This is a genomic window from Streptomyces sp. NPDC052773, assembly GCF_044547145.1.
Taxonomy (GTDB): domain Bacteria; phylum Actinomycetota; class Actinomycetes; order Streptomycetales; family Streptomycetaceae; genus Streptomyces.
Genome location: NZ_JBITZX010000001.1, coordinates 1 through 449,365 on the forward strand (window position 1 = coordinate 1; position 449,365 = coordinate 449,365).

Below are 449,365 nucleotides of genomic sequence, written 5' to 3' on the forward strand. Positions count from 1 at the left end.
GTTGATAGGCCGGATATGGAAGCACGGTAACGTGTGGAGTTGACCGGTACTAATAGGCCGAGGGCTTGTCCTCAGTTGCTCGCGTCCACTGTGTTGGTTCTGAAACCACGAACAACCGTCGTAGCTGTTGCTGCGGCTCCGGTTGACAGTTTCATAGTGTTTCGGTGGTCATAGCGTGAGGGAAACGCCCGGTTACATTCCGAACCCGGAAGCTAAGCCTTACAGCGCCGATGGTACTGCAGGGGGGACCCTGTGGGAGAGTAGGACGCCGCCGAACAATTATTGAGAAAACCCCCGCACCGTATGGTGCGGGGGTTTTCTGCGTTCCCGGCCCTTTTCCTTTCCAGGGCCCGGTCTTCGCCTCACAGGCGGCCCGCCGTTTTCAGGGCCAAATAGGCGTCCGCCAGTGCCGGCGCCAAGTCGTCCGGGGTCGCGTCGACGACGGTGACGCCATGGCGGCGGAGTTGTTCGGCGGTGCGGTCACGTTCGGTTTGGGATTGGGCGGCGGCTGCGGCCTCGTAGACGGCGTCGATGGTTCCGCGGGCTTTTGCCATGCCCGCGATATGAGGGTCGGCCACGGATGCCACGAGGACGGTGTGGCGCTGGGTCATCTGGGCCAGGACCGGAAGAAGGCCCTCTTCCATCGGGGCCGCGTCGAGGGTGGTCAGCAGGACGATCAGGGAGCGGCGTGGGGCCGTACGGAGTGCTGTGGCGGTGAGGCCTCGGGCGTCCGTTTCCACGAGTTCCGGTTCCAGGGTCGCCATCGCGTTGACCAGTGCGGGGAGGACGTCATTGGCCGTCCGGCCTTGGACCAGGGCGCGTACGCGGCGGTCGTAGGCGAGGAGGTCGACGCGGTCGCCGGCGCGGGAGGCCAGGGCGGCCAGGAGGAGGGCAGCGTCCATGGACGCGTCGAGGCGTGGGGCGTCGCCCACGCGGCCCGCGGAGGTGCGGCCGGTGTCCAGGACCAGGAGGATGTGCCGGTCGCGTTCGGGGCGCCAGATGCGGACGGCGACCGTGGAGTGGCGGGCTGTGGCGCGCCAGTCGATCGAGCGGGTGTCGTCTCCGGGGACGTATTCGCGGAGGCTGTCGAATTCTGTGCCCTGGCCGCGGATGAGGACGCTGGTGCGGCCGTCGAGTTCGCGGAGCCGGGCGAGCTTGGACGGGAGGTGCTTGCGGCTGGTGAACGGGGGCAGGGCGCGGACCGTCCAGGGAACCTTGTGAGTGCCCTGGCGGGTGAAGAGGCCCAGGGGGCCGTAGGAGCGGATGGTCACGCGGTCTGCCTGGCGGTCGCCGCGACGGGTGGGGCGTAGGCGGGTGGTGATGCGTCGGCGTTCGCCGGCGGGGACCGTCAGGCGGTGGCGGGACGCGGCGGTTTCAGTGCCGGGCTGCCAGCTGCTCGGTGGCCATGCGTCGCGTACGTGGGCGCGGAGCGGGCGGCGGGTGGGGTTGGTGAGCGTGAGAGTGACGTCGGCGGTGTCGCCGAGGCGTACGGAGGTGTCGCCCGAGCGGGACAGCCGTAGCCTTCGTACCGGCGCGGCGAGGGCGAAGTCGCAGGCGCAGGCGAGGGCAAGCGGGGCGTTCACGGCGAGGATGCCGGTCCAGCCGGGTTCCAGGATGCCGACCGGGAGGGAGCCGAGGGCCGCCAGGAGGGCGGCGCGTCCGGTGATTGCCATCAGCGGGGGACGGGGACGTGGGCGAGGATCGCGTTGATGACCGAGTCGGCCGTCACGCCTTCCATTTCGGCCTCCGGGCGGAGCTGTACACGGTGGCGGAGGGTGGGGAGGGCGAGGGCTTTGACGTCGTCGGGGATGACGTAGTCGCGGCCGGTCAGCCAGGCCCAGGCGCGGGAGGTCGCGAGGAGGGCGGTGGCGCCGCGCGGGGAGACGCCGAGGGTGAGGGACGGCGATTCGCGGGTGGCCCGGCAGATGTCGACGACGTAGGCGGTGATTTCGGGGGAGACCGTGGTCTTGGCGACCGCGGCGCGGGCGGCTTCGAGGTCGGCGGCGCCTGCCACGGGGCGTACGCCGGCGGCGCGCAGGTCGCGCGGGTTGAAGCCCTGGGCGTGGCGGGTGAGGACGTCGATCTCGTCCTGGCGGGAGGGGAGCGGGACCATCAGCTTTAGGAGGAAACGGTCCAGCTGGGCTTCGGGGAGGGGGTAGGTGCCCTCGTACTCGACGGGGTTCTGGGTCGCGGCGACCAGGAAGGGATCCGGGAGGGGGCGGGGGGTGCCGTCGACGGTGACCTGGCGTTCCTCCATGGCCTCCAGGAGGGACGACTGGGTCTTCGGGGGCGTGCGGTTGATCTCGTCGGCCAGGAGGAGGTTCGTGAAGACCGGGCCGGGCTGGAAGGAGAACTCGGCGGTGCGGGCGTCGTAGACGAGGGAGCCGGTGATGTCGCTGGGCATCAGGTCGGGTGTGAACTGGACGCGCTTGGTGTCGAGTTCGAGCGCGGATGCGAGGGCGCGGACGAGCAACGTTTTGGCGACCCCGGGGACTCCTTCCAGTAGGACGTGTCCGCGGCAGAGGAGGGCGACGACCAGGCCGGTCACGGCGGGGTCCTGGCCGACCACGGCCTTGGCGATCTCGGCGCGCAGGGCTTCGAGGGCGGCTCGGGCGTCGCCCGGGTCTCCGGTCCGCCCGGCGTTGTCAGTGGTCGGGTCCATCATGGACGGCGTACCTCTCTTTCGAGGGCGTCGAGTTGGTCGGCGAGTGCGATGAGCGCCGCGTCGTCGCTGGGCGGCGGGCCGAAGAGCAGGGAGTGCAGGGCCTGTCCGTCGGCGTGGAGGCGTGCGGACAGGGCGGGGAGCAGGGCTTCGGGCGTGTGGGCCTGGGCCACGGGGATGCCTGCGAGGGGGGCGAGGCGCGTGCGGGTGGTGGAGCGGAGAGCGGCGGCCGCGCGGTCGCGGGCGTTCGCTTTGCGGTAGAGGCGGGCGCGGCCTTCGACGGTTTCGGAGGCGCGGATCGCGACGGGGAGTTTTTCGGTCACGAGGGGGCCGAGTCGGCGTGCCCGCCACAGGGCGGCGAGGGCCGCCGCGATGAAGAGCTGCAGGGTGCCCCAGAGCCAGCCGGAGGGGAGCAGCTCGAAGAGGGTCTTCTCGTCGTCTGGCTGGGTGGCGGAGGCGTCGGAGAGCGAGGGGAGGTACCAGACCAGATGCGGGCGGGAGCCGAGGAGTTGGAGGGCGAGCGAGGCGTTGCCCTGCTCGTCGAGGTGTTCGTTGTGGAGGATGTCGGGCGCGCCGAGGACGACGGTGTCACCGCCGCCGGAGGGGTGCGGGACGCGGATGAGGGTGGCCAGGCGCTCGCTGGGGTAGCACTGGTCGGCCTCGAGGTGGGTGGTGGTGTAGCGGATGCCGCCCGTGTCGGCGTTGCCGGCGCGGCGGGCGGCGGGCAGGTCGCAGTCGGGGGAGAGGGTGGATTCGAGGCTGGTGGCCGGGTCCGCGGTGACGCCGGGGGCGAGGCGTTCGACGGAGGCGCTGCCGGCGGCGACGAGGACGGTGCGTCCGCCGGATTCGGCGATGGCGGTGTGCAGCCGGTCCTGGCGGTTGGGGGCCAGGAGGTCGGGGACGGCGACCAGGAGTGTGGTGTCGGGGGCGGCCGCGGCGCGGGCTTCGTCGAGGGTGGTGACGACGCGGGTGGAGACGCCGCGGTCGGCGAGCAGTTCTGCGACGGCGCGGCTGCCCTGGGGGTCGGGGGAGCGCGGGTCGAGGTTGCCGTGCCGGGTGTCGGAGCGGATCAGGGCGATCGTCACGCCGGCCGCGAGGAGGAGGACGAGGGCGAGGACGAGACCTCGCGCGCGGGTCCACACCTGGCGGGTGGTGGGCGAGACCGAGGTGGTCGGGGGCGTGGCCTCCGTGGTCATCCGGCGGTCCCCTGGCTGGTGTGGTGGGGGGTGCTGTGGTCGGTGCTGTTCACCAAGTGGGGTTTGGTGCGTTCCAGGACGCGGTCGAGGTCGGCGATGCGCTGGTACGACTCCCGGGTGGCCGTTTGGCCGCCGTATGTGACGTCGTCGAAGTCGCGGGCGGCTGCGTGCAGTCGTTCCGTGTGGGAGGGGAGGGCGCGGCCCGCTTCGGCTGCGGCCTCGTCGGCGGTGCGGCCGGGGCGGGGGTCGAGGAGGGCGCGTTCCTCGAGGGAGCGGACGATGGCCCGCATGCGTTCCTGGACGGCCTGGTTCCAGTGGCCCCGGGCGGCGTGTGCGTCGGCGGTGGCGCGGTGTTCGGCGGCGCTGCGGGGGCGGTCGTCGAACAGGGCGGCGGAGGAGGCGGGTTGGCGGTGCGGGGTGCCCAGGCGCCACCAGAGGGCGCCGAGGGCGGCGAGCGCGGCGAGGATGACGACGGTCAGGCCCACCGCGCCGCCGGGGGTGGCGGAGGCTGCCGCGTCGAACACTTTGTCGAGCCAGTCCCAGAAGGCGTTGAGGGCGCGTTCGAAGAAGCCGGGGTCGTCCTCGTGGTACACGCGCTTGGACAGTTCGCGTCGGGCGGCCTCGCGGGCGGGGTCGCGCGGGGTCGTCAACGGTGGTGCGTCGTCGGAGCCCGCGGTCGCCAGGACGGACAGGTCACGGTGGGGCAGCCGTACGGCCGGGTCGGGGGTGCGTGACCAGGTCCGTACGGCCGCTTCGGCGGCGCGGGGCAGTGCCGTCGCCGCTGTGAGGGCTGCCCCCGTCAGGCTCACCGCATCAGCTCCCGGGGGTGGTGGGGCCGTAGCCCTGGACACCGGCGGCGCGGGCCAGTTCGAGATCGAGGGCCTCGCGGCGGATGCGCTGGTCGATGTAGAGGAGCACGGTGACGCCGGCCGTGATCGGGAAGGTGATCATGGAGCCGATCACCGAGCCGATGCCGCTGACGACGAGGAACGTCCAGCCGAAGCCGCCGGTGCCGTTGACGAAGCCGCTGATGCCGTCGCCGCTGACCGCGGCGGCGAGGAACGTGAACGGGATGACGACGATCGCGGCGATGACGTTCACGATGATCGCCGCGAGCAGCTGGATGCCGAAGACCCGCCACCAGGAGCCGCGCACCAGCTTCGCGGACCGGCTCATCGCCTTGAAGATGGTCTGCTTCTCCAGCATCAGGGCCGGGGAGGCGAGGGAGAAGCGGATCATCAGCCATACGGTGACGACGGCACCGGCGAGCCCGCCGAAGACGGCGAGCGCGGCGCCGCCCTCGCCGCCGCCCGCGGCGACCACGAGGATGCCGGGGAGGGCGCCCAGGAGCAGGACACCGGCGGCGATGAGCGGCAGCAGCAGGATCAGGCCGAACAGCTTCCCTATCTGCGGGCGGGCGTCGCGCCAGGCCTCGCCGGCGGTGACGGGCTTGCCGAGCACCGCGCGGCTCGTGACGGTCGTCAGCAGGGCCGTCGCGGCGACCGCGCCGATCAGGGAGATCAGGAGCAGGACGCCGGAGCTGAGCGTGGTGTCGGCCAGGGCATCGGTCAGTTCGTCGAGGCTGGCGCTGGGGTCGCCGAGGGCGCCGGTGTCGGTGTACTCGTTCAGGACCAGGCCCTGCACGAGGACGACGACGATCTCGATGACGACCGCGACGGTGAGGGAGATTCCGAGGACGGTGCGCCAGTAGGTGCGCATGGTCGACACGGCGCCGTCGAGGATCTCGCCGACGCCGAGCGGGCGCAGCGGGATGACGCCGGGCTTGGCGGCGGGCGGGGGGCCGCCCCAGGGGGTGCCCCAGCCGCCGTAGCCGCCGGGGCCCTGCCAGTTGCCGCCGCCGTAGCCGCCGGGGCCGCCGGGGCCGCCGGGGGGCGGGGTGCCCCAGCCCGGGCCGGGCGGCGGGGGCGGCGGGGTCTGGCCCGGGGCCGGCGGGCCGGTGGGCGCGGACCACTGGGCGGGTGGCGGCTGCTGCTTGGACCATTGCGCGCCGGGGCTGTGCGGGTCGGTGCCCGGGTGCTGCGAGGGCTGTTCGGGGCCGGGCCGGTCGGCCGGCTCGGTGGGGCCGGAGGTGCCGGAGGTGCCGGGCTCGTGCCCGTCGGACGGGGCGGATCCGGGCGAGGCCCAGCCCGGAGTGTCGTTCATCGTCGCTCCTTCACGGTGCCCGTCCGCGGTCGCGGCGGCAGCTTGGCAGCCATCGTGCCATGGGGTGGCCGGCGAAGGACCGGCCGCGGTGCGGGCTGCACACCTTCAATTGTCCGCCGGATAGTGGGCAGACTGACCGCATGGCTGATCAGCAGGCGCGAACCGGCGAGGACAAGCGGGCGACCGAGGTACCGGTGGTCCGGTGGGAGGAGCCACCCGAGGGGCCGGTGCTGGTGCTTCTGGACCAGACCCGGCTGCCGAGTGAGGAGGTCGAACTGGTCTGCACGGACGCACCCGCGCTGGTGGAGGCGATTCGGTCGCTCGCCGTGCGCGGGGCGCCGCTGCTCGGGATCGCGGGGGCGTACGGGGTCGCGCTCGCCGCCGCCCGGGGGTTCGACGTGGACGAAGCGGCGCTGGCGCTGGCGGGTGCCCGGCCGACCGCGGTGAACCTGTCGGTCGGGGTGCGCCGGGCGCAGGAGGCGTACCACGCTGCTCTGGCCCGCGGTGGTGACGCCGGGGCGGGCGCGGCGGCGGCGTTGGCGGCCGCGCGGCAGCTGCACCGGGAGGACGCCGAGGCCAGTGCCCGGATGGCGGAGCACGGGCTGGCGCTGCTGGACGAGCTGCTGCCCGGCGGCGGCCAGCGGATCCTCACCCACTGCAACACCGGGTCGCTGGTGTCGGGCGGGGACGGGACGGCGTTCGCGGTGGCGCTCGCGGCGCACCGGCAGGGGCGGCTGCGGCGCCTGTGGGTGGACGAGACGCGCCCGCTGCTGCAGGGCGCCCGGCTGACGGCGTACGAGGCGGCGCGCAGCGGGATGGCGTACACGCTGCTCACGGACAACGCGGCGGGGTCCCTGTTCGCGGCCGGGGAGGTGGACGCGGTGCTGATCGGCGCCGACCGGATCGCGGCCGACGGGTCGGTGGCGAACAAGGTCGGGAGCTATCCGCTGGCGGTGCTGGCCCGCTATCACCATGTGCCGTTCATCGTGGTGGCGCCGGTGACGACGGTGGACCTGGGTACCCCGGACGGGGCGTCGATCGAGGTGGAGCAGCGTCCCGGGTACGAGGTGACGGAGGTGACGGCGCCGCAGGTGCAGGTGTCGGGAGCGGGTGGCGGGGTTCCGGTGGCGCCGCTGGGGACCCAGGCGTACAACCCGGCGTTCGATGTGACGCCGCCCGAGCTGGTGACGGCGATCGTCACCGAGGAGGGGGTCGCGTCGCCGGTGACGGCTGAGGCGCTGGCCGAGCTGTGCGGGAAGGCGCGCGGCGGCCAGGGGTGACGGCCGGTGCGCCGGCCTCGGGGCGCGTGCGGAGTCGCCGCCCCGGTGACGCCGACGCACGGCATGGCAGCCTTGCGGGAGGGCGCGTGGGCCGGACCGCGGGGCGCCGGCGGTCGGCGAGGGCAGACAGTGACGGTCCCGTGCGGCTATCGTCACAGGCCAGTGAGCTACCTCACCTGCGCCTTCGCCACCGTTATGAGAATGGGATGATGTCGTTTATGAAGGGACGAGTCCTTGTCGTCGACGACGACAGCGCACTGGCCGAGATGCTCGGCATCGTGCTGCGTGGTGAAGGTTTTGAGCCGTCTTTCGTAGCCGACGGCGACAAGGCGCTGGCCGCTTTCCGGGAGACCAAGCCCGATCTGGTGCTGCTGGACCTGATGCTGCCCGGGCGGGACGGTATCGAGGTGTGCCGGCTGATCCGGGCGGAATCCGGGGTGCCGATCGTGATGCTGACGGCGAAGAGCGACACCGTGGATGTCGTCGTCGGCCTCGAGTCGGGTGCGGACGACTACATCGTGAAGCCGTTCAAGCCGAAGGAGCTGGTGGCGCGTATCCGGGCGCGGCTTCGCAGGTCGGAGGAGCCGGCGCCGGAGCAGCTCGCCATCGGTGACCTGGTCATCGACGTGGCCGGTCACTCCGTGAAGCGGGACGGGCAGTCGATCGCGCTGACGCCGCTGGAGTTCGATCTGCTCGTCGCGCTGGCGCGCAAACCGTGGCAGGTGTTCACCCGCGAGGTCCTGCTGGAGCAGGTGTGGGGCTACCGGCACGCGGCGGACACGCGGCTGGTCAACGTCCATGTGCAGCGGCTGCGCTCCAAGGTCGAGAAGGACCCGGAACGCCCGGAGATCGTGGTGACCGTCCGTGGTGTCGGTTACAAGGCCGGGCCGAGCTGACATGTCCGGGGACAGTGCCGCTTCGGCGCCCGGCCGGTCCGGGGCCCGCGCGGGGCGGCCTGTCGGCCGGAAGGCGGCGGGCTCCCGCTGGGGAAGGTTCACGGAGAGCGGGCTGCTGCAGGGCGGAGTCCACGGCAGCCCGGTCCTCCGCCTGTTCATGCGCTGGGTGCGCCGGCCGCTGCTGCCGGTGATGCGGCTGTGGCGGCGCAACATCCAGCTGAAGGTCGTCGTCACGACCCTGCTGATGTCGCTGGGTGTCGTGCTGCTGCTGGGCTTCGTCGTCATCGGGCAGGTGCGCAACGGGCTGCTGGACGCCAAGGTGAACGCGTCGCAGAGCCAGGCCACGGGCGGGTTCGCCGCGGCCAAGCAGCGCGCGGAGGAGGCGGCGAGCGGCGCGGCCGTGGACAACGCCGCCGACGAGGACGGACGGTCCTCGCAGAATGTCATCCAGTGGATGAGTGATCTCGTCACGTCGCTGTCCAGTGGCGGCCAGGGCGCCTTCGACGTCGTCACGCTGCCCGCCGGGGACGACACCGGGGGCGGGCGCGGTCCGCGTGCCTCCGGCGGGGTCAACCCCAACAAGAGCGTGCCCGAGGAGCTGCGGGAGCGGGTCACCAGCGGCCCGGGGGCGTATCAGAGCTACACCCGCATCGTGTACGGGCCCGGCAAGGAGTCCCAGCCCGCGCTGATCATCGGCAAGCAGGTCAACGACCCGAACAACGATCCGTACCAGCTGTACTACCTCTTCCCGCTGACGCAGGAGGAGAAGTCGCTGAGCCTGGTCAAGGGGACGCTGGCGACGGCCGGGCTGTTCGTCGTCGTCCTGCTCGGGGCGATCGCCTGGCTGGTGGTGCGCCAGGTCGTCACGCCGGTGCGGATGGCGGCCGGGATCGCCGAGCGGCTGTCGGCGGGGCGGCTGCAGGAGCGGATGAAGGTCACCGGCGAGGACGACATCGCGCGGCTCGGTGAGGCCTTCAACAAGATGGCGCAGAACCTGCAGCTGAAGATCTCGCAGCTGGAGGACCTGTCGCGGATGCAGCGGCGGTTCGTGTCCGACGTATCGCATGAGCTGCGTACGCCGCTGACGACCGTGCGGATGGCCGCCGACGTCATCCACGAGGCGCGGGAGGACTTCGACCCGGTGACCGCGCGGTCGGCGGAACTGCTCGCCGACCAGCTGGACCGGTTCGAGTCGCTGCTGTCGGACCTGCTGGAGATCAGCCGTTTCGACGCCGGCGCGGCGGCGCTGGAGGCCGAGCCGATAGACCTCAGGGAGGTCGTCCGGCGGGTCGTCGGCGGGGCGGAGCCGCTGGCCGAGCGCAAGGGTTCGCGGATCCGGATCGTGGGCGACCAGCAGCCCGTCGTCGCCGAGGCGGACGCCCGGCGGGTGGAGCGCATACTGCGCAACCTCGTCGTCAACGCCGTCGAGCACGGTGAGGGCCGGGACGTCGTCGTCAAGCTCGCCGCGGCGGGCGGGGCGGTCGCGGTCGCCGTACGCGACTACGGCGTCGGGCTCAAGCCCGGTGAGGCGACCCGGGTCTTCAACCGGTTCTGGCGGGCCGACCCGGCCCGCGCGCGGACGACGGGCGGTACGGGTCTGGGGCTGTCCATCGCCCTGGAGGACGCCCGGCTGCACGGCGGCTGGCTGCAGGCGTGGGGTGAGCCGGGCGCTGGTTCGCAGTTCCGGCTGACGCTGCCGCGGACCGCGGACGAGCCGCTGCGGGGCTCGCCGATACCGCTGGAGCCCAAGGACTCGCGGCGCAACCGCGGACTGGACGACGCCGGTCAGCCGCGCGGGGGCGAGAAGAGTGCCACCGTGCCCGCGCAGACCACGGCCGGCGGGCCGGTGCGGCCGCTCGACGCGATAGGCCCGCGGATGGCCGCCGTGGCCCCGACGGCCGATCCGACGGCGCTGCCCGGCAACGGCGCGCGCGTGGTGCCCCGGCCGGTGAGCGGGACGCGCCGCGCGGAGGAGCCGGCGCCCGGCGCCGCGGCAGGCCGCCCGGCGGACGCGGAGTCCGATGAGTCGTATGAGTAAGGGGAGGCAATTCGTGGGCGCTGACCGCGAGGGGGGCGCCCGGCGTACGCCGGCGCGCGCGGTGGCGTATATCGCCTGTGGTGTCGTCCTGCTGTCGGGGTGCGCCTCGATGCCCGACCACGGGGATCTGCGCGGTGTCGAGTCCACGCCGCGGCAGGACGCGCAGGTGCGGGTGTTCGCCGTGCCGCCGTCCGAGGACGCCTCGCCGCCGCAGATCGTGCAGGGGTTCCTGGAGGCGTTGACCAGTGACGACCCCAACTACGAGACGGCGAAGCAGTATCTGACCGACGCGGCCAGGAAGTCCTGGAAGCCGCAGCGGACCACGACCGTACTCGCCAACGCGCCCGGCCTGGAGGTCGATTGGGCGGCCAACAAGGAGGACAGCGACACGTTCGCGTTCCTGCTGACGGGCAGCAGGGTCGCCATCGTGGACGCGGAGCTGTCGTACGCGCCGGCGAGCGGGAACTACAGCCAGCAGGTCCGCCTCAAGAGGGACCGTGAGAGCGGGCAGTGGCGCATCGACCGGCTGCCCCAGGGCGTCGTCCTCGGCCAGTCGGACTTCCAGCGCAACTACATGTCCGTCAACAAGTACTACCTGGCGTCGAACCTCGCGTCCGGCACGTCCGCGCAGCTCGCGGCGGTCGCCGACCCGGTCTATGTGCGCCAGCGCGTGGATCCCACGACGCAGGTGGTGCGGTCGCTGCTCGACGGGCCCACGCGGTGGCTCGATCCGGTGGTCCGGTCGAGCTTTCCCACGGGGACGCGGCTGAAGGAGGACGCGGTCCCGCTGACGCCCGACGACCAGAACAAGCTGACCGTGCCGCTGAACGACAAGGCGGCCCGGGTGGGGCTGGCCAAGTGCAACGAGATGGCGGCCCAGCTGCTGTTCACCTTGCAGGACCTCGCCCCCGCGGTGGACGAGGTCGAGTTGCAGGCGGGCGGCGCGGAGCTGTGCGCGCTCGACGCGGACGCGGCCACGGCGGTCGCCACGCGGGGTCCCGCGCGCAGTCCCGAGTACCTGTACTTCCTCGACGGCGAGCACCGCATGGTGCGGATCCGCAGTGGCAGCAAGACGGCCGGTGCGGAGCCGGTGCCGGGTCCGTTGGGCGAGGGTACGCACACGCTGCGCTCCGTCGCGGTGTCGCGCGACGAGCGCAGCGCGGCCGGAGTCTCCCGGGACGGCGGGGAGTTGTACGTCGCGAGAGTGGAGCCGGGTGCCGCGCTCGGCGAGCCGGTGCTGACCAGCGCGGGCAAGACCGAGGACGACCGGCTGACCACGCCCAGCTGGGACCAGCAGGGCAATCTGTGGGTCGCCGACCGCGATCCCGCGCACGCGCGGCTGCTGTTGCTCCAGGCGGGCAAGGGCGAGCCGCTGGAAGTGGCGGTTCCGGCTCTGGACGGGCGCATCAAGTCGGTGCGGGTCGCCGCCGACGGGGTGCGGATCGCGCTGATCGTGGAGAAGGACGGCGAGCAGTCGCTGCTCGTCGGGCGGATCGATCTCGACGAGAAGGTGGGCGAGCGGTCGACGGTCACGGTGCGCGAACTGCACAACGCCGCGCCCGAGTTGGAGGACGTCACCACGGTGTCGTGGTGCGGCGACGACCAGCTCGTGGTGGTCGGGCGCGCCAAGGGCGGCGTGCTGCAACTGCGGTACGCCCAGGTCGACGGCTCCACACCGAAGGGGCCCGCGCCGGACGCCCTGACCGGGGTGAAGGAGATCGCCGCGTCCGAGGACGAGCGGCTGCCGCTGGTGGCGTACTCGGACGACGGGATCGTGCGGCTGCCGTCGGGGGCGCAGTGGCAGACGGTGGTGAAGGAAGGGTCGGCGCCGGTTTATCCGGGGTGAGGAAACCGGGGCGGGGCGCGGGGTGTGCGCGTCCTGTGTCGGGTGTGTGCGTCCTGTGTCGTGGGTGGCTGTGTGGCCGTACGGCCGTTCTCGTGCGGAGTGATCCGGCGGGGGCGGCCGTTTTCGTGGCCCACGCGTCGGCGTTCACCCGGGTGGATGAGGGCTGTGGCGCGGGGCGTGGAGTTTTCCACAGGTGCTTTTCCACAGGGGTGGTCGGGCGGCGCGGCGGTTGGCAGAGTGAAGCGCATGCGGGGGTGGTGGCGGGACCTCAGCGACCTGGTGCTGCCGGCCGAGTGCGGGGGCTGCGGCAGGCCTCGTACGGTGCTCTGCCCGGAGTGCCGTACCGCCCTGGGCGGGGCGGCGCCGTGCCGGGTGCGGCCGGTGCCCGAGCCGCCGGGTCTGCCGTTCGTGTACGCGGCGGCCCGGTACGGGGACGAGGTGCGGGCCGCGCTGCTGGCCCACAAGGAGCGCGGTGCCCTGGTGCTCTCCGGGCCGCTGGGCGAGGTGCTGGCGGGAGCGGTGCGGGCGGGGCTGGGGCAGGCGTCGTGGAGTGGTGGCGGTGGTCTGGGAACTGGGGGTGGTGCAGTCGGTGGTGCCGGTGGGGGTGATGTGACTGGTGAGGGGAGGCATTGGGGTCCTGGTGCGCCGGTGCTGCTCGTTCCCGTTCCGTCGGGGCGGGGTGCGGTGCGGGCGCGGGGGCACGATCCGGTGCGGCGGATCGCGCTCGCCGCGGCCGGGGAGCTGCGGCGGACGGGGACGCCGGCCCGGGTGGCCGCCGTGCTGCGGCAGCGGCGGGCGGTCGCCGACCAGTCGGGGCTGACCTCCCGGCAGCGGTTGGACAACGTCGCGGGCGCGCTGGCCGTGGCGTCCGGCGGGGCGCGGCTGCTGGAGGGAGGGCCGGTCGTGCTGGTGGACGACCTGATGACCACGGGCGCGTCCCTGACGGAGGCGGCGCGGGCGGTGCGGGAAGCGCGGGCGGACGCGGTGCGTGGGGCGGCCGGCGGAGGGGCCGGTCGTGGGCGCCGGGGAGACGGGGCACGAGACGAACGCGTGTCGGTTGTGTACGGGAGTGGAACCCGGGAAAGGACTGGGGCACGGATTGCTGTACCGAAGGAAGGGGGCGTCGACGTCATCTGCGCGGCGGTGATCGCGGCAACACCGGATTCTTTCGAAATGAACCGGAACTGACTGCGAAGTTGCATCGTTGCAGGTAGTGAGAGCGCCAATTCACCGGAACGGAGGTACGCCGCGGTAGAGGGTGACGACATCCGTCCGGGCGAGATATGTTCGGTTGTGAGGGAAAGCCGCAGGCCACACCTCTCATATCCGAATGCCGTGCCGCGGGATTTCCGCAATCACCGGGCCGGCCGGGTGCAGATCTCGCCCGTGGGGGAGGAGGAGGTGGACGTCACCGAGTCCGAGGTTCCGGGCCACACCGGGACCTGGTGCACAAGGGAGATGCTCCGCATCCGAGGCGGAGCGATCCGGGAACGGAGTTCTGCGTGGACATCGTCGTCAAGGGCCGCAAGACCGAGGTGCCCGAGCGGTTCCGCAAGCACGTGGCCGAGAAGCTGAAGCTGGAGAAGATCCAGAAGCTCGATGGCAAGGTGATCAGCCTCGACGTCGAGGTGTCCAAGGAGCCCAACCCCCGACAGGCCGACCGCAGCGACCGGGTGGAGATCACGCTCCATTCCCGCGGTCCGGTGATCAGGGCGGAGGCAGCGGCCAGCGATCCCTACGCGGCACTCGACCTGGCCGCGGAGAAGCTGGACGCCCGGCTGCGCCGGCAGCACGACAAGCGGCACACGCGCCGCGGTGTCCGTCGGCTCACCGCAGCCGAAGTCCCCCACCACGTTCCGGGCGCGGCCACGCTCAACGGCAACGGCCACACCGCCGGGGCGGACGAGTCGGAAGACGTGCCGACCAAGAAGATCGGCTCCCTCGAGATCAAGGGCGAGGGCCCGCTCGTCGTCCGCGAGAAGACGCACGTCGCCGCCCCGATGACCCTCGACCAGGCCCTCTACGAGATGGAGCTGGTCGGGCACGACTTCTACCTGTTCGTCGACTCCGAGACGAAGGAACCGAGTGTCGTCTACCGGCGGCACGCGTACGACTATGGCGTGATCCATCTGAGGACGGACACGATGATCACGGCGCCGCCCTCGCCGGAGGCCGGCGGTTCGCTGGGCGGCTGACTTTCCCGGACGACGGCTGACCCGGTGCCCCTGGAGTGCTGTGCGCCCCCAGGGGCACCGGTGTGCCACCGGTGTGCTGCTGTGCCACCCGTATGCCACCGGTGTGCGACGGGTGTGCGACCGGTGTGCGACCACTTCGCCCATGGCTTCGTCACCGCGGTGTCGTCCGGGCATGAAATCATGGCCACAACGGCTCAACCGGTGGGTCGTTGCCTTGGGTTGGCGATGGCACGGGACCACAGGCCTAAGCCTTCAGGGGGAGGAACGATGGCGGACAGCTTCGGACCGATGCAGGCCGAGGGGGCCGGCGACGGCCCGGACGGCCGGGGCCCGGACACGGGCTCCTCACGCGACGAGCCGATCCGCGTCCTGGTCGTGGACGACCACGCCCTCTTCCGCCGTGGCCTGGAGATCGTGCTCGCGGCCGAGGAGGACATCCAGGTCGTCGGTGAGGCGGGGGACGGCGCCGAGGCGGTGGAGAAGGCCGCGGACCTGCTGCCCGACATCGTCCTGATGGACGTACGGATGCCCAAGCGGGGCGGGATCGAGGCGTGCACCTCCATCAAGGAGGTGGCGCCCAGCGCCAAGATCATCATGCTGACGATCAGCGACGAGGAAGCCGATCTCTACGACGCGATCAAGGCGGGCGCGACGGGATATCTGCTCAAGGAGATCTCGACGGACGAGGTGGCCACCGCGATTCGCGCCGTGGCCGACGGGCAGTCGCAGATCAGCCCCTCGATGGCGTCGAAACTGCTGACCGAGTTCAAGTCGATGATCCAGCGGACGGACGAGCGCCGGCTGGTGCCCGCGCCGCGGCTCACCGACCGGGAACTGGAAGTGCTCAAGCTCGTGGCGACCGGGATGAACAACCGGGATATCGCCAAGGAGTTGTTCATCTCCGAGAACACCGTGAAGAACCATGTGCGCAACATCCTGGAGAAGCTGCAGCTGCACTCCAGGATGGAGGCGGTGGTGTACGCGATGCGGGAGAAGATTCTCGAGATCCGGTGAGGCCGTGAGGCCCCTGAGGTTGCGTCAGGCCAGGGACCGGGCCAGTTCCGCGATGAGCGGGGCGCGCAGGTCCGGGGAGTTCACCTGTTCCACGCGTACGTTGGTGCAGTTCACCCAGCTTGCCGCTTCCAGCAGGGCCTCGGCGACGGCCGGGACCGTCTTCGGGCCGTCCAGGGAGATCTGCTTGGCGACCAGGGTGCGGCCCTCGCGGGCCGGGTCGACACGGCCGACCAGCCGGCCGCCGGCCAGGACCGGCATCGCGAAGTAGCCGTGGATCCGCTTCTGCTTCGGGACGTAGGCCTCCAGGCGGTGGGTGAAGCCGAAGATCCGCTCCGTTCGGGCGCGCTCCCAGATCAGGGAGTCGAAGGGGGACAGGAGCGTGGTGCGGTGGCGGCCGCGCGGAGGTGTCGCGAGGGCCGCGGGGTCCGCCCAGGCCGGCTTCGACCAGCCCTCCACCGTGACCGGGACCAGGCCGGAGTCGGCGATCACCGCGTCGACCTGCTCGCCCTTCAGGCGGTGGTAGTCGGCGATGTCCGCGCGGGTGCCCACGCCGAGGGCCTCGCCGGCGAGGCGGACCAAGCGGCGGAGGCATTCGGTGTCGTCCAGGTCGTCGTGCAGGAGGGTGGAGGGGATGGCACGTTCGGCGAGGTCGTAGACGCGCTTCCAGCCGCGGCGCTCCACGCAGACGACCTCGCCGTACATCAGGGCGCGCTCCGCGGCGACCTTCGCGCCGGACCAGTCCCACCAGTCATTGGTCTTCTTCGCGCCGCCCAACTCCGTCGCGGTCAGGGGGCCTTCGGCGCGGAGTTGTTTGATCACCTGGTCGTAGGCGCCGTCCGGGAGTTCGTGGTTCCAGTGGGGGCGGTTGCGGTAGGCGCGGCGGCGGAAGGCGAAGTGGGGCCACTCCTCGATGGGGAGGATGCAGGCGGCGTGGGACCAGTACTCGAAGGCGTGGGTGTCCTTCCAGTAGGCGTTCTCCACTGTGGTGCGGCCTACTGCGCCCAGGCGGGCGTAGGGGACGAGTTCGTGGGAGCGGGCCAGGACCGAGATGGTGTCGAGTTGCACCGCGCCGAGGTGACGGAGGATGCCGCGGACGCCGGCGCGGCGGTTGGGGGTGCCGAGGAAGCCCTGGGCTCGTAGGGCGATGCGGCGGGCTTCGTCTGCGGAGAGGGTGGTGGTGGGGCGCGGGGTCGTCATGGCTTCGAACGATAAGGGGTGGGTCTGACAGTGGGGGGTGGGTTGGGGAATTGGCTGGTGGGGGGTGGGGTGGGGGCTGGGCGTGCGTGGTGGGAGTGGGGGATGGGGACGTGGACGGGGGCTGATGTGGGTGGTCGGGTGCGGCGGCGTCCGGCGCGGGCGTGGAGGTTCTTCGCCCCCGCCGCCCCTACCCATTCCCATCCCCAGGGGCTCCGCCCCTTCGACCCCACCAGGGGCTCCGCCCCTGGACCCCGGCGGCGGATTCGCGCCGTGGGTGCCCCGTGCGGCTGGGTTCCCGCCCCGGCGGGGGCTGCGCCCCCTGCACCCTGGAGGGGTTGCGGCCTCTGGGCCTCGGCAGGGTGTGGGCCGTGGGCGCCGGGTGCGGCTGGGTTCCCGCCCCGGCGGGGGCTGCGCCACCTGCACCCTCGAAGGGGCTGCGGCCCTGGGCCTCGGCAGAGTGTGGGCCGTGGGTGCCCGGTGCGGCTGGGTTCCCGCCGCGGCGGGGGCTGCGCCCCCTGCACCCCGGGGGCTGCGCCCCCTGCACCCCGGGGGCTGTGACCCTGCCCCCGCCGGGCTCCGCCCCTGGACGCCGGCGGGGGCTGTGCCCTCGGCCCCTGAGCCCCAGGTCGCCGCAGCCCCGCGCCCCCTCACATCGTCGGCCGTGGTGGCAGGTACGGGGCTGTGGAAGGGAGGGACAGATCTGAGGGGAGGAGGGAGGCCAGCCAGCAGTCGCGGCGGGTGCCGTTGTTGTTGAGGGCCGCGCGGAGGGTGCCTTCGAGGGTGAAGCCGGCTCGTTGCGCGACCGCGAGGGAGGCGGTGTTGCCCACCTCCGCGCGCCATTCGAGGCGGTCGACGGGGATGCGGGTGAAGGCCCAGTGGGAGACGGCCCGGGTGGCTTCGGTGATGTAGCCGTTGCCGCGGTGGCGCTTGGTGGCCCAGAAGCCCAGTTCGGCGGTGCCCAGGGAGCGCATGGTGATGCCGAGCATGCCGGCGAGGTCCCCGTCGGGCAGGAAGGCGCCGAAGGTGAACATCGAGGAGGCGGCCCAGCCGTCGGGGGCCTGTTGCCGGACGAAGGTCTCGGCGTGTTCCGGGAGGTACGGGGAGGGGATCGTCGTCCAGCGCTGGATGTCGGGGTCCTGACAGGCTGCGTATACGGCGTCGATGTCGTCCGGGCCGACCGGGCGCAGCAGCAGGCGGGCCGTGGGGATCGTGACGGGGTCCATCGGCCGATTCTGCTGGGGGGCGGGACGGAGGTCATCCGTTTTTCGCGAGTGAATGTGAGGGGGGCGTCGTTCGTGGAAATCGGTGGGAGGCCGCGGCACCATCCGTGTCTCCCGGCCGTTGTCCTCTGAGGAAGCGGCGACGCCGTCGTCACGGCAGGCCTCCCGGCGTGGCCGGGTCCTCGCATACGATGGCCGTTGCTCAGTACGTCAGAAGGAAACCGACCGTCCCAGGCCCGACCGGCAAGGAGACCAACCCCCGTGTCCGTCCTCTCGAAGATCATGCGTGCAGGCGAAGGCAAGATCCTGCGCAAGCTGCACCGCATCGCGGACCAGGTCAACTCCATCGAAGAGGACTTCGTCGACCTCTCCGACGCCGAGCTGCGGGCCCTCACCGATGAGTACAAGCAGCGGTACGCCGATGGGGAGAGCCTTGACGATCTGCTCCCCGAGGCTTTCGCCACCGTCCGCGAGGCCGCCAAGCGCGTCCTCGGGCAGCGCCACTACGACGTGCAGCTGATGGGTGGTGCCGCGCTCCACCTCGGTTACGTCGCCGAGATGAAGACCGGTGAGGGCAAGACCCTGGTCGGTACGCTGCCCGCGTATCTGAACGCGCTGTCCGGTGACGGTGTTCATCTGATCACGGTCAACGATTACCTGGCCGAGCGTGACTCCGAGATGATGGGGCGCGTCCACAAGTTCCTCGGCCTGTCGGTCGGCTGCATCCTCGCCAACATGACGCCGGCCCAGCGCCGCGAGCAGTACGCGTGCGACATCACCTACGGCACGAACAACGAGTTCGGCTTCGACTACCTGCGCGACAACATGGCCTGGTCGAAGGACGAACTCGTCCAGCGCGGGCACAACTTCGCCATCGTCGACGAGGTCGACTCCATCCTCATCGACGAGGCCCGTACGCCGCTGATCATCTCCGGCCCGGCCGACCAGGCCACCAAGTGGTACGGCGACTTCGCCAAGCTGGTCCAGCGCCTCAAGCGCGGCGAGGCCGGCCAGCCGCTGAAGGGCATCGAGGAGACCGGCGACTACGACGTCGACGAGAAGAAGCGCACCGTCGCCATCCACGAGTCCGGCGTCGCCAAGGTCGAGGACTGGCTGGGCATCGACAACCTGTACGAGTCGGTGAACACCCCGCTCGTCGGCTACCTGAACAACGCCATCAAGGCCAAGGAACTCTTCAAGAAGGACAAGGACTACGTCGTCATCGACGGCGAAGTCATGATCGTCGACGAGCACACCGGCCGTATCCTCGCCGGCCGCCGCTACAACGAGGGCATGCACCAGGCGATCGAGGCGAAGGAAGGGGTGCCGATCAAGGACGAGAACCAGACGCTCGCCACGATCACCCTCCAGAACTTCTTCCGCCTCTACAACAAGCTCTCCGGCATGACCGGTACGGCGATGACCGAGGCCGCCGAGTTCCACCAGATCTACAAGCTCGGCGTGGTCCCCATCCCGACCAACCGGCCGATGGTCCGCAAGGACCAGTCGGACCTGATCTACCGCACCGAGGTCGCGAAGTTCGCCGCCGTCGTCGACGACATCGAGGAGAAGCACCGCAAGGGCCAGCCGATCCTCGTCGGCACGACGTCCGTCGAGAAGTCCGAGTACCTGTCGCAGCAGCTGAGCAAGCGCGGCATCCAGCACGAGGTGCTGAACGCCAAGCAGCACGACCGTGAGGCGCAGATCGTCGCCCAGGCCGGCCGCAAGGGCGCCGTGACCGTCGCCACCAACATGGCCGGCCGTGGTACGGACATCAAGCTCGGCGGCAACCCCGAGGACCTCGCCGAGGCGGAGCTGCGCCAGCGCGGCCTCGACCCCGAGGAGCACATCGAGGAGTGGGCCGCGGCCCTGCCCGAGGCGCTCAAGCGGGCCGAGGAGGCCGTCAAGGCCGAGAAGGAGGAGGTCGAGCGGCTCGGCGGCCTGTACGTGCTGGGCACAGAGCGGCACGAGTCCCGCCGTATCGACAACCAGCTGCGCGGTCGTTCCGGCCGCCAGGGCGACCCCGGCGAGTCCCGCTTCTACCTGTCGCTCGGCGACGACCTGATGCGGCTGTTCAAGGCCCAGATGGTCGAGCGCGTGATGTCCATGGCGAACGTGCCGGACGACGTGCCGATCGAGAACAAGATGGTCACCCGCGCGATCGCGTCCGCCCAGTCGCAGGTCGAGCAGCAGAACTTCGAGACCCGTAAGAACGTCCTGAAGTACGACGAGGTCCTCAACCGGCAGCGCGAGGTCATCTACGGCGAGCGCCGCCGCGTCCTGGAGGGCGAGGACCTGCACGAGCAGATCCGGCACTTCATGGACGACACGATCGACGCGTACGTCCAGGCCGAGACCTCCGAGGGCTTCCCCGAGGACTGGGACCTCGACCGGCTGTGGGGCGCCTTCAAGCAGCTCTACCCGTGCAAGGTAACCATCGAGGAGCTGGAGGAGGCGGCCGGCGACCGCGCCGGTCTGACGGCCGAGTTCATCGCCGAGTCCGTCAAGGACGACATCCACGAGCAGTACGAGGCGCGTGAGGCGCAGCTCGGCTCCGAGATCATGCGTGAGCTGGAGCGCCGGGTCGTGCTGTCGGTCCTGGACCGCAAGTGGCGCGAGCACCTCTACGAGATGGACTACCTCCAGGAGGGCATCGGCCTGCGCGCGATGGCCCAGAAGGACCCGCTGGTCGAGTACCAGCGCGAGGGCTTCGACATGTTCCAGGCCATGATGGACGGCATCAAGGAGGAGTCCGTCGGCTACCTGTTCAACCTGGAGGTCCAGGTCGAGCAGCAGGTCGAGGAGGTCCCCGTCGAGGACGCCAAGCCGGACCTGACCAAGCAGGACGCGGTCCCGGCGCAGGCGACCGCCTCGCGCCCGGAGATCCGCGCCAAGGGCCTGGAGGCCCCGCAGCGGCGGAACCTGCACTTCACCGCGCCGACCGTGGACGGCGAGGGCGGCACCATCGAGGGCGACCTCCCCGAGGACGAGCCGGTGCGCTCCCCCGCCGACGGCCTCACCCGCGCGGAGCGGCGCAAGCAGGCCAAGGGCGGGCGGCGCCGCAAGAAGTGAGGCCGGCGGCGGCGTGACGCCGCCGCGGTTCGTGCCGTGGCCGAGGGCCGGGACACCCCCAGGGGTGCCCGGCCCTTTCGCATGCCCGTCAGTCGTCGTCCTCCGCGCGGGGCCCGCGCGGGCCGTCCAGTTCCACCGCCGTGCAGCGCCAGCGGTGGTCGGCGCCCCGTTCCAGGCGGAAGGCCATGGCGCGCAGCCGGTCGCCGGTGCGGATCCGGGCGAAGGCCTCGAAGGCGCCGGGGTAGGGCTCGTACCAGCCGACGTCGCGCACCACCGGGCGCGGGCCGGGGGAGCGCAGGGGCCCGGTCTCGGCGAGGCGGGCCAGGTCGTCGTAGGCGCGTCCCACGGTGTGGCGGAGCATGAAGTGGACGGGGCGCTGGCCGCTGAGGACCAGCAGCAGACGGTCGGCGAAGACATCGGTGGGACGGGGCTGCGGGAGCCCGACCGGACGGCGCGGGGTCTGCGGCGGCACCCTCAGGGGGGTGTGCCGGGTGCCGCCGGGGGCCGCCTCCGGGTGGGCCGGCGCGCCACCGGGGGCCGTCGCCGGGAGGGCCGATGCGCCGCCGGCGACCGTCGGGTGGGCCGGCGCGCTGCCGGGAGCCGCCGGGACGGCCGGTCGGCGGGTGTCCGCCGGGGTCGTGGGCGTGGTGTCCGTGCGGCGGGCGCGGGGTGGGGTCGCGCCCGGTCGGCGTGGGTCGCGGCGGGTGTCACGGCGCGTCGGAGGACGGGTGCCGGGGCGGGCGCCGGGACGGGTGGCCGGGTGGTGCTGGGCCCTGGTCATGACCTTGTTCATGGGATCCCCGTTCGCTGCGGCCCGGGAGATACCGGGCGGTAACTTGCTGGTGGTGATCTTGTACGGGGCGGGAGAGGCGGCAGCAAGCCGAGCGCAAGTCGGGGTCGGAGGCCCACAGAGTTCACCTATCCGAGTGGTTCGGAGGGGTGGAAGCCCTGGTGAGGAGGGTGCGGTGGGTGAATTCCCGGGCGTCGGATGGACGCTTTCCGGAGCGCGGGCAGGGGCCCGAAAGGGGACGCCCGCACGTATCCTGAAGGCTCTCCGAAGCCTTGCGGGGCCCTCCGACCACGAAAGAAGCGGCCAGCCATGCGCGTCTACGTCCCCCTGACCCTCCCCGGTCTCGCCGAGGCGTACAAGGCGGGAGAGCTCGGGGGCGGGCCGCTCGTCGCGTACGCCGTCACGCCCGCGCTGCGCGAGTGGTACCTCTCCGACGACATCGAGGAGCTGGAGTACGCGGCGCTGAGCCGGGCCGCGCTGGCCTCGCTGCGGCTGCTCGCGGCGGACGCGGGGGCCCCGCGCCGGCGGGTCGTCGTCGCCGTCGACGTGCCCGACGGGGCGGCGACGGCCGATCCGGACCGGGGCCTCGACCCGGCCGCGCTGGGCGAGGTGCGGGTGGCCGGGCCGATCCGGCTGGCCAAGGCGGCGTCCGTGCACGTCGACGCCGGGGACGCGGAGGCGGACGTCGCCGCGGCGGCGGACGCGCTGGAGGCGGCGGACGGCGGGGACGACGACGCCCAGTTCGTGGTGGACGGGGCCGAGGACCACGAGCTGCTGTGGTACGCCACGCAGGAGATCCCGAACCTGGTGGGGCTGGGGGACTGAGCCGCACCGGGCCGCCGGGGCCGTCGAGCCGTCGGACCGCCGGCCCGTCGCGCGGAACCGCAGGCCCGTCACCCGGGCGTCTCTTGATTGTCAGTGGCGGCGGGTACGGTCTTCGGCATGGGGAAGCTGGGAGCCGCGCACATTGTGTGGGACTGGAACGGCACGCTGTTCCACGACAATGACGCGATCATCGGGGCGACGAACGCGGCGTTCGCCGAGCTGGGACTGGAGCCGATCACACTGGAGCAGTACCGGTCGATGTACTGCGTGCCGGTGCCGAAGTTCTACGAGCGGTTGATGGGACGACTGCCCACGAACGAGGAGTGGGAGGTCATGGACGGGACCTTCCACCGGTACTACGCCGAGCACCGCGTGCGGTGCGGGCTCACCGAGGGCGTGGTGGAGCTGCTGGCGCAGTGGCGGTCCGCGGGGCGCAGCCAGTCGATCCTGAGCATGTACGGGCACGAGGACCTCGTGCCGCTGGTGCGCGGATTCGGGATCGAGAGCCACTTCATACGGGTCGACGGGCGCACCGGGCCCTCCGGGGGCAGCAAGGCCGAGCACATGGTGCGGCATTTCGCGGCGCTGGCCGGGGTGGACCCCTCGCGCACGGTGGTGATCGGGGACGCCGCGGACGACGCGGTGGCCGCGCTCCACGTGGGCGCGCGGGCCGTGCTCTACACCGGGGGCTCGCACAGCCGCAGCAGCCTGGAGACGGCCGGGGTGCCCGTGGTGGACACCCTGCACGAGGCGGTCGCGGAGGCGGAACGGCTGGCGATGGCCGCGTGAGGCACGGCCGGGGCGCGGGCCGCGCCCCGGACCAGGTGACTCCCGGGCGCGACCAGCACCCCGGGCCCGACGGTCCTGGCTACGGCCGCACGCCGGGCCCGACGGTCCTGGCTACGGGCCGCACCCCGGACGCGGCGCCCCCGATCACGCCCGCGCCCCCGATCAGGTGACCGGCGCCTTGGCGCGCAGCACCCCCAGGAACTCCCGCATCCACACCGGATGGTCCGGCCAGGCCCGGGAGGAGACCAGCGTGCCGTCGACGACCGCCTCGGCGTCCTGGAAGGTCGCGCCGGCGGCCTGCATGTCCAGCTCCAGGGCGGGGTACGCGGTGACGCGGCGGCCGCGGAGGGCGTCCACCGCGGCGGTCAGCAGGGGGCCGTGGCAGATCTGCGCCACGGGCTTGTCGGCGTCGAAGAAGGATTTGAGGATCTTGCGGAGTTCGGGGTCGTTGCGGAGGTATTCGGGGGCCCGGCCGCCGGGAATGACGACGGCGGCGTACTGGCCGGGGTCGACCTCCGAGAAGGCGAGATCGGCCGGCCAGGTGTAGCCGGGTTTCTCGGTGTAGGTGTCGAAGCCGGGTTCGAAGTCGTGGACGACGAACCGGAGCTGCTTGCGGGTGGGGGCCGCGATGTGGACCTCGTAGCCCTCTTCGCGCAGGCGCTGGTAGGGGTACAGCACTTCGAGGGACTCTGCGGCGTCGCCGGTGACGATCAGGATCTTGGCTGTCATACGAGCGGCTCCCCTCCGGGGTGGGCGTCACTGGGCAACCTGCCCTGGGTCGGGCCGCTTGCCAAGGGGACGCGCCGGTCCCGGGACACCGACGGCCACGGCCGGACTGTGCAGACTGTCAAAGTTCCGGCCCCGGTTTTGTACACATACGGCTCATGACGGGCCCCCGGTGAGGAGCGATAGCCTTGGTGGCGTGATCAGCGCGATAGTTCGCGGGGGCGGCGTTGCCCCTGCCCTGCGCCCGGGACGCACGGACGACATCCGTGACCGGGCGGCGGTCGCTGGTCTTCGCGGGCGGGCCGGGGAATCCGAGGCCCCCTTCAGGGCGCCGGGCGGACGCAGGACGGAGCGGCCGCGGCGCGCGCCGGATCCGTCGTACGCGTCGGAAATGGCTGATAACCCCCCGCTCGTCTCCCCTTGCGGCATAGCGTCGAAGCGGACCGGACACCCCGTGTTCCGGCGTCACGCCGGAAGGGCAGAGACCGTACTTCCTTCTACGTCACGCAACGGCGCGCGACAGGAGCCAGAGGACAATGCAGACCAAGCTGGACGAAGCCAAGGCCGAGCTGCTCGACAGGGCCGCCCGGGTAGCTGAGAACAGCCCGGTCGGGGGGCACCTACCGACTGGGACGACGGAACACGGAACCCCCGACCGGGAGGCCGTGCTCACGTTCCTCCAGCGCTACTACCTGCACACCGCCCCGGAAGACCTCACCGACCGGGACCCGGTCGACGTCTTCGGAGCCGCCTACTCCCACTACCGACTGGCCGAGAACCGCCCCCAGGGCACGGCCAGCGTGCGCGTCCACACCCCGACCGTGGAGGAGAACGGCTGGACGTGCAGCCACTCCGTGGTCGAGGTCGTCACCGACGACATGCCCTTCCTCGTCGACTCGGTCACCAACGAGCTGACCCGGCAGGGACGCGGCATCCACGTCGTCATCCACCCCCAGGTCACGGTGCGCCGCGACGTCACCGGCAAGCTGATCGAGGTGCTGACCACCTCGCCCGCCGGCGACCTGCCGCACGACGCGCACATCGAGTCCTGGATCCACGTCGAGATCGACCGCGAGACCGACCGCGCGGACCTGAAGCAGATCACCGCCGACCTGCTGCGCGTGCTGTCCGACGTCCGCGAGGCCGTCGAGGACTGGGGCAAGATGCGCGAGGCGGCCGTACGCCTCGCGGACGGCCTGGCCGCCGAGCCGGCCCCCGCCGACCTGCCCGGGCAGGACGTCGAGGAGGCCCGCGAGCTGCTGCGCTGGCTGGCCGACGACCACTTCACCTTCCTCGGCTACCGCGAGTATCAGCTCCGCGACGACGACTCCCTCGCCGCCGTCCCCGGCACCGGCCTCGGCATCCTGCGCGCCGACCCGCACCACGCGGGCGACGACCAGCACCCGGTCAGCCCGTCCTTCGAGCGGCTGCCCGCGGACGCCCGCGCCAAGGCGCGCGAGCACAAGCTGCTGGTGCTGACCAAGGCCAACAGCCGGGCCACCGTGCACCGGCCGTCGTACCTGGACTACATCGGCGTCAAGAAGTTCGACGCGGACGGCAACGTCATCGGCGAGCGGCGTTTCCTCGGTCTGTTCTCCTCCGCCGCCTACACCGAGTCGGTGCGCCGGGTACCGGTGATCCGGCGCAAGGTCGAGGCGGTGCTCAAGGGCGCCGGCTTCTCGCCCAACAGCCACGACGGGCGCGACCTGCTCCAGATCCTGGAGACCTACCCGCGCGACGAGCTGTTCCAGACGCCCGTCGACGAGCTGCGCTCCATCGTCACCTCCGTCCTGTACCTCCAGGAACGCCGCCGGCTGCGGCTCTACCTGCGCCAGGACGAGTACGGCCGCTACTACTCGGCGCTCGTCTACCTCCCGCGCGACCGCTACACCACCGGCGTGCGCCTGCGGATCATCGACATCCTCAAGGAGGAACTGGGCGGCATCAGCGTCGACTTCACCGCCTGGAACACCGAGTCGATCCTGTCCCGGCTGCACTTCGTCGTCCGCGTCCCGCAGGGCACCGAGCTGCCGCAGCTGTCCGACGCCGACAAGGAGCGCATCGAGGCCCGCCTGGTCGAGGCCGCCCGCTCCTGGGCCGACGGCTTCGCGGAGGCGCTGAACGCCGAGTTCGGCGAGGAACGCGCGGCGGAGCTGCTGCGCCGCTACGGCGATGCCTTCCCCGAGGGCTACAAGGCCGACCACACCCCGCGCAACGCGGTCGCCGACCTCGGTCACCTCGAACGCCTCGACGAGGAGCGGAACTTCGCGCTCAGCCTCTACGAGCCGGTGGGCGCCGGCCCCGACGAGCGCCGCTTCAAGATCTACCGCAAGGGCGAGGCGGTCTCCCTGTCCGCGGTGCTGCCGGTGCTCAACCGGCTCGGCGTCGAGGTGATGGACGAGCGGCCGTACGAGCTGCGCTGCGCCGACCGCCGGGTCGCCTGGATCTACGACTTCGGGCTGCGCATGCCCAAGGCCCAGAACGGCTCCGCCGACGGCGCCTACGCGAGCGACGACGCCCGTGAGCGCTTCCAGGAGGCCTTCGCCGCCACCTGGACCGGCCAGGCCGAGAACGACGGCTTCAACGCGCTGGTGCTGACCGCCGGGCTGACCTGGCGGCAGGCGATGGTGCTGCGGGCGTATGCGAAGTACCTGCGCCAGGCGGGCTCCACGTTCAGCCAGGACTACATGGAGGACACCCTCCGCGACAACGTCCACACCACGCGGCTGCTGGTCTCGCTGTTCGAGGCGCGGATGTCGCCGGAGCGGCAGCGTGCCGGGCACGAGCTGGTCGACGCCCTGCTGGAGGAGCTGGAGGCGGCGCTCGACCAGGTGGCCAGCCTGGACGAGGACCGCATCCTGCGCTCCTTCCTGACCGTCATCAAGGCCACCCTGCGGACCAACTTCTTCCAGAAGACCGGGGACGGCCGCCCGCACGACTACGTGTCGATGAAGTTCGACCCGCAGGCCATCCCGGACCTGCCGGCGCCCCGCCCGGCGTTCGAGATCTGGGTGTACTCGCCGCGCGTCGAGGGTGTCCACCTGCGGTTCGGCAAGGTCGCGCGCGGCGGTCTGCGCTGGTCCGACCGGCGCGAGGACTTCCGCACCGAGATCCTCGGCCTGGTCAAGGCGCAGATGGTGAAGAACACCGTCATCGTGCCGGTCGGCGCCAAGGGCGGTTTCGTCGCCAAGCAGCTGCCCGACCCGAGCGTCGACCGCGACGCGTGGATGGCCGAGGGCATCGCCAGCTACAAGACGTTCATCTCGGCGCTGCTCGACATCACCGACAACATGGTCGCGGGCGAGGTCGTGCCCCCGGCGGACGTCGTCCGCCACGACGAGGACGACACCTACCTGGTCGTCGCCGCCGACAAGGGCACCGCGACCTTCTCCGACATCGCCAACGAGGTCGCGGAGAAGTACAACTTCTGGCTCGGCGACGCCTTCGCCTCCGGCGGCTCGGCCGGCTACGACCACAAGGGCATGGGCATCACCGCGCGCGGCGCCTGGGAGTCCGTCAAGCGGCATTTCCGCGAGCTGGGCGTGGACACGCAGTCCGAGGACTTCACGGTCGTAGGCATCGGCGACATGTCCGGTGACGTGTTCGGCAACGGCATGCTGCTCAGCGAGCACATCCGCCTGGTCGCCGCCTTCGACCACCGCCACATCTTCATCGACCCCAACCCGGACGCGGCCGTCTCCTACGCCGAGCGCCGCCGCATGTTCGAGCTGCCCCGCTCCAGCTGGGCCGACTACAACACCGAGCTGATCTCGGCGGGCGGCGGCGTCTTCCCGCGCACCGCCAAGGCGATCCAGATCAACGCGCACATCCGCGAGGCACTGGGCATCGAGGGCAAGGTCACCAAGATGACCCCCGCCGAGCTGATGAAGGCGATCCTCCAGGCGCCGGTGGACCTGCTGTGGAACGGCGGCATCGGCACCTACGTCAAGGCCTCCACCGAGTCCCACGGCGACGTCGGCGACAAGGCCAACGACGCCATCCGCGTCGACGGCAGGGACCTGCGCGTCAAGGTCGTCGGCGAGGGCGGCAACCTCGGTCTGACCCAGCTCGGCCGGATCGAGTTCGCGCTGCACGGCGGCCGGATCAACACCGATGCCATCGACAACAGCGCGGGCGTGGACACCTCCGACCACGAGGTGAACATCAAGATCCTGCTCAACGGCCTGGTCGCGGACGGCGACATGACCGTCAAGCAGCGCAACCGGCTGCTCGCCGACATGACCGACGAGGTCGGCAAGCTGGTGCTGCGCAACAACTACGCGCAGAACACGGCGATCGCGAACGCCCTCGCCCAGTCCAAGGACATGCTCCACGCCCAGCAGCGCTACCTGAAGCACCTGGTGCGCGAGGGCCACCTGGACCGGGCCCTGGAGTTTCTGCCGACCGACCGCCAGATCCGCGAGCGGCTCGCCCAGGGCCAGGGCCTGACCGGCCCGGAGACGGCCGTCCTGCTGGCGTACACGAAGATCACGGTCGCCGAGGAGCTGCTGCGCACCTCGCTGCCGGACGACCCGTACCTGCGCGGCCTGCTGCACTGCTACTTCCCGACCGCGCTGCGCGAGCAGTTCGGCGACCGCATCGACACCCACCCGCTGCGCCGTGAGATCACCACGACGGTGCTGGTCAACGACACGGTCAACACCGGCGGTACGACGTATCTGCACCGGCTGCGCGAGGAGACCGGGGCGTCGCTGGAGGAGATCGTCCGGGCGCAGACCGCGGCCCGCGCGATCTTCCGCTCCGCCGAGGTGTGGGACGGCGTGGAGGCGCTGGACAACAAGGTCGAGGCCGAGGTCCAGACCCGCATCCGGCTGCACTCGCGCCGCCTGGTGGAGCGCGGCACGCGCTGGCTGCTCAACAACCGGCCGCAGCCGATCCAGCTCGCCGAGACGGTCGGCTTCTTCGCCGAGCGCGTCGAGCAGGTCTGGTCGCAGCTGCCGAAGCTGCTGCGCGGCGCGGACCTGGAGTGGTGGCAGAAGATCTACGACGAGCTGACCGACGCCGGGGTGCCGGACGAGCTGGCCACGCGCGTGGCCGGGTTCTCGTCCGCCTTCCCGACGCTGGACATCGTCTCGGTGGCCGACCGCATGGGCAAGGAGCCGCTGGACGTCGCCGAGGTCTACTACGACCTCGCCGACCGCCTCGGCATCACCCAGCTGATGGACCGGATCATCGAGCTGCCCCGCGCAGACCGCTGGCAGTCCATGGCCCGCGCCGCGATCCGCGAGGACCTGTTCGCCGCGCACGCCGCCCTCACGGCCGACGTGCTGGCGGTCGGCAACGGCACCTCCACGCCGGAGCAGCGGTTCGAGGGCTGGCGGGAGAAGAACGCGGCGATCCTCGGCCGCGCCCGCACCACCCTGGAGGAGATCCAGTCCTCGGAGACGTTCGACCTCGCCAACCTGTCGGTGGCGATGCGGACGATGCGCACGCTGCTGCGGACGCACTCGTAGCCGTACGGCATGAAGGAGGCGCCCCGGGCCGGTCGGTCCGGGGCGCCTCCCGTCGGGCCGGGGCTCAGCGCAGCGCGCTCGCCAGCAGGCGTACCGCCCGGCGCATCCGGGGCCGGGCCGCGCGCCGTACCAGCGGGCGCACCACCCGCGCGGTGACGCCCGCCGGACGCCACCGGACCTGGAGCCGGCCCGTGCCGCGCTGCTCCGGTTCGACGGTGACGAGGTGCGGGGCGGCACCCGAGTGGTACTCCACGCGCGCGGTCAGCGGCCGGAAGGGGGTCTCCGGGGCCAGCAGGACGCCCCGGTGGAACAGCCCCCGGTGCTCCAGGCGCAGCACGGGGTGACGGGCGCCGTCGAAGCCGTGCAGCGGGACCGGGGCGGCGGCCAGGTCGAGGTGGACATGGCCCTCGTAGACACCAGGGCGCACCGGGGACAGCCGGAACGGCACGCTCATGCGCCGGCGGCCGGGGGAGAGCAGCAGGGTCGCGGCCTGCGGTCCGACCGGGAGGCGCAGGGCCGGGTCGTAGGTGCGGATCGCGAGGTCGACGGAGGCGCCGGGGCCGGGCGAGATCGCGGTGACCTCGTGCCGGAGCAGGGCGTAGGGGAAGGGGCAGGTGTCCGGGGCCAGGTCGGACAGGTCCAGCTCCCGGCGTGCCCAGTCGGTGTCGGGGAGCCGGTCGCCCCAGTACGTCCGCCCCTCGTCGTCGGTGACGACCGCGCGCGGGCCGACGGCGTGGCCGAGGCCGCGCGCCGCGAGCCGGGCGTCCGCCAGGCGCAGATCGCGCACGAGCTGGACGACGACGCGTTCGGGGCGCGGGAGACGGGCGTACGCGCCGGGCGTGAGCGTCGCGAGATACGGGTTGACGATCTCCGCGAACCCCGCCAGCCACTCCTCGTCCCGGTGCGGGAGGTCACCGGCGTACATCCGGAAGTCGTGCTTGAGGAACTTGTAGTCCTTCTCCTCGTGCAGCGTGCCGTGCCCGCTTTCGTCGAGGAAGTCGTCGACGAGCCGCTGGACGTGCACCCGGTCGCGGACGTTCTCCAGCTTGTGCCGCTGGTTGGAGATGGAGGCGGCGTCGCCGGACGCGTGCGGGGCGATGTACCAGCGGTAGACCGGCTCGGGGATGACCGTGAAGGCGCGGGCCTGGCAGTACGCCTGCGCGGTGAAGAGCTGGTCCTCGTAGTGGATGCCCTCCGGGAAGCGCAGCCCGTGCCGGTCGAGGAAGGCGCGGGCGTACATCTTGCTGGTCGCCAGGTGCTCGAAGAACAGCCGCGGTTCGGCGTCGATGCCGGGGACGGTACGGCGCTCGGCCACCAGCCGCGGCATCCACCGGGCGCGGTTGCCGGTGTCCGCGCGGACCCGTTCCACGGCGCCCATCACGAAGTCGACGTCCTGCTCCCGGTGCGCGGCCAGCAGCAGCTCGACCGCCTCCGGCAGCAGCTCGTCGTCGCTGTCCAGGAACATCACATACGGCGCGCGGGCGATCTCCAGGGCCCGGTTGCGGGGCACGCTGCACCCGCCGCTGTTGCGGTCCAGGCGCAGATGCAGGATGCGCGGGTCCTCCGCGGCCAGCCGGCGGGCCACCTCGGGAGTCGCGTCGGTGGAGTGGTCGTCGCTGATGACGATCTCGATGTTCGCGTGGGTCTGGCGGCGCACGGAGGCCACCGCGCGGGGGAGGCGTTCGGCGTCGTTGTAGACGATCACCACGACCGTGGCGTCGGGTGCTTCGGGGGCCTGCGCGGCCTGCGCGGCCTTCGGGGCCTCCGCGACTTCGGGGGCTTCGGACGCTTCCGGGACATCCGGGACTTCCGGGCTCATGACGCGGTCGCCTCCTGCGGGGTGGGCGCGGGGGTGCGCTCGTCGACGGGGATGATCGCGGGCAGGGCCTCCTCCGGCTCGCCCAGGAAGACACGGCGTACGACCCGCTCGGCGGCGCGGCCGTCGTCGAACTCGCAGAACCGGCGCCGGAACATCGCCCGCGCCTTGCCCGCCTCGTGGTCGTTCCAGGCGTCCGAGGTGAGGATGTCGACCAGTTCGCCCTGGGTGCGGGCCACCGGGCCGGGGGCCTCGGCCATCAGGTCGAAGTAGACGCCGCGGGTCGCCACGTACGTCTCCCAGTCGTCGGCGTGGATGACGATCGGGCGGTCCAGGTTGGCGTAGTCGAACATGATCGACGAGTAGTCCGTGATCAGCGCGTCGGCGGCCAGGCACAGCTCCTCGACGGGCTCGTAGGCGGAGACGTCGAGGACGCGGCCCGCGCGGCGCAGGCCGGTGAGCGCCGTCGCCGTGCCGGCGTGGAAGTAATGGGACCGCACCAGCAGGACCGTTTCCTCGCCGAGCCGGTCGGCGAGGGCGGCGAGGTCGAGACGCGGGGTCCACTCGGCCTCGTAGTCGCGGTGGGTGGGGGCGTAGAGGATCGCGCGGCGGCCGGGGGCGATGCCCAGGCGGGCGCGGATCGCGGCGATGTCGGCGGCGGTCGCGGTGTAGTAGACGTCGTTGCGCGGATAGCCGTGGTCCAGGGAGACGTACCGGGACGGGTAGGCGCTCTCCCACATGCGGGTGGTGTGGCTGTTGGCGGAGACGCTGTAGTCCCACTTGTCGATCCGGGCCAGCAGCGCCTCGAAGTCCAGGCCCTGGGCGGTGGCCGGGTAGCGCATCTGGTCGATGCCCATGCGCTTGAGGGGGGTGCCGTGGTGGGTCTGGACGTGCACGGCGTCGGGGCGTTTCACCACCGCGTTGGCGAAGTTGACGTTGTTGACGAGGAACTTGGCGCGGCCCAGCACCTCCCAGTAGCGGCGGCTGTCGGGCACCACGTGGTCCGTGCCGGGCGGCAGCAGTCCCACGCGGTTCGGCGCGACGACCCACACCGGGTGGACCTGCGGGGCGAGTTCGGCGAGCTTGGCGGCGATGGCGGCCGGGTTGCAGGCGACGCCGCGGTTCCAGTACGCCGAGAAGACCGCCAGGTTGGGGTCGACCGGACGGGACAGCGCCCTGCGGTACTGGAGGGAGCGGATCTGGGTGCCGAGCTGTCGTTTGCCCGTGCGGAGGGCCTTCTTGGCGGCGCGGCGGGCGTGGTTGGCGGTCTGCAGGGCGCGGTAGCGGGCGTAGGCATCCTCTTCGAGGAGGGTGCGGCGCAGGCCTTCCGGTCCGGCCGGGTGGCGCAGTCCCTCGGGGCGCAGGCGGCGGGCGGCCTGCGAGGCGCGGTGGAAGAAGACGCGCGCGTCGCGCTCCGGCATGCCCGCGCGGACGAAGGTGCGCAGTCCGTCACGGACCATCAGGTGGTAGAGGACCGCGTGGGGGGCCGTTCGGGTGCGGGTGGCCTCCAGGAGCGCCTCGTAGCGGTCGAGGACGGCGAGGTGGTCGTCGAGGGTGCGCGGCGGGAGGCTCCCGGGGCGCAGTTCGCGGTGTTCGAAGCCGGGGTGGGTGTAGCAGGCGATCCGCGCGGCGGTGAGCAGGGCGCTCTGCGCGGCGTACGCCTCGTCGTCGGTGGACAGGGTGTCGGCGTGGGCGCGCCAGTGGTCCGCGCGTATCAGGCGGTTGCCGAGGATCGGGGTGAGCCGGAGCAGGGCGGGCAGGTCGTCGAGGGTGAGCTCGGCGCGGCCCGCGCGGGCCAGCAGCCGGCTGTCGTAGGACGGCGCGCCGGAGGTCTGCCAGGTGGTGCGGACGTGGTCGAAGAGCAGGACGTCGACCGTGTCCGGGAGTTCGGCGGCGCGGGCCGCCAGCAGGGCGGGGGCGCCCGGCGGGAGGCCGTCCTTGGCGTGCACGAAGTGCAGCCACCGCCCGGACGCGCGGGCCGCTCCCGCCGCCCGGGCCTCGGCGTCCCCGGTGCCGTCCGGCAGGGCGACCAGCACGGCGCCCGGGGCGTGCTCGCGGGCCGTCTCCCGGGCCCAGTCGCCGACCGCGACCACGATCACCTCGGTGTCCGGGGCCGGGTCGGCGGCCACGGAGTCGAGAAGGCCGGTCAGATGGCCCTGGGTGTTCGGGCCGTGGACGACGATGCTGAGCTCGGTTGGCACGGCGGACTCCCTTCACACGTTCGGGTGCCTCACACGGCATGGCCTATTCGGTCATCGTGGCACCAAACCGGTGAAAGGGATAACCGGGGTTGAGCCGGTCGGGACGCGGAAGGGGCGGGCAGCGGGGCGGATACCGGGGCGGGCTCAGGAGGCGACCTTGACCTTGACGCCCTCGGCGGCAGCCTGCGCCTTGGGCTTCGCCTTGGGCTTGGCCGTCTTCTCCCCGGTGAACGCCTCGTACTCCTTCAGGACCTCCTCCGTCGGCCCGTCCATCCGCAGCTCGCCGCGCTCCAGCCACAGCACCCGGTCACAGGTGTCGCGGATCGACTTGTTGTTGTGGCTGACGAGGAAGACCGTGCCGGCGTGCTTGCGCAGCTCGCGGATGCGGGCCTCGGAGCGCTTCTGGAAGGAGCGGTCGCCGGTGGCCAGCGCCTCGTCGATGAGCAGTACGTCGTGGTCCTTGGCGGCGGCGATGGAGAACCGCAGCCGGGCGGCCATGCCGGAGGAGTAGGTGCGCATCGGCAGGGTGATGAAGTCGCCCTTCTCGTTGATGCCGGAGAAGTCGACGATCTCCTGGTAGCGCTCCTTGATCTGCTCGCGGGACATGCCCATCGCCAGACCGCCGAGGTGCACGTTGCGCTCGCCGGTCAGGTCGTTCATCAGGGCCGCGTTGACCCCGAGCAGGGAGGGCTGGCCGTTGGTGAAGATCCGGCCGTTCTCCACCGGAAGCAGCCCGGCGACCGCCTTCAGCAGGGTCGACTTGCCGGAGCCGTTGGTGCCGATCAGGCCGATCGCCTCGCCCTTGTACGCCACGAAGGACACGTCACGGACCGCGTGCACCCGGCGGACCCCGGACGCCTTCTCGGTCTGCTTGCGGCGCAGGATGCGGTTGAGCGCGGCGGTCGCGGAGCCGCGGCCCGCGCCGGTGCCGTTGACCCGGTAGACGATGTCGACGTGGTCGGCGATGACGGTGGGGATCTTTTCGGATGCGGAAGTGTGCTCAGCCACGGCCGTACGTCTCCTCAGCCTTCCAGAAGTAGATGAAGCCGCCGACTCCGGCGAGCAGGGCCCAGCCCGTCGCGAGCGCCCACACGTGCGGGGGCAGCTGGCTCGCGTGGAAGCTGTCGATGAGCGCGAAGCGCATGAGGTCGATGTAGACGGCGGCCGGGTTGGCCTGGAGCAGCGTGCCCACCCAGCCCGGCAGGTCGGTGTGGGTGCGCAGGATGTGGTCGATGCTGAACATCACGCCGGAGGCGTACATCCAGGTCCGCAGCACGAACGGCATCAGCTGCGCGAGGTCCGGCGTCTTGGCTCCCAGCCGGGCCATGACGAGCGAGACGCCCGCGTTGAACGTGAACTGGAGGATCAGCGCCGGGACCGCCAGCACCCAGGACACCGCGGGCGGCACGCCGAAGGCGAGCAGGATCACGATCAGCGCCGCCATCGAGAACAGCAGCTGCTGGAGCTGCTGGAGGCAGAACGAGATCGGCAGCGAGGCCCGCGGGAAGTGCAGGGCCCGCACCAGGCCGAGGTTGCCGGAGATGGCGCGGGTGCCCGCCAGGATGGAGCTCTGCGTGAAGGTCCAGATGAACACGCCCGTGACCAGGAACGGGACGTAGTCCGGCACGCCGTTCCTGGTCTGGAGCAGCACGCCGAAGATCAGGTAGTAGACCGCCGCGTTCAGCAGCGGCGTCATGACCTGCCAGACCTGGCCCAGCTTCGCCCGGCTGTACTGGGCGGTGAGCTTCGCCGTGGCGAACGCGGCGATGAAGTGACGGCGCGCCCACAGCTGCCGGACGTACTGCGTCAGGGAGGGGCGGGCGCCGCTGACCGTGAGGCCGTGGCGGGCGGCGAGGGCCGCGAGGTCGGCGAGATCGGCGTCACCCGGGGCCGGGGTGGTGGCCCGGGCCGACGCCGGGGGCGGTGTGTCGAGGACCTGGCTCACATCCGCTGCTTTCGGTCGGGGGAGGGGGGTGGTCTCGTGCGGCGGTGGACTCCCGTACGGCTGGAGTCTCGTACCGCGGTGGAGTCTCGCGCGGCGGTGGATCCGTACGTCGGGACGGCACCGTATCGTCGCAACGCGAGCGTAAGCCGTTCGAGCGTCGGAACGCAACCGTTTCGTCGTAACGCCCTATGCTGTCCGCATGACGACGAACGCCGACGGCCCCCAGCCGCGTCCGCGCCGCCGGACCCCCGCAGGCGCGGCGGTACTGCGCGAGGACGTGACGGAAGCCATCCGCGCGGCCGTCTTCGAGGAACTGGCCGCCGTCGGCTACGCGCGGATGTCGATCGAGGGCATCGCCCGCCGCGCGGGGGTCGGCAAGACCGCCGTCTACCGCCGCTGGCGCTCCAAGCTCCACCTGGTGCTCGACGTGGTCTCCGCGATCGCGGTGCAGGGCCTGCCGGCGCCGGACACCGGCTCGCTGGAGTCCGATCTGCGGCTGCTGTACGAGGTGACGTCCCGCGCCCTGCGCCACCCGGTGGCCTCGCAGATCATCCCCGACCTCCAGGCGGAGGCGGCCCGCAGCCCGGAGATCGCCGAGGCGATGCGGAAGGCGCTGCGGGACGGGCAGGAAGGCGTCGCGCTGAAGATCGTGGCGGCGGCGGAGCGGCGGGGCGAGGTCCGCGCGGGCGTCGACCAGGAACTGGTCCTCGACCTCATCTCGGGCCCCCTGTACTGGCGTTCGGTGGTGATCCGCGGCCCGAAGCTCCCGAAGGGCTACCTGTCCGCACTCTCCCACGCGACCGCGGAGGCCTTGAAGGCACTCTGACGTCAGCCGGCCGGCACGGTGGAAACGGCGGGACCGGCAGACCCGGCCGGTGCGGCCAGCCGTCGCGCCAGCTCGCTCAACTCGCCCGCCCGCAGCACCCGTTCCCCGAAGCCGGGCAGCGGCACGTGCAGCGGCCCGGTCCACCGCTCGGGTATCGCGCCGACCCCGTACACCGCCCCCGCCAGCCCGCCGGTGACGGCCGCGACGGTGTCCGTGTCGCCGCCGAGGTCGACGGCGGCGCGCACCGCGTCCTCGTAGGAGGAGGTGGTGCGGACGGCCCAGACGGCGCAGCCGAGGCAGGGCCAGACCGCGCCGTTGAATTCGGTGGCCTGGTCGGGGTGCCAGTCGGGAGCGAGGACGACGGCGTACCGCGCGCGGTGATCGGGGTGGACGGCCGCCAGCGTCGCGGGCAGGGCGGCCAGCGGGTCGCCCCCGGCGAGCGCGACCCGCACCAGCTCGTGGAAGACGGCCGTGCCCTCCCAGGCGGCCCGGTCGCCGTGGGTGAGGGCGGCCAGGCGGCGGGCGGCGTCCATGGTGGCGTCCCGGCCCCGGTGCGCGAAGTGCACGGCGGAGGTCGCCGCCCGCATCAGGGCACCGTTGCCCGCCGCGCGCTGATTGGCCTGGAAGTGCAGCGCAGCGGCCGTGTCCCAGGGGTCGCCGCCACTCAGCACGGCCTCCGTCTGGAGTCCGATGTCCTTCGGTTCGGCCGCCGCCCAGCGCCGGAACCGCCGGAAGACGTCCGGCAGATCGAGCCCGCTGCGCTCCAGCAGCGACTCGCCGACGAGGACGGCCATCTGCGTGTCGTCGGTGGCCTCGCCCGGGTCCCAGCCGCCGCCCCCGCACATCTCGCCGCCCTGCCCCGGGCGCGGGAACCGGGCGGTGAAGGCGCCCTCGGGGCCGAACTCGAACGGCGCGCCGAGGGCGTCACCGACGGCGGAGCCGAGGACGGCGCCGACGGCGCGCTCAAGCCGGGTGTCGGTCATCCGCGCAGGCTAGTCCCGCGCCGCCCCCGGATGCAGCCGTACCCAGCCCTCCCACGCGGAGGTGATCATGTCCTGGACGTCGTACTTGGCCTTCCAGCCCAGCTCCGCGGCGATGCGTTCGGCGGAGGCGACGACGCGGGCCGGGTCGCCGGGGTGGCGGGGGGTGACCGTGGGCGGGCGGTCGTGGCCGGTGAGCGCGTTGATCCGGTCGATCATCTCGCGCACGGAGACGCCCTCGCCCCGCCCGATGTTGAGGGTGAGGTCGCGGCCCGGGGCGGCCTCCAGCGCGCGGGCCGCCGCGACATGGGCCTCGGCCAGGTCGACGACGTGGATGTAGTCCCGTACGCAGGTGCCGTCCGGGGTCGGGTAGTCGTCGCCGAAGATCCGCGGGGGTGCCCCTTCGGTCAGCTTTTCGAAGACCATCGGGATGAGGTTGAAGACGCCGACGTCGGCCAGCTCGGGGGCCGCCGCGCCCGCCACGTTGAAGTAGCGCAGACACGCCGTGGACAGACCCGTCGCGCGGCCGGTCGCCCGGACCAGCCACTCACCGGCCAGCTTGGTCTCGCCGTACGGCGACATGGGCACGCACGGGGTCTCCTCGGTGACCAGGTCCACGTCCGGCATGCCGTACACGGCCGCCGAGGAGGAGAACACGAACGACGGCACCCCGGCCGCGGTGACCGCCTCCAGCAGGACGCGCAGACCTTCGACGTTCTCGCGGTAGTAGTGCAGCGGCAGGTCCATCGACTCGCCGACCTGCTTCTTCGCCGCGAGGTGCACGACCCCGGTGATCCCGTGCCCGGCCAGCACCCGGCTCAGCCGCTCCCGGTCCAGCGTCGAGCCCACCTCCAGCGGCACGCCGTCCGGCACCCGCTCCGCGATCCCCGTCGACAGGTCGTCGTAGACCACGGCCCGCTCGCCCGCCTCGGTCATCGCTCGTACGACGTGTGCCCCGATGTATCCGGCGCCGCCGGTGATCAGCCAGGTCATGTGCGGCCGTCCCCTCGTCAGTCGGCCCCGTGGGGCCGGTGGCTGTACTGGACACAGTGAAGCAGGCGCGGGGCCATTGCGTGATCAGGACGTGACGCCGCGTAACCGAATGCCGGATGCCGGATGCCGGATGCCGGATGGTGGACGGTGAGACTCGGGGCTCCTAGCGCACCGCCGTCTCCGCCGCCACCGCCGCGTCCAGCGCACTCGTGAGCTGGTCGAGGCGGTCCCGCAGGGCGCGGATCTCGTCGACGTCGCAGCCGGTCGCGGCGACGATGCGGCGTGGCACCTCCACCGCGCGCTCGCGCAGGGCGGCGCCCTCCTCGGTGAGCCGGACCTCGACCGAGCGCTCGTCGCGGGCGCTGCGCTCGCGGCGCACCAGTCCGGCCGCCTCCAGGCGCTTGAGCAGCGGGGAGAGCGTGCCGGAGTCGAGCCGCAGCCGTTCGCCGAGCCTCTTCACCGGCTGGTCGCCGGCCTCCCAGAGCACCAGCATCACCAGGTACTGGGGGTAGGTGAGTCCGAGGTCCTTGAGGATCACGCGGTAGACGCCGTTGAAGGCGCGCGAGGCGGCGTTCAGCGAGAAGCAGATCTGGCGGTCGAGGCGGAGCCAGTCGTCCGCGGGCGTGCTGGTCATGGCTCCAGGGTAGCTCTTGTCCGCCATTTAGTTGTGCGCAACTGAATTGTGTGCTCTACTTCTGGTCGTACGGCGGTGGCCCGACCGGCCACCGCCCACCCGATTCCCGATCCGAGAGGGATGGTTCTCCCATGGACGCGCTCTACACCGCTGTCGCCACCGCCACCCACGGCCGCGAGGGCCGCGCCGTCTCCTCCGACGGCACGCTGGACCTGCCGCTGGCCATGCCGGTGCAGCTGGGCGGCAACGGCCAGGGCACGAACCCCGAGCAGCTCTTCGCCGCCGGCTATGCCGCCTGCTTCGGCAGCGCCCTCGGCCTCGTCGGCCGCCAGGCCAAGGTCGACGTCAGCGACGCCGCCGTCACCGCCGAGGTCGGCATAGGCAAGCAGGGCGAGGGCTTCGCGCTCGCCGTCACGCTGCGCGTCGAGCTGCCCGACACGCTGGACGAGGCGACCGGCCGCAAGCTGGTCGAGCAGGCCCACCAGGTCTGCCCGTACTCCAACGCCACCCGCGGCAACATCCCGGTCGACATCGTCGTCGAGTAACCCACCCGGGCACCCCCGGCACCCCCGGCACACCCCGGCGCACACCCCCCGGCGCGGCGCCCGTCACTCGGGCAGCCGCGCCAGCACCTCCCCCGTGCGACTGCTCCACGCCACGACGACCGCCTCCTCGGGCACCTGGCGCCAGCGGGTCAGCAGCAGCCAGCGCACGGCGTAGCGGCGGGCGATCGCCGCGCGCTCGGCGGGGGTCGACGCCGGGTCGAGATAGGCCTGTACGGCGGCGACCCGCCGCAGCCGCTCCCGCTCGTCCACCGCCGCGTCCGGCCAGGTCGGCGCCGCGAGGTTCGGACCGTGCCCGGCGATGGCGTGCACCGCGTAGTAGCCGTCGGTGATCACCACCTCGCCGGGTTCGATGTACTCGGCGGCCCAGCCGTACGACGGCCAGCGCGGCGGCTGCGCGAAGCCGACCGGGTCCAGCGAGCGCGGCACCACCGCCCCCGCGTGCACGGCGAGGAACGCCACGCAGGCCGCCCCCGCCGCCACCACCGCCAGCGCCCGCCGCCACACCGGCCACGGCCGGGGCGCCGCCAGCTCGACGGCCAGCGCGAACTGGAGCGGCACCAGGGTCAGCCCGAGGATCCGCCCGTAGGTGTAGTGGCCGCTGAACCAGCCGTACGCCACCACCGCCACCTCCAGCGCGAACATCAGCACCAGCGGATCGCGCCAGGACTCCCGCCGCGCCCGCAGCCACAGCGCGGGCAGCCCGAGCAGCGCCAGCCCGAACCGCCCGCCGAGATCCAGGTACAGCCGCCGGTGCATGGCGTCGACGCTGGTGTCCCCGGTGAGCGCGAAGACGTCGAAGTACGGCCAGACCGCGCCGACCAGCAGCGCCGCGCCCCCCGCCAGCGCCCACCGGCCGGCCACCGCGGGCCGCCATCCGCGCTGCCACCCCGCCACCAGCGCCACCGCGCCCAGCACCGCCGCCACCGACGTGATCGGGTGCACCAGCAGGATCAGCCCGTACACCGCGCCCAGCCCCGCGTAACCGGTCCAGCTCGGCAGCCCGCCCGGCCCCACGAACCGCACCGGCCGCCCGTCCCGCGCCCGCGTCCCGGTCCAGGTCCACGCCCAGAAGGTGAGCCCGATGGCGAGCGCCGACGGATAGGGCAGCGTTCCGGTCATCGACATCAGCGACAGCCAGCCGCTCCACCAGGCCCGCTCCACCCCCCACAGCAGCGTCATCGCGGCCAGCGCCAGCACCGGCGCCCACGGCCGGGGCGTCAGCACCCGCACGAAACGGTTCAGGCCGGTCAGCAGCACCAGCAGGTTCACCGGACCGGCCAGCCGCACCACCTCCCAGCCGCTCAGCCCGGCCAGCCGGGCGAACGCGCCCTGGAGGACGGCGTAGGGCGAGTAGTAGGGACTGCCCGCGCCCGGCAGGTCCGCCGTGGGGTGGCGCGGGTGCAGCAGGTCGGCCCGCAGGCGTTCGACGACGGCGGCGTGCTGCCCGGCGTCACAGCACAGCGGCACCCGCCAGTACGCCAGGCACATCACCAGCCAGAACAGAAAGCCGAAGACCTGGAAGGGGGTGGGCCGCCAGACCCGGCCGCGCAGCGCCGTCGCACCGCGCGGGGGCCGCCGTACGAGGACCTGGGCGCTCATCGATCCGCGGGGAGGGTAAGCATTCGAGGCATTTGCCGTATGTTCCCGGCGAGGTCAACGCCATGACCTCACCTCACCGCATCGAGTGAGCCCGTTCGGAGTGACCCTGCGCCGGCAGGGCGACCGGCCGCCGCACCACCGCGTCCAGCAGCAGCGGCACCCCCACCACCGGCAGCAGCCACGCCAGCACGATCAGCCGCTCGCCCCAGATGTTGATGTCCGGATGCCCGGCCTGGGTGAGGATCCCGGTGAACGCCGCCGCCGCCAGGAACACCCCGAACGCGGGCCGCCGCGCCGCCCCCCACGCCCCCGCGGCCAGCGCCGCCAGGAACAGCGGCTGCCACATCTGCCGGCGCAGCCACTCCATCCAGAAGTTCCCCTGCAACTGGAGGAACTCCGGCCAGGGATCGGCCCGGTCGGGCCGCGCGAAATGATGGGTGAGCAGATCCTGCACGCTGTCCTCGGTCGACGGATACCCGAGCAGCTTCGCCAGCACCACCGTCAGCACCGCCGCCGCGATCCCGGTGCCCGCCACCGCGAGCACCCCGCGCCCCGGCGGCCGGCCCCGCCGCCACCGCCGTACGGCGATCAGCGTGCCCGCCGCCGCCAGACACACCCCGAGGAACAGCGCCTGCGAGTGCTTGACGGTGAACAGCGCCGCGAGCGACCCGCCGATCAGCGCGAGCCCGGCCCGGGACCGCCGCCCGTCCAGGACCAGCGCGCACCCCCACACCGCCGCCAGCGTCAGCGCCAGCATCAGGCCCTCCGTCATGGGCCGCATCGCGGTCGTGCCGACCGGCAGGACGTAGTACAGGCCCTGCCCGGTCAGACACAGCGGCACCGGCACGCGCAGCGTCCGCAGCACCAGGAAGACCAGCACCCCGCCCGCGACCGCGATCACCACACTCGCCGCCCACACGCCCCACACCACGCCGAACACGGTCACGAACGGCAGCAGCACCACCGGATACCCGGGCCGCGCCTCGAAGATCCGCATGAACCGCTCCGGCATGTACGGCACGGTGTGCCCGCCGGTCTGCCCCGCCCGCAGCCGCCGGTCCACCACCCGCCACTCGTCCGCGCCGCACTCCCGCTTCACCCGCGGCGCCGGATCGGGGCGGTGGAAGCGGACCACGTGCACGTTCTGGTTGCGGTGGGCGAGCGCGGCCCGACCCGTGCACACGTAGTCGATCGTCGCCGCGGCGGCCTCCCGCTTGGAGTCACCGCGCAGACTCAGCGCGTACGACAGGTAGTTCTTGGTGTCCGGAGTGTCCCGGCCGGTGACGTTCGCCAGCTGGAGCACGGCGAACACCGCGGCCAGGACCAGCACCCAGGTGCGCGGACGCCAGGTGCGCGGGCGCGGGCGGGGCATCACGACGCGGTCAGCACGTCGTGATCGGCGGCGGCCGGGGCCGGCAGCGCGACCGGCTCCGGCGTCCACGCCTCCTCGCCCAGCATCAGCGTCCGCACCACCCGCTCGGCGGCGTGACCGTCGTCGAACTCGCAGAACCGCTCCCGGAACCCGGCCCGCAGCCGCTGCGCGTCCTGGTCCCGCCACGTCCCCGACGCGAACAGCCACGCCAGCTCACGGTAGGAGCGCGACACATGGCCCGGCGGGTCGGCGGTGATGTCGAAGTAGACGCCGCGGCTCGCCGCGTACGCCGTCCAGTCGTCGGCGTGGATCACGATCGGCCGGTCCAGGTTGGCGTAGTCGAACATCAGGGCGGAGTAGTCGGTGACCAGCACGTCGGATGCGAGCATCAGCTCCTCCACGTGCGGCTCGTCGGTGGCGTCGATCAGCACGCCCCGCCGGTGCAGATCCGTCAGGCCCATCCCGCGCGCGTGACCGGTGGCGAGCGACGGGTGCAGCCGCACCACCAGGGTGTGGTCCTCGCCCAGATCCTCCGCGAACCGGGCCAGGTCGATCCGGTCGACGTGTCCGCCGCGCCGGTACTCGCGGCGGGTCGGCGCGTACAGCACGACCGTGTTCCCGTCCGGGACGCCCAGGCGCGCCCGGGTCGCCGCCCCCGCCTCCGGGCCCGCGTTCACCAGCACGTCGTTGCGGGGGCTGCCGGAGCGCAGCGAGGTGAAGTGGCAGGGGAACGCCCGCTCCCACGCCAGCTCCGAGTGGCGGTTGGCGACCAGACTGTAGTCCCAGCGGTCGGCGCGCCACAGCATCTTCGGCACGTCGAACCCGAGCCGCGCACCCGGCTTGCCCAGCAGATCGGCGCCCATGTACTTCAGCGGCGTGCCCTGATGGGTGTGGATGTGGACGGTGCCGGGCCGTTTGGTGAGCCCGCCGGGCCAGTTGACGTTGTTGACGAAGTACGTGGCCCGCGCGGTGACCCGCTCATAGGCGGCCGAGCCGAGCACCACGTGCTCCACGTCAGGCGGCAGCAGCGCGGCCGTCTCCTCGTCCTTCACCACCCACACCCCGCGCAGCTGCGGCGCGACCTCCCGGGCCGCCCGGTGGATCGCCGCCGGGTCGCCGAGCACGCCCCGGTGCGAGAACGCCGAGTACACAACGAGGTTCGGGTCCAGCGGGCGCCTCAGCAGCACCGCGCCGCGCGCCCGGCGCACCCCGCCGGCCGCCGCCGCGCGCACCCGCTGGGCCCGCCGCTCCAGCAGCCGCCCGGCCCGTTCCGCCTGCCGCCGCGCCACATAGCCGGCGTAGCCGCGCTCCAGCACCCGGTGCTCCTCGGCGACCGTGGCGCCCTCCGGCTTGTGCGCGCGGAACATCTCGGCCGTACGGCGGAAGAACTCGCCCTTGTCCGACGGCGGCAGCCGGTCCGGCTTGGACAGGATGTCCAGGCAGTGCTCGGCCATCTTCGCGTGCAGGAAGCCCCGCCAGGAGTGCAGCTCCGGATGGGCCTCGACGAAGGCGAACACCCGCTCGTACTGCTCGTGGATGTCGAAGTGCTTGCGGCTGGTGGTGGACAGGATGTTGCCCTGGCGGCGCTGCCGGTACTCGACGCACACCCGGTCCAGCGCCGCCATCCGCTCCGCGCTGAGCATCACCGGGAACGTCCACGGCGTGTCCTCGTAGTAGCCGGGCGGGAACGCGAAGCCGTGCCGCTCCACGAAGTCCCGGCGGTAGATCTTGTTCCACACCACCATCAGCAGGTCCAGCACCTCGGGCCGCTCGGCGGCGCTGAAGACGCCCGCGCCGGCTGCCTCGCCCAGCACGGGCGCCAGCACGTTGCGGCGGGTGCCGCCCCACCAGTAGGTGCGGACGTAGTCGAAGATCAGCACGTCCGGGTCGCCGGCCTCGGCCAGCCGGTCGGCCATCGCGCGCAGCGCGCCCGGGGTGAGGCTGTCGTCGCTGTCGAGGAAGAACAGGTAGTCGCCGGTGGCGTGCGGCATCCCCGCGTTGCGGGCCCGGCCGAGACCGACGTTCTCCGGCAGGTGGACGGCTTTCACGCGCGGGTCGCGGGCCGCGTACTCGTCGAGGATCGCGCCGCAGCCGTCCGGCGAGCAGTCGTCCACGGCGATCACCTCCAGGTCGCCGAACGACTGCTCCAGGACCGAGTCGAGGCATTCGCGCAGGAAACCCTGCACCTTGAAGCAGGGAAGGATGATGCTGAAGCGGGGCACGTCAGCTCCTCACGAGGGTCGTCGCGGCGGGGGCGGGGATGCGCTCGGCGAGCGGGATCACCGGTGGGATCGCCTCCGGCGGCTCACCGAGGAACACCCGGCGCACCACCCGCTCGGCGGCCCGTCCGTCGTCGAACTCGCAGAACCGCTCCCGGAAGGCGGCCCGCAGCGCCCGCGACTCCTCGCCCGCGTACGAGCCGTCGCGGAAGATCCGCGCCAGCTCCTCGGGGGTGTGCGCGACCGGCCCCGGCGGGGAGTGCATCAGGTCGAAGTACACGCCCCGCGTCTCGCGGTAGACGTCCCAGTCGTCGGCGTACACGACGATCGGCCGGTCCAGGTTGGCGTAGTCGAACATGATCGACGAGTAGTCGGTGACCAGCGCGTCGGCGGCCAGGCAGACGTCCTCGGAGGAGCGGTGCGAGGTGACGTCGATGATCCGGCCGGACGCCTCCGAGCGGCCCCGGTCGTAGAAGTAGTGGGCGCGCAGCAGGACGACGACGTCGTCGCCGGCCTCCTCGCAGAACGCCTCCAGATCGAGGCCGGTCTCGAAACCGGTGTGCCAGTCGCGGTGCGTGGGCGCGTACAGCACCGCCGTCTTGCCCTCGGGCACGCCCAGTTCGGCGCGCACCCGGGCCACGTCGGCGGCGGTCGCCGTGTAGTACACGTCGTTGCGCGGATAGCCGTACTCGAGCTGCTCGTACGCCCCGGGGAAGGCGCGCTCCCACATCTGGGTGGAGTGGCTGTTGGAGGAGAGGTTGTAGTCCCAGCGGTCGACCCGGCCCAGCAGCTTGGCGAAGCTGCCGGTCTGCGCGGCCACCACCGGATACGTCGACTGGTCGATGCCCATCTTCTTCAGCGGGGTGCCGTGCTGGGTCTGCACGTGCACGCTGCCCGGCCGTTTGACGACGCCCTCGGCGAAGTTGGCGTTGTTCACGAGGTACTTGGCGCGGGCCAGCACCTCCCAGTAGCGGCGGCTGCCGATCACCGCGTGGTCGACGTCCTTGGGCACGGTGTGCGCCTGGCCGGGCTCCACCAGGAACACGGACCGGATGTGCGGGGCGAGTTCGCGGGCCTTGGCGTGGATCGCGGCCGGGTTGCAGGCGTAACCGCGGCCCCAGTACGCGCAGTACACCGCGAGATGGGGGTCCAGCGGGCGGCGCAGCCGGCGCCGGTAGAACAGCCGGGTGCGCAGTCCGCGCGGCTGCGGCAGCCGCTCCCCGGCCCGCACCGCCGACTCCTTCGCGTCGCGCAGCACGCGGAACGCCGTGTACGCGCCGGTCGCCAGCAGCCGGTGCTGGACGCCCAGGCTGCCGCCGGGGGTGCGATGCCCGGCCGGGCGGTGGCGCCGGTACAGCCTGCTCGCCCGGCGGAAGAAGGCGCGGCGGCTGCGGGGCGGCAGCCGGCGGGGGTGCCCGGCCGTCCGCAGCACCGCGGCGAAGAGCTGGTCGAACAGGGCGTGCGCCCTCTCGGCGGGCAGCTCGGGGACCAGTGCCAGGGCGCGCTCGGCCTGGTCGAGGAGTTCCACATGGTGCTCACCGGGCAGATGCAGCCGGTTTCCCTGCCGCCGCATGTGATGCCGTACGACCGGCTCGCGCAGCACAGCGACCCGCTCCGCCCGCGCGATCACCGCCGCGCCGAAACCGATGTCCGTGTAGTGCCCCTCGGGGAAGGCGATCTTCCACTCGCTGAGGAAGGCCCGTCGGTAGGCCGCGGACCACGCGGGGAGCTGGACGCCGGTGAGCTGCGGCGCCCGGTCGGGGTGGAAGACGCCGCCGGACGGGGCCTGGGCGAGCAGCGGCGCCGCCGGCTGGGTGGGCTCGCCCTCCCACCAGGGGGTCCGCTCGTAGCCGAAGAGCAGCACGTCCAGGTCGCCGGTCTTCGCCAGCCGCGCGTCCAGCGTGGCCAGGGCGCCCGGCAGCAGAATGTCGTCGCCGTCGAGGAACAGCAGATACGCGCCGGTCGCCGCCCGCATCCCGGCTCCGCGCGCCCCGGCCAGCCCGGCCGACGGCGGGGAGTGGACCGGGGCCACCCGGGAGTCCCGCTCGGCGTGTGCGGCGGCGACGTCCGCCGCGGGGGAGCCGGGCCCGTCGCACACCGGGATCAGCTCGAAGTCGCCGAAGGACTGTGCGAGGACCGAGTCCAGCGCCTGGGCCAGCCGGCCCGCGACCCCGTGGGACGGGACGATGATGCTGAAGCGGGGCATTCTGCTCTTTCCGTGGTTGTGCCGGTCCGGGTCAGACGGGAGGCCCGCGCCTCGGACCGTGTGAGGAACGGCCGGGCCGCCCCGCCGGCCGCCACGTGGACGGCCGAGTGGGGGTCGGCCGCGACGAACTGCGGGGCATGTGAACTCCCGGAAGGTGAACGGTCAGTGGCGGCCGTCGGTGACGGTGAGCGGACCAGAAGGTTGCGGAACGGTGGCCAGCGGGGTGCGCGGCTGCGCGGCGGCGGCAGACGGCACCGGGTGGCGCTCGGCGAGTGGGATCACCGGCGGAATCGCCTCCGGACCCTCCCCGAGCAGCACATGCCGCACGACCCGCTCGGCGGCCCGCCCGTCGTCGTACGGGCAGAAACGCTCCCGGAACGCGGTGCGCAGCTGGGTGGAGCGGGAGCCGCGCCAGTGCCCGGTGGCGAAGATGTCGATCAGCTCGTCCTCGCTGCGCGCGAGGGCGCCCGGTGGGAACGCGCGCAGGTCGAAGTAGGTGCCGCGGGCCGCCTGGTACGCCGCCCAGTCGTCGTCCGGGCTGTGGATCACGATCGGGCGGTCCAGGTTGGCGTAGTCGAACATGATCGACGAGTAGTCCGTGACCAGGGCGTCCGAGGCCAGGCACAGCTCCTCCACGCTCGGGTGGCCGGTCACGTCGACGACCCGGCCGTTCGTCGCGGCCAGCGGACCGCCGTGCCGGGCGTGCGCGCGGGCCAGCACCATGAAGCGCGGGCCCAGGCGGCGCACCACGCGGTCCAGGTCCAGGGCGGTGCGCTGAGTGCGGCGGTGGTCGCGGTGGGTCGGCGCGTACAGGATCACCACCGTGCCCTCCGGGATGCCCAGCGCCTCCCGCAGCCGGGCCACGTCCGCCGAGGTCGCCTGCTGGAAGACGTCGTTGCGGGGGTAGCCGTACTCCAGCGTCGTGTACCGGCCGGGGTAGACGCGCTCCCAGGTCAGCGTGGTGTGGCGGTTCGCGGACAGCACGTAGTCCCACTGGTCGACGCCGCGCAGCAGCCGGGCGAAGTCCAGGTCGCGGGCCGCCGCCGGGCGTTCCTGGAGGTCGAGGCCCATGTGCTTCAGCGGGGTGCCGTGCTGGGTCTGCACGAAGACCTGACCGGGGCGCTTGACCAGCCGGTCGTCGAAGTTGACGTTGTTGACCAGGTACTTGGAACGGGCCAGCGCCGTCCAGTACGCGGCGGTGCCCGGGGTGAGGGCGCGGGTGCCGGCCGGGACGGTGTGCCGGTGCTCCGGGCGGGCGATCCACGCGGTGCGGATGTGCGGGGCGTGCGCGCGGACCGCGGCCTCCAGCGCGCCCGGGTTGCAGCCGTGGCCGCCGCCCCAGGAGGCGGCGAAGACGGCCCGGTGGCACTTCAGGGGCAGCCGGAGCTGGATCCGGTAGTGCAGCCGCAGCGCGCCGGCGCGGACGGCGCGGGCCAGGCCCCGGGCGACGAGGCGGGCCCGGCGGCGGGCGGCGAGCACGAGGTGCAGGGCGCGGAAGGACCGGTGCGCGCCGAACCGAACGAACACGTGCCGCAGACGGACGCGCCGCGACACCGAGGCGCCGATGGGGGTGCCTTCCTGCGCGAGCGCAGCCGAGCGCTTGGGGGGCCGGTAGCGGCGGTAGTGGGCGCGGGCCCGGCGCAGGAACGCGGCGCGGCTGCCGCGCGGCAGCCGGTCCGGCTTGCGGTACACCAGCGTCAGATGGTCGACCATGCGGCGGAACAGCAGCGGGCGCCACCGGGCCAGTTCGGGCCGCTCCTCGACGAAGGCGAACACCCGGTCGTACTGCTCGAAGATGTCGAAGTGCTTGTCGCTGGTCGTGGACAAAATGTTGCCGCGCCGCCGCTGCCGGTAGTGCACACAGACCCGGTCGAGGGTGGCGATCGTCTCCGCCACCAGCATCACCGGATACGTCCAGGGCGTGTCCTCGTAGTAGCCGGGCGGGAAGGCGAAGCCCTCGCGTTCGACGAACTCCCGCCGGTACGCCTTGTTCCAGGCCACCATCAGCAGCCGCAGCAGACCCGGCCGGTCCTCGAGCCGGAACGGGGCCGGGCCCTGCTCGGTGAGCTGGGCGGCGGCCTTGTTGCGGATCGCCTCGCCGGTCCAGTACGTGCGCGCGTAGTCGTAGACCAGCACGTCCGGTTCGCCGGTCTCCTTCAGCCGGTCGGCGATGGCGCGCAGGGCGTCCGGGGTGAGGGTGTCGTCCGAGTCCAGGAAGATCAGGTAGTCGCCGCTCGCCTCGGCCATCCCGGCGTTGCGGGCGGGGCCGAGACCGCCGTTCTCCGGCAGGTGGACGGCCTTCACCCGCGGATCGCGGGCCGCGAACTCGTCGATGATCTCGCCGCAGGCGTCCGGCGAGCAGTCGTCCACCGCGATCAGTTCGAGATCGGGGTACGACTGCGTGAGCACCGATTCCAGGCACTCGTGGAGGTACGCCTGAACCTGGTACGCGGGGACGATGACACTGAACCTGGGCAAGGGGACATCCAAGGGTCGGCGGGTCTGCTCGGGCGCTCTGCCCGGGAACGGCCGCCGACGCCCCGGAGTTACGGTCCGTACGGCATGTGGGGGAATCGCGGTGAACGCGAAGGGGCGGGCCGGTGACCCCGGCCCGCCCCGGTGAAACGCCCTGCGCACAGGGCTACTTGACGGCCCCCGCCATCACGCCCGACACGAACTGCCGCTGGAACGCGAAGAACACGGCCAGCGGCACCACCATCGAGATGAACGCGCCGGGCGCCAGCACGTCGATGTTGTTGCCGAACTGCCGTACCTGTGTCTGGAGCGCGACCGTGATCGGCTGGCTGCCGGCGTCCGTGAACACCAGCGCCACCAGCATGTCGTTCCACACCCACAGGAACTGGAAGATGCCGAGGCTGGCGATCGCGGGCCCGCCCAGCGGCATCACCACCCGCGCGAACAGCCGCAGTTCGCCCGCACCGTCGAGACGGGCCGCCTCCAGCAGCTCGCGGGGGATCTCCGCGAAGAAGTTCCGCAGCAGGAACACCGCGAACGGCAGACCGAACCCGACGTGGAAGAGGATCACGCCCAGGATGGAACCGAACAGCCCGATGTTGCCGAACAGTTCGGCGATCGGGATCAGCGCCACCTGCACCGGCACCACGAGTAGCCCCACCACGGTCAGGAACCACCAGTCGCGGCCCGGGAACTCCATCCACGCGAACGCGTAGCCCGCCAGCGCGCCGATCACCACGACCAGCACCGTCGCCGGCACTGTGATCAGCACCGTGTTGACGAGGGAGTCGGTGATGTCGCCGTTCTCCAGCAGCCTCTCGTAGCTGTCGACGGTCAGCTGGGCGGGCTCGGTGAACACCGTCCACCAGCCGCTCTCGTTCATGTCCCGCGGGCTGCGCAGCGAGGACAGCAGCAGACCGATGGTCGGCACCAGCCAGAACAGGCCCACCACGATCAGGAAGACGCGTACGGCGCCGCCGCTCAGCTTCTCCACCAGCCGCGCGCCGAGCGACTGCCGTGGCGGCGCGGGCAGCTTGGTCGTCGGCCGCCCGGACAGCTTGGTCGTCGCCGTCATCGCCGTACCTCCCGCCTGAGCCGCCGGACGTTGAACCACATCACCGGGATCACCAGCAGCAGCAGGAACACCGCGATCGCGCTGGCGATGCCCGGCTGGTCCTCGGCGAAGCCCTTGCGGTACAGCTCCAGGGCGAGCACGTTCGCGTCGTCCTGCGAGGAGCCCGGGGCGATGATGAAGACCAGGTCGAACACCTTCAGCACGTTGATCATCAGCGTCACGGTGACGACCGCGAGGACGGGCGCGAGCAGCGGCACGGTGACCCTCCGGAACACCTGCCACTCGGTGGCGCCGTCCACCCGCGCCGCCTCCAGCAGCTCCCGCGGCACCCCGGCCAGACCGGCCGCGATCAGCACCATCGCGAACCCGGCCCACATCCAGATGTACGACCCGATGATGGCGGGCGTCACGAGGGACGGGCCGAGCCAGTCCAGCCCGTTGTACGGCTCCTTGAAGTTGTCCGCGGGCAGCCGCAGCAGCGCCCCCTCGGCGGAGGCGGGCAGCGTGAACGTGCCGTCACCGGCGGCCGTGGTGGAGGCGACCACCCTGCCGTCCTTGACCGCCTCGATCCGCATCCCGGCGTAGCCGACCTCGGACGCGTCGGGCGCGTTCAGGGTGCCCACGCCCTTGCCGCGGGTGAAGTCCTGCCACGTGGTGCCGGTGATCTTCCCGGGGTCGGCCGGAGGCTTCGCGGCGGGCTTCGCGTCGTCCGGCATCAGATCCGGCGCCACACCCACCAGCGGCAGCGCCACCGGCTCACCCGGGCGGACCGGCTCCTTCGTGACGAACGCGCCCCCGCCGGCCGCCTCCAACGGCGACTGGCGCCCCGGATGCGCCTTCGGGAACGCCGACGACTGGGCGAACGTGTCGTGCACGCCCACCCAGACCGCGTTCGCGATGCCCTTGTCCGGGTCCTGGTCGTAGACCAGCCGGAAGATGATGCCCGCGGCCAGCATCGAGATCGCCATCGGCATGAAGACGACCAGCTTGAACGCGGTGCCCCAGCGCACCCGTTCGGTCAGCACCGCGAAGATCAGACCGAGCGCGGTCGCCACGGTCGGCGCGAACACCACCCAGATGACGTTGTTCTTCAACGCGGTGCGGATGCCGTCGTCGGTGAACAGGGCCTGGTAGTTGTCGAATCCGGCGAAACCGTCGCCGGACTGGTCGTAGAAGCTGCGGACGACCGAGTACCCGATCGGGTAGACCACGAGCGCGCCGAGCAGCACCAGCGCGGGCAGCAGGAACAGCGCCGCGATGGTGGTGCGGGTGCCGGTCACGCTCTTGCGCTTGGACGGTGCGGCGGGGGCCCCGGGGACCCCCGCCGACGGTGCCGGCGACGTCATCGCCGGCTCAGTTCCCGTACGCCGCGGCAGCGTCGGCCTCCAGCCTGCGCTGGGTGCCCGCGACGTCCTTCGGGTTCTTCAGGAAGTCCTGCAACGCCTTCCACTCGCCCTTGCCGGGCGTGCCGCCGAAGGCCTGCGGAGCCTGGTCGGACATGTCGAAGCGGAAGTCGTCACCGGCCGCGATCAGCGCCTTCGCCATCTCCTGCTGCACCGCGTTCGGGTAGGCCTTCGGGTCGACGTTCTTGTTCGGCGACAGGTAGCCGCCGAGCTTCGCCTGGATCGTCGCCGCGTCCGGGGAGGCCAGGAAGGTCGCCAGGGCCTGCGCGGCCTTCGAGTCCTCAAGGATCACCGCCGCGTCACCGCCGGAGACCACGGGCGCGGTGTCACCGACCGCCGGGAACGGGAACACCTTCGCGTCCGTGCCGACCTTCGCGTCGGTCTCCGCGATGTTCACCTGCACGAAGTCGCCCTCGTAGACCATGCCCGCCTTCGGCTGGTCGCCGCCGGTGAAGGTCTGCGTGACGGACGCCGGGAACTCGGTCTGCAGCGCGCCGCTCGCGCCGCCCGCGAGGTAGTCCTGCTTGCCCCAGATCTGCGCGAGCGTGGTCAGCGCCTCCTTCACGGAGGGGTCCGTCCACTTGATCTCGTGCTTGGCCAGCTGGTCGTACTTCTCCGGGCCCGCCTGCGAGAGGTAGACGTTCTCGAACCAGTCGGTCAGCGTCCAGCCGTCGGCGCCGCCGACGGAGAACGGTGTGACACCGGAGTCGTAGATGGTCTGCGCGGTGGTCAGCAACTCGTCCCAGGTCTTGGGCTCCTTGGCGCCCGCGTTCTCGAAGACCTGCGTGTTGTACCAGATCAGGGACTTGTTGGCGGCCTTGTAGTAGACGCCGTACTGCTTGCCGTCGACCTGGCCGATCTCCTGCCAGCCCGGCGAGAAGTTCTTCTCCAGCTCCGCCTGCGCCTCGGCGCCCAGCGGCTTCGCCCAGCCCTTCTCCACGGCCTGCTTGATCGCGCCGGGCTGCGGCAGCATCGCGATGTCCGGCGGCTGACCGCCGGCGATCTTCGAGCCGAGGAAGTTGATGATCGGGTCCTGCGCCGGGACGAAGGTGACCTTCGCGCCCGTGCGCTTCTCGAACTCCGCCAGCACCTTCTTGAAGTTGGCCTGCTCCGGGCCGGTCCAGACGGCGGCCACCTCCAGGGACTCGCCGTCGAGCTTGGGGAGTTGGACGGTGGCGGTGGTCTCGGTGGAGTCGCCTCCGCCCTCGGTCGGGCTGTCCTTCTCGTCGTCGCCGCCACACGCGGTGAGTGTGAGCGCTCCCGCGAGGAGGGCTGCGGCGACCCGCGCCGCCCTGCGTGTCGTCGTCCGGCTGGTGCTGCTCTCGCTGTGCATCACGGCCCCGTTCTTCGTTCCTCGTCGAACGTCCAGCGTTGATCCGTATGCTCCGGTGAGCACTGGTCTACGCCTGGTGACCGGGGTCGGCAAGGGCGCGAACACGCTCAGGGGGGTGATCGTGACCGCGCTGTGACTCGGGTGGGGGTGTGCCGGTGCCGGGAGAGGCCCGGGTGCGGGGGCGGGGCTGGGCGTGCGGGGGCCGTGCCGCCGCCTGGGCGTACGGGCCGCCTGGGCGTACGGGGCCGCCTGGGCGTACAGGGCCCGCATGGGCGTACGGGGCCCGTCTGGGCGTACGAGACCCCTGGGCGTACTGGACCGCTTGGACACACAGGGGTCTGGGCGTACAGGCGCCTGGGCGGACAGGGCGCGGTGGGCGGGCAAGGGCGCGGTGGGCGGACAGGGCGCGGCGGGCGGGCAAGGGCGCCGGCGGGCCGTCAGAGCAGGGACGGCACCTCCGTCGCCGACACCTCCCGGGCCGCCCGCTCCAGCGCGCTCGCCAGCAGCGCGAGATCCGTCGGCCCGTTGCCCAGCTCACGCACCGGGCGACGGGCCGGCGGGTCGCCCATGCGGTGCCAGTCCAGCGGGACGACCGTCGGCCGCAGGGTCGCCGTGCGCGGGATGCGCCCCGTGACCCGGCCGCCCTGGAACGGCGTCACCTTCCCGTCCGCGCCGGTCAGCCGGCCACGCCCCGGCGCCGGCTCGTCCGGGCCCGCCGCCGGCGCGTCCAGCACGATCCGCAGCCGTGCCCGCCGCGCCGCCTCCGACTCGGCCGTACGACCGCCCGGACCCGCCGCCGCGACCAGGTGCACGCCCAGCCGCTCGCCGTCCCGGGCCACCGCCTCCAGGGCCCGTACGACCGACCCGGCCGCGGGGCGGCCCGGGGAGCCGAGCGCGGGCGAGACCAGCGCGTCGAGATCGTCGACGACCACGACGAGCCGCGGCAGCGGCGGCGCGACCTCCGCGTTGCGGCGGGCGCGGCCCGGGCGCAGACGCAGGGTGGAACTGGGCGGGGCGTCGAGATCGGCGGCGCCGGTGTGGGCGGGTGCCGTGGCCTGTCCCGGGACCTGGCCCGTGGCCTGTCCCGGGACCTGGCCCGGCTTCGGCGCGGGCTGAGCGGGGGCCGGTCCCGCCGTCGCCGGTCCAGTCGTCGGCCCCGTGGTCGGTCGCGTCGCCGGTCCCATCGTGGGTCCCGACGTGGGGCGCGTCGTCTGGCCCGCCGTGTGTCCCGACGCGGAACGCTGGGCGACCATCCGGCCCGCCAGCTCCCGGCCGGTGTGCCACTCGGTGAAGTCCGAACGGCCCAGCAGCTCCGACCGCCGCTTCAGCTCGGCGCTCAGCGACTGCGCGAACTCCCGCATGCGGACGGGGTCGTTGGCGGTGAGGTGGGTGGTGACGTGCGGTACGTCCGTGCACACGCGCAGACCGTCGCCGTGCGCCGCGCCCGTGCCCACGCTGTCCCGGCCGTCCATCAGCACGATGCCCAGCCGGTCGGGGCGCTCGGCGGCGGCCAGCGAGGCGACGATCGCGCGCAGCAGCTCGGTGCGTCCGCTGCCCGCCGGGCCCTCGATCAGCAGATGCGGGCCGTCCGCCGCGAGGTCCACGCAGACCGGCCCGCGCGGACCGGCGCCCAGCACCGCCCACGCCCGTCCGCCGAGCGCGCGTGCGTCGTCGGCCGCGTCCGCCCAGCGGGCCATCAGCGACGCCGGGGTGGCCCGGGCCAGCCCCAGCTCGTCCAGCAGCCGGGCCGACTGCGGCAGCGGGGCGGACACGCGCGCCTGCCGCTCGGCGCCGCTGCCGTCCGGCCGCAGCGGGGCCAGCGCCCGCGCGAACCGTTCCGCCCAGGCCGGGGAGACCGCGTCGACGGTCGCCATCGTGCCGTGCCCGACCGGCCCCGCCGGGGCCACCCGCAGCAGCCGCAGCGCCGTCGCCACGTCCCCGCTGAGCAGCGCCACCGCGCCGCACTCGCGGAACACCGGCACCGCCGCGCAGGCCGCCTCGTACGTCTCCGTCACCGGCGAGGCGGGCGACGCGGGGTCCGTCTCCGCGAGGCACACCACATGGATCCCGGCCGCCGGCCCCTCCGCCGCCAGCCGCGCGATCGCGTCCCGCAGCCCGGCACTGCCCGGGTCACCGTCCACGACGACGACCGTGTACGACCCCGGAGAGTCCCCCTCGGAACCTCCCTGCCGCGCCCAGGAGGGCCGCCGCTGTCCACCGCTGCGCGGGGCGCCGGCGGTGGGGGGCTGGGCCTGCGCCGCCGCGCGGGGAGCGCCCGTGGGGTTGTGGGCCGCCGCCGGCCCCGACGCGCCGGGAGCGGTGGGGGTCGGGAGGGTGTGCGGCGCCGCGGGGCCCTGTACGGCGGGGGCCGCCGCGAGGGGACGACCGCTGCCCGCGCGGGGGTCGCCCGGCAGGTGTCGCGCTGCCGCGCGGGGGTCGCCTGCCGGGGCGGGCGCCGCCGCTTGGCTGCCGCCCGTCTGGGTGTGCGCTGCTGCACCGGCACCGGCACCGGAACCCGCCCCGCCAGCGGCACCGGCACCGGTTCCGCCCGGCAGGCCGTGCGTCACCGCGGCGCCGTTCGCGTCGGCTTGTGCCTCGGCACGCCCCCGGTCGGCCGGGACGGCCCCGTCGGCGGCTGCGGGGCGGTGCGCTGCCGCGCCACTGCCGGCTGCCGGGTGGGGCGAGCCGCTGCCCGCGCGGGGACCCGTCGGCAGGCCCTGCACCGCTATGCGGGGATCACCCGTCGCGTAGTGCGTGGCCGCGCGGGGGGCGCCCGGGGCGCCACCGCCGCCCTGACCCGAGTCGGCGGGTACCGGGGGCGGTTGCGGGGCGGGCGTGTGGTCGGCGAGGTGGTCGTTCAGACGGCGGAGGAGTTCGTCGGTGCGGGTCGCCGCCTGCTCACGGTCGTACGCGAGGAGGAGGCGGCAGTCCTGGTTGTGGCCGGGGCGGACGTGCGGCAGCCAGCCCAGCCAAGACCACTCGGCGGTCCGGTCGGCCACCGACCGCGAGTGGTCGGTGCTGATCAGGACGATCTCCAGCGTCGCGGGGGAGTGCAGCGCGGCCAGCTGCGCCAGCACCGCGCGGGCCACCCCGGCGAGCCGCGGGCGCGGTCCGGCCAGGCCGAGCGCGCCCGCCTCGCGCAGGTTCGCGGTCACGGGTACGGCGGGCAGCAGTCCGGAGCCGTCGGGTGCCGCGCGGTCGGCCGTGCCGAGCCGTACGGTCAGCGCCTCCGGGTGTCCCGGCCCGCGCTCCCACAGCCGGGGCCCGGGGCCGAGAGCGGTCAGCAGCAGGGCGGCCGGGTCGGGCCACGTCTCGGGCAGGCGGGGGCCGGCAGCCGGGGCCGGCAGCGGCGTACCGGCCGCTTCGTCGTCGTACGCCGTCGGGCCCGCCGTCGCCGCCGACTCGCCGCGTCCGCCGGTCAGCCGGCGCGCCCAGGCGCCGATGCCTCCGCGCCTGCGCCCGGCCTGCGGCGACCGCTGCGCGCCGGAGTCGTGGGACGGCCCGCCGCCGTGCGCGGTCGGTGTGCCGTCGAGGCCGAGCACGCCCTGCCGGCCGCCGTGGGTCCCGCCGCCGACGGGCGGCTGGGCCGCGGGCGGCACGAGCCGGGAACCGGGCGCCGTCGTACGACCGGCGTGCCCGCCCGGACCGGCCCAGTCACCCCGCTGCGCCCGTCCGCCGCCCTCCGGCTCGGCTCGTCCGCCCGGGGGCGTCCCTCCGCCCTGCGGCACCTGTCCGCCCCGACCCATGCCTCGGCCCCGGACGGCCTCCCCGCCCCCCGGAGTCCACCCACCTCGCTCGACACCCGGCGCCCCGGCCTGCCCCGGTACGACCGGTGGCCGTACGGGCGGCTCGGCGGGGGCGTGGTCCTGGGCGGCCGACGGGCCACCGCCCGGGCGCTGTTCGGCGGCCGGGTCGGGGGCGTCCGCGCGGGTGTGGGTTTCCGGGGCCTCCGGCAGGCCGGCGGACGCGGGCGTCGCGGGCGCGGACGCCGGGGCCACCCGGACGTATCCCTCCCCGTCCGGAGTGGTGCCGCGCGGGGCTCCCGGTCCCCCGGCGGGGGCGAGGCGCAGGGCGGACTCGCCGAGGCGCAGCAGTGCGCCCGGCGTGAACCGCACCGGGCGGGCGCCCACGCGGGTGCCGTCGAGGGTGGTGCCGTTGGTGGAGCCGAGGTCGGCGACGGTGACGCGGCCGTCGGGCGACAGGGTCACCGCGCAGTGCAGGCGGGAGACGTCCGGGTCGTCGAGCGGGACGTCGGCGTCGGCGGAGCGGCCGATCTCGATCCGGCCGCCGTGCAGCAGGTGGACCCCGCCCGCGTCGGGCCCCGCGACCACGTCGAGGCGGGCCGGGGCGTCCTCGACCTCGGGATGCGGCTCGGGGTCGGCGGGCGCGCCCAGGGAGAGCACGGCGCCGTCCAGCAGCGGGGGCTCGCCGAGCGTGCAGCGGCGGTCGTCGAGGCGCTCCGCACCGGCGTACAGCACCACCGGTCCCGGCTGGGCGGCGTCGCCGGTGACCGCCGAGGCCAGCGCCGAGGCGACCGCCGAGAGGGCGGTGCCCGCGGGCGCGGTGACCAGCACGTCGCGGCTCGCGGCGCGGCCTCGCGCCTCAGCCGAGGGCGGGCCCAGCGGGTCTACGACGGTCAGCCGGATCTGCATCGCCGTCAGCGGTCCCTTCTGCGCGGGCGCGGAGGGTCCCCCACCCCACACGAGCACGTCGGCCAGTAACTGCACGCATCCTCGCACCTGTCACCGACAACGCGCCCGCCGCTCCGGAACAAGTGATCTTGATTGGTCGGCTCTGCCCGCAGAAGTGCCTGCCAGGGGCGGTACCGGCGACCGCTTGAGATCGGTCACGTCCGCTTTCGGCAACCTGGAGACCGAGGCGAGCGTCTTTCCTGCGAAACGTATGCCGAACGTGTACGGGACCGGCGACGTAAGAGCCACAGGAAGAGTCACAGGCAGAGCCACAGAAGGACGACAGCCCGGCTGTCACACCTCGGCACTACAGTGGTTCGGAACGACACACGGACAGACACACAGGCAAGGCAAGCAGCTAGGGAGCGCGTGACGTGCGGCCAGTCGGCAGCAAGTACCTGCTCGAGGAGCCGCTCGGACGCGGCGCCACGGGCACCGTCTGGCGAGCCCGCCAGCGGGAGACCGCGGGCGCCGAGGCGGCCGTGCCCGGACAGCCCGGCGAGACCGTCGCCATCAAGGTCCTCAAGGAGGAGCTGGCGAACGACGCCGATGTCGTGATGCGGTTCCTGCGGGAGCGCTCCGTGCTGCTCCGGCTGACCCATCCCAACATCGTCCGGGTGCGCGACCTGGTCGTCGAGGGCGATCTGCTCGCCCTCGTCATGGACCTCGTCGACGGCCCCGACCTGCACCGTTATCTGCGCGAGAACGGCCCCTTCACACCGGTCGCCGCGGCCCTGCTCACCGCCCAGATCGCCGACGCCCTCGCCGCCAGCCACGCGGACGGCGTCGTCCACCGCGACCTGAAGCCGGCGAACGTCCTGCTGCGGCAGAACGGCGGCCAGATGCACCCGATGCTGACCGACTTCGGCATCGCCCGCCTCGCCGACTCACCCGGCCTCACCCGCACCCACGAGTTCGTCGGCACGCCCGCGTACGTGGCGCCCGAATCCGCCGAAGGCCGCCCGCAGACCTCCGCGGTGGACATCTACGGCGCCGGCATCCTCCTCTACGAGCTGGTCACCGGCCGTCCCCCGTTCTCCGGCAGCTCCGCCCTCGAGGTGCTGCACCAGCATCTGAGCGCCGAGCCGCGCCGCCCCTCCACCGTCCCCGAACCGCTGTGGACGGTCATCGAACGCTGCCTGCGCAAGAACCCCGACGAGCGCCCCAGTGCCGAGAACCTCGCGCGCGCCCTTCGGGTCGTCGCCGAGGGCGTCGGCGTGCACGCGAACTCCGCGCAGATCGCCGCCGCCGAGAACGTCGGCGCGCTGCTCGCCCCCGACCCGGCGCCCACGGCGGTGCCCGGCACCCCGGGCGCCGCGGACCCGACCCAGGTGCTCCCGCACGGCTCCCCGCAGGGCGCCTACGACCCGAACGCCGCGACCAGCGTGCTCCCGCACACCGGCGGCCCGGCCGGCGCCGCCGACCCCACCGCCGTCCTCCCCAACACCGGGGCCGCCGACCCGACGGCCGTCATGCCTCCGGTGCCCCCGCACCAGGCCGGACAGCAGGGACAGGACCCCGGTCAGCAGGGCGAGCACCCCTGGCAGACCCAGCTCCGCGCCGCGCGGGACCGCAACGAGCAGACGCAGATCCAGTACCTCGACCCCAGCGAGGACCCGCTGCGCCGCCGCCCCCAGCGGCAGGTCGCCCGCCCGCAGCAGCCGCCCCAGCCCCAGCAGCGCCCGCAGCCCCGGCACCAGCAGGGCCCGCCGCCCGGCTACGGCTACCCCCAGCAGCAACAGCAGCAGCACCAACCGCAGCCGTACGCGCCGCGCCGCACACCGCAGCCCCAGCAGCCGCAACAGCCCCAGCGGTACGCCCCGCCCGCCCCGCCGGAGCCGCAGCGCCCCGCGCGGGAGCCGCGCCCGCCGCGTCAGCGCAGCGCCAACCCGATGCGCATCCCGGGCCTCGGCTGCCTGAAGGGCTGCCTGTTCACGATCGTCATCCTGTTCGTGGCCGGCTGGCTGATCTGGGAGCTGAGCCCGCTCCAGGACTGGATCGGCACCGGCAAGGGCTACTGGGACCAGCTCACCGACTGGGTGGGCTCGGCGGCCGACTGGATCGGCGACCTCGTCGGCTCGGGCTCCGGATCCGGCACCGGCACCGGCACCGGGACCGGTCAGTAACCGGCCCGGCGAAGCCGGTGACGAGCCCGGCGCGGGAAGCGACGAGCCTGTCGCTTTGTCGATACTCGGGGGTGATTTCCGCCTCCCCGGTGAAGGCCGGCTCCCCGGACGCGTAGTTTTAGCGACAACACGCGTCTGTAGGAGCAGTCTTGGCACGGAAGATCGGCAGCCGGTACACCGCGAACCAGATCCTGGGACGGGGCAGCGCCGGCACGGTGTGGCTGGGCGAGGGACCCGAGGGCCCCGTCGCCATCAAGCTGCTGCGCGAGGATCTGGCATCCGACCAGGAACTCGTCGGACGCTTCGTCCAGGAGCGGACCGCCCTGCTCGGGCTCGACCACCCGAACGTGGTCTCCGTCCGTGACCTGGTGGTCGACGGCAACGACCTCGCGCTCGTCATGGACCTGGTCCGCGGCACCGACCTGCGCACCCGGCTGGAGCGCGACCGGCGGCTCGCCCCCGAGGCGGCCGTCGCGATCGTCGCCGACGTGGCCGACGGCCTCGCGGCGGCGCACGCGGCCGGGGTCGTGCACCGCGACGTCAAGCCGGAGAACATCCTGCTCGACATGCAGAGCCCGCTCGGACCAGGCGGCGCGCACCGCGCCCTGCTCACCGACTTCGGCATCGCCAAGCTGATCGACACCCCGCAGCGCACCCGCGCCACCAAGGTCATCGGCACCCCCGACTACCTGGCCCCCGAGATCGTCGAAGGCCTGCCGCCGCGCGCGTCCGTCGACATCTACGCCCTCGCCACCGTCCTCTACGAGCTGCTGGCCGGCTTCACCCCGTTCGGCGGCGGCCATCCGGGCGCGGTGCTGCGCCGCCACGTCACCGAGACGGTGGTCCCGCTCCCCGGCATCCCCGAGGAGCTGTGGCAGCTCATCGTGCAGTGCCTCGCCAAGGCCCCCGCCTCCCGCCTGCGCGCCTCCGAGCTGGCCGCCCGCCTGCGCGAGCAGCTGCCCACGCTCGCCGGGATGCCGCCGCTGGACGTGGACGAGCCGGACGTCGACGCCGCCGAGCCCGCCGACGAGGCCCCCGGCCCCGCGCCGGGCGCTCCCAGGCCCCCGGCACGGCAGCGCCGGGGCGCGGTCTCCCTGGTCCCCGGCGCCACCCCCGACTCCAACCGGGACACCCACACCTCCATGCGGGTCCCCGCCCCCGACGAGCTGGCCGGCGGCGCCCACGGCACCGCCCGCGCCCCCCGCGCCGCCGGAGCCCCCCGCCCCGGCTCGGCCCGCAACCGCGCCGCCACCCGCCGGCGCCGCCTCACCCTCGGCGCCGCCGCGGTGGCCCTGGCCGCGGCCATCGGCATGGGCGCCTGGCTCGCCACCTCGGACGACGAGCCGGGCGGCACACCCCAGGACTCGGGGAACTCGGCGCCTGAGATGCCCTGAGGAGGACGCGGCGGTACGGCAATCCAGCCCGTCCGGCGCTTGAGGACGAGGCCGTCCAGGCCGAAGCGGGGGTCCGGGGGCGGCGGCCCCCGGCGCGGCCCGCACCGAGCCCGGGTACGTCACAACCGACCTCACGCACGGCACTGGCAAACCGGCGGAGCCGTTACGCTGGGAGCGTGGCAGTCGTCGATGTATCCGAAGAGCTCAAGTCCCTCTCCTCGACCATGGAGTCGATCGAGGCCGTTCTGGACCTTGACAAGATGAGGGCAGACATCGCCGTGCTCGAGGAGCAGGCGGCCGCGCCGTCCCTGTGGGACAACCCGGATGAGGCGCAGAAGATCACCAGCAAGCTCTCCCACCTCCAGGCGGAGGTGAGGAAGGCCGAGGCCCTGCGCTCGCGGATCGACGATCTCGCCGTGCTCTTCGAGATGGCCGAGGAGGAGGACGACCCGGACACCCGTGCCGAGGCCGAGTCCGAGCTCGCCGCCGTCAAGAAGGCGCTGGACGAGATGGAGGTGCGGACGCTGCTCTCCGGCGAGTACGACTCCCGTGAGGCGCTCGTCAACATCCGCGCCGAGGCGGGCGGCGTCGACGCCGCCGACTTCGCCGAGAAGCTCCAGCGGATGTACCTGCGCTGGGCCGAGCAGCGGGGCTACAAGACCGAGCTGATCGAGACGTCGTACGCCGAGGAGGCCGGCATCAAGTCGACCACCTTCGCCGTGCAGGCGCCGTACGCCTACGGCACCCTCTCCGTCGAGCAGGGCACCCACCGCCTGGTGCGCATCTCGCCCTTCGACAACCAGGGCCGGCGCCAGACGTCCTTCGCCGGTGTCGAGGTGCTGCCGGTCGTCGAGCAGTCCGACCACGTCGACATCGACGAGTCGGACCTGCGCATCGACGTCTACCGGTCCTCCGGCCCCGGCGGCCAGGGCGTGAACACCACCGACTCCGCGGTGCGCATCACGCACATCCCGACCGGCATCGTCGTCTCCTGCCAGAACGAGCGGTCGCAGATCCAGAACAAGGCCACCGCCATGAACGTCCTCCAGGCCAAGCTGCTGGAGCGGCGCCGCCAGGAGGAGCAGGCCAAGATGGACGCCCTCAAGGGCGACGGCGGCAACTCCTGGGGCAACCAGATGCGTTCGTACGTCCTGCACCCGTACCAGATGGTCAAGGACCTGCGCACGGAATACGAAGTCGGCAACCCCGAGGCCGTGTTCAACGGTGAGATCGACGGCTTCCTGGAGGCCGGGATTCGCTGGCGCAAGCAGCAGGAAAAGTAAGTTTGTCGATAAAGTCAACCGCCCCCGATTCGGGGGCGGTTGTCGTTTGTCCGGGTTTTACATCACACTCACAGCTGCCATCCCCCGCAAAGCGCAGTACAAGCGGACATTGCGCAACGCAACGGCCTTGACGTTGCTTTGAAAAATCGGAAGGGTAAAGCGCGGCATGCGTATCTCTGGGGCGCATGTGAACCGGGGGGCTTCATCACAGCTATCTCCGTTGATCACGGCCCCGAGCGCCGCCTCACTGACGATCAGCTACTGGGGGTAGCAACCACATGACCAACAAGACGCGGATCCGTGTCGCGCGCATCGTGGCAGGCGCCGTGATCGCCGCCGGTGCCTCGCTGACCGCCGCGGGTGCCGCTTCCGCCGCCGAGTCGGAGGACTGCGGGTTCCTCGGGATCGGGTGCGAGACGCCGAGCCCCGACCCGGAGCCGAGCGAGCCGATCCCGAGCGAGGTTCCCACCGAGCTCCCGCCGACGGAGCTGCCTCCGACGGAGGAGCCGCCCACCGAGGAGCCCCCGACCGAGGAGCCTCCGACGGAGGAGCCGCCGGTTGACCCGACCGAGGACCCGACCGAGCCGGAGGACCCGGTCGAGCCGAGCAACCCCGGCAACGGCAACGGTGGCGGCAACGGGAACGGCGGCGGCAACGGCGGCGGCAACAACGCCAACCCCGACGGCGGCTCCAACGACTCCGCCCAGGGCGCCGGCTCCTCGGCCCTGACCGACACCGGCTCCGACACCCCGGCCGACACCACGGCCCAGGGCGGCGGCGAGGAGCTCGCCGAGACCGGTGCCGCGCAGACCACGTTCCTGCTGGTCGGCGCCGCGACGATGATCGCCGGTGGTATCGGCTTCCGCGTGCTGCCGCGCCTCATGGGCGGCCGTGGCGGTGCGGCTGCCTGATCGGCCGGCCGACGGTAGCCGAAAGGGCCCGGAGCGTGTGCTCCGGGCCCTTTCGCGTCACGCCGTCTGGTGCGCCAGCAGTGCCACCGCGGCGATCAGCACCGCCAGCAGGGCGATCAGGGTCATGGGGGTCAGGGCCGCCAGCGGGTTCTCCTGCTGGAGCCGCTCACGGCTGGCCCGGCACACGGGGCAGCGGCCCTCGCTGACGGGCGCGGCACAGTTCGCGCACACCAGCCGGTCGTACGTCATGTGCTCGCCCTCCTTGTGCCGGTTCTTTCCTGGAGAACGCTCGCGAGGGTGCGAACGTTCCCCCTCCACTGTGCCAGGTTCCTCCGAAGGGTGCGCGGTTCCTCCGGAGGGTGAGCGGGCGCCTACAGGGGGTGGATTCCGTCGTCGCGGGGCTGCGGGCCGTCGTGGGCTGGTCGCGCGGTTCCTCGCGCCCCCATGAAACGGAATCCACTCACCCTCGGTATAAATGCGCACAACCCGCGCGCAACCGTGACCGGTGACTGCGGTCACCTACCCGGTTCGCGTATGGTCACGCTCATCTACCCCCGGCGACCCGTGGTGCATCCGTGATCCGATTCGACAATGTCTCCAAGGTCTACCCCAAGCAGACCCGCCCGGCCCTCAGGGACGTCTCCCTGGAGGTCGAGAAGGGCGAGTTCGTGTTCCTCGTGGGGTCCTCCGGCTCCGGAAAGTCCACCTTCCTGCGGCTGATCCTCCGCGAGGAGCGGGCCAGCCACGGGCAGGTGTACGTCCTGGGCAAGGACCTCGCGCGCCTCTCCAACTGGAAGGTGCCGCACATGCGCCGCCAGCTGGGGACGGTGTTCCAGGACTTCCGGCTGCTGCCGAACAAGACCGTCGCCGAGAACGTGGCCTTCGCCCAGGAGGTCATCGGCAAGTCCCGCGGAGAGATCCGCAAGTCCGTGCCGCAGGTGCTCGAGCTGGTCGGCCTCGGCGGCAAGGAGGACCGGATGCCCGGCGAGCTGTCCGGCGGTGAGCAGCAGCGCGTGGCCATCGCGCGGGCCTTCGTCAACCGGCCCAAGCTGCTGATCGCCGACGAGCCCACCGGCAACCTCGACCCGCAGACCTCCGTCGGCATCATGAAGCTGCTCGACCGGATCAACCGCACCGGTACGACCGTCGTGATGGCCACACACGACCAGAACATCGTGGACCAGATGCGCAAGCGCGTCATCGAGCTGGAGAAGGGCCGCCTCGTCCGCGACCAGGCCCGCGGCGTCTACGGCTACCAGCACTGAGATCCACGACGGAAAGGCTCAACCAGACGCCATGCGCGCCCAGTTCGTTCTGTCGGAGATCGGTGTCGGTCTCCGCCGCAATCTGACGATGACCTTCGCGGTCGTCGTCTCCGTCGCCCTGTCCCTGGCGCTGTTCGGCGGTTCGCTGCTGATGAGCGACCAGGTCAACACCATGAAGGGCTACTGGTACGACAAGGTCAACGTCTCGATCTTCCTCTGCAACAAGAGCGACGCCGAGTCCGACCCCGCCTGCGCGACGGGCGCGGTGACGGAGGAGCAGAAGCGGCAGATCAAGACCGACCTCGAGAAGATGCCGGTCGTCGACACCGTGACGTACGAGTCGCAGGACGAGGCGTACAAGCACTACAAGGAGCAGTTCGGCGACTCCCCGCTGGCCAGCTCGCTGACGCCGGACCAGATGCAGGAGTCGTACCGCATCAAGCTGAAGGACCCGGAGAAGTACCAGGTCATCGCGACCGCCTTCAACGGGCGGGACGGCGTGCAGTCCGTGCAGGACCAGAAGGAGACCCTGGACAACCTCTTCAAGCTGCTCGAGGGCATGAACTGGGCCGCCCGCGCGGTGATGGCGCTGATGCTGGTCGTGGCGCTGATGCTGATCGTCAACACCGTCCGCGTCTCGGCGTTCAGCCGCCGCCGCGAGACCGGGATCATGCGGCTGGTCGGCGCCTCCGGCTTCTACATCCAGGCGCCGTTCATCATGGAGGCCGCGGTCGCCGGACTGATCGGCGGCGTGGTCGCGTGCGCGTTCCTGGTGACCGCGCGGTACTTCCTCATCGACCACGGACTGGCCCTGGCCGACCAGCTGGAGCTGATCAACTTCATCGGCTGGGACGCCGTCCTGACGAAGCTGCCGCTCATCCTCGCCGCCAGCCTGCTGATGCCCGCGCTGGCCGCGTTCTTCGCGCTGCGCAAGTACTTGAAGGTGTGACGCATGCCAACGAGGGCCGTACGGTCAACGGACCGTACGGCCCTTCGCGTTGTCCTAGACTCACCGCCATGTCAGGTCGTGACCTGTTCTGTCAGCCCCGCCGCATGCGCCGCGGGGCCGCCCTGACACTGGTGTTCACGAGCGTGCTCGTCGCCGGTGCCGCGACGGGCTCCCTGCCCGGCACCGAGCGCGAGCCGGCGCCCGGCCCGTCCCGCGCGTCCGTCCCCGCGGCCCGCCCCGACGAGGTGCGCGACGCCGCCGCGCGTGCGCTGGCCGACGGCAAGTCGCCCCTGGAGGCCGCCGAGCGCGCCGTCAGCCGCAGCGGGGACCGCTGGGACGCCGTGTACTCGGAGGGCGAGTACGAGGAGTTCGAGGACGCCCTGGACGGCGCGTACACGGGCGTCGGACTGCGGGCCCGGCGCGAACGCGACGGGTCGATCGAGGTGACCAGGGTCGCCCCCGGCTCGCCCGCGGCCGGCGCCGGGATCCGCGCGGGCGACCGGCTGCGCAGCGTCGACGGCCACCCGGTCGACGGCCGTCCGGTCACCGAGGTGGTCTCCTTACTGCGCGGCGACGCCACCGACGCGCCCGCCGGTACGCCGGTGCGGCTCGGCCTGGAGCGCGGCACGCGCGTGTGGAGCGTCACACTGCGGCGGGCCCGGCTCGCCACCGACACGGTGACCGTCCGCACCCTCCCCGACGGCAACACCCTGATCAAGATCGGCGCCTTCACCAAGGGCACCGGGGACACCGTCCGCGCCGCGGTCCGGCGGGCCCCGCGCGGCGGGGGGATCATCCTGGACCTGCGCGGCAACTCCGGCGGCCTGGTCACCGAGGCCGTCACCACCGCCTCCGCCTTCCTCGACGGCGGTCTGGTCGCCACGTACGACGTCGAGGGCGAGCAGCAGGCCCTGCACGCCGAGCCCGGCGGCGACACCGAAAGACCCCTGGTCGCGCTCGTCGACGGGGGCACGATGAGCGCGGCCGAGCTGCTGACCGGGGCCCTGCAGGACCGGGGCCGCGCGGTCGTCGTCGGCTCCCGCACCTTCGGCAAGGGCTCGGTGCAGATGCCGAGCCGGCTGCCCGACGGCTCCGTCGCCGAACTGACCGTCGGGCACTACCGCACCCCCTCGGGCCGCGGGGTGGACGGGCGGGGCATCACCCCCGACCTGGAGGCCGACCAGGACGCCCTGCGACGGGCCGGCACCGTCCTGACGGGCCTCGGGAGCTAGGGGGTGTCTCGCCGATCATGCCGGGCTCCCGACGCCTGGCACCGCGCCTCGCCGCGTTGTCGTCGGTCGCCGATTCCCCCACGCTCGGCTGCGCTCGCGCGGGGGCACCCCCATCGCATCGACTCCCTCCTCCGCCTTGCGATGCACGGCACCAGACGCCGCTCGCTGATCCGGCCTGATCGACGAGACACCCCCTAGCGGCACCCACCGCTTAATGACTTCCCCCGCACCCCCCGCGTAGTGCGAAAATGGTCGGCACTATGGCTAAGGAAAAAGGGCGCAAACTGATCGCGCAGAACAAGAAGGCGCGGCACGACTACCTCATCATCGACACCTACGAGGCCGGTCTCGTCCTCACGGGTACCGAGGTGAAGTCACTGCGCCAGGGGCGCGCCTCGCTGGTCGACGGGTTCGTCCAGCTGGACGGGCACGAGGCGTGGCTGTACAACGTGCACGTGCCGGAGTACAGCCAGGGCACCTGGACCAACCACAGCGCCCGCCGCAAGCGCAAGCTGCTGCTGCACCGCGCGGAGATCGACAAGCTGGAGTCCAAGTCCCAGGAGACGGGTCACACGATCGTGCCGCTGTCCCTGTACTTCAAGGACGGCCGGGCGAAGATCGAGATCGCGCTGGCGAAGGGCAAGAAGGAGTACGACAAGCGTCAGACGCTCCGGGAGAAGCAGGACCGCCGCGAGGCCGAGCGCGCGATCTCGGCGGTACGGCGCAAGCAGCGGGCGTAGCTCCGCCCGGGGCCGGGAATACGGTGGCATCGGGGACCGTTGACCCCGTATGATGGCATCTGCACTCACACGCTGGGTGCGGTGATTGATAAATCAACATGGGGATGATCGGTTTCGACAGCGGCTGTCGAAGCAGGGGAAGCGTGTCGAGGAAGCGGCCATGATCTCGTAAACCACAGGCCGAAAAAATAATCGCCAACACCAAGCGCGATTCCTCCCAGCAGGCCTTCGCCCTCGCTGCCTGATCTCAGGTAGCAGAGCGAGCCTCCTACTAAAGGGAGTGTCAGCCCGGGGCTGTTCCCGACCCGGATCCTGGCATCAGCTAGGGAACTAAACCTCGATCCCGGTCACGGGGTGAAGAGGGAAACCAAACAGTGACTGAGCCCGTTCCGGACTTGTCTGGGTGATCCGGAGGGCTGAGAAAAGCGCACCAGACTGCACACGGAGAAGCCCTGGTTCCACACCGTTGGACGCGGGTTCGATTCCCGCCATCTCCACGAGTGGGAGGGGGAGTGCGCTCACAGAACGCGCGAGCGCACTCCCCCTCGTCGACTTTCCGGGGGCATGACCCCCGGACCCCCTCACCCCATGTGGGCACGGGCCCTGTCGCTTGCGAGCGACAGGGCCTTTGTCATGTGCGCTCGCCCCGTGCCTCGCTCGCCCCGTGCCTCCCTGGGTCTCATGTCGACGACCGCCGCCGCGCCGTGCTCGCCCGCACCGTCAGCTCCGGGGGCAGCAGGGTCGTGGCCGGGACCGGCTCTCCGGCCAGCTTCCGCATCAGGAGGGCCACCGCGCGGGTGCTGATCTCGGTGGTCGGGAGGGCGACCGAGGTGAGCGGGACGCGGGCGGACTCGGCGAGGGCGGTGGGGCACAGGGCGGTGACGGAGAGGTCGTCGGGGACGCGCAGGCCGAGCTGTTCGAAGGCGATGAGCAGGGGGTTCAGGACCGCCTCGTTGTGGACTACCACGCCCGTCAGCGCCGGCTGCTCGCGCAGGAGCCGTTCCGCGGTCGCGCGGGCCGCCACGGGGGTCGCCTCGCAGGGGTGGACGGCGGAGGCCAGGCCGTGGCGGTCGGCGGCGGCGGTGAAGCCCTGGACGACGCGCTGGGCGTAGGCGGTCCGGCGGACGTAGACCTCCGGGGGCGAGCCGACCAGGGCCACCACGCGGTGACCCAGGGCCGCCAGATGATCCACGCACGCCTCGCCCGCCGCCCTGAAGTCCAGGTCCACACAGGTCAGTTCCGCGTCGTCCGCCGGGAAGCCGATCAGCACCGCCGGCAGGTCCAGCGTCCGCAGCAGCGGCAGCCGCGGGTCGTTCGGCCGTACGTCCGTCACGAGCAGCGCGTCCACCAGGGCGGAGTCCGCCACCCGGCGCAGGCCCGCCTCGCCGTCCTCCCGCGTGAGCAGCAGCACGTCGTGGTCGTACGTCTCCGCCGCGGTCACCACCGCCGCCGCGAACTCCATGGCCACCGGCACGTGGACGCCCGCCCGCAGCGGCAGGACCAGCGCGAGGACGTTCGGCCTGCCGTCGGCCGGCGCGCGGACACCGGCGTGCGGGCGGTAGCCGAGAGCCCGGATGGACGCGTGGACGCGGCGCCGGGTCTCCTCGGAGATCGGGCGCTTGCCGCTCAGCGTGTACGACACGGTGCTGGGGGAGACCCCGGCGTGCCGGGCCACATCCGTGATCTTGACCATGGGTCCCCCGGATCGATGCGTGACGCGGGTCATCGAAGCGCTTCGACGAGCGAAGGTATGGGGGGCCCGAGGGGCCGTCAATGGGTCGGACGGCAATCCGGAGACATCAGCGGAACGATGCGACGAGCGGCACGGGCCGCCGGATGCCGAGGGACAGGGCGAGGGCCGTCACGGCCGCCGCGACCGGCACCCCGTACCCGGCCGTCGCCGACACATGCTCCGCCGTCCAGCCGCCCAGCGCGCTGCCGCAGGCGATCCCGCCGAGCAGGCCGGTCACCGCCAGCGTCATCCCCTCGTTGAGCCGCCCCTCGGGGGTGCGCCGCTGCACCAGCGCCATGCCGGTCACCATCGTCGGCGCGGTCGCCATCCCGGCGATCAGCAGCGCGCCCGCGAGGACGAGCAGCGAGCCGGTGAGCGCCGCCGCGAGCAGCGGCAGGGTGAGCAGCGCGGCCATGGCGGCGATGCAGCGGACGTACCGGACCTCGGCCGGCCCGCTCGGCCGGAACCTCCCGTACACCAGCCCGGCCGCGCACGACCCGGCCGCCTGCAGACCGAGGACGACACCGCCCGCCGCCTGCTGACCGCGCGCGTCCGCGAACGCCAGCGTGACGACCTCCATCGCCCCGAACACCGTGCCCACGGCGACGCAGACCGCGAGCAGCGGCGGGATGCCGGGCGCGCGGATCGGCGACGTACCGCGCGCGCTCGCTCCCCCGGGCGGCGGCTCGGTGCTGCGCGCGGCGGCGGACAGCAGCACACCGGCCAGGAGCAGTACGACGGCGACGAGCGTGCCCGCCTCGGGGAAGAGCGTCCCGCACAGGAAGGCCGCGACGACCGGGCCGAGCATGAAGCACAGCTCGTCGGCCGCCTGCTCGAAGGCGTTCGCCGTGTGCAGCGCGGCCGGGTCGCCGTCCAGCAGATGGGCCCAGCGGGCGCGGGACATGCCGCCGATGTTCGGGGTGGTGGCGGTGGCGGCGTAGGCGGCGAACAGGGTCCAGTCGGGGGCGTCGTGGCGGACGCACAGCACCAGGGCGACGCTGCCGAGGGCGGCGAGGAGGGTGGCGGGTACGGCGATCCGGGCCTGGCCGTACCGGTCCACCAGCCGGGCCGTCCAGGGCGCGACCAGCGCGGTCGCGGCGAGCCCGGTCGCGGTCACGGCACCGGCGAGGGCGTACGAGCCGCGCGCCCCGGCGATCATCACGACCGCGCTCACGCTGAACATGCCCATCGGGAGGCGGGCTATCAGGTTCCCGGCGGTGAAGGCCTTGGCGCCCGGGCGGGCGAAGAGATCTCGGTACGGCATGGGGAAACCGTCCCCCGGAAGCGATCAAGGGGTCCAACACCTGTTCGACACCGATTGACGCGCCCGTGTTGTAAATTCGGCCGGTGCCCGCCCCTCACATAGACCCCCGGCTGCTGCGCGCCTTCGTCACCGTCGCCGAGGAACTGCACTTCACCCGCGCCGCGACCCGGCTGTACGTCGCCCAGCAGGCGCTCAGCCGCGACGTACGGCGGCTGGAACGGGAGCTGGGCGCCGAGCTGTTCGTCCGCACCACCCGCCAGGTGACCCTCACCGGCGACGGGGAACGGCTCCTGCCGTACGCGCGCCGCGTCCTCGCCGCCCAGGACGACCTCCTCGCCGCCTTCGGCCAGGCCCGCCCCCTGCTCGTCGACCTCAACTCCGCCGGTCTCGGCACCCCGCGCCGCGTCCTGCACCGCGCCCGCGAACTCGCCCCCGAGCTGGAGCTGATGGCCCGCTACGAGAGCGGCCTCACGGGAGCGGCGGAGGACCTGGTCGCCGGGCGCCTGGACGCGTCCTTCGGCCGCTACGCGGGCCTCGACCCGGCGCTGCGCCGCCGGCTGTCGCACCAGCCGGTCCGCTTCGAACCCATGGCCATCGTCCTGCCCGAACACCACCGCCTCGCCTCCCGGGAGACCGTCCCCCTGTCCGAACTGGCGGGCGAAACGGTCTACGCCGGCGCCGGCAACCCCCGCACCCCCGAGTGGACCGACCTCGCCCACCGCCTCTTCGAAGGCCGCGGCATCAAGGTGGCCCCACCCGTCCCCCTCGCCGTCGGCGACGAGGAGTTCGAGCGGATCATGTCCAAGGGCGGCTATCCGGTGCTCGCCGTGGTGGACTTCCCGGCCCTGCGCGGCTGCGTCCTGCGCCCGCTCGTCGATCCGGTTCCTCTGTCGCCCGTCTCGCTGGTGTGGCGGAAGGGGCTGAACCATCCGGGGCTGGAGGCGTTGCGGAGGGCGGCGGCCGAGGTGGGGGCGGGGGAGGGGTGGTTGCGGAGGCCGGTGGGGAGTTGGGTTCCGGGGGTGGATCTGGCGCTTGGGGCGGCGCCGGAGTGACCCGGGAGAATGCAGCCCGACACTCGCGGATCGGCATCGGATCGAACGGAGAGCAGCGGGGCTGTATGGCCGGGGAACTGAACAAAGAACTGATCATCAGCCCTCGAAGCGAACGCGTGCGGGAGGAACTGGCAGGCGCTGCTGCCTGGGGTTCGTATGCGGTGGAACTGCGCCGGGTGCTCGGGGCGGTGATCGAGAAGAGTGGCGCCGGCTTTCTGGAGGTCGGTGAGCTGCTGGTGGGTGAACCCCTTCCCGCCGGGTGCCTAGGCCTCTTCAACGGTGCGCGGGTCCAGACGCCGCAGGCGATCGATCTCGCCGAGGGAATGGCAGCCGGGCGCGGGCCGTACTGTCAGCTGGCCGCCCCGGGGCGGGTTCAGATCGAGTCGGGATGGGAGGGCGCCGTACACGTCTATACGACGCGAGCGGCAGCCGCCGGCCTGGCAGGTCTCGGTGGTCAGGACGTGATTCTCCAGTGGCGCGATGCGGCTCCCGAGCCCACGGAGATCCCGGAGCCCGTCGACGCCGTCGCGGACGACAGCTTCTGGGCGGCGGTGGCGGAAGCTTCCGAGCGCCTCACGTTGCTGTGCGAGCGCTGGGCGCACGGCGCGTACGGCTGCAGATGGTTCCGGGTGACTCGGGAGAACGCCGCCGGACTGGCCCGGCTCATGCGGCCACGCTCACTGGTCTACGTGGTGACCGAGCCGGAGCTGCACCCCAGGCCCGAGCTGCTGGAGGACGACTTCACCGCCTTCGCGGCCCCGCTGCTGCCGGGCGAGTTGACCCACCGGGCCTACCTCGGTGGCGCCGAGACGCTCTCCGAGGTCACAGCTGAGGGATTCTCGCTCATGCTCGCGGACACGGTGATGGGCGATTGGTGCGCCGTGGTGCCGGACTCGGACACAGGTGCCGCACGGCGCTCGGGGCGTGGGTTCTAGAGTTCTTCCGTCCCTACAGCACAGCCACCTGTGGCCCCGGCCCGCAGGCTCGATCGAGGAGCGAACGTGACCGACCCGACGCCCATAACCGTCCAGCAGCAGATCGCCCGCGAACTCCAGGTCAGCGAGTCCTTCGACGCGCGGGAGGAGATCGAGCGGCGGGTGGCCTTCCTGGCCGAGCGGCTGACGTCCACGGGGCTGCGGGCGCTGGTGCTGGGGATCAGTGGTGGCGTGGATTCGTCGACGGCGGGCCGGCTGTGCCAGCTGGCGGTGGAGCGGGTGCGGGCCGCCGGGCACGAGGCGACGTTCTTCGCGATGCGGCTGCCGTACGGGGTGCAGGCCGATGAGGCGGACGCACAGCGGGCGCTGGAGTTCATCCGGGCGGATCGGGTGCTGACCGTCGACGTGAAGCCCGCGAGCGATGCGGCGCTGGAGGCTGTCGTGGCCGGCGGGACCGTCTTCCGGGACGCGCACCACCAGGACTTCGTGCACGGGAACATCAAGGCGCGGCAGCGGATGATCGCGCAGTACGCGGTGGCGGGGGCCGAGAACGGGCTCGTCGTCGGCACCGATCACGCCGCCGAGGCCGTCTCCGGGTTCTTCACCAAGTTCGGGGACGGCGCCGCCGACGTCGTACCGCTGACCGGGCTCACCAAGCGGCGCGTGCGGGCCATCGCCGCCGAGCTGGGTGCGCCGGACTCGCTGGTCTGGAAGACCCCGACCGCCGACCTGGAGACCCTCGACCCCGGTAAGCCCGACGAGGACGCGCTCGGCGTCACCTACGACGACATCGACGACTTCCTGGAGGGCAAGCCGGTCGCCGAGCCCGCCTTCGAGGCGATCGTCCGCCGGTACCGGCTCACCGAGCACAAGCGGCAGCTGCCGATCGCTCCCTGAGCGGCCGGCTCGTGAACATACGCACCGCGCTGATCCCCCTGGCCGCCGCCGGAGCCCTCGTCCTGACGGCCGGCTGGGGGGCGCTGGGCGGAGTCGAGGAGTACGGCCCCGAGGAGCCCGCCATCACCGTGAACGCGGGGGACGAGTTCACCCTGGAGGTGCCGGCGAGTCCGGCGCTCGGGCAGAACTGGTATCTGGCCGAGCCCCGGCCGGACGCCGACGTCTTGGAGTACCGGGGCAAGCGGGAGGACATCGAGGACGGCGGCGATCTCGTCGGCGGTGGCGACGGCACCCAGTTCTTCGACTTCACGGCGCGCAAGCCCGGCAAGGCGACCGTGACGCTGCTGCACTGCCCCATGGGCAGCTGCCACAGCGGCACCGAGTCGGCGACGCCGTACCCGAGCGCGTCGGCCTCCGGTACGCCCTCGATGAGTCCCTATCCGACGGCAACGAGCACACCGGACGACCGGCCGGCGTTCTTCGTCTACACGGTCACCGTGCGCTGACCCTCGGTAGGACGGTGATGGCTTGATCTCACACACCGCGCGGCTCTTCATCGACGGTCCGGTGAGGAGGGTCCTGGAACTCGCCGCCGCGGCGCGGGGTTCCGGGGGAGCGCCGTCCCTCGATGCCGAGCTGCGGCGTTTCGTCCGGACCACGCGTGCGACCGTTGCGACGGACTGGTTGTGCCCGCTCACCACCGTGACCGCGCTGCTCGATCATGTCGCCGGTCTCTGCGCCGACGGGGTGGAAGATCTACCCCTCGAATTCCGGCAGCTCCTGGATCGAGCCGGTGCCGGGACGGACGCCGCCGGATGTCTGCGCTCTCTGGCGGAGAAGCTGCGGACCCTGGGAAAGGAACCGCAGGACGACTACGACGAGCTGCCCTTGTCTCGCTGGGAGATCGAGGTCGGATTTCCCTTGCTTTCCGGATTCGGGGTCAATTGGGTGTACGGCGGGGAGTTCGCGACCCTCGAGGAGTCCGTTGAGGCAGCCATCGGCTCCGAACATCCTTACTGTGTCGAGCACTTGGCGCCGCTCGCCGCCGAGGCGCAGGCCGCCCTCGTGCTCCTCTCCGGGCTGCCCGCGACGGCGAACGCCCTGCCCGCCGTCATCGGCTGGGTGACCCCGGAGGCGCTGCGCCTCCTGCTCCAGGCCGTCGACGATCATCTGCGGCAGGAACACGTCGTACTGCCCCGTATGGAAAACTGCCCGCGTTGCTGAAGTGAACAGAGTGACCAGAGTGAGACGGGGAGTGGGTACGGGTGAGCAAGCGGCAGATACGGAAGATGCTGCGGTTGATGGCGACCGGTGAGCCCGTGCAGGTCACCAGTGCCATGGCGTCCGTAAAGAAACTCGCCCGGCTCGCCTTCATCGCCCAGCAGTTCGGGTACGAGTACGCCGATGTGCGGCAGGGCGGGGCCAACAACAGCTCGCTCATGATGCTGATCGTGCCGGACCCCAGCCCGCACGCCCGGGCCCGGGCCGCGCAGAACTGGGCTCAGTACCCGAACGCGGGGGACGGGGTGTCGCTGCCCCCGTTCGTGCCGGACGCGCTGGAGCTGCTCAAGGCGCGGATCAACTTCGATCTCACGGGGAAGGGCACCGAGAAGCGGATGCTCGTCGGGGCGGTCGGCGTCACCGTGGGCTCCGCGGTCGTCGCCGTGCAGGGCGGCTCCGGCGCGCTGCTCTGGGGCGCGATGATCTGGGTCTTCTTCATGGGCGTCTTCGCCTTCGTCTTCTTCTTCAACCGGCGGCGCAACGCGAAGTTCGCGGCCCGGCTCCAGGCCGCCGGGTTCACTCCGGTCGCCGATGAGAGCGGGCGGGTGCGGTATCTGCCGCCGGGCGCGCAGCCGCCGGGGCACGGGAATCCCTTCGCCCAGCCGCATCCGCCCCAGTCTTACGCTGCCCAGCCGTACGCCGCCTCCCCCCAGATGTACGCCCCTGCCCCCCAGCCGCACGCCCCGGCGTATCCCCAGCCCTACGCCCCGCAGCAGCCGCCGTACCCCCCGAACCCCTACGGGCAGCCCCCCACCCAGCCCCCCACCCACTGAACCTCTCATCCCGCCCCCGCCCAGGGTGAGAGCAAAGTTCCTTTCCGGTCACCAATAGCCACAGGCAGGAAACGCGCCCTCCCTACCTTCGGGATGTACCCGAGCCCGGAGCACCGTGGAGGCGTCCATGACATCCCCTAGTTCAGCCCCCGCACCCCCGTCCCCCGACAGGGGCTCGTCCCCCGGCCGAGGCGGCCGCTGGATCCGGCACTGGGATCCGGAGGACGAGACCTTCTGGAGGGAGAAGGGGGAGAAGATCGCCCGCCGGAATCTGTTCTTCTCCGTCCTCTCCGAGCACATCGGGTTCTCGGTCTGGACCATGTGGTCGGTGCTGGTGCTGTTCATGGGACCGGAGTACGGGCTGACCCCGGCCGACAAGTTCCTGCTGACCTCGGTGGTCACCCTCGTCGGAGCCGTCGTCCGCGTCCCCTACACCTTCGCCGTCGCGATCTTCGGCGGACGGAACTGGACGGTGATCTCGGCGACCATGCTGCTGATCCCGACCATCGCCGCGTTCACCGTGATGGAGCCGGGCACCTCCTACTCCACCTTCCTCCTGGTCGGCCTGCTGGCCGGCGTCGGCGGCGGCAACTTCGCCTCCTCCATGACCAACATCAACGCCTTCTTCCCGCTGAAGAAGAAGGGGTGGGCGCTCGGCCTCAACGCCGGCGGCGGCAACATCGGTGTGCCCGTGATCCAGCTGGTCGCGCTCGCGATCATCGGGGCCAGCGGCGGCCCGCGCGTCCTGCTCGGGATCTACATCCCGCTCATCCTCGTCGCCGCCGTCCTCGCCGCGCTCTTCATGGACAACCTGGAGAACGTGAAGAACGACACCGGCGCCGCCAAGGACGCCGCCCGTGACGGCCACACCTGGATCATGTCGTTCCTCTACATCGGGACGTTCGGGTCCTTCATCGGGTACTCCTTCGCCTTCGGGCAGGTCCTCACCAACCAGTTCGGGCGTACGCCGCTCCAGGCGGCCTACCTGACCTTCATCGGCCCGCTGCTCGGCTCACTGATCCGCCCCCTCGGCGGCTGGCTCGCCGACCGCTACGGCGGCGCCCGCATCAGCCTCTACAACTACGTCGGCATGGGCGCCGCGACCGCCGTCCTCGTCTACGCCAGCATGCAGAAGTCGCTCGCGCTGTTCGTGCCCGTGTTCGTCGTACTGTTCGTGCTCAGCGGTCTCGGGAACGGGTCCACCTTCAAGATGATCCCCGGCATCTTCCACGCCAAGGCCCTCGCCAAGGGGCTGCGCGGGGAGGACGCCGCGGCCTACGGGCGGCGGCTGTCCGGTGCGTCGATGGGACTGATCGGCGCGGTCGGCGCACTCGGCGGCGTCGGCATCAACATGGCCTTCCGCCAGTCCTTCCTCTCCTACGGCTCCGGCACCGGCGCCTTCATCGCCTTCCTGGTCTGGTACGCCGCCTGCTTCGTGGTCACCTGGTCCGTATACCTTCGCCGCCCGGCCCGGCCCGACGCCGCGACCGAGCCGGCCACCGAACGGAAGCCGCAGCTCAGCTACGCCGAGGTGTGACGTAACACCGGCGACATCGAGCCGATCCGAGCCTGTCACGCGGCGTTGACAGGCTCGGCGGCATGTAGGTGGAACGACTCGAGTGCGGGACGAGTGTGATGGACGAGCAACAGCAGCGACCGGGCGACGGGATCCAGGAGCGGGCCGAACACGGGCCCCTCGCCGGGTTCACCGTGGGGGTGACGGCCGCGCGCCGGGCCGACGAACTCGGAGCGTTGCTCCAGCGGCGCGGAGCATCGGTGCTGCACGCCCCGGCCCTGCGGATCGTGCCGCTCGCCGACGACAGTGAGCTGCTGTCCGCCACCAAGGAACTCCTCGACCGGGTGCCGGACGTGGTGGTCGCGACCACCGCCATCGGGTTCCGGGGCTGGGTCGAGGCTGCCGACGGGTGGGGCCTGGGCGAGGCCCTGCTGGAGCGGCTGCGCGGCGTGGAGCTGCTCGCCCGCGGGCCGAAGGTCAAGGGCGCGATCCGGGCCGCCGGGCTGACCGAGGAGTGGTCGCCGTCGTCGGAGTCGATGGCCGAGGTGCTGGACCGGCTGCTGGACGAGGGCGTCGACGGGCGCCGGATCGCCGTACAGCTGCACGGTGAGCCGCTGCCCGGGTTCGTCGAGTCGCTGCGGGCCGGCGGCGCCGAGGTCATCGGGGTGCCGGTGTACCGCTGGCTGCCGCCGGAGGACCTGACGCCCGTGGACCGGCTGCTGGACGCCGCCGTATCCCGGGGAATCGACGCGCTCACTTTCACCAGCGCGCCCGCCGCCCAGTCCCTGCTCAACCGCGCCGAGGAGCGCGGGCTGCTGCCCGAACTGCTCGCCGCCCTCCACCACGACGTCCTCCCGGCCTGCGTCGGACCGGTCACCGCGCTGCCCCTCCAGGCCCACGGCGTGGACACCGTCTCGCCCGAACGCTTCCGGCTGGGCCCGCTCGTCCAGCTGCTGTGCCAGGAACTGCCCGCGCGGGCCCGGGCGTTGCCGATCGCCGGGCACCGGGTGGAGATCCGCGGTCACGCGGTGCTGGTGGACGGGGCGCTGCGGCCCGTACCGCCCGCCGGGATGTCCCTGCTGCGGGCGCTGGCCCGGCGGCCGGGCTGGGTGGTCGCCCGCGCGGAACTCCTGCGCGCCCTCCCGGGCGCCGGCCGCGACGAGCACGCCGTCGAGACGGCCATGGCCCGCCTCCGTACGGCCCTCGGCGCGCCCAAACTCATCCAGACCGTCGTCAAGCGCGGTTACCGCCTCGCCCTGGACCCGGCGGCCGACGCCAAGTACGCCGACGTCTGAGCCGGCGTCCGATCGTGGCCGTCCCAGGGGGTTACGGAGGCGAATCCGGGCAGGCACTGTAGGAGGGGACACCCTCCCACCACCCTTCCCGGATCCCCGGACTCCATCTGACCCAGGTGACCCCTAGGCGGTGACAGGCGCATGGCACTGGGTACGGCCACGGACGCTTCCGAGTTGCGGTTCGACGCCGGACGGCACTGCCTCGACCTGCTGGCGACGACGCACCCCGGGGAACGGCTCGACTCCGTCCAGGTGTTGCGGGCCTGGATCAGCGGGGCCGGACTGGTGCCGCCGGGCACACCGCTCGGCCACGCGGACACCACCTGGCTGCTGGGATTCCGCGAACTGCGCGCCCGTATCGACCCGTTGGTGCGCGGCGCGCTGCGGCCCGCCGGGACCGGCACGGCGTACGACCGCGCCCTCGCCCGGCTCAACGAGATCGCCCGCGCCGCGCCCCCCGCCCCGCGCGCGGTGCGCGCCGAGGACGGCACGCTCGTCCGGCGCCTCGACCGCCCGCCCGAGTGCGCCGCGCTGCTCGCGGCCGTGGCCCGGGACGCCGTGGACCTGCTCACCGACCCCTCCGCGCGGGCCTGTCTGCGCCAGTGCGCGGGCGACAACTGCCCGATCGTCTACCTCGACACCTCGCGCGGGCGGCGCAGGCGCTGGTGCTCCAGCGAGGTGTGCGGCAACCGGGAGAGGGTGGCGCGGCACCGCCGCCGCGCGGCCCTCACCGGTGCGGCACCCGCGAAGTGACGTAGCCCACACGGCCGTCAACCATCGTGCCTCATGCGGGAAATGTGAAGGTGAAGCGGCGGACTTATGGCGTCATGTCCGCCTCGTCGCGCCGTCTCCCAGAAATCTGTCGCCTCGCTTTGAACACCCAACGCCCCGCGTGCGTACCCGTCGTTGAGCGACCGGCTGGGGGAACCCCCGGACATCGGAGGTGGGCGTGCGCAAGGATTCCGTCGTGGCCAAGGAACGTGGAACGAGGGCCCGACATCGCATGTCTTCTCAGCCCTCGGAGCCCGACGAGGAGCTGATGCGCGCGCTGTACGCCGAGCACGCCGGACCCCTGCTCGCCTATGTGCTGCGCCTGGTCGCCGGAGACCGGCAGCGCGCCGAGGACGTGGTGCAGGAAACGCTCATCCGTGCCTGGAAGAACGCCGGTCAGCTCAACCGAGCGACCGGTTCGGTACGCCCCTGGCTGGTGACGGTCGCCCGGCGCATCGTCATCGACGGCCACCGCAGCCGGCAGGCCCGGCCGCAGGAGGTCGACCCGTCGCCGCTGGAGGTCATCCCCGCGGAGGACGAGATCGACAAGGCGCTGTGGCTGATGACGCTGTCGGACGCGCTCGACGACCTGACCCCGGCCCACCGGGAGGTGCTGGTCGAGACGTACTTCAAAGGGCGTACCGTCAATGAGGCGGCTCAGACCCTGGGGATACCGAGCGGCACGGTGCGCTCCCGGGTGTTCTACGCGCTGCGTTCGATGAAGCTGGCACTGGAGGAGCGGGGGGTGACGGCGTGATGAGTGGATACGGGGGATACGGCGCGGGGGGTCCGGGTATGTCTGGCCCCATGCAGGGATCTCAGGGGCCCGAGGGGTCCGCGGGCCCGAACGAACACGAGACCGTCGGCGCGTACGCCCTCGGGATTCTCGACGACGCCGAAGCAACCGCTTTCGAGGCGCATCTCGCGACCTGTGAGTGGTGTGCCCAGCAGCTCGACGAGCTGGCCGGGATGGAGCCGATGCTGGCGGCGCTCGCCGACCTGCCCGCCGGCACCGGCACGCCCGCGGTCGCGGAGTCCCTGTCCGCGAAGCCGAGCCCGAGACTGGTGGAGAGGCTGGTCGACGAGGTCGCCGAGCGCCGCGCGCAGAAGCGCCGGCGCGGTTTCTACATGGTCGCGGCGGCAGCCGCGCTGATCGTCGGCGGGCCGTTCGTCGCCGTGGCGACCAGCGGGGGCGACGACGACGGCGGCCGGCCGGTCACCGCCCACGCCACCAGCCCCGCGAAGGCGTCCTTCGACGAGATCGACGACAAGGTCACCGCCACCGACCCGGGCACCCAGGTCAGCGCGACCGTCGCCCTGGAGAAGAAGGCCTGGGGCACCCACGCCGTCCTCGAGCTGAAGAACGTCAAGGGACCCCAGAAGTGCTCCCTGATCGCCGTCGGCAAGAACGGCGAACGCGAGACGGTCACCTCCTGGTCCGTCCCGAACTGGGGCTACGGCATCCCCGGCGCCACCACCGACCAGGCCAAGCAGCCGCTGTACGTCCACGGCGGCGCCGCCTTCACCCCCGAGGAGATCGACCACTTCGAGGTCATGACCTTCGACGGCAAGCGGCTGGTGGAGGTCGACGCGTAAGCTCCCCGCGCCCCCGAAGGGGCGCGGGGAACTGCGCGACCAGCCACAACGGACCCGCACCCGCCTACGGACGGAACCCGCCCTTCCGTAGGCGCCCCCGTAGCAGCGGAGCCCCCTTTCGCGTACGGTGGACGGCTGCCCAGCACGTCAGAAGGGGGCCCGGTGGCCGCACAGGCTCAGCAGACTTCCGCGGTCGACTCGGTTCAGGACACCGCTCACGACTCCGGACACGACTCCGTGCGCGAGCGCGAGATCGGCGTCGAGCAGCAACACCTCGACAGGGTCTACCGCCGCCTGGAGGAGAAGATCCACGAGGCGGAGTTCCTGATGGAGGACGCGGCCCGCCGCGGCCAGGTCGGCACGCCCGGCGCGCTCGCGGAGCGCGACGCGCAGGTCTTCCGCGCGGGCGTCCACCTCAACCGGCTGAACAGCGAGTTCGAGGACTTCCTGTTCGGCCGGATCGACCTGCTGCCCGGCAAGGACGGCAAGAAGGGCCCGGACGGCGCGTACACGGCGGTCGAGCCCGCCGAGGGCGCCGTACGCGCCGACAACACCGCCGACATCGCCGAGACCCTGCACATCGGCCGCATCGGCGTCCTCGACCAGGACTACGCCCCGCTGGTCATCGACTGGCGCGCGCCCGCCGCCGCGCCGTTCTACCGCTCCACGCCGGTCGACCCGGGCCGGGTGGTGCGGCGCCGGGTCATCCGCTCCAAGGGCCGCCGCGTCCTCGGCGTCGAGGACGACCTGATGCGCCCCGAGCTGAAGGCGTTCCTGGACGGCCGTGAGCTGCCCGTCATCGGCGACGGCGCCCTGATGGCCGCCCTCGGGCGGGCTCGCAGTCACACCATGCGGGACATCGTCGCCTCCATCCAGGCCGAGCAGGACCTGGTGATCCGCGCCCCCGCCGCCTCCGTGACGTACGTCGAGGGCGGTCCGGGCACCGGCAAGACCGCCGTCGCCCTGCACCGCGCGGCCTACCTGCTCTACCAGGACCGCCGCCGGTACGCGGGCGGCATCCTCATCGTCTCCCCGACGCCGCTGCTGGTGGCGTACACCGAGGGTGTGCTGCCCTCGCTGGGCGAGGAGGGCCAGGTAGCGATCCGCGCGATCGGCTCGCTCGTCGACGGCGCCGAGGCCACGCTGTACGACTCCCCGGCGGTGGCCCGCGCCAAGGGCTCCTCCCGGATGCTGAAGGTGCTGCGGAAGGCCGCGCGCGGCGCGCTCGAGCTGAACGATTCTCCGGACCGGCTCAGAGTCGTCGCCTTCGGCCGCCGGATCGAACTGGAGGCCGAGGAGCTGGACCGGATCCGGCGCACCGCCCTCGGCGGCACCGCCCCGGTCAACCTGCTGCGCCCGCGCGCCCGCAGACTGCTCCTGGACGCCCTGTGGGAGAAGTCGGGCGCCGCAGGCCGTCACACCGACCCGGAGCTGGCCGCCGAGCTGCGCTCCTCCTTCGACGAGGACGTCACGAGTGAGGATTCCTTCACCGGTTTCCTCGACGCCTGGTGGCCGGAGCTGACCCCGGCGGCCGTGCTGGCCGCGATGGCCGACGAGAAGCGGCTCGGCCGCTGGTCCCGGCGGATCCTCAACCCCGGCGAGGTGCGCAAGGTCGCCCGCTCGCTGAAGCGGGACGGCCGCTCCGTGCACGACATCGCGATGCTCGACGAGCTGAACGCCGTCCTCGGTGCCCCGGCCCGGCCCCGGAAGAAGCGTGAGCTGGACCCGCTCGACCAGCTCACCGGCCTGGAGGAGCTGATGCCGGTGCGCGAGGAGTCGCAGCGCGAGCGCGCCGAGCGCCTGGCGCAGGAGCGGGTGGAGTACGCGCACGTCATCGTCGACGAGGCCCAGGACCTCACGCCGATGCAGTGGCGCATGGTCGGCCGCCGCGGCCGGCACGCCACCTGGACGATCGTCGGCGACCCGGCCCAGTCCTCCTGGTCCGACCCGGACGAGGCGGCCGAGGCCCGCGACGAGGCCCTGGGCTCCCGTCCGCGCCGCCGCTTCCGCCTCACCGTGAACTACCGCAACCCGGCCGAGATCGCCGAGCTGGCCGCGAAGGTGCTGGCGCTGGCGATGCCGGGCTCCGAGTCGCCGTCGGCGGTGCGCTCGACGGGCGTGGAGCCGCGCTTCGCGGTCGTGGGGGAGTCGCTGGGGGAGACCGTCCGCGCGGAGGCCGCCCGGCTGCTGGAGCGGGTCGACGGCACGATCGGCGTCGTCGTCGCCATGAACCGGCGCGAGGAGGCCCGGCGCTGGCTGGCCGGGCTCGGCGACCGCGTGGTGGCCCTCGGCAGCCTGGAGGCCAAGGGCCTGGAGTACGACGCGACGGTCGTCGTCTCGCCGGCGGAGATCGCCGACGAGTCCCCGGCGGGCCTGCGCGTGCTCTACGTCGCCCTGACCCGGGCCACCCAGCAGCTCACGGTGGTCTCCGGGGAGCGGGACGAGCCGGACGCGGCCGGGGTGCCGGACCTGCTCAGGGACTGAGGCGACGACGACGGGGAACACCGGGCGCGCGCACGTTCTCCCGGACGGGAATGGCCGTAGGGGATCGTTTGTTAGCCTGGGTGTGGCACCGGCTCGATCCAAGCCCCCGGGCCCAACCTTCGTCCCTTCGAGGGACCACTTGCCGCGAGGCGAGCATGGCGGGTCGGTGTCATGAACGTACGAAGAGGCCCACGTCCGATGTGACGTGGGCCTCTTTGTTGCTCTTCGACTGGCTGATCGATTCTCGTATCGTGGAAGATGTTTTCCGAAGTCGTCCACGCCCCTGTGAACAAAACGTCCGCAATCCGGGGCGACTACTACCTACTCGGTGGTAGGTGCGACGATCGGACGGCACAACTTCGCGACACGGTGAAAGCAGAGGAAGTCGGCCATGGCAACGGCGCCCAGCGTCTCCTACTCGATGACCATCCGGTTGGAGGTGCCCGCGAGCGGAACCGCCGTCTCGCAGCTCACCACCGCGGTGGAGTCCTCCGGAGGCTCGGTGACCGGCCTCGACGTCACCGCGTCCGGCCACGAGAAGCTCCGTATCGACGTGACGATCGCGGCCAGCTCGACCGCGCACGCCGACGAGATCGTGGGCAAGCTCCGCACCATCGAGGGCGTCACCCTCGGCAAGGTCTCCGACCGTACGTTCCTGATGCACCTCGGCGGCAAGATCGAGATGGCGTCGAAGCACCCCATCCGCAACCGTGACGACCTGTCCATGGTCTACACGCCGGGTGTGGCCCGCGTCTGCATGGCCATCGCCGAGAACCCCGAGGACGCGCGGCGTCTGACGATCAAGCGCAACTCCGTTGCGGTCGTGACGGACGGCTCCGCCGTGCTGGGCCTCGGCAACATCGGCCCCAAGGCCGCGCTGCCCGTCATGGAGGGCAAGGCCGCCCTCTTCAAGCGCTTCGCCGGCATCGACGCCTGGCCGATCTGCCTCGACACCCAGGACACCGACGCCATCGTCGAGATCGTCAAGGCGATCGCCCCCGGCTTCGCCGGCATCAATCTCGAGGACATCTCCGCGCCCCGCTGCTTCGAGATCGAGGCCCGGCTGCGCGAGGCCCTCGACATCCCCGTCTTCCACGACGACCAGCACGGCACCGCCATCGTCGTGCTCGCCGCCCTCACCAACGCCCTGCGCGTGGTGGGCAAGGGAGTCGGCGACGTCCGCGTGGTCATGTCCGGCGCCGGCGCGGCCGGTACGGCCATCCTCAAGCTGCTGCTCGCCGCCGGCGTCAAGCACGCCGTCGTCGCCGACATCCACGGTGTGGTGCACGCCGGCCGCGAGGACCTGGTCGACGCCGCCCCCGACTCGGCGCTGCGCTGGATCGCCGACAACACCAACCCCGAGGGCATCACCGGCACCCTCAAGGAGGCCGTGCGCGGCGCCGACGTCTTCATCGGCGTCTCCGCCCCCAACGTCCTCGACGGCGACGACGTGGCCGCCATGGCCGACGACGCCATCGTGTTCGCGCTCGCGAACCCCGACCCCGAGGTCGACCCGGCAATCGCCCGTCAGACGGCCGCAGTTGTGGCCACCGGCCGCTCCGACTTCCCGAACCAGATCAACAACGTGCTGGTCTTCCCGGGCGTCTTCCGCGGCCTGCTGGACGCCCAGTCCCGCACCGTCAACACCGAGATGATGCTCGCCGCCGCGAAGGCCCTCGCGGACGTCGTCACCGAGGACGAGCTGAACCCGAACTACATCGTCCCGTCCGTCTTCAACGACAAGGTCGCGGGCGCCGTGGCCGGTGCCGTGCGGGACGCGGCGAAGGCGGCCGGAGCCACCGCCTGAGACCTCGCCGGGCCCCTTCGCGGGCTGTGAGGATCGCCACGGCGGGCCGGGATTCCGGCGCGTCGTGGAACCAAGCGGGCCCGCCCGCCCTCTAGGGTGGGCGGGCCGTCGGCCGCCGCCATCCGGGTGGACGGCCGGTCACGGGCGCTCTTCGTGTGACTCCCAAGGGTGTTCTCACGACTCCAACGGGTGCCGGATTGGCTTTCCCGCCGCAGGTAGGGGCAGGATGCGGTCCTGGGCGCGAGCGTCTGACGACGGACCCCGGGTCCGGGACCCGTCCGAGGGCCCTGGCAGCATCGGCTTCGCTGTGCCCGCGATGCGGCTCCGCCGCGTGGCACGCCCCAACAGCAAGAAGAACACGGGAGTAACAACATGAACCGCAGTGAGCTGGTGGCCGCGCTGGCCGACCGCGCCGAGGTGACCCGCAAGGACGCCGACGCCGTGCTGGCCGCGTTCGCCGACGTCGTCGGCGACATCGTCTCCAAGGGGGACGAGAAGGTCACCATCCCCGGCTTCCTGACCTTCGAGCGCACCCACCGTGCCGCTCGCACCGCGCGCAACCCGCAGACCGGTGAGCCGATCCAGATCCCGGCCGGGTACAGCGTGAAGGTCTCCGCGGGCTCCAAGCTCAAGGAAGCGGCCAAGGGCAAGTAAGCGCTCCGCTGTGAGCGCCGGGTGACTGCGGGCCGTCCCGCGGCTTACGGGCCGCCGGTGGCCGGCCGCGCAGTTCCCCGCGCCCCTCGCAGGGGCGTTCCACCACACGCCGATGGGGCGGTCACCCGAGTCCGGGTGACCGCCCCATCGGCGATTGCGCGGTGCGTGTCAGCCGAGGGCCTTGCCCGGCAGCTCCACCTTCGCGCCCAGCTCCACGAGCTTCTCCATGAAGTTCTCGTAGCCGCGGTTGATCAGGTCGATGCCGTGGACCCGGGACGTGCCCTGGGCCGCCAGGGCCGCGATGAGGTACGAGAAGCCGCCGCGCAGGTCGGGGATGACCAGGTCGGCGCCCTGGAGCCGGGTGGGGCCGGAGACGACCGCGGAGTGCAGGAAGTTGCGCTGGCCGAAGCGGCAGTCGGAGCCGCCGAGGCACTCGCGGTAGAGCTGGATGTGGGCGCCCATCTGGTTCAGCGCCGAGGTGAAGCCGAGGCGGGACTCGTAGACCGTCTCGTGGATGATGGACAGGCCCGTGGCCTGCGTCAGGGCCACGACCAGGGGCTGCTGCCAGTCGGTCTGGAAGCCGGGGTGCACGTCCGTCTCCAGGGCGATGGACTTCAGCTGCCCGCCCGGGTGCCAGAAACGGATGCCCTCGTCGTCGATCTCGAAGGCGCCGCCCACCTTCCGGTAGGTGTTCAGGAACGTCATCATCGAGCGCTGCTGGGCGCCGCGGACGTAGATGTCGCCCTCGGTCGCCAGCGCCGCGGACGCCCAGGAGGCGGCCTCCAGCCGGTCCGGGAGGGCGCGGTGGGTGTAGCCGCCCAGCTTGTCCACACCGGTGATGCGGATCGTGCGGTCGGTGTCCATCGCGATGATGGCGCCCATCTTCTGCAGGACGCAGATCAGGTCCTCGATCTCCGGCTCCACGGCCGCGTTCGAGAGTTCCGTCACGCCCTCGGCGAGCACCGCGGTCAGCAGTACCTGCTCGGTCGCGCCGACCGACGGGTACGGCAGCCGGATCTTGGTGCCGCGCAGCCGCTGCGGGGCCTCCAGGTACTGGCCGTCCGCGCGCTTCTCGATGGTCGCGCCGAACTGCCGCAGCACGTCGAAGTGGAAGTCGATGGGCCGGCCGCCGATGTCGCAGCCGCCGAGGCCCGGGATGAAGGCGTGACCGAGGCGGTGCAGCAGCGGCCCGCAGAACAGGATCGGGATACGGCTCGAGCCCGCGTGCGCGTCGATGTCGGCCACGTTGGCGCTCTCGACGTGGGTCGGGTCGAGCACCAGCTCGCCCGGCTCCTCGCCCGGACGGACCGTCACCCCGTGCAGCTGGAGCAGTCCGCGCACCACGCGCACGTCACGGATGTCCGGAACGTTGCGCAGCCGGCTCGGCGCGCTGCCCAGCAGCGCTGCGACCATGGCCTTCGGCACGAGGTTCTTCGCGCCGCGGACACGGATCTCGCCCTCCAGCGGGGTTCCGCCGTGGACAAGCAGGACATCGTCGTTGACGGTCATGAATCTCGCGTTCCGTGGGAGTGTTCGGGGCAGGGCAGGAGAGACAGAGTAATCGCCGTGGACCCCCCTCCTGTAAGCCCGATGACCGCTTGGTCACGTCATAGGTGTGTCACAACACGAACCGTTCCCTATCGGGCACATGGGGTCACGGACGCCCGGGGCGGGAGGCCGCCGTGCGCGCGGGGCGCACCGGTGCGCCCGGTGTGCCTTCACCCGGGCATCCGGATTGCCTCCCCACACCGGGGGAAGATGCGGGATCATGTCTGGCATGACCGAGGTGTCCTCGCTCACAGGGCGGCTGCTCGTGGCCACGCCCGCCCTGGCGGACCCGAACTTCGACCGCGCGGTGGTGCTCCTTCTCGACCACGACGAGGAGGGTTCCCTCGGTGTCGTCCTCAACCGTCCGACGCCGGTGGGAGTGGGCGACATCCTGGAGGGCTGGGCGGACCTGGCCGGCGAGCCCGGCGTGGTCTTCCAGGGCGGCCCGGTGTCACTGGACTCGGCCCTCGGGGTCGCCGTCGTCCCGGGCGGCGGATCCGGGGAGGCCGACCCGCTGGGCTGGCGCCGGGTGTACGGCGCGATCGGTCTCGTCGACCTGGAGGCCCCGCCGGAACTCCTCGCCTCCGCCCTCGGCTCGCTGCGGATCTTCGCCGGGTACGCCGGCTGGGGACCGGGCCAGCTGGAGGACGAGCTGGTCGACGGCGCGTGGTACGTGGTGGAGTCCGAGCCCGGCGACGTCTCCTCGCCTGCCCCCGAGAGGCTCTGGCGGGAGGTGCTGCGCCGGCAGCGCAACGAGCTGGCGATGGTGGCCACGTATCCCGACGACCCTTCGCTCAACTGAAGCATGTGAGCTTCAGTACCCTTGGGTCCTATGAGCACTCTCGAGCCCGAGCGCGGGACTGGTACGGGGACCCTCGTAGAGCCGACGCCGCAGGTGTCCCATGGCGACGGTGATCACGAGCGCTTCGCCCACTACGTCCAGAAGGACAAGATCATGGCGAGCGCCCTCGACGGCACTCCCGTCGTGGCGCTGTGCGGCAAGGTCTGGGTGCCGGGCCGCGACCCGAAGAAGTACCCCGTGTGTCCCCTGTGCAAGGAGATCTACGAGTCCATGGGCGCCGGCGGTGACGACAAGGGCAAGGGCGACAAGTAACCCTTCCGCCGTGTCCCGCTGATGCTCGGCGAGGCCCCCTGGGCGCGTTTCAGGCGCGCTCGGGGGGCCTTTCGTGTGTCACGAACTGGTGGAGACCTCTTGTCGTCATGTTCATGTAGTCCTTAGCCTCCCTGTGTTGTGCAGAGCGAAATCCCCATTGCGTATGCTGCAACGCTCGGAGGCTTTCCATGAAGCACCCCGCCCGGCTGGCCGTGCTCCTGGCCGTCCTGGCCGCCACCGCCTGCGCCCCCCAGACCTCGGACACCTCCGCCTCGGGCAAGGACGCCAAGACCGGCACCCTGCGGGTCTGGCTCTTCCGGGAGGTCGACAACGGGCCCAAGGAACGGGTCGTCGAGGCGGTCGTGGACCGCTTCGAGAAGGACCACGACGGCACCGAGGTGTCCGTCGAGTACATCCCCGTCGAGACCCGCGCCCAGCGCGTCAGGGCCGCCTTCAACGACCCCGCGTCCGCGCCCGACGTCATCGAGTACGGCAACACCGACACCGCCGGCCATGTGAAGGACGGCGGCCTCGCGGACGTCAGCGAGGAGTTCGCCGCCTGGCGCGAGGCCGCCGACACCGACCCGACCGCCCGGCAGTCGGTGACCGTCGACGGCAGGGTCTACGGCGCCCCGTTCTTCGTCGGCGTACGCGCTCTCTACTACCGCACCGACGTCTTCGCCGACCTCGGCCTCGAAGTGCCGCGAACCCTGGACGAGTTGGCCGACACGGCGCGACGGATCCGGGCCGCCCGGCCCGACCTGTACGGCCTCGTCGTCGGCGGCGCCTACACCTACGGCGCGCTGCCGTTCGTCTGGGCCCACGGCGGCGAACTCGCCACCCGCCGCGGCGACTCGTACACCGCCGCCCTCGACAGCCCCGCCGCGCGGCGCGGCATCGCGGCGTACACCGCCCTCTTCGGCGACGACAACTGCCCCGCCGCCAAGTGCGCCGGCATGGGCGGCAACGACACGGTCACCGCCTTCGCCTCCGGCAAGGCGGGCATGGCGATCGGCGGCGACTTCAGCCACGCGGCCGTCGAGGCGGGCGCGGTCAAGGGCAAGTACGCCGTGGTGCCCCTCCCAGGGGTGAAGTCCGGGGAGATCGCGCCCGCGTTCGCCGGGGGCAACAACATCGGCGTGCTGAAGAGCACCGGGCACCGGACCCTCGCCGTCGAGCTGATGAAGCGCCTCGCGTCCAAGGACACCCAGGGCCGGCTCTTCGACGCGATGGGCTTTCTGCCGACGTTCACGGACGTACGGCGGGACGTGGCCGCGAAGGAGCCGTTCGTGAAGCCCTTCGTGCGGACACTGGCCGCCGGGACGAAGTTCGTGCCCGTCTCGCCCGCGTGGGCGCGGATCGACTCCTCGCTGGTGCTGCCGACGATGTTCCAGGAGATCGTCAGCGGCCGGAAGGACGTGGCCGCGGCCTCGCGGGAGGCGGCGCGGAAGATGGACGACGCGTTCGGCTCCGCCGGGTGAGGGGGGTGCCTGCGGAGGTGGGGGGTGCCGTGCGCCGGCGGGTGCGGGTGAGTGGGGGCTTGTCGCGCAGTTCCCCGCGCCCCTGGGGGCGTTCCACCGTCCCTTGGGTCTATCTCGCCCCCGCTCTGGTCGTCCTCGGCGGGCTGCTCGTCTATCCCGTCTACCAGCTCGGGCTCATCTCGCTGTTCGAGTACACGCAGGCGCAGGTCAGCGGTGGGGAGCCGACCTCCTTCCGGGGGGTCGGCAACTACGCGGTCCTCTTCCGGGACCCGCAGTTCTGGCAGGTGCTGCTGGCGACCGTGGTGTTCGCGGGCGCCTGTGTGGTGGGCACCCTGGTGGTGGGGTGCGCGCTCGCCGTGCTGCTGACGCGGGTGCGGGCGCTGCCCCGGCTGGCGCTGATGCTGGCCGCGCTGGGGGCGTGGGCGACCCCGGCGGTCACCGGGTCGACGGTGTGGCTGCTGCTCTTCGACCCGGACTTCGGGCCGGTGAACCGGGTGCTGGGACTCGGCGACCACTCCTGGACGTACGGCCGGTACAGCGCGTTCCTGCTGGTGCTGCTCGAAGTGGTGTGGTGCTCCTTCCCGTTCGTGATGGTGACGGTGTACGCGGGCATCCGCGCGGTGCCGACCGAGGTGCTGGAGGCCGCCGCGCTGGACGGGGCCTCGCAGTGGCGGATCTGGCGGTCGGTACTGGTGCCCCTGCTCCGCCCGATCCTGGCGATCGTGACGATCCAGTCGGTGATCTGGGACTTCAAGGTCTTCACCCAGATCTACGTCATGACGGGCGGCGGCGGCATAGCCGGACAGAACCTGGTGCTGAACGTCTACGCCTACCAACGGGCGTTCGCGTCCTCCGAGTACAGCCTCGGCGCGGCGATCGGCGTCGTGATGCTGCTGATCCTGCTCGTCGTGACGCTCGGGTATCTGCGGCTGCTGCGCCGGCAGGGGGAGGAACTGTGAAATCCGTGAGAGTTCTCGTGCGGCGGCCCTGGCGGCCGGCCGCCGAGACGGCCGCGCTGCTGGTGGCGGCCGTCGTGGCCTTCCCGCTGTACTGGATGGTGCTGAGCGCCGTCCGGCCGGCCGGGGAGATCGAGTCGAGCGAGCCGCGGCCCTGGACGCTCGCCCCCTCGCTGGAATCCTTCCGACGGGTCTTCGGACAGCAGGAATTCGGCCGTTACTTCCTCAACAGCCTGCTCGTCGCGGGCACCGTGGTGATCGTTTCCGGGCTGATCGCGTTTCTCGCGGCGACCGCCGTGACGCGATTCCGGTTCCGCTTCCGGACCACCCTGCTGATCATGTTTCTGGTGGCCCAGATGGTGCCGGTGGAAGCGCTCACCATCCCGCTGTTCTTCCTCATGCGGGACTTCGGCCAGTTGAACACGCTCGGGTCGCTGATCCTGCCGCACATCGCCTTCTCGCTGCCGTTCGCGATCTGGATGCTGCGGGGGTTCCTGAAGGCGGTTCCGCAGGCGCTGGAGGAGGCCGCGTACATCGACGGGGCGAGCCGGGCGCGATTCCTGTGGCAGATCCTTTTCCCGCTCGTCTTCCCGGGCCTCGTGGCCACCAGTGTGTTCTCCTTCATCTCCGCCTGGAACGACTTCCTGTTCGCCAAGTCGTTCATCATCAGCGACACCTCCCAGTCGACCCTGCCGATGGCCCTGCTGGTCTTCTACAAACCCGAGGATCCGGACTGGGGCGGCGTGATGGCGGCGTCCACGGTGATGACGATTCCGGTGCTGGTGTTCTTCGTACTCGTACAGCGACGGCTGGTCTCCGGGCTGGGCGGAGCGGTAAAGGACTGACGACATGGGATTCGAGGATCTGATTCCGGCTCCGCGCGACGGGTGGTGGGTGCCGCCCACGCGGGGGGTGTTCCCGCTGGACGAGGAGACCGCGCTCCACGCGGAACCCGGCACCGAGCGGGTCGCGCACTGGCTGCGCGCCACCCTGGGCGCCGCCACCGGGCTGCCGCTCACCGAGGGCCGCGACGACAACGGCATCGTGCTGCGCGTCGACCCCGGGCTGGCGCCGGAGGCGTACCGCCTGACGGTCGACGGATACGCGATCCGGATCGACGGCGGGAGCGCGGCCGGCGTCTTCTGGGGCGCGCAGACCTTCCGTCAGCTGCTCGGCCCCGACGCCTTCCGGCGGGCGCCGGTCGATCCGGCCCGGCGGCGGTGGGACGTGCCGATGGTGGTGATCGAGGACGGTCCCCGCTTCCGCTGGCGCGGCCTCCTGCTCGACGTCGCCCGGCACTTCATGCCGAAGGACGGGGTCCTGCGCTACCTCGACCTGATGGCCGTGCACAAACTCAACGTCTTCCACTTCCACTTGACCGACGACCAGGGGTGGCGGATCGAGATCAGGAAGTACCCCCGGCTGACCGAGACCGGCTCCTGGCGGGAGCGGACGAAATTCGGTCACCGCGCCTCACCGCTGTGGGAGGAGAAGCCGCACGGTGGCTTCTACACCCAGGACGACATCCGGGAGATCGTCGCCTACGCCGCCGAGCGGCATATCACCGTCGTCCCGGAAATCGACGTACCGGGCCACTCGCAGGCCGCCATCGCGGCGTATCCGGAACTCGGGAACACCGACGTCATCGACACCACCGCCCTGACCGTCTGGGACAACTGGGGGATCTCTCCCAACGTACTCGCCCCCACCGACAACACCCTGCGCTTCTACGAGGACGTCTTCGAGGAAGTGCTGGAGCTGTTCCCGTCGCGGTTCATTCACGTCGGCGGCGACGAATGCCCGAAGGACCAGTGGCGGCGGTCGGCCGTGGCACAGGCGCGCATCAAGGAACTCGGGCTGGCCGGCGAGGACGGGCTCCAGGCGTGGTTCATCGGCCACTTCGACCGCTGGCTCGCCGCGCGCGGGCGCCGGCTCATCGGCTGGGACGAGATCCTGGAGGGCGGTCTCGCGGCGGGCGCGGCGGTGTCCTCGTGGCGGGGCTACGCGGGCGGGGTGACGGCCGCGCGCGCGGGGCACGGCGTCGTCATGTGCCCCGAGCAGCAGGTCTATCTCGACCACCGGCAGGACGCGGGAGCGGACGAGCCGGTCCCCATCGGCTACGTCCGCACCCTGGAGGACGTCTACCGGTTCGAGCCGGTTCCCCCGGAGTTGACGCCCGAGGAGGCCCGGCACGTGCTCGGCACCCAGGCCAATGTGTGGACCGAGGTGATGGAGGACTCCGCGCGGGTGGACTACCAGGTCTTCCCTCGGCTCGCCGCCTTCGCGGAGGTCGCCTGGAGCGCGCTGCCCGCCCCGCGCGAGCGGGACTTCGCGGACTTCGAGCGGCGGATGGCCGCCCACTACCGGCGGCTCGACGCCCTCGGCGTGGCCTACCGGCCGCCCGCCGGGCCGCGCCCGTGGCAGCGCCGGCCGGGCGTCCTCGGACGCCCGATCGACGGGCCGCCCCCGAACAGGTGAGGGGACCGGCAAAGGAACGAGGGAACGAGGAAGGAACAGGCAAGGGAACAAGTAAAGGGAGAAAATCCGGCAACTTCACCGAAGAGGTGCAATCCGCGCGCACCGGAGCAGCCGTGTGGAAACGGACCAACCCCCCGGTGAGGTGGGCGAATGCCTCCTAGCGGACCCCCGCGTTCGGGCCCTGCGAAGATGTGCCAGAGTTGCCACGTCCGCCCTGTCAGCACGTACCGTACGGCAGCACAGGCGGGACCAGGTGGGGCAGCGGGAAGGGGCAGCCGGTTTGACCACGCACGCACCGCAGGCGGCGCAGGCCGTCACCCTGCCCGCCACGCTCGACGAGGCCGTGGCGGCGCTCACCGCGATGCCCGCCGCGGTCCCGGTGGCGGGCGGCACCGACCTCATGACCGCCGTCAACTCCGGGCAGCTCAGGCCCGCCGGACTGGTCGGTCTCGGCCGGATCAGCGAGATCCGCGGCTGGCAGTACCAGGACGGCCACGCCCTGCTCGGCGCGGGCCTCACCCACGCGCGGATGGGCCGCCCCGACTTCGCCGCCCTCATCCCCGCGCTCGCCGCCGCCGCGCGCGCCGCCGGTCCGCCGCACATCCGCAACGCGGGCACCCTGGGCGGCAACATCGCCTCCGCCGCGCCCACCGGCGACGCGCTGCCGGTGCTGGCCGCGCTGGAGGCGACCCTGATCATCGCGGGTCCGGGCGGCGCCCGCCGGGAGATCCCCGTGTCGCACCTGCTGGCCGGGATGGACATGCTGCGCGGCGGCGAACTCATCGGCTACGTGCGCGTGCCGCTGCTGCACGCCCCGCAGGTGTTCCTGAAGGCGACCGGCCGTACCGGCCCCGGGCGGGCCGTCGCCTCCGTCGCCCTGGTCCTCGACCCCGCGCGGCGCGGTGTGCGCTGCGCGGTGGGCGCCATAGCGCCGATGCCGCTGCGGCCCCTGGAGGCCGAGCAGTGGGTCGCCCAGCTCATCGACTGGGACAACGACCGCGCGATCGTGCCCGAGGCGCTGCACGCCTTCGGCGAGTACGTCGCCGCGGCCTGCATCCCCGACCCGGCCCCCGCCGAGGACGGCTCCGTGACACCGCTGCCGCCCGCCGTACTGCACCTGCGGCGCACCGTCGCCGCGCTGGCCCGACGAGCACTGGGGAGGGCGCTGTCGTGACCGACGACCAGCACGCAGACCGGTACGGAGAGGGCACGCCCCAGGGGGGCGGACGCTGGGACCCGCTGCCCCAGGGCGACTACGACGACGGCGCCACCGCGTTCGTGAAGCTGCCCGAGGGCGGCATCGACGCGCTCCTCGCCTCCTCCGACAGCCCGCTGGCCGCGCCCGGCCACGGCTATGTGCCCCCGCCCATAACGGTCACGCCGGCCACCACCGCGGGCACCGACCCGGCGGCCACCGGCACCTGGTCCATGCCCGCGGGCGGCGTCCAGTGGCCCGACCCGAACGCGGTGCCCCAGCAGGACGCCGCGCACGACCAGTTCACCTACGAGCCCGGCGCGACCGGGCAGTGGGCCTACGAGACGTACGACGAGACGGCCGGGACGGCAGGCACGACCGGGGCGGCCGGGACCGGCGAGACGGCCCCGGTGCCGCCCGCGCCCGGCCACGACGTGACCGGCCAGTGGTCGATCCCCGTCGCCGGGGGCGACCTCCCGGACGAGTCCGGCGAGTTCACCACGTCCGCCCTGGTCGAGCAGTGGGGCGGCACCCCGCCCGCCACCCTGCCCGGCGGCGCGCCCGCGCCCTGGGCGACGCACGGCGCGGGACAGCCGTGGGCGCAGCAGGCGACGGCCGGGGACGGCGGTACGCCCGCGCACGGCACGTACGCCGGACACCTTCCGCAGACCGGGGCTCCGGCCGCCCACGAGCCGACCGACCCGGCCGGCCCCCCGCAGAGCGCCGCAGAGGCCGTCTCCGGGCCCGCTGAGGCTCCCGGGGCCACCGAGGGTGCCGGTACGGCCACGGAGGGCTCCACGGGCGCGGAGAACGCCGCGGAGGGGCCCGCGGAGGCGTCCCCGGAGGACGGGTACGCGCCGCAGGGACAGCCGGGCCCCGAGCCTGGGCACGAGCAGCACGCGGAGGAGCAGCCGGGCTACGCCGCGCAGGGCGAGCAGCCCGACTACGCCGCGCAGGGCGAGGATCAGGCGGGCACCGAGACCGGATACGCCCCGCAGGGCGAGGATCAGCCGCGCGCGGAGTCTGGGCACGCCCCGCACGCCGACGGCCGGCCGGAGCCCCAGAACGCCGGACAGGCCCCGGACGCGGAGGCCGCCTCGGCCACCCGGCCCGAGGCCCAGCCGCAGCCCCAGCCCACCGCCGGAGACGGCGTGCCCGCCGGGGACGCCCCGTCCTCCCCCTCGGAAGGCGCGGCCCCGGACGCCGAGGCCGGAGCCCCCGCCGAGCAGGACCAGGCAGCGGCGACCTCGGAACCGGACCCCGCGCGGGACACCGCTTCCGCGCCCGCCGAGGAACCCCCCGCGCCCCCGGCCGACGAGCACCCCCTCGCGTCCTACGTGCTGCGCGTCAACGGCAGCGACCGCCCCGTCACCGACGCGTGGATCGGCGAGTCGCTGCTGTACGTGCTGCGTGAGCGGCTGGGGCTCGCGGGCGCCAAGGACGGCTGCTCGCAGGGCGAGTGCGGGGCGTGCAACGTGCAGGTCGACGGGCGGCTCGTGGCCTCCTGTCTGGTGCCCGCGGTGACCGCCGCCGGCAGCGAGGTCCGTACCGTCGAGGGCCTGGCCGTCGACGGGCAGCCCTCGGACGTGCAGCGGGCGCTCGCCCGGTGCGGCGCCGTGCAGTGCGGGTTCTGCGTGCCCGGCATGGCGATGACCGTGCACGACCTGCTGGAGGGCAACCCCGCGCCGACCGAGCTGGAGACCCGCCAGGCGCTGTGCGGCAACCTCTGCCGCTGCTCCGGCTACCGCGGGGTCGTCGAGGCCGTCAAGGAGGTCGTCGCCGAACGCGACGCGCACGCCGCCGCCGAGGCCGCCGAGCCGGCCGAGGCCGCCGAACACGGCGCCGGGGACGCCCGTATCCCGCACCAGGCGGGCCCGGGCGCCGGAAGCGTCAACCCGTCGGCGTTCGAGCCGTTCGGATCGCACGGCCAGCCGCACCAGCAAGCGCATCAGCCGCACCATCCGCCGTACGGACAGGGACAGGGACAGGACGGAGGCCAGGCGTGAGCAACGAAGCCGCCACCGCGACCACCGCGACCGCGGCCGGCGCCGCGGAGGCCGGCCCCGCCCCGGAGCCGATCCCGCACGGCCTCGGCTCCTCCCTGCCCGCCGCCGACGCGCGCGCCAAGACCGAGGGCACCTTCCCGTACGCGGCCGACCTGTGGGCCGAGGGCCTGCTGTGGGCGGCCGTGCTGCGCGCCCCGCACGCGCACGCGCGCATCAAGTCGATCGACACCACGCACGCGCGCGCGATGCCCGGTGTCCGCGCGGTCGTCACCCACGAGGACGTGCCCGGCAGACCGCTGTACGGCCGGGGCAAGGCCGACCGTCCGGTCTTCGCCTCCGACGTGGTCCGCCACCACGGCGAGCCCATCGCCGCCGTCGCCGCCGACCACCCGGACACCGCGCGGATGGCCGCCGCGGCCGTCATCGTCGAGTACGACGTCCTCGACCCGGTGACCGACCCGGAGCAGGCCTTCGAGGCGGAGCCGCTGCACCCCGACGGCAACCTGATCCGGCACATCCCGCTGCGCCACGGCGACCCGCAGGCGCACGGCGAGGTCGTCGTCGAGGGCCTGTACCGCATCGGCCGCCAGGACCCGGCCCCCATCGGCGCCGAGGCGGGCCTCGCCGTGCCGCGCCCGGACGGCGGCGTGGAGCTGTACGTGGCCTCCACCGACCCGCACACCGACCGCGACACCGCCGCCGCCTGCTACGGCCTGGAGCCCGAGCGCGTCAAGGTCGTCGTCACCGGCGTCCCCGGCGCCACCGCCGACCGGGAGGACCAGGGCTTCCAGCTGCCGCTCGGCCTGCTCGCCCTGAAGACCGGCTGCCCGGTGAAACTCACCGCCACGCGGGAGGAGTCCTTCCTCGGGCACGTCCACCGCCACCCGACCCTGCTGCGCTACCGCCACCACGCGGACGCCGAGGGCAGGCTGGTGAAGGTCGAGGCGCAGATCCTGCTCGACGCGGGCGCGTACGCGGACACCTCGTCGGACGCGCTTGCCGCGGCGGTGTCCTTCGCCTGCGGGCCGTACGTCGTCCCCAACGCCTTCATCGAGGGCTGGGCCGTGCGCACCAACAACCCGCCCTCCGGCCATGTGCGCGGCGAGGGCGCGATGCAGGTCTGCGCCGCGTACGAGGCGCAGATGGACAAGCTGGCGAAGAAGCTCGGCATCGACCCGGCGGAGCTGCGGCTGCGCAACGTCATGGCGACGGGCGACGTCCTGCCCACCGGCCAGACGGTGACCTGCCCGGCGCCGGTCGCCGAACTGCTCCAGGCGGTACGCGACTTCCCCCTCCCGCCGCTGCCGAAGGACACCCCCGAGGAGCAGTGGCTGCTGCCCGGCGGCCCCGAGGGCGCGGGCGAGCCGGGCGCGGTGCGCCGGGGCGTGGGCTACGGCCTGGGCATGGTGCACATGCTCGGCGCGGAGGGCGCCGACGAGGTCTCCACGGCCACGGTGAAGGTCCAGGACGGGGTGGCGACGGTGCTGTGCGCGGCCGTCGAGACCGGCCAGGGCTTCTCCACGCTGGCCCGGCAGATCGTCCAGGAGATCCTGGGCGTCGACGAGGTCCACGTGGCGCCCGTCGACACCGACCAGCCCCCCGCCGGGGCGGGCTGCCGCGGCCGGCACACGTGGGTCTCGGGCGGCGCGGTGGAGCGCGCGGCGAAGATGGTCCGTACGCAGCTCCTCCAGCCGCTGGCGCAGAAGTTCGGCATGTCCACCGAGCTGCTGCAGGTCGCCGACGGGAAAATCACGTCCTACGACGGTGTCCTGTCGACCACGGTCGCCGAGGCGCTGGAGGGCAAGGAGCTGTGGGCGACCGCGCAGTGCCGCCCGCACCCGACGGAGCCGCTGGACGAAGCCGGGCAGGGCGACGCGTTCGTGGGTCTCGCCTTCTGCGCGATCCGCGCGGTGGTCGACGTCGACATCGAACTGGGCTCGGTACGCGTGGTGGAGCTGGCGGTCGCCCAGGACGTCGGCCGGGTGCTGAACCCCGCCCAGCTCGCCGCCCGGATCGAGGCCGGTGTCACCCAGGGCGTCGGCATCGCGCTCACCGAGAACCTGCGCACCCCGCGCGGCGTGATACGGCACCCCGACCTCACCGGCTACGCCCTGCCGACGGCCCTCGACGCGCCGGACATCCGGATCGTCAAGCTGGTCGAGGAGCGGGACGTGGTCGCGCCGTTCGGCGCGAAGGCGGTCAGCGCGGTGCCGGTGGTGGCGTCGCCGGCGGCGATCGCGTCGGCGGTGCGGGCGGCGACGGGCCGCCCGGTGAACCGGCTGCCGATCCGCCCGCAGGCGGCGGTGGTGACGACGCCGGCGCAGTAAGCCCCGGAATCGCGCTGTTCGCCCTGGTCAGGGCGATTGTCAGTGGCGCCGCGTAGTGTTTCTTCCCATGAGCACGACCGGCGCCGTCGTCACGGCGATCAGCACCCCGGCCACCGCATCGGGCCTCGCCCTCGACCTGCCCGCGCGCCTGCTGGACCAGGAGTTCGGCCGGGGCCGCGTGGCCCGCTTCGAGGACGTCGACTTCCCCGCGACGCTCACCCACGAACCCACCCGCCGCTTCCTCCGCGAGACGGGCCTGCCCGAGGACGAGATCCTCTTCTCCCTCGACACGGACCTCCCCCTGCCGACCCTCACGGAGTACTACACCGACGAGGAATACACAGGCGACTTCCCCCTCGACCAACTCCCGGCCGAAGCCGACCACTTGATACGCCTGGGCCGCCTCATCGGAGACGCGGGCCTGGTGGTCGAGGGCACAACCGGCGAAATCCTCCGCTGGACCGAGATGGAGGCCCGCCTGGACCCCCTGAACCGAGACGTCTCGGAACTGGTCCTGGCCCTGTGCCTGTTGCGCACGGGCGGCGCGGAGGCAATGGGAGGCATAGAGGCCGTGGCGGGAATCGAACCCGCGTAACTCGCTTGGCGATCACCAGTGGGGAACCCCGAGGTCCGGTGGCCGGGGCATGGTTTCGGGGCTCCCGTCCGTGGTGGCTACCCCACAGTGCGGCCGCCGGCGGCTCGTCGCGTGTCCCTGTACGTCCGTCCCAGCCGGTCGGCGATCTCGCAGGGAAGATGCGCGTTCCGGCCGTCTTCGTTAACCGTCACGCAGGTGGAGCAGCAGGCGCAGTGCTCCCCGAGCGCAGCGAAGGCCGCCTGTGCGGGAGTCACGTCGCCGCACCGGATCACTCGTACTCACTCCCCTCGTCGGTGTCGGGCTCGTCGTACGGCGGGATGCGATCGCCCCGGCTCTCCGCGATCCTGAGCAAGTCAGTGATCGACTCGCATAGACGGCGGACAAGGAACCGAACCTCATCGGGCGTGGGGTTCTCCAAGTCCACGATCATCGAGAGGGCCAGCTCGCGGATCACTGTGGCCGTCTCGATCTGCTGGGCCTCCACTTCGTCGGCGAGCCGGGACAGGGGAGAGGCCGTGCCGTCCGTCACGAGATGAGCCGGCCTCCCCTCGGGCCCGGTCCACGGCAGCAGACGCAGATGTCGGATGACGACGGCCGGGGTACTGCCGGACTGTGGGCTCATGCCATCCCTCCTGCCGGGCGGGCCTGCCCGAGCGTCATCGGCACGGCAGCGCGTCGCCCGCCCCTCTGGCGTCGTCGCTCCAGCTCCCGCTCGTGGGCGATGACGTACGGCCGTACGACGGGCAAGCCGTCAGCCTCGATGACGAGGGCGAGACGCCCCACCCCCACCGCCTCACGCGTAACGATCAGTCGCCGTGCCGGGGAGATCGCGGCGGATGGGGCTGCCGTATGCCCGGTCCCGGTGGGCGGGGTTGCTCGCCGCCTGCCTTGGCCGGGCAGGAGCCACGAGAGGATGAGCATCAGTAGAGTTCGCACGTCTGCACTCCTTGTCAGTGCGGGCCGCGCCCCCGGACAGTTCGCCGCTGTCGCGGGGGTCTCTGTCGTTGTGCGTGGCGAGCATACGCGTATACGCGTATACGCGGTCGCGTGTTTACGAAGATACGCGGATGCTCGGCTGTATGGATCTTGACCGTTCGGTGCCCGTCTGGCCCCAGGTGGCGGAGGAGCTGCGCCGCCGTCTCGATGCCGGGCAGTACCCCGCCGGCGAGCGCTTCCCCGCCGTGAACGAGCTGGCGGCCGAGCTGGACGTGGCACCCTCCACGGTGCAGAAAGCCGTGGCCGCTCTGCGAGAAGAGGGGCGGCTTTACACCGTGCTGGGTCAAGGATCGTTCGTGAAGGGCGACGAGTAACTCGCCATGCACTCTCGCGGCTCCTTGTGGCCGGGAGCCAAGTCCGCCGCTGTTGGTTCAAGCGACGGCCCCAGCTCCCTGTCCCACAGGAGAGACGGAGCCGAAAGCCACGCTGTCCGCGGCATCCGCGCACGTCAGGACGCTAGAGGTCGCGGAACGTCAGGGTCGGGTGGTCACGAGTCAGAGCGGTTCATGTCGACGGTCAGGTACTTCCCCCTGCTCGATGGCTTGAGCGTCACGTAATTTCCCAGGCGGAGGCTGTCGACGAGGGCGCCCGCTCAGAGCGCGTGTGGGGCAAACCCTCACGAGTTTGAATCTCATACCCCCCCCCGCAGTTACCGGCGCTCGGATCTCGGTTCGTGCGCTGGAGGCGCCGTGCGGCGCAGTGCTGCTGGGGCGGGGCTGTCGGCCGACGTCCGCTGTGGTGCATCGCCGGCTGCGGGGCTGATCCCGGGCTCCGGGCCCTCGCCCTCGGCTGTCTCGCCGGACTGCACCGCCGTCGCTGTCGCTGTCCAGGCGGCGCAGTACAGCAGCAGCCTGGCCATGAAGTTGATCCACAGCACAACGGCGACCGGCACGGCGAAAGCGCCGTACATGCTCTTCCCTGCGACACCCTGCAGATAGCCGGTCAGCAGCCACTTGAGCAGTTCGAAGCCGACCGCACCGATCAGGCCGGCCACCAAGACCGCGCGCCGGCCGGGATGCACCCGCGCCAGCCGGGTAAGCAGGTAGACCAGCAGCAGGAAATCGACGAGCAGGGCGATGGCCAGACCCGCGAAGAACAGCAGCGCCCGTCCCGCCCCGCCCTCGATCCCGACCTTGTCGGCGGCCCAGCCAACCGCAATGTTCGCGAACACCGAACTGCCGATCGCGACCAGCCCGACCACGCCGAGACCGACCAGCACCACGGCGTCCTTGACCTTCAGCAGGATGGGATTCCCCGGGTCCTGCTCCTTCTCCCACACCGCGCGCAGACACCCGCGCAGGGCGCCGACCCAGTTGATCCCGATCACGAGCAGCAGCACGCCCGCGATGAGCCCGACGGCCCCGGCGTGGGCGACGAGACTGTCCAGGTCCAGCAGGTCCGAAAGGCCCGGCGCTTGGTCGGCGATCTTGTCCTGGAGTTGCCCGAGCTGCTCCTCGCTCAGTAGCTTGGCGCCGATCGCCGCGCCCACGGTGATCAGCGGAAAGAGTGCGACGAAACTCGTGAAGGTGATCGCGGCGGCAAGCCGCGCCCAGTGGACCGTGGCCAGCCGCTCGAACGCCCGCCACACGTGCGTACGCCTCAGCCATGCGATGCCAGGCAGCCTCGTCAGCCATTCCATGAAGTACACCCACTCCCAGCATACTCACGGCGAGAGCAGAGGGCATCCAGCAGCGAAGCCCCAATAACATTCTGTAGCGGGGCGGTTGTGCTGCGCGTGCGGGCGGTGGTCAGCGGGCGCATCGCCCTTTCGCACGAGGATCCTGTGAGTATGCGATCCCGAGGCTCTTGCCCTCCACACGCACGCGCCGGCCACCGTCCTCGTCGGGCGAGTACACCACGACGCGGGTTGTAGCTGCCCTCAGCGCCGCGCATGGCCGGAGGCACCGCACGCTGGGCTACTCCCTCCGGCTCCACGTGAAACTGCTCACCGAACCACGCGTTAGAACTACAACTGAGACGGACAACGGGAAGGGCGGCCCCCTCGGAGGGTGCCGCCCTTCCCTATTGCCTGGTCAATGCACTTGAGGCCGTGGCGGGAATCGAACCCGCGTAACTCGCTTTGCAGGCGAGTCCCTCAACCACTCGGGCACACGGCCAAGACGAACTTCACTTCGGTAGCCGTGGCGGGGATCGGACCCGCGTAACTCCCACACGGCCAACGTGTTGTGTCGACCGTATGGCGGGGCGGAAGCCGGGCTCAAGGGATCTGGGTGGGCTGCAACGGGACTGCCACACGCCGTTCATGAAGCGGGGGAGGGGCGTACGACCAAGGGCTGAGGGGGATCACGTCTCCCGACAGGGGCCAAACGTTGCCGAGCCCCTTACTCTGGCGGGCATGGCCGCCCTCGATCCGCGCGACGCCGATGTCGCCGACGCAGCAGTGGATTCCGTAGACGTACCGGGTGTTCCGGAGCCGCCGGGTGGCGGTGTGCTCAGTCGGTCGTACCGGGCGCTCAGTATCGGGATCGTCTCCGTCGTCGTACTGATCGCCTTCGAGGCGACCGCCGTGGGGACCGCGATGCCGGTGGCGGCGCGGGAGCTGGACGGGGTGTCGCTGTACGCGTTCGCGTTCTCGGCGTACTTCACGACCAGCCTGTTCGGCATGGTGCTGGCCGGGCAGTGGTCGGACCGGCGCGGCCCGCTGTCCCCCCTCACCTGCGGTATCGCCGCGTTCGCGGCCGGCTTGCTGCTGTCGGGGACCGCGGGGGCGATGTGGCTGTTCATCCTCGGGCGGGCCGTGCAGGGGTTCGGTGGGGGACTCGTCATCGTCGCGCTGTACGTCGTCGTCGGCCGGGCCTACCCCGAGCGGCTGCGGCCCGCGATCATGGCCGCGTTCGCCGCGGGCTGGGTCGTGCCGTCGATCGTCGGACCGCTCGCCGCCGGCGCGGTCACCGAGCAGCTGGGCTGGCGCTGGGTGTTCGTCGGGATTCCGGTGCTCGTCGTGTTTCCGCTGGCGCTGGCACTGCCGCAGATCCGGCGGCGGGCGGGAGGCCCGGTCGACGGGTCGAAGGGGGCCGCCTCGTTCGACGCGCGGCGGATCCGGCTCGCGCTCGGTATCTCGCTGGGCGCCGGACTGCTCCAGTACGCCGCCCAGGACCTGCGCTGGCTCTCCCTGCTGCCCGGCGCGGCCGGGGCCGCGCTGCTCGTCCCCGCCGTACTCGGGCTCCTCCCGCGCGGCACCTACCGGGCGGCGCGCGGGCTGCCGTCGGTGGTGCTGCTGCGCGGTGTCGCGGCGGGCTCGTTCATCGCGGCGGAGTCGTTCGTGCCGCTGATGCTGGTCACCCAGCGGGGCCTCACGCCGACGCTCGCCGGGTTCTCGCTCGCCGCGGGCGGCGCGACCTGGGCGCTCGGCTCGTGGGTGCAGTCGCGGTCCCGCGTGGAGCCGTACCGGGAGCGGCTGATGACGCTGGGCATGGTGATGGTGGCGGCGGCCATCGCGACCGCGCCGAGCGTGCTGATCGAGGCCGTGCCGGTGTGGACGGTGGCCGTCGCCTGGGGGTTCGGCTGCTTCGGCATGGGCCTGGTGATCTCCTCCACCAGCGTGCTGCTGCTCCACCTGTCCGCCCCCGAGGAGGCGGGCAGCAACTCCGCCGCGCTCCAGATCTCCGACGGCCTGTCGAATGTGATCCTGCTCGCGGCCGGCGGCGCAGCCTTCGCCGCGCTCGGCGGCGGCACGGTCGCCCACGCCACCACCGAGGCCGCCGGCACCGCCTCCCACCCGGCTGCCTTCGCCGCCGTCTTCCTGCCCATGGCGGCGGTCGCGCTGGTGGGTGCCTGGGTGACCACGCGGCTGCGGGAACGGTGAGTCACGAGCGGTGTCACCGAGGGTGTTGTGACGTGGGTCCCACCCTCGGGCGACCGGGTGTCGTTCGCGCGTTGACGGCGGCGGACCGCCGGTAGGGTGGCCCGGTTGTCATACGTAGCCGAGCCGCTCGACCCCCACGACGGAGACCGTGACTACCACCGCCGCTTCCTCCTCCCACCACCTCTCGCCCGCCTTCCCCGGCCGTGCTCCCTGGGGCACCGCCAGCAAGCTGCGTGCCTGGCAGCAGGGGGCGATGGAGAAGTACATCCAGGAGCAGCCGCGAGACTTCCTGGCGGTCGCCACCCCCGGCGCCGGTAAGACGACCTTCGCGCTGACGCTGGCGTCCTGGCTGCTGCACCACCACGTCGTGCAGCAGGTGACCGTGGTCGCGCCCACCGAGCACCTGAAGAAGCAGTGGGCGGAGGCCGCCGCGCGGATAGGCATCAAGCTGGACCCCGAGTACAGCGCCGGGCCGCTCGGCAAGGAGTACGACGGCGTCGCCGTGACGTACGCCGGTGTCGGCGTGCGGCCCATGCTGCACCGCAACCGGGTCGAGCAGCGCAAGACCCTCGTCATCCTCGACGAGATCCACCACGCCGGTGACACCAAGACCTGGGGCGAGGCCTGCCTGGAGGCGTTCGAGCCGGCGACCCGGCGCCTCGCCCTGACCGGTACGCCGTTCCGCTCGGACACCAACCCGATCCCCTTCGTGACGTACGAGGAGGGCCCGGACGGCATCCGGCGCTCGGCCGCCGACTACACCTACGGCTACGGCTCCGCGCTCGCCGACGGCGTCGTCCGCCCCGTGATCTTCCTGAGCTACAGCGGCAACATGCGCTGGCGGACCAAGGCCGGCGACGAGATCCAGGCCCGGCTCGGCGAGCCGATGACCAAGGACGCGATCAGCCAGGCCTGGCGTACGGCGCTCGACCCGCGCGGTGAGTGGATGCCGGCCGTGCTGCGCGCCGCCGACCAGCGCCTCACCGAGGTCAGGAAGGCGATCCCGGACGCGGGCGCGCTGGTGATCGCCTCCGACCAGGAGTCCGCCCGCGCCTACGCCAAGCTGATCCGGGACATCACCGGCCACAAGGCGACCCTCGTCCTCTCCGACGACGCGGGCGCGTCGAACCGGATCGACGAGTTCAGCAACAACACCGACCGGTGGATGGTCGCCGTCCGCATGGTGTCCGAGGGCGTCGACGTGCCGCGCCTCGCGGTCGGGGTGTACGCGACGACGATCTCCACCCCGCTGTTCTTCGCGCAGGCCGTCGGACGCTTCGTGCGGTCGCGGCGCCGGGGCGAGACCGCGTCCGTGTTCCTGCCGACCGTGCCGGACCTGCTCGGCTTCGCCAACGAGATGGAGCGCGAGCGCGACCACGTCCTCGACAAGCCGAAGAAGGACGGCGAGGAGGACCCGTACGCCGAGGAGGAGAAGCTCCTCAAGGAGGCGGAGAAGCAGCAGGACGAGGACACCGGCGAGCAGGACATGCTGCCCTTCGAGGCGCTGGAGTCCGACGCCGTCTTCGACCGGGTCATGTACAACGGCGCCGAGTTCGGCATGCAGGCGCACCCGGGCAGCGAGGAGGAGCAGGACTACCTCGGCATCCCCGGACTCCTCGAACCCGAGCAGGTCCAACTGCTGCTCCAGAAGCGGCAGGCGCGGCAGATCGCGCACAGCAAGAAGAAGCCGGACAGCGAGGCGGACCTGCTGGAGCTGCCCGCCGAGCGGCGGCCCGTCGTCTCGCACAAGGAGATGATGGAGCTGCGGCGCAAGCTGAACACGATGGTCGGCGCGTACGTCCACCAGAGCGGCAAGCCGCACGGGGTCATCCACACCGAACTGCGCCGGGTGTGCGGCGGGCCGCCGGCCGCGGAGGCCACCGCCGGGCAGCTGCGGCAGCGGATCGCCAAGGTGCAGGAGTGGGCCACGCGGATGCGGTAGCCCTCCGGGCCCGTGAGGTCTCCTCCGGGTCTCTCGAGGTCTGTGGGGCGGGGCGTGTGGCGGGGAGCTGCGCGCCGTACGTATCGGGACATATCGCGGCACGTCATGTCGGCCAATGACCGGATTCTGGACGGAGCCTTCCGCTCAGCGAACCGGCTCGCTACTGTCCCGCTACGCACACGCCCCGTGGCAGCGCCGCCGCGGAGCGCAGCCGTGTAGCGACGCGGCCCGGAACAAGGCCGGGCCGCCAGCCGATCGGCAGCCTCTACAAGCGCGTCGCTGACGGGACTCGGCGACGCATCCGCCGCGAGGGGGGCTGCCGACCTCACCACTTAAGGAGTGGGCGTCGTGACCGCGGAGACCTCTCAGACGCTCGACCGAGGACTGCGGGTCCTCAAGCTGCTGGCCGACACGGACCACGGGCTGACCGTCACCGAGCTATCCACCAAACTGGGCGTGAACCGGACCGTGGTGTACCGGTTGCTGGCCACGTTGGAGCAGCACGCACTCGTACGCCGTGACCTGGGCGGACGTGCCCGGGTGGGGCTGGGTGTGCTGGGGCTGGGCCGGCAGGTGCACCCGCTGGTACGAGAAGCGGCGCTGCCCGCGCTGCGATCGCTGGCGGAGGACATCGGGGCGACGGCGCATCTGACGCTGGTGGACGGGGCGGAGGCGCTGGCCGTCGCCGTCGTCGAGCCGACGTGGACCGACTATCACGTGGCGTACCGGGCCGGCTTCCGGCATCCGCTGGACCGGGGGGCCGCGGGCAAGGCGATCCTCGCCGCGCGCGCCAAGCCGACGGGTGACCCCGGGTACACCCTGACCCACGGTGAGCTGGAGGCGGGCGCGAGCGGGGCCGCGGCACCGCTGCTCGGGGTGACCGGGGTCGAGGGCAGCGTGGGTGTCGTGATGCTCGCCGACGCGGTGCCGGAGCGGGTGGGGGCGCGGGTCGTGGAGGCGGCGAGGGAAGTCGCCGAGGCCCTGCGTTAACCGGTTGCCCGGCGTTGGGCGGGGGCGGGGGCGGGGGCGGTCGCGGGGCTCGGCGCGGCGAGGCGCCTCCCCCTGGCTCTTCGAGCAGGGGGTACCTCCAGCGCCCAACCGTGCCGCCCCAAGCGGCACGACTGCCCGCAGGCTGCGTAGGTGGGTCCGCGGCTGCCCGCAAGTCGTTGTCACCAGCCGTCGCGTTAGATTGGGCCCGTGCTCTCTCGTCTCACGCGTTCCCAGGCCCTCGCCGTCTGTTCGGTGCCCGTTGTGGCGTTGGTCGCGACGGCTGTGTTCGCGCCGTTGCCGTTCGCGGTGGCGCAGCCGGGGTCGACGGCGGACGTGCTCGGGAAGAACAAGGGAACCCCGGTGATCACGATCTCGGGGGCGCCGACCCGGGACACGCGGGGCGAGCTGCGGATGACGACGATCGTCGCGACCGGCCCGAAGGTGCGGGCGTCGCTCCCGGACCTGCTCGACGGGTGGTTCCGGTCCGACCGGGCCGTGATGCCGCTGGACGCCGTCTACCCGAGCGGTGACGACGTGAAGGAGGTCGAGGAGTTCAACGCGCGGCAGATGCGGCAGTCGCAGGACGCGGCGACCGCCGCCGCGCTGAACTACCTCGGCCGCTCCGGCGACGACATCGACGTCGACCTGGAGCTGGCGGACGTCGGCGGCCCCAGCGCCGGGCTGCTGTTCTCGCTGGGCATCATCGACAAGCTGGACGGCAACGGCCGCGGCGGCGACCTCACCGGTGGCCGTACGATCGCCGGCACCGGCACGATCAACGCCGGCGGGAAAGTCGGTGCCGTGGGTGGCGTGGCCCTGAAGACGCAGGCCGCCCGGCGTGACGGCGCGACCGTCTTCCTGGTGCCGAGGGACGAGTGCGCGGACGCGGAGGCGGAGCTGCCGAAGGGGCTGCGGCTGATCCCGGTGACCACGCTGAAGGGTGCAGTGCAGTCGCTGGTCGCGCTCGACTCCGGCAAGTCCGTGCCCTCCTGCTGAGCCGGGTCAGCCCTCCTTCACGAACCCTTCCGCCACCAGCCAGTCCAGCGCCACCTGGTGCGGGTCCTCGCCGTCCACGTCCACCTTGGCGTTCAGTTCCCGCGCCACGTCGTTGTTCAGCTTCGCGGTGATCGGCGCGAGGATGTCCGTGATCGCCGGCCACTCCTTCAGCGTCTTGGTGTTGATCACCGGCGCGGCATTGTAGTTCGGGAAGAACTTCTTGTCGTCCGCCATCACCACCAGGTTCATGGACTTCACCCGCCCGTCGGTGGTGAAGACCTCGCCGTAGACGCAACTCCCCTTCGCGGCCTGGGTGTAGATGATGCCGGTGTCCATCTGGGTGATCCGGGCCGCCGGGATGTTCATCCCGTACTCCTTCTGCATCCCCGGCAGCCCGTCCTCCCGGTTGGCGAACTCGCCCTCCACGCACAGCGTCACCGCGCCGGGGTCCTTCTTCGCCAGCGCGGCGACGTCCGACAGCGTCTTCGTGCCGTACTCGCGGAAGTTGGCCTGGTTCATGGCCAGGGCGTAGGTGTTGTTCAGGGTGGAAGGCTCCAGCCAGGTCAGGCCGTTCTTCCGGTCCGCGTCGCGCACGGCCTGCCACTGCCGCCGCGGGTCGGGGATGGGCTCCTTGTTGCCGAGGTACGTGATCCAGGCGGTGCCGGTGTACTCGTACACGGCGTCCGCGTCGCCGCTGCGCACGGCCTCGCGGGAGCCGATGGAACCCTGGATGCCGGTCCGGTCGAGGACCTCCGCGCCGGCCGCCTCGAAGGCGATCCCCATGATCGCGCCGAGGATGAGCTGTTCGGTGAACGACTTGGACGTCACGGTGAGATCGGCGCCCTCGAGGGGCTCTCCTCTCCCGATCGATCCCGGCCGCACGTCGTCGACCATCGGGGAGCCGCTGGTCAGCCCGCAGCCGGAGGCCGCCGTCAGCAGCCCGCCCGCCAGCAGCAGACACATCCGCCGTCTCATGTCCCCACCTCCAGTCCCCGCGGCCGCAGCAGCAGTTCCGCCAGCGAGGCCAGCCAGTCCACCAGCAGGGCGAGGGCGATCGTGAGGATCGAGCCGAGCATCAGCACCGGCATCCGCTGGTTGGTGATGCCCGTGGTGATCAGCACACCGAGGCCGCCGCCTCCGCCGAAGGTCGCCAGCGTGGCCGTGCCCACGTTCAGCACCAGCGCGGTCCGCACGCCCGCGAGGATCAGGGGGACCGCCAGCGGGAGTTCGACCTTGGTGAGCACGCCGAGCGGGGACATCCCGATGCCGCGGGCCGCCTCCAGCAGGGTCGGGTCGTTGGCCTTGAGGCCGGCGACGGTGTTCGACAGCACCGGCAGGACGGCGTAGACGATGATGCCGATCAGGGCCGCCCGGCGGCCGATGCCGAGCCAGATCACCAGCAGCGCGAGCAGACCGATCGCGGGGGTCGCCTGCCCGGTGTTGGCCAGCGCCATCGCCACCGGGGTCCCCTTGCGGAACGCCTTGCGGGTCAGCAGGACGCCCAGCGGGATCGCGATGATCAGCACGAAGAAGGTGGAGATCACCGTCAGTTCGACGTGCTGCCACAGCGCCTTGGAGACCTGCCCGCCGGACAGCGCGTTCTCGGAGATCGTGTCCAGGTCGGCCTGCCGGAACCACAGCCAGGTCGCCAGCAGCAGCGCCACCAGGAACGCGGGCAGGAAGGTCAGCTTCCGCCAGCCGATCCGGCGCGGCTGCGGGCGCCGCAGATGCGGCACGGGCTCCAGCTCGGCCTCGCCGTCGTCCCGGAACGGCAGCCCTCTGACCTCGTGCTCGCCCTCGGGGCGGCGCCCGCGGTCCGGTGCGCTCGTCACGCCTTCGCCTCCCCTCCGCGGCCCTCCTGCTCGGCGTGCGTCAGCTCCTCGCGCGCCTCCTCCAGCTCGTGCTGGTGCTCCATCGCGTCCAGCCGGTCGGCCTCCATCAGCTCGTGCACGGAGTTCATCAGCGTCTCCACGTCGACGACCCCGGTGTACTCCCCGCGCCGGCCGGTCACCGCGACCCGCCCGGCGTTGTCGGTGAGCACGGCCTCCAGGGCGTCGCGCAGGGTGGCGTCCCGGGTCACCGTGTCGTGCACCAGGGTGCCCGCGCGGGCCAGCGACCCCTTGGCGCGCATCAGGTCGCCGCGCCGCAGCCACTTGTAGGGGCGGCCCCGCTTGTCCAGCAGCAGGATCTCGTTGGTGCCGCTGCGGCGGAGCTTGTCGAAGATGTCCTGGAGCGCGTCGTCGACGGTCACCGTCGGATAGTCGGTGATCTCCACCTCGCCCACCCGGGTCAGGTTCAGCCGCTTCAGTGCGGCGCCCGCGCCGACGAAACCGGAGACGAAGTCGTCCGCCGGGTTGGTGAGGATCGCCTCTGGGGTGTCGAACTGGGCGATGTGCGAGCGCTCGCGCAGCACCGCGATCCGGTCGCCGAGCTTGATCGCCTCGTCGAAGTCGTGGGTGACGAACACGATCGTCTTGTGCAGCTCGTGCTGGAGCCGGATCAGCTCGTCCTGGAGGTGGTCGCGGGTGATCGGGTCGACCGCGCCGAACGGCTCGTCCATCAGCAGCACCGGCGGGTCCGCGGCCAGCGCCCGGGCCACGCCGACGCGCTGCTGCTGGCCACCGGAGAGCTGGCGCGGATAGCGGCCCCGGAACTCGCCGGGGTCCAGTCCGACCAGGTCGAGCAGCTCCTCGACCCGGTCGCGGATCCGGGACTTCGACCAGCCGATCATCTTCGGTACGAGCCCGATGTTCTGCGCGACGGTCATGTGCGGGAAGAGGCCCGCGGACTGGATGGCGTAGCCGACCTTGCGGCGCAGCTTCACCGGGTCGATGTCGGTGACGTCCTCGCCGTTGATGCGGATCCGGCCGCTGGTCGGCTCGATCAGCCGGTTGATCATCTTCAGCGTGGTCGACTTGCCGCAGCCGGACGGCCCCACGAAGATCACCGTCTCGCCCGCGCCGATCTCCATGCTGACGTTGTCCACCGAGGGCGCCGGGTTGCCGGGGTAGCGCTTGGTGAGGTTCTCCAGCTCGATGGTCGCGCCGCCGGTCGCGGTGTTCTCAGGCACGGATCCCCCTGGGGATGGTCAGCCGTCCGATCAGGACGTACGCGGCGTCGAAGAGCAGGGCGAGGACGATGATTCCGAGGGTGCCCGCGAGGACCTGGTTGAGTGCGTTCTGGCTGCCCAGCGAGGCGATGCCCCGGAAGATCAGATTCCCGAGGCCGGGCCCGGATGCGTAGGCGGCGATGGCGGCGATGCCCATGAGCATCTGCGTGGAGACCCGGATGCCGGTGAGGATCGGCGGCCAGGCCAGCGGCAGCTCCACCCGCAGCAGCCGGGACAGCCGGGACATGCCGATGCCGGTGGCGGCGTCCACCAGCGCCGGGTCGACGCCGCGCAGGCCGACGATCGAGTTCCGCACGACCGGCAGCAGCCCGTACAGGGTCAGCGCGATCACCGTCGGCGGCACGCCGAGGCCGACGACCGGGATGAGCAGGCCGATCATGGCGAGCGACGGGATGGTGAGGATGGTGGAGGTCGCGGTGGTGGCCAGGTTGCCGGCCCAGTCGCTGCGGTAGGTGACCACCCCGATCAGCACCCCGAGGACGGTGGCCACGACCATGCACTGGAAGACGGCGCTGGCGTGCTGCCCGGCGTCGGCGAGCAGCTGCTGGTGGCGACTGCCCAGGTACTCCCAGAAGTTCACATCGCTCACCCCACGGCTAGGACGTCCCTTCCCGGGCCCTGCCCGGCGAGTCGGTCGGCAGCGCCGCCTGTTCCACCAGCGGGATGATCCGCAGCGGAACGGGGTTCTCCATCACGATCGCGGTAGAGGCCCGGACAATGCCATCAAAACCGACAACCCGGTCGATCACCCGCTGAAGATCGGCGTTGGAGCGGGCCACCAGCCGGCACAACATGTCGCCGGTGCCGGTCGTGGTGTGCAGCTCCAGCACCTCCGGCACGGTCGCCAAGTGGGCCCGTACGTCGGCTCCTTGCCCCTGCCGGATCTGGAGCGTGGCGAACGCCGTCACCGGGTAGCCGAGGGCCGCCGGGTCCACCTGCGGGCCGAACCCGCGGATGACTCCGTTCGACTGAAGCCGGTCCAGCCGCGCCTGCACGGTGCCGCGCGCCACCCCCAGCCGCCGGGACATCTCCAGCACCCCGATCCGCGGCTCGCGCGCCAGCAGCACGATGATCCGCCCGTCCAGATGATCGATCGCCATGCCGATCCCTCCCGGCCCGTTCCGCGGTGGCCGTGCAGTGGGCATCCTGTACAGAAAGCCTGCCGATACGGCCGTACGACTGAGCAGGCTGCCCAGTGAATACGCAAACTATTGCGCACCTTGCAGAGCGAGGCCAGGCTTCGGCTATGACGCAGACCACACACCACACTCCCGACACCGCCCGGCAGGCCGACCCCTTCCCGGTCAAGGGAATGGACGCGGTCGTCTTCGCCGTGGGCAACGCCAAGCAGGCGGCGCACTACTACTCCACCGCCTTCGGCATGAAGCTGGTCGCCTACTCCGGACCGGAGAACGGCAGCCGCGAGACCGCCAGTTACGTGCTGGAGAACGGCTCGGCGCGGTTCGTCTTCACCTCCGTCATCAAGCCCGCCACCACCTGGGGCCACTTCCTCGCCGAGCACGTGGCCGAGCACGGTGACGGCGTCATCGACCTCGCCATCGAGGTCCCGGACGCCCGCGCCGCGTACGCGCACGCCATCGAGCAGGGCGCCCGCAGCGTCGCCGAGCCGTACGAGCTGAAGGACGAGCACGGCACCGTCGTCCTCGCCGCCGTCGCCACCTACGGCGAGACCCGCCACACCCTGGTCGAGCGCACCGGCTACGACGGCCCCTACCTGCCCGGTTACACCGCCGCCGCCCCGATCGTCGCCCCGCCGGAGCGCCGCACCTTCCAGGCCATCGACCACTGCGTCGGCAACGTCGAACTCGGCAGGATGAACGAGTGGGTGGCCTTCTACAACAAGGTCATGGGCTTCACCAACATGAAGGAGTTCGTCGGCGACGACATCGCCACCGAGTACTCGGCGCTGATGTCGAAGGTCGTCGCGGACGGCACCCGCAAGGTGAAGTTCCCGATCAACGAGCCGGCGATCGCGAAGAAGAAGTCGCAGATCGACGAGTACCTGGAGTTCTACAACGGCCCCGGTGTCCAGCACATCGCGCTCGCCACCAACGACATCGTCGCCACCGTCCGCCACATGCGCGAGCACGGCGTGCAGTTCCTGGACACCCCGGACTCCTACTACGACACCCTCGGCGAGTGGGTCGGCGAGACCCGCGTGCCCATCGACACCCTGCGCGAGCTGAAGATCCTCGCCGACCGCGACGAGGACGGCTACCTGCTGCAGATCTTCACCAAGCCGGTCCAGGACCGCCCGACCGTCTTCTTCGAACTCATCGAACGCCACGGCTCGATGGGCTTCGGCAAGGGCAACTTCAAGGCTCTGTTCGAGGCGATCGAACGCGAGCAGGCCAAGCGCGGCAACCTGTAGCCGGCCCGGCTCCGGAGCCCACCGGCCCGGCTCCGGAGCCCACCGGTCCGGCTCCGGAGCCCTCCGGGCCCTGCTCCGGGCCCTCCGGGGCTATTCCGGCGCCCGCACTCCCCGTGGCAGCGGCTCCACGGGCGGCTCGCCCAGCGCCCTCAGAGCCGCCCGCGCGCGCGGCGCGTGCAGCGGGGAGAACCACGGGTTCAGGCGCAGCGCCTCCTGAAGATGGCGCCGAGCGGGGCCCTCGTGCCCGAGGGCCCGCTCGATCATCCCCCGGTGGTACGAGTACAGGGCGCTGCGCACCCCGATGCCCTTCTCCCGTTCCGTGACCCGCACCGCGAACTTCCGCGCCTCCTCGTGCTCGCCCGCCCGGTGCAGCGCCCACCCCAGGGCGTCGGCCACCGCGGCCGACGGGTGCCGCCGCCACTCCGCGCGCAGCCGCCGCACGGCGGACTCCGCGTCCCCGTGGTCCGCCTCGAAGCGGCCCAGCAGCAGCTCCTCGTCCGCGCCTCCCGCAGCCGCCGCCCGCACCCGCTCCCGCAGCAGGTCGTACTGCACCCGCGCCGCCTGGCCCAGCCCCAGCGACTCGTACAGCTCGCCCAGCTCCAGCGCGTACTCCGGCGCCGGCCGCTTGTCCAGCGCCGCCCGGTACGCGGTCAGCGCCTCCGACGTCCGCCCCAGCGCCGCCAGCGCCCTGCCCTGCCCGGCCTGCGCGGCCCGCTGGTCGGGGTCGGTGCGCAGCGCCTCCTGGAAGTGGCGCAGAGCCGCCTCCCGGTCCCCGCGCTCCCACGCGAGATGCCCGGCCCGCTCCAGCCACGCCGCCCGCTCGGCGGCCGAGCCGGCCCCCGCCACCGCGTCCGCCAGCTTGGCCGCGGCGTCCTCACGCCAGCCCAGGTCCCAGTACACGGCCGCCGCGCGGGCCTGCACGGCGGGCCCGGACCGCAGCTTCTTCAACCGGTCCAGGTTCCGCTGGGCCGCCTTGAGGTCACCGAGACCGGTGTACGCCTCGATCAGCAGCGGATACGTCGTCCACCGCTCGCCGTCGGCCTTCAGCGCCGCCTCGGCCCACTTGCGCGCCGCCCGGAAGTCCCGCCGCGCGTTCGCCAGCGCCGCCAGGCCGTCCAGCGCCTCCGCGTTGCCGCGGGCCCGCACCCGCAGCGAGGCGTGCAGCGCCCGGTCCGCCTTCGGGTAGTGCGCGGGGTCGGCGCTGCGCCGCCCCTGCTCCACATACGCCGTCCCCAGCACCGCCCAGGCCGCGGCGTCCCGCGGATGCTTCCGCAGATGCGCCTCCCGGTTCCCGATCAGCGCCGACAGCTCCGGCGGCGCGGCCGGCATCCCCTTGGCGACCGCGTCCCGCGCCGCGGCGGCCCCCGCGGCGGGCGGCGGCGCGGCCGGCCGGTCGGACGGCAGCAGCACCAGCGCGCCGCCGACCGCCAAACCCCCGGCGAGCACGCCGGCCAGGACGACCGTCGCGATCCGGGTCCGGCGGCGCCGACGCCCGCCGGACGCGTTCTCCTCCGTGCGTTCCTGCGTCTCCATGCCGCTCACTGTGCGTCAATACGACGAGCACATCCGGTCAGCCGAAGGGTGCCGCGACGGGGTTCACACCGATGGCCCCCGGTGCGACGCTGTGATCATGAGCCCTAGCCCTCTCGTCGACCGGCTGCTCGCGGGACTGCCGGCCGAGGCCGTCCACACCGACCCCGACGTCACCGTCTCCTACGCCCACGACATGGCGAGCTTCTGCCCGGCCGGCACGCCCGCCGTGGTGGTGCTGCCGCGCACCGTCGAAGAGGTTCGGCACGTCATGCGCACCGCGACCGAGCTGCGCGTCCCGGTCGTCCCGCAGGGCGCCCGCACCGGCCTGTCGGGCGGGGCGAACGCCACCGACGGCTGCATCGTGCTGTCCCTGACCAAGATGGACCGGATCCTCGAGATCAACCCGGTCGACCGGATCGCCGTCGTCGAGCCGGGCGTCGTCAACGCCGCCCTCTCCCGGGCGGTCGGCGAACACGGGCTGTACTACCCGCCCGACCCCTCCAGCTGGGAGATGTGCACCATCGGCGGCAACATCGGCACCGCCGCCGGCGGGCTGTGCTGTGTGAAGTACGGGGTGACGGCCGAGTACGTGCTCGGCCTGGACGTCGTCCTCGCCGACGGACGGCTCATGTCCACCGGCCGCCGCACCGCCAAGGGCGTCGCCGGATACGACCTGACCCGGCTGTTCGTCGGCTCCGAGGGCTCGCTCGGCATCGTCGTCCGCGCGACCGTCGCGCTCAAACCGGAGCCGCCGCGGCAGCTCGTGCTCGCCGCCGAGTTCGCCTCGGCGGCGGCGGCCTGCGACGCCGTGTGCCGGATCATGGCCGAGGGACACGTCCCGTCACTCCTCGAACTCATGGACCGTACGACGGTCAAGGCCGTCAACGACCTGGCGCACATGGGGCTCCCGGAGACCACCGAGGCGCTGCTCCTCGTCGCCTTCGACACCCCCGACCCGGCCGCCGACCTCGCCGCCGTGGGCGCGCTGTGCGAGGCCGCCGGCGCCACCCAGGTGGTGCCCGCCGACGACGCCGCCGAGTCGGAACTGCTGCTCCAGGCGCGCCGGCTGTCGCTCAGCGCGCTGGAGGCCGTCAAGGGCACCACGATGATCGACGACGTGTGCGTGCCCCGCACCCGGCTCGGCGAACTGCTCGACGGCGTCGAGCGCATCGCCGGGAAGTACGGGCTGACCATCGGGGTCTGCGCGCACGCGGGGGACGGCAACACCCACCCGACGGTGTGCTTCGACGCCCGGGACCCGGCCGAGTCCCGGCGCGCCCGCGAGTCCTTCGACGAGATCATGGCCCTCGGCCTCGAACTCGGCGGCACCATCACCGGCGAACACGGCGTCGGCGTGCTGAAGAAGGAGTGGCTGGCCCGGGAACTCGGCCCGGTAGGCCTGGAGATGCAGCGGGCGGTGAAGCAAGTGTTCGACCCGCTGGGCATCCTCAACCCGGGCAAGCTGTTCTGACCTCCGCGCCCCGGCCCCGTACGCTCACCGGGCGAGCAATTGGGCGAGACCGTCGTCGACGCCCAGCTGCTCGCCCTCCGTGCCCGGGGGCACCGCCCGCAGCGTCCGCTCCAGCCACGCCGACACCTGAGCCGCCGGAGCCTCCAGCAGTGCGTCCCCGTCCGGGGAACTCAGCGCCATCAGCACGACGCTGCGCCCCTCCGTCTTCGTCGGCCACACCCGCACGTCGCCCTGCCCGCACGGCCGGAACACCCCCTCCACCAGCAGGTCCCGGGCGAACGTCCAGTGCACCGGGAACTGTGAGTTGATGTGGAAGGCGATGTGCACGGCGTACGGGTCGTCGGTGCGGTAGCCGAGGCGGGCCGGCACGGCGACGGCGTGCTCCGGGGACAGCACCAGGCGCATCTCCAGTTCGCGCTCCACGACGGTGAACATGACGGTCTTCCTCTCTGTCGTACGGGTCCGGCGGTGGGCCCGTACGAGTGGAGAGCGGGTGGACGCTCGGGCATTACGCGGGTTCGGCGAACTTTTTTCCGCGCCGGTGGCCTTCGGTGGCGCCGGGGTAGCACAACCGTGCTCGAAAGGGGTGGGTACGGCGGGACGGGCGCTCAGGGTTGCGCCGGTCTGATAGATGTGGAGGCCCCCATTACACCCCCGAGCAGATACGGGACGACGGACATGAGCGCCCCAACCCCGGCCCCCGGTGACGACAGGCCCCGCGAAGGGTATTACCCGGACCCCTCCATCCCCGGATATGTCCGGTACTGGAACGGTGCCGCGTGGGTACCGGGCACCAGCCGTCCGGCCCCGGCCGACGGCGAACCGCTCGCCCCGCCGCCCGGGGTGCGCCCGGCCCAGCCCTCGGCGGCCTCGGCCTCGGTCGAGGAGACCGGGCCCCACTTCTTCGACGAGGACCCGGTGGAGGAACCCGCGCCCTCCTGGGGCGCCGACCGCTCCCACCAGTCCGGCTTCGGCGGGGACCAGGACCGCCGCGTCTCCTGGGGCGCTCCCCAGGGCACCGACCCCCGGGCGTCCACGGAGGATTCCCCCCGCCCCGACACCACCGCACCGACCACGTCCGACACCGACTCGGCGACCCCCGGCAACACGTTCGTCTTCCGCCGCCCGACGGCTGAGTCCGGGGGAGCGGAGGGCGGTTCGGCGGCGGGCCCGGCGGCGGGGGGTTCGGCGCCCGGCGGGTCCGCGGCGGGCGCGGGCGGGCGCGACGGCGCGTCAGGTCTCGGGCCGGGCCAGGCCGGCGGCGCGGGCCAGGCCTCGGGTGGCGCTCCCGGTTTCGGGGCGGACCAGGGTGCCCCCGGCGCCTCCGGCTCCGGGGCGGGCTTCGGCCCGGTCATGGGGCCCGGCGCCGCGGGACGCGGCCGGGACGAGGGCACCATGACCTTCCGCGCGGTCGGCCCGCGTGGGGCTGCTTCCGGTACGGCGGCGGCGAGTCCGCCCGGGTCGGGAACCCCGGGCGCCTCCGGCACGCCGTTTGCCTCCGGAGCCCCCGGCGCGGCGGGAACCCCGGGCGGGCCCGGCATGTCCGGTGCCGCGGGGGCATCCGGCGCACAGGGCACGCCTGGTGTCTCGGGAGCGCCGGGCACGCCTGGCGTGTCGGGGACGCCCGGCGCCTCGGGAGCCTCCGGCGCGGCCGGAACCCCGGGCGGCGTCGGCACCGCCGGTGTCTCGGCGGCGTCCGCCGCGCCGGGTACGCCCGGTGCCTCGGGAACCCCGGGGACCTCGGGAGCCTCCGCCGCCCCCGGGACCCCGAGTGGGTCCGGCACCGCCGGTGTCTCGGGAACGCCCGGCGCACCGGGAACCCCGGGCGCGTCCGGCACCGCCGGCACCGCCGGAACCCCGGGCACTCCCGGAACCCCCGGCACCCCCGGAGCGGGCACCCCCACCTCACCCACCGGCCCCGCCCCCGCCGGCCCCGGCTTCGCCGCCGGCAAGGCGGCGGCCGCCCGCGCCGCGGCGGCGGCGCAGGCAGCCTCGGCCCCCGCAACCGGTTCCGCCGCCACCCCCACCACCCCCGCAGGCCCCCAGCACCAGCCCGCCGCAGGTGCCCAGCACCAGCCCGCCGCAGGTGCCCAGCACCAGCCCGCCGCCGGTTTCCCGGCCCGTGCGGCGCAGGTGCCGCAGCAGGCGGCTGCCGCCACGCCGGTGACGGCCGGACCGGGCGGTGGACAGGCCTCCTGGGCGCAGCAGGTGCACCAGCTCGCCGGGGGCTCCGCGGGCGCCGCCGACGACCAGCCGGTCGCGCCGTGGAAGCCGCCGGTCGAGGACCCGTTCCAGGCCGCCGCGCGCCGCCAGGCGTCGGCCCGCCCCGCAGGGCTCGGCAAGCGGCTGGTGGCGCGGCTCATCGACACGGTCGTCGTCGCGGGCATCACCGCGATCGCGGCGGTGCCGCTCGGCGCCAAGGCGCTGGACCACATCCAGGACAAGGTCGACCAGGCCAAGCTCTCCGGCCAGACGGTCACGGTGTGGCTGCTCGACGGCACCACGTCGATGTACCTGGGCATCATCCTGGGCGTCATGATGGTCGCCGGCATCCTCTGCGAGGCGCTGCCGGTCGCCAAGTGGGGCCGTACGCTCGGCAAGCGGCTGATGGGCCTGGAGGTGCGGGACATCGAGGCGCACGAGCCCCCGGCGTTCGGCGCGGCCCTGTGCCGCTGGCTGGTCTACAGCGTGCCCGGCATGCTCGGCGTGGGACTCGTCGGCGTGCTGTGGTGCCTGTTCGACAAGCCGTGGCGCCAGTGCTGGCACGACAAGGCGGCGCGGACGTTCGTGGCGGGCTGACCCCCGGTCACCCGGCGGGCGGGCCTCGGCCGCCCGGTCGGCCGTACTCCGGACGGCGGCCCGCCGGATGCGCGGCCGGTGCCTTCGCGGTCCACTCGGGCCATGACCACCGAACCGCCCCCCGGCCCCGACGACCGGCCACCGCAAGACGATCCGTTCAGGAAGCAGCCCCCGCCCGGCGCGGGCTCCGGCTCGCCGTACGGCACCCCGCCGGGCGGCGGATCGCCGTACGACAACCCACCCGGCGGCGGTGGCCCCGGACCCGGCGGCCCGCCGCCCCCGCCGTACGGAGGAGGCCCGTACGACGGCGGCCCGTACGGCGGAGGACCCGGCGGCCCCGGCGGTCCCGGCGGACCCGGCGGCGGACCCGGTGGCGGATACGGCGGCGGTTACCCCGAGGACCCGCTCGCCGGGATGCCCCCGCTCGCCGACAGCGGCAAACGCACGCTCGCCCGGCTGATCGACATGATCCTGGTGGGTGCGGTCATCGTCCTGCTCAGTTGGATCTTCAATGTCGGCGAGTACGACGTGACCGGCGAGGACATGGACACGGCGAAGTCCCTCGGGCAGTCCGCGATCGCGGCGGTGCTCTACATCGCGTACGACACCTTCATGACCGCCAAGTCGGGGCAGACGCTCGGCAAGAAATGGCTGAACATGCGCGTCGCCAATCTGGACAACGGGGCCACGCCCTCCGTCCAGACCGCACTGCTGCGCGCGGCGGTGCTCTGGCTCCCGTTCGCCTTCTGCTGCGCCTGCGTGTGGACGGCGATCACCGGCGGCGTGAGCTACTTCGACAAGCCCTACAAGCAGGGCCTGCACGACAAGGCGGCCAAGACGGTGGTGGTCAGCACCGGTTGACCGCGCGGACGGCGCGCCACGCCGTCAGTTGTCGGATACGGACGCGGCCCCCACCGGTTCCTGGGCGGTGCGCCGTGCCGCGGGCGAGGCGGGCACGGTCCGCGGGGCGGCGGCCCTGCGCACCGGGACCGCCAGCGCGACCAGCAGCCCGAGGGCCAGCGCCGCGACGGCGATGAGGGCGATCCCCGCTGCCGAACTCGTCTGGGACAACAGCAGCATGGCGAGCGTGGAGAGGATCACGGTGCAGGAGCCGTAAGCGAGCTGTGCGGCGGTCGGACGAGGCATGGCAATCGTTGTCCTCGGAAATCGGGGGTCTCCCCCTGTGCCTCTCGCCGTGGGGGAGGTGCGGACAGGCATATGTGTTCGGCAGTGTTCGTCAATCTATTCGCCTGCATGCCCGAGTGGAACGAAGCGTAAGCGTGAGATGACCAACAGTGCCGGAGCACAGGGGGCGCATCGAGTCATACCCGGTGCCCGGAGGTGTCCGCTGAGCGGAAGTGGAACACCGCATAGTGCAGTTGACCTGTCCAAGTCAAGACCTGTCTTTTCCGCCCAACCTCTAGTCCAATGACGTCACTTGACTACACGCGTCGATCGCGCGTGCGCGGACACCCGATGACCAGGTCCTTCCTTCCGCGCGCCCGGACGCGGGGGAGGATCTCAAGTGACCAGCAGACCCTGGACGTTCAGAGCCGCCGCGACCGCGGTGGCGCTCGCGGCGGCCACCGCCGGCCTCTCGACCTACGGTGTGGCGCAGGCCGACCCGGCCGGACCGGCCGGAAAGCCCGCCGCCGTCGACCGGCAGGACCCGGCGTCCGCCAAGGCCCACGAGGAACACGACCTCGAGGGCCCCTTCACCAGGACCCAGGAGGCCCAGCGCGAAGAGGCCCTGAAGCAGGTCATATCGGGCGAGGCCGAGATACAGAAGCGCGACGGCTCCCAGGTCGTCGAGCTGCCCGGCCGCAAGGGCCAGAGCAAGTACGTCGAGCTGGGCCGGGAGAAGACCGACAAGATCTTCACCATCCTGGTCGAGTTCGGCGACAAGACCGACCCCCGCTACGGCGGCACCCCCGGCCCGCTGCACAACCAGATCGCCGAGCCGGACCGCACCAAGGACAACAGCACCGCCTGGCAGGCGGACTACGACCGCGAGCACTACCGGAACCTGTACTTCGGCGACGGCGCCGACTCGATGAAGACCTACTACGAGAGGCAGTCCTCGGGCCGCTACTCCATCGAGGGCGAGGTCTCCGACTGGGTCAAGGTCCCGTACAACGAGGCCCGTTACGGCTCGAACAAGTGCGACCCGGACAACTGCGCCTGGTACGCGGTGCAGGACGGCGTCACCGCCTGGGTCGAGCAGCAGAAGGCCGCCGGCAAGACCGACGCCGAGATCAAGGCGAAGCTCGCCGAGTACGACCGGTGGGACCGCTACGACTTCGACGCCGACGGCGACTTCAACGAGCGCGACGGCTACATCGACCACTTCCAGATCGTGCACGCCGGCGAGGACGAGTCCGCGGGCGGCGGCGCGCAGGGCGAGGACGCGATCTGGGCCCACCGCTGGTACGCCTTCGGCACCGACCAGGGAGCCACCGGACCCGACTTCAACAAGCTCGGCGGCACCCAGATCGGCTCCACCGGCATCTGGGTCGGCGACTACACCATCCAGCCGGAGAACGGCGGACTCGGCGTCTTCGCCCACGAGTACGGCCACGACCTCGGTCTGCCGGACCACTACGACACCCAGGGCGGCGAGAACTCCACCGGCTTCTGGACCCTCATGTCCTCCGGCTCCTGGCTCGGCCGGGGCCAGGGCACCATCGGCGACCTGCCCGGCGACATGACCGCCTGGGACAAGCTCCAGCTCGGCTGGCTCGACTACGACACGGCCAAGGCCGCCACGAAGTCGAAGCACAAGCTGGGCGTGGCCGAGTACAACACCAAGAACCCGCAGGCGCTCATCGTGACCCTGCCGAGGAAGCAGGTCACCACCGAGATCGTCACCCCGGCCGAGGGCACGAAGCAGTGGTGGAGCGGCAGCGGTGACGACCTGCGCAACACCCTGACCCGCTCGGTCGACCTGACCGGGAAGACGTCGGCGGCGCTGACCCTCGACGGCTGGTACGAGATCGAGAAGGACTACGACTACCTCTACACCGAGGTGTCCACCGACGGCGGCGCCACCTGGACCGCCCTGGACGGCACGGTGGGCGGCTCGCCGATCCCGCGCGACGGCAGCGGCAAGCCCGCGCTGACCGGCACGGTCGACGGCTACCAGAAGCTGGCGTACTCCCTGGACGCGTACGCGGGCAAGAAGATCGACCTCCGCTTCCGCTACCAGAGCGACGGCGGCGTGGCGCTGAAGGGCTTCGCGGCCGACGCCATCTCCGTCGTGGCCGACGGCACCGCGCTGTTCACGGACAACGCCGAGGGCGACGACGCCGGCTGGACGAAGAAGGGCTTCTCCCGCATCGGGGCGACCTTCACCGAGGAGTACGACCAGTTCTACATCGCCGAGAACCGGCAGTACGTGTCGTACGACAGGACCCTGAAGTCCGGCCCGTACAACTTCGGTTTCGCGAGCCGTCCGGACTGGGTGGAGCACTACCCGTACCAGAACGGCCTGTTGATCTGGAAGTGGGACACCTCGCAGAAGGACAACAACACCAGCGAGCACGAGGGCGTCGGCCTGCTGCTCCCGGTGGACTCCCACCCGGCGCCGCTGAAGTGGGCCGACGGCACGCCGATGCGCAACCGCGTGCAGTCGTACGACGCGCCGTTCAGCCTGTACCGCACCGACGGCATCACGCTGCACAAGGCGGACGTCGCGACCCGGGTCCCGTCGTCGAAGGGCGTGCCGGTCTTCAACGATCACACGAACACCTACTACGACGAGTCCACCCCGACCGCCGGCGTCAAGATCACTGACACCAACACCAAGATCAAGATCGTCAAGGAGGCCAAGGACGGCTCCCTGATCAAGGTCGAGGTCGGGCCCGCGGTGAAGTAGTCGGAATTTCCGCAGGTCAGAGGCGTATCGGCGGCAACCCCTTGGCGGGTTGCCGCCGAACGTGTTCAGATGCGTCCTGTGGCTCTCTTATTGACACCGGCTGACACGGGGATGTGACCGCATGGCCGCAGGAGGTTTCTGCAAGCTGCCGAACGGCTCGGTGGTGGTGGCGCTGAACCTGCCCAGCCCCGCCGCCGACAGCCCCGGCAGCGTCCGGGTCCTCGTCCACGCCCAGAACCGGGCGCGCGCCCTGACCAGGCTGCGCAACCTGGGACTGCGCGCCGTCTACCTGCGGGGCAACGCCGCCCCACCGACCCCGGACGAGATCACCGCCGTCCTCCACCACCCCGACGGCCTGATATGGCGCACGGCCCCCGACAACGGTGTCGCGGCCATGGAACTCTGGCGCCCGATCCGCTCCCTGCTCCGCCGGCCGACGGCCCCGGCCTAGCGCGCCGGGCCGGCTGAATCGCGTCGGCGGGCGCAGGCGCGTCAGGCCTGGGCAACCCCGAGTGGTCCCCGCAGGTCGGCCCGTGGCGGGCTAGCCCGAGACGACCGGCTTGCCGGTCAGCTCCACGCCCGCCTCGCGCATCTCCTCCAGGGCCCGCTCGACGCTCTCCTGGTTGACGCCCGCGGTGAGGTCGAGGAGGACCTGGGTGCGGAAGCCCTCGCGGGCGGCGTCCAGGGCGGTGGCCTTCACGCAGTGGTCGGTGGCGATGCCGACCACGTCGACCTCGTCGATCTGCCGGGCCCGCAGCCACTCGGCGAGCGGCACCCCGTTCTCGTCGGCGCCCTCGAACCCGCTGTACGCCGCCGAGTACGCGCCCTTGTCGAACACGGCGTCGATGGCGCCGGAGGCGACGGCGGGCGCGAAGTTCGGGTGGAAGCCGACGCCCTCCGTGCCCGCGACGCAGTGCGCGGGCCAGGAGTCGACGAAGTCGGGGTCGTCCGCGAAGTGGCCCCCGGGCGCGATGTGGTGGTCGCGGGTGGCCACCACATGCCGGTACCCGGCGGGGGCCTGCCCGATCAGCTCGGTGATCGCGGCGGCCACGTCGGCACCTCCGGCCACCGGGAGGCTGCCCCCCTCGCAGAAGTCGTTCTGCACGTCTACGACGATCAAGGCGCGGCGCATGGTCGGTGTCCTTCGGCTATGGGGTCTCGGAGGTCCGCAGGTGAACCTCCGAGCCTAGAGACTTCGGTCGCGGTGCGGGAGGGGGCACCGGGGGCGTACGGGCGGCCAGAGGTCAGCTGCCCGCCTCGCCGTGCAGGTATTCCGTCGGAATGACGGGTTCCCCACGGGAGAGCTGGGTAGCGGACAGCGGCAGATTGGCTCGTGCGGCGGCATGGCGCCGTCGTGTGACGTCCAGCGGCTCCCGTGCGACCACCTGACCGCCCTTGACCAGCTGGACGAGGAGCTGCCGGTCGGCCAGCGCGTCCGGGACCGGCCCGGTGCCCACCACCTCGGCCTCGGCGACGCCCTGCTCGTCGAGGCGCCGTGCGGCCCACTTGCGGCCGCCGATGGAGGTCTTGCCGCCGGTGGACTTCTTCGCCACCGGCACCAGCGGCGCCTCGGGGTCGGCGGACTCGGCGCGCGCGACCAGCTTGTAGACCATGGACGCCGTCGGATAGCCGGACCCGGTGACGAGCTGGGTGCCCACGCCGTACGCGTCCACCGGCGCCGCCGCCAGCGAGGCGATGGCGTACTCGTCGAGGTCCGAGGTCACGATGATCTTCGTGTTCACCGCGCCCAGCTCGTCCAGCTGCTGCCGCACCCGGTGCGCGACCAGCAGCAGGTCGCCGGAGTCGATCCGCACGGCGCCCAGCTCCGGACCGGCGACCTCCACCGCCGTACGGACCGCCTCGGTGACGTCGTAGGTGTCCACCAGCAGGGTCGTGCCGCGGCCCATGGAGTCCACCTGGGCCCGGAAGGCGTCGCGCTCGCGGTCGTGCAGCAGGGTGAAGGCGTGCGCGGAGGTGCCGACGGTCGGGATGCCGTACCGGAACCCGGCCGCGAGGTCGGACGTGGAGGCGAAGCCGCCGACGTAGGCGGCGCGCGCGGCGGCGACCGCGGACAGCTCGTGGGTGCGGCGGGCGCCCATCTCGATCAGCGGGCGCTCCCCGGCCGCGGAGGACATCCGGGAGGCCGCCGCGGCGATCGCCGAGTCGTGGTTGAGGATGGAGAGGATCACCGTCTCCAGCAGCACGCACTCGCCGAAGGTGCCCTCGACCCGCAGGATCGGCGAGCCCGGGAAGTACACCTCGCCCTCGGGGTAGCCCCAGATGTCCCCGCTGAAGCGGTAGTCCGCGAGCCAGTCGAGGGTCTCCTCGCCGACGATGCCGCGCTCGCGCAGAAAGCCGAGGACGCCCTCGTCGAAGCGGAAGTTCTCGACCGCGTCCAGCACCCGCCCGGTGCCCGCGACCACGCCGTAGCGGCGCCCGTCCGGCAGCCGCCGCGTGAAGACCTCGAACACGCTCCGCCGCCCGGCGGTGCCCGCCCGGAGTGCGGCCTGGAGCATCGTCAGCTCGTACTGGTCCGTGAAGAGCGCCGTCGACGGGACGTTCACCGGCAGCCCAAGGTCTGCTGTGTTCATGCCCACGCATGGTACTCCTATTTCGTCAGTGTGACGATTTCTGGTGGGCGTGGCAGCATGGTCATGTGACGTCAGCCGCTCCCATCGAGATCGAACGCACCGAGTCGGCGGAGGAGGTCTCCGCCGTTCCCGAGCCCGACGTCCCCTGGGTCACGATCGTGCACAACGACCCGGTCAACCTCATGAGCTATGTGACGTATGTCTTCCAGACGTACTTCGGCTACTCCAAGGACAAGGCCACCAAGCTCATGCTCGACGTCCACCACAAGGGCCGGGCGGTCGTCTCCAGCGGAACCCGCGAGGAGATGGAGCGCGACGTGCAGGCGATGCACGGCTACGGTCTGTGGGCCACCCTCCAGCAGGACCGGAAGTAGCGACCTCAGACCGATGCCCGGAACCTTCGAACCGCTCCCCGGCGGCGGCGCGGCCGTCGCGCTCGACGACGTCGAGATCTCCATCATCCGCTCGCTGGCCGTCCAGCTGCTGGAACTCATCGGGCCCGGCCCCGCCGAGGACGCCTCCGGCGACCCGCTCGCCGAGCTGTTCGCCGAGGGCCCGAGCGAACCGCCCGCCGACCCGGTGCTGCGCCGCCTCTTCCCGGACGCCTACCGCGACCCGGAGGGCACCGCCGACCCCCGCGAGGCCGAGGAGCAGAAGGCGTACTCCGCCGAGTTCCGCCGCTACACCGAGAACGACCTGCGGGCCGGCAAGCGGGACAACGCCCTCGCGGTGATCCGCTCCCTGGACGCGCTGACGCCCGCCGGGGACACCGGCGCGGTGCTGGAGCTCTCCCCGGAGGAGTCCCGGCGCTGGCTCGGCGCCCTCAACGATCTGCGCCTGGCCATCGGCTCCCGGCTGGACATCACCGACGAGGACGACACCGACCGGCTCTACCGGCTGCCGGACGAGGATCCCCGCAAGCCGATGGTGATGGCGTATCTGTGGCTGGGCGGGCTCCAGGAGACGCTGGTCTCCACCCTGATGCCCTGATTGCTCTCGTGCGGGTGTTCGCTCAGCGGACGCTCAAATCCGGATAACGATCGTGTCACCTCCGTGGCGGCACATGCACGCCAATGCACCCTTTGTCCGCTTCTCCCTATGGTGTGTGCCACATGTCCCGCGGGTGATCAATGTTGCGGCCGTGATAAATCTTCACGACCGCCCGGCGAACACCACCCATGTGCGCCGGGTGCGCCACCGAGCCGACAACCGTCGGCCAGGCAAGAGCGGCCCCGGGGAGGGAACCCGCTCAGCTCCATCAATCCGGGGGGATCGTGACCCGATCCGAGGCCGACGAGAGGCCCGGGTCGGTATGGAGAAAGGCGCACCAAAGACATGACCTCTGTGCAGGTCGACAAGGAGAACACCTCCGAAGAGGGGTACGAGCGGGGCCTCGGCAGCCGGCAGATCCAGATGATCGCCATCGGCGGAGCCATCGGCACCGGTCTCTTCCTCGGCGCGGGCAAGGGCATCTCGAAGGCCGGGCCCAGCCTCATCCTGGCGTACGCCATCGCGGGCCTCGTCATCTTCTTCATCATGCGCGCGCTCGGCGAGCTGCTGATGTACCGCCCCGTGTCCGGCTCCTTCTCGGAGTACGCGCGCGAGTTCATCGGCCCCTTCGCGGGCTTCGTGACGGGATGGACGTACTGGCTCTTCTGGGTCGTCACCGGCATCACCGAGGTCACCGCCGCGGCGGCCTACATGACGTACTGGTGGGACATCCCGCAATGGGTGTCCGCCCTGGTCTTCACGATCATCCTGTACGGCGCGAACCTCATCTCCGTGAAGCTCTTCGGTGAGCTGGAGTTCTGGTTCTCGATGGTCAAGGTCACCGCGATCATCGGCATGATCCTGATCTGCGCGGGCATCCTGACGATCGGCTTCTCGGACGCCGGCGACACCGCCTCGCTGACCCACCTGTGGAGCAACGGCGGCTTCTTCCCGCACGGCGTCGGCGAGTCCCTGATGACCCTCCAGATGGTCATGTTCGCCTTCCTCGCCGTCGAGCTGGTCGGTGTGACCGCGGGCGAGTCCAAGGACCCGAAGACCGTGCTGCCCAAGGCGATCAACACCGTGCCGTGGCGTATCGCCGTCTTCTACGTCGGCGCGCTGATCATGATCCTGTCGGTCGTGCCGTGGACCCACTTCCAGCCCGGCGTGAGCCCCTTCGTGGCCGCCTTCGAGGAGATGGGCCTGGCCGCCGGCGCGGGCATCGTCAACTTCGTCGTCCTCACCGCCGCCCTGTCGTCCTGCAACTCCGGCATGTACTCCACCGGCCGCATGCTGCGCGACCTGGCGCTGAACAACCAGGGCCCGAAGCTGTTCACCAAGCTGACGCCCAAGGGCCTCCCGCTGGTCGGCACCACGTTCTCGGCCGCGCTGATGATGGTCGGCGTCTGGATCAACTACCAGTGGCCGGGCAAGGCGTTCGACTACGTCGTCTCCTTCGCCACCATCTCCGGTATGTGGGCCTGGATCATGATCCTGATCTCCCAGATCCGCTACCGGGCCAAGGCCGACCGCGGCGAGCTGCCCCGCTCGGAGTTCCGGGCCCCCGGTGCCCCGTTCACCAGCTGGTTCGCCCTGGCCTTCATCGGCATGGTGATCGTGCTCATGGGGATCGACAAGGACGCCCGGATCTCGCTGTACTGCGCTCCGGTGTGGGCCCTGATCCTCGGCGTCAGCTACCTCGTGCTGAAGAGCCGCAACCCGGAGGCGGCGGCCTTCCGCAAGCGCGGCTGAGCGGCGCGGCCGACAGCGCGGCGGACCCTCTCCGAGGACGCTCAGCCGCAGGGGGTACTCGTGGCACCCCCTGCGGCTGCCGCTCAGGGCGTCCGGCATATGGGCCGTTCCGTACCAACCCTCGGTACGGAACGGCCCTTCTGCTTATCCTGACGGACATGCTGACCATCACCCAGGCCCTGTACGACCAGATCGTCGCCCACGCGCGCAAGGACCACCCCGACGAGGCGTGCGGCGTCGTGGCGGGCCCGGCCGGCTCGGACCGCCCCGAGCGCTTCATCCCCATGCTGAACGCGGCCATGTCGCCCACGTTCTACGAGTTCGACTCGGGCGACCTGCTCAAGCTCTACCGCGAGATGGACGACCGAGACGAGGAACCGGTCGTCATCTACCACTCCCACACCGCGACCGAGGCCTACCCCTCCCGCACCGACATCTCCTACGCCAACGAGCCCGGCGCCCACTACGTCCTCGTCTCCACCGCCGACACCGACGGCATGGGCGAGTTCCAGTTCCGCTCCTTCCGGATCGTGGACGGCGAGGTCACGGAGGAGGAGGTCAAGGTCGTCGCGGCGTACTGATCCCAGAATGCGGCCCACAGACGTCCGCTATGTGGGATCACACTCCGGAAGCCGGACCGGGAATCGATACGATGAGCCCATGGTTCTCCTCGACGTGAGTGACAAGGCGCCGGGCACGCTGCTCGTGGCGCGGCTGCACGTCGACCTGTGCAGGCTGAACAGCGCCATCTGTTGATCTCGCGCTGCCGCCGTACGGCCGTGCGCCGCGGCGCGTCCTCCTCGCGTGCCCCCTGACGTCAGACCCCTTTTCCTTCCGACAGGAGCCCCTTGCCATGGCCATCGAGGTCCGCATCCCGACCATCCTCCGCCAGTACACCGACGGCCAGAAGGCGGTGGAGGGCAGCGGCGACACCCTCGCCGAGCTGTTCGCCGACCTCGAGACCCGGCACGCGGGCATCCAGGCCCGGATCGTGGACGGCGACCAGCTGCGCCGGTTCGTCAACGTCTACCTGAACGACGAGGACGTCCGCTTCCTCGACGGCATCAACACCAAGCTCGCCGACGGCGACAACGTCACCATCCTGCCGGCGGTCGCCGGTGGCATGGCCTGACCGGCGATGCGGTACGACTCCCCGCTGGCCGCGGTCGGCAACACCCCCCTGGTGCGCCTGCCGCGGCTCTCGCCGTCCGCCGACGTCCGCATCTGGGCCAAGCTGGAGGACCGCAACCCCACCGGCTCGGTCAAGGACCGCCCCGCCCTGCACATGATCGAGCAGGCGGAGAAGGACGGCCGGCTGACCCCGGGCTGCACCATCCTCGAGCCCACCTCCGGCAACACCGGCATCTCGCTGGCCATGGCGGCCAAGCTCAAGGGCTACCGCATGGTCTGCGTGATGCCCGAGAACACCTCCCAGGAACGCCGGGACCTGCTCGGCATGTGGGGCGCCGAGATCATCTCCTCGCCCGCCGCGGGCGGCTCCAACACCGCCGTACGCGTCGCCAAGGAACTGGCCGCCGAGCACCCCGACTGGGTGATGCTCTACCAGTACGGCAACCCGGACAACGCGGGCGCGCACTACGCGACCACCGGCCCGGAGATCCTGGCGGACCTCCCCTCGATCACCCACTTCGTCGCGGGCCTCGGCACCACCGGCACCCTCATGGGCGTCGGCCGCTACCTGCGCGAGCACAAGCCGGACGTGAAGATCGTCGCCGCCGAGCCGCGCTACGACGACCTGGTCTACGGCCTGCGCAACCTCGACGAGGGCTTCGTCCCCGAGCTGTACGACGCCTCCGTGCTGACCAGCCGCTTCTCGGTGGGCTCCGCCGACGCGGTCACCCGCACCCGCGAACTCCTCCAGCAGGAGGGCATCTTCGCGGGCGTCTCCACCGGCGCCGCCCTGCACGCCGCGATCGGCGTCGGCCGCAAGGCGCTGAAGGCGGGCGGGAGCGCGGACATCGTCTTCGTCGTGGCCGACGGCGGCTGGAAGTACCTCTCGACCGGCGTCTACACCGCGGCGACGACGGAGGAAGCGATCGAAACGCTGCAAGGCCAACTCTGGGCCTGATCAGCGCCCCGGAAGGGGCGCGGGGAACCGCGCGACAAGCCCCCACCGGCCCGCGGTCGCTCGACGACCGCTACCGGGTCAGGTGACGGACCTGGTCCCACAGGACCGGGTCCACCACCCCGACCCTGCGCCGGAAGTCCCCGACAGGGACCTCGCACAGCTCGTCCGTCTCCAGGAAACCCGCCCGCCCCTGGGTGTCGCCCACGGCACCCGGCGGCAGCGGCACCACACCGGCCCGCTCGTCCCGGTACGTGCTGGTGATCTTCGCGACCCGCGCCCGCCGCCCCCGCACCGACAGCACCAGACAAGGCCCGTCCGCCCACCAGATCTCCGCCGGCTGCGGCCGGGCACCGCCCCGGCCCCGCGACCGGTGACCGCGCGGACGCCGCCGGCCCCAGCCGTCCACGAGCACCGCGACGAGCGCGAGCAGCACCACCGCCACGAGCGCCAGCCACCAGGACGTGTCCATACCGACGACGTTACCGGCGCACGCCCTCACCCGCGCGCCCTGCACAGCGCCGCGCACCCCCCGCGTCCAGCCGAACCGGTGACAACACAGGTGAGTTCGCCCACAACGGCCACTGCCGGAGGAGCGACCGCAGGATTTGCGCCTTACGCTCGACGGACCGCACGACCCCCGTTTCTCACCACCCGCCAGCGGAGGTTTCTGCTTCATGAAGCTCACCGTCGTCGGCTGCTCGGGGTCGTTCCCGTCCGCGGAATCGGCCTGCTCGAGCTACCTCGTCGAGGCCGACGGCTTCCGGCTGCTCCTCGACATGGGCAACGGCGCCCTGGGCGAGCTGCAGCGCCACTGCGGTCTCTACGACCTTGACGCGATCTTCCTGAGTCATCTGCACGCCGACCACTGCATCGACATGTGCGCGTACTTCGTGGCGCGCTACTACCGGCACGACGGCGGACGCTGCGATCCGCTCCCCGTCTACGGCCCCGAGGGCACCGAACACCGGCTGACCACCGCCTACGCCGACACGCCGTCGGCGTCGTCGATGAGCGAGGTCTTCGACTTCCACACGGTCAAGCCGTCGACCTTCGAGATCGGCCCCTTCACCGTGCACACCGAACGGGTGGCCCACCCCGTGGAGGCCTACGGCATCCGCATCGAGCACGCCGGCCGCTCCCTGACGTACTCCGGCGACACCGGTGTGACCCCGGTCCTGGACGAACTCGCCCGCGACACCGATCTCTTCCTGTGCGAGGCCGCGTTCACGCACGGCAAGGAGTCCATCCCCGACCTGCACCTCAACGGCCGCGAGGCGGGCGAGACGGCGACCCGGGCGGGCGCCCGCCGCCTGGTCCTCACCCACATCCCCCCGTGGACCGACCCCCAGGTCAACCTGACCGACGCGCGGGCGGTGTACGACGGGCCGGTGGAACTGGCGGTGCCCAGGAGGTCGTACGAGATCTGAGCCGCACGGGATCCCTACCCCGTAAGGGATGCGTCGTACGGCATGACGAAGGCCCCCGGAGCCAGGACGGTTCCGGGGGCCTCGGTGTGCGGGGAGCCGGGGGTTACTTGGCCTCGGCCTTCTGCAGCTCCGCCAGTTCCTCGTCGGACTCGCGGCCCGGCGTCGGCAGGTTGAACTTGGTGATCGCGAAGCGGAACACCGCGTAGTAGACCGCCGCGAAGCACAGGCCCACCAGGGCCAGGCCCCACGGGTTGGTCGCGATGCCCAGGTTCAGCAGGAAGTCGATCGCGCCGGCCGAGAAGCCGAAGCCGTCCTTCATGCCGAGCGCCCAGGTCAGCGCCATCGAGACACCGGTGAGGACGGCGTGGATGGCGTACAGCACCGGCGCGATGAACATGAAGGTGAACTCGATCGGCTCGGTGACACCGGTGACGAACGAGGTCAGCGCGAGGGAGAACATCATGCCGCCGACGACCTTGCGGCGCTCGGGGCGGGCGCAGTGCACGATCGCGAGGCAGGCGGCCGGCAGGGCGAACATCATGATCGGGAAGAAGCCGGTCATGAACTGACCCGCCGTCGGGTCGCCGGCCAGGAAGCGGGCGATGTCGCCGCTCTTGCCCTCGTACTCGCCGGCCTGGAGCCACGGGAAGGAGTTCAGCAGGTGGTGCATGCCGACCGGGATCAGCGCGCGGTTGGCGACACCGAAGATGCCCGCGCCGACGGCGCCGGAGCCGACCAGCCACTCGCCGAAGTTGTGCAGACCCGTGCCGAGGACCGGCCAGATGTAGCCGAAGACGATGCCGATGACCAGACCCGCGAAGGCCGACAGGATCGGGACCAGGCGGCGGCCACCGAAGAAGCCCGCCCAGTCGGGCAGCTTGGTGCGGTAGAAGCGCTGGTAGAGCAGGGCGACGACGAGACCCATGACGACACCGCCGAGCACCTTGGCGTCCACCGCCTGCTCGACCATCACGATCTTGCCGTCGACGATGGCTTCCTTCTTCGGCAGGCTGCCGTCGGTGAAGGTGGCCAGCACGCTCTTGAACACCAGGTAGCCGACGACCGCCGCCAGGGCCGTGGAGCCGTCCGACTTCTTCGCGAAGCCGATCGCGATGCCCACCGCGAACAGCAGCGCCATGTTGTCGAGGATGGCGTTGCCGCCGGCCGACATGAAGCTCGCGATCTTCGTCACGAACGCCGGGAACTCCTCGCGCCCCAGCATGTCCGTGTTGCCGAGGCGCACCAGCAGGGCGGCGGCGGGCAGGACGGCCACCGGCAGCATCAGGCTCCGGCCGATGCGCTGCAGGACAGCCATCACGCCGGAACCCTTCTTCTTCTCGGCCGCGGGAGCGGCGCTGGCCGTGGACACAACTTCCTCCAGAGGGCATGGCGCCGCCCGGGGACAAAGGAAGGGGACGGCGGCGTCCAAACAGGTCTACACCAGTCACTGGTGTAGACCTGTTGTAGCACGATGAAGGAGGGATAAGGAACCCGCGATTCCTGCTACGGAGCCGCTACCCGCCGTGCCCGTGACGTAGGTGTTTCCCGTATGGCGACCGTATTGGTTCAGACCTTTGTGACGTCCTCGACTTCCTCCTGCGGCTCCCGCCCGGGCGTCTTGAGGTCGAATTTCGTGATCGCGAAACGGAAGATCGCGTAATAGACGACGGCGAATGCCAGGCCGATCGGAATGATCAGCCAGGGCTTCGTCGCCAGATTCCAGTTGATGACGTAGTCGATGAGCCCCGCCGAGAAGCTGAAGCCGTCCTTCACGCCCAGCCCCCAGGTCACCGCCATCGACACCCCGGTCAGCACCGCGTGGATCGCGTACAGCGCCGGCGCGATGAACAGGAACGAGTACTCGATGGGCTCGGTGATGCCGGTCACGAAGGACGTCAGCGCCACCGACAGCATCAGGCCCCCGACCTCCTTGCGGCGCTCCGGCCGCGCGCAGTGCGTGATCGCCAGGGCCGCGGCCGGCAACGCGAACATCATGATCGGGAAGAAGCCCGAGGTGAACTGACCGGCGGTCGGGTCGCCCGCCAGGAACATGTTGATGTCACCGTGCACCTCCTGACCGTCCGGCCTGGTGTACGTCCCGAACTGGAACCAGATGGGCACGTTCAGGAACTGGTGCAGCCCGATCACCAGCAGCGCGCGGTTGGCCACGCCGAAGACGCCCGCGCCCCACGCGCCCAGATCGCTCATCCAGTCGCTGAAGCTCTCCAGCGCGTCACCGATCGGCGGCCACACCCACAGACACAGCGCGGCGAACACGATCGCCACGAACGCCATGATGATCGGCACCAGCCGGCGGCCGTTGAAGAAGCCGAGCCAGTCGACCAGCCGCGTGCGGTGGTAGCGCTGCCAGAAGAACGCCGCCAGCAGCCCCATCACGATGCCGCCGAACACCCCGGGGTTCTGGTAGGTGAACGCGCTCACCATCCCGTCGACCGCCCCCTGGCACCCGATGTTCGGCACCGGCCTCGTCCCGGCCGGACAGTCCTCCGGGAACTGCCGCAGCACGTTGTAGTAGACGAGGAAACCCGCCACGGCGGCGAGCGCCGTCGAACCGTCCGCCTTCTTCGCCATGCCGATGGCGACACCGACACAGAACAGCAGCGGCAGCCCGAGCGCACTGTCCAGCAGCGCGCCGCCCGCGCCGTTCATCACCTTGGCGACATCGGTCCAGCCCAGCCCGTCCTCGCCGAACACGTCCGGCTGCCCGAGCCGGTTGAGGATGCCCGCCGCCGGCAGCACCGCGATCGGCAGCTGAAGGCTGCGGCCCATCTTCTGCAGGCCCTGGAACAGGGAGTTCCAGCGAGCGCGGGCAGGACTGACGGCGTCGGCAATCATGGATGTCCTTCCGAGCGGTTTGGCGACCGTCTGTCAGGTGGTGTAGACCAGTCATGGACGATTGTGTTGCCGTGACGTCATCCTGCGGTCGACACCGCCCGAATGCTCGCGAAGTTGGGCCGACTGTGGGTTACTGCGACAAAGCGGTAAGCCGCGGTGAAAATCGGCGCACATCCTGCCGGATCAGGGAGAAAGAACATGGCCAGCAAGGCTGAGAAGATCGTTGCCGGGCTCGGCGGCATCGACAACATCGAGGAGATCGAGGGCTGCATCACCCGGCTGCGGGTCGAGGTCGGCGACGGCTCGCTGGTCGACGAGGCCGCCCTCAAGGGCGCCGGCGCCCACGGCGTGGTCAAGATGGGCACCGCAATCCAGGTCGTCATCGGCACCGACGCCGACCCGATCGCCGCCGAGATCGAAGACATGATGTGAGCCGCCGCTCACCCGCCGAAGGGGCCCCACCCGCACCCGGAGGGGCCCCTTCCGTATACGCGGTGACAAGCGCCGCCGCCCATGCGACAGGGAGGGGAAGGACCCCTTCCCCATACGACTAGGCTCGACCCATGTCTCGAATCGACGGCCGCACCCCCGAACAACTCCGCCCGGTCACCATCGAACGCGGCTGGAGCAAGCACGCCGAGGGCTCCGTCCTCGTCTCCTTCGGCGACACGAAGGTCCTCTGCACCGCCTCCTTCACCGAGGGGGTCCCGCGCTGGCGCAAGGGCAGCGGCGAAGGCTGGGTCACCGCCGAGTACTCCATGCTTCCCCGCGCCACCAACACCCGAGGCGACCGGGAGTCCGTCAAGGGCAAGATCGGCGGCCGTACGCACGAGATCTCCCGCCTCATCGGCCGCTCCCTGCGCGCCGTCATCGACTACAAGGCGCTCGGCGAGAACACCATCGTCCTCGACTGCGACGTCCTCCAGGCCGACGGCGGCACCCGCACCGCCGCCATCACCGGCGCGTACGTCGCCCTCGCCGACGCCATCCACTGGGCCCAGGGCAAGAAGCTGATCAAGCCCACCCGCAAGCCGCTCACCGGCACCGTCGCGGCCGTCTCGGTCGGCATCGTGGCCGGCGTCCCGCTGCTCGACCTCTGCTACGAGGAGGACGTGCGCGCCGAGACCGACATGAACGTCGTCTGCACCGGCGACGGACGCTTCGTCGAGGTCCAGGGCACCGCCGAGGCGGAGCCGTTCGCCCGCGACGAGCTGAACGCGCTGCTGGACCTGGCGGTCGCCGGCTGCACCGAACTGGCCACCGCCCAGCGCGCGGCGCTGGAGACCGTCACCGAAAAGTAAAAGGCGCACAAAAACCGGTGCTCGGCGGGGGCAACCGCGCCGAGCGGCGCCGCGTCTTGAGGGGTACGGGCGCACAGCTTCAACCCTGTGCGCCCGGCCAGGACAAGGGGCCGTCTGGCCCGAGCGAGGGAGGGACCGTTCCATGGCCGCGAGCCGCCGACGCCGCACCGCCGCCATCGCCGCCACTCTGGCGGCGGTCGCGCTGACCGCCGGACTCACCACCGGCTGCGACGCCGTCGACAAGGCGCTGGACTGCGTCCAGACCGCCGACGCCATCGCCGACAGCGTCACCGATCTCCAGCAGGCCGTCGACAACGCGGCGAACGACCCGACCCAGCTCGACGAATCCCTCGACTCGATCGAGAAGAACCTCGGCGAGATCGGCGACAAGACGGACAACGCCGACGTCAACAAGGCCGTCGAGGACCTCCGGAAGGCCGTGGACAACGTCCGCACCTCCGTCGACAACGGCGACGCGACCCCCGACATCACCCCGGTCACCGACGCGGCCGGCGAACTCACCAAGGTCTGCACCCCGTAACGCGGGCCGGGCCGGACCGGCGGCTCATGGCGTCCCCGCGATACTGGACGCCATGACCCGCTTGATCCTCGCCACCCGCAACGCCGGAAAGATCACCGAGCTGAGGGCGATCCTCGCCGACGCCGGACTGCCCCACGAACTCGTCGGCGCGGACGCCTTCCCCGACGTGCCCGACGTCAAGGAAACGGGCGTCACGTTCGCCGAGAACGCCCTCCTGAAGGCCCACGCCCTCGCCCGCGCGACGGGCCTGCCCGCGGTCGCCGACGACTCCGGCCTCTGCGTCGACGTCCTGAACGGCGCCCCCGGCATCTTCTCCGCCCGCTGGGCCGGCCGCCACGGCGACGACAAGGCCAACCTCGACCTGCTCCTCGCCCAGCTCTCCGACATCGCCGACGAACACCGCGGCGCCCACTTCACCTGCGCCGCCGCCCTCGCCCTGCCCGACGGCACGGAACGAGTCGTCGAGGGCCGCCTGCGCGGCACCCTCCGCCACGAGCCCGTCGGCACCAACGGCTTCGGCTACGACCCGATCCTCCAGCCCGAGGGCGAGACCCGCACCTGCGCGGAACTGACCCCCGAGGAGAAAAACGCCATCAGCCACCGCGGCAAGGCCTTCCGGGCCCTGGTGCCGGTGGTACAGGAGCTGCTGGACTGAGAGTTGGTGCGGCCGGAGGGACTCGAACCCTCACGGGAGTTACCCCACTGGGACCTAAACCCAGCGTGACTGCCAGTTCCACCACGGCCGCTTGGCGCTGCCCGGCCATGCTACTGGTCGGGCGGCGTCCTCAGATCCCCAGATCCTTGATGATCTTGGCCACGTGGCCCGTGGCCTTCACGTTGTAGAGGGCGCGTTCCACCTTGCCGTCCTCGTCGACGATGATCGTGGAGCGGATGACGCCGACGACCGTCTTGCCGTAGAGCTTCTTCTCGCCGTAGGCGCCGTAGGCCTCGAGGACCTGCTTGTCGGGGTCGGCGAGGAGGGTGACCTGGAGGGATTCCTTGTCGCGGAACTTGGCGAGCTTCTCGGGCTTGTCGGGGGAGATGCCGATGACGTCGTAGCCCGCGCCGGCCAGGAGGTCCAGGTTGTCGGTGAAGTCGCACGCCTGCTTGGTGCAGCCGGGGGTGAGGGCGGCCGGGTAGAAGTAGACGATGACCTTGCGGCCCTTGTGGTCCGAGAGGGAGACCTCGCGGCCGTCGGCGTCGGGGAGGGTGAAGGCGGGGGCGGTGTCCCCGGGCTGAAGTCGCTCGCTCATCCGGCTAGCGTAACCGGGGGTGCTGACAGTGCGGCGGGACGCTGAGCTGACAGACTGTCCGGAACAGGCAAACGCAGACTTCGGAGGCCGTACGGTGGCGGACACGGCGGACACCAGAACCCCGGCGCAGATCGAGGCGGACATCAAGCGCCGCCGCGAGGCGCTGGCCGAGACGCTCGACGAGATCGGGGTGCGGGTGCACCCGAAGACCATCGTCGGCGATGCCAAGGCGAAGGTCGTCAGCAATATCGATCACACGCTCGGGCGGGCGTATGTGCAGGTCAATCGGGTCGTGACGGACGTCAAGGCCTCGTTCGTCGATGACGAGGGGGCGCCGCGCATGGAGCGGGTCGTGCCCGTCGCGCTGGTCGCCGTCGCCTTCGTCGGGGTCCTCGTCCTCGGGACCCGGCGGCGCAAGGGCTGAGGCCGGACAGGTAGGTTCGAAGGCGTGAGCGCCAAGAGAGACGACCAGAGCATCCCACACGACAAGCTGCCCATCCGTATGCTGCACGACCGCGTGCTCGTGCGGCAGGACAACAGCGAGGGTGAGCGGCGTTCCGGCGGCGGCATCCTGATCCCCGCCACGGCGGCCGTCGGCCGTCGGCTGGCCTGGGCGGAGGTCGTCGCGGTGGGGCAGAACGTACGGACCGTGGAGCCGGGCGACCGGGTGCTCTACGACCCCGAGGACCGCGCCGAGGTCGAGGTGCGCGGTGTGCCGTATGTGCTGATGCGTGAGCGTGATCTGCACGCCGTGGCCGCGGACCGGTTCGAGGGGTCCGAGGATTCCACGGGGCTGTACCTGTAGATCCGGCGGATCAGTGGTTGCAGGGGTCGGTGACCGTCGTCACCGGCCCCTTTTCCGTGCACTGTGCACTTTGCTAGCTTGGAGAGGCACCCGACGAGACGCGCCGTACCGGGTCAAGGCAAAGACGACGCACCCCGTTGCCGCGACATACGTCTCTCGGAGGTGCCCCCATGGCCTGGGTTCTGCTCGTCGTCGCCGGTCTGCTCGAGGTCGGCTGGTCGATCGGGATGAAGTTCACCGACGGTTTCACCCGTCTCGTCCCCAGCCTGTTCACCGGCGCCGGCATCGTCGCCAGCATGCTGCTGCTGTCCTACGCCGCCCGCTCCCTGCCCATCGGCACCGCCTACGGCGTCTGGGTCGGCATCGGCGCGGCCGGGTCGGCGGTGCTCGGCATGGCCGTGCTGGGGGAGCCGGCGACCGCCGCCCGGATCTTCTTCGTCTGTCTGCTGCTGGTGGCCGTGGTGGGGCTCAAGGCGACCTCCGGTCACTGAGCCCCACCCGCCGCGGCGTCACTGTCTGCGGGTGCCGCCCGTCGTCCCGGCCGCCGCGCCCGACGTCGTGCCGGTGGTGCCGCCCGTCGTGTCGCCGGTGGTGCCGCCGTCCGCGGTGCCGCCGGTCGCCGTGTCACCCGTGGTGCCGCCGTCGGTGGTCGTGCCGCCGTCGCCGGTGGTGCCGCCGTCGGTCGGGGTGCCGCCGGTCGTCGTTCCGTCCGTGGTGGCGCCGTCCGTGGTGGAGCCGTCCGTCGTGCCGCCCTGCGTCTGGCCCTCGGTGCGGCCCTCGTCCTCCTCGCCGGTCTCGCCCGGGGAGGCCGCGTCGGTCGGCCCCTCCGTGCCCGGGTCCTCACTGGCCGGCGGGACGCTCGGGTACACCCAGTCCTCGGAGCCGTTCTGCAGCTCCAGGTTGAACTCGGTGGGCGGGGTGCCCTTCAGGGCCTCCCTGGTGAACTGCGCCCAGATCTCGGCGGGCGCGCCGCCGCCGTTGATCCGGTCCAGGCCCATCGCGCCGTACAGCGACTTGTGCGCGGCGGTGACCGGGTCCTGGCCCATCACGGCGACGACGGTGGCCAGGTCGGGGGTGTAGCCCGCGAACCAGGCGGCGCGGTCCTCCTCGGCGGTGCCGGTCTTGCCGGCGGCGGGGCGGCCGGCGGCGAGCGCGGCCCGTGCGGTGCCGTTCTCGACGACGCTCTGCAGGACCGAGGTGGTGGTGTCGGCGGCGGCGCGGCTGACCGCCTGGCGGGTCTTGCGCGCCGGTAGCTGGATCTCGACACCGTCCTTGGTGATCTCCTCGATCATGGTGTACGTGCCGTGCTCGCCGTGGTTGGCGAGGGTGGCGTAGGCCTCGGCCATGTCGAGGACGCTGGCCGTGGCCGTGCCCAGCGCGATGGACGGGCCGGGGGACATGTTGGGGGTGTTCTCGGGCAGGCCGAGGTCGATCGCGGTCTGCTTGACCTTGTCGGAGCCGACGTCGACGGCCATCTGCGCGTACACCGAGTTCACGGACTTGTCGGTGGCCTCGCGGACGGTGATGTCGCCGTAGTCGACGTGGTCCTCGTTCTCGGGGGCGTAGTAGCCGCCGTCCCAGCCCTGCACGGGGCGCTGGCTGGTGCCGTCGTAGATGGTGTTCGGGGTGATGGGGCGGCCGTCCTGGGTGGTGGAGTCGTTCTCGACGGCCGAGGTGAACACGAACGGCTTGAAGGTGGAGCCGACCTGGAAGTCGCGGCGGGTGGCGTTCGGCGTGTACTGCTTCACGTAGTCGATGCCGTTGTACATCGCGACGACCTTGCCGGTCTTCGGGTCGACGGCGGCGCCGCCCGCGCGGACGTAGGTGTCGACCTTGTTGTTCTTCTTGTCCAGCTTCTTCATCAGCTGGTCGTTGACGGCCTTCACGAAGGCGTCCTGCTTGGGCTTCTCGAGGGTGGTGGTGATGCGGTAGCCGCCCGCGTCGAGCGAGGCCTCGTCGACGATGCCGTTGTCGATCAGGTAGTCCTTCACGATGCGCACCACGTAGCCGCGCTGCCCGGACAGGCCGGTGGAGACGGTGGTCTCCTTCGGCATCGGGAACTTCATCCCGGCCCGCTCGGACCGGCTCAGCCAGCCCTCCTTGACCATGCCGTCCAGCACGTAGTTCCAGCGGGACTCGGCGAACTTGCGGTTCTCCGGGTGGGCGACGACGTCGTACTGGCTGGGCGCGTTCAGCAGCGCCGCCAGGTAGGCGCCCTGGGCGGCGTCCAGTTCGGTGGCGTCGACGCCGTAGTAGGCCTGCGCGGCGGCCTGGATGCCGTACGCGTTGCGGCCGAAGTAGCTGGTGTTGAGGTAGCCCTCGAGGATGTCGTCCTTGCTCTTCTCCTGGTCCAGCTTGATCGCGATGAAGAACTCCTTCGCCTTGCGGGTGAGCGTCTGCTCCTGGGCGAGGTAGTAGTTCTTCACGTACTGCTGGGTGATCGTCGAGCCGGACTGCTTGCCCTTGCCGGTGGCGGTGTTCCACGCGGCGCGCACCATCGCCTTGGGGTCGACGGCGGACTCCGAGTAGAAGTCGCGGTCCTCGGCGGCCAGCACCGCGTGCTGCGCGTCCTTGGAGATCTGCGCGAGGGTGACGTTCTCCCGGTTGACCTCGCCGTCGCGGGCGAGCTGGCTGCCGTCGGCGTAGAGGAAGACGTTGCTCTGCTTGACCGCGAGGGCGTTGGCCGGCGGGATCTTCACCATCGAGTAGCCGAGGAAGAACAGTCCGCCCAGCAGCAGAAGGCCGATCACGAAGGTGCCGAGCACCATCCGCCACGTGGGGATGATCCGGCGCCAGCCGGTGCGCCCCGGCCGCTTGCCCTTGCCGCCCCCCGGCTCGCCTCCCGGCCCGCCCTCGTTCGGCTGTTGCGCCTGCGCCTGCGCCTGCGGCTCGTCGCTCATGTCGTGCACGGACTCCTGTTCGCGCGTACGTCTCCGCACGCCTCGTACGTCTGTTACGCCCCCGGATGAAGACTCTCGCACCGCGCGTTCCGTTCCCGGATCACCGCATCCGGTCCTGCCGGAAAATTGCCTGGCAGGCCCGGCCGCCCGGCCGCTAGGCTCCTGCGCTTCGGTGCCGGGCGGGCCGGGAGGGCGGTTGGTGTGGGTGCGGGACGGTTGTACGGTGCCGTCGCTGCTGGGGCTTTCCGACGGTACGCGACGTATCGGGCGGCCACGGTCGCCGGGGTGTTCGCGAACACGGTCTTCGGGCTGATTCTCGTCTACGCCTATCTCGCCCTGTGGGACGAGCGACCGCAGCTCGGCGGCTACGACCAGGCGCAGGCCGTCACCTATGTGTGGCTGGGGCAGGCGCTGCTGGCCGCCGCCGCGATCGGGGGCGGCGGGTTCGAGGACGAGCTGATGGAGCGTATCCGTACGGGTGATGTCGCCATCGACCTGTACCGCCCGGCCGATCTCCAGCTGTGGTGGCTCGCCGCGGACCTGGGCCGGGCCGGGTTCCAGCTGCTGGGGCGCGGGGTGGTGCCGTTCGCGTTCGGGGCGGTGTTCTTCGAGGTGGCGCTGCCGTCGGATCCGCTGGTCTGGGCGGCGTTCCTGGTCGCGGTGGTGCTGGGGGTCGTGGTCGGTTTCGGCATCCGCTATCTGGTGGCGCTGAGCGCGTTCTGGCTGATGGACGGCACGGGTGTGGTGCAGATGGCGTGGCTCGCCGGGTTCTTCTGCTCGGGGATGCTGCTGCCGCTGAACGTCTTCCCGGGGGAGCTGGGTGACGTCGTACGGGCGCTGCCCTGGTCCTCGCTCCTCCAGGCGCCCGCGGACCTGCTGCTCGGCACGGCGGACCCGCTGCCGACGTTCGCCTTCCAGGCGGCGTGGGCGGTGGCGCTGCTGGCGCTGGGGCGGCTGGTGCAGTCGGCGGCGACGCGGCGGGTGGTGGTGCAGGGTGGGTGAGCGCCGGGTCCTCGACGGCGAGGTCTTCGACGGGGGCGGGGGCCTCGACGGACGCGAGGTCTTCGACGGGGGCAAGGGCCTCGACGGACACCGGGTCCTCAAGGGACGCAGGGTCCCCGACGGACGCAGGGTCCTCGACGGTCTGCGCGCCTACCGGTTGATCACGGCGATGTGGATCCGCTCCACGATGTCCTACCGGGCCTCCTTCGCCATGACCACGTTCGGCAACTTCGCGGCGACCGCGCTGGACTTCGTGGCGATCCTGCTGATGTTCTCCCGGGTGGACGCGCTCGGCGGCTACGCGCTGCCCGAGGTCGCCTTCATGTACGGCCTGTCCAGCGTCTCCTTCGGCCTGGCCGACCTGACGGTCGGCTCGATGGAGAAGCTGGGCCGCCGGGTGCGCGACGGCACCCTCGACACGCTGCTGGTGCGGCCCGCGCCGGTGCTCGCGCAGGTCGCCGCCGACCGGTTCGGGCTGCGCCGCCTCGGCCGGGTCACCCAGGGCGCGCTGGTGCTGACGTACGCCCTGTGGACGGTGGACATCGACTGGACCGTGCCGAAGCTGCTGCTGATGCCGGTGGTGCTGGTCAGCGGGGCGGGGATCTTCGGCGCGGTGTTCGTGGCGGGCGCGGCGTTCCAGTTCGTGGCGCAGGACGCGTCGGAGGCGCAGAACGCCTTCACCTACGGCGGTACGACGCTGCTCCAGTACCCGCCGACGATCTTCGGGCAGGAGCTGGTGCGCGGGGTGACCTTCGTCCTGCCGCTGGCCTTCGTGAACTGGCTGCCCGCGGCGTATGTGCTGGAGCGGCCGTATCCGCTGGGGCTGCCGCAGTGGGTGGCGTTCACGCCGCCGCTGGTGGCGGTGGGGTGCGGGGTGCTGGCGGGGCTGGCCTGGCGGGCGGGGCTGCGGACGTATCGGAGCACGGGGAGCTGAGAGATGACCGGTGACAGTGGGGACAGTGCCTTCATCGAGGTGGACCGCGTCGAGAAGGTGTTCGACGTGCGGAAGAAGACCGGGTTCCTGAAGCGGGAGCGGCGGCAGGTGCGGGCGGTCGACTCGATCTCCTTCACCGTGCCGCGCGGCGAGATGGTCGGGTACATCGGGCCGAACGGCGCCGGCAAGTCGACCACGATCAAGATGCTGACCGGCATCCTCACCCCGAGCGGCGGCCGGCTGCGGGTCGCGGGCATCGACCCCTCCCGGGAGCGGTCGCGGCTCGCGCACCGCATCGGAGTGGTGTTCGGGCAGCGGACGACGCTGTGGTGGGACCTGCCGCTGATCGACTCGTACCGGCTGATGCACCGCATGTACCGCATCCCCGACGCCCGTTACCGGGAGAACCTGGACCGGTGCGTGGAGCTGCTGGAGCTGGGCGCGCTGCTGGACGTGCCGGTACGGCAGCTCTCGCTGGGCCAGCGGATGCGCGGGGACATCGCGGCGGCGCTGCTGCACGACCCCGAGGTGCTGTACCTGGACGAGCCGACGATCGGCCTCGACGTGGTGTCCAAGGCGCGGGTGCGGGAGTTCCTGCGGGAGCTGAACGCCGAGCGCGGCACGACGGTCCTGCTCACCACCCATGACCTCCAGGACATCGAGCAGCTGTGCTCCCGGGTGATGGTCATCGACCACGGCCGGCTGATGTACGACGGTCCGCTCGCCGGGCTGCACGAGGCGGGGGAGAGCGAGCGGACCCTGGTCGTGGACCTGGAGCGGGAGCTGCCGCCGATCGACGCGCCGCCGCCCGCGCGGGTGGTCCGGGTGGACGGGCCGCGGCAGTGGCTGGCCTTCCCGGCCGCTCAGTCGGCGGCGCCGCTGGTGGCGCGGATCGCGGCGGAGTACCCGCTGGTCGACCTGTCGGTGCGGGAACCCGACATCGAGGCCGTCATCGCGCGCATGTACGAGGAGCGGGCGCACGCGTAGTGCGCCGGGCCGGGAGTCCGTAGGCTTCTGGTCATGACGGACGATGCTCCGGAGCTGCGCGCCTCCGACGCCGATCGGGAACGGGTCGCCGAGGTCCTGCGGGACGCCCTCGCGGAGGGGCGGCTGGACATGGCGGAGTTCGAGGAGCGGCTGGACGCGACGTACCGGGCGCGGACCTACGGGGAGCTGGCGCCCATCACCCGGGATCTGCCGGTCGGCCGGGTCGCCGCGCCGCCCGTGTCGCTCGGGAAGGAATCCGCGGGCGCCGGGGACTGGGCGCCCCGGATCGTCGGCGGCGAGGGCACCTCGCGCGGGGCCGTGGCGGTGATGTCCGCGTTCCAGCGCAAGGGACGCTGGACCGTCCCGCGCCAATTCACCTGCTTCTCCTTCTGGGGCGGCGGGGAGCTGGATCTGCGCGAGGCGGACTTCGCGGCGCCCGAGGTGCGGATCGACTGCTGGGCGATCATGGGCGGGATGAACATCGTCGTGCCGCCCGGGGTCGAGGTGGTGGTGCGCGGCATCGGGATCATGGGCGGGTTCGACCACAGCGAGGACGGGGTGCCGGGGGATCCCGGCGCCCCCCGGGTGATCGTCTCCGGGTTCGCCTTCTGGGGCGGGGTGGGGGTGGAGCGCAAGCTCCCCCGGGCCGAGCGCAGGCGGCTGAGGGAGGAGCGCCGGCAGGACCGGCTGGAGCGCGAGGCCGGGCGGCGGGACCCGCACGGCCGCGGCCTGCACGGGCGGGACCCGCACCGGCGGGAGCTGGGGGACTGAGCCGGGGCCCCGACGGCACCCGTACCGCTCCGCTACAGCCGGGCCGGTGCCGCGCCCTTCAGGCTCTCCAGGTCGAAGGAGTTCGCCATCTGCGCGTACCCCAGGTCGCTGGGGTGGAGGTGGTCGCCCGAGTCGTACTCGGGGCGCAGCCGGCGGGGATCGTAGGGGTCGCGCAGGGCCTCGTCGAAGTCGGCCACCGCGTCGTAGACCGACCCGGAGCGGATCGCGGCGTTGATCTCCTGGCGTACGGCCTCGCGGGCGTCGGTGTAGCCCCGGTGGCCGTAGAAGGGCATGAGGGTGGCGCCGACGACCTTGATGCCGCGGGCGTGGGCCTGGCGGACCAGGGTGCGCAGACCGTCGAGGATCTTGCCGGGTTCGGCGAGCTGCCGGTTGCGCAGGATGTCGTTGACGCCGAGGTCGATGACGACGACCTTGACGTTCGTCTGGCCGAGGACGTCGCGGGCGAAGCGGTTGAGGCCGCTGGGGTTGTCCGCGGGGCGGCCCAGACCGTCGTCGAGGACGCGGTTGCCGCTGATGCCCTGGTTGACGACGCTGTAGCGCGGCACGTCCTGCCCGGCCGCGAGGGCGTCGCGGATCCGCTGCGAAAGGACGTCCGTCCAGCGGCGGTTGGCGCCCTCGGTGGAGGTGATGCCGTCGGTCAGGGAGTCGCCGAGGACGACGACGGTGCCGTCGGACTCGTTGCTCAGCACGTCCAGCGCGGTCAGATAGCGCCAGTACTCGACCTCCTCCGTGTACGCGGCGCCGGTGACGTCCTCGGTGACGTCGCCCTCGGCGGCGTAGGAGATCTGCCGGGCGTGCGGGTGGTAGGTGACCGGGCCGGAGGAGGTGGGGGAGTAGGTGGTGACCAGGACGTCGCTGCCGTGCGGGATGCGGATGCGGACGACGTCGCTCATCACCTGACCGCCGGCCGGGACGACGACCGTCGTGTCGCCGTTGAACGTCAGCCGGCGCATGCTCTCCGGCACGGCCGCCGCGCTGTCGTCGGCGGCGGCGAGGGCGATGGAGGCATGGGTGACGGTCAGCGGGCGCTGGCCGTAGAGATTGGACAGCGTGATGCGGGCACTCGTCCCTCCGACGCTCGCGTGGACGACGTTGCGCACCGACCGGTTGGCCAGGCCCGTCGTCTCCGTGCCCGGCTCGGCCGCCGCCGGGGACGCGGCCCAGGAGCCGACCCAGGTGCCGGTGGAGGCGGGTGCGGCGGAGTTGCCCGGGGCGCGCCCCGCTGCGACGGTCTGCCGGGCGCTGCCGTCGTCGGTCGAGACGCCGACGTATATGGCGGTCGAAAGGGCCACGATCAGTGCACTGATCGCGGCCAGCAGGGCATAACCGTGACGCCTGGTCATGCGGGTGTGGGTCTCCTCGGGCGCGCGGAGCCGCCGAGGCTCCGATGTGATCACCTCATGATGCGTCATGCGGCGAGGGGAAGTTGAACGGGACCCCCCTTTGGGCCATCGGCGTTCACGCGTGCGTTTCCCCGACCGGACAGACGCCGGGAACTCTTGTTCCGTTCCAGGAGTCGGTCAGGAAGGGACAATGTCATAGCGGGGTATCGGGAACGGGTGGAGTGGATGGATCTGACGAAACCGGAAGAAACCGGCCAGCCGCGGCAGGCGCGGTCCGGCGGTCGCGTCCCCGCCTCCGCGGCCCGCGCCATGACCACCTTCAGCGCCGCCGACGAGGAGAAACAGCGCGGCGTACGCCGGATGAAGCTCACCGCGGCCGGTCTGCTGCTGTTCGTCGCGCTCGTCTACGTCCTCGCCAAGGTGGCCTCCCACCACGGCGCCGGCGCCTGGGCGGGCTATGTCGCCGCAGCCGCCGAGGCCGGCATGGTCGGCGCGCTCGCCGACTGGTTCGCCGTCACCGCCCTCTTCCGCCACCCCCTCGGCCTGCCCATCCCGCACACCGCGATCATCCCGAACAAGAAGGACCAGCTGGGCGTCTCGCTCGGCGAGTTCGTCGGTGAGAACTTCCTCTCCGAGGACGTCGTACGGCAGCGGCTGCGCGCCGTCGGCATCGGCAGCCGGCTCGGCGCCTGGCTCGCCGAACCCGCCAACGCCGACCGGGTCACCGCCGAGCTGGCGACCGCCCTGCGCGGCGCGCTGACCGTGCTGCGCGACTCCGATGTGCAGGCGGTGGTCGGGGAGGCGATCACCCGCCGCGCGGAGGCCCAGGAGATCGCGCCCGGCATCGGCAAGATGCTGGAGAAGGTCGTCGCCGACGGCGGCCACAAACGGGTCGTCGACCTCGTCGTGACCCGGGCGCACGACTGGCTGGTGCTGCACGGCGACGACGTGATGGACGCCGTCCAGGGCGGCGCCCCGGGCTGGACCCCGCGGTTCGTGGACCGCAAGGTCGGCGAGCGGGTCTACAAGGAGCTGCTGCGCTTCTGTGCCGAGATGCGCGACATGCCCTCCCACCCGGCGCGCGGCGCCCTCGACCGCTTCCTCACCGACTTCGCCTCCGACCTCCAGTCCGACACCGACACCCGCGCGCGGGTCGAGCGGCTGAAGGGCGACGTGCTGGGCCGTGGCGAGGTGCAGGACCTGATCGCGTCCGCCTGGACGGCCGTACGGTCCATGATCGTCTCGGCGGCGGAGGACGAGCGCAGCGAGCTGCGGCTGCGGGTGCGGGCGTCGCTGCTGTCGCTCGGCGCCCGGCTGGCCGTGGACCCGAAGACGCAGAGCAAGGTCGACGGCTGGGTGGAGGGTGCGGCGGTGCACGTCGTCACCACCTACCGCGCGGAGATCACCTCCCTGATCACCGACACCGTGGCGAGCTGGGACGCCGGGCACACGACGCGGAAGATCGAGGCGCACATCGGCCGTGACCTGCAGTTCATCCGGATCAACGGCACGGTGGTGGGCTCCCTGGCGGGGTTGCTGATCTATACGGTGTCGCGGGCGCTGGGGGCGTGAGCGGGCGTCGGGACGGGGTGAGCGGGCGCTCGGGGCGGGTGAGGAAAGCGACTGGGGCGTGAGCAAGCGCTTGGGCGTGAGCGGGCGTAAAAAGCTTCCGCGCGGGGCACTCGGCCGGCACTGTCGCGGCCGTCTCGCCTGGTCGTGGCAGTGCCGTGCTTCGGCTGTCTCGACGAGGAGGAGCCCGTGTCCGTCGGTACCGTCACCACCGCCGTCCCCGCCCGCCTGGACAGACTCCCCTGGTCACGCTGGCACTGGATGATCGTCATAGGTCTCGGCACCGTCTGGATCCTGGACGGCCTCGAAGTCACCATCGTCGGCAACGTCGCCGGCCGTATCGCCGAGGAAGGCAGCGGCCTGGACATCACCTCCGCCCAGGTCACCGGCATGGCCGCCGCGCTCTACGTGGCCGGCGCCTGCTCGGGCGCGCTGTTCTTCGGCTGGCTGACCGACCGCTACGGCCGCAAGAAGCTGTTCATGGTGACGCTGGCCGTCTATCTCGCGGCGACCGCGCTGACCGCGGTGTCCTTCGAGACCTGGTGGTTCTTCCTCTTCCGGTTCCTCACCGGCTTCGGCATCGGCGGCGAGTACGCGGCGATCAACTCCGCGATCGACGAGCTGATCCCGTCGCAGTACCGGGGCCGCGTCGACCTGATCATCAACGGCAGCTACTGGCTGGGCGCGGTCGGCGGCTCGCTGCTGTCGATCGTGATGCTGGACACCGCGATCTTCCCGAAGGACCTCGGCTGGCGGCTCAGCTTCGCGCTCGGCGTGGTCCTGGGCCTGGTCATCCTGCTGGTGCGGCGGCACGTACCGGAGAGCCCGCGCTGGCAGTTCATCCACGGCAAGGGCGAGGACGCCGAGGCGCTGGTCTCCTCGGTCGAACGCGAGATCGAACAGGAGAAGGGCGAGCCGCTGCCGCCCCCGGCCGGCGACATCACCATCCACCAGCGCAAGAGCATCGGCTTCGGCCTGATCGCCCGGACGGTCTTCGGCACCTACCCGCGCCGGGCCATCCTCGGCCTGTCCCTCTTCATCGGCCAGGCGTTCCTCTACAACGCGATCACCTTCGGCTTCGGCGCCATCCTCATCACCTTCTTCGACGTGCCGACCGGTCACACCGGCTACTACTTCGCCGTCATCGCGGCCGGCAACTTCCTCGGCCCGCTGGTCCTCGGCAAGCTCTTCGACACGGTCGGCCGCCGCATCATGATCTCCGGCACCTACCTCGTCTCCGGCCTGCTGCTGTTCGGCACCGCCTGGCTCTTCGACCGCGGCTCGCTGACCGCGACCACCATGACCGCCTGCTGGTGCGTGGTGCTGTTCTTCGCCTCCGCGGGCGCCTCCAGCGCGTACCTCACGGTCTCCGAGATCTTCCCGATGGAGACCCGCGCCATGGCCATCGCCTTCTTCTACGCGCTCGGCACCGCGGCCGGCGGCATCAGCGGACCGCTGCTCTTCGCCGACCTCACCGAGTCCGGCGTGGTCGGCGACACGGTCCTCGCCTTCCGGATCGGCGCGTCCCTGATGTGCGCGGCCGGGCTGGTGGCGGCGTTCCTGGCGGTCAAGGCGGAACGCCGCTCGCTGGAGGACATCGCCCGGCCGCTGTCGACGGTGGTGGAGCCGGCGGGGGCGGCGGCGTCGTCGGTGCGGACGGGGACGGCGACGCCGTAGCGCCGGGGCCCTCGGTGGGGGTCGGCTACGCGCCGGTGGTCGACCCGGGCCGGACGATCATCAGCACGGTGACGGTGGCCCACAGCAGGTTGAACACCCCGGTGAACATGGCGAGCCGCACGGTCGCCTCCCTGGACCCGCCGCCGCCCGCCTCCAGCAGCGCGCTCTGCCGGGGCAGCACCAGGGCGACGAGGACCAGCGCGGCGAGTGCGGTCAGCGCGATCGACACGATCAGCCAGGCGTCACCGAGGACGCCCATGCTGCTCGCGGTCGCGAACCCGAAGACCGGTACGACGACGCCCATCACGGCGTAGACCCGGCAGATGCGGTGCAGCAGCCGCACGGTCTCGGCGGCCCGCGCGTCGTCGGGCGCGGTCATCGCCCGGCGCGCGGCGGGCGGGAACATGCTGGCGGCGACGGTGACGGGCCCGATCGCGACGATCGCGGCGAGGACGTGGACGGTGAGGAGGAACTTGGTCACGCCGGTGACGGTAGGCGGCGCGGGGATCTTGCAGAAGTGGCGATAGTGACAGGGTTCGACGGATTCTCGCCAGCAGTGGCCGGGCCTGGCTGAGATCCCCTTGGCAGGTGGCGCCGGTGATCCCCTTGGCAGGTGGCGCCGGTTGGCGACAACCCGTCGTACCCCTACGCTCTCGCCATGCACACCGTCGCCGTACTGGCCCTGGACCGGGTGATCCCCTTCGACCTCTCCGCCCCCATCGACGCATTCGGCTGGGCCCGGCTGCCGGACGGCAGGGAGGCCTACCGGGTGCGGGTCTGCTCGGACCGGAAGGAGGTGAACGCGGGGGCGTTCACGGTGCGGGCGCCGTACGGGCTGGACGCGCTGGCCGAGGCGGACACGATCATCCTGCCGGGCGTGGAGGACCCACCGGACCCGCTGCCGCCGGGCGTCACGGAGGCGTTGCGCGCGGCGGCGGCCCAGGGGACGCGGATCGCGTCCGTCTGCGTCGGCGCGTTCCTCTTCGCGGCGACCGGCCTGCTGGACGGGCTGCGCGCGACCACGCACTGGATCGCGGCGCCGGACCTGGCGGCGCGCTACCCGAGGGTGACCGTCGATCCGAACGTGCTCTACGTCGACAACGGCCAGTTCCTGACCTCGGCGGGCGCGGCGGCGGCCATGGACATGTGCCTGCACATGATCCGCAAGGACCACGGCTCGGCGGTCGCCGCGCACGCCGCCCGGATGTCCGTGATGCCGCTGGAACGGGAGGGCGGACAAGCCCAGTTCATCGTCCACGACCCCCCTCCGGTGCCGTCCGGCGCGACGTTCGAGCCGCTGCTGAGGTGGCTGGAGGACAACTGCGAGAAGGAGCTGTCCCTGGAGGACATCGCGGCGCGGGCGGGCATGAGCACCCGGACGCTGAACCGCCGCTTCCGAGAGCAGACGGGGACGACCCCGCTCCAGTGGCTGCACCGGGCGCGGGTGCGCAGGGCGCAGTACTTGCTGGAGACGACGGCCTACCCGGTGGAACGGATCGCGGCACAGGCGGGCTTCGGCTCCCCGACGGCCTTCCGGGAGCGCTTCCGGAGGGTGGTGGGGACGAGCCCGCAGGGGTACCGGAGGGCGTTCAGGTCGGGGGAGGGGGAGTCGGCGTAGGCCCGCACGGGGCAGGGGGAGCTGGCGTAGGCCCGCACGGGGCAGGGCGGGCCGGCGTGAGCCCGCACGGGGCAGGGGCAGTCGGCGTAGGCCCGCACGGGGCAGGGGGAGCCGGCGTAGACCCAACGGGCAGGGGGAATCGGCGTAGGCCTACCGGTCCCGGGAGTCCGCGTGCCGGTCGGCGACGGCCCAGGAGGCGAGGGCCACGGCGCCGGCCACCCCGAACACGGCCGGCCAGGCGCCCACCTTCTTGGCGAGCGGATGGGACCCGGCGAAGGCGGCGACATACGCGGCGGTCAGCGCACCCGCGGCGCCCCCGCCGGCCCGCTGCCGCCACTGCCGCGCCGCGGCGGCGCCCGCGACGGCCAGCACGGCGCCGCCGAGCGGTCGCTTCCCGGTCCAGCGGGCGACGCCGTAGCCGCCGACGAGTCCGGTCGCGGCGACGAGAGAGCTCGGGAGAGAGCTGGGGATGTCCGCCATGTTCGCCATGTGCCTGCTGCCTCCTGCCGGGCCCGGCTCAGAAGTTCGGGGAGTCCGACAGTAACCCCGGGGTCACACCGCAAACAGAACCTGAGTCAGACCTTGTCAAGTTTCCTCCCCGGAGTTATATAAAAACGCGTAGGGCATCGCACAAGGACAGCGCCTGATGAGAGGAGTGACCTGTGATGCTCATGCGCACGGACCCGTTCCGCGAGCTGGACCGCCTCGCGCAGCAGGTCTTCAGCACGGCCGCGCGTCCGGCCGCCATGCCGATGGACGCGTACCGGGCCGGGGACGACCTCGTCGTCCACTTCGACCTCCCCGGCATCGACCCCGAGACGATCGAGCTGGACGTCGAACGCAACGTCCTGAACGTCCGCGCCGAGCGCACGTCCCCCGCCCCCGAGGACGCGGAAGTGCTCGTCGCCGAGCGCCCCACGGGCACCTTCACCCGCCAGCTCTTCCTCGGCGACACCCTCGACACGGACCGTATCGACGCCTCGTACGACGCCGGCGTGCTGACGCTGCGCATCCCGGTGGCCGAGGCGGCCAAGCCACGCCGCATCCAGGTCTCCGGCGGCGGCGACCGCAAGCAGTTGAGCAGCTGAGCGGCCGGCAACCGGGCGTCTGGGTGACCGACGGCCGGGTAACCGAGCGGCTGGGCGACTGAGCGGCGGTCAGGGCGGCAGCTCAGCCGACCGCATGGACCGAGGAGAACGACGCCCTCGCGGGCCCGATGGGCAGGGCCGTGGCCCGCGGGGCGGTCATGCCTGTGGACGGGGACCCCGTGGACCGGGAACCCCTGTGGACGGGGACCCCGTGGACCGGGACCCCTGTGGACGGGGACGCCGTGGACCGGGACCCCTGTGGACTGGGAGGAGAACAGGAAACGATGACCGTGACGACGACGGAGGAGCGGACCACCGCCACGCTCACCGAGGTGGGCACGGACGGCTGGCCGGAGTTGATCGACGCGGTGCAGGAAGCAGGCCAGTACCCCACGAGGGCGGAAGCGGAACGCATCACCCGCATCGTCCTCTCCGCGCTCGGCGGGCACGTCACCGGTGACGAGCGGGTGGACCTGGCCCGAGCCCTCCCCACCGAGGCGGCACGGGTGATCGCCTCCCAGATCCCGGCGACCCGTCCCCTGACCGCCGCGGAGTTCGTGGACTCGGTGGCCACCCGCATCGAGGGCGCGACCCCCGCGACGGCCCGCTGGGACGTCAGCTCGGTCCTCAGCGTCCTGCGGCCGATGATCGGCGAGCCCCTGCTGACCCGCATCCTCGCCGAACTCCCGCCGGGCTACGCCCTCCTGTTCGGCGTACCGGAACTGACCCCGGCGGCGTAACCAGCGCGGCGCCGCTGCCGGGCGCGCAACTCCCCGACGTACGCGGAGGAGAGGGCGCCCCCGGCAGCGGCGACCCCGAACACGAAGACGAGTGGATTGACATACGCCGGCACGTCACCGCTCCCATGACTCCCCCCGTCACTCGTCTCACACACGAACGCTAGCGGGATCCAGGACACGTGGTACCCGACGACCCTCGCACCCGCCGACCCGTGCCCCTCCTCCCACCCGGGCGTACTACAGGACCGCACCGGCGCGGAGCCGGTCCCTCCGTCCTCCGCGTCCATGAGGGCCCCGGCCAGCCCCAGCAGCCCCCAGCCGTACGCCCCGAAGGCCACCGCCGCGGCCACGGCTGCACCCCCGCGCAGCACCCTCGAAAGCTCCCCCTCCTGCCTCGCCCCCCGTCGGCGAGCGTCTGCCCGCCATACCCGAGGAACCCGAACACGGCGATCACACAGACGACGAGCTGCAGCAGCCCGAGCAGCAACATTTCCGGAGTTCACCACTCCACGGCGCCTCCGACAGTGGCGGAACCCACACCTCCGGCAACAACATGGCCACAGCCGGCACCGGGGGAGGCACCGGGGGCACGCATGAGCCACGACCACCTGACCACACCCGATGGCACCCGGCCGGCCTCGTCCTCTTCCACGGCCTGCGTCTCCGACGCGGTGGCGCTGATCCTTGAGACGGAGCGGTGCTTAGGAAGTCCGGTAAGGACTGTGCGTTTGTGCGGCGGTCAGCAACAGGGCTTCAGCGTTCGCCGGGGAACCTGACCTGAGGAGTTCCAGTGCCGCGCGCAGAACTTCATGGTCGGGCTTGTCCCGACCATAGATGTGGAGAAGGTCCCTGACCAGATCCTCGTGGCCTTCCTGGGCCAGCAGGCCGACGAGCAAGGCTGTTTCTGCCGGGCTGTAGGCGTCCGCGGTGTGCCGCAGGAGCGCCAGCACTTCATCCGCTTGCCGGCCGCCGCCGTACAGAGCTTCCGCTCGCCTGGCGACGTTCTGGGCGGCCGCCGTGTCGAGTTCAGTCCGCTGCCGGGACCCCGCCTGCAGGGGTACCGGCAGCGGAGCGCTGGCCGAAGCGTCAGACGGAACGGCCGGTGAGCCGGCTTCGAGGAGGCTGACCCGTTCCCGCAGCGAGGCGGCTTTCCGTCGTAGCACCGTGTACTTCCGCTGGAGAGACCGCAGGCTGTCGGCCTTCAGGGAAGCTTGCTGGCGCAGCCTGTCATGCTCGGCACGGAGCTTCTCGTACGCTCTTCTGAGCTGCTCGTTCTCGTCACGGACCACGCGTAGTTGTCTGGACACCGACTCCAGGGCCGCGCTCAGGTGCGTGGTGATCACGCCGTTCTGCTCGGCCGCTGCCTTCGCGTGCAACTGGTACAAGTCGGCCAGGCTGACCCCGACCTCGACGCCCCGCTCCAAGGCGTCAGCGCTCGCCGCCTCGAAGAGGATCTCGAGCGACCGCCGCTCGGGCAGTGCCTTTCCACTGAGCGCCCTCGACAGTGCGCTTTCACTCATCTTGAGCCGCTTGGCGACCTCGCCCTGAGTTGGATTGCGGGTAGGCGCGTCGGCGCCCTTCGGCTTGATGAGCAGGACAGGGCAAAGGCTCTGGAGGGCGGCGGCGAGTTCACGCCTCGCCGGTGAAACTCCGCTTTCGAAGGACTTCTTCGCCCATGCGTACGGAGGGCGACTGTTTCTGCTGTACGGCACGCTTCTGAGACCTCCCCGTTCTCCGGCAAGTTGGCCTGCCAGCAGGCCCGTTGCCGGGATCCTCGCTCATTCTGCCGTAGTGGTGACGGAGTTGTTCTTGCTTTTGATGAGCAAGGCTTGCTTTGTGCCAGGCAAGTGTTCAAAGGGGATTGATTCTTGGCATTCGTGGTGTTCACTGGAACGCAGCCGCTCTTGAAGCGGGGGGTGACCGAGGGGCGAACGTCTGCACCGAAACGGCAGTTCTCGGGCCGTTATGCGGTGGTGCGCGTCTTAAGGCCATATTCAGGTGATTCCCACATAGGAGGGGAACGGATGACCACGCTGCCGTCTTGGCGAGACACGACCTACGGGGCCAGCAAGCTCGGAACCAAGGCGCGCGTCGCGCTGTGGCTGATCCAGGAGGTGAAGGAGAACGGCACCTTCACCAAGGCCGACCTGCGGGCCGCGTTCCCGGACGTGGCGCAGATCGACCGGCGCATGCGTGACCTGCGTGACCACGGCTGGGAAATCGCCACCAGCCGTGAGGACCCGACGTTGCGCCAGCAGGAACACCGCTTCCGGACCAGGGGTGAGGACGTCTGGATCCCGGGGAAGTCGAAGGCGCCCATGCACAAGGGCAGCATCACCAACGCCCAGCGGGCGAAGGTGTTCCAGGACGACGGCTACCTCTGCCGGACGTGCGGTGTAACGGGCGGCGAGACGTACGGAGACGGGGGACTGGAGCAGGCCGTGCTGAACGTGGCACGCCGACCGGTCGTCCAGCCGGACGGCAGCGTCGTGCACCAGCTCATCACGGAGTGCCAGCGGTGCGGCCGGGGCAACGTGGACCGGACCGTGCACATGGCTGACGTCCTGGCGGAGATCGAGTCTTTGGCACCGGTGGAGCGGCGGGTGATCCGCGGCTGGATCGCCGCGGACCGCCGGAACCAGAGCGCGCTGGAGAAGCTGTGGGCGCGGTACCGGACGCTGCCGGCGGACGCACGCAGGGTCGTGGCCGACAAGCTCGACGGCACGGACGACTGAGACAGGACGGGATGACGACGATGCGCGAGTACCCGGCTCCGCCGAGGGCGGCCGAGTTCAGCGAACTGATCAGCAAGAAGGTCGAGGAGGTCAAGGCGGCCGGCGGTACGCGGGAGACCGTGACCGTCGACTGGAACGGGCAGCAGGCCCATGTCGAAGTGATCGACCTGCCGCTGAGCAGTCTCTACTACAACCCCAGCACTCACCGGATCCGGGCCCAGCGCAGCCACGACACGGAGCGGGACGCGCTGCTGGACAAGGACCCCTGGTGCGCGGAGAGCCAGGACTACCTCGGCTTCCTGCTCAAGGCGGACCCCGAGAACACGAACGTGCGGGACAAGGACTTCGATGCCCTGAAGGACAGCCTTGACCAGTTCGGGCAGAACGACCCCGGGCTCGTAACCCGGCACGGGGTGCTGGTGAACGGCAACACCCGGGCCGCCGCGCTGCGCGAACTCGGCGCGCAGTCGATGCGCGTGGGCGTGCTGCCGGCGTCGTTCACCTGGGCCGACATCAACGCTGTGGAGCTGTCCCTGCAGCTTCGCAAGGACCACCGGCGTGACTACTCCTTCATCAACCGCCTCATCGCTATGGAGGAGCAGGCGGCGCTGGGACGGACGCCGGAGCAGATCGCCAAAGACTTCCGGATCCAGGTGCGCACCTACCACCAGGAGCGGTGGATCCTCAGCACGATCCGTGAGCTGAACGAGCGCAGCCGTACGGGCGGCGGCGTCGGCCTGCGCCTGGTGGACTGGGAGGGCGCGACGGAGCGGCTGAGGGAGCTGCACCGGCTGTACGTGAAGCTGGAAACGGTGGACCGTGACCAGGCCGAGGTCCTGAAGGAGCTGCGCTTGGCCGCGATCCTCCTCAACTTCTCCAAGACGGACGTTCGTCACATCGACGAGGACTTCCTGAAGGCCGGACTTGAGCAGCAGTTGCCCATGGGTGGTACGACGGCCGCGCAGCCGCAGTCGGTCACCATCCCCGGTCTGGGCCTGGAGGTGCCCGCCGCTTCCTCCGCCGTCGCGCAGGCCCGGGCGATGAACGACGAGATCCTCCGCACCGCCGCCCTGGTGCGGAACGGAGCCTCTGACCTCGGTGACGAGCGGAAGGCCGCCGCGCAGGACGCCTTGGACAGCACGAAGAAGGCGTTTGACGAGGCGATCGACGCGGCGGGCCGCAATGCCCGGCTGCGCAAGCGCAAGCAGCTCGCCCCGGCCCGGCTGGCGGAAGCCTGCGCGAGCATCGACCAGTGCGTGAGCGACCTGGTGCAGGCGCGGACCTCCCGCAGCCTGGACGAGGAAGCGTTCGATGAGGCGCTGGTCAGGCTGCGGGGCAGCCTCCTCAAGCTCGCGCAGCAGGCCGGCCGCGGACTGCCGCAGCCGGGAGACGGTGTTGCCTGGCTGCTGGAGGCGGTCGCGGCGGAGGGTTCCCGGTGACCAGCCCTGTCAGCGATAAGTCGCTGCGTCTCGGGTTCGATGAGACCCGGACCCGGGTAGTCCTGCGGACCACGGAATCGTTCCAGCAGGAACTCGTACAGCTGGCCGCGCGGTTTCGCACCGGCGGCCAGCTCGGCCCCCTGAGTGCCTCGGTCTCCCTGGACGAGCTGCTCGCGGACCTTGGCCTCCTCGGCACCTGGTCCGACCCGGCCGGCGTGGAGTGGGCGGATGACCTGCGGGAGCTGGTCTCCGGTGTGGTCCAGGACGCGCACACCGTGCAGCAGCGGCTCGCGGGGCGGGACGCGCCCGGCGAGGTCGCGCCCGACGACGTTCCCTCCCTCCTCGGCGACACCTGGAAGGGCGAACTCAGCGAGTTCCAGCGCCGCGACATCGCGAAGCTTCTGTCGCTGCAGCACGGTGCGAACTTCAGCGTGCCCGGCGCCGGCAAGACACGCGTCGCCCTCGCCGTGTACGCCGCGCAGAAGGCCGCCGGCAAGGTAAGCCGACTGCTGGTCGTCTGCCCCAAGTCGGCTTACGAGTCCTGGCGCTACGAGACCGCCGAGTGCCTCATCCACCCGCTGCGTATCAACGTCCTGGACGGCTCACGTGACGAGTGGGCCGAGGTGCTCGTGGTCAATTACGAGCGTCTCGACCGGTCGCTGCCCATGCTGGCGAGCTGGCTCAAGGCTGGTCCCTCAATGATCATCCTGGACGAGGCGCATCGCATGAAGCTGGGCGCTCGGGGGACGTACGGGGCAGCCTGCATGGCGCTGGGCCCGTTGGCCACCCGCCGGCTGATCCTGACCGGCACCCCAGCCCCCAATGGGTCCCGCGACCTGGAGAACCTGCTGGGCTTCGTCTGGCCGGGGCACGGCCAGCGCACGGTGGTGCAGGCGGTGGCCGGCGGTGATCTCGCGCACGCGAGCTCGGTCCTCCGGCCGCTCTTCACACGCACGACCAAGCAGGAACTCGGTTTGCCGCCGGTTCAGTTGGGGCTGCGCTTCGTCGATATGCCGCCCCTGCACGACGAGATCTACACGGCTCTCGTGGGCGGTGAGAAGAGCGGCGCCGCTCGTGAGGACCTGAGTTCCCTGGGCAAGACGGCTCTGCGTCTCCTCATGGCGGCCACGAGCCCCGCCCTGCTTCTTGAGGGGGGCAGCCGGTACGAACCGCTCGCGTACCAGCTGCCGCCGCTGGACATTCCCGAGGGCAGCTCGCTGTACTCGCTCATGCAGAACCTCCCCGACTACGAGCTGTCGCCCAAGTACCAGGAGGCCATCGCGATCATCGCGGAGAATGCCGCTCAGGGCCGCAAGACGCTGGTCTGGACGACGTTCGTCAGGAGTCTCACCACGCTGGAACGCCTGCTAGAGAAGTACAGCCCAGCTGTCGTCTACGGCGGCACTGCGGACCGGGAGGAGCAGCTCCGTCGGTTCCGGGAGGACCCGGCCTGCATGGTGCTGATCTCGAACCCGGCGACCCTGGGAGAAGGGATAAGCCTGCACCACGTCTGCCATGACGCCGTCTACGTGGACCGCGATTTCATGGCAGGCCGCTTCCTTCAGAGTCTCGACCGGATCCACCGTCTTGGGCTGGCCCCCGACACGGAGACCCGGGTGACCGTCCTGGCGGTACGGAACTCCATCGACGAGGTGGTGGCCGAGCGCCTGGAACGCAAGCTGGACTTCATGGGGCGCATCCTGGACGACCCCACGGTCCAGCAGCTCGCCGACTTGGAGGAGGAGCCCTCGGTGGCGGCCGGTCTCGCGCCGAGTGACATAGAGGCACTCCTCAGTCACATCGGAGGCCGCTAGGGGCGGGCCGGTGCTGCGGACCGTACGGGACTACCCTCTGCGGTGTGTCCCACGATGCCGAATGGGAAGCCCCGGAAGGTTCCTGGGCTTCGTCCGCAGCACGCCGCCGCAACATGCAGGCTATCCGCAGCCGTGACACGAAGCCCGAGCGGCTCATCCGCAGGCTTGTCCACGCGAAGGGCCTCCGCTACCGCGTCGCCGCCCGGCCGCTGCCGGATCTCCGCCGGACGGCGGACTTGGTCTTCCGTCCGGCGAAAGTCGCTGTCTTCATAGACGGCTGCTACTGGCATGGGTGCCCGGAGCATTACGTGCCGCCCAGGACAAATTCCGGTTACTGGTCCGAGAAGGTCCTGCGCAACGTGGAACGCGACCGGGACACGGACCAGAAACTGAAGGAAGCCGGGTGGCTCGTGCTCCGCTTCTGGGAGCACGAGCCGTCAGACGCCTGTGCCGACAAAATCGCCCTCACGGTCTTGAGCCGTCGCCAGGGGAGCGCGGGTGACGGCGACTGAAATCTCTAGTTGCCGCGGGACATCCGCGCCGGGCAGCGTCCCTGCCGGTTCCATTTCGTACTCGGCGAGAAGTTCTTCGCGGTGCTCGGGACGCAGAACGGCCGCAATAGCCCGACCGACGGCCTCCGCCACCGGTGGCGGGAACGCGTTCCCGACCTGGCGGTAGCGGGCCGTCTTGCGGCCCTGGAACTTCCAGTCGTCCGGGAATCCCTGAATGATCGCGGCCTGAGCGACGGTGAGCATGGGGCCGTCGGGGCGGAAGAGGTCGCGCTCCGGGACGCAGTTCTCAGGGTCGTTCGCGATTCCCATGCCGTCAACTCCCAGGTCTCGCCAAGCGCGCTTGGCTCGTGTGGGGCCCAGGTCGGCGCCACCGTGCTTCCTTGACCCGCCTACGAGCGTGGGGGCGACGGGCTTACCTGAAACGGCCCTCTCCCAGTCTTCGTAGATCTTCCGGCCGGTCTTCTCTCCCGGTCCTGCAGGCTGCCCATGGAGATTCTTGTCCCAAAACTTCAGGCAGCGTTCCTTCATGCTTTCATGGAGTACTCCATGAACCGTTACCGGCGTTCCCTTAATTTTCGTAGGCCAACGGAACTGCGGATTTCCCGGCTGAAGGGCATCCTCGTGGATGGCTACAAGGATTGCGCGCGGTCGAAGCTGTGGAACGCCGAAGTCGCTCGCGTCGAGGCGTCGCCAGACCGACCGCATAACGATGTCCTGTTCGGTGGCAGAAAGGCTGCTATCGATCTCGGGAACTAGGTAGCCAAGCTTGCGGAGTCTGTCGAGGATCGAAATTCGGTAATCAATGAAGAACTCCGGCGGCTCGAGAATTCCCCGAACGTTTTCAATCATCACCGCCTTGGGTCGCAGAGCATCGATGATGTCAAGCGCTGCCGGAAAAAGGTCGCGCTCATCGTCAGGACCGAGCCTGTGTCCCGCCAGGGAGAACGGAGGGCATGGCACGCCACCGGCGAGCAGATCAAGTTCTCCGGGAACCAGGCCGAGATTCTCCCGGACGTCGGATTCCAGGAAGTCCTTGACGTCCATCGGGCGGATGGCGTCGGCCTTCTCCTGGTCCCAGCCGGGCCAGTCGCCTACGTTGGCCCGGAGGGTGGCCACGGCGTGTGGGTCCCACTCCACGAGCGCGCGGTGGTCGAAACCGGCGTTGTGCAGCCCGACGGCTTGTCCACCGGCGCCCGCGCAGATCTCGATCGAGGTCAATGGCGAGGCGAACTCGGGTCGCTTCTGGCCGCTGCGGGGCATGCAGCTCCTCCTGGATGATCAAGTACAGGTCGGGAGCAGCGATCAGCAACTGCTCCCCAGCACCAAGAGTCTCGCACTTCCCGCCAGGTCATCCGAGCGCCGATGACAGGCTAGCCACCTACCACCCGAACTGATGCACGATTTTGCCAGATGTGCGCAGAGGTGTGCTCCGCATGCCTGTTTCTTGCCGCTGGACTCCGGCCGAACAAATACTGTCACTTGCCGTGACATTCGCCATAAACCCGCCCCACCCCACACCAACACCCATCCCCCCGCTCCGGCGGCCACCCCACCGCCCGCCCCCGCGCAGCCAGAATCGTCGCGTACTGCGGCAGCAGCGTCGCGTCCGACGGGGACGCGCCCTCGGACGCGGCGAAGGCCTCGTAAGAGGGGACGGTGCCCCGCACGATGCCCAGGTTCGACGTGCCGGAGGCGGCCAGCTCGCGCAGGGCGGACTCGACGGCGGCCAAGTGGGCCTCGTGGGACGGGTATTCCGAGGCGAGGTCCGGATAGTCGGAGAGGAGTTCCGACAGCTCGTCGGCCGGCCAGTGGAGGATCGCGACCGGGAAGGGGCGGGACAGGGCCTCGCGGAAGGTGCCCAGCTCGGCCTGGAGGCGGGAGATCTCCGCCCTCAGTTCGGCGGGGTTCTCGGAGCCGAGGGACCAGACGCGCTTCGGGTCGTGGAGTTCGTCCAGGGGGACCGGGGACGTGTGGAGGGTGTCCGCGAGGGTGTCCCAGTCGTCGTGGGGGACGCCCAGCATGCGGCGGACGCGGTGGCGGCCGAAGAGGAGGGGGTGGGCGGCGAAGGGGGGCTCCGCCGTGTCCGTGAGGAGGCGGCGCGCGCCCTCCGTGTAGGTCTCGTGCGCCGACTCCAGCTCGTCGTGCGACTCCAGGGCCTCCGCGACGATCACCCAGGGGGCGGCATCGCGGGGGGCGGCCGTCCTGATGCCCTCGATGATCGCGCGGGCCTCCGCCTCGTGGCCGTACTCCCACAGGTTCGCGGCCTTGAGGGCGCGGACGAGGTGGGGGTTCTCCAGGTTGGACGGGCCGGAGAGCAGGCGGTCGTAGAGCGCTGTCGCCGAGGGGCGGTCGCCGGCCAGTTCCCGGTGGGCCGCGGCGCGCAGCAGCAGGGCCTCGGCGTCCTCGGGATACAGACCGGCGGTTCGCTCCAGGCGGGCCGCTTCGGCGTGGTGGTCGACGTTTTCGGCGGGCGTGTCGGGGCGCATGGTGGACACCGTACTGCCCTCCGCTGACAAGGGTCAGGTATCCCGCGTCGAGTGGCGGCCGGCTACAACGCCACTCCGTCCACTTGCAACGTCTGCACCGCTCCCGCCGCGAACGGCACGCTCACCGACTTGCCGGTCAGGCGGGTGTCCACGTACGCCCGGTACTGGTCCCCGCCGGCCGTCACCGTGTTCCAGCGGGGGACCAGGCCGGCCGTGCCGCCCGTCACCGTCGTGAAGCGGGAGAGGTCGAAGGTGAGGGTCTGCGGCGTTGTCGCCGTGTTCACCGCCACGATCACCAGGCGGCGTGCCGCGCGGTCCAGTGCCGCCACCGCGTAGCTGACGCCCGTGTCCAGGATCGTCATCCCGGGGCGGATATGGCGGCTGAACTGGGCCATCACGTAGTACTTCTGCTGGACGGTGGTCGGCTGGAGCGTCGCCGGGTCGTACGCGATCATCGCCCAGCCCGGTGTCGGGTCCATGACCTGCCAGTAGCACCACGCCGTGGGGTGCAGCCAGCGGAAGTCGTAGCAGAGGTTGCGGGCCATGGTCAGGCCCGTGCCGTCGCCGTCGCCCGTCTCCGAGTTCCACAGCTTCTTGCCGGACGTCGTCACCACGTCCGTGTGGAGGAGGTCCCGGCGACCGCCCGCGCCCTGGTAGCCGTGCACGTTCACCTGCGACACCAGGGCCTTCGTCGACGAGCCGAAGGCGGACCAGGTGGAGCGGGCCACGTCGTAGCTGGTCTCGTCCGACGCCGCGATGCGGATACCGGTCAGGCCGCGCTTGTCCAGTTCGCTGCGCATGTACGGCAGCACCGCCGCCTGGACCGACGGGTCCATGTGGCAGCCCTCCTGCGTGCCCGTCGCCGTCCACCAGGTCGACGCCGGCTCGTTGAAGGGGTCGACGGTGGCGAAGGACACGCCCCAGTCCGACTTCGCCCGCGCGGCCACCGTCGCCAGGTGGGACGCGTGCTGGCGGTAGTTCCAGGTCTGGAGGTTGTTGCCGCCGTCCGCCGCGCCCGACGGGTTGTGGTTGGCGCACATCCACCACATCGGCGAGTTCGCGAAGAGTTCCGAGACGGCGCCGCGCCGGGTCGCCTTGACCAGCATCGCCCGCTGGTTCGCGTCCGCCGTCCAGTCCCAGGCCGAGGACGCCGGGTCCTCATTCCGCCAGTCCTGCCAGAAGCCCTCGATCTGCTTGAACGCGGGGATGTTCGGCGACTCGACCATCGACTCGCCGTTCACCGAGTTCCAGCTGCACGCGCCGAGGTTGTAACGGGCGATGTTCAGGCCCAGGCCGGGGAGGGTGCGGCCGCCGTACGCCACGGAGTTCATGGTGAAGAACAGGTCCGCGAAGTCGTCCCGGGCGCCGAAGACGTTGGCCCACCAGGCCAGGGACGTGCCCCAGCCCTCCCAGGTGCCGTACGTCCCGGACGGGTTCACGGTGATCGTCGCGTCCGCGCGGGCGGTGCCCGTCCCCAGGGTGCTTCCGAGGAGCGCGCCGCCCGTGGCCGCGAGCAGTGTCCTGCGTCGGATCATGGTTGTCCGGTCCTCCGGCTCTCTACAGTCGTGTCAAGTACATGTCATTCGTTCACTCGCGGCGCCTCCGTGCCGTCTGGAAGCATCACGGCTCCCGGGCGGCTCTGTCGAGAGTTCTGACGAGCCTTTCTCAAACCAGTGGAGGAAGTTCCTGAGGTATAACCGTTCCTACGTACACCTGCACGAGGTGAGAGAGGGGGCGCCGCCGATGGTCCAGGCCTTCAGCAAGCTGCGCCCCGCCGCCCTGCTGCTCTTCCTCTTCCTCGAGCTCGTCCTCCTCGACGCCGGCAGCCTCTCCGCGACCGTCGCGCTCGCCGCGACCGCCGCCGCCGGGTCCGCGCTGGCCGTCTGCTCGCTGATCGCCGCGCGCTGCGCGCCCGCCGTGCCGCCGACGCGGGTCCGGACCGCGATCCGGGACCGTGACCGCCGTACGGCCTTCCTGCCGCAACGCGATCCCGACGCGCGGGGGCGTACGCGTCCCCGAGCGCCCGGGCGTGCCCTCCCGGCGACCTGCGCGTAGGGCATCCAGCAGCATCTCCTCTGGTGACCCGCGCGGGTCGTCATGCCGCCATCCCTGTCACGGCACGACGAGACCCCGGAGGGCTCACTCACCCATGTCCGTTTTCGCCAACCTCGTCGAGCGGCTGGCCGACCTGCTCGCACCCCTCTTCCACGGCTCCGCGGCCGCCGCCGCGATCGTCCTGTTCACCGCGCTCGTACGCCTGCTGGTGCATCCGCTGTCCCGGGCCGCCGCGCGCGGCCAGAAGGCGCGGACCCGGCTCCAGCCGCGGATCGCCGAGTTGCGGAAGAAGTACGGCCGGGATCCCGAGCGACTGCAGCGGGCCGTGCTGGAGCTGCACCGGAAGGAGCAGGTGTCACCGCTCGCCGGCTGCCTGCCCGGATTGCTCCAGTTGCCCGCGTTCTTCCTCCTCTATCACCTCTTCTCCAACCCGACGATCGGCGGCGAGACCAACGAGCTGCTGGGGCACCGGCTGCTGGGCGCCCCGCTCGGCGACCACTGGGTCGACGCGCTGAGCGGAGGCGGCCTCTTCGGCGAGGCGGGGCTCGTGTACGTCGGGCTGTTCGTCCTCGTCGCGGCCGTCGCCGCGTTCAACTACCGGCGTACGAAGATCATGATGGCCGCCAACCCGGTGGCGCCCCTGGCGGACGGCGGGCAGCAGCTGCCCGGGCTCGGCGCCGTCACCAAGGTCATGCCGTTCATGTCCTTCTTCACGCTGGTCACGGTGGCCGTGGTGCCGCTGGCCGCGGCGCTGTACGTGGTGACCAGCACGACGTGGAGCGCCGTCGAGCGGGCCGTGCTCTACCGCTGACCCCGCATCGCGGAGGCGGGTCCAGTACGTGAACGGGGTATTGCGGACTGGACCCCCACCTTGGAGGATCGGCCAAGTCCTCCGAGGTCGCGCGCCGCCGCACCCGGCCGTCGCCTCGGTGGACCGCCGCGATCGAGGGAGATTGTGATCATGAAGCTGCTGCGAGTCGGTACGGCCGGGGCCGAGCGGCCCGCGCTGCTCGACGCCGACGGGAACCTGCGGGACCTGTCGGGTGTCGTGCCGGACATCGACGGAGCGCTGCTCGCGGACGACGCGGCGATGGCCCGCGTACGGGCCGCCGCCGAGAGCGGGGAACTGCCCCTGCTGGACGCGGCCGGGGTGCGGATCGGTCCGCCGCTGGGCGGCATCGGCAAGGTCGTGTGCATCGGGCTGAACTACCACGACCACGCCCGCGAGACCGGCGCCGAGCCGCCGGCCGAGCCGGTCGTCTTCCTGAAGGCCGCGGACACCGTGGTCGGGCCGAACGACACCGTGCTGGTGCCGCGCGGCTCGGTGAAGACCGACTGGGAGGTCGAGCTGGCCGTCGTCATCGGGCGTACGGCCCGCTACCTGGACTCCGCGGAGGACGCGCTCGCGCATGTCGCCGGGTACGCGGTGGCGCACGACGTGTCCGAGCGGGAGTACCAGATGGACCGCGGCGGCACCTGGGACAAGGGCAAGAACTGCGAGACGTTCAACCCGCTCGGACCGTGGCTCGTGACGGCGGACGAGGTGCCGGACCCTCAGAAACTCGGGCTGAAACTCTGGGTCAACGGGGAGCTGAAGCAGGACGGGACCACGGCGGAGCAGATCTTCTCCGTGGGGGAGGTCGTGCGGTACCTGTCCCACTTCATGACGCTCTACCCCGGGGACGTGATCAACACGGGGACGCCCGCGGGGGTGGCCTTCGGGCAGCCCGCGCCCAAGCCCTATCTCCGGCCCGGTGATGTGGTCGAGCTGGAGGTGGAGGGGCTTGGGCGGCAGCGGCAGGAGCTGCGCGGCGCGTAGGCGCGGACGCGGGTCGGCGGCGCGCGCCTGAGGGGTGGGGGCTGCGGTGCGCCGGCGTGGGGGCCGCGGTGCGCCGGCGGCTGCGGGTTCGTCGTGGTTGCTCGCGCAGTTCCCCGCGCCCCTGAACCGAGCGTCCTTACCCCACTGTCGATGCCAGGCGCTTCCAGGCCTCCCTCGGGAGGGAGTCCCTGTCCCCGTCGTCCACGAGCTGGAGGGCCACGTGGTCCGCGCCCGCCTCGACGAACGCGTCGATCCGGGCGCGGATGCGCTGCTCGTCGCCCCAGGCGTACACCGCGTCGATCAGGCGGTCGCTGCCGCCGTCCGCCAGGTCGTCCTCCGTGAAGCCGTGGCGGAGGAAGTTGTTGGTGTAGTTGGGCAGGGCCAGGTACATGGCGATGCTCTCGCGGGCCAGGGTGCGGGCCCGGTCCGGGTCGGTCTCCAGAATCACCTTCAGCTCCGGGGCGAGCAGCGGGCCGTCGCCCAGGATCTCCCGGGCCTGCGCCGTGTGCTCCGCCGTCACCAGGTAGGGGATCGCCCCGGCCGCCCGGTCGCGGGACAGCTCCAGGGTCTTCGGGCCGAGGGCCGCCAGCGCGCGACGGTCCGCCGGTACGCCCGCCTCGTCCAGCGCGTCGAGGTAGCCGACCAGGGCGGAGTACGGCCGCCGGTACTGCGCCGCCCGCTGGGCGTGGCTCACGCCGAGGCCCAGGACGAAGCGGCCGGGGTGGGCGGAGTGCAGCTCGGCGAAGGAGGCGGCGCTGTCGGCCGCCTCGTACTGCCAGATGCTCTGGATGCTCGTGCCGACGGTCAGCGTCGACGTCGCCTTCAGCAGCGGGGCGGCGTGCTGCGCGGCGCTGTTGCCGCCGAGCCAGACCGCGCCGAAGCCCAGCTCCTCCAACTCGGCCGCCGCCTCGGCGCGTTCACCGGCACCGGCCGGGTCCTCGCCGCGCAGGCCGACGCTCCAGATGCCGTACCGGCCGATCTGGTCCTTCAAGGGCGACGTGGTCATGCGTGTGATCCCTCCGGCGTGCTACGGCAGTTACCGCTGTGCCAACCGGAGGGAACGGCCACGTATTTCCCCGGCTGAGAACCCAACGGGGTCCTCAGGAGATCTTCAGGAACTCCTCCAGCGCCTCGACCACGAACCGGTGGTCCTGGAGCTGCGGCAGTCCGGACACCGTGACCGCGCCGATCACGCCCACACCCTCCACGTTGATCGGGAAGGAGCCGCCGTGCGCGGCGTACTCGTCCGGGTCGAGGCGGGAGGACTCCTCGAACGTCGTGCCCTTGGCGCGGAAGCGGGCTCCGACCAGGTAGGACGCCGAGCCGTAGCGCTCCACGACCCGGCGCTTGCGGGCGATCCACGCGTCGTTGTCGGGCGTGGAGCCGGGCAGGGCGGCGTGGAAGAGCTGCTGGCCCGCGCGGTGGATGTCGATGGCGACGGGGGCCTGGCGCTCCCGGGCCAGCCGGACCAGGAGGGAGCCCAGCTCCCAGGCGTCGTCGTTCGTGAACTGGCGGAAGACCAGGCGGCGTTCCTGGGCCTCCAGTTCCTCGACGCTCGGCGTCAGCTCGGGGGTGATCTTGGGAGTCATGGTGTGCGTGGTGTGCGGGGTGTGCTTCTGCGGGTGCGTCACAGGGTCACCGTCACTCCGTCTCGGGCCGAACGGCGGGCCGCTTCCAGTACGTCGAGGGCGGCGGCCGCCTCCAGCGCGGTCACCGGGTTGGGGCCATCCTGCACCAGGGCGCGGGCAACCGCCGCGTAGTAGGCGGGGTAGTCGCCGGGCAGGGTGGGCGCCGGCCGGCCGCCGCCGGTCAGCGGGGACTCGCCGGAGCCGACGCGGCCCCACAGGGACTCGGGCTCCGTGCCCCAGCCGTCCCCGTCTCCGCTGCCGGGGCGCTGCCCCTCGCGCAGGGCCGCCTCCTGCGGGTCCAGGCCGTACTTGACGTACCCCGCCCGCGAGCCCAGCACCCGGAAACGCGGGCCGAGTTGGGCGGCCGTGGCCGAGACGTACAGGTGGGAGCGGACGCCGTTGGCGTGCGTCAGCGCGATGAAGGTGTCGTCGTCGGTCTCCGCGCCGGCCCGGCGGACCACCGTCTCCGCGTAGACCTGCGTGACGGGGCCGAAGAGGACCAGGGCCTGGTCGACGACATGGCTGCCGAGGTCGTACAGCAGACCGCCGATCTCCGCCGGGTCGCCGGACTCCCGCCAGCCGCCCTTCGGCTGCGGGCGCCACCGCTCGAAGCGGGACTCGAAGCGCCATACGTCGCCCAGTTCGCCCTGGTCGAGCAGCGAGCGCAGGGTGAGGAAGTCGTTGTCCCAGCGGCGGTTCTGGAAGACCGACAGGAGCAGGCCGCGGTCCTCGGCGAGGGCCGCCAGCTCGCGCGCCTCGGCGGCGGTGCCTGCCACCGGCTTGTCGACGACGACCGGCAGACCGGCCTTCAGGGCGGTGCCGGCGAGCGGGACGTGCGTCTTGTTCGGGGACGCGATGACGATCAGGTCGAGGTCGTCGGCGCGGTCGAACAGCTCGTCCGGCGTGGCGGCGATCCGGACGCCCGGATGCTCGGCGCGGGCCTGGTCCTGCCGCTCCGGATTGGAGGTGACCACCGTGTCGAGGGCGAGGCCGTCGGTGGTGGCGATCAGCGGGGCGTGGAAGACGGATCCCGCGAGGCCGTAGCCGATGAGGCCGACGCGGAGGGGGGTGCCTGAGGTGCCAGTCGTCATGCGTCCACTTTCGCAACGCTGTTGCCAAAGTGCAAGCGGTGGGCAGAATGGGTGCCGTGAACAGGACGAACGCAGCGGCGGACGGCGCGGGCGCGAATCTGCTGGCGCTGCGCAGCCACAACACCGCGCTGGTGCTGGACCTGCTGCGCACGGCGGGCGAGGAGGGCATCAGCCGGCTGGAGCTGGCCGAGCGCACCGGGCTCACCCCGCAGGCGGTCAGCAAGATCACAGCACGGCTGCGGGGCGAGGGGCTGGCCGCCGAGGCGGGGCGCCGCGCGTCCACCGGCGGCAAGCCCCGCACCGTCCTGCGGCTGGTCCCGGACGCCGGGCACGCGGTGGGAGTCCACCTGGACCGGGACGAACTGCGGGCCGTGCTCGTGGACCTCACCGGCGCGGTGGTGGCGCAGCGGCGCGCCCCGCTGGACCTCGGGGCGGGCGCCGAGGCCGTCCTGGAGGGGGTGCGGCGGGAGGTCGCGGGCCTGGTCGGCAGCGATGCGGCTCCGGGGCCGGCGGAGGGCGTGCTCGGCGTGGGAGTCGCCCTGCCCGGTCCCCTCGATCACGGACGTGGCGTACTGCACCGGGTCACCGGGTTCCCCGAGTGGGACGGCTTCCCGCTGCGGGACGCGCTGGCGCGGCGGCTCGGGATGCCGGTCGTCGTCGACAAGGACACCAACGCGGCGGCGCTCGGACTGGCGGTGGGGGAGGAGGTCGGCCGGGACGTGGGGTCGTTCGCCTACCTCCACCTCGGTACGGGGCTCGGCGCCGGCCTGGTGATCGGCGGCGCCGTGCACCGCGGGGCGCGAACCGGCGCCGGGGAGTTCGGCCACCAGGTCATCCACCTCGACGGGCCGCCCTGCACCTGCGGCGGACGCGGCTGCATCGAGGCCCTGTGCCTGGCCGCCGTCGCCGACGGCGACCTCGACCAGGCCGCGCGCGTGCTGGGCGCGGGCGCCGCGAACCTCGTCGGGCTGCTCGACATCGACCTCGTGCTGCTCGGCGGCCGTACGGTGGCCGGCGCGCCGGAGGCCTTCGTACGTGGTGTCGCCCGCGTCCTCGCCGACCGCGCCCGGCGCGAGGGCGCGGCCACGGTCCCCGTACGGGTCGCCCCCGGCGGTGAGCGGGGGGTCGCCGAGGGGGCGGCCCAGCTGCTGCTGGCACCGCTGTTCGGACGGGCGGAGTCGTGAGGGGCGGAGGGGTGAGCCCAAGGGCAAGGGGCTGAGCGGGCGGAGGGTCAGCGCGGGACGCTGAGCGGGCGGAGTGGTGAGCGCGGGACGCTGAGCGGGGCCCCTCCGCTGATCGAGCGGACTTCCCACCCCACCCGGAGCGCCTGCCCCCCACCCCCACCCCCATCCGGCATGGTCATGTGTTCATGCGACTGTTTCCGAGACCGCGCCGCCGCACCCCCGCTCCCCTCTGCCTCGCAGCAGCCGCCGCCCTCCTCTCCGCCCCGGCCCCGGCCCACGCCGCCACCCCGAGCCCGGCGCCCCCGTCCCCCACCCACACCTGCACCACCCCCGACACCCGCACCTTCCCCCTCACCACCCGCCTCCACGGCGGCCCCGACACCTACGTGGCCGGCGGCGGATTCGCGACCTGGTACCTGGACCTCACGAACACCACCGACCGCACCTGCGCCGGCATCCACCCGGTGGTCGTCCTCGTCGACGAGAAGCGCGCCCTGAAGCCCTCCCAGCCACGCCTGGAGTTCTACGACGGCGCCCGCGCCGAGCCGCACCCCGTGCGCTTCGAGGGGACCGACCGGGACGAACTGGTGGGCGCGTTCGACGACGGCTTCCCCGGATTCACGGTCGGCCCGCGGGGGACCGTCAGGGTGAAGGTGCGCCTCGCGCTGACCCCGGACGCCCGGCCCAACGAGGTCACGGCGACCGCCGCCGTCGTACAGCGCCGGGAGGACGACGGGGACTGGGTCGGGCAGTCGAACGACTACCGCTTCACCATCGGCACCGAGCCGTCCGAAACCCCCGCCCCCGACGGCGACCCCGAGGCCGATCCCGAGCGCGACCTCGAGGCGAGCCCCCGGTCGGACTCCGACGCCTCGCCCTCCCCGGGACTGCGGGACACCACCCCCTTCCCCGGCCGCCCGGACGAACTCGCCGCCACCGGCCCCGCCCTCCTCGCCCACGGCGCCCTCGCCGTCGCCCTCCTCCTGCTCGCCGGCACGGCCCTGTACCGCGCCCGGGCGCGCCGCCACTGACCCGGGCCCTTCGTACGTGCACCTTCGCCCACCCTCGTGAGCCGGCGCCGAAAACTGGTACCGGGTGATCGACGGGGTCAGGATCGCCGCCCCCTGACTAGGCTGGGGGCGTCGGTACGCCGTGGTTCCGGCGCCCCCGAGTACATCCGCACGTACGCCAGGAGTTGCAGCACATGGCAGACCGCAGGCCCATCGAGTCGTGGCTCACCGACATGGACGGGGTACTGATCCACGAGGGCGTCCCCATCCCCGGCGCCGACGCCTTCATCAAGAAGCTGCGCGAGTCCGGCAAGCCCTTCCTCGTCCTCACCAACAACTCGATCTACACGCCGCGCGACCTGCACGCCCGGCTGAACCGCATGGGCCTGGAAGTGCCGATCGAGAACATCTGGACCTCGGCCCTGGCCACCGCCAAGTTCCTCGACGACCAGCGCCCCGGCGGCTCGGCGTACGTCATCGGCGAGGCGGGCCTGACCACCGCGCTGCACGACATCGGGTACATCCTCACCGACCACGACCCCGACTACGTCGTCCTCGGCGAGACCCGCACCTACTCCTTCGAGGCCATGACCAAGGCGGTCCGGCTGATCAACGGCGGCGCCCGGTTCATCTGCACCAACCCGGACGAGACCGGCCCCTCCGCCGAGGGCCCGCTGCCCGCCACCGGCGCCGTCGCCGCACTCATCACCAAGGCGACCGGCCGCAAGCCGTACTTCGCGGGCAAGCCGAACCCGCTGATGATGCGCACCGGCCTCAACGCGATCGGCGCCCACTCCGAGACCAGCGCCATGATCGGCGACCGGATGGACACCGACGTCCTCGCCGGCATCGAGGCCGGTATGCAGACCTACCTCGTGCTCACCGGCCTGACCCGGCCCGAGCAGATCGAGGACTTCCCGTACCGGCCCTCGCACGTCGTCGACTCCATCGCCGACCTCGTGGACCGCGTCTAGGCACCGTCGCCGACCTCGTGGACCGCGTCCAGGCACCGTCGCCGACCTCGTGGACCGCGTCCAGGCCGCTTTCGCCACCCGGGTGAACCACCCGTGGGGCGGACGCCACCCGTTCGGAGCAGTCCGGCCCCCGCTGAGGATGCGGGACCGGGCCGCGCGGGGGAGTCTCCAGGTGTCTGGAGGTTCACGATGAGTTCTCTGCGACTCACTCTCAGTACCGGAATCCTGGCCGCCACCGCCGCACTCACCCCGGCGGCGGCCCACGCGACGGACGACGGCGGGGTGCAGGTCAGCCCGTCGTCCCCGGCGCCCGGCGGCGCGATCGCGCTGCGGGTCACCGGGTGCCTCGGCAAGACCGGCACCGCCGCCTCGGACGCGTTCGTCTCCGACGCCCGGCTGACCGCCGCCGACGGCGCGCTCGGCGGGGAGACCCAGGTCCGCTCCACGGCCCGCCCCGGCCCGTACGACGTCGAAATCGTCTGCGGCGAGATGTCCCTGAAGACCCGCCTCACCGTCGGCCTCGCCGGCTCCGCGGACCCGGCGACACCCACCGCACCCGCTTCGTCGGCCGCCCCGGACCCGGCGGCGCCCATCGCACCCGCCTCGCCGGCCGCCCCGGACCCGGTGACGCCCACCGCACCCGCCTCGCCGACCGCCCCGGTCCGCGCGGGCGGCGGCGGCACCGCGCACCTCGCGGCCGTCGACACCGGCTCCACCGGTCCGGGTGCCGCCCACGCGGTCACCGGGCTGCTCCTCGCGGCCGGCGCCGCCGTGGTCGTCGTGACCGGCCGCGCCCGCCGGGGCGGCAGGACGGGCTGACCCATGTCCGACCGGGAACACTCCTCGGGCACCGGGCGGCTGATCACCGGCGTGGCCTGGGCGGTACTGCTGCTCGGGCTGTGGCTGTGGGGCCGCGAGGTGACCGACGTAGGGCACGGCATATCCGGGCCGAAGACCGGTGACATGGCGGCGGTCGGGCGTCCCCCGGACGTCCGGCTGCCGCCCGCCCGCAGCCCGCTCGGCGAGGCGCTGCCCCAGCGCCTCGACATTCCCGGGCTCGGCATCCAGGCGCCGGTGGTGGCCCGCGGCCTCGACGCCCAGGGCGCCGTCGACCCGCCGCCGTACGACCAGCCGGGCGTCGTCGGCTGGTACGCGGCCGGTGCCGCACCGGGCGCGGCCGGCACCGCCCTGCTGGTCGGCCACGTCGACACCGAGACCCGCCCGGCCGTCTTCTACAAGCTCAGCGCGTTGCGCGCCGGGCAGACCGTGCGGGTCATCCGCGACGACGGCAAGGTCGCCGAGTTCACCGTCGACGACATCCAGGTCGTCACCCGCGACCGCTTCGACGCCCAGCAGGCGTACGGTCCGCGCCAGGACGGCCGCGCCGAACTCCGGCTGATCACCTGCGGCGGCAGCTTCGACGAGAAGACCCGCAGCTACACCGCCAACGTGATCGTTTCCGCCTACCTCACCGGCACGGTCCTCTGACCCGCCTCACCGACTTATGTCAGGATTGAGCCCGGGAACAGCGCTGCACCCAAGGGGGAGTTGGATGTACGGCAGCAGGGGGGCGGCCGGAGTGCGGGCGACCGCGGCGGTGCTGGGGGCGGCACTGCTGATCGCGGGATGCTCCTCCGACGACAAGGACGAGCCGGCCCACGGGGCGGCGGCGGGCATCACCCAGCAGCCCAAGAACATCGCCCCGTTCTGGGTCAACCCGGACGGCAACGCGGCCGAGCAGGTCGCCGCCTACGAGAAGGCCGGCAAGAAGGCCGAGGCCGAGCAGATCCGCAAGATAGCGCAGCAGCCGACCGGCGAGTGGATCAGCCCCGAGAGCCCCGAGGAGCAGGCGCGCGGCTTCACCGAGGCCGCCGCCCGGGCCGACCGCACGGCCCTGCTCGTCCTCTACAACATCCCGCACCGCGACTGCGGCCAGTTCTCCGGCGGCGGCGCCGCCGACGGCAACGCCTACCGCGCGTTCGTCGACAGCGTCGCCAAGGGCATCGGCGACCGCCCCGCGACGGTCATCCTCGAACCGGACGCCGTGCTGCACATGGTCGACAACTGCACGGCGCCCGAGTACCACGAGGAGCGCTACGACCTCCTCAAGGGCGCCGTCACCGCCCTGAAGGCCCTGAAGAACACCAAGGTCTACCTGGACGCGGGCAACGCCGGCTGGGGCCACCCGGACCAGATCTTCGAACCCCTCAAGCGCGCCGGCATCGACCAGGCCGACGGCTTCTCCGTCAACGTCTCGAACTTCTACACGACCCAGGACTCCATCGCCTACGGCAAGGAACTGTCCGCCAAGGTCGGCAACAAGCCCTTCGTCATCGACACCAGCCGCAACGGCAACGGCCCCTACACCGAGGGCAACCCCGACGAACGCTGGTGCAACCCCCCGGGCCGCGCCCTGGGCGAGACCCCGACCACCAAGACCGCCGACCCCCTGGTCGACGCCTACCTCTGGATCAAACGCCCCGGAGAATCGGACGGCGAATGCAAGGGCGGCCCCAAGGCAGGGGAGTGGTGGCCCGAGTACGCCTTGAAACTCGCCCAAGCATCAACCAATTAGGGGCGCCGGGAACTGCGCGAGAAACCACGCACCACCCGCAGACGCCAGAGGCGCTATGGCACCCGAACCCATTGCGCCTCGGACGGCGTCCCCTGATCGTCATCCACGAACAGCATGTACCACCCCGCCTGCACCAGATTCCGGTTCTCCGGCACCGTCACGGTCACCTTGTCCCCGGACGTCGTGAAGTCCAGCGCGATGGACCGCTGGTCCACATCCGTCACATGCGTCGACGCACTCGGCCGGATCAACCGCACCTTCTTGATGGACGACGCGTGCCGCGACGTGAACGTCCCCGACTCCCCGCGCTCGATCGTCTGCGGCCCCCCGGACAGCGAGGGCCGCGACCCTCGGAACAGATACGGCGGCTTGTAGATCTCGATCCGCTGCTCGAACTTCCCCGGCTTCGTGTTCGCCTTGTCCGCGAACAGCGAGTCGGAGCCGAAGAACATCACCGACCCGTCCGGCAGCAGGATCGACCCGGAGTGATAGTTCCGCCCCACCAGGGGGTCGGCGACCCGCTCGAACGAGTTGCTCTCCGGGCGGTAGAGCCGCGCCTCCAGGATGTTGGAGTCGCCCCGCCCCCGGTAGTCCTCCGAGCCGCCGGACACCAGCACGCTGTCGTCCGGCAGGATCGACGCCTGCGGATAGCGCGTGCCCTTGTCCAGCGACGGCCCGTCCACGAACCGCGGCCGGTCCGCCTTCAGGTCGACGATCCGCGTCTTCTCACTGGACAGCTTGGACTCGCCGACCCCGCCGCCGCCGATCACCATGTACTTCTCGTCCTGCGCCGGCGGCAGCAGCACCGTCCCGGAGGTCTCCAGCCGGTCGGCGTCGCTCATGCCGGGGATCTTCGTGAACCTGTTGCTGTCCACGTCCCAGACACCGGGGTCACGCCCCACGTCGTCCGGGCCGTAGCCCGCGTTGGACCCCGAGTAGAAGACCTTCCCGTTCTGCATCAGGAACAGCGCCGGATACGTCGGGAACTGCCGGACCTTGTCGGTATAGGCCCACTTCTTCGTCTTCGGGTCGTAGATCTCGTTCTTGCCCGGCACGAGCTGGCCGATGTCGTCGAGCCCGGAGACGCTGAGGATCTTCCCGTCGCTCAGCGTGGTGAGCGTCGGATACCAGCGGGCCTCCTTCATCGGGTCGACCTTGATGTACTTCTCGGCGACGACATCGAACTCGTAGGCGTCCCGGATCCCCTGGAAGTCCTTCTTGTCCAGCGCGAGTTTCTGCGCGATGCCGTAGGTGTTGCGGGCGTCGACACCGGTCAGGCCCTGCACGCGGTAGTTGTCCTGCGTACCGGTCTCGTACTTGGCGCCGCTCTTCTGCGCCTCGACGTAGATGCGGCCCAGCCCCGGGTCGTTGCGCAGGAACCGGCCGGTGGCCGGGTCGAACACCTTCTTCGCGCGCGGCACCAGCACCGGGTCCTGGGAGACGAACGTCTTGCCGTTCTCCTTGCCGGTGAACTTGGTGCCCGCGGGCAGCGTGATCGGCTTGTCGGGGTTCTCGTTGTGGACGATCATCAGGCCGCCGGCCTTGGTGACGTCACCCTTCAGCTTCTCGTACCGCTTCGTGCCGCCCGCGATCAGCAGATTGCCGTTCGCCAGCTGCGTGTGCCCCGTGCAGAACAGGTCGTTCGGCGTGGGCACCTTCTTGATGGTGCCCTTGACCGGGTCCCAGATCCGGGTGTCGTACTTCTTCGCGTCGAAGTTGTCCTGATTGTTTCCGGACCCCGCGACGAGCAGCACCTTGCCGGTGCGCAGCAGCGCCGCGTGAATGGTGTTGAGCCGGTATTCCTCGGGGAACTCGACGATTCTCCAGTGGCCGTTCTCCGCTTTGTACTCGGGTTTGTTGATTTGGTACTGGTGGTACTTCTCGGTTCCGAAGCGGTAGAGCCACGGACCGTTCATCCCGGCCAGCGCGACTACCACCGCCGTGCCTATCGCGAGTCGACGGGCGCGGCGGCGGCCGGCACGGTCGTTCATTCCTTACGTCCCCCAAGTCCACCAAGGGCGATCTGCATGGTCTCCTCGTTGCCCCCGCCGGTTCCTCCGTCGGCGCCGGCCCAGGTGGGCCTGGGCTGCGGGGCGTGCGGCGCGGAGGGCTGCTGCGGGACGGGCTGCTGCTGCGGGATGGGCAGCGGCTGGGTCCGGTGCGGCTCGGCGGTCTCCCGCGCATGCCTCGCCGCGGGCTTCTTCCTGGCCTGCCGCAGTTCGTGCCGCCAGACGAAGATCGGGAAGGCGGTGATCAGCATCGCGAACGTCGCCCAGATGATCATCGCCGGGTGGGAGTTCCCGAAGACGAACCCGGCGACGATCGAGGCGCCGAAGATCAGGATGAAGTACCAGTGGTACCGGAAGGTGCCGAGCCAGCGGTCCGGGCTCGCGGAGTCGCCCTTGGGCGTGACCACGAACTTGCTCTTGCGGCGCAGCACGGAGTCGATCAGCGCCTTGGCGTACAGCGGCGCGGACAGCGCGGACATCACCATGCCGGCGACACCGCCGGAGCCCTCCGGTTCGTGCGGGGAGACGTTGTGGCGGCGGTTCCAGATGTACAGGCCGATCTGGAGCGCGGACGCGTTGCCGTAGAGCATCAGCCACACGGTCGGGTCGATGTTCACACCCGAGGCGCCCAGGCCCAGGAACAGCGCGCAGCTCAGCGCCGCCAGAATCCAGTTCAGGGCGGACATCGGGTAGAAGATGATCATCATCGTGTAGTTGAAGAGCTTGCTCGGCGGCAGCGAGTACCAGCCCTTCCAGTACTGCTTGAGGATCGTCTCGTACGTCCCGCGCGACCAGCGCATCTGCTGGGTGAAGAAGTCCGTCCAGGCGCTCGGGCCCTCACCGACGGCGAGCACGTCCGGGGTGTAGACCGACTTCCACTTCCGCCCGGTGGCCGGGTTCTTGTGGCGGTGGATCTCGAAGCCGGTGGCCATGTCCTCGGTGATCGAGTCGTACAGGCCGCCGATCTGCTTGAGCGCCTTGATGCGTACGGCGTTGGAGGTGCCGACGAACATGGGGCCGCCGTAGCGGTTGCCCGCCCGCTGGATCAGCGCGTGGAAGAGGAACTGCTGCGACTCGGCGGCCTTGGTGACGAAGTTGTCGTAGTTGCCGTACACCTGCGGGCCGATGACGAAGCCGACGTCCGGGTCGCGGAAGAAGCCGAGCATCCGCTCCAGGTAGTTGGGCAGCGGCACGTGGTCGGTGTCGACGGAGGCGAAGAAGTCGTAGTCGTCGCCGTGCGCGTCGAGCCAGGCGTTGTAGTTGCCGTGCTTGGTCTTGGCGCGGTGCGGGCCCTTGGCCTGGTTCCACTTGGCGACGCCCTTGCGGGAGAAGTGGTGCACGCCGAGCCGGGCGCAGACCTCCTTGACCTCCGGGTCGTCGCCCTCGTCGAGCAGCCAGACGTGCATGACGCCCCGGTGGCGGATCCGCACGGCCGCCTCCAGGGTCTTCGTCACCATCTCCAGCGGCTCCTTGCCGGGCACGAAGGAGGTGAGGAAGGCGACTCTGGTGCCGGTCTCCGGGACCACCGGGATCGGGTCGCGGGCGACCAGCGTGGCGTGCGCGTTGGACACCACGTTCATGCAGCGGAAGAGCTCGATCAGACCGATCGAGACCAGCATCACGACGTCGAGCGCGGGCAGGAAGTCGTACGCCGGGTAGTCGCGCTCCGTCCAGTGCTCCGGCTGGAGCAGCCAGACCAGCAGGACCACCGAGAGCACCGGCGCGGCCATCAGCATCAGGGCCACCCGTATCCGGTGCGGCTCCTGGGAGATCAGGGAGCGGTACTGCACCGTGTACGGCTTGTTCGGGTCGGGCTGGGTGAGGGGACCCGCCAGCCGGCTGTAGTGCTCGTAGTCGTATTTCGGCAGCGTCTTCTTGATCCGTCGGAAAGTCCCCGTGGTGCTCATACGGTGTCCCGGCACCCTCAGCTGGGTGGTCTGGGACGGGTCGAAGTTCTGCCGGGCGCCCGTCGGCGTCGACGTCATGAGTCATCCCCCCACACGCGGGTCAGCGCGTGTCTGTCGGTTCCTTCGCCCGTTCCGGTCCCCCTCGACCTTCACAGGCGTCACAGTGGTGCGCCGCAGTTCACCACATGGTCCACACCCTATAGACATGGAACTGCGCGCTTCCGGTTGCATGATGCCCCCCTCGGCATCGCTTCATGAACCGGGGCCCCCTTCTCCCCGCTACATCCGGCAACCGGTGCCGTACCCCCCAATTGGCGCGTATCCGCAGCCTCTTGAGAGCAGGGTTCTACGGCGTTCAGCATGATCGCAAGACGCGATACACGGTATTTACCGGCTATACGCGCTCATTGGGACGTAAGTGGGATTCTGCTGGTGCACTTGTGCTCTTTCGTGAACGAATGTTTCCGAAGGGGTCCTGTCCCCTCTCCGGCCCTATACGGAGGAGGAGGGCCTCGCGTTCAAGATCCTCTTGTGGAGAATGTCCCAGGACAGCGAGAAGGCCCCCCGCTCGAAAGCGAGGGGCCTTTCTCGTGTCTGTGCGCCGCCAGGGACTCGAACCCCGGACCCGCTGATTAAGAGTCAGCTGCTCTAACCAACTGAGCTAGCGGCGCCTGCTGACGTCGATAACTCTACAGGACGTCCGAGGGTGCTCCGGACCGCCCGCCCGGTACATGACAGCCGGCAGCGCGCCCCCCGAACGGCCCCGTACATCATTCGGACCGTCAACATGCGGGTCCCGAAGACAGTTGAGAAACTGATCAACGTGCACAAGTGTGGACATTCCCGCCAGGAGTGTGAGGGGAATCGCATGGAGACTCCGGTTTTCTCAGAACTCGATCCCCCGCGCGACTGCGACTGCCCCGGCTGCGTCACCGCGCGCCGCACCCTGCCGCCCCCTCCCGGGGGCCATTCCCTCACCCCGCGTGCCGTGGCCGTCACCGCCGCGACGGCCGCCGCGCTCGCCGCCGGCCATGCGGCACCACCGGCCCTCGCCGCCTCGCACGCACCCCAGCGCCCCGGCGTTCCCGCAGGTGACGAGCCTGAGACCCCGCAGGGGAGCAAGGCGCCGCTGCACGGCCCGGCGGGCAAGCCGGCCCTCCCGAGCGTCCCGGCGAAGGCGCCCGCCACCACCCGGGCGGAGATCATCCGGCGGGCCAAGACCTGGGTCGCGGCGAAGGTGCCGTACAGCATGACCCGCTACTGGTCCGACGGGTACCGGCAGGACTGCTCGGGCTTCGTCTCCATGGCCTGGGGCCTGCCGGGCAACGAGTGGACGGGCACCCTGCACCAGTACGGCGTGCGGATCGGCAAGGACGAGCTGCAGCCCGGCGACATCCTCCTCTTCCACAACCCGGCGGACCCCCAGCGAGGCTCCCATGTGGTGATCTTCGGCGGCTGGACGGACTACACCCGCTCCTTCTACATCGCCTACGAGTCGGCCCGCCCGTACGCCCGCAGGCAGGCCACCCCGTTCGCCTACTGGGCGCAGTCCGACCGCTATGTCGCCTACCGCTACAAGGGGCTGAAGACGGCGGGCACCCCGGGCGGCCAGGGCGGCACCGGGGGCATTGGCACCGCGGGCGGGGGCGGCTCGGCGGCGACCCCCTTCCCCGGGACGGCCTACTTCGGGCCCGGCGCGAACAACCCGTACGTCACCCGGCTCGGCCGGATGCTCGTCGCGCGCGGCGCCGGGCGCTTCTACACCTCGGGCCCCGGCCCGCGCTGGACCGAGGCCGACCGCAGGGCCACCCAGGCTTTCCAGCTCGCCCAGGGCTGGACCGGAGCGGCGGCCGACGGGTTGCCCGGCCCCAGGACGTGGGCGCTGCTGGTCAGCGGCCAGGGCAGGAACGTCACCGCGGGGACGGCGGGCACGGCGGGCCCGTCCGGGGCGCCGGCGGCGCGGATCCCGGCGTTCCCGGGGCGGGGGATGTTCCGGCCGGGCGCGGAGAACCAGTACGTCACGCAGCTCGGCCGGCAGCTCGTGAAGAAGGGGTTCGGCGCCCACTACACCACCGGGCCCGGACCTCGCTGGAGCGAGGCGGACCGGCGCAACGTCGAGGCCTTCCAGCGCGCCCAGGGCTGGCGCGGCGGCGCGGCGGACGGCTACCCCGGGCCGGAGACCTGGCGCCGGCTCTTCTCCTGAACCACCCCGTACGGGACGACCCGTACGGCCCATCTGTGACGCATCTGGCGCGGAGGCTGGAGGCACGCATGAGTACGACTCCTGCAAGGACACCCGACCCCGGCGGCACCGACGGCGGCGCGGCCCGCCCGGGCCGTCTCATCCAGAACGAGGCGACCACCGAGATCCCCGTCCATCTGCTGTTCCGTGACGACCCCGACCCGGCTCCGGTGCCGCTCAGGCCCGCCGTGGTCAGCCGCCGGCAGGGCACCGGCGAGCAGCCCCGGCTGCGCCGCCCGGTGCCCGCGCGGACCCGGCTGGTGCCGGAGGTCGACCCGGAGCTGGCCGAGCGGCCCGCCCGGGTGCTGCCCGGCGCGGTCGGCGTCCTCGCCGGGCTGGCGGGGACGGCCGGCGCGCTGGCCACCTCCTGGTGGGCGGGCACGCTGCCGCCGCTCGTGACCCAGGCGCTGGGGCTGCCCGCCGCGGCGCCGGCCGGGCTGGGCCCCGCGCAGTGGGCGGCGTACGCCGGGGCCGGGGCGCTCGGTCTGTTCGGGTTCGGCGGGCTTGCCCGGGGGCGGACCGGGCGGGCCTGGGTGCTGGACCTGTTCGGCCGCTACCGGGGGACCGTCCGCCGCACCGGTCTGCTCTGGGTCAACCCGCTGCTGCTGCGCCGCCGGGTGGACGTCCGGCTGCGGCACTGGCGCAGCGAGCCGATGCCCGCGGCGGACGGCAGCGGGGTGGCGCTGCGGGTGGTGGTGCTGGTGGTGTGGCGGGTGCGGGACACCGCACGGGCCGTGCTCGGGGTGGAGGACCACGAGGGCTATCTGCGCGAGTGCGTGGAGGCGGCGCTGGCGCGGGTGCCGGTGGAGACGCCCGGCGGGGGCGGGTCGGTGACGGCCGCCGCGGAGACGCTGACCCGGCTCGTGACGACGGACGCGGCACCGGTGGGTCTCGAGGTGTTCTCGGTGCAGCCGGTGCGGATCGAGTACGCCCCCGAGGTCGCCGCCGCGATGCACCGCCGCAAGATCGCCGCGCTGGACGCGCAGCACCGGGCGAGCGTGCTGTCCTCGGTCGTGGACTCGGTGGAGGACACGGTGACCCGGCTGACCATGCGCGGCCTGGTGGAGCTGGACGACTACGAGCGCAAGGCCCTCGTGAAGGATCTGACGGTGGCGTTCTGCGCGGGGCGGGGGGAGACGGGCGCGTGACCCCACCGGGCGTGTGAGTCCGCCCCGGTATTGGTATGGACATGTTCAACTATCGGCAATAGTCTGAGACTTGGTCTAGACCTACGTGCACCACTGCACGGCTCACCGAACCTCCCCCACATCTCCGAGGAGCGGCAGCATGCGCACCAAGACCAAGTTGTCCGCGGCCGCGGTGGGGCTGGCGACGGCCGGAGCCCTCGCGCTCTCCTCCGGCGCGGCCAGCGGCCACGGCTACACCGACCTCCCCATCAGCAGGCAGAAGCTGTGCCAGAACGGCACGGTGACCAACTGCGGCGCCATCCAGTGGGAGCCGCAGAGCGTCGAGGGTCCCAAGGGCTTCCCCGCCTCCGGGCCCGCCGACGGGCAGATCTGCTCCGGCAACAACACCCGGTTCGCCCAGCTCGACAGCCCGCGCACCCCGTCGGGCGGCGCCTGGCCGGCCACCAAGGTCACCGGCGGACAGAGCTACACCTTCCGCTGGCAGTTCACGGCGATGCACGCCACGACCGACTTCAAGTACTACATCACCAAGCCGGGCTGGAACCAGAACCACAACCTGTCCCGCTCGGACCTCAACCTCACCCCGTTCCTGACGGTCCCCTACGGCGGCCAGCGTCCGCCGCAGACCCTCTCGCACAGCGGCACGCTGCCGTCCGGGCTCAGCGGACGGCACGTGATCCTCGCGGTGTGGACGATCGCGGACACCGGCAACGCGTTCTACGCCTGCTCGGACGTCACGTTCTAGACGGGAACGGAAAGGGCCCCCTCGCTCCGGCGAGGGGGCCCTCATCTGTGCGCCGCCAGGGACTCGAACCCCGGACCCGCTGATTAAGAGTCAGCTGCTCTAACCAACTGAGCTAGCGGCGCATGACTCCCGCCGTCCGCTCTTCGCGGCCGGCGACGAAGAAAATACTACCTGGTCCTCGGGGGTGCTCGTGACCACCGAGGACCAGGCGCGATGAGGGGCCGGACCGCCGGGACCGGATTCGCCGGGGCTGGATCGCCCCGCCTAGATCGCCAGGGACAGCAGCACCGGCGCCGCGTTCCGGTTCAGTGTGTCCGCCGCCTGGCGCAGCCGGTGCGCGTGCTCCACCGGCAGGGACAGCGCGAGACAGCCGACGGAGGACCCGGCGGTGATCGGGACGGCCGCGCAGACCGTGCCCACCGCGTACTCCTGGAGGTCGAGCACCGGCACCGTCGGCGGCTGCGCCTCCAGGCGGGAGAGCAGCAGCTTGTCGCTGGTGATCGTGTGCGAGGTGAGCCGGGCCGGCTTGTGCCGGGCGAGATGATCGCGGCGGCCGTTGTGGTCGAGCTGGCCGAGCAGGCTCTTGCCGACCGCCGTGGCGTGCGCGGAGCAGCGGAAGTCCACCCACTCGTTGACCGCCGGGGTGGCCGGGCTGTCCGCGTACTGGGTGACCCGGACCTCGCCGTCGACGTACCGGCTGATGTAGACGGCGGCGCCCACCGAGTCGCGCAGCCGGTTCAGGGTGTGCTGGAGATGGTCCCGCAGGGCCTGGTCACGGCCGTGCGCGGAACCGAGGCGGGCGAGGGCGGCGCCGGTGACGTACGCCCCGTCGGCCACCTGCTCGACGTATCCCTCACGACGCAGCATCCGCAGGAGGGTGGTCAGCCGCTCCGTGCCGAGGCCGGTCTGTCGGGCGATCTCGGTGTCGGTGACACCGGTGGAGTGCCGGGCCACCGTCTCCAGGACGCGGAGGGCGTCCTGAGCCGAGTGGTACGGCGCGGTCGGCTCGTGCTTCAGCGCCACGGTTTCCCCCTGTGCGCTCAGTCAATGTGCCGTGACCCGCTGTTCGGGTCGTCTCCACGATAACCGGCAAGAGGCTTCAATTGACCGGCAGTTGACGAGAATCCGCCCCCGCGAGCTGGGGGTTGGGTCAGTGGCATATGTCAGGAGCAAAGGCCTTGGCTGGCTCCGGACAGGGCGCGCGTGTGAAGGGCGCCAGGGCGGACACCCGCACGGGCATGGCCGATCGCTATGTCGAAGTCGCCCTGACCAAAAGGGATGTACGGTGCACCGCCCGGCTCCTCGACGACCGGGCCCCGCTCACCTGCGCGGCGGTCTGGGAGGCCCTGCCGCTCGTCGGGGACGTGTACCACGCGAAGTTCGCCCGTAACGAGATCTACGCCCTCTTCCCGCCCCTCACCGGCGTGGAGCCGCCCCTGGAGAACCCCACCGTCACGCCCATCCCCGGTGACCTCTGCTACTTCAGCTTCGAGGGGGCCCGGCTCGGCAACCGGGCCCACGGCTACGACCGCACCATCCGCCCCGAGGCCACCGTCGTCGACCTCGCCCTGTTCTACGAGCGCAACAACCTGCTGCTCAACGGCGATGTCGGCTGGGTGCCGGGCACGGTGTGGGGCGAGGTCGTCGAGGGGCTGGAGGAGATGGCGGCAGCCTGCAACGACCTGTGGCGTACGGGCGCGGCGGGGGAGACGCTGACCTTCACGCGCGCGTGACGCCACGCCTCCCCCCGGGGCGCTCGGGGCGAGGCCCGCCCCCGCGGCTCAGCCGCGCGTGATCCCCGCCTCGTAGAGCGCGTGCGCCGCCCGCAGCACCAGGTCGTCCCGGTGGCGGGCGGCCACCAGTTGCAGGCCGATCGGGAGCCCGTCCGGGTCCGTGCCCACGGGCACCGACGCCGCCGGCTGCTGGGTGAGGTTGAAGGGGTACGTGAACGGGGTCCACCCCGTCCAGCGCCGCAGGCCCGACCCCTTCGGCACCTCCGCGCCCGCCTCGAACGCCGTGAGCGGAAGCGTCGGGGTGACCAGCAGGTCGTACGACTCGTGGAAGAGGCCCATCCGGCGGCCCAGGTCCATCCGGACGTCCACTGCGGCCAGATAGTCCAGCGCGCTGTACCGGGCGCCGGCGGCGCGGATCTCGCGCAGCCCGGGATCGAGCAGCTCCCGCCGGTGCGGGCCGAGCCGCTCGGTGATGCGGGCCGCCCCGCTGAACCACAGGGTGTGGAAGGCGTCCACCGGGTCGGTCAGATCGGGGTCCGTCTCCTCGACGTACGCGCCGAGCCCCGCCAGCCGCTCCACCGCCCGCCGCACCGCCGACGCCACCGCCGGACGCACCGCCACCTGGCCGCCGAACGACGGCGAGTACGCCACCCGCAGCCCCCGCACCCCGTCCGCGAGCCCCGCCCGGAAGGACCCCGGCGGCGGCCCCAGCGCCGACCAGTCGCGGGCGTCGGGCACCGCGATCACGTCCATCAGCAGCGCCGCGTCCGCCGCGTCCCGGGTCAGCGGCCCCACGTGCGCCAGCGTCCCGAAGGGGCTCGCCGGATACAGCGGCACCCTGCCGTACGTCGGCTTCAGCCCGAACACCCCGCAGAACCCGGCCGGGATGCGCACACTCCCGCCACCGTCCGTGCCCAGCGACACCGGGCCCGCGCCCAGCGCCACCGCCGCCGCGCTGCCGCCGCTGGAACCGCCCGCGGTGCGCGCCGGGTCGTGCGGGTTGCGGGTGACACCGCACAGCGGCGAGTCCGTGACGCCCTTCCAGCCGTACTCCGGCGTCGTCGTCTTGCCGAGGAACACCGCCCCGTGCTCCCGCAGCCGCGCCACCGACGGCGCGTCCTCCGTCCACGGGCCCCGCGGGTCGATGGTCCGCGAGCCGCGCAGGGTGGGGTGGCCGCGCAGCAGCAGAAGGTCCTTCACGGTCACCGGCACCCCGTCCACCAGCCCGGCCGGCTCCCCGCGCCGCCAGCGCTCCTGCGACGCCCGCGCCTGCTCCAGCGCCTCCTCGGCGGTCAGCAGGGCGAAGGCGTTCACGGCCGGCTGGATCTCCGCCGCCCGCGCCAGCGCCGCCCGCATGACCTCCACCGGGCCGAACGCCCGGCTGCGGTAGCCGTCGACGAGCTGGACGGCGGTCAGCTCGGTGAGCTCCATACGGCCTCCTGTGAAATCGGTGCCCTGCGCGGTTTCAGTGCCCCGGTACGTATCCCCGCTGCTTGTCGACCACGTTGAACAGCGGCCGGCCCGCAGCCCAGCGCTCGAACAGCTCCACGAACTGCGCGCCCAGCTCGTCCCGCCAGCCCACCGTGTCCCCGCTCATGTGCGGCGACACGATCAGCCCCGGCAGCCGCCACAACGGGCTGTCCGGGCCGAGCGGTTCGGCCGCGAACACGTCCAGCGCCGCCCCCGCGATCCACCGCTTGGCGAGCGCCCCGGCCAGCGCCTCCTCGTCCACCAGCGCGCCCCGGCCGACGTTCACGAACCGCGCCGACGGCTGGAACACCCCGAAGCGGCGGGCGTCGAACATCCCGCGCGTGTCGTCGGTGAGCGGGGCCGCCGCGACCACCCAGTCGGCGCGCGCGAGCAGCCGGTCCAGGTCCTCCGGGCCGTGCACGCCGGTGCGCGAGGTGCGGCCGACGAGCGCCGTACGGACGTCCAGCGCCTTCAGCGTCCGCGCCACCGCCCGCCCCACCGGCCCGGACCCCACGACCACCGCGCGCGTGCCCGCCACCCGCTGCGACTCCCGGTGCCGCCACTCGCCGCGCCGCTGCAGGTCCAGCGTGCGCGGCAGATCCTTCGCCATCGCCAGCACCAGCGCGGCCACGTACTCGGCGATCGGCTGCTCGAACACCCCGCGCGCGTTCGTCACCACCGTGTCCGACGCCGCCAGCTCCGGGCACAGCAGATGGTCGACGCCCGCGCTCGCGGTGTGCACCCAGCGCGGCCGGGGCCCCTCGCCCGGCCAGGCCTTCCGCACGGCGTGCGAGGTGAAGTCCCACACCAGCAGGACGTCCGCCTCCGGCAGCCGGGCCGCGAGCCCCGCCTCGTCCGTGTGCACGATCCGGGCCCGGCCGGTGAGCCGGCCCAGCCGGGGGAGCGGGTCGGCGTCCAGGACGAGCAGCGTGGGGTCGGTCATCGGCAGCCGTCTCTCCCAGCGGATCGGTTTTCGCCAGCGGCGTCTGACATGCACCGATTGACCACGCTCGCACCCGAACCTACCGTCGTCAACACGGGCGCCCGCACGGTCCGTTGTCCCGCGTCCGCGCCCTCCCACGTCTCCTGGAAGGCCGGTGCCGCCATGGACGTCACCCTGCTCGGCGGGCCCGGCGCGCAACGCGGCATCGGCGTCGTCGCCCCCTTCGACTTCGCGCTCGACCGCGAGCTGTGGCGCTGGGTGCCCGACGACGTCTCCCTCCACCTCACCCGCACCCCGTACGTCCCGGTCGAGGTCAGCCTCGACCTGGCCCGCCTGGTCAGCGAGCGCGAGACCCTGACCGACGCCGTGCGCACCCTGATCGCCGTCGCCCCGGAGGCCGTCGCCTACGCCTGCGCCTGCGGCAGCTTCGTCGGCGGGATCGCCGGGGAACGGGCGATGCGCACGGCGATGAGCCTGGCGGGCGCGGTGCCGTCCGTCACCACCTCCGGCGCGCTCCTGGATGCGCTGGCCGAGCTGGGCGCCCGCCGTGTGGCGCTGGTCACCCCGTACACGGTGTCGGTGACCCGCGCCCTGGAGGAGTACGTCGCCGAGGCGGGCGTCACCGTCACCGGCTGCGCGTTCATGGGGCTGACCCGCCGCATCTGGCAGGTGCCGTACCGCGAGGTCGTCGACATGGCCCGCCGCGCGGCCCGCGCCGGCACCCCCGAGGCGCTGTTCCTCAGCTGCACCAACCTCCCCACCTACGACGTCATCCCCCAGCTGGAGGCCGAGCTGCGGATCCCGGTGATCTCGGCCAACCAAGTGACGATGTGGGCGGCGCTGCGCCGACTGGGTACCCGAGCCGTGGGGCCGTACCAGGCTCTGCTGGACGAGGAGGCGCGCGTGTGGCCTCCCGTCCTGCCGGAACAAAACCCCGTGCTGCCGGAAGAACAGCAGGAAGGCTGGACATGACCGCACTCGGATTCCTCTACCCGGGCCACTCGGCCGAGGACGACTATCCCCGTATCGAGCAGCTGCTGGGCAGTGACATCCGGGTGGACCTGGTCCACACGGACATCGGCGAGGACGCCCACCGCGAGGACGCGCTGCGCGCGATGGGCTCCGCCGAGCGGCTGGCGGCGGGCGTCCAGGAGCTGCGGCACGCGGGCGCCGAGGCCGTGGTGTGGGCCTGCACCAGCGGCAGTTTCGTCTACGGCTGGGAGGGCGCCCACGAGCAGGTGCGCGGCCTCGCCGTGGCCGCCGGGATGCCGGCCTCCTCGACGTCCTTCGGCTTCGTGCACGCGAGCCGGGAGCTGGGGCTGCGGCGCGTCGCGATCGGCGCGACCTACCCGGACGCCATCGCCGGGCTCTTCGCGGACTTCCTGCGCGCGGCCGGCCTCGATCCGGTCGCCGTGCACGCCTCCGGGATCCTCACCGCCGCCGAGGTCGGCACCTGGGGCGAGGCCGAGCTGTTCGCGCTGGCCCGCGCGGCCGACCACCCGGACGCCGAGGCGGTCCTGCTGCCGGACACCGCCCTGCACACCGCCTCCCACCTCACCGTCCTGGAGAAGGAGCTGGGCAAGCCGGTCCTCACCGCCAACCAGGTCTCCGTCTGGGAGGCCCTGCGCCTGGCCGACCGCCGGGTGAACGCCCCCAGCCTCGGCGCCCTCTTCACGCGGGAGCCGATCGTCCAGGTGTGAGGTCCGCCCGTCCAGGTGTGGTGTTCGCCGCTACGAGGCCTTACGGCCTCCTTGCGCGGGCGGGGGAGAATGGAAGGTGGTCCGGCCGCGATGTCGGGGGGCGGGCCAGCCGATCCGTCCGTCAGAGGAGGCCACGACATGGCGGAGCCCACGCCGCGTCGCCACGAACCGCGGCTACGCCCCGCGCCCCTGCTCTTCGAGCCGGCCGAGGCGGCCGGCGACCCGGAGCACTTCTTCGATCTGGAGTCCATCGACGACCCGCGCGAGCTGCTGGCGCGGGCGACCGAGCTGACCCAGGCGTTCCGCGCGGCGGCGGACCGTGCCGTGGAGTTCCAGGCGATGGCGGCGGCCCAGCTCGCCGACCCGAGGCGGTTCGACCGGCTGACCACCGCGGACATCGCCGACCGGGCGGACTGGACCGAGGACTACGCCAAGAAGATGGTCGAGTTCGGCCGGGACCTGCTGCGGGGGGCGGACGGGCGGGGCCCCGACCCGGTCTGACGAAGCCATCGAGGCCGCCCGTCGCCCGGACCTCCGGGCCTCCGGGCCGTATGGCCCTCCGAGCCTCCGGGCCGTATGACCCTCCGGGCCTCCTGGGCCTCCCGGCCGTCCGGGTCCACCGAGCCCTCCGGATCAGCCGGGTCCACCCCACCGAGCCCTCCGGGTCAGCCGGGCCCTCGGCCTCCCGGTCAGCCGAGCCCTCCGGGCCGCCCGGACCTCCGGGCCGCCCGGACCTCCGGGCCGCCCGGACCTCCGAGCCGCCCGGACCTCCGAGCCGCCCGGACCTCCGAGCCGCCGGGGTCATCCTGGCCGCCCTGGCCATCCGTCCTGTCCTGGTCATTGGGCCGTCCTGGTCAGCCCGGGTCGCCCGGTCATCCGTGCCGCCCATGCCGCCGTGCCGCCCGGGCCTCCGGGCCGTCCGGGTTGGTCGAGCCGCCGGGGTCATCCGGTCCGTCCGGTCCGTCGAGCCGCCAGGGTCAGCCGGGCCGTCCGGGCCTCCGAGCCGCCCGGGCCGGCCGAGCCATCCAGGCCGTCCGGGCCTCCGGCCCCTCTCGGCCTCCGGGCCGTCCGGGCCCCCGGGGCAGGTGAGTGATCCACTTGGCATATGCCAGGCGGGCAAGATACCCGCTCCCGACCCTCCGTGTCCCCTTTTCCGGCAACCCTGGGAAACGGAACGTGTACAGCCGGTAGATCTGGGTGCATGAGCAGCAGCACAGTCACCGCCGACGGAGCCGACTGGCTCGTCTCGGCAGGAACGTATCCGCGCAGCACCCGCGCCCTCTGGGAGGAGCGCCCCGACGCCCCGGCCGTGCTGCCGTGCGGCACCGCCTTCGACGTGGTGAGCGCGCCCGCCATCTTCGGGCGCCGCATGCTGGACCGGCTGTGGGAGGACGGGCCGGGCTCGGGTCCGGTGGCCGCCTTCCGGGGCCGCGTCCTGCTGTTCGCGGCGCCGGGCACGGCCCAGCGGCTGCCCTCGCTGATGGAGTGGGAGGAGTGGGGCGGCCACGGCCGCACCGGCGAGATTCCGCCACTGCTCTGCCATGGCACCGGGGACGCCGTGACCGTCCCCCCGCTGATCGGCCCGGACGACGCGGCGGCCTCCGCGTCCGCCACGGGATCGCGCTGGATCGTCGCCCCCGACACCCGTCACCCCTGGCTGCCGGGCCCGGAGGTGCTGCTCTGGGCGGCCGTCCGGGCGGCCCGGGCGGCGGTGCGGATATCGATTTCGCCTCCCGCCGACCAGGATGCTAAGGTCTACGACGTCAGCAGGCGCCGCTAGCTCAGTTGGTTAGAGCAGCTGACTCTTAATCAGCGGGTCCGGGGTTCGAGTCCCTGGCGGCGCACTTGCGATTAGGTCGCTGACCTGGGCGTTCTCGGTTCCGAGGACGCCCTTTCGCTTGTCCGCGGCTCTTTTCGCCGCCGCCCCGTCACCGCACTGGCGAGATCTTTACGGTCCACGCCCCCGACGCCGTACGGCCCTCCACCTCGACGCGCACGTCCTCGCCGGGCACCGTGAAGCTCTCCCCGACGTCCACGGGGGCGTCGGCGAGCGCCGGGTAGACCGAGTTCTCCCAGCAGGCCTCCGTCTCCGGGTGGGCGTCGATCACCTGGACCGGGCCGCCCCCGGACTCAGCGCCGCTGCGCACCCGGTACACCAGGATGCCCTGCCGGCAGGCCGAGCGGTCGTTGCCGACCGCGCCCCGCGCCTCGAAGGCGAGCACGCTGTCGCGCCCGGTACGCACCACCGCCAGCTTGGTGCCCCGGCCGGTGCCGAAGACCGGCGCCCCGGCGGCCCCCGTCACCGGCACATCCGGCCCGGCGCTCAGCGACTCCAGGGTGAGCCGGGTCGGCCCGCTGCCCGGCACGCACACCACCTGGCGCTCCTCCAGCCAGCCCAGCTTCCACTTGTGCCAGCCGAACAGGTCCGGGGCGAGGCCGAACTGGCTGCCCATCAGGTCCCAGTCGCCGACATGGGTGTCCCAGTCGCCCTTGCCGTCCGACGGGCGGTGGTAGAGGTCCGGCAGGTCGAAGACGTGGCCGGTCTCGTGGGCGAGGACCAGCCGATCCGGCGGATGGTTCTCGAACACCGTGACGATCCGGCGGATGTCCGTGCCGTCCGCCCGCAACGGCGAATCCAGATTGACCACTTTCGTGGCATCCGAGTCCACACCGGGGGCGTGCGGATCGGCGACGAAGTAGACGACGTCGTAGCGCGAGAAGTCGACCTGCCCGTCGGTGACCGCGAGTGCGTCGCGCAGATAGGCGGCCCGGTGCCGGGCGCTCCAGTCGCGCTGTATGGCGTACGCCGTCGACGGGCGCGGCATCCGGATCCAGTGCCGCAGCGGATGCGGGCGCAGCGCGAAGCGGCCGTAGGACGCCTGCTGGAAAAAGCGGCTGGTGGCGGGGAAGTGGTCGGCCGTCAGCTCCTCGGGGGTGGTCAGCGGCGCGGAGTCCGGGAAGGACAGGAAGATCATCACCGCGTCCAGCGCGCGGGTCGGCCGGGGGTAGGCGGCGTTCCAGGTGTCCAGGCCCTCCGAGTGGTGCGCGTCGGTGCGTTCCAGGGCGCAGGGCGCCGCCGAGAAGGGCCCGGCGACCGAGGGCCCGGTGACGAGGGAGGTCGCGGCGAAGGCGGTCAGGGTGGTGAACAGGGCCGCGGTGCTGCGCAGTCGGGCGCGCGGGAGCGGACGCGGCACGGGAACCTCCGGATGCGGTCGGGGGGACACCGCATCCAGCCTGTGGCAGATTGTCGTACTGCGCCCTGTTTGTCTGGCCCGGACGAGTGAGATGGGCAAGGGGCCCGAACGGCGACACCCCCGAAGTGCTCACGGAACGTCACCAGTGGTCGTGAGCCTGAAGAAGGCGTCCAGCCGTGGGCAGAAACGATCCGCCCGCAGAATGGGTATGTGCTCAGTGGTGGGCAGTGGCTGGAAGGGCCGGAGGACACCCTCTATGATCGGCACACTTTCCTGCGCGGACGACGATCGAGTGCACTGCGGGAGCGAGCGGTGAGCGGAACCTCCGAAGGGCCGACGCCCGCGGCAGACCTCATCCGGTCGGCGGTCACAGAGAGTGACGCAAAGGCGCCGGGTGGTACGGACGCTGTCGCCTTCGTGCCCCTGGACCCGGACCCGGACACGGACATGACGGCGGACCTGGCCGCCGCGGCGGCGGGCGGTGACGCCGACTCCTACCGGTCCGCGTTCACCGCGGCACCGCTCGCCATGGCGGTCGTCGACCGCGACGGGCGGATCGTCACCGCCAACGACACCCTCGCCGCGCTGTTCGGCGGCCCGCCGGGCGGACTCGTCGGACGCGTCGCCGCCGACCTGCTCGATCTCTCCTCGGACTCCCGCACCTGGCACGCCTACCGCGAGGTGCTGCGCGGCCGGCAGGCGAAGCTGCGCTGCACCCGCCGGCTCAAACACCCCGAGGGGCACGCCGTCTGGGCGCAGATCACCGTCGCCCCGCTCGCCGACCGGGGGCCCGGCGTCCTGCTCTCCGTCACCGACATCAGCGCTCGCCGCGAACTCCAGGCACAGCTGCGGCACTTGCAGATGCACGACCCGGTGACCCGGCTGCCCAACCGCACCCTGTTCTTCGAACGCCTCTCCGCCGCCCTCGACACCGAGTCCTACACCCGCGGCGGCACCGGTCGGATCGGCCTGTGCTACCTCGACCTCGACGGCTTCAAGGCCATCAACGACACCCTCGGCCACCGCGTCGGCGACCGGCTGCTGGCCGCCGTCGCCGAACGCCTCACCCGCTGTGCCGAGAAAGCCGGCTACACCCGCTCCGGCGCGCCGCTCGTCGCCCGGCTCGGCGGCGACGAGTTCGCCCTGCTCGTCGAGGACTCCACCGGCACCGAGCAGCTCGCCGACCTCGCCGAGTCCGTCCTCACCGCGCTCCAGGCCCCGTTCGACCTCTCCGGGCAGCGGCTCAGCGTCTCCGCCTCCATCGGCGTCGTCGAACGGCAGACCGCCGGCACCACCGCCACCGGGCTGATGCAGGCCGCCGACACCACGCTGTACTGGGCGAAGGCCGACGGCAAGGCCCGCTGGACGCTCTTCGACCCCGAGCGCAACGCCCACCGCATGACCCGCCAGGCCCTCGCCTCCACCCTCCGCCCGGCCATCGACCGCGGCGAGTTCACCCTGGAGTACCAGCCGCTGGTCGGCATGGCTGACGGACGGCTCAGCGGGGTCGAGGCGCTGGTGCGCTGGAACCACCCGCAGTTCGGCACCCTGACGCCGAATCGGTTCATCGGATTGGCGGAAGAGGACGGCGCGATCGTCCCGCTCGGCCGCTGGATCCTCGCCACCGCCTGCCGCCAGGCCCGCCGCTGGCAGCTCGAACACCCCGACGAACCGCCCATCTTCGTCAGCGTCAACGTGGCCGTACGCCAGGTCTGGGACTCCGACCTCGTCGCGGACGTGGCGCAGACCCTCGCCGAGACCGGCCTCGCCCCGCACCTGCTGCAACTGGAGCTGACCGAGTCCGCCGTGATGGGCTCCTCCGGCCGCCCGCTGCGCGCCCTCCAGGCCCTCAGCGACATGGGCGTGCGCATCGCCATCGACGACTTCGGCACCGGCTACTCCAACCTCGCCTACCTCAGCAGGCTCCCGGTGTCCGTGCTGAAGCTGGACGGGTCGTTCGTCCGCGGCTTCCAGTACGAGGACAGCGGCGCGCACGCCAGCCCGGCGGACGAGGTCATCGTCGAGGCGATGATCCAGCTCGCCCACCGGCTCGGACTGACCGTCACCGCCGAGTGCGTGGAGACCTCCGCGCAGGCCGGACGGCTGCGCCGGATCGGCTGCGACACCGGCCAGGGATGGCTGTACTCCCGGCCGGTGGCGGCGGATCGTATCTCCGAGCTGCTGGCCTGCCCGGCGGGTCAGGCCGCCGGCAACCCGTAGGCGTCCGCGATGAGTTCGTAGCTGCGCACCCGCACCTCACCGGTCGGCGTGTTCGCCGTGATCATCAACTCGTCGGCGCCGGTGCGCTTCTGCAGATCGTCCAGGCCGGTGCGGACCTCGTCCGCGGTGCCGTGGATGATGTGCGCGCTCCACTGCTGCGTGAACTCCCGCTCCATCGGCGTGAACTCGTACGCCTCCGCCTCCTCCGGGCTCGGCACCAGCCCCGGCCGCCCGGTGCGCAGCCGTGCCATGCTCAGCACCGCCGCCTTCACCTCACGCCGCGCCACCCGCTCCTCGTCCGCGGCCAGCGCCGAGACGCCGATCAGCGCGTACGGCTCGGCCAGCACCCCGGACGGCTTGAAGGACTCCCGGTAAAGATCCAGCGCCGGGATGGTGTTCTGCGCCGAGAAGTGGTGGGCGAACGCGAACGGCATACCCAGCAGACCCGCCAGCCGGGCGCTGTAGCCGGAGGAGCCCAGCAGCCAGATCGGCGGGCGGTGCGGGGACTGCACACCGCCGGGGGAGGTGCCCTGCACGGGGCCCGGGACGGCGTGGATCCGCCGGTACGGGTGGCCGTCGGGGAAGTCGTCGTCCAGGAACCGGGTCAGCTCGGACAGCAGCCGCGGGAACTCGTCCGCCGCCTCCTCCGGCCGGTCCGTGCGGCGCAGCGCCGCCGCGGTCGCGCCATCCGTGCCGGGGGCGCGCCCGAGGCCCAGGTCGATCCGGCCCGGCGCCATGGCCTCCAGGGTGCCGAACTGCTCCGCGATCACCAGCGGCGCGTGGTTCGGCAGCATCACGCCGCCCGAGCCGAGGCGGATGCGGTCGGTGTGGGCGGCGAGGTGGGCCAGGATCACCGCGGGCGAGGAGGACGCCACGCCCGGCATCGAGTGGTGCTCGGCGACCCAGTAGCGGTGGAAGCCGCGGGACTCGGCCAGCCGGGCCAGCGCGACGCTGGTGCGCAGCGCGTCCGTGGAGGTGGTGCCGGCGCTGACCGCCGCCAGGTCCAGGACGGACAGCGGGACGGGGGCAAAGCCGTGGGCGGTGCCTTGGATGCCGTCGCCTTCGCCCGTACGGTTCTCGGCGTCCCGGGTGTCGTCTGCCGCCACGGTGGGGCCTCCTGCTCTCGTCGCCATGCGGTGGGGTCATGGGCGACAACGGGAGGCGGCGGGGGGTTCATTCCCTGGTCGGCGGAGGTAGGGGGGCCGGGGCGGGGGAGTAGGGGGTGCCCGCCCCGCACCCCCTGGGCCGCACAGGCGCTACGGCCGCCAGCTCACCCGGTGTTCCGCCAGGTGCGCCAGGACCGCGTGGTTCGCCTCCCAGCCGTCCGGGAACTTCACCAGCGTCCCCAGCTGCACCGGCTCCGTCGACGGATAGTCGTCCAGCAGCTCGCCCACGCCCGCGCGGCACACCACGACGCAGGCGTGCCGGTGCCGGGAGGCGAGCACGCACAGCCGGCCCGTCTCCAGGTGGAACGCGGTCGCGTCGGGGCGGCCGGAGAGCGGGTGCAGGACCACCGTCACGTCGTACTCCCGCCCCTGGAGCCGGTTCGCGGTGTCCACCGTGACGTCGCGCACACCCAGCTCGGCGAGGGCCGCGCGGACGGCCGCCGCCTGGTCGCGGTGGGCGGTGCCGACGGCGATCCGGTCGGCGGTCAGGGGAACGGGCTCGGGAGAGCGCTCGGAGGTGGCCGCACCGCCCCGGTCCAGCAGCCTGCGCACCACCGTGGCCACCGCCCGCACCGCCTCCGGGTCGGTGCGCGGGGTGTGCCGCGCGGGCAGCTCCAGCAGGCCCCAGCCGGACTCGGCGGCCTCGTCGATCACCCGGTCCGGGCCCGAGCCGTCCGACGGCACCGCGAAGGCCAGCCGGCGGTCACCGTGGCCGGTGCCGCTGCGGAACGGCGTGTACGGGTAGAAGGCGTCCGAGACCAGCGGCGCGGCCGAGGCGGGCAGCCGCCAGGACACCGGCAGCCGGTGCTGCGGCAGCCCCGGGTTGTGCGCGAGCAGCGTGGTCACCGCGGACGCCGACGGGTCGTACGACAGCCCCGCCCACTGCTCGCTGCCGACGATCGCGAACGGGTCGAGCTGACCCGGGTCGCCCACGAACAGCGCCCGCTCGAACAGCCCGGCGACGGCGAGCAGCGCGTCCGAGCGCATCTGGTAGGCCTCGTCGACGATCGCGTGCCGCCACGGCTCGTCGACCTTGACGTGGGCCCACTTGGCGGCGGTGGAGAGGACCACCGGCAGACCGGTCAGGTCGGCCGCCTTCGCCGACGTGCGGACCTGCGGCAGCTCGTCGAGCGCCTTGTCGTACGGGTCGGCGTCGCTGCTGTGCAGGCGGCCCACCGGCAGCTCGGGGTTCTTCTCGGCGAGCCGCAGCACCAGGTCGTCGACCTGGGCGTTGGTCTGCGCCACCACCATCAGCGGGCGGCCCGCGTCGGCCAGCTCCAGCGCCGCGCGGACGACGAGGGTGGACTTGCCGGCGCCCGGCGGGGAGTCGACGACGACACCCCGGTCCGGGCCGTGCAGGGTGTCGCGGAGGATCGCGTCGGTGGCCCGCGTGGCGGCGCCGGCCGGGTCGAAGGGGGTGCCGTCGGCGGCCTCGGCGGCGGAGGGGACACCGCGGCCGGTGGCGGCTTCGGGGTCGGACGGCGTACCGGGGTCGGTGGCGGCCTCGGCGGTCACAGCAGGTCCTCCTCGGTCACGGGGTCGGCGGGTTCGGGGGCGGGCTCCTCACCGGGCGGTCCGCCGTGCGTCCACGGGGTGTCCTCCGGGTCGGGCAGCTTGGCGCCGCCGCGCTGCTCGTGCTCGAACAGCGTCCAGCACAGCCGGTCGCCCTTCTCCGGCACCGAACCCGGCTCCGGCTCCTTGCCGCGGCCCATCTTGTCGAGGATCCGCAGGACGATCAGGGCGCCGTCCTCCTCGGCGGCCACGAACTCCGCCGCCTGCGGCCTGCCGCCCAGCGAGCGGTACACCTTCCCCCGCTCGCCGAGGTGCGGCCGGTCGTCCGTGCGGACCGTGACCAGTGGGCGGGGGCTCGGGCGCTTCCCCTCGCTGTACGCCATCTCGACGTCCACGACCTCGCCCGCGAACGCCTCCCCGGCCAGCCGCCGGCCTGCCATCACCAGCGGGTCGTCCAGGGCCTCCTGCGCCTCCAGACGGGCCTGCTCCCGCTCCCGCGTGGCCAGCTTGTTCGCCGCGGTCACCGCGTCGTCGTGGCGCGGCTGCGGCGGTTCACCGGACAGCACGCGGTCGCGGTGGCCGGTGAACGACCAGCGGTCGCGCGTCCAGCGCTCCTCGACGTGCCCGCCCTCGGGCAGCGCCCGCAGCAGGTCAAGGCCCCGCCACACCGCGTCCCAGGTCGGGCGCGTCACGCTCTCCACCAGGGCGCGGATCTCCCGCTCGGCGGCGGTGACGGCACCGAGCCGCTCGTCGGCCTCCATGCCGTCCTCGGCGGCGGCGAGGGCGCCCCGCGCGCGGTCGTAGCGCTCGATCGCCGGGGCGAGCAGCTTGTTGTCGAACGCCGGGTCGGTGGCCGGGCCGGCCGGCGGGCACAGCAGCTGGCCCCGCTCGTCGCGGGCCAGCTCGGCCCGCAGCGCCGCCTCGGCGCCCGAGCCGCCCTCCGGCGGGTCGATCCAGGAGAGCAGCGCGCCCAGGTGCTGGTCCTCCAGACCGGACTGACCGGTCGCCCAGTGCCGGGACAGCACCTCGGTCACGGCCAGCAGCAGCGAGGAGCCCGGCACCCGGGAGCGCTCCGCGTAGTGCGTCAGCCAGCGGCCCAGCAGCGGCACCCGGGGCGGCGCCGGATGCGGCGTCTGCGGGTCCTGCTCCGCCGTACGCCGAAAGCGCATGGAACGCCCCAGCAGCCGTACGAGGTCGATGCCCGCGCGGCTCGGCACGATCAGCTGCGGCGCGTCCGCGCACAGGTCCACCTCGACCTTGACGCGCTTGCCGGTCTCCGGGTCGGTCTCGGTGCGCTCGGCGGCCTCGACGGCGTCCGCGTACCCGTCGATGTACGGCAGCACGATGTCCGCCAGTTCGGCCAGGAACGCGAACCGCAGATCGCGGTCGCGCGGCTGCGGGACGACCAGCAGGCGGGGCGCGTCGCGGTCGGTGCCGACCAGCGCGCCGAGCGGCGCACCGGCCTCACCCGCGGTGGTCAGCGGCACGAGGACCAGTGGCCGCTCGGACAGATGCCGGTGCCGCACGGTGGCGGCGGGCTGGGCCCGGCCGGTGTCGACGGCCTCGAGCCGGGCGAGGGTGGCGATCAGGGACACGGGGCGACCTCCGGGGCGGCGGCGTCCTCGGCACTTCCGGTGACCACGGCACTTCCGGTGGCCACGGCATTCCCGGCGGCCACGGCGCTTCCGGCGGCCTCGGCGCTTCCGGTGGCCACGGGGCTCGCGGTGGCCAGGGCCTCCGCGCGGAGGCGGGCCGCGCGGCGGAGGGCGGCGACCGCCGGGTCGGCCGGGTCGCCGGTCTCGCCGCGGGCCGCCGACAGGACGGCGCCGACGGTGGTCAGCCCGCCCAGCTCGGCGCGGACCGCGCGGCCCAGCGAGGTCACCGCGCCGGCCGCGCGGGACCGCTCGCGGCAGTGGAAGGCCAGCTCGCACGCGGACAGGCACTCGGGCGCGTACGTCGCCGGGACCGACTCGACGGCGGCGGTCAGCTCGGCGGCCGGCAGCTCGGGGGAGAAACAGGTGCCCTCGGGGAGCGTGTCGACGATCTCCTCGATGCGGGTCAGCCGGGCCAGCTGGCGGCGGGTCACCGCGCGCTGCTTGCGCACGTCCACGGCGGAGGCGGCGGGCAGGTTGGAGAAGTCCTTCGGGCACACCAGCAGGATCCGGTGCCGCACCCGCGGGGCCGGGTCCAGTCGGGCCGCGACCTCCTCCAGCGCCAGCACGTACACCGCCGCCTGGCGGGCCGCCGCGCCCACCTTCGCCGGGTCCGCCGAGCCGTCCAGCATCGGGAACGACTTGATCTCCACGACCGTCCAGCTGCCGTCCGGGTGCACGACCACCGCGTCCGGCTCCAGGAACGCCGGGGACCCTGCCACGTCGAGGGCGAGCATCGGATGGTCGAGCAGCGTCCAGCCGCCCGCCTCGACGGCCTCCCGCAGCGCCAGCGCCGTACGCGCGGCCCGCCCCTCGGGGCCGATCGCGGACAGGTCCGGCACCGCCGCCCGCTCCGGCGGCTCGGCGCCCGGGTCCAGCTTCCGGTGCGCCAGCCGCACCAGCTCCGCGCCGCCGTCCGCCTTCACCCGCGCCTCGAACGCGTTGCCCCGGGTCAGGGCGAACTGCGACTGCCCGAAGGCGGACGGCGAGCCGAGCGCGTCCGCCAGTCTCGTCTTGTCCACCCCGGCCCCGTCGAGGACGGCGCGTCGCGCGCAGCCCGGGTTCGCGGCGAGCGCCGCGAGGGCACGCGCGTCGAGCGCCTTGGCCGGTACGTCGGGACCGCGCAGCTCAGCGAGCCGGTGCCGGAGCGCCGCCCCCTGCCTCCGAGGGTGCGGCACTCGGCTCGGCTCCCGGTCCGAACCGTGACTCGCGCTGCCGTGGAATTCGCTCACCCGCCGAAGTCTGGCATCCGTCACTGACAATCGAGGACGGAGTGCCCACGGCGACCGCCGTGGCGGGTGCGGTGGTGGGTGTGGTGACGGGTGCGGCGGCGGGTGCGGTACGGGCGGTCAGGCGGACCTTGACCCGGTCCGCGCAGCGCATCACGTACGGGGCGAGCAGCAGCCCGGCGCCCATCACCGCGGCGCCCGCGACCGCGTCGAGGAAGTAGTGGTTCGCGGTACCCATGACCACGATCGTCGTCACCAGCGGGTACACCACGGCGGCGGTCTTCGCGAGACGCGTCCCGCCGTACCGCCACAGCATCACCCCGCACCACAGCGACCAGCCGACGTGCAGGCTGGGCATCGCCGCGTACTGGTTGGTCATGCCGCCCAGCCCGCGCGGTGCGCTGGCCTCCCCGCCCCACCAGCCGTACGCGCTGTAGTGGGCCATGGTGTCCACGAAGCCGTGTCCGGCCGACAGCAGCCGGGGCGGGCAGGTGGGCAGCAGGGTGAAGCCGATCAGGCCGATGAAGGTCGAGGTCATCAGCCAGGTGCGGGCCGCGCGGTAGTGCGCGGAGCGCGAACGGAAGATCCAGATCAGGAGGGCGGGGGTGACCAGGTAGTGCAGCGAGGCGTACCAGAAGTCCGCCGGTATGCCTATCCAGGCCTCCCGCGTGAACAGGCGGTTCAGGGGGTGCTCGGCGTTGAGGTGGAGGGCCTTCTCGATGCGCAGGATGGCCAGGCCGTGCTCGACGGCCGTGGAGACATCGCCGCGGGCGAGGAGCCGGCCCGCCGAATAGCAGGCGTACACGAGGAGGATCAGCGGCAGCTCGGTCCACCAGCGCAGCCGGGTCCGTACGGATGCCTCGATGCCTGGTGACTCGGACTGCGGCATCCGATCGCCCTCCCCCTTCGTCTCATGTGTCGAGATAGCGCCTCCCACGGGCGCCCCGGCCCTGAAAGACGCAGAGATCGCCCCCGGGGTTGCCCCCAGACAGCGTGCGCGATGATGGACGTGTTCCGCCTCTGGTTTCCCCCGGAAAGGTCATCCATGGCACCGCGCATCCTGCTGGCCCGGCACGGACAGACGGAATGGTCGCTGTCCGGAAAGCACACCGGCAGGACCGACGTGCCCCTCCTCGACGAGGGCCGGCGCGGCGCGAAGCTGCTCGGCGAGCGGTTGCACCGGGCGCCCTTCGACGGCCTGCCCGGCGTCGAGGTGCGCACCAGCCCGCTGTCCCGCGCGCGCGAGACCTGCGAACTCGCCGGGTTCGGGGACCGCGCGCAGACCTGGGACGCGCTGATGGAGTTCCACTACGGCGCCTACGAGGGCATGACCCCGGCCGAGATCCAGGCGATACGTCCGGGCTGGCTCATCTGGCGCGACGGCGTCCCGGAGGGCGAGACCCTGGCCGAGGTGAGCGCCCGCGCGGACGAGGTCGTCGCCTGGGCCCTCGAGGCCGACCGCGACGTCCTCGTCTTCGCCCACGGCCACATCCTGCGCACCATCGGCGCCCGCTGGCTGGGCCTGCCGATCTCCTTCGCCTCCCGCATCCGCCTCAACCCGACGTCCCTGTCCATCCTGGGCTGGGCGTACGGCGAACCGGCGATCGAGAACTGGAACGATGTGGGTCACCTGGCGGGCTGACCGGGCGGGCGCCCTCGCGTAGCTGCGGGCAGTCGTGCCTCCTCCAGTGCCTCGAAGGGCCTGGGGCCCCCAGGGGCGGCACGGGTGGGCGCTGGGGGTACCCCCTGCTCGAAGAGCTCGGGGGAGGCACCCCGTTGCGCCGGGCTGCGCTCCCACCCCGGCCGGCCCCGGTTCCGGTCACCGTCCGGGAAACGGCCCCCTCACGCCGTACGCGCCAACCCCGCGTGCCGATCCAGGAACTCCGACACCCCGGCCGTACGCCGATGCGGCAGCAGCACCCGCGCGGTCCCCGCCAGCATCGTCTGCACCCGGGACGACTGCACCTGATGCAGCAGGTCCAGCACCCGCATTCCCGCGACCGCCGCCTCGTCGGGCCGCCCCTCGCGGGCGAGATCGTCCGCCAGCTCCGCGGTGTACAGCGCGATGTTCCGCGTGAAGTGCGGATCCTGCAGCCGCGCCGCCCGCCTCGCGTGCCGCGCGGCCCGCTGCCAGTCGCCCAGCGTCGACCAGCACTGCGCCTCCAGACCCTCCAGCTCGGCCTCGCCGTAGAAACTCATCCACTCGGGGTCCGCGTCCGAGGAGCCTCGCTCGAAGAGGGCCTTCGCGCGCGTGAGGGCCTGTTCGCATCCCGCGCGGTCCGCGAGCCCCGCCCAGCCGCCCGCCTCGCGCAGCGCCAGCAGCGACATCAGCCGGGAGGAGCCGAGGGGGCGCGCGATGCGCTGCGCGGCCTGCGCGGCCCGCACGGCCTCCCGGGGCCGCCCGGCGTCGCGCGCGAGGAACGCCGTGTTGCAGAAGGCGTGCGCCTCCAGCGCGTCGTCACCGGTCATCCGTGCGGTGGCCAACGCCTCCGCGTAGTGCGAGCGCGCGTCGTCGAAGCGGCCGGAGTCATGCGCCAGCCAGCCCACGGAGATGGCGAGTTCACCGGCGCCGGAGTGCAGCCGGTCGGCGGTCGCCTGCCGGGTCGCGCCGGCGTCCAGCAGCGCGTACGCGGCGCGCAGCGGAGCCGCCGCGCGCCGGTAGAGGCCGTCGGCGCCGTGCCGGTCGTCGAGCAGCCGGATCCGGCGTACGGCGTCTTCCAGGGCGCTTGCCTCACTCGCCCCGACGCGCCGGACGGGGCGCTGCGCGGCCGTGGCGTCGAGGGCGAGCCCGAAGGGGCTCAGCGAGGCGGCGGCGACGGTGGCGCCTCCGCCGGTCATGAATGCGCGACGCAGCACGTCGCTCTCCTCATAGTCGATGTGCGGGTCGTACGGGTACTGCGGGTCATACGGTTCAAACCCCGCACGCGTCTCACCGGTGGTGTGCGCCGGGCTCTGGTCGTGCGCGGGGGTTGTGTCCGCGGCGGCGCGCGCCCCGCGTCCGCGGACGGACGAACGGGGCGCGAACCCCAGGTCGGTGAGCGTGCGACCGGGGAACATATGCAGGAACACCCGCTCGTACGCGTAGTTGGGACAACGGATCTCGCCCGCTTCCACCCGTCCGATGTAGCGCGCGTCACAGCTGACCCGCTCGCCGATCTCCCGGGCGGCCCGGCGTACCGCCGCCGCGAACTCGGCGGGCGAACGCCGCCCGCGCAGCTGTCGGAAGGCGAGATTCGGCCGCGGGGGCCGACTGGGCTGAGACGAGGTCACCGTTGACGACGTCATGGCCGGGTCCTCTCGTGCGAACCGTCGAACCATGCCGGATATCGAGCGAGTTGACCAAACTGCCATGTTGCTGGCTTTATCGGTGTCACGCCCTGATTTCCGGCGGGCAAGAACGTACCTGCTGTCGCGGGTTCGCCACGCTGTGTTTGGCTACAAACCGGATATCTCATCCGTCATCTGCCATGAACTGCCATCCTTTGCGGCGCATTTCCGCCGTAGCCGTTGACGCCTTTCCGCGTTGGACACGATGGACCGGGAGCCGCCCGACTCCCGAACCGCTGGCGCAAGGAGGGGTTCCGTGGTGGAGGCCGGGATGGAGACCAGCCGGAGCATCGACACGTACACGCCGTCGGCCACGCCGCAGGCCGCGTGGGACCTCGTGACGGTCCCGGCCCGGCAGGGGCTGGAGGCGGTCGACATCCTGCGGCGCGGCGACGGGGACGGTGTCGGCGTCGGTCCCGTGCTGCACGACGGCGACGGCGACACCCTCGGTTTCCTGGTCCCGCCCGGCACCGCGGCGGCCTGGGACGTCCCGGGCAGCACCTGCACGGAGACCAACGGCAGCGGTCTGAGCCTCGTCCCCCCGCAGTCCGCCCCCGGCGGTACGGGCACCCCGGGCGCCGACTGCACCTGCTGGCTCCTCCCGCCCGACGAGTCGGACCGGGCGACCGACCCCGCCGTCCTGCGCCGGGCCCTGGGCGAGGCGGCCCGCATGATCGAGGCGGCGGACAGCTGTCGCTGACCGCGGGGGCCACCGGAGCAGCCAAGGACATCGGGGCCGATAATGGTCCAATGGGAAAGTCCAGGAAGTCCCGGCGGGCGTCGGTCGCTGCCGAGGCTGTCGTCGAGGCCGTCGACGGGGGGCTCGCGCAGCTGATACCGGACCGGGACCGGGCGCGGGCCTGGACGTTGTTGATCGACGGCGCGCCGCAGTCGCACGTCGATCTGGACGATCCGGCGTTTCTGTCCTTCGAGTACCAGCGGCGGCTCGGCCATGTCATCGATCTCGCCGCCCCGCCCGGCAGGCCCCTGACCGCCGTCCACCTCGGCGGCGGCGCCCTCACCCTGGCCCGCTATGTCGCCGCCACCCGTCCCCGCTCCACCCAGCAGGCCGTCGAGCGGGACGCGCGTCTCGTCCAACTGGTCCGCCGGGAGTTGCCGTTGGCGCCGACCGCGCGGATCCGGGTGCGTTCGACGGACGCCCGTGAAGGGCTCGCCAAGGTGCCGGACGGCTGGGCCGACCTGGTCATCGCCGATGTCTTCAGCGGCGCCCGCACCCCCGCCCACCTCACCTCGACGGAGTTCCTGGACGAGGTCCGCAGGGCCCTCAAGCCGGGCGGTGTCTACGCCGCCAACATCGCCGACGGCCCGCCCCTCGCGCATCTGCGCGCCCAGATCTCCACCGCAGCCGCCCGGTTCGCCGAGCTGGCGCTGGTCGCCGACGCGGCCGTACTGCGCGGCAAGCGGTTCGGCAACGCCGTGCTCGTCGCCTCCGACCTGCCCCTGCCGGTCGCCGAGCTGACCCGCCGGGCCGCCTCCGACCCGCACCCGGCCCGGGTCGAGCACGGCAGGGCGCTCACCGACTTCACCGGCGGCGCCGCCCCCGTCACGGACGCCGCCGCGGTCGCCTCACCCGCGCCCCCGGCCTCCGTCTTCCGCTGAGCCGTCCCCGGCGGGCCCCGGCCGCGGCGCGCGGCTCAGTACGTGCCGATCTCCACCCGCGGCGGGCCGTCGTGCCAGGTGCAGAACACCGACACCCGGTCCGCGCCGGAGGCGAACTCCACCCGGATCCACGTCTCCGTCTTCCACACCTGCATCGACCAGCCCGCCCCCGGCGTCGCCGACACCAGCGTCGCGGACCGCTCGCCCAGGTCGAACACGGCCCGGCCGCCCTCGGTGGTGTAGCTGCGGACCCGGCCGGACGCGGTCGCGGGGGACGCGGACGCGCTCGGACGGGCGGCCGGAGTACGGGACGGGGCCGGGTCCGGCCGGCGGGTGGCGGACGAGGTGCTCTTCGACGCCTCCGGGCGGCGGGTGCTCGCCGAGGTGGCCGGCGGCTCGTCCGGCGCGGCGGTCGGCTCGGCCGAGACGACCGGCAGGGCGCGCGGCGGATCGTAGGCCGTGCCCGCCATCACCGTGTGGACACCCCACCACGACAGCGTGGTCGCCGCGCCGGTGGCGAGCGTCCAGGCCAGTACGTGTACGACTCCTCTGAGCATCGCGGGCCATACTGCCCCACGACCGCCACCCCTGTCCCACCCGTCACGGCCACGGCCCCACCGGGCACCGGGTTTTCCACACCCCGCTGGTTGTCCACAGGGCCCGGACCCGTGTCGCCCGCATGGCGTACGGTGCGGCGCATGGCAAGTGTGCTCGTGGTCGAGGACGACCAGTTCGTACGCTCCGCGCTCATCCGGCATCTGACCGACGCGGCCCACACCGTGCGCAGTGTCGGCACGGCGCTGGAGGCGCTGCGCGAGGTCGCCCATCACCGTTTCGACGTGGTCGTCCTGGACCTCGGACTGCCCGACCTGGACGGGTCCGAGGCCCTGAAGATGCTGCGCGGCATCACCGACGTCCCGGTCATCATCGCCACCGCCCGGGACGACGAGGCGGAGATCGTCCGGCTGCTGAACGCGGGCGCCGACGACTATCTGACGAAGCCGTTCTCCGTGGAGCACCTGTCCGCGCGGATGTCCGCCGTGCTGCGCCGCTCCCGCGCGGGCGCGGGTGAGACCCCGGCCTCCCCGGTGCTGCGGGTGGGCGGCCTCACCGTCGACCCGCTGCGCCGCCAGGCCGAACTGGACGGCGTACGGCTGGACCTCACCCGCCGCGAGTTCGACCTGCTCGCCTTCCTCGCCGCCCGGCCCGGCGTGGTCGTCCCGCGCCGGGAACTGCTCGCGGAGGTGTGGCAGCAGTCCTACGGCGACGACCAGACCATCGACGTCCATCTGTCCTGGCTGCGCCGCAAGCTGGGCGAGACCGCGGCCCGCCCCCGCTATCTGCACACCCTGCGCGGAGTCGGCGTGAAGCTGGAGCCCTCGTCGGACGTCCCGGCCGTGCGGCACCCGGGAGCGGAGCCGGCGCCATGAGGTGGGCCCTGGTCAAGGTGTCGCTCGCGGTCACCGCGATGGTCGTGGTGGCCTTCGCCGTGCCGCTCGGCCTCGTCATCAAGGAGCTGGCCCGCGACCGCGCCTTCTCCGACGCCGAGCGGGACGCCGCCGAGATCGCCCCCGCGCTGTCCATCACCACCGACCGCGCCCAGCTCGAACGCGTCGTCGCCTCCGCCGGCTCCGACGCCGGGATGGCCGTGCACATACCGGCGGCCGACGCGGCGGCCGGCGGCACCGCACCGGTCGAGATCGGCCGGCAGCGGGCCGCCGACGCGGACATCGCCGCCACCCGGAAGCTGGGCCGCGCCTCCACCGCCGAGGTGCCCGGCGGATCCGCGCTGCTCCAGCCGGTCGCGCTCAGCTCGGGGAAGTTCGCCGTCGTCGAGGTGTACATCCCCGACACCGCCGTCACGAAGGGCGTCGGCACCGCGTGGGCGGTGCTCGCCGCGGTCGGCCTCGCGCTGATCGTCGGCTCGGTCGCGGTCGCCGACCGGCTCGGGGTGCGCATGGTGCGGCCCGCGCAGCGCCTGGTCGAAGGGGCGCGCGAGCTGGGCGAGGGCAAGCTGGGCGCCCGGGTGCCGGAGGAGGGGCCGACCGAACTGCGGCTGGCGGCCGTCGCGTTCAACTCGATGGCCGACCAGGTCGTCCAGCTCCTCGCCAACGAGCGGGAGCTGGCCGCCGACCTCTCCCACCGGCTGCGCACCCCGCTGACCGTGCTGCGGCTCAACGCCGCCTCGCTCGGCGACGGCCCGGCCGCCGAGCAGACCCGCGCCGCCGTCGCCCAGCTCGAGCGCGAGGTCGACACCATCATCCGCACCGCCCGCGAGGCCAAACCGCAGACGACCGCGCCCGGCCCGGGCGCCGGCTGCGACGCGGCCGAGGTGGTGCGCGAGCGGATGGCGTTCTGGTCGGCGCTCGCCGAGGACGAGGGACGTACCGTGCGCCTCGCCGGGGTCGACCGGCCGGTGCGCATCCCCGTCGCCCGCGCCGACCTGGCCGCCGCGCTGGACGCGCTGCTCGGCAACGTCTTCCGGCACACCCCGGAGGGCACCGCCTTCGCGGTCGACGTCCACAACGGCGACGACGCGGTGATCGTGCTGGTCTCCGACGCGGGCCCCGGCATAGCCGACCCCGAGGCGGCGATGGCGCGTGGCCGGGGCTCCGGCAGCGACGGCTCGACCGGCCTCGGTCTCGACATCGTGCGCCGGCTCGCGGAGTCCACCGGCGGCGACGTACGGATCGGCCGCTCGGTGCTGGGCGGCACCGAGGTGCGGATCTGGATCCAGGTGGACGGCCGGGAGCCGGTGCGCAGAGGCCACCGCGGGGCGGTGCGCCGACGCCGGCCGCGCGGGACGGCCTCGACCTTTAACCGGTCCCGATCCCTTCCTTAAGCGCACCCTAAGATCCTGAACTCCGGCCTGGATGGGGAGTTTTGCCCGATTCCGGATCGCTAGCGTGCTGCCGCACCCCACCCCCGAGCAGTGAGGCACCACGCGATGAGCACGCACCGGCGCAGGATCAGCGGCAGGAACAAGGCGATCGGCGGTGTCGTCGCCGCGGCCGTGGCGGGCGGCGGCGCGCTCCTGTTCACCGGCACCGCCCAGGCGGCCGGCGTCGGCGCCGCGTACACCAGGACCAGCGACTGGTCCACCGGATACACCGGGCAGTACGTCGTCACCAACGACACCGGTCAGGCCAAGGCCGACTGGACCCTGGAGTTCGACCTGCCCGCCGGGTCGCGGCTCGGCTCCCTGTGGAACGGCGAGTCCAGTGTGAGCGGACAGCACGTCACCGTCTCCCCGCCCGCCTGGGACAAGGACGGGCTGGCCCCGGGCGAGACGGTCACCGTGGGCTTCGTCGTCAACGGCGCCGGTGACCCCACCGGTTGCCGTATCGACGGCGCCAGGTGCTCCACGGACGACACCGCCACCCCCGAGCCGACCGGCCGCCCCACCCGCACCCCGAGCCCCACCCAGTCACCGACACCCACCACGACCCCCTCCCAGACGGCGAAGCCGACCCCCACGACCACCGCCCCGACCCCCACGGCGTCCCCCAGGCCCTCGGAGAGCACCGGCACCGGCACCCCCTCCGGCGCGGGCTTCGCCCCGTACGTCGACACCTCCCTCTACCCGGCGTTCGACCTGGTGGCCGCGGCCGAGGCCACCGGCGTGAAGGACTACAACCTCGCCTTCGTCACCGACGGCGGCGGCTGCACCCCCAAGTGGGGCGGCGTCACCGATCTGGCGAACGACGCGGTGGCCGGACAGATCGGCGCCCTGCGCGCCAAGGGTGGCGACGTCCGGGTCTCCTTCGGCGGCGCGGCGGGCAGCGAACTCGCCACCGCCTGCTCCTCCGCGGACGCGCTGGCCGCGGCCTACGGCAAGGTGGTCGACACCTACCGGCTCACCAAGGTCGATTTCGACGTCGAGGGCGGCGCACTGCCGAACACCGCGGCCAACACCCGCCGCGCCCAGGCCATCGCCGAGCTCCAGCAGCGCCACCCGGACCTGGACGTCTCCTTCACCCTCCCGGTGATGCCCGAAGGCCTCACCCAGGACGGCGTCAGTCTCCTCGCCGACGCCAGGAAGAACGGCGTGCGGATCGACACGGTCAACATCATGGCCATGGACTACGGCCCGGCCTACAGCGGCGACATGGGCACCTACGCCGAACAGGCCGCCACCGCCACCCAGGCCCAGATCAAGAGCGTCCTCGGCCTGTCCGACAGCGCCGCCTGGAAGACGGTCGCCGTCACCCCGATGATCGGCGTCAACGACGTGACCACCGAGATCTTCAAGGTCGACGACGCCACGCAGCTCGTGAACTTCGCCAAGGCCAAGGGAATCGGCTGGCTGTCGATGTGGTCCGGCACCCGCGACAAGCAGTGCCCCGGCGGCGCGCAGAACCACGCCGACGCCACGTGCAGCTCCATCGTCCAGGAGCCGTTCGCCTTCACGAAGGCGTTCGCCGCCTACAAGTGACCCCCTTCAGGAAAAAGCGCGGGGCGCGACACCCCCCACAGCGTCGCGCCCCGCTCCCCTTTCCCGGGGCCGGGCGGCCAAGGACAGGCCGCCGAGGTCAGGCGGCCGGCGTCAGGCCACTTCCTCCACGACCGGCGGCAGCGCCCCGGACCGCGCCACCTGCCCGTACCACAGCGCGCTCGACTTCGGCGTCCGCTCCAGCGTCGCGTAGTCCACGTACACCGCGCCGAAGCGCTTGCCGTAGCCGTACGCCCACTCGAAGTTGTCCATCAGGGACCACAGGTAGTAGCCGCGCACGTCGGCGCCGTCCGTGATCGCCCGGCGGACGGCCGCGAGGTGGCCGTGCAGATAGGCGATCCGCTCCGGGTCGTGGACGCGGCCGTCGGGGTCGGGCTTGTCGTCGTAGGCCGCGCCGTTCTCCGTGACGTACAGCGGCAGGCCCGGGGCCTCCCGGGTGTAGCGCATGATCAGCTCGTGCAGGCCGGTCGGGTCGATGGTCCAGCCCATCTCCGTGCGCTCGCCCGGCGTCTGGTGGAACGCCACGTCGTCCGCGGCCGGCCACGGCGAGTGCTCGCTCGTCCCGTGCCCGTCGGCCCGCGGCCCGCTCGCCGAGGGGTCCGCCGCCGAGACCAGGGTCGGCGTGTAGTAGTTGAGGCCCAGCGCGTCCAGCGGCTGGTTGATGACCGCCAGGTCGCCGTCGTGGACGTAGGACCAGTCGGTGAGCGAGGACGTGGCCGCGATCAGGGTCTGCGGGTAGGCGCCGTGCAGGATGGGGCCGTGGAAGACGCCGTTGGCGAGGTCGTCGATCTTCTGCCGGGCCGCCAGGTCCGCCGGGTCCTGCGACAGTGGACGGACCACCGAGGAGTTGAGCGAGATCGCGACCGAGTTGCGGGCCGGCATCACCGAGCGCAGCGCCTTCGCGCCGAGGCCGTGCGCCAGGTTGAGGTGGTGCGCGGCGCGCAGGGCCGACGCCGGTTCGGTGCGGCCCGGGGCGTGGACGCCGGAGCCGTAGCCCAGGAAGGCGCTGCACCAGGGCTCGTTGAGGGTGATCCACTGCTCCACGCGGTCGCCGAGGGCCTCGCCGACGATCTGCGCGTACTCGGCGAAGCGGTAGGCGGTGTCGCGCTCCGGCCAGCCGCCAGCGTCCTCCAGCTCCTGCGGCAGGTCCCAGTGGTAGAGGGTGACGGCCGGCTTGATGCCGTGCGCGAGCAGCTCGTCGACCAGGCGGCGGTAGAAGTCCAGGCCGACCTGGACCGCCGGGCCGCGGCCGGTGGGCTGCACCCGGGACCAGGAGATGGAGAACCGGTAGGCGGTAAGGCCCAGCTCCGCCATCAGGGCCACGTCCTCACGGAAGCGGTGGTAGTGGTCGACGGCGACGTCACCGTGATCGCCGCCGGCGGTCTTGCCCGGCGTATGGCTGAAGGTGTCCCAGATCGACGGGGTCCGGCCGCCCTCGCGGACCGCGCCCTCGATCTGGTACGCGGAGGTGGCCGCGCCCCAGAGGAAGGCCGGGGGGAAGGAGTCGGGGGTGGCCGGGGTCGCCGGGGTCACCGGATTCACGGGCTCAGACATGGAAGCGCTCCCATTGGGGGTCGTGGAGACCGACGTAGGACAGGAAGAAGAGGGGGGTGGCGAAGCGGCGGGAGGACAGGGGGCCGAGGCGGCGATGACCCGGCCCCCAGGGGAGAGGCGGACGCGCGGAGAAGACCGGCGTCAGCCCTTGACCGCGCCCTGCATGATGCCGCCCACGATCTGCTTGCCGAAGATCGCGAAGACCAGCAGCAGCGGCAGCGTGCCGAGCAGCGCACCCGCCATGATCAGGGACTGGTCGGGGGTGTAGCCGCGGCCCAGGCCCGCCACCGCGACCTGCACGGTGGGGTTGCCGGTCTGGGTCAGCACCAGGAACGGCCACAGGAAGTCGTTCCACGTCTGCACGAACATCAGCATGCCCAGCACGGCCATCGCGGGCCGCGCCGCCGGGAACACCACGTGCCACACCACGCGCCAGCTGCTCGCGCCGTCCACCCGGGCGGCCTCGATGATCTCGTCCGGCAGCGCCTGGATCAGGTACTGCCGCATGAAGAACACACCGAACGCGCTGACGATCGACGGGAAGATCACCGCCTGGAGCTGATCGGTCCAGTCCAGCTTGGCGACCATCATGTACAGCGGGATCACGCTGAGCTGCGGCGGCACCATCATCGTGCCGATCACGATCAGCATCATCGCGTTACGGCCCTTGAACCGCAGCTTGGCGAAGGCGAACCCGGCGATCGTCGACAGGAAGACGATGGTGGCCGCCGAGATGCCCGCCACGATGGTGGTGTTGAGGAACGCCTCGCCCAGGTTGGCGTCCGTCCACGCCAGTTCGAGGTTGTCGAACAGGTTGGCGCCGAACCAGAACGGCGGCGGGGACTCGGCCAGCCGGTTGTTGTCGCGGGAGGCGGCGATCGCCGTCCACACCAGCGGGAACAGCGAGCCGATGGTGAACAGGGCGAGGACCACGTAGGCGACCGGACCGGCGTGCAGCTGCCCGCCCGCCCGCGCGGACCGGGGGCGGCGCGAGCGTTTCGGCGCCTCCTCGGTCCGGTCCGGATCGGAGTGAGTCAAGGTCGTCGTCGTCACGGCCGGTTCTCCTAACTACTGGCGCGCAGCCGGCGCGAGATGACGTAGTTGACGATCCCGATCACGATGAGGATCAGGAACATCGTCCAGGCGATGGCGGAGGCCCGGCCCAGGTGCTGGTTCACCCAGCCCTGCTCGTACAGATACAGGCCGAGCGTCTGGAACTGGTGCTGGGATCCGCCCGAGGCGCCCTTGTTCGCGTCGAACAGCAGCGGCTCGCCGAACAGCTGCGAGGCGCCGATCGTGGAGACGACACAGGTGAACAGGATCGTCGGCCGCAGCGACGGCAGGGTCACGTGGAAGAACTGCTGCCAGCGGTTGGCGCCGTCCAGCGCCGCCGATTCGTACAGGTCCTGCGGGATCGCCTGCATCGCCGCGAGATAGATCAGCGCGTTGTAGCCGGTCCAGCGCCAGATGACGATCGTCGACACGGCGATCTGGGAGGCCCAGGTCTCGTTCTGCCAGTCGATGTTGTCGATGCCGACCAGGCCCAGCGCCCAGTTGATCATGCCGTAGTCGCGGCCGAAGAGCAGCACGAAGACCAGCGAGGCGGCGGCGATCGAGGTCGCGTACGGCGCGAGCATCGCGACCCGGTAGAACGTCGAGGCGCGCAGCTTGTAGTTGAGGATGTGGGCGAGGCCCATGGCCATCAGCAGCTGCGGGACGGTCGAGATGATGCCGATCGTCAGGGTGTTCTGCGCCGCGTTCCAGAAGAAGTCGTCGTCGAAGATCCGGGTGTAGTTGCGCAGGCCCACCCAGTCCATGTCGGTGGGCGCGGTCAGTTCCACCTTGTGCAGCGAGGCCCAGCCCGTGTAGATCAGCGGGAACAGGCCGAAGGCCACGAACAGCAGGAAGAACGGGGAGACGAACGCGTACGGGCTCCAGCGCACGTCCCGCTGCCAGCGGCGGGACAGCCGGGCCCGTCGGCGCCGCTCCTTGTCGGCGGCGGCGGGGTCGCCGGGCGGGCGGCCCGGGGCCGCGCCCCCCTCCTTGGAGGGGGCCGCGGCGGCGGTGTCGTGCCCAGTGGTCATACGGGTCACTGGTCCAGGTTGTTGTCGATGGTCTTCACGGCGTTCTCCCAGGCCTCCTCGGGCGACTTGCCCTGGGCGACCAGGATGACGCCGTTGTCGGTGAGGCCCTGCTGGATGATCTGGTCCTTCGGGCCGATCACCTGGACCGGGGCGTTCTTGGCGGCCTCGGCGAAGATCTCGCCGATCGGGGCGTCACCGGTCATGTCGTTCTTGGCTCCGGTGACCTCGGGCATGGTGTACGCGCCCGGGGTGCTCGGGAAGCTGCCCTGCACCTTGAACAGCTTGGCCTGCTGCTCGGGCGCGGTCAGCCAGGCGGCCAGCTTGGCGGCCTCCTCGGTGTTCTTGCCGGACTTCGGCACGGCGAGGAAGGAGCCGCCCCAGTTGCCGGACTTGGGCGCCTGGGCGACGTCCCACTTGCCCTTCGCCTCCGGCTTCGACTTGCCCTTGATGTAACCGAGCATCCACGGCGGGCAGGACATCGCGGCGAACTTGCTGTTGGCGATGGTGGTGTCCCAGGCGGGCTGGAACTGGGTCTGGTTGCCGACGAGCCCGTCCTGCGCGGCCTCCGCGGTCAGGTCGAAGGCGGCCTTCACGGCCGGGTTCTTCTTGTAGACGACCTTGCCGGAGGAGTCGTAGAACCGCTCGGTCTCGCTGCTGAGGATCGCGTTGATCAGGCCGCCGGGGGAGTCCATGAAGGTGGTGCCCTCGGGCGCCTTCTTCTGGTAGTCGCGGCCGACGTCGACGAACTTCTTCCAGTCGCCCGCCCACAGCTTGGCGACTTCCTCGCGGTCGGTGGGCAGGCCGGCCTTCTCGAAGAGGTCCGTGCGGTAACAGATGGCCATCGGGCCGACGTCGGTGCCGAGACCCACGGTCTGGCCGTCGGGGGTGGTGGCCTGCTGCCACTTCCACTCGAGGTAGTCGCTCTTCTTGCCGTACTTCGACAGGTCGAGCAGCTTGTCGGACTGGGTGGAGACGATCTCGGCGATGTTGCCGACCTCGACACCCTGGATGTCCATCAGACCGCTGTTGGTGGTCAGGTGGTTGACCAGCGCGGGGTAGTAGTTCTCGTTGCGCTCGACGACGTTCTCCTTGATGACGACGTCGGGGTTGAGCTTCATGTACTCGTCGTAGAGCCCGGCCTCCTTGAAGCCGAACGTGCCGAAGAGTCCCAGGGTGATGGTGGTCTTGCCGCCGGCGTCCCCGTTGCCGGACGGGGACTCGTTCTCGCCGTCGTCGGCACAGCCGGCCAGCAGCCCGGTGCCCAGCGACGCGACGGCCGCGAGGACGACCGCCTTGCGGCGGATTCGGGTAGATGCTCGCATTGGGTCCTCCTGTTGCCCTGACGTGCCGACCCCCCGGCCAGAATTTCTTGCTTGTCCCGTGGTGCAAGGTGGTGCGTGATGCGTGGGTCTTGCCTGATGCTGTGTGACGCTGCGGCTCGGGCGGGGAACGTGCGGGATGTGTATGTGCCAGGTAGTGTGGGAGCGCTCCCATCGGTGATGTGTTGAAGGTTCGTGGGTTCGAGCGGGGGTGTCAAGGGACCGGACGCGGAGAGATGCGTTCAGTTATCGGCCTGTTAACTGGAATCCGCCGGTCGGGATCGCCCGCCCTCCACCGGGGCCGGACGGCCGAACCACTGTTACATTCCAGGCCAACGGGTGTACGAGGGAGGGCGAAGCCCATGGCAAGCCACGGAGCGCGAGGTCGCAGCGGCGGGCGGCCGACCCTGGAGGAGGTCGCCGCACGCGCCGGAGTCGGCCGCGGCACGGTCTCCCGGGTCATCAACGGCTCCCCGCGGGTCAGCGACGCGACCCGGGCGGCGGTGGAGGCGGCGGTCGCCGAACTCGGTTACGTCCCGAACACGGCCGCCCGCGCCCTCGCCGCCAACCGCACCGACGCGATCGCGCTCGTCGTCCCCGAGCCGGAGACCCGCTTCTTCGCGGAACCGTACTTCTCGGACATGCTGCGCGGTGTCGGCGCGGAGCTCTCCGACACCGAGATGCAACTCCTGCTGATCTTCGCGGGCAGCGACCGGGAGCGGCGCCGGCTCGCCCAGTACCTCGCCGCCCACCGCGTCGACGGCGTCCTCCTCGTCTCGGTCCACGCCGACGACCCGCTCCCCGACCTCCTGGCCCAGCTGGAGATCCCCGCGGTGATCAGCGGTCCCCGGTCCGCGGCGGAGACCCTGACCTCGGTCGACTCCGACAACTACGGCGGCGCGCGCTCCGCCGTCGAGCACCTGCTCTCCCGTGGCCGCACCCGCATCGCCCACATCACCGGCCGCCTCGACGTCTACGGCGCCCAGCGCCGCGTCGACGGCTACCGCGACGCCCTCACCGACGCCGGCCACGAGGTGGACGAGAGCCTGATCGAGCCGGGCGACTTCACCGAGGAGGGCGGCCGGCGCGCGATGACCGAACTCCTCGCCCGCCACCCCGACCTGGACGCCGTCTTCGCGGCCTCCGACGTCACGGCGGCGGGCGCCCGCCACGCCCTGCGCGAGGCCGGCCGCCACATCCCCGACGACGTCGCCCTCGTCGGCTACGACGACTCCGCGATCGCCCGCCACATGGACCCGCCCCTCACCAGCGTCCGCCAGCCCATCCAGGAGATGGGCCGCCGCATGATCGACCTCCTCCTGAACGAGATCGCCGACCGCAGGCCGGCGGTGTCCCGGGGGCTGGAGCGACGGCAGGTGGTGCTGGCGACGGAACTGGTGGAGCGGGCTTCTTCGTAGCAGCGCGCGTACGGATCAGCCCGTGATCGAGAAGAAGATCGTGTCCTGGGTGTACCAATCGATCTTCGCCATCGCGTACTCCCACTCGGAGTGCTCGAACTCCAGCTTCTCGATGAGTTCCCGGAGGTCGTACCGGAAGCTCTCCTCCACCTGGTCGAGCACCGCGCGATAGGCGTCGGCGGCCGGCTTGGCCTTGGCGAGCGGGAACATCCCGATGTGCGGTCCGTCCACCGGGTACGGGATGCGGAAGGGGATCTCCTCCGGCGGGCCGGAGAAGAGGTACTGGTGGAAGAGGAGGTCGGCGCTCACGCCGCAGCGGCTCAGCTCGTCGTCGAGCAGCCCGAAGAAGGTGGAGGGCTTGGAGTACACGCCCAGCTCGGCGGGGTCCGAGCCGTTGCAGTCGATGATGTGCTGGAGCGCGCGGTGGTAGGCACCGGCCGCGTAGGAGGCGTCCGAGTCGGCGTGACCGGCCACGAGATGGTCCAGCGCGTCGGGTATGGACAGACCCCAGTCGATGCCCTGATGCTCGAGATCCGCCTGGCTCCTGCGCGCCCGCTCGCGCACCATGCCCAGCACACGCTCCTGGTCGGCGGTGAGGTTCCCGGCGGCGCCGAGGAAGGAGAGGACGTCGGCCTTGTCGGCGGTGTTGTAGGAGATGATCCGGCTCATGATCGTCATCCTGTCAGCCGCCACTGACAATCCGGAGGCCGAGCCGTTGCCGGCCCTGACACCCTGATCCGGCTCGCCGACGCGATCGATGTGCCGCCGGGCGCCCCCGGCCGCGCCTCGTACCTTCGGCCGGACCTCCGGCATGCTCAGGTATATGAGCGCCTACAGCAGCGACCCGGACCTGAAGGTCACCGACGCCACGGGCAACGGCGTCGAGGTGGATGTAGCGACGAACCTGCTGAACGGCACCGTCCGCCTGTCCGTGTTGTGGACCCAGGAGATCCACCTGCACCCCGATGACGCCGAACGGGTAGCCCAGTCACTGCTACGAGCCGCCGAACACGGCCGACACATCGCGGAAGCGGGTGAGTGTCCAACTGTGTGACAACGGTGACACACAGCCGCACACGGCCGGGTATCGCCGGTTCGAATCCCGGGGGAACCAAGCCCGAACAGGCGCGGAGCATCAGACAGGCCCCTCGGAGCGATCTCCGAGGGGCCTGTCTTCCTCATCAGCAGACATGTGACCGCGTGGGCAGCCCCGACTCACGCTCACATGCGGCGCGTCATCGCGGGCGAGGGCCGCTCAAGGAAGCCGTGTGATGGTTGCGGATCTCCACGTTGCAGTCGCTGACCCGTGAGTGATCACCGCTCGCTGCCGCTTCGGTGCGCTGTCGGGCGAGGGCCTGACACACCTCGCAGGCCGGTGGTGGGGCGGGCCAGGCGAGGGGCAGGCCGAGGTGGATCGCCTGAGGAGTCACGGCAGCCTCCTGTCCGGCGCGGGAGCGGGGTACTTCACCGCTTGGCGGTACGCCCTGTAGAGCCGGGCGGCGTCCGGGCACGGCAGGTTGGCGTTGGCGCCGGTCTCCTCGTCCCTGGTCTGGCAGGTCGGGCAGGTGAGGCAATGGTCCGCCAGGTGCAGGAACGCGGCGGTGTCCGGGGCGATGACGGTGGGTTGCTCGCCGCTCAGGTTCTCGTAGTGGTCGCACAGGGCGTTGACGGAGCGGGCCAGCCGCTGGGCGTACGCGACCTGGGAGGGGAGGATCCGTCCGGGTGGTCGGCTGAGGCGGACGCGGGCCTGCATGACGGCGGAGTGCGCACAGGCACGCGGCACGTCGTCCTCGGGGAAGCGCTCAGCCAAGTCCTCCACGACCGGGATGGCCAGCGCGAGGTGGCCGCGCAGCTGGAGTGTCAGCGCGACCAGCTCGTCGTCGGTGGGGAGTCCGGCGTCCTCGGCCGGCAGGCGGCGCGCCGCCTCGCGCAGGACCTCGACGTCCAGTGGCGACAGCTCCGCTGTTCCCGGCCCGGACGCTGTGCCTGTGGCTTGCTCCATGTCGGCGCTCCTTCGCGCGTCGGCCGTACCCCAGGAGGTTCCACCGCCTCGCCGGAGTCTTCGCGTACCGCCGACGCTAGGAGTGTGGCCTGCTGCGCTGCCAGCAATGTTCACGAATGTTCATAGCTTCTCGTTTTGGCTGCTCGCACGGGAGTTCTGGGTATTGACCGCTCCTTGTCGACAGGGCAATGGTGTGAACGTCCGTGCACAGCCCGAGTGTTGGAGGCACAGATGCCATTACGGTTCATCGGCATCGACCCGCAGACCGGCCAGGGAGAGAGTCCGACTGTGTGGGTCGATGAGAGCAGAGGCGAACTGGTCATCCAGGGCTGGAAGCCCAGCCCGGAGACCGAGGCAGAGTGCGCGGCCACCGAGGTTCCCGGCCACGCCGTCGGTATCCCGGCTCACGAGCAGGTCGTGCGGGTGCCCGCCCGCATGGTGTCCATCCTGAGGGAGGCGTGCGATGTCGCAGAAGCTGCTCGACTTCGCTGAGCTGCTGGACAGTGCGCAACACAGCGCATACCACCTGGAGATGAGGGACTCCTACGCGGTCGCAGCCGAGGCCGACCCCTTCGCGCGCTGGCAGGAGACCGGCGAGGTCGACACCGACCCCGACTCGCCGTACTGGCGACCGTGGACGGAACTGGTCCGCCGCACTGTGGCCCGAGGTGTGGCGGTCAGGCGCGCCCGGATCGTGTCCGAACCTGTCAGCGACTACATCCGGTACGAGCACGCTGGGACGGTCGTGAACGTCGCCGCGGGCGAGGACGTCCGGTGGCTGCCGCGGCGGCAGGCATCAGACATCGCGCTGCCCGGCAACGACTTCTGGCTGATCGACGGCAAGGTCGTGCGGTGGAATCACTTCACCGGCTCGGGGGCCAGTGCGCCTGGAGAGATCAGCACGGACCCTGCGGCCATCCGCCTGTGCTTGGACGCTTTCGCGGCGGTTTGGAGACGGGCGATCCCGCACGACGAGTACAAGATCGACTAGCGCGAAGGGTCCACCCGCACCATGGCCACCTCCCCGTCCTCATCGGCGCAGGCCGCCCGCGAGCGGGTCGCGCGTCGACTGCGGGACCTGCGGACCGACGCGGGCCTGACCGGGACCGAGCTGGCCCGGCGGTGCGGTTGGACCCACCCCAAGACGAGCAGGCTGGAGAACGCACGCACGCCGCCGACGCCGGAAGACATCCGCCGTTGGTGCCGGGCCTGCGGTGCGGAGGATCAAGCGGACGACGTCATCGCCCAGTCCCGCGACGCCGAGCAGGCGTACACGGAATGGCGGCGCCAGGTCCGCGCCGGTCTGAAGCGTCTACAGGACAGCTACGTCGACCTGTTCCGGTCCACCGAGCTGTTCCGCGTCTACTCGCCGACCCTGGTGCCTGGCCTGCTCCAGACAGAAGGCTACGCGCGGGCCGTGCTCTCGGCCGCAGCCGACCTGCTGGACCTGCCCAACGATGCCGACGAGGCAGCGGCTGCCCGGATACGGCGCAACCAGATCATCCACCAGCCCGGGCATCGGTTCGTCATGGTCATCGAAGAAGGCGTGCTCTACCACCGCATGGGCGACACGGACGCGATGGCCGCCCAGCTCGGCTACCTCCTCACCGCCGGCGCACAGCCATCGGTGTCCCTCGGCATCATCCCCAGGACCGTGCGGCGAACCCTGTGGCCGCAGGAGGTTTTCCACGTCTACGACGACCAGCTGGTGTCCGTGGAGCTGATGTCCGCCCGCATCCGTGTCACCCAGCCCTCCGAGGTCGCCCTGTACGTCAAGGCGTTCGAGCAGCTGCGCGGCATGGCCGTGTACAGCGGCGACGCGAGGGCGCTGATCCTCCGTGCGATCGAGGCGCTGCACTGAGCCTGCGTACGGCCGAGCCCAAGAACGCGATCAGCCGGTAACTCTCTTCCGAGAGTCACCGGCTGATCACTCAGGGTGAGTGACGGGACTCGAACCCGCGGCATCCTGGACCACAACCAGGTGCTCTACCAGCTGAGCTACACCCACCATGACCGGCGACGGTTGACTTTGTCGTTTCCCCGACCGGCCGAGAAAAAGTGTACAGGGTCCGAAGGGGTGCTCGCGCACAGATTCCGCGGCGCCCCTCCCACGGGCCTCGTCAGCCCTGCTGAGCAGGGAGAACGTGCTTGGCGGCGATCGCCTTCGCGGTGTCCGAGTCGGGGCCGGGCTGCGGGACGAAGATCGCCTCGCGGTAGTAGCGCAGCTCGGCGATGGACTCGCGGATGTCGGCGAGGGCGCGGTGGTTGCCGTTCTTCTCCGGACTGTTGAAGTAGGCCCGGGGGTACCAGCGGCGCGCCAGCTCCTTGATCGAGGAGACATCGACGATGCGGTAGTGGAGGTAGTCCTCCAGGGTGGGCATGTCCCGGAGGAGGAAGCCGCGGTCCGTGCCGACCGAGTTTCCGCACAGCGGGGCCTTGCCCGGTTCCTTCACGTGCTCGCGGACGTACGCCAGGACCTGCTCCTCGGCGTCCGCCAGCGTCGTACCGTTCGGGAGCTCCGCGAGCAGCCCGGATGCGGTGTGCATCTCCCGCACCACCTCCGGCATCGTCTCCAGCGCCCGCTCCGGCGGCCGGATGACGATGTCCACACCCTCGCCGAGCACGTTCAGCTCCGAGTCGGTGACGAGGGCGGCCACCTCGATGAGCGCGTCGTCGGACAGCGAGAGGCCGGTCATCTCGCAGTCGATCCACACCATGCGATCGTTCATGCGTCCACATTACGGCCGACCGCGGGGCCCCGATCCCCCGCGTGGGGCGCGCACCGCGCCGGAAAACGCCGCGGGGCCACGAGGAGGTTCCTCGTGGCCCCGCGGCGCGGTCGCACGGTCACGTTCCGCTGCGCTGGCCCGGCAGGCCGACGCGGGACGGCACATAGGCGTCGCGGTGGTCGGCGGACATCGACGCGGAGGAGCCCACCGCGCTCGCGGCCGCCGTGCGGCGGGCCTGGAGCGGGACCGGGTGGTCCTGGTGGTGGTGCGCGGCGGCGTGCCCGGACTGGCCGGCGCCGCCCGGACCCTGCTGACCCGCGCCCATCCCGAGGGCGGCCGGGCTCTGCGTCTGCGTGTTCTCCGCGTCGGCCTGCTTCTCAGCCTGCGGCCGGCGCGCCCGGTACGCGGCGCGGTACGCCGCCGGGGACGAGCCGAGCTGACGGCGGAAGTGGCCGCGCAGCGCGACGGGGGAGCGGAAGCCGCAGCGGCCCGCCACCTCGTCCACCGAGTAGTCCGACGTCTCCAGTAGCCGCTGCGCCTGGAGCACCCGCTGCGTGATCAGCCACTGGAGGGGGGCCGACCCCGTCAGCGAGCGGAACCGGCGGTCGAAGGTACGGCGGCTCATGTACGCGCGGGCCGCCAGCGTCTCCACGTCGAACTGCTCGTGGAGGTGTTCCAGCGCCCAGGCGACGACCTCGGCGAGCGGGTCGGCGCCGATCTCCTCCGGTAAAGAGCGGTCCAGGTAGCGTTCCTGGCCTCCGCTCCGGCGCGGCGGCACCACCAGACGGCGGGCCAGGGCCCCGGCCGCCTCGTTGCCGTGGTCCGTCCGCACGATGTGCAGACAGAGATCGATACCGGCCGCGGTGCCCGCCGACGTCAGGACGTCCCCGTCGTCGACGAAGAGTTCGCGCGGATCCACGTGCACCGACGGATAGCGCTTGGCCAGCGTCGGCGCGTACATCCAGTGCGTGGTCGCGGGACGGCCGTCCAGCAGGCCTGCCGCGGCGAGGACGAAGGCGCCGGTGCACAGCCCGACGATGCGGGCGCCTTCCTCGTGCGCCCGGCGCAGTGCGTCGAGCGCTTCCTCCGGCGGCGGGGAGGTGATCGACCGCCAGGCCGGCACGACGACCGTGCCCGCCCGCGAGATCGCCTCCAGGCCATGCGGTGCGGTGAGTTCCAGTCCCCCCGTGGTCCGCAGCGGACCCTCCTCGCCGGCGCAGACCAGCAGTCGGTAGCGCGGCACGCCGGCGTCCTGGCGGTCGATCCCGAACACCGACAGCGGTATGGAACTCTCGAAGATGGGGCCGCCGCTGAACAGCAGCACCGCGACGATCTCCTTGCGGCGTCGCCCGGAGAGCTTCCGGGCCGCGGCGTCCGGCGCGGCAGTGGAGTCGTGGCTCATCCTGCTAAGCCCCCCTCGGTGGTCGCGGCTCCTCGGTTGTGTCGCTCCTGCACGTTTCCCCTCGGTCCTGCACGAGTCCCCCGCCGTAAAGACAGTCAAGATCGAATCTACTGCGTCACGCCGTGCCGGGGTGGCCAGTTCGGCACCAGGCACATTGTCGACTTGGCAACTTGGCGTAAAGCATTCGATCACGAAGCGTTGCACTCGCGGGCCGTGCAGGGAAGTGCGCCTCGTCGCAGTGGCCAAAGCACGTAGGGTGCGCGCATCGCCGGAGACCCTTTCCGTGCAGGTCAAACGGGGCGTGGAGGGTGTCCGGGACGGGGGATGCGCGACATTCAGAAGTTGGCTGAAAAGCTACGGGCGCGTGCGCGGAAACCGGTCAGCCGCCCGGTGTATTTCCCCGCCCGCCGGGCCGCCCGCCGCGGTGCGCGCCCGTGCCCGTCCGGTGGTGCCGGCCGCGGTGCGGAGCGGGCTCCTCCGCGAGCGTGCGGGACGCGCACCGCTCCGAGCGGCGCAGCAGCAGCCGGCAGGCGGCGGTCACGGCCGCGAGGCCGAGCGCGGTGCCGGCCGCGCCGGCGAGCGAGGTGCCGTACCAGAGGAGCACCACCGGGACGAGGACACAGCTGAACGCCGCCCAGCGGACGACGTCGGTCACGCTGTCCGGCCCGGACTGTGAGGACATGTGGTGTGCTCCCTGTGCCGCTCCCCGCGGCGGTGCGCGGGGATGGTTCACGGAGATCAACGGCCGGTTGGCCGGTCGGTCACCTGGCCGTGGCCTGAATCCTGCGCAAACCGCCTGTACGGGGCAGCAACCATTGCGTTACGGGCGCACCCTCGTGCATGCTCCGGTGAACCGCCACGGACGGTGCGCGGGATCTGGGCTAAGGAGGCGTGCCGCCGTACCCTTGGGGGTATGGGGTTGGGAAGATGATTCCCGGACACAGCTCCGCCGCACACTGTCGTCCCACCCATAAAGGATCACAACGCCGAGACAGCCATGGCCGGTCACGACTTCTTCGAACCCGCGGACCGCAAGCGGCCCGTCGCCGATCCCACGGCGGCCGAGCCCCTGGCGGCGGAAGAGCCACGCCACTCGTGCGACCCCGCCTTCAAGCATGGCGTCGTCGTCGGCTTCGACGGCTCCACGTCCAGTGAGCGCGCTCTCGCGTACGCGATCGGCATGGCCCGGCGTTCCCGGTCCGGCCTGATCATCGTCCATGTGGCCAACCGGCTGCCGACCACGGTGTGGGCGGGCTGCGAGCCCCCCGTCTTCGTCGACGTCCCGGACCACCGCACCGAGGTGCTGGGCCTGGAGCTGGCCTGTGCGGACTATCTCGCCGAGGTGCCCTGGATCCTGGTCGAGCGCGGCGGCGACATCTGTCACGAACTGGAAGAAGTCGGGCGGGAGTACGAGGCGGACGCGATCGTCGTCGGCTCCACGCACGGCATCGTCGGCCGCATCTTCGGCTCGGTCGCCGGGCGGCTCGCCAAGCGGGCGAAGCGTCCCGTCGTTGTGATTCCGTAACTCCCCTTTGTCCCAGGTGAGATGAGCCCTGGGAAACCCCAACTCCCTTTGTGCGCCGGATGAATCTACTCATGCGTAGATGTGTTTGTGCTCTTGTGAAGGGCATATACCGGTCACCGCACAACTGCACATGCATGAAGGGAGCCCGCCGTGGACAACGACGTCTCTGCGGGAAACACCACCACGATCGTCGGCCGACTCGCTCTCGGGGTCACCCTCCTCGCCGTCGGACTCGGCCACACCGGTGTGATCGACGGTGTGACGGCGGCGGACGCCGCGCCGCTCGCCCAGTACGTGGGCGGAATCGCACTGTTCCTCACCGGCCTGCTGGCGTTCCGCGACCGCGACACGGCGAGCGGCACGGCCTTCACGGCGCTCGGCGCGCTCTGGTTCACCTGGGCCGTCTCCGGTGACGTCTCCGCCAACGCGGCGGGGCTGTTCCTGCTGTTGTTCGCCCTCGTGGTGCTCTCGCTGACCCTGGCGGGCGGGGGGCAGCTCGCGCAGGCGTCGTCCGGGCTGTTCTGCCTGGCCCTGGTGCTGTGGGCCGTCGCGGCCTTCGCCGAGAGCGAGGGGGTCGCGAAGGTGGGCGGCTGGGTCGGCGTGGCCGCGGGGGCGCTCTGCTGGTACGCGGCGACCGCTGCGCTGGCTCACTGGCCGACGGTGCTTCCGCGGCGTGCTGCCGGCCGGGGAGTGACGGCCACCGGCTAGCTGCGCCGCCGGGGTGGGGGTCCGCCCCGGCGAAACGAGCGGCCCCCCGCGTGTCTGGGGCGACACGTGGGGGGCCGTTCTCGTGCGTCGGCCGCTGCGGGTGCGTTGTGGTTTCTCGCGCCGCGCGGCGGAGCCGCATATCGATACAGCCCCGCGGCCCAAGAGGGGTGCTTTACTCGACCGTTACCGACTTCGCCAGGTTCCTCGGCTTGTCGATGTCCCTGCCCAGGGCCAAAGCCGTGTGGTAGGCGAGGAGTTGGAGGGGGATGCCCATGAGGATGGGGTCGAGTTCGTCCTCGTTCTTGGGGACGACGATGGTCTGGTCGGCCTTCTCCTGCTCCTGGTGGGCGACCGCGAGGATCTTGCCGCTGCGGGCCTTGATCTCCTCCATGGCGGCGCGGTTCTTCTCCAGCAGGTCGTCGTCGGGGACGATCGCGACCGTGGGGAGGGCGGGCTCGATGAGGGCCAGCGGGCCGTGCTTCAGCTCGGAGGCGGGGTAGGCCTCGGCGTGGATGTAGGAGACCTCCTTGAGCTTGAGGGAGGCCTCGCGGGCGACCGGGTAGCCCCGGACGCGGCCGATGAAGAGCATCGAGCGGGCGTCGGCGTAGGCCTTGGCCAGCTTCTCGATCTCCTCCTCCTGCTCCATGATCTCGGCGATCTGCCCGGGCAGCTTGCGCAGGCCCTCGATGATCCGCTTGCCGTCGCGCACGGAGAGGTCGCGGGTGCGGCCGAGGTGCAGGGCGAGCAGGGCGAAGGCGACGCAGGTGTTGGTGAAGCACTTGGTGGAGACCACGCAGACCTCCGGGCCCGCGTGCACGTAGATGCCGCCGTCGGCCTCGCGGGCGATCGCGGAGCCCACCACGTTCACGATGCCCAGCACCCGGGCGCCCTTGCGCTTCAGCTCCTGCACGGCGGCCAGCACGTCGTACGTCTCACCGGACTGGGAGACCGCGATGTACAGGGTGTCGGGGTCGACGACCGCGTTGCGGTAGCGGAACTCGGAGGCCGGCTCGGCGTCCGCGGGGATGCGGGCCAGCTCCTCGATCATCTGGGCGCCGATCATGCCGGCGTGGTACGAGGTGCCGCAGCCGAGGATCTTCACCCGGCGGATCCGGCGGGCCTCGCGGGCGTCCAGGTTGAGGCCGCCGAGGTGCACGGTGGAGAACCGGTCGTCGATCCGGCCGCGCAGCACGCGGTCCACGGCCTCGGCCTGCTCGTGGATCTCCTTGTGCATGTAGGTGTCGTGGCCGCCCATGTCGTAGGAGGCGGCCTCCCACTCGACGGTGGTCGGCTCGGCCGTGGTCCGGGTGCCCTCCGTGGTGTACGTACGGAAGTCGTCGGCCTTCAGCGTGGCCATCTCGCCGTCGTCCAGGGTCACTATCTGCCGCGTGTGGGTGACCAGCGCGGCGATGTCCGAGGCGACGAACATCTCCTTCTCGCCGATGCCCAGGACGACCGGCGAGCCGTTGCGGGCGACGACGATGCGGTCCGGGAAGTCGGCGTGCAGGACGGCGATGCCGTAGGTGCCCTCGATGACGCGCAGCGTCTCGCGGACCTTGTCCTCCAGCTTCTCGGCCTGCGAGCGGGCGATCAGGTGGACGAGGACCTCGGTGTCGGTCTCGGAGAGGAACTCGACGCCGTCCGCCTCCAGCTTGCGGCGCAGGTCGGAGGCGTTGTCGATGATGCCGTTGTGGACGACGGCGACCTTGCCCTCGGCGTCGAGGTGCGGGTGCGCGTTCACGTCGGAGGGGGCGCCGTGGGTGGCCCAGCGGGTGTGGGCGATGCCCGTGGTGCCCTTGAAGCGGGCCGGGACCTTCGCCTCCAGGTCGCGGACGCGGCCCTTGGCCTTGACCATCTTCAGGCCGGAGGCCTTGGGGGAGGTCACGACGATGCCGGCCGAGTCATAGCCCCGGTACTCCAGGCGCTGGAGGCCTTCGAGGAGCAGCGGCGCGACGTCCCGCTTGCCGATGTATCCGACGATTCCGCACATATATGGGTGTTCCTAGCCGTAGTTCTAGCCGTAGACGATCCGCCGCAGCTGCCGGAGCGTGAGCTCCGGCGGGGCCACCGCACGGTATTTGAGGTCCGCCTCGATCCGTTCGAAGATCGTCGCGTTGACCAGGCCCTGGGCCTGGAGCTCGCGGTGGCGGCGACGGACGTATTCCTCGGTCGTCTCGTCGAAGAAGGCGAGCACGTCCTGGATCACGCGCAGCGCCTCGCCCCGGCTGAGGGGCGTGGACCGCGTCAGATGATCAACAAGTTCGTCGTGCACCCGGTAGATCCTGGAGTAAGGGGCAGGGTTTTGCAAGAATCCTGCCCGATTCCGGGCAGGGCCCTTGGGTGAGGGGCGTGAGGCCTGTGGCGCCGCTCACTGCATCCGCTTCAGCACCGCCTGCTTGGCCATCGTGAACTCGTCGTCCGTGAGGACCCCGGAGCGGTGCAGTTCGCCCAGTTCGCGCAGGCGGCGCAGCAGGGCGTCGTGGTCGTCCTCGGCGGCGGGCCGCGGGCCGGGGAGCGGGACGGCACCGGCCGCGGCGGGGGCGGGGGCGGGTGCCGACGGGTGCGGCAGGCGGGCCTGGACGGCCGCCGCGACCAGGGCCATCAGCGGGTCCTTCTTGAAGCCCCACAGCTCGACCGCGTTCGGGTCGTACTTCGGAGGCTGCTTGGTGGGCGCGTTGCGCACGGTGAAGCGGAGGTAGCCGTTCTCCAGTCCGGCCGCCGGCTGCCACTCCACGGCCAGGATGTCCTCGACGGGCAGGACGCGGGTGCCGGCGGCGGCCTTCGCGTCCTCCGTCTTCCAGTTCCACTCCAGCCGCACCCGCTCGCCGTCGAAGCTCGCCGTCGCGTCCCCCGCGGCGGCGGACAGCGGCACGGCCGGGCCCGGCAGCAGATAGCCGGTGACCGGATCGGCGGGCACCTGGTCCAGCAGCAGGGCGTTTCGCACCTCCTCGACGAAGTACTCGGCCACGCCGTACCGGTCCGGCTCCACGACCAGCTGGTAGGGGTCGTGAGGTTCGGTCAGCCGGCCGCCCGTCGCCTGGAGCAGGGGGTCGGCGCCGTCGCGCAGCCGCAGCCGCCCGGACTTCTTGCCCTGCTCGAAGGAGACGCCCGCCAGCGCGCCCAGGGGGACGACGAGTTCACCCAGGGTCCTGCGCAGCAGGCCGACGTTCTTGTCCCGCCCGGGAGTCAGCCGCAGCGCGTCGCCGTCGAAGACCCAAGTCCCGTCCTTCTGAAGGATTTCCGCCATGAGGGGATTGTTCCACCGGTTGTGCCGGGAGGGTTCTGCGGAAGAGCGGCCTGGGGGAGAGTGGTCTATACCCATTCCGAAGGGAGCACGTGTGAGACGGCACAGACTGCACCTTCTCGGTTCGCTGCTGCTGGTCGCGGCGGCCGGTGTCTTCACCTCCGGCGCGGCACCGACGCCCGCGCAGGTCCAGCCCCGGCCCCTCGGCCAGGTGATCCCGGCGCCCGCCTCGGTCGCCCCGGCCGGATCCCCGTACCGCATCACCGACGCCACCCGCATCCGCGTCGGTGACTCCCGCGAGGCCCGCGAGGTCGGCGAGTACCTGGCGGGCCTGCTGCGGCCCGCCACCGGCTACCGGCTGCCCGTCACCGGGCACGGCACCGGCGGCATCCGGCTCCGCCTCGCCCAGGGCCCCTACGGCGCCGAGGGATACCGCCTCGACAGCGGGCGCACCGGCGTCACCATCACCGCCGCCCGGCCCGCCGGGCTCTTCCACGGCGTGCAGACCCTGCGCCAGCTGCTGCCCGCCGCCATCGAGAAGGACACCGTCCAGCCCGGCCCCTGGCCGGTCGCCGGCGGCACCATCCGGGACACCCCGCGCTACGCCTGGCGCGGTGCCATGCTCGATGTCTCCCGGCACTTCTTCACCGTCGACGAAGTCAAGCGGTACGTCGACCGGTTGGCGCTGTACAAGTTCAACAAGCTGCATCTGCACCTCAGCGACGACCAGGGCTGGCGCATCGCGATCGACTCCTGGCCGCGCCTCGCCACCCACGGCGGCTCCACCGAGGTCGGCGGCGGGCCCGGCGGCTACTACACCAAGGAGCAGTACCGGGAGATCGTGCGGTACGCCGCCTCCCGCCACCTGGAGGTCGTGCCGGAGATCGACATGCCCGGCCACACCAACGCGGCCCTCGCCTCGTACGCCGAACTCAACTGCGACGGCGTGGCACCCCCGCTCTACACCGGCACCGACGTGGGCTTCAGCTCGCTCTGCGTCGGCAAGGAGGTGACGTACGACTTCGTCGACGACGTGATCCGGGAGCTGGCCGCCCTCACCCCGGGCCGCTACCTCCACATCGGCGGCGACGAGGCGCACTCCACCAGCCACGCCGACTATGTGAAGTTCATGGACCGCGTGCAGCCGGTCGTCGCGAAGTACGGCAAGACCGTCGTCGGCTGGCACCAGCTGACCGGCGCCACCCCGGCCAAGGGCGCGCTCGCCCAGTACTGGGGCCTGGACGGCACCAGCGCCGAGGAGAAGGCGCAGGTGGCGAAGGCGGCGCAGAGCGGGACGGGGATCGTCCTGTCGCCCGCCGACCGGGTCTACCTCGACATGAAGTACGACCGCACCACCCCGCTCGGCCTGTCCTGGGCCGGATACGTCGAGGTGAAGCGGTCCTACGACTGGGACCCGGGCGCCTATCTGCCGGGCGTGCCCGAGGACGCCGTGCGGGGCGTCGAGGCGCCGCTGTGGACGGAGACCATCGAAACTTCCGCGCACATCGACTACATGGCCTTCCCCCGGCTGCCGGGCGTCGCCGAGCTGGGCTGGTCGCCGGCCGCCACCCACGACTGGGAGGACTACCGGACGCGGCTCGCGGCGCAGGGGCCGCGCTGGGACGCGCTCGGCATCGGCTACTACCGTTCGCCGCAGGTGTCCTGGCCCGCGGGATAACCGCGGCGGACAGCGGACGGGCGCCCCGGAGGACCGTACTCCGGGGCGCCCGCCTGGCCTTGGTGGGTCAGAACCCGGCGATCGGGTTCTTCAGGGTGCCGACGAGCTGGAGCGCGCCGGACGGGTCCGCGAGGTCGACCATCTGCTTGTTGTTCCGCAGCTGGAGCCGGTTCAGGCAGGACAGCGCGAACTCGGGGGCGAACATGTCGTACTGCGCGAACTTGTCGGCCAGTTCCGGCGTCGCCTCCTGGTACTCGCGGGTGACCTCGGCGACCGTGCGCCAGAAGTCGTCCTCCTCCAGGATCCCCTCGGTGGCGAGGTTGGCGGCGAGGAAGCGGAAGAAGCAGTCGAAGACGTCCGTGAAGATCGACAGCAGCTTCTTGTCCTCGGGGACCTCCGCGCGGATCCGCTGGGCCTCCGGCGGCAGCACCGCGTCGGGGTCCATGACGCAGATCTCCTCGGCGATGTCCTTGTAGATCGCGCGCTCGACCACGCCGTCCTTCAGGACCAGGATCACGTTCTCGCCGTGCGGCATGAACACCAGGTCGTAGGCGTAGAAGCAGTGCAGCAGCGGGGTGTAGTAGGCCCGCAGATAGCGGCGCAGCCACTCGGTCGGGGTCAGGCCCGAGCGGGCGATCAGCGCGCCCGCGAAGGAGGCGCCCGCGTGGTCGACGTGCAGCAGGGAGGCCATGGTCGCCAGGGACTCGCCGTCCGCCAGGGACTTCACCGGGCTCTCCCGCCACAGCGCGGCGAGCATCTTGCGGTACGGCGAGTAGCGGTCGGTGGCCTTCTCGTACTCCAGATGCCGGTAGCCGACGGCCGCCCGCTCGCGGATGATCGTCAGGCCCGTCGACTTCAGCACCGGGTCGTTCTCGATCAGCTGGGCCAGCCAGTCGTTGATCGCGGGGGTGGCCTCCATGTAGGCGGCGGACAGGCCGCGCATGAAGCCCATGTTGATGACGGACAGGGCCGTCTTCACATAGTGCTTCTCGGGGTGGCTGGTGTTGAAGAAGGTACGGATGGACTGCTGGGCCAGGTACTCGTCGTCGCCCTCGCCCAGGCACACCAGGTGCTGCCGGGCGACCTCGGCGGCGAAGGTGACGGTGAGCTTGTTCCACCACTGCCAGGGGTGGACGGGGATGAGCAGGTAGTCGGCCGGGTCGAGGCCCTTGTCGCGCAGGATGCCGTGGAAGCGGCCGACGGTCTCCTCGCCCAGCTCCTGCCGGAAGAAGTCCTCGTAGTCGATGCCGACCCCGGCGGTGAACGCGGCGCGGGAGCGGTGCGCGGCCAGCCAGACCAGGCGGACGGGGCTCGCGGTCTCGGGGGCGTACGACAGGTACTCGTGGATGCCGAAGCCGAGCCGTCCGTTGTTGGCGACGAAGCAGGGGTGGCCCTCGGTCATCCCCGTCTCGATGGCCTGGAAGCCGGCGCCCGCCAGCTCGGCCGACGGGATCTGCTCCTTGGTGAGCTTGTAGCAGGTGCCGGAGAGGGTGGAGGAGATCTCCTCCAGGTACACCGGCAGGATCTCGTCGCTCAGGCCGAGGGCGCCCTTGAACTCGATGAAGAAGTCGAGCGCGGCGAGCGGCAGTTCGGACCCGTCGCGGTGGCGGGTGATGGAGCCGGCGTCCACCTGCCAGTGGTCGAGGGCGCGGCGGACGGCGCGGAATCGGTACGAGGTCAGCCCGTCGTCGCTGCGGACGGCGTACGTCTCCGGGTCCCGCTCCGGCTCCGGGGTGATCAGCCGCTCGTGCGCGAACTCGGCGAGGGCCTTGCGGATCAGCAGGCGGTTGGCCTGCTCCCAGCGCTCGGGGGAGAGGTGGGCGACGGTGTCGGCGAGGCTCATGCGGTCACCTCCGCGGCGGCGGTGGCGGCGTGGAACTGCTCGCGGGTGCAGAAGCTGAGCAGCGCCTTCTTCTCCGGCTTCTGGATCTCGCGCTCCGGGACGAAGCCGACGGCCTCGTTCAGGGCGTGCACGGCCTTGTTGCGGACGTCCGGCTCGACCACGACCCGCTGGGTGGCCGGGTCCTCGAAGAGGTGGGCCATGACGGCGGTGATGACGGACCGGGTGAAGCCGTGCACCGGCTTGTCGGTGGGCGGGGTCAGGAAGTGCATGCCGACGTCGCCGGGCCGCGCCTCGTACAGGCCGACCAGCTCGCGGTGCGCGGGGTCGTACTTCTCCATCAGGAAGGCGGGCTCGCCGTCCTTCAGGCCCAGCAGGGCGTGGTGGTGCTCGTCGGCGGCTATCTCCATGTACGCGCGCTCGACGTCCTCCAGTTTCGCGTCCTGCATCATCCAGAACGCGGCCTTGGGGTGGGTGACCCAGGCGTGCAGGAGCTCGGCGTCCTTCAGCGGGTCGAGGGGGCGGAACGTGAAGGTCGTGCGGCTCATGCGGAGAACTCCTGGAACGCGATGGTCTTCTCTACCGGGTAGTACTCGCTGCCGAGCAGCTCCCGGATGATGTAGCTGTTGCGGTAGGCGCCCATACCCAGGTCGGGGCTGGTGATGCTGTGGGTGTGGACGCCGGCGTTCTGCAGGAAGACGCCTCTGCCGGTGACGTCGATGGCGTAGTTGCGGCCGACGTCGAAGCCGCCCTGGGAGTCGTAGACCAGGCGGTCGCGGATCGGCTTCAGGAACTCGGGCTCGACGTACTTGTAGCCGGTGGCGAGGATCAGGCCGTCCGAGGTCAGCTCGAAGTCCTTCTCCTGCTCCTCCTGGCGGAAGCCGAGCGTGTACGTGCCGTTCTCGTACGTCGCGCTGGTCAGCGCCGAGTTGGTGAGCAGGCGGGTGGGGACCGGGCCGCCGAGGTTCTTCTGGTAGAGCAGGTCGAAGATCTCGTTGATCAGATCGCCGTCGATGCCCTTGAACAGGCCCTTCTGCTCCTGGGTGAGGCGGTAGCGGGTCCGCTCCGGCAGCGCCCGGAAGTAGTCGATGTACTCCGGGGAGGTCATCTCCAGGGTGAGCTTGGTGTACTCCAGCGGGAAGAACCGCGGGGAGCGGGTGACCCAGTTCAGCCGGTAGCCGTGGACGTCGATCTCGGAGAGCAGGTCGTAGTAGATCTCGGCGGCGGACTGGCCGGAGCCGACGAGCGTGATCGACTCCTTCTTCACCAGCTCGGCCCGGGTCTGGACGTAACGGGAGTTGTGGATGAAGTCGCCGCCCAGGCCCCGGCAGGACTCCGGGATGTACGGCGGGGTGCCGGTGCCGAGGACCAGGTGGCGGGCGCGGTACGTCTCACCGGCGGCCGTCGTCACCACGTACAGCTCGTCGCTCTCGTCGTACGTCACCTCGGTGACCGTCGTGTTGAAGCGGATGCTGCTCAGCTTGTTCGCGGCCCAGCGGCAGTAGTCGTCGTACTCGACCCGCAGCGGGTAGAAGTTCTCGCGGATGTAGAACGAGTACAGCCGGCCCTTCTCCTTCAGGTAGTTCAGGAAGGAGTACGGCGAGGTCGGGTCGGCCAGGGTGACCAGGTCCGACATGAACGGGGTCTGGAGGTGGGCGCCGTCGAGGAACATGCCGGCGTGCCACTCGAAGTCGGGCTTCGACTCCAGGAAGACGCCGTCGAGTTCGGCGATCGGCTCGGTGAGGCAGGCGAGGCCGAGGTTGAAGGGCCCGAGTCCGATCCCCACGAAGTCGTAGGTCTTGGTGGCGGATTCAGGAAGCGCGGTCAAGGGAGTCTCCCAGGTACTGCTCGGCGTGGCCGGCGATCAGGTCGAGGACGGCGGCGATGTCGGACGCCTTCGTCTCAGGGTTGAGCAGGGTGAACTTCAGGTAGTGGCGGCCGTTCACCTTGGTGCCCGCGACGATGGCCTCGCCGGAGGCGAACAGGGCCTTGCGGGCGTAGAGGTTGGCGCGGTCGATCTCGGCCGGATCGGTGACGGTGGCCGGGATGTAGCGGAAGACCAGGGTGGACAGGCTGGGCTCGACGACGACGTCGTAGCGCGGGTCGGCGGCCAGCAGCGTCCAGCCCTCCCGCGCGAGGTCGCACACCTCGTCGAAGAGCTGTCCGATGCCGTCGGCGCCCATGACGCGCAGGGTGACCCACAGCTTGAGGGCGTCGAAGCGGCGGGTGGTCTGGAGGGACTTGTCCACCTGGTTGGGGATTCGTTCCTGCACCATCCGGCGCGGGTTCAGGTACTCCGCGTGGTAGGTGGCGTGCCGCAGGGTGGCCGCGTCCCGGACCAGCACGGCGGACGAACTCACCGGCTGGAAGAAGGACTTGTGGTAGTCGACGGTGACCGAGTCGGCGCGCTCGATGCCGTCCAGCAGGGCGCGGCGCCTCAGCGAGGTGAGCAGTCCGCAGCCGTAGGCCGCGTCGACGTGCATCCAGGTGCCGTACTGCTCGCACAGCTCGGCGATCTCGGGGAGCGGGTCGATGGAGCCGAAGTCGGTGGTGCCGGCGGTGGCGACGACGGCCATGGGGACCAGGCCGTCCTTCGCGCAGCGCTCCAGCTCGTGAGCGAGCGCGACGGTCTGCATGCGCTTCTCGTGGTCGACGGGGATCGACACGACGGCGTCCTGGCCGAGGCCGAGCAGTTTCGCCGACTTCTTCACGCTGAAGTGGCTGACCTCGGAGGCGAAGATGCGCAGTGTGCCGAGGTCGCTGGTCTTGGCCTCCTCGCGGGCGAGCAGCAGCGCCTGGAGGTTGGACTGGCTGCCGCCGGAGGTGAACACGCCGTCGGCGTTCTCGCCGAGCCCGATGCGGGCGGCGGTCCAGTCGATGAGCTTGCGCTCGATGAGGGTGCCGCCGGCCGACTGGTCCCAGGTGTCCAGGGAGGAGTTGACGGCGGAGAGGATCGCCTCGCCGAGCACGGCCGGGATGACGACCGGGCAGTTGAGGTGGGCGAGGTAGCGGGGGTGGTGGAAGTAGATCGCGTCCCGGAGGTAGACGTCCTCCAGTTCGTCGAGGACCGCCGTGGTGTCGTGCAGCGGCCGGTCCAGGTCGATCTGCTCGATGACGGGGGCCAGGTCGTCGACCGTGACGCCGGTGAACGGGCGCTGGGTGGTGGCGAGTTTGGCGGCCACCCGCTCGACTCCTTCGGTCACGGAGCGGCGGTACTGCTCCGCGGTCGTGTCATTGAGCAGGTGCGAGCGCATGGGGAGGTCCTCCGGTGGGGACTGGCCGAGCGGACGGAAGGGCGGCCGGGGCGGGGCCGAAGCTCCGGCTTACTTAGGTTAGCCTAACCTAAGTCGGACGATCAAATCCGGCCCCGCCCGTAACCTCCGTCACGTCGTGCGGAGTTGGAGCAACGGCGCGCTACTCGTCGCCCTGTTCCCGCAACTGCTCCTCGGTGAGCCCCTGACGCCAGTAGCCCACGAACGTGACCCGGCGCCGGTCGATGCCGCGCTCCCCGACGAAATGCCGGCGCAGCGCCTTCACCGAGCCCGACTCGCCCGCGATCCAGACGTACGGGTGCTCTGCGGGCGGGAGTTGGGCGTCGCGCAGGGCGCTGAGGGCCAGGGGGGACTCGGTGGCGTGGTCGTGCTCCCGGATCAGCCAGGTCACCTCGGCGTCCGCCTCGGTCGCCAGGTCCAGGACGTTCCCGGGGTCGTGCGCCTCCAGCCACACCCGCGCCCGCTGTCCGGCCGGCAGCGACTCCAGGATCGCGGCGACCGCCGGAAGCGCGGTCTCGTCGCCCCAGAGCACCACCAGGTCGGTGTCCTCCGGCGGCCGGAACCGGATCGCCCGGTTGTCCGCGACGGCCGGGCCCAGCACCAGCACCCGGTCGCCCGCCGCGGCCCGCGCGGCCCACCGGGAGGCGGGGCCGGCGGGGGTGGCGGAGTCCGGCTCGACCCCGTGCAGCACGAAGTCGATGTCGATCTCGTCGGGATCGCGGCGCAGCGACCGCAGGGTGTACGAGCGCATCACCGCCCGCTCGTCGTCGGGCAGCGCCATCCACCCCTTCCACCAGTCCTCGCCCATCTCGACGGGCACCACCGGCGCGTCCTGCCCCGGATGCGGCAGGAACAGCGACAGCGACTGGTCGCACCCGTCGGAGTGGAAGTGGGCGAGGTCGTCACCCGCGAAGGAGACCCGGACCAGAGACGGCCCGAGCCGCTCCGTCCGCACGACCTGAAGAGAGAAGAAACGGAACGGCGCGGCAACGGCGGTGGACATGGAGTCTCCCGATGTTTTCATCAGGGGATGAGCTGCCCCACCTCCAGGGGCGCGGGGAACTGCGCGACCAGCCGAAACCGGCCCGCAGTCGCCCGCGACACATCAGCCCACCCCTCGACTGGGCGAACTTCAGCTGACCTTCTTCGCGTTCTCGATCGCCTCGGCGAGGCTCGTGAGAAGCGGCGTGCACTTGCCGTACGACAGGATCGGTTCCGGCGACCGGGCGATGACCTGACCGGCCTTCACGGCGGGCAGCTTCTTCCAGGTCGCCTCGGTGATCGCCGAAGGCTGGATCGCCTGGGCCCGGTCGTCCATCATGATGATGTCCGCGTCGTACTTGTCGACGTTCTCCCAGCTCAGGCTCTCGTACCAGCCGCCTCCGCCGTTCGCGTTCTTCGCCTTCTCCGACGGCTCGATGAAGTTCACACCGAGCGCCTTGAAGTACTCCAGGTCGATGGAGAGGTTGGTGCCGGAGACGTACAGCAGCTCGGCGCTGGCGGAGCCGACCAGGACCTTGATCTCGGGGCGGGACTTCGCGGCCTTGCGCAGCCGCTCCGCCGCCGCCTCGAACTCCTGCTTCGCCTTGACGACCTTGTCGGCCTTCAGGTCCGCGCCCAGCGACTCGGCCAGCGCCCACATCCGCTCCAGCGGCTGGGTCAGCTGACGGTCGTAGACGGAGATGCCGACGCTCGGGGCCAGCTTGGCGATCTTGTCCTTGGACTCCTCCGGGACGTACCAGAGGCTGCCCGAGTCGTCGAACATCGTGGTGATGAGGACCTCGGGGGCGAGCGCCGCGTACTTCTCGACGTTGAACTGGCCCCAGACGTTGCCGAGGATCTCGACCTTGCTGATGTCCATGTCGCCGGCCTGGACGTCCGGCTTGCCGTCCTGGGTCTCGGTCGGGCCGAAGACGCCCTTGACCTGGATGCCGTAGTCCCAGAGCGCGGCGGCGACACCGGTGAAGGCGACGATGTTCGTGGGGACCTTGTCGAGCTTCACGGTCTCGCCGCGGTCGTCCTTGAACGTCCAGGGGCCCGACTTGGCGGCACCCGTCGCGTCCGAGCCACCGCTTTTCTTGTCTTCGTCACCGCAGGCGGCGAGGACGGCACCGAGGCCGAGGGCACCGCCGGCGGCGAGGATCCCGCGGCGGGTGAGGTGGGTGGCACGGGCGTTGGACATGAGTCTGGCTGCTTTCGAACAGGGCGGAGAGCCCGCCGGACAATTCGAAGGTAGGTTAGCCTAACCTCAGATCTTGTCCAGGGGTGGGGAGCCCTTGGCTCGAGAGCGTGAGCGAGACGGTTCACGCGCCGCTCACAACGCGCCTACCCTTGCGGGAAGTTGGCCGAAACGCCGATCCGGAAGATGATCAGAATCACTTGGGCATCGGCGGGACCGGCAGGTTGTAGACGTGGTCCGGGCTGACGATCCGCGTGATGGCGTCACCGAACAGTGTGCTCGGCTCCGTCTTGCCGACGAGGACGTCGGTGTTCAGGAGCACGACGAGGGTCGCCTCCGCGGACGGCAGGTAGATGGTCAGCGACTCGTAGCCGGGCAGCGAGCCGTTGTGGCCGATCCAGCCCTGGACGTCGAAGATGCCGAGGCCGTACCCGGCGCCCCGGATGCCGGTCGAGGGTGTCCGCAGGCGCTCGCGCTGCGTGGCCGGTTCCACCATCGTGGAGCCGTCGGGGAAGGTGCCGGTGGCCACCGTGCGCGCCCAGATGCGCAGATCGTCCCGGTTCGAGATCATCGCCCCGGCCGCCCAGGCCCACGACGGGTTCCAGTCCGTGGATTCCTCGATCTTGCCGGAGGCGGTCTGGTTCGTGTAGCCCTGCGCGTGTGGTGCGGGGAAGTCCGCGTTCGTCGGGAACACGGTGTCCGTCATGCCGGCCGGCTCCAGGACGTTCTCCTGGATGAAGTCGTGCAGGGGCTGCCCGCCGGCCTTCTCGACGACCAGGCCGAGCAGGATCAGATTGGTGTTGCAGTAGAAGAACTTCTCGCCCGGCTTGAACATCGGGGGGTGCTTGAACGCGTAGTCCAGCAGCTGCTGCGGGGTGAAGACGTGGTCCGGATCGGACGTCAGCGCCTTGAAGAAGTCCGGGTCCTCGGAGTAGTTGAACAGACCGCTGCGCATGCCGGCCAGTTCGCGCAGGGAGATCTCGTCACCGTTCGGCACGCCGTCGACGTACTCGCCGATCGGGTCGTCCAGGCTGATCCTGCCCTGGTCGACCAGTTGGAGCACGGCCGTGACGGTGAACGTCTTCGTCTCGCTGCCGATCCGCCAGAACAGGTCCGGCGCCATCCGCCGGCCGGTGCTCTTGTCGGCCACCCCGAAGGAGCGCTCGTACTGCCCCTTGTCCGGCGTCCACAGCCCGACCGTGACACCCGGGACGTTCGCCTCGCGCATGACCCGCTGGATCGCCGTGTCCAGCCGCTGCCGGACCTGCGGGGTGATCTCCCGGAAGTCGTCGCCCGGGGCGGGTTCCGTCCGGCTGACGGCGGCGGGAACGGCACCGGCCGAGGGGGACGCGGTCGCTGCGGTCACCGGCACCAGGAGAACGGCCGCCGCTCCCGCGGCCACAGCCCCCCTGCGAAGTCGTCTCGACGTGAACGTCATGGGCTGCTCCCAGCGCATGAGGGTGTCGCCGTAGCCCTGCTCGCAGACCTGTCGGGCCGTACCCCACCAGCCTAGGAGCGCCCCCACCGGATCGCGCGTCGAACCGGCGGGGGCCGCGGAGACCGCCGCGGGCTCCGCTCCCGGGCGGGGTGTCAGCTCACCAGGCCCAGCTCCCGGGCGATCAGCATGCGCTGCACCTCGCTGGTGCCCTCGCCGATCTCCAGGATCTTCGAGTCCCGCCACATCCGGGCCACCGGATACTCGTTCATGAAGCCGTAGCCGCCGTGGATCTGGGTGGCGTCGCGGGCGTTGTCGACGGCGATGGTCGACGAGTACAGCTTGGCCAGCGCCGCCTCCTTCTTGAAGGGCTCCCCGGCGACCAGCCGGGAGGCCGCGTCACGCCAGGCGAGGCGGGCGGTGTGCGCCTTCATCTCCATATCGGCGATCTTGAACTGGATCGCCTGGTTCGCCCCGATCGGGCGGCCGAAGGCGTGACGTTCCTTCGCGTACCTGACCGACTCGTCGACACAGCCCTGCGCCAGGCCCGTCGCCAGCGCCGCGATGGCGATCCGGCCCTCGTCCAGGATCCGCAGGAACTGCGCGTACCCCCGGCCCTCCTCGCCCAGCAGGTTCTCCGCCGGCACCCGCACGTCCGCGAAGGACAGTTCGCGGGTGTCGGAGGCGTTCCAGCCGACCTTGGAGTACGGGGCGGCGACCGTGAAACCCGGGGTGCCCGAGGGGACGATGATCGCGGAGATCTGCGGCTTGCCGTCCGGTTTGCGGCCGGTGACCGCGGTGACCGTGACCAGACCCGTGATGTCCGTACCGGAGTTGGTGATGAAGCACTTGGTGCCGTTGATCACCCACTCGCCGGTCGCCGGGTCCTTGCGGGCGGTCGTCCGGGTCGCCCCGGCGTCACTGCCGCCGTCCGGCTCGGTCAGCCCGAACGCGCCCAGGATCTCCCCGGAGCACAGCCGCGGCAGCCACTCGCGCTTCTGCTCCTCGGTGCCGAACAGATGGATCGGCATTGCGCCCAGCGAGACACCCGCCTCCAGCGTGATGGCGACCGAGGAGTCCACCCGGGCCAGCTCCTCCAGCACGATGCCCAGCGCCAGATAGTCGCCGCCCATGCCGCCGTACTCCTCCGGGAACGGCAGTCCGAACAGGCCCATACGGCCCATCTCGCGGACGATCTCGTACGGGAACTCGTGCCGCTCGTAGTAGTCGCCGATCTTCGGGGCCACCACGTCGTGTGCGAACTCCTCCACGGTGCGGCGGAGTTCTTCCAGCTCGGGGGTCAGACGGTGGTCCATCGTTCTTCACTGCTCCTTGTGGGAGAGGGCTCGGACGGTGCGGGACGGGCTGGGCCGCCCCAGGCGCTCGGCCATCCACACGCTCGTGGCGGTGAGCCGGCCGAGGTCGACGCCGGTGTCGATGCCGAGGCCCCGCAGCATCCACACCAGGTCCTCGGTCGCGAGATTGCCGGTGGCGGACTTGGCGTACGGGCAGCCGCCCAGGCCGCCCGCCGAGGCGTCGACGGTCGTCACCCCGTGCTGGAGCGCCGCGAGGGTGTTCGCGAGCGCCTGGCCGTAGGTGTCGTGGAAGTGCACGCCGAGCGCGTCCACGGGGACGCCTTCGGCGGTGAGCGCGGTCAGCAGCGCCCGGACGTGGCCGGGGGTGGCCACGCCGATCGTGTCGCCGAGGCTCAGCTCGTCGCAGCCCATGTCCATCAGCGCCCGGCAGACGCGGACCACCTGGGGGACGGGCACCGGGCCCTCCCAGGGGTCGCCGAAGCACATCGACAGATAGCCGCGCACATGCCCGCCCTCCGCCTTCGCCCGGCTCACCACCGGCTCGAACATGGCCAGCGCCTCGTCGACCGTGCGGTTGAGGTTGGCCTTCGCGAAGGACTCGGTGGCGCTGGCGAACACGGCGACACGGCGGGCGCCGAGCGCGAGGGCGCGGTCCAGGCCGCGCTCGTTGGGGACGAGGACCGGCAGGTCCACGGGGAGGTCGGCGACCTGTGGGAACAGCTGCTCCGCGTCGGCCAGTTGGGGCACCCACTTGGGGTGCACGAAGCTGGTCGCCTCGATCGTCGTCAGGCCCGCGTCGGCGAGGCGGCGGATGAACTCCGCCTTGACCTCCACGGGCACCGTCGCCTTCTCGTTCTGAAGGCCGTCACGGGCGCCGACCTCGTGGATACGCACGCGGGCGGGCAGGCCGTCGGCGGGGACGGTCATGGGGAGTCCGCCGGCCGGGGCGGTGGCGGGGCGGCCGTCGGTCGCGGCGGTCGCGGCGGTCGTGGGGCGGCCGTCGGCCGGGGCCGTCGTGGGGCGTCCTTCGGCTGTCATTCCGCCGCCTCCTTCGGTCCGTCCCCGGACGCGTCCTCGTGCGGGGTGATGACCGCCAGCACCTGGTCCATGGCGACCGTGGTGCCGGGCGTGACGTCCAGTTCGGCGACCGTGCCCGCGTGCGGGGCGGAGATGACGTGCTCCATCTTCATCGCCTCCACGACGAGCAGGCTCTGACCGGCGGTCACCTCGTCGCCGACCGCGACCTTCACCACGGTGACCGTGCCGGGCATGGGCGCGGTGAGGGAGTCGGCGCCGGCGTGGGCGGCCCGGGCCAGGGAGGCGGTCACCGGGTCGTGGTCGCGGACCTGCCATGCGTCGGCGTCCCGGCCCAGCCAGTCGCCCGCGCGGTGGAAGGTGTGGCGGACACCGTCGAGGGTGACGTGCACCCGGTCCTCGGTGACGGTGTGGGTGCCACGGCACGCGTGGGCGACGGGTTCGAGTCCCGGCACGCGGAGGGGGAAGGCGACGGGCCTGTGCTCGCCGCCCAGGCGCCAGCCGCTGGGCACCGAGAACGGGTCGGTCCAGCCGCCCTCCTGGCGCGGCCTCAGCGCGTCCAGCCGGACGGCCGCCGCCGCCTCGTACACCTCTTCCGGTACGTCCGTGGAGACCAGGTCGTCCACCACCCGCTCCACCAGCCCGGTGTCCAGCTCGCCCTGGACGACCGCCGGATGGGCGAGGAGGCGCCGCAGGAAACCGGCGTTCGTCTGCACGCCCAGCGTGACCGTCTCGGCGAGGGCCGCGCGGAGCCTGCGCAGGGCGGTGGCGCGGTCCGGGCCGTAGGCGATCACCTTGGACAGCATCGGGTCGTAGAGGCTGCCGACCTCCGTGCCCTCGCTGAGCCCGGAGTCGGTGCGGATGCCGTCACCCTCCGGCTCGCGCAGCCGCAGCACCGTGCCGCCGGAGGGGAGGAAGCCGCGCGCGGGGTCCTCGGCGCAGATCCGGGCCTCGACGGCGTGCCCCGTGAGCCGGATGTCCTCCTGGCCGTACGGCAGCTTCTCGCCCGCGGCGACCCGCAGCTGCCACTCCACCAGGTCCAGGCCGGTGACCAGCTCGGTGACCGGGTGCTCCACCTGGAGGCGGGTGTTCATCTCCATGAAGTAGTACTGGGAGGGGTCGCCGCCCGGGACGATGAACTCCACCGTGCCCGCGCCGACGTACCCGCAGGAGCGGGCCGCCTGGACCGCCGCCTCGCCCATCGCCGCGCGGGTGGCCTCGTCGAGGAGCACGCTCGGCGCCTCCTCGATGATCTTCTGGTGGCGGCGCTGGAGGGAGCACTCGCGCTCGCCGAGGTGGAGCACGTTGCCGTGCGCGTCGGCCAGCACCTGGATCTCGATGTGCCGGGGCCGGTCGATCCACCGCTCCACCAGCAGCGTGTCGTCGCCGAAGGAGGCGCGGGCCTCACGGCGGGCGGCGGCGATCTCGTCGTCCAGCCGGTCCAGGTCGCGCACCAGGCGCATGCCCTTGCCGCCACCGCCCGCGGACGGCTTCAGCAGCACCGGCGCGCCCAGCTCGCGGGCCGCCTCGGCCAGCTTCGGGTCGCGTCCGCCGGGCACCACCGGCACCCCGGCCTCGCGGACCGTCTCCTTGGCGCGGATCTTGTCACCCATGAGGGCGATGGCGTCGGCGGGCGGCCCGATGAACACCAGCCCGGCGTCGGCGCAGGCGCGCGCGAAGGCGGCGTTCTCGGCGAGGAAGCCGTACCCCGGGTGGACGGCCTGCGCGCCGGTGCGGGCCGCGGCCTGAAGCAGCCGCTCCACCGACAGATAGGACTCGGCGGCGGGCGCCGGGCCGATCCGTACCGCCGTGTCGGCCTCCCGCACATGCTTGGCGTCGGCGTCGGCGTCGGAGAAGACGGCCACGGAGCGCACGCCGAGCGCGCGCAGCGTACGGATGACCCGCACGGCGATCTCGCCGCGGTTGGCCACAAGAACGGTGTCGAACATGGTCGTGAACCCCCTCACATCCGGAAGACGCCGAACTGCGGCTCGCCCAGCGGGGCGTTCGCGCAGGCCGTCAGGGCCAGGCCCAGCACCTGCCGGGTCTCCAGCGGGTCGATGACGCCGTCGTCCCAGAGGCGGGCGGTGGCGTAGTAGGCATTCCCCTGGCGCTCGTACTGCGCGCGGATGGGGTCCTTGAAGGCCTCTTCCTCCTCGGCCGGCCACTCCTCGCCGCGGGCCTCCAGCTGGTCGCGCTTGACGGTGGCGAGGACGGAGGCGGCCTGCTCGCCGCCCATGACGGAGATCTTGGCGTTGGGCCACATCCACAGGAAGCGCGGCGAGTACGCCCGGCCGCACATCGAGTAGTTCCCCGCGCCGTACGACCCGCCGACCACCACGGTCAGCTTGGGCACGCGGGTGCAGGCGACCGCCGTCACCATCTTGGCGCCGTGCTTGGCGATGCCGCCCGCCTCGTAGTCCTTGCCGACCATGAATCCGGAGATGTTCTGGAGGAACACCAGCGGGATGCCGCGCTGGTCGCACAGCTCGATGAAGTGGGCGCCCTTCTGGGCGGACTCGGCGAAGAGGATGCCGTTGTTGGCGACGATGCCGACCGGGTGGCCGTGGATCCGGGCGAAACCGGTGACCAGGGTCTGCCCGAACTCGGACTTGAACTCGGCGAACCGCGAGCCGTCGACGACGCGGGCGATGATCTCCCGGACGTCGTACGGGGTGCGGGGGTCGGCCGGAACGGCCCCGTACAGCCCGTACGGGTCGACCTTGGGCTCGACGGCGGGCCGCACCTCCCACGGGATGCTCCGGCGCTCCGGCAGGGTCGCGACGATGTTCCGCACGATCCGCAGGGCGTGCGCGTCGTCCTCGGCGAGGTGGTCCGTGACACCGGAGATCCGGGAGTGCACCTCGCCGCCGCCCAGCTCCTCGGCGGTGACGACCTCGCCGGTCGCGGCCTTCACCAGCGGCGGGCCGCCCAGGAAGATCGTGCCCTGGTTGCGCACGATCACGGCCTCGTCGCTCATCGCGGGGACGTAGGCGCCGCCGGCCGTGCAGGAGCCGAGCACGGCGGCGATCTGGGGGATGCCGGCGCCCGACATCCGGGCCTGGTTGTAGAAGATCCGCCCGAAGTGGTCACGGTCCGGGAACACCTCGTCCTGCATCGGCAGGAAGGCGCCGCCGGAGTCCACGAGATAGAGGCAGGGCAGCCGGTTCTCGAGGGCGACCTCCTGGGCGCGCAGGTGCTTCTTCACCGTCATCGGGTAGTACGTGCCGCCCTTGACGGTGGCGTCGTTGGCGACGATCACGCACTCGCGTCCGCTGACCCGGCCGATCCCCGCGATCACCCCCGCGGCCGGCGCCTGCCCGTCGTACATCCCGTCCGCCGCGAGCGGAGCCAGCTCGAGGAAGGGCGAACCCGGGTCGAGCAGCGTGTCCACCCGGTCGCGCGGCAGCAGCTTGCCGCGCGCGGTGTGCCGGGCGCGCGCCTTCTCACCACCCCCGAGCCGGGCGGCGGCCAGCTTGCCGCGCAGCTCCTCGACCAGCGCGAGATGCGCCGCCTCGTTGGCCTGCCAGGCCTCCGACGCGGGATCCGCCGCGGTCGTCAGCTCCGGTGCCTGGTCCATCCTGCGGTCCCCTCACCTTGTTAATGAGCGTTAACGCATTTCCATCAGGTTAACGAGCGCTAACCTCCCTGTCTAGAATTGCTTCCATGGCCACCAGAACCGACGCCCCCACCCGCCGCGAGCAGATCCTGAAGGAGGCCGCGCGGCTCTTCGCCGAGCGCGGCTTCCACGGCGTCGGGGTGGACGAGATAGGTGCCGCGGTCGGCATCAGCGGACCCGGCCTCTACCGTCACTTCGCGGGCAAGGACGCCATGCTCGCCGAGCTGCTGGTCGGCATCTCCGGCCAGCTGCTGACGGGCGCGAAGCAACGCCTGAAGGAGGCGGAGGGCGCCGGCGGTGCCGACGGGGCGGCCCCGGAGACGGTCCTCGACTCGCTCATCGAGGGCCACATCGACTTCGCGCTCGACGACCGTCCCCTCATCACCCTGCACGACCGCGAGCTGGACCGCCTCCGGGAGAGCGACCGCAAGCTGGTCCGCCAGCTCCAGCGGCAGTACGTCGAGCTGTGGGTGGACGTCCTCCGAAAGGTCTACCCCGCCCTCGCCGAACCCGCCGCCCGCTCGGCCGTCCACTCCGTCTTCGGCCTCCTGAACTCCACCCCCCACCTCGGCCGCCGCGGCTCCCTCCCCGGCCGCGGGGCGACGGCGGAACTGCTGCACCGGATGGCCCGGGGGGCGTTCGCGGCGGCGGGGGCGGACGCCGTCACCGGCTGACGAACCGACGCCCACCGCTGCCGATTCGCCCCGATCCGACCGGATTCCGGTGCCGCGAGGCGTGACGAGCGTTACCACCGCCCCGCTCTGGACTCCCCTCCCTACCCGCCGGTACGGTAAGGCTGAGCAAGCGCTTAGATACGTACCGGTGGAGGTGGCGGCGTGCGCCGTACGGTGTTCAACGAGGATCACGAGGCGTTCCGGGAGACCCTGCGCGCCTTCATCGAGGCCGAGGTGGTCCCGGTCTACGACGAGTGGTTCCAGGCCGGCCAGGCGCCGCGCGAGTTCTACTACAAGCTCGCCGAGCTGGGCCTGTTCGGCATCAACGTGCCGGAGGAGTACGGCGGCGCCGGTCTGGAGACGCACAAGTTCGAGGCGATCCAGTACGAGGAGACCGCCCGCGCGGGCGTCACCTTCGGCGGCTCCGGCGTGCACGTGCTGCTCGCCCTGCCGTACATCAAGATGCTCGCCAACGACGAGCAGAAGAAGCGCTACCTGCCCAAGTTCGTCTCCGCCGAGGAGATGTGGGCCATCGCCATGACCGAGCCGGGCACGGGCTCCGACCTGGCCGGCATGAAGACCACCGCCAAGCTGAGCGAGGACGGCACGCACTACGTCCTCAACGGCGCCAAGACCTTCATCACCGGCGGCGTCCACGCCGACAAGGTGATCGTCTGCGCCCGCACCGCCCCGCCCACCGCCGAGGACCGCCGCTACGGCATCTCCCTCTTCGCCGTGGACACCAAGTCCGAGGGCTACTCCGTCGGCCGCAAGCTGGACAAGCTCGGCCTGAAGGTCTCCGACACCGCCGAGCTGGCGTTCGTCGACGTCAAGGTCCCGGTCGAGGACCTGCTCGGCGAGGAGAACAAGGGCTTCTACTACCTGGGCGCCAACCTGCCCTCCGAGCGCTGGGGCATCGCCTTCGGCGCCTACGCGCAGGCCAAGGCCGCCGTCCGGTTCGCCAAGCAGTACGTGCAGGAGCGGACGGTGTTCGGCAAGCCCGTCGCCGCCTTCCAGAACACCAAGTTCGAGCTGGCCGCCTGCCAGGCCGAGGTCGACGCGGCCGAGGCCGTCGCCGACCGCGCGCTCGAAGCCCTCGACGCCGGTGAGCTGACGCCCGCCGAGGCCGCCTCCGCCAAGCTGTTCTGCACCGAGGTCGCGCACCGCGTGATCGACCGCTGCCTCCAACTGCACGGCGGCTACGGCTACATGAACGAGTACCCGATCGCCCGCCTGTACGCGGACAACCGCGTCAACCGCATCTACGGCGGCACCAGCGAGATCATGAAGACGATCATCGCCAAGGACATGGGCCTGTAAGCCGCAGTCACCCAACTCCCGCAGAGTGGCGATGAGTCAGGCACTCGAAGACCTCCTCGATCTGCTCGACCTCGAACAGATCGAGGAGAACATCTACCGCGGCCGCTCCCGGTCCGCCGTCGTCCCCCGGGTCTTCGGCGGACAGGTCGCGGCGCAGGCGCTGGTCGCCGCCGGCCGTACGGTCCCCGCGGACCGTACGCCGCACTCCCTGCACGCGTACTTCCTGCGCACCGGCGACCCCGGCGCGCCCATCGTGTACACGGTCGACCGGCTGCGCGACGGCCGCTCCTTCACCACGCGCCGCGTCGTCGCGGTCCAGCACGGCAAGCCGATCTTCGGCCTGTCCGCCTCCTTCCAGACGTACGAGGAGGGCCTGGACCACCAGGCGCCGATGCCGCCCGCCCCCGACCCGGCGACCCTGCCGACCGGCGAGGACCGGCTGCGCGGCTATCCGCACCTCGACCCGGAGGTGGTGGAGCGGTTCATCGAGGCCCGGGCCGCGGTCGACCTGCGCTACGTCGACGATCCGCCGTTCGGCAGCTACGGCACCCCGCGCGAGCCCCGCTCCCAGGTGTGGTTCCGCACCAACGGCAAGCTCGCCGACGACCCCCTGCTGCACATCGCGCTGGCCACCTACGTCTCCGACATGACGCTCCTCGACTCGGTCCTGCTCGCGCACGGCCGCGGCGGCTGGGCCGTCGGCGACGTGGTCGGCGCCTCGCTGGACCACGCGATGTGGTTCCACCGCCCGTTCCGCGCCGACGAGTGGCTGCTGTACGACCAGGAGTCCCCCTCGGCGTACGGCGGGCGCGGCCTCGGCCAGGCCCGCATCCACACCCGGGACGGCCGGCTCGCCATCTCGGTGATCCAGGAGGGCGTGGTCCGGGTGCCCCGGTGATCTCCGCCGGGGGTGGCTCTCCAGATGCCGATGCGGCCGTCAGTGATTAGGCTCGATGAGTGAAAGCCGCAAGCACGGCACGCCCGGCCGACACTGTCCGGTAGCGCGGACAACGGCCCCAGGGATCGCCCGTGAATCGGGGCGGGTGGCCTGGAGGCGTCGGCGGTCGAGTCTTTCCTTCAGATGAATCTGCGGCGATACCCATGACCGTGCCGCGCCATTTCCGTTGTGCGGCCGCGGCCATCAGTTCCCCCGGTCCCGTCCGGGACCGCGGAGACGATGGAGCGAAAGGTATTTCTCATGCGTTCACAACGCGCGAAGCGCCTCGTTGCGGTGTCCGCCGCCGGTCTGCTGATGACCGGTGGTATCGCGGCAGGCACGGCGGGAACTGCTTCGGCGTCCTCGTCCGGCCACGAGTACAGCCACAGCCGCTACTGCGACGACGACCGTCACGACTGGTGGGACGACGACTGCGACGATCACAAGAGTCGCGGCGGGAACGGTGACCACCACGACCACGACGACGACAAGGGCCGCGGCCATCACGACGACCGCGACTACGACAAGGGCCGTGGCCACCACGACGACCACGACTACGACAAGGACCGTGGCCACCACGACGACCGCGACGACCACGACGACAACGGCCGTGGCGGCAACGGCGACCACGACAAGGGTCACGACTGATCCGGCCCCGGCAATGGCACGATGTGCGGTCTCGAACGGGGCCGCACATCGTGTTCTCGGAGCCCGGCGCCCTGCGTCAGCACCGTGAGGACGGTGCGACGGCGGTGCCCTGCGGGGTCCCGTCGTACGCCGTCACACTCTCGTAAGTCCGGAGTCGGACCTCGTTTATCTTTCTACCTCTATTATCGAAAGCGCTTGTTCCTGTCAGAAGGGTCGCTTTCGGTCTCCCCACGCCATCTGACCCGCGCTGTCACGGAGTTCGCCGCGCCGACACCCGTCGGGACGGCGTGCTCGTGGCTGCCCGTCCGTGAGGAGACTCCGCGCCGTGTCGATCTTCGGAAGACGCCGCAAGCGCGCCGCCAAGGACGTCCCGGCCGTCGCGCCACAGCCGCCGCTGGCGTTCGAGATCACCATGGACGAGCTGCGGGCGATCGAACGCGTCACGCTGCACGCCCGGGCGCAACTGCGTGCGCTCAGCGGCAGTTCCGCCGCGACGATCGCCGACGCCAGCGGTTCCCCGCTCGTACCCGTGCTGTACGAACGCGCCGGCGCGGCGCACGCACTGGGCCGCCCGGGCATACCGATGCTCGTCAGCGAGATCGGTCATGTCGAGGCGGCCGTGCTCAACCTGGAGTCCTACGCGGGCCATGAGGTGGTGCTGGCCGAGGGGTACGCCCTGCTGAACCGGCTGGCGTTCCTCACGGGGCGGGCCCGGGTCGGTCAGGAGATCGGGGGCGTGGTCACGTTGCCGGGGGAGGCGTCAGGGGAGGCGGCCGGCCTTCCGTCGGTCCGGGTGTCGCCTACGCCAGCCCCGCCTCCGCCAGGAGGTACGCGGTCATCGGGTCGTAGTACCGAGGGCTGACCACGTGGTCGTCGAGGGGGACCGTCACCTGTACGGTGCCCTCCGCCTCGGCGAGGAACAGCGCCGGGTCGTTGCAGTCGGCGTAGCCCACCGAGTCCACCCCGTGCTGCCCCGCGTACCCCGCCCAGCCGTGGTCGGCGACGACGAGGTCGGGCAGCGGACGGCCCTCGCGCTCCAGACCGGTCAGGATGGCCTTCATCGGCTCACCGGAGTGGGTGTGCCAGAGGGTGGCGCCGTGCTCCAGGACCGCCACGTCCGCGAACTGCATGACGTACCCCTCGTCCGTCTGCAGTCCCTCCGGGATGACGACGATCTCGCAGCCCGCCGCCCGCAGCGCGGCGGCCGTCGCCCGGTGCACGTCGAGCAGACCGCCCGGGTGACCGGTGGCGAACAGCACCCGCTGCCGCCCCTCGGCCGCCTTGCGCAGCCGCCCCGCCATCCGCTCCAGCGCGGAGACGGTCAGCTCCGGGTCGATGGTGTCCTGGCCGTACCGGTACTCGGGGTCGTCGTTCACCCCGACCCGCTCCGCCATCACCGCGAGCACGTCCTGCTCGTCGCTCCAGCGCTCACCGAGCTCCAGCCCGAGCCAGTAGTGGCGGTTGCCGTTCGCCAGCTGGCGGTAGTGCGAGAGGTTGTTCTCACGGGGCGTGGCGACATCCCCCGCGATACGGGTCCTCACGAGATGGTCGACGAGTTCGGCGCGGCTGGGGGTCCCGGATATCGGCATGACACTCATTGTGAGGCAGTCGGGCGTGTCCGTCCTTGACGTCGGGGGGTCTGGGATGTGGATCACGCCTGCCGCAACGCGAACCACAGCTCCATCCGCACATCCGGATCGTCCAGATCCGCCCCCAGCAGCGCCGCGCACCGGGCGATCCGCTGGCGGACGGTGTTGCGGTGGACGGAGAGCGCGACGGCGGTGCGGTCCCAGCTGCCGTGGAGGGAGAGCCAGGTGCGGAGGGTTTCGGGGAGGGGCGGGGTGAGGGGGGCCAGGAGGGCGCGGGCGTGGGACGCGGCCTCGGCGGGCGGGACCAGGTCCGTGAGGGTGGGGCGGGGGTTGTGGTGGACCACGGGGGTGCGGGTGGCGCGGGCGCGGGAGAGGGCGCGGGACGCCTGGGTGTCCGCTTCGGCGAGGGCGGCGGGGCCGGCGGGGGCGCTGACGCCGAGGGTCCAGCCGGGGGGTGCGGTGGGGGTGTGGCCGGCGGGGAGGAGGACGCGTACGACGTCGCCCGCCGTGTCGACCAGGGGGGAGCCCAGGGCCGTGCCGAGGGCGGAGGCGGCGACCGGGTCGGGGGCGCCCCCGGCCTGCGGGGCCGCGTGGACGATCAGCCAGTGGTCGGTGGCGCCGAGGAGGGGCGCGACCTCCTCGGGCGGGGTGCCGAGGAGCAGCCGGACCAGCGCGGAGGAGCGGGCCGCGCCCGTGCCGCTCTGGTGTTCGCCGGTGAGGAGGGAGAGGAGGACGGCGGCGACGGAGGCGATGGTGTGGTCGCCGGGGTCGCGCTGGGGGGAGGCCACGCCCAGGAGGAAGCCCTGGCCGGTCCCCAGGGCGTAGACCGCGAGGTGGGTGCCCGCGACGGTGTCGGTGGCGGTGGTGGTGGAGGTGCGCGTGGTCAGGACGTGGACCAGGTCCGTGAGGGCCGCGAGCGCCGCCTCGTCCGGCGTCCGGCCCGCCGCCGCGATCTCCGCCCCCTCCGGGCCGTACAGCACCGCCCGCCCCCCGACCCGCTGGGCCAGCTGGCGCAGCACGGACGGGACCGGGTCCGGGCGGGCCGCCGCGGCGGCGAGGCTCTGCTGGGCCTCGGTCACCCGGCGCAGTTCCGCGAGGCGGGCCTGGGCCATCAGCTGCCAGACCGCGCGGGCCACGCCGGAGAAGGTGGTCTGCGGGGGGACCTCCAGGAGGGGGAGGTCGTACGTCTCGCAGGCGGCGACGAGGGCGCGCGGGACCGTGTCGTGCACCGGGGCGAGGCCGAAGCCCAGCGCCGCGCCGCCGGCCTCGACGACCCGGGAGACGTACGCGTCGAAGTAGGTCCCCGATCCCGCCGCCTCCGGGATGTGGACGCCCGCCGTCAGCAGCAGCTCGCCGCCCAGGATGTACGGGTAGGGGTCGGACATCTCCGAGGTGTGCGCCGAGTGGACCGAGACGCCGGCGGCCGGTGGGCCGGCGATCTGGCGCAGGGCCAGGTCCTCGCGGGCGAGGAGGGCGGAGAGCGGGATCGGCGGGGTGGGGGGAACGGCGGGAGCGGGGGGAGCGGCGGGGCCTGTGGCGGGGGGTGTTCTGTCGGGCATGATGTGCGTTTCCTCCATCCCGTTCCGCTCGAATGGATGAAAAGTACACTTCGCAGTCGCTTTCCGGCCACCTACTGTCGGTCGGAGCCGGCGGCCGCGGGTACGGGCGGATGTCCCCGCGACGAGCCACCGGGCAAACGCCATCTGCACGACACGCCACCGAGAGTGCGCGAAGGAGGCCCCCATGGCCGTCGACTACATCGTGATCGTCGTCTATCTGGCCGGCATGCTGGCCATGGGCTGGTGGGGCATGCGCCGCGCCAAGTCCAAGAGCGAGTTCCTGGTGGCGGGCCGCCGGCTCGGCCCGGCCATGTACTCGGGCACCATGGCGGCGATCGTCCTCGGCGGCGCGTCCACCATCGGCGGTGTGGGCCTCGGCTACCAGTACGGCCTCTCCGGCGCGTGGATGGTGGTCACCATCGGACTCGGGCTGCTCGCCCTCTCCGTCTTCTTCTCGGCGCGGATCGCCCGCCTGAAGGTCTACACCGTCTCCGACATGCTCGACCTGCGCTACGGCGGCCGGGCCGGGGTCATCTCCGGTGTCGTCATGTGGGCGTACACCCTCATGCTCGCGGTGACCTCCACGATCGCCTACGCCACGATCTTCGACGTCCTGTTCGACGTGAACCGCACCCTCGCGATCGTCCTCGGCGGCTCGATCGTCGTCGCGTACTCCACGCTCGGCGGCATGTGGTCGATCACCCTCACCGACATGGTGCAGTTCGTGGTGAAGACCATCGGCGTGCTGCTCCTGCTGCTGCCCATCGCCGTCGTCAAGGCGGGCGGCTTCGGCGAGATGAAGGCGCAGCTGCCCACCGAGTACTTCGACCCGCTGGGCATCGGCGGCGAGACGATCTTCACCTACGTGCTGATCTACACCTTCGGCATGCTCATCGGTCAGGACATCTGGCAGCGCGTCTTCACCGCCCGCAGCGACCGCACCGCCAAGTGGGGCGGGACCGTCGCGGGCACCTACTGCCTGGCGTACGCCGTGGGCGGCGCGGTCATCGGCACCGCCGCCAAGGTGCTCTACCCGAACCTCGACAGCGCCGACGACGCCTTCGCCACCATCGTCAAGGACGAGCTGCCGATGGGCGTGCGCGGGCTGGTGCTGGCCGCCGCGCTGGCCGCCGTGATGTCGACCTCCTCCGGCGCCCTCATCGCCTGCGCGACCGTCGCCAACAACGACATCTGGGCGCGGCTGCGCGGCGTGATGCGTCCCGCGGGCGAGGAGCACGACGAGGTCAAGGGCAACCGGACCTTCATCCTCCTCATGGGCGTCGCCGTGATCCTCACCGCGATCGCGCTCAACGACGTCGTCGAGGCGCTGACCGTGGCGTACAACCTGCTCGTCGGCGGGCTGCTGGTGCCGATCCTCGGCGGGCTGCTGTGGCGGCGCGGCACCGCGGCGGGCGCGCTCGCCTCCGTCGCCGTCGGCGGCCTCGCCGTGATCGGCCTGATGGCGGCCTACGGCATCCTCGCCAACGAGCCGATCTACTACGGCCTGCTGGCCTCCCTCGCCACCTACGTCGTCGTCTCCCTCGCGACCGAGCCGACCGACGAGGCCGTGCTCGCCGCCTGGCGGGAGCGTCTCGCCGGACGGGTGGCACCCGAACCTGTGTCCGAAGCGGTGCCGACTCCGCAGTAGAGTCGTATACCGGTCAGTAGCAGTACATACGCGATGAAGCGTAGGAAAGAAGGCAATCCCCCATGAGCAGCAACGAGACGCCCCGCGGCCCGGTCGACTCCTCCCGCATCCCGCGGTACGCCGGCCCCGCGACCTTCGCCCGGCTGCCGCGCCTCGACGAGGTCGGCACCGCCGATGTCGCCGTGATCGGCGTGCCGTTCGACTCGGGCGTCTCGTACCGGCCGGGCGCCCGCTTCGGCGGCAACGCCATCCGCGAGGCCTCCCGCCTCCTGCGCCCGTACAACCCGGCGCAGGACGCCTTCCCCTTCGCCCTCGCCCAGGTCGCGGACGGCGGCGACATCGCCGTCAACCCGTTCAACATCAACGAGGCCGTGGAGACCGTCGAGGCCGCCGCCGACGACCTGCTCGGCACCGGCGCCCGGCTGATGACCCTCGGCGGCGACCACACCATCGCCCTGCCGCTGCTGCGCTCGGTCGCGAAGAAGCACGGCCCCGTCGCCCTGCTCCACTTCGACGCCCACCTCGACACCTGGGACACCTACTTCGGCGCCGAGTACACCCACGGCACCCCGTTCCGCCGCGCCGTCGAGGAGGGCATCCTCGACACCTCCGCCCTCTCCCACGTCGGCACCCGCGGCCCGCTCTACGGCAAGCAGGACCTCACCGACGACGAGAAGATGGGCTTCGGCATCGTCACCTCCGCCGACGTCTACCGCCGCGGCGCCGACGAGATCGCCGACCAGCTCCGCCAGCGCATCGGCGACCGCCCGCTGTACATCTCCATCGACATCGACTGCCTCGACCCGGCCCACGCCCCCGGCACCGGTACGCCGGAGGCGGGCGGAATGACCTCCCGTGAGCTGCTGGAGATCCTGCGCGGGCTGGCCTCCTGCAACCTGGTGTCGGCGGACGTCGTCGAGGTGGCCCCCGCGTACGACCACGCGGAGATCACGTCGGTGGCGGCCTCCCACACGGCGTACGAACTCACGACGATCATGTCCCGCCAGATCGCCGCGGCCCGCGAGGCCGGTAAGGAGAACGAGGGCAAGTGACCCACGACCACGACCTGGAGCTTCGTCCGACGGCCGCCCAGACGGAGGCCGCGCTGAACCCTCCCCCCGGCCGCAACGGCGGAGACCTGGTCGTGGAGACGCTGGCCGGGCTGGGCGCGACCACCGTGTTCGGGCTGCCCGGCCAGCACGCCCTCGGCATGTTCGACGCGCTGCGCCGCTCCGACCTGCGGTACGTCGGCCTGCGGGTGGAGAACAACGCCGGGTTCGCCGCGGACGCGTACGGCCGGATCACCGGAGAGGCGGCCCCGCTGCTGCTGTCGACGGGCCCGGGTGCGCTGACGTCGCTCGCGGCGCTGCAGGAGGCGGCGGCGGCCTCGGCCCCCGTCCTCGCCATCAGCAGCCAGATCCCCACGGCGGGCCTCGGCGGCGGCCGTCACGGCTACCTCCACGAACTCCCGGACCAGGCCGCCTCCTTCCGCGGCGTGGTGAAGTCCGTCCACACGGTCCGCACCCAGTCCCAGATCCCGTCCGCGATCGCCGCCGCCTGGAAGTCGGCGCTGACCGCCCCGCACGGCCCGGTCTGGGTGGAGATCCCGCAGGACGTCCTCCTCGCCGAGACCCGGCTGCCCGTGGTGACCGCAGTGGACGCCACCCCGGACGACCTCCCGCCGCGCCCCGAACTGACCGCCGTCGCCGCACACTTGCTCTCTCGCGCGGCGCGCCCGGCGATCATCGCGGGCGGGGGAGTGGTCCGCGCGGACGCCTCCAAGAAGCTGCGGCAGCTCGCGGAGAAGCTCCAGGCGCCGGTCGTGACCACCTTCGGCGGCAAGGGCGCCTTCCCCTGGGAGCACCCGCTCTCCCTCCAGTCCTGGCTGGAGGACCGGCACACCACCGACTTCCTGGAGGACGCCGACGTCCTGCTCGTCGTCGGCTCCGGCCTCGGCGAACTCTCCTCGAACTACCACACGTTCAAGCCGCGCGGCCGGGTCATCCAGATCGAGGCCGACCTCGGCAAGCTGGAGTCCAACCACCCGGCGCTCGGCATCCACGCGGACGCCCGCCTCGCCCTCCAGGCGCTCCTGGAGACCGTCGAGGAGCGCACCGACCCGACGGCGCCGGAGCGCGTGCGGGAACTGCTGCGGCGGGTCCGCGAGCGCATCGACGCCCAGGACCTCACCCTGGAGCAGAACGTACTGGCGGCGGTCCGCCGGGCCCTGCCCGCCGACGCGCCCTCCTTCTGGGACATGACGATCCTCGCCTACTGGGCGTGGTCCGCCTTCGACGCCAAGGGCCCCAACACCCTGCACTCCGCCCAGGGCGCCGGCGGCCTCGGCTACGGCTTCCCGGCGGCGCTGGGCGCGGCGGTCGCCGACCCGACGACTCCGGTCCTCGCCGTCTCCGGCGACGGCGGAGCCCTCTACTCCATCGCCGAACTGGCCACGGCCCGCCAGTACGACCTGAACGTCACCTGGCTCATCGTCGACGACGGCGGCTACGGCATCCTCCGCGAGTACATGACCGACGCCTTCGGCCAGGCCACGGCGACGGAACTCACCCGGCCCGACTATGTGGCGCTGGCGGAGTCCTTCGGGGTGCCCGGGGTGCGTACGACCCCCGAGACGCTGGAGACGGACCTGGCGAAGGCGCTGGGGACGCCGGGGCCGTCGGTGGTGGTCCTCCCGGCGGTGCTGCGGATGTTCGCGCCGACGCATCTGGGATGAGGCGGAAAAGAGGCTGAGCGGCCCGGCCCCCGTCCGCCGCCGCGGTGACCCCTGGGGCCCAATGCGCCATAATCGCCGGGGAGTTGACGCGCAACGGTCTGACGGGGGCCGTGGTGCGGAGCGTGAATCCGAGGACGGCGAGTGCTGCGGAGCAACCTGGGCGATGACCGGGCGACCTGGTTCCGGCTCGACCCCGGGCTCTGGAAGCGCCACCTGTGCGGCATCCTCGGGCACGACCTCACCGAGGAGGAGCGCCGCACCCTGCCCGTGGCCGTGCCGGACCGGATCTGCCCGGCGTGACCGACCCGTCCTACCAGATCGCCTCGACCCACTCCGGGTGGTCGATGAACGGGTTCCGGTTCTTCTGGTAGGTGTCGTAGATGACCTGGTTGCGGCGCTCCTCGAAGGCGTCCGGCGGGTCCTCGTCGTTCCACTGCTTCAGCACGGACAGCCGGCCCATGTACGGGTTGCTGCCGTTGCTGACGCTGTCGTTGCCCTCCAGGTCGGCCCAGCCGTCGCCACCCTCGTAGCGGACGATCATGTAGAAGATCATCCGGGCCACGTCGCCCTTGACGGCGTCGCGCGGCTCGAAGGAGTTGGAGTCGGTGAGGCTGCCACCGGAGTTGGTGAAGCCGCTGCCGCCGTTGTCGAAGTCCTTGTTGCCCCGGATCCCGTTGACCTGGACGTCCTCCGGGCGGATGTGGTGCAGATCGGTGCCCGGCCCGGTCGAGGTCGTCAGGTCCCCGTGGCTGATGGCCCACACGTGCTCGCGGTTCCAGTCCCCGACGTCACCGCCGTTGAGCGTCTTGCTGCGGGAGATGCCCGAGTACAGCAGTTTGACGTTGTTGCTGTTCGCCGGGTCCTGGTCGGTGACCTTCAGCGCCTCCCAGAGCGCCGAGTAGGACAGCTTGTTCTGGCTGCTGATGATGGTGTGCAGCGAGGACTTGAGGCTGGTGCCCGTCTTGCCCACGGCGTTCTTGTAGTACGTCGAGTCGTACGCCGTCGTGGTCGCCGCGGCGGGGGTGGCGGTGAGGGCGGGGGTGGTGAGGCCGACCAGAACGGCGGCCGTGGCCAGTGCCACTGACTTCCATCTGCGGGTGCGTGTCGCCGGCATGTGGGGTCCCATCTACGCGGGTTGAACGGAGGCGGCACCCGGGAGAGTGGCATGGACATGCAGTCAAATGGGTGACAGGTGGATGTCGGTTGGATGACGGGAGTGGACAACTCACGCTTCCCCGCGCGAGCCCGGCCGGCTCAAGCGGTTCCGGGCAGAAGGTTCTTCCACTTCTCCTCGTACACGGCCCTCTGCTCCGCGAGCCCGCGCTCGAAGGCCTCGCACTCCTCGGGGTTGAAGTTGCCCGAGGGGATGCCGCCGGCCGGGATGAAGCCCGTGATGCCCTGGACGAGTTCGGCGGCGGCCGCGGCGCGCGCCTCCGGCTGCCTGGCCGTGGCCTCGTAGAGATGGCCGCCCGCCTTGTCCAGGATCCGGCGGAACTTGTGCTCCGGGCCGTTGGTGATCACGTAACGGGCGTGTCCCGGCTTGCCCAGCTCGCCGGTTCCGGCGCCGATACGTTCCAGCGCCCACAGTGCCGCGTACAGCCGCCCGCACAACTCCGCGATGTCACGCTTCCGCTGCCCCACGGCGCCCCTCTCGTCGGCCCGGCGGGTATTTACCCTCTGCCGGGTCGGTCAAGCCGGGAGTTCGCCGCTTCGGATCGCCCTGACGAACGAGGACCAGCCGGCCGCCGGGAAGACCAGGGCGGGGCCGGTCGGGTTCTTGGAGTCGCGGACGGGGATGCCGGTGGGGTGGTGGTCGAGGACTTCGAGGCAGCTGCCGGCGTTGTCGTCGCTGTGGGAGGACTTGCGCCAGCCGCTTAGCGTCGCCGCGTTGGGGATGGTGTGTTCAGCCATGGTGTCCGTACTCCTTCGCCGTCGCCCTCAGCAGGGCCAGTGAGTCCTTCAGCGGCATGGCGTCGCTCAGCGCCAGATCGTAGCGATGCTGCAACTTCCGGACTCCGGACGGGGAGTCGTGCAGTTTCCCCACATGCCCGCCCTCCGTGTATGCGAGCGGGGGTTGGTCCTCGAACCACATCAGCGTGAGCATGCTGCTCATCAGTGGATGATGGCCCACGTCGAACGGCATCACGTGCGCGCGGATACGACCGGTCTCCGTGAGGCGAACGATGTGCATGATCTGCTCTGCCATGACCTCAGGGCTGCCGATGGGGCGCCGCAACACCGTCTCGTCCAAAACCACCCACACTACCGGCGTCACCGGATCTTCGAGGATCCTCGCGCGCTCAAGGCGTGTGACAACGCGCCTGTCACATTCCTCGTCACTCACCGGAGGGAACGCCGAGCCAAGAACCGCACGCGCGTACCTTTTCGTCTGGAGGATGCCCGGGAAGTAGGCCAGGGCGAACTCGCGGATCTCCACCGCCTGTTGTTCGAGTACGCGCACCCTCTCGAAGTACTCGGCGATCGACACCTCGTCGTCCTGCGGCAGAAAGCTGCTCAGCACATCCCCCGTGCCCAGCGCCCTGTCCAGCCGTCGCGCGTCCTCCCGTGACGGCACTCTGCGCCCGGCCTCGATGTGGGCGATGTGCGAACGGGACATGATCGCCATGTCGGCCAGCTCCTGCTGCGTCAGACCGGCTGCCTCGCGCTGCTGCTTGAGCCAATCGCCGTAGATGGTGCCCACCGGATCAACTCCTTTGTGACAAGCGACTGGTCACACTCGACCCCCTGGCGAGCCTAGCCAAGCCCCTCTCACTCTGTGAACGGATCGCCACAGAGAGCGAACAGAAGGAGAGAGGCATGACCCACCGCACCGCCCGTCTCGTCGGCCCGTTGCGCCGACTGCTGCGTCGGCGGCGTCCCCGAGCCGAGGCGAAAGGCCCGACCGTCCACCACGTCGGCTTCCCCTCCTCGCCCGTGTCCCCTCGGGTCCCGGTCCCGGGGATCGGCCTCGGCTCGCTCGGCATGCCGGTGGAGAAGGCGGGGGTCGTCAAGTGACGCGCGACACGCACCACATGAACGGCACGAACCCGCGGCTCCTGCCCTGGACCGGAGACGAGGGCAAGCCCTGCATCCTCGTCACGGACGGCACCGGCCCCCTCTCCCGCCTGGCCGACACCGTCGAGCACGTACAACTGGAGATGGCTCTGGGTCTCCTCGGCCACGTGGACGACCTCCTCGCGGACGAGCGCGCGACAGCCGCGCAACTCCGCTTCACGCTGGCCCGTATGCGGGAGGCCCTGACCGACGTGCACCGGATCGCCGAGAGCCGGGGTGCCCGGCTGTCGTGACAGCGGCGAGTGCAACCCTTGGCCAGGCCCGTGAGTCAAGGAAGGCATGGCTCACCACAGACCGCGCCGTGCCCACATAATCGGCGCCACCCTCGCCGCCGGCGTCCTCATACCCGGCGTGGCAGCCGCCTCCCCGGCGGTCGCGGCCACGACCCCCGCCGTCAGCTGCACCTCCGCCGACGCCGCCCTCGCCGCCAAGCTGAAGAAGGACATCACCGCCGCGCTCGCCAACCGCAAGGGCACCATCGCGGTCGGCGTGTACGACCGCACGACCAAGACGACGTGCACCCTGCGCCCCTCCACCGCCTTCGACTCGGCCAGCGTCGTGAAGGTGACGGTGCTCGCGACACTGTTGTGGGACGCGAAGAACCAGGGCCGGTATCTCACCGACCGTGAGGCGTCCCTCGCCAAGGCCATGATCACCAAGTCGGACAACGCCTCCACCAGCACCCTGTGGAAGCAGCTCGGCATGACGAAGATCAAGGGCTTCCTCGCCGCCGCGGGCATGACCCAGACCAAGCCGGGCGCGAACGGCTACTGGGGCCTGACCCAGATCACGGTGACCGACGAGCAGAAGCTGCTGAAGCTCATCACCGCCAAGAACACCGTCCTCAGCGACAACTCCCGCGCCTACATCCTGAAGCTGATGAGCCAGGTCGTCTCCTCGCAGCGCTGGGGCACCCCGTACGGCGTCCCCTCCGGCGTCACCGTCGCCGTGAAGAACGGCTGGCTCTCCCGCGCCACGAACGGCTGGCGGGTCCACAGCATCGGCGCCTTCAAGGGCGGCGGTCACGACTACACCATCACCGTGCTGACCCACGGCAACAGCACCATGAACTACGGCATCACCACCATCCAGAACGTGGCCAAGGTCGTCCACCGAGACCTGGCCGCCGCATGACCTGGCCGACGCTTCCTTGTGGCCGTTCCTGACGCTCTGGACAAGGTGTCGGTCGAGGAACTCGTTGGTATGTCGATAGGCGACCACAGCCGGGTACCTCGCCAGAGGGCCCGGTGGAAACGGAGGCCGAGGGCCGTCAGGCCGGGAGCGGTCTAAGGTCAGGATTGACCGCTCGTTCGTTCGCAGTGAGGTTTCTCCATGTCCACGCCTTTTACGGATCCGGCTGTTGCCCACTTCGGCCCTGACGGGATGCGTCGCTTCGGCCTGGCCGGGGCAGCCGGTGTGCACGTGCCGGAGGCGTCGCGGTCGTGGCTGACGGAGACGGGTGTGCCGGTGCAGGTCGCCCCTTACTTCCAGGCCGTCACCACCACCGACGCTGTACCACTGGGAACGTATGCGGGACACCGAGGCGTCCGGTATCTCCCGGCACAGCTGGAGCAGTGGGCGCGGATCGGCCACGACGGACTCGCCCAGCTGTGCGTGCGTCCGGATGGTGCGGTGCAGGCGGTGTTCCTCGACGGTGAGGCGGACGACATGTTCGTCAACACGAACCTCGCCACGTTGAACGCCTGCCTGGCGGCACTGGACCGCGGACTACCCGTGATCGCCGTCGCGCCGGGCCTGCCGGAGGCAGCGGCGGCCTTCCGCCAGCTCAACGAGGAGATGCGCGGCATCGACCCGACGGCCTTCGAGGAGCGGGAGAGCTGGTGGCCACGCGTTTTGGACGACGTACGCCACACCCTCAACTTCCCGTTCTCCGCAGCCTTCGAGTACATCGATGAAACCGGCGCCAAGCAGATCGTCACGGACGCCACCGGACCTGGCCGACTCCACCCTGAGGAGATACTCCGGCGTCGGCTGGAAAGGGAGGGGGTACCCGCGGAGCGAGTGCGCCGGATCTATTGCGAGCTGCAGCCGTGCATGATGCCCGGTCACTACTGCGCCGTGTGGCTGCACCGCGTCTTCCCCCAGGCTGAGTTCACCCACAGCTTCGACTACGGTGAGGACGCCGCGAGCCGGGAGCAGGGCATGAAGGAGTTGATCACCTTCACGGCACAGCAGGCGGGCCGCCGGTGAACGCGGGCATATGGGCGCGCCCGGCGGCGGGCCGGGAACCGGCTGGAGCCGCCCTGCTGAGCTGGCTGGCGGACCCGGCGGCACCGCGCCTGTGCCTGGTGACTGGCAGCGCCGGCTGCGGTAAGTCGCAGTTGCTGGCCTGGCTGGTGGCGCACGGGACCCGCCCAGGGACGGCTCCAGAGCGGCGCGTGCACGGGTTTGCCCCTTTGTCCGGGCAGGGCGTACTGGTAACCGTATGGACGCTGGCCGAACAGCTCGGGGTGACAGCACGGGCCCCCGGAGAGCTGCGCGCAGCCCTTGCGGCCGACCAGCGCCGTACCGTGATCGTTCTGCCCGATCTGCATGCCGCCACCGACCCGCTGTCGCTGATCGATCTTGTGAGCGGGCTGGTCGGCCTGGAGCACATACGACTGGTTGTCGAGGCGCGGACAGGTGACGATGCCGTACCGGCACTGAAGGCGCTCGCACCGGCGGTGCTGGACCTGGACGAGCCGCACTGGACGGACCCTGCTCGCGCCGAGGCATGGCGGGCCACCCATCCCACGCCGCTGGGTCCACCACCAGCCGAAACCGCTGAGGAGCCACTCAACCTCGACGACCCGGACGTGATCTGTACGGCGGACCCGAGCCGGGTGACGACGGCGTACGAGACGAATCTGGACGAGCAAGGCGGTCTGCGAGCGGCCTGGCTGCGCGCGGGCCAGTCCCTGCTACACGATCACGAACCCGCCGACAGGGCCCTTGTTCTGCTGGCCGGGCTCGGCGACGGGGCGGATCCGCGGGTGAGGCCCGCGCTGGAGCAGCTGGCGTCCGGGGCGCCATGGCGGTTGCTCTGGAGTCGCGTACGCGGAGACGTAACCCCACCGTGGCCCGGCCCCGTTCTTGCGCTGGCGTCCGACAGCCCCGGCCCGCTGGAAGGGCGACTGCTCGTCGCCGACCACCAGGGCACCCTGCGACTCGTGTCGCTCTCCGACGCTGCACCGGCTGGCCGTCTTCCCGAACCGGTGCGGGATGTCGCCGACCTGTGCGCCTTGCCGGATGGGACGGTGGCGGTCGTGGACTCGGAAGGCCGACTGCATACGCGCCGCCTGCCCACCGCACCGCGTCCTTCAGGCCTGGCGGCACTGCTTGACGACGGACCGAGCGCGAGTGAGCGGGCGGCTGGTGCCCTCGTAACCGCAGCGGCAGATGAGCGGGCAACGGCCATCGCGGCTTCCGAACTTGCGGTGGCGTTGGCGGATGTCACGGGGCAGGTGCATGTCGTGCTCCTCGGCAACCCCAAGGGGGAGGCCTTGTCCGAGCGGCTGCACGAGGGATCGGTCCGAGCCCTGGCCGTGGTGGACGTTGCGGTGGACAGGGCGGACGGTGCAGCGGGCCGCACCCCGCTGGTGTACAGCGGGGGAGCGGATGGTCGGGTCAGGGCATGGGGCCCCGGACATGTTCCGATGGGCGTACCAGTGGCCGAACGCCCCCGTCCTGTAAACGCGCTGGCGGCCACCATGACGAAGGCCGGTCTTACCCTGGCCGTCGCTTGGGGGGATGGGCTGATCGAGTACCACCGCCTGGACGCACAGGAGAGGCTCACCTTCCGCCCGGGTCCGCCGGTCAACTCGCTGTCGGTGACCGGCGAAGGGGATCTGCTGATCGGAACGGACGAGTCGCTGATTTGTCTGCGGCTGGCCTGAGGATGTCTCAAGTCGCCTGTGTGCTTCGAGGATATGTTTGACGTACGCCTGATCGATTGCAAGGGTGAAGGGAGTTGACCACGAGGGGGATGTAGCGCGTGGGCAAGCAGCTGCCCGATGAACTCGTCGAAGTGCTCGACCTGGTGGGGGTCGAATGGCCGAACATCGATGAAGACGAAGTCCGCGACAGCGCCAAGGACTACCGCAACCTGGCCGAAGGCATACGGGACGTCATCGCCGAGGGGAACAAGGCCTGCGGACACATCGTCAGTGGCCGCAGCAAGGGCAAGACGGTTCAGGCGATCGACCGCCGCTGGGGCAAACTCACCACCAAGGACCTCACGACCTTCGCCAACGCCCTGGACGAACTGGGGGACGCCTTCGATGACTGCGCCGGCTTCATAGAAGGCTGCAAGATAGCCTGCATAGCCGAGTTGTCGGCCACCGCGGCGACCGCCACGGCCGGTGTCATCGGCATGTTCTTCACCGCTGGCCTCAGCGGGCTGCTCAGCGCCGCCGCGATCGGTGCCTGCCGTCTGGCCCTGCACGAGGCCATCGATTACGCGGTGGGGAAGGTCACCGAGACGGTGACCGACAAGATCGAGGCCAAGATCCTCACCAAGATCGAGGACGTGTTCACCGACCGCCTCGGCGCGGGCGACGAGAAGACGTCCGACTACGCCATCGGTACCGCCGACATGGCCCAGGACCTCGTCATCGAGTTCGACGACTTCGACAAGGCGACCGGCGACTACGACAAGACTCGGGAGAACTTCGACAAGAAGAAGGGCGCCCACAAGACCGGCAGCGCCAAGCGCCGCGGATCGGTCGGGAAGGACAGTCGCTTCCACAAGCTCGCCGTCGTCATGGACAAGTGCGAGGACGTCGTCGACAAGAAGGCCGATGAAACGGTCGATGTGCTGAAGAAGCACGGCGGCGACATAGACAAGAGCAAGAAGGACCACAAGGAGAAGGACAAAAAGGTCAAGGAGGATCTCGACAGCTGCGACAGCGGTGATGTGCCCATGTACCTGGTCAATCTTGACGGTAGTGTCGTGCAGCTCATGCCCAACGGAACCACTGCGCCGGTGAGTGGTGCGGATGAGTCCGGAATTCGGCTCCTTATGACTGAAGAGGGCGGAACCCGTACTTGGCGCCCGCGAGGCGGAGGGGACAACCCCTATAGTGTTTCGGCGGGTGACAAGGGGCGTGTTGATTCGAAGCCGATTGATCCTGGCTCGACTCCCTTGGCTCGAGCGACACAGACTGCCCGGTACGCTAGGAAGGACTGGACGGGCAACAACTACGCCGCAGGGCGGTTCATTGACGATGGCGGGCACGACTTCATCTTGGTCGGGTACAGCAAGAGTGTTCATTCCGAACGATCTGTGGGTTACCCACTGCTGAGAGCAGGGCAGCAGGACAGCTTGCAATCTCTCTACACCGAGCGGGAGCCGTGCCAGAATCCTCCTTCCTTTTGTGACCGGTGGACTGCAAAGTACTTCGGTGAGAATCTGCCGGTAACTCACTCGCAGACGTACGACCAATCACTGGAACGGAAAGAAGGCGAGAGTGACTATCAGTATCGAAGGCGTGTGGATGCCGAACACATTGAATATCGCAAGAACCTAAGGAACTGGTACAAGACGCACACGCCATCCGACCCCTATACGGGGTGAGAAAGTGCGCAGGGGAAGCATGATTTTCAGTATTACTCGGCAAGAGCTCGTTGCCACCTTTGGTGAGGACCGGATCAGGCTGGTTCCGCGGGAGGCGGCGGAAGCCGTCGGAGTCGGCGGGGAGACGCTCAGGTTTTTGAGTGAGATTGGGCTGCCCGAGAACGAGTTCATCTCCTTCGCGGGGGTGGAGGGAACGTCCACGGCCCTGCGCAAGGTTCCGGTACAGGAGCTGGGCGGTACGTGGGACCTTCCACCCAGTGCCTCGGATTGGATCATGCTCGGCAATTTCGAGATCAGTGCCGTCGTCCTGGACGCTCGGTCCGGTGAGGTGCACCAGTTCGCAGAGGGGATCATGCGGCCCATTCCGCTGCACGGTGACGTGTCGTCCCTCGTTTACACCGTCTGCCAGCTGACACGCCTTGTTCAGGGCATTCCTGAGGACTACGACGAGGATGAGGAGTTCCTCGAGGAGCTTGAGGGCACCGTTGATGCACTCAAGCGAGCCATCGCGGCTCAAGACCCGCGGCCTTTTGGCCATGAGTACAGTGAGTGGGTGGAGATCTTCACGTCGATCGGGGCTGGGACGCGTGGGTGACTGGACAGGCTCGTCATCGCCGCACTGACGCATCGCGACGTTTCATGGCCCTCCACTCCCGAAGCGGAGGCCGGTGCTCCCGGCGGCAAGGTGTGCCTGCGGGCGTTCGACGAGATGCAGGGTGGGCAGTGGGGCCGGTTCCCGAGGTATCGAAGAAGTGGATCATCCTGGGGAATCTGACGGTCGCCACCGTCACGCTCGACAGGTCACGGGAACGGTCCACGGCTTCTACGAGGGCTTTGGTCGCCTGCTGCCGGATGCCGCGCTGACCGTGGCCACCGGCGGAGGCGGTGCCGCCGTCAAGGGCGTCCGCATCGCCGAGGACGCCGCCGACGCCGCACGCGCGCGCAAGCTGATCGACGACGCCCCGGACGGCACCCACAACCGCCCCGACGGCGAGCGCACCACCGACGGCGCCGACCCCGTCGACCTCCCTCCGGCCGGATGTTCCTGCCCCAGGCCGACCTGACGATCCCGGCATCCTGCCCCTGGCCTTCACCCGCCGCACCGAGTCCGGCTGCACGGCCGGCCGCTTCCTCGGCCTCTCCTGGACCTCCACCGTCGACGAACGCCTGGAGATCGACCCGGTCGGCGTCGTCCACGTCACCGCCGACGGCCTCCTCATCCCGTACCCGCACCCCGTCCCCGGCGCCCCCACCCGCCCCGAGTCCATCCGGAGGTGATCGGTATGGATCAGGTCCTCATCGGCGGCTCGCATCGCCTGATCGCAGAAGTTTTCCGCGGCGATTCCGAGACGGCCGAGCGCGTCTGGGTCTGCCTACGCGCTTCAGGCTCACCCTGTGGCACCTGGATCGGCTGCTGGTCCAGGTCTTCGACGTCGTGCGACGATCAGGCAGTCGAGCACCTACTACGCGAACTGGAACGTCTTGCCAACGCTTTCATTTCCGTTGGACCGTACGGTCCTGTACTGAATGAACATCCCTTCTTCCCTGGGTGGCAGTCTTGGGGGCCTGGCGCCCCGGCAGCACTGAAGGAACCCCAATGAGCGCCTCAGAGCAGAGACAATATCGATACATTGGCCCTGAAGACATAATGAGGTCAGCTCGCAAAAGACCTGCGGGGACACCTATTCGCACTCTCCGCGATCTGGACGCATGGGTCATAGTGCTCCAGTCTCAGAAAAGGTGATCGGCCAGGCCTGGCGCATACACGCAGCCGGTGCGGGAACTGATCGCAGCAAAAAGATACTGACTGACAACGGCTGACCCGCCTGGCCCGGCCCACCCTTCACCAGGCCGTCTACCGTCCGTCACCGCCCCGCCCTACGGTGGCGCCCATGCGTCTGCGATCCGTACTCGCCACTGCCGCCGCCACCCTCGCCGCGGCCACCTGCCTGACCGCCGCAGGACCAGCCAACGCACAATCCGGCGGCGCCTGTTCGCCGTCCGTCGCCATCGAGCGCTTCTCCGACGCGCTCGACAAGACGACGTACGAGGGCACCTTCGTCGGCAACTTCTCCGCGCTGGCCGTGGACCGCGACGGGAGCCTCGCCGGGGTCTCCGACCGGTCGCTGCTGTTCTCGCTCGACGGGCGCACGCTCCAGCCGCGCGGGGTCCTGCCGCTCGCGGACGAGAGCGGCGCCGCGCTGGACTCCGAGGGGCTGGTCGTCGACCGGGACGGGACGTACCTCGTCTCCTCGGAGACCGAGCCGTCCGTACGCCGCCACTCCCGCGACGGCCGCGTCCTCGACCGGCTGCCCGTGCCGGACGCGCTGCGGGTCGCCCCGGCGGGCCGGGCGCCCGTCAACGGCACCTTCGAGGGGCTGACCATGACCCGGGACGGCCGTACGCTCGTCGCCTCCATGGAGTACGCCCTCAGCGGGGACAGCGCGGGCATCGTCCGCCTCCAGACCTGGCGGCGGACACATGACGACCGCTTCCTCCCGGCCGCGCAGTACGCCTACCGCACCGACCCCGGCCTCGGCGTCCCCGAGATCACCGCGACCCCCGACGGACGCCTCCTCGTCCTGGAGCGCGGCTTCACCGCCGGCGTCGGCAACACGGTCCGCCTCTACCTCGCCGACCCGCGCCGCGCCACGGACACGAGCGACGTCGAGAACCTGACCGGGCAGGAGGGCGTGCGACCGGTCCGCAAGACCCTGCTCGCCGATCTCGCCGACTGTCCCGATCTCGGCGCCACCGCCAAGCAGCCGCAGCCCAACCCGCTGCTCGACAACATCGAGGCCATGGCCGTCACCGGCCGCTCCCACGGCCGCCTGAACGTGCTGCTCGCCAGCGACGACAACCAGAATCCCAACCAGACGACCCGCTTCTACTTCCTGCGCGTACGCACCTGAGCCCCACCGTCCCGCCCCGCCCCGTCCCCGATTGTTGCGGAGGGATGAAATCCGCTTCTGTCCGCGTTGGTGCCTTCCGGAAGATCAGGTCACTCGGATCCGGCGAGATCCGGTGAGAACACGGAGGGCACCCGCGTGAGCACGCAACGGGGATGGGCACGACGGCTGTGGGGATACGCCTGGCGGTATCCCAGGGACGTCGTCCTCGCCCTCGGCTCCTCCCTCGCCGGCATGGCCCTCATGGCGATCGTCCCGCTGATCACCAAGGTGATCATCGACGACGTCATCGGCGGCAAGACCCGGGAGATGGCCCCCTGGGCGGGCGCCCTCATCGCCGCCGCCCTCCTCGTCTACGTCCTCACCTACATCCGCCGCTACTACGGCGGCCGGCTCGCCCTCGACGTCCAGCACGACCTGCGGACCGAGATGTACGCCACGATCACCCGGCTCGACGGGCGGCGTCAGGACGAGCTGTCCACCGGGCAGGTCGTCGGCCGCGCCACCAGCGACCTCCAGCTCATCCAGGGCCTGCTCTTCATGCTCCCGATGACCATCGGGAACTTCCTCCTCTTCCTGATCTCCCTGGTCATCATGGCGTGGCTGTCGATCCCGCTCACGCTGGTCGCCCTCGCCGTCGCGCCTGCCCTGTGGTGGATCGCCAAGCGCAGCCGCACCAAGCTGCACCCCGCCACCTGGTACGCCCAGGCGCAGGCCGCCGCCGTCGCGGGCGTCGTCGACGGCGCGGTCGGCGGCGTACGCGTGGTGAAGGGCTTCGGGCAGGAGGAGCAGGAGACGCAGAAGCTGCGCGAGGTCGGGCGGCGGCTGTTCGCGGGACGGCTGCGGACCATCCGGCTGAACAGCCGGTACACCCCCGCCCTCCAGGCCGTCCCCGCCCTCGGCCAGGTCGCCATGCTGGCCCTCGGCGGCTGGCTCGCCGTCCGCGGCGACGTCACCCTCGGCACCTTCGTCGCCTTCTCCACCTACCTCGCCCAGCTCGTCGGCCCGGTCCGGATGCTCGCCATGGTCCTCACCGTCGGCCAGCAGGCCCGCGCCGGCACCGAGCGCGTCCTGGAGCTGATCGACACCGAGCCCACCCTCACCGACGGCAAGAAGGAGCTGCCCGCCGACGCCCCGGCGACCGTCGAGTTCGACGACGTCTCCTTCGGCTACGACCCCGAGCGCCCCGTCCTCGACGGCCTCTCCTTCGAGATCCGCCCCGGCGAGACCCTGGCCGTCGTCGGCTCCTCCGGCTCCGGCAAGTCCACCGTCTCCCTCCTCCTGCCGCGGTTCTACGACGTCACGCGCGGCGCCGTGCTGATCGGCGGCCACGATGTGCGCGAGCTGACCCTCGACTCGCTGCGCGCCGCGATCGGCCTGGTCCCGGAGGACTCGTTCCTCTTCTCCGACACCGTCCGCGCCAACATCGCCTACGGCCGCCCCGACGCCACCGACGAGGAGATCGAGAAGGCCGCCCGCGCCGCCCAGGCGCACGGCTTCATCAGCGAGCTGCCCGACGGCTACGACACGGTCGTCGGCGAGCACGGGCTGACCCTCTCCGGCGGCCAGCGCCAGCGCGTCGCGCTCGCCCGCGCGATCCTCACCGACCCCCGCCTGCTGGTCCTCGACGACGCCACCTCCGCCGTGGACGCGCGCGTGGAGCACGAGATCCACGAGGCGCTGAGGCACGTCATGGAGGGCCGTACGACCCTCCTCATCGCGCACCGCCGCTCCACCCTGAACCTCGCCGACCGCATCGCCGTCCTCGACCGCGGGCGCCTCGCCGACCTCGGTACCCACGAGGAGCTCCAGGAGCGCTCGGCCCTCTACCGCCGGCTGCTCACCGACCCCGACGAGCTGGGCGGCGTCTCCCCGGGCCACACCCCGCCGGCCGCCCCCGCCGAGGACGAGGACACCTCCGTCCGCGAGGAGCTGGACGCCGAGTTCGACGCCGAGCGGGGGGTGACGCCCCGGCTGTGGACCGGCGACCGCGAGCCGCAGGACACCGCCCTCGCCGGCACCCCCGCCACCCCGGAGCTGCTGGCCCAGGTCGAGGCCCTGCCCCCGGCGACGGACACCCCGGACGTGGACGAGGCACAGGCGGTGCGCCCGGAGGACTCGTACGGCCTGCGCAGGCTGCTGAAGGGCTTCGGTCTCGCCCTGCTCGTCAGCCTGGCCCTGGTCGCCGTGGACGCGGGCATGGGTCTGCTCCTCCCGATCCTGATCCGGCACGGCATCGACAGCGGTGTCTCCGAGCTGGCGCTCGGCGCGGTGTGGGCGGCGTCCGCGCTTGCCCTCGCGGCCGTACTCGCCCAGTGGGCGGCGCAAACCGGGGAGATCCGGATGACGGGCCGCACCGGCGAACGCGTGCTCTACTCCCTGCGTCTGAAGATCTTCGCCCAGCTCCAGCGGCTCGGCCTCGACTTCTACGAGCGGGAGCTGACCGGCCGGATCATGACCCGGATGACGACGGACGTGGACGCGCTGTCGACGTTCCTCCAGACCGGGCTGGTCACCGCGTTCGTCTCGGTCGTCACCTTCTTCGGCATCATGGTCGCCCTGGTGGTGATCGACGTGGAGCTGGCGCTGGTGGTGTTCGCGACGCTGCCGCCGCTGATCGTCGCCACGTTCTTCTTCCGCCGGGCGAGTGTGAAGGCGTACGAACTCGCCCGTGAGCGGGTCTCCGGGGTCAACGCCGACCTCCAGGAGACGGTCGCCGGGCTGCGGATCGTGCAGGCGTTCCGGCGCGAGCGGGACGGCGGGCGCCGGTTCACGGAGCGCAGCGACGGCTACCGGAAGGCCCGCGTCCACGGCCAGTGGCTGATCTCGGTCTACTTCCCGTTCGTGCAGTTCCTGTCGTCGGTCGCGGCGGCGGCCGTGCTGATCGTGGGCGCCGCGCGGATCGACGCGGGCACCCTCACCACGGGCGCCCTGGTGGCGTACCTGCTCTACATCGACCTGTTCTTCGCGCCGGTGCAGCAGCTCTCCCAGGTCTTCGACGGCTACCAGCAGGCGACGGTCTCCCTCGGCCGCATCCAGGAACTGCTCCGAGAGCCCACCTCGACGCGGTCCGCCGACAAGCCCCGCGCGGTGGAGTCCCTGCGCGGGGAGGTCGCCTTCGAGGACGTGCACTTCGCCTACGGCTCCGCCGACGAGCCGGAGCGGGCCCTCACCGGCATCGACCTGCGCATCCCCGCCGGGCAGACCGTCGCGTTCGTCGGCGAGACCGGCGCGGGCAAGTCGACCCTGGTGAAGCTGGTCGCCCGGTTCTACGACCCGACCGCCGGCCGGGTGACGGTCGACGGCCACGACCTGCGCGACCTCGACCTCACCGCGTACCGCCACCGCCTCGGCGTCGTCCCGCAGGAGGCGTACCTCTTCCCCGGCACCGTCCGCGACGCCATCGCCTACGGCCGCCCCGACGCCACCGACGCCGAGGTGGAGGCCGCCGCCCGCGCGGTCGGCGCCCACGAGATGATCGCCCGCCTGGAGGGCGGCTACCTCCACGAGGTCGCCGAACGGGGCCGCAACCTCTCCGCCGGCCAGCGCCAGCTCATCGCCCTGGCCCGCGCGGAGCTGGTGAACCCGGACATCCTGCTCCTCGACGAGGCGACGGCCGCGCTGGACCTGGCCACGGAGGCCCAGGTCAACCAGGCCACCGACCGCCTGGCAGGCCGCCGCACCACCCTCGTCGTGGCCCACCGCCTCACCACCGCCGCCCGCGCCGACCGCGTCGTCGTCATGGACCACGGCCGGGTCGCCGAGGACGGCACCCACGAGGAACTGCTGGCACGGGGCGGTCGCTACGCCGAGCTGTGGCGCACGTTCGTGGGCGAGGACACCCCCGTGGGCGCCTGACACCGGCCCACACCCGCCCCTCCCGACCGCCCCGACGCAACCATCGGGCGTACGCTGCGCGTCCGTACATCCGTACGTCAATCTGCCGAGGGGTGCGGCACGGGAGGGGACGACTGTGGACTCGGGTGCGATACGACGGCGGATGGCGCTGGCGCTGTCCGTACTGACCGCGGCCGGACTGTTCGCGCTCGCCGCGCCGGCGGAGGCGCACGCCGCGTCGGCGCCGTGTCCCGGGCGCAAGGTCAGGACGCTGCCGTTCTCCACGGGCTCGGTGCACGTCTACAAGAGCGGCGGTTACGTCTGCTCGGTGACCTTCGCGAAGAACCCGGGCCCCCGGCGGTCCATGTCGGTCAGCGTCCAGGCGCGCGGCCACCGCCCGGTGGTCCGCAAGGGCAAGTACCGCAAGCGCACCCCGGCTGTGACGGTCTACGCCGGGCAGCGCTGCGTCTGGGTCAAGGGCTCCGTGGGCCGGGGATCGGTCAGCTCCGGCTGGATCCTCTGCTGACGCCCGACGCACCGATTACCGAACTCCCCCTGGTGTGAACCGGGTTGCTCCGATAGCTTCCGGCGCACATCTGTTCTCACAGGGGAGGGTGCATGCGCAAGGCGCTCAGATGGCTGCTCGCGCTCACGGTGCTCATAGGCGCCTTGAGCACGGCGGGGACGGCCACCGCCGTCCAGCCGGAGGCCGAGGGCACGACCGACATCAAGGACCGGCTCCTCGCCATACCCGGCATGAGCCTGGTCGAGGAGAAGCCGTACCCCGGCTACCGCTTCTTCGTCCTCAACTTCACCCAGCCGGTGGACCACCGCAGCCCGGCCAAGGGCACGTTCCAGCAGCGGATCACCGTCCTGCACAAGGACGTCTCCCGCCCGACGGTCTTCTACACCAGCGGCTACAACGTCTCCACGACCCCCAGCCGCCGCGAGCCGACCCAGATCGTGGACGGCAACCAGGTCTCCATGGAGTACCGCTACTTCACCCCGTCCCGGCCCAGCCCGGCCGACTGGACCAAGCTGGACATCTGGCAGGCGGCCAGCGACCAGCACCGCATCTTCAAGGCCCTCAAGCCCGTCTACGACAAGAAGTGGCTCTCCACGGGCGGCTCCAAGGGCGGCATGACGGCGACGTACTACGAGCGCTTCTACCCGCGCGACATGGACGGCGTCGTCGCCTACGTCGCCCCCAACGACGTCGTCAACAAGGAGGACTCGGCCTACGACCGCTTCTTCGCCACCGTCGGCACGAAGGAATGCCGCGACCGCCTCAACGGCGTGCAGCGCGAGGCCCTGGTGCGGCGCGAGTCCCTGGAGAAGCGCTACGAGGCGTACGCGGCGGACAACGGCTACACCTTCCACACCGTGGGCAGCCTCGACAAGGCCTACGAGGCGACGGTCCTCGACTACGTGTGGGGATTCTGGCAGTACAGCCTGCTGTCCGACTGCGGCACGATCCCCGCGGACGCGAAGAACGCGACGGACGACGAGCTGTGGAACACCCTCGACACGGTCGCGGGCTTCTCCTTCTACACCGACCAGGGCCTGGAGCCGTACACCCCGTACTACTACCAGGCGGGCACCCAGCTCGGCGCCCCCACCATCCACTTCCCGCACATCGAGAAGCAGTACATCCGCTACGGCTACCTGCCCCCGCGGTACTTCGTCCCACGGGACATCGAGATGAACTTCCAGCCGTGGGCCATGCGTGACGTGGACACCTGGGTCCGCGACAACGCCCGCCGGATGCTCTTCGTCTACGGCGAGAACGACCCCTGGGGCGCCGAGCCCTTCCGCCTCGGCAAGGGCGCCCGCGACTCCTACGTCTTCACCGCCCCCGGCGCCAACCACGGCGCCCGCGTCGCGGGCCTGATCGACTCCGAGAAGGCCCTCGCCACGGCCAAGATCCTCGAATGGGCAGGCGTCGCCCCCGCCTCCGTCCAGGCGGACCCGTCGAAGGCCAGGCCCCTGGCCAAGTACGACGCCAAGCTGGACAAGAGGGGTGTGGAGCGGACGCTGCGTCCGTGATCCGCGGGTTCCTGTAGTGCACCGACGGCGGGTCCGGGAGGGCCCGCCGTCGCTGTCAGGGGCAGACGGAGGGGTCGGCGTCGTCGGGGAGGTAGGCGGCCAGTTCGTCTTGGGTGAGGTCGCGGCCGAAGGTGCGGCAGACCCGCTCGATGGCCTGGCCGGGTTCGGGGAAGGAACCGAGTTCCCACAGCCGCCCCGTCCCGTCGTCGCCCACCGTGGCCAGGATGCGGCCGTCGGGACTGAACGCCAGCCAGCTCACGCCGCCGAAGCCTCCGAGGAGCGTGGTGCGTGCCTTGCCGGTGTGCGCGTCCCACAGGCGGACGGTTCCGTCCGAGCTGCCGCTGGCGAGGATGTCGCCGTCGCGGTGAAAGGCCACCGCGTTCACGGACGCGCTGTGTCCGGTCAGAGCGTTGCGCGGCTTGCCGGTGGCCGCGTCCCACAGACGGACGGTACCGTCTTCGCTGGCGGTGGCGACGGTGTTGCCGTCGGGGCTGAACGCCACGGACCGCACTCTGGCGTTGTGTCCGGTCAGTACGGTGCGGAACTTTCCGGAGACCGCGTCCCAGAGTTTGGCCGTCGAGTCGGCGCCGGCCGTGGCGAGAGCGCGGCCGTCGGGGCTGAACGCCAGGTCGAGTACTCCGTTGCTGTGGGCGTCGAGAGGACGGCTCTCGCCGGTGGCGGAGTCTCGGAGGAAGACGGCTCCGTTGCCCTCCCCGATGGCGAGGGTTCCGTCCTTACGGCTGAAGGCCACCGACCACACGGCGTCCGGGTGCTTCTCGGCTTCGGTGCGCTCCTCCCCTGTGGCCGGATTCCATTGGCGGAAGGTGGTGTCGTCGCTCGCGGTGGCGAGGGTGTGGCTCTCCGGGTGGAAGGCCACCGCGGTCACCGCTTCCGCATGTCCTCTGAGTGTCCTGAGTAGTTCGCCTGTGGCCGGGTCCCAGAGGCGGGCGGTCTTGTCGTTGCCGGCGGTGGCGAGGGCGCGGCCGTTCGGGCTGAACGCCACGTACCAGATCTCGCTGGTGTGTCCCTTGAGGGTGGTGCGGTCGTCTCCGAGGGCGGAGTCCCACAGACGTACCGTCGTGTCACGGCTCGCCGTGGCGAGAGTACGGCTGTCCCGGCTGAAGGCCAGAGCGAGAACCTCGTTGGCGTGCCCGACCAGGGTAGCTCCGGGCGCGCCGGTGTCCGCGTCCCACAGCCGCACGAAGCGGTCGGTGGCAGTGGCGAAGGTTTTGCTGTCCGGACTGAAGACGAGCGTGAGCGCCGGCTCGAAGAGCGTGGTGCGGACCTTGCCGGTCGCCGGGTCCCTCAGGTGGACGTCGTAACCGTCGGCGGTGGCGAGGGTGCTGCCGTCCGGGCGGTACGCCACCGATGACACGGGCTGTGTGTGGTCTTTGAGCGTGCGGGCCTTGCCGGTGGCCGGGTTCCAGAGGCGGACGGTGGTGTCGGCGCTGCCGGTGGCGAGGGTATGGCCGTCGGGGTGGAAGGCCACGGCATTGACCTGGTTGGTGTGTCCTTCGAGGGTGCGGACCGCGCCCGTGCCCAGGTTCCACAGGCGGACGGTGTTGTCGGTGCTGCCGGTGGCGAGGGTGTCGTCGTCCGGGGAGAACGCCATGGCCCTGACCTGATCGGGGTGCCCGGTGAGTGTCTTGCGGGTCTTGCCTGTGGCCGGGTCACGCAGGCGGACGGTTCTGTCGGCACCGGCAGTCGCGAGGGTGCCGCCGTCGGGGCTGTACGCCACCGCGTTCACCGCACCGGCGTGATCGGTGAGCGTCGCACGGCTCTTCATGGTTGCCGGGTCCCAGAGACGGACGGTGTTGTCGGCGCCGACGGTGACGAGAGTGCGGCGGTCCGGGCTGTAGGCGACCGCGCGAACCTCGTCCGTGTGCCCCGGCAGGCGGCGGTGTGCCGGCAGGGCGGCGACACTCCGCAGGGTGTCGGTGGCGTCGGGCGTATGGCTGGTCCGGTACGCCTTCACGGCCAGCAGCGCGGCCAGCTCCGGGTTCGTGGGAAGCAGCTCGTCGGACTGAGCCGCAAGCTGTCGCGACAGTGCCGCGTCCTCCGCCGCCACCGCTGTCCGCCACTGCCAGACCGCACCCCCCGCCGCCAGCAGCGCGAGAACCAGCAGCCCTCCGAGGACCGCGTTCAGCCGCCGGCTCCGTCGAATGGCAGCCCGCTGATGCTGTTTGCTCTCGGTGAGGAAGTCCGCGATGTCCGCCGGCAGCCGCCGTTGCTGTGACCACTCGAGCGCTTCGCCCAGGGCGGTCCCCCGCAGCAGGTCGTCCGGGTCCTTGTGCCCGGCCCAGCGAGCCTGCCGCTCGCGGGTGCGGGCGAGCCACTCCTGGAAGCGGTGGTCCTGGTCCACCCACTCCCGCAGCGCGACCCAGTTGCGGATGAGTGCCTCGTGGATCAGCTCGGCCACCGGTTCACCGGGCGGGGCGCCGGGGTGTTGCGGAGCCCGGAGTGTCTGGGTGGTGATGATGCGGCGGCGGGTGAGGGCGGCGATGACGGAGTCGACGGCCGTCTCCTCGTCGGTTTCGCCCGGATCGGCCGCGAGGTCGCGCAGCTCGTGGAGGGGGACCTGGGTGCGCACGGGGGTGATGTTGTGGCTGGGGTCGGCGGGGTGTACCAGGGAGGTGAGGGCCCGCCGGGCGATGACCTGCTGCTCGGGGGACAGCTCGTCGAGCGCGTTGTCGCACCACGTGGTCACGCTTCCGCTGACCTCGCCGATGCGCCGGTACGCCTCGTGGGTGAGGTATCCGTCCTCCCGCCGGTCCCACAGCTGGCTGAGGGTCATCTCCAGCAACGGCAGCACGGTGACGGGGGCCTGATGGGTGAGGGCCGCCTCGGGAGTGATGTCCAGGACGTCGCCGATGATCCGCTCGGGAAGCCCGGGCTGGAAGCGGAGACGCACGTCCTCGGCGGGCAGCACGACGATGTCGTGCAGGTCCTGCCGGGCGAGGGTGCCCGGCACGTTCAGCAGGCCCGGCGTCGCGGCCTCCAGCAGCCTGGGCGCTCGCGCCGCCAGCTGCGGATAGAAGTCGTCCCGCATGATCAGGATGACAGTGACCTTGGTGTACGGGTCGGCGGCCGAGGTGACCTCGTCGATCGCGGCCAGCAGGTCCCGCAGCCGGCCGTCGGTGCTCTGCGTCAGCAGCTCTTCGAACTGGTCGATGACGAGCAGGACGCGCTGGGAGGACGGCTCGACCGCGAGCCTGCGGTTGACCGCCGCGATGATGCCCTCCTGGGTCGCCCCGGGCAGCCCGGCCCGCTCGATCTCGGCGAGCATGTCCTGGCGGGGCCGGGCGAGCACCGGCAGCCAACGGTCGCTGCCGGGCAGTTCCCCGGCCGCCAGGGCGCGCAGCACCCCCGCCTGGATCAGCGACGACTTGCCCGACCCGGAGGGCCCGAGCAGCAGCGTCAGGCGCCGTTGCCGGCCCAGGTTGGCCAGTACCTGCCGTACCGCCTCCGAGCGGCCGTGGAACCAGCGGGCGTGCTCGGCGGTGAACGGCTCCAGCCCTCGGTACGGGCACACGTCGCGTTCGGTCAGCTCCGGCAGAACCTCCCGCAGGACCCGGGTGGGAGTGGCGTACGCGATGCCCAGGCCCCGCATGTACGCGTCGGGCGCGGTGATCTCCGTGAGCATGCCGACGACCAGGCCGGTGACCTCGTCGAGGACGGGCCCGCCGCTGAACCCGGTGGTGAGGTCGTTCGCGCCGGTCAGCTGGAGGTGCGCGCCTCTGCCTGCCACGGCGGGCAGCAGGTCGCCGATCTCGCCGAAACCGAGGTGTCCTTCCCGAGGGGCCTGCGCGGGGAATCCGAAGGAGCGCGCCTGATGGCCTCGGCAGCCTTCAGCGGAGCCCAACGACAGGGCCCGCACACCGGCCGGAGGGTCGTTCAGCCGGACGTAGGCGATGTCCTCCCGCTCGGCGGGACGCCACAGCCCGGCCGGGATCGCCCCCGCCACATGGTCGGCGCCGGCAACGTACGGGAAGGACAGCCGGACCTCCGAGCCGGGCCCGCCCCCGGCCGCCTCCACCACATGCGCGCACGTGACGACCACCCCCTCGGCCACCAGGAACCCCGTTCCGGCCACCGTGCCGTCCGGCCCGAGGATCTGGGCCACCGCCATCGGAAGATCGGAGGTGATGCCGTCGCCCGGCGTACTGTCCGTACCGCTCACCGGGATCAGCCCTTTTGGTCGTCCTTCCAGGACACGGTCACCTTCAGGTGACAGCCGGCCTGGCTCTTGGTGATCACGGCTCCGGCCTCGAAGGCCAGGTCGACGCCGAACTCGACCGTGATCTCGTCGGGGCGGGCCTTGCGCAGCTGCACGAGCGCGGCGTGGGCGGCTTCGGCGACCGGCTGGAGGGCCGCTTCCAGCGTGACCGGGAGCTCGCGCACGGCGTCGCCGATACGACCGGCTTTGACGGGTCCGCCGTCCGGCAGCAGGCCCGGCTGCTCCACCAGAACCCAGCCCCCGTCGTCCAGTGGAATGCGAGTGAGAGGTGTCATCACGAACTCCTCTGCCTCTCTCTCCACGGTCCTCGTTTCCGGCCCGGCTCGCATCCCGAGGGCGTGAGCGTCACACCGGGCGGGCGCAGCCCACCGGGTTGGCTCCGCCCAACTGGACGTAGAGCGCGGTGGACGGCGGGCACTGGGTGCGGTGTCGTACGGCCTCCGTCACCCGGTACTCGGGCTGCCGCTCGCCCTCGCCGTCGCAGCGGGTCTCGCGGACCTCGCCGTCGCCGGAGCCGTAGACGCAGTCGCCGACGATGGTGCGGGGGCCGCCCCCGCCGCCGGGGTCGCCGGGGTGCGGGGGCTGGAGGGAGCGCATGCAGGCGTAGCCGCGGGGGACCGCGCCGTCGCCGTCCTCGTCGGAGGACGGGCGCTGTTCGCTGATGTGGAGGACGAAGTCGGTGGTGGCGGGGCACAGGGGGCCGTCGTGCACCGTGCCGTCGTGGCGGGCCACCACACGCGCGGCGGCGCGTTCGCTGCCGCAGGAGACCTCGGTGAAGCCGGCCGTGCCGAACGAGCTGCACTCGTCGACGCCCAGGAACACCGTCCCGTAGCCCGAGGGCACCGTCCCGGCCGCCGGTGCGGTCGCGGCCGGCCGCGGGCCGGCGGCGTCGTCCCGGGCGGGCGGCGGTCCCTGGCAGCCCGTCAGCAGCGCCACCAGCAGGCCGAGCACGGCACCGGCACCCGCCACGGCACCCGGCAGGGCATCCGGCAGGTCACCTGGTACGGCACGTCTCTCACCCATGTCCCATCCCCCCACCCCCGTCCAGCGTGACCCGCCGTCGCGGGCACACGCCAGACGCGCAGAGTGCTTTGCGCCCTTTGGGGGTGGTGCGCCAGGTGTGTGACGTAGGGCTAGTACGTCTTGTACGACAAACCGTGGCCGAGCGGGTACAGCACCCGCGTGGGGTCGTCGGCCCGCTGCACCGGCACCGGCAGCTTCCCGGTCGGATCGACGGCTCCCGCGATGACCCGGGCGGCGGCGCGGAGTTCGACGTCCGTCCAGGAGTACGTCGCCAGGTACGCGCGGACGCCGGGCAGGCGGGCCACGTCGTACGGGTTGCGCACGGCCACCGCCACCACCGGGCGGCCCGTCGCCAGCAGCCGCTCCACGAGGGTCTTCTGGGTGCTCGTCGCGGTCACGTTGTACGTCGCCACGACCACCGCGTCCGCGTCCGCCGCCGCCGCGACGGCCCGCTCGACGACCGCCGGGGACGGGGCGGTGCCCGTGGAGAGCGCGGTCGCGGTGAAGCCCTGCTCGGTCAGGGCCCGGGCGAGGGTGCCGGTCGGGGGGCCGGTGGTGCCGGAGGGGGACGCCGGGTCGGCGCCGACGACCAGCAGGCGGGGGGTCTCGTCGGGGGAGAGCGGGAGGAGGCCGCCCTCGTTCACCAGGAGGGTCGTCGTCCGCTCGGCGACGCGGTCGGCCGTCCGCAGGTGGAGCGGTGTGCCCACCGTGCGGTCCACCGCCTCCTCGTCGGTCCAGGGATCGTCCAGCAGGCCCAGTTTCGCCTTCAGGCGCAGCACCCGCAGGATCGATTCCTCCAGCCGTTCCTCCGTCAGCTCGCCGTCCTGGACGGCCTTCAGGACCGCGTTCCACGCCAGGTCCAGCTTGGGCGCGTTCAGCAGCTGGTCCACGCCCGCCTTCAGCGCCAGCACCGGCACCCGGTCGTCGCCGTACTTCTGCCGTACGCCCGCCATGTCGAGCGCGTCCGTCACCACCACCCCGTCGTAGCCCAGCCGTTCGCGCAGGATGCCGGTGAGGATCGGGCGGGAGAGGGTCGCCGGGTCGCCGGAGTCGTCGAGGGCCGGGACCAGGATGTGCGCGGTCATGATGGAGTCGATGCCGGCCTCGATCGCGGCGTGGAACGGCGGCGCGTCCAGCGTCTCCCACTGCTCGCGGGTGTGCTTGATGACCGGGAAGCCGTAGTGGCTGTCGGTCTCGGTGTCGCCGTGCCCCGGGAAGTGCTTGGCGGTCGCCGCGACGCCCGAGCGCTGGTACCCCACGGTCTCGGCGGCGACCAGTTCGGCCACCGCCCGCGGGTCGGCGCCGAAGGAGCGCACGCCGATCACCGGGTTGGCCGGGTTGACGTTCACGTCGGCGACGGGGGAGTAGTCCTGCCGTACGCCCATCGCGCGCAGCTCCTTGCCCGCGATCCGGCCCAGGGCGCGCGCGTCGGTGCGGGAGCGGCCCGCGCCGATCGCCATCGCGCCGGGGAACAGCGTGGCCGGCTTGCCGATACGGGCGACGATGCCGTGCTCCTGGTCGGTGGAGATGAGGAGCGGCAGGCGGTGCGGGAGGGCCAGCGAGGCGCGTTGCAGACCGTTGGAGAGGGCGGCGATCTGGCGCGGGCTGCGGGTGTTGTGCGCCCAGGCGAAGTAGATGACCCCGCCCAGGCGGTACTTGGCGACCAGCTCCGCGGGGGTGCGGACGCCGAACTCGCGCAGATTGGCGTCGATGTCGGCCTGGTCGGGAGCGGAGGCGGAGTGGCCGTAGGCCCGGGAGACGAAGAGCTGGCCGACCTTCTCCTCCAGGGACATCCGGGAGATGAGGCGGCGCAGCCGCTGGTCGCTGTGGGCGTGGGCGGGGCCGGTGACGGTGAGGGCGGCGGTGACGCCCGCCGCGGTGGCGGCGAGGACCGAACGTCTGGAGGGTTTCGCGGTGTTTCCTGTGCTGGTGTCGGGCACGTGCGCTCCTTCCGGAGGAGGTCCGCTGAAGGAAACTTCCGAAGGGTCACCAATATCCGGGAAGTTTCTGCCAGTCAAGGGAACGCACAGTACCCAGCGAGGGGGCCGCCACCGGCGCATGGGAGGGGGGCGCGCCGATGGCGGCATACCGCCGGCCGCGTGCGCGGCGGAGAGGGTGGTCGGCGTTCGCGGCCGGCAGCGAGGCCGACACCGCACCGCGGTGACTCTCCGGCGGTCCGGCGATTGGACGAGGGCGGCGCGGGGCCGGTTCCCGGTGGTCGGGCGAATTCCGGAAGTCGGTGGCTGCGGGGGTGGTGGGCAGTCGGGGGTGTGAGGTGACGCCGGTGAGGGTGGGTCACGGGGGCCGTCGTCCCGGCGGCTTGAGCGGGTCACAGGGGCGGTCGCGTCGTCGGCTTGCGGGGGTCGCTGGGGCGGTCGTGTCGGCGGCTTGCGGGGGTCGCTGGGGCGGTCGTGTCGGCGGCTTGCGGGGGTCGCTGGGGCGGTCGTGTCGGCGGCTTGCGGGGGTCACTGGGGCCGTCGCGCCGTCGCCTTGCGCGGGCCACCGGGGCCATCTCCCCGCCGCCTTGCGCGGGTCACCGCGACGGCTGCGCCGCCACCCCCGGCCAGTGCTCCCGCAGTGTGCGTACCGTCTCCGCGATCGCCGGGCGGCCCGCCGCGCCCGTGCGCCACAGGGCGTACAACCGGCGTACGGGGGTGGGGTCCAGGGGGACCTCCGCCACCCCGGCGGGCAGCGGGCCCCGGCCCAGGCGGGGGATCACGGTGACGCCGAGTCCGGCGGCGACGAGGGCCACCAGGGTCGGGTTCTCGTCGGCCTGGTGGACGATGTCCGGCTCGTGCCCGGCGGCGCGCAGCGTGCGGACGAGCCAGTCGTGGCAGACCCGCCCGGGCGGCTGGCACACCCACCGCTCGCCGCCCAGCTCCTCCCGCCGCACCCGCTCCCGCCCGGCGAAGGGGTGGCCCTCGGGCACCAGCAGCGTGCACCGGTCCTCGCCGATCACCGCCTGCTCGACCCCCGGCGGCACGGGCAGCGGCGCGATGTCCCAGTCGTGGACGACCGCCAGGTCCACGGCGCCCTTGGCCACCATCCCCACCGTCACATGCGGGTCGGCCTCGATCAGCCGGGCGTCCAGGGCGGGGTGCCGGACTGCGAGGTCGGCGAGGACGCCGGGCATCAGCCCGCGCGCCGCCGACGCGAACGCGGCGATCGTCAGCCGCCCCGCCGGGATGCCGCGCCGCTGCTCCAGCTCGGTCTCGGCGCGTTCCACGATCGCCAGCAACTGCTCGGCGGTGGCGACCAGTTGGTGTGCCTCGGGGGTCAGCCGCACACCGCGCCCCTCGCGTTCCAGCAGCGCCGTACGGGTCTCCCGCTCCAGCTTGGCGATCTGCTGGGACACGGCGGACGGGGTGTAGCCGAGCGCCGCGGCGGCGGCACCGACCGAGCCGTGCACGGAGACGGCGTGCAGGGCGCGCAGGCGTTGCAGGTCGAGCACGGAAAAGCCCCCTCGATAGCCCCTCGGCAGCCGCTGGATTCAATGTTGCTTCATCCAACCATGCAGGAATCATCGCTGGTGCTTCACGGTCGGTGCGGGGGATCGTGGAGCGCATGCGCCCCGCCCACCTCGCCCTCGCCGTCCTCGTCGCCGCCGTCTGGGGCGTCAACTTCACCGTCATCGAGATCGGCCTCGACCACTTCCCGCCGCTGCTCTTCTCCGCCCTGCGGTTCCTCGCCGCCGCCGTCCCGGCCGTCTTCCTGGTGGGCCGGCCCAAGGTGGCGTGGAGGTGGATCCTCGCGGTGGGCCTGGTCCTGGGCGTCGCCAAGTTCGGCCTGCTGTTCGTCGGGATGGACGCGGGGATGCCCGCCGGACTGTCCTCGCTGGTGCTCCAGATCCAGGCGGTGTTCACCGCGCTCATCGCGTTCGCCGCGCTCGGTGAACGGCCCTCCCGCACCAAGGTCCTCGGCATGGCGGTCGCCCTGGCCGGGATCGTCGTCGCCGCCGTCGACGAGGGCGCCACCGGCTCCCTCCTCCCCTTCGCGCTGACGATCGCGGCGGCGGCCTGCTGGGGCGTCTCCAACGTCCTCACCCGCAAGGCGGCACCCCCGGACGCCCTCAACTTCATGGTGTGGGTGAGCACGGTCCCCGTCCTCCCGCTGCTCGCCCTGTCCCTGCTGCTGGAGGGCCCCTCCCGGGACTGGGACGCCGTACGCGCCCTGGACTGGCAGGGCGCCGGGACGGTCCTCTACGTCGCCTGGGTCACCACCGTGTTCGGCTTCGGCGCCTGGGGCTGGCTGCTGCGCCGCCACCCGGCGTCCACCGTCGCCCCGTTCTCCCTGCTGGTCCCGGTCTTCGGCATGTCCTCGGCGGGCCTGCTGCTCGGCGAGTCGATGAGCCCGCTGCGCTGGTGCGCGGCGGTGCTGCTGGTGGGCGGCGTGGCGCTGGCCTCGTGGGCGCCCCGGCGGACCCGGACCGCACCGGTCCACCCCGTGGACGTTCCCGCACGCGAGGCGACCGTCGGCCGATCATAAGGACATGCCCGTAGTCGACATCCCCGGTTCCAAGTCCATCACCGCCCGCGCCCTCTTCCTCGCGGCGGCAGCCGACGGCGTCACCACCCTCGTCCGGCCCCTGCGGTCCGACGACACCGAGGGTTTCGCCGAGGGCCTGGCGCGGCTCGGCTACCGGGTCGGCCGCACCCCGGACACCTGGCAGGTCGACGGCCGCCCCGAGGGCCCCGCCGTGCGCGAGGCCGACGTCTACTGCCGCGACGGGGCGACCACGGCCCGCTTCCTGCCCGCCCTCGCCGCCGCCGGCCACGGCACCTACCGCTTCGACGCCTCCGAGCAGATGCGCCGCCGCCCCCTGCTGCCCCTCACCCGCGCCCTGCGCGACCTCGGCGTGAGACTCCGCCACGAGGAGAAGGAGGGCCACCACCCGCTGACCGTCGAGGCGGCCGGGGTGGAGGGCGGCGAGGTCACCCTCGACGCGGGCCTGTCCTCGCAGTACCTGACGGCGCTGCTGCTGCTCGGCCCGCTCACCCGCAAGGGCCTGCGGATCACCGTCACGGACCTGGTCTCCGTGCCGTACGTCGAGATCACGATCGCGATGATGCGCGCGTTCGGCGTGGAGGTGCGCCGCGAGGGCGCCACGTACGTCGTCCCGCCCGGCGGCTACCGCGCCACCACCTACGCCATCGAACCGGACGCCTCCACCGCGAGCTACTTCTTCGCCGCCGCCGCGCTCACCGGCGGCGAGGTCACCGTCCCCGGCCTCGGCGCGGGCGCCCTCCAGGGCGACCTGGCCTTCGTCGACGTACTGCGCCGCATGGGCGCCCACGTGGAGACCGGCGCCGACCGGACCACGGTGCGCGGCACCGGCGAGCTGCGCGGCCTCACCGTCAACATGCGGGACATCTCCGACACCATGCCGACCCTCGCCGCCATCGCGCCGTACGCCTCCGGCCCGGTCCGCATCGAGGACGTCGCCAACACCCGCGTGAAGGAGTGCGACCGCCTGGAGGCCTGCGCGGAGAACCTGCGGCGCCTCGGCGTGCCGGTGGAGACCGGCCCGGACTGGATCGAGATCCACCCGGGCAGCCCCGCACGCGACACCGAGATCAAGTCCTACGGCGACCACCGCATCGTCATGTCCTTCGCGGTGGCGGGCCTGCGCGCACCCGGCGTCTCCTTCGACGACCCGGGGTGCGTCCGCAAGACCTTCCCCGGCTTCCACGAGGAGTTCGCGAAGCTGGCCACGGCCCTCCGCTGACCCCCGGCCGCGCCCGGCTACGGCACCTGGCCCGCCGTCCCGGACCGGTGCCCGCACGGCGCCGCGCCGCTCACGCCGAATCGTTGAGCAGCCGCGCCAGGTGGTCGCGTCCCGCGCTCAGCAGGCCGGGCAGCGGGGGAGCGGCCTCGTACCAGCGCTTCTCGTACTCCCAGCACAGCCAGCCGTCCCAGCCGTGCCGTGACAGCACCTCCACGCACTCCGCGAGCGGGAGCACGCCCGCGCCGAGGGGGAGCGGGGTGGTGTCCTCGGCGGAGGCGATGTCCTTGACCTGGAGGTAGCCGAGGTGCGGGGCGAGGGCGGCGTACGTCTCCGAGGGCTGCTCGCCGCCCAGCCAGGTGTGCATCACATCCCACAGGGCGCCCACGCTCCGGTGCCCGACCGGGCCCAGCACCCGGATCACGTCGGCGCCGGTGCGGTGCGAGTCGTGGGTCTCCAGCAGGATCCGTACGCCCGCGTCGGCGGCGAGTTCGGCGGCCACGCCCAGCCGCCGGGCGGCGATGGCGTCGGCCTCCTCGGGCGGCTGAGCGGCGACGTCGGCGCCCGGGAAGACCCGGACGAACGGGGCACCGAGATCGCGGGCCAGGTCGAGCAGGGCGCGGATCTCCGCGAGCACCGGCTCGTCGTCGCCCGGCGCGGCCACGCGGGCGTACCCGGCGAGGCCGAGCGGTTCGACACCGTACGCCTTGAACTCGGCCGCGATGTCCGCGCGTTCGGACGGGGTGAGGCCGGGGTGCACCGGTTCCTCGCGGTGCGCGCGCAGCTCGACCCCGTGATAGCCGTGCTCCGCCGCGAGGCGCAGCACATCGGGGAGGGGGAGACCGGGGACGCCGAGGGTGGAGAACGCCAGCTTCATACTCATCGACCCTACTCGCCGCCGCGCGGCGTCACTCGGATGCCGCGCGCAGATCCAGCCGCCAGTCCTGCCCGACGAGGTCCTTCCCGAAGGAGCGGTGCGGCTTCTCGGCGACCAGCGTGAAGCCGTGCCGCTGATAGATCCGCCGGGCGGCGGCCAGGACGTCGTTCGTCCACAGCACCACCTCCCGGTAGCCCGCCTCGCGCGCGAAGGCGACGACCGCCGCGACCAGCCGGTCCCCGACGCCGAGGCCGCGCGCGTCCGGCTCCACCAGCAGCAGCCGCAGCCGGGCCGCGCCGGGCGCCTCGTCCCGTACGCACATCACACACCCCACCGCCCGCCCGTCCAACTCCGCGATCCACACCCGCTCCAGGAGCGGATCGTGCTCTTCCGCGAAGTCGGCGACGATCCTCGCCACCAGCGCCTCGTACTCGGCGTTCCAGCCGTACTCGGCGGCGTACAGCGCGGCGTTGCGCTGCACGATCCAGCCGAGGTCGCCGGGGGCGGGCGCGCGCAGGACGGCGTCCTCGGGGCGGGGAGCGTGGCCGCCGGACAGCAGCGTCCGCACCGTCCGCAGCCCCTCCGCCAGCCGTGGCCGGTCCTCCGGCGCGACGCCGGCGAGCAGCGCGCCGACCGTCTGGCGGGCCCGCTCGTCCAGCAGCTCGGCGGTCTCCCGCCCGCGCGGGGTCAGCCGGATCCGCCGCCGCCGGGGATCGCGCTCGGAGGGCCCGCGCTCGACTAGCCCCTGCTCCTCGAACTTGTTCAGGATGCGCGTCAGATACCCGGCGTCCAGATGGAGCTGGGTGCGCAGATCGGCGACGTCGGTGTGCGCGGAGTGGGCCAGCTCGTAGAGCACCCGGGACTCGGTGAGGGTGTACGGGGCGTACAGATGACGCCCGTAGTCCAGCGCGCCGATCAGGTTCGTGTAGAAGCGGTTGAAGGAGCGGATGTCTTGAACGGTCATGCTCGCCCCCCGAGTGCGTGCCTTTGACTCGGTCAGAGGTTCCGTCGGTTTCGAGCGTAGGCCCGGCATCCGCTCCCGTCCACGGGGACGGCCTACTCGGCCGCCCGCCGGTAGACGTTGACCAGCGTGCCGGCGTCCGACTTCGTCGTGGAGACCAGCTCGAACGGGAACTTGGCACCCCCGCTCGGGAAGATCGACTTGCCGCCGCCCAGCACCACCGGCATGACGATGAGCCGCAGCTCGTCCACCAGGCCCTCGTCGATCAGCATGCGCGCGAGGGTGGGGCTGCCCATGACCAGCAGGCCCCGGCCGTCGCTCTCGCGCAGCTTCCGCAGCTCGGCGACGGCTTCCGACCGGGGGATCCGGACGGAGTTGTCCCAGGTCAGCTCGGACTCGCCGAGCGAGTCGGAGACGACGTACTTCCGGATCGCGTTCATCCGGTCCGCGAACGGGTCCCCGGCCCGCTCGGGCCACGCCGACGCCATCGTCTGCCACGTCCGCCGCCCGAACAGCAGCGCGTCGGCCTCCTCCAGCGCCGTGTCGAAGGCCCCGCCGACGACCTCCGGGTCGAAGTAGGGGTGCGTCCAGCCGCCGTGCGCGAATCCGCCGTCCGTGTCCTCCTCCGGGCCGCCCGGGGCCTGGACGACGCCGTCGAGGCTGATGAACTCGCTGATGACGATGCGCATGGTGGTGATCTCCCGCGTTCGGTGTGTGCTCCACATGCCGTGTGCTGTCGAGGGATAGACGGCCGACCGGGCCGAAACTAATCGCACGCGAGCGGATTGATCCACTGATTCAGCAGAGTCTGTAACTACTAGTATGTACACCCTCCGACGACAGGAGGGACGACCCGTCATGCCCCTCGTCCGCATAGACGCCTACGGCGCCGACGACCCCGGCTGCCTCACCGGCCGGCCACTGTCTCCCCCCGAGCGGGCGACGGACGGCGACTAGCCGTCATGCTGCCGCCCCCTCACGGCCGAGGCGCCCCCGAAGACCCCCGTACCATCAGCTCCCCCCGCACCGTCGCCACCCCGCCCGGCGGCGGCTCCTCGCGGCCCATGGCGATGCGGCCGGCGCGGGCGCCCGCCTCGGCCAGCGGCAGCCGCACCGTCGTCAGCGCGGGCACCGCGTCGATGCTGAAGGGCAGGTCGTCGAAGCCGGCGACGGAGACGTCCTCCGGGATGCGCAGGCCGGACTCGCGCAGGGCGGCGCAGGCGCCGAGGGCGACGGAGTCGTTGGCGGCGACCACCGCGGTGATCGTCGGGTCGCGGCGCAGGAGTTCCAGGGTCGCCTCGTAGCCGGACCGGCGGTCGTAGCGGCCGTGGACCGTCCAGCGGGGGTCCTCCTCGATGCCCGCGGCGGCGAGCGCCGCGCGGTGGCCCTCCAGGCGGTGGCGGGTGGTGGTGCGCTCCTCGGGGCCCGCGATGTAGCCGAGGCGGCGGTGGCCGAGGCCGATCAGGTGTTCCGTCAGCTCCTTGCCGCCGCCGCGGTTGTCGAAGGTGAGGGCGATCGCGTCGGTGTCCGGCGCGGGCGGGCGCCCGCACAGCACGACCCGCGTCCCGGCGTCGCTGAGCTTGCGCAGCTTCGCCGCCACCGCCGCCGCGTGCGGTTCGTTCTCCACGGCCCCGCCGGTCAGCACCACGGCCGCGGCCCGCTGCCGTTGCAGCAGCGTCAGATAGGTCAGCTCCCGCTCCGGTGAGCCGCCGGTGTTGCAGACGACAGCCAGCCGCTCCCCGCCCGCGCGCCCGCCGGGCCCGCCGATCTCGGACTGGATCGCGCTCGCCATGATCCCGAAGAAGGGGTCGGCGATGTCGTTCACGAGGATGCCGACGAGGTCGGACGTGGCGGCGGCGAGCGCGCTCGCGGGGCCGTTGAGGACGTAGTCCAGTTCGTCGACCGCCTTCAGGACCCGCTCCCGGGTCGAGGCGGCCACCGGGTAGTTCCCGTTCAGCACGCGCGACACCGTCGCGGGCGAGACCTGGGCGCGGGCCGCCACGTCCGCCAGGGTCACCGTCATCTCGTCGTCCTCCGGTCGCGCGTCTCGCGCATGTCGCGCATGGTCGTACCTCGTCGTACGTCGTCGGCGTATCGGGCGACGCTCCCCGTGCCGCCCGCGGTTCCGTGCAGACCATAAGCCTGACGGGCCCGCGTGTTCGCCCCCTCGAACAGGTCCAGTGTGCGGTGGTCTTGTCCAGACCCCTGCCGAGAGGCTAGCTTCTCATCACATAGAAAGCGCTTGCTGTACCGCTCACCAGTCAGTGCCAGGGGGCGTACGCGGCGCGCACACCCCGCGTACGACGCGTACGACGCCTAAGAAGGGACCGACGTGACACGCAAGACGGTGCGTATCGCCATGAACGGTGTGACGGGGCGGATGGGCTACCGCCAGCACCTCGTCCGCTCCATCCTCGCCATCCGGGAGCAGGGCGGCCTCGACCTCGGCGACGGCACCGCGCTGTGGCCGGAGCCGATCCTGGTCGGCCGCCGCGAGCACGCCCTGAAGGCGCTCGCCGAGCGGCACGGCCTGGAGCACGTCTCCACCGACCTGGACGCGGTCCTCGCCGACCCGGACGTGGACATCTACTTCGACGCGCAGGTCACCTCCGCCCGCGAGGAGGCGATCAGGAAGGCGATCGCCGCCGGCAAGCACGTCTACACCGAGAAGCCCACCGCCACCGGCCTCGACGGCGCCCTGGAGCTGGCCCGCCTGGCCGCCGCGGCCGGCATCAAGCACGGCGTGGTCCAGGACAAGCTGTTCCTGCCGGGCCTGCTCAAGCTCAAGCGCCTCATCGACGGCGGCTTCTTCGGCCGGATCCTCTCCATCCGCGGCGAGTTCGGCTACTGGGTCTTCGAGGGAGACTGGCAGGCCGCGCAGCGCCCGTCGTGGAACTACCGCGCCGAGGACGGCGGCGGCATCGTCGTCGACATGTTCCCGCACTGGGAGTACGTCCTGCACGAGCTGTTCGGCCGGGTCACCTCCGTCCAGGCGCTCACCGCCACCCACATCCCGCAGCGCTGGGACGAGGAGGGCAAGCCCTACGACGCCACCGCCGACGACGCCGCCTACGGCATCTTCGAGCTGGAGGGCGGCGCCATCGCCCAGATCAACTCCTCCTGGGCGGTCCGCGTCAACCGCGACGAACTCGTCGAGTTCCAGGTCGACGGCACCGAGGGCTCCGCGGTCGCGGGCCTGCGTAACTGCCGCGTCCAGCACCGCAGCGCCACCCCCAAGCCGGTCTGGAACCCCGACATCCCCGCCACCGAGGTCTTCCGCGACCAGTGGCAGGAGGTCCCCGACAACGGCGAGTTCGACAACGGCTTCAAGGCCCAGTGGGAGCTGTTCCTCAAGCACGTCTACGCCGACGCCCCGTACCACTGGGACCTGCTCGCCGGCGCCCGCGGCGTCCAGCTCGCCGAGCTGGGCCTGAAGTCCTCGGCGGAGGGCCGCCGTCTCGACGTACCGGAGGTCTCCCTGTGACCATCCAGCTCCCGGACGCGACGGGCGGCCTGCGCGCCTACGAGCCGCGCACCGACCCCCTCGCCGTCACCCCCGGCGCCCCCTTCACCTCCCGTACGGTGTTCTCCGCGGCGCACGTCGTCGCCGACCCGTACGCCGACGTCACGCCCGACTCCCCGGCCGCCGTCGACTGGGACGCCACCCTCGCCTTCCGCCGCCACCTGTGGTCCCACGGGCTCGGCGTCGCCGAGGCCATGGACACCGCGCAGCGCGGGGTGGGCCTGGACTGGGCGGGCGCGGCCGAGCTGATCCGCCGGTCCGCCGCCGAGGCGAAGGCGGTCGGCGGCCGTATCGCCTGCGGCGTCGGCACCGACCAGCTCGCCTCCGGCACCCTCGCCGAGGTACGCGCCGCCTACGAGGAGCAGCTCGCGGTCGTCGAGGAGGCGGGCGCCCAGGCCATCCTCATGGCCTCCCGCGCCCTGGCGAAGGCCGCGTCCGGCCCCGAGGACTACCTGGAGATCTACGGCCACCTGCTCCGCCAGGCCGCAGAGCCGGTGATCCTGCACTGGCTCGGCCCCATGTTCGACCCGGCGCTGGAGGGCTACTGGGGCTCGTCCGACCTCGACGCGGCCACCGACACCTTCCTGGAGGTGATCGCGGCCCACCCCGACAAGGTCGACGGCATCAAGGTGTCCCTCCTGGACGCCCAGCGCGAGATCGACCTGCGCCGCCGCCTCCCGCAGGGCGTGCGCTGCTACACCGGAGACGACTTCAACTACCCCGAGCTGATCGCGGGCGACGACCAGGGCTTCAGCCACGCCCTGCTCGGCATCTTCGACCCGCTGGGCCCGCTGGCGGCCGAGGCGGTCCGGGTCCTCGACACCGGGGACGTCACCGGCTTCCGCGAACTCCTCGACCCCACCGTCGCCCTCTCCCGCCACCTCTTCCAGGCCCCCACCCGCTTCTACAAGACGGGCGTGGTCTTCCTGGCCTGGCTGGCCGGCCACCAGTCCCACTTCACCATGGTCGGCGGCCTCCAGTCGGCCCGCTCCCTGCCGCACTTCGCCCGCGCCTACGAACTCGCCGACGGCCTCGGCCTGTTCCCCGACCCGAAGCTGGCGGAGGAGCGGATGAAGACCCTCCTCGCGATGTACGGAGTCGCCCAGTGACCGCGGACCTGACCCGCTTCTCCATCAACCAGATGACGGTGAAGCAGCTGTCGATGCCGGAACTGGCCGACGCCTGCGCCGCCCTGGGCGTCCACAACGTCGGCCTGTGGCGCGAGCCGGTCCGGTCGTACGGCCTGGAGGCCACCGCCAAACTGGTCCGCGACGCGGGCCTGACGGTGACCACCCTGTGCCGCGGCGGCTTCTTCACGGCCATCGACCCGGCCGAGCGCGCCCGCGCGCTGGACGACAACCGCCGGGCCGTCGACGAGGCGGCGACCCTCGGCACCGACACCCTCGTCCTGGTCTCCGGCGGCCTCCCCGCCGGCTCCAAGGACCTGCACGGCGCCCGCGAACGCATCGCTGACGCGCTGGCCGAACTCGGCCCCTACGCCGAGCAGCACGGCGTACGGCTGGCCATCGAGCCCCTGCACCCGATGTACGCCGCCGACCGCTGCGTGGTCTCCACCCTCACCCAGGCCCTCGACCTCGCGGAACGCTTCCCCGCCCACCAGGTCGGCGTCACCGTCGACACGTACCACCTCTGGTGGGACGACCGCGCCCCCGCCGAGATCGCCCGCGCGGGCGCGTCCGGCCGCATCCACACCTTCCAGCTCGCCGACTGGACCACCCCGCTGCCCGAGGGCGTCCTCAACGGCCGCGGCCAGATCGGCGACGGCGCGATCGACATGCGGGAGTGGAAGGGCTACGTCGAGGCGGCCGGATACACCGGGGCCATCGAAGTGGAGCTGTTCAACGACGAGTTGTGGGCGCGGGACGGGCGGGAGGTGCTGGCGGAGACCGCCGTCCGCTTCGTCGAACACGTGATGGAGTAAAGGCGTGATGGAGTGATGCCCTCCGTGTGATGCTCGGAGGCATGGAAACCCGGCTGGGCACGGTCACCGCACTCTGGCGCTACCCCGTCAAGGCCATGCTCGGCCAACGCCTCCGCACCGCCGATCTCACCGCACGAGGGCTCGCGGGAGATCGGCGGCTGGCGTTGCTGGACCCGGACAGCGGCGAGTTCGTCACCGCGCTCCAGGCGCGGCTCTACCAGACGGTGCTGAGATGCGGCGCGGCCCTCGACGAGACGGGCGACGTGCGGATCACCCTCCCGGACGGCGCCGGCACCCACAGCACCGCCCCGGAAGTCGACGCCGTACTCTCGGCGTACGTCGGCCGCCCCGTCACCCTCGCCCCCGCCCCCGCGCCGGCCTCGCTCTTCCTCGGCGCCCCCGTGCACCTGATCACGACGGCCACCCTCAAGCGGCTCGCCGCCGAGAACCCACGCGGCCTCGCCGAACCGGAGCGCTACCGGCCCAACCTGCTGATCGACACCGGCGGCGACGGATTCGTCGAGAACGACTGGATCGGGAGCGAGCTGCGCATCGGGGACGACGCCGTACTGCGCGTGGTCGCGGGCACCCCCCGCTGCGCCATCCCGACCCTCGTCCACGGAAGCCTGCCCCGCGACCCGGACGCGCTGCGCGTCGTCACCCGCGCCAACAGCATGCCCGCCCGGACCGGAAGGGACCCGGAGCCCATCGCGGGCGTGTACGCGGAGGTGGTGCGGGTGGGGACGATCGCCGAGGGGGACCCCGTACGAGTCTGAGAGGTGCCTAGAAGAACACCCCGCACCGCAGCAGCACGTTCGCGTACGGCCGTGCCTCCCCGGTCCGTACGACGAGACGCGCGCCCGCCGCCAGCTCCTTCAGCCGCTCGTGCGGGACGAGTGTCAGCTCGGGGAAGCAGCCGGCCAGCAACTCCGCCGCCGGCGGATTGGCGGCCCGCACCTCCGTCGCCGCCGTCGCGCCCTCCACGACCAGCTCGTCCAGCAGGCCCTCCAGCACCTCGGCGAAGGACGGCACCCCCGCCCGGAAGGCCAGGTCCACCACACGGGGGCCGTCGGGGACCGGCATGCCGGCGTCGCAGACCAGCACCTCGTGGCCGTGGCCCAGTTCGGCCAGGGCACCGGCCAGATGCCGGTTCAGGATCCCGGCCTTCCTCACAGCGCCGCGACCTCCGCCGCCGTCGGGTACGACTCCTGCGCGCCCGCGCGGGTGACGGCCGCCGCGCCGACCCGGGCCGCGTACGCCGCCGCGTCCGCGAGCGACTCCCCGGACCCCAGCCGCCAGGCCAGCGCCGCCGTGAACGCGTCGCCCGCACCCGTGGTGTCCACCGCCTCCACCCTCACGGACGGCACCCGCGCCACACCCTCCGCCGACGCCACCAGCGCACCCCGCGCGCCCAGAGTGACCACGACCGAACGGGGGCCCCTGGCGAGCAGCAGCCGCGCCCAGTCCTCGGGTACGTCGCCCACGCCCGCCTCGCCGAGCAGCACCCGCGCCTCGTGCTCGTTGACGATCAGCGGATCACAGGCCGTCAGCACCTCCTGCGGCAGCGGGCGCGGCGGGGACGGGTTGAGCACGAAACGGGTGCCCGGCGGCAGCGTCCGCACGACCTCCACGACCGTCTCCAGCGGGATCTCCAGCTGGGCGGACACCACGCGGGAGGCGTGGAAGAGGCTGCCGGCCGCGCGGATGTCGGCGGGCGTCAGCTTCCCGTTGGCGCCGGGCGACACCACGATGCTGTTGTCACCCGACGGGTCGACGGTGATCAGCGCGACACCGGTCGGCGCGCCGCCCACCAGCACACCCACCGTGTCGACCCCGGCCGCCCGCTGCGCGTCCAGCAGCAGCCGGCCGTGCGCGTCGTCGCCGACCCGGGCCAGCAGCGCCGTACGGGCACCCAGCCGGGCCGCCGCGACGGCCTGGTTGGCGCCCTTGCCGCCCGGGTGCACCGCGAGGTCGGAGCCGAGCACCGTCTCGCCGGGGCCCGGCCGCCGCTCCACGCCGATCACCAGGTCGGCGTTGGCCGACCCCACGACCAGGAGGTCGTAGTCGTACATCAGTCGTCTCCCCTGATAGCCGAACGGGGCGGGCGCTCGTACGGCCGCCCGCCCGTGCCCGTGTGTCAGCCGCCGAAGCCGGCCACGTTCTCCTTCGTGACCACCTTCACCGGCACCTTCACCATCTCCTCGGTCTTCTCGCCCTCGGCCGCCCGCAGCGCGTTGTCCACCGCGATCCGGCCCAGCTCCCTCGGCTGCTGCGCGACCGAGGCGTACAGCGTGCCCGCCTCGACCGCCTTCAGCCCGTCCGGCGTGCCGTCGAAGCCGACCACCTGCACCGACGTGCCGGCCTTCGCACCCAGCGCCTTGATCGCGCCGAGCGCCATCTCGTCGTTCTCGGCGAAGACGCCGTCGATGCCGGGGTGCGCCTGGAGCAGGTTGGTCATCACGTCGAGGCCCTTGGTGCGGTCGAAGTCGGCCGGCTGCCTGGCGACGACCCGGATGCCCGGGAACTCCTTCAGCCCGGCCGCGAAGCCCGCGCCGCGCTCACGGCTGGCGGACGTGCCCGGCTGGCCCTGGAGGACGACGATCGTGCCCTTGCCGCCCAGCTTCTCGGCTAGCGCCCGCGCGCCCAGCCTGCCGCCCTCGACGTTGTCGGAGGCGACCAGCGCCGCCGTGTCCGCCTTGTTGACGCCGCGGTCGACGCCCACCACGGGGATGTCCGCCTGGTTCGCCGCGCGTACCGAGGGGCCCGCCGCGTCCGAGTCGACCGGGTTGACGATGATCGAGCCGACGCCCTCGCTGGTGAAGTTCTGCAACTGGTTGGCCTGCTGCGAGGCGTCGTTCTGGGCGTCGGTGACCGTCAGGTCCACGCCCAGCTTCCGCGCCCGCTCCTCGGCGCCGGCGCGGATCTGCACGAAGAAGGGGTTGTTGAGGGTCGACAGGGACAGGCCGATCTTCTCCGTGCGCGCCGCCGGGGAGCCGCCGTGGAGGAGGGAGGTGGCGCCGACCACGGCTGCCGCGACCACGGCCGCGAGGAGGTACGTCACCGTCTGCCGGCCCTTGCCGCCGCTGCCGCCGCTCCCCGCGGTCACCGGCGTCGCCCCGGCTTTGCGCCGCACCGTGTCCAGCAGCACCGCCAGCGCGATCACCACACCGATCACGACCTGTTGCCAGAACGCGGACACCGACAGCAGGTTGAGGCCGTTGCGCAGCACCGCCAGGATCAGCGCGCCGATCAGCGTGCCCGAAGCCTTGCCCGTGCCGCCCGCCAGCGAGGCGCCGCCGATGACGACCGCCGCGATGGCGTCCAGCTCGTAGCCCTGCGCGGCCTGCGGCTGCGCGGAGGAGAGCCGGGAGGCGAGCACGATGCCGGCCGCCGCCGCGAACAGCCCGGACAGGGCGTAGATCGCGAGCTTCTGCCGCTTCACCCGCAGCCCCGACAGCCGGGCCGCCTCCTCGTTGCCGCCGATCGCGTACATCGAACGCCCGAGGTACGTCCGGCCCAGCACGAACGCCGTCAGCAGCCCCATCACGACCATGACCAGCACCGGCACCGGCAGCCAGCCGCCCAGCGTGTCCCCGAGGTGCGAGACGGACTCCGGGAAGGCGATCGGGGAGCCCTGCGAGATCACCAGGGACAGACCGCGTGCCACCGACAGCATCGCGAGCGTGGCGATGAACGGCGGGAGTTTGCCGTACGAGATCAGGAAGCCGTTGACCAGGCCGCAGACGATGCCGGTGGCGACCGCCAGGACCACCGCCAGCGCGACCGGGACGCCCTCGCTCGTCGCGCTCCAGGCGAGGACCGTCGCGGACAGCGCGGCCACCGAACCCACCGACAGGTCGATGCCCGCCGAGACGATGACGAAGGTGACGCCGAAGGCGAGGATCGCGGTGACCGCCGCCTGGACGCCGATGTTCAGCAGGTTGTCCGTCGTCAGGAAGTCACCGGACAGCGCGGACAGGGCGACGACGAGGACGATCAGCGCGGTGAGCGCGCCGTTGTCGAGCAGGAGGCGGCGCAGGCCGCCCGAGGCGGAGGCGCCGCCCGCGCCCGATGTGCTCTTGAGCGTGTCAGTGGCCACGGGAGGCCTCCGTTTCCGTGGAAGTGGCGGGGGTGCCGGTGGGGGTGCCGGTGGGGGTGCCGACGGCGAGCGCCATGACGGCGTCCTGGGTGGCCCGTTCGGCGGGGAGTTCACCGGCGATCCGGCCCTGGGCCATGACCAGGACGCGGTCGCTCATCCCCAGGACCTCCGGCAGATCACTGGAGATCATCAAAACGGCGGCCCCGGCGGCCGTCAGCTCGTTGATCAGCTGGTAGATCTCGACCTTGGCGCCGACGTCGATCCCGCGCGTCGGCTCGTCGAGGATCAGCACCCTGGTGTCGGCGAGCAGCCACTTGCCGATGACGACCTTCTGCTGGTTGCCGCCGGACAGCGTGCGCACATGCTGTCCGAGGCCCGCCATGCGCACGCCGAGCTGCCCGGCGATCCGCTCGGCGGCCGAGCGCTGCCCCTTCAGGTCGACGAGCCCCGCGCGAGTGGCCTTGCGCAGGGTGACCAGTCCCAGGTTCTCCTCGACGGAGGCGTCCAGCACCAGCCCCTGCCCCTTGCGGTCCTCGGGCACGAGCCCGATGCCGGCCGCCATGGCGGCGTTCACGTCGTGCCGCCGCAGCCGGGTGCCCGCGACCTTCACCGCGCCCTCGTCGTAGGGGTCGGCCCCGAACACGGCCCGGACGACCTCGGTCCGCCCGGCCCCCACCAGCCCCGCGACGCCGACGACCTCACCGGCCCGCACCTCGAAGCTGACGTCGTGGAAGACACCGTCCCGGGTGAGCCCTTCCACCGACAGCAGCGCGGGCCCGGGCTGCGTACGCTCCCGCGGGTACTGCTGCTCGATGGACCGCCCCACCATGAGCCGTACCAGCTCGTCCTCGGGGGTGGAGGCGGGCACCTCGCCCACACTGCGTCCGTCCCGGATGACGGTCACCCGGTCCCCGAGGGCGGCGATCTCCTCCAGGTGGTGGGTGATGAAGACGACGCCGACCCCGTCCGCGCGCAGCGAGCGCACGATGGCGAACAGCTTCTCGACCTCTTCGCTGGTCAGCACGGCGGTCGGCTCGTCCATGATCAGCACGCGCGCGTCCAGGCTGAGCGCCTTCGCGATCTCGACCATCTGGAGTCGGGCGATGCCGAGTTCACGGACCCGCGCGCGGGGGGACACGTCGACGCCGACGCGCTCCAGCAGCACGGCGGCCTCGGCCTCCATCCGCTTGCGGTCGATCATCCCGAAGCGCCGCGGCTGACGCCCGAGGAAGATGTTCTCGGCGACGGTCAGATCGGGGACGAGATTGAACTCCTGGTAGATGGTGGCGATCCCCAGCCGCTCCGAGTCCTGCGCACCGTTGATGCGCACCTCCTCGCCGCCGACCAGGATCCGCCCGGCGTCGGGCCGGTAGGCACCGGAGAGCATCTTGATGAGGGTGCTCTTGCCGGCGCCGTTCTCGCCGAGCAGCACGTGCACCTCGCCCCGGCGCAGCGCGAAGTCGACGCCGTCCAGCGCGACCACGCCCGGGAAGGTCTTGCGGATGCCCTCGATGCGCAGCAACTCGTCCGGGTCGCTCACGGCGTGCTCCTGTTCTTCTCGGATGCCTCGGATGCCTCGGATGCCTCGGGGGTCTCGCCGCACGAGCGGCGCACGACGAGCCGGGCGGGCAGGGTCACGGACCGCGGGGCCCGCCCCTCGATCCGGTCCACCAGGGCCCGTACGGCGGCCCGGCCCAGCTCGCCCGTGGGCTGGGCGATCGCGGTGACCGGCGGATCGGTGTGCACGAACCACGGGATGTCGTCGAACGCGGCGAGCCCGATGTCCTGAGGCACCCGCAGCCCGCGCGCGCGGACGGCGTCCAGGGCGCCGAGCGCCATGAGGTTGTCGGCGGCGAAGACGACCTCGGGCGGCTCGGGCAGGTCGAGGAACCCCTCGGTGACGCGCCGCCCGCTCTCGGCCTGGAAGTCGCCCTGGCCGATGTACTCGCCGGGCAGCGGCAGCCCGTACTCGGCCAGGGCCTCCCGGAAGGCGGCCACGCGCTCACTGCCGGTGGTGGTCGCCGCGGGCCCCGCGATGATGGCGAGCCGCCGGTGCCCGAGCCCGTACAGATGCGCGACGAGATCCCGCACGGCACCCCGCCCGTCCGCGCGCACCACGGGCACGTCCACGCCGGGAATCCACCGGTCGACGAACACCATGGGCGTCCCGGCCCGCGCGGCGTCCAGCATCAACGGCGACCCGCCGTCGGTGGGGGACACGAGAAGCCCGTCGATACGCCGGTCGAGCAGCGTCCGCACGTGATGGTCCTGGAGGTCGGGCCGCTCGTCGGCGTTGCCGATGATGACGCTGTAGCCGAGCGCGCGGGCCTCCTCCTCGACGGAGCGGGCAAGCTCGGTGAAGTAAGGATTCAGCACGTCGCTGATGACCAGACCCAGGGTGCGGGTCTGATCCGTCCGCAAGGACCGGGCGACAGCGTTCGGCCGGTACCCCAGCGCCTCGACGGCGGCCAGCACGCGCCCGCGTGCCTCGGCGCTCACGGACGGGTGCTCGTTCAGCACCCGCGAGACCGTGGCGACGGAGACACCCGCCTCGGCGGCGACGTCCTTGATGCTCGCCATCGCCTGCTCCCACCTCCTCGTGAAAGCTCATGGAATCGATTACATCGACTGTCACGGAGGATGAAATCGATTACACGCCCGCTGTTCAACCCCTCGGCGGGAGGCCGAGACCACATCGTGATGAACGGCGCTCAGATGAGCACACGCGAAGTCGCGCAGGGGGACGGCCGGGACCACGCTGGAACCAGAACGGAAAACGAAGTCGCCCAGGCCCTTCAGCTTCAGCGAGCAGGGACCGGAGACGGAGGAGCCATGACGTCCGCGACCCGTGACGAGGTCCCCGTCGCACTCGAAGGCGACGGCCTCGAACTGCGCATGAAGCCGATCGGCGGCGGCATGTCCATCGGCTACCTCACCCTCCCGCAGGGCACGGACATGGGCCCGGCCCTCCAGGGCATGCCCGACGACGCCTGCCAGTGCCCGCACTGGGGCTACGTCCTGAAGGGTCGCATCCGAATGCGCACGCCCCGGGGTGAGGAAACCTACGAGGCGGGCCAGGCGTACTACTGGTCACCGGGCCACGTCCCGGTCGTCGAGGAGGACACGGAGCTGGTCGAGTTCTCCCCGACGGAGGAGTTCGAGAAGGTCATCAACCACGTGGTGTCCCAGGCCGGGGCGTGAGCCCCCGGCGGCTCCGGAGGTGACCGTGGGGACAGCCCGCCATGGCTCGTCGGCTCGTCCGAGAAGTCGCTCGTTCGCGGCTCGCGTTCACTCACCCGCCGCATCAGAGGGCGCTTCGCCCCGGCCAGGTGTCTCAAGGCGGTTGAAGCCGGCGAGGCGGGGCGAGATGGTGTAGGGGAAGGACGCACCGTCGGGGGTCTTGAGGGCCGCCACGATGTCGTGGTCCGGTGCACCGAATATCTCGAATTGCTGCACGGTGCAGTGCTCCATCACCTCGCGGATGTACGGATCCGACAGCCGCCAGTGGGCGCGGATGGCATCGGAGTCGCGGTAGAGCTGGAAGCTGTGCGCCAGCATCCGCTCCTCGTCGATGAAGATGTCCACCATGAGCTGAGGGCCGTGCTCTCGAGTGAACGCCACCGCCTGCGCGATGGCGTGCCGGAAGCCGTCGAGGTGGCCTTCGGTGATGCGCATGGTGTTGCGGAAGAGAATGGTGTTGGTCTCCATACGCGGAGTGTTGCGCCTCAACCAAAGTTGAGGTCAAGGATGCGCGCTCCGGGCGGCGCCGCATGCGACGAGCCCACCATCACGCGGCCTCCAGCTCGCACCACACGTACTTCCCCCGGTTGCCGAATCTCGACAACGGCTGCCACCCCCACAGGTCGGAGCAGGCCCGCACCAGTGCGAGCCCTCGCCCTTCTTCCAACTCCGTCGCCCGCTCGAAGGTGATGGGCGGCTCGGGTGGCTCGGGGTCCGCGTCCCACGCCCCGATCCGCAGCGTGCCGGGCGGCGACCACCGCACCCGCAGCGCGGCCGGCCCCTTGGTGTGCCGTACGGCGTTGGAGACCAGCTCGGCGGCCAGCAGTTCGGCGACGTCGACGAGGCTGATCAGCCCGTGCATGGTGAGGATGAGGCGGAGAGTGCGGCGGCTGATGGTGACGGCACGGAGGTCGTTGGGGATGTAGAGGGAGTACTCCCAGGCTTCGTTTTCGGGCATGCGTCAACTCCGTTTGGTCGGTGGGGAGTCATGCGGGGGCTCGTGGTGTCGTTGCCGCAGCCGTCATGGCAGGACGGAGCGGTGCGCTTCCGGGGCCCCGGCGTTTCGCACTGTGTGCGTCGCGTCACTGACGGTAGGGCCATAATTTGGGACGGTGCAAGTCGTTGTCGTAACCTGCCGCTCGAACGAGGCACTGCCCCCACGTAGTTGGGAGCAAGGAGGAAGTCATGCCGCGCAGGCGCCAGCCCACCGCTCGGCAGGAGCGCTTAGGCGCCGAGCTGCGCAAACTACGTGAGGCTGCCGGACTCAAGGGGCGTGAAGCGGCAGCGCTGCTCGGGACGGACTCGGCTCAGGTGAGTCAGATCGAGTTCGGGACGGCGGGTGTCAGCGAGGAGCGTGTCCGGCGACTGGCGGCTCACTACTCCTGCACGGACACGGAGTTGATCGAGGCGCTGGTGGCGATGGCCACGGACGGAACCCACGGTTGGTGGGAGGAGTACCGGGGTCACCTTCCCACGTCATTCCTCGACCTCGCCGAGCTGGAACACCACGCCTCTTACCGGTGGGACGCGGACTTCCTGCACGTTCCCGGCCTTCTGCAGAACGAGGGCTATGCCCGGGCGCTCTTCTCGTACGTGAACCCTGAGTTCCCCGAGGAGGAGGTAGAGCGCAGGGTGGAGCACCGGATGAAGCGCAAGGTCATCATCGAGCGCTCGGCACCGATCCCGTACAACGCCGTGATTCACGAGGCGGCGCTGCGCATCCGGGTTGGCGACCGCTCCGCAGCGCGGTCCCAGCTCGCTCGTGTTCTGGAGATTTCGGAAGCCTCCCATGTCACCGTGCGCGTCATCCCCTTCGACCTCGACAACTTCGGTGGAGCCGGCAGCGCCATGGTGTACGCGGGTGGCCCCGTGCCCCAGCTGGACACTGTGGTGCGCGACGGCCCGCATGGCACATCGTTCATCGATGCCCAGGCCCAACTCGACCGCTTTCGAACGCTCTTCCGTAGGCTGGAGGAAGTGTCACTTGACCCGGGACGGTCGCGTGACTTCATCCACAGGTTGGCGAAGGAGCTGTGAGTCGATGACCACCCCCGGTAACTGGCGGAAGTCCTCCTACTCCGGCGGCGGAGAGGGCAACGCTTGCGTGGAGATCGCCACCACCCCCACCCACATAGCCATCCGCGACTCCAAAGCCCCGGCGGCAGCCCACCTCACCTTCCCCACCAGCGCCTTCGCGCCCTTCCTCGCGGCGCTCAAGGAGCAGCACCCCCACCCCTGACGGCCACCCGCTGTCACACCCCCCGGGTACCGTCGGATCATGCCCAACCAGACGGCTGCTGCCACCCCGGGAGAGCGGCGACTCGCCGTTCTCGAAGGCGTGCTGGAGCGGATCACGTACGCCAATGAGGAGAACGGCTACACGGTCGCCCGCGTCGACACGGGCAGAGGCGGCGGAGACCTGCTCACGGTCGTCGGCGCGCTGCTCGGTGCGCAGGTGGGGGAGTCCCTGCGGATGGAGGGACGCTGGGGGTCACACCCCCAGTACGGCAAGCAGTTCCACGTGGAGAACTACACCACCGTCCTGCCGGCCACCGTCCAGGGCATCCGCCGTTATCTGGGGTCCGGGCTGGTCAAGGGGATCGGCCCGGTCTTCGCCGACCGCATCACGCAGCACTTCGGGATCGACACCCTCAGGATCATCGAGGAGGAGCCCAAGCGGCTCATCGAGGTCCCCGGGCTCGGGCCCAAGCGGACCAAGAAGATCGCCGACGCCTGGGAGGAGCAGAAGGCGATCAAGGAGGTGATGCTGTTCCTCCAGACCGTGGACGTCTCCACCTCCATCGCCGTGCGGATCTACAAGAAGTACGGCGACGCGTCCATCTCGGTGGTGAAGAACCAGCCGTACCGCCTCGCCGCCGACGTCTGGGGCATCGGCTTCCTCACCGCCGACAAGATCGCCCAGTCCGTCGGCATCCCGCACGACAGCCCGGAGCGGGTCAAGGCGGGGCTCCAGTACGCGCTGTCGCAGTCCGCCGACCAAGGGCACTGCTACCTCCCGGAGGAGCGGCTGATCGCGGACGCCGTCAAGCTGCTCCAGGTGGACACCGGGCTCGTCATCGAGTGCCTGGCCGAGCTGGCCCAGCCGCCGGAGGACGGCGGCGACCCCGGGGTCGTACGGGAGAAGGTGCCCGGCCCCGAGGGAGACGCCGACGAGCCCGTCACGGCGGTCTACCTGGTCCCCTTCCACCGCGCCGAAGTCTCCCTCGCCGCCCAGCTGTTGCGGCTCCTGCGCACGGAGCAGGACCGGATGCCGGGCTTCCGGGACGTCGACTGGGACAAGGCCCTCGGCTGGCTGAAAACCCGTACCGGCGCCGACCTCGCGCCCGAGCAGGAGGCCGCCGTCAAGCTCGCGTTGACCGAGAAGGTCGCCGTGCTCACCGGCGGCCCCGGCTGCGGCAAGTCGTTCACCGTGCGGTCCATCGTGGAGCTGGCCCGCGCCAAGCGGGCCAAGGTGCTGCTCGCCGCCCCGACCGGCCGGGCGGCGAAACGGCTCGCCGAACTGACCGGCGCCGAGGCCTCCACCGTCCACCGGCTGCTGGAGCTGAAGCCCGGCGGGGACGCGGCGTACGACAAGGACCGCCCCCTCGACGCCGACCTCGTCGTCGTGGACGAGGCCTCCATGCTCGACCTCCTCCTCGCCAACAAGCTGGTGAAAGCCGTTCCCCCCGGCGCCCATCTGCTGTTCGTCGGAGACGTCGACCAGCTTCCCAGCGTCGGCGCGGGCGAGGTCCTGCGCGATCTGCTCGCCGACGGCAGCCCGCTCCCCGCCGTGCGGCTCACCCGTGTCTTCCGCCAGGCCCAGCAGTCCGGCGTCGTCAGCAACGCGCACCGGATCAATGCCGGGCAGCACCCCCTCACCGACGGGCTGAAGGACTTCTACCTCTTCGTGGAGGACGACACGGAGGCCGCCGGACGGCTCACCGTCGACGTCGCGGCCCGCCGGATTCCGGCCAAGTTCGGGCTCGACCCGCGCCGGGACGTGCAGGTGCTGGCCCCGATGCACCGCGGGCCGGCCGGCGCGGGCACCCTGAACGGACTCCTCCAGCAGGCCATCACCCCGGGCCGGCCGGATCTGCCCGAGAAGCGGTTCGGCGGACGCGTTTTCCGGGTCGGCGACAAGGTCACCCAGATCCGCAACAATTATGAAAAGGGGAAGAACGGTGTCTTCAACGGCACCGTGGGCGTGGTCACCTCGCTCGACCCGGTCGACCAGCGCCTGACGGTGCTGACGGACGAGGACGAGGAGGTGCCGTACGACTTCGACGAGCTGGACGAGCTGGCCCACGCCTACGCGGTGACCATCCACCGCTCGCAGGGCAGCGAGTACCCGGCCGTGGTGATCCCGGTCACCACGGGTGCCTGGATGATGCTCCAGCGCAATCTGCTCTACACGGCGGTCACCCGGGCCAGACAGCTCGTCGTCCTCGTCGGTTCGCGCAAGGCGATCGGCCAGGCGGTGCGCACGGTGTCGGCCGGACGGCGCTGTACGGCGCTCGACTTCCGGCTCTCCGGCGGGCGGCCCGGGGCGTGAGTTCGGGGCATCCCGGGGCGGTGTTCGTGAGCGAGACAAAAAAATGATCGATCAAACGAGTCGTAAAGGTCACACAGCTCTTCCGGAAGGGGAATCAAGGGGGCAGGATGAGCAAGTTGGCGGCACTGAGTGCCGCCGATAAGCCCAATGGTCGACCCCGAGTGCACTCTCCTGAGCCAAATGGGGGATGGTAGAGACAGTCAGGGCACCTCGAAGATGAGGCACTACGTCGGTGAGGGAAGACGTGAGCGACAACTCTGTAGTACTGCGGTACGACGGTAACGAGTACACCTACCCGGTGATCGACAGCACCGTCGGGGACAAGGGCTTCGACATCGGCAAGCTCCGCGCCCAGACCGGGCTCGTGACCCTGGACAGCGGCTACGGCAACACCGCCGCCTATAAATCCGCCATCACCTACCTCGACGGCGAGCAGGGCATCCTCCGGTACCGCGGCTACCCGATCGAGCAGCTGGCCGAGCGCTCCACCTTCCTGGAGGTGGCCTACCTGCTGATCAACGGTGAGCTGCCGACCGTCGACCAGCTCGCCGCGTTCAAGGACGACATCACCCGGCACACCCTGCTGCACGAGGACGTCAAGAACTTCTACCGCGGCTTCCCGCGGGACGCCCACCCGATGGCCATGCTGTCCTCGGTGGTCTCCGCGCTGTCCACCTTCTACCAGGACAGCCACAACCCGTTCGACGAGCAGCAGCGCAACCTCTCCACGATCCGGCTGCTCGCCAAGCTCCCGACGATCGCGGCGTACGCGTACAAGAAGTCGGTCGGCCACCCGTTCGTCTACCCGCGCAACGACCTGGGCTACGTGGAGAACTTCCTCCGCATGACCTTCTCGGTCCCGGCGCAGGAGTACGAGCTGGACCCGATCGTGGTCTCGGCGCTGGACAAGCTGCTGATCCTGCACGCCGACCACGAGCAGAACTGCTCGACCTCCACGGTCCGCCTCGTCGGCTCCTCGCAGGCGAACATGTTCGCCTCGATCTCCGCCGGCATCAACGCGCTGTGGGGCCCGCTGCACGGCGGTGCCAACCAGTCGGTGCTGGAGATGCTGGAGGGCATCCGCGACGCCGGCGGCGACGTCGACTCCTTCATCCGCAAGGTGAAGAACAAGGAGGACGGCGTCCGCCTGATGGGCTTCGGCCACCGGGTCTACAAGAACTTCGACCCGCGCGCCAAGATCATCAAGGCCGCCGCGCACGACGTGCTGTCCGCGCTCGGCAAGACCGACGAGCTGCTGGACATCGCGCTCAAGCTGGAGGAGCACGCGCTCGCCGACGACTACTTCGTCTCGCGCAACCTCTACCCGAACGTCGACTTCTACACCGGCCTGATCTACCGGGCCATGGGCTTCCCGACCGAGATGTTCACGGTCCTGTTCGCCCTCGGCCGCCTCCCGGGCTGGATCGCCCAGTGGCACGAGATGATCAAGGAGCCGGGCTCCCGCATCGGCCGCCCGCGCCAGATCTACACCGGCGTGGTCGAGCGCGACTTCGTTCCCGTCGAGGAGCGCTGAGCCGCAGCATCCCCAGGCCCCGTACCCGTGGAGGGTGCGGGGCCTTCCTGCGTCCGTGGGAAGGCCCGACGGGCGGGCTGCGGGGCCGTGGGGACCGTCGTACGGCAAGCGGAAGGCGCCCCGGTGCGCCGGTCCCCCCACGGGCCGGCGACCAGGGCGCCTTCCCATGTCCCGGTGCGGATTCCCCCCACGGGATCCGGCCGGGCGTCTGTGAGACCAGCGCCTGAATCGCTGTGAGCACAATGAGCAAAACTCATCACGCTCGGGTGTTGCGTGTTCACCTGTGATGTTGTGACTGCGGTCTGCCGGGACAGCGCACGCTGGGAGGGCCGCTCAAAGCTTCCCGGTGTACGTGCCCCGGCAACGCTCCCCCAAGCTCTCAACCGCGTTCGAGCAGGGAGGTACCCCCATCTGGAGAAGTCCCCCAAGACATCCCCAGATGCCAGCCGGCGCCCCCCAAGACGCCTTCTGACATCGCCAACTTAGACCTTCGAACCCCTTCGATGGTTACGTTCACATCACTGTGATCTGCGTCTCTTGCATATGTCCCAAAAGATGCGCAAGAGGCCCGATACGACGAACGGGGCTCAAGCGTAAGGATGATGCGCGAGCCTTGTGAAGAGCTTATGTGAGGCTTGCGCCGGATTGAAGGGGGGTCTCGCGGAACGTCCGCAGCCGCAAGCTGTTCGTGACCACGAAGACCGACGAGAACGCCATCGCCGCGCCCGCGATCATCGGGTTCAGCAGACCCGCCGCGGCCAGCGGCAACGCGGCCACGTTGTAGCCGAACGCCCAGACGAGGTTGCCCTTGATGGTGGCCAGCGTCCGGCGGGACAGGCGGATGGCGTCCGCCGCGACCCGCAGATCCCCGCGGACGAGCGTCAGATCCCCCGCCTCGATCGCCGCGTCGGTCCCCGTGCCCAGCGCGAGCCCCAGATCGGCGGTGGCGAGCGCGGCGGCGTCGTTGACACCGTCGCCGACCATCGCGACCGTACGGCCCTCCTCCTGGAGCCGCCTGACGACGGCCACCTTGTCCTCCGGCAGCACCTCGGCGATCACCTCGTCGACGCCGACCTCGGCGGCCACCGCCTCGGCGACCGTCCGGTTGTCGCCGGTCAGCAGCACCGGCGTGAGCCCCAGCGCGCGCAGCTCGCGCACCGCCTCCGCACTGGTCTCCTTCACGGCGTCCGCGACCGCGAGCACCCCGCGCGCGACCCCGTCCCAGCCCACCACCACGGCCGTACGACCGCCGCGCTCGGCCTGCTCGCGGGCCGCGGCCAGCTCCGGGGGCAGGGAGTCGAAGAGCCGGCCCACGGCCACCTCGTGGCCCTCCACGCGCCCGCGCACGCCCCGTCCGGGCACGTTCTCGAACCGCTCGGCCGCCGGCAGCTCCCCGGCCCGCTCCTCGGCGCCGGTGGCCACCGCGCGGGCGACGGGATGCTCGGACGCGTGCTCCAGGGCGCCCGCGAGCCGCAGCACCTGCTTCTCGTCGGCGCCCTCGGCGACGTACACCTCCTGGAGGGTCATCCGCCCGGTCGTCACGGTGCCCGTCTTGTCGAGGACGACGGTGTCGATCCGGCGGGTGGTCTCCAGGACCTCGGGGCCCTTGATGAGGATGCCGAGCTGGGCGCCGCGCCCGGTGCCGACCAGCAGCGCGGTCGGTGTGGCCAGCCCGAGGGCGCACGGGCAGGCGATGATCAGCACCGCGACGGCGGCCGTGAACGCGGCGACGGTGTCGCCGGTCGCGCCGAGCCAGCCGCCGAAGGTGACGGCCGCGATCAGCAGCACCACGGGCACGAAGACCGCGGCGACCCGGTCGGCGAGCCGCTGCACCTCCGCCTTGCCGTTCTGCGCGTCCTCGACCAGCCGGGCCATCCGGGCCAGCCGGGTGTCGGCGCCGATCCGGGTGGCCTCGACGACCAGGCGCCCGGCGGTGTTCACGGTGGCGCCGGTGACGGTGTCCCCGACGGTCACGTCCACCGGCACGGACTCGCCAGTCAGCATGGAGACGTCCACGGCGGACGCGCCCTCGACCACGGTGCCGTCGGTGGCGATCTTCTCCCCGGGCCGTACGACGAAGCGGTCGCCCACCGCCAGCCGCCCCACCGGGATCCGCACCTCGCGCCCGGACCGCAGTACGGCCACGTCCTTCGCGCCCAGCTCCATCAGGGTGCGCAGCGCGGCGCCCGCGCGCCGCTTGGCGCGGGCCTCCAGATAGCGGCCGAGGAGCAGGAACGCGGTGACACCGGCGGCGACCTCCAGGTAGATGGCGGAGGTGCCGTCGGTGCGGGAGACGGTGAGGTCGAAGCCATGCCGTATGCCGGGCATGCCCGCGTCACCGAAGAACAGGGCCCACACCGACCAGCCGAACGCGGCGAGCGTGCCGACCGACACCAGGGTGTCCATGGTGGAGGCGGCGTGCCGGGCATTGGTCCAAGCGGCCCGGTGGAAGGGCAGCCCGCCCCAGACCACGACGGGCGCGGCGAGGGTGAGGGAGAGCCACTGCCAGTTGTCGAACTGGAGGGCCGGGATCATCGCGAGCAGCACGACGGGGACGGCGAGGACGGCGGAGACGACGAGCCGTTCGCGCAGGGCCGCGAGCTGCGGGTCCGCCGCCGCAGGGTCCTCCGGCCGTACGTCCTCCGGGGCGTCGGCGGGGGCCGGGGCCGGCGGCGGGGGTTCCTGCGCGGTGTAGCCGGTCTTCTCGACGGTGGCGATCAGGTCGGCGACCTCGACCCCGGCGGGGTAGGTGACCTTGGCCTTCTCCGTCGCGAAGTTCACCGTGGCGGTGACCCCGTCCATGCGGTTGAGCTTCTTCTCGACGCGGGCGGCGCAGGCCGCGCAGGTCATGCCGCCGATCAGCAGCTCGACCTGGGAGGTCTCGGGTGCGTCTATGGGCGTGTCGGTGGTGGTCATGTCCGGGCTCCAGACGACGGACCGGACCGTACGCCACCATTGTCGGCGGAGTACGGCCCGGTGTCGGCGGTCGTGGCTTCGCTGCGGCTCAGGCGCGGCCGACCAGCTCGTAGCCGGCCTCGTCGACGGCGGCGCGCACGGCCTCCTCGTCCAGCGGCGCCTCGGAGACGACGGTGACCTCGCCCTTGGCGGCGACGGCCTGCACCGACGTCACGCCGGGGAGCTGGCCGAGTTCGGCGGAGACCGAGCCCTCGCAGTGTCCGCAGCTCATCCCGGTCACCTTGTAGACGGTGGTGACGGAACCCTGGGTGTCGGTCTGGGCGCTCATGTCGTTACTCCTCGTCGAGGCGTATGGGGTTGAGGGGGCCCGAGGGGGCCTCGCTGTACTCAACACTATACCCCTAGGGGGTATTTCTCAAAGAGGTGCCCGCCCCGAGTGGCCCGCCGTGTCGCCGCCGCGGACGGTTACCGTTCCCCGGCGAAGGCGACGGACGGCGACGGAGGGCGAGGACGCATGCGCGCGGTGGTGTTCGAGCGGTACGGGGAGCGACCCGAGGTCCGGGAGGTGGCGGACCCGCGGCCGGCGGAGCACGGGGTCGTGGTGCGGGTCGAGGCCACCGGGCTGTGCCGCAGCGACTGGCACGGCTGGCAGGGGCACGACCCGGACATCACCCTGCCGCACGTCCCCGGTCATGAGCTGGCCGGAGTCGTCGAGGCGGTCGGCGCCCGGGTGACCCGCGTGCGGCCCGGCGACCGCGTCACCGTGCCGTTCGTCTGCGCCTGCGGCACCTGCCCGGCCTGCGCGGCGGGCGACCAGCAGGTGTGCGAACGGCAGACCCAGCCGGGCTTCACCCACTGGGGGTCCTTCGCGCAGTACGTGGCCCTCGACCACGCCGACGTGAACCTCGTCGTCGTACCCGAGGAGATGTCCTTCGCCACGGCCGCCTCGCTGGGCTGCCGGTTCGCCACCGCGTTCCGGGCGGTGGTGCAGCAGGGGCGGGTGGCGGCGGGGGAGTGGGTCGCCGTGCACGGGTGCGGGGGCGTGGGGCTGTCGGCGGTGATGATCGCGGCGGCGGCCGGGGCCCGCGTGGCCGCGGTGGACATATCGCCGCGGGCCCTCGAGCTGGCCCGCGCGTTCGGTGCCGCGGAGTGCGTGGACGCCAGGCGGGTCGCGGACACCGCCGAGGCGGTCCGCGAGCTGACCGGTGGCGGCGCCCATCTCTCCCTGGACGCCCTCGGCTCGCCCGCCACCTGCGCCGCCTCCGTGAACGGGCTGCGCCGCCGCGGCCGGCACGTCCAGGTCGGGCTGCTGCCCTCACCGGACGGGACGACGCCCGTCCCGATGGCCCGCGCGGTGGCCCTCGAACTGGAACTCCTCGGCAGTCACGGCATGGCCGCCCACACCTACCCGCCCCTGCTGGAACTGGTCCGCACCGGCGCCCTGCGCCCCGACCTGCTCGTCACCTCGACGATCCCGCTCGCCGCCGCCCCGGACGCGCTCGCGGCGCTGGGTACGGCGCCCGGAGCGGGCGTGACGGTCATCGAACCGTGGAGCTGAGCGCGGCCCACTCGCGGTCGAGCAGGGCCATCAGCACCTCGTCCACCCACGCGCCGTCCCGGAAGGCGGCCTCCCGCCGCACCCCCTCGACCACGAAGCCGACCTTCTCGTAGACCCGCAGGGCGCGGTGGTTGTGGCCGTAGGCCTCCAACTGGATGCGGTGCAGCCCGAGCTGTTCGAAACCGTGGCCGACGATGAGCCGGGTCGCCTCGGTGCCGAGGCCCCGGCCCCGGCCGCGCGGTCCGATCAGGGTGCGGAAGGTGCAGCTGCGGGCCTGCGGATCCCAGTCGTGCAGCACGACCTCGCCGACGAGTTCGCCGCTCGCCCGGTCGGTGACGGCGAGGTCGAGGCGGTCGGGCTGCTCGGAGCGGGAGCCGTACCAGGCGCGCAGGCGCTCCGGGGTGAGGTCGGTGGACGGTTCGAAGGTGTACCGGACGACCTCGGGGTCGCCGATGATCTCCCACATCGTGGTGGCGTCGTCGGCGGTGAACGGCCGCAGCACGACCCGTTCGCCGGTCAGCACGGGTTTGACGGAGAAGTCCATCGCAGCACTGTGCCCCACGGCGAGGTGGGGGACGGAGTGATTTTCCGGCGGGGCGGGACCCGGGTCAGTCCTGTCTGCGCCTGCGGTTGCCCGGCCGGGACGCGACCCACGCCCGGACCGTGTCCGCGTACCAGTACGGCTTGCCGCCCTCGACGTGATCGGGCGGCGGCAGCAGGCCGTGCTTGCGGTAGGAGCGGACGGTGTCGGGCTGGACGCGGATGTGCGCCGCGATGTCCTTGTAGGACCAGAGCCTTCGGTCGGTCACGAGTTGCACCTCCCCGCGCGCGCCGCGGCGGCGGCCTGAGGGTGGCCGTCGGGGGAGCCGGGCGCTGCGCTGGCGATCGCCAAGCCTGTGGTCCGTCAACGACTCCGGGTGACCGTTGGGTAGGGCCTGTCGGGCGGGTGTGACCAGCGGTCCGCGCAGCCGGGACAACCGTGACACGCGGGTGGTGTTTGTGACGAAGGTGCAGCAAAGGCGTGCGCGGGGGTTCTGGCGCGGCGCGTTGACATCGGGTCGGTGGTGTCTGTGTGCGTGCGGGCCCGCGCCGCGCGTGCCGCTGACCGGAATATCTAGTCCGAATGTCTGGACAAACTATTGACAGGGTCGTCCGCCCACGACTAGAAACCCTCACAGAGCCGCGAAGGAGCGAGCGACGCGAAGGGATCTCGATGGCGTACGACCTGATCACCATGGGGCGCATCGGTGTGGACCTGTATCCGCTCCAGACCGGCGTCCCGCTCCCGCAGGTGTCGTCCTTCGGCAAGTTCCTCGGCGGATCGGCCACCAACGTCGCGGTCGCCGCCGCCCGCCTCGGCCGCCGTACGGCGGTGATCACCCGCACCGGCGACGACCCCTTCGGCACCTACCTCCACGAGGCGCTGCGCGACTTCGGTGTCGACGACCGCTGGGTCACCGCCGTGCCGGGCCTGCCCACGCCGGTCACCTTCTGCGAGGTGTTCCCGCCGGACGACTTCCCGCTGTACTTCTACCGGCAGCCCAAGGCCCCGGACCTGGAGATCGACGCCCACGAGCTCGACCTCGACGCCCTGCGCGACGCCCGGATCTTCTGGGTGACCGGCACCGGCCTGAGCGAGGAGCCCAGCCGTACGGCGACCCTCGCGGCCCTCGCCCACCGGTCCAAGGCGGGCATCACCGTCTTCGACCTGGACTGGCGGCCCATGTTCTGGCGGGACCCCGACGCCGCCCGCCCCTTCTACGCGGAGGCGCTGAAGCACACCACCGTCGCCGTCGGCAACCTCGACGAGGTGGAGGTCGCCACCGGCGTCCGCGAACCGCACGCCGCCGCCCGCGCCCTGCTCGACGCCGGGGTCGAACTCGCCGTCGTCAAGCAGGGACCCAAGGGCGTCCTCGCCGTCGACCGGCAGGGCGGGGCCGCCGAGATCCCGCCGCTGCCGGTGAACGTCCTCAACGGCCTCGGCGCCGGCGACGCCTTCGGCGGCGCCCTCTGCCACGGCCTGCTCGAAGGCTGGGACCTGGAGCGGATCATGCGGTACGCCAACGCCGCCGGCGCGATCGTCGCCTCCCGTCTGGAGTGCTCCTCCGCGATGCCGACGCCGGACGAGATCGAGGCGGCGCTGAGCGCGGGAGCGGTGCTGTGAGGGCGGGCCGGGTGACGAGCCCGCACCACGAGCCGGGCGACGGTCCGGGCACGGCGGGCGGCGGCACGGCCGGCACCGGGCCCCTCCCCGGGAGCGCGACCACCGGCGCGACCACCGCCGAGGTGCCCGCGCCCCCCGCCAAGGACATCCCCGCCATCGACGTCCCCGACCTGGTCCGCTTGCGCACCCACCACCCGGAGGCCATCGCCGAGGCCGCCGCCCGCCGCTCCCGCCGGCCCCTCCTCAAGGACAACGGCCGGCTGATGATCGTCGCCGCCGACCACCCGGCCCGCGGCGCGCTCGGCGTAGGGGGCCGGGAACTCGCCATGGCCAACCGCGCCGACCTGCTGGGCCGCCTCTGCCTGGCGCTGTCCCGCCCCGGCGTCGACGGCGTCCTCGCCACCGCCGACATCCTCGACGACCTGCTGCTGCTCGGCGCGCTCGACGGCAAGGTCGTCATGGGCTCCATGAACCGCGGCGGCCTCCAGGGCGCCCGCTTCGAACTCGACGACCGCTTCACCGGCCACCGCCCCGAGGACATCCAGCGCCTCGGCTTCGACGCCGGGAAGCTGCTCCTGCGGATCGACTACGACGACCCGGGCTCCCTCAACACCCTGGAGTCCACCGCACGCGCCATCGACGAGATGGCCGCCCGCCGCCTCCCGGTGTTCGTCGAGCCGTTCATCAGCCGCCGCGACCCGGACGGAGTGCTGCGCAACGATCTGTCCGCCGAGGCCGTGACCCGCTCGATCGCCATCGCCTCCGGCCTGGGCGGCAGCTCCGCCTACACCTGGCTGAAGGTCCCGGTCACCGACGACCCCGACGACATGGACCACGTCATGGCGACCTCGACCCTCCCGGCGGTGCTGCTGGGCGGCGAAGTGGGGGACGATCAGGACGGCGCGTACGAAAAGTGGCGTGGCGCCCTGCGCCTGCCCACCGTGCGCGGGCTGGTCGTGGGCCGGTCGCTGCTGTACCCGGCGGACGGCGACGTGGCCGCCGCCGTGGACACCGCCGTAGGACTGCTGTGAGGGCCGCATGAACAACGAGTTGTCCGCCCCCCACCAGGGCTTGTCCGCCCCCCACCAGGGCTCGACCGGCCCCCGACAGGGCTCGACCGGCCCCCACGAGGGCTTGTACGTCCCCCGGGGCTCCGCCGCCGACGCCGAACACGTGCTCGCCATCGACCCCAAGCGGGCCGGCTGGACGTACAGCAGCCTGCGCATCGTCGAACTCCCGCCCGGCGGCGGCCACACGCTGCTCGCCGGGGACAGCGAGTGGATCGTGCTGCCCCTCAGCGGCGGCTGTACGGTGCACGTGGAGGACCAGGTGTTCCAACTCCTGGGCCGGGAGGACGTGTTCGCGTCCGTCACGGACTTCGCGTACGTCCCCCGGGACACCCGGGCACAGATCGCCTCCGGCGCGGGAGGCCGCTTCGCCCTGGCAGGAGCGAAGTGCGAGCGACGACTCCCCGCCCGCTACGGCCCCGCGCCGGAGGTTCCCGTCGAGCACCGCGGCAGCGGCACCTGCGCCCGCCAGGTCCGCAACTTCGCCTCCGCCGACGCCTTCGACTGCGACAAGCTCATCGCCGTCGAGGTGATCACCCCGGGCGGCAACTGGTCGTCGTACCCGCCGCACAAGCACGACGAGCACCGGCCCGGCGAGGAGTCCGAGCTGGAGGAGATCTACTACTTCGAGATCGCCGGCCCGAACGGCTTCGGCTACCAGCGGGTGTTCCCCTCCCGCGAGGGCGGCGCCGACGTGCTCGCCGAGGTCCGCTCCGGCGACACCGTCCTCGTGCCGAACGGCTGGCACGGCCCGTCCGTCGCCCAGCCCGGCCACGACATGTACTACCTGAACGTCATGGCGGGCCCGGGCGAGACCCGGGAGTGGCGGATCTGCTTCCACCCGGACCACGTAGAAAGCACAGGGGGGTACCGATGACCGTCCGGCTCACCGTCGCCCAGGCACTCGTCCGCTTCCTCGCCGCCCAGTACACCGAACGCGACGGCACCCGGCAGCGGCTGATCGGCGCCACCTGGGGCATCTTCGGCCACGGCAACGTCGCCGGGATCGGCCAGGCGCTCGTCGAGTACGCCGACGTCATGCCGTACCACCAGGGCCGCAACGAACAGTCCATGGTCCACGCGGCGGTCGGCTACGCGCGGCAGTCGGGCCGCCTGTCCACGCACGCGGTCACGACCTCCATCGGGCCCGGCGCCACCAACCTGGTCACCGGCGCCGCCCTCGCCACCATCAACCACCTCCCCGTCCTGCTCCTCCCCGGCGACGTCTTCGCCACCCGCCCCGCGGACCCGGTGCTCCAGCAGCTCGAAGTGCCGTACGCGGGCGATGTGTCGGTCAACGACAGCCTGCGCCCGGTGTCCCGCTACTTCGACCGGATCACCCGGCCGGAGGCCCTGATTCCGGCGGCGCTGAACGCCATGCGGGTGCTCACCGACCCCGTCGAGACCGGCGCCGTCACCCTCGCCCTGCCGCAGGACGTGCAGGCCGAGGCGTACGACTGGCCGGAGGACTTCTTCGCCGACCGCACCTGGGTGGTGCGGCGGCCCGGTGCCGACCCGACCGAACTCGCCGAGGCCGTACGGGCGATCCGCGCCGCGCACCGGCCGCTGATCGTCGCGGGCGGCGGCGTCCACCACAGCCGCGCCGAGGCCGCCCTCGCCGAGTTCGCCGAGGCCACCGGCATCCCGGTCGCCTCCACCCAGGCGGGCAAGGGCTCCCTGCCGTACGACCACCCGCAGGACGTGGGCGGGATCGGCCACACCGGCACCGCCACCGCCGACGAGCTGGCCCGCGCCGCCGACCTGGTGATCGGCGTCGGCACCCGCTGGACCGACTTCACCACCGCGTCGAACACCCTCTTCGCGGGGGAGAACGTCCGCTTCGTCAACCTGAACATCGCCCCCTACGACGGCCACAAGATGGCCGGCCTCCCGCTGGTCGCCGACGCCCGCAGCGGCCTCACCGAACTGACGGACGCGCTGCGGCTGCACGGCCACCGGGTCACCGACGCCTACCGGGCCGGCTACACCGAGGCCAAGCAGCGCTGGGAACAGCGCGTCGACTCCGCCTACGCCGCCCACGACCCGGACGCCCGGCCCACCCAGACCCAGGTGCTCGGCGCGCTGGACGCCCTCGTCGACGAGCGGGACGTGATCATCAACGCGGCCGGGTCCCTCCCCGGCGACCTGCACAAACTCTGGCGGGCACGGTCCTACGACCAGTACCACCTGGAGTACGGCTACTCCTGCATGGGCTACGAGATCCCCGCCGCGATCGGCGTGAAGCTCGCCGCGCCGGACCGGCCGGTGTGGGCGCTGGTCGGCGACGGCACGTATCTGATGATGCCCACGGAGATCGTCACCGCCGTGCAGGAAGGCGTTCCGATCAAGGTCCTGCTCGTGCAGAACCACGGCTACGCCTCCATCGGCGGCCTGTCCGAGTCCGTCGGCGGCGAGCGGTTCGGCACCGCCTACCGCTTCCCGGCCGACGACGGCACCTACACCGGGCCCCCGCTCCCGGTCGATCTCGCCGCCAACGCCGAGTCCCTCGGCATGCGGGTGCTGCGCGCCCGCACCGTCCGTGACCTGCGCACCGCGCTCGCGGAGGCGCGCGCCGCCGACACTCCCACATGTGTCTACGTGGAGACCGAAACGGCAGACACAGTGTCGGGCGCGCCCGAGGCGCAGGCCTGGTGGGATGTACCCGTGGCCGAGACCGCGACCCGACCGTCCGCGGTCAAGGCACGTGAGCTGTACGAACGGCACGTCTCGACCCGACGCCGCCATCTGTGAAGGAGTAACTGGGCATGACGAAGATCGTCAACCACTGGATCGGCGGCAAGACCGTCGAGGGTGCGTCGGGCACGTTCGGGCCGGTCACGGACCCGGCGACCGGCGCGGTCACCACCAAGGTCGCGTTCGCCTCCGTCGAGGAGGTGGACGCCGCGGTCGCCGCCGCGAAGGACGCCTTCGCGACCTGGGGCCAGTCCTCGCTGGCGCAGCGCACCACCATCCTCTTCAAGTTCCGGGCGCTGCTGGACGCGCACCGCGACGAGATCGCCGAGCTGATCACCGCCGAGCACGGCAAGGTCCACTCCGACGCCCTCGGCGAGGTCGCGCGCGGCCTGGAGATCGTCGACCTGGCCTGCGGGATCAACGTCCAGCTCAAGGGCGAGCTGTCCACGCAGGTCGCGAACCGGGTCGACGTGGCCGCGATCCGCCAGCCGCTCGGTGTCGTCGCCGGCATCACGCCGTTCAACTTCCCGGCGATGGTGCCGATGTGGATGTTCCCGCTGGCCATCGCGTGCGGCAACACCTTCGTGCTGAAGCCGAGCGAGAAGGACCCGTCGGCGTCGATCAAGATTGCCGAGCTGCTGGCCGAGGCCGGTCTGCCCGACGGTGTCTTCAACGTCGTGCACGGCGACAAGGTGGCCGTCGACCGCCTGCTGGAGCACCCGGACGTCAAGGCGGTCTCCTTCGTCGGCTCCACCCCGATCGCCCGCTACATCCACACCACCGCCTCCGCGAACGGCAAGCGCGTCCAGGCCCTCGGCGGCGCCAAGAACCACATGCTGGTGCTGCCCGACGCCGACCTGGACGCCGCCGCGGACGCCGCCGTCTCCGCCGCCTACGGCTCGGCGGGCGAGCGTTGCATGGCCATCTCCGCGGTCGTGGCGGTCGGTTCGATCGGCGACGAGCTGGTCGAGAAGATCCGCGAGCGCGCCGAGAAGATCAAGATCGGTCCCGGCAACGACCCGGCGTCCGAGATGGGCCCGCTGATCACCAAGGCCCACCGCGACAAGGTCGCCTCCTACGTGGAGAACGCGGCGGCCGAGGGCTGCGAGGTGGTCCTCGACGGCACCGGCTACACCGTCGAGGGCTTCGAGGACGGCCACTGGATCGGCATCTCGCTCCTCGACAAGGTCCCCACCAGCGCCAAGGCCTACCAGGACGAGATCTTCGGCCCGGTGCTGTGCGTGCTGCGTGTCGACACCTACGAGGAGGGCGTCGCCCTCATCAACGAGTCGCCGTTCGGCAACGGCACCGCCATCTTCACCCGGGACGGCGGCGCGGCCCGCCGCTTCCAGCTGGAGATCGAGGCCGGCATGGTCGGCGTGAACGTGCCGATCCCGGTGCCCGTCGGCTACCACTCCTTCGGTGGCTGGAAGGACTCCCTCTTCGGCGACCACCACATCTACGGCAACGACGGCACGCACTTCTACACCCGCGGCAAGGTCGTCACCACCCGCTGGCCGGACCCGGCCGACACCCCGGCGGGCGTGGACCTGGGCTTCCCGCGCAACCACTGAGCCAGGCCCGCTGCCCCCGGCCCGCCGAGCGACACGGCGGGCCGGGGGCAGCGGTGTGTCACTGGCCTATCGCCGTGTCCCGCTGCTCCCTGACCTGCTCGGTGAGGTCGCCGGTCTCGGCGGCGGGCGGAGCCGTGATCCGCTCGGTCGACCCGAACTTCACGAAGTCCATGGTCACGGTCATGCCGGCGCCGGTCTGCGAGATGCGCACGGGCAGGTCCTCGCCGTCGACCCAGATGTCGGCCGTCAGTTTCCCGCCGTCCGCCTTCAGAGCGGCGAGGGCGGCCTTCTTCTCCGCCTCGGTGAGCTTGGACTTGTTGATGTGGTCCGCGCCCAGGCTGCCCCGGTAGTGGGTGACCTTCTTGCCGAGGACCGTCTCCTCGCCGAGGTCCTTCACCTGCGTGGAGGCCGTCATGTAGCGCAGCGTCGCCGTCGGGTCCGCGGTGGCCGCCATGTTCTCGGCGCCCGCCTCGCCCATCACCGCGGAGACGTCGATACGCATCCACTCCTTGCCCTCGAGCGGACCGCTCGGCTGCGGGTCGATGTCGTAGTAGTAGGCGCCGTCGACCATGATGACCCGCGTCGTCGGGTCGTCCTGGAGGGCGCTCATCTGGGCCGCGGCGGTGTCCATCTCGACGTCCATGGCGGGGCCGTCACCCCACGAGTACGTGCCGTCCATCGCGATCGGCTCGCCGCCGGTCGCGTCCAGCTCGGTCGTCGTCTCGATCTGCGCCGAGCCCAGCTCCTCGGCCCGGTCGGTGGCGCGGGTGAGCGCCGCGATGATCTGGTCCGCGTTCTGCGCGGCCTCGGCCGCCTTCTTCGTCGTCTCCGCACTGCAGGCGGTCGTCGCCAGCAGCGCCGCCGCCGTGACCCCCACCCAGGCAGCGGTGTGCCGAACGTTCATGTGTTCCCACCCCAAAGCTGTGTGCCAGTTGTGGGCGCGACTCTAGCGGGCCGCACTGACACTCGTCCGTACGACAGGTGCGGTACGCGCACCGCGCGGTGTACTCCCCGAGGAGGGGGCGGGCCTCCGTCCACAAGCTGTCTGCCGCCGACAGGTCGGCCCCGTACCGTTGACGCATGGATCTTCGACTGCCCGGACCGCGCGGGGCGTGGTCGCGGGGGCCGCGGCGGCTGCTCGCCGCCGGTGCCGCCGTCGCCGTCCTCGCCGGTGCCGGAACGTGGACGGCCGTCGCCTCCGACGACCCGCCCGCGGTGCACCGCGCCGACCGGGTCGTGGATGTCGGCGACGGAGTGCGCCTCGACACCTCGTACTTCACCTCCGCCGACGACGGCCGCCGCCCCGCCGTGCTCCTCGCGCACGGCTTCGGCGGCAGCAAGAACGACGTCCGCCGGCAGGCGGAGGAACTGGCGCGCGACGGGTACGCGGTGCTGACCTGGTCGGCGCGCGGCTTCGGGAAGTCGACCGGGAAGATCGGACTGAACGACCCGGACGGCGAGGTCGCCGACGTCTCGAAGCTCCTCGACTGGCTGGCGAAACAGCCCCAGGTCCGGCTCGACAAGGCGGGCGACCCGCGCGTCGGCATGGCCGGCGGCTCCTACGGCGGCGCGATCTCCCTGCTGGCCGCCGGGCACGATCCACGCGTGGACGCCATCGCCCCCGCGGTCACCTACTGGAACCTGGCGGACGCGCTGTTCCCGAACGGCGTCTTCAAGAAGCTGTGGGCGGGCATCTTCGTCAACTCCGGCGGCGGCTGCGAGAAGTTCGAGCCCGCGCTGTGCCGGATGTACGAGCGGGTCGCCGAGTCGGGCGAGCCCGACCCGGAGGCGCGGAAGCTGCTGGAGGAGCGCTCGCCGTCGGCGGTCGGCGACCGCATCAAGGTGCCCACGCTGCTGGTGCAGGGCCAGTCCGACTCCCTGTTCCCGCTCGACCAGGCCGACCAGGCGGCGAAGGCGATCCGTGCCAACGGCGCCCCCGTCGGCGTCGACTGGATCGCGGGCGGCCACGACGGCGGCGACATGGAGACCAGCCGCGTCCAGACACGCGTGCTGACCTGGTTCGACCGCTACCTGAAGGACGACGAGAGCGTCACCACCGGCTCCGGCTTCCGGGTCACCCGCACCCTCGGCACCGGCACCGGCGACGGCGAGCCCCGGCTGAGCGGCGTGACCGCGGACCGCTACCCGGGGCTGGGCAGCGGGATGCGACCGGTCGCTCTGACCGGTCGCGAGCAGAGCTTCGCCAACCCGGCCGGCGCCGGCCCGCCCGGCGTCTCCTCCCTGCCCGGCCTCGGCGGCGCAGGCGGCCTCGCCCAGCTGTCCACGCTCGGCATCGGCGTGTCCCTGGATTTCCCCGGGCAGTTCGCCGCGTTCGAGTCGGCGCCTCTGCGCGACGACCTCCAGATCACCGGCTCGCCCACGGTCACGGTTCACGTGAGGTCGACCAGCGAGGACGCCGTGCTCTTCGCGAAGCTCTACGACGTCGGCCCCGGCGGCGGCCGGGCGGCGGTGCTGCCCTACCAGCTGCTGACCCCCGTCCGGGTCGAGGGCGCCAAGGCCGGCAAGGACGTCACCCTCACCCTGCCGGCCATCGACCATGAACTGGACGACGGCCACCGCCTGCGGCTGGTCCTCGCCTCCACGGACCTCGCCTACGCCTCCCCGACCAGCCCGGCGACGTACACGGTCTCCCTGAAGAGCGACCTCAAGGTCCCGAACGCGCTCGGCGAGTCGAGCGCCGAGGACACGCTGCCCGCCTGGGTGTGGTGGCTGCCGCTCGCCGGCGCGGGCACCGCGCTGGCGCTGGTTCTGACCGGCCGGCGCCGCACGGCGGCCCCCGCCCCGCCCGACCCCGCGCTGGCCGACGTCCCTCTCCAGATCACGGGCCTGACCAAGCGGTACGCCAAGTCCACCGACCGGTATGCGGTAAGGGACCTGTCCTTCCGCGTGGAGCAGGGTCAGGTGCTGGGCCTGCTCGGCCCCAACGGCGCGGGCAAGACGACGACCCTGCGCATGCTGATGGGCCTGATCCGGCCGGACGGCGGCGAGGTCCGCGTCTTCGGCCACGCCATCAGTCCCGGCGCCCCGGTGCTGTCGCGGGTCGGCGCCTTCGTCGAGGGCGCGGGCTTCCTGCCGCACCTGTCCGGCCGGGAGAACCTGGAGCTGTACTGGCGTGCCACCGGCCGCCCGCCCGAGGACGCCCACCTGGACGAGGCCCTGGAGATCGCGGGCCTCGGCGAGGCCCTGGCCCGCGCGGTGCGCACGTACTCCCAGGGCATGCGCCAGCGCCTCGCCATCGCCCAGGCCATGCTCGGCCTGCCCGACCTGCTCATCCTCGACGAACCGACCAACGGCCTCGACCCGCCCCAGATCCGCGAGATGCGCGAGGTCATGATCCGGTACGCGGCCGCCGGGCGCACCGTGATCGTCTCCAGCCACCTCCTGGCGGAGGTCGAGCAGACCTGCACCCACCTGGTGGTGATGGACCACGGGCAGCTCGTCCAGGCCGGTCCGGTGGCGGAGATCGTCGGCTCGGGCGACACCCTGCTGGTCGGCACGGCCACCCCCCTGGAGGAGCCCGTCGTCGAGAAGGTCGCCGCCCTGCCGGACGTGGCCTCGGCCGTGCGCACCGACGAGGGTCTCCTGGTCCGGCTCGGCGCCGACGGCACCGCACAGCGCCTGGTCGCCGACCTGGTCCGGCTGGAGGTGCCCGTGGCGTCGGTCGGCCCGCACCGCCGCCTGGAGGACGCCTTCCTCACCCTGATCGGAGCCGAAGCATGAGCACGCTCACCGAGCGGACCGAGGTGGCGTCCGGCTACCGGGCGGGCCGCACCCTGCCTCTGCGGGTCGAGCTCGTCCGCCAGCTGAAACGTCGGCGCACGCTCGTCATGGGCGGGGTCCTGTTCGCTCTGCCGCTCGTCCTGCTCGTCGCCTTCCAGATCGGCGGCGAACCGGGCCAGGGCAACGACCGGATCAACCTCATGGACGCCGCCACCGCGTCCGGGGCCAACTTCGCCGCGGTGAACCTCTTCGCCTCCGCGGGCTTCCTGCTCGTCATCCCCGTGGCGCTGTTCTGCGGTGACACCGTCGCCTCGGAGGCGAGCTGGTCGTCGCTGCGCTACCTGCTCGCCGCCCCGGTGCCGCGCGCCCGCCTGCTGTGGTCCAAGCTCGTCGTCGGGCTCGGCCTCAGCCTGGCCGCTCTCGTCCTGCTGCCGGCCGTCGCGCTCGCCGTCGGCACGGCCGCGTACGGCTGGGGCCCGCTGCAGCTGCCCACCGGCGGCACCCTGCCCACCGGCACCGCCGCGACGCGCCTGCTGATCGTCACGGCGTACATCATGGTGTCCCAACTGGTCACCGCCGCCCTGGCGTTCTGGCTCTCGACCCGGACGGACGCGCCGCTGGGCGCGGTCGGCGGAGCCGTGTTCCTGACCATCATCGGCAGCGTGCTCGACGAGGTCACTGCGCTCGGCGACTGGCGGCACTTCCTGCCCGCGCACTGGCAGTACGCCTGGCTCGACGCCGTCCAACCGCAGGTGCAGTGGACGGACATGATCCAGGGCACGGCCCTGTCGGTGACGTACGCACTCGTGCTGTTCGCCCTGGCCTTCCGCGGTTTCGCCCGCAAGGACGTGGTGTCCTAGGGGGTGTCCGCCGGGCCGGACGCGCGACACCGTCACAGGCGCCGGCCCAAGGGCACCCTCATCACTCCGGGCGACAAGAGCGCCGGCCCGGCCGTCCTGGCGCACCGCCTCAGCAGCCGGCCGCCGATGGGCCGGCGCATCGGCGTCGGCGACAGCCACGCGTATGGCGCCGCCGCTGCCCCACCGCCCCTGAAAGTGCCACGCGATGACGGCGGCGCGAGCGGACGAGATCGAGGCGCTGCTCAACGAAGCGACCGCCGACTGCCGTTCGTGTCGGCTGTGCGCCTGCCCTCGACCCCGCCCTGCACCCCGGGTGCTGAGCCGACGGCGTACGACAACGCGTGCGCGGGGAGCACCTCCCGCCGACGCCGGGCGATCAGCTGGACGGCGCTGAGGTGTTGCACGCCCTGGCGCACCCGTGATCACATGCCCTCAAAACCACGCCAAAGGAACATTTTGGCTCAATCGAGGGTCGACGGTCCATGCCGGTTGCCCTCATCGACAGATGGAGGACCGATGCCTCATCTCATGTTCCGTTCAGCAGCCGCCGCGCTGCTGGTTTCCGCGCCGTTCGCCGCCGCCGCGCCCGCGCAGGCCGCTCCGCAGCACGCCTTCCCCTGCGCCGTTGGCATCCAGAGCGTCAGCAACGCCACGATCAGCACGATCAGCGTCAGCATCACGTGCGACCAGACGCGAACCGTCGATGTGCGCATCACCGTGGGCAGCGCCGAGCTCGTGAGCCTGCAGCAGACCGTTCAGGCCGGCGTCCAGCAGAGCGTCACCGTCACCGTGCCCCGGGTGCAGCAGGCCTGCGCCACGCTGCAGACCGACGGCGAGAGCACCACGCTCTGCACCCCCTGACGTTCCCCAGGCCGACGACGTCTCATCGACGCTGTCGGCCTGCCACCCATCCCGCGACGGTACGCCGCGACGGCCTGCGATAAACACATATGAATCAATTAGTCACACTCCAATGGGTGTGTCGGAAATGCGGGGGTACGTGTTTCCTGTGTTATCGTCTGTGATTGTCCGAGCACGGTCCGTAATTGGCCCGAGCGCGCGAAGAGATCGGAGAAGTGATGGACAAGCTGAAGAAGGCCGCGGCCGTGGCGGTCATGGTCGGCGGCATGGCTCTCGGCGGCGGGGTCGCTCACGCCGATGGCGGCGACGACTACAAGGACGTGGGTGACATCATCATCGGCAACCTGCAGGCTGTCGAGTGCAACCAGGAGTTCGACGGCGGCCTGGCCTTTGCGCCCATTCAGACCACGGTCACCGGTGACAACACCCAGGTGATCGGCAACTTCTGCACGGTCGTCGGTCCTGTCGAGGACTGATTCCGCGGCGTTTTGAAGTCGGGTCTCGCGCCTTTGGCGTGAGACCCGCTTTGCGTTGGGGCCCCGAAGCGCTCGCTGTCGCGGCTTTACTTCGAATGACTGATCGATATTTGTGTGTGTTCTGTGAGCGCAACCAGAGGGAGGAGAGAGGGGTAAGCATTAATCATTACCCATATGGCGTACCGGAAAATCCCGTTTCGAATGAGCCGCGTGTTATGGTCTGTAACTGTTCGAGCACGGTCCGTAATTGGCCCGAGCGCGCGAAGAAATCGGAGAAGTGATGGACAAGCTGAAGAAGGCCGCGGCCGTGGCGGTCATGGTCGGCGGCATGGCTCTCGGCGGCGGGGTCGCTCACGCCGATGGCGGCGACGACTACAAGGACGCGGCTGACATCGTCCTCGGCAACGTGCAGATTGTGGAGTGCGACCAGGACTTCAACGGTGGCGCCCTCTTTGTGCCCGCTCAGATCACGGGCACCGGTGACAACACCCAGGTGATCGGCAACTTCTGCACCGTCGTCGGTCCTGTCGAGGACTGATTCCGCAGCGTTGTGAAGTCGGGTCTCGCGCCTTTGGCGCGAGACCCGCTTCTCGTCCTGGCCGTGTCGGCTGTTCCGATCAGGGGCCGGCGTCGGGTTCCCCGTCTTCCGTAATCCTCGGTTTCCTCTGTGATCCCGGTTCGGCGTCAATCATTAGCTCGTACGGCGTATCGGGAATTCAGTGTTGGGTGAACCGGGTGTTATGGTCTGTATCTGTCCGAGCACGGTCCGTATTGGATCCGGGCGCGCCAAGAAAATCGGAGAAGTGATGAAGAAGTTCCAGAAGGCCGCGGCCGTAGCGGCCATGGTGGGTGGCATGGCTCTCAGCGGCGGAGTCGCCCACGCCTGCGACAAGGACGCGCCGGAGGCCAAGCCGTCTGGTCTCTCCCTCGACAACCTGCAGCTCGTGGAGTGCGACCAGGAGTTCAACGGCGGCCTTGTCTTCGCGCCCGTTCAGGTCACGGTTCTCGGGGACAACACCCAGGCGATCGGCAACTTCTGCACGGTGGCCGGCCCTGTCGGGGACTGATTCCGCGGCATTGTGAAGAACCGGGCCTCGCACCTTCTGTGCGCGGCCCGCTCCTCTCGTAATCGCCTGGGGTCAGCCCGTGGAGATGCGCATGCGCAGGTTCAGGAAAGCCATGCTGATGGCCGCTGCTATCGGCGGCACCGGTGTGGCGGGCACCGGAACAGCTCAGGCCGGCGACGCCGGCGAGGACCCGTCCGGCGCAGGCATCGGCAACACGCAGCACCTGAAGTGTGAACAGACATTCAACGCTTCTCTGGTCGTGATCAACGCGCCGATCACCGCATCGGGCGGCAACGTCACGAAGATCGGCAACTTCTGCTCGTACATGGGTCCAGGTCGCTGAGTGGCTGATCCGTCGGCAGAGCCATCGGATTCCCTCAACGCGTGTTGCGAAATCGTTCAGATATCGGCAGCGGCCATCCTCCCGATGGCCGCTGCCTCTTTTTGCGCGGCGGGAGCGGCGCGCCGGGATCGCCCCCATCATCCGATCAGTTCACACTTCACATCAGCTGCATACAGGGCCATGTGGCTGAAGTCGGATGACTACTCCTCCGTAAGGGTGTCATCTGCTTGATGGGGATTTCCCGCTGATGCAGTATCGGTTCTCATCGTTGCGCTGAAGAGACATGTGAGTTGAATCCCGCCTCGGAGGAAAGATGGCCGATGTGATCATCCTGCCACGTTGTCCGGAGACAGGAAAAGCGTCTTTCCGTACCGAATCCGAGGCGAGGCACTGGCTGATCAAGCAGCCACTGCTGAGGAAGATTCCAGACCGTATCTACCGATGCTCGGACTGCCGGTACTGGCACTTCACCGGATCCCATCACTGGACCAGTCAGAAGATCAAGCGGAGGCGGAACTACGGGAGGCGGGAAGCCGTCTCGGGGCACAGACGTAAGACGAGGGGAAAGGGCTGACAAGAACCAGTCCTCTCCCATTCCGCAGTGGGCATCGGCCCGTCATGCCTGGGGCCTCATCCCAGTTTCTGCCGCCGGCACGCACGAGCTGGCCTTGGACTTTCCTTCGCATTCCAGGGCCGGCGTTTCACTTTCAAACAGGAAGACGACGAGATGCGAAAAAAACTGAGCAGGGGGATGGTCGTGGCCGCCGCCGCGACGGGCATCCTGCCCATGTACGGTATCCAGGCGTACGCGGTCTCGCACTCCGAGGTTTCCGCGAGCGCCTGCGGCGAATCCAGTGGCGTGCAGGCCGCGGTGGACCCGTCCTACGGGGACTCGTGCACGAGCGGCCCGGCCTCCGGCACCGGTGACGACCGCAAACACGACGGTTACGACCACGACAGTGGTGACGTCGACAAGGCCGGTTACGGTGACGCGGGCAAGAACGAGGGCGCCGGTGGCGACTCCAAGACGCCGGGTGACCAGGGTGACGCCTCCTCCACGCAGCACTCCGCCGCGCCGTCGGCACAGACAACACCGCTGACGTCGTCGGCCACCACCGATGAAGAGAGCGGATACGGCGACGACGACGCCGACCACGGCCACGACGAAAGTGGCTACGGAGAGGGCGACAGCGACGACGACAACGGTTACGGCCACGACGAAAGTGGCTACGGCGAGGAGGAAGGCGGCTACGGCGACACGCCGACGGCGAAGCCGCCGACGGAGACGAAGCCGCCGACGTCACCGTCCACCACGCCGCCGAAGGAGACTGAGCCGCCGACCACGCCGCCTGCGTCGTCCCCACCGCACACCGAGCCCCCGACCGAGCCGCCCTCTCTTCCCGAGACCGGCAGTGACCAGCAGGTGCTCGCGGCTTCCGGCGTCGCCGCGCTGCTGCTGACCAGCGGCGCCGTCCTGTACCGACGAGGCCGGGCCGCGTCCCGCCGGTAGTACAGCGCTCAGGGTGCCGGACGGACCACGTCCGGCACCCTCGTGCGTTCCGGCCTGCTCCCGGAATCACCCTGAGTCTCCTCGGCCGCGGCTCACTCGTGCGGGTGATCGGGGTGTGCGCAGGCGAAGAACCCAGTCGACAGAGGGGGCATACATATGACTGGTCAACGGGGTGGATACGGACAAACGAGTGGCGGCGCACGCTCCGGCTGCCGCCGATGAGCGGAGAAGAGGGACAGCCATGGCCGCTCGGCAACGGCGCCGCGGAAGATGGGCCGTGCACGTCGCGGCCGCTCTTCTCACGTCGGCCGTTCTGGCACAGGTACCCGGACTCGCCGTGGGCGCCGGGGTGGAAGAGGCCGCCGAGACGCCTGTTCCGATGACGCCGGTGCCGACGGCCCCGATGCCGACAGTCCCCGTGCTGACGGCCCCGATGCCGACAGTCCCCGTGCCGACGGCCGCGGCGGCTCCCGTCGTCCCACCCGCACTGTCCGCATCCCCCGACCCGCAGCCCGCCCTCGGCGTCTACCTCCACTACAGCCCTCTCGGGGTGCTCCGTATGGCCGGGATCAGCCGGTGGCTGGACGGCCGCCACCTGCGCGTGGGGCGCACCTATCTGCCGGGCGACCGCTGGAGCAACATCGAAGGCGCCCCCGGCTTCCTCGACGCCTGGGCGAACTGGCGCCGGGAGAGGGCCGACCGGATGCTCGTCCTCAACGTGCCCATGCTGGAACGCAACGAGGAGGGCCTCTCCGACGCCGAGGTCCGTGGCCTGCTGCGCCGGGGCGCGGCCGGGGAGTTCGACCCGCACTACCGCCGTCTGGCCGAGCGGCTGGTCGACTTGGGGGTGCCGGACACCGTCCTCGTGCTCGGCTGGGAGATGAACGGCATCACGTACACCCACCGATGCGGGCCGGACCCGGAGGCCTGGAAGACCTACTGGAACAGAATCGTCACCACCATGCGCTCGGTGCCGGGTCAGAGGTTCCGGTTCGACTTCACACCGAGCCGCGGGCGGGACGCCGTTCCCTGGACCGACTGCTATCCGGGCGACGCCACGGTCGACATCATCGGCATGGACGCGTACGACCAGCCGCAGGGGCTGTCCTTCGACGGACAGGTGACGGAACCGTACGGCCTGCAAACGCACGTGGACTTCGCGAAGGAACACGGCAAGCCCATCTCGTTCCCGGAGTGGGGCCTGTTCCGCAACGGCGACAACCCGGAGTACATGCGGCGCATGCTCGCCTGGATCGACGTGCACAAGCCGCTGTACCACTCGATCACCGACTACTGCCCGCACGGCGTGTGGCAGTGCGGGCGGAACCCGAAGGCGGCCGAGGTGTACCGGTCCGTGCTCTCCGGCCGCTCCGAGCCGGTGCCGGTGCCCAGTCCCGTGCCGACGCCCCGGCCGGCACCGACGGCACCGCCCCACCCGGAATGCTCGCCGCTGGACCTGGGCGACTGGGTCGAGCACTGGCTCGGCGGAAGGCTCTGCATCCGCTTCGACTGGTGGTCGCGCTTCCGGTGACGACCCCGATGTCCTCACCGGCCGGACGGCGGCGGAAGGCTCAGGTCCTGCCGCCGCGCCGTTCCTTCCAGCCGCGCACCAGTGACCTGGCCCGGGCGCGCGCTGCGACCTCGCAGATGACCACCGACATCAGCGGGGCGGTGCGCCGCCGGGCCAGCAGCAGCCGCTGGTTGACCACGGGGTCGGGGCGCCAGCGGCGCTTGTACGGTTCGTCGCCGCGCAGCAGGCTGAGCGTGCAGCGCTCACCGCTGACGGCGTGCCGGGTGCCGGCGTCCAGCAGCATCACGGCGATGTCCGCCTTCCGCTCGCGCAGCCGCGGATGGACGCCGTACAGATAGCAGCCCGCCAGGCGAGGCGACAGCAGCGTCAGGTCGACGGCCACCACCTCGCCGTCCAGCAGGAACTCGGTGACCACGGCATCTCCTGAGCGCACCAGCGCCACGGCCGCGCGCACGAGGTGCGCGGCGAACCGTTCCCGGAGGTGCTCCGCCGTTACTCCGCGGCCCTGCCACTGCAGCCGGTGCAGTGCGAGGAGCCGCCGCAGTGCCGCGCCCACCTCGTCGGGGGGAGCGGTCCGGCGCGTCACGCCCAGCGCGGTCAGTTTGCGCAGGTGGGCCCGCGCCCGCCGGGCCTTCGCCCCGGGCAGCCGGGCTGCCAGCTCCTCCATCGGCACGGCGGGCAGCTCCAGGCACAGCGAGTCGCCCACCCGGCGGCGCGGGCCCCGCCAGTACGCGTAGACCCTCTCGGCCGCGCCGCCCGGACGGACCTCGCGGAGGTCGATCAGCGCGGTGCGGGCGGCCGCCGACAGTGCCTCGGCGAGCGCGGGCACCGCCCGGTCGGCGTGCTCGTCGTCGAGCAGCACGTCTCCGTAATCGGAGATCGCCCCGCCCAGCGGGACGAGCCGGGGCAGCACCCGCCCGACCCGCATGAGCGGTGCAGCCGCTCGCAGCTCGCCGCCGTCGCGCACCAGCACCAGCCGCAGCTGGCCGGGGTTTCCGTACGACATCCACCACGAGTGCAGCCAGGCGTGGCTCTGGAACGGAGTCGCCGCGGCACACCTGCGGTACAGGCGCTCCCAGGCGGGACCCAGCGCGGCGAACTCCCGCTCGTCGGTGCACAGCTCGGCCCGCAGCGTGCCGGCGTCGGTCCGCAGCAGCGCGCTCACAGCTGTTCCTGCGCGTCGGCGGCGGGGGCCGGAGCGGGCACGGTGGCCGGGCGGGCGCCCTCGGCGGCGGCGCGCCGGGGACGGATCAGCAGCGCGAGGCCGCCCAGCAGGCCGCCCGCGCTCGCGCCCACGAGGCCGGTCAGTGCCGGGGACGCCGAGGACGGTTCGGTGGGCTTGACGGCCCGGGAGAACGGCAGGAGTGCGACGTGCGTGGCGCCCTTGGCGTCGTCGGCGTGCCGGGTCAGCGAGCGGGCGACCGCGTTGGCCATGTCGGCGGCGAGACCGGCGCGTTCGGACGTGGCCGTCACGGCCACCATCGGCGCGTCCGGCGAGGTCGCCGACCGCACGCTCTCCCGCAGCGTCCTCACCGGCACGCCCGCCCGCACCTGGGCGTCCCCGAGCACCGCGGGCTGCGTGGCGACCCGGCCGTACGCCTGGGCGAAGCCGAGCGCCGTCTGCGGGTCCGACGTCGCGGTCGGTACGGCGATGACGTACGCCGTGGCCGAGTAGGTGGGCGGCGTGAGAGCGCCGTACGCGCCTCCGGCGAGGCCTCCGGCGAGGGTGCCGGCCACCAGCAGGGACCACGGCGGCAGCGCGCTCAGGCGCCGGAGCGCCGGGCGCCGCCGGGTCGGGGGCGACGGGGGTGCGGCCTTGGAGGTGATGGAGGTCATCAGGGGGTCACTCCCGGGGAGGACGGGGACGAGCAGGAGAGGGCGGCCGCGTACACGTCCATGAGCCGTGCGGCGCTGCGCGTGATGCAGTAGTGGCGGGCGGCGGCCGAGGCGGGACGGGTCGGCGGGTGGGGCCGGCCGGCCTCGGCCCCGGCCCGGATCTCGGTCAGGGCGCGGGTCTCGGTCAGGGCGCGGGCGAACGCGTCGGCGCCGCCCCGCACCCGGCGGGCCCCGGCGGAGAGGCGCGGCGGGAGATCCTCGACGGCCGGGCAGGAGGCGTACAGCACCGGCAGCCCTGCTGCCATGCCCTCCACGACGGCGAGGCCGAAGGCCTCCTCGGGGCTCGGCGAGACCAGCACGTCCATCGCCGAGGTCAGCGACGGCAGGTCGGGGCCGGAGGTGCCGTCGGGCAGGTACGGCCGTTCGCCCGTGAACATCACCCGGTCGGTCACCCCCGCCCGTTGGGCGGTGCGCCGCAGCACGTTCTCCTGCGGGCCGTCGCCGACCAGCAGAAGCCTGTAGTCACGGGGGAGCCGGGCGAGGGCGCCGATCAGGACGTCGAACCGCTTGCCCGCGGTCAGCCGGCCGATGCCGCCGACGACGTACACGTCGTCCGGCAGCCCCAGCCGGCGGCGGGTGCGTTCGCGGGCGACCGGGTCGAAGCGGAAGCGGGCCACGTCGATGCCGTTGGGCACGATCTCGATGCGCGGCGCGGGTACGCCCCAGCGCGTGAGCCGGTCGGCCACCGTGGGGGAGACCGCGACCGTGGCGCGGCCCAGCCGTTCGCTGGCCAGGTACAGGGCGCGCACGCCGGCGGTCAGGGCGCGGCCCTCCATCTGCGAGCCGCCGAGGGAGTGTTCGGTGGCCACCACGGCCCGGACGCCCGCCAGGCGGGCGGCGACCCTGCCGTACACGCAGGCCCGGTAGAGGTGGGTGTGCACGAGGTCGTACCGGCCGGACCGGATCAGGCGGGCCAGGCGCGGTACGGCGGTCAGGTCGCGGTTGCCGGCCATGCCCAGGTGGACGACACGGACGCCGTCCGCCGACAGGCCCTCGGCGACCGCGCCGGGGTTGGTGAGCGTCACGACGTCGCAGTCGACGGGCAGGTGGCGCAGCAGCAGCCGCAGTTGTTGCTCCGCACCGCCGACGCCCAGGCCGGTGATCACGTGCAGGGCCTTCAGCGCGGGCATCGCGGAGCTCACACCCCTTCGGCGGCACGGTGGCGCAGCCGGTGCAGCCCGCGCTTGAGGTGCAGCCGCCAGGCCGTGTCCCGCTCGCCGACGTGGACCCGGGGCAGGGCGAGGAGGCTCGCCAGGTGGCCGGGGTCGGTGGCACAGGCGTAGGCGTAGCCGGCCTTCTCCACGGCGTCGACGACGCGGCGGTCGACCTTCCCGTACGGGTAGCAGAAGCCGCTGACGGGAGCACCGGTCAGGTCGGAGAGCAGGTCTCCACTGTCGTTCACCTCGGCGCGGAGCAGCGCGTCGTCGGCCCGGGTCAGGTCCACGTGCGTGAGGCCGTGCGAGCCGATCTCGATCCCCTCGGCGGCGGCCTGCCGGATGCCCTCCGCCGACAGCAGCGGCTTGCGCGGGCCGAGCGGGTCCCAGGCGTTGTCGCCGCCCAGCCTGCCCGGCAGCACGAACAGGGTGGCGCCGCAGCCGTGGCGGTGCAGCAGCGGCAGGGCGTGGGTGAGGAAGTCGGCGTACCCGTCGTCGAAGGTCAGCCCCACCAGATCCCGGCCCGCGCCCCGGGCGCGCGCGGCGAGCAGCTCCCGCACGCCGACGCCGCGCAGGCCCCGGCGGCGCAGCCAGCCCAGCTGCCGGTCCAGGCGGCGGGGCGAGACGGTGACGCGGTACGGATCCTGGGAGCAGTCGCCCACCGAGTGGTACATCGCCACCCACGGGGGAGGGCCGGGGGTGAGCGGGGGCGTGGCCGGTGCGGGGGCGGTGGAAGGGCCGCGGTCAGCGGAAACGGGCATGCGGAAGCCTCCTGGAGACGGTGCGCAGGGCGGGTGCGAGATGCTGCGCGCCCGAGGGCCGGGCGAGCAGGAGGAAGACGACGGTCACGGCCGTGCCACCGGCCGCGAGCCCGAGGACGGGGGAGTCGATGCGGCCCGCGCAGACCCCGCCTACGCCGCAGGCGACGACCGCCGCGCGCAGCGGCTTGCCCATCCCGGTCAGCACCGGCCGCGTGCGGATCGGCACTCCGCGCGTCTTCATGCCGCACAGCAGGATCAGGGCGGTGAGGGTGATGCCGGCGGCGTTGGCCGCGGCGATCCCCGGCACGCCCCACGAACCGACCGTCGCCGCGCCGATCCAGGACGTGGCGACGATCCCGGCGGCCATGGCGGCCACCGGGTACCAGGTGGGCCGCCCCGCCGAGAAGTACGACCGGACGAGCACGCCCACCAGTGCGTGGCCGAGCAGCCCGAGCGCGTACACGCGCATCACGGCGGCGGTGGCCGCGGTGTCCTGTGCGGTGAACGCGCCCCGCTGGAAGAGGAGATGGACGAGGTGCGGGGCACACGCGACGACGGCCGCCGCGCCGAGCAGCACGACGCACGACACCACCGCGAGGTCGCGTTCGACGCGGTCGCGGGCCCGCTCGGTGTCGCCCTCGGCCAGCGCCTGCGCCACGACCGGAAAGGTGACCGTGCACAGCATCAGGGCGAGCACCATCGGCATCTGGCCCACCTTCTGGGCGTAGTTCAGGTGCGAGATGGCGCCGGCGGGGAGTGGGGAGGCCAGAAAGCGCTCGATGAGGACCTGGGACTGGCGGCACAGGGCGAAGAGCAGGACGGTGACGATGAGGGAGAGGTTCATGGCGCGCCGGTCCGGTGGGTCCGCCGCGTCCTCCGGGAGGACCGTCTGCCCGCGGTGCGACTGTCGCAGGACAGCGGGCAGTTGGGCGACGACCATGAGCGCCCCACCCGCCGCGACACCGACCGCCGCCGCCCCTACGCCCCAGCGGCCGCCGAGACCGAACATCGCCGTGATGATGGCGGCGTTGTAGGCGACGTAGATGGCCGCGGGCGCGACGAACCGGCGGTGTGCGCGCAGGAACGCGCTGCAGAAGCCGGCGAGGCCGAAGGTGAGGACACAGGTGCCGGTCAGCCGGGTGCAGTCCACCGCGAGATCCGGGTCGGGGATCCCCGGCGCCAGCGCCTCGACCACGTACGGCGCGCCGCAGACGAGCAGCGCCGACACGGCGGCGAACGCCAGCGACAGGCGGGGCAGCGTGCCGCGGACCAGGACGCGCACCGGGTCGCCCGCACCCGCCTGGGCGCGGCGGGCCACGGCGGCGCTGAACGCCGGTACGAGGACGAAGGCCAGCCCGTCCTCGATCAGCAGCGTCGCCGCGAACTCCGGCACGGTCCAGGCGACCAGGAAGGCGTCCGTGTCGCTCCCCGCACCGAAGAGATGCGCCAGCGCCTGGTCCCGGCCGAGCCCCAGCAGCGCACCGGCCAGGGACAGGACGACGGTGACGAGGGCCGCCCGGGCGAGGAAGCCCTGCGAGACGGGTCCGGGGCCGCCGGTGTCCGTGCCGGCGCGTGCCGGGGGGAGCGTGGTGCCCCTGGCGCCGGGAGGGGTGATCGTCATCGTGCCACGGCCTTCCGGGAGGCGGCCGGGTCGTCACTCGCCAGCGCCCACCACGCCGTCAACCCGAAGCAGACGGCGGTGAGGACGGTTGTGGGCCCGCCGATGTCGGCGTACGCGAAGTCGATCAAATGCCAGATCAGCAGCCCGCAGGCCACCAGCGCGCAGTCGAGGCCGGGGCCGTCCGCCCTGCGCACGCGGACCAGCCGCCGCAGCCCCAGCACCAGCAGGGCCAGCCAGCTTCCCGCCAGCGCCAGCAGCCCGACGAGTCCCTGCTCGCTGAGCACCAGCAGGTACATGTTGTGCGGCGACAGCAGCGGCTGCTTTCGGTACGCGGCGCCCGCGCCCTCCGTATCGCTGCCCGAGGACAGGGCCAGTGAGGCGTGCCCGTCGCGGTGCTCGGGGAAGCCCTTGAGGCCGACGCCCGTCAGCGGCCGCTCGCGCCACATGCCCGTGGCCGCCGCCCACATCGTGTACCGGTCGGTGACCGACTGGTCGGGTGCGTCGGCGACCTGCCCGATGGTGCTCAGCCTCTCCTGGAGCAGCGCGGAGCCGACACCGATCCCGCCGACGAGGAGCACGGCGACGGCGGCCACGACCGCCCCCGCCGTCACCGCCCGCCGCAGGCCCGCCAGCGCCAGTTGCGCTCCGCAGGCCAGGGCGGTGGCGATCCACGCGCCCCGGCTGAAGGACACGGCCAGCGGCACCACCAGCAGCAGTGCGCACACCACGGCCCACACCCGCCCCCGAGCGCTCGGCTCCGCTCGCGCAGGGAGGTGCCCCTTCCGTACCGGCGCGGGTCCCAGTGCCAGCCCCACCGCGCACACCAGCCCGAAGGAGACCACACTCGCCATCGCCATGACGTCGCCCGGCCCGAAGGTGCCGACGGCGCGGATCTCCTGGCCCATGTACGAGGCGCCGGTCCCGGTCGCGTACTGGTGCACCCCGACGGCTCCCTGCCACAGCGCGAGCCCCACCACCGCCCAGGCCAGCAGTCGGACGTCGCGCCGGTCACGGAGGAGCAGCAGGACGGCGGCCGGGACGAGTACGAAGATCTGCAGACAGCGCGCGAAGCCGGTGACCGCCGCGCCCGGCACGGCGGCCCCCGTCGCCGCCACCGCGAACCCGACCACGGGCAGGCCCAGCACCACGGCGGCGGTACGCGACAGGGGGCGCCGCCGGTGGAGCAGCAGACGTACGACGCACCACAGAACCAGGACACCGGACGCGGCGTCCGCGGGGGTCGCGCCCCCCTCACCGTCCGGGGCGACGGGCACCGCGAGCAGGGCGATCACCGCCACCACCGGCAGGACGGGCGCCGCCTCGCGCGCGGCGGGCAGGGCGTACGCGTGACTCACCGGGCTTCAGCTCCCCGTCGGGCGGACCAGCGAGGCGACCGTGCGCAGCAGGATGCACACGTCCTGCCACAGCGACCAGTCGTCGATGTACGCGTTGTCGAACCGGGCGCGGTCCTCGATGGAGGTGTCGCCGCGCAGTCCGTGGATCTGGGCGAGCCCGGTGATGCCGGTCCGCATGCGGTGGCGGGCGGCGTAACCGGGGTAGCTCTCGCTGAACACGGCGACGAAGTACGGGCGTTCGGGACGCGGCCCGACCAGGGTCATGTCGCCCCGGAAGACGTTCCACAACTGGGGCAGCTCGTCGAGCGAACTGCGGCGCAGGAAACGGCAGAAGCGGCTCATGTCCCGCTCGCCCGCCACGCTCCAGCGGGTGGCGGCCTCGTGTGCGTCGGACGGGCGATGGGTGCGGAACTTCAGCAGCGTGAAAGGGCGGCCGTCCTTGCCGACGCGCTCCTGACGGAAGACGACGCCCGGCCCGTCGCTGACCCGCAGCACGAGCGCGCAGGCCAGCAGCACCGGGCTGACCAGCAGCAGCAGGATCCCGGAGACCAGGACGTCGAGGGCGCGCTTGGCGGGGCCGCCGCGGTGTCGACGGGCCTCCAGGCGGCGGCAGGAGAAGCCGGCGATCCGCTCGCGTGGGCCCCGGTCGCCGGCCGTGCATCCGGCTTCGTCGTACGCGGCGCTCCTCGCCCGGTCGTACGCCGCCGCGTCCGCGTCCACCTCCCACAGCGTGCAACCCGACTCGGCCAACGTCCGCAGCAGCGGCCCGCGTTCGCCCGCCGGGCCCACGACGAGCACGGCCTGTACGCCGTTCTGGATGACGGCCCGGTGTACCTCCTCGTCGGTGCCGAGCACCGGCAGTCCCTCGCCGCAGGCCGGGCCGTCGGCGAGGACGCCCACCGGCCTGAGGCCGCATCCAGGGTGGCGCAGGAAGGCGGCGGCCACGCGCTGGGCGGTGGCGGCAGAACCGACGACGAGGGCGGCGGCGGGGTGGCGGACCAGTGCCCGGCGGCGACGCCAGTGCACCATGCCGCGGCCCGCGCAACTCGCCGCCCACTGCACGGCGCAGCCGGTCAGCAGCGTACGGACGGACAGGGCATGCGCCGGGGAGAACGCCGCGACCAGGGCCGCGAGCACGCACCAGCTCACCGTGATCCGGGCGCAGACGGCGGGGAGTTCGTCCAGTGCGGCGGGGACGGCGGCGGGGCGGTACAGCGCCGCCCGTGCGTTCAGACAGAGGACGGCGAGCAACAGGGGCGCGGCCAGCAGGGGGTGGGGGAGTGCGGGGGCGGCGGCGAGCGCGGCGGCCGCGTCCGCGGCGAGCAGCGGCATCCCCGGAGCGGGGCGCGCCGTGGGGCGTTGCCCAGCTGGGCGCCGCAAGCCGTCGGCGGTCCCGCGCGGGGGAATGACCGAGACGGGCGGCAATCCGTGCTCCGGTGGCTGGCTGCCGGGGGGAGCGACGGTACGTTCGGCGGTCACGAGCGGATGGACTCCCTGCACTCGGTGTGTTCCGCGCGGTGGGTCACCGTGCGCCCGGCGTCGAGGAGTTCGCGGTAGAGGGCCGCGACCGCCTCGGCCGAGTGCCGCACGTCGTGCGCGGTCAGTACGTGGCGGCGCCCCTGGTGGCCGAGCGACTCCCGCAGCAGCGGATCGAGCAGAGCCCGGGTGAGCGCGTCGCCCAGCGGGCCCGGTCGGCCGGCGGGCACCAGACAGTGCGCCTGGTGACCGGGCGGCAGGCTCTCGCGCGCCCCGGCCACGTCCGTGACCAGGACGGGACGCCCGCACGCCATCGCCTCGAGCGGGGCCAGCGCCATGCCCTCCCAGCGCGACGGCAGCACCACCAGGTCGGCCGCCTGGTACCAGGGGACGGCATCGGCCACGGCCCCGGCGAACAGCACGCCCTCGGGCGCGCGGTGCCGCAGCCGCGCTTCCTCCGGCCCGTCCCCGACGAGCGCCAGCCTGGCCCCGGGAACCCGCCGCAGCACCGAGGACCATGCCTCGAGCAGCACGTCCTGCCCCTTCTGCCGGCAGAGCCGTCCCACGCAGACCACCAGCGGAACGGCCGGATCGAGGCCGGTGAGCGGTGCGAGGGCGGCTCGTGCGGCGGTGACGGCGGTGGGGTGGAAGCGCGCCGGGTCGATGCCGTTGGGGATGACCCGCCAGTGGGCGCGCACTTTGGCGCGCACACCTCGCTCGCGTTCCGCCTCGCTGACGCACACCACACGGGCGGCCCACCGTGCCCCCCACCGCTCCCACGCCACGGCGGCCACCGCCGTGACCCCGCCGACCGCCTCGAACGACCAGGCGTGCGGCTGGAACACCGTCGGGATGCGCCCCCGTACCGCCAGCCGGGCCGCGAGCCCGGCCTTGGCACTGTGCGCGTGCAGCACGTCGGGCCGGACCTCGTCGACGACGCGTGCGAGCCGGCGCACCTCACCGGGGAGCGACCGTCCCGGCGCCCGCGTGGCGGGCCAGTTCCGTACGCTCGCACCGAGTTCCCGCAGTTCCTGTGCGAGGCCGCTCTCGGGGCACGCGACCGTGACGCCGAAACCGGCCGCACGTTGCGCACGCACCAGCTCGGTGACCACGCGGGCGACTCCGCCGTCCACCGGCTGGGTGACATGGAGGACGCGTGGCGAAGCCGCCCGTGTCGCGCTGCGCGACGAGCCCGAAGACCGGCCGGTCATCACCGTGCGGGACGACGTGGAAGGTGGCCGCCCCGCCCTGACGGGCCGTCGGACAGGTGGATCCCCGTGCGTGCCGCAATGGAAAGACCCCGGGCGTGACGCATGGCCGGCGTTGCCCTTTCGCGATGACATCAACTTATCGGGCTGAATCAGGACACATCACTCTATCTCGGAACTTCTCCTTTATCGGGAAAGGGGGACACGTGTGTCGAAACCTCCCTGACCGGCGCCGGGTTGGCGTCCTGATGGCAAGGCAGGGGTGCGCCGTGCCGGTACCGATGGGGTCCCGGTCTCGCGAGGCGCAAGGCCGCGAGGCACTGCCGTGGACGCCGCGATCACCGCGGTCGGGTCCCGGTGAGCGCCCGGTATCGCGGCTGGCCCACGGCCGGTGCCACGGGCTTCATGGCCTCCCGTGTTCATCCCGCGTTCATAGGAGAATGAGAAACCCAGATAAGACATGCCCTTCATTCGGGTGAGCTTGCGCGCGGGGACCGGAATTTTCTGTGCGCGGAGTTTCCGCGGCGTCCGGGGATCGTTAGAGGCGGTGAAGCAATTCCCCCTGGTGACTTTCCAGTTGCCGAAGAAAGGAACACGATGAAGTCTCTGAAGGCTGCCGCCGTCATCGCCGGGTCCATGGTCGTGGCCGGTGTCGCCGCTCCCGCCTTCGCGCTGGACCTCGCGGTGGGCAAGCACGACGTCACCGGTGTGGTGAACCAGCTTGCCAAGGACCCCGCCGACCTGCCGGTGCTGAACCAGGCGAATGTGCTCGACGAGCAGACGAGCGGTCTGTCGGGCGCCGTCGAGGACGCGAAGACCACCCTGACCGAGCAGGCCAAGGGTCATGTGCTGGACGGACGCACCCTGCAGGTCTGAGCGGTTCGGGCGTTCCTTCGTCTCAGGTTTTCGCCCGGATATTCAATTCGGGCTCTCTGCTGGACTTGCGTAGCGGGCGCTTGTGACCGTCCAGGGCCGATTCCGTCGCGTGCGGGATCGGCCCTTGGGCTGTGTTCCACATGGCTGGCAGGTGTCCGTCGTGACGAGAGGAGACATACCGTTGCGAACCAACAGACCATTCCGGTGTCCATCGGCACACGATGAGGCGGGGCCCGCTGACGACCGTCCGTCAGCCGTCGTCGGCCTCCCGCGCGCCACAGGACGGCGGCGGGTGCTGTGGGGGCTGTCCGCATCGGCGGTCGGCGGGGTGTTCGCGCCGTTCCTGGTGGCGTCGAGGCCGGCCGGAGCGGAGGAAGCGCGGTTCGCCGAGACGTATCGCGGGCGCCGCATCGTCGGCGTCAGGGAGGGCGACTGGCGGTCCGGGCGCGACGGCTCCGGCGCGTGGCACGTCACCGTGGACGGGCGACCGCTGCATCTGATGCGACGGGCGGACGGCAGCTGGATGAGCATGGTCGACCACTACTGCTCGTATCCGACCCCACTCGCCGCCGCGCGCGCGGCCGTCGACGAACTCGGTCCCACCGAACAACTGGGCGCGCCGGACGACGGGGGCAGCGGCGTGGAGCCCAGCCGCACGCCGGGCGGAGGCAAGGCAACCGAGGGAGATCACCACCATGGTGTACACGCGTAAGGACGTCAGCACCCTCACCCGGTCCGAGCGGCGCCGGTTCGTCAACGCGCTGCTCGAGGTCAAACGCCGCGGCGAGTACGACGAGTTCGTGCGCACACACATCGAGTACTACGTCTCCGACGGTGAACACGGGCTGCGCACCGCCCACATGGCACCCTCCTTCCTGCCCTGGCACCGCAGGTTCTTGCTGGACCTGGAGGACGCGCTGCGCCGGGTCGACGAGTCGGTGACCGTGCCGTACTGGGACTGGACGCGCAACCGCACCCCCACGGCCGTACCGTGGACCGACGACCTGCTCGGCGGCACCGGGCGCCCGTCCGACCGGCAGGTCATGACCGGCCCCTTCGCCTACCGCAACGGCAAGTGGACCATCAAGGTCGGAATCACCCAGACCGAGTTCCTCAGGCGCGACCTGGGCCGTTCCCGGGACCCGATCGCCCTGCCCAAGGCCGACGACGTGGAACGGGCCATCGACGACCCCGTCTACGACACGGCCCCCTGGGACTCCACGTCCGCCAAGGGGTTCCGCAACAAGCTGGAGGGGTGGGGGCGAGGTCGGGGCGCCGCTTCGTGGCACACCCACAACCGGGTCCACCGTTGGGTCGGCGGCCACATGGTCGGCGGCGCCTCCGTCAACGACCCCGTCTTCTGGATGCACCACGCCTTCGTCGACCTCCTCTGGTCCCGCTGGCAGCGGCGGCACCGGGGCGCCCGCTACCTCCCCGCAAAGCCGCTCCCCCGGGGCGACGCCCAGCGCGGCCGGATCGTCGCACGGCACGAGAAGTTGCCGCCGTGGGACGTGACACCCGCCGAACTGGAGGATCACAGTGGGATCTACCGGTACGCCTAGAGCCTTCGTTCGGGATCAGCCCGACTCCGAGTGACGTGCCTGGCCGCCCCGTGGGCCCCGAGTGATCCGGAAGACGGTCCCTGGTCGCACGGCACCGCACCGGACGTCCGCGGTGGTCGAGGCCCACGTCTGCCGCCTGCGGACCGGGCTGTCAGCCGAGGAGAGCCCGTGTCCTGCGGTGTCCCACGTCTGCCGCCTGCGGACCGGGCCCAGGCCCGGGGCCCGGCCCGAATCGGCCCGGCCCAGGCGTGTTCCGCCCCGGCCGTGCACCGCATCCTGGGCGGGCCCGGCCGTGCACCGCATCCTGGGCGGGCCCGGCCGTGCACCGCATCCTGGGCGGGCCCGGCCTGAACCGCCGGGCCTCGCTGGGCGGGCCCGCCGGCCGGCCCGCCCGCCGCTACGAGCGGGCTCGGGCGGGCGAGCTGATCCACGTCGACATCAAGAACCGGGCGGCACCCCCGACGGTGGCGGCCACCTCGGCATGGATGGCCGCACCGCTTGGCGGCCCTCCTCCACGCCTGCCACCGCCGCCGCCACACCGCACTCGGCGACCCTCACCGATCAGCCACCTCGACAACTCCGCAGGCCGATACACGCGCCGGCGACAGGAGCCGCACAGACGAACCGGCCAGGCAGGCCGGGATGTTCTCGCCCCCTGGCCGTAGTACGTCGCGCAGCTGGCGCGGGAGACGTAGCCCGAGTGTGGCGTGGCCAGGCGGCGGGGGCCGTGCGCATCGGGTGGTCGACGGGCAGTGGCTCGATGTCGAAGACGCTGCTAGCCGGCACGTCCTCCTTGGAGGGGACGAGCTCCGCGCCGACCTCGAAGGCGCGCTCCTCGGTGAGGTTCTGGCCCCGGCGCTGACACGCATGCCGAAGGCGAGGCCGACCTGGGCCACGCGGCTCCCGATCTTCCCCAGGCCGAGCAGTCCGAGGCAGCGGCCACGCAGGGCGGCGCCGAGGGCCGACTGCCAGGGGCCGCCGGTGCGCAGGGCGGCGCTCTCCTCGACGATGCCGTGGGCCGGGCGGAGCAGCAGGGCACGGCACGGGGAGCGGCGGGAAGGGGGCGGGGCCCAGGTCAGTTCGGCGGGCGGGGGGGGAGAGAGAACCCGCCATGCCGCGCACGGTGAGGCCGTGCGCCTCGCCCGCCGCGTGGTCGATGACCGAGTTGCGCCTGCCTGAGGTGACGAGCGGCTTCAGCCGGGGGAGGGGACGCGGTCGCGCCGGGTCACGACGATGTCGAAGTCGGCGAGGGCCGCGGCCAGATGTCCGCGTCGTCGATGTGGGTGCCGAAGAGGACGACGTCCACGGCTTCCGCGACCGGTGACCAGTCGGCGATCTCGGTCGCCGCGTTCTGGAAGTCGTCCGGTACAGCGCAGCGCAGCCGTGCGTCGGTCCTGCCCATGGCCATCCCGCCGGTCCGCGGCTGTGGCGCCCCCGGCAGGACTCGAACCTGCGGCCAAGCGCTTAGAAGGTGTCACGCGTTTAGCGATGTGCTCACCTGCCTATTCGCAGGTCGCCTCAGACCAAACTAAGGAAAGGCGCTTGCCCTAAGACTGGGCCCATTTTGGCGAGGAACCATTCCCCCGAACGGGCGCCGCCCCGAGCCCACTGTAGGGCCCGGGGCGGCAGGGAGACCACGGCTCCACCATCTGGGCGGATAGGCGCCTCGCGCGAGGGACCAACCGCGGCTCCCGCCTGACGGGACCCGGGCAGGCGCACGCCGCGCACCTGCCCGGCTCCGCAAGATCGAAAGATGCCTGGTGTCACCAGGCTGACACAGGATCGCGCAGGTCACAGCGTTTGTCGAATGCCAGCAGACCCGCCCGAGGCCCAGTTCGACCGCGATGCACAGCACATCGGCCAGCGCATTCGGGAGGTCCGCGAGCACAAGAACCTCACCCAAGAGAAGGTCTTCCTGGCAGTGCCGATGAACCGCGCCCACTACCAGGACATCGAGGCCGGCCGGGCGAACCCCACCTTGCGGACGCTCTCCCACATCGCGCACGTCCTCGGCGTGCCCTTGGCGGACCTCGTCCGCTGAGGCCCGCCGCCGCGGGGAGAGGTGCGGCGGCGGGCCCGCGACGGCCACCCTCGGGGGTGGGTGGCCTGCCCCGCTACCGGCCCCATCGGGCCGTCGCCGGTAGCGGGAGCTATCGGTACGCCGCCTCGGCCTCCTGGTCGGCCAGCTCATCGAGGTCCGTGACCGGCGTTACGTTCTCTAGGGTCACGATGAGGCGGGCCGCGAGGAGCCAGCGGAGACGCCTCTCGTCCGTGTCCGGGACACGGTGCAAGCCAGTCCGGCCCGGCGCTGGCAGCGGCTGGAGCGTGAGCGGGTCGTACAGCAGGCCCGCGAAGCCCCACACCGGCGTGGACGAGACGAGCGCCGCCGCCCAGCCGCGGCGCAGGGGCGGGCAGTAGTTCACCGCCAGGCGGGCGCAGGCCGCGTGCACCGGCGGGGACGCGGTCTGCTCTCCCTCGCGGATGGGGGTGTCGCCGCGGGCGGCGACGAGGAACAGCGCACGCTCGTCCTCCCGCGCGCTGAGCGTGGGGCCGCCGCAGACCTGGCACAGCAGGCGGCGCATCGCGTGGCGCTGGCGCAGCGCGTGGACGGTGTCGAACCGGGGCTCCCCCCGGCGCAGAGCGGGCACGCGCAGCCAGAGGACGCCGTGCTGCCGGTCGATGTGGCTGACCTCGTCCCGGAAGCCGAGTCCCGTGCCGCCGCGCCCGCGCTGTACCGTCACCGGCTGGGGCGGGACCTCCTCGGCGGACCAGGCCGTGATGTAGGGCACGAACTGGCCGTCCCTCAGCTCCACGGGGCGGATGGCGCTCGTGGTCATCCCCATGCTCCCGCCGACCGCGCGTCCCGGTAGGCCTCATGCAGTTCCTTGGCGGCCGGGCAGGGCAGGTTCGCGTTCACGCCCGCGTCGTCCGTGGCCATGCAGGTCTCGCAGACGAGGCAGTGGTTCCACCATCGGAGGAGCGCGGCCTGCTGCTCGTCGAGGACGGCGGGGCAGTCGCTGCTCAGGTTCTCGTAGTGGTCGCACAGGGCGTTGACGGACCGGGCGAGGCGCTGCGCGTGCTGGACCTGCCGGGGCAGGATCGGCCAGGGCCGATGGCTGAGGCGCGTGCGCGCCTGCGCGACGGCGGAGTACGCGCACGCGCGCGGCGCGTCGTCCTCCGGAAGCCGCTCGGCCAGTGCCTCGACGACGGGGATGACCAGCATGAGGTGGCCGCGCAGCTGGAGCGTCAGCGTCTCCAGCTCGTCTTCGGTGGGGAGCTCGGCGTCCTCCGCGAGCAGGCGGCACGCGGCCTCGCGCATCGTGACAACGTCTACCGGCGCCTCGGCCAGCCAGCCCGGCGCGGGGGCCAATGGAGGGGGCGGCGTCTGGGGCTTCATCGTGTCTCCTCCGAGGGGCGGTTGTACCCACCAGGGCCGAACGCGGCGCCGAGCAGGACGGGGTCGGTCAGCCGGCCGGAGCCGTCCGGCCGCTTCAGCCACGTCCTCCCGCCCAGGCCGTACAGGGGCGGGCATTTGAGGACCCAGCCGTCCGGGCGGACGGTCAGCTGGCGTACGTCGTCCAGCTCGTCGCCCAGGCCGGGCGGGAGGAGCCACCACGCCCGGTCGATCTCCACGTCGGCGAGAACGGGGCCGAGCCGGTCCGACCCGATGCGGCGCATCGCGTGGATCGACGGCAGTAGCGGCGCCTCCGCCGCACGCCAGTGCCTCCCCGTGGTGAAGGGCGCCAGCTGCTCGGTGTCCCACGCACGTTGGACGTGTGCGGGCTGGTTGGTGCAGGACAGGAGCCATGCCTGACCCGCGTCCCGAAGTGATCGGGTGGGCGTGGTGGCCATGACCAGCACCGTAGGGATGCCGATTGCGCGCACGCGAGCTGATTGCGCGTGATTGCGCATGTGCTGTCGCCGGTTGCGGCGGTTGCTTATCCGAGGTCCAGAGACGCCCGGGCGCGGCCGATCAGACGCCGTGCCGGCGCCCCGTACTCGGCCGCCTCGGACAGCCATTCCCAGGCCCGTTCGTAGACCTGGATGTCCTCGGCTCCGGTGAGCCACAGTTCCTCGCTGATGGTCTCCACGATGACCAGGCGTCGGTCGTAGATCCAGAAGGCGTGCGGGGCTGAGCGCCGAAGTTGGGCGCCGAACGGGATGATGCCCAGCTCGATGCGTCGCTGGCCGACGAGGTTGTACAGGCGGTCGAGTTGCTCGGCCATCACGTCGACAGGGCATGCCCGGTGGTAGAGCGCGGCCTCGCAGATCAGGAACCGGAACGACTTCTCCGGGGCGTACAAAGCTTCCTGCCGCCGCATCCGGGCCTCGACCGCCGCATCGGTGGTCGGCTTGACTCCACGGAACTCGGCGCTCCACTCGAACGTCGCGCGCGCGTACTCCGGCGTCTGGAACAAGCCCGGAACGCGGGTCACCTCCAGGCCACGGATCTCCTTCGTGGCCTCCGTCTGCCGTACGGCGATCTCCTGGCGACCGCGGTGGCCGCCGGCCAGCTGCCGCTTCCACGACCTGTGCGCCTGCTTCATGTCCAGAGCGGCGAGGAGGCCGTGCAGCTCGGCTTCAGCGTCCAGGCGGCCGACCGCGCGCGCCCAGGCGGTGAGATCGTCCCGGGTGGGCGTCTGCCTGCCGTTCTGGAGCCGAGACACCTTCGATGTCTGCCAGCCGAGCGCTGCGGCGACGTCCTTGCCCTCCAGGCCCGCCTCGGTGCGCAGCTCACGCAGGCGCGCACCGAGGGCCTCTCGGGCGGTCTGGAAGTCGGTGGTCACATGGGTGAAGCTACCTGCTTCGCGAACTCGGCTGTAGGCACCGCGTGGTGCCAGGCGGCGTCTCGGGCCTGGCAGGCGGCGAGGACCTCGGCAGGGTCCTCGGTGACGTACACGCCCAGCGTGGTGTCGTCCTCGTCGAATGCGAACCGGGCCAGGATCTTGGAGTCGAACAGCCAGAAGTCGTAGTCCGGCAGCCGCAGCTCCTGCGCGCGAGTACGGGTGAGGTTGCGGATGTCCTCGCCCGCCGCTACGTTGCCCGGCGCGCTGGCGAGGAGGAACCGCTGGCCCTCGGTGACGGGCTCGTCGACGATCCGAACGCGCTCGAATCGCTTCCCCGCGGCGGTCTGCGTCGCGACGTTCTCCAGCCACGCGCTGGCCTCTGCGGTGATGTCCTCTCCGTTCAGCCAGCGCTGCCACTTGGGGCTCCGACGGTCGGAGGCGTAGCCGCGGCGGGTCTCCAGCCGCCAGGCGGTGTGCCGGAACTCGCGGAAGAGGTGGGTGATCTCGCTGAACGGGCGCAGTTCCGGGCTGGTCGTGCGGGGCGCGTAGCGGACGAGGAGGCTGCGGGGGACGCGCACGAACGTCTCGGTCGGCTTGACGTCGCGCAGCTGGACGAGGTGCTCGGGGTCGGTCTCGCGGTCGCCCTGGACGAGGATCTCGTCGGTCTCGGGGATCTCGTACAGGGTGGGGCAGTCGCCTTCGTCGCTGGTCGTGCCGATGAACCTCAGCGCCATGTGGCCCTCCATGTCAGCTGGTTGGAGATCCAGAATGCGCGTAGCTGCGTGGACGCGCGCGTGGATTGCACAGGATTGCGCGCGCTGTGGGGCTCCGGTGGATTGCGCGCAAGCGGGCATAGCGAAAGGGCCCCCACCGCCCGAAGGCGATGGGGGCATGATCATGGGTACTGCCGCCGCTGCGGATCGAGAGCGGCCAGCGGCGACGAGCTGCCAGGCTCCTCAGGCTGCGGCGCACCATCACGGCGGCACACCAGCGCGTCGGGGTCATCCGCGGGCGGCTGGAGACTGTACCCGTCCGGGCACGAAGGTCCCGCCGGCCCGGTCGCACCGCGCTCGCCCTGCGGGCCCTGCTCGCCCTGGGGCCCCGGTGGACCCGCAGGCCCAGCCGGACCGGGTTCGCCCTGAGGCCCCGGAGGACCCGGGGCGCCAGCCGCCCCCGGCTCGCCCGCAGCGCCCGGCTCACCGGCAGTTCCGCTCCCGCCCCGGGCCCCAGACTTCCCTGGCGCGCCGGAAGGCCCGGCGGGACCAACCGGGCCCGGCTCGCCCTGCGGGCCAGGCGGCCCCGGCGGGCCTGTGACCGACGGACCAGGTTCGCCGCGGCTGCCCGGAGGCCCGGCTACGGGCCGCTCGCCCAGCGCCTGCACCTGCCGGGCCAACGCGTCCCGGGCCTCGTTGGCGGTGCGCAGGTCGTGGCTGAGAGCCTGGACGCTAAGGACGATCCATGCGATCGCAGCTCCCAGGCCCACAGCAGCGACGACGGTGAGCACGTTGCCGCGTCTCCAGCGGCGCTCCTCGGCGCGGATCTGTGTTCGCGTCACGGTCAGGCCCCTCGGCTCAGCAGGATGATGACCGGCAGGAGGATCCCGATCAGCGGCACGATCACAGCGCCGATCAGCCATCGCCGGGTGGTGACGAGCCGCTCGGCATCCTTCTCCCGCAGCGTCTCCAGCGTGGCGACGCGCGCGCCGAGAGCCTCGTGCCGCAGGTCGTAGATCCGTTGGTCGACCTTCTCGTCCATGCGGCGGCCGAGCTGCTGGATGTCGTCGCGGAGGTCGACGAACCGGTCCTCGAAGCGCCGGACGACCTCGCCGAGGGTCGGCTCATCGGTCACGTGCTGCTCCGATCAGAGAGCGGTCGGCCTGGCGTGCTGCGAGGCGGGCGCGGTCGGGGAGGCCGGGGAGACCTGGCCTCGTGTGATGAACATCAGGATGGAGAGGACGGCGCCGTTGACGGCTGCGGTGGTGGTGGGCTGTACCTCGTACCCGAAGGCGGCGACTGCTGAGGCCAGGGTGGCGATGAGCGTTGTGAACGCCTGCACGGCGATCGGCCGGGTGAGGGCGGCGGCGATCGCTCCGAGGATCGCGGAGACGCCGGCGACAGTCCAGCCGGCCTGTTCCTCGGTGAGGCCGACGTTGAAGGTGACCAGCAAGCCGAGGGCGGCGCTCAGGCTGTTCAGCCACAGCGCGGGCTCGCGTCCGAAGATTCTCATGGTGGTCTCGATTCCTAGACGGGCTGGGCCAGTTGGCGGCAGCCGATGACGGTTCCGCTGCTGTTGCGGACCTCGTGGTAGGGGACGAGCAGGTCGGATCGGCGTGGGGCGAGCGCGAGCGCGACGGGCAGCGAAACGATGTACGAGACGCCTTCCGCTCGCCGAGGCAGGCCCTGGGCGTGCCCGTACTGGACCAGCTCGACGGGGATGCCGTCGCGGTGCTCGCGGGACAGCGGCACGACGCCGAGCCGGGCGGGGCGGTCCTCGGGCTCGATGACGTAGCGGAGGCCGGGCTCCAGGTCGTCGAGGCCGTCGGGCCGGTCCTCCGTGTAGATGCGGACGGGGTGGGGCGTGAGATTGACGATCACGTCACCACCCGGAACCCGTGCCGGTTGCCGAGGCGGGTCAGCGAGTCCCGGCCGAAGATGCCGTCGGCGGGCTCGCCGGGCCGTCGGCCGCGGTAGCCGCACCGCTCCTGCCACTCGGACACGGCCGGCCGCGTACGCGTGCCGAGGCTGCCGTCCACCCACCGCTTCGCCAGCAGCCCCTCGCGGTACAGCGCGGTCTCGACGATCAGGCCCTCCGCCCGGTACGTCGTGCCGCCCTGCGGCAGCCCGGGGTCGCGGCGCTGGGCGGCCTGGATATGGGCCAGGCTCACGGTCGGCGGCTTCGCGGGGGCGGGCGGGGCCGGCGGTGCCGCTGGCTTTCCGGCCCGGGCGACGATGGCGGGCAGCAGCTCGGCGGTGAACTGGGCGGCGCGCTTGTCGCCGGGGCAGGCGGTGCCGGATGGCGACCAGTCCCGGTGCAGGCGGTGGATGCCGAAGCCAGGGTCCGCGGCGCTGCGGCAGGCCCGCAGTGGGATGCCGTGGGTGCGGTGCGCCCAGACGCCGAGGTCGGTCAGCGTTTCCAGCTGCTCGTCGGTCCAGGGGTCGGTCGCGCTCGTGTTGGAGGCGGTCTCGACGCTGATGGCGCCGGTGCCGTCCGGCCTGCGGTTGGCCTTGTAGTTGGCGTCGGCGCGGGTGGTGGTGGGGAGGTACTGGCCGAGCGATCCGTCGAAGTCGACCCCGAAGTGGGACTCCAGCGACGTGCTGTTCTTCCAGTAGGCATACAGGCGGTGCTCGTCCCACGGTGCCACGATGGAGTGGAAGATCAGCTGGGTGGGTCTGATGGTGGGCTGTTCGCGAGCCTCGGGCTGGAGTTCCAGCCGGGCCGCTTCCTTGTACCAGGCCATCACACACGCTCCGGCCAGGCCCAGGTACCGGGTTCGGTGCCCTCGGCGCGGGAGGTGGCCCAGTACACGTCGTTGCCGTCCAGGAACACCTGGGCGTTGACCGTGACCTGGGATTCCTGCCAGACCCGCACGATCACCGCCGGGAAGACGTCTCCTTCGGCCACCCAGTTGCCGACGTGACCGACGAACCCGGTGCGGTCGTCGGCGCTGCGGCTTTCGTGGAAGTCCTTGCGGCGGCGGTTGATCTCGTCGGCGTCGTGCTGGCTGACGGTGTAGTGGACGGTGCGTCCGATGGTCGGCATCACGGGGGTCTCCTGAGCATGAAGAAAGCCCCGGCCAGACGGCACGGGGCTGAGGCGGAGCAGGGTCAAACGGGCGAGGACGTGACCTCGTACCGCGTTGCGGCCACGGTCACGTTGGGCATCTGCGCGAAGACGGCCGTCACGGCGTCCACGACGTCCTGCTCGGTGACGCCGGGGAGGGAGCCGCTGACGAAGCGCAGCTCGACGGAGGCGCGTTGCTCGACGTCCGTCACGTCGTAGGCGAGGACCGCGACGTACGGGTAGTTCATGACTGGTCTCCTTGGTCAGGCCGCGGCCTCGTACTGCCCCCACACGCGAAGGGTGTCGCCGGACGCCCACGTCCACGGGGAGACCGAGTCGATGATGCCCAGGCCGCTGATCGCCGCGCCGTCGATGCGGCTGCTGGCCATCTCGTACTCCATCACCGTGGTGGTCGACAGCCGGACGCGGACAGCCATGCGGGAGCCAGAGCCGACGCTGGAGTCGGTGATCTCGCCCCACCCGGCGATCAGCGACGTTGCGCTGGCGGTCACCGGCAGACTGATCCGCCAGTTGTCGCCGCCGCCCGGGGCCGCACCGAAGTTGGTGGTCGTCCCGAACTGCACGTTCAAGGCGTAGAACACGGTCGTCGCGGACTGGGCCCACCTTGCGGTGATGACCGCGTTCCCGAAGCTGGGTGTGTTGTTGCCCGTGCTGGTAGTCCACACCGGCGTCCAGTCCGACCACGTCGGCGAGATCGACAACAGCCGGTTCGCGGTGATGCGCAGTCCCGGCTGCCACGGCTCGTACGGCACAGCACCTCCTACAAGGCGATGATGGTGGGATCGGCGAGCCGGACATCCGTGCCGGCGGTCTGGGCCTTGACGACGCCGTTGAGGCTGCGGACGACGGTGAACGTCTGCGGCGAGCTGCTGCCCGTGATGCCGGTGACCCGCATGCGCTCGCCGCCGACCTGAATGTCGAACGGGAACTCCGCCGGGTACTGAGCGCTCGTCACCCACACCGGGCCGACGGTGGCCGTCACCAACAGGGTCGTGGCGGTAGCGGTGGCAGCAGCGGCGAGCTGACTGCCGTCGGTGTCTACCCGCCCCAGCACGGGGTCGTCGACCACCCCGACGCGCCACGGGCTGCCCGGAGCGCACACGAAGTCGATCTCCCACGTCCTGGTACCGATGCGTTCGGTGTAGCCCTGCACGATGAGATCGACCGGGCCGGGCGGCAGCCACTCCGGCAGATCGGTGATCCGGATCAGGTCCCCCTCGGTGATACCGAGGACCGTCTCGATCAGCTGCGGCGCCTTGTGCAGCTTGATCGTCAGCAGCGGGTAGCGGGCCTCGTCCCACGTTCCCAGGTGCAGCCGCCAGTACGCGACGGGTTCGGTCAGGCTGTCGGCGTACAGGTTCAGGTCGACCGCCTCGTCGTACACGCCCACACCGTTGGGCGGCGCCTGCACAGAAAGCCGCCCCTCTTCCAGTACGGCGCGGGCGGAGCCGCCCGCCACCCGGTTGATGATGATGTCGTTCCGCACGGTAGACGTGTCGTCGACTGGCCGCATGGGCCGGGCGATGCCGGGTGCCCCGTACTGCAACGTGAGCGCAGGCGTCTGGTTGTAGAGAGTGGTGCGCGCCCGGTAACGCAGCCCGATCCGGTCCCGCTCCTCGCCGAACACTCCGCCGTCTGCGTCGGCGCACTCCTGGAGCAGCTCGAGCAGGGTGCCGGGACGCTGGGGGCCCATCGGCATGGTCTCCGACGCGGACCCGGCCAGCCGGAACGGCACGCCCTCCTCCTGGCACAGCCGTACCATCCGGGCGCCGGCGGTCTCGCCGTTGAAGGCCTGGTCCGCAGCGTTGAACGGTACGTCGGACTGCGAGTTGAAGACGGCCAGGTGGCCGAACCGCATCCCGTCCAGTCCGGTGCCGAACGAGGAGCGGACGTCGATGACGTAGCCCGGCGCTCCCGCGATCGTCGCGAGCGCCGCGAAACCGGTGCCTCCGATGATGATCCAGCGAGCGGAGTACTGCACGTTGCCGCCGGACTGAATGGCACGGATCTGGAGGCGGTTCCAGGCGCCCGTGAACTGCGGGGCGAGCGTCGTGTCCGAGGCGATAACGGCGTCCTCGGCGTCGAGCCCTTCGATCCACACCTGGTTGGTCGCCACGCGCACGCGCACGCGGCGCGCCGTTCCCGTGGTCCGCACCTCGAAGAGCGTGGTCTGCGCTGCGGGCATCGCGTCGAGGTTGTAGACCAGCTCGACCTGCCACGTGCCCGCTGGAGCGGGAGGCACTGGCGCCACGAACGATCCGCCGACCTGTACGACCGGCAGCGGGGACGAGCCGGGCAGAGTGTCGTCGGCGGCAAACTCAAACGCTGTCGGCGTGAACGGCTGAACTCCGGGGACCGGGCTGTAGACGCTGGTGGCGTCGGAACCTTCCTCCATCGGCCAGTAGGCGACTGGCCGGTACGAGGGGATGCGCCGGCGCAGGGTGGAGGCCAACGTTTTGGCGCCCTGGTTCATCCGCTCCAGGACGCCGGCGCCGCTGCCTTCGACGGTGATGAGGTCGCCCCGCCCGGACCATTCGGCTGGCCAGTCGCTGAATTCTCCGGCGAACCGGATGCGCTTGTTGCTGATCTTGGCGCCGCCGTTCAGGGTCCACGAGCGGCCCGCGCTGTCGGTGAAGGAGGTGACGCCGATCGTCTGCGTGGTGAAGTCGGGGCCGGCCACGACGACGCCATCGATGCCATTGCGGACCTGCGCCCTATGGAAGCGGCCAATCGGCCGGGTGAACGCCACATCGGTGGCATCGCCGATCTTCAGCGGCGTCGTGCTGTTGAAGATCGCGGTGGTGCCCGCCTGCACCACGTCACTGCCCAACTGCGTCCACGGCCCGGCCAGGGTCGGCGCCGTGTAGAACCGGATTGTGCGGCCACCTGCGCCGTTGTTCACGTCGAGGGTGGCGCGTACGGCCTGATGGCCGGACGGCGTTACCGGCAGGTCGATCGTGGAGGACGCCGACAGCACGGTCGTACCGTCCGGAGACCACTCGAAGTACATGCGGCCGCTGCGTGTGCCCAGTACCCAGGACTTGGTGCCGCCTGCGAGGTTCAGCTTCGCGATCAGCTGCACGGTCTCCGTGATGCTTCCGGGCTGCACGACCGTCCAGTTGAGCAGCGTGGCCTCCACGCGGACGTCGATGTCGCCCGTCACGTCGAGGGGTGCCGCGTCCGGGGTGATCGCGTAGTCGCCCACAGCGCCCGCGACATCCAGCCCGGGGAGCCCCACGTGCACCGACACCGTCAGCGGCGTGTTCAGGCCGATCTTCTTGTAGTACGGCGAACGCGGGTTGCGCGGGCTGTACAGGCCGTTCGGGCTCTTAAGGGTGAGGGAGCAGGACGCCGGGTCGACGGCCTGCCCCTCCGCTGACTGCCCACGGGTGTGGGTGATGATGTCGCGCGTCAGTGTGTGCTCGGTGACGTCGGTCAGCGCGTTCCCGATCTGGAGCTCGACGGTGGTGCCGAGTGGTTCGTCAGGGATCGGCATCAGCGGGTCCTCCTCCCGGTGAGTGCGAACGTCGCGTCGGGGCCGCCGACCTTGCGGATGCCGCGGCGCACCCGGCCCATCAGGTAGTCGTCCTCAGCCCGGCCGGACGAGCGCAGCTCCAGCACAACGCGCTGGGACGCGGCTGCGCGGGCGCGCCCGCTCGCCATGTCCCACGAGCCCGGCGCCGGCGTCTCCACGAGACTGGCCATGCTCCGGTTGACGGCCCGACGGCCACCCTCGATGCCCTGCCGCAGGCCCTCCGCCGTGTACGCGCCGACCTGCGCCATGACCCGGCTCGGCGACTTGATCCCCAAGGCCTTTTTGATCGCCTTCGACATGCCCTTGGCGATGTGAAGCATCTGCTTCTCGATGACCTTCTGCTGCATCTTCAGCCCGCGCACCAGACCCTGCCCGGCCCGGATGCCCGCCCCGTACATGGCGTTCCCGGCCGCGTCACCGGCCTTGCCCGCCGCGCCGACGAGCGCGCCCTGTTCCTTGTTGATGGCCTTGATCTGGTCGGAGTTGGCGTTCGCCAGGGCTGCCGCAGCCGACGAGCCCTGCTCGACCCCGGCGGCGGCGATCTGCGCAATCAGGTCCTTGCTGACGCCCTTCGCGCTGAGCGTCTCCAGGTTCTTGGCGAACTGCTCGGCCGCCGCCCGGTCCTGCTTCAGCCCGGCGAGGATTGTCTCGGCGGTCTGCGGCCAACCCCCGGTCTCCTGCTGGGTGATGTCCGCTGACTCGAGCACGCCCTTCTTCACGTCCGCGGCGAGCTTGTCGCGCGCCTTGATCTGGTCCGCGAGGCGCTTGGTCGCCGTCTTCAGCCGGTCGGCGAGCCGTGCCTCGCGGGTGGCGAGCGCCATCAGCTGCTTCGTGCCGGAGGAGATCCGGCCGAGGGCCTTGGAGCGCTTCTTCCCCGGGTTGAGGCTGTCGCGGACGATGCTCGCCAGCTTCGCGGATGCGGCCCTCACCTGCTTCGCCGACCCGGTCAGGCCGACCACCAGGCCCTTCGCGATCCATTTGCCCTGTTTGGCCGTGACCTTGGAAGGGCTCGCGATGCCCAACGCCTTGGCGATCGGGCCCGGGATCATCGACTTTGCCCAGCCGATCAAGGTGCTGCGTAGCCAGCTGCCCATCGACTGGATGCCGCGCCACAGGCCTCGGACTACGTCCTGCCCCTTGGTCACGAGCAGGTTGCCCAGCGAGCCGATCCCGGACGCGATCCGCCCCGGCAGGCCCTTCACCCAGGTGATGAACGCCAAGGCCTTCTTCACCGAGGCGTCCCGGAACGACTGCCAGGCGTTACTCGCCAACGAGGTCACGGCCGTACCGAGCCCCGAGATTGCGTTCGCTGCCCGCCCGGGGAGCCCTTGCAGCCACGTGGTCAGCTCGGTGAACTTACGGACCGCCCAGTCCTTGGCGTCCCCGAACCAGCCCGCCACCCAGCCCGGGATCTGCCCGAGCCACTCCACGGCCGCGAGCACACCGTCCTTGGCAGCCGAGATCTTGTCGACGACCCAGTCCCAGGCGGCGCCGGTAGCACTCTTGATCTCGTCCCAGTAGGTGACCACCAGCAGCACCAGACCGGCGAGCGCCATCACGATGCCCGCGATGATCCAGAACATGGGGTTGGCGAGCATCGCGCTGTTCATCGCCCACACGCCGATCGCCGCGGTGGCGAACGCGACCCCCAGCGCGGTGACGGCGGTGGCCAGGCCCAGTAGCAGCGGCGCGTTGTTCTTGGCGAAGGTGAAGAACCCGGACAGCTTGGGGATCACGGTGCCGCCCAGGAACTCCACCAGGTTCTGCTGAAGCGAGTTCTTGAACTCGGTCAGCTTGTGCGCGGCGTTGTCGCGGAGCGTGTCGCCGGCCTTGTCCGCGGCGCCTCCGAACGAGCCGAGCTTGCCTGTCGCCTCGGACGGGTCGACGGCCAGAAGCGCGTCCTGCATTGCGACGGCCTCCTCACCGAACAGCTCGACCATCGCCGCGCTGCGCTCGGTGGGATCCTTCATGCCGCGGAGCTTGTCCATCAGCTTGTCGAGCGCTGTCGCCGCCTCGGGTCCGCCGCCCGCCAGGTCCTTGGCCATCTGCTTGCCGTTGAAGCCCAGCTGGTCGAACAGCTCGGCTCCGTCACCGGCGTTGGCGGCCATCTCCTCCAGTGCGCCCGCGAACACCTCGGCGGACGGGGCGCCAGCGTCCAGGCCCTGGATCATGACGCCCAGGGCCTGCTGGCCGGTCAGCCCGAAGTGCGACAGGTTGTCGGCGGACTGAGTGATGGTCTCGCCGAGGTCGCCGAAGCGGTTGGCGCCCTGGTTGGACGCCTGGATGAGCATGTCGATCGCCTCGGCGGCGTTCTTCGCGAGGCCGTTGCGGACCATGATCCCGGCCGCGTTGGCGGCCTCGCCAACGTCCATGCCGAGGACCGTGGCTAGGTCCGCGACGTTCGTGGAGATGGACTTCAGCTGTGCGTTCGTCGCGTTCGGAGGGGCCAGGCCTGCGTTCATGACGGCCTTGATCGTGTCGGCTGCCTCCTGGAAGTCGGCGACGATCGCGTCCTTGAACAGCTCGCCCGCGAGCTGCCCGTACCGCTGGGCCTCCCCAGGGGTGGCGCCGAGCTGAGCGCCCATGACCGCCGTGATGTGTGCTTGGTTCATCGCCTCTTGGAAACCGGCCATGAGCGCGGCGCCTGCGGCCAGTCCGGCGCCGGCGGCGGCCATCTTCAGCCGGTCCATGCGCCCCGCGGCCTGGTCGACGGCCTGGTCGGCTCCTTCTTCCGTGCCTTCGGTGAGGCCTTCGCCAGCCGCGTCGCCTGCGGCGCGGCCCGCTGCGGCGAACCGGCCGCGGGCGTCGCGCAGTCGTCCGTCCGCGCCGCGGACAAGGCCGTCGCCGAGTTCCTCGCCCGCCTGCTCTCCGGCGCGTTCGGCGTCGTCGCCCATCTGCCGTCCGGCGTCGCGGATGGCGTTCTCGGCGCGGCGCAGGGCGGGGTCCACGGCGCGGTCGTCCACGCTGAGGATGGCGTTCAGCTCGCCGACGGTCAGCGCCACAGCTACCTCCTTCGGCGGGGGGTGTGCTTGGGGTCCTCAGGAGGTGGTGCGAAGTGCCGGTGCAGTCGGGTCTCCGCGCTGAGCAGACCGAGGATGCGGACCTGGAGCCAGCGCCACGTGCGCTGACGGAGGATGCCGGAGCCGACGTCGATGCCGTACTCGGAATGGAGATCAGCTTCGATGAGCGGCCACTGCTCCAGCAGCGCCGGCCAGGTCAGCTCCGGCGCCCCCGACCGCCCCTGCTTCGGCGCTGGGATGCCGCCCTCGTACCACTCGTAGAGGCCGGTGACGGGGTCGTACTCGCCGCAGCCGACGCCGAGGAGCCGCGCGACGCCTGCCGACGGCTCGCCCTGTTCGGCGCTTTTCCCGGCTGCTGGCCCGTCTTCCAGAACTGCTCGGCGGTCTCCTTGTCGGTGGTCACCCAGAACATGGCCGTGAGCGCGACGTGCTTGAAGGCGCCCCACTTCAGTTCCTTGCGAAGCTCGTCGTAGGCATCGCCGAGGCACATCCGGTACAGGTCCAGCTCTTCCTCGTCGTCGAGGACGGGGCTCTCTGGGGCCTTCCCACCCGCCGCGAGCCGGGCCGCGAGCGAGGTGATCCGCTCGATCCGGATTCCGTCCTCGGCGGACGGCTCCTCGATGCGGTAAACGCGGATCTGCCCGTCGCGTCCCTTCACGGGGAGGTCGAGGTAGTCGTCGAGGAACGCGTCGAGCGCCTCGAACGTGGTGCCGCCGCCCGCCATCAGGCGACCGGGTTCGTGATCGGCAGGAGCGGGCCGGTGCCGGTGAGGGTCATCTCGACCTGGTCCAGCGCGGTGTACTCGCCGCCGGACGGCGCCCAGGTGACGAGCGCGGTGCCCTCGTACGCCTCCGGCAACCCGTTGCGGTCGAAGTAGCGGACGTGGACCTCGCTCGCGCTGCCGAAGGCGAGGGAGGCGAGGCGGAAGGCTTCGTGCGTGGGGTGGTAGACCTTGACCTGGTCGTTGATCTTTCGGTTGATCGTGACGCCGAGCTCCCAGGCTTGGCCCGTCTTGGTGTTCTCGGCCCAGCCGTCGGAGTCGTAGGAGCTGGAGTCTTCGATGTTCGGCTCGGCGGACGGGTTGAACTCGGTGATGCCCGGCACCATCTGCCAGTCCGAGCCGTCCTTAGCGGCCGACATGTCGACCTCCAGCCGCCACCGTCGGGCGAGTGCGGTCACCGGGGTGGGTGTGGCCATTGCGGTCCTCCTAGTCGATCAGGTAAGCCCCGGACCTGGTCGTCCGGAAGTAGTAGTTGCTGGTCAGCTCCATCCGCCCGTGGGCGTCCTGACCGATCCACGCCTGCGACTGCCGCCACGACAGGGCCACGTGGATGCCGCCGCACACGTAGTGCTGGCGGTTGTGGAAGGCGTCGAACACGGCGTCGGCGAGGTCGTCGATCGCGTCCGGGTCGCGGCCCGCGCGCATTCGGAACTGCACGGCGGTGATCGCGTCGGTGAGGTCTGTGTCCTCGACCGGGTAGGCGGTGAGGCCGATCGCCCGGTCCGGCTCCTCGGGAACGACACCGCGGAAGATGCCGGTTGAGCCTGGTCCGATCACCGCGTCCGGGCTGTAGACGCCAACGGCGGCCTCCTGGAGGAGACCGCCGATGCCGTCGAGGAGACTGCTCGTGTAGCTCACTGCATCGCCCGCCTCAGCTCGGCGGCGATGAGCGCGGCGACCACCTGGCGCGACTCGTTGAGCGCGTTCTCCAGGTACTTGGCCTCGCGCCCGGGCGCGTGCCGGTAGTCCAGACGCTCATGCTGAACGACCGCGTACGGCGTGTCGTACGACACCATCCCGGTCAGCGACGGCGGGTCCACGCTCGCGGTCCCGGACCGCTGGAGCGCCGCCTCGTCGAGGGGTACGCGGTCGTTGCTGACGCCGAGGACGTGCTCGGCGCCGAGGTAGAGCCCGCGGGCGGCGGCGGCCCGCAGCTCGCGCGCTGCCGGGGCCCCGTCGAAGCGCAGCCGGAAGTTCTGCGGCACGTCACCCTCCCGCTACTCCAGTTGGATCTCTACGTGGTTGGGGGTACCGAGCCCGCGGCCGTCCCGCCGCGCGGTCAGGATCACCTTCGTGACCCGGCCCGACGGCAGCGTCACGCGGGACAGCGGCGGCACGTCCTGCTCCTCCGGGCCCGCGTACGCGGTGGAGGTCGACGTGACCTGCTCGCCGGCGGGCGACCGTACAGCGCGCGTCTTCTCGTCGACCAGGCAGCGCACCGTGCGCGCGGGCCCGTACTTGGGGCCCTTGCTGGTGTCGCCGAGGTATTCCTCGACCGTGATGGTGTGCACCAGGAAGCGGCGCGGGATGGCGGGCATCAGAAGCCTGACCAGGCGATCAGGCGGAACTTGGTAGCGGGCAGAGACTCCAATGCCCTCATCAGCCCGGGCGCGTAGTACGACGGGCCGCTCCGGTTGTCGCCCGCGCCGTACTGGAGCTGCACGCTGCCGATGCTGACGCCCTGGAGGGGGCCGGAGATGTCGTTCTCCACGCCGACCTCCATCCAGAACTCCGTCTGCGCGCAGACCGCCTCGGCGAAGGCCGCGGCGACCTCCGGGTCGGTGGGCATCCCTGCGGAGTCCACGTCGTACACGGCGGCCTTCAGGAAGTCGGAGTCCAGCAGCTTCGACGCGCGCCGTAGAAGCCTGGCCGCGTCCGCGGGCGGGTCCTCGGGGTCGAGGTAGTCGGCGAGCTGGGCGGTGGTGGCGTACACGCGGCCGGCCAGCGGCGCCTCGACGGTGACGGTCTCGGTCGCGGTGACCGGCGTCCCGGCCTTCAGCCCGGACCACTGGACGAGGTAGTCGCCCGGCGTGAGGGTGCTGAGGGGGGTCCAGGTGTAGCCGTACGAGCCGGTGCCGGGGTGTGTGACTCCGGTCGTGGTCGGTGCGAGCACAACGGTTCCGGTGGCGATCGACGTGATGGCGATCGACGGGGTGGAGTCGAGGTCGGTGAGCGGGCCGCCGTTGAAGCTGTACCACTGGGACAGCAAGGTGATGGGGCGTCCGGCGATGACGGTCGGCATCAGCTCACCGCCACCGCGAGAGACAGCGCGCCGGTGGACGTGTTGGCGGCCGGGTTGATGGTAGCGGGCAGGGCGGTCAGCCCGGTGCCGTTGACGGCGTACCTGAGCGACGCGGCGGTCAGGTTGAGGTTGTTCGCGGTCGCCGAGGCGCCGGCGGTGCGGGCCAGGATCGGCGGGGTCGTCGCGTTGAACAGCAAGGCCACCCAGTAGCGGCCCGCGGCGACCGCGAGGGGAGCCACGGCCGGAGAGCGGGGGCCGTTGGCTGCTGCCTCACTGTCGACGCCCACCGAGGCGAGCCGGGCGCCGGCGCTGTCGTACAGGCCAGCCCAGCACTGCCCCGCCACGATGCCGGACCCGGCGGTGGTGTGCACCCACCACAGGCGGCTGATCATGGCGGCCGAGCGGATCCAGACGGCGGCGAGGTACAGCGTGCCGGAGACCGCGGCGGACGTGGATCCGGCGAGGCTCGGGTCTGCGGACCAGGCGATGAGTCCGTGGTCGGCGGGCTGCGGCTGGGACGGAGCGGTGAGCGGCACGCCGCCCGCGACGACGGCGGGCGCCTTCAGGGTCCTGCTGGTGGCCAGGGCGCCGCTGCGGTCGTAGGCGAGGTCGATGTCCTGGAGCATGGCCAGCGCCCCCTTCTACAGGTAGTTGCGGATGACGTCGCCGACGGGCAGGACGGGGATACCGCGCGCTGCGATCGCGGCCATGACCGCCTGGAAGTCGCTCTGCGAGCACTGGGTGGGGTCGGCGGGGGTGCCGGTGACGATCTGGTGGAAGGTGAGGATCAGCCAGCTCCCGTTGAGCTGGCAGCGGTCCAGGGCGCCGCCCGGGCCGGTCAGCTTGCTCACGTTCGCGGGGTCGTTCACGCTGATCGCGGAGCTGATCGACGACAGGGCCCGCATCCGCTTGGGCATGGCGGCCGGGAACATCTCGGTGGAATTGAGGTAGTTGATGCTCCGGCCGGTGGCGAAGTACCTGCCGACCAGCTGGTCGACCGGGACGCCATCCGTGGTCCGGCCGAACTGGCCGCCGGGGTAGGCGAAGGCGTCCGAGGTGAACTGATTGGTGACCAGCCACGACTTGAGGTTGCGCAGCTCATCGTCGACCTGCTGCGCCGTGAGCGTCGGGTAGCGGGCAGTGTGCGCGGCGGCCGTGAAGCTGTGGCCGGCCACCTCCCAGCCCGAGAGATCCTGCACGGCGCGCAGGTCGGCCAGACTGACCCGCCCGGTCTGGCCGATGGACTCGGCGATGCTGTAGGTGGTCCCGCGGTACCCGTACTGATCCATGGCCGGGCGCGCGTACTGGTGGACGCTGTACCACGAATCATCGAACGTGATGCTGACGACCCCGTTGGGGAAGGTCGTCGTGGTGTCCGGGATGATCTCCACCGATTGCAGGTGCGCGGTGACGGTGCCGCCTGCGGTGTCGATGATCTGGAACATCATGTCCGTGAAGCCGCTCGTCACGGACGGGACACCGTTGGCGGAGATGGAGTAGCTGCCCAAGGCGGCGTTGACGTCGGCCCACTGCGCGGTGACCGTGACCCACTCCCCGGACTGGATCATGGACGTTGACGAGGTGGTGTTCCACAGCCGCCACTTGAAGTAGTTCGCCAGCGAGGACGAGCCGACGAAGAAGTTCACTGACGCCACGTTCCTGATGTCGTCGATCTTCAGGACGAGACGGATCGCCTTGCCGGTGAGGTCGAACGACGGCTGCCCCAGCCGGGAGAGATTGCCGTTGCCGCCCGCGCCGTTGCTGGTGATCGTCGCGCACTGGGTGCCGCGTACGAACGTCGACGTGTCGTTCAAGTTGGACGACGACACGCCGGACGCCGTCCACCCATGCCCCGGCTGGAAGAGCTGGCTGTAGCTGCTCGTCCGCCAGGCGGGCAGCCGGAGTGAGGGGCCCAGCAGCGGCAGCGCCCAGCCGCCAGCCGTGAGACGCCCCTGCACTGCCAGGTTGCCCGTGACCGTGCCGCCGCTGGTCGGCAGGTAGTCGTCTACCTGCTCATCGACGTAGCCCCTGGACGCGGCGCTGAGTGGGGTGTCCGGGGAGGAGTCCGGCAGTTGCAGTTCGCCGGTCATGGTGTCGCCAGCCTTGTTGATCTTGCCGGGGTCGCCGGTCGACGACGTGTAGCCGGTGGCTGCCATATGCCGTCCTCCTCTCCTGGAGCGCGGGCTACGCGGACGTGCCGACGATGCAGATGTCGTAGCTAACGGTGCTGCCGCCGCCGCTGTTGGCGAGGCGGAGGATGTCACCGGTCGACGCGGTCACGCCGTACGTCGTGGCGTCCGCCGCCCCGGCGACCGCGGCGAGGACCGCGCCCGGCCTCAGCGTCACCGTGCCCGTCGCGTTGAGCAGCGTGGACCAGGCGTTGCTGGCCGCGTTGCCGACGACCACGTTGTTGTTGTTCGCAGCCGACGCAGCGACGAACAGCCCCTTGATCCTGGCGAAGGTGATCGTCTGCCCGAGCGCGTCGGTGAGGACCCCGGCGAGGTCGAGGTCGTCGGTGCCCGAGGCGGCGATCGTCCGCCGCGCCTGGAACACGCGGTCGGCCTTGCCCGCGCCGGTGCCGGAGCCGAGCGTCACCGCCCGGGACAGGCCCGCCGGGATACGCGCCGTACCGAGCCCGGACGCGCCGGACAGCTCGGTGAAGGCCGAGACGGCGAGCGTGCTGGAGAGCGCCATCAGCTACCGCCCCCGTACCGCTCGACGAGCTGCTCCTTGGTCATGGAGCTGTGGTCGGTCCCCGGCTCCTGGCGGTCGGCGTAGGCCACCCACTCCGCCTTGGACGCCGTGCGGACCGGACGCCCGGCCGACTTCTCGTCCTCGATGGCGGCGGCCTCCGTCGCCAGCTCCTGCCCGGGCGGGGTCGGCGCCTCCGGGGACACGACCTGACGGCCGTGCGGGTTCGCCACCCCGGCATTCGTCGGGAGACCGGAGTCGGTGGCGCGCGGTTCGACCGCACCGTCGCGCAGCGAGCCGCCCTCCACCGTGGCGAGGCCACGCGGGTCGACGGGCTCGTGCGGCGCGGCCAGCTGCTCCGGCGCCCCGCCGTCCACGCCGTAGCCGCGCCGGCGGAAGTACGCCAGCGCCGCGGCTGCCTCCGGGTGGTCGCCGTCCACGGTGGCCTTGCCCCTGCTGAAGTTCACACCGGCGACCTCGCCGGAGAACTGCGGCTCGGGGGCGGTGATCTGGTACGTCGTCATGGTGCTCCTCCTCAGCTGACCTTGACGTTGCGGAGCACGCCGCACGCCTTCGTGTTGCGGAGCACCGCGGCGACGGGCCCCATCTCGACCTCGCCCCTTTTGACGGCGCCGGGCTGGGTGAAGTCGGGCATGAACGTCTGCACCAGCGGCTGCCCGGCCACGCTCGCGCCGTGGAAGGCGTCCAGACCGAAGCTGACGGCGTACAGGTCGGTCAGGCCGGTGATGTTGCCGCCCGCTCCGGCGCCGTCGGGGTCGCGGGTCTCGATCGGGATGATCGGGGCGGTGCCGGTGTGGTTGTCGCCGAGGTCGACGAGGGTCCACGGGCCGTACGACTCGATCTGCCGGCCGAGGTCGTCCTTCGTGGCCGTGTACAGGCCCGCCCAGCGGGCGAGCGCGCGCACGCGGGTGATGCTCACGGTGTTGCCCAGGATGGCCTTCACGCCCGGGGGCAGAGCGCCCGCGGTGCCCTGGTCGCCGCCGCCGGTCTGCGAGGGAACGATCCGCGACAGGAACGCGTCGAGGTGGTCGAGGGCGGCCATCGCCTTCTGCTGGTCGGTGATGGTGCCCGGGGACCAGTCGGCGTAGCCAGACGTGCTGCCGCCCGTCGGTGGAACGTACTCGGTGGGCTGTCCCACCAGGATCTTGTCGAGGCCGTCGAAGCCGTCCGCGTCCACGGCGGTGTCGCCGTTGATCAGTTCCTCCTGGAAGCGCGAGCGGATGCTCGTGAGCTTCTGCTGCATCTGGAACATGATCTCGTTGGTCGCCGCCGGGCCCAACTTCGCCAGGATCCGGTCGACCTGGAACGCGCCGCCGAGCGGCTTGAGGTCGACGGTGTACCGCTGGCGGGTCGCCTCGGTGGGGCTGTACTCGGTGTTGACCGCGCGGAAGTCCGCGCCCGAGGCGCTCACCAGGCGCGTGTAGCCGTAGGTGAGGGTCGAGCCGCCGGTGCCGGGGGTGACGGTGTCGTCGAACACCATCTGGTCCAGCAGCCAGCTGTACCTGCGCAGGTTGTCGATGACGGCGTAGTCGATGTCCGCCTGGGTGTTGAGCTGCGCCTGAGCGAGCGTCACGGGCATGGGAATTCTCCTGAGGTTCAGGTCTGGTAATGGCCAGCGATGGCGCCTGCGAGCCCGCCTGCGGCCCGCTTCTTCGCGGCGCCTTCGCCGGTGCCGCCGGACAGGTCGCCGCCGGACTTCCCGGCGGGCTGGGCGGCTGCGAACACGGTGGGGTTGTCCTTGACCGCGTCCTTGATGGCCTGGTCGAGGGCGGACTGGAAGCCCTTCTCGGAGGGGTCGAGGCTGGAGATCGCCTTGAGAAAGCTGCGGGAGTCGAGGAGTGCGCCGGCCTTCGCGCCGAGCTTGTCCGCGCGGGCCCACACCGACAGTTCGACGTCCTTCGCGCGGAGCGCCGCCTCCTTCTCGGAGAGTGCGCTGTCCTTCTGCGCGATGGCTTCGGCGAGCGCCTTCGGGTCCGGCGGGGCGTCGTCCTTGACGAACCCAAGCGCCTTGCCGAGCTGCTGGGTAATCGCCTTGACCGCGTCGTCCGCGGCCTGCTGCTTCGCCGCGGTGCGGGCCTTCCCGGCGTCACGGCGGGCCTCGGCGAGTTCCTTCTCCAGCCGCTTGACCGTGGCCGCGAGAGCCTCGCTGTCCTTGCCCTGACCGCTCTTGCCGGTGCCGCCGTCGCCCGTGCCTTGGCCGCCGTCGCCGCTGCCGGAGCCTGCTCCGTCACCGGATCCGCCGCCGTCGCCCTGGCCGCTGTCACCGTTCCCGCCGCTGTCGCCGGATCCGGAGCCGTCGCCGTCCCCTCCGTCCGCGTACAGGAACGGGGAGAAAGGGCCGGTCGGGTACGGGTGTGCCCACCCGCCTGCGAGTCGGGGCAGTGTCCTCTTCCGCATGTGCCCTCCAAGGGCTGGTGTCGCCCGCGCCCGGCGGGCTCGTGGAGATCGGGCCGCGCCTGGCGGTCCCGGGGGATGTGCTCGCAGCTCGCGCCTGGCGGGCTGCTCAGGAGTGACCCGCGCCTGGCGGATCGGTGATGCTCGGCACCCGCGCCTGGCGGAGCCGAAATTCGAGATAAGGCCGTCCGATTAGCCCACTTGGGCTACCGTTTCGGCATGTCTGTAGAGATCAAGTTCATAGGTTCCGAGGACCCGTTCCGCTACGAGGACGGTGAGGGCCGCGAGTACCGCTACGTCATCAATGACAACGGCACCCTCTCGATCTTCGAGAAGGAAGACGGCGGACGCATCGCCAGGAACGATGCTCCGATCGCGGTCTACGGGGCCGCCGCCTGGTTCAGTGTCTCGGGCGACCCCCGGACGACTGCGGACGCTCCGACTCCGAGGGTCCGCACCTTCTAACGGGGCCCCGCGAGCTGTTCGCGACGTGACTTGCGCGGCAGCCCGGTCTGAGCGACCAGCTCGCGGACTCGCCCTTGATACGCCCGCACCTTCACGTTTGCTGCCCTGCGGTCCCGCTCGTCTACCGCAGCGGCAGCGCGGCGCTTCCACGCCCGCACCTGCCGCTCCAGGTAGCGCTGCTGCTGCGTCTGCTCGTACGTCGCCCGGGACGGCGGCTTCGGCCGGGGCCGGGTGAGGCCGGGCACGTAGATGCTTACCGAGTGGCGGCAGTTCGGGTGGAGCAGCCCTCCCGCGCGGGCCTCCGCGAGGCTGCCCGCCACGCGGACCCGCACCGTGCGGCCGTCCTCCGTGGCGTGCTCCATCTCCACCACCCCAGCCCCGGACGGGCCCTCTCTCCGGAGGATCTTGCCTTCCCAGGGCTTGCAGCGGTCGCACTCCTCCGGGGCGTCCGACACCACCACCAGCTCGATCCCCGCAGCGGCGAGCCGATCGGTGTGGGCCTGCACGGCCGCGCGGCCCACAGCGGACCGGGTGGCCATCTCCACGTAGCTCGTGAGGTTCCAGGGCCGGCCGCGCCGGTCCACGAACCCCGTCACGCCCCGGGCGGCGAACTTCGCCAAGGCCCGGGCCGCGGCCTGTCGCCGGGTCTGCGCGCCGAGCAGCGGCGCCGACGACGCCTCCGCGATCACCTGCCGGTACACGTCCAGCCCGGTGCGCAGCATCCGCAGGTGCGCCGGACCGGTCTCCTGCACCAGCGCGGCGGCGAGCCGGTCCACGGCAGCCGCAGCCGGCAGAGCCTCAGCGGCGGCGAGCGCCGGGCCGGTGGCCAGCGCGCCCAGCTCGGCGACGGCGGCCTGCTGCCCGCGGTCGTACGCCTCGGCGACGGCCTGGTGGATCGCGCCGGCGGCGTCGGCCTGGAGCACGACGATGATCTCCTCGATCGCCGAACGGAGGTTGCCGAGCGCGGCCAGCTTCAGCTCGGTCCATATCGGCGAGTCCAGGCCCTGCGCGAGCGCCCGCGTGACGCGCTCGATGAGCGCCAGCTCGGCCTGCTCGTACAGGGAGGACACCGCGGCGGCGAGATCCTCGGCCATGTCGGGGCTGACCGGCATGCCGCACCCCCGCTACTCCTCGGCGCTGTCGTCCTCCGACTCGGCGTCGTCGGCCGGTTCCTCGCCCTCGTCCGGCTGGGCGCCGAAGTCGGGCCGGTCCGCGCCGAGCCGGGTCGGGTCTTCCACGAGGCGGCCGGTCTCCTTCAGGATCCGGTCCACCTCCTCACGCTGCTCCCGCTCGTCCCAGTCCGGATGCAGCATCGCAACCTTCGTCTCGACCGACGCGGCCTCCGCCTGCTGCAAGAGAGCAGCGGTCTCGGCCAGGGTCTTGATGTCGTCCTGCACGCTGTCCTGGAACACCACGTCGGGCCGCTCCACCTCAACGCCAGCCACGCCCCGGAACATGCCGGACGCCTCCAGCATCAGCAGCACCTCGACCACGTCCGCGATGCCGGTAGCCGCCAGCTCCGCCTTCCGCGCGCGGGTGGACATCGACCGCGCGGTGCGGGCCTTGATCTCCGTAGCCGTGGCAGCGGGCCCGGCAGAGTCGTCGCCGAAAGTGTTCCCGGAGTAGCCGGCGTTCCTGATGACCTTGCCCACCAGCTCCTCGATCGTGGCCCGGTGCTCCTCGTGCCGGATCGCGAACTGGTTCAGGGTGATCGGCTGATCGCTGGTCGGCGGCACGTTCATCGGCGCGTAGATCTCGCGGTCCTCCCAGACCGCGCCCATTCCGGGCCCGTTGGCCTGGAGGTAGCCAGCGGGGACGATGATGCGGCTCTTGGCCAGGCGCACGTCGCGCATCCACGAGGTGTACGCCTCGTCGATGCCGCTGAGGAAAGTCTCCGCGCCCTGGTAGTCCGATGTTCCGAGACCGGCCGCGCCGGGGATGTCCCGCCAGTCTGGGGCGAACATGGTGTTCGGGATGTACGAGCAGGCGAGCCGGTTCCCGATCGGCAACGCGCGGGCGGGCAGGAGCTGCTTCGTCTGCTGGAACGCGCCGAGGTCGACGGGCTTGCCGAGGGTGTCCTCGGTGCCCTCGTACACGCCGTGCAGGATCACGCCGGGCTCGTGCCGCTCCAGGTGCCGGACAACGCGCTGCCCGTCTGACTCGATGACGGTCCAGAACGTGACCGCCTTGAGGATGTCGCCGTGCGCGAACTCGGGGGCGGCGCCGTCGGCGTGGACCAAGCTGATCCACGGGCCGGGCCGGACCTCCTCGTCCCACACGATCCGCAGGTAAGACCCGCCGAGCGCCGCCGTCGTCTCGCCGGAAGCGATCAGCGTGCGCTTCATACCGAGATCCATGAGGTCTTCGAGGCGCTGCTGGGTGTCCCTGTTCTCGGCCTTGAGCGTGGGCGGCTCGGAGTACAGCAGGTCGCTGCTGGTACGGGCGATGTCCCGGGCGAGCGGCATGTGGAGGTTGGCGCGCTTCTCGCCGAGCGGGGTGGGCTCGCCCCAGAACCAGCGGGCGATCGTGCCGACGAGGCCGCCGCGGTACTGGCTCGGCCGGTTCTGCACCAAGCCGACCTGGCCGGGCCCGTAGGAGCGGGTGCCGCGGTTGCGGTACCGGTACGACAGGCGATCGGGGTTGGCGGAGAACCAGGCGGCCCAGTCAGCCATGTCGGCCTGGATGGCCGGGTGGATAGGCGGCCACGCGGTGTTCTTCTCAGGAAGCGGCACCGTCCACCTCCTCGGCGAGATCGACCAGCACGTACCGGCTCTCGACGTCCTGGGGGCGGTCCTCCACATCGAAGCGGCAGCCGCTGCACATGACCGGCTCGCCCTCGTTCAACTGGCCGCACATGTGCCGCCAGGCCTTGGGCCGGTCGGACCCGCCGTACGGCTGCTCAGCCGGAGGCGTCCACCCGAGCGCGATCAGCGTTTCCGCGGTGCGCTCGGGGACCGTGACGATCATCTCGCCGTCGATTTGGGCAGTGGGCACCAGCACGTCGAGGACGACCAGCGCCATCTCGTCGACGCGCGCCCCGAACGTGATGCCCCTGACGCCCTCGACCCTCTCGCCGTCGAGGATGACCTCTCCGCGGCCCGGGCCGGTGACGCTGATGCTGACGTTGCGCTGCTTCACGCCGCCACCTCCAGGGGAGTCGTGGGCAGCAGGTGCCGCCACTCATTCACCGAGCTGTGCAGCCCGTACCGCAGTCCGTCCACGCTGTGGTCGTCGACCTTCAGCGGCTGGTCGATGCCCTTCTCCGCGGCCTTCGAGTCCCAGACGTACGAGGGGAGTTCCTCCAGCAGGCCCGTGCAGGAGCGGTGGATGGAGAGGATGTTCGCGCCGAACGCTGTGGACACGGAGCGGATGCCGTCACGTACCTCGTTGTCCGCTCTCGCGACACCGGGTACGCCGTCCGACCACAGCTGCGTCATGAACGACGCCGCCGACGGGTCCACGAAGATCCACGACGGGGTCACACCCTTCTGCCCGCGGTGCTCGTACGACGCCAGCCACCGGCGTACGCCGAGGCTGTACTGCGCGTCGGTCAGCTGCCGCTTCGCGATACGGGAGTCGTGCCGGTACTCGGAGGCGACGTACAGCCGCTGGTCCGCGCCGATCCCAATCAACAATGCCGCGAAGGGATTCACGGTGCCGTAATCCAGGCCCACGCACATCCACCGGGAGACCTCGGGGACGATGTCGACGACGTGCCGCTGCTCGTCGAACGCGTCGTAGATGACGCCCTCGGCCAGGCACCACTCGCCGAGGATGTACCGCCGGAAGAACAGGCCCTGATGGCTGCGCTTCAGCGAGTCGACGTAGGCAGCCGGCAGGCTCGGGTTGTCGTCCAGGACGAACGAGAACCGATGGACGTCCAGCGCGTCCGGATCCTGAGTCTCCACGACCGTGCCGTCACGGCGCAGGTGCAGCCGGGCCCGGTCGAGGATCTGTCGCTTCAACCAGTGATTCGGCCCCTCAGGGTTGGTCGTGCCGAACCACTGCGCGCCCTCAACGCTCAGGCGAGTCTCCAGCATCCGGAAGAACGACTCCGGGTAGGTCGTCACCTCATCGAGGTACGCCCCGGCCAGGGTCAATCCCTTGATCTTGTCGGCGGCCCGCTCATCGTTCGCGCCGGCCACGTAGATCGTGCGGCCGAAGATCACCACCTCGCCTGCGCCCGCGCGGTAGTCGCACCGCTTCACGCCCACCATCGAGACGATGACGTCGATGATGTTCCGCTTCAGCGTCCGCTCGGTCTTCCCGACCATGAGCAGCGCGCCCGGCGGGCCCGTGCGGATGTACCGCAGCCACACCATGATCGAGCCGATCGTCTTGCCCGACCGGACCGCGCCCTCCCACAAGTTCCCGCGCGCTGCGGCCAGCTGAGCCGCGCGCAACGCCTTCCCAGCGAGGGGACTGAACATCGCCGCCCCCTCACTGCTGGTCCGGCATCATCCCCCTCAGCCAGGCGTCAACCGCGGCGAGCCCCTCCATGTCCGTGTCCGGCGGCGCCAGCTTCAGCGACTTGTCGATCGCGATGCCCGCTGCGGACATGAGCGCCTTCTGCGCGTCGGCCGGCGGCTCGTCGAGCACCTCGGACTCGTACGTGTTGTCCTTGCCGCCGAAGTTGAAGACCCGATACCTCTGCCAGAGCCGTTCGGTGAGCTGCTCGGCGTCGCCCTGGAGGGCCTCGGCGAGGATGACGCGCCGTTCCTCGAGGTCGGCCTTGCGCGCGCGGGTGGCCTCTTCGGTCATGGTCCGGTCGAAGGTCAGTCCCATTTTGGCGGCGTGCACGCTGATCGTGCGGAGACTGCGGCCGATGCGGCGGGAGATCTCGTTCCGCCCGTAGCCCTCGGAGTGGAGGCGGCGGATCTCGTCCAGCTCCTCCTGGGTGACCGGGTTGGTGTTCTGGTTGGCCACGGCCACCTCCTCGCGGACGTGCGAAGGCCCGGCCGGGGAACGGAAGCCGGCCGGGCCAGTCAGTGGGTGTCGGTCAGACCTTGCAGAAGCCGATGCCCTTGAGCGCCTCGTTGATCTGCTTGCCCTGCGCTTCCGTCGTCGTCACGTCCCGGTACGTGAAGCGCTCGGCGGCCCAGTGGTCTAGGCGCTGGCCGTCTCGGTTGATCGCGGCGCACTGGTTCTGCGCGGCGCTGATGGCCTTGTCCTCGTACTTCACGATGTCCGGGTTAGCGGCGGCGAGCGCGCGGAGCAGCTCGGCGCGCTTGGCGCCGGTCGGCTCGGGCGGGATGCCGGCCTCCTTCAGCAGTTTGTCCTTCTGCTGCTGGGTGAGCTCCTGCTTGCTGGCTGACGCCTTGGGCTTCGCGTCAGGCTGCTCGCTGCTGTTGTTGCTGGAGCAGGCGGCGAGTGTGAGCGCGGTGATGGCGACGGCTATGGCGGTGTGGCGGAGTCGCATGTTCCCCCTTGGAACCTCGGTGCTGAGGGGGCATCATGCCGTACCCGGTGTGATCGTTTCCGGGCATGCCAGATCTGCGGCTCAGTGTGAGGCAAGATCGCGCTGAATGCAACCACAGGACAGGTTCAGGGGTCCCCCACCACGCGCGTACGTGGATTCCGGTAGGCGTGTTGGGCCACTTGCAGCACCAACTGTAGTTGCGCTGCCGAGTCCGCGAGCTGACGCGTCTCGTACGCGCTAAGGCCGCGCCCGCCTTGGTCGCGAACGAACAATAGCTCCCGGAGGACTCTCAAAGAACTCTGATGAACAAGACCGGCGCCCACCAGAGTTCGGGCCGCTTGCAGCGTAGTCTCACCCGCTACCGAGGTGTCGACTTCATAGGCGAATCGGCGCACCATATGTTCGAGTCTGTCCACTTTTTGTAGCGCTTGGTCTAGGTCGCTTTCTCCGAAACGCGGAGGATTCGGCTCAAGCCACAGGAGAGCGGGATCGGACGTCTCCAGCGGTAGCTCCTCCTCGCTCTCCGTCACAGCTTCCTCAATGGCCGTCTGAGTCTCGCGTATGGCTGCTTCGATCTCCACGCCCATGAAGTTGGCACGACTGATCCGGCCGGATAGGTCTCGGAGTTGTTGGCGAAAGATGAATAGACCTCCCAGCGTGACTGCGGGCCATGTCAATGCCTTGATGTAGTCGAGGATCAGGCGGGCGATCTCCATGAACGCAATATGCCAGTTGCCGCGCCGTGACGGGTTAACTTTCAAGCACAGGCTTCGCCGCTGGCGGGCGACAAGGCGGGACTGCCGCGCTGCCCGCCTTCCTGTGCCGCCGGGTTGCCATGGCGGCCATCACAGTCTCGCCCGTCCAGCGGTTCAGCCCGTTCGACGTGTCGTCGGGCTCCGGTTACCAGCGCGGGGCGGCGTCAGCAGGCGTCGTACTTCCAGGCGTCGCCCTCCAGCGTCCAGGGCTGCGCCTGCTGGTCGAACTTCGGCAGGCCCTTCACCTTGTACGAGACGCGGGCCAGCTTCCCGGAGACCTCCGCCTGCACGTCGGTCGCCGGGTGGTCGGGACCGTAGTCGGCCTTCGCCTGCTCGACGACGGCGCTGTACGCCTCGGGGCCGATCTTCCCTTGGCAGCGCTCGGACAGCATGCCGTACGCGGTGTCCGCGTCGCCCGCGAAGTACGCCGAGGTGTACACGGCGACAGCGGCCTCCAGGTCGTCGGCCTCGTGTTCGGCCGGCACGGACACGGTGGGCTCGGGGCTCGGGGTGCCGCTGTCGGTGGCGGGCGCGGCGTCTTCGCCGCTCGACGAGCAGGCGGTGAGCGTGAGGAGCGCGGCGGCGAGCGCGGCGACGGTGGTGGTGCGGGTGCGCATGTGTCCCCCCTTGGACGGTGTGGCTGGGGGGCATCATGCCTCACCCGGGGCTGATCGTTTCCGGGCGTGCCAGATCTGCGGCCCAGCGTGGGGCATGATCGCTCAGTCCGCAACTACCACTGCCATCGGCCGGAGTCGTGCTGCTGACACGCGCGCATGTACGGCGCCTAGGGGTCAATCCCCACATCTAGTGGTTGGATTGCGACGCAGGAGCCCAAAGTTGTGGTCCCCGGGCCATCAGGGTGCCTCAACGCCCTTATGCTGATGGCTGCTTCGCCAAGGAGGCCCCTCCGACGCGCTTCACCTAATCCGAGGTGAAGGCCCTAACCCAGGGCTAAGTGGGGCCACTTGGAGGAGCCGATGATTGAACCGGTACAGCCGTGTGCTGAGTGCGAGAAGCGCCGAAGGATACGACAGGCGGTGCTCGACTGGGCGCCCGTGTTCGCGCCGATCATCATCGACGTGGTGCTGACCATCTGGTGATCAGATGGATGGTGGTCCCGGAAGTACGGAAGGGCAGTGAGCCCGACCGATGGCTAGACGGCCGGGCTCACTGACCGAGTGCCACGTGTGAGGGGCCTGGAGCTGGGTGCAACCAGCGAAGGGCCCCTCACACCAGGACACACTGACTTTGCAATCCCACCCTAGTGCACTTCAAGATGCGCTGCTTAGAGGCAAGCGGTATCAGACTGATACCGCCTGCTCGTGGGCCTGCCATGCCAGTCGAAGCCTGAGGGTCCTGGCTGTCCTCTCCACGGCGATCGACGGCCTACCCCTTGCGAGGCTCACCCTGGGGCCTGCCGGGGACGGGCTTCTCCTGCTGCTTGAACCAGCCGCCACGCGACGCCTGGTAGGTCGTCTCGTGGCCTTTCAGCCGGGGGTCGTCGGGCTCGGGTGTCGTCTTCCAGCCGAGTGCCATGATGGCGGTCTCCTGTCTCGCGATCGGGAGGGAACCGGGGCGGCCGCGATGCCTGGCAGCGAGCGGCCGCCCCGGGGTAGATGGCCCGGTAGACGGGCGGTAGATCGAGGTAGACGGCGCGGTAGACGCGCAGGTCAGGCTGCGGTAGACGCGGCGCTGGGCGTCTCCTCGGAAGGGACCGGGGAGGGGTCTTCGAGGTCCCGCCGGCGAACCCCCCAGGTCGGCACGCCGGCCACCTTCACCCCGCGCTCGTGGGGGATGGCCAGCCGCTCCAGTGCAGCGCGCAGATCGCCCACCTTCCGGCCCTCCCACTGCCCCCTCTCCTGGAGGTGGGCGAGGACGGTCCGCAGGTGCACCGCGGGGGTGTCTCCCATCACCTCGAGCAGGAGGGCCAGGACGGCCTCACGGTCGGGTGCCGGGGCAGGCCCCTCGGGGGGCACGTCAGTCTCCTCGGCGGGGGCCCGCCCGGCGCCCCAGGCGGCGATCGTCCACCAGCTGGTGAGGAGCCACATCAGGGTGGGCAGCGCGCGGACGAGCCGGGCGAGGACGTACACGCCGAGGGCGAGCAGCGCGCAGCGGAGCAGCACGCCGAGGATCGCCTTCCAGCCGGTGAGGTCGTCGCGGCGTCCTCGCGCGCACCAGGCGGCGGCGCGCGCGGCGAGGCGGCGGGCGAGCAGGCCGGAGCCGTCGGCGAGGCGCGCGGTCGGGCGGGCGAGGCGGCTCACAGGACCCCCGCCCCCTGGAAGAACGTGACGACGCCGGACCCGGCTGCGTTGAGGGTGCCGGGCAGCCAGGCGAGCGCGCCGGCCACGCCCGCGGTGAGGCAGAAGGTGCTGCCGACGTAGGCGCCGCCGAGGATTCGCCGCTTGTCCTTCTTCCCTGCCTCCTTGTAGGCGAGGACGACCACGAGTACGGCGAGAACGACAACGGCCGCGCCGGTCGAGCCGAGGCCGACGAGCTGCCCGGTGGTCAGGCTCTGGCCGGAGGCGGTGCCGGTGGTGGCTTCGCTGGTGCGCTCGCCGATGCCGTTGCCGACGGTGCCGGAGCGGGAGTGCACCCAGCCGAGGATCCCGCCGGGGCACATGGCCGCGCAGACGCCGGCGGCGTTGCCCTTGCCGAACGCGGCCAGCATCTTCATCTCCCGGTTGCCGCGCCACCAGGGGTAGAGGTTGCAGACCAGGATGATCAGGGCGAGGAGCAGTCCGCCGAGAGTGAGGGTGGAAGTGGGGGTCACAGGTCGACTCCGGTGAGCAGCAGGATCGGGTCCCACCATTGCAGGACGCCGGTGGCGCCGAGGCTGGCGGTGACGAGGAGGAAGCGGGGGACGGCGCGGCCGGTGCGCCGGTCGAGGGCCCAGGCGGCGCCGACGGCGACTCCGGCGATGACGTACGCGGCGCCGATCCCGGCCTCGGTGCGGGCTTGGTGGACGGTGTGGGACCAGATCCCGACGGGGCTCTGGCCTCCCGCCCAGGGGGTGAGGGCGGCGACGAGGGCACCGGCCATTCGCCAGGTGGCCACGCGGTCCCACAGGCGCGCCCACCATGGATCCGGCTCCGGATCGGGGTCCGGCCAGGTCAGCACGACCTCGTGGACGTGGCGGATCTCGATGGGGCGCGGCTCCGGATCGGGCGGAACGGGCAGCGGATCCGGCATGACGGGCGGGGGCGGGGGCGGTGGCGTTCGCCAGGGCGGTGCCTCGCCGGGCTCCGGCGGCCGGGCGGGCAGCGGGGCGCCGGCGGGGATGACGCGGGTGGGCGTGACGGGACGAGGTCGGGGCTCGTGCATGGGTGGCTCCTGGTGGCCGAAGGGGCGGGCGCCGAGGCGGCGGAGGTACTGGCGGGCGCGCAGCTCGTCGCCGTCGCGGGACGGCTGCGCGCCCATCAGCCGGCCAGCCGGATGTACCGCTGGACTGTCTCCGCCTTGGCGTTGGCGTCGGCCACCGTGCGGACGTAGGCGAGGACCCGATCCGGCTCGCGGATCCCAGAGTCCAGGGCGGTCCGGACGGCGTCCTTGATGGTCATCGGCCCGGCGGCGGTCGGATGCGGATCGGGAGCCGGACTGTCCACGGACTGTCCGGACTGGTCCGGATCGGCGGATCCGCTCTCCTCCGCGGCTCCTCCGAGGCTCCGCTGCTCGGCCTCCACGAGGGCCTGGCCGCGCTGGAGTTCACGGCGGAGCGGGATCATGGCGAGCTGCCCGTCGACCGCAGCGCGCCGCTTCGCGTACCACTGCTGGGTGCGCGGATCGAGCGGCCGGGCGTGCACGCGCATGGCCATGGACCAGCCGCCCTTGGCGAGCGCGGACACGACCGCACCGACCGCGCCGATCACCCACGTGTCGGCGATGAGGTAGCCGTGCGCGAAGACCGCGCCCATGGACACGGCGAGTGCCCACCGGCCGGCCCGGCGCGCGACCTGGGCTCGCTCGGGGTCGTAGCGCAGCAGCCACTCCACGCCCATGCACATGATCCAGCTGGCGTCGAAGGCGACCGCGGCGGCGTAGGCGACGACGGCGATGGTGACGGCGGAGAGGAGGTCTCCGATGCTGGCGGTCGTCCAGGCGAGGGAGGCGGTGACGAGGACGATGGCGCCGACGGTGACGGCGGTGCGGACGAGCTGGTCCCAGTCGCGGGGCGGGGCAGGTACTTCGATGGTCTCGCGGTCGAGGACCATCTCGGTGACGCCGTCGACGGTGTGGGGGACGAGGCGGGTCCGCTCGATTCGGCGGGTCTTCACGGTGCAGCTCCAGAGAGGTGGCCAGGCCGTGCTGGGGGATGTACGCAGCCCGGCCGGTCGGTGGGTCAGCGGTGGCGCGCGTCCTGCCGGTCCATCGCGCGGCGGACGTCGGCGCCGGCCGCGTAGTCGCTGGCGCAGGCGGCGACGGTTGCGGGCTCGGTGAGGACGCGACTCGGCTGAGGCGGCTGCGGGCTGGGCTGCGGGTCGGGCGGGTCGGTACGCTCCATGGCGGACCTGCTCCTTCGTAGGGATGTGGGTAGGTCCGGCCCCCGTCCCGGAGCGCCAACTCAGCGGGCCGGGGGCCTTTGTGCACAGACAGCCGTGGGCTGCCTTGCCTCACCGTAGGGGGACCCCCTACGGTGGCGCAAGTGGCCCGCCGAACGAGAGGGGCCGTGTGAGCGAGGGGGCGCAGCGGGTGTTCGACGCGATCGACGCACTCGGGCAGATCGCTGACCCGACCGAGCGGGCGCGCCAGGTCGGCGCGGTGCTGAAGAACCTGCCGGACCGGAACAAGCAGCTGAAGGAGCTGCGGCAGGCGGCCGTGCTGGAGATGCTCGACCGGGAAGGGGCGACGTACCGGTCGGTCGCGGCCGAGCTCGGCGTCCACTTCACCACCGTGCAGGCGATCGTGAAGGGCCACTCCAGCTCTGGCACGGTGCGCCCAAAGAAGAGGCAGGAGGGGGACGATGCGAAGTAGGGAACTGCCGTACGCGGAAGCTCTAGGACGCGGAGCCGCTGAGGCCGCGGCCTGGATGCAGGAGTGTTGGGCCGACGAGGGAGTGGACCGCTCGGGGGAGCCCGCCGTTCTGGTGCGCGCCAGTGCACCCGGCGATCGAGACGCCTTCCATGACGAACGGTGCGGGCTGATCACCGGCGACGGGCGGCACCTTGAGGAGGCGAGCTGGATGCTGCTCGGTGACGCCCGCGAGGCTGGCTACCGGCCTTGTCTGCGCTGTGGCACGCCGTTCTCTTAGGGTGTGCGCTCCATGGCCCCTGCCTCGCGGGTCGAGGTGGGGGCTTCGTCATGCCCGGGCGTACGATCCCTGCACGTGGCACACACTTTCGATGATCTCGTGAACATGCAGCGCACAGCCGACGAGCAGCACGCCCGAGTGCGGCAGCTGCAGGACGAGTACGGGGCGCCCGCACAGCAGGAGTGGACCGCCGAGCAGACCCAGGCGTGGAACGACGCCTGGACGAGCTGGCGAGACGCCGCGGACGCCGTGCAGGCCGCGGTCACCGAGCATGCGCAGGAGCAGGGCGCGGCGCGGCACCAGGTCGAGGCGGATGTGAAGAAGGCCGCGCGGCACCCGGAACCGGACGGGGCCTAGCGGTCCTGGCGGGTCGACAGCCGGTACTCGCCCACCCAGGGCGGATCGACGGTGGTCTCGGCCGTCGGCTCGGGGGGCCGGGGCCGGGCTTCCGCCCAGGGCTCTACGGGCCCCCAGTGGCGGTCGATCTGCCGGCGGGCGCGCTCGATGTGCGGGTACGGGCGGTGGGCCATGGCGGACAGAATGGCAGACGATCGCGAGGCGGCCGAGCCCGCGTCAACGCGACGACCGGCCTCCCTCGAGGGTGGCACGGCATCCCACCGCGCCTAGAATCGAACACGTGACCGATCCTGTTCCGCCGCGCCTCGCCACGCTCCGCTTCCTGGAGCGGGTGCAGCTGCGCGATCTGGAGCGGACCCGTCGGTGGATCGCCGACGAGGAGCGGCGGGAGGCGGAGCGGCAGCGCGGCGCCGCCCGGCCGGCGCCTCCCGACTGGCTGCTGGAGCTAGGCCTGAACAAGGACTCCCCGCCCGTGCAGGTCCACGTCGGCGACTGCTGGAACGCCGGGAAACGGACGCGCGGCATCGGCCGGGACGACGCTCTGCGGGCGCTCGCCGACGGCGTGAAGGCCTGCTCGGCCTGCCGGCCCGACAGCGAGCTGGGGTTCACCGACGGCTGACGCCCCGGGCTCACGCCTCGTACCGGGGTGCCTGCTCGGGGGTCATGTCGTCGCGGCCCCGGAGGTAGCGCACAGGGTGCCGGTAGCGGCCTTCGTCGACCGCGGTGTCGGCGGCGATCTCCACCACCAGGTCCGGCTCGACGGGACGGTGGTCGAGGGTCTCGTGGCTGCCCCAACCGACGGAGAAGCGCCGCCCCTGCCACGGGTGGTCCGGCGCGCCGGGCCGGAGGTGCTGGCCGAGATCCTGCCGCGCGGTGCGGGCGAGGGGCCCGGTGCGGGCCACGTAGTGCAGGCGGCCGGTGTGGTCGTAGCGGCCGAGGAGCAGCGTGGACGGCATGGTGACGGGGCCGGTGACGGCCGCGACGACGGCCTCGGTGGTTGCCCTGGTGCGGACCTTGATCCAGCCGCGGCGGCCGGGCTGGTAGGTCTGGGCGAGGCCCTTGACGACGACGCCCTCGATGCCGGCCGCGCCCCACGCCGGATCGAGCCAGGCCTCGGCGGTCGCCCGGTCGGTCGTCGCCGGGCAGAGCACGAACGGCGGCGCGAGCACACCGTCGGCGAAGAGCGACTCCAGCCGGGCCCGCCGCTCCCGATACGGCTGGTCGAGCAGCGGCCCGTCGGCGGTCTCCAGCAGGTCGAAGACGATGAGGTTCGCCGGCCTCTCCGCCGCGGCTTGGCGGGCGCCCGTCCCGCGGCGCCGCGCCCGATGCTGCAGCTCCCCGAAGTGCAGCCGTCCGTCGTGCGCGACGACGAGCTCGCCGTCGAGGACGAGCGGCCCGCCCAGGACCCGGCCGGCGGCGGCGATCTCGGGGAACGCGCCGGTGAGGTCGGCGCCGTTCCGGGACTGCAGGTGCGCGTGGTCGGACCCGGCGAAGAGGAGCGCCCGGTAGCCGTCCGGCTTCTGCTCGAAGGCCAGCCCGCCCGGCAGCGCGGCGTCCCGAGGCAGGGCGGGCCGGGCGTCGGCGAGCATCGGCTGCAGGGGCGGGGAAAGGGCCACAAGGTCAGGTGTATGCCGTCTGCGGGTGGGCCGCCTGTTGGGGGCTGCCGGCGTGCGGGCGGTGTCGCGCGCCGTCACTCTGGTGGCATGGCCAGCGCGAAGCCTGTCGTGATCTACCCGCCCGATGAGGAGGGCGGTCGGCGTGTACGGATCGACAGCCAGGTCGCGGGCCGGGCGTACTCGGTGCGGGACGTCGTCGCGTTCTGCCAGGAGGCTGGGCTTCAGGGTTGGGACGAGATGGACGTGGTCCGCAGCGCGTTGATCGAGTGGCGCGGCGGCGGGCCGGACGTCTGGACGCGCTGACAGCTGCCGGCGCCCGTCAGGAACCGTCGGCCGAGACGTCCTCCCGATGCCCGTACGTGTCCAACGACCAGCGAACACCGTCGTCATCAGTGAAGTACAGGATCGGGCGGTTACCGTCCAAGGTCGCCTCAGACAGGCGCGGAGATAGAAACCAAGCACCCCTGCGCGCTCCGAGCAGAGGCAGAGGGTGGGGCCACCGCTCGCCGCGGCGTCTGCTCTCTATGTAATGGTCCAAGTTCTCATATACGTCAGCCGCAAGGTACGCGGTGCCGAACCGAACTTGGACGTCAGTGATTGACGCGTCCGAGCTGTTCCTTATCTGCACTAGCCAGTGGTCATGTCCTACTCGACCACCAGCCCCGTCATCTTCCCCGCCGGATTTTCGGGCGGACATGTACACCTGCTTGGCCTGAGCTGATCGACGTTCCTCGGCAGCCGCTCGAAGCTCTGCGCGCTCCAGTTCCAGGTTCTGCCGCTGCTCGCTCATGAACCGGGTCTGCTCGGCGATGAACGCCTGCTGTTCGCCGATCTGCTGCCGCTGGCTGGTGATCGTCTGGAACGCGAACCAGGCCGCGCCCATGGCACCAGCCGCGCCGATCCAAGTGGGCACGTCCCCCCAGTCCGCCATGCTCATGTACGCCCCTCCCGCGAGCTACTTCTCGACTCATACGCTCGTAGCACTTGATCCCTGAGATGCAGACGAGCGGCGCCCACAGTAGTGCGAGCGCCGCCCGGCCTGTAGCTGATCAGACAGGCGGGGCGGTCCAGGCGTATGGCCCGCCCTGCTTAGTCAGTGCAGTGACCGCCCCCGGCGGCGGGTCTCCTGTCGGATCCGCACCGCCTCGGTTGCTGCCCGCGACGCCACCCTGCGCTGTTCTGGCGTGAGGTGAGTGGGCAGCGGCAGAGGCGTACCGTCCGGAGCCAGCAGTAGGTCGGCCTTACGGGGAAGCGGGTTTTGATCGGCGGCGGCATAGCTGTCCGGCCACGAGACGGTGTGTCCACTCGGCGGACAGACTCGGTCGGCGAACGCGGTGGCGAGCAGATGGTGGATGGGCTCGCCCCCGAGGTCGGTCTCGTGAGGCTCGGGCAGGTGCCGGCTGATCCACTTTGCGGCGCTGATGCGGCGGGGCGGAAGCATGAGTCCTCCAGGACTTTCGTGTGTAGCCGTTCCCCGGCTGCTTTGGGCCCCGCGCCTGCAGTCATTGTGCAGCACCGCACTGACACCGTTCCCCGCGCTACGGTCACGCGGCTGCGACACCGCCCTCTGTCCAGATCCGCCCGCAGCCGGTGCAGTGCGCGACCGGCACCCGGCCCTCACCGCCGTGCACGTCGATCGCGCCGCCGCACGCGCACCGCTGCTCCAGCGTCCGGCGCTGCGCCGCGATGTCCAGCGCGCGCTCGACCCGCTCGGCGGCGCCGGCCGCGACGTTCCCGATGCGCTGCTCCTCGACGTCGGTGATCGGGCGGCACGGGCCGGGCGCGCGCTCGATCCGCGCAAGGAGCCACAGCGCGGCGTGCGGGGCGGTCCGGCGGCCGGTGTACCGCCAGCGGCGCGGGTCAACGAGGTCGGCGTGCGCCAGCTGCTGCCTGCGGCGCCGGTCGGCGGCGGCGATGTCGGCCTCGCGCTGGGTGGCGTACGGGGCGACGACGGTACGGCGCGCGGCCGGCGGGGCGATCGGTGCGCGCTGCGCGGCGGCGGCGATGTCGTCGGCGCAGTGGACGAGGGCGGCCTCAACGATGCGCATGGTGTCGAGGATGTGGAGGCGGACCGGGACCGGGCGGTCACCGAGCTGAATCGGGTCGCGCTCCAACGACCGGAGGTAGGCGGCCTGGTGGCGCTCGTACTCCAGCTGCTCGGCGTCGGCGGCGTCGAGGCGGGCGAGGTAGCCGCGGAGGCCGAGGCCGAAGGCGCCGATCTGGGTGGGTTGGCCGGCGGCTTCGTGGAGGTCGGTCCAGTGGAGGGCGATGGTGCGGAGGTGGGTGGCGGCGGTGGTGGTCATCGTGCGCTCCGTGGGGCGTGTGGGCGGTACGGTGGGTCCACCGGATGGGGCGTGCCTGGCCTGGCAGGGTCGGAGGGCGCGCCCCTTCGTCATGCTCAGCCGCGCGGCGGCGGGAGGATCCGGCTCGGGGACCGTGAGGTACGGCGTACCGCGCGACGGAGTTCGGCTTGGATGGCCCGCTTCATGGACTCGCTGAGCCGCTGCATCGCGGCACTGTCGGTCGGAGCGTCGGGCTGCTCCTGGTGCAACTCGACGTTGGTGATGCCGGGCACCTCGTGCCACTCGCCGTCGTCGCCGAGGATCTCCAGCCGGGCTGTCATCGGTTCCTCGCGATCACGCAGCGCCCACGCTCGGTGTGCATCTCCGAGCAGGCCGGGCCGCAGCGCTGCGCCAGCTCGGCCGCCGTCGCGGCGATGTGGGCGTACTTCTCCTCGGTGGTGTGGCCGTCCCAGAGGGCACGCAGGTCCAGCGCGCCAACCCGCTCGACGTGCTCGAACAGGTCGGCGTCCCGCGGGGCGATGTGCCAGGAGCACTGACGGCCGCCGATGGTGAGGTAGACGATCTGCCAGCCGGGCTCCTCGACGTCGGGGGCGTAGGTGATGACGGCGTCGTCGGTCATGGCGGCGAGGAGGGCGACGAGGTGGGCGCGTTCGCGGTAGGCGCCGTCCCGCTCCTTCTCGGCGGCCTCGGCGCGGAGCCGTACGTCCTCAACGTCCTCGACGACTCCGCGGATCGGGCCGAGGTCGCTGCGGCCGGTGGCGGCTGCGTGCATGTCGGCGATGGTCTTGCAGGCGTTGAGGTAGTCCCGCTTGTAGTGCTCGGCGTCGGCGGCGAGTTCGGTGGTGGTCTGGTCCATGGTCACTGCTCCTTGGGCTGGTCGGCGGACGGGAGGATCGCGTTGCGCAGCTCGGCGAGGCGGGCGTCCCACCAGCGGGACACCGGCGTGCCGAGCGTCGGGGGCCCGGCCTTCACCCAGCGCTCGTACAGGTCGATGACGCGCGCGGTCTTCTCGGGTTCGGTCGCTTCGGTCGCTGCCGGGCTGGTCACCGACTCGTACGTCTCGGCGAGGACGTCCTCAGCGATCGGATAGAACTCGCCCTTCACGCCGCGCACGATGTGCTGCCCGGTGTAGACGAGGACCCACGTGGAGTGCAGCTTGTCGTAGACGGTGGCGGTCGCCTCCGGGTCGTCGGAGTTCTCGCGGTCGGCGTCGTCGAGGGCGTAGAAGTTCTGCGCGCCGGTGAAGGCCTGCACGGCGGTCTCGTTGTCGCCGGTCCATTGGATGGTGTCGACCTCGACGGGGCGCTTGCGGTAGCGGGTGACGGTCACTTCTTCCTCCGTGCTGCGCGCGCGAGTGCGCGGCGGGTGGCTCGGTTCGGGCGGGCTGGGGTCATAGGTAGCTCCCGGTGACGGCGACGGGTCGGATGCGGCGGATCTGGTCGCGGGTGAGCTGTCCGCGGAGGTCTGCGTCGCTGGCGTGGGGTCGGGTGCGGAGGCAGCGGCAGGTGCCGGTGCGGGAGAGGAAGTGCCCGCGGGGGCAGCGGGGGCGGCGGGCCATCAGCGGTCCTTTCTGCGGGCGAGGGGGCGGAGGGCGCGCCCGGCCCGGCCGAGGCCGAGCAGGGCGGCGGAGATGAACGGGGCGAGGACGATGCCGATGCCGAGCGCGCGGCCGATCATGCGGCTTCCTCGTAGTCGGGCCGGGTGCGGCGGGCGATGCGTTCGGCGCCGCGCCGGCCGCGGGCCCAGGCGGGGCGGGCGGTGCGCCAGGCGAGGCGTACGGCCCAGGCGCCGACGGCGGTTCCGGCGAGGAGGACGATGGCGGTCACGGCGGCGAGGACGGTGAGCCAGGCGAGGGCGGCCCAGCCGAGGGTGATGAGGGTGTCGATGGCTTCGGCGATCACTGCGGCAGCTCCTCGACGGGCGCCTGGAAGCTGCCGCAGACGCAGAGGGCTACCGTGCAGCCGACGTCGTTGCGGTGCCAGCTCAGCGTGTGGCGGCAGGCGTCGCACGGGGTAGCGAGGTACGCCGTCATGGGCGTGACGGGCTTGGCCTCGGTGGCGGGCTGCGCCTCGTCGGCCATGCGGCGCAGCTTCATCTCCGCGTCGATGAGCGCGCGCTGCTCCAGCGCCGTGGGGTACGCCGGGTTCAATCCGCCCTCGACGAACTCACGCCGCATGGCGGTGATCGCGTCGGCGGCGTCGCGGAGGACGGCGGCCCGGTGCTCGGCGCGCTCTCGGGCCTTCAGCTCGCGGGCCTTGGCGTCCAGCGCGGCCAGGAACGTGGCCTCAGCATGCGCGGTGGCGGTCCGTTCCGGCTCGGTACTGGCCTTCTCCTGGCCGCGGGCGTCGAGGTAAGCGCGGAATTCGGCGACGGCCTGACGGTCGCCGTCGCTCATCCGGTAGTTCGGGTTGTTGCCGCATGCGGGGCCGGTCGGCTGCTGGGGCATGGTCTGGCTCCTGGTGGGTGTGGTCTGATCTGGGTGGCCGCCCGCGGTTCGAGCGCGGGCGGCCGTCCTGCTGTTCACCGCGCGGCCGGCAGCTCGTCCAGCGCGTCACCAATCCGGTGCGCGAGGCTCAATCGGCGCGCGGCCAGCTCGCCGTCGGTGTCCGCGGTCTGCTCGGCGCCGAGGAGGAGGCAGTCGACGAGGTCGGCGATGTCCTCCGGGCCGAGGCCGGTCAGGTGGAGCGCCATGCCGGTCACTCGCTCGTCTCGGCGGCGGCCCAGGCGTCCACGGCGCGCTTCACCGCGTCGGCCTCGTGCCAGTACGGGGCGTGCCCGTCGGGGATCGGCTCGCCGGCGAGGAGCGCGCGGACCACGGCGACGACCGCGGCCGGGTCGGCGTACCGGCCCAGGGTCGGCAGGAACTCCGGCTCCCGCTCCAGGTGGCCGTTGGCCTTCTGTGGCGCCCACAGCCACTGCTCGGCCGGGTGCTCCCACAGCAGGGCGATGCCGTGCTCGTGCTCCGTGCGGTTCAGCGCCGGGTGGTCGCCGTCCCATTCGAGGACGGCGGTGAGCATGGTGGCGAGTCCGGAGAGGTCGTCGTCGCGGTAGCGGTCCAGCTCGGTGTCCTCGGTCCAGTGCTGGGTGGGTTCGAGGCCGGCGGCGGTGAGGGCGTCGACGACGGCGGTGATGTACGGGTCGTGGGGGAGCTGGCGGGTGGTCATGTTGTCCTCCGTGGGTGGCTGGATTGCGCGCGGGGCTGGCTGTAACCGGATGTGCGCGCGGGGCTGGTTGGTCGGCGGTGCCGGTCAGGCGGTGGGCGGCGCGCAGAGGCGGCAGGGTTTGGCCTTGCGGCAGCCGGGCATGTGCGGCTGCTCGGTCCAGCGGCGGGCCTTGACCGCTCGCGGGTGGACGCCGGACTCGACGAGGTGGTCCCGGGCGAACTCGGCGTCGTCGCGGGAGAACGGGCCGATCTCCTCGACTGCGCCGATGGGGAGGACGAGCAGGCAGCGCAGCTTGCCGCTGCGGTGGAACTGCGCGGCGCTCTTGGCCCACCAGTTGCCCGCAGCTGTGCCGAGGCTGTTGAGGAGGACTCCGTCGACGACGACGCCCCAGAGGTCGGGCGGCGGGGTGGTGGGGAGCGGCAGCGCGAGTTGCTGGGTGGTGGTCATGCGCTGTGCCTTTCGTGGTCGGTGGTGGGGTGTGTGGGGCGGTCGGGGTGGCTGCCGGTGGCGGGGTCGCAGCCGAGGTGGGTGTCGTATCCGCGGTTGGCCCAGTCGGGGTTCATGGGGAGGGCGCAGATGGTGCAGATCGGGCGTTCGTCGTCCCGGGTCCCGGGGTCCCCCTCCGTACCTCCCCCCGCCTTAGAGGCGGGGCGGGGGGAGGGAGGTCGGGGAGGGACGTCCCCCGGGGCTCCCCCGGGATTCGGGGGGAGGTTTGACCTGTGGGTTTGTGTGTTCTCCCCGGGACTCCCCCCTTGATCGTGGGGGAGTTCGCTTTCAAGATCGCGGGGGAGGTTCGGGGGGAGGTCATTTCGGGCATCCCGAACCTCGTCGAAGGAGTCCCTCCGCTTGCGGATCCGGACGGCCTCTTCGACCTTCTCCTTGCGCATCGAGATGCCGTACTCGGCGCACCACTTGATGACCCGGGGGCTGCCCCACTTCAGCGGGACCTGGGCCTTGTCGAGGACCGAGACGAGCCACTCCGGGGTGCCCTTGACCAGCTCGGCGGGCCGGTGGTCGAGGGACTCCAGCACGACCGAGGTGACCGGCCGGCCGTCGGGCTTTGCCTCCCCGTCGAGGGTGATGACCTTCAGCCCGAACTGGAGGTCGGCGCCTTCCTCGTCGTCCTTCTGCTTGCCGACCTTGACGGTGACGATGATGTTCTTGGCGTTGTCGCCCTTCTTCGACACGTGTAGCTCGGACTGGAGGGCGCCTTTTGCGGAGGAGGCTCCGCGGCCGTGTTCGCCGACGTGGCCGGTGTGGTGGATGACGAGGACGCAGGCGCCGGTGGCGCGGCGGAGGTCTTCCATCCGCTCGATGACGACGCCGACTTCGGTGTTGGAGTTCTCCTCGACGCCGACGGAGACCCGGGCCTGGGTGTCGATGACGATCATCTCGGGTGCGAGGCGGCGCATCGCTTCGATGAGGGTGTCCCACTCGGGGCCCATCGCCTGTACGGGGCGTGGGAGGAAGAGGACGTTGTCCATGCGGACGCCGTAGTGCTTCTCCCAGGCGCGGACGCGCTTGCGGATGCCGCGGGCGCCCTCGGCGACGAGGTAGACGACGGTGCCCTGGCGGACGTAGTGGCCGTGCCACTTCATGCCGGTACCGACATGCCCGGCGAGGTCGATCGTGACGAAGCTCTTCATGTGCCCGGACGGTCCGATGATGCGGGCGAGGGAGTCGAGGTGCAGCAGGTCGCCGACGAGGGGTTCGAGGGCGGGCATGTTGTCGAGGGCGGACGCGTCGAGGAGTTCGGCCAGCAGTGCGTCGGCGGGGTCGCCGGAGCGGCCGGCGGCACGTTCCTTCTGCCGCTTGAGGTAGTCGTCGATGAAGGTGACGGCCTGCCCCGGCTCGGCGTCGGGCGAGGTGGCCTGCTGGACGATCAGGCGCCCGAGTTCGGCCTCGGCGCGCAACTCGGCGCGGCGGCGGACCTCGCGGGCGTAGTACTCGGGGTCGCCGCCGTAGTCGCCGAGACGGGCGACGTAGACGACGCCGCCCGCGCGGCGCAGCGCCTGGCGCTTCTCCAGCTCGATGCGCAGGGACATCGGGGTGACGGGTTCGCCCTGGTCGTACAGCTCGCCGAGGACGTCCCAGATGAGTTCGTGTGCGGGGAGGGCGAAGTCGGTGCGGGTGAGGATGCCGCGGATGGCGGGGATCTGCTTGGGCTGGTGGATGCAGCCGCCGAGAACGTACCGCTCAGCTTCGTGCTGGTCGGGGCCGTCGTGGTCCGCCTGGTGCGGGATGTGGCGGACGTTGTCCACGGGCGTGCTCCTCAGAACAGGGTGGTGGGGTCGGTGGGCGGGCAGCGGTGGGTGAGCAGGTGCTGGTGGGGGCAGTCCGGCGGGTGCCGACCGTTCGTCCAGCGCAGGCGCAGGGGCCCGTGTGCGCGGCGGGGCAGGCACCAGACAAGGTCGTGCGGGGTGCTGGCCGCCGCGGCGGGCCCGTAGGGGCGGGGTTCGTCCGGCGGGAGGAGGTCGACGCGGGCCTTCAGGGCTGCGCGGTCGCCGACCCACTGGACGAGGAGGGGCTGGCCGCAGGCGGGGCAGCGGGAGTCGGCGCGTCCCCGCCCGCGGCCGGCCCCGGCCATCACGCCTCCGTGCTGGCGCCGACCAGGAGGCCGGAACCGTGCTTGAGGACGTCCTGGGCGCGGGTGACCTCGGGGTCGAGTTCGGCGTCGAAGGTGCCGCCCTTGGTGCGGAGCCTGTAGAGGCCGCGCTGAAGTTCACGCAGGCGCTCGTCGGAGAAGTCGTCGGGGGCGACCTCGATGCCGACGATGCGGATCTTCACGGAGGGGAACTTGTCCTCGTCGGGGCCGGGTTCGGTGCGCTCGGCGTGGGCCAGCTCGACCACGGCCATCCAGCGGCCCTTGCGCTGGCGGAACATCTCCAAGGCGTGGTCGGAGAGGGCGTCCTTCACGTCTTCGAGGACTTTGCTGTCGATCTTCACGTCGGGCATGAGGTGCCTTTCTGGTGGTGGACCGCGGCCTGGGCGGCGCGGTAGGCGGTGGGGTTGGAGCGCCGCTTGCCGGAGGCGATGGCGCGGGCGTCGTGGACTCGGGAGTCGGACAGCGGGCTCGGGGTGGTCCAGGCGCCGGCGGGGAGGCCGGGGCCGGGCTGCGGCCGGGGCAGGCCCTTGGCGGCCCACGGGCTGTGGGCGTCGCACCGCCAGCCGTTGACGTAGAAGCGCAGCTCGCCGTCGTGCTCGCCGAGGAGGCCTTCGCAGGGCTGCGGGGTGCGGCTACTCATGCCGCCGCCCGGGTGCTGGTCTTGGCGCGGCTGGTGAAGCGGCGGCGGCGCCGACGCAGTTCTTGCTGGCTCATGCCGCCCCAGACGCCCCATCTCTCGCCGGTCTGGATGGCCCAGGTGGCGCACTGCTCGCGCACGGGGCAGGCGGCGCAGACGCGTCGGGCGGCGTTGACCTGGGCCCGGGCGTGCCTGCTCGTGGCGAAGAAGGCGCGGTGATCCAGGCCTGCGCAGGCGGCCTGCTGGAGCCAGTCGAGGTTGCGGATCACGCCGCCACCTCCGCGCCGTGGAGGACGGCTCGCAGCCGGGCCCCGATCCAGGCACCGACCTGCGGGGAGACGGCGTTGCCGTAGCCGTCGACCTGGTCGCGGGCCGAGCCCCAGACGATGAAGGTGCCGCGGTAGTCGTTGAAGTCGACGTCGAAGCCGCAGCCACGGCCGATCTCGTGCGCGGCCATCATCCGGTAGAAGCAGTCCTCGAGCGGCAGCTCGGCGAGCGAGGCCCGCCACTGGGCCATGAGCAGCGCGGTCGTGTCCCGCGAGGTGAGGGTGCCGAGCGGGTCCGTGACCGGGTGAGGCGCGGTCTCGTTGCCGGTGGGGCCGTTCTGCTTGTACCAGCCGGCGGCGGTCAGCACGGCTGGGATCTGCTCCGAGGTGAACGTGGGCATCGCCTCGGCGTGCACCGTGGGCAGCGTGTTCTGCCGGTACGGGATGACCCCGGAGGACAGCACGGCGAGGGTCTCCGACCCGACCTGGGTGGGCAGCGGTTCGCCGGCGCCGCGTGGGCTGCCCTGGTAGTTGTCCACCGCGAGCGCCATCGCTGGCGCGGCGAGTGCACCCGCCTCGGCCTGGGCCCACAGCGGCTCGGGGGCCGGGCCCGTCGACAGGATGGCCGTCTCCTGCTGGCTGGTCTGCGTCGCCATCGGCTGGAGGAGAAGCCGTTCCGAGCCGTGCACGCCCTTGGCCGGCATGAGGATCGCCGGGAAGTCGGCGAACCGCTGACGGCAGCGCTCCGCGCGCTCCATCGACGACCGGGCGAGCGGACCGACGAAGCCGTCGGGGAACGTCTTGACCGGCTTGTCGCCGATGCGCGTGCCCAGGTCGGTGAGGTCGAGCGCGGCCAGCGACGGCGTCATCGGCGGGACGACGGCGCGGCGGCAGGACGGGCAGCGGTACTCGTACTGCTTGCCGTACATCACGGTGCCGGACGGCGGGATGCCGGTCTTCCACGTCCACACCGCCTCGACGTCCTTGTCGCAGTACCCGCAGCGGGACACCGGCCGATGCTCCAGGTCGGGCGCGGGCAGGGACTTGTCCCAGAAGACCCAGTAGCCGCGGTCACGGGACTGCGGCACCCCGAAGAACTGGCTGTTGAGGTACAGCACCCGGTGGCGGTAGCCGAGCAGGTCGAACTGCTTGAGCCAGTACCGGTAGGTGCTTCCGTCGCCGACCTTCTTCCGGCCGGGCAGCGCGGGCCCCCACGAGGTGAGCTGGGTGGTGCACTCGACGAGGATGAGCCGCGGGTGGTGCTTGGCGGCGTACTGCAAGACGCAGTTCGCGGTCGCCCGGTCCCGCTCGGACCTGGTGACGCGCGCCTCGTAGTCGGGGTCGTCCAGCTCGAACAGGCTGAGGCCCTGCTCGTAGGCCCGGATCGTGTTGGCGAGCGAGTGATTGACGCAGCTCACGCCTGCGGCCAGGAGGTCCGCCGGGGGGAGGTCGCGGGCGGAGTGGTAGTCGGCTGCTTCGGGGTCGACCAGGTCGGCGATCCAGTGTTCGGCTTCGGGGTGGTTGGCCTCGTGGACCTGGACCTTGTAGGCGTTGTGGTTCGCGGCCATGATCGTGGTGAACCCGGCGTCCTCGATGCCGCGGGTGAGGCCGCCGAAGCCGGAGAACAGGTCGACCGCGACGTACTCGTCGTGGCGGAACCGGCGATGCCTGACGGCCGGCCGGTGTGTGGCCGTTCGCACCTTCCTGATGGGCGCACGGGTACTCATCGCGCGATCACCGCCGCTCGCTCCGGCCAGCGGACCGAGTCCAGCGCGCGCCGGTGGGTGTCGGGGACGACCGCGAGGGGCCAGCCCAGCCAGTGCAGGCCCATCGCCATGAGGATGTAGGCGTCGGCCTCGTCGTACCGGGCCGGGCCCTCGGTGGTGATGCCGTACGTCGTGGCGACGGCGTCCCGCAGGGCGCCCTTGAGCGCGTCGCCCTTGAGCCGCTTCCCGGTGGCCGGGTCGGCGGGTGCCGCGGTGCCTACCGCGTAGATCATGCGCTGGCCGGGGGTGACGACGGCATAGGGGATACGGCGCTTCCACAGGTCATGGCGGACCATCCACCGCATCGCCGCCAGGGCGTCGGCGCCCTGGTTGTTGTGTCCGTAGGCGGCGCCCTCGATGACGACCAGGGCGGCGTGCCGGGTGTGGTCGGCGATCCCGGTGAGCTGCTGCTCGAAGCGGGAGTGCTGGCTGGAGCCCTTGGCCTTGACGTAGTCGGTCCAGCCCTCGCCGGCGATGCCGGTGGTGCCCATGGCGACGTCGAGGCCGATCACCTTGGGGATGCCGGTGGTGGGCCGGGGCCCGGCCGCCGCGGGGGCGGCCGGGGCCTCGGTGGTGAGGTCGAAGAGCGTGGTCACTTCGGCTCCTCTCGGGCCGGGGCGGGTGCGTCAGGGCTGGTGTTGCGGCAGTCGAGGCAGATCAGCTCGCGCGTCACACGCGTGCGGGCGTGGACCGTGACCCGGCGCTCCGTCGCGCACAGGGCGGCGACCTTCTCCAGGGCCTCGACGGGCGGGGGCAGCGGGGCGCCGGCGCGGCGGCGGCCGGTCGGCGGCGTCCACGCGCGGGCGACCGCGATGACGCCGACGGCGGTGGCGGTGCCCGCGGCGGTGACCGCGGCGATGAAGGCGCTCACGACGCCTCACCCCCGCGCGGCGCGGGGATCAGCGGCCACGAGCCGTCGATCACCTTGTTCGGGTCGCCGCCCTGCTCCGGGCTGGCCTTCGTGCGGAACCAGTCCTGGAGACTGGCCTGCTGCTCGGCCCGCCAAGTGCGCTGGGCGGCGAACAGCTGGACCGGGTTCATGTCGGCGAGCTGGGGGTACCGCTCGAACTGCGTTTCCGCGATCAGCAGCGCGGCGAGCGCGTCGGCCTCGGCGGTGTGCCAGTCCTCCAACTGCACGCCGTACCGCTCAGCGGTCGGCTTGAGCTTTCGCTGGCCGGTGCCGCGCACGTACCGGTTGCACTGCTTGTCGATGACGTGCGGGTCCACCAGCGTCAGCGGTCGCAGGCCCACGCGCTCCTCGACCGTCGGGAGGCCGTTGCGCACCAGGTCGTGGTGAAGGATCGACCAGTCGAAGGACTGGTTGAACGCGATGACCGGCATGCCCCACTCGATGGCGCGCACCAGGTTGGTGGCGATCTCGTCGAGGGCGGTCTTCGGGTCCTGGCCCTCGGCCTGCACCGTGGCGTCGGTGATGCCGTGGACCTCGGAGGCCGCCGGCGGGATCGGGACGCCCGGGTTGATGAGCCAGGAGAAGACCCGGTCTTCCCGGCCGCCGCCGCGGACGATGAACGCGGCGGTGACGATGCGGTCGTTGAGCGGATCCGGGCCGGTGGTCTCGGTGTCCCAAGCGGCCTTGCGGACGGAAGCGAAGGTGTTCACTCGGCACCCCCGGCAGCGCGCTCCTTGCCGATACGGACGACCATCTCGCCGATCGGCTCCTCGTCGCCGACCTCGTTCGTGACCAGCGCACCCAACTGGCGAGTGGTGCGCAGCTCGTGGTGGATCTGCCGCAGCCGTCCGGCGCTGGTATGCGGGTTGCAGATCTCGTCGAGGTAGGTGGCCGCCGGCCGGACCGGGGACTCGGCGCGTTCAAAGTGGACGGCGTCCGCGTCGCGGTCCTCCGTGGGCACGAGCCCGTTGTTGATGAGCAGGGTGCGCAGCGCGATCGACTGCGCCTTTGGTGTCGACCGGCCTCCGGAGTCGGAGGCCTCACCGGCGGCCTGCGACTCGAAGAACGAGCCGTCCGGGCCGTAGATCCGGAAGGTCACCAGGGCGGTGCACTCGCGCATTTTGGCGCCCTTGTTGGTGGTGATGTCGCGGTACTCGGTCTCGACCTTGTGCTGGATGACCAGGACGCCGTGCTTGCGGCAGGCCGGGCCGAAGGCGTTCAAGGCGGTCTCGATGCCGCGGAAGTTGAATCGGCCCGCGCTGCCGCCCTCGAATCGCTCCCGCTTCGCGATGGAGCGGACCTCACCCATCACCCGGGACCAGGCGATGACGGCGCTGGTGGACTCGGCGTCCTTGCTGAGGTCGCCGAGGTCCGGCTCCGTCAGGTCGGGTGCCTGGCGGTCCTCGACCTTGGTGTTCGGCTCGTCGTCGGCCAGGGTGCGGCCGGCCGCCGCGGCTGCGTTCTCGCGCAGGCCCATGTCAGATGCCCCCCTTGAAGGCCTTGGAGATGTCGATGCGTTCGGTCTGGTTGGCCTTCACGCAGGCGGCATAGGCGTCGGGCCAGCGCTCGGCGAGGAGCTCCAGATCGACCTTCGGCGCGGCGTTGGTGGGCTCCAGCGCGTAGGCGCGCTCGCCGCCGAGTCGGGCCTCCTGCGCATCGCCGAGGGCGGCGATCATGCGGGCCTTCGCGGCGGCCTTCGTCTTCTTCGCCTCGGACTCGGCGCGCTGGTGGCGGTTGTAGTCGAGGAGCGCGTCCAGGGCGTCCGGGTGCCGGTCGATGTCCACCGCGCCGGAGCGGGTGGGGTGGAGGCGGCGGAACATCTTCGCCAGGGCCTCGCCGTCGCCGGTCGGCTCCGGCGGGACCTGCGCCTGGACGTGCTCGGTCCAGAACCGGTCCATGGCCGTGGTGATGTCGGCGATGACGTCGGCGTACTGGTCGGCTCGGATGACGCCCTGGTGGTACTCGTTGCCGCCGATGAGCACCGCGTAGTGCATGTGGTCGTAGCCGTTGACGGCGATCTGCCACAGCACTTGGGCGGTGACGTCGTCGGGGGCTCCGGCGTGCCACTGCGCGGACTTGAACGCGCTGCGGGTCTTGACCTCCAGCGCGCACGGGATGCGCGTGTCCTCGGACAGCGGGCACTCGGTGACGCGCCGGTCGAGGGTGGTCATCCAGTGCGGGTGGTCGACGTGGGCGACGAGGCCGACGCGGCGGATGACCGAGCGGTTGCGCATGGCCCAGACGCGGGCGACGGGCTCTTCGTGAACGGTGCCCCAGAACGCGGCCTCACTGGCGTCGTCGATGTCCGCGCCGACCTTGTCGTAGTAGACGGCCAGCGGGGGCTTCTTCTCGACGAGGCCGAGGATGGCGGGGACGTCGCTGGAGCCGATGCCGGAGCGGCGGGCGGCGAGCCAGTCGGCGCGGTCGGCGTCGGCGGGGAGGATGAGGCGGCCGGTGGGTGTGACCCGGCGGCCGGCGGCCGGGGCCTTCGCCCCGGCCTGCACGGTTGTCGTCATCAGGCGGTACCGCCCTTCGACAGCTTCACGCCCGCGACGTCGAACCACGCCTTGGCGTCCCGGGGCGGGAGCCCGCTGTCGCCCTCCCCGTCGACGGGCGCGCCCATGGCGGTGGCGGCGGCGAGGGCGAGCGTCGCGTGCACCTGCGCAGCGGCAAGGACCTCGGCGGTGCCGTCCTCGATGACCAGCGCGCCGCAGGAGTTCTGGCAGCCCTTCAGCAGGCGTTCGGCCTCGCGGTAGTGCTCGGGTCCGGTCGGCATCAGGCACCGTCCTTTCCGGTAGTGGGCTGGCACTCGTGCTGTGCGGCGAGCGCCATGAGGTCGATGAGGGTGTGGGGGCCGACGCCCTGGACCAGGCCGCGGCAGTCGGTGCAGCGCAGTTCGGTCGCGGGGCAGTCGGTGCCGTCGCTGGTCGTGAACACCGGGGTGAAGCGGCTGAGGGCCCAGCCGCCGGGGCCGGAGTGGTCGCGGCCGGTGCGGTACCCGGAGCGATACACCGGGTCGGTCTCGTCGTCGGCCACGGCCATCACCGCGCGGGCAAACCGCACGAGGTCGTCCCGGCGCTCCAGTTGGGCGTAGGCGTCAGCGCTGCGCAGGGCGGCGACGTACCGCTCGATCCGCTCGACGGGGTAAGCGCGGTCGCTCATGCCGACCGCCTCTCCTGCTGCGCGGGCAGCGGCTGGCGGGCGGTGGCGAGCGGGCAGTCGACGTGCTCCCACCGGCCGCGCTCGTCGTAGTCGCAGTAGTCGCCGTCGCAGCCGAACGGGCGGGGGATCATCGCTCGACCCCCTTCACGACAGCGGCGCCGCCGAGGAGCCAGAGGCAGAGGAAGGCGAGTTCGATCAGCAGCCACATCACCGGGCACCGCCCGTCTCGCTGCCCGGCTCCACGGCGCGCGTCGTCGTCGACCGGACCAGCCGGAACCGCAAGTCGGGACGCTCGTCCCGCTCCTTCGACAGCAAGGCCTCGGCGCCGGGGCGGTCGGTGGCACGGAGCCCCGTCCCCACCCACACAGTGCCGCCGTCCAGCACTTCCAACTGCCACGACGTGTGCGCCGGGAACGTCTCGGCGGGCGCCGCCGCTTCGGCTTTGCCGGTGAGCGCGTAGGCGATGGGGTCCTCGTCGGCCGGCCGCTCGTACTCGGCGAGCCGGGCCTCCAGCTCGGCGACCCGGGCCCGCGCCTCCCGACGGCCGCGCTTCGCCGACTCCAACGCCACCCGCAGCCGCTCGTACGCCTGCTCCTCCTCCCAGAGGGACAGCCGCGCGCCCGTCAGCTCGTCCTCGACCACGTCGAGCGTGCGCGGCTCGGGCCCGACCGGCACCGGCAGCGCGTACGCCGAGCCGACGATCCCGTGCTCGGCCAGCTCGGGGAGCGTCGCCATCACGAATTCCGGGCACGTGCGCACGCTCTCCGGGGCGTACAGCGCGATCCCGCCCGCGGTCACCGTGCGCCGCGTCCAGCAGACGCCGTCCCGCGTGTTGATCACCAGGGGCGTCGTCATGCCGCCACCTCGCACGCGTCCGCTGCCGCCTCCAGCACCGCCACCGCCGACTCCGTGGTCCGCGACTCGACGTCGCCCCAGGCGTCGACGTGCGCCTCCAGGTCGAAGATCCCGCCGTACCGCGGGCCGTCGCCGTCGACCTCCAGGCGCAGCGCCAGCACGGCGATCGCCTCGTCCGCGAGGAGCGTGGTGCGGTGCGGGTCGCCGGACGTCGCGCACTTCAGCGCCGCCACGATCGACATCGGCCGCAGGTGGTGCGGGACGTCCATCTCCCGGTCGAACGCGTCCGGGACGAAGTCGCCCTTGTACAGGCCGTTCACGGCGAGCAGCCGAGCCGCCGCCCGGTACACACCGGGAACGGTCGCCGGCCGCGCCTGCGGCGACTGGTGCAGCGGGATCACCCTGCTGCGGGTCTGAGATGATGTGGCCACGGTGGCCTCACTTTCTGGTTGGTGGGGTGCGCCGGTCGCGGGGCCGTCAGCCGGGCAAGGTGGGCGGCCCTTCGGCGCGTTCAGGGGATGGGTCAGGCGGCGGGTGCCGTGCGGGCCTGCGCCAGTTCCGCCTGCACGCGGCTCGCCTTCGCCTTCTGGGCCATCTCCCGCTTGATGCGGCGGGCCTGGGCGGACTTCAGCGCCAGCGCCTGGTAGTGCGCCTTCTTCAGCGACGCCGCGATGCCGGCCAGCTCGGCCTCGGTCGCACCCGGGTTCTGCTGGCGCGCCATGTCGAGGAACCGGGTGTGGTGGCTAGCGCGCCGGGCGGCGGCGGTACGGCTCGACCTGTCCGGGGTCTTCGCCCAGCTGATGTGCGCCGCGAGTCGAAGCTGCATCGTGCGCTCGCTCGTGTTCACGGAGAGTCCCTTCCTTGTTGGTGTTGCCCACGCCCGTGGGCGTGGGCAGTGGGTCGGGAAAGAGGCGGTGGCGCTGTATGTCGACAACCTCGCATATGCGCTCGGCAACCTCCGGTGTGACCGAAGGTCGCTCACCGCTCAGCAGTGCGTGGATCTTGCTCTTGGAGACACCGACGGCTTCGGCGAGGGCTCGGATATCGAGGGAGCCGCCGTCGGGCGCCCGGCGCATCAGTCCGCGCAGCAGGTCGCTGTCGGTCAGATGAAGCCGGTCATCGGTCATGGTGCGCCTCCGTTTGCTGCCCACGATCGTGGACAGCTCCAGTAGAGCACACCGCTTAAGCGATGTCCACGATCGTGGGCAGGTCTGCGGTGGGTCAAAAATCGGACGTAACCGCATCCAGGGGTCCCACGCCTGCCCGTGATCGTGGACAATGTCACGCAGGTACAAAAGGTTGTACGGCCTGACCTGCAATTTTGCGACCACATCCAAGTAATGGTGTGGACTAGAGCGCCTGGAGAGGCGGAGGGATGCCACAGCAGCGAGACGCACTCACAGAACTCGTGAAGGCGCATGTCGGCGCAGGCCGCCGCATGTCCACGCGGGAGTTCGCTGCCGTAGCTGTGGACCCGGAAAGCGGCTGGGCGCCGAGCAAGAGCCTTGTCGCAAAGATCATCGCGGGCCAGGGGTACGACGTCACCCCACAGCTCGTAACCGCCGTCTCCATCGGCCTCGGCCTGGACCGCGAAATCGTTGCCGCCGCCGCACACCTTCAGGTGATCGGATACACCGACGCGGAACTGTCTGGCGGCGCGCCGGCGCGGCTGATCCGCACCCTCGACGCCGAGGCGGGCGCGGACGAGAAGGCGCGCGCGGTCGCCGAGCGGTGGGAGCGAGAGGTCTAGCTTCACCCATTCGGGTGATTGGGTGTTTAGCCTGCGTGTATCTGGTGATCCGGTAGCTCGCTGTTGCCAGTGGTGTGCCCTGTGCATTCGGCCCTGTGCGTCATACAGTGATCAGGCCTCGCGCGTATCGAACGCACGCACGATTTCGGCTGCCCGAAATCAGCGGGCGGGAAAAGGGGGTCTGGTGACAGTAGTGCGGGTAGAACAGGCCGAACTCGATCGCGGTACCCCCCTGATGTACCGCGACCTCGGGACCGTCGTTCGGCTCGCCCACGACCCTCAGCAGATACACGAGACCGCGGCGCTCGCACTCCTGTGCATCCGGCTGCCGCGGCTCGTAGGGAACATGCAAGTGCAGCACGTGCGGCCCGCCCGGTAACCCCCCACCCGCGCCGCATGAATACGCCCCGGATACCGGTTCGCCGACACGAACCGGAGCCGGGGCGACTACTGGTCAGGCCAGCCGGTCAGCCGGTGACAGCCGGGCATGGGCCGACCGGGCCCGCTCGGCGCCAGCCGACGCCGCGTAACGCGACAGCATCTGACGCGACCGCCAACCGGTGATGCGCATCAAGTCGTCCTCATTGCCGCCGTTCACCTTCCACAGGTGGGCGAAGGTGTGCCGGAACTGGTGCGGGTGCAGCGGCTCGATCCCCGCCTCGGCGCACCGCCGCTTCAGCAGCTTGTTCACACCCGAGATCGTCAGCCGGTGCCCGTTGGCACGGTCGCCCCACCACAGCCACATGTCCTCTTCGAGCGGCTTCCCCTTGTGCTTCGCCGCGGCCCGGAGGTACCGGTCGAGGGCAGCCGCGCAGGTGCGGCCGAACGGCACCGACCGCCACTTGTCACCCTTGCCGAGGACGCGCAGCACCATCATGTCGAGGTCGAGGTCGCCGACCCGACGCTCAGTCAACTCGCTGAGCCGGACGCCCGTGTCGAGGAACAACATCAGGATCGCGGTGTCACGCCTGTCGATGTACGTCCGCCCCTTGCAGACCTTGAACAGCGCCGCAAGGTCTTCCTCGGGGATGACGGGCACCTCGGTCTCGGGCACGGCCGGCGGCTTCATTGTCCGCATGGGGGAGCGGTCGATCTCCTCCTCGTCCAGCAGCCAGTTGAAGAAGGTCTTCAGGGCGCGGAAGTGCTGGTGTGCGTTCGCCGGGCTGGTCCGCTGGATCGTGGCGGCGATGTACGCCTCGATGTGCTCGCGGTGTACCTCGTCGAGGTCGGTCGGCGCGGGTCGGCCGGTATTGCCGTCGTCGTCGGCGACGGGCCGGTACCCCTCTTCCGGGTCGAGGAGGAAGCGAGTGAACGATCTGACAGCGTTTCCGTAGATGCGGATGGTGTTGTCGCTCTTGTTCTGGGATTTCAGGGCGCGCAGCCAAGACGCAGCCATCGGCCCGATGTTGTAGCGCTCATCTGCCATCGCCCCACGATGCGCCCACGTTCGTGGACAGTCAAGGCGCTTGCCCCTGTAGCGGTGTGCATCGGGCCAGACATGAAAGAGATCAGCGTTTCCGCTGGTCAGATGGGCTTTGCGCCCCCGGCAGGACTCGAACCTGCGGCCAAGCGCTTAGAAGGCGCCTGCTCTATCCACTGAGCTACGGGGGCCGGGTGTGGTGGCCTCTGTCGTGGTGCCCGGGTGTGGGCTGATCCGTGACGTTGCCGGGGACAAGGATAGGGCTCCCGGATCCTTGACCCTGTTGCTTCGCCTCCGTGGCTCGATGTGGAGGTTCGGTGAAGCGGTCCTGATAATCGCAGGCAGGTACGAATCGTGCAGCGCTTTTGACGTCTCGCGCACCGGGTGTTGTGCACTCGTTATGCCTGCACTGCCTTCCTGTCCCAGTCGTCCCTTCCGTCCCTTGTGTCCTGTCGGCGCGCAGACATGCTCATATGCTTCAGAAATCCCATAAAATTGGGCATTCTTCGCATGTGGTGACCTTGGACGTACGGCCTCAGCTGCTCGACGCACTCTCCGCGCTGCGCGACCGCGTCGCCGCCGCACGCTTCCCGCTGCCCCTGGCGGGGGCCCCACGCGCGCGTGCCAACCGCGACGAACTGCTCGCCCAGCTCGACGACTACCTGGTGCCCCGGTTGAGACAGCCCGAAGCGCCGTTGCTCGCCGTCGTGGGGGGATCCACCGGGGCCGGGAAGTCGACACTCGTCAACTCGCTGGTGGGACGGCGGGTCAGCGAGGCGGGCGTGCTGCGGCCGACGACGCGGACGCCGGTGCTGGTCTGCCACCCGGAGGACCATCACTGGTTCAGCGGGATGCGGGTGCTGCCCGACCTCACGCGCGTGTGGGTGCCCCAGCAGGAGGCGAGCGACGACCTGCTGCTCCCCGGCGAGAACCCCGCGCGCGTGCTGCGCATCGAGACCGCCGAGAGCCTGCCGCCCGGCCTCGCCCTGCTCGACGCTCCCGACGTCGACTCCCTCGTCGCCGACAACCGGGTCCTCGCCGCCGAGCTGCTCTGCGCCGCCGACATCTGGGTCATGGTCACCACGGCCGCGCGGTACGCCGACGCCGTGCCCTGGCATCTGCTGCGCACCGCCAAGGAGTACCAGGTGACGCTGGTCACCGTGCTCGACCGGGTGCCGCACCAGGTGGTCTCCGAAGTCTCCCGGCAGTACGGCGCCCTGCTCACCAAGGCCGGCCTCGGCGACGTACCCCGGTTCACCGTGCCCGAACTGCCCGAGTCGGCCTGGGGCGGCGGACTGCTGCCCGCCAGCGCCGTCGCGCCGCTGCGCACCTGGCTCGTCCACCAGGCCCAGGACCCCGCCGCGCGGCAGCACGCCATGGCCCGCACCGCGTACGGCGTCCTCGATTCCCTGAAGTCCCGGATGCCCGAGCTGGCCAGCGCCGCCGCCGCCCAGTACGCCGCCGCCCTGCGGCTCACCTCCGCCGTCGACACCGCGTACGACAGCGAGCACGCGCGCGTGCGCAGCCGACTCCAGTCGGGGGCCGTGCTCGCCGGGAACGCCCTCAAGCGGTGGCGGGCCTTCCCGCTCGACTGCACCGCCGGGGAACTGCTGGACGCGCTCGTGGACAGCCTCGGCGACCTGCTGCTGTGCGCCGTGACGGCCGCCGACGAGCGCGTGGACGACGCCTGGCGGCGCGAACCCGCGGCGGGCGCCCCCGGGCTCGCCGACCCCGACGGCGGGCCGGACAGCGCCGAGCACCGGATCGGGATCGCCGTACGGCGCTGGCGGCGCGAGCTGGAGGAGTACGCGGAGGAGGAGGTGCGCGAGTTCGATCGCACCCCCGCGCCCGATCCCGAGCTGGTCGCCGCCCTGGTCGCCACCGCGCTGCTCGGCGGACGCCGGGCCCGCTCGGCGGGCGAGGGGCTGGCCGAGCGGATCGGCGCGCACGGGGCGTTGCGGCTGCGGGACCGGGGCGGGCGGCTGCTCGCCGAGTACCTGAACCGCGTGATCCACGCCGAGCGAGAGCGCCGTCTCGCCCCGCTCGACGCCCTCGACGTCCATCCCGAGCCGCAGGCCGAACTCATCGCCGCGCTGTCCGTACTGCAGAAGGAGAGGTGACCGGTGACCGCCGTCACGGACCAGGACCACACGGAGCACGCCGATCACGAAAGTCACTCCGGCCACAACGGTCACTCGGGTCACTCCGAGAGGCGCGCCCCGATGGAGGGGGAGGCGGGCGCGGTGGACTCGGCCGGCGCCGCGCAGACCGAGGGGGACTCGTCCCCGGAGCCCGGCGAGGGCCGGCGGGGAGGGGAGCGGGAAGACGAGGCACGCGCGCACGTGGAGGGCGAGGAGAAGGGGGCCTCCCGCGCGGGGGGCGACGTGAAGGGGGATGTCCGTGCGGGGGAGGACGGGGCGGCGGGTGACGCACGTGGTGGCGGCGCCCGTTGGAAACGTGACGCGCGTGGGAAAGACGACGCCCGTGGGAAAGACGACGCCCGTGGGAAAGAGGCCCGTGGGAAAGGCGACGCGCCCGGGAAGAGCGACGGCCGGGCCAAGACCGCGAAGAACGAGGGCGACCCCGCGCCTCGTACGGACCGTCCGGAGTCCGGGATCGCCTGGGACGACGGGCTGATCGCGCGGCGGGTCGCCGAGGGGGCCGCGACGGCGGAGCCGGGTGCCGTGGTCGCTGTGACCGCCGTGGCCGAGACCCGCGCCGGCGGGGCGCAGAACGTACCGCCCACGCCGGTGTTCGACGGGCCGCTGCGGTCGCGGCTGGACGCGCTGCGCGAGCTGGTGGGGCTCTCCCGGACCCGGCTGGACAGCCGGACGCTCGCCGAGGCGGGCCGCGTCCTCGACGAGGCCGCCGCGCGGCGTCGGCTGTCCGCACAGCACACCGTCGTCGCCATCGCGGGCGCCACGGGAAGCGGCAAGTCGCAGCTGTTCAACGCGCTCGCCGGAGTCACCATCTCGGAGACCGGCGTACGACGCCCCACCACGGCCGCGCCCATCGCGTGCAGCTGGAGCGACGGCGCGGCGGCCCTCATCGACCGGCTGGGCATCCCGCCCCGGCTGCGCCGCCGCCCCGCACAGCACGCGGACGTCGACGGGCAGCTGCGCGGCCTGGTCCTGGTGGACCTGCCCGACCTCGACTCGGCGGCCGTACGCCACCGCGAGCAGGCGGAAGGGGTGCTGGCCCTCGTCGACGCGGTGATCTGGGTCGTCGACCCGGAGAAGTACGCCGACGCGGTGCTGCACGAGCGCTATCTGCGGCCCATGGCCGGGCACGCCGAGATCATGTTCGTCGTCCTGAACCAGATCGACCGGCTGCCCGGCGAGGCCGCCGAGCAGGTCCTCGACGACCTGCGGCGGCTCCTCGACGAGGACGGCATCGCCCTCGGGGAGTACGGCGAGCCCGGCGCGACCGTGCTGGCGCTGTCCGCGCTCACCGGGGACGGCCTCGGTGAACTGCGCGAGGCGCTCGGCCAGTTCGTCGCCGAACGCGGCGCCCCCGCGCGGCGCATCTCCGCCGACCTGGACGCCGCCGCGTGGCGGCTGCGGCCCGTCTACGCCACCGGCCGGCGCGCCGGGCTCAGCGAGGCGGCCCGGGACGAGTTCTCCGCGCGGCTCGCCGACGCGGTCGGCGCCACCGCCGCCGGGGAGGCCGCCGAGCGGGCGTGGCTGCGCAACGCCAACCGCGCGTGCGGCACGCCGTGGCTGCGGCTGTGGCGGTGGTACCACGACCGGAGCGAACCACCCACGGGCCGTATCCCGGTCCGGACCCAGGCCGACGAGGAGGCCACCGCGCGGCAGCGGGTCGAACAGGCGGTACGGACGGTGGCCGAGCGCGCGGCGGCCGGGCTGCCCGCGCCCTGGGCGCAGGCGGTGCGGGAGGCGGCCGTACGCGGTGCGCAGGGCCTGCCCGAGGCGCTGGACGAGCTGGCGACGCGGGCCGGACTGCCCTCGGGGCGCCCGCCGCGGCCCGGCTGGTGGCCGGTGGCCGTGTTCGCACAGGCGTCCATGACGATCCTCCAGGTCATCGGCGGGCTGTGGCTCGTGGGACAGATCGTCGGAGTCATGTCGCCGAACCTCGGGGTGCCGGTGCTGCTGATGGTGGCCGGGATCGTCGGCGGGCCGCTGGTGGAGTGGAGCTGCCGGATGGCGGCGCGGGGGCCGGCCCGGCGGTACGGGATGGAGGCGGAACGGCGATTGCGGGAGGCGGCGGCCGCGTGCGGCCGGGCGCGGGTGCTCGATCCGGTGGCGGCGGAATTGCTGCGGTACCGGGAGGTTCGGGAGCAGTACGGGAGGGTGATCGGGGCGGGGGCGCCGTAAGGGGCGGCAGGCGGCGGCTTGGCGCTGTGGTGGCGCCTGTCGGGCGCTGTGGGGCATACCCCGTCACCCGTGTGGGTGGCGGGGTTTTCCACAGCTGTGGTGGTGGTCCACAGGGCGCGGCGGGCTCCGCGGAACGGAGGCAGTCTGAGGGCGCGGCGATCGCGACGGACGCGGTCGCCGGACCAGACGACGCCGCCGTACGGGAGGGCCCGTACGAGGGAGGGGCTGACGATGAACGAGACGATCATCTGCGCGGTGGGGAACGTGGCGACCCAGCCGGTCTTCCGGGAGACGCCGACGGGAGCGTCGGCGCGGTTCCGGCTGGCGGTGACCGCGCGCTATCTGGACCGGGAGAAGAACACGTGGACGGACGGCCACACCAACTTCTTCACGGTGTGGGCCAACCGCCAGCTCGCCACGAACGTGATGTCCTCGCTGAACCTGGGGGAGCCGGTGGTGGTGCAGGGCAGGCTGAAGGTGCGCACGGACGTGCGGGAGGGGCAGAGCCGCACCTGGGCGGACATCGACGCCGTGGCGATCGGGCATGATCTGGCACGAGGCACGGCGGCCTTCCGCCGCACGGGCCGCGCCGAGGCGACGACGGCAACGGCCGCGGGGGAGGCGTCGCCGGCCCGTCCGGAGCCCAACTGGGAGACACCGGCGGATGATTCACCCGGAACGGACTCACCTGCTGACCAACACCAGCCGGAGCCAGCACTGGTGACGTAATGTCAGGCAAAGTGCCGTCCTGACCCGAAGTGCGGGCTTATCGGCGAATGCGCTCCGAACGACCCGGTGGATTTGTCGATAAGCCCAGCTCATGCGCGTCCGCGCGATAACGATTACGAGTCGGATCACGGCTGTGACGGGATCACCGCGAAAGGCGGTGCGCGCGCCTCCCTAGGATGCCGGACATGGCTCCAGGGGCTTGACCACTCTGCTGGCGGGACCGCGCCCCCACGTCAACCGGTCCTGCTCGAAGGGGAATTCTGTGTTTGCTTCGTTCTCCGCACGGTCGGTGTGCGGGCGAGGGGCGGCCGGCATCGCCGCCGCGACGCTGGTGTCCGGACTCACCGTGGCCACCCTGACGGCCGGCGCCGGACGGGCCGCGGCCGACGACACGACGGACCGGGCCCAGGGCGGCGCGACCGCCACCATCGGCGGCCTGAAGACGTACGGCGCGGCCGTGGTGCACACCGACGCGGGGGACCAGGAGCTGTCGGCGGGCCTGTTCGAGATGTCCGTCGAGGGCGGTGGCACCCTGCAGACGTACTGCGTCGACATCCACAACCCCACGCAGAAGGACGCCAAGTACCACGAGACGCCCTGGAGCGGCACCTCGCTCGGCGCCAACGAGGACGCGGGCCGCATCCGCTGGATCCTGCAGAACTCCTACCCGCAGGTCAACGACTTGGCGGCGCTCGCGCGCAAGGCGGGCGTGAGCGGTGGCCTCACCGAGCAGGACGCCGCGGCGGGCACCCAGGTCGCGATCTGGCGCTACTCGGACGGCGTGGACGTCGAGGCGGTCGACCCGCAGGCCGAGAAGCTCGCGGACTACCTGGAGGACAGCGCCCGCGACACGGCGGAGCCCCAGGCCTCCCTGACCCTCGACCCGCCCGCGCTCTCCGGCCGCCCCGGCGCGCTGCTCGGCCCGGTCACGGTCCGCACCAACGCGGACAGCGTCCGGGTGACCCCGCCGACGGGTGCCGCCACCAACGGCGTACGGATCGTCGGCAAGGACGGCAAGCCGGTCACCGCCGCGCAGGACGGCACCCAGCTGTTCTTCGACGTGCCCACCGACGCGGCGGACGGCTCGACCGAACTGACCGTGCAGGCGTCCACCACCGTGCCGGTCGGCCGCGCCTTCGCCTCCGACAGCCGCAGCCAGACCCAGATCCTGGCCGGCTCCAGCGAGTCCACCGTCTCCGCGAGGGCCACCGCGACGTGGGCGGAGACCGGCGCCATACCGGCCCTCTCCGCGGCGGAGAACTGCGCCGAGGGCGGCGTCGACATCACCGCGGTGAACACGGGCGACGCGCCGTTCACCTTCGAGCTGATGGGCACGGAACACACCATCGCCGCGGGCGAGACCCGCACGGTGACGGTCCCCCTCCAGGAGGACCAGGCCTACGACTTCACGATCACCGGCCCCGCGGGCCTCGAACACCGCTTCACCGGCGTCCTCGACTGCCGCACCCAGGCCGCGGAGTCCCAGGACACCAGCATCTCCACCCAGACCCTCACCGAACCCACCCCCGCCACAGCCGGCGCCCCCACGGAAGACGTCAACCTCGCCGCAACCGGCAGCTCCGACGCCACCCCGCTGATCGGCGGCGTGGCCATCGGCCTGGTGGTGATCGGCGGGGCGGCACTGGTGCTGGTCCGCAAGCGGAAGCCGCAGGCCTGACGGGAGAGGCCCAAGGGCCTCATCCGCTACTGGTTGGACTGGGTCGGCACGCGTTGGCACGGCCGGTCATGGCGGTACAGGGTCGCGCCCGCGCCTGAAGGTGACATCTTGTCGATCTCGGTGAACGGCTCCCCGGGCAGGATCGGCTGATCGCAGCGGTTGCAGATCCTCACGACGGGCGCCCGTCCCGAGGGACCGCTGGGCAGCGGCTGTGCTGTGCTTCCCGGTACGCCCTGTACAGCCGGTCGGCGTCCTCGCACGCCAGGTTGGCGTTGACGCCGGTCACGTCGTCCGTGGTCATGCACGTCGGGCAGGTCAGACAGTGGCTCGACAGGTGCAGCAGCGCAGCCCGCTCCGGGTCGAGGACCGCGGGCTGCCCGCTGCTCAGATTCTCGTAGTGGTCGCAGAGGGCGTTCACAGAACGCGCCAGCCGCTGGGCGTAGGCGATCTGTGAGGGCAGGGTCCAGCCGGGCTTCACTCCGAGCCGGACGTGGGCCTCCATGACGGCGGCGTGCGCGCAGGCACGCGGCACGTCGTCCTCGGGAAACCGGCAGGCCAACTCCTCGACGACCGGGATGGCCAGCATGAGGTGACCGCGCAGTTGGAGTGTCAGTGTCTCCAGCTCACCTTCGGAGGGGAGTTCGGCGTCGTCCGCGAGCAGGCGGCGCGCCGCGGCACGCATCGTCTCCAGGTCGACAGGTGCCGTCTGCTGCGGCTGGGCGTTCATGCCGTAACCCCCACTCGATCGTCGAGCAGCGTGCACCAGCCTGCGGTTTGAAGTCGTGTCGGCATTGGGGCTCCTCGGTCGCCAGGCTCATTGGATGGATACAAGGGTGGCCCTACGGTGACCTCCCTCCGAGGACTTGAATAGGCCTCTTTGCGGCACCAAAAAGGACTTCTGTTGCGGCTCCAGGGTGACTACTGGCGAACAGCAGGGCTTTGTGATGACACTTGACGCAGCCCATGACGACGGAGGTGCAGCAGTGGCACGGCCTGCAGGCAACACCAAGCTGAAGTCCGCCCGCGTGGCGGCCGGTTACCACTCGCAGCAAGCTCTGGCCGACGCCTTGGGGGTGGGTGTCCGGCAGGTCCGCCGTTGGGAGTCCGATCAACCGCCCATGCCTCAACCCGAAGTCGCCCAGAACCTCACCCGGCTCCTCGGGCAGGATCTGGAAGCACTCGGTTTCGCGCCGCCCGCTGGAGCCCCGGCCCGGCATGTGCGGCCCTCGGCGCTTGAGGCACCATCCGGACCCGCGACGGTTCCTACTCGGGCAGGTGCCCTGCAGCCCGCGAGCGCCGCAGACGACTACGAGGCGGTCACCCGCTCGCACCGCCGGCTGTACTGGTCCGTCGCTCCGGCCACGCTGCACCCCACGACCATCGCCCACGCCACGCTGGGCTGCGCGCTGCTGGCTGAGACTGCCGGGCAGACCCGTCGGCGAGTGGCTGCGGCTCTTGCCGAGAGCTACCTGCTCGCGGGCCGTATCGAGTTCTTCGACATGCGCGAGGCCGACCGTGCGCAGCAGACCCTGCTGCGCGCGCTGCAGGCCGCGGGCGAGGCCGAGGACGCCCTGATGGGCAGTGCGGTGCTTGCGCACATGGCGTTCGTCCCCGGATGGGCGGGTGAGCGTGACGCCGCGTTGGAGCGGATGGTGGCCGCGCGAACCTACGCCCGTCGCGGCCTTCCCTCGGCCGAGATGCTCGCGTGGCTCGACGCCGTCGAGGCGGAGTGCGAGACCCGGTGCGGGAACACCCGTACGGCGCTGCATTTGATCCGACATGCCGAAGACGTCCTCGCCGACGGAAACGAGCACGACAGCCCGGAGTGGCTGGACTGGTTCGGTGCCGTTCGGCTCGCCGCCTTCAAAGGCAACACGGAACTGCGCGCGGGGCACCTGCCCCAGGCCCGAGCGACCCTCCTGGGCGCCCTGGAAGCCCTGGACGCCGAGGAGAAGCAGCGCACCGTCGTCCTCGGCGATCTTGCCGCGGTGGAGGCCGCCGCCGGCGACCCGGAAGCAGCATGCCGCTATGCGGTGCAGGCGCTCGACCAACTCGAGCGCACCTGGTACGCCACAGGCATGGACCGCGTCCGTGAGGTGCGGCGCGCGCTGGTACCGCACCAGCATGAGCGGTGCGTGCGCGAGCTGGACGACCGGCTGTACAGCTGGTCGACGACCGTCAGCGCCCTTGCTCGTTGAACCGGGCGATCAGCGGGGACAGCTCCAGGAGGCTCTCGACCCTGAAGGTCGGGAGCTTCTCGGCTTCCTCGGTCCGCCACTGGATCGTCGCCCAGGGGCCGCGATGCACCAGGGCGGTGTGCATCCCCGCAGCGACCGCGGGCCTGATGTCGTTGTCCACGCGATCACCGACGTAAAGCATCTCGTCCACCTGGGCCGGAACGACCTCGGCGACCCGGTGGAAGAACGCGGGGTCGGGCTTCGAGGCACCCCAGTCGTCGGACGTGCCGATGAGGTCCACGTCGTTGGAGAACAGCTCGCGGAGAATCTTCCCGGCGCGTACGGTCTGGTTCCCGGCGATCCCCAGCCACAGCCCGTCCGCCCGCAGAGCGGCGAGCGCGTCCCGCACGTCCGGGTACAGGTCACTCTCACCAAAGGTCTCGGGCCGGCCCGCCTCTGCCCGCCGCTCGCGTTCGGCATAGAGGTCGAAGCCGGGCCGGAACTCCTGGAACACCTCCCGGTAGTCCCGCCCTTGAGCGATGACGGCGCCGAACATCGCAGCGAAGGTATGACGAGGCACACCAAGCCAGTCAGCCCAGGTGCCGTACTCCGTGGTCTCGTCCACCAGGCACTCACCGACGTCGAAGATCACAGCGCGAATCATTGAGGCAGCGTATCCAGGTGCCTCTCTCTGAAGATGGGGTGCCTGATTCCGTCGGACAGTGGCGCTGTCTTCGGTACCGCTTGCCTCACACTCGGCGCGCTGGGCGTGCTCGGCGAGCTGCCGTCCGAGTCGTGAGCTAAAGGCCGCCGCGCTCGATCAGCGAGCCGTCGGGACCGAACGTGTACACCCGTGGCGGTCCCATGGCTTCCACGGCCCTTCGCAACTGCGCTTCTTGCTCTGCGGGGTCAGGGCCGTGCGGGTCCCGCACATGGAAGCCGTGCAGTCGGATGTTGTCCGCGTCGAGGTCCTCCGGCTCGGGACGGCCTTCCTGGATGAAGCCGCAGAGCGCTCGCAGTGCGTCTTCGCCCAATTCCAAGGGATGGAACGGCAGCGCGTACGGCTCTTCGTCCTCGTCCGGCCAGGGAATGACGTCGGCCGGGCGGCCTCCGGCCCAGTAGGGCAGCTCGAAGGGGAGCGGTTCGCCGATGTTCTCGATGATGCCGCTGTCCGGAGACAGGCTCAGGGACCGGACGAGACGCCCGTCCTCCCACACGGCGAACGCCAGCCAGTCGACGACGCTGTGCATGGCGTGCAGGACGAGGCGTCGGCCGGCGCTCGCCGCCACGAGGTGTTCCGGGAGCTGGGAGGGGGCATCGATCATCACGTTCTGATCGCCGATGAGCTCCACGCCCGGCCAGCTGGCTGCGTAAACCGTCCCCTTCGGCGGGTACACCCCGTCCCCGAGATTCGAGCCGTCGCACCCCTCGATCTCGGAGCCCGGATAGAGCCGCCGGATCATGGTTGCGGTCCGGTCGAGGTCCGCCGCCCCCACTCGGCGCAGCATGACCGGCACGTCACCATCGGCGTACACCAGTAGTCCCGTCTTGGCTCCCAAAGCCCCTCCCCGAAGCGTCACCCGTGATGGCGGACGCACCATAGCGGCAGGCACTGACAACGAAGGCGACTCGTTTCGCCTGCCCAGGCGGGCCGTCTCTCGGTCGAGCGAGGGCGCCCGAGTCTGATCAAGGACGACCCACAGTGACCGTCGAGCCGTAGCCGCATCAGCGAAACCCCAGGTCAGCGCCCCCCGTCCATACGGGTTTCCCCCAGGGGGTAGCCGTCAGGCAAGATGGGGTGTATCTGCCCACTGCCAGATTTCAAGCTGCCGGACGGTTTCTCTTGGCTGAGTTCATTTACACCATGCGCAAGGCGCGCAAGGCGCACGGCGACAAGGTGATCCTCGACGACGTCACCCTGAACTTCCTCCCCGGGGCGAAGATCGGCGTCGTCGGCCCGAACGGTGCCGGTAAGTCGACCGTGCTGAAGATCATGGCGGGGCTGGAGCAGCCGTCCAACGGTGACGCCTTCCTCACGCCCGGCTACAGCGTCGGCATCCTGCTCCAGGAGCCCCCGCTGAACGAGGAGAAGACCGTCCTGGAGAACGTCCAGGAGGGTGTCGCCGAGATCAAGGGCAAGCTCGACCGGTTCAACGAGATCGCCGAGCTGATGGCGACCGACTACTCCGACGCGCTGCTCGACGAGATGGGCAAGCTCCAGGAGGAGCTGGACCACGCCAACGCGTGGGACCTCGACGCTCAGCTGGAGCAGGCCATGGACGCGCTGGGCTGCCCGCCCGGCGACTGGCCCGTCACCAACCTCTCCGGTGGTGAGAAGCGCCGCGTCGCGCTGTGCAAGCTGCTGCTGGAGCAGCCCGACCTGCTGCTCCTCGACGAGCCCACCAACCACCTCGACGCCGAGTCGGTGAACTGGCTGGAGCAGCACCTGGCCAAGTACCCGGGCACCGTCGTCGCGATCACCCACGACCGGTACTTCCTGGACAACGTCGCCGAGTGGATCCTCGAGCTCGACCGCGGCCGCGCGTACCCGTACCAGGGCAACTACTCCACGTACCTGGAGACCAAGTCCGCCCGTCTGAAGGTCGAGGGCCAGAAGGACGCCAAGCGGCAGAAGCGGCTCAAGGAAGAGCTCGAGTGGGTGCGGTCGAACGCCAAGGGGCGGCAGGCCAAGTCCAAGGCGCGTCTGGCTCGCTACGAGGAGATGGCCGCCGAGGCGGAGAAGATGCGGAAGCTGGACTTCGAGGAGATCCAGATCCCGCCGGGCCCGCGTCTGGGCAACGTCGTCGTCGAGGTCAACAACCTCAGCAAGGCCTTCGGCGAGAAGGTCCTGGTCGACGACCTGTCGTTCACGCTGCCGCGCAACGGCATCGTCGGCGTCATCGGCCCGAACGGCGCCGGCAAGACCACGCTCTTCAAGATGATCCAGGGCCTCGAGACCCCGGACTCCGGCGACATCAAGGTCGGCGAGACCGTCAAGATCTCGTACGTCGACCAGAGCCGTGAGAACATCGACCCGAAGAAGACGCTGTGGGAGGTCGTCTCCGACGGGCTCGACTACATCAACGTCGGCCAGGTCGAGATGCCGTCCCGCGCGTACGTGTCCGCGTTCGGGTTCAAGGGGCCGGACCAGCAGAAGCCGGCGGGCGTGCTCTCCGGTGGTGAGCGCAACCGGCTGAACCTCGCGCTCACCCTGAAGCAGGGCGGCAACCTGCTGCTCCTCGACGAGCCGACCAACGACCTCGACGTCGAGACCCTCAGCAGCCTCGAGAACGCGCTGCTCGAGTTCCCCGGCTGCGCCGTCGTCGTCTCCCACGACCGGTGGTTCCTGGACCGCGTCGCCACCCACATCCTCGCCTACGAGGGTGAGTCCAAGTGGTTCTGGTTCGAGGGCAACTTCGAGTCGTACGAGAAGAACAAGATCGAGCGGCTGGGTCCGGACGCCGCGCGTCCGCACCGGGCCACCTACAAGAAGCTGACCCGGGGCTGATCGATCTTGCGGCACATCTACCGCTGCCCGCTGCGCTGGGCGGACATGGACGCGTACGGCCACGTCAACAACGTGGTGTTCCTGCGCTACCTGGAGGAAGCCCGTATCGACTTCCTCTTCCGCCCGGAGAAGGACTTCAAGCAGGGGTCCGTGGTGGCTCGCCATGAGATCGACTACAAGAGGCAGCTCGTCCACCGGCACGAGCCCGTGGACATCGAGCTGTGGGTCACCGAGATCCGGGCCGCCTCCTTCACCCTCGCCTACGAGGTGAAGGACGGCGACCTGGTCTACGTCCGGGCGAAGACCGTCATCGTGCCGTTCGACTTCGAGGCGCAGCGGCCCCGTCGGATCACCGACGAGGAGCGCGCGTTCCTCAAGGAGTACATGGACGACGCCTCCGAGCGGGGGGCCGGCGCGGCATGACGGTGCTGCACCTCGCCGACGAGAGGGAGGCGGCGGACCTCGCGGCCTTCCTCTCCCGGCTGCTCCACTACGACCGTGGAGCCGCGGTACGCCTCCAGGCGGCGGGCACCGCGCTCGCCGTCTTCGGACGGCCGCCGTCCTTCGAGGTGCTGGCGATCCGCGCCGTACGGCTCGGCAAGCCGTACGAGAACGGGCTCGACGTCACCCTGGACGTCACCGTGTCCGCGGGCGAACTGCTGGAGTCCGTGGACGAGAAGGCCGCCACGGCCGCCGTGCCCGGCGCGGTGACCGGGCCGCCGTGGGCCGGAGTGCTGCCGCCGCGCGGCGGCTGGCAGGCGGAGTCCGGACTGCCGGCGACGGACGCGCTGCGCGCGATGGTCGCCGCCGGGGTCGCCGAATTCCGCTCCCGCAGCCAGGAGTTGGCGCCCGAGGCGCGCACCCGGGCCGAGCTGGACCGCATCGGCCGGGAGATCTGGTCCCGGACCGTCGGAACCACCGGCCTGCCCGTGCGGGCGGTGCACGCCGCCCAGTCGCTGGGCTTCCTGCGGCCCGTCCCCGGCGCCGGGGAGCCGGCGCTGCTCTCGTCCGGGGCCTGGCTGCGGCTGCGGACGCCGTACGGGTCGATCGCCGTACGGCGGTCACGGCCGGAGGGGCTGGGACTGCTGGGCGTCAGCGTGCGCCCAGCGTGACCCCTGAGCCCAGGTGGCCCCCTGAGGTGGCTCAGCCCGCTGTGTTCACCATCGACGCCGCCGCGTACGTCAGGTAGTTCCACAGCGTGTGCTCGTGCTCCTCGGACAGGCCGAGTTCCTCCACGGCGACCCGCATGTGCTTCAGCCAGGCGTCGTGCGCCGCGCGGTCGACCGTGAACGGGGCGTGGCGCATCCGCAGCCGCGGGTGGCCGCGGTTCTCGCTGTACGTGGTCGGACCGCCCCAGTACTGGATCAGGAAGAGCGTCAGCCGCTCCTCCGCGGGGCCCAGGTCCTCCTCGGGATACATCGGCCGCAGGATCGGGTCCTCGGCGACTCCCTCGTAGAAACGGTGGACGAGCCGACGGAAGGTCTCCTCCCCGCCGACCTGCTCGTAGAAGGTCTGCTCCTGAAGCGTGCCACGCCGAATCTCATTCACGCCCTCCATGCTCTCAGACGCGGCGACCGAGGACGGAAGGCTTAGGACCGCCCGCACCCTCGCCACCTGGCGTGCTCGCCTCTCGCTGTGATGCGCAGCACAGTGGACGTATGGGTGCGCACGCTCTCGACAAGGACCTGGAAGCACTCGCCGTCTCGGCGCGGGCCGCGCTGGTGCGGGAGATCGAGGCGAGCGGCGCCTGGACCGCGGACCCGGTGTGGCGGGACGTGTTCGCGGCGGTGCCCCGGCATCTGTTCGTCCCCTACTACTACGTCGGCGTCCTCGGCGGATACGAACGCCGCTGGGGCGAACACCCCGACCCGCAGGCGCGGGAACGCTGGATGAAGGGCGCGTACGCCGACGAACCGCTGGCCACCCGGCTGCGCGACGGCCAGCTGCTGTCCTCCAGCAGCCAGCCCTCCCTCATGGCGCTGATGCTGGCCGCGCTCGGCGTCGAGGACGGCGACCGGGTGCTGGAGATCGGCGCCGGCAGCGGCTACAACGCGGCCCTGCTCGCGCACCGGCTCGGCGACGACGATCTCGTCACCACCATCGACCTGGAGCCGGAGATCACCGAGTCCGCCCGGCGCCATCTGGACACCGCCGGATACCACCCCGTGGTCGTCACCGGGGACGGCGCGCGCGGGGTGCCGGAGCGGGCGCCCTTCGACCGGATCATCGCGACCTGCGCGCTGCCGTCGATCCCGCGCGCCTGGCTCGACCAGTGCCGTCCCGGCGGCCGGATCCTCACCCCGCTCGCCACCGGCCTGGTGCTGCTGACGGTCGGCGAGGGCGGGCAGGCCGAGGGGCGGTTCCTGGACTCCCCGGCCTACTTCGTGCCGCTGCGCGGCGGCGGACCGAGCGACGCGGAACCGGCCGGACTGGGCGCGGTGCCGCGCCGCGGCCGGGAGGACGACCTGTTCCGGTTCCTGTTCGCGCTGACCCGGGGCAGCCTCGACCCGCAGGAGGCGTACGCGCTGTGGGAGCGCGAGGGCCGGCCGCGCCGCGACCGCTACGGCATCACCGTCACCGGCGACGGCGAGTGGGCGTGGCTGGACGACCCGGAGGGGCCGTACGCCTGGCCCCTTCCGGGGTGAGCCGTCCCGCCCGGGCGTCGGCCGGGTCCAGCCGCGTCAGCCGCGGCGGATCGTGATCGTCGTCCAGGCGCCCACGTGCACCCGGTCGCCGTCCTGGAGCGGCACCGGCACGAACGGCTGGATCGGCTCCTCGGCGCCGTTGACCGTGGTGCCGTTGGTCGAGTTCTGGTCGACGATCGCCCAGCTGCCGTCCGGCTGCTGCACCAGCACCGCGTGCTGGTGCGAGACGCCCGGGTCCTCCGGCGGCACCGACAGGTCGATGTCCGGGGTGTCACCGGTGGAGTGGCGGCGACGGCCGATGGTGACCTGGTTGCCGGTGAGGGTGCGCCGCTGCTCCGGTGAGTACGCGGGCAGGTTCAGGCCCGCGGCCTCGGGGCCGGAGCGCTGCATCATCGCCATGAAGTACTCGCGGTCCGGACCGATCGTCGCCGTCCAGGTCACCGGGCCCTGCGGGGCGGGCGGTGCGGGCGGGGGCGGGGCCTGGGTCGCGCCGGGGTGGGGGTAGCCGTAGCCGCCGCCGGGCTGGGCGGGAGCACCCGGTCCGCCGGGGCCGCCGTGCCCGCCGTGGCTCTGGGGACCGCCGGGTGCGCCGGGGCCGCCGTGGCTCTGGGGACCGCCGGGTGCGCCGTGGCCGCCGTGGCCGCCCGGGCCGTTCGGCTGGGCGCCGGGGTCGGGCGTGGACGGCGGGGAGATCACCCAGTCGTCACCGCCGCCGAAGGACTGGCCGCCGGGGCCACCGGGCGCACCCGGGCCGCCGGGGCCCGGCTGGTGGAATGCCTGCGGGGCGCCGCCCGCCGCGCCGGGACCACCCGGGCCACCGGGACCGCCGGGACCGCCGGACGGGCCGGGCGGCGGCGGGACCGGACGCGAGGGGTCCGCGCCGAAGCCGGGCGGCGGACCGCCCTGGCCGGGCACGGGGGAGGGGCCGCCGGGACGCTCACCGAAGGGGCCGCCGGGCTGACCGGGGCCGCCCGGAGCGCCGGGCCCGCCGGGACCACCGGGTCCGGAAGGGGCGCCGTGCGCGCCCGGTCCGCCGGGGGCGGGGAATCCACCGGGCCCACCCGGGCCGCCGGGGCCGCCGGGACCACCCGGTCCACCGGGCCTGGGCGGCATGCCGGGGCCGCCCGGACCGCCGGGGCCGCCCGCGGGACCGCCCTGCTCACCGCCGAAGCCCGGGCCGCCCGGAGGGATCGGCTCCGCGGGGCGGTTCACCTGGGACGGACGGGAGCCCTGGTACTCGTACTGGTCCGTGCCGCCGTACGACGGCGGACCGGGGGGCCGCTGGAAACGCGGGTCCGGGCCCGGACCCTGGCCGGGGCCGGGCGCCGGCGGGCGCGGGGCGGACGGCGCGGCCGGGGTGTACGAGGTCGCGGTGTTGGTCAGGAAGTTCCACCGGCACTCCTCGCAGAACGGCGCGCCGCCCTCGCGGGGCGTGCGGCACTGCGGGCAGAGCTCCGGCTGGGGGCTCGGCGCGGTGGCCGGGCGGCCGGTCGCGCCGGGCGCGGGCGGCGGGAAGCCGTATCCGCCACCACCCGGAGGCGGCGGGGGCGGGGGCGGGGGTACGGCTCCGGCCATGCGGTGACCGCAGACCTCGCACCAGTCGTCGGAACCCGACTGGTGTCCGTTCGGGCAGGTCGGCATGTCGGCGCTTCCCCCTCTCCTTTTCCGGCCGCTCTGACCGGATTTCTCCAACCCCGAGGGGTCAGGCTCGTTCCTGTTTACGTCACTTCTTTACACGAACAGTCTTGGTGGACCGAGTCTCGAGCGTCATCTCGTCGGCCTCCGCGACCTTCGCCTTCAGTCGCACAGTACCTGTCGCGGCATCGACCACGTCCACCACCTTCGCAAGGAGTTTCGCGGTATCCGCGTTTCCGGAGGCGCCGGCGAGCTGAACGGCGCGGCCCAGTTTGGCCGTTGCTCCGTCGATGTCTCCGGATTTGCGCAGATCGAGCCCTTCCTGGATGACCTGGGCGAGTTCGGCCTGGCCGGTGTAGTGGGCGACCTGGGGGTTGATCGACGTCGAGGCGGCCATGTCGTCGGTCCAGACGGCCCGTACGAGACCCTGGGCGCCGAGGTTCTGCGCGCCGCCGTCGGGTTGCGGGATCACCAGGGAGGCCCGGGCCGCCAGCATCTCCTGGCCGATGTTCGCGGGGGGAACCGCCACACAGATGTGGTAGTCACGCGACTCGTCCCCCCAGGAACCGGTGGGGTAGTCCCCGGCGCGCGGGCCGGCCTCGGTGCGGCGGTCGGTCAAGTCCTCGACCGTCGGCGCCACTTGCTTGACGAACCTGATGGTGGTGCCGACCGGCGTCCACAGCCGCAGCGCGACGTCCGCGACCTCCTTGCCCATCGCCGTCTCCATCATCCGCGTGAAGTCGGCGGCGAGACCGGCCGGATCGGCGACGATGTCGGCGCTGCCGAGCAGCGCGGAGGCGATCCCTGTGACTTCTTTCACTTCCCAGTCGGTACCGACGCCGCGGGCGTCACAGGTGAACCGTCCGGCGCAGGCGTCCAGGGCGGACTTCAGGTCCTGCGGCGACTCGTGTTCGTTGCGGCCGTCGGTGAGCAGGATGCCGTGGCGGATGGCCACGTCCGCGGAGGACAGCAGCCGGTCGGCGAGGCGCAGCCAGGTGCCTATGGCGGTGCCGCCGCCCGCGCTCAGCTTGCGCAGGGCCTGCTTGGCCTGTTCACGGGTGGTGGGGCTCGCGGTCGCGAGCCGCCCGCCGCCCGGGTAGACCTCCTTGGCCACATGGGTGCCGCCGACCACCGCGAAGTGCACTCCGTCGCGCAGGGTGTCGATCGCGGCGGCGGTCGCGTCCCGGGCGTTGCGCATCTTGGCCGGCGGGTAGTCCATCGAGCCCGAGCAGTCGACCATGATCGCCACGGCCGCGGACGGGCCCTGGCCGGGCGCGTACAGGTGGGGTGCGGTGACGGCGCCGCCGATGGTGCCGCCGCCGGTCGCGGTCACCGTGACGATCGCGTTGACCTCCCGGCCGCCCTCCGGGAGGTACTCGTTCTGGTACACGTCGACCGAGAACTGCGGCACGTTGGACTTCGACAATTTGGCCATGCGTACTCGAATCCCCCTTGGTACCCCGCCGGAGCGGGGTCACGGCTCTGGCCGGACCGGTCCCCTCCGGTCCGTCGAGGCGTCCCCGTCGCGCGCGGCTTCCCCGTCCCGCTCGACGCCTCAGGCGGATCCTGCCCCCTGCGGCGGGGCCGGGAACGGCAGGACGGCCACTGTTACGTTGTCGTGGCCCCCGCCGTCGAGCGCGTGACCGACCAGGACGCGGGCGCTGTGCAGCGGGCGGGCGGCGGCGTCGAGGGGGAGGACGCCGGCCATGTCCTCGGCGGCCTCCGCGTAGTTCCACAGGCCGTCCGTGCAGACGATCACGACGCCGGGGCGGTCCGGCTTGAACGCGGCGGTGTGCGGCTCCAGTTCGTAGGCGTCCGCGCCGAGCCAGCCGGTGATCGCGTGGGCGCGCTCGTCGGCGTACGCCTCGGCCTCGTTCATCAGGCCCGCGGCGACCATCTGCGCGGCCCAGGAGTCGTCCTCGGTGAGGCGGGCCGCGGGCGCGGTGCGGTCCAGGGGGACCCAGTAGGCGCGGCTGTCGCCGACCCAGCCGACCACCAGCAGACCGTTGGTGACCACCGCGCCGACCAGGGTGCACGCCGGGGCGTTCTGGTGCGGGGCCTGCTCGCGGGCCGTGGCGGGCTCGTGGGCCAGGGCGTTGACCGCGTGGGAGGCGGCGACGATCGCCTCGTGCATGGCCTGCTGCGGGTGGGTGCCGTGCGGCAGCGCGGCGAGCAGCGCGGCGCTCGCCGCGCGGGACGCGGCGAGCGAGGCGTCGTCCGGGCGGGTCGCCGAGGACACGCCGTCGCAGACGATCGCCACGGCGGCGGGGGAGCCGTCGGGCAGCGCGGTGGTGCCGATCGCGAAGGCGTCCTCGTTGCGGTGGTGGCGCAGACCGCGGTCGCTGACGGCGGCGACCGGGCCGTTCTCCTCCTCCATGTGGTCGCGTTCGCGGGGCTGGGCGTGACCGCAGTTCTCGCAGTAGCCGTCGTCGTCGACCCGGCCGGCGCGGCAGGCGACGCACAGCTTGGCGGGGTCGGCGGAGGGTACGGCGGCGGCGCGTTCGGACACGCGCGGGTCCGGGGCCTGGAGGGGGTACTCGTCGGGCTCGCCGGGCGAGGTGGGTGCGGCGGGTACGGCCGACTCGGCTGAGGTGGCGGGCTCGGCCGGCTCGTCGGGCTGGGCCGAGGCGCGATGGTCGAAGCGGATGCCGAGGGTCGGGTCCTCGCCGTGGGGAACGGCCGTCGCAGGGGCGGCGGGGGCGGCGGGGGCGGCGGGGGCCTGGGCGTCGGGGGCGTGCACGCCCGCGGTGCCGGGGGTGTCCGACGGGGTGACGGCCCAGTCGGCGGGCGTGGCCTGGTACGGGACGGCGCCGGTCACCGGGGGTGCCGGAGGTGCCGGGGCGTGCGCCGGGGGCGCGGGGGGCACCGGGGCCTGGGCCGGCGGCGCGGGAGGCGCAGGGGGCGTCGCCGTGTTCCCGTAAGGCGTCGGGCTGTTGACGGCAGGCGCGGGGACCCCGGGCACGCCGGGGGCGCCCGGGGCGCCGGTGGAGGCGTTGGGGGCGGGTGCGGGGCCGTATCCGGTGGGCGGCGGGGAGCCCGTGCCCGCCGGCGGGGCGTACCCGGAGGGGAGCGGGGCCTCCGCGAGGCCCGGGGGAGCGGGCGGGGCCGGGGGCGGGCCGGCCTGCGGGCGCGGCGGTACGGCCGACAGGTCGTATCCGCAGGCACCGCAGAAACGGTCCCCCTGTTCCAGCGGTTCCGCGCAGCTCGGGCACTGCGTCAGGGCGGCCTGCCGGGGCGGCATCTGCGACATCAACTACACCCACGTCCGGGGGCGGTAACGATTGGCACGTTCCACCAGGTCGATCCTCTCCTCGCCGCCCCTCGCCAGCCGCGCCAGCGTGCGGTACGAACGCTCCAGGCCGAAACGCAGGCCCCGTTCGTCCAGGTCGCTGCCGAGCAGCGTCCGTCCCGTGGCGGCAGGAGGGACGGAACCCTGGCCACCGGAGAGTATCCAGTCCAGGGCACTGCCGAGCACTTCCGTGGCCAACTGCTCGCGCCGCGTCGGATCCAGACCGTACGCGTCGAGCGCCTCGACCTGACCCGCGGCGGCGGTCAGGTCCTCGAGGAAGGGTACGTCGGCGGCGGTGGCCGTGCGCTGCCGCAGCCGGGCGCGGACCGCGGCCACGCGGGCGGCCGTGTAGTGGATGGACGCCTCCGGGACGGACTCCAGCGTGCGGACGGCGGCCCGCCGGTCGCCGGTGGCGAGCTGCACGCGGGCCAGGCCGAACGCGGCGCTCACACAGCTCGGTTCGGTCGACCACACCAGGCGGTAGTACTCGGCCGCGTTGTCCAGCTGGCCCAGCACCTCCGCGCACAGGGCGAGGGCGAGCTTGGGCGCGGTCTCGCCGGGGAACGCGTCGTAGATCGCGTCGAAGGCGAGCGCCGCGCCCTCGTGGTCGCCGGTCACCAGCGAGGCGACGCCCCGGTACCAGACCACCCGCCAGTCGTCGGGACGTTCCTCCTCCAGCGCGGTCAGCACGGTCAGCGCGGTCGCCGTGTCCCCGTTCTCCAGCCACGCGCGGACCTGGCGCAGCCTGGTCTCCGTCGTCTGCGCCGGTACGGCGGTCAGCGCGGCGGTCAGCTCGGCCGGCGCGGACGTCAGCAGACCCGCCAGGAAACCGGCGTTGGGGTCGCCGGGGTCCACGTGCGGGATCGGCAGCGCGAGCGCGGCGGCGGCCGTCGGCACCGGCTTGACCAGGGACGGTGCCCCTCCCTGGAGGGGTGGCGGCGTGGTGGCGTTCCGGGTGCGCCCAGGGCCGGTCGCGCGCGCCCCCAGGCGCGACACCTCGCCGGCCGGCGGCGGGAACAACTCCGTGTCCGTGACCCGCAGTTCCGGGCCGAACAGGGTCGACAGCGCCGGGCGCGCCCGGCCGGTCTGGAGGGAGACGACCTCGCGCAGGACACCCGTCAGCTGCTCCGCCATCTCCTGCGCGGAGGCGAACCTGCGGGCCGGGTCGGGGTCGGTGGCGCGGACCAGGAGGCGGTAGAAGGACTCGTACTGCCGGAAGACCTCGATGGTGTCGGGGTCGGGCAGGGAGTCGGCGTAGACGTTGGTGTAGCCCTGGAAGTCGAAGGTGAGGACGGCGAGGGTGCGGCCCACCGTGTACAGGTCGGACGCCACCGACGGGCCGGCCTCGGCGACCTCCGGCGCCTGGTAGCCGACCGTGCCGTAGATCGCCGACTCGTCGTCGTCCATGCGGCGCACCGCGCCCATGTCGATCAGCTTGAGCTGGTCCTCGGTCTGAATGGCGTTGTCGACCTTGAAGTCGCAGTAGAGCAGGTTGCGGCTGTGCAGGTGGCCGAGGGCCTCCAGGGCCTCGATGCCGTACGCGCAGGCCTGTTCGACCGGCAGCGGGGCGCGGCGCCCGTCGGGGGTGCGGCGGGCGTTGGCGATCTCCTTGAGGGACTTGCCGCCGACGTACTCCATGACGATGTAGCCGTCGAGGGAGCCGGTGCGCTGGTCCAGGTGCTCGACGAAGTTGTAGATCCGCACGATGTTGGCGTGCTCGATCTCCGCGAGGAAGCGGCGCTCCGAGATCGCCGCCGCCATCGCGTCCTGGTCGCCGGTGTCCAGCAGGCCCTTGAGGACCACCCAGCGGTCGGAGACCGCGCGGTCCACGGCGAGGTAGATCCAGCCGAGGCCGCCGTGCGCGAGACAGCCCGCCACCTCGTACTGGCCGTGCACGATGTCGCCCGCCCGCAGCTTCGGCACGAACGAGTACGGGTGGCCGCACTTGGTGCAGAACCCCTCCGTACGGCCCGGGCGGTCGCCGCGCGAACGGCCCACCGGCGCACCGCAGTCCGCGCGGGAGCAGAACCGCTTGCGCTCCGGCACCTCCGGGTTCGCCAGCACCATCGCCCGCGGGTCGGGCCGCGGCACCGCCGGCACCTGCACCAGACCCGCGCCCAGCCGTCCCCGGCCGCTGGAGGCCGAGGTGGAGCCCGAACCGCGCACCGACACCGAGCGGTTGGAGGCGCTGCCCGACACGGAGCGCGAGAGGCGGCCCGACACCGAGCGGCGGGACTTCGACGACTGCGACGACGTACGCGAGCTGCCCCGGCTGCCGGAGCGGGCCGAGCGGGCGCTGCCGCTGCCCGCCGAGCCCTTGCCGCCGGCGGTCACCCCGGTGGGCGGCGAGCCGACCATGCCGGTCGGCGACACGACCGGGGCGAGACCGCACGTGTCGCAGTACAGTTCGCCGCCGCCGACGTCCTCGTACGCGCCGCCGCAGCCGGGGCGCTGGCAGGTGCGTGGTGCCTGGGTCATGCCGAAGAGTCCCCCCTGTGTGGCCCTGGGTCCCGGCCGTGGGCGGCGGGGTCCGTCCGGTGCGTCGCGGGATCCGGCCGGTGTGTTCCCGGGGCCAGGCCGTGCGTCGCGGGATCCGGGCGGTACGTCGTGGAGTCGCTGCCGCGGTCCTCGGGGCCGGCCCGGCCCGGTACCCGCGGGGTGCCGAGGAGTTCGGCCGCCGCCTGCTGGTAGCGCAGGACCGCCTGCTCGGCGACGCGCAGGTCGCACGGCGCGCTCCACAGCATGCGGCGCGCCGCGTCGTACCGCTCCACCAGCAGCGGGTCCTCCGCCAGGCCGTGCCGGGCCACCTTCGCCTTGTACGCGTCGAGCCGGCCGCGCAGCTCCGCGCGGACCGCGAGCGGCGCGGTGACCGCCGTCAACGACTCGCGGGCGCGCAGCAGTTCCTCCTCCGCCTTCTGCTCCAGCGACTCCAGGAGCGGGGAGAGGCGGTGCCACTGTGCCGTTCTGCGGTACTCGGCGGCGGTCGCCAGCTGCTCCTGGAGCGCGGTCGGCGGGCCGCTGACCACCGGCACCTCCGTGGCGGCGATCTTCGCCAGGACCTCGACGCGCGCCGTGCGGGCCTCGGCGAGGGTGCGGTCGGCACGGGACAGCACGTCCCGCAGCCTGATCAGGCGCTGCTCGGCGTCCTGGCGGACGGTGAGGACCGCGTCGATCTCCCGGCGCACCTCCTCCAGGGCGCGCGCCTCCCGGTCGTACACCGTGGTGTCCGGTTTGCCGCCGCCGGGCGCGGAGCTGCCCTCGGCGGGCTTCCAGAACGCCAGCGGGTCGGACACCACCTGCTCGCGCAGCTTCGTCAGGGTGCGGGTGATGCGCTCCAGGTCGTCACCGGACGGGTGCTCGCCGGGGCGGACGCCGACGGAGTGGGCGAGGGTGCGGGTGCGCTGGAGTTCGGCGGCCAGTAAGTCGATCCGGGCGGGCAGCGCGGACCACACCGCGTCCGCGGCCACCACCATGTCCAGCGAGGCCGCGTACAGCTCGTTCATCCGGTCCACGAGCGCGGCCAGGGAGTAGCGGGTGGTGAGGCGGGCGGGCTCGCCGCCCGCGACCGTGACGGACTCGCCGCGCAGCAGCTCCGTGAGGGCCACCAGGTCCTCGCGGCTGGACCAGCGGCGGCGGGCGCGGATCTCGCGGGCGGTGCGCAACGCGTCCGTGTAGGCGTCGAAGTACGTCCACAGCAGGCTGATCGACGCCTCCGTCGCCGCCCAGCGCTCCTTGGTGACGCCCGTCAGTTCGGCGCCCTCCAGCAGGCGGCGGCCCGCGTGGTCCTGAAGGGCGAGCAGCGAGGTCTCTATGGCCTCGTGCTCCGCGCCGAGCCGCGCCAGCGCACGGTCCACCTCGTCCCTGTCCATGACCGGACCGGAGGTTCCCGTGACGCCCATCGATCACCTCTCGCTTGCTGGTTGGGGGGTTGCGGCGGTTGCCGGTGCTTCGCTACTCGTAGTCCGGCGTCGGCGGGGTAGCCGACTCCGAGTCCCTACCCAGCGTCGGCGACAGCCACTTGTCGTACGACGCCTTCCATCCGCCGTCCGTGCGGTAGTCCGCCAGTATGCGGTTGACCCGGCGTACCAGATCCGGGGCTTCCTTCTTCATCGCCACGCCGTAGTACTCGGTCGTGAAGCGCTTGCCCTTGAGTTCCACCGACGGGTCCTGCGCGGCCTGGCTCGCGGCGAGGGCGCTGTCCGTCACCACCGCGTCCACCTCGCCGAGTTGGAGACGGACCAGGCAGTCGAGCTGGTTGGGGACGGTCGTGGAGATGTCGGCGGAGGCGGGCAGGTCGCCGGTCTCGCGGTCCTCGGCCAGCTTCTCGTACGCCGTCGAACCCTTGGCCGAGCAGATCCGCTTGCCGGCGAGGGTGTCGTCGTAGCCGTCCACGGGGGAGGAGTTGGGGGCGAGGACCTGCTGGCCGGTGAGGAAGTACGGGGCGGAGAAGGCGACTTCCTTCAGGCGGGCGCAGGTGATCGTCATCGTGCGGACCACCATGTCGACCTGGCCGCTCTTGATCGCCGGGACGCGCTGGTTGGTGGGGATCGCCTTGAAGCGGATGCGGTTCGGGTCGCCGAGGAGCTCTTCGGCGATGCGGCGGGCGAGGTCGATGTCGAAGCCCTCCAGCTCGACCGTCTTCGCCGTGCTGTTCGGGTTGCGGTAGCCCCAGCGGTAGCTGTTCTGGTCCACGCCGACGGAGAGGTAGCCGCGCTGCTTGATGGCGGCGACGGCTTCGCCCTCGGCGGTGGACGGGGGGAGGCTCCGGTCTTCCGGATCCTCGCAGTCGTCCGCCCTGGCGAGGGTGGCTTCCGTGGTGCGGGCGCCCTGGCCGGTTGTGGTGGCGGCGGTGCGGTTGTCCTGGGTGTGGGGGAGGAGCAGGGCGAGGGTGAGGGTCAGGGCGCAGACGAGTGCCATGGCGGCCACGCCGCCCCAGCCCTTTGTCTTTCCGGTGGTCATCGTCGTCCCTTCACCGGTACTCCGACAGCCTGCGGCCGATGCCCAGCAGTGCGCCGGCCGCGCCCAGTACGGCGAGGACCGCGGCGCCGGCCGCCAGGCCCGTCAGCGCGTCCCTGCCGTCGCCGGCCGCCTGCTCGAACTCCCGTTCCTCGTGGGCGATCGCCGTCTGGAGGTTACGGTCGACGCTGTCGAAGCACTCGCCGGTCGGCTGCTTGCTCTTCGCGCCGATGATCCTGTCCAGGGCCGTCTGGTAGTCGCCCGCGTCGTCGGCCTTGCGGGCCTGCCGGTGACGGTCCTGCCAGACGTCCATGTTGCCGGTGGCGGCGCGTACCGGGGCCTTGCCCGTGTCGTCGTCGGCGAGGGCGGCGGCCTCCGCCAGGCCCTCGGCCAGATCCTTCATCGACGCCCGGTACGCCACGTCGAACTTGTCGTCGAACTTGCCCGGTTCGACCTCGACGGTCTCCGCGCCGCGGTTGACCAGGGTCAGGTTCTCGTTGCCGCGGGCCTTGAGGGACGCGATGCGTGCCTCGTGCAGGACGTCGAGGGAGCGGACGCCGTGGTCGTAGGAGTCGTTCAGGCCGGCGCGGGCGACGCTGTGGCCGACGGTCAGCCACAGGAGGGCGACCGTGGTGGCCGCGGTGGCGGCGACCAGGCCGTGGTTCAGGACGCGGTTCGTGCGGCGGTACGTGCGGTGCTGGGCCCAGGCGAGGGCGGCGAGGGTGGTGGCGCCGAGGGCGATGGCGGCCCAGGGGTAGGGGGTGGCGTCGGCGTAGTCGGCGCGCAGGCGGCGGCTCTCGGAGATGTAGAGGGCCTCGGCAGCCGGGAGCATCTGGGTCTGCATCGTGTTGTTCGCGTGGCGCAGGTAGGCGCCGCCGAGGGGGTAGCCCTGGCGGTTGTTGGCGCGGGCGCGTTCGATGAGGCCCTTGTACTCCGGGAGGAGCTTGTTCAGCTTCGCGATGGTGCGGGCGGAGGGGGAGTCCGGGTCGCTGCTGTTCGCGGCGGTGACGAGTTTGGCGGCGGCCGTGCGGATGTCTCTCTCGTAGCGGTCGCGGGTCTCCTTGGATTCCTGGCCGCCGGCGAGGAAGCCGCTGGACGCGGCGGTGTTCGCGTCCGCGAGGGAGCGGTAGATGTCGGCCGCGGCGGAGGTGAGGGGCCGGCTGCTGTGGAGGACGTCGTCGGCGGCGGCGGTGCGGGTGGTGGTCTGCCAGGCGGTGACGGTGCCGAAGGCGAGGACGAGGCCGGCCAGGACGGCGCCGATGATGCGGAGGCGGCCGGGTTCCGTGGTGGCGGCGGTGCGGAGGTGGTCCCAGCCTTCCGCGAAGGCGGTGCGGCGGGCGGGGAGGAGGGGTGAGGGCGGGGACGGTTGTGACGGTGGTGGCTGTTGTGGTGGTGGTGCCGCGGTGCGGGTGCCGTTCGGCGTGTTTGTCACGCTCACGCTTGACCTCCCCCATGGTCATCTGTCGCCGCAAGTATCGCTGCCCGGGCTGACATCCGCACCGGGTGCGGCTCGATCTTGATCGGATCGCAGCGCGGTGCGGCGCGGTGCGGCGCGGTGCGGCGCAGTGCAGTGTGCGGTCGTGTGCCTCTCCCCTTGCAGTGAATACGCCGGTGGGGGTGGATCGGTTCCGATCGGGATCGGGGGCTGGAGAAGCGCGCCACCGCGCTGGAGCGGTAACCGCCAGTGTGTCTGCCGCGCGCAGGCCTGCTGTGGACGGCCGATCAGGCGCCGAGGGCGTCCATGAGGTGGTCATCGAGGTCTGCCACCCAGTCCTCCCGCCGCCACGGCCTCAGCTCCTGCCGCGCCCTTCTCAGGCGAAGTGCCGGCACCCGACCGCCCGTAGCGGACGCCGCGTCCACGCAGTCGTGTAGCAGGTCGGCGGCAGCCTCCGGTTCATCGAGCCCGATGCGGGCGAGCGCCTGGTCGGTCTTGACGATCGTCTGCTGCACCCGCTCCCTGGGAGCCGACAGGGTGGATGCTGACCGGGCGAACCGGTCATGAGCCTCCGACGGGTCACCGACGAACAGCTCGCATACGCCCTCGAATCCGCGCAGGTGGCCGGGCGAGAAGCTTGTCGGCGCAGGGTCACCCGCGTGATCGGCTTCCATGTCGTACCAGGCGAGCCCGAGCGCGGCCTGAGCTTGCCGCTTGTGCCCGGCGCGCGCTGCCAGCTCGGCCTGGAGGGCGTGGGCTCGGGCTCGCACCAGTGTGCTCTGGCCGGTGCGTGCAGCGCGGACGGCTTCGTCGACCAGTCGCCGCGCTTCGTCAAGCCCCCGCCTGGCATACAAGTTGGTCAGCGCGTGGCTCATGTGGACGCTGGCTAGCCGCCACGGCTCAGCGAGCTTTCCCGCCTCCTGCGACGCCTCTGCGTACAGGGCACGCGAGGCGGTGTCGTCTCGCGTCTCGAACGCCAGCCGCCCGGCCAGCGTCATGCCGGCGACCGCCACCTCCCGAAGTCGGGCCATGAGCGGCTCTGGTACGGGTCCGCTCAGGAGGCGCCGAGCAGCCTCTACTGCTGGAGCGAGCAGCAGTTGGAGCCGCACCATCGGCAGCGAGCCGACCTCGGCGTCGACGTCGGCAACGACGGAGGCGAGTCCGGCCAGGGTCTGTTCATCGGTGCGTGCCGGATTGTGCAGAGCGGCGGCCAGGCTGACGTGGACGCCTGGGGCGAGGAGGGCAAGCATGCTGCCGCCGGTGTCAGTCGCCGCGCGCAGCAGCGTGGTGCGCAGTTCGGCGATGCGCCGCTCGCTCTCCCCGAGGAGTCCGAGCGCCTCCAGGTACTGAGCGAAGTCGGAGCCGGCGCCGAGCGCGAGGTCGCCACCCGGTGTGCGTGCGTAGAGGTGGGCGAGAAGGAGCTGGTGCCGTTCGTCGGGCATGGTGGGTTTAGTGGCTTCCCAGCGGGCGACGGACCGCTGAACACTGGACGCTGCTGGCAGCGGCGGCTGGTGCAAGCCCTCAGCGGTCGTGATGAGCGCGCGGGCGAAGGCGGCGAGGGACAAGCCGCGCCGCTTCCGCAACTGCTTGAGCGCTGCCGCTCCTGCGGCCCTGTCGTCCATACGGTCCATGGTGCACGGAGAAGCGGTTACACGGGCACGATCAGGCGGGGCTTTCCCTGATCAGCTGTGTAGTTGAGGGTCTGCCAGGTACCAGAGGCGGAGTCGTCACCCTTGGGGAAGCCGATCGTCATGCTGCTGCGGTCGACCATCCAACGGTTTCGCGCGTGGTAGGCCGATGACCCGAGTTCCGGCGCCTGGAGTTCGACGATCTCCTTGATGCGGTCACGGGCGCGGGCGATCGCCTGCCGGGCCTCGGCCGGCTGCTGATCCACGGTTCCGGGGACGACAACGGTGATGTCGGCTGCTGTGTTGCCGGCGATCCACAGCAGAGTGAGGGAATCGATGCCCCTGGCCCCGCCGATGTAGAAGTGAGCCCTGTCGGCGAACGGGCGCAGGTAGTCGGCGAACAGGGTTGCGTACTCCGCAAGGCTTCGGTGCCCGGTACTGCGGGTGCCTGTAATCGTCACCGCACGAGTCAAGATCAACTCCGTGTCATAGATTGTCATATCCCGCCTGATCGAAGCTGTTGGGATCGTCTGTCTCAAGGCCGGCAACAGCTACGTCCGCCGCGTGATCGGTCCCGGCGCCCAGCCGCCGACCGGCGCGGTCCTGGAGTTGCTGACCAGTGCGCTGCGCGGCCACATCGAGCTGATCATTCCCGTGGTCGAGCGGGCCGCCCGGAAGCTGCCCCAGTACTACTCGCTGCGCGACGGCGGACTGGTTGCCGTCTGGTCAGCGCGCAAGAAGCTGAGTGCCACCGTGGACCCGGGACCGGATGGGGCGGCTGCTCACGCCGTGGAGCTGGCCTACGCCCTCGACTTCCTCTGCGACCGCTACGAGAGCCTGCGGCCGACCGCACCGGCGTAAAGGGGCCCCACGGCGACCGCGGGGTCAGCGTCGCTTCCACCAGGTGCCCGTCCCGTCGGGGGCCGCAAGCCTCCGCCAGGACGGGTCTTGGGCCTGCCGGTCGCTGCGCCCCGCAGCGCCTTGGTCAGCCGGTGAAGTGGGCTTGCAGGCGGGACTGGGCCTCAGGGGGTGCGTGCAGGTGGTCCAGGCCCAGGAGGGCCGCTCCGAGGACCGGGGGTGCGGTGACGACTTGGGGCTGGGCCTTGGGGGCCTGCTCGGCGAGGAGGGCGCGGATACGGGCGTCCAGTCGGGGGTGCCGTGCGGCGAGGATGCTGCCGCCGAGGAGGACGGGGGTTTGCTCGGTGAGGAGGTCGAGGCGGGTGAGGGCGACCGTGGTCATGGTGACGATCTCGTCGGCGAGGCGGTCGACGAGGGAGCGGGCGATGGGGTCGCCGGAGGCGGCGGTGGCGAAGAGGACGGGGGCGAGTTCGTGGCGGCGGGCGGGTGGGAGGTGGCCGAGGTGGAGGGCCTCGATGAGGGCGTACATGGTGGGGAGGCCGAAGTGTGCGGGGAGGGTGGTGGCGAGGCGGGTGGGCGCGCCGCGGCCGTCCTCCGCGCGGGCCGCGTGGAACAGGGCCTCCTCGGCGAGGCCCCAGCCGCCGCCCCAGTCGCCGGAGATGCGGCCGAGCGCGGGGAAGCGGGCCGTACGGCCGTCGGGGCGCATGCCGACGCAGTTGATGCCGGCGCCGCAGACGACGGCGACGCCCAGGGGTTCGGTGACGCCGGCGCGCAGGACGGCGAAGGTGTCGTTGCGGACCTCGACGGTGGTGCCCCAGGCGCGGGCGCGCAGGGCGGCGGTGAGGGTCTCCTCCTCGACGGGGAGGTCGGCGTTGGCGAGGCAGGCCGAGACGTGGGCGACGGTGGTGAGGCCGGCGGTGTCGAGGGCCCGGCGGACCGTGGTGGTGAGGGTGGCGAGTGCCGTGTCGAGGCCGACGGCGGGTGGGCGGAAGCCCTCGCCGCGGGCCGTGGCCAGGACGGTGCCGTCGGTGGAGACGACGGCGACGTCGGTCTTGCTGTTGCCCGCGTCGATGGCGAGGACGGGTGCGGTCAGGCCCACGCCAGGTGCTCCCGGTTGTGTGCGATCAGCTGGTCGGTGAGGGTGTCGGCGTACTCGTACTGGCCGATGAGGGGGTGGGCGAGGAGGGCCTGGAAGACCCGGTCCCGGCCGCCGTGGAGGGCGGCTTCGAGGGCCAGGTGCTCGTAGGCGGTGACGTCGGCCATCAGGCCCGCGTAGAGGGGGGAGACGGGGCGGACCGGGAGGGGGACGGGGCCGGTGGTGGTCACCGTGGCGGGGACTTCGACGACCGCGTCGTCGGGGAGGAAGGGGAGCGTGCCCCGGTTGAGGGTGTTGACCACCTGGTACGGGCTTCCGGTGCCGGTCAGGAGGGCCGCGGCCAGGTCCACCGCGGCCTCCGAGTAGTAGGCGCCGCCGCGCCTGGCGAGCAGGTCCGGTTTGGTGTCCAGGGCGGGGTCGGCGTAGAGGGTGAGCAACTCGCTTTCCATGGCGGCCACTTCGGCCGCTCGGGAGGGTTTCGTGCGGAGTTCCCGTACGACCTCGTCGTGGGCGTAGTAGTAGCGCAGGTAGTAGGAGGGGACCACGCCCAGGCGGTCCAGGAGGGCGCGGGGCAGGCGGAGGTCGGCGGCGATGGTGTCGCCGTGGGTGGTGAGGAGGCGGGGGAGGACGTCCTCGCCGTCGGGGCCGTTCAGGCGTACGGCCGTCTCCCAGGTGAGGTGGTTGAGACCCACGTGGTCGAGGTGGACGGTGGCGGGAGGTACGCCGAGGAGTGCGGCGAACTTGCGCTGGAGGCCGATCGCGACGTTGCAGAGGCCCACGGCCCTGTGGCCCTCCCGGAGGAGGGCGCGGGTGACGATGCCGACCGGGTTGGTGAAGTCGATCAGCCAGGCGTCGGGGTTGGCGCGGCGGACGCGGTCGGCGATGTCCAGGACCACCGGGACCGTGCGCAGGGCTTTGGCCAGGCCTCCCGCGCCGGTGGTCTCCTGGCCGACGCAGCCGCAGGTCAGGGGCCAGGTCTCGTCCTGTTCGCGGGCCGCCTGGCCGCCCACCCGGAGCTGGATGAGGACCGCGTCCGCGCCGTCCACGGCCTTGTCGAGGTCGGGGGTGGTCAGGACGCGGGCGTGGTGGCCGTGGCGGGTGAGGATGCGGCGGCTGAGGTTGCCGATCAGGTCCAGGCGGTCCGTCGCCGGGTCCACGAGGACCAGTTCGTCGAGGGGGAGGGTGTCCCTGAGCCGGGCGAGGCCGTCGACCAGTTCGGGGGTGTACGTCGAACCGCCGCCTACCACGGTGAGTTTCATACGGTGCCAGCCCTTCACTGCGGTGAGTGTCCAGTCGGGGTGCGCGGCGGTTCAGCGCGAGGTGTCGAACACCTCGTCGCGGGTGGTCGCGAGGGCGCGCTCCAGCGCGCCGCGCAGCACGGGGTGTTCGGTGATGCCGCCGAGGACCAGGCGGGGGCGGGCCGCCGCCAGTTCGGCCAGTTCGGCCTGGACCAGGGCGCGCAGCGGCTCGCCGCCGCAGGTGAGGGAGGTGCCGCTGAGGACGACCAGCTCCGGGTCGAGGACGGAGACGAGGGACGCGAGACCGGTGGCGAGGCGGGTCGCGTACGCGCGCAGGAGCCGCTGGTGGCGGTCGTCGTCGGGGTGCCGTGCGGCGCGGGTCAGCAGGGCGGCGGCGACCTCGGCGTGCGAGCCCCCGGGGAGGTCGGTCAGACCGGCCTCGCGGGCCAGGGCCGGCAGGGCCTGGGAGCCGGCCAGCTCCTGGTAGCCGCCGCTGCCCGCCTTGGTGACCTGGCGGACGAGCGGGGTGCCCGGCACCGGCAGAAAGCCGACCTCGCCGGCGCCGCCGGTCCAGCCGCGGTGCAGCCGGCCGCCCAGGACCAGGGCCGCGCCCAGGCCCTCCTGGTTCCACAGCAGGACGAAGTCCTCGTGGCCGCGGGCGGCGCCGAGGCGCTGCTCGGCGACGGCGACGAGGTTGACGTCGTTCTCGTACTCGACGGGCATCGGCAGCGCGGCGGCGAGTTCGGCGAGCAGGGTGGGCGCGTGCCAGCCGGGCAGGTGGGAGGCGTAGCGCAGGCGGCCGGTGTTCGGGTCGAAGGCGCCGGGGGTGCCGATGACCAGGCGGTGGAGGGCGTCGCGGGTGAGCCCCGCCGCCTTCAGGGCGCCGTCGAGGGCGTCGGTGACCTGCCGGACGACCGGGCGGTCCGGGCGCTTCCCGGGGGTGGGGACCTCGTGGGTGCCGATGGTGCGGCCGGTGATGTCGGCGACGGCGGCGCGGATGCGCTCGGGGGTGACGTCGAGGCCGGCGGCGTGGGCGGCGGCCGGGTTGAGCGCGTACAGCTGGGCGTTCGGGCCGGGACGCCCCTCGGTGGTGCCGGTCGCCAGGACCAGTCCGGCGGCCTCCAGGCGGGCCAGGAGCTGGGAGGCGGTCGGCTTGGACAGGCCGGTGAGCTTGCCGATCCGGGTGCGGGAGAGGGTGCCGTGCTCCAGGAGGAGGTCCAGGGCGGCGCGGTCGTTCATGGCGCGCAGCGTGCGCGGGGTGCCTGCCATGGGTCTCCCTCTCCGGCTCGGTCCCCTGCCGGGACAGTGATTGTTAGGAAGGTTTCCTGTTCCGGCGGGTGAGGGGAAGCTAGTCCGGCCGGGAACCGGGCGTCAAGAGAAAGGGCCCCTCGTGCGAGGGGCCCTGGGTCGCGACTACTTCGTCGTGCTCGGCGGCGTCAGCGGCGACGCCGCCGCCGACTGCGGCGAGGTCGTGCTGGCGTACGCCGACGGGGGCGCCATGCCCGCCGTCGGGTCGGCGTCCGCGTCACCCTCCGACTGGGCCGGCAGACCGCCGACGATCCGGATGCCCTCGGCGTCGAAGGCCCGCTTGATGCGCCAGCGCAGCTCGCGCTCGATCGTCAGCGACTTGCCCGGCATGGTCTTCGCCGACACCTTCACGACCATGGAGTCCAGCAGCAGGCTGTCCAGGCCCAGGATCTCCACCGGGCCCCACAGCATCTCGTTCCAGGGCTCTTCCTTGCTCATGGTGTCGCCGACCTGGGTGAGGACCGCCTTGACGTGGTCCAGGTCCTCCGAGGGGCGGACGGTGACGTCGACGCCCGCGGTGGCCCAGCCCTGGGAGAGGTTGCCGACCCGCTTGACCTCGCCGTTGCGGACGTACCAGATCTCGCCGTTGTCGCCGCGCAGCTTGGTCACCCGCAGGCCCACCTCGATGACCTCGCCGGAGGCCACGCCCACGTCGATCTGGTCGCCGACGCCGTACTGGTCCTCCAGGATCATGAACACGCCGGACAGGAAGTCCGTGACCAGGTTGCGCGCGCCGAAACCGATCGCCACGCCCGCGACACCGGCCGACGCCAACAGCGGAGCCAGGTTGATCTGGAAGGTGCCGAGGATCATCAGGGCGGCGGTGCCGAGGATCAGGAAGCTCGCCACCGAGCGCAGCACCGAGCCGATCGCCTGCGAGCGCTGCCGGCGGCGCTCGACGTTCACCAGCAGGCCGCCGATCGCGGTGCCGTCCACCGCCTGCACGGTGCGGTTCATCCGGTCTATCAGCTTGGTGATCGCCCGCCGCACCACCACCCGCAGCACCGCGGCTATCACCACGATCAGCAGCACCCGCAGGCCGATCGCGAGCCACGTGGACCAGTTCTCCTCGACCCAGCTCGCGGCGTTGGTCGCGCTCTGCTGGGCGTCCTGGAGCGTGGGCACCTTCGGGATCGTCGTCTCGGACGGAGACGGCGACGGCGAGGGGCCGGCGGCCAGGAAGACGGCGGACAGGGACACGGGGGGTAACCTCCAGGTGCAGCGGTCTGCCTCCGGCGGGGTCGTCCGGGTCACGAAAAGGTCACCGGGCAGGCAGAACCACCACACTAACGGGGCATTGTGTGTGCAACCGCCTGGTTCGCGCGGGAGAGACAGGACTCACCTGGGCTTGAACAGGTCCCCACCTGGGGGATGAATCAGATGTGGTCGAAAACACTCCCAGCCCGTTACCGGGACATGGTGGCGCGTTCACCGGGCCTGAGGGGAGACTGGCTGCAGATCGTCCCGGCGCGAGCCACGCGCCGCCGGCGTACAAGGAGGCATCCGTGCCGCATGTCCTGGTCCTCAACGCGTCGTACGAGCCCCTCGGCGTCGTACCGCTCCGCCGCGCGCTCGTCCTCGTCCTCGAGAACAAGGCCGTATGCCTCGAGGAGTCCGGCGCCTATCTGCACAGCGCGACCGTCACAGTCCCCGCACCCAGCGTGGTCCGGCTGAAGCGATTCGTGCGGGTTCCCTACCGGGGGCCCGTTCCTCTGACCCGCCGGGCGCTGTTCGCCCGCGACGGAGGCCGGTGCATGTACTGCGGTGGCGTCGCAACCAGCGTCGACCACGTCATCCCGCGCTCGCGCGGGGGCAAGCACGTGTGGGACAACGTGGTGGCGTCCTGCCGCCGCTGCAACCACGTCAAGGCCGACCGCCACCTCACCGAGATCGGCTGGCGGCTGCGCCACAAACCCGCCCCGCCCACCGGTCTGGCCTGGCGCATCATCGGCACCGGCCACCGGGACCCGCGCTGGCTGCCGTACCTGCGGCCGTTCGGCGCGGACGACGCCTTGGCCCGGATCGACGGCATTTCCGCCTGACGGTCCGGGCTTTCGCGTATCCCGCGGGGCTTGCGCACCTCCCGTGCGGGACCGGGGAGACCCCCGTCCACCCCGGTCCCGAAGGACTGCCCGCACGCGGGTTCCCTAGGTGAAGCGCAGCTCGCCCGGGCGCACCGACCGGCGTAGCAGCGGCAGCGAGGTCGCCGCGGCCAGCAGGCAGGTGACGTAGACGGCGACCGGGACGAGCAGGGCCGCCCACGGCACGGAACGGCTGCCGCCGTCGTCGGTGAGCATGACGTACCCGGTGCCGATCGCCATGCCGCCGATGCCCGCGAGCAGCACCGCGGGTGCCAGCGGCAGCGCGGTCTCCAGCAGCAGCGCCCGGCCCAGCACGCGCTGCGGCACCCCGGCGGCGGCCTGGGCGGCCAGCCCGCGGCGGCGGGTGGCCAGGGACTCGGCGGTGCCGACGGCGAGGGCGAACAGGACGATCAGCAGGGCGACGCCGATGGCGGCGGCCGTCAGGTTCAGCCCCGTGGTGTAGAAGCCGTTGTTCTCGGCCAGGTGCTTGTCCGACTCCAGGACCTCCAGCAGCGCTTGGCGGACCCCCACGAAGCCGGTGCCGACGACCGTCACCAGCAGCACCGCCGCATGGGTGCGGGCGGTGGCCCACGGGTCGTCGCGCAGCCGCTCGGCCGCGATCAGCACCGCGGGGTCGTCGGTGCGGGCGGCCAGCAGCCGCCCGGTCAGCCGGGACGTGGCGCCCACCAGCCAGACCGCCGCCGCGCCGACGACCACGACGGCGCCGAGGACCGTGAGGGGGCCCGCCGGGCCGCCGGGCCGCGGGCCGGCGGACAGCCGGTGGACCGAGCCGGCCGTCACGGCCGTGAACAGCAGCGCCGCCGCGACGAACGTCCGCCCCGGGCGGGCCTGCGCCCGCACCCGGCGCACCTCGCCCAGCGGCGAGGCCACGACCCGGCGCAGCGCGACCACGCTCACCAGGGTGCCCACCACCGGCACGGTGAGCGCGACCGCCGCGATCCCCACCCACGCCAGGGCCGGCGGCCGGCTCCACTCGCCCAGCAGGAGCAGCACCGAGAAGACGGTGGCGACCGCCGAGCCCAGCGCACAGGCCAGCCCGGTCTCCGCCGCCGCGATCCGCCGCACCTGCCAGGGCGTGGCCCCCGCCAGCCGCAGCCCGGCCAGCCGCCGGTCCCGGTGGACGGCGCCGATCCGCGCGCACTGCCCGAGGAACCCGAACACCGGGACGAGGAGGAGCAGCAGGGCGACGATCATGCCCGAACGCTCGCCGGGGTGGTCCAGCAGCCCGTTGCCGACGGACACGTGGTAGCTGCGGCCCCGCAGGGAGGCCAGCACCGCCGCCGCCAGGGCGAACCCGGTGGCGAGCAGCGCCCCGAACGCGGTGAGCGCGATCCGCCACCACTCCCGCCGGTCCGAGCCCGTCACCAGCAGCCGGGCCAGTCGCAGATCCGTTCTCACCGGGTCACCCCCAGCACGTCCGCGCCCTCGGCGAGCACCACGCCGTCGCGCAGCGACACCTCACGGTCGGCGTACGCCGCGACCCGGGCGTCGTGCGTGATCACCAGGACGGACGTGCCGGACTCGCGGGCGGCGTGCACCAGCGCGGTCATCGTCTGCTCCCCGGCGAGCGAGTCCAGCGCGCCGGTCGGCTCGTCGGCGAACACCACCTTGGGGCTGGTGACCAGGGCGCGCGCCAGCGCCACCCGCTGCGCCTGCCCGCCGCTCAGCTCACCGGGCCGCAGCCCTTCCTGCCCGCGCACGCCGAACCGCTCCAGCCACTCCCCGGCCACCGAGTGCGCCTGCCGGCGGGCGAGTCCCCCGAGCAGCAGCGGCAGCGCCACGTTGTCCAGCGCGGTCAGCTCCGGGATCAGCTGCCCGAACTGGAACACCACGCCGAACTCGGTGCGCCGCAGCTCGCTCAGCCGGGCCTCCGGCAGCTGGTCGACGCGTTCGCCGCCGTAGGTCACCGCGCCCGCGTCGGGCCGGACGATCCCGGCCAGGCAGTGCAGCAGCGTCGACTTGCCGCTGCCGCTCGGGCCGGTGACGGCCAGGATCTCGCCGGCCGCCAGCTCGACGGAGGCGCCGCGCAGGGCCTCCGTCCTGCCGTGCGCCTTGATCAGGCCACGGGCCGCGAGCAGCGGTGTGCCGGGGTTGTGCTCGGCCGTCATCGGTGGTCTACCTCCGCGGTCAGGGTCGTCAGCCGGGCCGCGGTGGTCGTCATCCAGCGCAGGTCGGCGTCGAGGTGGGTGAGGGCGTAGTCGGCGGACAGGACCGTGGACAGATCGGCGCCCGGGGCGGTCTTCACCGCCGTGAGCTCACGCATCCGCGCCATGTGCGCGGCGCGCTGCTCGCGCAGATAGCGGTCCGGGTCCCCGCCGGAGAGGATCGCGACGACGACCTTGGCGAAGATCTCGTTCGCGACGAACGGCGCGGGCGGGGTGACCTCCCCGGCCCAGCGGGCCAGCTCGGCGGTGCCCTTCTCGGTGGAGCGGTACAGGGTGCGCTCGGGGCCGCCGTCGGCGTCGGTGCCGTCGACCTCGGCCAGTCCGTCGCGGACCAGTCGTTGCAGGGTCGTGTACACCTGCCCGTAGGCCAGCGGGCGGGCCTGCGGGAAGCGTTCGTCGTGCCGTCGCTTGAGGTCGTAGCCGTGGCTGGGACCGGCGGCGAGCAGCCCGAGCAGGATGTGGCGGGTGCTCATGATGATCAGTATGCACTGAGTACATGTACTGAGTGAATAGCAGACGCGAAAAGGCTTCAGAAGTTCCCTGCACTCTCGCGAAAGGGTGCCCGGTCCGAGTCAGTCCCGGACCGCGTACGCCTCCACCGACCACAGCGAGTAGCCGTACTCCGTCGCCCGCTTCTCCCCCTGCACCCGCACGAACCGCACGTCCCGCTCGTCCATCCGCAGCTCCTCGCGGCCGCCGCGGCCGTCGCGGACGGTGGCCGCGGTGCGCCAGCGGCGGCCGTCCGCGGAGACCTGTACGCGGTACGCCGACGGGTGGGCGTCCTGCCAGTGCAGCACCACCCGCCCCAGGCGGACGGGCTCGGGCAGCTCGACCTGCCACCAGGCGCCGTCGTCCACCGGGGACGACCAGCGGGTGGCCGGGTCGCCGTCGCTCGCGGCGGACGCCGGGAAGTCCGGGGTCTCGTCGCCGGAGGACCGGGCGGTGCCGGCGCGGGCGAGGTCGGGGCCGCCGGTGGGCGGCACCGCGCGGACGGTGACCGTGCGGGTCACGCCGCCGAAGGCGAGGGTGACGTCGTAGGAGCGGGCGGGGGCCTCGCGCGGGATGCGGATGTCGAGCGGCACCTCGACCGCCGTGCCGCGCGGGAGGGCCAGGACACCGCCCGGAGCGGACACGTCGATTCCCTTCGGCGCCCGGACCGCGAGCCGCCCGCGGACCTCCTCCGGCCGCAGCGAGGCCAGCCGGACGGTGATCCGCCGGGTGCCGCCGAGGTCCGCGTCCACCCGCTCGCCGTCCGTCGTCAGGGACACGGCGGGCGCGTCGGCGTACCAGGGCACCAGGTGCCGTACCCGCGACGGCGCGGGGCCGGTGACGCGCAGGGCGTCGGCGCGCAGGCGGGCCGGGAGCTCCGTGGCGCCCGAGGCGTCCAGGGTGCCGAGCGTGCGCCAGCCGCCGCCGGGCAGCCGGGCCTCGACCGTGCCGGTGGTGCCGGGTTCGCTCAGCACGGTCACCGCGCTGAGCGCGCGCGGGCGCGGGAAGCGGACCGTGCGGCCGTCGGCGGCGTCGCCCGGGTTCGCCTCCGGCTCGCCCTCCAGGCCCGCCCACGTCTCGTACGCCCGCTGCGCCCGCGCCAGGAACGGGTCCAGCACCCCTTCGCCGACCGTCACCCGGGAGGCGGCGAGCCGGGTCCGCAGCGCGCCGAGGGCGCGGTACGCCGTCCAGGCCGCCGCCGGGTCGCCGGCGCGCTGGGCGCGCAGCAGGTCGAGAGCCGTGGTGCCGGCCTCGCCGTAACGGGCCAGCTGCCGGGTCCAGGGGGCGACCTCCTCGGCCAGGGGGGTGCGGGCGAGGCGGTCCGGGGCCTCGCGCATCACGGTGAAGGCCGCCCGCAGCCGGTGCTCGGCGCCCTCGTCGCCCTGCGCGCGGGTGCGCCAGAAGTCCTCCATCAGCGGGCGCAGATACGCCGACTCCTCCCCGCCGAGCACCGAGGAGGCGTCGTTCCCGGCGAGCGCGGCGAGGGCGGCCCGGCGGCCCTCGTCGCCGCCCGCGAGGTCGTCGATCGCGGCCCGCCAGGATTCCTGGGGGCGGTAGGCGCGCGGGTTCCAGGCGTAGTCGGCGGCCGTGAACAGCGGGATGCGGGAGGCCGTGGCCTGCGCCATCGCGTTGGCGAGCAGCGCCGCCGAGCCGGTCGCGACGGCCGGTTCCCGGCCGGTGTACGGGCCGAGGAAGACCCGGCCGGGCGCGTAGTCGTTGACCGGGTAGTTGTCCATGGTGACCAGGGGGTGCCGGAACACCTCCCGCGCGGTGGCCAGTTCCCGTCCCGTGATGGTGCGGGGCACCACGCCGACGCCGGTCCACGCCACCGCCACGTCCGCGTCCAGCGCGCCCGCCAGCTCCCGCCGGTACTCGGTCGCGCCCTCCTGGTAGTACTCGGTCGGCATCACCGACAGGGCCGCCGCGCCGGGGTGACGTTCCGCCAGATGCCGGGCGACCGCGTTCGTCACGCGCGCGTGGGCCCGCGCCGCCGCCTCGGGGCCCGAGCCGAACCGCTCCGCGTCCGCGTCGCAGTGCCACTCGCTGTAGCTGACGTCCTGGAACTGGAGCTGGAACGCCCGGAAACCCAGCGCCCACATCGCGTCCAGCTTCCGGGTCAGCGCCCGCACGTCCGCGTCCGAGGCGAAGCACATCGCCTGGCCCGGCGCGACCGCCCAGCCGAGCGTCACATGGTTGCGGCGGGCCCGCTCGGCCAGCTCCCGGAACTCGGCCCGGCGCTCCGCCGGGTAGGGCTCGCGCCAGCGGGCCTGCCGGTACAGGTCGTCGCCCGGCGCGTACAGGTAACGGTTCTGCTTGGTGCGGCCCATGAAGTCCAGGTGGGCGAGGCGCTGCGCGTGCGTCCACGGGGTGCCGTAGAAGCCCTCCGCGGTGCCCCGTACGGCGGTGCCGGGCCAGTCGCGGACGACCGCGCCCGTGATCGTGCCGTCGGGGCGCACCAGCTGACGCAGCGTCTGCACGCCGTGGAAGACGCCGTCCTCGCCCGCGCCGGAGAGGGCCACGCCGTCCGGGCCGGTGGTCAGGTGGTAGCCGCCGGCGGGCAGCGCCCCCCGGTCGCCGGGGCGCGCGCGCTCCGTGCCCACGCGGACCACCAGGGTGCCGTCCGCCGGTGCCGGATCACCCGCGGAGAGCAGCGCGACCCGGCGCGCCCCCGCCTCCCGCAGCACCGCGCGCAGCGCGTCCAGGTCGGACGCCGTCACCGTGCCGTCGGAGACCAGCGCGACCTCGTCGGTGACCCGGGCCGGGGCGCCGGTGGCGCGCAGGGACTGGGGGCGGGGCCACACGGACGGCTCCGGGGACGCCGTCTCCGGCGTCCGCGCGGCCGTGTCCGGGGCGGGCGGGGCCGCGACGGCGGCCGGGGCGCCGCCCAGGGCTCCGGCGGCCACGGCGAACGCGAGCGCGGCCGCGCCGCCCCTCCTACGCCGCAGCTGCACGGGCCCCCTCCTCGGTCTCATTCGCCCCTGGTGTCGTCGGCGCACGGTTCCGTCACGGGTGACCGAGCCCACCATCCGGGGGTGAGGGTGTCAACGGGGGTGGCCGTAATACGTGTTTTGCCGGAATCTGGTGAGGGTGGGAGAACCTGGAATGTGACGAGAAGTGCCTTGTTCGTCCTCCGGGCGTCTGCTCGCGCGCTCACTGGGTAGGGCTGCGGTTACCCCACCTCGACGCCGTACTCGGCGCCCGAGACCGCGACCGACCAGGAGGTCACTGTGACGGCATTGGCAGACCTGCTCCTTCCCGCCCTGTCCAAACGCACGGCGGAACTCGCCGCCGACCTGCCCGAGGACCGCCACGCCGAACCCCACCCGTGTGCTTTCAGCGCCGAAGGCACCTGCGCCCACACCCCGCTCACCAGCGAACCCCCGCTGCCCTACGCCGAACCCCTCACCAGCGAGCCCCCGCTCGCCGCCCCGGACGCCGACTCCACGAGGCCGTAGATGACCGCGCCCCGCCCGGCCGAACCCGCCGGACCCGACGAGGCCGCCCTCCCCGGCGAGGAGCTGGCCCGGCTCGCCGAGCTGCACGGCGTGGCCACCTCCTACCGGCCGTCCCCCGACCGCACGGTCGCCGCGTCCGCCGCCGCCGTCGTCCGCGTCCTCGGCGCGCTCGGCGTCGACGCCGGCACCCCGGAGGCGGTGCGCGCCGCGCTCGCCGTCCGGACGCGGGAACGGGACGAGCGGCTGCTGCCACCCACCGTGGTCTGCTGGGGCGGCGGCCCGCTGCCGGAGGCCCTCGCGGCGCTCCCGCCCGGCACCCGGCTGCGCGTCGAGACCGAGCAGGGCGAGGCCCACGCCTCCGTCGACCAGCTGCCGCCGGGCGTGCACCGCCTCACCGCCGCCGCGCCCGACGGCCGCACCGCCGACGTGCACCTGGTCGTCGCCCCCGCCCGGCTGCCCAGCCCGCCCGGCCGCTCCTACGGCCTGCTCGTGCAGCTGTACTCGCTGCTGTCCCGGCGCTCCTGGGGGATGGGCGACCTCGGCGACCTCGGCGAGCTGACCGGCTGGGCGGGCCGCGCCCTCGGCGCCGGATTCATCCAGGTCAACCCACTGCACGCGGCCGTACCCGGCGCCCCCACCGACCCCTCCCCGTACCGCCCGTCCTCCCGCCGCTTCCCCGACCCCGTCCACCTGCGCATCGAGGACGTCCCGGAGTACGCGTACGCCCTCGGCGGGCCCGGCGGCGACCGGCTGCGGGCCCTGCCGGAGCGGGCCGCCCGGCTGCGCGAGGCGGTGCTGGACAAGGGCGCGCTGATCGACCGGGACGCCGTGTGGGAACTGAAGCGGGAGGCGCTCGAACTGCTCTGCGCCGTCCCCCTCGGCCCCGGCCGCCAGGCCGCCTACGGCGACTTCCTCGCCGAACAGGGCCAGGCCCTGGAGGACCACGCCACCTGGTGCGCGCTCGCCGAGGTCTACGGCACCGACTGGCAGAACTGGCCCGCCGGACTGCGCGACCCGCGCTCCGCCGAGACCGCGCGCGCCCGCGCCGACCTCATGCACCGCGTCGACTTCCACAGCCGCCTCGCCTGGCTCACCGACAGCCAGCTCACCGCCGCCCAGCGCACCGCCCGCGAGGCCGGAATGCCGGTCGGGATCGTGCACGACCTCGCGGTCGGCGTGCACCCCGGCGGCGCCGACGCCTGGGCCCAGCAGGAGTTCTTCGCCGCCGGCATGTCCGTCGGCGCCCCGCCCGACGCCTTCAACGCCCGCGGCCAGGACTGGGGCCTGCCGCCCTGGCGCCCCGACCGCCTCGCCGCCTCCGGCTACGCGCCGTACCGCTCCCTGCTGCGCGGCCTGTTCCGCTACGCCGGCGCGCTGCGCATCGACCACGTGATGGGCCTGTTCCGGCTGTGGTGGGTGCCCCAGGGGGAGCCGCCGACCGAGGGCACCTACGTCCGCTACGACGCGGAGGCCATGCTCGCGATCCTGGTGCTGGAGGCCTCCCGCGCGGGGGCGATCGTGATCGGCGAGGACCTGGGCACCGTCGAGCCGGGCGTACGCGAACGGCTGCGGGAGCGGGGCGTGCTCGGCACCTCGGTGCTCTGGTTCGAGCGCGACTGGGACGGCGACGGCCGCCCCCTGCCGCCCGAGGCGTGGCGCGCCGACTGCCTCGCCACCGCCACCACCCACGACCTGCCGCCCACCGCCGCCCGCCTCACCGGCGAACACGTCGACCTGCGCGACCGGCTCGGCCTGCTCGCCCGCCCGCTCGCCGACGAACGCGCCCAGGCCGCGGCGGACACGGGGGAGTGGCTGGCGTATCTCTCCCGGCTCGGACTGCTGCCCGGCACCGGCGGCGGCTCGGACACCGCGTCGGAGGAGGCCGAGGTCCAGGCCGTCCACCGGTTCCTGATGCGGACCCCGGCCCGCATGATCGGCCTCTGGCTCCCCGACGGCGTCGGCGACCGCCGCCCGCAGAACCTGCCCGGCACCTGGGACCAGTACCCGAACTGGCGGCTGCCCATCGCCGACGCCCAGGGGCGCCCGGTGACGCTGGAGGACCTGGCGGGCTCACCGCGGCTGCGGGCGCTGACGGAGGTGCTGCGCGGGGAGGCGGGACGGACCTCGTGACGGTGCCCGGGGCCCGTACGGCACCCCGGGCGCGCGGTGCTCACGGGCGTTCGCTACTTTTGGGACCGTGGACAAGAAGAACGCCCTGCGCGCCGGCGCCCTGGCCGCCGGTACGACGCTGATGATGCTGCTCATGTCGTCTCCCGCGAGCGCGCTGACCCGCGACGACGGTGACGACCCCGGCACGGGCCTGAGCGTCATCGAGACGCTGGGCCTCTTCGTGATCGCCCCGCTGGTGATCTTCGCGGTCATCACCGGCCTGGTGATGGTCCTGGACCGGTCGCAGGAAAAGCACCGGGTGACCACCAAGAACATCAAGACCAAGGCCACGGCCCAGTAGGCACGTTCCGCCGAGGGCGCCGGCTCGCCCGTTGTACGTACGCGATCCCGCGTCCGTACGCGTTGTCCCGTACGGGGGCGAGACCGGCGCCCTCGGCGTGTCCGCGTATCGGCGTGCAGCCTCAGGGGCCCGGCTCGGTCAGATAGCGCTGGAGCGTGGGGGACAGCCACGCGACGATCTCCTCGCGGGTCAGCTCCGCGGCGGGCGGGAGGCGCAGCACGTACCGGGTGAGCGCGAGACCGAGCAACTGGGACGCGACGAGCGCGGCGCGGGCGGGTGCCTGCTCCGGGTCCGGGCAGAACCGGCGGGCGAACGGCAGCAGCTGCTCCCGGAAGATGCCGTGGATCCGCTCGGTCCCCGCCTGATGGGCGACGCCGACCCGGAGGAGGGCGGTCAGCACCTCGTTGCCTTCCCACACGTCGAGGAAGTGGTTCGCCGCGGCTCGGCCGACGGTGGCGTGGGCGACCCCGGCCAGATCGGGCAGGCGCAGATCGACGGCGACGGCCGCCGCGAACAGGCCCTCCTTGTTGCCGTAGTAGCGCATCACCATCGACGGGTCGATGCCCGCGTCCCGGGCGATGGCCCGGATGGTGGCGCGGTCGTAGCCGTCGGAGGCGAAGCGTTCGCGGGCGGCGTCGAGGATGGCGGTGCGGGTGGCGTCGGAGCGGCGCGCTCGGGGGCTGTCGGTCATGCCGACGAGGCTATGCCAACACGTGTTGGCCAACAAGCGTTGACTACCCCTGCCGGACGTCCTACGGTTGCCAACAAGCGTTGACCAACACTCGTTGACCAACAGGCGTTGACCACCATGCGTCGGCATTCGGGAGGTCCCATGAACGGCACCACGAGCACCGCACCCTCGGTCATCGTCGTAGGCTCCGGCCCCACCGGACTCCTGCTCGCCGGTGACCTCGCCACCGCCGGCGTCCCCGTCACCGTCCTCGAGAAGCGCCCCCGCCGAACCGGCAACCTGACGCGCGCGTTCGCCGTGCACGCCCGCACCCTCGAACAGCTCGACGCCCGCGGCCTCGCCGACGAACTGGAGGCCGTCGGCCGCCCGATGGACCGGCTGCGCCTGTTCGGCGACCTCACCATCGAGTTCGACTCCCTCCCCACCCGCTTCCGGCACCTGCTGGTCGTCCCGCAGTACGAGGTGGAGAAGGCGCTGGAGCGGCGGGCGGTGGCGGCGGGGGCCCGGTTCCGCCACGAGACGGAGGTGACCGGGCTGACCCAGGACGCGACCGGCGTGACCGTCGAGGTGAAGACCGCGGACGGCCGGCCCGGGACGCTCCGCGCGGCGTACGTCGTCGGCGCGGACGGCCTGCGCAGCGTCGTACGCCAGGCCGTCGGACTGCCCTTCCCCGGCCGCTCGGTGATCCGCTCCATCGTCCTCGCGGACGTCCGACTCGACCCGGAGCACGCGGACCTGATGACCGCGAACGCCGTCGGCGACGCCTCGCCCTCGTCGTCCCCTTCGGCGACGGCTACCACCGGGTCGCCGCCTGGGACCGCCGCCGCGACGTCCCGGACGACACCCCCGTCGACCTGGACGAGATCAGGGAGATCGTCCGCCGCGCGCTGGGCGGCGACTTCGGGATGCGCGACCCCCGCTGGCTGTCCCGCTTCCACAGCGACGAACGCCAGGCGCCGACCTACCGCGTCGGGCGGGTCTTCCTCGCCGGGGACGCCGCGCACGTCCACAGCCCCGCCGGCGGCCAGGGCATGAACACGGGCCTCCAGGACGCGGCCAACCTCGGCTGGAAGCTGGCCCAGGTGCTGCACGGCCACGCCGCCCCGGACCTCCTCGACACCTACGACGCCGAACGCCACCCCGTCGGCAAGGCGGTGCTGCGCAGCAGCGGCGGCATCCTCCGCCTCGCCATGGCCAGGCGTCCGCTGGCCCTGGCCCTGCGCGCCCTCATGACCGCCTTCGCCGGCTTCTCCGGCCCGGTCCGCCGCAGGGCCGTCGCCCAGATCACCGGCATCGGATACCGCTACCCCGCACCCCGCGGCGCCCATCCCCTGACCGGCAGGCGCGTCCCCGACATCCGCTTCGCCGACGGCACCCGCCTCTACGAGGCCCTGCGCGGCGGCCGGTTCGTCCTCGTCACCCCGGAGCCCTGCGACGCGGGCGACACCCGCAAGGACCGCCTGGTCACGGCCCGCTGGGCGAGCACCCGCCGCACCGTCCTCCTGGTCCGCCCCGACGGCTACGCGGCCTGGGCGGCGGAGTCGGCGGACGGGGCGGAGCTGGAGGCGGCGCTGAGGGCGCACGTGGGCGGCCCAGGCCCGAGGCGTTGAGGGCGCACGTGGGCGGCCGTGGTCCCGAGGCGCTGAGGGCGCGCGTGGGTGGCCCCGGCCCCGGCCCCGAGGTGCTGTCCTAGGCCGTCGCCGCCAGCAGCAGTCGCAGCAGGTCCGCCAGTTGGCGGGCCTGTTCGTCGGTCAGGGCGGAGAGGGCCTCCGTCTGGGTGGCGACGCCCGCGCCGACGGCCTCCTCGATGAGGGCGAGGCCCTCGTCCGTGAGGGTGACCTGGAGGCCGCGGCGGTCGTGGGGGTCGGGGGAGCGGCGGAGCAGGCCGGCGCGCTCGAGTTTGTCGAGGCGGCCGGTCATGCCGCCCGTGGTGAGCATCAGGGTGGCGGAGAGCTGCCGGGGGGAGAGGGTGTACGGCTCGCCGGCGCGGCGCAGGGTCGCGAGGACGTCGAACTCGCCGCGGGAGATGCCGAAGCGGGCGTATGCCTTCTCCGTACGGTCGCCCATCGCGCGCGAGAGCCGGTAGATGCGGCCGAAGACCTCCATCGCGCGGGTGTCGAGGTCGGGGCGTACGGCGGCCCACTGCTCGATGATCGCGTCCACCGCGTCGGGGGTGGCGGGCTGCTGCCGGGCGGTCGTGGGGCTCTGCGTCATGGGAGGAGTATCCGCCCGGGTTGGGTCGGCCGCAAGAAAGTAGCTTGACGGAAACTTGCTTAGCGCTAAGCTAATCACTGCCAAGCTGATTAGTGCCAAGCTGTTCGCTCAGCGGCCACCTCACACCTCGAAGGGGGCCCGCCATGAAGCGGTCCGCCACCGTCCTGCTCACCGCCCTCGCCCCCGTCTCCTGGGGCACCACCTACGCCGTCACCAGCGAGATCCTGCCACCGGACCGCCCCCTCTTCACCGGGCTGATGCGCGCCCTGCCCGCAGGCCTGGTCCTCCTCGCCCTCGCCCGGGTGCTGCCGCGCGGCGTCTGGTGGGGCAAGGCGGCGGTGCTCGGCGCGCTCAACATCGGCGCGTTCTTCCCGCTGCTGTTCCTCTCGGCGTACCGGCTGCCGGGCGGGCTGGCCGCGGTCGTCGGCTCGGTCGGGCCGCTGTTCGTCATCGGGCTCTCCGCCCTGCTGCTGGGGCAGCGGGCCACCACCCGGGCCGTGCTCGCCGCGCTCGCCGCCGCGTTCGGCGTCAGTCTCGTCGTCCTGAAGGCGGCCGGCGCCCTGGACACCCTCGGCGTGCTGGCCGCGCTCGGCTCCACCGCCTCCATGTCCGCCGGAACCGTGCTCACCAAGCGATGGGGCCGCCCGGACGGCGTCGGGCCGCTCGCGCTGACCGCCTGGCAGCTGACGGCCGGAGGGCTGATCATCGCTCCCGTCGCCTTCCTCGTCGAGGGTGCGCCGCCCGCGCTGGACGCCCCGGCCGTCGGCGGCTACCTCTACCTCTCCCTCGCCAACACCGCGGTCGCCTACTGGCTCTGGTTCCGCGGCATCGGCGGGCTCACCGCCACCCAGGTCACCTTCCTCGGCCCGCTCTCCCCGCTGACCGCGGCCGTCGTCGGCTGGGCCGCGCTCGGGCAGACGCTCACGCCGCTCCAGCTGGCGGGCATGGTGCTGGCCTTCGGGGCGACGGTGGCGGGGCAGCTCGCGCCGCGCGCGAAGGCTTCGGGGGCGGCCACCCGGGTGGCGGCCGGTTCGTTCAGTTCCGCTGAAAGGAATGGTCGCAAAGATTCGATGGACGTGACGGGTCCCGCGCTGCGACGGTAGATCCACCGCGATCTGCCCGACCACCGACGCGATCTCCTCGACCACCGACGCGAGCTCTCCGACCCCGAAAGGACCTCCGTGGCAGCCGTCCTGCACAGGACCCCCACCCGCACCTCGGACTCGGCGAAGGCCCCCGCCGCCCCCGTCCTCGGGATCACCCTCGCCGTCCTCGCCACGGTCGTCTGGTCCGGCTCCTTCGTCACCTCCCGGGCCCTGCACGACAGCGTCCCGCCCGTGCAGCACGCGTTCTGGCGCTGGGTGGTGGCGCTCGCGGTCGTCGCCCCCTTCGGCGCCCGGCAGGCCTGGCGGCAACGGGAACTGATCAGGCGTCACCTCGGGTTCGTCGTCCTCGCGTCCTTCCTCGGCGTCACCGTCTACAACACCCTCGTCAACCAGGCCGCCGTGACCACCCCGGCCGCCACCATGGGCATGATCATGGCCGCCTCGCCGGTGCTGATGGCGGTGTACGAGCGGGCGGGCGGAGTGCGGCTCGGCGCCCGCCGGGTCGCCGGGCTGCTGACCGCCTGCGCCGGCGTCCTGCTGCTGATCGGCCGGGACGGCGCCCACTTCGCCGCCGGCGACCTGTGGATGATCGCCGCCGCCTGCTGCTTCGGCACCTACAGCGCCCTGCTCCGCCACAAGCCCGCCGAACTCGGCGGTACGGCCTTCCTGTTCACCACCTTCCTGATCGGCACCGTCCTGCTGCTGCCCGCGCAGGCCGTGAGCCTCGCCGCCCAGGGCGGTTTCGCACCCACGGCGGGCACCGTGCTGCCTCTGCTGTACGTCGGGATCGCCTCCTCCGCCGTCGCCTTCTTCGCCTGGAACCGGGCCATCGCACTGGTCGGCCCGAGCCGCGCCGGAGTCGTCTACTACCTCCAGCCGGTCTGCGTGGCCCTGCTGTCCTGGGCGGTGCTGGGCGAGGCCACCGGCTGGGCGCAGTTCGGGTGCATGGGCCTGATCCTGGGCGGGGTCGTGCTCGGGGCGCGCCGCTGATCCGCCGGCCGCCTGGCGTAGGTTGACCGCCATGGCCGCCGAGTGGGACATCCGCAAGCTCCACATCCTGCGCACCCTGCGCGAACGCGAGACCGTCACCGCGACGGCCGAGGCGCTGCGGATGACCCCGTCGGCCGTCTCCCAGCAGCTGACGAACCTCTCCCGCCGGCTCGGCGTCCCGCTGCTCCAGGCCCAGGGGCGGCGGGTACGGCTCACCGACGCCGCCCGGCTCGTGCTCCGGCACGCCGAGGCGGTGTTCGAGCAACTGGAGCGGGCGGACGCCGAGTTGGCCGCCTACGCGCGCGGCGAGGTCGGCGAGGTGCGGGTCGGCGCGTTCTCCACCGCCGTACCGGCGCTGGTCGTCCCGGCCGTACGGGCCTTGCGGACGGCCCATCCGGGAGTGACGGTACGGGTCCGCGAGACCGAGGCCGGTGAGGCGTACGACCTCCTGGCCGCCGGTGACGTGGACCTCGCCCTCTCCCTCGCCGCCCAGGCCCCCACGGCGGCCGACCCCCGCTTCACCGTTCTCCCCCTGCTCGCCGACCCCCTCGACCTCGCCCTGCCCCAGGACCACGCGCTGGCCGGTGCGGAGCAGGTGCGGCTCGCCGACCTCGCCGCCGAACCGTGGATCTTCGGCGGCAGCGGCCCCTGGTCCGACATCACCCGCGCCGCCTGCGAGGCCGCCGGTTTCCGCCCCGTCCAGGGACACTCCGCGGCGGGCTGGACCGCGATCCTGGCCATGGTCGAGGCCGGCATGGGCGTCGCCCTCGTCCCCCGCATGGTCGGCGCCCGCCGCGAAGGCGTGGTGATGCGCGAACTCACCGCGGACCGGCCGTATCGGCATGTGGTGGCGGCCGTACGCAAGGGGGCTGAGGAGGCGCCGACGGTGGGCCGGGCGCTGGCGGCGCTGCGGGAGGCGGCGGGGCGGGGCTGAGTGCTCCAGTGTCACCGCAGTGGAGCGCCCGCCGAGCACCGCTGAGGGCATTCTGTGCGTCAGCCCCACAGAGCGCCGCCGACTCCCGGAGTGTGTGCCGGACCCGCAGGCAGGGGCAATGGACTCATCATCCGTCGGCCGCGGGCACATCCTGTCGACGCCGGCCCTGTGGTCCGGGCAAACGGCCCGTACTGAAACGGCCCAGCGGGTCTGCGGTCCAGCTCTGCTTCCCGCGTTGGCGGCTGCGCTGTCCCCAGCTGAGAGCCGCACGGCGCGCGATCTTGTCTATCCGTCGGCTCGGGAATAGTCTCCCAAGTGGTCAATGTTAGTGACTATCACTAGATTGACTAAATGGGCGGGGTGGATGGCCGCCCCTTCACCCGGGCGGGTGACCGCCCCCTATGCAGGAGAAGCTTCATGACTGAGAACGTCTCCGGAATCGACCGCTTCCACGAGCCGCTGACCCGCGACAATGCCGCCCTGCTGCTCGTCGACCACCAGGTCGGCCTGTTCACTGGGGTCCGTGACATCGAGGTCGCCATGCTCAAGCACAACGTGACCGCTCTGGCGAAGGCGGCTCAGGTGCTCGACATCCCCACCGTGGTGACCACCACCATGGCGGACGGCATGTGGGGCCCGCTCGTACCTGAGCTGACCGAGGTCCTCCCCTCGGATCTCGAGGTGATCGACCGCAGCACCGTCAACGCCTGGGACGAGCCTCGGGTCCGTCGGGCCGTGGAGGCCACCGGCCGCAAGAAGCTGATCATCGCGGGCATCTCCATCGAGGTGTGCGTCGCCTTCCCGGCGATCTCCGCGACGTCCGTCGGCTACGACGCCTACGCGGCCATCGACGCCTCCGGCACCTTCAGCGAGACCAAGCGCACGGTGGGCCTGCTGCGGATGCAGCAGGCGGGTGTCATCGTCACCGACTACGCCACCACGATGGTCGAGATCCTCGCCGACAACGCCGACCCGAAGGCCTACGAGCTCTACGGGGCGGTGGACATGCCGTTCGCCGCGCTGGTGGGTCAGCTGTCGGCCGCTTACTCCAAGAACGGCTGAGCCGTCCCGCCACCGAGCCGCTCCTGCGGGCCGGCCCCCGTAACCGCGCCCGCGGGAGCTCCCCCCGGGGGGCGCGCGCGAAAAGAGAGCGACCCCTGTCTATCGTCATAACCTTGACGGTCAACAAACTGACTAATAGGTTGAGGTGGTCGCCCCGGGGTGCCGAAGGGGTCGTCATGCCGAAGCTGATCAGAGTCGGCGTCGCGCCCGAGCCAGGGGCCGACTTCGAGATCGTGGACTGAGGCGCGAGGGTGCCGGGGTGGTGCAGGCGCCGGAGGGCGCCTCGTGATGATCCGGGCGCCTGAGGGGGCCGGGCCGGCGGCTTGAGTGAATGGGTTATAGTAACAACCGTGACTGTCACTAAACTGACCACTGGCGAGGCGGTGTCGCTGGTGGTCTTGCCGTGACTCGTGATCAGCGGCCGGTGCCGTTGCGGGGCTCCCGCCTGCTGGCTGCGGCTTCGTCGAACTGGGCCAGCTGTTGGGTGGTGATCTCCCGGAAGGCGCCTTTGAACGCCGCGTACTCCCGCTCACCGATCGTCTCCGCGTGCCGCTTCTCGATGGCGGCCATGATCGCGTCCGACTTCTGCATCTGGTCCCGCCCTCGGCGGGTGGGCACGATCAGCTTGGCTCGCCGGTCCCGGGGGTCGGGCCGGCGCTCCACGTACTCCAGGGCCTCCAGCTCGTCGACCAGGTTGCCGATGACCTGCTTATGGGTCCCCGACTGCCGCGACAGCTCCGTCGCCCGACTGCCCTCCTCGTCGAGGAAGCCCAGCACGGCGCCGTGCTGAGGTCGTAGGTCGGGATGCCCTTGCTCGGCCAGTGTGTCGAAGAGCTCCTTCTGGATCGAGAAGAGCAGTCGCGTGGACAGGATTCCGAGATCCGGATCCTTGAGCTTCCGTTCGCTGCGCCGCACTACGACACCCTCTCCTCGTCACCGTTATTGACTGTCACCATCTGTGATATTAACTGGCGCCGAGGGACTGGTCAGGGCCGCCTTCATGGCGTGGCTTGGTTCTGCGCCATCGGTGATGGGGGCGTGGGTCCGGATCGAGAGGCTGCGCACGGTGAGCGGCCTTCCGTGGCGTGACTGTGTGTGACCGGCTGCGGGTCCGTTCGTCCCACCGCCGGACTGGAAGGTCCCCCGTGTTTTCCGTCTTCGCCACACGGGCCGGCAGGTCTGTCGCCGCCTGCGGATCCATGCTCACCGCGGCAGTCGCCGATCCCGATCCTGACCGGAATCCGGTTGTCCGTGTGCGGCCCGGGATTCCTCCCCGATGCGTTCAGCCTGCTCCCCTCGCGGCTTCGCGCCGGCCACTCCTTGCTCCTCCGGCGCTGGACGCCGCACGGAGGACTGGAATACGATCGAGTTAGTCAAGGTTGTGACTATCAAGAAAATTACCAGTATCGTCCGGTGCGAGGAGCCGACATGAAGACCATCCAGAGGGCCGTCCCGCCCGCCATCGGTGTGCTGGTGGGCGCCGCGGCCACAGGCCTGCTGCTGGGCGGGAACGCCATCGCCACGGAGAGCGACACCGCCATCGACAGGCTCGCCATCCGCGAGGTGATAGACCGTCACCAGATGTACATCGACCTCAGGGACGCCGACGGCTACGCGAACCTGTACACGAAGGACGCCAGTTACCGCAGCCCCTTCGGTTCCGCCGACGGACGGACCCAGATCAAGGCCATGTTCATCGACCTGGCCGAGAAGGGCTTCACCAAGGGCAAGCGGCACATGACCGGACCCGCCGTGATCGAGGTCAACGGCGCGACCGCCACGGCCCGTTCCTGGTACTGGGTCGCCGAGACCGAGAAGGAACACGCCGTCTACGCCACCGGCACCTACACCGACAAGCTCCGCAAGGTGAATGGGAGATGGGAGATCTCCCAGCGTGTGCAGACGCTCGACGAACTCGCTTCCCAGAGCCGGTAACACGCCCGATCGGAGCACCTTGCCCGTCGCTCGCGCTCCCAGCTCGGGGAGCCGACTGCCGTCACAGTGCCGAGTCCCCTCGGCGCTGTGACGATCCTGCCGGTCGCCCGTCCCACACAGAGGTCATCATGTCCCAGGAGGACCGAGCCACCTCCCTCTCCCCGGGCACGCCCGGGAGCGTCCACCCGGACACCGGCCCATCCACGGGCCGCGTGGTCGCCGCGCTGTCGGTCGCGGTGCTGGCCTACGGGCTGCTGCAGACCCTGGTCGCTCCGGCCCTCCCCACGTTCCAGCGGCACTTCCGGGTGAGTGGTGACTGGGCCGCGTGGGTGTTCACCCTCTACCTGCTGTCCGGCGCCGTCCTGACTCCTGTGCTCGCCCGCTTCGGCGACCGGCGCGGCAAGCGCCGCACCCTGCTAGCCTCACTCGCCGTCTTCGGTGCCGGCACCACGCTGGCCGCCCTCGCCTGGAACTTCCCCCTCCTGCTGCTGGCGCGCGCGGCGCAAGGGGCCGGGGCGGCCGCGCTTCCCCTGTCCTTCGGCCTCATCGGCTCCCTGCTCCCGCCGCGGCGGATCGGCCAGGGCCTGGGGATCGTGTCGGCAATGATCGGGGCCGGTACCGGACTGGGCTTCGTCATCGGCGGCCTCCTGGTCGACCACGCCTCCTGGAGATGGATGTTCGCCGTCCTCACCGGCGTCATCGCGGTCGCCTTCCTGCTCGTTGCCCGGTGGATACCCGACGACACGGCGCGCCGGGACGAGCCCCACGACGTCCTGGGCACCGTCCTGCTCTCGCTCGGCCTGGTGGCCCTGCTTCTGGCGATCACCCAGGGCTCGCATGCCGGATGGCTGTCCCTCCCCGTTCTCGGTCTCTTCCTCACCGCTGCCGTGCTCCTGGCCGCACTGGCGGTCGCCGAGAAGCGCGTGTCACACCCGTTGCTCGAGCCGCGCATCTTCCTCGACCGCCCGATGCTGTTGACTCATGGCGCTGCGGCGCTCTTCTATGCAGCAGCCCTGATCTTCTTCCTCCTCGTGCCGATGCTGGCCCAACTGCCGCCGCACGGGCCGGAAGGCGCCGCTCGCGGATTCGGTTTCACCGTCACCGCCGCCGGCCTGCTCATGCTCCCCTCGGCGCTGTTGCAAGTCGTGGTGGCGCCACTGGTGCCGGCGTTGGAGCGGGTGTTCGGTCACCGAGCCTCCCTGCTGGGAGGACTGCTGCTTGTGCTTGCCGGGAGCCTGGCGTTGTCACTGTGGCACGTCACGCCCGCGCAGGTGCTCGCCGATTCCGTATTGCTGGGAACGGGCGCCGCCTTGAGCTTCGCAGCACTGCCGTCACTCGTGGTCCGCTTCGCTCCGCCACATGCGATAGCCACCGCCAACGGCCTAAACACCGTTGTCCGTACAGTCGGTGGCGTCATCGGCACCCAGGCCGCCATTGCAATCCTCAGCACCCACTCGGTCCCCGGCTCGGCACTGCCGGGCGGGCGCGCCTTCACCGCTGTGTTCGCACTCGGTGCCGTATGCGCGGCGGTCGGCGTCGTGGTGGTCCTGCTTCTGCCTCGGTCCATGGCCACCCGGTGAAGCGCCCGCCTCGCGACCATTTACGCAACACACCCCCGAGCCTCCCGGACAGGGCCATAAGCCTCTCGGCCATCCTGCTGCCCTCGTCCGCCCGGAAGGAGCACACCGCGCGACGGCGGCACGGTCGGCCCTCCTCACCTGGGGACGTCAGTTCGAGTGAACGGCTAAGATCGCGCTTCCTGGGGGACGGAGATCACGGGGATCAACGGGGGGCCATGATGACGAGTCGGCGTGCTCGCACACTTTCCGCAGCTTGGCGGCGCTCGCTCTGGCGACGGTCAGCGGATGTTCGTCGACGAAAGAGCTGCCCGACATGACCGGCTCGCAGCTGCAGACGGCGCAGGACCGGGCGCAGAGCGCCGGGTTCACCAATCTCAGCTCCGAGGACGCGACCGGACAGGGCCGCGCCCAGCTCTGGGACCGCAACTGGCGGGTCTGCTCCACCACCCCCGCCGCGGGCGAGATCATCGAGGACAGCGTCCTCTTCGAGGCCGTGCCCAACGGGGAGAAGTGCCCCGGCTAGCCACCCGCCGACCGGACGCGGCGCGTGGTGCGCGCGAGGACCGGACAGCCGCCGCCCCGGACCACCGAACAAGGGGGAACCGTGCCCACATCGAGTCAGCCAGCCGATCCCGCCGTCACGTACCCCGACGTCGCGGCCCGCGGCAGCCTTGCCGCCGCGCTCCGGGCCGAGGCGGAGCGCTGTCTCGGCCACGGCGGCATCCCCTCCGTGGCCTCGGAACACCAGCCCCTGCTGCACGCGACCGTCGAAAGCCTCCTGCCGCACCGTGAACCGCTCCGGATCAGCGCGTCGCGGCACGCGCGGCGGTGGTCGATCCGCGGTACGGAGCCGTTCCAGGGCATGCCCCTGGTCGACGGCGACACCGCGGACCTGGCGCAGCTCGCCGCCGCCGCCCGCGCCTGGCACGACGGGACCGCGCTGGACGGCATCCGCCGGGTGGCGCCCTTCGTGCACCTGACCGGACGGATCGAGACTCCCGACCCGGATCCCGCGCTGATGGCGGAATCCGAGTGGCAGGGCCTGCGCCGGGAGGCGGACGAACTGGAGTACGCCTGGCGGGACACCCACCGGGCTCTGATCGAGACGGCCTACGCCGAGCCGGCGCTGCGCGCCCTCTATCCGTTCACCAGCCACTGGGCGCTTCGCTTCTCGGTCACGACCCGCCCGAACCTGACCGTCGTCGGACCGCATCTGGCGGCCGGCAGCGACGGCCTGTACGGGGTGGGCAGGGGCATCGCCTCCTCGGACCTCGGCCGGTTCGCCACCGCGCGGGAGGCCGTGGCGGTGGCCGTGCGGCATCTGCCGTCCGGGCTCGGCCCGGTCACGCTCGGCGGGTGACCCGGTCGTCAGGCCGCCTCCTCCACCACCCGTATCCCGAAGCCGTACGAACCCAGGGCCTCGGCGATGCCGATGAACAGCAGGCTGTAGTGCTCCTGGCCGCGGGCCGTGGTGATGCCGCCGAGGTCGAGGAGGGAGTCCTCCGGCCAGCCCAGGTCGCGCAGGAGGCCGCGGACCGTGTGCTTGGCGTCCGCGTCCTCGCCGGACAGGAACAGGGTGGAGGGGCCCTCGACCGAGTCGGGCGCGACCATCAGCTTGCGGTCGACGGTG

At 71.8% G+C, this 449,365-nt stretch carries 418 protein-coding genes, 7 tRNA genes, 2 rRNA genes, 1 other RNA gene, 4 pseudogenes and 1 riboswitch (1 of these 433 cut by a window edge); of the genes and pseudogenes, 202 read left to right on the top strand and 230 right to left on the bottom strand.

The genetic code is table 11. From position 1 onward, the window contains the following. Together ACIG0D_RS00005 and rrf are read left to right on the top strand one after the other, a co-directional pair. A 23S ribosomal RNA gene (locus tag ACIG0D_RS00005) occupies positions 1–73 on the top strand; the annotation flags it as partial. 87 nt (positions 74–160) lie between these two features. Continuing rightward, a 5S ribosomal RNA gene (gene rrf / locus ACIG0D_RS00010) occupies positions 161–277 on the top strand. Between the two features lie 85 nt (positions 278–362). Here the strand turns inward: rrf and ACIG0D_RS00015 are convergent. The 5 genes from ACIG0D_RS00015 to ACIG0D_RS00035 are packed head-to-tail and all read right to left on the bottom strand — an operon-like array spanning position 363 to position 6,021. Further along, the gene (locus ACIG0D_RS00015) at positions 363–1,673 is read right to left on the bottom strand and encodes a DUF58 domain-containing protein (protein ID WP_399795315.1); all 1,311 of its coding nucleotides are present in this window, start codon (positions 1,671–1,673) and stop codon (positions 363–365) included. Then, positions 1,673–2,662, bottom strand: coding sequence for an AAA family ATPase (locus tag ACIG0D_RS00020; protein WP_399795316.1), 990 nt, complete (start codon positions 2,660–2,662; stop codon positions 1,673–1,675). The genes ACIG0D_RS00015 and ACIG0D_RS00020 overlap by 1 nt, the downstream gene beginning before the upstream one ends. Next, positions 2,662–3,858, bottom strand: a complete 1,197-nt coding sequence (locus ACIG0D_RS00025) for a DUF4350 domain-containing protein (protein WP_399795317.1) — start codon at positions 3,856–3,858, stop codon at positions 2,662–2,664. The genes ACIG0D_RS00020 and ACIG0D_RS00025 overlap by 1 nt, the downstream gene beginning before the upstream one ends. Further along, the gene (locus ACIG0D_RS00030; protein WP_399795318.1) at positions 3,855–4,667 is read right to left on the bottom strand and encodes a DUF4129 domain-containing protein; all 813 of its coding nucleotides are present in this window, start codon (positions 4,665–4,667) and stop codon (positions 3,855–3,857) included. Before ACIG0D_RS00030 ends, ACIG0D_RS00025 begins: the two co-directional genes overlap by 4 nt. A 4-nt stretch (positions 4,668–4,671) precedes the next feature. After that, entirely contained in the window at positions 4,672–6,021 is a 1,350-nt protein-coding gene (locus tag ACIG0D_RS00035) for a glycerophosphoryl diester phosphodiesterase membrane domain-containing protein (protein WP_399795319.1), read from the bottom strand. 140 nt (positions 6,022–6,161) lie between these two features. On the opposite strand from ACIG0D_RS00035, the gene mtnA reads away from it, so the two are divergent. The 7 genes from mtnA to ACIG0D_RS00070 all read left to right on the top strand — a co-directional run bounded on the left by mtnA (position 6,162) and on the right by ACIG0D_RS00070 (position 15,290). Continuing rightward, the gene (gene mtnA, locus ACIG0D_RS00040; RefSeq protein ID WP_399795320.1) at positions 6,162–7,301 is read left to right on the top strand and encodes an S-methyl-5-thioribose-1-phosphate isomerase; all 1,140 of its coding nucleotides are present in this window, start codon (positions 6,162–6,164) and stop codon (positions 7,299–7,301) included. 206 nt (positions 7,302–7,507) lie between these two features. Then, on the top strand, positions 7,508–8,197 hold the full coding sequence (gene mtrA, locus ACIG0D_RS00045) for a two-component system response regulator MtrA (protein WP_198948386.1): 690 nt from the start codon (positions 7,508–7,510) through the stop codon (positions 8,195–8,197). Between the two features lies 1 nt (position 8,198). Continuing rightward, complete coding sequence (gene mtrB / locus ACIG0D_RS00050; RefSeq protein WP_399795321.1) at positions 8,199–10,235, top strand: MtrAB system histidine kinase MtrB; 2,037 nt, start codon at positions 8,199–8,201, stop codon at positions 10,233–10,235. A gap of 13 nt (positions 10,236–10,248) precedes the next feature. Next, positions 10,249–12,081 carry an LpqB family beta-propeller domain-containing protein gene (locus ACIG0D_RS00055; RefSeq protein ID WP_399795322.1) on the top strand — a complete coding sequence of 611 codons (1,833 nt, stop codon included), beginning with the start codon at positions 10,249–10,251 and terminating at the stop codon, positions 12,079–12,081. 246 nt (positions 12,082–12,327) lie between these two features. Further along, positions 12,328–13,269 carry a ComF family protein gene (locus ACIG0D_RS00060; protein ID WP_399795323.1) on the top strand — a complete coding sequence of 314 codons (942 nt, stop codon included), beginning with the start codon at positions 12,328–12,330 and terminating at the stop codon, positions 13,267–13,269. Between the two features lie 314 nt (positions 13,270–13,583). Further along, positions 13,584–14,276: a ribosome hibernation-promoting factor, HPF/YfiA family gene (hpf, locus tag ACIG0D_RS00065; RefSeq protein WP_399795324.1), complete on the top strand. Its 693-nt coding sequence runs from the start codon at positions 13,584–13,586 to the stop codon at positions 14,274–14,276. 267 nt (positions 14,277–14,543) lie between these two features. Further along, a complete protein-coding gene (locus tag ACIG0D_RS00070; RefSeq protein ID WP_365761933.1) occupies positions 14,544–15,290 on the top strand; it encodes a response regulator transcription factor in 747 nt (248 codons plus the stop codon). A 24-nt stretch (positions 15,291–15,314) separates the two neighbouring features. Here the strand turns inward: ACIG0D_RS00070 and ACIG0D_RS00075 are convergent, their stop codons facing one another. Next, positions 15,315–16,487: a winged helix-turn-helix domain-containing protein gene (locus ACIG0D_RS00075; RefSeq protein ID WP_399795325.1), complete on the bottom strand. Its 1,173-nt coding sequence runs from the start codon at positions 16,485–16,487 to the stop codon at positions 15,315–15,317. 647 nt (positions 16,488–17,134) lie between these two features. Next, positions 17,135–17,710: a GNAT family N-acetyltransferase gene (locus ACIG0D_RS00080; protein ID WP_399795326.1), complete on the bottom strand. Its 576-nt coding sequence runs from the start codon at positions 17,708–17,710 to the stop codon at positions 17,135–17,137. 258 nt (positions 17,711–17,968) lie between these two features. Between ACIG0D_RS00080 and secA the strand changes: the two genes are divergently transcribed. Then, positions 17,969–20,779, top strand: coding sequence for a preprotein translocase subunit SecA (gene secA, locus ACIG0D_RS00085; RefSeq protein WP_399795327.1), 2,811 nt, complete (start codon positions 17,969–17,971; stop codon positions 20,777–20,779). 88 nt (positions 20,780–20,867) lie between these two features. On the opposite strand, the gene ACIG0D_RS00090 is transcribed toward secA, so the two are convergent. Continuing rightward, complete coding sequence (locus tag ACIG0D_RS00090) at positions 20,868–21,572, bottom strand: Rv3235 family protein (protein WP_399795328.1); 705 nt, start codon at positions 21,570–21,572, stop codon at positions 20,868–20,870. Positions 21,573–21,878: 306 nt separating this feature from the next. Between ACIG0D_RS00090 and ACIG0D_RS00095 the strand changes: the two genes are divergently transcribed. Then, on the top strand, positions 21,879–22,394 hold the full coding sequence (locus ACIG0D_RS00095; protein WP_399795329.1) for a DUF6912 family protein: 516 nt from the start codon (positions 21,879–21,881) through the stop codon (positions 22,392–22,394). A 117-nt stretch (positions 22,395–22,511) separates the two neighbouring features. Next, on the top strand, positions 22,512–23,183 hold the full coding sequence (locus ACIG0D_RS00100) for an HAD family hydrolase (protein ID WP_399795330.1): 672 nt from the start codon (positions 22,512–22,514) through the stop codon (positions 23,181–23,183). 162 nt (positions 23,184–23,345) lie between these two features. Here ACIG0D_RS00100 and ACIG0D_RS00105 read toward each other — a convergent pair whose 3' ends face one another. Beyond that, the gene (locus ACIG0D_RS00105) at positions 23,346–23,912 is read right to left on the bottom strand and encodes a DJ-1/PfpI family protein (RefSeq protein ID WP_399795331.1); all 567 of its coding nucleotides are present in this window, start codon (positions 23,910–23,912) and stop codon (positions 23,346–23,348) included. A gap of 533 nt (positions 23,913–24,445) precedes the next feature. Here ACIG0D_RS00105 and ACIG0D_RS00110 point away from each other — a divergent pair. Continuing rightward, positions 24,446–29,383: an NAD-glutamate dehydrogenase gene (locus ACIG0D_RS00110; protein ID WP_399795332.1), complete on the top strand. Its 4,938-nt coding sequence runs from the start codon at positions 24,446–24,448 to the stop codon at positions 29,381–29,383. Between the two features lie 64 nt (positions 29,384–29,447). Here ACIG0D_RS00110 and ACIG0D_RS00115 read toward each other — a convergent pair whose 3' ends face one another. From ACIG0D_RS00115 to ACIG0D_RS00130, 4 genes are all read right to left on the bottom strand, one after another. Next, a complete protein-coding gene (locus ACIG0D_RS00115) occupies positions 29,448–31,202 on the bottom strand; it encodes a glycosyltransferase family 2 protein (RefSeq protein ID WP_399795333.1) in 1,755 nt (584 codons plus the stop codon). Beyond that, on the bottom strand, positions 31,199–33,400 hold the full coding sequence (locus ACIG0D_RS00120) for a CDP-glycerol glycerophosphotransferase family protein (RefSeq protein WP_399795334.1): 2,202 nt from the start codon (positions 33,398–33,400) through the stop codon (positions 31,199–31,201). The genes ACIG0D_RS00115 and ACIG0D_RS00120 overlap by 4 nt, the downstream gene beginning before the upstream one ends. Positions 33,401–33,544: 144 nt before the next feature. Continuing rightward, on the bottom strand, positions 33,545–34,408 hold the full coding sequence (locus ACIG0D_RS00125; RefSeq protein ID WP_399795335.1) for an ABC transporter ATP-binding protein: 864 nt from the start codon (positions 34,406–34,408) through the stop codon (positions 33,545–33,547). Next, positions 34,401–35,345, bottom strand: a complete 945-nt coding sequence (locus ACIG0D_RS00130; RefSeq protein WP_399795336.1) for an ABC transporter permease — start codon at positions 35,343–35,345, stop codon at positions 34,401–34,403. The genes ACIG0D_RS00125 and ACIG0D_RS00130 overlap by 8 nt, the downstream gene beginning before the upstream one ends. A gap of 199 nt (positions 35,346–35,544) precedes the next feature. Between ACIG0D_RS00130 and ACIG0D_RS00135 the strand changes: the two genes are divergently transcribed. Then, complete coding sequence (locus ACIG0D_RS00135) at positions 35,545–36,171, top strand: TetR/AcrR family transcriptional regulator (protein WP_399795337.1); 627 nt, start codon at positions 35,545–35,547, stop codon at positions 36,169–36,171. Positions 36,172–36,173: 2 nt separating this feature from the next. Here the strand turns inward: ACIG0D_RS00135 and ACIG0D_RS00140 are convergent, their stop codons facing one another. From ACIG0D_RS00140 to ACIG0D_RS00150, 3 genes are all read right to left on the bottom strand, one after another. Further along, positions 36,174–37,154 carry an ADP-ribosylglycohydrolase family protein gene (locus ACIG0D_RS00140; RefSeq protein WP_399795338.1) on the bottom strand — a complete coding sequence of 327 codons (981 nt, stop codon included), beginning with the start codon at positions 37,152–37,154 and terminating at the stop codon, positions 36,174–36,176. A gap of 9 nt (positions 37,155–37,163) precedes the next feature. Next, positions 37,164–38,144, bottom strand: a complete 981-nt coding sequence (gene galE, locus ACIG0D_RS00145) for a UDP-glucose 4-epimerase GalE (protein ID WP_399795339.1) — start codon at positions 38,142–38,144, stop codon at positions 37,164–37,166. A 163-nt stretch (positions 38,145–38,307) separates the two neighbouring features. Beyond that, on the bottom strand, positions 38,308–38,778 hold the full coding sequence (locus ACIG0D_RS00150) for a MarR family winged helix-turn-helix transcriptional regulator (RefSeq protein ID WP_399795340.1): 471 nt from the start codon (positions 38,776–38,778) through the stop codon (positions 38,308–38,310). A gap of 131 nt (positions 38,779–38,909) precedes the next feature. Between ACIG0D_RS00150 and ACIG0D_RS00155 the strand changes: the two genes are divergently transcribed. Then, positions 38,910–39,323, top strand: coding sequence for an organic hydroperoxide resistance protein (locus ACIG0D_RS00155; protein ID WP_399795341.1), 414 nt, complete (start codon positions 38,910–38,912; stop codon positions 39,321–39,323). A 63-nt stretch (positions 39,324–39,386) separates the two neighbouring features. Here the strand turns inward: ACIG0D_RS00155 and ACIG0D_RS00160 are convergent, their stop codons facing one another. The 9 genes from ACIG0D_RS00160 to ACIG0D_RS00200 all read right to left on the bottom strand — a co-directional run bounded on the left by ACIG0D_RS00160 (position 39,387) and on the right by ACIG0D_RS00200 (position 57,678). After that, positions 39,387–40,943 carry a hypothetical protein gene (locus tag ACIG0D_RS00160; RefSeq protein ID WP_399795342.1) on the bottom strand — a complete coding sequence of 519 codons (1,557 nt, stop codon included), beginning with the start codon at positions 40,941–40,943 and terminating at the stop codon, positions 39,387–39,389. A gap of 73 nt (positions 40,944–41,016) precedes the next feature. Next, the gene (locus tag ACIG0D_RS00165) at positions 41,017–42,315 is read right to left on the bottom strand and encodes a hypothetical protein (RefSeq protein WP_399795343.1); all 1,299 of its coding nucleotides are present in this window, start codon (positions 42,313–42,315) and stop codon (positions 41,017–41,019) included. Beyond that, positions 42,315–44,537 (bottom strand): CDP-glycerol glycerophosphotransferase family protein, encoded by a 2,223-nt coding sequence (locus tag ACIG0D_RS00170; RefSeq protein WP_399795344.1) that lies wholly within the window; start codon positions 44,535–44,537, stop codon positions 42,315–42,317. Before ACIG0D_RS00170 ends, ACIG0D_RS00165 begins: the two co-directional genes overlap by 1 nt. A gap of 1 nt (position 44,538) precedes the next feature. Continuing rightward, on the bottom strand, positions 44,539–46,740 hold the full coding sequence (locus ACIG0D_RS00175) for a CDP-glycerol glycerophosphotransferase family protein (protein ID WP_399795345.1): 2,202 nt from the start codon (positions 46,738–46,740) through the stop codon (positions 44,539–44,541). A gap of 162 nt (positions 46,741–46,902) precedes the next feature. Beyond that, positions 46,903–49,218, bottom strand: coding sequence for a CDP-glycerol glycerophosphotransferase family protein (locus ACIG0D_RS00180; protein WP_399795346.1), 2,316 nt, complete (start codon positions 49,216–49,218; stop codon positions 46,903–46,905). Positions 49,219–49,381: 163 nt separating this feature from the next. Continuing rightward, a complete protein-coding gene (locus ACIG0D_RS00185; RefSeq protein ID WP_399795347.1) occupies positions 49,382–50,290 on the bottom strand; it encodes a carbohydrate ABC transporter permease in 909 nt (302 codons plus the stop codon). Next, positions 50,287–51,570 (bottom strand): carbohydrate ABC transporter permease, encoded by a 1,284-nt coding sequence (locus ACIG0D_RS00190; RefSeq protein ID WP_399796324.1) that lies wholly within the window; start codon positions 51,568–51,570, stop codon positions 50,287–50,289. Before ACIG0D_RS00190 ends, ACIG0D_RS00185 begins: the two co-directional genes overlap by 4 nt. Before the next feature lie 73 nt (positions 51,571–51,643). Next, positions 51,644–53,026, bottom strand: coding sequence for an ABC transporter substrate-binding protein (locus tag ACIG0D_RS00195; RefSeq protein ID WP_399795348.1), 1,383 nt, complete (start codon positions 53,024–53,026; stop codon positions 51,644–51,646). A 437-nt stretch (positions 53,027–53,463) separates the two neighbouring features. After that, positions 53,464–57,678, bottom strand: a complete 4,215-nt coding sequence (locus ACIG0D_RS00200; RefSeq protein WP_399796325.1) for an FHA domain-containing protein — start codon at positions 57,676–57,678, stop codon at positions 53,464–53,466. A gap of 413 nt (positions 57,679–58,091) precedes the next feature. Here ACIG0D_RS00200 and ACIG0D_RS00205 point away from each other — a divergent pair, with 413 nt between their 5' ends. From ACIG0D_RS00205 to ACIG0D_RS00220, 4 genes are all read left to right on the top strand, one after another. Next, positions 58,092–59,843, top strand: coding sequence for a serine/threonine-protein kinase (locus tag ACIG0D_RS00205; protein WP_399795349.1), 1,752 nt, complete (start codon positions 58,092–58,094; stop codon positions 59,841–59,843). Positions 59,844–59,992: 149 nt separating this feature from the next. Beyond that, positions 59,993–61,237: a serine/threonine-protein kinase gene (locus tag ACIG0D_RS00210; RefSeq protein ID WP_399795350.1), complete on the top strand. Its 1,245-nt coding sequence runs from the start codon at positions 59,993–59,995 to the stop codon at positions 61,235–61,237. Between the two features lie 176 nt (positions 61,238–61,413). Continuing rightward, entirely contained in the window at positions 61,414–62,520 is a 1,107-nt protein-coding gene (prfB, locus tag ACIG0D_RS00215; RefSeq protein WP_165999270.1) for a peptide chain release factor 2, read from the top strand. A 278-nt stretch (positions 62,521–62,798) separates the two neighbouring features. After that, the gene (locus ACIG0D_RS00220) at positions 62,799–63,431 is read left to right on the top strand and encodes an LPXTG cell wall anchor domain-containing protein (protein WP_399795351.1); all 633 of its coding nucleotides are present in this window, start codon (positions 62,799–62,801) and stop codon (positions 63,429–63,431) included. 57 nt (positions 63,432–63,488) lie between these two features. Here ACIG0D_RS00220 and ACIG0D_RS00225 read toward each other — a convergent pair whose 3' ends face one another. Continuing rightward, the gene (locus tag ACIG0D_RS00225; protein WP_365759455.1) at positions 63,489–63,680 is read right to left on the bottom strand and encodes a hypothetical protein; all 192 of its coding nucleotides are present in this window, start codon (positions 63,678–63,680) and stop codon (positions 63,489–63,491) included. Positions 63,681–64,006: 326 nt separating this feature from the next. Here ACIG0D_RS00225 and ftsE point away from each other — a divergent pair, with 326 nt between their 5' ends. The 5 genes from ftsE to ssrA all read left to right on the top strand — a co-directional run bounded on the left by ftsE (position 64,007) and on the right by ssrA (position 68,117). Continuing rightward, on the top strand, positions 64,007–64,696 hold the full coding sequence (ftsE, locus tag ACIG0D_RS00230) for a cell division ATP-binding protein FtsE (RefSeq protein ID WP_365759457.1): 690 nt from the start codon (positions 64,007–64,009) through the stop codon (positions 64,694–64,696). A 31-nt stretch (positions 64,697–64,727) separates the two neighbouring features. Further along, complete coding sequence (ftsX, locus tag ACIG0D_RS00235) at positions 64,728–65,645, top strand: permease-like cell division protein FtsX (protein ID WP_399795352.1); 918 nt, start codon at positions 64,728–64,730, stop codon at positions 65,643–65,645. Between the two features lie 68 nt (positions 65,646–65,713). Beyond that, positions 65,714–66,877 carry a S41 family peptidase gene (locus tag ACIG0D_RS00240; RefSeq protein WP_399795353.1) on the top strand — a complete coding sequence of 388 codons (1,164 nt, stop codon included), beginning with the start codon at positions 65,714–65,716 and terminating at the stop codon, positions 66,875–66,877. A 260-nt stretch (positions 66,878–67,137) separates the two neighbouring features. After that, the gene (gene smpB, locus ACIG0D_RS00245) at positions 67,138–67,617 is read left to right on the top strand and encodes an SsrA-binding protein SmpB (RefSeq protein ID WP_399795354.1); all 480 of its coding nucleotides are present in this window, start codon (positions 67,138–67,140) and stop codon (positions 67,615–67,617) included. Between the two features lie 100 nt (positions 67,618–67,717). Next, positions 67,718–68,117, top strand: a transfer-messenger RNA (tmRNA) gene (gene ssrA, locus ACIG0D_RS00250). Positions 68,118–68,296: 179 nt separating this feature from the next. On the opposite strand, the gene ACIG0D_RS00255 is transcribed toward ssrA, so the two are convergent. Together ACIG0D_RS00255 and ACIG0D_RS00260 are read right to left on the bottom strand one after the other, a co-directional pair. Next, positions 68,297–69,310, bottom strand: coding sequence for a LacI family DNA-binding transcriptional regulator (locus ACIG0D_RS00255; RefSeq protein ID WP_399795355.1), 1,014 nt, complete (start codon positions 69,308–69,310; stop codon positions 68,297–68,299). A 106-nt stretch (positions 69,311–69,416) separates the two neighbouring features. Further along, positions 69,417–70,613 (bottom strand): MFS transporter, encoded by a 1,197-nt coding sequence (locus ACIG0D_RS00260; RefSeq protein ID WP_399795356.1) that lies wholly within the window; start codon positions 70,611–70,613, stop codon positions 69,417–69,419. 83 nt (positions 70,614–70,696) lie between these two features. On the opposite strand from ACIG0D_RS00260, the gene ACIG0D_RS00265 reads away from it, so the two are divergent. The 14 genes from ACIG0D_RS00265 to ACIG0D_RS00330 all read left to right on the top strand — a co-directional run bounded on the left by ACIG0D_RS00265 (position 70,697) and on the right by ACIG0D_RS00330 (position 85,674). Beyond that, positions 70,697–71,665 carry a LysR family transcriptional regulator gene (locus ACIG0D_RS00265; RefSeq protein WP_399795357.1) on the top strand — a complete coding sequence of 323 codons (969 nt, stop codon included), beginning with the start codon at positions 70,697–70,699 and terminating at the stop codon, positions 71,663–71,665. 65 nt (positions 71,666–71,730) lie between these two features. Then, a complete protein-coding gene (locus ACIG0D_RS00270) occupies positions 71,731–72,600 on the top strand; it encodes a hypothetical protein (protein ID WP_399795358.1) in 870 nt (289 codons plus the stop codon). Positions 72,601–72,666: 66 nt separating this feature from the next. Beyond that, complete coding sequence (gene nadE, locus ACIG0D_RS00275; RefSeq protein WP_399795359.1) at positions 72,667–73,497, top strand: ammonia-dependent NAD(+) synthetase; 831 nt, start codon at positions 72,667–72,669, stop codon at positions 73,495–73,497. Between the two features lie 11 nt (positions 73,498–73,508). Then, a complete protein-coding gene (locus ACIG0D_RS00280) occupies positions 73,509–74,003 on the top strand; it encodes a protease inhibitor I42 family protein (RefSeq protein ID WP_399795360.1) in 495 nt (164 codons plus the stop codon). Between the two features lie 196 nt (positions 74,004–74,199). Beyond that, positions 74,200–74,721, top strand: coding sequence for a hypothetical protein (locus tag ACIG0D_RS00285; RefSeq protein WP_399795361.1), 522 nt, complete (start codon positions 74,200–74,202; stop codon positions 74,719–74,721). 41 nt (positions 74,722–74,762) lie between these two features. Beyond that, on the top strand, positions 74,763–75,551 hold the full coding sequence (locus tag ACIG0D_RS00290) for a hypothetical protein (RefSeq protein ID WP_399795362.1): 789 nt from the start codon (positions 74,763–74,765) through the stop codon (positions 75,549–75,551). A gap of 127 nt (positions 75,552–75,678) precedes the next feature. Continuing rightward, positions 75,679–77,088 (top strand): nitrate/nitrite transporter, encoded by a 1,410-nt coding sequence (locus tag ACIG0D_RS00295; RefSeq protein ID WP_399795363.1) that lies wholly within the window; start codon positions 75,679–75,681, stop codon positions 77,086–77,088. 98 nt (positions 77,089–77,186) lie between these two features. Next, positions 77,187–78,362: a uroporphyrinogen-III synthase gene (locus tag ACIG0D_RS00300; protein WP_399795364.1), complete on the top strand. Its 1,176-nt coding sequence runs from the start codon at positions 77,187–77,189 to the stop codon at positions 78,360–78,362. A gap of 141 nt (positions 78,363–78,503) precedes the next feature. Beyond that, positions 78,504–79,115 carry a CGNR zinc finger domain-containing protein gene (locus tag ACIG0D_RS00305; protein WP_399795365.1) on the top strand — a complete coding sequence of 204 codons (612 nt, stop codon included), beginning with the start codon at positions 78,504–78,506 and terminating at the stop codon, positions 79,113–79,115. A 250-nt stretch (positions 79,116–79,365) separates the two neighbouring features. Further along, on the top strand, positions 79,366–79,890 hold the full coding sequence (locus tag ACIG0D_RS00310) for a sigma-70 family RNA polymerase sigma factor (RefSeq protein ID WP_399795366.1): 525 nt from the start codon (positions 79,366–79,368) through the stop codon (positions 79,888–79,890). 50 nt (positions 79,891–79,940) lie between these two features. After that, entirely contained in the window at positions 79,941–80,729 is a 789-nt protein-coding gene (locus tag ACIG0D_RS00315; RefSeq protein WP_399795367.1) for an anti-sigma factor family protein, read from the top strand. 162 nt (positions 80,730–80,891) lie between these two features. Further along, positions 80,892–83,213, top strand: coding sequence for a HelD family protein (locus ACIG0D_RS00320; RefSeq protein WP_399795368.1), 2,322 nt, complete (start codon positions 80,892–80,894; stop codon positions 83,211–83,213). Between the two features lie 391 nt (positions 83,214–83,604). After that, positions 83,605–85,020: an NAD-dependent malic enzyme gene (locus ACIG0D_RS00325; protein WP_399795369.1), complete on the top strand. Its 1,416-nt coding sequence runs from the start codon at positions 83,605–83,607 to the stop codon at positions 85,018–85,020. A gap of 372 nt (positions 85,021–85,392) precedes the next feature. Next, positions 85,393–85,674, top strand: coding sequence for an HU family DNA-binding protein (locus ACIG0D_RS00330; protein WP_003990598.1), 282 nt, complete (start codon positions 85,393–85,395; stop codon positions 85,672–85,674). Positions 85,675–85,842: 168 nt separating this feature from the next. Here the strand turns inward: ACIG0D_RS00330 and murA are convergent, their stop codons facing one another. Continuing rightward, positions 85,843–87,183, bottom strand: a complete 1,341-nt coding sequence (murA, locus tag ACIG0D_RS00335) for a UDP-N-acetylglucosamine 1-carboxyvinyltransferase (protein WP_165999223.1) — start codon at positions 87,181–87,183, stop codon at positions 85,843–85,845. 268 nt (positions 87,184–87,451) lie between these two features. On the opposite strand from murA, the gene ACIG0D_RS00340 reads away from it, so the two are divergent. From ACIG0D_RS00340 to ACIG0D_RS00385, 10 genes and pseudogenes are all read left to right on the top strand, one after another. Beyond that, on the top strand, positions 87,452–88,024 hold the full coding sequence (locus ACIG0D_RS00340) for a YqgE/AlgH family protein (protein ID WP_365759516.1): 573 nt from the start codon (positions 87,452–87,454) through the stop codon (positions 88,022–88,024). Between the two features lie 30 nt (positions 88,025–88,054). Beyond that, positions 88,055–88,336, top strand: coding sequence for a DUF3039 domain-containing protein (locus ACIG0D_RS00345; RefSeq protein WP_165999219.1), 282 nt, complete (start codon positions 88,055–88,057; stop codon positions 88,334–88,336). Positions 88,337–88,524: 188 nt separating this feature from the next. After that, positions 88,525–89,817 (top strand): extracellular solute-binding protein, encoded by a 1,293-nt coding sequence (locus ACIG0D_RS00350; RefSeq protein ID WP_399795371.1) that lies wholly within the window; start codon positions 88,525–88,527, stop codon positions 89,815–89,817. A gap of 59 nt (positions 89,818–89,876) precedes the next feature. Next, positions 89,877–90,776 carry a carbohydrate ABC transporter permease gene (locus ACIG0D_RS00355; RefSeq protein WP_399795372.1) on the top strand — a complete coding sequence of 300 codons (900 nt, stop codon included), beginning with the start codon at positions 89,877–89,879 and terminating at the stop codon, positions 90,774–90,776. Next, a complete protein-coding gene (locus ACIG0D_RS00360) occupies positions 90,773–91,618 on the top strand; it encodes a carbohydrate ABC transporter permease (RefSeq protein WP_399795373.1) in 846 nt (281 codons plus the stop codon). The genes ACIG0D_RS00355 and ACIG0D_RS00360 overlap by 4 nt, the downstream gene beginning before the upstream one ends. A 4-nt stretch (positions 91,619–91,622) precedes the next feature. Continuing rightward, entirely contained in the window at positions 91,623–93,251 is a 1,629-nt protein-coding gene (locus ACIG0D_RS00365; protein ID WP_399795374.1) for a beta-N-acetylhexosaminidase, read from the top strand. A 280-nt stretch (positions 93,252–93,531) separates the two neighbouring features. Beyond that, positions 93,532–94,425, top strand: coding sequence for an FAD binding domain-containing protein (locus tag ACIG0D_RS00370; protein WP_399795375.1), 894 nt, complete (start codon positions 93,532–93,534; stop codon positions 94,423–94,425). After that, a complete protein-coding gene (locus tag ACIG0D_RS00375) occupies positions 94,422–96,452 on the top strand; it encodes a 2Fe-2S iron-sulfur cluster-binding protein (RefSeq protein WP_399795376.1) in 2,031 nt (676 codons plus the stop codon). Before ACIG0D_RS00370 ends, ACIG0D_RS00375 begins: the two co-directional genes overlap by 4 nt. Continuing rightward, positions 96,449–98,779 carry a xanthine dehydrogenase family protein molybdopterin-binding subunit gene (locus ACIG0D_RS00380; RefSeq protein WP_399795377.1) on the top strand — a complete coding sequence of 777 codons (2,331 nt, stop codon included), beginning with the start codon at positions 96,449–96,451 and terminating at the stop codon, positions 98,777–98,779. Before ACIG0D_RS00375 ends, ACIG0D_RS00380 begins: the two co-directional genes overlap by 4 nt. A 97-nt stretch (positions 98,780–98,876) precedes the next feature. Next, positions 98,877–99,374 (top strand): annotated as a pseudogene (locus tag ACIG0D_RS00385) (SUKH-4 family immunity protein); the annotation flags it as partial. A 268-nt stretch (positions 99,375–99,642) separates the two neighbouring features. Here the strand turns inward: ACIG0D_RS00385 and ACIG0D_RS00390 are convergent. Further along, positions 99,643–99,996 carry a hypothetical protein gene (locus tag ACIG0D_RS00390; RefSeq protein ID WP_399795378.1) on the bottom strand — a complete coding sequence of 118 codons (354 nt, stop codon included), beginning with the start codon at positions 99,994–99,996 and terminating at the stop codon, positions 99,643–99,645. A 457-nt stretch (positions 99,997–100,453) separates the two neighbouring features. Here ACIG0D_RS00390 and ACIG0D_RS00395 point away from each other — a divergent pair, with 457 nt between their 5' ends. Continuing rightward, entirely contained in the window at positions 100,454–100,684 is a 231-nt protein-coding gene (locus ACIG0D_RS00395; protein ID WP_279335706.1) for a GntR family transcriptional regulator, read from the top strand. Between the two features lie 335 nt (positions 100,685–101,019). Here ACIG0D_RS00395 and ACIG0D_RS00400 read toward each other — a convergent pair whose 3' ends face one another. Beyond that, positions 101,020–102,009, bottom strand: a complete 990-nt coding sequence (locus ACIG0D_RS00400; RefSeq protein WP_399796326.1) for a YihY/virulence factor BrkB family protein — start codon at positions 102,007–102,009, stop codon at positions 101,020–101,022. 406 nt (positions 102,010–102,415) lie between these two features. Next, positions 102,416–102,487 (bottom strand) — tRNA-Cys (locus tag ACIG0D_RS00405). A gap of 239 nt (positions 102,488–102,726) precedes the next feature. On the opposite strand from ACIG0D_RS00405, the gene ACIG0D_RS00410 reads away from it, so the two are divergent. From ACIG0D_RS00410 to ACIG0D_RS00425, 4 genes are all read left to right on the top strand, one after another. After that, complete coding sequence (locus ACIG0D_RS00410; protein WP_399795379.1) at positions 102,727–104,196, top strand: MFS transporter; 1,470 nt, start codon at positions 102,727–102,729, stop codon at positions 104,194–104,196. A gap of 148 nt (positions 104,197–104,344) precedes the next feature. Continuing rightward, complete coding sequence (locus tag ACIG0D_RS00415; protein WP_365759531.1) at positions 104,345–106,138, top strand: DEAD/DEAH box helicase; 1,794 nt, start codon at positions 104,345–104,347, stop codon at positions 106,136–106,138. A 348-nt stretch (positions 106,139–106,486) separates the two neighbouring features. After that, a complete protein-coding gene (locus tag ACIG0D_RS00420; protein WP_399795380.1) occupies positions 106,487–107,128 on the top strand; it encodes an IclR family transcriptional regulator in 642 nt (213 codons plus the stop codon). A 207-nt stretch (positions 107,129–107,335) separates the two neighbouring features. Further along, positions 107,336–108,124, top strand: a complete 789-nt coding sequence (locus ACIG0D_RS00425) for a S16 family serine protease (RefSeq protein WP_399795381.1) — start codon at positions 107,336–107,338, stop codon at positions 108,122–108,124. 6 nt (positions 108,125–108,130) lie between these two features. Here the strand turns inward: ACIG0D_RS00425 and ACIG0D_RS00430 are convergent, their stop codons facing one another. The 5 genes from ACIG0D_RS00430 to ACIG0D_RS00450 are packed head-to-tail and all read right to left on the bottom strand — an operon-like array spanning position 108,131 to position 112,354. Beyond that, positions 108,131–109,099 (bottom strand): glycine betaine ABC transporter substrate-binding protein, encoded by a 969-nt coding sequence (locus tag ACIG0D_RS00430; RefSeq protein ID WP_399795382.1) that lies wholly within the window; start codon positions 109,097–109,099, stop codon positions 108,131–108,133. After that, positions 109,096–109,956, bottom strand: coding sequence for an ABC transporter permease (locus ACIG0D_RS00435; protein WP_399795383.1), 861 nt, complete (start codon positions 109,954–109,956; stop codon positions 109,096–109,098). The genes ACIG0D_RS00430 and ACIG0D_RS00435 overlap by 4 nt, the downstream gene beginning before the upstream one ends. Then, positions 109,953–111,194 carry a betaine/proline/choline family ABC transporter ATP-binding protein gene (locus tag ACIG0D_RS00440; RefSeq protein WP_399795384.1) on the bottom strand — a complete coding sequence of 414 codons (1,242 nt, stop codon included), beginning with the start codon at positions 111,192–111,194 and terminating at the stop codon, positions 109,953–109,955. The genes ACIG0D_RS00435 and ACIG0D_RS00440 overlap by 4 nt, the downstream gene beginning before the upstream one ends. Next, positions 111,187–111,834, bottom strand: a complete 648-nt coding sequence (locus tag ACIG0D_RS00445; RefSeq protein WP_399796327.1) for an ABC transporter permease — start codon at positions 111,832–111,834, stop codon at positions 111,187–111,189. The genes ACIG0D_RS00440 and ACIG0D_RS00445 overlap by 8 nt, the downstream gene beginning before the upstream one ends. Before the next feature lie 16 nt (positions 111,835–111,850). Continuing rightward, positions 111,851–112,354, bottom strand: coding sequence for an Lrp/AsnC family transcriptional regulator (locus ACIG0D_RS00450; protein ID WP_365759543.1), 504 nt, complete (start codon positions 112,352–112,354; stop codon positions 111,851–111,853). Positions 112,355–112,500: 146 nt separating this feature from the next. Here ACIG0D_RS00450 and hppD point away from each other — a divergent pair, with 146 nt between their 5' ends. Further along, positions 112,501–113,646, top strand: a complete 1,146-nt coding sequence (hppD, locus tag ACIG0D_RS00455; protein WP_399795385.1) for a 4-hydroxyphenylpyruvate dioxygenase — start codon at positions 112,501–112,503, stop codon at positions 113,644–113,646. Between the two features lie 90 nt (positions 113,647–113,736). Here hppD and ACIG0D_RS00460 read toward each other — a convergent pair whose 3' ends face one another. Then, a complete protein-coding gene (locus ACIG0D_RS00460; protein WP_399795386.1) occupies positions 113,737–115,179 on the bottom strand; it encodes a tetratricopeptide repeat protein in 1,443 nt (480 codons plus the stop codon). A 97-nt stretch (positions 115,180–115,276) separates the two neighbouring features. Here ACIG0D_RS00460 and ACIG0D_RS00465 point away from each other — a divergent pair, with 97 nt between their 5' ends. Continuing rightward, positions 115,277–116,650 carry an FAD-binding oxidoreductase gene (locus ACIG0D_RS00465; RefSeq protein ID WP_399795387.1) on the top strand — a complete coding sequence of 458 codons (1,374 nt, stop codon included), beginning with the start codon at positions 115,277–115,279 and terminating at the stop codon, positions 116,648–116,650. Positions 116,651–116,674: 24 nt separating this feature from the next. Here ACIG0D_RS00465 and ACIG0D_RS00470 read toward each other — a convergent pair whose 3' ends face one another. Next, complete coding sequence (locus ACIG0D_RS00470) at positions 116,675–117,085, bottom strand: SsgA family sporulation/cell division regulator (protein ID WP_399795388.1); 411 nt, start codon at positions 117,083–117,085, stop codon at positions 116,675–116,677. Positions 117,086–117,328: 243 nt separating this feature from the next. Between ACIG0D_RS00470 and ACIG0D_RS00475 the strand changes: the two genes are divergently transcribed. Beyond that, positions 117,329–119,449, top strand: coding sequence for an RDD family protein (locus ACIG0D_RS00475; protein WP_399795389.1), 2,121 nt, complete (start codon positions 117,329–117,331; stop codon positions 119,447–119,449). 102 nt (positions 119,450–119,551) lie between these two features. After that, positions 119,552–120,310, top strand: a complete 759-nt coding sequence (locus tag ACIG0D_RS00480; protein WP_399795390.1) for an RDD family protein — start codon at positions 119,552–119,554, stop codon at positions 120,308–120,310. 24 nt (positions 120,311–120,334) lie between these two features. Here ACIG0D_RS00480 and ACIG0D_RS00485 read toward each other — a convergent pair whose 3' ends face one another. Continuing rightward, entirely contained in the window at positions 120,335–120,595 is a 261-nt protein-coding gene (locus ACIG0D_RS00485) for a hypothetical protein (protein ID WP_399795391.1), read from the bottom strand. 379 nt (positions 120,596–120,974) lie between these two features. Between ACIG0D_RS00485 and ACIG0D_RS00490 the strand changes: the two genes are divergently transcribed. Next, complete coding sequence (locus ACIG0D_RS00490; RefSeq protein ID WP_399795392.1) at positions 120,975–123,323, top strand: immune inhibitor A domain-containing protein; 2,349 nt, start codon at positions 120,975–120,977, stop codon at positions 123,321–123,323. 121 nt (positions 123,324–123,444) lie between these two features. After that, positions 123,445–123,774 carry a hypothetical protein gene (locus ACIG0D_RS00495; RefSeq protein ID WP_399795393.1) on the top strand — a complete coding sequence of 110 codons (330 nt, stop codon included), beginning with the start codon at positions 123,445–123,447 and terminating at the stop codon, positions 123,772–123,774. Positions 123,775–123,864: 90 nt separating this feature from the next. On the opposite strand, the gene ACIG0D_RS00500 is transcribed toward ACIG0D_RS00495, so the two are convergent. Together ACIG0D_RS00500 and ACIG0D_RS00505 are read right to left on the bottom strand one after the other, a co-directional pair. Next, positions 123,865–124,455 (bottom strand): nicotinamidase, encoded by a 591-nt coding sequence (locus ACIG0D_RS00500; RefSeq protein WP_399795394.1) that lies wholly within the window; start codon positions 124,453–124,455, stop codon positions 123,865–123,867. Between the two features lie 112 nt (positions 124,456–124,567). Beyond that, positions 124,568–125,914 (bottom strand): nicotinate phosphoribosyltransferase, encoded by a 1,347-nt coding sequence (locus tag ACIG0D_RS00505; protein WP_399795395.1) that lies wholly within the window; start codon positions 125,912–125,914, stop codon positions 124,568–124,570. Between the two features lie 8 nt (positions 125,915–125,922). On the opposite strand from ACIG0D_RS00505, the gene clpS reads away from it, so the two are divergent. The 7 genes from clpS to ACIG0D_RS00540 all read left to right on the top strand — a co-directional run bounded on the left by clpS (position 125,923) and on the right by ACIG0D_RS00540 (position 130,745). Next, positions 125,923–126,288: an ATP-dependent Clp protease adapter ClpS gene (gene clpS / locus ACIG0D_RS00510; protein WP_399795396.1), complete on the top strand. Its 366-nt coding sequence runs from the start codon at positions 125,923–125,925 to the stop codon at positions 126,286–126,288. Between the two features lie 13 nt (positions 126,289–126,301). After that, positions 126,302–126,904, top strand: coding sequence for a DUF2017 domain-containing protein (locus ACIG0D_RS00515; RefSeq protein WP_399795397.1), 603 nt, complete (start codon positions 126,302–126,304; stop codon positions 126,902–126,904). 345 nt (positions 126,905–127,249) lie between these two features. Beyond that, positions 127,250–128,656 (top strand): amino acid permease, encoded by a 1,407-nt coding sequence (locus tag ACIG0D_RS00520; protein ID WP_399795398.1) that lies wholly within the window; start codon positions 127,250–127,252, stop codon positions 128,654–128,656. Between the two features lie 158 nt (positions 128,657–128,814). Beyond that, positions 128,815–129,237: a M67 family metallopeptidase gene (locus ACIG0D_RS00525; RefSeq protein WP_365760477.1), complete on the top strand. Its 423-nt coding sequence runs from the start codon at positions 128,815–128,817 to the stop codon at positions 129,235–129,237. A gap of 79 nt (positions 129,238–129,316) precedes the next feature. Beyond that, entirely contained in the window at positions 129,317–129,412 is a 96-nt protein-coding gene (locus ACIG0D_RS00530; RefSeq protein WP_019065921.1) for a putative leader peptide, read from the top strand. A gap of 97 nt (positions 129,413–129,509) precedes the next feature. Then, a complete protein-coding gene (locus ACIG0D_RS00535) occupies positions 129,510–129,788 on the top strand; it encodes a MoaD/ThiS family protein (protein WP_365760479.1) in 279 nt (92 codons plus the stop codon). Positions 129,789–129,794: 6 nt separating this feature from the next. After that, positions 129,795–130,745, top strand: coding sequence for a PLP-dependent cysteine synthase family protein (locus ACIG0D_RS00540; protein WP_399795399.1), 951 nt, complete (start codon positions 129,795–129,797; stop codon positions 130,743–130,745). Positions 130,746–130,815: 70 nt separating this feature from the next. Here ACIG0D_RS00540 and ACIG0D_RS00545 read toward each other — a convergent pair whose 3' ends face one another. Further along, positions 130,816–131,214 carry a type II toxin-antitoxin system PemK/MazF family toxin gene (locus tag ACIG0D_RS00545; RefSeq protein WP_399795400.1) on the bottom strand — a complete coding sequence of 133 codons (399 nt, stop codon included), beginning with the start codon at positions 131,212–131,214 and terminating at the stop codon, positions 130,816–130,818. Between the two features lie 205 nt (positions 131,215–131,419). Between ACIG0D_RS00545 and ACIG0D_RS00550 the strand changes: the two genes are divergently transcribed. Continuing rightward, a complete protein-coding gene (locus ACIG0D_RS00550; protein ID WP_365760485.1) occupies positions 131,420–132,172 on the top strand; it encodes an MBL fold metallo-hydrolase in 753 nt (250 codons plus the stop codon). 103 nt (positions 132,173–132,275) lie between these two features. Here ACIG0D_RS00550 and ACIG0D_RS00555 read toward each other — a convergent pair whose 3' ends face one another. Next, the gene (locus ACIG0D_RS00555) at positions 132,276–133,541 is read right to left on the bottom strand and encodes a PTS transporter subunit EIIC (protein ID WP_399795401.1); all 1,266 of its coding nucleotides are present in this window, start codon (positions 133,539–133,541) and stop codon (positions 132,276–132,278) included. 197 nt (positions 133,542–133,738) lie between these two features. Beyond that, a complete protein-coding gene (locus ACIG0D_RS00560; RefSeq protein ID WP_399795402.1) occupies positions 133,739–135,028 on the bottom strand; it encodes a PTS transporter subunit EIIC in 1,290 nt (429 codons plus the stop codon). A 198-nt stretch (positions 135,029–135,226) separates the two neighbouring features. Between ACIG0D_RS00560 and ACIG0D_RS00565 the strand changes: the two genes are divergently transcribed. The 4 genes from ACIG0D_RS00565 to rdgB all read left to right on the top strand — a co-directional run bounded on the left by ACIG0D_RS00565 (position 135,227) and on the right by rdgB (position 137,525). Further along, positions 135,227–135,460 carry a glucose PTS transporter subunit EIIB gene (locus ACIG0D_RS00565; protein ID WP_165999139.1) on the top strand — a complete coding sequence of 78 codons (234 nt, stop codon included), beginning with the start codon at positions 135,227–135,229 and terminating at the stop codon, positions 135,458–135,460. A gap of 131 nt (positions 135,461–135,591) precedes the next feature. After that, positions 135,592–136,329: a ribonuclease PH gene (gene rph, locus ACIG0D_RS00570; protein WP_399795403.1), complete on the top strand. Its 738-nt coding sequence runs from the start codon at positions 135,592–135,594 to the stop codon at positions 136,327–136,329. A gap of 142 nt (positions 136,330–136,471) precedes the next feature. After that, a complete protein-coding gene (locus ACIG0D_RS00575; RefSeq protein ID WP_399795404.1) occupies positions 136,472–136,870 on the top strand; it encodes a hypothetical protein in 399 nt (132 codons plus the stop codon). A gap of 52 nt (positions 136,871–136,922) precedes the next feature. Continuing rightward, on the top strand, positions 136,923–137,525 hold the full coding sequence (gene rdgB, locus ACIG0D_RS00580; protein WP_399795405.1) for an RdgB/HAM1 family non-canonical purine NTP pyrophosphatase: 603 nt from the start codon (positions 136,923–136,925) through the stop codon (positions 137,523–137,525). A 4-nt stretch (positions 137,526–137,529) separates the two neighbouring features. On the opposite strand, the gene ACIG0D_RS00585 is transcribed toward rdgB, so the two are convergent. After that, positions 137,530–137,616 (bottom strand) — tRNA-Leu (locus ACIG0D_RS00585). A gap of 39 nt (positions 137,617–137,655) precedes the next feature. Further along, positions 137,656–138,123, bottom strand: a complete 468-nt coding sequence (bcp, locus tag ACIG0D_RS00590; RefSeq protein ID WP_365760501.1) for a thioredoxin-dependent thiol peroxidase — start codon at positions 138,121–138,123, stop codon at positions 137,656–137,658. Positions 138,124–138,217: 94 nt separating this feature from the next. Between bcp and ACIG0D_RS00595 the strand changes: the two genes are divergently transcribed. From ACIG0D_RS00595 to ACIG0D_RS00605, 3 genes are all read left to right on the top strand, one after another. Continuing rightward, a complete protein-coding gene (locus ACIG0D_RS00595) occupies positions 138,218–138,547 on the top strand; it encodes a DUF3618 domain-containing protein (RefSeq protein WP_399795406.1) in 330 nt (109 codons plus the stop codon). A 78-nt stretch (positions 138,548–138,625) separates the two neighbouring features. Next, positions 138,626–138,928, top strand: coding sequence for a GroES family chaperonin (locus ACIG0D_RS00600; RefSeq protein ID WP_399796328.1), 303 nt, complete (start codon positions 138,626–138,628; stop codon positions 138,926–138,928). Positions 138,929–138,991: 63 nt separating this feature from the next. Further along, positions 138,992–139,062, top strand: a riboswitch (guanidine-III (ykkC-III) riboswitch). Positions 139,063–139,098: 36 nt separating this feature from the next. Beyond that, entirely contained in the window at positions 139,099–139,419 is a 321-nt protein-coding gene (locus ACIG0D_RS00605) for a DMT family transporter (protein WP_399795407.1), read from the top strand. 18 nt (positions 139,420–139,437) lie between these two features. Here the strand turns inward: ACIG0D_RS00605 and ACIG0D_RS00610 are convergent, their stop codons facing one another. After that, the gene (locus tag ACIG0D_RS00610) at positions 139,438–141,828 is read right to left on the bottom strand and encodes a transglycosylase domain-containing protein (protein WP_399795408.1); all 2,391 of its coding nucleotides are present in this window, start codon (positions 141,826–141,828) and stop codon (positions 139,438–139,440) included. A gap of 201 nt (positions 141,829–142,029) precedes the next feature. On the opposite strand from ACIG0D_RS00610, the gene ACIG0D_RS00615 reads away from it, so the two are divergent. The 4 genes from ACIG0D_RS00615 (at position 142,030) to ACIG0D_RS00630 (ending at position 145,522) form a co-directional block, all read left to right on the top strand. Next, positions 142,030–142,830 carry an ABC transporter permease gene (locus ACIG0D_RS00615; RefSeq protein ID WP_399795409.1) on the top strand — a complete coding sequence of 267 codons (801 nt, stop codon included), beginning with the start codon at positions 142,030–142,032 and terminating at the stop codon, positions 142,828–142,830. Between the two features lie 142 nt (positions 142,831–142,972). Beyond that, the gene (locus tag ACIG0D_RS00620; RefSeq protein WP_399796329.1) at positions 142,973–143,764 is read left to right on the top strand and encodes an ABC transporter permease; all 792 of its coding nucleotides are present in this window, start codon (positions 142,973–142,975) and stop codon (positions 143,762–143,764) included. Positions 143,765–143,767: 3 nt separating this feature from the next. Beyond that, positions 143,768–144,751, top strand: coding sequence for an ATP-binding cassette domain-containing protein (locus ACIG0D_RS00625; protein ID WP_399795410.1), 984 nt, complete (start codon positions 143,768–143,770; stop codon positions 144,749–144,751). A 33-nt stretch (positions 144,752–144,784) separates the two neighbouring features. Continuing rightward, positions 144,785–145,522, top strand: a complete 738-nt coding sequence (locus tag ACIG0D_RS00630) for a DUF1707 domain-containing protein (protein WP_399795411.1) — start codon at positions 144,785–144,787, stop codon at positions 145,520–145,522. 32 nt (positions 145,523–145,554) lie between these two features. Here the strand turns inward: ACIG0D_RS00630 and ACIG0D_RS00635 are convergent, their stop codons facing one another. Further along, positions 145,555–146,886 carry a GDSL-type esterase/lipase family protein gene (locus tag ACIG0D_RS00635; protein ID WP_399795412.1) on the bottom strand — a complete coding sequence of 444 codons (1,332 nt, stop codon included), beginning with the start codon at positions 146,884–146,886 and terminating at the stop codon, positions 145,555–145,557. Between the two features lie 225 nt (positions 146,887–147,111). On the opposite strand from ACIG0D_RS00635, the gene ACIG0D_RS00640 reads away from it, so the two are divergent. Both ACIG0D_RS00640 and ACIG0D_RS00645 read left to right on the top strand, forming a co-directional pair. Beyond that, complete coding sequence (locus ACIG0D_RS00640) at positions 147,112–148,458, top strand: DUF445 domain-containing protein (RefSeq protein WP_399795414.1); 1,347 nt, start codon at positions 147,112–147,114, stop codon at positions 148,456–148,458. A 186-nt stretch (positions 148,459–148,644) separates the two neighbouring features. After that, positions 148,645–150,132 (top strand): MFS transporter, encoded by a 1,488-nt coding sequence (locus tag ACIG0D_RS00645; RefSeq protein WP_399795415.1) that lies wholly within the window; start codon positions 148,645–148,647, stop codon positions 150,130–150,132. A 25-nt stretch (positions 150,133–150,157) separates the two neighbouring features. Here the strand turns inward: ACIG0D_RS00645 and ACIG0D_RS00650 are convergent, their stop codons facing one another. Further along, entirely contained in the window at positions 150,158–150,613 is a 456-nt protein-coding gene (locus tag ACIG0D_RS00650) for a DUF2269 family protein (RefSeq protein ID WP_399795416.1), read from the bottom strand. A 177-nt stretch (positions 150,614–150,790) separates the two neighbouring features. On the opposite strand from ACIG0D_RS00650, the gene ACIG0D_RS00655 reads away from it, so the two are divergent. Beyond that, on the top strand, positions 150,791–151,750 hold the full coding sequence (locus ACIG0D_RS00655; protein WP_399795417.1) for a GlxA family transcriptional regulator: 960 nt from the start codon (positions 150,791–150,793) through the stop codon (positions 151,748–151,750). A gap of 150 nt (positions 151,751–151,900) precedes the next feature. Here the strand turns inward: ACIG0D_RS00655 and ACIG0D_RS00660 are convergent, their stop codons facing one another. After that, the gene (locus ACIG0D_RS00660; RefSeq protein WP_399796330.1) at positions 151,901–152,230 is read right to left on the bottom strand and encodes a hypothetical protein; all 330 of its coding nucleotides are present in this window, start codon (positions 152,228–152,230) and stop codon (positions 151,901–151,903) included. 185 nt (positions 152,231–152,415) lie between these two features. Between ACIG0D_RS00660 and ACIG0D_RS00665 the strand changes: the two genes are divergently transcribed. Next, entirely contained in the window at positions 152,416–152,838 is a 423-nt protein-coding gene (locus ACIG0D_RS00665) for an Hsp20/alpha crystallin family protein (protein ID WP_399795418.1), read from the top strand. Positions 152,839–153,122: 284 nt separating this feature from the next. Next, positions 153,123–153,578 carry a DUF2267 domain-containing protein gene (locus ACIG0D_RS00670; protein ID WP_365760521.1) on the top strand — a complete coding sequence of 152 codons (456 nt, stop codon included), beginning with the start codon at positions 153,123–153,125 and terminating at the stop codon, positions 153,576–153,578. Between the two features lie 701 nt (positions 153,579–154,279). Here the strand turns inward: ACIG0D_RS00670 and ACIG0D_RS00675 are convergent. Beyond that, the gene (locus ACIG0D_RS00675; protein ID WP_399795420.1) at positions 154,280–155,290 is read right to left on the bottom strand and encodes a hypothetical protein; all 1,011 of its coding nucleotides are present in this window, start codon (positions 155,288–155,290) and stop codon (positions 154,280–154,282) included. Between the two features lie 312 nt (positions 155,291–155,602). On the opposite strand from ACIG0D_RS00675, the gene ACIG0D_RS00680 reads away from it, so the two are divergent. Genes ACIG0D_RS00680 through ACIG0D_RS00695 form a run of 4 tightly spaced genes read left to right on the top strand, consistent with a single transcriptional unit; the run spans position 155,603 to position 160,078 of the window. Further along, on the top strand, positions 155,603–156,313 hold the full coding sequence (locus ACIG0D_RS00680) for a hypothetical protein (RefSeq protein ID WP_399795421.1): 711 nt from the start codon (positions 155,603–155,605) through the stop codon (positions 156,311–156,313). 11 nt (positions 156,314–156,324) lie between these two features. Continuing rightward, positions 156,325–157,752: a hypothetical protein gene (locus ACIG0D_RS00685; protein ID WP_399795422.1), complete on the top strand. Its 1,428-nt coding sequence runs from the start codon at positions 156,325–156,327 to the stop codon at positions 157,750–157,752. Then, positions 157,749–159,566, top strand: a complete 1,818-nt coding sequence (locus ACIG0D_RS00690) for a DEAD/DEAH box helicase (protein ID WP_399795423.1) — start codon at positions 157,749–157,751, stop codon at positions 159,564–159,566. Before ACIG0D_RS00685 ends, ACIG0D_RS00690 begins: the two co-directional genes overlap by 4 nt. A 44-nt stretch (positions 159,567–159,610) precedes the next feature. Next, the gene (locus ACIG0D_RS00695; RefSeq protein ID WP_399795424.1) at positions 159,611–160,078 is read left to right on the top strand and encodes a very short patch repair endonuclease; all 468 of its coding nucleotides are present in this window, start codon (positions 159,611–159,613) and stop codon (positions 160,076–160,078) included. On the opposite strand, the gene ACIG0D_RS00700 is transcribed toward ACIG0D_RS00695, so the two are convergent. From ACIG0D_RS00700 to ACIG0D_RS00710, 3 genes are all read right to left on the bottom strand, one after another. After that, on the bottom strand, positions 160,004–161,338 hold the full coding sequence (locus ACIG0D_RS00700; RefSeq protein ID WP_399795425.1) for a DNA cytosine methyltransferase: 1,335 nt from the start codon (positions 161,336–161,338) through the stop codon (positions 160,004–160,006). The two genes, ACIG0D_RS00695 and ACIG0D_RS00700, sit on opposite strands and share 75 nt — an antisense overlap. 215 nt (positions 161,339–161,553) lie before the next feature. Beyond that, positions 161,554–162,564: an SEC-C domain-containing protein gene (locus tag ACIG0D_RS00705; RefSeq protein ID WP_399795426.1), complete on the bottom strand. Its 1,011-nt coding sequence runs from the start codon at positions 162,562–162,564 to the stop codon at positions 161,554–161,556. A 62-nt stretch (positions 162,565–162,626) separates the two neighbouring features. Next, a complete protein-coding gene (locus ACIG0D_RS00710; protein ID WP_399795427.1) occupies positions 162,627–164,099 on the bottom strand; it encodes a glycoside hydrolase in 1,473 nt (490 codons plus the stop codon). Positions 164,100–164,307: 208 nt separating this feature from the next. On the opposite strand from ACIG0D_RS00710, the gene ACIG0D_RS00715 reads away from it, so the two are divergent. The 3 genes from ACIG0D_RS00715 (at position 164,308) to ACIG0D_RS00725 (ending at position 166,438) form a co-directional block, all read left to right on the top strand. Next, the gene (locus tag ACIG0D_RS00715) at positions 164,308–164,619 is read left to right on the top strand and encodes a DUF6412 domain-containing protein (protein WP_399795428.1); all 312 of its coding nucleotides are present in this window, start codon (positions 164,308–164,310) and stop codon (positions 164,617–164,619) included. A gap of 94 nt (positions 164,620–164,713) precedes the next feature. Continuing rightward, a complete protein-coding gene (locus ACIG0D_RS00720; protein WP_399795429.1) occupies positions 164,714–165,430 on the top strand; it encodes a YidC/Oxa1 family membrane protein insertase in 717 nt (238 codons plus the stop codon). Positions 165,431–165,580: 150 nt separating this feature from the next. Next, a complete protein-coding gene (locus tag ACIG0D_RS00725) occupies positions 165,581–166,438 on the top strand; it encodes a fumarylacetoacetate hydrolase family protein (RefSeq protein WP_399795430.1) in 858 nt (285 codons plus the stop codon). Positions 166,439–166,574: 136 nt separating this feature from the next. Here ACIG0D_RS00725 and ACIG0D_RS00730 read toward each other — a convergent pair whose 3' ends face one another. From ACIG0D_RS00730 to ACIG0D_RS00740, 3 genes are all read right to left on the bottom strand, one after another. Next, complete coding sequence (locus ACIG0D_RS00730; protein ID WP_399795431.1) at positions 166,575–167,444, bottom strand: LLM class F420-dependent oxidoreductase; 870 nt, start codon at positions 167,442–167,444, stop codon at positions 166,575–166,577. Positions 167,445–167,538: 94 nt separating this feature from the next. Next, positions 167,539–168,027 (bottom strand): heme-degrading domain-containing protein, encoded by a 489-nt coding sequence (locus tag ACIG0D_RS00735; protein ID WP_399796331.1) that lies wholly within the window; start codon positions 168,025–168,027, stop codon positions 167,539–167,541. A gap of 38 nt (positions 168,028–168,065) precedes the next feature. Continuing rightward, on the bottom strand, positions 168,066–169,157 hold the full coding sequence (locus ACIG0D_RS00740) for a Gfo/Idh/MocA family oxidoreductase (protein WP_399795432.1): 1,092 nt from the start codon (positions 169,155–169,157) through the stop codon (positions 168,066–168,068). Between the two features lie 47 nt (positions 169,158–169,204). Between ACIG0D_RS00740 and ACIG0D_RS00745 the strand changes: the two genes are divergently transcribed. The 6 genes from ACIG0D_RS00745 (at position 169,205) to ACIG0D_RS00770 (ending at position 174,900) form a co-directional block, all read left to right on the top strand. Beyond that, entirely contained in the window at positions 169,205–170,341 is a 1,137-nt protein-coding gene (locus tag ACIG0D_RS00745) for an ROK family protein (protein WP_399795433.1), read from the top strand. Positions 170,342–170,526: 185 nt separating this feature from the next. After that, complete coding sequence (locus ACIG0D_RS00750; protein ID WP_399795434.1) at positions 170,527–171,372, top strand: hypothetical protein; 846 nt, start codon at positions 170,527–170,529, stop codon at positions 171,370–171,372. Between the two features lie 173 nt (positions 171,373–171,545). Then, positions 171,546–172,325, top strand: a complete 780-nt coding sequence (locus ACIG0D_RS00755) for an HAD-IIA family hydrolase (protein WP_399795436.1) — start codon at positions 171,546–171,548, stop codon at positions 172,323–172,325. Positions 172,326–172,514: 189 nt separating this feature from the next. Further along, positions 172,515–173,144: a hypothetical protein gene (locus ACIG0D_RS00760; RefSeq protein WP_399795437.1), complete on the top strand. Its 630-nt coding sequence runs from the start codon at positions 172,515–172,517 to the stop codon at positions 173,142–173,144. 3 nt (positions 173,145–173,147) lie between these two features. Continuing rightward, complete coding sequence (locus tag ACIG0D_RS00765) at positions 173,148–173,813, top strand: class F sortase (RefSeq protein WP_399795438.1); 666 nt, start codon at positions 173,148–173,150, stop codon at positions 173,811–173,813. Between the two features lie 64 nt (positions 173,814–173,877). Beyond that, positions 173,878–174,900, top strand: a complete 1,023-nt coding sequence (locus tag ACIG0D_RS00770; RefSeq protein ID WP_399795439.1) for a glycoside hydrolase family 6 protein — start codon at positions 173,878–173,880, stop codon at positions 174,898–174,900. Between the two features lie 53 nt (positions 174,901–174,953). On the opposite strand, the gene ACIG0D_RS00775 is transcribed toward ACIG0D_RS00770, so the two are convergent. From ACIG0D_RS00775 to ACIG0D_RS00785, 3 genes are all read right to left on the bottom strand, one after another. Continuing rightward, complete coding sequence (locus ACIG0D_RS00775) at positions 174,954–176,891, bottom strand: galactose oxidase-like domain-containing protein (protein WP_399795440.1); 1,938 nt, start codon at positions 176,889–176,891, stop codon at positions 174,954–174,956. Continuing rightward, complete coding sequence (locus tag ACIG0D_RS00780) at positions 176,888–178,894, bottom strand: glycosyltransferase family 2 protein (protein ID WP_399795441.1); 2,007 nt, start codon at positions 178,892–178,894, stop codon at positions 176,888–176,890. Before ACIG0D_RS00780 ends, ACIG0D_RS00775 begins: the two co-directional genes overlap by 4 nt. Positions 178,895–179,413: 519 nt before the next feature. Further along, positions 179,414–179,487: transfer RNA gene (locus ACIG0D_RS00785), tRNA-Lys, on the bottom strand. A gap of 197 nt (positions 179,488–179,684) precedes the next feature. On the opposite strand from ACIG0D_RS00785, the gene ACIG0D_RS00790 reads away from it, so the two are divergent. From ACIG0D_RS00790 to ACIG0D_RS00800, 3 genes are all read left to right on the top strand, one after another. Then, complete coding sequence (locus tag ACIG0D_RS00790) at positions 179,685–181,019, top strand: peptidoglycan-binding protein (RefSeq protein ID WP_399795442.1); 1,335 nt, start codon at positions 179,685–179,687, stop codon at positions 181,017–181,019. Positions 181,020–181,087: 68 nt separating this feature from the next. Next, positions 181,088–182,206: an SPFH domain-containing protein gene (locus ACIG0D_RS00795; RefSeq protein ID WP_399795443.1), complete on the top strand. Its 1,119-nt coding sequence runs from the start codon at positions 181,088–181,090 to the stop codon at positions 182,204–182,206. 139 nt (positions 182,207–182,345) lie between these two features. Next, entirely contained in the window at positions 182,346–182,951 is a 606-nt protein-coding gene (locus ACIG0D_RS00800) for a lytic polysaccharide monooxygenase (RefSeq protein WP_365766567.1), read from the top strand. Positions 182,952–182,999: 48 nt separating this feature from the next. Here ACIG0D_RS00800 and ACIG0D_RS00805 read toward each other — a convergent pair. Further along, positions 183,000–183,073, bottom strand: a tRNA-Lys gene (locus tag ACIG0D_RS00805). Positions 183,074–183,215: 142 nt separating this feature from the next. Beyond that, positions 183,216–183,974, bottom strand: coding sequence for an IclR family transcriptional regulator (locus ACIG0D_RS00810; protein ID WP_399795444.1), 759 nt, complete (start codon positions 183,972–183,974; stop codon positions 183,216–183,218). A 215-nt stretch (positions 183,975–184,189) separates the two neighbouring features. Here ACIG0D_RS00810 and ACIG0D_RS00815 point away from each other — a divergent pair, with 215 nt between their 5' ends. Next, on the top strand, positions 184,190–184,684 hold the full coding sequence (locus ACIG0D_RS00815) for a DUF3830 family protein (RefSeq protein ID WP_399795445.1): 495 nt from the start codon (positions 184,190–184,192) through the stop codon (positions 184,682–184,684). Between the two features lie 48 nt (positions 184,685–184,732). Here the strand turns inward: ACIG0D_RS00815 and ACIG0D_RS00820 are convergent, their stop codons facing one another. Continuing rightward, positions 184,733–186,115 (bottom strand): amidase, encoded by a 1,383-nt coding sequence (locus ACIG0D_RS00820; protein WP_399795446.1) that lies wholly within the window; start codon positions 186,113–186,115, stop codon positions 184,733–184,735. A 34-nt stretch (positions 186,116–186,149) separates the two neighbouring features. After that, complete coding sequence (locus tag ACIG0D_RS00825; RefSeq protein ID WP_399795447.1) at positions 186,150–187,097, bottom strand: D-2-hydroxyacid dehydrogenase; 948 nt, start codon at positions 187,095–187,097, stop codon at positions 186,150–186,152. Positions 187,098–187,259: 162 nt separating this feature from the next. On the opposite strand from ACIG0D_RS00825, the gene ACIG0D_RS00830 reads away from it, so the two are divergent. The 5 genes from ACIG0D_RS00830 to ACIG0D_RS00850 all read left to right on the top strand — a co-directional run bounded on the left by ACIG0D_RS00830 (position 187,260) and on the right by ACIG0D_RS00850 (position 190,641). Beyond that, positions 187,260–188,069 (top strand): aspartate/glutamate racemase family protein, encoded by an 810-nt coding sequence (locus ACIG0D_RS00830; protein WP_399796332.1) that lies wholly within the window; start codon positions 187,260–187,262, stop codon positions 188,067–188,069. After that, complete coding sequence (locus ACIG0D_RS00835; RefSeq protein ID WP_399795448.1) at positions 188,066–188,797, top strand: decarboxylase; 732 nt, start codon at positions 188,066–188,068, stop codon at positions 188,795–188,797. The genes ACIG0D_RS00830 and ACIG0D_RS00835 overlap by 4 nt, the downstream gene beginning before the upstream one ends. 138 nt (positions 188,798–188,935) lie before the next feature. Then, positions 188,936–189,298 carry a hypothetical protein gene (locus ACIG0D_RS00840; protein WP_399795449.1) on the top strand — a complete coding sequence of 121 codons (363 nt, stop codon included), beginning with the start codon at positions 188,936–188,938 and terminating at the stop codon, positions 189,296–189,298. Between the two features lie 700 nt (positions 189,299–189,998). Continuing rightward, positions 189,999–190,577, top strand: coding sequence for a bifunctional DNA primase/polymerase (locus tag ACIG0D_RS00845; protein ID WP_365766561.1), 579 nt, complete (start codon positions 189,999–190,001; stop codon positions 190,575–190,577). Beyond that, positions 190,568–190,641, top strand: a tRNA-Lys gene (locus ACIG0D_RS00850). Before ACIG0D_RS00845 ends, ACIG0D_RS00850 begins: the two co-directional genes overlap by 10 nt. An 84-nt stretch (positions 190,642–190,725) precedes the next feature. Here ACIG0D_RS00850 and ACIG0D_RS00855 read toward each other — a convergent pair. Continuing rightward, complete coding sequence (locus tag ACIG0D_RS00855) at positions 190,726–191,991, bottom strand: M6 family metalloprotease domain-containing protein (protein WP_399795450.1); 1,266 nt, start codon at positions 191,989–191,991, stop codon at positions 190,726–190,728. A 312-nt stretch (positions 191,992–192,303) separates the two neighbouring features. On the opposite strand from ACIG0D_RS00855, the gene ACIG0D_RS00860 reads away from it, so the two are divergent. Continuing rightward, the gene (locus tag ACIG0D_RS00860) at positions 192,304–194,211 is read left to right on the top strand and encodes a putative bifunctional diguanylate cyclase/phosphodiesterase (protein WP_399795451.1); all 1,908 of its coding nucleotides are present in this window, start codon (positions 192,304–192,306) and stop codon (positions 194,209–194,211) included. On the opposite strand, the gene ACIG0D_RS00865 is transcribed toward ACIG0D_RS00860, so the two are convergent. The 5 genes from ACIG0D_RS00865 to ACIG0D_RS00885 form a co-directional block, all read right to left on the bottom strand. Continuing rightward, positions 194,190–195,317, bottom strand: a complete 1,128-nt coding sequence (locus tag ACIG0D_RS00865) for an LLM class flavin-dependent oxidoreductase (protein ID WP_399795452.1) — start codon at positions 195,315–195,317, stop codon at positions 194,190–194,192. The two genes, ACIG0D_RS00860 and ACIG0D_RS00865, sit on opposite strands and share 22 nt — an antisense overlap. Before the next feature lie 150 nt (positions 195,318–195,467). Further along, the gene (locus tag ACIG0D_RS00870; RefSeq protein ID WP_365766569.1) at positions 195,468–196,751 is read right to left on the bottom strand and encodes an AAA domain-containing protein; all 1,284 of its coding nucleotides are present in this window, start codon (positions 196,749–196,751) and stop codon (positions 195,468–195,470) included. 137 nt (positions 196,752–196,888) lie between these two features. After that, a complete protein-coding gene (locus tag ACIG0D_RS00875) occupies positions 196,889–198,484 on the bottom strand; it encodes a hypothetical protein (protein ID WP_399795453.1) in 1,596 nt (531 codons plus the stop codon). Continuing rightward, a complete protein-coding gene (locus tag ACIG0D_RS00880; RefSeq protein ID WP_399795454.1) occupies positions 198,475–199,719 on the bottom strand; it encodes a hypothetical protein in 1,245 nt (414 codons plus the stop codon). The genes ACIG0D_RS00875 and ACIG0D_RS00880 overlap by 10 nt, the downstream gene beginning before the upstream one ends. Then, positions 199,670–200,659, bottom strand: coding sequence for a phosphatase PAP2 family protein (locus tag ACIG0D_RS00885; protein WP_399795455.1), 990 nt, complete (start codon positions 200,657–200,659; stop codon positions 199,670–199,672). Before ACIG0D_RS00885 ends, ACIG0D_RS00880 begins: the two co-directional genes overlap by 50 nt. 156 nt (positions 200,660–200,815) lie before the next feature. On the opposite strand from ACIG0D_RS00885, the gene ACIG0D_RS00890 reads away from it, so the two are divergent. After that, positions 200,816–201,412, top strand: coding sequence for a histidine phosphatase family protein (locus tag ACIG0D_RS00890; protein ID WP_399795456.1), 597 nt, complete (start codon positions 200,816–200,818; stop codon positions 201,410–201,412). A gap of 200 nt (positions 201,413–201,612) precedes the next feature. On the opposite strand, the gene ACIG0D_RS00895 is transcribed toward ACIG0D_RS00890, so the two are convergent. Further along, positions 201,613–203,055, bottom strand: coding sequence for a tetratricopeptide repeat protein (locus tag ACIG0D_RS00895; protein WP_399795457.1), 1,443 nt, complete (start codon positions 203,053–203,055; stop codon positions 201,613–201,615). 31 nt (positions 203,056–203,086) lie between these two features. On the opposite strand from ACIG0D_RS00895, the gene ACIG0D_RS00900 reads away from it, so the two are divergent. The 3 genes from ACIG0D_RS00900 to ACIG0D_RS00910 all read left to right on the top strand — a co-directional run bounded on the left by ACIG0D_RS00900 (position 203,087) and on the right by ACIG0D_RS00910 (position 204,717). Continuing rightward, positions 203,087–203,281: a hypothetical protein gene (locus ACIG0D_RS00900; protein ID WP_399795458.1), complete on the top strand. Its 195-nt coding sequence runs from the start codon at positions 203,087–203,089 to the stop codon at positions 203,279–203,281. 72 nt (positions 203,282–203,353) lie between these two features. Beyond that, a complete protein-coding gene (locus ACIG0D_RS00905; RefSeq protein ID WP_399795459.1) occupies positions 203,354–203,797 on the top strand; it encodes a hypothetical protein in 444 nt (147 codons plus the stop codon). 50 nt (positions 203,798–203,847) lie between these two features. Beyond that, positions 203,848–204,717, top strand: a complete 870-nt coding sequence (locus ACIG0D_RS00910; protein WP_399795460.1) for a spermidine synthase — start codon at positions 203,848–203,850, stop codon at positions 204,715–204,717. A 35-nt stretch (positions 204,718–204,752) separates the two neighbouring features. On the opposite strand, the gene ACIG0D_RS00915 is transcribed toward ACIG0D_RS00910, so the two are convergent. Beyond that, positions 204,753–205,274 carry a hypothetical protein gene (locus ACIG0D_RS00915; RefSeq protein WP_399795461.1) on the bottom strand — a complete coding sequence of 174 codons (522 nt, stop codon included), beginning with the start codon at positions 205,272–205,274 and terminating at the stop codon, positions 204,753–204,755. Positions 205,275–205,415: 141 nt separating this feature from the next. On the opposite strand from ACIG0D_RS00915, the gene ACIG0D_RS00920 reads away from it, so the two are divergent. From ACIG0D_RS00920 to ACIG0D_RS00930, 3 genes are all read left to right on the top strand, one after another. Continuing rightward, entirely contained in the window at positions 205,416–206,147 is a 732-nt protein-coding gene (locus ACIG0D_RS00920) for a response regulator transcription factor (RefSeq protein WP_399795462.1), read from the top strand. Beyond that, a complete protein-coding gene (locus ACIG0D_RS00925) occupies positions 206,144–207,559 on the top strand; it encodes a sensor histidine kinase (protein WP_399795463.1) in 1,416 nt (471 codons plus the stop codon). The genes ACIG0D_RS00920 and ACIG0D_RS00925 overlap by 4 nt, the downstream gene beginning before the upstream one ends. Before the next feature lie 105 nt (positions 207,560–207,664). Next, positions 207,665–209,152 carry a cellulose binding domain-containing protein gene (locus tag ACIG0D_RS00930; RefSeq protein ID WP_399795464.1) on the top strand — a complete coding sequence of 496 codons (1,488 nt, stop codon included), beginning with the start codon at positions 207,665–207,667 and terminating at the stop codon, positions 209,150–209,152. Between the two features lie 111 nt (positions 209,153–209,263). Here the strand turns inward: ACIG0D_RS00930 and ACIG0D_RS00935 are convergent, their stop codons facing one another. The 4 genes from ACIG0D_RS00935 to ACIG0D_RS00950 form a co-directional block, all read right to left on the bottom strand. Further along, on the bottom strand, positions 209,264–210,724 hold the full coding sequence (locus tag ACIG0D_RS00935) for a GH1 family beta-glucosidase (protein ID WP_399795465.1): 1,461 nt from the start codon (positions 210,722–210,724) through the stop codon (positions 209,264–209,266). Positions 210,725–210,865: 141 nt separating this feature from the next. Continuing rightward, on the bottom strand, positions 210,866–211,777 hold the full coding sequence (locus tag ACIG0D_RS00940) for a carbohydrate ABC transporter permease (protein ID WP_365757704.1): 912 nt from the start codon (positions 211,775–211,777) through the stop codon (positions 210,866–210,868). An 11-nt stretch (positions 211,778–211,788) separates the two neighbouring features. Further along, positions 211,789–212,808 (bottom strand): carbohydrate ABC transporter permease, encoded by a 1,020-nt coding sequence (locus ACIG0D_RS00945; protein ID WP_399795466.1) that lies wholly within the window; start codon positions 212,806–212,808, stop codon positions 211,789–211,791. Positions 212,809–212,813: 5 nt separating this feature from the next. After that, the gene (locus ACIG0D_RS00950; RefSeq protein WP_399795467.1) at positions 212,814–214,130 is read right to left on the bottom strand and encodes an extracellular solute-binding protein; all 1,317 of its coding nucleotides are present in this window, start codon (positions 214,128–214,130) and stop codon (positions 212,814–212,816) included. Positions 214,131–214,489: 359 nt separating this feature from the next. Here ACIG0D_RS00950 and ACIG0D_RS00955 point away from each other — a divergent pair, with 359 nt between their 5' ends. Next, a complete protein-coding gene (locus ACIG0D_RS00955; protein WP_399795468.1) occupies positions 214,490–215,545 on the top strand; it encodes a LacI family DNA-binding transcriptional regulator in 1,056 nt (351 codons plus the stop codon). Between the two features lie 15 nt (positions 215,546–215,560). Here the strand turns inward: ACIG0D_RS00955 and ACIG0D_RS00960 are convergent, their stop codons facing one another. After that, on the bottom strand, positions 215,561–216,214 hold the full coding sequence (locus tag ACIG0D_RS00960) for a hypothetical protein (protein ID WP_399795469.1): 654 nt from the start codon (positions 216,212–216,214) through the stop codon (positions 215,561–215,563). 154 nt (positions 216,215–216,368) lie between these two features. On the opposite strand from ACIG0D_RS00960, the gene ACIG0D_RS00965 reads away from it, so the two are divergent. Continuing rightward, the gene (locus ACIG0D_RS00965; RefSeq protein WP_399795470.1) at positions 216,369–216,599 is read left to right on the top strand and encodes a hypothetical protein; all 231 of its coding nucleotides are present in this window, start codon (positions 216,369–216,371) and stop codon (positions 216,597–216,599) included. A 372-nt stretch (positions 216,600–216,971) separates the two neighbouring features. Here the strand turns inward: ACIG0D_RS00965 and ACIG0D_RS00970 are convergent, their stop codons facing one another. After that, positions 216,972–217,547 (bottom strand): DUF6415 family natural product biosynthesis protein, encoded by a 576-nt coding sequence (locus tag ACIG0D_RS00970; protein WP_399795471.1) that lies wholly within the window; start codon positions 217,545–217,547, stop codon positions 216,972–216,974. A gap of 231 nt (positions 217,548–217,778) precedes the next feature. Here ACIG0D_RS00970 and ACIG0D_RS00975 point away from each other — a divergent pair, with 231 nt between their 5' ends. From ACIG0D_RS00975 to ACIG0D_RS00985, 3 genes are read left to right on the top strand one after another with little or no spacing between them, the layout of a single operon-like run. Continuing rightward, entirely contained in the window at positions 217,779–218,039 is a 261-nt protein-coding gene (locus tag ACIG0D_RS00975) for a hypothetical protein (protein WP_365757745.1), read from the top strand. Beyond that, a complete protein-coding gene (locus ACIG0D_RS00980; RefSeq protein ID WP_399795472.1) occupies positions 218,011–218,538 on the top strand; it encodes a DUF6879 family protein in 528 nt (175 codons plus the stop codon). The genes ACIG0D_RS00975 and ACIG0D_RS00980 overlap by 29 nt, the downstream gene beginning before the upstream one ends. Before the next feature lie 21 nt (positions 218,539–218,559). Further along, on the top strand, positions 218,560–219,408 hold the full coding sequence (locus ACIG0D_RS00985; protein WP_399795473.1) for a helix-turn-helix domain-containing protein: 849 nt from the start codon (positions 218,560–218,562) through the stop codon (positions 219,406–219,408). 74 nt (positions 219,409–219,482) lie between these two features. Here the strand turns inward: ACIG0D_RS00985 and ACIG0D_RS00990 are convergent. From ACIG0D_RS00990 to ACIG0D_RS01005, 4 genes are all read right to left on the bottom strand, one after another. Continuing rightward, positions 219,483–219,555, bottom strand: a tRNA-His gene (locus ACIG0D_RS00990). A 112-nt stretch (positions 219,556–219,667) separates the two neighbouring features. Beyond that, the gene (orn, locus tag ACIG0D_RS00995) at positions 219,668–220,276 is read right to left on the bottom strand and encodes an oligoribonuclease (protein WP_399795474.1); all 609 of its coding nucleotides are present in this window, start codon (positions 220,274–220,276) and stop codon (positions 219,668–219,670) included. 118 nt (positions 220,277–220,394) lie between these two features. Further along, entirely contained in the window at positions 220,395–221,678 is a 1,284-nt protein-coding gene (locus ACIG0D_RS01000) for a helix-turn-helix domain-containing protein (RefSeq protein ID WP_399795475.1), read from the bottom strand. Positions 221,679–222,057: 379 nt separating this feature from the next. Continuing rightward, positions 222,058–222,360 carry a hypothetical protein gene (locus tag ACIG0D_RS01005; protein WP_399795476.1) on the bottom strand — a complete coding sequence of 101 codons (303 nt, stop codon included), beginning with the start codon at positions 222,358–222,360 and terminating at the stop codon, positions 222,058–222,060. A gap of 315 nt (positions 222,361–222,675) precedes the next feature. Here ACIG0D_RS01005 and ACIG0D_RS01010 point away from each other — a divergent pair, with 315 nt between their 5' ends. Beyond that, a complete protein-coding gene (locus ACIG0D_RS01010) occupies positions 222,676–223,203 on the top strand; it encodes a universal stress protein (RefSeq protein ID WP_399795477.1) in 528 nt (175 codons plus the stop codon). 150 nt (positions 223,204–223,353) lie between these two features. After that, positions 223,354–223,911 (top strand): GPR1/FUN34/YaaH family transporter, encoded by a 558-nt coding sequence (locus ACIG0D_RS01015; protein WP_399795478.1) that lies wholly within the window; start codon positions 223,354–223,356, stop codon positions 223,909–223,911. A gap of 172 nt (positions 223,912–224,083) precedes the next feature. On the opposite strand, the gene glmS is transcribed toward ACIG0D_RS01015, so the two are convergent. The 3 genes from glmS to ACIG0D_RS01030 form a co-directional block, all read right to left on the bottom strand. Next, positions 224,084–225,901: a glutamine--fructose-6-phosphate transaminase (isomerizing) gene (gene glmS / locus ACIG0D_RS01020; protein WP_399795479.1), complete on the bottom strand. Its 1,818-nt coding sequence runs from the start codon at positions 225,899–225,901 to the stop codon at positions 224,084–224,086. 24 nt (positions 225,902–225,925) lie between these two features. Next, on the bottom strand, positions 225,926–226,183 hold the full coding sequence (locus ACIG0D_RS01025; RefSeq protein WP_365757677.1) for a hypothetical protein: 258 nt from the start codon (positions 226,181–226,183) through the stop codon (positions 225,926–225,928). A 96-nt stretch (positions 226,184–226,279) separates the two neighbouring features. Further along, positions 226,280–227,158 (bottom strand): DUF4429 domain-containing protein, encoded by an 879-nt coding sequence (locus ACIG0D_RS01030; protein ID WP_399795480.1) that lies wholly within the window; start codon positions 227,156–227,158, stop codon positions 226,280–226,282. Between the two features lie 91 nt (positions 227,159–227,249). Here ACIG0D_RS01030 and ACIG0D_RS01035 point away from each other — a divergent pair, with 91 nt between their 5' ends. After that, positions 227,250–228,833 carry a beta-N-acetylhexosaminidase gene (locus tag ACIG0D_RS01035; protein WP_399795481.1) on the top strand — a complete coding sequence of 528 codons (1,584 nt, stop codon included), beginning with the start codon at positions 227,250–227,252 and terminating at the stop codon, positions 228,831–228,833. 67 nt (positions 228,834–228,900) lie between these two features. On the opposite strand, the gene ACIG0D_RS01040 is transcribed toward ACIG0D_RS01035, so the two are convergent. The 11 genes from ACIG0D_RS01040 to ACIG0D_RS01090 form a co-directional block, all read right to left on the bottom strand. Continuing rightward, positions 228,901–230,676, bottom strand: coding sequence for an IucA/IucC family protein (locus tag ACIG0D_RS01040; RefSeq protein ID WP_399795482.1), 1,776 nt, complete (start codon positions 230,674–230,676; stop codon positions 228,901–228,903). Beyond that, the gene (locus ACIG0D_RS01045; RefSeq protein WP_399795484.1) at positions 230,673–231,221 is read right to left on the bottom strand and encodes a GNAT family N-acetyltransferase; all 549 of its coding nucleotides are present in this window, start codon (positions 231,219–231,221) and stop codon (positions 230,673–230,675) included. Before ACIG0D_RS01045 ends, ACIG0D_RS01040 begins: the two co-directional genes overlap by 4 nt. Continuing rightward, positions 231,218–232,501, bottom strand: a complete 1,284-nt coding sequence (locus ACIG0D_RS01050; protein WP_399795485.1) for a lysine N(6)-hydroxylase/L-ornithine N(5)-oxygenase family protein — start codon at positions 232,499–232,501, stop codon at positions 231,218–231,220. The genes ACIG0D_RS01045 and ACIG0D_RS01050 overlap by 4 nt, the downstream gene beginning before the upstream one ends. Further along, positions 232,485–233,927, bottom strand: coding sequence for a lysine decarboxylase DesA (gene desA, locus ACIG0D_RS01055; RefSeq protein WP_399795486.1), 1,443 nt, complete (start codon positions 233,925–233,927; stop codon positions 232,485–232,487). Before desA ends, ACIG0D_RS01050 begins: the two co-directional genes overlap by 17 nt. 160 nt (positions 233,928–234,087) lie before the next feature. Beyond that, complete coding sequence (locus tag ACIG0D_RS01060) at positions 234,088–234,948, bottom strand: siderophore-interacting protein (RefSeq protein ID WP_399795487.1); 861 nt, start codon at positions 234,946–234,948, stop codon at positions 234,088–234,090. Between the two features lie 129 nt (positions 234,949–235,077). Next, positions 235,078–236,127, bottom strand: a complete 1,050-nt coding sequence (locus ACIG0D_RS01065; protein WP_399795488.1) for an ABC transporter substrate-binding protein — start codon at positions 236,125–236,127, stop codon at positions 235,078–235,080. 193 nt (positions 236,128–236,320) lie between these two features. Continuing rightward, positions 236,321–237,562, bottom strand: a complete 1,242-nt coding sequence (locus ACIG0D_RS01070; RefSeq protein ID WP_399795489.1) for a serine hydrolase domain-containing protein — start codon at positions 237,560–237,562, stop codon at positions 236,321–236,323. A 152-nt stretch (positions 237,563–237,714) separates the two neighbouring features. Beyond that, the gene (locus ACIG0D_RS01075; protein ID WP_399795490.1) at positions 237,715–238,875 is read right to left on the bottom strand and encodes an acyl-CoA dehydrogenase family protein; all 1,161 of its coding nucleotides are present in this window, start codon (positions 238,873–238,875) and stop codon (positions 237,715–237,717) included. Between the two features lie 6 nt (positions 238,876–238,881). Continuing rightward, complete coding sequence (locus ACIG0D_RS01080) at positions 238,882–239,802, bottom strand: hydroxymethylglutaryl-CoA lyase (RefSeq protein WP_399796333.1); 921 nt, start codon at positions 239,800–239,802, stop codon at positions 238,882–238,884. Positions 239,803–239,909: 107 nt separating this feature from the next. Beyond that, positions 239,910–241,859: an acetyl/propionyl/methylcrotonyl-CoA carboxylase subunit alpha gene (locus tag ACIG0D_RS01085; RefSeq protein ID WP_399795491.1), complete on the bottom strand. Its 1,950-nt coding sequence runs from the start codon at positions 241,857–241,859 to the stop codon at positions 239,910–239,912. A gap of 14 nt (positions 241,860–241,873) precedes the next feature. Beyond that, the gene (locus ACIG0D_RS01090) at positions 241,874–243,490 is read right to left on the bottom strand and encodes a carboxyl transferase domain-containing protein (RefSeq protein ID WP_399795492.1); all 1,617 of its coding nucleotides are present in this window, start codon (positions 243,488–243,490) and stop codon (positions 241,874–241,876) included. A gap of 86 nt (positions 243,491–243,576) precedes the next feature. On the opposite strand from ACIG0D_RS01090, the gene ACIG0D_RS01095 reads away from it, so the two are divergent. From ACIG0D_RS01095 to ACIG0D_RS01115, 5 genes are all read left to right on the top strand, one after another. Beyond that, positions 243,577–244,203, top strand: coding sequence for a TetR/AcrR family transcriptional regulator (locus ACIG0D_RS01095; protein WP_399795493.1), 627 nt, complete (start codon positions 243,577–243,579; stop codon positions 244,201–244,203). A 162-nt stretch (positions 244,204–244,365) separates the two neighbouring features. Next, on the top strand, positions 244,366–245,523 hold the full coding sequence (locus ACIG0D_RS01100; protein WP_399795494.1) for an acyl-CoA dehydrogenase family protein: 1,158 nt from the start codon (positions 244,366–244,368) through the stop codon (positions 245,521–245,523). 31 nt (positions 245,524–245,554) lie between these two features. Continuing rightward, a complete protein-coding gene (locus tag ACIG0D_RS01105; protein ID WP_399795495.1) occupies positions 245,555–246,421 on the top strand; it encodes an acyl-CoA thioesterase in 867 nt (288 codons plus the stop codon). 300 nt (positions 246,422–246,721) lie between these two features. Continuing rightward, the gene (locus ACIG0D_RS01110) at positions 246,722–247,108 is read left to right on the top strand and encodes a hypothetical protein (protein ID WP_399795496.1); all 387 of its coding nucleotides are present in this window, start codon (positions 246,722–246,724) and stop codon (positions 247,106–247,108) included. 325 nt (positions 247,109–247,433) lie between these two features. Further along, positions 247,434–247,970: a hypothetical protein gene (locus ACIG0D_RS01115; protein WP_399795497.1), complete on the top strand. Its 537-nt coding sequence runs from the start codon at positions 247,434–247,436 to the stop codon at positions 247,968–247,970. Here the strand turns inward: ACIG0D_RS01115 and ACIG0D_RS01120 are convergent. After that, a complete protein-coding gene (locus ACIG0D_RS01120) occupies positions 247,909–248,697 on the bottom strand; it encodes a phosphatase (RefSeq protein ID WP_399795498.1) in 789 nt (262 codons plus the stop codon). The two genes, ACIG0D_RS01115 and ACIG0D_RS01120, sit on opposite strands and share 62 nt — an antisense overlap. Before the next feature lie 62 nt (positions 248,698–248,759). Beyond that, positions 248,760–250,274: a PucR family transcriptional regulator gene (locus ACIG0D_RS01125; protein WP_399795499.1), complete on the bottom strand. Its 1,515-nt coding sequence runs from the start codon at positions 250,272–250,274 to the stop codon at positions 248,760–248,762. Between the two features lie 166 nt (positions 250,275–250,440). On the opposite strand from ACIG0D_RS01125, the gene ACIG0D_RS01130 reads away from it, so the two are divergent. The 4 genes from ACIG0D_RS01130 (at position 250,441) to ACIG0D_RS01145 (ending at position 254,938) form a co-directional block, all read left to right on the top strand. Then, positions 250,441–251,904, top strand: a complete 1,464-nt coding sequence (locus tag ACIG0D_RS01130; RefSeq protein WP_399795500.1) for a sodium:solute symporter — start codon at positions 250,441–250,443, stop codon at positions 251,902–251,904. A 62-nt stretch (positions 251,905–251,966) separates the two neighbouring features. Beyond that, positions 251,967–252,956 carry an agmatinase gene (gene speB, locus ACIG0D_RS01135; protein ID WP_399795501.1) on the top strand — a complete coding sequence of 330 codons (990 nt, stop codon included), beginning with the start codon at positions 251,967–251,969 and terminating at the stop codon, positions 252,954–252,956. Continuing rightward, positions 252,953–254,638 carry a thiamine pyrophosphate-binding protein gene (locus ACIG0D_RS01140; RefSeq protein WP_399795502.1) on the top strand — a complete coding sequence of 562 codons (1,686 nt, stop codon included), beginning with the start codon at positions 252,953–252,955 and terminating at the stop codon, positions 254,636–254,638. Before speB ends, ACIG0D_RS01140 begins: the two co-directional genes overlap by 4 nt. Positions 254,639–254,779: 141 nt before the next feature. Further along, a complete protein-coding gene (locus ACIG0D_RS01145; protein ID WP_399795503.1) occupies positions 254,780–254,938 on the top strand; it encodes a hypothetical protein in 159 nt (52 codons plus the stop codon). A gap of 10 nt (positions 254,939–254,948) precedes the next feature. Here ACIG0D_RS01145 and ACIG0D_RS01150 read toward each other — a convergent pair whose 3' ends face one another. From ACIG0D_RS01150 to ACIG0D_RS01165, 4 genes are all read right to left on the bottom strand, one after another. Further along, the gene (locus tag ACIG0D_RS01150) at positions 254,949–255,752 is read right to left on the bottom strand and encodes an endonuclease I family protein (RefSeq protein WP_399795504.1); all 804 of its coding nucleotides are present in this window, start codon (positions 255,750–255,752) and stop codon (positions 254,949–254,951) included. 140 nt (positions 255,753–255,892) lie between these two features. After that, the gene (locus ACIG0D_RS01155) at positions 255,893–256,279 is read right to left on the bottom strand and encodes a hypothetical protein (RefSeq protein WP_399795505.1); all 387 of its coding nucleotides are present in this window, start codon (positions 256,277–256,279) and stop codon (positions 255,893–255,895) included. Between the two features lie 48 nt (positions 256,280–256,327). Next, positions 256,328–256,549: a DUF397 domain-containing protein gene (locus tag ACIG0D_RS01160; protein ID WP_399795506.1), complete on the bottom strand. Its 222-nt coding sequence runs from the start codon at positions 256,547–256,549 to the stop codon at positions 256,328–256,330. Then, positions 256,542–257,339, bottom strand: coding sequence for a Scr1 family TA system antitoxin-like transcriptional regulator (locus ACIG0D_RS01165; protein ID WP_399795507.1), 798 nt, complete (start codon positions 257,337–257,339; stop codon positions 256,542–256,544). Before ACIG0D_RS01165 ends, ACIG0D_RS01160 begins: the two co-directional genes overlap by 8 nt. Positions 257,340–257,455: 116 nt before the next feature. Between ACIG0D_RS01165 and ACIG0D_RS01170 the strand changes: the two genes are divergently transcribed. The 12 genes and pseudogenes from ACIG0D_RS01170 (at position 257,456) to ACIG0D_RS01225 (ending at position 272,080) form a co-directional block, all read left to right on the top strand. After that, the gene (locus tag ACIG0D_RS01170) at positions 257,456–257,653 is read left to right on the top strand and encodes a hypothetical protein (RefSeq protein ID WP_399795508.1); all 198 of its coding nucleotides are present in this window, start codon (positions 257,456–257,458) and stop codon (positions 257,651–257,653) included. A 17-nt stretch (positions 257,654–257,670) separates the two neighbouring features. Continuing rightward, positions 257,671–257,946: a hypothetical protein gene (locus tag ACIG0D_RS01175; RefSeq protein WP_399796334.1), complete on the top strand. Its 276-nt coding sequence runs from the start codon at positions 257,671–257,673 to the stop codon at positions 257,944–257,946. Between the two features lie 46 nt (positions 257,947–257,992). Then, complete coding sequence (locus tag ACIG0D_RS01180) at positions 257,993–258,847, top strand: serine hydrolase (RefSeq protein WP_399795509.1); 855 nt, start codon at positions 257,993–257,995, stop codon at positions 258,845–258,847. A gap of 198 nt (positions 258,848–259,045) precedes the next feature. Beyond that, positions 259,046–259,924: a nucleic acid/nucleotide deaminase domain-containing protein gene (locus ACIG0D_RS01185; protein ID WP_399795510.1), complete on the top strand. Its 879-nt coding sequence runs from the start codon at positions 259,046–259,048 to the stop codon at positions 259,922–259,924. Further along, complete coding sequence (locus ACIG0D_RS01190) at positions 259,921–261,609, top strand: hypothetical protein (protein ID WP_399795511.1); 1,689 nt, start codon at positions 259,921–259,923, stop codon at positions 261,607–261,609. The genes ACIG0D_RS01185 and ACIG0D_RS01190 overlap by 4 nt, the downstream gene beginning before the upstream one ends. A 98-nt stretch (positions 261,610–261,707) precedes the next feature. Beyond that, positions 261,708–263,288, top strand: a complete 1,581-nt coding sequence (locus ACIG0D_RS01195; RefSeq protein WP_399795512.1) for a nucleic acid/nucleotide deaminase domain-containing protein — start codon at positions 261,708–261,710, stop codon at positions 263,286–263,288. A gap of 19 nt (positions 263,289–263,307) precedes the next feature. After that, complete coding sequence (locus ACIG0D_RS01200) at positions 263,308–263,883, top strand: SUKH-4 family immunity protein (RefSeq protein WP_399795513.1); 576 nt, start codon at positions 263,308–263,310, stop codon at positions 263,881–263,883. A gap of 232 nt (positions 263,884–264,115) precedes the next feature. Continuing rightward, positions 264,116–264,554: pseudogene (locus ACIG0D_RS01205) on the top strand (DUF6531 domain-containing protein); the annotation flags it as partial. 626 nt (positions 264,555–265,180) lie between these two features. After that, positions 265,181–266,200 carry an esterase-like activity of phytase family protein gene (locus ACIG0D_RS01210; RefSeq protein ID WP_399795514.1) on the top strand — a complete coding sequence of 340 codons (1,020 nt, stop codon included), beginning with the start codon at positions 265,181–265,183 and terminating at the stop codon, positions 266,198–266,200. Between the two features lie 135 nt (positions 266,201–266,335). After that, positions 266,336–270,055, top strand: coding sequence for an ABC transporter ATP-binding protein (locus ACIG0D_RS01215; protein ID WP_399795515.1), 3,720 nt, complete (start codon positions 266,336–266,338; stop codon positions 270,053–270,055). 115 nt (positions 270,056–270,170) lie between these two features. Further along, on the top strand, positions 270,171–270,560 hold the full coding sequence (locus ACIG0D_RS01220; protein ID WP_399795516.1) for a hypothetical protein: 390 nt from the start codon (positions 270,171–270,173) through the stop codon (positions 270,558–270,560). A gap of 92 nt (positions 270,561–270,652) precedes the next feature. Then, positions 270,653–272,080 (top strand): S28 family serine protease, encoded by a 1,428-nt coding sequence (locus tag ACIG0D_RS01225; protein WP_399795517.1) that lies wholly within the window; start codon positions 270,653–270,655, stop codon positions 272,078–272,080. A gap of 55 nt (positions 272,081–272,135) precedes the next feature. On the opposite strand, the gene ACIG0D_RS01230 is transcribed toward ACIG0D_RS01225, so the two are convergent. The 5 genes from ACIG0D_RS01230 to ACIG0D_RS01250 all read right to left on the bottom strand — a co-directional run bounded on the left by ACIG0D_RS01230 (position 272,136) and on the right by ACIG0D_RS01250 (position 280,791). Beyond that, the gene (locus ACIG0D_RS01230; protein WP_399795518.1) at positions 272,136–276,260 is read right to left on the bottom strand and encodes a trypsin-like peptidase domain-containing protein; all 4,125 of its coding nucleotides are present in this window, start codon (positions 276,258–276,260) and stop codon (positions 272,136–272,138) included. Positions 276,261–276,265: 5 nt separating this feature from the next. After that, positions 276,266–276,592 (bottom strand): CU044_2847 family protein, encoded by a 327-nt coding sequence (locus ACIG0D_RS01235; protein ID WP_399795519.1) that lies wholly within the window; start codon positions 276,590–276,592, stop codon positions 276,266–276,268. A 70-nt stretch (positions 276,593–276,662) separates the two neighbouring features. Beyond that, complete coding sequence (locus ACIG0D_RS01240; protein WP_399795520.1) at positions 276,663–277,340, bottom strand: hypothetical protein; 678 nt, start codon at positions 277,338–277,340, stop codon at positions 276,663–276,665. 110 nt (positions 277,341–277,450) lie between these two features. Further along, positions 277,451–279,280, bottom strand: coding sequence for a glycoside hydrolase family 3 protein (locus ACIG0D_RS01245; protein ID WP_399795521.1), 1,830 nt, complete (start codon positions 279,278–279,280; stop codon positions 277,451–277,453). 593 nt (positions 279,281–279,873) lie between these two features. Then, positions 279,874–280,791: a LysR family transcriptional regulator gene (locus ACIG0D_RS01250; RefSeq protein WP_399795522.1), complete on the bottom strand. Its 918-nt coding sequence runs from the start codon at positions 280,789–280,791 to the stop codon at positions 279,874–279,876. Positions 280,792–280,904: 113 nt separating this feature from the next. Between ACIG0D_RS01250 and ACIG0D_RS01255 the strand changes: the two genes are divergently transcribed. Next, on the top strand, positions 280,905–281,825 hold the full coding sequence (locus tag ACIG0D_RS01255) for an EamA family transporter (RefSeq protein WP_399795523.1): 921 nt from the start codon (positions 280,905–280,907) through the stop codon (positions 281,823–281,825). A gap of 4 nt (positions 281,826–281,829) precedes the next feature. Next, positions 281,830–283,065: a 3-phosphoshikimate 1-carboxyvinyltransferase gene (aroA, locus tag ACIG0D_RS01260; protein WP_399795524.1), complete on the top strand. Its 1,236-nt coding sequence runs from the start codon at positions 281,830–281,832 to the stop codon at positions 283,063–283,065. 70 nt (positions 283,066–283,135) lie between these two features. On the opposite strand, the gene ACIG0D_RS01265 is transcribed toward aroA, so the two are convergent. The 4 genes from ACIG0D_RS01265 to ACIG0D_RS01280 all read right to left on the bottom strand — a co-directional run bounded on the left by ACIG0D_RS01265 (position 283,136) and on the right by ACIG0D_RS01280 (position 286,923). Next, complete coding sequence (locus tag ACIG0D_RS01265) at positions 283,136–283,939, bottom strand: sugar phosphate isomerase/epimerase family protein (RefSeq protein ID WP_399796335.1); 804 nt, start codon at positions 283,937–283,939, stop codon at positions 283,136–283,138. Positions 283,940–283,970: 31 nt separating this feature from the next. Beyond that, entirely contained in the window at positions 283,971–284,903 is a 933-nt protein-coding gene (locus tag ACIG0D_RS01270) for a GNAT family N-acetyltransferase (RefSeq protein WP_399795525.1), read from the bottom strand. A 92-nt stretch (positions 284,904–284,995) separates the two neighbouring features. Then, on the bottom strand, positions 284,996–285,589 hold the full coding sequence (locus ACIG0D_RS01275) for a dihydrofolate reductase family protein (protein WP_399795526.1): 594 nt from the start codon (positions 285,587–285,589) through the stop codon (positions 284,996–284,998). A gap of 287 nt (positions 285,590–285,876) precedes the next feature. Continuing rightward, positions 285,877–286,923: a LacI family DNA-binding transcriptional regulator gene (locus ACIG0D_RS01280; protein ID WP_399795527.1), complete on the bottom strand. Its 1,047-nt coding sequence runs from the start codon at positions 286,921–286,923 to the stop codon at positions 285,877–285,879. 309 nt (positions 286,924–287,232) lie between these two features. On the opposite strand from ACIG0D_RS01280, the gene ACIG0D_RS01285 reads away from it, so the two are divergent. The 4 genes from ACIG0D_RS01285 to ACIG0D_RS01300 are packed head-to-tail and all read left to right on the top strand — an operon-like array spanning position 287,233 to position 291,141. Continuing rightward, a complete protein-coding gene (locus tag ACIG0D_RS01285) occupies positions 287,233–288,384 on the top strand; it encodes a Gfo/Idh/MocA family protein (protein ID WP_399795528.1) in 1,152 nt (383 codons plus the stop codon). After that, positions 288,381–289,532: a dihydrodipicolinate synthase family protein gene (locus ACIG0D_RS01290; protein ID WP_399795529.1), complete on the top strand. Its 1,152-nt coding sequence runs from the start codon at positions 288,381–288,383 to the stop codon at positions 289,530–289,532. Before ACIG0D_RS01285 ends, ACIG0D_RS01290 begins: the two co-directional genes overlap by 4 nt. A gap of 32 nt (positions 289,533–289,564) precedes the next feature. Continuing rightward, positions 289,565–290,365: a sugar phosphate isomerase/epimerase family protein gene (locus tag ACIG0D_RS01295; protein ID WP_399796336.1), complete on the top strand. Its 801-nt coding sequence runs from the start codon at positions 289,565–289,567 to the stop codon at positions 290,363–290,365. 41 nt (positions 290,366–290,406) lie between these two features. Continuing rightward, entirely contained in the window at positions 290,407–291,141 is a 735-nt protein-coding gene (locus tag ACIG0D_RS01300; protein WP_399795530.1) for an MOSC domain-containing protein, read from the top strand. 7 nt (positions 291,142–291,148) lie between these two features. Here ACIG0D_RS01300 and rbsD read toward each other — a convergent pair whose 3' ends face one another. The 5 genes from rbsD to ACIG0D_RS01325 all read right to left on the bottom strand — a co-directional run bounded on the left by rbsD (position 291,149) and on the right by ACIG0D_RS01325 (position 297,044). Then, on the bottom strand, positions 291,149–291,538 hold the full coding sequence (rbsD, locus tag ACIG0D_RS01305; RefSeq protein WP_399795531.1) for a D-ribose pyranase: 390 nt from the start codon (positions 291,536–291,538) through the stop codon (positions 291,149–291,151). Continuing rightward, positions 291,535–292,437 (bottom strand): ribokinase, encoded by a 903-nt coding sequence (locus ACIG0D_RS01310; protein WP_399795532.1) that lies wholly within the window; start codon positions 292,435–292,437, stop codon positions 291,535–291,537. Before ACIG0D_RS01310 ends, rbsD begins: the two co-directional genes overlap by 4 nt. A 65-nt stretch (positions 292,438–292,502) precedes the next feature. Then, entirely contained in the window at positions 292,503–294,464 is a 1,962-nt protein-coding gene (locus tag ACIG0D_RS01315; RefSeq protein WP_399795533.1) for a substrate-binding domain-containing protein, read from the bottom strand. Beyond that, positions 294,454–296,004 carry a sugar ABC transporter ATP-binding protein gene (locus ACIG0D_RS01320; RefSeq protein WP_399795534.1) on the bottom strand — a complete coding sequence of 517 codons (1,551 nt, stop codon included), beginning with the start codon at positions 296,002–296,004 and terminating at the stop codon, positions 294,454–294,456. Before ACIG0D_RS01320 ends, ACIG0D_RS01315 begins: the two co-directional genes overlap by 11 nt. Continuing rightward, a complete protein-coding gene (locus tag ACIG0D_RS01325; protein WP_399795535.1) occupies positions 296,001–297,044 on the bottom strand; it encodes a LacI family DNA-binding transcriptional regulator in 1,044 nt (347 codons plus the stop codon). Before ACIG0D_RS01325 ends, ACIG0D_RS01320 begins: the two co-directional genes overlap by 4 nt. 252 nt (positions 297,045–297,296) lie before the next feature. Here ACIG0D_RS01325 and ACIG0D_RS01330 point away from each other — a divergent pair, with 252 nt between their 5' ends. After that, positions 297,297–297,665 (top strand): hypothetical protein, encoded by a 369-nt coding sequence (locus ACIG0D_RS01330; protein WP_399795536.1) that lies wholly within the window; start codon positions 297,297–297,299, stop codon positions 297,663–297,665. A gap of 87 nt (positions 297,666–297,752) precedes the next feature. Here ACIG0D_RS01330 and ACIG0D_RS01335 read toward each other — a convergent pair whose 3' ends face one another. Together ACIG0D_RS01335 and ACIG0D_RS01340 are read right to left on the bottom strand one after the other, a co-directional pair. Beyond that, positions 297,753–298,172: a hypothetical protein gene (locus ACIG0D_RS01335; protein WP_399795537.1), complete on the bottom strand. Its 420-nt coding sequence runs from the start codon at positions 298,170–298,172 to the stop codon at positions 297,753–297,755. 79 nt (positions 298,173–298,251) lie between these two features. After that, the gene (locus ACIG0D_RS01340) at positions 298,252–298,662 is read right to left on the bottom strand and encodes an ATP-binding protein (protein ID WP_399795538.1); all 411 of its coding nucleotides are present in this window, start codon (positions 298,660–298,662) and stop codon (positions 298,252–298,254) included. Positions 298,663–298,889: 227 nt separating this feature from the next. Here ACIG0D_RS01340 and ACIG0D_RS01345 point away from each other — a divergent pair, with 227 nt between their 5' ends. The 4 genes from ACIG0D_RS01345 (at position 298,890) to ACIG0D_RS01360 (ending at position 303,790) form a co-directional block, all read left to right on the top strand. Continuing rightward, on the top strand, positions 298,890–299,741 hold the full coding sequence (locus ACIG0D_RS01345; RefSeq protein ID WP_399795539.1) for a helix-turn-helix domain-containing protein: 852 nt from the start codon (positions 298,890–298,892) through the stop codon (positions 299,739–299,741). A 4-nt stretch (positions 299,742–299,745) separates the two neighbouring features. Continuing rightward, entirely contained in the window at positions 299,746–299,943 is a 198-nt protein-coding gene (locus ACIG0D_RS01350) for a DUF397 domain-containing protein (RefSeq protein WP_399795540.1), read from the top strand. A gap of 39 nt (positions 299,944–299,982) precedes the next feature. Continuing rightward, the gene (locus ACIG0D_RS01355) at positions 299,983–302,256 is read left to right on the top strand and encodes an ATP-dependent RecD-like DNA helicase (RefSeq protein ID WP_399795541.1); all 2,274 of its coding nucleotides are present in this window, start codon (positions 299,983–299,985) and stop codon (positions 302,254–302,256) included. A gap of 244 nt (positions 302,257–302,500) precedes the next feature. Beyond that, positions 302,501–303,790 (top strand): citrate synthase, encoded by a 1,290-nt coding sequence (locus tag ACIG0D_RS01360; RefSeq protein ID WP_365757562.1) that lies wholly within the window; start codon positions 302,501–302,503, stop codon positions 303,788–303,790. Positions 303,791–304,414: 624 nt separating this feature from the next. Here the strand turns inward: ACIG0D_RS01360 and ACIG0D_RS01365 are convergent. Next, entirely contained in the window at positions 304,415–306,706 is a 2,292-nt protein-coding gene (locus ACIG0D_RS01365; RefSeq protein ID WP_399795542.1) for a heavy metal translocating P-type ATPase, read from the bottom strand. 88 nt (positions 306,707–306,794) lie between these two features. Continuing rightward, on the bottom strand, positions 306,795–307,034 hold the full coding sequence (locus ACIG0D_RS01370) for a heavy-metal-associated domain-containing protein (protein WP_365757558.1): 240 nt from the start codon (positions 307,032–307,034) through the stop codon (positions 306,795–306,797). A 186-nt stretch (positions 307,035–307,220) separates the two neighbouring features. On the opposite strand from ACIG0D_RS01370, the gene ACIG0D_RS01375 reads away from it, so the two are divergent. Beyond that, positions 307,221–308,264 carry a zinc-dependent alcohol dehydrogenase family protein gene (locus ACIG0D_RS01375; RefSeq protein WP_399795543.1) on the top strand — a complete coding sequence of 348 codons (1,044 nt, stop codon included), beginning with the start codon at positions 307,221–307,223 and terminating at the stop codon, positions 308,262–308,264. Here ACIG0D_RS01375 and ACIG0D_RS01380 read toward each other — a convergent pair. Both ACIG0D_RS01380 and ACIG0D_RS01385 read right to left on the bottom strand, forming a co-directional pair. Beyond that, positions 308,245–308,808, bottom strand: a complete 564-nt coding sequence (locus tag ACIG0D_RS01380; protein ID WP_399795544.1) for a GNAT family N-acetyltransferase — start codon at positions 308,806–308,808, stop codon at positions 308,245–308,247. The two genes, ACIG0D_RS01375 and ACIG0D_RS01380, sit on opposite strands and share 20 nt — an antisense overlap. Before the next feature lie 64 nt (positions 308,809–308,872). Continuing rightward, on the bottom strand, positions 308,873–309,073 hold the full coding sequence (locus ACIG0D_RS01385; RefSeq protein ID WP_399795545.1) for a helix-turn-helix transcriptional regulator: 201 nt from the start codon (positions 309,071–309,073) through the stop codon (positions 308,873–308,875). A 404-nt stretch (positions 309,074–309,477) separates the two neighbouring features. On the opposite strand from ACIG0D_RS01385, the gene iolC reads away from it, so the two are divergent. The 5 genes from iolC to mmsA all read left to right on the top strand — a co-directional run bounded on the left by iolC (position 309,478) and on the right by mmsA (position 315,763). Further along, complete coding sequence (gene iolC / locus ACIG0D_RS01390) at positions 309,478–310,428, top strand: 5-dehydro-2-deoxygluconokinase (RefSeq protein ID WP_399795546.1); 951 nt, start codon at positions 309,478–309,480, stop codon at positions 310,426–310,428. Between the two features lie 122 nt (positions 310,429–310,550). Continuing rightward, positions 310,551–311,459 carry a deoxyribose-phosphate aldolase gene (locus ACIG0D_RS01395; RefSeq protein ID WP_399796337.1) on the top strand — a complete coding sequence of 303 codons (909 nt, stop codon included), beginning with the start codon at positions 310,551–310,553 and terminating at the stop codon, positions 311,457–311,459. Between the two features lie 7 nt (positions 311,460–311,466). Then, positions 311,467–312,372, top strand: a complete 906-nt coding sequence (gene iolB, locus ACIG0D_RS01400; protein WP_399795547.1) for a 5-deoxy-glucuronate isomerase — start codon at positions 311,467–311,469, stop codon at positions 312,370–312,372. Beyond that, positions 312,369–314,246 carry a 3D-(3,5/4)-trihydroxycyclohexane-1,2-dione acylhydrolase (decyclizing) gene (iolD, locus tag ACIG0D_RS01405; protein WP_399795548.1) on the top strand — a complete coding sequence of 626 codons (1,878 nt, stop codon included), beginning with the start codon at positions 312,369–312,371 and terminating at the stop codon, positions 314,244–314,246. The genes iolB and iolD overlap by 4 nt, the downstream gene beginning before the upstream one ends. Before the next feature lie 14 nt (positions 314,247–314,260). Continuing rightward, a complete protein-coding gene (mmsA, locus tag ACIG0D_RS01410) occupies positions 314,261–315,763 on the top strand; it encodes a CoA-acylating methylmalonate-semialdehyde dehydrogenase (protein WP_399795550.1) in 1,503 nt (500 codons plus the stop codon). Positions 315,764–315,821: 58 nt separating this feature from the next. Here the strand turns inward: mmsA and ACIG0D_RS01415 are convergent, their stop codons facing one another. Then, a complete protein-coding gene (locus ACIG0D_RS01415; RefSeq protein ID WP_399795551.1) occupies positions 315,822–316,667 on the bottom strand; it encodes a hypothetical protein in 846 nt (281 codons plus the stop codon). Positions 316,668–316,843: 176 nt separating this feature from the next. On the opposite strand from ACIG0D_RS01415, the gene ACIG0D_RS01420 reads away from it, so the two are divergent. The 9 genes from ACIG0D_RS01420 (at position 316,844) to ACIG0D_RS01460 (ending at position 326,152) form a co-directional block, all read left to right on the top strand. Next, positions 316,844–319,504, top strand: coding sequence for a CocE/NonD family hydrolase (locus tag ACIG0D_RS01420; RefSeq protein WP_399795552.1), 2,661 nt, complete (start codon positions 316,844–316,846; stop codon positions 319,502–319,504). After that, positions 319,501–320,364 (top strand): ABC transporter permease, encoded by an 864-nt coding sequence (locus ACIG0D_RS01425; RefSeq protein ID WP_399795553.1) that lies wholly within the window; start codon positions 319,501–319,503, stop codon positions 320,362–320,364. The genes ACIG0D_RS01420 and ACIG0D_RS01425 overlap by 4 nt, the downstream gene beginning before the upstream one ends. A 516-nt stretch (positions 320,365–320,880) precedes the next feature. After that, complete coding sequence (locus ACIG0D_RS01430) at positions 320,881–321,225, top strand: hypothetical protein (protein ID WP_399795554.1); 345 nt, start codon at positions 320,881–320,883, stop codon at positions 321,223–321,225. Positions 321,226–321,443: 218 nt separating this feature from the next. Next, positions 321,444–321,701, top strand: coding sequence for a hypothetical protein (locus ACIG0D_RS01435; RefSeq protein WP_399795555.1), 258 nt, complete (start codon positions 321,444–321,446; stop codon positions 321,699–321,701). Between the two features lie 280 nt (positions 321,702–321,981). Further along, entirely contained in the window at positions 321,982–322,239 is a 258-nt protein-coding gene (locus tag ACIG0D_RS01440) for a hypothetical protein (protein ID WP_399795556.1), read from the top strand. Between the two features lie 268 nt (positions 322,240–322,507). Then, the gene (locus ACIG0D_RS01445) at positions 322,508–322,768 is read left to right on the top strand and encodes a hypothetical protein (RefSeq protein ID WP_399795557.1); all 261 of its coding nucleotides are present in this window, start codon (positions 322,508–322,510) and stop codon (positions 322,766–322,768) included. Positions 322,769–322,847: 79 nt separating this feature from the next. Continuing rightward, positions 322,848–323,111, top strand: a complete 264-nt coding sequence (locus tag ACIG0D_RS01450) for a hypothetical protein (protein WP_399795558.1) — start codon at positions 322,848–322,850, stop codon at positions 323,109–323,111. A gap of 727 nt (positions 323,112–323,838) precedes the next feature. Continuing rightward, positions 323,839–324,621, top strand: a complete 783-nt coding sequence (locus ACIG0D_RS01455) for an LPXTG cell wall anchor domain-containing protein (RefSeq protein WP_399795559.1) — start codon at positions 323,839–323,841, stop codon at positions 324,619–324,621. Positions 324,622–324,862: 241 nt separating this feature from the next. Next, the gene (locus tag ACIG0D_RS01460; protein WP_399795560.1) at positions 324,863–326,152 is read left to right on the top strand and encodes a glycoside hydrolase family 26 protein; all 1,290 of its coding nucleotides are present in this window, start codon (positions 324,863–324,865) and stop codon (positions 326,150–326,152) included. Positions 326,153–326,192: 40 nt separating this feature from the next. On the opposite strand, the gene ACIG0D_RS01465 is transcribed toward ACIG0D_RS01460, so the two are convergent. The 8 genes from ACIG0D_RS01465 to ACIG0D_RS01500 are packed head-to-tail and all read right to left on the bottom strand — an operon-like array spanning position 326,193 to position 335,626. Continuing rightward, complete coding sequence (locus ACIG0D_RS01465) at positions 326,193–327,317, bottom strand: GNAT family N-acetyltransferase (protein ID WP_399795561.1); 1,125 nt, start codon at positions 327,315–327,317, stop codon at positions 326,193–326,195. Further along, on the bottom strand, positions 327,314–327,988 hold the full coding sequence (locus ACIG0D_RS01470) for a lipopolysaccharide biosynthesis protein (protein WP_399795562.1): 675 nt from the start codon (positions 327,986–327,988) through the stop codon (positions 327,314–327,316). Before ACIG0D_RS01470 ends, ACIG0D_RS01465 begins: the two co-directional genes overlap by 4 nt. Then, complete coding sequence (locus ACIG0D_RS01475) at positions 327,988–329,178, bottom strand: glycosyltransferase (RefSeq protein ID WP_399795563.1); 1,191 nt, start codon at positions 329,176–329,178, stop codon at positions 327,988–327,990. Before ACIG0D_RS01475 ends, ACIG0D_RS01470 begins: the two co-directional genes overlap by 1 nt. Positions 329,179–329,186: 8 nt before the next feature. Further along, complete coding sequence (locus ACIG0D_RS01480; protein WP_399795564.1) at positions 329,187–329,963, bottom strand: polysaccharide deacetylase family protein; 777 nt, start codon at positions 329,961–329,963, stop codon at positions 329,187–329,189. After that, complete coding sequence (gene murJ / locus ACIG0D_RS01485) at positions 329,947–331,584, bottom strand: murein biosynthesis integral membrane protein MurJ (RefSeq protein WP_399795565.1); 1,638 nt, start codon at positions 331,582–331,584, stop codon at positions 329,947–329,949. The genes ACIG0D_RS01480 and murJ overlap by 17 nt, the downstream gene beginning before the upstream one ends. Beyond that, positions 331,581–332,939 carry an O-antigen ligase family protein gene (locus tag ACIG0D_RS01490; RefSeq protein WP_399795566.1) on the bottom strand — a complete coding sequence of 453 codons (1,359 nt, stop codon included), beginning with the start codon at positions 332,937–332,939 and terminating at the stop codon, positions 331,581–331,583. Before ACIG0D_RS01490 ends, murJ begins: the two co-directional genes overlap by 4 nt. A gap of 6 nt (positions 332,940–332,945) precedes the next feature. Continuing rightward, positions 332,946–334,418 (bottom strand): exopolysaccharide biosynthesis polyprenyl glycosylphosphotransferase, encoded by a 1,473-nt coding sequence (locus ACIG0D_RS01495; protein ID WP_399795567.1) that lies wholly within the window; start codon positions 334,416–334,418, stop codon positions 332,946–332,948. After that, the gene (locus ACIG0D_RS01500) at positions 334,415–335,626 is read right to left on the bottom strand and encodes a glycosyltransferase (protein WP_399795568.1); all 1,212 of its coding nucleotides are present in this window, start codon (positions 335,624–335,626) and stop codon (positions 334,415–334,417) included. Before ACIG0D_RS01500 ends, ACIG0D_RS01495 begins: the two co-directional genes overlap by 4 nt. Before the next feature lie 594 nt (positions 335,627–336,220). On the opposite strand from ACIG0D_RS01500, the gene ACIG0D_RS01505 reads away from it, so the two are divergent. From ACIG0D_RS01505 to ACIG0D_RS01515, 3 genes are all read left to right on the top strand, one after another. Then, on the top strand, positions 336,221–336,499 hold the full coding sequence (locus tag ACIG0D_RS01505) for a hypothetical protein (RefSeq protein ID WP_399795569.1): 279 nt from the start codon (positions 336,221–336,223) through the stop codon (positions 336,497–336,499). 292 nt (positions 336,500–336,791) lie between these two features. After that, on the top strand, positions 336,792–337,211 hold the full coding sequence (locus ACIG0D_RS01510; RefSeq protein WP_399795570.1) for a tyrosinase family oxidase copper chaperone: 420 nt from the start codon (positions 336,792–336,794) through the stop codon (positions 337,209–337,211). Then, positions 337,195–338,061 carry a tyrosinase family protein gene (locus ACIG0D_RS01515; RefSeq protein ID WP_399795571.1) on the top strand — a complete coding sequence of 289 codons (867 nt, stop codon included), beginning with the start codon at positions 337,195–337,197 and terminating at the stop codon, positions 338,059–338,061. The genes ACIG0D_RS01510 and ACIG0D_RS01515 overlap by 17 nt, the downstream gene beginning before the upstream one ends. Positions 338,062–338,615: 554 nt before the next feature. Here the strand turns inward: ACIG0D_RS01515 and ACIG0D_RS01520 are convergent. Next, a pseudogene (locus ACIG0D_RS01520) lies at positions 338,616–339,469 on the bottom strand (NAD(P)-dependent oxidoreductase). Between the two features lie 399 nt (positions 339,470–339,868). On the opposite strand from ACIG0D_RS01520, the gene ACIG0D_RS01525 reads away from it, so the two are divergent. Beyond that, positions 339,869–340,102 carry a helix-turn-helix domain-containing protein gene (locus ACIG0D_RS01525; RefSeq protein ID WP_399795572.1) on the top strand — a complete coding sequence of 78 codons (234 nt, stop codon included), beginning with the start codon at positions 339,869–339,871 and terminating at the stop codon, positions 340,100–340,102. 109 nt (positions 340,103–340,211) lie between these two features. Here ACIG0D_RS01525 and ACIG0D_RS01530 read toward each other — a convergent pair whose 3' ends face one another. From ACIG0D_RS01530 to ACIG0D_RS01655, 26 genes are all read right to left on the bottom strand, one after another. Next, positions 340,212–340,898: a hypothetical protein gene (locus ACIG0D_RS01530; RefSeq protein WP_399795573.1), complete on the bottom strand. Its 687-nt coding sequence runs from the start codon at positions 340,896–340,898 to the stop codon at positions 340,212–340,214. Continuing rightward, positions 340,895–341,380 (bottom strand): DUF6415 family natural product biosynthesis protein, encoded by a 486-nt coding sequence (locus ACIG0D_RS01535; RefSeq protein WP_399795574.1) that lies wholly within the window; start codon positions 341,378–341,380, stop codon positions 340,895–340,897. The genes ACIG0D_RS01530 and ACIG0D_RS01535 overlap by 4 nt, the downstream gene beginning before the upstream one ends. Positions 341,381–341,454: 74 nt before the next feature. Then, positions 341,455–341,913 (bottom strand): hypothetical protein, encoded by a 459-nt coding sequence (locus ACIG0D_RS01540; RefSeq protein ID WP_399795575.1) that lies wholly within the window; start codon positions 341,911–341,913, stop codon positions 341,455–341,457. An 86-nt stretch (positions 341,914–341,999) separates the two neighbouring features. Further along, positions 342,000–342,848, bottom strand: coding sequence for a helix-turn-helix domain-containing protein (locus tag ACIG0D_RS01545; RefSeq protein ID WP_399795576.1), 849 nt, complete (start codon positions 342,846–342,848; stop codon positions 342,000–342,002). Next, positions 342,845–343,582, bottom strand: coding sequence for a DUF6879 family protein (locus tag ACIG0D_RS01550; protein ID WP_399795577.1), 738 nt, complete (start codon positions 343,580–343,582; stop codon positions 342,845–342,847). The genes ACIG0D_RS01545 and ACIG0D_RS01550 overlap by 4 nt, the downstream gene beginning before the upstream one ends. Before the next feature lie 823 nt (positions 343,583–344,405). After that, positions 344,406–344,696, bottom strand: a complete 291-nt coding sequence (locus ACIG0D_RS01555; protein ID WP_399795578.1) for a hypothetical protein — start codon at positions 344,694–344,696, stop codon at positions 344,406–344,408. Between the two features lie 12 nt (positions 344,697–344,708). After that, complete coding sequence (locus ACIG0D_RS01560; RefSeq protein ID WP_399795579.1) at positions 344,709–345,074, bottom strand: hypothetical protein; 366 nt, start codon at positions 345,072–345,074, stop codon at positions 344,709–344,711. A gap of 14 nt (positions 345,075–345,088) precedes the next feature. Continuing rightward, a complete protein-coding gene (locus tag ACIG0D_RS01565) occupies positions 345,089–345,442 on the bottom strand; it encodes a hypothetical protein (RefSeq protein ID WP_399795580.1) in 354 nt (117 codons plus the stop codon). Next, on the bottom strand, positions 345,439–346,305 hold the full coding sequence (locus ACIG0D_RS01570) for an N-acetylmuramoyl-L-alanine amidase (RefSeq protein WP_399795581.1): 867 nt from the start codon (positions 346,303–346,305) through the stop codon (positions 345,439–345,441). The genes ACIG0D_RS01565 and ACIG0D_RS01570 overlap by 4 nt, the downstream gene beginning before the upstream one ends. Next, positions 346,305–346,607, bottom strand: coding sequence for a hypothetical protein (locus tag ACIG0D_RS01575; RefSeq protein WP_399795582.1), 303 nt, complete (start codon positions 346,605–346,607; stop codon positions 346,305–346,307). The genes ACIG0D_RS01570 and ACIG0D_RS01575 overlap by 1 nt, the downstream gene beginning before the upstream one ends. Before the next feature lie 65 nt (positions 346,608–346,672). Further along, the gene (locus ACIG0D_RS01580; protein WP_399795583.1) at positions 346,673–346,876 is read right to left on the bottom strand and encodes a hypothetical protein; all 204 of its coding nucleotides are present in this window, start codon (positions 346,874–346,876) and stop codon (positions 346,673–346,675) included. 15 nt (positions 346,877–346,891) lie between these two features. After that, positions 346,892–347,401 (bottom strand): hypothetical protein, encoded by a 510-nt coding sequence (locus tag ACIG0D_RS01585; protein ID WP_399795584.1) that lies wholly within the window; start codon positions 347,399–347,401, stop codon positions 346,892–346,894. Positions 347,402–347,409: 8 nt separating this feature from the next. After that, entirely contained in the window at positions 347,410–349,899 is a 2,490-nt protein-coding gene (locus ACIG0D_RS01590) for a hypothetical protein (RefSeq protein ID WP_399795585.1), read from the bottom strand. Between the two features lie 245 nt (positions 349,900–350,144). After that, entirely contained in the window at positions 350,145–353,186 is a 3,042-nt protein-coding gene (locus ACIG0D_RS01595) for a phage tail tape measure protein (protein WP_399795586.1), read from the bottom strand. 214 nt (positions 353,187–353,400) lie between these two features. Continuing rightward, positions 353,401–353,928: a hypothetical protein gene (locus ACIG0D_RS01600; RefSeq protein ID WP_399795587.1), complete on the bottom strand. Its 528-nt coding sequence runs from the start codon at positions 353,926–353,928 to the stop codon at positions 353,401–353,403. Next, positions 353,928–354,401, bottom strand: a complete 474-nt coding sequence (locus tag ACIG0D_RS01605) for a phage tail tube protein (RefSeq protein ID WP_399795588.1) — start codon at positions 354,399–354,401, stop codon at positions 353,928–353,930. The genes ACIG0D_RS01600 and ACIG0D_RS01605 overlap by 1 nt, the downstream gene beginning before the upstream one ends. Before the next feature lie 10 nt (positions 354,402–354,411). Next, positions 354,412–354,843, bottom strand: coding sequence for a minor capsid protein (locus ACIG0D_RS01610; RefSeq protein ID WP_399795590.1), 432 nt, complete (start codon positions 354,841–354,843; stop codon positions 354,412–354,414). Then, complete coding sequence (locus ACIG0D_RS01615; RefSeq protein WP_399795592.1) at positions 354,840–355,190, bottom strand: hypothetical protein; 351 nt, start codon at positions 355,188–355,190, stop codon at positions 354,840–354,842. Before ACIG0D_RS01615 ends, ACIG0D_RS01610 begins: the two co-directional genes overlap by 4 nt. A 12-nt stretch (positions 355,191–355,202) precedes the next feature. Beyond that, the gene (locus ACIG0D_RS01620) at positions 355,203–355,523 is read right to left on the bottom strand and encodes a hypothetical protein (protein WP_399795593.1); all 321 of its coding nucleotides are present in this window, start codon (positions 355,521–355,523) and stop codon (positions 355,203–355,205) included. Beyond that, on the bottom strand, positions 355,523–356,227 hold the full coding sequence (locus tag ACIG0D_RS01625; protein WP_399795594.1) for a hypothetical protein: 705 nt from the start codon (positions 356,225–356,227) through the stop codon (positions 355,523–355,525). The genes ACIG0D_RS01620 and ACIG0D_RS01625 overlap by 1 nt, the downstream gene beginning before the upstream one ends. Beyond that, positions 356,227–356,853 carry a hypothetical protein gene (locus ACIG0D_RS01630; RefSeq protein ID WP_399795595.1) on the bottom strand — a complete coding sequence of 209 codons (627 nt, stop codon included), beginning with the start codon at positions 356,851–356,853 and terminating at the stop codon, positions 356,227–356,229. The genes ACIG0D_RS01625 and ACIG0D_RS01630 overlap by 1 nt, the downstream gene beginning before the upstream one ends. 15 nt (positions 356,854–356,868) lie before the next feature. Next, positions 356,869–358,383, bottom strand: coding sequence for a polysaccharide deacetylase family protein (locus ACIG0D_RS01635; RefSeq protein WP_399795596.1), 1,515 nt, complete (start codon positions 358,381–358,383; stop codon positions 356,869–356,871). A 28-nt stretch (positions 358,384–358,411) separates the two neighbouring features. Further along, entirely contained in the window at positions 358,412–358,921 is a 510-nt protein-coding gene (locus ACIG0D_RS01640) for a hypothetical protein (RefSeq protein WP_399795597.1), read from the bottom strand. Further along, positions 358,921–359,442: a hypothetical protein gene (locus ACIG0D_RS01645; protein WP_399795598.1), complete on the bottom strand. Its 522-nt coding sequence runs from the start codon at positions 359,440–359,442 to the stop codon at positions 358,921–358,923. Before ACIG0D_RS01645 ends, ACIG0D_RS01640 begins: the two co-directional genes overlap by 1 nt. Before the next feature lie 11 nt (positions 359,443–359,453). Next, positions 359,454–360,518, bottom strand: coding sequence for a major capsid protein (locus ACIG0D_RS01650; RefSeq protein ID WP_399795599.1), 1,065 nt, complete (start codon positions 360,516–360,518; stop codon positions 359,454–359,456). Positions 360,519–360,535: 17 nt separating this feature from the next. Then, positions 360,536–361,336, bottom strand: a complete 801-nt coding sequence (locus ACIG0D_RS01655; RefSeq protein WP_399795600.1) for a hypothetical protein — start codon at positions 361,334–361,336, stop codon at positions 360,536–360,538. A 216-nt stretch (positions 361,337–361,552) separates the two neighbouring features. Between ACIG0D_RS01655 and ACIG0D_RS01660 the strand changes: the two genes are divergently transcribed. Then, positions 361,553–361,798 carry a hypothetical protein gene (locus ACIG0D_RS01660; RefSeq protein WP_399795601.1) on the top strand — a complete coding sequence of 82 codons (246 nt, stop codon included), beginning with the start codon at positions 361,553–361,555 and terminating at the stop codon, positions 361,796–361,798. Here the strand turns inward: ACIG0D_RS01660 and ACIG0D_RS01665 are convergent. The 8 genes from ACIG0D_RS01665 to ACIG0D_RS01700 all read right to left on the bottom strand — a co-directional run bounded on the left by ACIG0D_RS01665 (position 361,795) and on the right by ACIG0D_RS01700 (position 368,589). Further along, entirely contained in the window at positions 361,795–362,910 is a 1,116-nt protein-coding gene (locus ACIG0D_RS01665) for a phage minor capsid protein (protein WP_399795602.1), read from the bottom strand. The genes ACIG0D_RS01660 and ACIG0D_RS01665 overlap by 4 nt on opposite strands. A gap of 12 nt (positions 362,911–362,922) precedes the next feature. Then, a complete protein-coding gene (locus ACIG0D_RS01670; RefSeq protein ID WP_399795603.1) occupies positions 362,923–364,530 on the bottom strand; it encodes a capsid protein in 1,608 nt (535 codons plus the stop codon). Next, positions 364,517–364,936 carry a hypothetical protein gene (locus ACIG0D_RS01675; RefSeq protein WP_399795604.1) on the bottom strand — a complete coding sequence of 140 codons (420 nt, stop codon included), beginning with the start codon at positions 364,934–364,936 and terminating at the stop codon, positions 364,517–364,519. Before ACIG0D_RS01675 ends, ACIG0D_RS01670 begins: the two co-directional genes overlap by 14 nt. After that, positions 364,933–366,228: a PBSX family phage terminase large subunit gene (locus tag ACIG0D_RS01680; RefSeq protein ID WP_399795605.1), complete on the bottom strand. Its 1,296-nt coding sequence runs from the start codon at positions 366,226–366,228 to the stop codon at positions 364,933–364,935. The genes ACIG0D_RS01675 and ACIG0D_RS01680 overlap by 4 nt, the downstream gene beginning before the upstream one ends. Before the next feature lie 10 nt (positions 366,229–366,238). Beyond that, entirely contained in the window at positions 366,239–366,724 is a 486-nt protein-coding gene (locus tag ACIG0D_RS01685) for a helix-turn-helix domain-containing protein (RefSeq protein WP_399795606.1), read from the bottom strand. 73 nt (positions 366,725–366,797) lie between these two features. Continuing rightward, entirely contained in the window at positions 366,798–367,217 is a 420-nt protein-coding gene (locus ACIG0D_RS01690; RefSeq protein ID WP_399795607.1) for a hypothetical protein, read from the bottom strand. A 125-nt stretch (positions 367,218–367,342) separates the two neighbouring features. Continuing rightward, positions 367,343–367,933, bottom strand: a complete 591-nt coding sequence (locus ACIG0D_RS01695; protein WP_399795608.1) for a hypothetical protein — start codon at positions 367,931–367,933, stop codon at positions 367,343–367,345. Between the two features lie 203 nt (positions 367,934–368,136). Next, a complete protein-coding gene (locus ACIG0D_RS01700; protein WP_399795609.1) occupies positions 368,137–368,589 on the bottom strand; it encodes a hypothetical protein in 453 nt (150 codons plus the stop codon). A gap of 360 nt (positions 368,590–368,949) precedes the next feature. Between ACIG0D_RS01700 and ACIG0D_RS01705 the strand changes: the two genes are divergently transcribed. After that, on the top strand, positions 368,950–369,072 hold the full coding sequence (locus ACIG0D_RS01705; protein ID WP_399795610.1) for a hypothetical protein: 123 nt from the start codon (positions 368,950–368,952) through the stop codon (positions 369,070–369,072). A 286-nt stretch (positions 369,073–369,358) separates the two neighbouring features. Here ACIG0D_RS01705 and ACIG0D_RS01710 read toward each other — a convergent pair whose 3' ends face one another. From ACIG0D_RS01710 to ACIG0D_RS01735, 6 genes are all read right to left on the bottom strand, one after another. Continuing rightward, entirely contained in the window at positions 369,359–369,508 is a 150-nt protein-coding gene (locus ACIG0D_RS01710; RefSeq protein ID WP_399795611.1) for a hypothetical protein, read from the bottom strand. A 134-nt stretch (positions 369,509–369,642) separates the two neighbouring features. After that, the gene (locus ACIG0D_RS01715) at positions 369,643–370,233 is read right to left on the bottom strand and encodes a hypothetical protein (RefSeq protein ID WP_399795612.1); all 591 of its coding nucleotides are present in this window, start codon (positions 370,231–370,233) and stop codon (positions 369,643–369,645) included. Next, entirely contained in the window at positions 370,230–370,742 is a 513-nt protein-coding gene (locus ACIG0D_RS01720; RefSeq protein ID WP_399795613.1) for a hypothetical protein, read from the bottom strand. Before ACIG0D_RS01720 ends, ACIG0D_RS01715 begins: the two co-directional genes overlap by 4 nt. Beyond that, positions 370,739–371,389, bottom strand: coding sequence for a hypothetical protein (locus ACIG0D_RS01725; RefSeq protein ID WP_399795614.1), 651 nt, complete (start codon positions 371,387–371,389; stop codon positions 370,739–370,741). Before ACIG0D_RS01725 ends, ACIG0D_RS01720 begins: the two co-directional genes overlap by 4 nt. Continuing rightward, positions 371,389–372,243, bottom strand: coding sequence for a protein transporter Sec31 (locus ACIG0D_RS01730; protein WP_399795615.1), 855 nt, complete (start codon positions 372,241–372,243; stop codon positions 371,389–371,391). The genes ACIG0D_RS01725 and ACIG0D_RS01730 overlap by 1 nt, the downstream gene beginning before the upstream one ends. 65 nt (positions 372,244–372,308) lie before the next feature. Beyond that, positions 372,309–372,470 (bottom strand): hypothetical protein, encoded by a 162-nt coding sequence (locus tag ACIG0D_RS01735; RefSeq protein ID WP_399795616.1) that lies wholly within the window; start codon positions 372,468–372,470, stop codon positions 372,309–372,311. Positions 372,471–372,637: 167 nt separating this feature from the next. Here ACIG0D_RS01735 and ACIG0D_RS01740 point away from each other — a divergent pair, with 167 nt between their 5' ends. Both ACIG0D_RS01740 and ACIG0D_RS01745 read left to right on the top strand, forming a co-directional pair. After that, positions 372,638–372,940, top strand: a complete 303-nt coding sequence (locus ACIG0D_RS01740; RefSeq protein ID WP_399795617.1) for a helix-turn-helix domain-containing protein — start codon at positions 372,638–372,640, stop codon at positions 372,938–372,940. Between the two features lie 352 nt (positions 372,941–373,292). Continuing rightward, a complete protein-coding gene (locus ACIG0D_RS01745) occupies positions 373,293–373,574 on the top strand; it encodes a hypothetical protein (RefSeq protein ID WP_399795618.1) in 282 nt (93 codons plus the stop codon). Here ACIG0D_RS01745 and ACIG0D_RS01750 read toward each other — a convergent pair. Next, a complete protein-coding gene (locus ACIG0D_RS01750) occupies positions 373,571–373,747 on the bottom strand; it encodes a hypothetical protein (protein WP_399795619.1) in 177 nt (58 codons plus the stop codon). The two genes, ACIG0D_RS01745 and ACIG0D_RS01750, sit on opposite strands and share 4 nt — an antisense overlap. 107 nt (positions 373,748–373,854) lie before the next feature. On the opposite strand from ACIG0D_RS01750, the gene ACIG0D_RS01755 reads away from it, so the two are divergent. Further along, complete coding sequence (locus ACIG0D_RS01755; protein ID WP_399795620.1) at positions 373,855–374,193, top strand: DUF6233 domain-containing protein; 339 nt, start codon at positions 373,855–373,857, stop codon at positions 374,191–374,193. Between the two features lie 10 nt (positions 374,194–374,203). Here ACIG0D_RS01755 and ACIG0D_RS01760 read toward each other — a convergent pair whose 3' ends face one another. Continuing rightward, positions 374,204–375,190, bottom strand: coding sequence for an ATP-dependent DNA ligase (locus ACIG0D_RS01760; protein ID WP_399795621.1), 987 nt, complete (start codon positions 375,188–375,190; stop codon positions 374,204–374,206). Between the two features lie 87 nt (positions 375,191–375,277). Here ACIG0D_RS01760 and ACIG0D_RS01765 point away from each other — a divergent pair, with 87 nt between their 5' ends. Beyond that, positions 375,278–375,493 carry a hypothetical protein gene (locus ACIG0D_RS01765; protein WP_399795622.1) on the top strand — a complete coding sequence of 72 codons (216 nt, stop codon included), beginning with the start codon at positions 375,278–375,280 and terminating at the stop codon, positions 375,491–375,493. A 16-nt stretch (positions 375,494–375,509) separates the two neighbouring features. Here ACIG0D_RS01765 and ACIG0D_RS01770 read toward each other — a convergent pair whose 3' ends face one another. From ACIG0D_RS01770 to ACIG0D_RS01905, 28 genes are all read right to left on the bottom strand, one after another. Beyond that, positions 375,510–376,127 (bottom strand): hypothetical protein, encoded by a 618-nt coding sequence (locus ACIG0D_RS01770; RefSeq protein WP_399795623.1) that lies wholly within the window; start codon positions 376,125–376,127, stop codon positions 375,510–375,512. Between the two features lie 607 nt (positions 376,128–376,734). Then, positions 376,735–377,493, bottom strand: coding sequence for a hypothetical protein (locus ACIG0D_RS01775; protein ID WP_399795624.1), 759 nt, complete (start codon positions 377,491–377,493; stop codon positions 376,735–376,737). Between the two features lie 95 nt (positions 377,494–377,588). Next, entirely contained in the window at positions 377,589–377,813 is a 225-nt protein-coding gene (locus ACIG0D_RS01780) for a hypothetical protein (RefSeq protein WP_399795625.1), read from the bottom strand. Next, positions 377,810–378,349 (bottom strand): hypothetical protein, encoded by a 540-nt coding sequence (locus ACIG0D_RS01785; RefSeq protein WP_399795626.1) that lies wholly within the window; start codon positions 378,347–378,349, stop codon positions 377,810–377,812. The genes ACIG0D_RS01780 and ACIG0D_RS01785 overlap by 4 nt, the downstream gene beginning before the upstream one ends. A gap of 2 nt (positions 378,350–378,351) precedes the next feature. Continuing rightward, entirely contained in the window at positions 378,352–378,822 is a 471-nt protein-coding gene (locus ACIG0D_RS01790; protein ID WP_399795627.1) for a hypothetical protein, read from the bottom strand. Positions 378,823–379,166: 344 nt separating this feature from the next. Continuing rightward, a complete protein-coding gene (locus ACIG0D_RS01795; RefSeq protein WP_399795628.1) occupies positions 379,167–379,394 on the bottom strand; it encodes a hypothetical protein in 228 nt (75 codons plus the stop codon). Then, positions 379,391–379,939, bottom strand: coding sequence for a hypothetical protein (locus ACIG0D_RS01800; RefSeq protein ID WP_399795629.1), 549 nt, complete (start codon positions 379,937–379,939; stop codon positions 379,391–379,393). The genes ACIG0D_RS01795 and ACIG0D_RS01800 overlap by 4 nt, the downstream gene beginning before the upstream one ends. A 74-nt stretch (positions 379,940–380,013) precedes the next feature. Continuing rightward, positions 380,014–380,184, bottom strand: a complete 171-nt coding sequence (locus ACIG0D_RS01805; protein ID WP_399795630.1) for a hypothetical protein — start codon at positions 380,182–380,184, stop codon at positions 380,014–380,016. A gap of 5 nt (positions 380,185–380,189) precedes the next feature. Further along, positions 380,190–380,657, bottom strand: coding sequence for a hypothetical protein (locus ACIG0D_RS01810; protein ID WP_399795631.1), 468 nt, complete (start codon positions 380,655–380,657; stop codon positions 380,190–380,192). Positions 380,658–380,741: 84 nt separating this feature from the next. Continuing rightward, positions 380,742–381,104, bottom strand: coding sequence for a hypothetical protein (locus ACIG0D_RS01815; RefSeq protein WP_399795632.1), 363 nt, complete (start codon positions 381,102–381,104; stop codon positions 380,742–380,744). Continuing rightward, positions 381,101–382,918: an AAA family ATPase gene (locus tag ACIG0D_RS01820; RefSeq protein ID WP_399795633.1), complete on the bottom strand. Its 1,818-nt coding sequence runs from the start codon at positions 382,916–382,918 to the stop codon at positions 381,101–381,103. Before ACIG0D_RS01820 ends, ACIG0D_RS01815 begins: the two co-directional genes overlap by 4 nt. 11 nt (positions 382,919–382,929) lie before the next feature. Then, on the bottom strand, positions 382,930–383,244 hold the full coding sequence (locus ACIG0D_RS01825) for a hypothetical protein (RefSeq protein WP_399795634.1): 315 nt from the start codon (positions 383,242–383,244) through the stop codon (positions 382,930–382,932). After that, positions 383,244–383,612 (bottom strand): hypothetical protein, encoded by a 369-nt coding sequence (locus ACIG0D_RS01830; RefSeq protein ID WP_399795635.1) that lies wholly within the window; start codon positions 383,610–383,612, stop codon positions 383,244–383,246. The genes ACIG0D_RS01825 and ACIG0D_RS01830 overlap by 1 nt, the downstream gene beginning before the upstream one ends. Next, positions 383,600–383,902 (bottom strand): hypothetical protein, encoded by a 303-nt coding sequence (locus ACIG0D_RS01835; protein ID WP_399795636.1) that lies wholly within the window; start codon positions 383,900–383,902, stop codon positions 383,600–383,602. Before ACIG0D_RS01835 ends, ACIG0D_RS01830 begins: the two co-directional genes overlap by 13 nt. Beyond that, on the bottom strand, positions 383,899–384,168 hold the full coding sequence (locus tag ACIG0D_RS01840; protein WP_399795637.1) for a WhiB family transcriptional regulator: 270 nt from the start codon (positions 384,166–384,168) through the stop codon (positions 383,899–383,901). The genes ACIG0D_RS01835 and ACIG0D_RS01840 overlap by 4 nt, the downstream gene beginning before the upstream one ends. Then, positions 384,165–385,865, bottom strand: a complete 1,701-nt coding sequence (locus tag ACIG0D_RS01845; protein ID WP_399795638.1) for a DNA cytosine methyltransferase — start codon at positions 385,863–385,865, stop codon at positions 384,165–384,167. The genes ACIG0D_RS01840 and ACIG0D_RS01845 overlap by 4 nt, the downstream gene beginning before the upstream one ends. A 23-nt stretch (positions 385,866–385,888) precedes the next feature. Beyond that, entirely contained in the window at positions 385,889–386,527 is a 639-nt protein-coding gene (locus ACIG0D_RS01850) for a hypothetical protein (RefSeq protein ID WP_399795639.1), read from the bottom strand. Continuing rightward, positions 386,524–386,802 carry a hypothetical protein gene (locus ACIG0D_RS01855; protein ID WP_399795640.1) on the bottom strand — a complete coding sequence of 93 codons (279 nt, stop codon included), beginning with the start codon at positions 386,800–386,802 and terminating at the stop codon, positions 386,524–386,526. Before ACIG0D_RS01855 ends, ACIG0D_RS01850 begins: the two co-directional genes overlap by 4 nt. Next, a complete protein-coding gene (locus ACIG0D_RS01860; RefSeq protein WP_399795641.1) occupies positions 386,799–387,551 on the bottom strand; it encodes an exonuclease domain-containing protein in 753 nt (250 codons plus the stop codon). Before ACIG0D_RS01860 ends, ACIG0D_RS01855 begins: the two co-directional genes overlap by 4 nt. Beyond that, positions 387,548–388,318, bottom strand: a complete 771-nt coding sequence (locus ACIG0D_RS01865; protein WP_399795642.1) for an ERF family protein — start codon at positions 388,316–388,318, stop codon at positions 387,548–387,550. The genes ACIG0D_RS01860 and ACIG0D_RS01865 overlap by 4 nt, the downstream gene beginning before the upstream one ends. 1 nt (position 388,319) lies before the next feature. Beyond that, on the bottom strand, positions 388,320–389,357 hold the full coding sequence (locus tag ACIG0D_RS01870; protein ID WP_399795643.1) for a YqaJ viral recombinase family protein: 1,038 nt from the start codon (positions 389,355–389,357) through the stop codon (positions 388,320–388,322). Beyond that, positions 389,357–389,617, bottom strand: coding sequence for a hypothetical protein (locus ACIG0D_RS01875; protein WP_399795644.1), 261 nt, complete (start codon positions 389,615–389,617; stop codon positions 389,357–389,359). The genes ACIG0D_RS01870 and ACIG0D_RS01875 overlap by 1 nt, the downstream gene beginning before the upstream one ends. Then, entirely contained in the window at positions 389,617–390,003 is a 387-nt protein-coding gene (locus ACIG0D_RS01880) for a hypothetical protein (RefSeq protein ID WP_399795645.1), read from the bottom strand. Before ACIG0D_RS01880 ends, ACIG0D_RS01875 begins: the two co-directional genes overlap by 1 nt. Then, complete coding sequence (locus ACIG0D_RS01885; protein WP_399795646.1) at positions 390,000–390,134, bottom strand: hypothetical protein; 135 nt, start codon at positions 390,132–390,134, stop codon at positions 390,000–390,002. Before ACIG0D_RS01885 ends, ACIG0D_RS01880 begins: the two co-directional genes overlap by 4 nt. 76 nt (positions 390,135–390,210) lie before the next feature. Beyond that, on the bottom strand, positions 390,211–390,858 hold the full coding sequence (locus ACIG0D_RS01890; RefSeq protein WP_399795647.1) for a hypothetical protein: 648 nt from the start codon (positions 390,856–390,858) through the stop codon (positions 390,211–390,213). Next, positions 390,855–391,289 (bottom strand): hypothetical protein, encoded by a 435-nt coding sequence (locus ACIG0D_RS01895; protein WP_399795648.1) that lies wholly within the window; start codon positions 391,287–391,289, stop codon positions 390,855–390,857. Before ACIG0D_RS01895 ends, ACIG0D_RS01890 begins: the two co-directional genes overlap by 4 nt. 92 nt (positions 391,290–391,381) lie before the next feature. Continuing rightward, the gene (locus tag ACIG0D_RS01900) at positions 391,382–391,579 is read right to left on the bottom strand and encodes a hypothetical protein (RefSeq protein WP_399795649.1); all 198 of its coding nucleotides are present in this window, start codon (positions 391,577–391,579) and stop codon (positions 391,382–391,384) included. A gap of 22 nt (positions 391,580–391,601) precedes the next feature. After that, a complete protein-coding gene (locus tag ACIG0D_RS01905) occupies positions 391,602–391,985 on the bottom strand; it encodes a helix-turn-helix domain-containing protein (protein WP_399795650.1) in 384 nt (127 codons plus the stop codon). A gap of 248 nt (positions 391,986–392,233) precedes the next feature. Here ACIG0D_RS01905 and ACIG0D_RS01910 point away from each other — a divergent pair, with 248 nt between their 5' ends. Further along, positions 392,234–392,608 carry a hypothetical protein gene (locus ACIG0D_RS01910; RefSeq protein ID WP_399795651.1) on the top strand — a complete coding sequence of 125 codons (375 nt, stop codon included), beginning with the start codon at positions 392,234–392,236 and terminating at the stop codon, positions 392,606–392,608. Positions 392,609–393,062: 454 nt separating this feature from the next. Here the strand turns inward: ACIG0D_RS01910 and ACIG0D_RS01915 are convergent, their stop codons facing one another. Further along, positions 393,063–394,034, bottom strand: coding sequence for a tyrosine-type recombinase/integrase (locus tag ACIG0D_RS01915; protein ID WP_399795652.1), 972 nt, complete (start codon positions 394,032–394,034; stop codon positions 393,063–393,065). 112 nt (positions 394,035–394,146) lie between these two features. Next, positions 394,147–394,219: transfer RNA gene (locus ACIG0D_RS01920), tRNA-Arg, on the bottom strand. Positions 394,220–394,540: 321 nt separating this feature from the next. Here ACIG0D_RS01920 and ACIG0D_RS01925 point away from each other — a divergent pair. From ACIG0D_RS01925 to ACIG0D_RS01940, 4 genes are all read left to right on the top strand, one after another. Further along, entirely contained in the window at positions 394,541–396,148 is a 1,608-nt protein-coding gene (locus tag ACIG0D_RS01925) for a dynamin family protein (RefSeq protein WP_399795653.1), read from the top strand. A gap of 3 nt (positions 396,149–396,151) precedes the next feature. Further along, positions 396,152–398,362, top strand: a complete 2,211-nt coding sequence (locus ACIG0D_RS01930; RefSeq protein ID WP_399795654.1) for a GTPase — start codon at positions 396,152–396,154, stop codon at positions 398,360–398,362. A gap of 231 nt (positions 398,363–398,593) precedes the next feature. Then, positions 398,594–399,091: a single-stranded DNA-binding protein gene (locus ACIG0D_RS01935; protein WP_399795655.1), complete on the top strand. Its 498-nt coding sequence runs from the start codon at positions 398,594–398,596 to the stop codon at positions 399,089–399,091. A gap of 262 nt (positions 399,092–399,353) precedes the next feature. Further along, positions 399,354–400,769, top strand: coding sequence for a Cys-Gln thioester bond-forming surface protein (locus ACIG0D_RS01940; RefSeq protein WP_399795656.1), 1,416 nt, complete (start codon positions 399,354–399,356; stop codon positions 400,767–400,769). Positions 400,770–400,938: 169 nt separating this feature from the next. Here ACIG0D_RS01940 and ACIG0D_RS01945 read toward each other — a convergent pair whose 3' ends face one another. Further along, positions 400,939–401,496, bottom strand: coding sequence for a DUF6415 family natural product biosynthesis protein (locus tag ACIG0D_RS01945; RefSeq protein ID WP_399795658.1), 558 nt, complete (start codon positions 401,494–401,496; stop codon positions 400,939–400,941). Positions 401,497–401,752: 256 nt separating this feature from the next. Here ACIG0D_RS01945 and ACIG0D_RS01950 point away from each other — a divergent pair, with 256 nt between their 5' ends. Continuing rightward, positions 401,753–402,967: a helix-turn-helix domain-containing protein gene (locus ACIG0D_RS01950; protein ID WP_399795659.1), complete on the top strand. Its 1,215-nt coding sequence runs from the start codon at positions 401,753–401,755 to the stop codon at positions 402,965–402,967. Here ACIG0D_RS01950 and ACIG0D_RS01955 read toward each other — a convergent pair. Beyond that, positions 402,948–403,610, bottom strand: a complete 663-nt coding sequence (locus ACIG0D_RS01955; RefSeq protein WP_399795660.1) for an HAD family hydrolase — start codon at positions 403,608–403,610, stop codon at positions 402,948–402,950. The two genes, ACIG0D_RS01950 and ACIG0D_RS01955, sit on opposite strands and share 20 nt — an antisense overlap. Before the next feature lie 136 nt (positions 403,611–403,746). Further along, positions 403,747–404,505, bottom strand: a complete 759-nt coding sequence (locus ACIG0D_RS01960) for a DUF6928 family protein (protein WP_399795661.1) — start codon at positions 404,503–404,505, stop codon at positions 403,747–403,749. 284 nt (positions 404,506–404,789) lie between these two features. Between ACIG0D_RS01960 and ettA the strand changes: the two genes are divergently transcribed. From ettA to ACIG0D_RS01975, 3 genes are read left to right on the top strand one after another with little or no spacing between them, the layout of a single operon-like run. Next, on the top strand, positions 404,790–406,454 hold the full coding sequence (gene ettA, locus ACIG0D_RS01965) for an energy-dependent translational throttle protein EttA (RefSeq protein WP_365757484.1): 1,665 nt from the start codon (positions 404,790–404,792) through the stop codon (positions 406,452–406,454). Positions 406,455–406,460: 6 nt separating this feature from the next. Next, positions 406,461–406,877: an acyl-CoA thioesterase gene (locus ACIG0D_RS01970; RefSeq protein ID WP_399795662.1), complete on the top strand. Its 417-nt coding sequence runs from the start codon at positions 406,461–406,463 to the stop codon at positions 406,875–406,877. Next, on the top strand, positions 406,874–407,566 hold the full coding sequence (locus tag ACIG0D_RS01975) for a hypothetical protein (protein WP_399795663.1): 693 nt from the start codon (positions 406,874–406,876) through the stop codon (positions 407,564–407,566). Before ACIG0D_RS01970 ends, ACIG0D_RS01975 begins: the two co-directional genes overlap by 4 nt. A gap of 31 nt (positions 407,567–407,597) precedes the next feature. Here the strand turns inward: ACIG0D_RS01975 and ACIG0D_RS01980 are convergent, their stop codons facing one another. After that, on the bottom strand, positions 407,598–408,011 hold the full coding sequence (locus ACIG0D_RS01980; RefSeq protein ID WP_399795664.1) for a globin: 414 nt from the start codon (positions 408,009–408,011) through the stop codon (positions 407,598–407,600). A 101-nt stretch (positions 408,012–408,112) separates the two neighbouring features. On the opposite strand from ACIG0D_RS01980, the gene ACIG0D_RS01985 reads away from it, so the two are divergent. Continuing rightward, positions 408,113–409,099, top strand: a complete 987-nt coding sequence (locus ACIG0D_RS01985) for a methyltransferase domain-containing protein (RefSeq protein ID WP_399795665.1) — start codon at positions 408,113–408,115, stop codon at positions 409,097–409,099. 36 nt (positions 409,100–409,135) lie between these two features. On the opposite strand, the gene ACIG0D_RS01990 is transcribed toward ACIG0D_RS01985, so the two are convergent. The 9 genes from ACIG0D_RS01990 to ACIG0D_RS02030 all read right to left on the bottom strand — a co-directional run bounded on the left by ACIG0D_RS01990 (position 409,136) and on the right by ACIG0D_RS02030 (position 422,542). Next, on the bottom strand, positions 409,136–410,740 hold the full coding sequence (locus ACIG0D_RS01990; RefSeq protein WP_399795666.1) for an FHA domain-containing protein: 1,605 nt from the start codon (positions 410,738–410,740) through the stop codon (positions 409,136–409,138). 82 nt (positions 410,741–410,822) lie between these two features. Then, a complete protein-coding gene (locus ACIG0D_RS01995) occupies positions 410,823–412,169 on the bottom strand; it encodes a VWA domain-containing protein (protein ID WP_399795667.1) in 1,347 nt (448 codons plus the stop codon). Positions 412,170–412,289: 120 nt separating this feature from the next. Beyond that, on the bottom strand, positions 412,290–413,984 hold the full coding sequence (locus tag ACIG0D_RS02000; RefSeq protein WP_399795668.1) for a protein phosphatase 2C domain-containing protein: 1,695 nt from the start codon (positions 413,982–413,984) through the stop codon (positions 412,290–412,292). A gap of 3 nt (positions 413,985–413,987) precedes the next feature. Continuing rightward, positions 413,988–416,501 (bottom strand): tetratricopeptide repeat protein, encoded by a 2,514-nt coding sequence (locus tag ACIG0D_RS02005; protein WP_399795669.1) that lies wholly within the window; start codon positions 416,499–416,501, stop codon positions 413,988–413,990. After that, positions 416,498–417,922, bottom strand: a complete 1,425-nt coding sequence (locus ACIG0D_RS02010) for a hypothetical protein (RefSeq protein WP_399795671.1) — start codon at positions 417,920–417,922, stop codon at positions 416,498–416,500. The genes ACIG0D_RS02005 and ACIG0D_RS02010 overlap by 4 nt, the downstream gene beginning before the upstream one ends. A 52-nt stretch (positions 417,923–417,974) precedes the next feature. Beyond that, complete coding sequence (locus ACIG0D_RS02015; protein ID WP_399795672.1) at positions 417,975–418,982, bottom strand: glutamate ABC transporter substrate-binding protein; 1,008 nt, start codon at positions 418,980–418,982, stop codon at positions 417,975–417,977. Between the two features lie 10 nt (positions 418,983–418,992). Next, on the bottom strand, positions 418,993–420,411 hold the full coding sequence (locus ACIG0D_RS02020) for a hypothetical protein (protein WP_399796338.1): 1,419 nt from the start codon (positions 420,409–420,411) through the stop codon (positions 418,993–418,995). A 290-nt stretch (positions 420,412–420,701) separates the two neighbouring features. Continuing rightward, entirely contained in the window at positions 420,702–422,036 is a 1,335-nt protein-coding gene (locus tag ACIG0D_RS02025) for a hypothetical protein (RefSeq protein ID WP_399795674.1), read from the bottom strand. A 26-nt stretch (positions 422,037–422,062) separates the two neighbouring features. Further along, complete coding sequence (locus ACIG0D_RS02030; protein ID WP_399795676.1) at positions 422,063–422,542, bottom strand: hypothetical protein; 480 nt, start codon at positions 422,540–422,542, stop codon at positions 422,063–422,065. Between the two features lie 64 nt (positions 422,543–422,606). Between ACIG0D_RS02030 and ACIG0D_RS02035 the strand changes: the two genes are divergently transcribed. Next, positions 422,607–422,903: a DUF6415 family natural product biosynthesis protein gene (locus tag ACIG0D_RS02035; protein ID WP_399795678.1), complete on the top strand. Its 297-nt coding sequence runs from the start codon at positions 422,607–422,609 to the stop codon at positions 422,901–422,903. A gap of 124 nt (positions 422,904–423,027) precedes the next feature. On the opposite strand, the gene ACIG0D_RS02040 is transcribed toward ACIG0D_RS02035, so the two are convergent. The 4 genes from ACIG0D_RS02040 to ACIG0D_RS02055 all read right to left on the bottom strand — a co-directional run bounded on the left by ACIG0D_RS02040 (position 423,028) and on the right by ACIG0D_RS02055 (position 427,742). Further along, positions 423,028–423,999, bottom strand: a complete 972-nt coding sequence (locus ACIG0D_RS02040) for an N-acetylglucosamine kinase (protein WP_399795679.1) — start codon at positions 423,997–423,999, stop codon at positions 423,028–423,030. After that, positions 423,990–425,255 (bottom strand): 6-phospho-beta-glucosidase, encoded by a 1,266-nt coding sequence (locus tag ACIG0D_RS02045; protein WP_399795680.1) that lies wholly within the window; start codon positions 425,253–425,255, stop codon positions 423,990–423,992. Before ACIG0D_RS02045 ends, ACIG0D_RS02040 begins: the two co-directional genes overlap by 10 nt. 51 nt (positions 425,256–425,306) lie before the next feature. Continuing rightward, positions 425,307–426,503: an ROK family protein gene (locus ACIG0D_RS02050; protein ID WP_399795682.1), complete on the bottom strand. Its 1,197-nt coding sequence runs from the start codon at positions 426,501–426,503 to the stop codon at positions 425,307–425,309. A 144-nt stretch (positions 426,504–426,647) separates the two neighbouring features. Further along, complete coding sequence (locus ACIG0D_RS02055; RefSeq protein ID WP_399795684.1) at positions 426,648–427,742, bottom strand: mechanosensitive ion channel family protein; 1,095 nt, start codon at positions 427,740–427,742, stop codon at positions 426,648–426,650. A 305-nt stretch (positions 427,743–428,047) separates the two neighbouring features. Between ACIG0D_RS02055 and ACIG0D_RS02060 the strand changes: the two genes are divergently transcribed. Further along, positions 428,048–428,584, top strand: a complete 537-nt coding sequence (locus tag ACIG0D_RS02060; protein WP_365757441.1) for an HNH endonuclease — start codon at positions 428,048–428,050, stop codon at positions 428,582–428,584. A gap of 105 nt (positions 428,585–428,689) precedes the next feature. Here ACIG0D_RS02060 and ACIG0D_RS02065 read toward each other — a convergent pair whose 3' ends face one another. From ACIG0D_RS02065 to ACIG0D_RS02080, 4 genes are all read right to left on the bottom strand, one after another. After that, complete coding sequence (locus ACIG0D_RS02065) at positions 428,690–430,042, bottom strand: FtsX-like permease family protein (protein WP_399795685.1); 1,353 nt, start codon at positions 430,040–430,042, stop codon at positions 428,690–428,692. Further along, a complete protein-coding gene (locus tag ACIG0D_RS02070) occupies positions 430,039–430,752 on the bottom strand; it encodes an ABC transporter ATP-binding protein (protein ID WP_399795686.1) in 714 nt (237 codons plus the stop codon). Before ACIG0D_RS02070 ends, ACIG0D_RS02065 begins: the two co-directional genes overlap by 4 nt. Then, positions 430,749–431,282, bottom strand: coding sequence for a PadR family transcriptional regulator (locus ACIG0D_RS02075; RefSeq protein ID WP_165998641.1), 534 nt, complete (start codon positions 431,280–431,282; stop codon positions 430,749–430,751). Before ACIG0D_RS02075 ends, ACIG0D_RS02070 begins: the two co-directional genes overlap by 4 nt. Before the next feature lie 99 nt (positions 431,283–431,381). Next, positions 431,382–434,249 carry a beta-N-acetylglucosaminidase domain-containing protein gene (locus tag ACIG0D_RS02080; RefSeq protein ID WP_399795688.1) on the bottom strand — a complete coding sequence of 956 codons (2,868 nt, stop codon included), beginning with the start codon at positions 434,247–434,249 and terminating at the stop codon, positions 431,382–431,384. A gap of 276 nt (positions 434,250–434,525) precedes the next feature. Here ACIG0D_RS02080 and ACIG0D_RS02085 point away from each other — a divergent pair, with 276 nt between their 5' ends. The 3 genes from ACIG0D_RS02085 to ACIG0D_RS02095 all read left to right on the top strand — a co-directional run bounded on the left by ACIG0D_RS02085 (position 434,526) and on the right by ACIG0D_RS02095 (position 437,223). Then, positions 434,526–434,753, top strand: coding sequence for a hypothetical protein (locus tag ACIG0D_RS02085; RefSeq protein ID WP_399795689.1), 228 nt, complete (start codon positions 434,526–434,528; stop codon positions 434,751–434,753). After that, on the top strand, positions 434,754–436,883 hold the full coding sequence (gene malQ, locus ACIG0D_RS02090; protein ID WP_399795690.1) for a 4-alpha-glucanotransferase: 2,130 nt from the start codon (positions 434,754–434,756) through the stop codon (positions 436,881–436,883). It abuts the gene before it with no gap. A 67-nt stretch (positions 436,884–436,950) separates the two neighbouring features. Further along, on the top strand, positions 436,951–437,223 hold the full coding sequence (locus ACIG0D_RS02095) for a hypothetical protein (RefSeq protein ID WP_399795692.1): 273 nt from the start codon (positions 436,951–436,953) through the stop codon (positions 437,221–437,223). Between the two features lie 121 nt (positions 437,224–437,344). Here the strand turns inward: ACIG0D_RS02095 and ACIG0D_RS02100 are convergent, their stop codons facing one another. Continuing rightward, positions 437,345–437,914 carry a TetR family transcriptional regulator gene (locus ACIG0D_RS02100; protein ID WP_399795694.1) on the bottom strand — a complete coding sequence of 190 codons (570 nt, stop codon included), beginning with the start codon at positions 437,912–437,914 and terminating at the stop codon, positions 437,345–437,347. A 141-nt stretch (positions 437,915–438,055) separates the two neighbouring features. On the opposite strand from ACIG0D_RS02100, the pseudogene ACIG0D_RS02105 reads away from it, so the two are divergent. Further along, positions 438,056–439,524, top strand: a pseudogene (locus ACIG0D_RS02105) (FAD-dependent oxidoreductase). Positions 439,525–439,603: 79 nt separating this feature from the next. Here ACIG0D_RS02105 and ACIG0D_RS02110 read toward each other — a convergent pair. Then, a complete protein-coding gene (locus tag ACIG0D_RS02110; protein ID WP_365757421.1) occupies positions 439,604–440,128 on the bottom strand; it encodes a MarR family transcriptional regulator in 525 nt (174 codons plus the stop codon). Positions 440,129–440,271: 143 nt separating this feature from the next. Between ACIG0D_RS02110 and ACIG0D_RS02115 the strand changes: the two genes are divergently transcribed. The 4 genes from ACIG0D_RS02115 to ACIG0D_RS02130 all read left to right on the top strand — a co-directional run bounded on the left by ACIG0D_RS02115 (position 440,272) and on the right by ACIG0D_RS02130 (position 444,220). Next, positions 440,272–441,231, top strand: coding sequence for an EamA family transporter (locus tag ACIG0D_RS02115; protein WP_399795697.1), 960 nt, complete (start codon positions 440,272–440,274; stop codon positions 441,229–441,231). Positions 441,232–441,321: 90 nt separating this feature from the next. Further along, the gene (locus ACIG0D_RS02120; protein ID WP_399796339.1) at positions 441,322–442,224 is read left to right on the top strand and encodes a DMT family transporter; all 903 of its coding nucleotides are present in this window, start codon (positions 441,322–441,324) and stop codon (positions 442,222–442,224) included. Between the two features lie 31 nt (positions 442,225–442,255). Further along, positions 442,256–443,158, top strand: coding sequence for a LysR family transcriptional regulator (locus ACIG0D_RS02125; RefSeq protein WP_399795699.1), 903 nt, complete (start codon positions 442,256–442,258; stop codon positions 443,156–443,158). A gap of 417 nt (positions 443,159–443,575) precedes the next feature. Then, positions 443,576–444,220: an isochorismatase family protein gene (locus tag ACIG0D_RS02130; RefSeq protein ID WP_399795701.1), complete on the top strand. Its 645-nt coding sequence runs from the start codon at positions 443,576–443,578 to the stop codon at positions 444,218–444,220. Positions 444,221–444,634: 414 nt separating this feature from the next. Here the strand turns inward: ACIG0D_RS02130 and ACIG0D_RS02135 are convergent, their stop codons facing one another. Next, positions 444,635–445,135 (bottom strand): MarR family winged helix-turn-helix transcriptional regulator, encoded by a 501-nt coding sequence (locus tag ACIG0D_RS02135; RefSeq protein ID WP_399795703.1) that lies wholly within the window; start codon positions 445,133–445,135, stop codon positions 444,635–444,637. A gap of 513 nt (positions 445,136–445,648) precedes the next feature. On the opposite strand from ACIG0D_RS02135, the gene ACIG0D_RS02140 reads away from it, so the two are divergent. From ACIG0D_RS02140 to ACIG0D_RS02155, 4 genes are all read left to right on the top strand, one after another. Next, positions 445,649–446,155: a nuclear transport factor 2 family protein gene (locus ACIG0D_RS02140; protein WP_399795705.1), complete on the top strand. Its 507-nt coding sequence runs from the start codon at positions 445,649–445,651 to the stop codon at positions 446,153–446,155. A gap of 128 nt (positions 446,156–446,283) precedes the next feature. After that, on the top strand, positions 446,284–447,735 hold the full coding sequence (locus ACIG0D_RS02145) for an MFS transporter (RefSeq protein ID WP_399795707.1): 1,452 nt from the start codon (positions 446,284–446,286) through the stop codon (positions 447,733–447,735). A gap of 313 nt (positions 447,736–448,048) precedes the next feature. Then, positions 448,049–448,258, top strand: a complete 210-nt coding sequence (locus ACIG0D_RS02150; RefSeq protein WP_399795709.1) for a hypothetical protein — start codon at positions 448,049–448,051, stop codon at positions 448,256–448,258. A gap of 81 nt (positions 448,259–448,339) precedes the next feature. After that, the gene (locus ACIG0D_RS02155; RefSeq protein ID WP_399795710.1) at positions 448,340–449,095 is read left to right on the top strand and encodes a DUF6193 family natural product biosynthesis protein; all 756 of its coding nucleotides are present in this window, start codon (positions 448,340–448,342) and stop codon (positions 449,093–449,095) included. 8 nt (positions 449,096–449,103) lie between these two features. Here ACIG0D_RS02155 and ACIG0D_RS02160 read toward each other — a convergent pair whose 3' ends face one another. After that, a protein-coding gene (locus ACIG0D_RS02160) for an NADPH-dependent F420 reductase (protein WP_399795711.1) crosses the window boundary here: on the bottom strand, positions 449,104–449,365 show its end. 365 nt of this gene lie beyond the right edge of the window; only the last 262 of its 627 coding nucleotides appear in the window; its start codon lies beyond the right edge, outside the window; it ends in the stop codon at positions 449,104–449,106.

Bases quoted from the DNA above. Each gene is read 5' to 3' on its own strand.
- ACIG0D_RS00240 (WP_399795353.1), top strand. From the start codon at position 65,714: ATGTCAGGTCGTGACCTGTTCTGTCAGCCCCGCCGCATGCGCCGCGGG.
- ACIG0D_RS00545 (WP_399795400.1), bottom strand. From the start codon at position 131,214: ATGGACACGTCCTGGTGGCTGGCGCTCGTGGCGGTGGTGCTGCTCGCG.
- ACIG0D_RS00975 (WP_365757745.1), top strand. From the start codon at position 217,779: ATGCCATTACGGTTCATCGGCATCGACCCGCAGACCGGCCAGGGAGAG.
- ACIG0D_RS01455 (WP_399795559.1), top strand. From the start codon at position 323,839: ATGCGAAAAAAACTGAGCAGGGGGATGGTCGTGGCCGCCGCCGCGACG.
- ACIG0D_RS00610 (WP_399795408.1), bottom strand. From the start codon at position 141,828: ATGAGCGACGAGCCGCAGGCGCAGGCGCAGGCGCAACAGCCGAACGAG.
- ACIG0D_RS00110 (WP_399795332.1), top strand. From the start codon at position 24,446: ATGCAGACCAAGCTGGACGAAGCCAAGGCCGAGCTGCTCGACAGGGCC.
- ACIG0D_RS01460 (WP_399795560.1), top strand. From the start codon at position 324,863: ATGGCCGCTCGGCAACGGCGCCGCGGAAGATGGGCCGTGCACGTCGCG.
- ACIG0D_RS01235 (WP_399795519.1), bottom strand. From the start codon at position 276,592: ATGACACCTCTCACTCGCATTCCACTGGACGACGGGGGCTGGGTTCTG.
- ACIG0D_RS01955 (WP_399795660.1), bottom strand. From the start codon at position 403,610: ATGATTCGCGCTGTGATCTTCGACGTCGGTGAGTGCCTGGTGGACGAG.
- ACIG0D_RS01090 (WP_399795492.1), bottom strand. From the start codon at position 243,490: ATGGACCAGGCACCGGAGCTGACGACCGCGGCGGATCCCGCGTCGGAG.
- ACIG0D_RS01870 (WP_399795643.1), bottom strand. From the start codon at position 389,357: ATGACGACAACCGTGCAGGCCGGGGCGAAGGCCCCGGCCGCCGGCCGC.
- ACIG0D_RS00410 (WP_399795379.1), top strand. From the start codon at position 102,727: ATGGCCGCCCTCGATCCGCGCGACGCCGATGTCGCCGACGCAGCAGTG.
- ACIG0D_RS00475 (WP_399795389.1), top strand. From the start codon at position 117,329: ATGAGCGCCCCAACCCCGGCCCCCGGTGACGACAGGCCCCGCGAAGGG.
- ACIG0D_RS01335 (WP_399795537.1), bottom strand. From the start codon at position 298,172: ATGGAGACCAACACCATTCTCTTCCGCAACACCATGCGCATCACCGAA.
- rdgB (WP_399795405.1), top strand. From the start codon at position 136,923: ATGACCCGCTTGATCCTCGCCACCCGCAACGCCGGAAAGATCACCGAG.
- ACIG0D_RS01110 (WP_399795496.1), top strand. From the start codon at position 246,722: ATGCGTTCACAACGCGCGAAGCGCCTCGTTGCGGTGTCCGCCGCCGGT.
- ACIG0D_RS01515 (WP_399795571.1), top strand. From the start codon at position 337,195: ATGGTGTACACGCGTAAGGACGTCAGCACCCTCACCCGGTCCGAGCGG.
- ACIG0D_RS01080 (WP_399796333.1), bottom strand. From the start codon at position 239,802: ATGACCGTCCCCGCCGACGGCCTGCCCGCCCGCGTGCGTATCCACGAG.
- ACIG0D_RS00980 (WP_399795472.1), top strand. From the start codon at position 218,011: ATGTCGCAGAAGCTGCTCGACTTCGCTGAGCTGCTGGACAGTGCGCAA.
- iolD (WP_399795548.1), top strand. From the start codon at position 312,369: ATGACCGTCCGGCTCACCGTCGCCCAGGCACTCGTCCGCTTCCTCGCC.
- ACIG0D_RS00685 (WP_399795422.1), top strand. From the start codon at position 156,325: ATGACGACGATGCGCGAGTACCCGGCTCCGCCGAGGGCGGCCGAGTTC.
- ACIG0D_RS01070 (WP_399795489.1), bottom strand. From the start codon at position 237,562: ATGACGTTCACGTCGAGACGACTTCGCAGGGGGGCTGTGGCCGCGGGA.
- ACIG0D_RS00330 (WP_003990598.1), top strand. From the start codon at position 85,393: ATGAACCGCAGTGAGCTGGTGGCCGCGCTGGCCGACCGCGCCGAGGTG.
- ACIG0D_RS00480 (WP_399795390.1), top strand. From the start codon at position 119,552: ATGACCACCGAACCGCCCCCCGGCCCCGACGACCGGCCACCGCAAGAC.
- ACIG0D_RS01865 (WP_399795642.1), bottom strand. From the start codon at position 388,318: ATGGGCCTGCGCGAGAACGCAGCCGCGGCGGCCGGCCGCACCCTGGCC.
- ACIG0D_RS00540 (WP_399795399.1), top strand. From the start codon at position 129,795: ATGCGGTACGACTCCCCGCTGGCCGCGGTCGGCAACACCCCCCTGGTG.
- ACIG0D_RS00725 (WP_399795430.1), top strand. From the start codon at position 165,581: ATGAAGCTGCTGCGAGTCGGTACGGCCGGGGCCGAGCGGCCCGCGCTG.
- ACIG0D_RS01825 (WP_399795634.1), bottom strand. From the start codon at position 383,244: ATGGCCGGGGCCGGCCGCGGGCGGGGACGCGCCGACTCCCGCTGCCCC.
- ACIG0D_RS00460 (WP_399795386.1), bottom strand. From the start codon at position 115,179: ATGGAGACGCAGGAACGCACGGAGGAGAACGCGTCCGGCGGGCGTCGG.
- ACIG0D_RS00750 (WP_399795434.1), top strand. From the start codon at position 170,527: ATGCGACTGTTTCCGAGACCGCGCCGCCGCACCCCCGCTCCCCTCTGC.
- ACIG0D_RS01800 (WP_399795629.1), bottom strand. From the start codon at position 379,939: ATGCCCCAGCAGCCGACCGGCCCCGCATGCGGCAACAACCCGAACTAC.
- ACIG0D_RS00200 (WP_399796325.1), bottom strand. From the start codon at position 57,678: ATGCAGATCCGGCTGACCGTCGTAGACCCGCTGGGCCCGCCCTCGGCT.
- ACIG0D_RS01370 (WP_365757558.1), bottom strand. From the start codon at position 307,034: ATGAGCGCCCAGACCGACACCCAGGGTTCCGTCACCACCGTCTACAAG.
- aroA (WP_399795524.1), top strand. From the start codon at position 281,830: ATGCCCGTAGTCGACATCCCCGGTTCCAAGTCCATCACCGCCCGCGCC.
- ACIG0D_RS00325 (WP_399795369.1), top strand. From the start codon at position 83,605: ATGGCAACGGCGCCCAGCGTCTCCTACTCGATGACCATCCGGTTGGAG.
- ACIG0D_RS00900 (WP_399795458.1), top strand. From the start codon at position 203,087: ATGCCGGATATCGAGCGAGTTGACCAAACTGCCATGTTGCTGGCTTTA.
- ACIG0D_RS00710 (WP_399795427.1), bottom strand. From the start codon at position 164,099: ATGATCCGACGCAGGACACTGCTCGCGGCCACGGGCGGCGCGCTCCTC.
- ACIG0D_RS01300 (WP_399795530.1), top strand. From the start codon at position 290,407: ATGGAAACCCGGCTGGGCACGGTCACCGCACTCTGGCGCTACCCCGTC.
- ACIG0D_RS01435 (WP_399795555.1), top strand. From the start codon at position 321,444: ATGGACAAGCTGAAGAAGGCCGCGGCCGTGGCGGTCATGGTCGGCGGC.
- ACIG0D_RS00160 (WP_399795342.1), bottom strand. From the start codon at position 40,943: ATGAGCGCCCAGGTCCTCGTACGGCGGCCCCCGCGCGGTGCGACGGCG.
- ACIG0D_RS01875 (WP_399795644.1), bottom strand. From the start codon at position 389,617: ATGCCGACCGGACCCGAGCACTACCGCGAGGCCGAACGCCTGCTGAAG.
- ACIG0D_RS00945 (WP_399795466.1), bottom strand. From the start codon at position 212,808: ATGACCACTGGGCACGACACCGCCGCCGCGGCCCCCTCCAAGGAGGGG.
- ACIG0D_RS02050 (WP_399795682.1), bottom strand. From the start codon at position 426,503: ATGGCAGGCACCCCGCGCACGCTGCGCGCCATGAACGACCGCGCCGCC.
- ACIG0D_RS01010 (WP_399795477.1), top strand. From the start codon at position 222,676: ATGGCCGGTCACGACTTCTTCGAACCCGCGGACCGCAAGCGGCCCGTC.
- ACIG0D_RS02110 (WP_365757421.1), bottom strand. From the start codon at position 440,128: ATGACGCAGAGCCCCACGACCGCCCGGCAGCAGCCCGCCACCCCCGAC.
- ACIG0D_RS00530 (WP_019065921.1), top strand. From the start codon at position 129,317: ATGGTTCTCCTCGACGTGAGTGACAAGGCGCCGGGCACGCTGCTCGTG.
- ACIG0D_RS01805 (WP_399795630.1), bottom strand. From the start codon at position 380,184: ATGGCGCTCCACCTGACCGGCCTCGGCCCGGAGGACATCGCCGACCTC.
- ACIG0D_RS00430 (WP_399795382.1), bottom strand. From the start codon at position 109,099: ATGAGACGGCGGATGTGTCTGCTGCTGGCGGGCGGGCTGCTGACGGCG.
- murJ (WP_399795565.1), bottom strand. From the start codon at position 331,584: ATGACGATCACCCCTCCCGGCGCCAGGGGCACCACGCTCCCCCCGGCA.
- ACIG0D_RS01325 (WP_399795535.1), bottom strand. From the start codon at position 297,044: ATGGCGAGCATCAAGGACGTCGCCGCCGAGGCGGGTGTCTCCGTCGCC.
- ACIG0D_RS01710 (WP_399795611.1), bottom strand. From the start codon at position 369,508: ATGGCACTCGGCTGGAAGACGACACCCGAGCCCGACGACCCCCGGCTG.
- ACIG0D_RS01085 (WP_399795491.1), bottom strand. From the start codon at position 241,859: ATGTTCGACACCGTTCTTGTGGCCAACCGCGGCGAGATCGCCGTGCGG.
- ACIG0D_RS01985 (WP_399795665.1), top strand. From the start codon at position 408,113: ATGGGTGCGCACGCTCTCGACAAGGACCTGGAAGCACTCGCCGTCTCG.
- ACIG0D_RS01660 (WP_399795601.1), top strand. From the start codon at position 361,553: ATGTCTGTAGAGATCAAGTTCATAGGTTCCGAGGACCCGTTCCGCTAC.
- ACIG0D_RS00345 (WP_165999219.1), top strand. From the start codon at position 88,055: ATGAGCACTCTCGAGCCCGAGCGCGGGACTGGTACGGGGACCCTCGTA.
- orn (WP_399795474.1), bottom strand. From the start codon at position 220,276: ATGAACGATCGCATGGTGTGGATCGACTGCGAGATGACCGGCCTCTCG.
- speB (WP_399795501.1), top strand. From the start codon at position 251,967: ATGAGCAGCAACGAGACGCCCCGCGGCCCGGTCGACTCCTCCCGCATC.
- ACIG0D_RS00140 (WP_399795338.1), bottom strand. From the start codon at position 37,154: ATGACCGACACCCGGCTTGAGCGCGCCGTCGGCGCCGTCCTCGGCTCC.
- ACIG0D_RS01480 (WP_399795564.1), bottom strand. From the start codon at position 329,963: ATGCCCGTTTCCGCTGACCGCGGCCCTTCCACCGCCCCCGCACCGGCC.
- ACIG0D_RS00260 (WP_399795356.1), bottom strand. From the start codon at position 70,613: ATGCCGTACCGAGATCTCTTCGCCCGCCCGGGCGCCAAGGCCTTCACC.
- ACIG0D_RS00255 (WP_399795355.1), bottom strand. From the start codon at position 69,310: ATGGTCAAGATCACGGATGTGGCCCGGCACGCCGGGGTCTCCCCCAGC.
- ACIG0D_RS01640 (WP_399795597.1), bottom strand. From the start codon at position 358,921: ATGGCGCTCTCCAGCACGCTCGCCGTCTCGGCCTTCACCGAGCTGTCC.
- ACIG0D_RS00960 (WP_399795469.1), bottom strand. From the start codon at position 216,214: ATGAGCCGGATCATCTCCTACAACACCGCCGACAAGGCCGACGTCCTC.
- ACIG0D_RS00910 (WP_399795460.1), top strand. From the start codon at position 203,848: ATGGGAAAGTCCAGGAAGTCCCGGCGGGCGTCGGTCGCTGCCGAGGCT.
- ACIG0D_RS01975 (WP_399795663.1), top strand. From the start codon at position 406,874: ATGACGGTGCTGCACCTCGCCGACGAGAGGGAGGCGGCGGACCTCGCG.
- ACIG0D_RS01440 (WP_399795556.1), top strand. From the start codon at position 321,982: ATGGACAAGCTGAAGAAGGCCGCGGCCGTGGCGGTCATGGTCGGCGGC.
- ACIG0D_RS00830 (WP_399796332.1), top strand. From the start codon at position 187,260: ATGGACGTCACCCTGCTCGGCGGGCCCGGCGCGCAACGCGGCATCGGC.
- ACIG0D_RS01075 (WP_399795490.1), bottom strand. From the start codon at position 238,875: ATGGACCACCGTCTGACCCCCGAGCTGGAAGAACTCCGCCGCACCGTG.
- ACIG0D_RS00730 (WP_399795431.1), bottom strand. From the start codon at position 167,444: ATGACCACGTCGCCCTTGAAGGACCAGATCGGCCGGTACGGCATCTGG.
- ACIG0D_RS01270 (WP_399795525.1), bottom strand. From the start codon at position 284,903: ATGACCGTTCAAGACATCCGCTCCTTCAACCGCTTCTACACGAACCTG.
- ACIG0D_RS00845 (WP_365766561.1), top strand. From the start codon at position 189,999: ATGAGCAGCAGCACAGTCACCGCCGACGGAGCCGACTGGCTCGTCTCG.
- ACIG0D_RS00105 (WP_399795331.1), bottom strand. From the start codon at position 23,912: ATGACAGCCAAGATCCTGATCGTCACCGGCGACGCCGCAGAGTCCCTC.
- ACIG0D_RS00970 (WP_399795471.1), bottom strand. From the start codon at position 217,547: ATGGAGCAAGCCACAGGCACAGCGTCCGGGCCGGGAACAGCGGAGCTG.
- ACIG0D_RS02115 (WP_399795697.1), top strand. From the start codon at position 440,272: ATGAAGCGGTCCGCCACCGTCCTGCTCACCGCCCTCGCCCCCGTCTCC.
- ACIG0D_RS01310 (WP_399795532.1), bottom strand. From the start codon at position 292,437: ATGTACGACTACGACCTCCTGGTCGTGGGGTCGGCCAACGCCGACCTG.
- ACIG0D_RS00305 (WP_399795365.1), top strand. From the start codon at position 78,504: ATGGCACTGGGTACGGCCACGGACGCTTCCGAGTTGCGGTTCGACGCC.
- ACIG0D_RS00100 (WP_399795330.1), top strand. From the start codon at position 22,512: ATGGGGAAGCTGGGAGCCGCGCACATTGTGTGGGACTGGAACGGCACG.
- mtrB (WP_399795321.1), top strand. From the start codon at position 8,199: ATGTCCGGGGACAGTGCCGCTTCGGCGCCCGGCCGGTCCGGGGCCCGC.
- ACIG0D_RS01990 (WP_399795666.1), bottom strand. From the start codon at position 410,740: ATGCCGACCTGCCCGAACGGACACCAGTCGGGTTCCGACGACTGGTGC.
- ACIG0D_RS01430 (WP_399795554.1), top strand. From the start codon at position 320,881: ATGCCTCATCTCATGTTCCGTTCAGCAGCCGCCGCGCTGCTGGTTTCC.
- ACIG0D_RS01625 (WP_399795594.1), bottom strand. From the start codon at position 356,227: ATGCCGACCGTCATCGCCGGACGCCCCATCACCTTGCTGTCCCAGTGG.
- ACIG0D_RS00465 (WP_399795387.1), top strand. From the start codon at position 115,277: ATGAGCCCTAGCCCTCTCGTCGACCGGCTGCTCGCGGGACTGCCGGCC.
- ACIG0D_RS00505 (WP_399795395.1), bottom strand. From the start codon at position 125,914: ATGAACACAGCAGACCTTGGGCTGCCGGTGAACGTCCCGTCGACGGCG.
- ACIG0D_RS01830 (WP_399795635.1), bottom strand. From the start codon at position 383,612: ATGCCCGACGTGAAGATCGACAGCAAAGTCCTCGAAGACGTGAAGGAC.
- ACIG0D_RS01530 (WP_399795573.1), bottom strand. From the start codon at position 340,898: ATGACCACGAGCGCCATCCGCCCCGTGGAGCTGAGGGACGGCCAGTTC.
- ACIG0D_RS00500 (WP_399795394.1), bottom strand. From the start codon at position 124,455: ATGCGCCGCGCCTTGATCGTCGTAGACGTGCAGAACGACTTCTGCGAG.
- ACIG0D_RS00575 (WP_399795404.1), top strand. From the start codon at position 136,472: ATGGCCGCGAGCCGCCGACGCCGCACCGCCGCCATCGCCGCCACTCTG.
- ACIG0D_RS00600 (WP_399796328.1), top strand. From the start codon at position 138,626: ATGCTGCACGACCGCGTGCTCGTGCGGCAGGACAACAGCGAGGGTGAG.
- ACIG0D_RS02150 (WP_399795709.1), top strand. From the start codon at position 448,049: ATGACCGGCTCGCAGCTGCAGACGGCGCAGGACCGGGCGCAGAGCGCC.
- ACIG0D_RS01445 (WP_399795557.1), top strand. From the start codon at position 322,508: ATGAAGAAGTTCCAGAAGGCCGCGGCCGTAGCGGCCATGGTGGGTGGC.
- ACIG0D_RS01380 (WP_399795544.1), bottom strand. From the start codon at position 308,808: ATGGACTTCTCCGTCAAACCCGTGCTGACCGGCGAACGGGTCGTGCTG.
- ACIG0D_RS01160 (WP_399795506.1), bottom strand. From the start codon at position 256,549: ATGGCTGAACACACCATCCCCAACGCGGCGACGCTAAGCGGCTGGCGC.
- ACIG0D_RS01980 (WP_399795664.1), bottom strand. From the start codon at position 408,011: ATGGAGGGCGTGAATGAGATTCGGCGTGGCACGCTTCAGGAGCAGACC.
- ACIG0D_RS01280 (WP_399795527.1), bottom strand. From the start codon at position 286,923: ATGACGGTGACCCTGGCGGACGTGGCGGCCCGCGCCCAGGTCTCGCCC.
- ACIG0D_RS01750 (WP_399795619.1), bottom strand. From the start codon at position 373,747: ATGGCCCACCGCCCGTACCCGCACATCGAGCGCGCCCGCCGGCAGATC.
- hppD (WP_399795385.1), top strand. From the start codon at position 112,501: ATGACGCAGACCACACACCACACTCCCGACACCGCCCGGCAGGCCGAC.
- ACIG0D_RS00560 (WP_399795402.1), bottom strand. From the start codon at position 135,028: ATGATTGCCGACGCCGTCAGTCCTGCCCGCGCTCGCTGGAACTCCCTG.
- ACIG0D_RS01105 (WP_399795495.1), top strand. From the start codon at position 245,555: ATGAGTCAGGCACTCGAAGACCTCCTCGATCTGCTCGACCTCGAACAG.
- ACIG0D_RS00185 (WP_399795347.1), bottom strand. From the start codon at position 50,290: ATGACGGCGACGACCAAGCTGTCCGGGCGGCCGACGACCAAGCTGCCC.
- iolC (WP_399795546.1), top strand. From the start codon at position 309,478: ATGGCGTACGACCTGATCACCATGGGGCGCATCGGTGTGGACCTGTAT.
- ACIG0D_RS00920 (WP_399795462.1), top strand. From the start codon at position 205,416: ATGGCAAGTGTGCTCGTGGTCGAGGACGACCAGTTCGTACGCTCCGCG.
- ACIG0D_RS02000 (WP_399795668.1), bottom strand. From the start codon at position 413,984: ATGTCGCAGATGCCGCCCCGGCAGGCCGCCCTGACGCAGTGCCCGAGC.
- ACIG0D_RS01275 (WP_399795526.1), bottom strand. From the start codon at position 285,589: ATGCGCATCGTCATCAGCGAGTTCATCAGCCTCGACGGCGTCGTCCAG.
- murA (WP_165999223.1), bottom strand. From the start codon at position 87,183: ATGACCGTCAACGACGATGTCCTGCTTGTCCACGGCGGAACCCCGCTG.
- ACIG0D_RS00015 (WP_399795315.1), bottom strand. From the start codon at position 1,673: ATGGCAATCACCGGACGCGCCGCCCTCCTGGCGGCCCTCGGCTCCCTC.
- ACIG0D_RS01620 (WP_399795593.1), bottom strand. From the start codon at position 355,523: ATGCCCGCCATCCCGCGCCGCTTCCTGGTGCACACCATCACGGTCGAG.
- ACIG0D_RS01665 (WP_399795602.1), bottom strand. From the start codon at position 362,910: ATGCCGGTCAGCCCCGACATGGCCGAGGATCTCGCCGCCGCGGTGTCC.
- ACIG0D_RS01470 (WP_399795562.1), bottom strand. From the start codon at position 327,988: ATGACCTCCATCACCTCCAAGGCCGCACCCCCGTCGCCCCCGACCCGG.
- ACIG0D_RS01255 (WP_399795523.1), top strand. From the start codon at position 280,905: ATGCGCCCCGCCCACCTCGCCCTCGCCGTCCTCGTCGCCGCCGTCTGG.
- ACIG0D_RS01995 (WP_399795667.1), bottom strand. From the start codon at position 412,169: ATGGCCAAATTGTCGAAGTCCAACGTGCCGCAGTTCTCGGTCGACGTG.
- ACIG0D_RS01170 (WP_399795508.1), top strand. From the start codon at position 257,456: ATGACCCACCGCACCGCCCGTCTCGTCGGCCCGTTGCGCCGACTGCTG.
- mtnA (WP_399795320.1), top strand. From the start codon at position 6,162: ATGGCTGATCAGCAGGCGCGAACCGGCGAGGACAAGCGGGCGACCGAG.
- ACIG0D_RS00470 (WP_399795388.1), bottom strand. From the start codon at position 117,085: ATGTTCACCGTCGTGGAGCGCGAACTGGAGATGCGCCTGGTGCTGTCC.
- ACIG0D_RS01905 (WP_399795650.1), bottom strand. From the start codon at position 391,985: ATGACCGATGACCGGCTTCATCTGACCGACAGCGACCTGCTGCGCGGA.
- ACIG0D_RS01680 (WP_399795605.1), bottom strand. From the start codon at position 366,228: ATGTTCAGTCCCCTCGCTGGGAAGGCGTTGCGCGCGGCTCAGCTGGCC.
- ACIG0D_RS00520 (WP_399795398.1), top strand. From the start codon at position 127,250: ATGACCTCTGTGCAGGTCGACAAGGAGAACACCTCCGAAGAGGGGTAC.
- malQ (WP_399795690.1), top strand. From the start codon at position 434,754: ATGACCGCGCCCCGCCCGGCCGAACCCGCCGGACCCGACGAGGCCGCC.
- ACIG0D_RS00020 (WP_399795316.1), bottom strand. From the start codon at position 2,662: ATGGACCCGACCACTGACAACGCCGGGCGGACCGGAGACCCGGGCGAC.
- ACIG0D_RS00745 (WP_399795433.1), top strand. From the start codon at position 169,205: ATGGGTGCCGTGAACAGGACGAACGCAGCGGCGGACGGCGCGGGCGCG.
- ACIG0D_RS00630 (WP_399795411.1), top strand. From the start codon at position 144,785: ATGACGGACGATGCTCCGGAGCTGCGCGCCTCCGACGCCGATCGGGAA.
- bcp (WP_365760501.1), bottom strand. From the start codon at position 138,123: ATGAGCGAGCGACTTCAGCCCGGGGACACCGCCCCCGCCTTCACCCTC.
- rph (WP_399795403.1), top strand. From the start codon at position 135,592: ATGTCTCGAATCGACGGCCGCACCCCCGAACAACTCCGCCCGGTCACC.
- ACIG0D_RS01150 (WP_399795504.1), bottom strand. From the start codon at position 255,752: ATGCCGGCGACACGCACCCGCAGATGGAAGTCAGTGGCACTGGCCACG.
- ACIG0D_RS01655 (WP_399795600.1), bottom strand. From the start codon at position 361,336: ATGCGGAAGAGGACACTGCCCCGACTCGCAGGCGGGTGGGCACACCCG.
- ACIG0D_RS00935 (WP_399795465.1), bottom strand. From the start codon at position 210,724: ATGTCTGAGCCCGTGAATCCGGTGACCCCGGCGACCCCGGCCACCCCC.
- ACIG0D_RS01705 (WP_399795610.1), top strand. From the start codon at position 368,950: ATGATTGAACCGGTACAGCCGTGTGCTGAGTGCGAGAAGCGCCGAAGG.
- ACIG0D_RS01765 (WP_399795622.1), top strand. From the start codon at position 375,278: ATGGCCAGCGCGAAGCCTGTCGTGATCTACCCGCCCGATGAGGAGGGC.
- ACIG0D_RS00840 (WP_399795449.1), top strand. From the start codon at position 188,936: ATGGCGGAGCCCACGCCGCGTCGCCACGAACCGCGGCTACGCCCCGCG.
- ACIG0D_RS00820 (WP_399795446.1), bottom strand. From the start codon at position 186,115: ATGGAGCTCACCGAGCTGACCGCCGTCCAGCTCGTCGACGGCTACCGC.
- ACIG0D_RS01350 (WP_399795540.1), top strand. From the start codon at position 299,746: ATGACCACCCCCGGTAACTGGCGGAAGTCCTCCTACTCCGGCGGCGGA.
- ACIG0D_RS00515 (WP_399795397.1), top strand. From the start codon at position 126,302: ATGCCCGGAACCTTCGAACCGCTCCCCGGCGGCGGCGCGGCCGTCGCG.
- ACIG0D_RS00135 (WP_399795337.1), top strand. From the start codon at position 35,545: ATGACGACGAACGCCGACGGCCCCCAGCCGCGTCCGCGCCGCCGGACC.
- ACIG0D_RS02030 (WP_399795676.1), bottom strand. From the start codon at position 422,542: ATGACAATCTATGACACGGAGTTGATCTTGACTCGTGCGGTGACGATT.
- ACIG0D_RS01785 (WP_399795626.1), bottom strand. From the start codon at position 378,349: ATGGACCAGACCACCACCGAACTCGCCGCCGACGCCGAGCACTACAAG.
- ACIG0D_RS00605 (WP_399795407.1), top strand. From the start codon at position 139,099: ATGGCCTGGGTTCTGCTCGTCGTCGCCGGTCTGCTCGAGGTCGGCTGG.
- ACIG0D_RS00760 (WP_399795437.1), top strand. From the start codon at position 172,515: ATGAGTTCTCTGCGACTCACTCTCAGTACCGGAATCCTGGCCGCCACC.
- ACIG0D_RS00390 (WP_399795378.1), bottom strand. From the start codon at position 99,996: ATGAGCCCACAGTCCGGCAGTACCCCGGCCGTCGTCATCCGACATCTG.
- ACIG0D_RS01700 (WP_399795609.1), bottom strand. From the start codon at position 368,589: ATGCGCACCCGCACCACCACCGTCGCCGCGCTCGCCGCCGCGCTCCTC.
- ACIG0D_RS00270 (WP_399795358.1), top strand. From the start codon at position 71,731: ATGGCCGGGGAACTGAACAAAGAACTGATCATCAGCCCTCGAAGCGAA.
- ACIG0D_RS00680 (WP_399795421.1), top strand. From the start codon at position 155,603: ATGACCACGCTGCCGTCTTGGCGAGACACGACCTACGGGGCCAGCAAG.
- ACIG0D_RS02015 (WP_399795672.1), bottom strand. From the start codon at position 418,982: ATGACCACCGGAAAGACAAAGGGCTGGGGCGGCGTGGCCGCCATGGCA.
- ACIG0D_RS01030 (WP_399795480.1), bottom strand. From the start codon at position 227,158: ATGGCGGAAATCCTTCAGAAGGACGGGACTTGGGTCTTCGACGGCGAC.
- ACIG0D_RS02010 (WP_399795671.1), bottom strand. From the start codon at position 417,922: ATGGGCGTCACGGGAACCTCCGGTCCGGTCATGGACAGGGACGAGGTG.
- ACIG0D_RS00155 (WP_399795341.1), top strand. From the start codon at position 38,910: ATGGACGCGCTCTACACCGCTGTCGCCACCGCCACCCACGGCCGCGAG.
- galE (WP_399795339.1), bottom strand. From the start codon at position 38,144: ATGACCTGGCTGATCACCGGCGGCGCCGGATACATCGGGGCACACGTC.
- ACIG0D_RS01365 (WP_399795542.1), bottom strand. From the start codon at position 306,706: ATGACCACCACCGACACGCCCATAGACGCACCCGAGACCTCCCAGGTC.
- ACIG0D_RS00550 (WP_365760485.1), top strand. From the start codon at position 131,420: ATGAAGCTCACCGTCGTCGGCTGCTCGGGGTCGTTCCCGTCCGCGGAA.
- ACIG0D_RS01775 (WP_399795624.1), bottom strand. From the start codon at position 377,493: ATGACCACCACCGCCGCCACCCACCTCCGCACCATCGCCCTCCACTGG.
- ACIG0D_RS00965 (WP_399795470.1), top strand. From the start codon at position 216,369: ATGAGCGCCTACAGCAGCGACCCGGACCTGAAGGTCACCGACGCCACG.
- ACIG0D_RS02025 (WP_399795674.1), bottom strand. From the start codon at position 422,036: ATGGACGACAGGGCCGCAGGAGCGGCAGCGCTCAAGCAGTTGCGGAAG.
- ACIG0D_RS01500 (WP_399795568.1), bottom strand. From the start codon at position 335,626: ATGACCGGCCGGTCTTCGGGCTCGTCGCGCAGCGCGACACGGGCGGCT.
- ACIG0D_RS00350 (WP_399795371.1), top strand. From the start codon at position 88,525: ATGAAGCACCCCGCCCGGCTGGCCGTGCTCCTGGCCGTCCTGGCCGCC.
- ACIG0D_RS01880 (WP_399795645.1), bottom strand. From the start codon at position 390,003: ATGAGCGACCGCGCTTACCCCGTCGAGCGGATCGAGCGGTACGTCGCC.
- ACIG0D_RS00705 (WP_399795426.1), bottom strand. From the start codon at position 162,564: ATGCGCCCCGACACGCCCGCCGAAAACGTCGACCACCACGCCGAAGCG.
- ACIG0D_RS01735 (WP_399795616.1), bottom strand. From the start codon at position 372,470: ATGGAGCGTACCGACCCGCCCGACCCGCAGCCCAGCCCGCAGCCGCCT.
- ACIG0D_RS01505 (WP_399795569.1), top strand. From the start codon at position 336,221: ATGAAGTCTCTGAAGGCTGCCGCCGTCATCGCCGGGTCCATGGTCGTG.
- ACIG0D_RS00735 (WP_399796331.1), bottom strand. From the start codon at position 168,027: ATGACTCCCAAGATCACCCCCGAGCTGACGCCGAGCGTCGAGGAACTG.
- ACIG0D_RS00075 (WP_399795325.1), bottom strand. From the start codon at position 16,487: ATGACGACCCCGCGCCCCACCACCACCCTCTCCGCAGACGAAGCCCGC.
- ACIG0D_RS00755 (WP_399795436.1), top strand. From the start codon at position 171,546: ATGGCAGACCGCAGGCCCATCGAGTCGTGGCTCACCGACATGGACGGG.
- ACIG0D_RS01210 (WP_399795514.1), top strand. From the start codon at position 265,181: ATGCGTCTGCGATCCGTACTCGCCACTGCCGCCGCCACCCTCGCCGCG.
- ACIG0D_RS01345 (WP_399795539.1), top strand. From the start codon at position 298,890: ATGCCGCGCAGGCGCCAGCCCACCGCTCGGCAGGAGCGCTTAGGCGCC.
- ACIG0D_RS01185 (WP_399795510.1), top strand. From the start codon at position 259,046: ATGTCCACGCCTTTTACGGATCCGGCTGTTGCCCACTTCGGCCCTGAC.
- ftsX (WP_399795352.1), top strand. From the start codon at position 64,728: ATGCGCGCCCAGTTCGTTCTGTCGGAGATCGGTGTCGGTCTCCGCCGC.
- ACIG0D_RS01040 (WP_399795482.1), bottom strand. From the start codon at position 230,676: ATGAGCCTCGCCGACACCGTCGCCCACCTCTCCCCCGAGCGCTGGGAG.
- ACIG0D_RS01475 (WP_399795563.1), bottom strand. From the start codon at position 329,178: ATGCCCGCGCTGAAGGCCCTGCACGTGATCACCGGCCTGGGCGTCGGC.
- ACIG0D_RS00955 (WP_399795468.1), top strand. From the start codon at position 214,490: ATGGCAAGCCACGGAGCGCGAGGTCGCAGCGGCGGGCGGCCGACCCTG.
- ACIG0D_RS01240 (WP_399795520.1), bottom strand. From the start codon at position 277,340: ATGGGTGAGAGACGTGCCGTACCAGGTGACCTGCCGGATGCCCTGCCG.
- ACIG0D_RS02005 (WP_399795669.1), bottom strand. From the start codon at position 416,501: ATGACCCAGGCACCACGCACCTGCCAGCGCCCCGGCTGCGGCGGCGCG.
- ACIG0D_RS00625 (WP_399795410.1), top strand. From the start codon at position 143,768: ATGACCGGTGACAGTGGGGACAGTGCCTTCATCGAGGTGGACCGCGTC.
- iolB (WP_399795547.1), top strand. From the start codon at position 311,467: ATGAACAACGAGTTGTCCGCCCCCCACCAGGGCTTGTCCGCCCCCCAC.
- glmS (WP_399795479.1), bottom strand. From the start codon at position 225,901: ATGTGCGGAATCGTCGGATACATCGGCAAGCGGGACGTCGCGCCGCTG.
- ACIG0D_RS00165 (WP_399795343.1), bottom strand. From the start codon at position 42,315: ATGCCCCGCCCGCGCCCGCGCACCTGGCGTCCGCGCACCTGGGTGCTG.
- ACIG0D_RS00765 (WP_399795438.1), top strand. From the start codon at position 173,148: ATGTCCGACCGGGAACACTCCTCGGGCACCGGGCGGCTGATCACCGGC.
- ACIG0D_RS02075 (WP_165998641.1), bottom strand. From the start codon at position 431,282: ATGAGCACCCGCCACATCCTGCTCGGGCTGCTCGCCGCCGGTCCCAGC.
- ACIG0D_RS01340 (WP_399795538.1), bottom strand. From the start codon at position 298,662: ATGCCCGAAAACGAAGCCTGGGAGTACTCCCTCTACATCCCCAACGAC.
- ACIG0D_RS01810 (WP_399795631.1), bottom strand. From the start codon at position 380,657: ATGACCACCCGCCAGCTCCCCCACGACCCGTACATCACCGCCGTCGTC.
- ACIG0D_RS00790 (WP_399795442.1), top strand. From the start codon at position 179,685: ATGGAGACTCCGGTTTTCTCAGAACTCGATCCCCCGCGCGACTGCGAC.
- ACIG0D_RS00780 (WP_399795441.1), bottom strand. From the start codon at position 178,894: ATGACGTCGACGCCGACGGGCGCCCGGCAGAACTTCGACCCGTCCCAG.
- ACIG0D_RS00895 (WP_399795457.1), bottom strand. From the start codon at position 203,055: ATGACGTCGTCAACGGTGACCTCGTCTCAGCCCAGTCGGCCCCCGCGG.
- ACIG0D_RS01915 (WP_399795652.1), bottom strand. From the start codon at position 394,034: ATGGCAGATGAGCGCTACAACATCGGGCCGATGGCTGCGTCTTGGCTG.
- ACIG0D_RS01770 (WP_399795623.1), bottom strand. From the start codon at position 376,127: ATGAGCATGGCGGACTGGGGGGACGTGCCCACTTGGATCGGCGCGGCT.
- ACIG0D_RS01535 (WP_399795574.1), bottom strand. From the start codon at position 341,380: ATGCGCGAGGCCGCGTGCCGCCTGCTCGCGGAGGACGCCGAGCTCCCC.
- ACIG0D_RS00660 (WP_399796330.1), bottom strand. From the start codon at position 152,230: ATGGCGGACATCCCCAGCTCTCTCCCGAGCTCTCTCGTCGCCGCGACC.
- ACIG0D_RS00315 (WP_399795367.1), top strand. From the start codon at position 79,941: ATGCAGGGATCTCAGGGGCCCGAGGGGTCCGCGGGCCCGAACGAACAC.
- ACIG0D_RS00070 (WP_365761933.1), top strand. From the start codon at position 14,544: ATGGCGGACAGCTTCGGACCGATGCAGGCCGAGGGGGCCGGCGACGGC.
- ACIG0D_RS00450 (WP_365759543.1), bottom strand. From the start codon at position 112,354: ATGGCGATCGATCATCTGGACGGGCGGATCATCGTGCTGCTGGCGCGC.
- ACIG0D_RS02125 (WP_399795699.1), top strand. From the start codon at position 442,256: ATGGCCGCCGAGTGGGACATCCGCAAGCTCCACATCCTGCGCACCCTG.
- ACIG0D_RS01945 (WP_399795658.1), bottom strand. From the start codon at position 401,496: ATGAACGCCCAGCCGCAGCAGACGGCACCTGTCGACCTGGAGACGATG.
- ACIG0D_RS00025 (WP_399795317.1), bottom strand. From the start codon at position 3,858: ATGACCACGGAGGCCACGCCCCCGACCACCTCGGTCTCGCCCACCACC.
- ACIG0D_RS01650 (WP_399795599.1), bottom strand. From the start codon at position 360,518: ATGCCCGTGACGCTCGCTCAGGCGCAGCTCAACACCCAGGCGGACATC.
- ACIG0D_RS01910 (WP_399795651.1), top strand. From the start codon at position 392,234: ATGCCACAGCAGCGAGACGCACTCACAGAACTCGTGAAGGCGCATGTC.
- ACIG0D_RS01175 (WP_399796334.1), top strand. From the start codon at position 257,671: ATGAACGGCACGAACCCGCGGCTCCTGCCCTGGACCGGAGACGAGGGC.
- ACIG0D_RS00035 (WP_399795319.1), bottom strand. From the start codon at position 6,021: ATGAACGACACTCCGGGCTGGGCCTCGCCCGGATCCGCCCCGTCCGAC.
- ACIG0D_RS00950 (WP_399795467.1), bottom strand. From the start codon at position 214,130: ATGCGAGCATCTACCCGAATCCGCCGCAAGGCGGTCGTCCTCGCGGCC.
- ACIG0D_RS00310 (WP_399795366.1), top strand. From the start codon at position 79,366: ATGTCTTCTCAGCCCTCGGAGCCCGACGAGGAGCTGATGCGCGCGCTG.
- ACIG0D_RS01265 (WP_399796335.1), bottom strand. From the start codon at position 283,939: ATGAAGCTGGCGTTCTCCACCCTCGGCGTCCCCGGTCTCCCCCTCCCC.
- ACIG0D_RS00800 (WP_365766567.1), top strand. From the start codon at position 182,346: ATGCGCACCAAGACCAAGTTGTCCGCGGCCGCGGTGGGGCTGGCGACG.
- ACIG0D_RS01575 (WP_399795582.1), bottom strand. From the start codon at position 346,607: ATGCCGACCATCGGACGCACCGTCCACTACACCGTCAGCCAGCACGAC.
- ACIG0D_RS00080 (WP_399795326.1), bottom strand. From the start codon at position 17,710: ATGGACCCCGTCACGATCCCCACGGCCCGCCTGCTGCTGCGCCCGGTC.
- ACIG0D_RS01600 (WP_399795587.1), bottom strand. From the start codon at position 353,928: ATGGCGGGCGGCGGCACCACGTTCGAGGCGCTCGACGCGTTCCTCGAC.
- ACIG0D_RS00175 (WP_399795345.1), bottom strand. From the start codon at position 46,740: ATGCCCCGCTTCAGCATCATCGTCCCGTCCCACGGGGTCGCGGGCCGG.
- ACIG0D_RS01815 (WP_399795632.1), bottom strand. From the start codon at position 381,104: ATGACCACCACCCAGCAACTCGCGCTGCCGCTCCCCACCACCCCGCCG.
- ACIG0D_RS01420 (WP_399795552.1), top strand. From the start codon at position 316,844: ATGGATCTTCGACTGCCCGGACCGCGCGGGGCGTGGTCGCGGGGGCCG.
- ACIG0D_RS01295 (WP_399796336.1), top strand. From the start codon at position 289,565: ATGACGGTGAAGCAGCTGTCGATGCCGGAACTGGCCGACGCCTGCGCC.
- ACIG0D_RS00220 (WP_399795351.1), top strand. From the start codon at position 62,799: ATGACCAACAAGACGCGGATCCGTGTCGCGCGCATCGTGGCAGGCGCC.
- ACIG0D_RS01550 (WP_399795577.1), bottom strand. From the start codon at position 343,582: ATGGCGCTGAGGTTCATCGGCACGACCAGCGACGAAGGCGACTGCCCC.
- ACIG0D_RS00770 (WP_399795439.1), top strand. From the start codon at position 173,878: ATGTACGGCAGCAGGGGGGCGGCCGGAGTGCGGGCGACCGCGGCGGTG.
- ACIG0D_RS01120 (WP_399795498.1), bottom strand. From the start codon at position 248,697: ATGCCGATATCCGGGACCCCCAGCCGCGCCGAACTCGTCGACCATCTC.
- smpB (WP_399795354.1), top strand. From the start codon at position 67,138: ATGGCTAAGGAAAAAGGGCGCAAACTGATCGCGCAGAACAAGAAGGCG.
- ACIG0D_RS01415 (WP_399795551.1), bottom strand. From the start codon at position 316,667: ATGAACGTTCGGCACACCGCTGCCTGGGTGGGGGTCACGGCGGCGGCG.
- ACIG0D_RS01180 (WP_399795509.1), top strand. From the start codon at position 257,993: ATGGCTCACCACAGACCGCGCCGTGCCCACATAATCGGCGCCACCCTC.
- ACIG0D_RS00835 (WP_399795448.1), top strand. From the start codon at position 188,066: ATGACCGCACTCGGATTCCTCTACCCGGGCCACTCGGCCGAGGACGAC.
- ACIG0D_RS01580 (WP_399795583.1), bottom strand. From the start codon at position 346,876: ATGAACTACCCGTACGTCGCGGTCCTCGCCTACGACGTGACGGACGTC.
- ACIG0D_RS01330 (WP_399795536.1), top strand. From the start codon at position 297,297: ATGACGTCCGCGACCCGTGACGAGGTCCCCGTCGCACTCGAAGGCGAC.
- ACIG0D_RS01890 (WP_399795647.1), bottom strand. From the start codon at position 390,858: ATGACGACGCCCCTGGTGATCAACACGCGGGACGGCGTCTGCTGGACG.
- ACIG0D_RS00640 (WP_399795414.1), top strand. From the start codon at position 147,112: ATGGATCTGACGAAACCGGAAGAAACCGGCCAGCCGCGGCAGGCGCGG.
- ACIG0D_RS00715 (WP_399795428.1), top strand. From the start codon at position 164,308: ATGGTCCAGGCCTTCAGCAAGCTGCGCCCCGCCGCCCTGCTGCTCTTC.
- ACIG0D_RS00825 (WP_399795447.1), bottom strand. From the start codon at position 187,097: ATGACCGACCCCACGCTGCTCGTCCTGGACGCCGACCCGCTCCCCCGG.
- ACIG0D_RS01125 (WP_399795499.1), bottom strand. From the start codon at position 250,274: ATGGAGGAAACGCACATCATGCCCGACAGAACACCCCCCGCCACAGGC.
- ACIG0D_RS00150 (WP_399795340.1), bottom strand. From the start codon at position 38,778: ATGACCAGCACGCCCGCGGACGACTGGCTCCGCCTCGACCGCCAGATC.
- ACIG0D_RS01225 (WP_399795517.1), top strand. From the start codon at position 270,653: ATGCGCAAGGCGCTCAGATGGCTGCTCGCGCTCACGGTGCTCATAGGC.
- ACIG0D_RS00295 (WP_399795363.1), top strand. From the start codon at position 75,679: ATGACATCCCCTAGTTCAGCCCCCGCACCCCCGTCCCCCGACAGGGGC.
- ACIG0D_RS00300 (WP_399795364.1), top strand. From the start codon at position 77,187: ATGGACGAGCAACAGCAGCGACCGGGCGACGGGATCCAGGAGCGGGCC.
- ACIG0D_RS00795 (WP_399795443.1), top strand. From the start codon at position 181,088: ATGAGTACGACTCCTGCAAGGACACCCGACCCCGGCGGCACCGACGGC.
- ACIG0D_RS00775 (WP_399795440.1), bottom strand. From the start codon at position 176,891: ATGAACGACCGTGCCGGCCGCCGCCGCGCCCGTCGACTCGCGATAGGC.
- ACIG0D_RS01200 (WP_399795513.1), top strand. From the start codon at position 263,308: ATGATTTTCAGTATTACTCGGCAAGAGCTCGTTGCCACCTTTGGTGAG.
- ACIG0D_RS01525 (WP_399795572.1), top strand. From the start codon at position 339,869: ATGCCAGCAGACCCGCCCGAGGCCCAGTTCGACCGCGATGCACAGCAC.
- ACIG0D_RS01000 (WP_399795475.1), bottom strand. From the start codon at position 221,678: ATGAGCCACGACTCCACTGCCGCGCCGGACGCCGCGGCCCGGAAGCTC.
- ACIG0D_RS00060 (WP_399795323.1), top strand. From the start codon at position 12,328: ATGCGGGGGTGGTGGCGGGACCTCAGCGACCTGGTGCTGCCGGCCGAG.
- ACIG0D_RS00985 (WP_399795473.1), top strand. From the start codon at position 218,560: ATGGCCACCTCCCCGTCCTCATCGGCGCAGGCCGCCCGCGAGCGGGTC.
- ACIG0D_RS00890 (WP_399795456.1), top strand. From the start codon at position 200,816: ATGGCACCGCGCATCCTGCTGGCCCGGCACGGACAGACGGAATGGTCG.
- ACIG0D_RS01540 (WP_399795575.1), bottom strand. From the start codon at position 341,913: ATGGCCACCACGCCCACCCGATCACTTCGGGACGCGGGTCAGGCATGG.
- ACIG0D_RS02100 (WP_399795694.1), bottom strand. From the start codon at position 437,914: ATGACCGACAGCCCCCGAGCGCGCCGCTCCGACGCCACCCGCACCGCC.
- ACIG0D_RS01065 (WP_399795488.1), bottom strand. From the start codon at position 236,127: ATGTCCAACGCCCGTGCCACCCACCTCACCCGCCGCGGGATCCTCGCC.
- ACIG0D_RS01095 (WP_399795493.1), top strand. From the start codon at position 243,577: ATGGCCACCAGAACCGACGCCCCCACCCGCCGCGAGCAGATCCTGAAG.
- ACIG0D_RS02045 (WP_399795680.1), bottom strand. From the start codon at position 425,255: ATGAAACTCACCGTGGTAGGCGGCGGTTCGACGTACACCCCCGAACTG.
- ACIG0D_RS01835 (WP_399795636.1), bottom strand. From the start codon at position 383,902: ATGAGTAGCCGCACCCCGCAGCCCTGCGAAGGCCTCCTCGGCGAGCAC.
- ACIG0D_RS01885 (WP_399795646.1), bottom strand. From the start codon at position 390,134: ATGATCCCCCGCCCGTTCGGCTGCGACGGCGACTACTGCGACTACGAC.
- ACIG0D_RS01690 (WP_399795607.1), bottom strand. From the start codon at position 367,217: ATGCGACTCCGCCACACCGCCATAGCCGTCGCCATCACCGCGCTCACA.
- ACIG0D_RS00815 (WP_399795445.1), top strand. From the start codon at position 184,190: ATGGCCGATCGCTATGTCGAAGTCGCCCTGACCAAAAGGGATGTACGG.
- ACIG0D_RS00670 (WP_365760521.1), top strand. From the start codon at position 153,123: ATGACCGTGACGACGACGGAGGAGCGGACCACCGCCACGCTCACCGAG.
- ACIG0D_RS00495 (WP_399795393.1), top strand. From the start codon at position 123,445: ATGGCCGCAGGAGGTTTCTGCAAGCTGCCGAACGGCTCGGTGGTGGTG.
- ACIG0D_RS00635 (WP_399795412.1), bottom strand. From the start codon at position 146,886: ATGACCAGGCGTCACGGTTATGCCCTGCTGGCCGCGATCAGTGCACTG.
- ACIG0D_RS00225 (WP_365759455.1), bottom strand. From the start codon at position 63,680: ATGACGTACGACCGGCTGGTGTGCGCGAACTGTGCCGCGCCCGTCAGC.
- ACIG0D_RS00535 (WP_365760479.1), top strand. From the start codon at position 129,510: ATGGCCATCGAGGTCCGCATCCCGACCATCCTCCGCCAGTACACCGAC.
- ACIG0D_RS00565 (WP_165999139.1), top strand. From the start codon at position 135,227: ATGGCCAGCAAGGCTGAGAAGATCGTTGCCGGGCTCGGCGGCATCGAC.
- ACIG0D_RS00485 (WP_399795391.1), bottom strand. From the start codon at position 120,595: ATGCCTCGTCCGACCGCCGCACAGCTCGCTTACGGCTCCTGCACCGTG.
- ACIG0D_RS00395 (WP_279335706.1), top strand. From the start codon at position 100,454: ATGGATCTTGACCGTTCGGTGCCCGTCTGGCCCCAGGTGGCGGAGGAG.
- ACIG0D_RS00720 (WP_399795429.1), top strand. From the start codon at position 164,714: ATGTCCGTTTTCGCCAACCTCGTCGAGCGGCTGGCCGACCTGCTCGCA.
- ACIG0D_RS00400 (WP_399796326.1), bottom strand. From the start codon at position 102,009: ATGGAATGGCTGACGAGGCTGCCTGGCATCGCATGGCTGAGGCGTACG.
- desA (WP_399795486.1), bottom strand. From the start codon at position 233,927: ATGCGCTCGCACCTGCTCAATGACACGACCGCGGAGCAGTACCGCCGC.
- ACIG0D_RS01560 (WP_399795579.1), bottom strand. From the start codon at position 345,074: ATGAGAATCTTCGGACGCGAGCCCGCGCTGTGGCTGAACAGCCTGAGC.
- ACIG0D_RS01060 (WP_399795487.1), bottom strand. From the start codon at position 234,948: ATGTCCACCGCCGTTGCCGCGCCGTTCCGTTTCTTCTCTCTTCAGGTC.
- mmsA (WP_399795550.1), top strand. From the start codon at position 314,261: ATGACGAAGATCGTCAACCACTGGATCGGCGGCAAGACCGTCGAGGGT.
- clpS (WP_399795396.1), top strand. From the start codon at position 125,923: ATGGTACTCCTATTTCGTCAGTGTGACGATTTCTGGTGGGCGTGGCAG.
- ACIG0D_RS01005 (WP_399795476.1), bottom strand. From the start codon at position 222,360: ATGTCCTCACAGTCCGGGCCGGACAGCGTGACCGACGTCGTCCGCTGG.
- ACIG0D_RS01780 (WP_399795625.1), bottom strand. From the start codon at position 377,813: ATGACAGCCCGGCTGGAGATCCTCGGCGACGACGGCGAGTGGCACGAG.
- ACIG0D_RS01570 (WP_399795581.1), bottom strand. From the start codon at position 346,305: ATGGCCTGGTACAAGGAAGCGGCCCGGCTGGAACTCCAGCCCGAGGCT.
- ACIG0D_RS01695 (WP_399795608.1), bottom strand. From the start codon at position 367,933: ATGGAGATCGCCCGCCTGATCCTCGACTACATCAAGGCATTGACATGG.
- ACIG0D_RS02145 (WP_399795707.1), top strand. From the start codon at position 446,284: ATGTCCCAGGAGGACCGAGCCACCTCCCTCTCCCCGGGCACGCCCGGG.
- ACIG0D_RS00095 (WP_399795329.1), top strand. From the start codon at position 21,879: ATGCGCGTCTACGTCCCCCTGACCCTCCCCGGTCTCGCCGAGGCGTAC.
- ACIG0D_RS01425 (WP_399795553.1), top strand. From the start codon at position 319,501: ATGAGCACGCTCACCGAGCGGACCGAGGTGGCGTCCGGCTACCGGGCG.
- ACIG0D_RS01630 (WP_399795595.1), bottom strand. From the start codon at position 356,853: ATGCTCCAGGACATCGACCTCGCCTACGACCGCAGCGGCGCCCTGGCC.
- ACIG0D_RS01645 (WP_399795598.1), bottom strand. From the start codon at position 359,442: ATGACGACGTACCAGATCACCGCCCCCGAGCCGCAGTTCTCCGGCGAG.
- ACIG0D_RS01725 (WP_399795614.1), bottom strand. From the start codon at position 371,389: ATGGGCGCGCAGCCGTCCCGCGACGGCGACGAGCTGCGCGCCCGCCAG.
- ACIG0D_RS01605 (WP_399795588.1), bottom strand. From the start codon at position 354,401: ATGGCCACACCCACCCCGGTGACCGCACTCGCCCGACGGTGGCGGCTG.
- ACIG0D_RS00525 (WP_365760477.1), top strand. From the start codon at position 128,815: ATGCTGACCATCACCCAGGCCCTGTACGACCAGATCGTCGCCCACGCG.
- ACIG0D_RS01045 (WP_399795484.1), bottom strand. From the start codon at position 231,221: ATGAGCCGCACGACCTTCACGTTCCGCCCCCTCGACCCGCTGAAGGAC.
- ACIG0D_RS00740 (WP_399795432.1), bottom strand. From the start codon at position 169,157: ATGACGACTGGCACCTCAGGCACCCCCCTCCGCGTCGGCCTCATCGGC.
- ACIG0D_RS00885 (WP_399795455.1), bottom strand. From the start codon at position 200,659: ATGCCGCAGTCCGAGTCACCAGGCATCGAGGCATCCGTACGGACCCGG.
- ACIG0D_RS01130 (WP_399795500.1), top strand. From the start codon at position 250,441: ATGGCCGTCGACTACATCGTGATCGTCGTCTATCTGGCCGGCATGCTG.
- ACIG0D_RS00700 (WP_399795425.1), bottom strand. From the start codon at position 161,338: ATGCCCCGCAGCGGCCAGAAGCGACCCGAGTTCGCCTCGCCATTGACC.
- ACIG0D_RS02070 (WP_399795686.1), bottom strand. From the start codon at position 430,752: ATGACGGCCGAGCACAACCCCGGCACACCGCTGCTCGCGGCCCGTGGC.
- ACIG0D_RS00115 (WP_399795333.1), bottom strand. From the start codon at position 31,202: ATGAGCCCGGAAGTCCCGGATGTCCCGGAAGCGTCCGAAGCCCCCGAA.
- mtrA (WP_198948386.1), top strand. From the start codon at position 7,508: ATGATGTCGTTTATGAAGGGACGAGTCCTTGTCGTCGACGACGACAGC.
- ACIG0D_RS02130 (WP_399795701.1), top strand. From the start codon at position 443,576: ATGACTGAGAACGTCTCCGGAATCGACCGCTTCCACGAGCCGCTGACC.
- ACIG0D_RS00195 (WP_399795348.1), bottom strand. From the start codon at position 53,026: ATGCACAGCGAGAGCAGCACCAGCCGGACGACGACACGCAGGGCGGCG.
- ACIG0D_RS00340 (WP_365759516.1), top strand. From the start codon at position 87,452: ATGACCGAGGTGTCCTCGCTCACAGGGCGGCTGCTCGTGGCCACGCCC.
- ACIG0D_RS01355 (WP_399795541.1), top strand. From the start codon at position 299,983: ATGCCCAACCAGACGGCTGCTGCCACCCCGGGAGAGCGGCGACTCGCC.
- ACIG0D_RS00915 (WP_399795461.1), bottom strand. From the start codon at position 205,274: ATGCTCAGAGGAGTCGTACACGTACTGGCCTGGACGCTCGCCACCGGC.
- ACIG0D_RS00365 (WP_399795374.1), top strand. From the start codon at position 91,623: ATGGGATTCGAGGATCTGATTCCGGCTCCGCGCGACGGGTGGTGGGTG.
- ACIG0D_RS01635 (WP_399795596.1), bottom strand. From the start codon at position 358,383: ATGGCAGCCACCGGCTACACGTCGTCGACCGGCGACCCCGGCAAGATC.
- ACIG0D_RS01900 (WP_399795649.1), bottom strand. From the start codon at position 391,579: ATGGCGCGCCAGCAGAACCCGGGTGCGACCGAGGCCGAGCTGGCCGGC.
- ACIG0D_RS00090 (WP_399795328.1), bottom strand. From the start codon at position 21,572: ATGAACAAGGTCATGACCAGGGCCCAGCACCACCCGGCCACCCGTCCC.
- ACIG0D_RS00925 (WP_399795463.1), top strand. From the start codon at position 206,144: ATGAGGTGGGCCCTGGTCAAGGTGTCGCTCGCGGTCACCGCGATGGTC.
- ACIG0D_RS00930 (WP_399795464.1), top strand. From the start codon at position 207,665: ATGAGCACGCACCGGCGCAGGATCAGCGGCAGGAACAAGGCGATCGGC.
- ACIG0D_RS01375 (WP_399795543.1), top strand. From the start codon at position 307,221: ATGCGCGCGGTGGTGTTCGAGCGGTACGGGGAGCGACCCGAGGTCCGG.
- ACIG0D_RS01935 (WP_399795655.1), top strand. From the start codon at position 398,594: ATGAACGAGACGATCATCTGCGCGGTGGGGAACGTGGCGACCCAGCCG.
- ACIG0D_RS00665 (WP_399795418.1), top strand. From the start codon at position 152,416: ATGCTCATGCGCACGGACCCGTTCCGCGAGCTGGACCGCCTCGCGCAG.
- ACIG0D_RS02140 (WP_399795705.1), top strand. From the start codon at position 445,649: ATGAAGACCATCCAGAGGGCCGTCCCGCCCGCCATCGGTGTGCTGGTG.
- ACIG0D_RS00655 (WP_399795417.1), top strand. From the start codon at position 150,791: ATGCACACCGTCGCCGTACTGGCCCTGGACCGGGTGATCCCCTTCGAC.